Origin of the sequence: Pseudomonas bubulae, assembly GCF_900618535.1 — a bacterium.
GTDB classification, from domain to species: Bacteria; Pseudomonadota; Gammaproteobacteria; order Pseudomonadales; family Pseudomonadaceae; genus Aquipseudomonas; species Aquipseudomonas bubulae.
This window is the reverse complement of sequence record NZ_UYJA01000001.1, coordinates 633,032-1,094,404: the sequence shown is the minus strand read 5'-3', so window position 1 is coordinate 1,094,404 and position 461,373 is coordinate 633,032. Positions and strand designations below refer to the sequence as shown.

The following is a 461,373-nucleotide window of genomic DNA, read 5'->3' as shown; positions in this document are numbered from 1 at the left end:
CGACTCGACTCTGGCGCTGTTTCTGGCCAAGCAACTGATTCGTTACGAAGACAGTCGCCCTGAAGGTATCCGTAATCTGGCCAAGCTATCGACCCGGCCCGACATCGGCGGTGACGCTGATGAAAGCTGGCGTCTGGCGCTGGTCTGGTCCGGTCCGCCGAGTGCTGCCCAGGTGCCGTTGTTCGAAGCCTTTTTAAAGGCTCATCCAGATGATCAGGAAATTCGTGACCTGCTGAACAAAGGTAAATTGAAAGCCAGCACTGCAGACCGTGTACCGGCCTGGCAACCTGATCCGCTGGTCGAGCGTGGGCTCAAGGCGTTGGATAAAGGTGATCAGGCGGGTGCCGAGCAAGCCTTTGCCGCACGCTTGAAAAACAAGGCGAATGATCCTGATGCTTTGGGTGGGCTCGGTGTGGTGCGTCAGCAACAGGACCGTCTGAGCGAAGCTGAGCAACTTTTGAACCGCGCTATCGGCAACGGCGGCTCGCGCTGGAAGCCGGCGCTGGATAACGTGCGCTACTGGGCTTTGCTGCAACAGGCGCGCAACCAGGCCAAGAGCCAGCCCGCCAAGGCCCGGGAAAGCATTGCCCAGGCAATGCGAGTGAACCCCAGGGGCATCGAGGCACGTTTGGCCCTCGCGGATATTCAGGCTCAGAACGGTCAGCTCGATGAGGCTCAAGCCAGTTACCGTCAGGTGCTGAGTGTGCAGAAGGACAATGCTCAGGCCGTACAAGGGCTGGTCAATGTTCTGTCGCAAGCGGGGCAGGCCGATGAGGCCTTGCGCCTGCTAGATACCCTGACCCCGGCCCAGCAGGCCGAAATGGGCGGTGGCGGTCGACTGCGTGCGCTGCGCTACACGCAGGCTGCGGCATTGGCCGAGCAGCGTGGCGATACCCGGGGCGCACAACAAGCTTTGGTGCAAGCGGTCAAAGATGACCCGGACAACGTCTGGACCCGTTTTGATCTCGCCCGCCTTTACCTGAAAACCGGTGAGCCGCAAAAAGCCCGCGTTCTGATCGACAGCTACCTCAAAGCCCATCCGACAGATGTTGACGCCCTCTATACCAGTGCTCTGCTCTCAGTGGAAATGGAGCAGTGGGACGCTGCCCAGGCTGCCATAAGCCGGATTCCAGTGGGTCGTCGCACCGCAGATATGAACGATTTGGCGGATCAGATCACGCTGACGGTGCAGGTCAAGCTCGCTGCCACCATGGCCAAGCGTGGCCAGCGTCAGGAAGCCCTGGCACTGCTCGACCGGTTGCAACCGATGGCGAGCCGCAGTCCGGATCGTATGGCAACGCTGGCCTCGGCTTATGTGGACACAGGAGATTCCACGCGAGCGTTGACCATGATGCGCGATGTGATCAACCAGACACCGACACCTTCCGCCGACTTGATGTTGCAGTACGCCAATCTGCTGCTCAAGACGGGTAATGATGCCCAGGTCAACTCGATCCTGCGCGGCCTGCAAAACCAGCGAATGAGCGTTGCCACACGCAAACGTTTCGACGACCTGCTGTATCAGTACCGCATTCGTCAGGCCGATCTGCTGCGTGAAGGCGGTGACCTGGCGGGCGCTTATGACACTCTGGCACCGGCGCTGGCATCGCGGCCTGGGGACGCCGGTGCGACTTCGGCGCTGGCGCGGATGTACGTCAGCAGCGGCAATAACGCCAAGGCGTTTGAGCTGTACAAGCCTTTGCTGCAACGTCAGCCCAACGATCCGCAAATCCTCCTCAATGCCGCGGACGCTGCGGTTCTGGCCCGAGATAACGGCTACGCCGAGCGTGCGCTGGAGCAGTTTGTGAAACTGCAAAACTACGACCCGCAGTCTTTGACCGAAGCGGCACGAATCTACCGCAGCATGGGCAAGAGCGCTCAGGCTGCGCACCTGTTGCGCAAGGCCGTGGACATCGAGCAAACCGAGAAAAAACGCAACCTTACGGCTCAGGCCGGCGTATCTGGCGTTGCGCCGAACCCGTTCGCCGGCTTGTCGGGCCCAGCCAATCAGATGGGGCGTGGGGCCATCGATGCGATTCCCGCGCCCGCCCAAACCACGCTCGATTCGAGCGCTTATATGGCAGACGACAATGCGCTGTTGGCCAGCGATGTCTATCCGGGGCAACCCCTGCCTTCCAGGACAGGCAATGGCACCTTGCCGGTGGGACGTAATGCTGGTGCCGGGGCTAATCCATTTTTACCCCAAGGCACGGTCAATGTGGCGGTGGACCAAGCCAGTTCGGCCCAGCGTGCGCTGGACAGTATCCTCCAGGAGCGCAGTGCCTACGTGACCCAGGGCGTCACTATTCGCAACAACGACAGTGAGCCTGGCCTTGGCAAAATGACCGATATCGAAACACCGCTGGAAATTAACTTTCCGGCGGGTGACAACCGTATCGCCGTACGTGTGACACCGGTGTCCCTGAATGCGGGTAGGGTGGGTGTTTATGCCGCCGAACGCTTTGGTAGTGGCAAAGAGTCAACCGAGGGGATTGGCGCCCAGCGTGAGAGTGGTGTGGGTGTGAGCGTTGGCTACGCTCGCCCGGATGAAGGGATCAAGGCCGACCTCGGTACCACGCCGATCGGCTTTCAATACAGCACCGTGGCCGGTGGCGTGAGTGTCGATCGCCCGCTCGCCAGCAATTCCAATGTGCGTTATGGCGTCAATGTTTCACGCCGCCCGGTGATCGACAGCGTAACGTCATTCGCCGGTACCACCGATGAGCGCACCGGGCAGACGTGGGGTGGCGTAACGGCTAACGGCGGCCGTGGTCAGCTGAGCTATGACAACCAGGCTGTCGGCGCCTATGGCTACGGCGCCTGGCACAAGCTGCTGGGTCATAACGTCGAATCCAACAGCCGTGCCGAACTGGGCGGTGGAGTGTATTGGTATTTGCAAAACACCGAGGACAGCAAGCTGACACTGGGTCTGAGCGCTACCGGCATGAGTTTTGAGAACAACCAGAACTTCTTTACCTATGGCCACGGCGGCTACTTCAGCCCGCAAAGCTACTTTGCCCTGGGCGTGCCGGTGGCCTGGTCGCAGCGCACCGATCGCTTCAGCTACCAGGTCAAGGGCTCGGTGGGCGTTCAGTACACCCATCAGGCCGGTGCCGACTACTTCCCCGGTGACAAGGACATGCAGGCCACCAACGACCAGCGCTACTCCGGCGAGAGCAAGACTGGCGTCGGTTACAGCCTGGCCGCTGCCGGTGAGTACAAGTTCGGGTCGAGCGTTTTCCTGGGGGCCAATTTGGGTCTGGATAATGCTCAGGACTACCAGCAAATCACCGGGGCGATGTACCTGCGCTATATGTTTGAAAATATGAATGGCCCTATGGAGCTGCCGGTCAGCCCATACAGTTCGCCTTATTCCAATTGATGTCCTGGAGACTTTAAATGCCTTCTTCCGTTCTTGCCGGTATGACCCTTCTTGTTCTAGGGGAAAGCCACATGAGCCTGCCTAACTGTTTGATGGAGCCGCTGCACGCCAACCTGACCCAGCAGGGCGCAAATGTGCACTCGATTGGCGCGTGCGGTGCCAGTGCCGGCGATTGGTTGATTACCAAAAAAGTCGATTGTGGAGCCGAAGAAAAGGGTAACGGTAAAATTGTGATCAGGGGGCGTGACGCGACCACTACGCCGATCAAGGAGTTGCTTGCAGCGGATAAACCGGATCTGGTGGTGCTGGTGATTGCAGACACTATGGCCTCTTACGACAAGCCGGTGTTTCCCAAGGCGTGGGCGTGGCAAAACGTGTCTGCCCTGGCCAAGGAAATTACCGCCAATGGCGCCAAGTGCGCCTGGGTAGGCCCGGCGTGGGGCAAGGAAGGTGGCATGTACAAGAAGAACGATGCCCGCACCAAGCTGATATCTGCGTTCCTGGCGACCAATGTTGCACCTTGTACTTACATCGATTCGCTGGAGTTTTCCAAGCCGGGGCAGTGGGTGACCACTGACGGCCAGCATTTTACTGTAGCGGGTTACAAATCCTGGGCCAACGCCATCGGTGATGCATTGGGCAAGCTGCCCCCTGAAGCGGTCAGTGCCAAGGGTGCAAACAAGTGATCCGAGCTGTATTGAGCACGGCAGTGTTGTTTTGCAGCGCGCATGCGCTGGCTGCCGACGTTGCGCTGTACCCCACTGGCCCCGATCAGGACGCCGCCTTTATCCGCTTCGTCAACGCCACCGCTGCCCCTCTGGACGTAATGGGCCAGCCCGGGCAACCACCGTTGCGCCTTGAAACGGCAGCGCCTGCTTCATTGTTGTTCCCGGTGGATTCGGGCAAGGCCGTCAAGGGCTCGCTGGCCAGTGGTGCGCACCGGTTGGCCCTGGACCTCAAGGTCGAGCCCGGTGAGTTCGCGACCATTGTGGTGGTGCCGCAAGGCGACGGGATCGAACAAGTCGCGGTGCGCGAAACACCGGATGACTTCAACGGCCTCAAGGCTTCACTGGCGTTCGTCAATGTCGACGAGTCCTGCAGCGATGCCAGCCTGCGTCCCGCGGGGCGCACGGGCGATCTGTTCAAGGCAGTACCGGTGGCCAGCCTGCAGCGACGTTCGATCAACCCGGTGAACCTGTCGGTACAACTGGTGTGCGCCAATACCAACGTGGGGGCGCCGCTGGATCTGGGCATGCTCAAGGCGGGCGAGCGCTACAGCGTATTGCTGGTGCCTTCTGTCAGCGGGCCGCGCCTGTTGAGCACCACGGATACTCTGTCCCACTGATCGGATTGCACCGCCACCATGGTCTTCGCCTCACTCGAGTTCCTGACGCTGTTTTTACCGGCCTTTATGCTGGTCTACGCCCTGGGCAAGCCGCAGTGGCGCAACGTGATTCTGTTGATCGGCAGCTGGCTGTTCTATGGCTGGTTGAACCCGATGTTCCTCGCGTTGCATGTGGCATTGACGGTCGTGGCATGGCTTGGCGGGTTGCTCATCGATCGCAGTCGTGAGGACTCCCGGGGCAGGGTGCGGCTGTTGATCGCGCTGATCGTGTTCAACACGGCGGTGCTGTGCTGGTACAAGTACGCCAATATCCTGGCCGCAACCTGGATCGACTGGATCACGTATCCGGGGGCGATGCCGCTGGAATGGCAGCGGGTGGCGCTGCCCGCCGGGCTTTCGTTTATCGTGCTGCAGGCGATTTCCTATCTGGTGGATGTACATCGCCACACCGTGCCGGTGGAGCGCAGCTTTATCAATTACGCCACCTATATCTCGATGTTCGGCCACTCGATTGCGGGGCCGATCATTCGTTATGACTGGGTGCGTCGCGAACTCACCCAACGTTATTTCGACTGGCAGAATTTCTCCCTGGGTGCGCGCCGTTTCATGATCGGCATGTGCATGAAAGTGCTGGTTGCCGACACCCTGTCGCCGCTGGTGGATGTTGCGTTTCACCTCGACAACCCCTCTTTTGTCGACGCCTGGATCGGCTGCCTGGCCTACTCGCTGCAACTGTTTTTCGACTTTGCAGGCTATAGCGCCATGGCCATTGGCCTGGGCCTGATGCTGGGTTTTCATTTCCCGGAAAACTTCAACCAGCCGTATCTGGCCTGCAGCATTCAGGACTTCTGGCGGCGCTGGCACATGTCGTTGTCCAGCTGGCTGCGGGACTATCTTTATATCGCCCTGGGCGGCAACCGCAACGGTGCCTGGAAAACCTATCGCAACCTGTTCCTGACCATGGCCATTGCGGGGCTGTGGCATGGCGGTGACAGCTGGAACTACCTGCTATGGGGCGCGGCCCACGGTATTGCGCTGTGTGTGGACCGGTTGTGGTCGCGTTCCAGCCTGCCGAGCATTCCGTCATGGTTGTCACATACATTGACGCTGCTGTTTGTGTTTATGGCCTGGACCTTGTTCCGCGCTCAGGATTTTGCTTCGGCCCTGAATATGTACGCCGCTCAGTTGGGTTTGCACGAGTTTGCCCTGGGCGACGCGCTGGCCGTGACCCTGCGCTCGGCTCACGGCCTGGCGGCATTGCTGGGGGTGGCGTGCATCATCGCGCCGCTGTTCAAGCGCCGGTATGAAGAGCGTTTTGGTGCGCAATTCTGGTTTGCGCCGATGGCGGCGCTGTGGCCAGTCGCGGGTTTTCTGCTGTCGTTCGCCTTGATAGCGAGCCGTGAAGCGGTGCCCTTTCTGTACTTCCAGTTCTAATGGTCGCGCCCATGTCCTCGTCATCGCCCAAACCGGCTGTAGCCACTGAATTCACTGCCAGTGTGAGCAGATTTGGCGGCGCAGTGTTTGTGCTGTTTCTGGCGGCGAGCTTTGCCTCGTCCCTGTGGTTGTTTGCCAGCGGCAAAATACAGATGCTTGCCCCTGACCTGAGCCGTGATGCGGTGCTGCATGGCGAGGTGACCCACAGAATTGCCAAGCAGTTGTCCGAGTCCGGCGTTGCACAAAAGGCGGCCGATCTGGAGCGTGGCGCCAGCTGGTTGCTGTTCCACGACACCGGCGCGCGGGTGCGTCCGGGCTGTACGGGCTGGCTGTTCTTGACCGATGAAATGCGCATCAATCGTCATGCTCAGGTTAATGCTCAAACCAAGGCAGCAGCGGTGCGTCAAATCCAGCAGCAGTTAGCCGGGCGTGGTATCCGCTTGCTGGTGGCCGTGGTGCCGGACAAGAGCCGGATTGCCAGTGCGCAACTCTGTGATTTACGCCGCCCGGTACAGTTGCAACATCGCGCCGAAGCCTGGGTTGAGGGATTGAACAAGGCAGGGGTGAGCGCTGTGGATCTCGCGCCAGTTCTTCAGTCTGTGGGCAGCGATGCCTATCTGCGCACTGATACCCACTGGAGTGAAGCCGGGGCCTCGGCGGCAGCCAGGGCCATTGCCGTGCAGGTACAGGCAATGGGGATCAGCGCCACGCCGCACAAGCTTTATGAAATTGCCCGGCAAGACCCGGCGCGTCGCCCGGGAGATCTGGTGCGGCTGGCCGGTCTTGAATGGTTGCCAGTGGGGTTGCAACCCGCAGTAGAATCGGTGGCGGCCAGCCGGTTCAGTGAGAAAGTCGATTTATCCCAAAGCGATGCAGATAACCTGGATGATCTGTTTGGCGATGACAACCTGCCCAACGTTGCCTTGATCGGCACATCGTTCTCGCGCAACTCCAACTTTGCCGAGTTTCTGCAACAGGCCCTTGGCGCACCGATAGGTGACTTTTCCAAGGACGGTGGCGAGTTCTCCGGTGGTGCCAATGGCTACTTCAGCAATCCTGCCTTCAAACAGACACCGCCAAAACTGGTGATCTGGGAAATCCCCGAGCGTGATTTGCAGACGCCTTACAGCGAGCCAATAAAACTGTAACCCGTAGCAGCTGCCGCAGGAACGAGGCTGCGTCCGGCGACGCAGTCGCCGCAAAATCAGGCACTGCGGTGTGCCAGGTAAACCCGACTCGCAGGATTAACGGTCGCTTCGCAACCGAACGCAGCCTCGTTCCTGCGGCAGTTGCTACGGACGGTCAGCCAAGGTGCTAGTCTGGTGATCAGACACCTGCCCATCACGGTCACGCTACCATGCCCGCAAGCCCGTCAACACACTGCGCTACACCCCGGTTCTGGCGGGACGCGCAGTTGCCCTTTATCGAAGCGCGCTCCATCGCCGATGGCCGTAAGGTCTGCTATGCCCGACACTCCCACGAGATTTTCTCCATCGGCGCCATCACCTCCGGCTGCTGCACTTACCTGCATGAGAAAACCAGTCACGGTATCAGCGCCGGCACGGTGGTGTTGATGAACCCGGGAGATGTCCACGCCTGTAATCCGCTGGACGACCAGCCATGGTCCTATGTGATGCTGTATGTCGATGCGCAGTGGCTGGCAGGCATTCAACAGGCGTTTGACGATCAGGCCAGCGGGGTGTTCCAGCCCCTGGCGGCCACCCACACCCGCTCGCCGGGGTTGTTCAATGGCCTGACCGCCCTGTATGCGCAGCTGGTCGACCCGCACCTCGAGGGGCTGGCCAAGCACGAGTCGGCGGTCAAGTTCTTTTCAGCGATGCAGCAGGAACTGGGCGGCCCGCTGGTGCTTCGCAAGAGCGCCAATGCACGGGTGGAGCGCGCCGCCAAATTTATCGACGAGCGTTTCCTGCACACCATTCGCCTGCAGGATATCTGTGCCGCCGCCAGCCTGTCGGAGGCTTACCTGATCCGTGCCTTCGAGCAGCGTTACCATATGACGCCCCACGCCTATCTGATCAATCGGCGCATTCAACATGCCCAGGCGCAACTGCGCGAAGGGGCGTTGATCGCCGATATCGCCCAGCAAACCGGTTTTGCCGATCAGGCGCATTTCCAGCGGGTGTTCAAAAAACACCTCGCGGCCACGCCCGGGCAGTACAAGGGCTAAAACCACAGCAAGGACACCGCGCAGCCCGCCAGCATGGCCGCCATGCCGCGATTGAACAGGCGGATGCGCCGGGTGCTGTGCAGGTAACGGCTCAGAAAGGCGCCGGTGTAGGCCCAGCAGGCCACTGACAGGTAGCAGACTACAAAGTAGATCAGTGCAAATGCCCAGATCAGCGTGGCTTCGCCCCCCGAAACAAACGCGCCCATACCTGCAACCGCCGCCAGCCAGGCTTTGGGGTTGAGCCATTGCATGGCGGCGCCGGTAAAAAACGATGGCTGCCGGGCGTCCCTGCCAAACTCGATGCGGCCGTTATCCATCGCCAGTTTCCAGGCCAGGTACAACAAAAATGCCATGCCGGCCCAGCGGATCAGGTCGGTGAGGATCGGCCACTGCTTGAGCACTTCATGCAGGCCAAAACCGGTAAACAGCAGCAACACCACAAAACCGACGGTGGCCCCCAGCACATGGCGCAGACTGGGCCCCAGGCCGAACTGCATACCCGAACTCAGGGCCACCACATTCACCGGCCCCGGTGAGATGGAGGCTGCCAGGGCGAACGCCGCCATTGAAATCAGCACGCTCATCGTTATTGTTCTCCGCTCCAAGGTTGAGCCCTGAGGTTATGGGGCGCGGACCCAAGCGTATTGAACAAAACTCCCCTGTACGGAGGCACCTTGCGTTTATGAAATTTAATCTGTATTTTTTCATGAAAATAAATGATTTAAATTTCATGGCGGCCCGGGATGAACAAGCAAGAAGAGATGGCCGCCCTGGCCATCCTTATCCACGACCTGCGCAAGCACAAGAAGTACACGCTCAAGGAACTGGCCGATAAAATTGGCCGCTCCGTGGGTTTTTTGTCCCAGGTCGAGCGCGGCCTGTCCCAGCCCACGGTGGCCGACCTGACGGCCATCAGTGAAACCCTGGGTGTGCCCACCACCTATTTCTACAGTTTGCCCAAGCCCAAGCAGTTGCCCTGGGTGACCCGCCCGGACGAGCGACGCACGCTGTACCTGGGCAACGGCATCACCGATATCCTGGTCTCGCCACAAATCCGTGCGTCGTTCTCCATGCTCGAAAGCCTGCTGGAAGCCGGCGCCAGCAGCGGCGAACGGCTTATGACCGACAGCTCGGAGCAGGGCGGCTATGTCATTGAAGGGCAATTGACCCTGTGGCTGGGCGACGACGCTGAACCTGCCACCCTCAATGCCGGTGACAGTTTCCAGTTCGACAGCCATACGCGCTGTCGCTACGCCAACCTGACACAGCAGCTTGCCCGCGTGCTGTGGGTTTACACCTGATAACAACAAAGGAACCTTGAAGATGGATGCTGCCTGCTCTGATCTGCTGGCCGAAGTGCGTGCGTTTCGTCAGCGCAACCCCGAGGTGCGTTATGTCGACCTGATCTCCCTGGATATCCCCGGGCATTTCTACGGCAAGCGTTACCCCATCGACATGCTGGAAAAAGTCGCGGCCGGCAGCGTCCTGAAACTGCCGCAGAACTGTGTGTTGCTAGGGGTGCAGGGCGGATTGTTCAAGATAGGCGACTATTGTTTCAACGATGGCGACCCGGATGCCGTGCGGCGTCTGGTACCGGGCACGCTCAAGCCGGTGACCTGGGAAGACAAGCCCCTGGGCCAGATGCTGATCACTTCTGACGGCACTGAACAGCCGATCGTCTTTGAGCCCCGCGAAGTCCTGGCCCGGGTGCTGGCCCGGCTGGCGCGCAAAGGCATTCGCCCGGTGGTGGCGTTCGAGCTGGAGTTCTACCTGTTCGACAAGAAGCTGCGCGATGGCTTGCCGCAGTTCCCCCGTGATCACTTGAGCGATGATGCCGACGATCAGCCCACTATGCATATCGAGCGGTTGTCGCGCTTTGCCCCGGTGCTGGATGACATGGTCGATGCGGCCCAGGCCCAAGGGATTGATGCCACCGTGATTACGGCCGAGCTGGGCCCGGGGCAGTTCGAAATCAATTTCGCTCACCTCGATGACGGTTTGCGTGCCGCGGACTGGGCGGCGCTGTTCTGTCGCAGCACCCGCGGGGTGGCGCTCAAGCATGGCTATCGCGCCAGCTTTATGGCCAAACCCTACCTGGAGCACCCGGGCAGCGGCATGCATGTGCATGTCAGTCTGTACGACGCGGGCGGCAACAACTTGCTGGCGGCCAACCAGCAGCAGCCCTTGCGCCACGCTATCGGCGGTTGCCTGGAATTACTGCCGGCGTGCATGCCGATATTTGCACCTAACCACAATGCTTTTCGCCGCCTGGGCGGTACGACCAATATCGCCACCCAGGCCAGTTGGGGGTATGAGGACCGCGATGCGTGCTTGCGTATCCCGGAATCGGACAGTAAAAACCTGCGGGTCGAGTATCGCCTTGCGGGCGCTGATGCCAATCCGTATCTGGTATTGGCGGCGATTCTGGTGGGGCTCGAACACGGGCTGGAAGCGGGCAAGGAGCCGATCCTGCCCCTGAACGAAGACCGCAGCAGCGGCATCGCCTTCCCGCTGGACATGCTTGAGGCCGTGCGCGCCATGCAGCACCAGCCGCAGCTGCGTGAAGGGCTGGGCGGCGAATTTGTCGATGTGTACTGCGAGAACAAGCGCCAGGATCATCTGGCCTTTATGCAGGAAATCAGTGCCCGGGAATATCGCTGGTTTATGTAAAAACCCATACAAGAGTTTTTGATCGCAACAATGCCTACTCCTGACAGCAGGTTTTCAGGTGAGAGCTGCTATACCTAATGATCAAATCAGATGCTGGTCAGTCAGGGCGATGAAAAATACAAGGTTCAATAGAGCTGCAACGGCTTTGCCGCTGTTGCTGTTCGTGCAGGTGGCACATGCTGATCAGCCTGCGGACTCACAATGGTTATTGCTGGCCAGCCCCTTTGTCTGGGCGCCCTCCATGAGCGGGCAGGCGGCGCTTGGCGGGGTCAATACCAAGGTTGATGTTCCGTTTGCGGATGTCTGGGAAAACCTGAGCACGGTATTTATGGGCAATCTGGAATTGACCAATCGCACACTGGGTTTTTATATCGACGGCGTCCACGCTAAAACCGATCAGTCCGAACGGGTGTACGGGCGCAAGGTGGGCCTGGCGATCACCCAGAGCACCCTGGCTGTCGGCACCTATTACCGGGCCTATGAGTATGAGTTGGGTGGTCAAACGATTTTTGGCGAGCCGCGCACCTGGCGTGTCGAACCTACGATCGGTGTGCGCTGGACCAAGCTGTCAACCAAGCTGGACATTGACTCGCTGGGGTTCAGCACCAAGAAAAAAACCGAGTGGACCGACCCGTTCGTGGGGCTGCGCATGCAGGCTGACCTGACCGACCGCTGGACCCTGTCCGGTGAAACCGACACCGGCGGGCTGGATACCTCCTCAAAGAAAACCTGGAACGCCCAGGGCTATCTGGGTTATCGCATGTACCTGGCCGATCACCCCACGATCATCCGCGTCGGCTATCGGGTTCTGGCGCAAAATTACCGCACCACCGACTTTACCGGCAACAAGTTCAAGTACGACGTGACCCAGCGCGGCCCGGTACTGGGCCTGTCCATGCGCTTTTGACAAGCACCGAGGAGACAAGGGAATGCAACTGCTCAAACACACCCGCAACCTGACGCTGGCCCTGGCGGGCTTTATGCTGGCGCTGCCGGTGGCTACTGCCTGTACCCGCCTGGTGTATCTGGGGGACAACGACAGGGTGATTACGGCGCGTTCGATGGACTGGAAAACCGACGTGGCCACCAACCTGTGGATCTTCCCCCAGGGCATGCAGCGCACAGGTGAAGTAGGGCCGGGGTCGCTGAAGTGGACATCAAAGTACGGCAGCGTGATTGCCAGCGGCTATGACATTTCCACCACCGACGGCGTCAACGAAGCGGGGCTGTCGGCTAACCTGCTGTGGCTGGTCGAGTCCGAGTACCCGCCGGTCAATCAGGGTAAACCGGGGCTGAGCATTGCCGCCTGGGCCCAGTATGTACTGGACAATTTCAGCAGCGTTGCCGAAGCGGTGGCGGTGCTCAAGACTGAACCCTTTACCGTGGTTACCGCCAATGTGCCGGGTGAAAGTCGCCTGGCGACCTTGCATCTTTCAATGTCCGATGCATCGGGTGACAGCGCCATCATTGAGTTTATCGATGGAAAGCAGGTGATCCACCATGATCGCAGCTATCAGGTCATGACCAACTCCCCGGCGTTCGATGCCCAACTGGCCATGAACGCCTACTGGCAAGCCATCGGCGGGACGGTAATGCTACCGGGTACCAATCGCTCGGCGGACCGTTTTGCCCGGGCCTCGTTTTACGTCAATGCGGTGCCGAAAAACCAGGACTCGCGCTTGTCGCTGGCCAGTGTATTCAGCGTGATCCGCAACGTTTCAGTGCCGTATGGCATCACCACTCCCGGCGAGCCGAATATTTCCTCGACGCGCTGGCGCTCGGTAATCGACCACAAGCAGGGGCTGTACTTTTTCGAGTCGGCCATTACACCAAACACCTTCTGGGTGGACTTGAACAAGATCGATTTCACCAGGGCTACAGGCGCGGTCAAAAAACTGGATCTGGGCCCGGACCAAAGCACCATTTACTCCGGGGAGGTTTCAAGCCGCTTCAAGGCCACTCAGGCCTTCAAGTTTGAAGGGGCGTAAGGGGTTAACCTTGTTCGGCTGAGTGCTCCGGAACCAGACGAATTTCTACGCGTTGGCCTAATGCCCGTGCGGCGCTGGCCAGGGTGGCCAGGGTCATGCCTGGGTCATTCTGGTCGAGCGCCCGATCCACCGCCGTGCGGCTGGTATGCATGCGGTCGGCCAGGTTTTTTTTGCTGACGTGCTGCTCTTTCATGGCCTGGGTTATCTGCCAGGCAATAACGCGTTTGAGTGCGGCGGCCGAAACCTCTTCTGCAAGGCCTTGTTCCGAAAGAAAGTCGTCAAAGTCGGAGCCGATATGGTTATTCATGTGCGGTACCTCGTAGTTTTGCATGGCGCTGCCTGGCGGTTTGCAGATCCACCGCCGGGGCTTTCTGACTTTTCTTGATAAATCCGTGAAGCAGGATCATCTGTGAGCCGATTACCGTAAAGATTATACGGGCAATGACGCCATCCAGATCAGAGCGAACTTCCCACAGTTTTGGCTCCAGTTTGCGAACAACCGGCATGCCAATCGGCCAGCCAAGTTGCACGGTCTTAATATCGGTGCCAATCAGTCGTCTTTGCTCGCGCCCAAGGCCGATTAACCATTCGCGAACGGGTTCGTTACCGGCTTCGGTGCTAAAAAATGCAACCGTCAGGATGGGAGGGATTCCAGTCATGAACTTGAGTGTACCTAAAATGGTACATCTATCAAGCGCGCCTGATCGCCAGATGACCAGTGGCTCAAGCCCGTGCGATCACCTGTCGTGCTTTTAAAACGTCTGCCCCATGGAGAACTGGAACACCTGTGTTTCTGCATCATCCGGTTTGCGGATGGGCAGCGCGAGGTTGACGCTCAGCGGGCCCATCGGGCTGTACCAGGTCACGCCCACCCCTACGGAACTGGCCATCTGGCTGAGGTCCACGCCGTCACAGCCGGTGGTGGTGCTCAGGTAGCATTTGTCCGAGTACACGCTGCCCACATCCCAGAACAGCGAGGTGCGCAGGGATTTGTTGTCCTTGATAAAGGGCATCGGGAACAGGTACTCGACCCCGCCGGTGATCATGATATTGCCGCCTAGCGCCTCGGTGTCGCGGTCGGAGTAGTACGCCTGCCCGGCGCTGCTATAGGTGCCGGTGGCCGGGGTGTTGCGCGGGCCCAGGGTGCCGCTTTCAAAACCGCGCACCGTGCCTTCACCGCCCGCAGTGTAGTTTTCATAGAATGGCAGGCCATCGGTGGAGCCATAGCCGTTGCCGTATCCCAGCTTGGTGTGAAAGCGCAGTGAGGTGGATGCACTGACGGGCAGGAAGGTCTGGCCGGTGTAGTCGATCTTGTAGAAGCTCAGGTCGCTGCCGGGCACCGTGACCATCAGGTTAAGGTTTTGCGCATATCCGCGGGTAGCCAGGATGCCCTTGTTCAGGGTCGATTCCGACCAGCCCAGGTTGGCCTTGAAATTGGTAAATTCCTTGCCTTCGCGGTCGATAAAATCATAGATCTCGTCGGCACTGTAGGTGCCGGGCTCGATGCTGTCATGCTGCGCGGTGAGGCCGAAACTGATCCGTGAGGTTTCATTGATCGGGTAGCCCAGGGTGGCACCGGCGCCATAACTGTTGATCGAGTAGTACGACACGCCATCGTCGTAGTAATCGTTGTAGTCGGTCTTGTTGTAGAACGCGTTGTAGCCAAGGCTGACGCCATCCTTGGTGAAGTACGGATCGGTAAAACCGATGTTGTACTTGCTCTGGTACTCGGAGCGGGTCAGGCCCAGGCTGGCGGAGTTGCCCGTGCCCAGAAAGTTGTTCTGGGTGATAGAACCACCAAGAATCAGGCCGGCACTCTGGGCAAAGCCGACGCTGGCAGTGATCGAGCCGGAAGACTGCTCTTCAACGCTGTAATTGACGTCAACCTGATCGTCGACTCCCGCCACCGCCGGGGTCTCGACGTTGACTTCCTTAAAGTAACCCAGGCGCTCAAGCCGCGTTTTGGACTGGTCGATCAGGTAGGTCGAAGCCCAGCCGCCTTCCATCTGGCGCATCTCTCGGCGCAAGACCTGGTCTTCGGTCTTGGTATTGCCGCGAAAGTTGATGCGGTTGGCATACGCGCGCTTGCCCGGGTCGACCACGAATTCGATATCTACCGTGTTGCCGTCCTTGCTTGGGACCGGCACCGCGTTGACGTTGGCAAAGGTATAGCCTTCGTTGCCCAGGCGGCGAGTGATCAGGTCCGAGGTGGAGGTCATCAGCTTGCGGGAAAATACCTGGCCCTTTTGTACCAGCAGCAAGGCGTGGATCTGATCTTCGGGTACTTTAAGGTCACCGCGCAGCGTAATGTCGCGCACGGTGTATTTGGCGCCTTCGCTGATATTGACGGTAATGAAGACCTGCTTTTTGTCCGGGCTGATCGACACCTGGGTCGACAAGATTTCCATATTGATATAGCCGCGGTCCATGTAGTACGAGCGCAAACGCTCCAGATCGCCGGACAGTTTTTCCCGGGCATACTTGTCATCGTTCTTGAAGAACGACAGCCAGTTGCTGGTCTTGAGGGTGAACTGATCGTCCAGCTCGGCCTGGTCGAAGACGGTATTGCCCACCACATTGATGTGCTTGATCGCGGCCACTTCGCCTTCGTCGATCCTGATCTTGAGGCCGACGCGGTTGCGCGGCTGGGCCACCACCTCGGCGTCCACCGCGGCCGAGTAACGCCCCTGGGCTACGTACTGACGCAGCAGCTCATTGCGTACACCTTCGAGCGTGGCGCGCTGGAACACTTCGCCTTCGGCCAGCCCCGATTGCTTGAGGCCTTTCATCAGGTCATCGGTGGAGATCGCCTTGTTGCCCTCGATGTCGATACTGGCAATGGACGGCCGCTCGACTACGGTGATCACCAGGACGTCGCCGTCGCGGCCCAGCTGGATATCTTGAAAGAATCCGGTCTTGAACAGTGCGCGTGTGGATTCCACCAGTTGCTGGTCATCGACCTGTTCGCCAACGTTCAAGGGCAGGGCACCGAACACGCTGCCGGCGGACACCCGCTGCAGGCCGTTGATGCGGATATCGGCAATCTTGAAGCCCTGGGCGTGGGCCAGTGAGGCATTGAGCAGCAGTGCAACCGAGCAGAGCAGGCGCGCAAAATTCATGTAGATCATTTATCCAGGACACATCGACAAACAGCACAAGCAGGCTGGTGGAGGTCCAGCATAAAAGCTCGGGGCGTATGGTGCGGTTAACCGAGTGTCAAGTTAGGTAAAGGTTGGCTGCAGGCAATGACGCTGCGGGCCGCAAGGACGATAATGGGCAGATCCCCCCTTCAAGAGTTCGCCATGATCCGTGTATTGCTCGTCGACGATGACCAGGAACTGACCGGTTTGCTCAGTGAGTATCTGGAGCGCGAAGGCTTTGAAGCGACTGCGGTGCATACCGGGGAAGAGGGCGAGGTGCAGGCTTTGTCCGGGCAATTCAGCATTGTGGTGCTGGATGTGATGCTGCCGCGACTGTCGGGGATCGAAGTGCTGCGGCGCATTCGCGCGCGCAGTCAGGTGCCGGTGGTGTTGCTCACTGCCCGTGGCGACAACATCGACCGCATCACCGGCCTGGAGCTGGGTGCCGATGACTATGTGCCCAAACCCAGCTCGCCGGGGGAGCTGGTGGCGCGTTTGCGCGCCATCATGCGCCGGGTGCAGCCGGCGGAGCAGGCCACCACCGAGGTGATCAAGACCGGCCCGCTGGTGTTGTGGCCCGGCAAGCGCCAGGCGCTGTGGCAGGGACGGGAGCTGGGAGTGACCAGCACCGAGTTCAGCCTGCTCGAAGAGCTGGCCCGCAGTGCCGGGCAAGTGGTGAGCAAGCAGGACTTGTCGCTCAATGCCCTGGGCTGCCCGTTGACCCGCTATGACCGGCGTATCGACGTCCATATCAGCAGCATCCGCCAGAAGCTCGGCCCGCGACCAGATGCCAAGGCGTGGATCCAGAGCGTGCGCGGGCTCGGCTATCTGTTGATCGCGGAATGATGAAACCCAGCCGGCTGTTCTGGAAACTGTTCCTGGCCTTCTGGCTGGCCACCAGCCTGACGTTTTTTGTCGGTATAGGCATTATCACCTTGAGCCGCCAGGGCCCTGGCAATCCGCATCTGGATACCATTCTTGAAAGCGAGGAGCAGTTGCTGCGCCAGTTCGGTGTCGAGGCTGGCAAGCAGTTGCTGCAGGCATGGCACCACCCCGATGACGAGGCCATTGCGGTGTATGGCAGTGGCGGGCAACTGCTGGCCGGGTTGCCGATTGTGCGCCCGGCGTTCGAGCGCACGGTGATCAGCAAGGAAGGCCTCACGCTGTCGCTCAGGTCGACGCGGGTGCCCGGCAATGGCGGTGGTGGGGAGGGCGGACCGGGGCTGATGCCATTGCTTATCGGCACCGTGATGAGCGCGCTGTTCAGCAGCTTTATGGCGTTTTACCTGGCCTGGCCGTTGGCTTATTTGCGTCGGGCGATGAGCGATGTGGCCCAAGGGCGATTCGAAACCCGGGTAAAGCCGTTTATGGGCGCGCGACGTGATGAAATTGTCGACCTGGCCGAAGACTGCGACCGTATGGCCAACCAACTCAAGCTGCTGGTTGATGCCCAGCAACACTTGTTGCATGACATCTCCCATGAATTGCGTTCGCCCCTGACACGCATGCAGGCCGCCATCGGGTTGTTGCATCAAAACCCGTCCCGCGCCGATATGGTCGAACGCATCGAGCGCGAATCGCAGCGCATGGACACCCTGATCGAAGCCCTGCTGACCCTGGCCCGGGTGCAAGGGCGGCCCGAGAGCATCGCACGCGAGCCGGTGGACATCATCGAGTTGCTGCACTTGATAGTCGAAGACGCGCAGTTCGAAGCGGGCATCAAGGGTTGTCGGGTGATCCTGGAAGGGTGCCCGTCCTTTGTCAGCCGGGTCAGTGGCGAACTGTTGTATCGCTGCTTTGAGAACGTGATCCGCAATGCAGTGCGCCATACCCGTGCCGACAGCACGGTGCTGGTAATGGCTGAAGCCAGCCCGGCGGGCCACTGCCTGACAGTACGGATCAACGATCAGGGTCCGGGTGTTGAAGAATCGCGGTTGCAGCGGATTTTCGACCCGTTTGAGCGGGGTGTCAGTGAGACGGGTAGCGGTTTTGGCCTGGGTCTGGCGATTGCTTCAAGGGCGGTGGAAATGCACGGCGGCAGCATCAAGGCGAGCAACCTGCCGGGAGGCGGCTTGAGCGTGGCAATCACCTTGCCGCTGTAGATACTCTGTTGCAGGTCAAGCCCTATTGTGGGAGCGAGCCTGCTCGCGAACGACCTTCGCGAGCAGGCTCGCTCCCACAGTTGCAGTGTTCCTGTAGATACTACGGGATCGCCGGGGATCTTTACACGAAATTACATTGCCTTGACGGCCCTGTACGCCATGCCCCCGTAGACTTTACCGCTCAATATCGAGCGGAGTTGGGCATGTTTCTGGTGCATAAAAAAGGGTTCGTTGCCGGCAAGAAAATGGTTGATGGCCTGGTGCCTTATGACTTTTTTTGCGAGGACAATCCGGCCATCAATCTGTTTGTGTTTACCGGTGCCGGCGCGTTGGGCAAACCGGTAGAAGAGCAGACGCTATGGGGCTTTACCCGCCTTGAACGCTTTGAAGCGCTGAGCAGTACCCTGGTCGCCAACAAAAAGAACCAGGGCTGGTTTCAAAGCGTCAATGTGCTCACCGGGCCCGCACAGAACGGCACCCAGACAGTGAAGTTCCAGCGGGTGCTGAAGATCATCAAGCATGTCAGCGTCAACAATCGCGTAGCCAGCAAGGCGGGCTACGAGATCCTGACCGAAGAGGGCGACACCTACTTCACCCTCAGGCATGCAGCCGGGCATAGCGCCCAGACCGTGATTTACGCCGCCGATCAGTAACCCAGCGGATTGCGGCTGTGGCTGCCGTTGACCAGACGCTCGATACCCAGCGGGTTGGCGTTTTTCAGCGCATCCGGCAGCAGGCTGTCAGGGTAGTTCTGGTAGCACACCGGGCGCAGGAAACGGTCGATGGCCAGGGTGCCGACCGAGGTGCCACGGGCATCTGACGTTGCCGGATATGGCCCGCCATGCACCATCGCGTCACACACCTCGACACCGGTAGGGTAGCCATTGAGCAGCAGGCGCCCGGCCTTGTGCTCCAGCACGGGCACCACCTCGGCGAAGGCTTCAAGGTCGCCAGGTTCAGCAATCAGCGTAGCTGTCAGCTGCCCATGCAGGCTGTGCAGCGCTTGCAGCAACTGCGCCTTGTCCGCGACCTCGACGACCAGGGTGGTTGGCCCGAAGACTTCCTCCTGCAACACCTCGGCACCACCGATCAACAGGCTGGCACTGGCCTGGAACAACTGCGGGCTGGCCTGGTTGCCCTGTTGCGGCGCACCGGCAAGGTGGCGGATGCCATCGACCTGGGCCAGACGCTGGATGCCTTTGCTGTAACTGGCCAGGCCCCCGGCGTTGAGCAGTGTTTGCGCCGGTTGAGCACTGAAGAACTGGCCAAGCGCGGCGACAAAGGCGCTGAATTCAGGGGAGCGGATACCCAGTACCAGACCGGGACTGGTACAGAACTGCCCGGCGCCAAGCATCACCGAACTGCCCAGCTCCTGTGCGATCTGCTCGCCACGCTTGAGCAGTGCCTGGGGTAATACCAGCACCGGGTTGATGCTCGACATCTCAGCAAACACCGGGATTGGCTGGGGTCTGGCGGCGGCCATATCGCACAGGGCGCGACCACCGGACAACGAACCGGTAAAGCCGACGGCCTGAATCGCCGGGTGCTTGACCAGCGCTGCGCCCACACCCGCGCCGAAGATCATATTGAATACACCGGCGGGCATGTCGGTGCGCTCGGCAGCGCGCACTATGGCCAGGGCAACTTGTTCAGCAGTTGCCATATGCCCGCTGTGTGCCTTGAACACCACCGGGCAACCTGCGGCCAGTGCCGAAGCGGTATCACCGCCAGCGGTGGAGAACGCCAGCGGGAAGTTGCTGGCGCCAAACACGGCCACCGGGCCCACGCCGATGCGGCATTGACGCAGATCTGCGCGCGGCAGGGGCTGACGGTCCGGTAGCGCCTGATCGATGCGTGCGCCATAAAAATCGCCGCGCCGCAGTACGTTGGCGAACAGACGCATCTGCCCGCTGGTGCGTCCCCGCTCGCCCTGGATCCGGGCGGCAGGCAGGGCGGTTTCGCGACAGACGATGGCAACAAAGTCGTCACCCAGCGCGTCTATTTCTTCGGCGATAGCTTCCAGAAACTCGGCCCGGCGTGTGGCCGGCAAACTGCGAAAGGCCGGGAAGGCGGTATTGGCCGCGCTGACAGCGGCATCCACTTCGGTTTCGGTGGCCTGCACAAACGCGTATGGCAATGCCTCGCCAGTACTGGCATCCACGCTGTACAGGTGAACGGTGCCGGCGCCGCTGCGCTGACCGCCAATAAAGTTCTGGCCGGTGATGGGGAACATAGGGATTTCCTTTAGGTGGGAAGGCAGAGACGCGCTGTTGCGAGACGAATCATGTCGCCGCTGACGAGCGCAGCGAGGCTGCGGCAAGGCCCGAAGGGCCTTGAACAGGCAGGGGCCGCTAGCAGCCTCGCTGCGCTCGTCAGCGGCTACAGGGGATTGCCACCCAAGTACAGGCAGTGGCAGCGTTTTCGCCGCCTATTGTCGTTATAAGTTGCACCGCAGTTATCCCGATAGCGAGCCATAAGGGCTCTTTCAGGCGACCACTGTAGGTTTTGTCGGGGGCACTGCCCAATGACGAATATTGATTGGCCGATAACCAGCGCTCATCCCTCAGGCGCGCGCGGCATCCCAAGTGCTCATCACCTGGGTGATCGCAGCGTCCAGTACGGCATGGGCTACACCATCCCGGGCCAGGGTGGTCAGGCCCAGCAGAAAACTCTCGAACACCGTGGCCAGCGCTCGCGGATCAGTCTGGGCGGCAAGCTCACCCTCGCGGATGGCGCGCTCGACACAAGCCATAAACCCGGCCCGGTTACGCGCCCTCGCTTCGGCCAGAGGGGCGCTTATCGCCACCGCTTGAGCTGAACTGGCACTCATCAGCCCCAGAGCGACCAGACAACCCCGTGGGTGACCCGGCTCACATTGCATTTTGGCGGAGCTGCGCAACGTTCGCTCGATCGCTTCGCGTGGGGGCAGGTGAGTGTCGAACAGGCTTTCGGTGACCCTGCCATGGCTGTTCAGGTAGCGCGTCATGACCTCTTTGAACAGCGCCTCCTTGGAGCCGAAAGCTGCGTAAAAGCTGGGCGCGGAAATGCCTGAGCCCATATTGGCCTTGAGCTGGCTCAGCGATGTCGAGTCATAACCGTGCTCCCAGAACAGGTGCATGGCCTGGGTGATTGCCGCGTCCCGATCAAATGTGCGCGGGCGTCCCATCTGTGCCATTTGAGTCTCCTTCGTAGCGAGATATAAATACTAGTCGATACAAAAGTCATTGACCAATATTTCCCGTCGCCCTACATTTGTACCTATCGATACATAACTAGCAGGAGCAGGGCATCCATGGGCAAAGAGCAAAACACCACTGAGCGATTACCCATGGGCGCGCTGCTGGCGCTGGCCATGACCGGTTTTATTTGCATTGTTACCGAGACCTTACCCGCAGGCCTGTTGCCGCAAATCAGCAGCGGCCTGCAAGTGTCATCGGCGCTGGCGGGGCAGATGGTTACGGTCTACGCGCTGGGCTCCCTGCTGGCGGCGATCCCGTTGACCATCGCGACCCAGGGCTGGCGGCGTCGCAACGTAATGCTGCTGACGATTGTCGGGTTTCTGCTGTTCAATTCGATTACCGCGTGGTCGTCTCAGTACGGCGTGACCCTGATTGCACGTTTTTTTGCCGGCGCATCAGCCGGGTTGGCCTGGAGCCTGCTGGCAGGTTATGCGCGGCGCATGGTTGCCCCGCAGTTGCAGGGCCGGGCCATGGCGGTGGCGATGGTGGGCACGCCGATTGCCCTGTCACTGGGTGTGCCATTGGGCACCTGGCTGGGTGCGCTGGTAGGGTGGCGTACGGCATTTGGCCTGATGTCGGCCTTGACCCTGGTGCTGATGGCCTGGGTAGTGCTCAAGGTGCCTGATTACCCAGGGCAGTCTGCTTCGCAACGTATCGGCTTGCGACAGGTGCTGCTGACACCGGGAGTGCGCTCCGTGCTTGCCGTGGTACTGACCTGGATGCTGGCGCACAACATGCTCTACACCTATATCGCGCCTTTCGTGGCATCGGCGGGCCTTGCCGATAAGGTCGATATTGTGTTGCTGGTCTTCGGATTGGCGGCGCTGCTGGGAATCTGGCTGACCGGGCGACTGGTAGACCGGCATCTGCGCAAGGCAGTCATGGCTTGCCTGGCGACATTTGCTGCGATTTCGCTGCTGTTCGGTTTCTTCTCGCAGTCGGTGGCTGTCGTATATGCAGGGATTTTTGTTTGGGGGTTGTCCTTCGGCGGTGCCGCCACCCTGCTGCAAACCGCTCTGGCCGATGCGGCAGGCGAGGGCGCCGATGTTGCGTTGTCGATGAACGTGGTGGTGTGGAACAGCGCCATTGCCGCGGGGGCATTGACCGGTGGCATATTGCTCGATCAATTCGGGGTGAACGTCTTCCCCTGGGTGTTGCTGGTGTTGTTGCTGGTCGGGCTGGGGATCGTGTTCAGTGCCCGTGCCCATGGTTTCCCGCAAGGGCACCGGCAGGCGGGGGCGGCGGTTGTCGGTCATTAGGCCGATAGCCGTGTTGGTCAGGCAGCGACTACCAATCGTGCCCGGTTTCCAACGCGTTATCAGCTGACCTGGCCACCACCTTCAAGTACATCATCTTCGGTATTCAGGGCCGTGATTACGGCGATGCGCAACCCTTCCACCTGGGTGGCCAGTGCCATGGACGGGCCACCAGCCACCACCGCCTGTTGCGGCAGAGGCGGGACGTGGATAAAACCACCGCGTACGCCGGTCCCGGCCAATGCATGCTGTAGGCAATAGAACACCTGATTGCAGACAAAGGTGCCCGCCGTATGGGAAACCGACGCGGGAATCCCGCCGGCCCTGATCGCCCGCACCATTGCCTTGAGCGGCAAGGTACTGAAATACGCCGCTGGCCCTTGCGCCACCACGGGTGTATCGATCGGCTGATAGCCAAGGTTGTCAGGGATGCGGGCGTCGTTGATATTGATCGCTACCCGCTCGATGCAGATGTCCGTGCGACCGGGGCCAAGCCCGACGGCGATCACCAGCGTCGGGGTGAACTCCTGCAGAAGTTGGCTCAGTCGCTCGGGCGCTCCGGCGAACGTACAGGGCAACTGACGGGCGATGATCTGCATATCGCCCTGCAAGGTGCCGTCCAGAAGGCGTACGGCCTCCCAGGACGGGTTGACGGTGTCTTGGTCGAACGGTTCGAAACCGGTCAGCAGTACAGTGCGCATGCTGTTCTCACATCAGTACGTAAAGAAGCACGATATTGACCACCAGCATCATCAGAGCGGTGGGCATTTGAGCCTTGATCACGGCGTATTTGTCCGGCAGCTCCAGCAGGGCCACGGGCACGATATTGAAGTTGGCTGCCATTGGCGTCATCAGCGTGCCGCAGTAGCCGGAAAACATGCCGATTGCCGCCATGACAGCCGGGTTGGCATCGTAGATGCCGACCAGTACCGGCACGCCGACCCCGCCGGTCATGACCGGGAATGCAGCAAAACCGTTGCCCATGATGACCGTGAACAGCGCCATGCCCAGCACGTAGACCATCACCGCTACCAGGCGATAGTCCATGTTGATATAAGCGGTGGTGACATGAGCAACGGCGGTACCGACCCCGGCGTCATTGAACAGCAGGCCAAGCATGGCCAGCATTTGCGGCAGCACCATGGTCCAGCCCAGGGCTTCGGTCAGGCGGCGCGATTCACGCAGGCCTTGCAGCGGCGTATCACGGGTCAGGATGCAGGCCAGAACCAGGGCCACCATGCAGCCGATGCCCAGGGACACGAACGTGGTGTTTTTCGGGTCAAGCAGCGGTACGCCACCGATCTGGGTGTTTTTCAGCAGGATCGAACCGATCACGGTCACCAGCGGAATCGACAGGGCCGGGATAAACAGCTTGTGCCCCAGACGGCCAGCACTGGCCCGTGCAGCCTTGACATGCAACTCGGCGTGGGTGCCTCGGCCAACACCGCCAATGCCGGCAATGCCGGCCATGACCAGCACGCCAATACCTACCACGAACGGCGAAAGGCGATCGCCAATCAGGAACACCATGGCGAACAACGCCCAGAACAGGCCACTGGTCCAGCGTTTGGGGTGGGTGCGGTCTGTCAGGATCATGCCCGCGGTGATCAGCAGCAGCACTCCCGCCAGCCAGTAGAAGTACTCAATAGAAATAATCATCGTGCCAGCTCCTGAGCTGCGTCAACTTCTTCCCGGGCAACTTCGGCCATGCTGCGCTCCAGCATCAGGTCAAAGCGATACAGGCGCAGGGCATGCACGATAAAGGCGCAAATCGCCGTCGGAATTCCCCAGAAAGCGATGTGCAGCGGCTCGACATCAAGCCCCGAACCCAGCAGGAAGGTGTGCATCAGTGCGATTGCGCCGAAGGCCACAAACACGTCTTCACCAAAAAACAAGCCGATGTTGTCGGTGGCGGCACACATGGCCAGGACTTTCTGCCGCACAGGAGCAGGCAGCTTGCCGTACTTGTTCTCGGCTGCGCCCTCGGCCATCGGGGCCAGCAGCGGGCGGACCATTTGCGGATGCCCGCCCAGACTGGTCAGGCCTACAGCAGCGGTGGTCTCACGCACGAACAGGTACATAATCAGCAACCGGCCGACCGTTGCGCGCTGGAAGCTGGCGATCCAGTTTTGCGCGTGCAGACGCAGGCCGTGACGCTCCAGCAAGCCGATCACGGCCAGGGGCAGCAGCAGAATCAATTGCAGGGCGCGGGTTTGCAGGAAGCCTTCACCCATTTCACTGATGATTTTTTCCAGCGGGAAGTTGGCAGCAAGGCCGGTGACGATAGCCGCCGCGCTGACCACCAACAGTGGGTTAAAGCGCAGCACAAAGCCGATGATGATGACGAACACGCCAATCAAGGGCCAAAGGTTTACGACGGTTTGCATGAGGGGGCAATCCCTTTAGCTGATTGCCGCAGCACCAGGGCAGGCTGGTGAGGGCAAGTCGAAAGCGGTCAGGCACACTTTCGAAAAATCGGTACGCTGCCGGACTCAGCGTGTTTTTTTATTGTTGAGACCCTATGGGCCTCATTGCCCGATATGGTTGGTGGCTTTGGGTTGTGCGTCCAGTCAATAAAAGTTGTCACCCCCGAACAGAAAAGTTTTATCAATCACCGACTTAAGCCGACTGGCCTGTCCCTGCGGCAAGGGTTTACAGTGCTGCCCTGGTTTTGATTGGGTGGGGCGTCCTGTATGAATATGCGATTTCTTCTGACATTCGTCTGGGTAGCGCGCCTTGGCAGTTTTCGGCTGACCGCCGAAAAGTTATCCAGTACCCAGGCAGCCATTTCGAGCCGTATTTCAGTCCTCGAAACCGAGCTTGGCGTGCAGTTGTTCCAGCGCGATTCCCGTGGTGTCAACCTCACCCGTGAAGGCCATCAGGTGCTGGGTTACGCCGAAGAAATGCTGGCCACCCAGCAACGCCTTCTGCAATCGCTGGGGCAGGCGGACAGGTTTGCCGGGCGCCTGCGCATCGGCGTGATGGACACGGTTATCCATAGCTGGCTGAGCGATCTGATCAGTGCGCTGAGCCGCGACTACCCCCAGGTAGAGGTTGAACTGACCGCCGATACGGCGCTGAACCTTAATGAACAATTGCTTAAAGGTCAGCTGGACCTGATTTTTCAGACGGATTTATTGCGTGCCGACGGCGTGCGCAATGTACAACTGGCCAGTTACCCGTTGAGTTGGATTGTGGCCAGGGACGCAGCTCTGAACCGCAGCTACCGTGACCTGGCGGATCTTTGCGAGGAGCGCTTGCTGACCTTTTCACGCTTGTCGCGGCCGCATCAGGACATGCTCAATTTTCTGCATCAGCACGATATTGCCGCGCCACGCATCAGCTGCATCAACTCGGTGGCGGCGATTATCAAACTGGTGGCGGACGGCTTTGGCATCGGTGCCCTGCCGCCGGTACTGGTCAGTCGCGAATTGCAGAGCGGGGCCATGATTGCGTTGCCGATCGAGACTGCACCGGGCTTTGCGGTATACGCCAGTTGGCGCACGGGGGCGGGGCTGGAGCTGAATGAGGCGGTGGTCAACCTCAGTCAGGCGGTTGTTGCCGAGTACCAACACAGCGTTGAGCCTGGGCATTTTGTGCTGCCGGGCATCTGATCCGTATTTTTTCGCGTTATCTGCACCTGTTATGTGTGCAGTTTGCGGCGCAAAATTTCCTCCAACCTTCCGAGACAGACGAGGACGCGACTACACAGCAGCACCTGTGTGTGGTCGGCAGCTGTTCTGCGCCTGTTTTATGACGAACGACTGACGGGGAAACATCATGAACAAGATGGCTTGGTTTTTGGGCGGTTTTTTGGTGCTGACCATCGGCATCGGTATTTTGGCGACAATTCCGCCGGGTTGATATTTCATCCTGTCCTCCACACGGCTTGTAGCAGCTGACGAACGCAGCCTCGTTCCTCGGCAGCTGCTAGGTCTGAAGGGAATTTTAACTGTGGGAGCGAGCCTGCTCGCGAAAGTCGTTCGCGAGCAGGCTCGCTCCCACAGGGAGGGTTGACCGGCAACAGAGTATCTACAGGGGAGGCTGGCGCTGCCCCCCTATAATGCCTGCTCTATATCCGCCAGCAAATCGGCGACATCCTCCAGCCCCACCGCCAGACGCACCAATCCTTCACTTATTCCGTGTCGTGCCCGTTCCTCCAGGGTGTAGGTAGAGTGGGTCATGCTCGCGGGATGCTGCGCCAGTGACTCGGCCCCCCCCAGGCTGACCGCACGGCTGAACAATTGCAGGGCATTCATAAAGCGCTGTCCTGCAGCCATGCCGCCCTTGAGCTCAAAGGCAATCATGCCCCCCGGCAGTTTCATCTGCCGGGATGCCAGCTCGTATTGCGGGAAAGAGGGCAGGCCGGGGTAGGCCACCCATTCCACGGCAGGGTGATCCTGCAACATATGCGCAATGGCCTGGGCGCTGCTGCAATGGCGGTCCATGCGCAGGGCCAGGGTCTTGATGCCGCGCATCAGCAAATGCGCATCATGGGGCGACAAGACTGCCCCGGTCAGGTCCTTCAAGCCTTGCAGACGGATCCGGTCAGCCAGGAGCTGGCTGGTGACCACCATGCCAGCGGTGATATCACTGTGCCCGCTCAGGTACTTGGTGGCCGAATGCACCACCACGTCGGCGCCCAGTTCCAGTGGACGCTGCAGATAGGGCGTGCAGTAGGTGTTGTCGATCACCACGAGCAGGTTGTCATGTGTGTGGGCAATCCGCGCTACGGCAGGGATGTCCACCAGTTGCATATTCGGATTGGCCGGCGTCTCGAAGTAGATCATGCGGGTTGCAGGGCTGATCGCGGCTTGCAGTTCGGCCGGGTTGGCCATGTCCACATGTTTGACTACCACCCCGAATTCACCGATGCCGTGGTGCAGCAGGGCAAAGGTGCAGCCATACAAGGTGCGGTTGACGATGATTTCATCGCCGGGCCGCAGCAGGGTCCAGAATGTTGCGGCGATCGCGCCCATGCCGGAACTGAACGCCACACCCGCTTCGCCGTTTTCCAGCGCCGCCATGCGTGCTTCCAGCAGGGCCAGGGTGGGGTTGGAAATGCGGGTGTAAAAATGCCCGTGCTCTTCACCGGAAAAACAGCCTGCGCCGTATTCGGCCGTGGCAAAGGCAAAGGTTGAGGTCATATAAACAGGGGGGATTACCGCGCCGTTGTGTTCCAGCGGGTTATAACCGTAGTGGATGGCGCGAGTAGAAAAGCCGAAGTTGTTGTTCTTATCGTTCATGGTGAACTCTCCGATATTTCCTACAATGCTATGCTTTAAATGAACGTGGAAAATTCCAAATTTACCTGTAAATACACCACTTACCAGAACAAAAAACCGCCACGCTGACCGCTAGGGGCAAAACATGCCAAACGCTCTGGACAGAACCGATAAAGCCTTGCTTTGCGCACTGCAGGGCAATGCCCGACTTACCGTTGCAGAGTTGGCCGAGAGTGTCTCACTGACCACCTCGCCGTGTTGGCGACGGGTCAAAATGCTGGAAGAGAGCGGGATCATTACGGGCTATCAGGCGGTTCTTTCGCCAAAGGAACTGGGATACGGGGTCACGGCGTTTGTCAGCATCATGATGGCCTCTCACTCGCAAGAACTGGCCAGAAGCTTTGAACAACGGTTATTGGAAATTCCCGAAATCGTCGCGTGTCACAACGTGTCGGGTCGTTACGACTTTTTATTGGAAGTCGTGGCCAGGGATCTCGAATCCTTTGGCGAATTTGCCCGTGAAGTCCTGCAGACATTGCCCGCGGTCAAAGAGATTTACTCGAGTTTTTCGTATAAGTCGGTCAAGCCAAGGCGAGAGGTGCCTGTTGAAGGTTGAGTGCATCAAGGGTGCATTCAAGTCGTATCTGTAAAATAACTTTTCGATGAGTTGTAAGTGTTTTCTTTGAGTAGAGTAGTTCTGGCCTGATTACTCTTTTGGTGACGGCAGGTGCGTGGCTTTAGTGCTTGGCTTTTACTTTTAATTACATTGATTAAGAGTAAATCCCCATGTTGAGCCGCGAAGTAATGCTCCAGCTGTTCCCCAAAAGTACGGCCTGCGTCGATCTGTATTTGCCCCTTGTGCAGGCCGTTAGCCGTCAAGTGTTGATCAATACCCCCCGACGCCTTGCTGCATTTCTAGCTCAGGTAGGCCATGAAAGTGCAGGGTTCACGGTACTTGTCGAAAACCTTAATTACAGTGCCGGTGGCCTCGCGGCCACCTGGGGCTCCCGCTTTGCGCAGAAGGATGGCGAAGGTCAATACATTACCGTAACGGACGGCAATCGCTCCCGGCGCGTACCCAATGCTGACGCGCTTATGCTTCAGCGCCGGCCGCAGGCAATTGCAAACCGGGTCTACAGCAACCGCCTGGGCAATGGCTCAGAGGCGTCGGGGGAAGGCTGGTTATATCGGGGCAGGGGATTGATTCAAGTCACCGGTAAAACCAACTACTGCCAGTGCAGCCAGGGGTTGTTCGGGGATGAGCGCTTGCTCACCAGCCCGCAACTGCTGCAAGAGTGGCAATGGGCAGTGGCGTCGGCGGGCTGGTACTGGAACTCGCGCAGTATAAATACCCTGGCAGACGGGGAGGATTTCGAACGCGTGACAAGGGCTATCAATGGTGGTCTCAATGGTCACGCCCAGCGTGCGGCGCTATACCGCAAGGCACTGGTTTTATTGCACGCCTGAGCGGTTCAATCAGGCCATAATGCCCGCGCAGTTTGTTCGCAGCCATCAGGAGCCATAGATCAGTGATGTTCGAGATAAAGCCGATTAACCCCGAGACATATCGTCAGCAAACTCGCCGCAGTACGCTGTATATCGCGTTGACGTTTGTCTTGCTGGCGCTGCTGTTGTCAGGTGTGCTGGTCATGGTTTTGGGTGTCGCCGGTGGCGACAATTTTCGCCTGAATCTGGCCGGGGTCATTGTTGCCCTGATCACGACCTTCCTGCTGGTGCGCTACCTGTTCTGGTCTCAACCCTGGATGGCGCCCGCAGTCTACGGCTGGCAACTCAAGCGTAGCCTGATGAAGGTCACCAATGTCATGCATCACGTAACGGCGGGAGTCATGGAGGGGGATGTGGCGGCGATGAAGCTGCTGCGCTTCTATCATCTGGGCGTGACCCAGATGTACCAGCTGGACGCCAATTCCAGCGCGTTAAGCCAAATGGTTCGCGAGATCGATTTGCACAAGGCACGTCTTGAAGCACTGGGCATCGACACCGGGCAGACCCGGCTCGATCCGCAGTGGATTGATGCGGTGAAAAAGTTTGCGCCGCTGAAGTAATGCTGCTCACCGGACCTGCTGTGTTTGTGTGGGAGCGAGCCTGCTCGCGAAGTTCGTAAGTGATAGCCTGTTTTTACGGGATAAATGCGACGATCTGGAGCTCTTCGCGAGCAGGCTCGCTCCCACCGTCGGGGCATGCGAGCCTTATGGGTGGGGTTCAGCTTACGACGCGATAGCACGGCTCATAGGCCGCACCGCCTGGCAGTTTCATACGATGCTGCTCAACAAATGCCTGCAGCAGTTTGTCCAGAGGTTTCATCACGGCAGCGTCACCGTGGATCTCGTAAGGCCCGTATTGCTCGATCAGATGGATGCCTTTCTCTTTTACGTTACCCGACACAATCCCGGAGAAGGCCTGACGCAGGTTGATGGCCAATTCATGTGCTGGCATGTCGCTGCGCAGTTTCAGGCTGGCCATGTTGGCGTGGGTCGGGTCGAACGGGCGCTGAAAGCCTTCGTCGATTTTCAGTAACCAGTTGAAGTGGAAAGCGTCGTTGCGCTCGCGGCGGAATTGTTTAACCGCCTTGAGCCCGGCGGTCATATGACGGGCCACTTCGGCCGGGTTGTCGATGATGATCTGATACTGCTGTTGCGCTTCTTCACCCAGGGTAGCGCCGACAAACTCATGCAGTTGCTGCAGATAGGGTTCGGCTTCCTTGGGGCCGGTCAGGACAACCGGGAACGGCACATCTTTGTTCTCCGGGTGCATCAGAATGCCCAGCAGGTACAGGAATTCTTCTGCCGTGCCAGCACCGCCCGGGAAGATAATCACCCCGTGACCGACCCGCACAAAGGCCTCAAGACGCTTTTCGATATCCGGCAGAATGACCAGTTCATTGACGATGGGATTCGGCGCTTCGGCAGCAATGATGCCCGGCTCGGTCAGGCCCAGATAGCGGCCCCCGGTCAGACGCTGTTTGGCGTGGGAAATGGTCGCGCCCTTCATTGGCCCTTTCATCACACCGGGACCGCAGCCGGTACAGATATCCAGGCTGCGCAGGCCCAGTTCGTGGCCGACCTTTTTGGTGTATTTGTACTCTTCGGTATTGATGGAGTGGCCACCCCAGCACACCACGATTTTCGGTTCGACGCCCGGGCGCAACGTGCGGGCATTGCGCAGCAGATGGAACACGTAGTCGGTGATGCCCGCCGAGCTGCTCAGGTCAATGCGTGGGCTGTCCAGGCCGCTCTGGGTATAGACGATGTCGCGCAGGGCGCTGAAGAGCATTTCACGGGTACTGGCGATCATTTCGCCATCCACAAATGCATCGGCAGGGGCGTTGAGCAGTTCAAGCCGCACGCCGCGGTCTTGCTGGTGAATCCGCACCTCGAAGTCCTGATAGGCCTCAAGGATGGTCTTGGCGTTATCGACGTGAGCGCCGGTGTTGAGGATAGCCAGTACGCACTGGCGGAAAAGCGTGTAGCTGGTGCCTGAGCCAACTTCGCTCAGCTGTTGTACTTCACGTTGGGAAAGTGTTTCCAGGCTGCCTTTCGGGCTGACCGAGGCGTTGATGACTTGTCTTTGGACCATTGCGAGCTTCCTTGAGCGGGGTCGAAAAATTGCTTGGCGCAGCTTTTGAATTCATGTCATCAGTGCGAGCGAGGCGTCCCGACTCTTGCGTCTTTGGATTGCATTTCTGTAAGCATAGTAGCCTTGGTCCTGTAATTAAAAGAGCCGCAGTTAACTCCAGTTACAGTACCAGCAGTGAGCACGGCAGCGATAAGGTAACCTCGCAAGTCACTGAAACAGAAAATGGACGGGCAGATGATCATCACCACCACACACAGCATTGACGGCAGAAAAGCCATTGAATACCTGGGGATTGTCAGTGCCGAATCGGTTCACGGCATCAATGTGGTACGAGATTTTTTTACCGGAGTACGCGACTTTTTTGGTGGACGCTCTCAGACGCTGGAGCGAGCACTGAAAGAAGCGCGAGCAGAGGTCACGGACGAGATTCGAGACAGGGCCAAAGCCATGGGAGCGGATGCGATTATGGGGCTGGGGTTTGAAATCAGCATGCCGTCAGGGCGTGGCGGCATGCTGGTGGTGTTTGCCACGGGCACGGCTGTGCGCTTGAACTGAGGCACCAGGATTCGACCGCACAGGGCGGTCGAATGGGCTTTACGAATTAAACCGTTTTCGCCAAAGGTACGCCTGCAGTGGTTTTGGACAGCGCGTCCTGCAGTTTTTGCTCTTGTTCCGGGGACAGGGAGGTACGCAGGACCTTGCCCTTGAAGTCCGAGTCTTCCAGTTCCTTCAGCACTTTTTCCGGCTGGAATTTGCGCAGCAGAACGAACAGGGCCGAGGAATCATTCGGAATGGTCTCGCTCAATGACTTGATGAAATCATCATCGATCCCGTAATCGCTCAATGAGCCCGACAAAGCGCCGGTACCGGCACCCAGTGCGCCGCCGATGGCAAAGCCTGCCAGCGGGTTGAGAAACAGCAGCCCGACCAGTGCGCCCCACAGGCCGCCGGTGACCAGGCCTGAAGTAGCCCCGATCGCTGTCAGGTTAACGCTTTGCTTGATATGGATCTTGCCTTCGGCATTACGCACCACAATCACCGCATCTTCCAGCTCGACCAGATGCTCCTTGCTCAGCGAAACCATCTTGGTGAGGGCACGATCTGCTTTTTCGGTGTCTGAAAATCCCACTACGATTAAATCGGACATGTCTTTCATTCCTTGACGGTACAGGTCCAGCCCGGCGAAGGGCTGAAGGGTGGAGGGGTTTCTCAAGGCGGCACAATGCAAACACCCTGGCGCGCAGTGGTTCAGCTTTCTGGAGCCTGCTGCGAGGAATGAGCGTGGTCGCTAACCTTGAAACGGTCAAGTCGACGAGACATATCTCTTGATAAAGAGAGGGGTGCGGCAAGGGGATAATGCCGTGGCAGGTGCAGTGTGCAAATGATTTGAGGAGGGCTGGCTGAGCAGCCCTGACCTCAAGCCTTGGGCTGATACCTCACAGGCTTATGGCTGTTCGTTCTTTTCAGGTGCATTCAGGCCGGCCTGGATACGTTGGTAAATTTCTTCACGGTGAACGGCTACATCCTTCGGCGCATTGATGCCGATTCTGACCTGTTGTCCGCTGACACCTAAAATAGTGATCGTAATATCGTCACCGATGTTTATGCTTTCACCAACTTTGCGGGTGAGTATCAGCATTTTTTTCTCCTTGATGGCTTTGTAAGGCACGTCTCTGAGACGGTGCGGCTTCGGTCATGACTACAGAATACTGCTAAGTACGTATTATTGCGCCGCTCATTACAGACGACATGGCCAGAGGTTTAATTCCCTTTACGGGGAAAATTCTCGCGCATAAGCCTTAAATTGGGGCACTTTGGATTTGTTCAAGGAGAGCAAGGCCGCTGCCCCAGTGATAAAATCTACCCATTCAAACAGACAGGGGAAACGCAGTGCGTATAGTCATCGTGATGACAGCAATATTGGCCTTGACGGCTTGCGGTCAGGAGTCTAACGATAAAATCCAGCGGGCTAAAGCAGCTTCTGAAGCAACGATGGCCCAGGCCCCTGTTGCTCACTGGGCTTTGGAGATCACTGAAGGCCAGAGAGCGACCATTCCGGACACGACCGGCAGGCTTCTTGACAACGGTTTTACTCCTTACATTTACGAGAGTGGCGGGGTTCAGCACTTCCTGATCGGACCATTCACCACCCAGGCTCAAGCGCTTGAGGCCCAGCAAAAGATGAAACTCAAGCCCAAGCTGGACGGTATTGAAACCAACGTGATCGAACTGCCCGCCGCGAAATAGTCTGATACAGCGTCGGGTACCCGCCTGAGCTTAGCTGCCGCTGGCGTTATTCGACGCTTTGTGCAGGAAATATTTGTTCACTCGGCGCACATCAGAGCAACACGACGGCAAGGGCCATCGCCATGAGCAATCACAAGATCGAAATTCGACGCAGCAATGTCGAAAAAATCCTTCTGGGGGCTGAAAAGGTTTTTGCCGAAAAAGGCTTTGCCGGTACGGCGATGGCGGACATTGCGGCGCAAGTCCAGTTGCCACGTTCCAACCTGCATTACTACTTCAGCACCAAGACGGATCTTTACAGCGCGGTATTGCTGGGGTTGCTGGAAGTGTGGAAACAGGATGCGCTGTGTTTCGAGACCTACGACGATCCTCGTCTGGTATTGAGCAGTTACATTCGTGCCAAAATGCACCACTCACGTACCCGGCCCCATGGCTCCAAAGTCTGGGCCAATGAAATGATCCATGGCGCCCCGACCCTGGGTCTTGCGCTTGATGCCAGTTTGTATGACTGGGCCAAGATCAAGGAGGCGAAAATTCGCCAATGGGTGCAAGACAAGCGAATCCTGCCTGTTGAGCCGTCCAGCCTGCTGTATATGATCTGGGCATCAACTCAGCATTACGCTGACTTTGACCATCAAGTGATGATCATCAACGATCACCAGCCGTTGTCCGATATCCAGTTTGAACGTGCGGTGCAGACCGTCACCAGCGTGATCCTGCGCGGGATCGGGCTGGAGCCGTAAGCAACCCTGCTTATCGATCGTGTGGGAGCGGGCTTGCTCGCGATGGCATCACCCCGGTGTACCTGACACACCGCATTGCCTGCATCGCGAGCAAGCCCGCTCCCACAGGGGTGATTTACGAAGCCACGCAGTACGGGTTACGTGGGTCGTGGTTCCAGTCCAGAAATGGCAGGCCATTGTTGTGTGGCACCATCTCGATACAGTCCTGCACCGGGCAGGTTATCTGGCACAGGTTGCAACCCACACATTCATCGTCGATCACTTCATACCGATGTGTGCCGTCGGCCTGCTTCAAGCTGGCGATGGCCTGGTGCGAAGTATCTTCGCAGGCAATATGGCAGCGCCCGCAACCAATACAGGCGTCCTGATCGATCCTGGCGATAACCTGATAATTGATATCCAGATATTTCCAGTCAGTAGTATTGGCCACTGCACGGCCGGAAAAGTCCTCCAGGCTGGTATAGCCTTGACTGTCCATCCAACGCGACAAACCGTCTTTCATTTCTTCAACAATTCGAAATCCGTGAAGCATCGCTGCGGTGCATACCTGTACCGAGCCACAGCCCAGGGCAATAAACTCTGCAGCATCACGCCAACTGCCAATGCCGCCTATCCCGCTGATAGGCAAGCCTTTGGTCAGCGGGTCGCGGGCAATTTCCGCCACCATATTCAGGGCTATCGGCTTGACTGCCGAACCGCAATAGCCACCGTGGGTGCTCTGGCTGCCCACTACGGGTAGCGCCACCATGCGTTCAAGGTCGACACTGGTGATCGAGTTGATGGTGTTGATCAATGACACCGCATCGGCGCCGCCACGATGGGCCGCCCGGGCGCTAAGGCGCACATCGGTGATATTGGGCGTCAGTTTGACGATCACCGGCAATGAACAGTAGGTCTTGCACCAGCGTGTGACCATTTCCACGTACTCGGGCACCTGGCCCACGGCCGCGCCCATGCCGCGCTCCGGCATGCCGTGGGGGCATCCGAAATTCAGCTCGATGCCATCGGCACCGGTGGCCTCCACCAGTGGCAGGATGTATTTCCAGGACTCTTCTTCGCAGGGCACCATCAGCGACACGATAAGGGCCCGATCCGGCCAGTCCTTCTTGACCTGGGTGATCTCGCGCAAGTTGATTTCAAGGGAGCGATCGGTGATCAGCTCGATATTGTTGATGCCCATGACTTCGCGGTTGGGGCCGTAGTGTGCCGAGTAACGCGAGGACACGTTAACCGCGGCCGGGTCCTCACCCAGGGTTTTCCAGACCACGCCACCCCAGCCTGCCTCGTAGGCTCGTACCACGTTGTAGGCTTTGTCGGTAGGTGGCGCAGACGCCAGCCAGAACGGGTTGGGGGCCTTGATACCGGCGAAAACAATCGAGAGATCGGCCATTTATGCAGCCTCCTGATCAAGCATGAGTTGGGCATGCATGGCTTCTGCGGCCAGCTTGCCGTGTTGCACGGCCTGTACGGTCAGGTCTTGCCCCAGAGAGGTGCAATCGCCTCCGGCATACACACCGGGAATATTGGTGCGCAGGTGTTCGTCTACTTCGATGCGATCGCCCGCGCGCTTGAGTGTTTGCGCCAGCGGATCGCTCAGGGCTGCATCATCAAAGGCCTGGCCTATGGCCTTGAACACCGCGTCTGCGGCCAGCTCGAAGGTTTCACCGGTGGTCACCAGGCGCCCGTCTTCCAGGCGTGTGCGGGCAAAGCGCATGCCGCGCACCTTGCCGGTGTTGTCCAGCAACACGTCCTGTGGCTGTGCCCAGGTCATTAGTCGCACCTGATTGGCCTTGGCAATGTCCTGCTCGTGCCCGGTGGCGCCCATGTCCTGCAGCCCGCGGCGATACACCAGATTCACTTCGCGAGCGCCAAGACGGGCCATTTGCACGGCCATATCGATCGCGGTGTTGCCAGCGCCCAGCACAATGCAGCGCTCGGCCAGGGGTAACCGGGTCAGGTCGTCGCTCTGGCGCAACTCGCGGATGTAGTCGGTGGCAGCCAGCAGCCCCGGAGCATTTTCATGGGGCAAACCCAGCTGGCGACTGGCAGCCAGACCCAGCCCGAGAAATACCGCATCGAATTGCTGGTGCAGTTCGCTCAGGCTCAGGTTGTCGCCCAAGCGCTGGCCGTGGCGCACTTCAATGCCGCCAACCTGCAGGACGAAATCCACTTCGCGCTGGGCAAAATCGTCCACCAACTTGTATTTGGCAATCCCGTACTCGTTAAGCCCGCCGGATTTCTCCCGCGCTTCGAAAATCACCACCTCATGCCCGTGCAGTGCCAGGCGATGGGCGCAAGCCAGCCCCGCAGGTCCGGCGCCGACCACCGCGATGCGTTTGCCGGTGGGCGCAGCACGCTTGAACGGATGCTCGCTGAACTGTGCATGATCGACCGCATAGCGCTGTAACAAACCGATCAGTACAGGCGCGCATTCCTGGCTGTTGTTGCGCACGCAGGCTTGCTCGCACAGTACCTCGGTAGGGCACACCCGGGCACAACTGCCGCCGAGGATATTGGCCGAAAGAATTTTCTGTGCTGCGCCCTGGATGTTTTCCTGTTGGATATTGCGAATAAACGACGGGATATCTATATCGCTGGGGCAGGCATTGACGCAGGGGGCGTCGTAGCAATACAGGCAACGTGAGCTTTCCAGCACGGCCTGGCGAGCATTGAGGGGCGGCGCCAGATCGGTAAAGTGGCTGGCCAGCACCTGCGCAGATTCATGGGGGTGGGGTAAATGGTTCAAGGACTTGATCACGGTGCTTACCTCAGGGGTGAGGAGATCTTTGTGCCTCTGTCGGGCAGTGTTTTTATGCTCAGCGTTTAACAGCCACCGGTTGCTGATGCTCGGCGCGCTTTTTCAGCAAGTCGAACACCGCAGGGTAGGCCGGGCGTTCGATATAGCGACCGGCTCCGCGTTCGGCCCGCAGGTCACCGTCAACCCACACCAGGCGTCCCTGACTGATGGTATGACTGGGCACACCGCGTACGGTCTTGCCTTCAAAGATGTTGAAGTCGACATTTTGATGGTGGGTTTTGGCGGAAATGGTGCGGGTGCCCTGAGGGTCCCACAGCACCAGGTCGGCATCGGCACCGACCCGGATCGTGCCTTTGCGCGGGTAGATATTGAAGATCTTCGCGGTGTTGGTGGAGGTCAGCGCTACAAACTCCTGCATCGACAGGCGCCCGGTATTCACGCCTTCATCCCACAGCAGCGCCATGCGGTCTTCGATACCCGCCGTGCCGTTGGGGATCTTGCTGAAATCGTCACGCCCGGCGGCCTTTTGTTCGGCGCAAAAGCAGCAGTGGTCGGTGGCGGTAGTGTGCAGGTTGCCCGATTGCAGGCCGTGCCACAGTGCCTCCTGATGCCCGCGAGGGCGGAAGGGCGGGCTCATCACGTAGCCTGCTGCCGTTTGCCAGTCGGGATGCTGGTACACGCTGTCATCCAGCAGCAAATGCCCGGCCAGTACTTCGCCATATACCGGTTGGCCCTGGCTACGGGCGTAGGTGATTTCGTCGAGTGCTTCACGGGTCGAAACATGCACCAGGTACAACGGCGTACCGAGGGTCTGAGCGATGCGGATCGCCCGGCTGGCAGCTTCGCCTTCCACCTGGGAGGGACGTGACAGCGGATGGGCTTCCGGCCCCGTCATGCCCTGAGCCATAAGTTTGCGTTGCAGGTGGTACACCAGTTCGCCATTTTCGGCATGCACGGTGGGCACTGCGCCCAGCTCCAGGCAACGCTCGAAGCTGGCCACCAGAGTGTCGTCTGCGGCCATGATCGCGTTCTTGTAGGCCATGAAATGCTTGAAGCTGTTGATGCCGTGATGGCTGACCAATTCGGCCATTTCTTCACGTACCTGCTCGCTCCACCAAGTGATTGCGACATGAAAGCCATAGTCTGCTGCCGACTTTTCGGCCCAGCCCCGCCACTGATGAAAAGCCTCAAGCAGGGACTGCTGCGGGTTGGGAATGACAAAGTCGATAATCGATGTTGTACCGCCTGCCAGACCGGCCGCGGTGCCACTGAAAAAGTCTTCGCTGGCGACGGTGCCCATAAACGGCAATTGCATATGCGTGTGGGGGTCGATACCACCGGGCATCAGATATTGGCCGCGACCATCGACAACTTCGCAGCCTGGGGGAACATCAAGATCAGTGCCAATCGCGCGGACCAGACCGTCAGCGCAATATACATCCGCACAATAACTTTCATCATGGGTCACAAGCGTAGCGCCACGGATTAACAGCGACATACGGAGTTCCTCGCAGGCTGACCGGCTAGAGCCGGTTCTAACTGTTGTTATTGAAATTTAGTGGGAAGTTTGCATTCCTGCCACTGGTGACAGGAATAAAATCTAGAGGGTTGTTGAAGAATGATCAAACTTTATTTTTAACGAGGTTAGATATGTATAACTATATGATTTTTAAAGTTAATTATTTTAAATCACCAAAATGATGCACGGCCTCACCATTTTGACGCACTTGACAGGATTCAAATATAAGCGAACTTTCTTATGCGAAATCAGGTGCTTGAGCTTGCGGATGAAGGGAGGTGAGTCGATTAAGTTAATAAGCACGCACCGAAGTGTTTCGTTTGGCGATATAAAAAACTGATAAAGGCCTTTAACGGGAATGAGAGTCATTTGGCTGGTGTTTAAAACGGTTTTAAAAGCAGCGTGTTGCCAGTCATGCAGGACGGTTTGAGCAGGCGAGGGAAGTAACACGGCACAGTTCTTGATTGTTGCTGCCATGACCGGGCGGGATAGGCAAGTAAGTGTCCAGGCAAGGGAGCGCTTTGTGTCCATACGCAGCGCCAGGCAGTTCAACCAGGAGCAGCACAACAAGAGAGTGATCGACTATGCAACCGAGCAGATCAAAAGTCACCGAACGTAACGGTTTGTACGAACTGGATGCCGGGCCTGAAGTCCTCGATAGCCCCCGGTACAACCACGATATCGCCCCCACCAAAGTTCATGAGCGCACCTGGAACAAGTGGCATATCACTGCCTTGTGGGTCGGCATGTCCATTTGCGTACCCACCTATACCCTGGGCGGGGTTCTGACAGCCTATTTCGGGCTTTCAGTGGGTGAGGCACTGCTGGCGATTCTGCTGGCAAATATCGTGGTATTGATCCCTCTGACTCTCAATGCCTTTGCGGGCACCAAATACGGCATTCCCTTTCCGGTGTTGCTGCGTTCTTCCTTCGGCATTATCGGCTCCAACGTACCGTGTCTGATCCGTGCTCTGGTGGCCTGCGGCTGGTTCGGGATCCAGACACTGTTCGGCGGTCTGGCCATTCACCTGTTTCTGGGCTCGGTGTTCGAGGGCTGGAAAAGCCTGGACGGTACGGGTGAAGTGATCGGCTTCATGATTTTCTGGGCGCTCAACCTGTGGGTGGTATTGCGCGGTGCCGAGTCGATCAAGTGGCTGGAAACCCTGTCTGCACCCTTGCTGGTACTGGTCGGTCTGGGCCTGCTGGTGTGGGCTCTGCCCAATGTGTCGATGAGTGAACTGCTGGCCCAGCCGCCCAAGCGCCCGGAAGGTGCCAGTGTGTACGGCTACTTCTTTGCCGGCCTGACTGCAATGGTGGGTTTCTGGGCCACCTTGTCCCTGAATATTCCGGATTTCAGCCGATACGCAAAAAGCCAGAAAGACCAGATCCTGGGGCAGATTTTTGGCCTGCCGCTGACCATGTTCCTGTTCGCCGCTCTGGGCGTGGTGATGACGGCAGCGTCCGAAAAACTGGTAGGCGTTACCGTATCCGACCCGGTCAGCCTGATCGGCCATATCCAGAGCCCGGGCTGGGTGGCACTAGCCATGGCGCTGATCATCATCGCCACGCTGTCGACCAATACGGCGGCCAATATTGTGTCGCCCACCAATGACTTCCAGAACATCGCTCCCAAGTTGATCAACCGCACCACGGCAGTGATCTTGACCGGCCTGGTGGGCTTGGCGCTGATGGCTCATGAATTGCTGAAGAAACTCGGCCTGCTGGTCTCGGATGTGAGCCTGGAAACCGTGTACTCCAACTGGTTGCTGGGTTACTCCAGCCTGCTTGGGCCGATTGCCGGGATCATGGTGGTCGACTATTTCGTTATCCGTCAGCAAAAACTCGACCTTGCCGGGCTGTACCGTGACGGGGTGTACCCGGCCTGGAACTGGAAGGGTTTTATCGCTTTTGGTGTACCTGTGGCGCTGACGTTGCTGTCGTTGGGCAGCAGTGCCTTCAGCTGGTTCTATGACTTCGGCTGGTTTACCGGGTCGTTGCTCGGGGCCGTGATTTATTACGGGTTGTATCGCCTGAACAGTCAGCAAGCAGAAGCCGTCAAAGGCACGGTTTGAAGCGCCTTCCTATAAAAACTGCCTGAGGAAACTATCATGAACGCCGCACACGACCTTCAGCAGCACCGCGCGCCATTGACCAACGGCGAGCGCCTGTGGGCCTCGTTAATGGAACTGGCCCAGCTGGGTGCCACGGTAAAGGGCGGTGTATGCCGCCTGGCCCTGACCGACCTGGACCGCCAGGCCCGGGATATTTTTGTACGCTGGTGTGAGGACGCCGGTTGCACCGTCAGCGTGGACGCCGTGGGCAATATCTTTGCCCGCCGCCCGGGGCGCAATCCGGATTTGCCGCCGGTGATGACCGGCAGCCATATCGACACCCAGCCCACCGGCGGCAAGTTCGACGGCTGCTTTGGCGTACTGGCCGGGGTTGAAGTACTGCGCACCCTCAACGACCTCAATATCGAGACCGACGCGCCGCTGGAAGTGGTGGTGTGGACCAATGAAGAAGGCTCACGCTTTGCGCCTTGCATGATGGGTTCCGGGGTTTTTGCAGACAAGTTTACCCTTGAAGAAACCCTGGCCAAAACCGATGCCCAGGGCGTGACCGTGGGTGAGGCCCTGAATGCAATTGGCTATGCTGGCAGCCGCCAGGTCAACGGCCACCCGGTGGGGGCCTACTTTGAAGCTCACATCGAACAGGGGCCGATTCTTGAGGACGAGCGCAAAACCATCGGCGTCGTACTTGGCGCCCTGGGGCAGAAATGGTTCGACCTCAACCTGCGCGGTGTAGAAGCCCATGCCGGGCCAACGCCCATGCACCTGCGCAAGGATGCATTGGTCGGGGCGGCGGCCGTGGTTGCCGCCGTCAACAAGGCAGCTCTTGGCCATCAACCCCACGCCTGCGGGACCGTGGGTTGCCTGCAAGCCTATCCGGGCTCGCGCAATGTTATCCCCGGTGAAGTACGCATGACCCTGGACTTCCGGCATTTGCTGCCCGAGCGGCTGGACTCGATGATCGAGCAAGTGCGTGGGGTGATTGAAGCCACCTGCGAGGAGCATGGCCTGAGTTTCGAACTGACTCCCACAGCAGACTTTCCGCCGCTGTACTTCAACCCTGATTGCGTCAACGCCGTGCGGGATGCGGCCAATGAGTTGGGCTTGTCGAACATGGATATCGTCAGCGGGGCAGGGCACGATGCTATCTTCCTGGCCGAGTTGGGTCCGGCAGGGATGATATTTGTGCCCTGTGAAGGCGGCATCAGCCACAACGAAATCGAAAACGCCGATCCCAAGGATCTGGCAGCGGGATGCGCGGTATTGCTTAAGGCAATGTTGGCGGCGTCGAAAAATGTAGCGCATTGATGCTTATTTAAAGATCCAGCACTTTCTCCTGTCTATGGGAGCGGTAAAAGCCGCTCCTGTTCCCATATTTTCTTGTTCTTTAGATGCCCGCGAGATCGAATATTTGTTTCGTGATGTTTCGTTTCGCCTGCTGTGTCGGCATATTTGTATTTTAAGTTTGCGCAATAACAATGGCTTAGTGTTGTCCTAAAGATGATTCTGTAAGATGGTGTAGGATCTTTCTATGTGTATTTGTTTGCGGCTATGGTCTCTTGAGGGTAATGTTTATTTGAGAGCTTGTTGAGTTATTAATAACTGGGAAGTTATCAGGCTTAGGTCGTGGGGGTTTTATGAATCTGGACGATATTGGCAATACACCACTCGTTGAGCTAATGCGATTTGCCTGCAATGGAGGTCGCTTGTTTTCGAAGTGTGAATATATGAATCCTTCTGGCAGTCATAAAGATCGAACTTATTTGAATATCATCACTTCGCTAGAGCGTGAGGGTGTCATTCGTAAAGGTATGACGCTGGTTGACTGCTCGACCGGTAACGGTGGGGCGGCGCTAGCATGGATTGGAAAGAAGAAAGGTTATTCCATCACAATATTCATGCCGGAAGGGATGACATGTGAACGTAAAGAGCAAATAAGAACGTATGGAGCACATGTGGTCGAAACCCCCAAAGAAAGCTTTTTGGTAGGGGCCGTTGATGCAGCTAAAGAGTATGTGAAAAGTAAAAATTCTAGTGAGGTCTATTTCTTGGATCAGTCGAGCACGCTACTTAATAAGTTGGCCTGGCATACCTGCGGAGAGGAGATTGTCAAAGCGCTTGGTGAGTACAAAGTTGTACCGGATTATTTCGTGTGTTCTTTAGGTACTGGAGGCACGTTCTCGGGTATTGCTGAAGTCTTGAAGCGGCATTATAGAGATATTAAAACAGTCGGTATTGAGGTGGATGCTTCTGCTCCATTGTATGCCGCAAGGCAAGGGCTTGAGTTTGAACATCGGTCGCATAATCTTATGGGGCTGGGAGCAGGTGTGTTGTCGATTAATACAACCCCTAACTTGATCGACGAAGTGGTTGTCGTGGATGGTGATGAAGCCTGGGAACAGATGAGGTTGTTTGTGTCAAAAAATGAATATGGCATAGGGCCGACGTGTGGTGCCAACTTGTTAGTGTGTGAAAAGATAGCGGCTATGCAAAGAGGTTTAAATATCGTCACGCTTTTTTTTGATAGTGCATGGAAGTACAAGAGCTGTTGGGATGGGGTTTATCCAGCGTATACGGAGGTCAAATGATGCTGCTGAAAGAGGTATATGAGAGAGCTAAAGTAGTTAGTGTGGGGGCAACAAGAATTACAGTAAATGAATTTACGGATCAGCTGCCGGCTTTGAGGCCGGAGGTGCTCCTCGAAGCGGCACGTGGTGTCATTGAGGTCATGGATTGGCATGTTGATAAAATAGTGACGGAGGAAGATAAGGGCGCACCGCTGGCGACAGCAGTCTCCATATTGACGGGTATTCCAATGGCTATTGCACGATGGTACACATATAGCCTTGAAGATGTGAATGATGTGTGTGTGGATCTTGAATCAGAATATTATCAAGGGAAGCTTTACCTTAATGGAGTTGTTGCGGGTGATAGAGTGGTCATTGTCGATGATACTCTGAGTACGGGAGGTGCTGTTATATCGTTGGTGGAGGCTGTTCGGCGTAGTGGGGCTGAAGTGGTCGATGTCGTGTGTGCAGTAGAGAAAGTACAAAATAATGGTAGGGAGCAGGTTTTGAATAGTACGGGTGTTGCAGTTAAAACGCTCGTTAGGATTGTATTGTCTGAAGATAGGGTTCGGGTGTTGGACTGATCCAGAAAAGCTCGCTAGGCGTGAGGGGAAGTAAGTAGGAAGGGTTGTCTATGAAGCCTGAAAACTTGGGTGTTATATTAGGGTTGTTCTTTTGTTTTATCAGCGCCGCCTTTGACGTGTATGTCGCGTTTATAACGCAGGTACTTGATACCCTGGTGGTTGTTTTCTATTGCTTTGTTTCGTCTGCTGCATTGTTTATGATGTACAGCCTCCGTGCAGGCAGGCATAGCTTGATGGACAAGATCCAGCAAGACTGGCCATTGGTGGTATGGATCAATCTGTCGGTATTGTTGAATTGGGGCGGTCTTTTTTATGCCCTGCGATTTCTGGAACCAGCGGTAGTAGGGGTAGCCTCAGTAGCCTGCGGCCCAGCATTGACTTTGCTGGTGTCGAGCTTTGTAAAAGGTGCTGGCAAGGCCACTGCACTCGAAACCCTGATTGCCGGACTGGTATTGCTCTCGGTTGCCATAATGCTGTTTCAGTCTTTGGTCGGGGAAAGTGGTATTTCTTCGACTTCCATAGAACAGAGAATTATCGGTATTGTCAGTGTAATGCTGTGTGCAATGGGCACGGTATTTTATACGATTGTTTCCAAAAAGATGTTTTATTGTCGTTGGAAAACTTATGACATTCTGGCTGTGAGGAGCGTCATGATGGTAGTTGTTTGCAGCCTGTTTATCAGCTTCAGCGACACCTCATTCAGTCTCGCCCCCCAGTGGATCTTGCCGCTGTCAGTTCTGGTTGTCGTCGGCCATCTGTTGCCTGTCTACCTTATTCAAAAAACCATTTTTCATCTCAGTCCAATAGCGGTGTCATTTGTATTGCTGACGTTGCCGGTTTTTACCTTGCTACTTCAATACCTGGATTCGCGGGTGGCGATTTCAATGCCGAGCATCCTGGCCGTCTGTCTTATTGTTGTACTGCTGGCCTGGCTGGATATATCAAACAGGCGAGGTGCGAAATGATAAGAGTTGTAGTGGTTGACGGATTTTCGTCGGGTAAATTCCTGGCAAAGAAATTGTACGAAAATGAATGTGCTTTATTTCATGTTGTGTCCAGTTCTGATCTCGATGGCTATTATTATGCCGGATTTGATTCGTCTATTTACGAGCGATCCATCGTTCATACGGATACGACGTTCACGTTGGCGGAGCTCAGGCATTTTAATCCCGATGTTATTATTGCTGGGGCAGAAAGCGGGGTGTTATTGGCCGATCTGTTGAATGAACAGTTGGGGCTGGATTACGTCAATGAGTTTTCCAGGAGCAGGGCTCGCAGAAACAAATACGAGATGATTCAGTGCGTTACCGAAGCCGGTTTATCCGCCCCTGCCCAGTGCGCAGTGGATACGTGGAGCGACGGTAAAGACTGGGTCGCTGCCCATGGCAGGTTTCCGCTAGTCGTAAAACCCCTGGAAAGCGCAGGGGCGGACGGGGTTTATATTTGCCGCGATCTGGCAGCGTGCAAGGGGGCATTCAAGGCGCTGTTGGGTACGCGCAACAAGTTGAGTCTCGAAAACAGCCAGGTGCTACTTCAGGAGTATTTGGTGGGCACTGAGTATGTCGTCAATATGGTGTCCTTGAATGGGTATCAGTTGGTCACAGAGGTGGTGAAATACACCAAGCGTGTGCTGGAAACAGGCAGCATCGTATATGACATCGATCAACTGCTTGCTTGCACCGACGCTCCGTATGCCGAGTTGGTGGCCTATACCCGTAAGGTGGTGAAGTGCCTGGGTATCCGTAATGGCCCCAGCCATGCCGAGGTTATGTACACCGAGGACGGGCCAAAACTGGTGGAGATTGCAGCACGTACAGACGGGATTCTAAGGCCCGGTGTCTCGGCACTGACCACCGGTCTTGGACAGATTGATGCATGTGCACTGTCCATTACTCGGCCCCTTGAGTTTGAGCAGCTACTGGCCGGCAATCAGGACTATGTACTGTCCAGGCACACTTACAATGTGTGCCTGATCAATCATTCGGAAGGTGTTTTCTGTACCGGGGCATTTGTGCAGCAATTGCGCAGCCTGGCGTCTTTTTTCGAGGTGGTGTTCTACGTCGAAAATGGTCAGCGAATTGCGCCTACCCGGGATGTATTCAGTCAGCCGGGCACTGTTTATCTGGTTCATACCGATCTGGCGCAGATCGAAGCCGATTACGCTCGAATCCGTGAAATGGAAGCAGCCGGGATCTATCTACAAGAGAAGAAATAAGACAGACGCCCCAACCTGTGGGAGCGGGCTTGCCCGCGATGCAAGCACTGCGTTCTGTCAGGCAAATCGCGGTGTTGCCATCGCGGGCAAGCCTGCTCCCACTGATGCGCAGGGCGTCAGCCCTGCCAACCACCCCCCAACGCCGTCAATAACCCTACGCTGGCCTGTAACTGTCGGGTGTGCAATGCCTGCACCTGGCGCTGGGCCTGCAGGGCGGCAGTCTGTGCGGTGACTACGTCCAGGTAACTCACCGCGCCGGCTTCATAGCTGTGGGTGGCGATTGCCCGGGTGTGTTCGGCGGCATTGGCTGCGGCCTGTTCATCGAGGCTTTCCTGTTGCAGGTCACGCAGCTGGGCGAGGTTGTCTTCAACTTCACGCACCGCGTGCAGCACCTGGCTACGGTAATGGGCTGATGCTTCTGCAAATTCGGCCCTGGCCTGGCGTTCCTGGCCATCGAGCCTGCCGCCGTCAAAAATCGGCAGGTTGATCAACGGCCCCAACGCCCAGAACCTGTTACCGGCAGACAGCAAATTGCCGCTACCCTGGGTTTGCCCGCCAAGCAGGCCGGTCAGGCTGAAGTCCGGGTACCAGGCGGCCTTGGCTACGCCGATCCCGGCATTGGCGGCGAAAACCCGGCGCTCGGCCGCGGCGATGTCGGGGCGCCGTTGCAGCAGGGTACTGGGCAGGGTGCGCGGTTGATCAGGCAGGTTTAGCGTTTGCGAGTTGGCCACCAGCTGAAAGTTGCTGGCAGGTTCGCCCACCAGTTCACCGATGGCGTGTTCGGTCAGGTTGCGTTGGGCGCGGACGTCATCCAGCTGCGCCTCGGCTTCGGCCAGTTGGCTTTGGGCACGGGTCAGGTCGAGTTCCGAGGCGATCTGCCCCTGATAGCGCGAGCGGGTCAGTTGCAGGGCCTGAGCGTAATCATCCAGCGAGCGGGTGAGGATTTGCTGCTGCGCATCCAGCCCGTCAAGTTGCACATACAGGCTGGCCAATTGGCGTTGCAGGCTCAAACGCGCGACGGCCAGGTCATCCGCCGAGGCCTGGGCTTGAGCATCGCCCGCCGCCACCTGATTGCGGATTTTGCCCCACAGGTCGAGGTCGAAATTCAACGCAAATCCCGCCGTATTGCTGTTGTAGACCGATGGCTGAGTACTGCCGCGCAATGGACGGTTGTCCGATTGACGCTGGCGCAACGGCTGGCCACTGGCGGTAATTTGTGGGAACAGCCCAGCGTGCAACTGGCTGGCATACGCCTGCGCCGCATCGAAGTGGGCCAGTGCCGCGGCCAGATCCGGATTGGCCTTGAGCAACTGCTGTTGCAGGCTGTTCAGGCGTTCATCCTGGTATACCCGCCACCACTGTGGTGAGAGCTGGTCGGCAGGTTGCGCGCTGTGCCACGGGCCGTCGCTGGTTTGCTCACGGTAGTGCTCGGGCAACTTGAGGTCGGGTGCCTTGTAGCCTGGTGCCAGTGAGCAACCCTGCAACGCCAGGGTCAGTAACAGGGCGCTGCGTTTAAGCCTTGGCTGCATGGGGGGCTCCTGCGTCGGCCAGCTTGACCGAGTCGCCTTCGCGCAAGGCGTCGGGCGGATTGTCGATGACGGTGTCGGTGGCCGTAAGGCCTTGATCGATCACCAGTCGTTCGCCCAGATCAAGGCCGATATGGATCGTTTGCAAATGCACATGCCGGGCCTTGTCGAGCACTGCCACCTGTGTGCCCTGGGCACGGAAAATCAGGGCGCTGGCCGGGATACTGACGCCATGGGTATCGGCCGGGATCGACAGTAGCGCCTCGGCATAGTCGCCGGGCATCAGCGCGTCACCAGGGTTGAGGGCGACGAACTGGGCCATCAGGGTGCCGGAGCGCTGGTCAATTGCTGTCGAGTTGCCGATCAGTTTTGCGTTGAACATTTGCCCCGGATGTTCCGGCACACTGAGTTGTACCTGCATGCCGGGGCGGATCACGCTGGCGTAGTTCTGTGGCACTGGCACATACAGGCGCAGCTGGTGCGTGTCAGCAAGATCGAACAGCTCGGTATCGCTGTCGGTGTCGGCCTTGATCAACTGGCCGATATCGGTATTGCGCGCGGTGATGGTGCCTGCAAAAGGTGCGCGAATGGTCTTGTAGGCTTCCAGCGTCGACAGTCGTGCGTAATCCGCCTCAGCGGCTTGGGCATTGGCCTTGGCGGCGGTAGCATTGGATAGCTTTTCGTCAGCCTCCTGGCGCGACACCGAATGGCTTGCCAGCAGATTTTGCCAGCGTGTGGCCGTAGTGGCCGCGAGCCGGGCGTTGGCTTGCTCCTGGAGCATATGGGCGCGGGTCTGCGCCAGTTGCTGATCCAGATCCGGACTGTCGATAACCGCCAGGACCTGCCCGGCCTTGACCTTGCTGCCAATGTCGGTTTGCCAGCTTTGCAGGTAGCCGTTGACCCGGGCATGGATCGGCGCCTTGCTCCAGGCCTCCAGATGCGCGGGCAGGCGCAGGGTATCGCCATGGGCGTTCTGCAGGGGCTGGAATACGTTGACAATCGGCAGTGCGGCCGCTTCGGTCCATTGGCTCACCGCGTGCTCATGGCGACTGCGGGCGGCCAGCCCATTGGCGACCAGCAAGGCGGCCAGGGTCAGGCCACCGATGCCCAGGTATATCAAGCGCTTGCGCGAGGGTTTTTGATCAGACGACATGGGAAGTTTCTCCAGCAGCAGCTCGATTTTTTTCACGGCCGTGCACCAGGCTAAAGACCACGGGCACGAACAGCAGGGTGGCAACGGTGGCTAGCATCAGACCGCCAATAACGGCGCGTCCCAGGGGGGCGTTCTGTTCTTCTGACAAGGCCAGCGGGAGCATGCCGATCATCATCGCCAGTGCGGTCATGCACACGGGTCTGAAACGTGTATAGCCCGCTTCCATTGCTGCCTTGAGAGCGTCGCCATGTTCGGCCAGGCGTTCGCGGCAGAAGCTCACCACCAGGATCGAGTTGGCGGTAGCCACCCCCATGCACAAAATAGCTCCGGTCAAGGCGGGCACCGACAGCGAGGTACCACTGAGAAAAAGCATCCACACAATCCCGGCCAGGGCCGCGGGCAGGGCAGTGATGATCACAAAAGGATCGAGCCACGACTGGAAGTTGACCACGATCAGCAAGTAGATCAGCACCACCGCGCCGAGCAGGCCGAAGCTCAGGCCGCTGAAGGCTTCATGCAGGGCATCGATCTGGCCGTGAAGGCTGATGATTGCGCCTTTGGGCCGCAGGTTGGCTGCGCCATCAATTACTTTTTGCACATCGGCCGCCACCGAGCCCAGATCGCGACCCTGAATATTGGCGTAGAGGTCCAGCGTCGGCTGAATGTTGTAGTGAGTGACCACGGCCGGGCTTTGCACACGGCTGATAGTCGCCAGCCCGCCCAGGATTTGTGACTGGCCGTTACTGCCGGTCACGGGCAGGGCTTCGAGGGCCGGCAGGCTGTCCAGACGATACTGCGGCGTTGCGGCTACCACACCATAAGACACACCGTTCTGCGGGTTGAGCCAGAAGGTCGGTGCTACCTGGGAGCTGCCCGCCAGGGACGCCACCATGCTGTTGGTCACATCGCGCTCGGTAATCCCCAGGCCATTGGCGCGCAGGCGGTCCACCTTGACCTGCAGCGACGGGTAACCCACCGACTGCTGAATACGCAGGTCGGCAATTCCCGGTACATGTTGCAGGCGACGTTGCAGCTCCAGGGCATAGGCGCGGTTGGCCTCGTCGTCACGCCCGGAAATTTTCACGTCCAGCGGAGCCGGTGCTCCGAAATTGAGGATCTGGGTGCTGATATCTGCAGGCATAAAGGCAAACTGGCTGCCGGGGAAACTCTCCGGCAGGGCTTCTCGCAAGCGTTTTACATAGTCGGCCGTCGGGCTGTGGCCTTCTTTAAGGGTGACCTGAATATCACCGTCCTGCGGGCCGATAGTGCCACTGCTGCTGTAGGCCATATCGATGCCGCTAAGCGGAATGCCGATATTGTCGATCACTGTGTCCAGTTGCTCGGCGGGGATGATTTCTCGAATCCGTGACTCGATGCGATCGAAGTCCGCAGCGCTTTCTTCAATGCGCGTGCCCAGCGGCAAGCGCACATGCAGGGCCAGGGCACCGGCATCGGTGGCCGGGAAAAAGTCCTGGCCCAGGCTTGGCAGCAAGGCAAAGGAGGCCAGTACACAGGCCATAAAACCCAGCAGAAAGCGTTTGCGATTGGCCAGGGCCAGTTCCAGTACGGCGTAGTAAGCGTCCCGTACTGCCGAAAAACGGCGCTCGAATCCCGCCTGAAAGCTCAGCAGTGCACGCACTGGTGCCGAGTGCTGGCGGGTGTGCTGATCGCCCTCGTGATGGTTGATGTAGCCGTCTTCCGGGTGATGCCCTGAACCTTGTTCCGGCACATGTGGCTTAAGCAGAAACATCGCTAGGGTCGGCACCAGAGTGCGCGACAGAATAAAGGAACTGCCCATGGCGAAAATCACCGACAGCGCCATCGGCCGGAACAGATAGCCAGCAATGCCCTGCAACATGAACATCGGCACAAACACGATGCAAATACACAGCAGCGACACGAACGCCGGGCCGACAATCTGCTTGGCGCCGTCCAGGATCGCATCGCGCACCGACTTGCCTTGCTCGAGGTGCCAGTTAATGTTCTCGATGGTTACTGTGGCATCGTCCACCAGAATCCCCACCGCCAGCGCCAGCCCGCCAAGGGTCATGACATTGAGGGTTTGCCCGCTCAGGGCCAGCAGGGCGATGGCCGACAGCACGGCCAGGGGGATCGACACGGCAATGATCAGGGTGGAACGCCAGCTGCCGAGGAACAGCAGAATCATTGCGCTGGTCAGCAGGGCGGCAATGATGCCTTCCTGGGCCACGCTGCCCACCGATTGCTTGACGAATACCGAAGCGTCGCCCAGCAACGAGGTTTTCAGCGACGGTGGCAGGGTTTCGTTGATACGCGGCAGCATTGCGCGAATGCCGTCGACGATCGACAGGGTGGAGATATTGCCGTTTTTCAGCGCCGGCATCAGCACCGCACGATGGCCGTCGACGCGCACGATATTGGTTTGCGGCGGCGAGCCGTCACGTACGTGGGCCACCTGGCCAATGGTGATCAGGGCGCCATTGACGGTCTTGATCGGCAGGTCATTGAGTTCGTCGATGGCCTTGGGGCTGTTGTTGAGCAACACCGTGTATTCATAGGTGCCAAGCTTGGCGGTGCCCACCGGGATGATCTGGTTTTGCGCTGCCAGGGCATTGCCCACATCCTGTGCGGACAGGCCTTTGGCAGCCAGTGCCTGGGGGTCAAGGTCGAGGGTGATCTGACGCTGCTTGCCACCCATCGGCGTCGGCATGGCCAGGCCCGGCAGGGCGCTCAGGGGCAGGCGGATATTGTTCTGCACCAGGTCGCGGATTTTGGCTTCCGAAAGTGTCGGGCTGGAGAACGCCAGTTGCAGGATCGGCACCGTGGACGCGCTGTAATTAAGGATTAGTGGTGGGGTAATCCCCGGCGGCATCTGCTTGAGCACGGTCTGTGACACGGCGGTCACTTGCGCGTTGGCGGTGCGAATATCGACGCCGGGCTGGAAGAAAATTTTCACGATGCCCATGCCGGGCAATGACTGCGACTCGATATGTTCGATGTCGTTGACCGTGGTACTCAGCGAGCGTTCGTAGGTGTAGATCACCCGGCCGGCCATGTCGGCAGGTGCCAGGCTGGTGTATTGCCAGACCACGGCGACTACCGGAATGCCAATATCAGGAAATACATCAGTAGGGGTCCGCACAGCGGCAAGTGGCCCGATGATGCAGATGAAAATCGCCAGCACGATAAACGTGTACGGCTTGTGCAGTGCGGTCTTTACCAGCCCGAGCATGCCAGAACCTCCGAGGAGTGGAATTGCAAACCTCGGCAGTCTCACCGCTCAAACCTAACGTTCAGCTTTCAGCAACGTGAAGGATCCTTTAGGAAAGGGCTGAAATTCCCTTCATTTTCATTCATTTGGCGCAAGGCGCGAGGCGCCGCAAGCTTGCGGCCTACTCTATTGTTTCGAGGCTCGACTGCGATGAACCTTAAACCGCTTCTGCTGATTCCGTCCCTGAGCCTGGTGCTGTTGCTGTCGGCTTGTGCAGGGCCCATGCCCAAGCAGGACCCGGGCGAAGCCTGGATCGGACTGAAAGAAGAGGGCAACAGTGACCTGATGGCCGAGCGCGTAGACGGCAAAAGCATCAACGATGGCCGCTATTTTGAAGTCACGCCTGGTGCCCACCGGCTGGACGTGAACCTGTATGAAGGTGCCACGGGTGATGAAAACCAGGTCGATTGCCAGGGTAAGGTCAACTACAGCGGGTTTAAAGCGGGTGAGCATTACGAATTGATCGAATCGAGCCTGGGGCCTGAAGTGAGTGCACGCCTGGTGGATGGCCACGGCAAGGAAGTGGCCCACACGGCGGACTTCACCTGTATGCCGGGGTGAGATTGCGATCCCTGTAGATACGCTGTTGCCGGTCAACCCTCCCTGCTCGCTCCCACAGTTGAAATGTCCTTCAGACTTTGTAGCCACTACCGAAGGAACGAGGGCATCAAGTGAACGATTTGACGATTTTGCCCAGGGTCTCCATGGCCTTTTCGCAGGCAGCGTCCCATGGGCTGCCGTAGTTCAGGCGGATGCAGTTTCTAAAACGTTGGGTAGCCGAGAAGATCGGCCCCGGCGCAATGCTGATACCTTGGGCCAACGCCATCTGAAACAGCTTGAGCGAGTCCATTTGCTCGGGCAGCTCCAGCCACAGAAAGTACCCTCCCGATGGCTGGCTGACCCGGGTTTGTGCCGGGAAATAACGCCCTATCGCTGCCAGCATCGCGCTTTGCTGCTCTTCCAGGGCATAGCGTAATTTACGCAGGTGGCGGTCATAGCCGCCATGTTGCAAATAGTCGGCAATCGCCGCCTGGGCTGGCATGGAGGCGCACAGCGAGGTCATCAGTTTAAGCCGCTCGATTTTCTGCGCGTAACGCCCCGCAGCCACCCAGCCAATGCGATAGCCCGGCGCCAGGCTTTTGGCAAACGAGCCGCAATGCATCACCAGTCCTTCGGTATCAAACGCCTTGGCCGGCTTGGGCGGGTGCTGACCGTAATACAGCTCGGCGTACACATCGTCTTCGATCAACGGCACCTGATGGTCACTCAGCAACTTCACCAGTGCCTGTTTCTTGGCCTCTGGCATGGTCGCGCCAATCGGGTTCTGAAAGCTGGTCATGCACCACACGGCCTTGATCGGGTGGCGCTCAAGGGTTTGTGCCAGCACGCCGAGGTCGATGCCATCTCGCGGGTGCACCGGGATTTCCACGGCCTTGAGCTTGAGCCGTTCCAGCACTTGCAGGCAGGCGTAGAACGCCGGGGCTTCGATGGCCACCAGATCACCGGGTTCGGTGACGGCCTGCAGGCACAGGTTGAGGGCCTCCAGCGCGCCATTGGTGATCAGCAGTTCCTCCATCGGCAGCATCAGCCCGCCGACCATATAGCGCAGGGCGATTTGCCGGCGTAATTGCGGGTTGCCGGGGGACATGTCGGTCACCACCATGCGCGGGTCCATTTCGCGGCTGGCGGTGGCCATCGAGCGGGCCAGGCGTTGCAAAGGGAACAGCATCGGGCTGGGGAAGGCCGAGCCAAAGGGTACGGTGTGCGGATCCTTGATCGAGTCCAGCACCGAAAACACCAGGGCGCTGACATCCACCTGGGTGGACTCGGTGACGTGGCTGCTGAACACTGGCTCGCAAAACGGACTGGGTGCATGGGTGTTGACGAAATAGCCTGAGCGCGGCTTGGCCCGGATCAAACCGCGACGCTCCAGCAAATAATAGGCTTGAAAAACCGTCGAGGGGCTGACGCCGTAGGTCTGGCTGGCATAGCGCACCGAAGGCACGCGCTGGCCGGGGCCGAGCACCCCGGAGCGAATCAGTTCGGCAATATCGTCGGCAAATTTTTCGTAGCGTTTCATGGAATAAGGCTCGGTCCGGCGTTGGGTTACTGGCGGGGCAATGGTGTGGGAGCGGGCTTGCTCGCGATGGCCTGACTGCGATTTGCCTGACACACCGCAGCAATCCTGTCGCGAGCAAGCCCGCTCCCACACAAAGTATTTGCAGCTTAACGGTTCAGCGGGGCAACAAAACGGCTTTTGGCCACACTGCGCACGCTCGGTTCATCAGTGTCAGTGACCACAAACTCGATGGTCTGCGAGCTGCTTTTCGGGCGCTCGGCCAGCAGGGCCACAGACACCGGTACGTCGACAATCTCGCCGGGGGCCAGGGTCAGTTCGGTTTTACCCTGCAACTGGAACGCCTCGCCGTCCTGCAACGAAACCCGGTAGTGCTGAGGCTCCTGGGTCTTGTTGATGATTTTCAGGCTGTAGATATTCTCGATCTGGCCCTGGCTGTTCTCACGGAACAGACCGCGATCCTTGATCACATCCAGGGACACCATGGTGCGCATATTCAGCGCCATCACCAGCGCGCCGATCATCACCACCAGCACCACGGCATAGCCGATCAGCCGCGGACGCAGCAAATGGGTCTTGCCGCCTTGCAATTCGTGCTCGGAGGTATAACGCACCAGACCCGGAGCGTAACCCATTTTCTCCATCACCGAGTCGCAGGCATCGATACAGGCCGCGCAGCCGATGCACTCCATCTGCAAGCCATCGCGAATATCTATCCCGGTGGGGCATACCTGCACACACATATAGCAATCGATGCAATCACCCAACCCGGCCTGCTTGGGTTCGACCCCGCGTTTGCGCGGGCCGCGGTTTTCGCCACGGGCCACATCATAGGAAATGGCCAGCGTATCCTTGTCGAACATCACGCTCTGGAACCGTGCATACGGGCACATGTGCATGCACACTGCCTCGCGCAGCCAGCCGGCGCTGATATAGGTGGCGCCGGTGAAAAACAGCATCCAGAACAGGCTGATACCGGCGATCTCCAGGGTCAGCAGCTCTGTGGCCAGTGGCCGTACCGGGGTGAAATAACCGACAAAGGTCAGTGCCGTCATCACGCTGATGGCCAGCCACAACGAGTGCTTGGCCGTTCGGCGCAGGATCTTGTTCAGGCGCCAGGGCGCTGCTTGCAGCTTTATGCGCTGGTTTCTGTCACCTTCGGTGATCTTTTCGCACCACATAAACAGCCAGGTCCAGGTGCTCTGCGGGCAGGTGTAGCCACACCATACGCGCCCGGCAAATACCGTGATTGCAAACAGGCCAAAGGCGGCAATGATCAGCAGTGCCGAAAGCAGGATGAAATCCTGCGGCCAGAAGGTCGCGCCGAATATATGAAACTTGCTTTCAGACAAGTCCCACAGCACTGCCTGACGGCCGTCCCAGTTGAGCCATACGGTGCCAAAGAACAGTAAAAACAACAGGCCTGCTCCCACGATTCGCAGGGTGCGAAACAGGCCGGTGAAACTGCGGGTATGAATCAGGTTGTCGCTGGACTTGTTATTGGTTTTTGCGGCTCTTGGTCGGGGAGCCTCAAATGATTCAAGTATCTGGACGGGAATTTGTTCGCTCATGGTCTTTCGCTCATCAGCCTCCATCAGGCCCGAGCACTATGCCCAGCGAACTGTTTGCATAACAGACTCAGTTATTTGAATTAAAAGCGGATCAGATGGCGCTTTCAGGCGGCCTGCGACAATCGGCTGCACCCGAGGTTCTGCCCCGGTTTTGCTGGCTTTGCACGCCTGTAACGCAGTTGGGTGGTACAGGGGGTGATCGGGGTCAAGAAAATCTGCGAATCACGGTCTGATGGGTTGTGATGACTTGTGCATGTCAGCCCCACATGCGGCCTTGATAAAGGCTTGATCGAGGGTGCTGGCCTGATAGTGATATTTGAACGCTTCACCGTCTTCAAAGTGTAGGAATTTCTGTTGGCTGATCATGTAAAAGCCTTGGCAGTTTTCGCTGATTTCATCGACATTGTGCGAGGACACAAGGATTGCCGCCCCGTCCTGTGCCGCACCGCGCAGGCATTGCCAGATATGAAAGCGAAATTCCGGATCTACCCCTGCAGTGGGTTCATCCAAAATGTAGAAATCAGCTGCGATCGACAGCAGTGAAACGGTGAAGAACCAGCGTTTTTCACCGTAACTGCACAGAGAGGATTTTTTGCTCCAGATCTCGTTGTAGCGGTCAAGGATTCGAGGGCTCCAGCGGGCCAGATTCTCTTGTATATGGCATTTGTTAATGGGGGCGGGCGAGCAGAGTAAGGCCGTCATTTTGAAAATGTCATACATGCGCAACGCGGGAGGTGTCATTAGCGTCTGAGATAAATAAAGTTGTTGAGTAAAAGGGTTTGTGATCTGGCCATTATCTGGTTTTTTTAAACCGCATAAAATATCAAAGAACGTGGTCTTGCCTGCACCATTAGGTCCTAGTAAACCAGTCATTGAGCCTGAGCAAACCTGCAGGCTAGCTTGGCTGAAAAGCGGTTTTTCTGGGTAGCGGAAATCAATGCAGTCTGCCTGTAAAATACTCATTAGTAGCGGCTCCATACTGGATTGATACGCAAGTACTTGCAGGCCAATAACAAGGCGATGATGAAGGTCACAAAAATGCTGATAATGATTTTCCATAGCGGTTGTATACCCTGTTGCATAATGCTTTTGCCAAGGCTTAGAGGGTTGAATAATTCAATTGGGAAATAGGTGGGTTCAGGAAGGGCAGCTTGTGCTACCCCGAGGGCAAGCATGATAAAAGATAAGATTGAAAAAACAGTGTTGGCCGTTTGGAAATTGAGTGGTAGTGCGGTAATGAGCAGGCCGGGTGAGCAGAATAAAATAAAGCAACTATAAAATCGGATCATGAGTGTTGAGGCTTCATAAGTGGAGTAACCCCCAAAAGGGAGCCGTGTCATCATGTAAAAAAACAAGCAGTACAAGCAGGCGATTGTGGAATAAGCGATGAGTTGCGCTATCAGGAACACTGCTCTGGCATGTGGCGTATAAATGAATGAACGGATGAAACCACTTTCTCGACGGCCAATGATATAAAAAGAAAATCCAAAGAATGCTACGCTTGAAGATATATAGGCATAAAACCATGCGGTGACAGCGCTGTAATCTTGATTGAAATTATCGTCTCCTTTCGAGTAGATCAGCAGATAGAAAACAGCACCGGGCGACAGTAATATCCAGAACAGTGCAGTCGGTTCCTTGAGCTGTTCCTTGATAAAAATCATGGCCAGTTGAAAGGCTCGAGATCCTGTATTCTTGTGCATGTGGTACCTGCTAAGGGAAGGGCACCATGTTTGTTTGGCGCGAAGGGAGAATATCGCCCTGGAAAATGGCAGAGTAGTCATTGTCCAGGTTGATATGCCTTGAGTTGTTCATGTGCATAAAGAGTTGAGGTGATATGAATTTGCAGAAGACGCATCTCTTATCTTCAATATGTGAAGGTTTTAAGTATAGGTACCCTTGTATTTTCTGAAGGGCCAATGAGTTGAGTAACTCGTTTGTAGTGAATCGTCGTGCGAGTTGGCTAGTAGAACGACAGCCTGCTTCGCATGAGGTGATTTCCTTGAAGGATTCGTAGGTGTTGCAATTGAAAAAATGCTTTAGGTAAGGATCTTTAAGCGTGTTCTTGTCGCCTTTGCAATGTGTAAATAAATCCATGAATCGGTAGGTTTGCCACAATTCTTCGAATGCTTTCTCCAAGGCATGTGTTTGCGTATCTGAATAGGCCATGCCGGTACAATAGTTGACATGATGGCTACGATTTTTTTGGCCATAACACGCGATTATGCACCGGCCTGGAAATGAGGGGTCGGAAATGTCAAAAGCAATAATGTCTCCCGCTTTGTTTAAACTGCTCGCCAGCGCTAAAATATTACTTTTCGTTAGTTGGTCTATTATTGATTGAGCGCTTATGCGTTTCTGGTAGTGGGCTGTGAGCCAAAAACGGTTTAAGAATTGGCGTTCCAGACATTCCTTGAGTGCGCAGAAAATCGCTTTTTTTGCATCCCAGTGGAAGCTGCACCCGCATGTGTCCCTCAATGGGTAAATGGTATTGTCTTCCCCCAAGCCGTAGTGTGTTAAGGAGAGGCATGCCGTGGGGATATAGCATTCAGTGAGATCAGATATTCGTATGACTTTTGTTAAGTGGTACGTATGTTCCAGCAAGTTATCCAGCTGACGTGTCGGATAAGACGTTTGCGAAAAGGCGTGTACAAATTGATAGGCTTCGTCCGGTCTCAGAGAATAGGTGAGCTTATTTTGTGTGTCTGAAAGAATTTCTGTATAAAAATGCTTTCTTTCGTAGTATTCACCCAAGGCCGTTTTCAGTGAGTTAGATCCACTGCCGATCCCGGATCCTGCCACAGACCAAGCATCACTGACTTCAGTGCAGGAAGGAAAGTCCAACATACAAGCAGGTTGGCAGTAAAGTCTTCTTGGTACATGCCGAGTGGGATGCATGCAGGTAATGTTCATTTGCCTTGACCTATAAAATGGACGCAGAGAGGGGAGAAAAGCGCTGGATTCAAACCCAGTGACTTACAGAGCATCGAATCAGTGAAACCAGACCATAGACGACATCTCAGATCGAGGGCCTTTGCTTGTAACTCAATAAGCATATACATCGAGCCTGCTTCCATAAGCGCTAGTCGGTAACCGCGATATCTATATTTGAAAAGGGTTTTAGGCCAGTATGCAACATAAACAAGTGCCAGGGCTGGGGTGCCTATGGTTGAAGGAGGGCAAAGTATTGAGTCTTTAAGGTGTTTGCTGCTTAAAGTATTCTGTACAGTTTCGAGTGCGCGCGAATAAGGTAGGAGATGGAGGACCTTTTCAACAAAAGGCCAGTGTTCAGGGCTTTCATTTAAAGAACAAATAAATACTTCTACAGGGTACAGTGCCCCGCCGCTCGGGTAGCCGCGCTTGTGGCTGGTTGGATGGGTGTTGAGTAACGGAGAAATGAGCTGTTCAATTGTCGAGAATGCAATGTTGCTCTTCTTGAATGTGACGCAGGATTCATTTCTCATTAAAGCGTGATGCGTTATTGATGCCCTATGTAAGGGTGTGGACAGGTTCATGTCCGGGTACAGATGAAGCTCTTTACCTGTCAAACTATCCAGGTCGAAGGGGGTGAGTGAGTGCAGGTAACTCATATGCTTGAATGCGCTATGAAGGGTGTAGTTTCCCTTGTTGTGAAAGGCTTGAATGTCAGACAATACTTCGCTGTCTGTGAACTTCAAGTAGTAGTCATGTGGCATTGTGGTCATTTTATAGGCCTCAGGCAGTCACACATTTGCCAATGGGTAACGTGTTCTTCGGTAATTTGGCCATTAAATAAGTTGATGTGTGACGACAACATGATTCTGTCTTGGGTTCTATGTCCGGAGCCTGGACAAGTCCAGAGCTTTATTCGTTCTACTAACAAACCCGCTATCAGTGCGAATTGCAGTTTTGTCATTGGCTGTTCAGGCAGGGCAATATGGCTATCGGTACAAAAATTGAACAGTGATGACCAGTTATTAAAGGTAGGGCGGACACGTTCCGTACGAGCTATGTTGTCAAAATTGCAAAAGTGGCACGGCCCCCCAATTTCGGATAAGTAGGGTTGGCTGATATAGAAAGAATCACCTGTTCGTAAGGCTACGCAGAGACAACAGGTCGGGTGCTTTTTTGCGATTTCGAAATAGATATGTTTGATCTTATGGTGGTCATATTTTGTTGGCATGATTATGACGAGGCTTTCGCTTAGCTGTGTCTGTTTGGTCAGATGTGTGTTGATGGGGAGTGCAAAGAAGGCCTCTTTGAATTCTGAATTGAGGATGTTGTCGAGTTCGCAGCCCCATTCGTGTGCGATAATAATTTTCTTGAAATGTTTTTCAGTAACCGCTTTGATGTGAATTGCTTGCTCCAGGAAACTGAAAGCTTCATCCGGAGCAAGGTTGAATTCTTCGAGCGTGTGCAGTATGTGTTTCTTGGTTTGCTGCGTTGATGTGAGAGTGCTCAGTTTATGCAGCGCTTTTATTAGTGGGCGAGATTTGATAGTGGTCACCCCCTTCTCGGAAATGACTATTGTGTGCTCCTTTAATTTGATGACTTGAAACTCTGAGATGATCAAATTCATGGTTGTTGCGCCGTGATGGTTAATAAATGAGGTTTCTGGTAGGGCGCCAGAAACCTCACGGGCTAATCCTCTTGCAGAGGGTTTATTGCGTTGCCACCACCGCAACCGCCGCTTCCCCCGCTTCCGCCATTGCATCCGCCGCCGCCCCCACATCCGCCGCTTCCGCCGCAGCCCCCTGCGCTACCTGAACCTCCATTATTTACTTGAGAGTTAACATCGAAGTCGGATTCTTTGTTAAACAGGAAAATAATTTCGCCAAACTTATTGTTCATATTGATAGCTCTGTAGTGTATTTTTTGTGTTTTGTGTTTTGTGTTTTGTGTTTTGTGGTCTGGGGCCAAAATAAGTCTCAGACAAGCGTAGGTTTAATACTTGATTTCAGTATTGTCAAAGATCCTCATCTGTAGTTTGAGATTCTTCCTACAGCAAAAGAGGATTGTTACTTGCTAATTAATAGCACTCGCTGTAGCGCTTGCGGCGATCTAAATTTTTTGTTTGAAAGATATTTATATATGTTGTCTGGAAATATTAAAAATTTCAAACGCTTGTAAGTGTTTTCTTTTTTCGGGCTGGTATGTTTAAAGGGATATTTGTAAGGCTGTTCTGTAGTATGGCAATTGCTTTTTTTTCAAAAAAAGGGACGAGCGGCATGCTGTTTGAATGTGCGCTGCCATACCGCTCCTTGTTATTTGCCGTAATTAGAACTTTTCAGTCTTTACCTTTCGCGGCACTTGCTCACAGGGCGGGTCACCCATGGGTTGCGGGTCACGCTCGGGCGGCTCCTGTTGCGGTTGTGGCCCGGGAACGGGCGGCAAAGCTGGCTGGTCGATATTGGGGTCAGGGGTTTCAGGTGCAATGGGGATACTCATCACGATGACCTCTCGGTGGCGGGATGTAGAGGGCTGTCGGACGGTTGACCGTGTGATGGCAGGTTTGATTCCGCTCACGTGACCGACGGCGCACTGCGCTGCGCGTACCGCAATATTTGCATGGGTTTTGCATAAACCAAGGGTAATTAGCCCTCACGGGGTGCCCCACAAGAGCTAGTCTTGGTGGGACTGTGGATTCAGGACATAGGCCAAGTCGAAGACCGAAACGTATGCACAGGCATGCACAACCTTTACCAGACGGAGAGCAGCATGAGTTCGAGCATGGATACTGGTAAAGGTAAAGACTCGCTGTTACCCGCCCCTACGGACATCGACGCACTGACCAAAGCCGAACACCCCGATCCGTTTGCGGTGCTGGGGCCTCACGCCGATGCTGCAGGCGGGCAGTTTGTCCGGGCTTTTTTGCCCGGCGCGGTCAGTGTCAATGTACTCGCCAGGGATACCGGTGAAGTACTCGGGCGCCTTGATGACGCACAAGTCACCGGCCTTTTTGTCGGGCATTTCACACAGGCGCGGCCGTACTTGCTCCAGGTTGATTGGGGCAATGCCGTGCAAACCAGCGAAGATCCTTACAGTTTTGGTCCGTTGTTGGGTGAGATGGACTTGTACCTGTTTGCCGAAGGCAACCACCGTGATTTAAGCAGCTGCTTCGGGGCGCAATTGCTGGAGGTTGATGGCGTGCCGGGGGTGCGCTTTGCCGTGTGGGCGCCAAATGCGCGGCGGGTGTCTGTGGTAGGCGATTTCAACGGCTGGGATGGCCGTCGCCACCCCATGCGCCTGCGCCACGCCAACGGCGTGTGGGAGCTGTTTGTGCCGCGCCTGCAGGCGGGCGAGGCGTACAAATACGAAATCCTTGGCGCCCACGGCATCTTGCCGCTCAAGGCCGACCCCGTGGCGCTGGCCACTCAGTTGCCGCCTGATACGGCGTCGAAGGTGGCGTCACCCCTGGCCATCGACTGGCAGGATGGTGACTGGATGCAAGCCCGTGAGCAGCGTCAGCGCCGTGACGCACCGCTGTCAATTTACGAGTTACATGCAGGGTCATGGCAGTGCGAGACCGATGATGTTGGCGACATCGAACGCCAGTACAGCTGGCCCGAGCTGGCCGAGCGCCTGATCCCTTACGTGCAGCAACTGGGTTTCACCCATATCGAGCTGATGCCGATCATGGAGCACCCGTTTGGTGGCTCCTGGGGCTATCAGCCTCTGTCACAATTTGCGCCGACGGCCCGCTATGGTTCGCCTGATGATTTTGCCGCGTTCGTCAATGCCTGTCATATGGCCGGTATCGGTGTGATTCTGGACTGGGTACCAGCGCATTTTCCCAACGATACCCATGGGCTGGCGCAGTTTGATGGCACGGCGCTGTACGAATACGCCAACCCTCTTGAAGGTTTTCATCAGGACTGGAACACCCTGATTTACAACCTGGGCCGTACCGAAGTGCATGGTTTTATGCTTGCCTCGGCCTTGCATTGGCTCAAGCACTTTCATGTCGACGGGTTGCGCGTGGATGCGGTGGCGTCCATGTTGTACCGCGACTATTCGCGCAAGGCTGGTGAGTGGGTGCCCAACCGGCATGGCGGGCGGGAAAACCTCGAAGCCATAGAATTTTTGCGCCATCTCAATGATGTGGTTGCCTACGAGGTACCAGGCGCGCTGGTGATTGCCGAAGAGTCCACGGCCTGGCCCGGCGTCAGCGAGAGCACCGATCAGGGCGGGCTGGGGTTTTCCTACAAATGGAACATGGGCTGGATGCACGATTCGCTGCATTACATCCAGCAAGACCCGGTGTACCGCGCCCATCATCACAACGAACTGAGCTTTGGCCTGGTGTACGCCTGGACCGAGCGCTTTATCCTGCCGATCTCCCACGATGAAGTGGTGCACGGCAAACACTCGCTGATCGACAAGATGCCCGGTGATCGCTGGCAGAAATTCGCCAATCTGCGTGCTTACTTGAGTTTTATGTGGGCACATCCGGGTAAGAAACTGCTGTTTATGGGCTGCGAATTCGGCCAGTGGCGTGAATGGAATCACGATCAGCAACTGGACTGGTATTTACTGCAATACCCCGAGCACCGAGGGGTGCAAAAACTGGTTGGCGACTTGAATCGTTTGTACCGGGAGCAGCCAGCGCTGTATGAGCAGGATGATGTATCGCAGGGTTTCCAGTGGTTGATTGGCGATGACGCAGCCAACAGCGTTTTTGCGTGGCTACGCTGGAGCAAGGACGGTTCGCCCTTGCTGGTGGTGACCAACTTTACCCCGGTGCCGCGCGAAGGTTATCGGATCGGTGTGCCATTTGCCGGTACCTGGCAGGAGGTTATCAACAGTGATTCGGCGATCTATGCCGGTTCCGATTATGGCAATGGCGGCGGGGTGGTGACCCAGGAGGTAGCCAGCCATGGTCAGGGCGTATCGCTGGCCTTGAATCTGCCGCCGCTGGGGGTGCTGATATTGCGGCCGGTGACGGGGTAGAGCAACAGCGCCCTCACCCCAGGCCTCACCCTCGGGAGAGGGTTGGGGTGAGGGCAGGCGGGCACCTCGGTATTACAGATGCACCTCAACCGCCAACGGTAAATGATCGGATAGATGGCTCCACGGCTTATTGCCAAGGATCTCTGGATTATGGCTGCGTGCATTGCGCAAGTAGATACGATCCAGACGCAGGAGTGGCCAGCGCGCGGGATAGCTCTTGGCCACTTGGCCGTGATGGCGCTCAAACACCTCATGCAGGTCGTCACGCTGGCGCAGGGCAGCGTTGCCTTGCTGCTTCCAGTCGTTGAAGTCACCGGCAATGATCACCGGCTCATGGGGCGGCAAGGATTTGAGCAGTTGGTTGAGCAACACGATCTGCAGTTGGCGATGGCTTTCCAGCAGGCTCAAATGCACGCAAATGGCATGCACATTGTCATGCCCTGGCACATCCAGCACACAGTGCAGCAAGCCGCGCCGCTCAGGCCCGGTGATCGACACATCGAGATTGCGCGAAGCCTTGATCGGGTACTTGGACAACAGGGCATTACCGTGATGACCGTCGGGGTAAACGGCATTTTGCCCGTAGGCAAAGTCGCTCCACATGCTGTCGGCGAGGAATTCGTACTGTGAGGTGGCAGGCCAGTCTTCATAACGTGAGGCGTGCTTGCCGTGCTCGCCGAGCACTTCCTGCAAAAACACCAGATCGGCACCGGTGCTGCGCACGGCTTCGCGCAGTTCGGGCAGGATGAAGCGGCGGTTGAAGGCGGTAAAGCCCTTGTGTGTATTGACCGTCAGCACCTTGATTCGATGCACGGCAGGTGCTGTTGCCGGGGTGGCAGATAAAAGTGTATTGCCGACAGCTTGTTCGGTAGGCATGGTCACTCCTCTGTCAGGGGCAGTTTCAAAGCGGCAAGTTACAGTCACAGCTTGCCGCTTTTTATGGGGGTGCACTTGATGTTTATCAATACATTCACGACACCTCGGTGTGTTGCAATTCAAACAGCACCAGCGAACGCCCGGTGACATTGTAGGGTTTGTTGAAGGGCAGATGCTGCGGGCCCTTGATGCTCGGGTCAGTGGTGTCGAGCCGGCATGACCAGCTGATGCCGTGGGGCACTTTGGGCAGGTTGAAGTTGACCGGGTCGTGGTTGGCATTGACCACGATCAGCAAGGTGGCATCAGCGCCGGCGCGCTGCACCCCGGATACCTGCGCCCGGCCATCGAGCAGCATGCCCATGCACCGGGCCTCGGCGTCCTGCCACTGTTCGGTGGTCATCTCGTTGCCATCGGCGGCCAGCCAGGTCACGTCCTTGTACTCGGGCGTGTCAACGGAGTGCCCCACCAGGAACAGGCCGCGCCGCAGGATGGGGTACTGCATGCGTAACTTGATCAGGCGTTTGACAAAGGCCAGCAGGGATTTGCCGGTCTTGTCCAGTTCCCAGTTGATCCAGCCGATTTCGCTGTCCTGGCAGTAGGCGTTGTTGTTGCCGTGCTGGGTGCGGGCGAATTCGTCGCCGGCCACGAGCATCGGCGTGCCCTGGGCCAGGAACAGGGTGGCCATGAAATTGCGCATTTGGCGCTGGCGCAAGGCGTTGATTTCGGGGTCGTCGGTGGGCCCTTCGACGCCGTGGTTCCAGGAAATATTGTTGTTGCTACCGTCCTGGTTGTTTTCGTCGTTGGCCTCGTTATGTTTATCGTTGTAGGACACCAGGTCGTGCAGCGTGAAGCCGTCATGGGCGGTAATGAAGTTGACCGAGCTATAGGGCCTTCGGCCCCGGTGGTTGAACAGATCGGCCGAACCGGTCATGCGCCCGGCAAATTCAGCCAGTTTGCCTTCGTCGCCTTTCCAGAACGCGCGCACGGTGTCGCGGAAGCGGTCGTTCCATTCCGCCCAGCCGGGCGGGAAGCCGCCGACCTGGTAGCCACCGGGGCCACAGTCCCAAGGTTCGGCAATCATTTTTACCCGGCGCAGCAGCGGGTCCTGGCGACAGGCCACCAGAAAGCTGTGACGTTCGTTGAAGCCGTCGTGATAGCGCCCCAGAATCGTCGCCAGGTCGAAGCGGAAACCGTCGACGTGCATCTCCCGGGCCCAATAGCGCAGCGAGTCAGTGACCATCTGCAAGACGCATGGATGGCTAAGGTCCAGAGTGTTGCCGGTGCCGGAATCGTTGATGTAGTAGCGCTTGTCCTCGGGCATCAGGCGATAGTACGAGGCGTTGTCGATGCCGCGCATGGACAGGGTCGGACCTTGTTCGTTGCCTTCGGCGGTGTGGTTGTAGACCACATCCAGAATCACCTCGAGGCCGGCCTTGTGCAGGCGCGCCACCATCTCCTTGAACTCGGCAATCTTGCCGCTGGCCAGATAGCGCGGGTCGGGGGCAAAAAAAGCGATGCTGTTGTAGCCCCAATAATTGGTCATGCCTTTTTGCAGCAGATGCTGGTCATTGACGAAGGCATGCACCGGCAATAGCTCGATGCTGGTTACGCCCAGGTCGGTGATGTGCTCGACCACTTCATCGATCATCAAGCCGGCAAAGGTGCCACGCACCGCATCCGGCACGGCGGGGTGGCGCATGCTGATGCCGCGCACGTGGGCCTCGTAGAAGATGGTGCGTTCCCAAGGCACGCTCAAGCGGTGGTCATGACCCCAGGTGTGCGCCGGGTCGATGACCTTGCACTTGGGCACGAAGGGCGCGCTGTCCCGTTCATCAAAGCTCAAGTCGGCATCCGGGTGACCGATGGTGTAGCCAAACAGGGCCTCGGACCACTTCAGTTCACCCACCAGCTGTTTGGCGTAGGGGTCGATCAGCAGTTTGTGGTGGTTGAAGCGATGGCCGTTTTCCGGGTCGTAAGGGCCATGCACGCGATAACCGTAGACCTGCCCGGGATGGGCGTCCGGCAGATAGCCGTGGAAGGTCTCGTCGGTGTACTCGGGCAGCTCGATACGCTCCAGCTCGACCTCGCCTGCGGCATCGAACAGGCACAGCTCGACCTTGGTGGCATTGGCCGAGAACAGGGCAAAGTTGACGCCCAGGCCATCCCAGGTGGCCCCAAGGGGGAAGGGCAGCCCTTCGCGGATGCGCAAGGGGTCGCCAGTGGGCGGTGCTGACGTGTGTTTACTCATGACCTGCTCCTGCACAACCGGATTTTTGGGTGTAGGTGGCCTGTGGGGGCGGGCTTGCGATTGCACTTCTGCGGTTCAATCCGTTGGCCGGGTTGAGGCAATCGCGAGCTGGCGCTCCCACAAGGGGGAAGGTGGACTCAAGACGAGGCAGGCTTGCGCGGTGCCCGGGGCTTTTTCTCCCCAGCAGGTTTTGCTGCGGCCTTGGCCTTGGTGGCCTTGGGGGCTGCCTTGGAGGGGGCCAGGGCTTGTGCCTGGGCCAGTTTGTGGGCCATTTCCCAGTGACGCGCCTCCTGGCCCTCCGGGCGACCTTCAGACTCCCAGATCTGATAGGCAAATTCACGAATGTGCTTGTCGTCATTACTCATGGTGAAGCTCCTTGCTCATGGGTGATTTAGCGGTCTCGCTCGTGGGCTTGCTGGCGGGCGCAGGCCAGCAGTTCAAAACGTTGAGTGGCATCGATGGCGTCCAGCAAGGTATTGCCGTCGCCCGGCAGACGTCGGCACCAATTGGGGTGGCCGCTGACGGTGCCGGGCAAGTTGGCTTGCTCCTCGAGCCCCAGTGCATCTTCGATTGGCAGCAGTACCAGCGGCGCACGGGTGTGCCCCAGATAACGGATGCTGGCGTCCAGTGTCGGAGCGTTGCCCTGGGCTTCTTCCTGAAAGTTTTGCGGATCCAGGCGCAAGGCCAGATCCAGGCCTTCGCACTCGCGCTGACGGCTTTCGCGCCAGTGGTGTGCAGTGACCGGGTCAATCAGGCCCAGGCGTTCATTCCAGTCGATATCGCGTCCGTGCAGCCAGCCGGTGAGTGTCGGCAGGTCGTGGGTGCTGGTGGTGGCCAGGGCATCGTCCGGCCAGTCCAGAATCGGTTTGAAGCGCGCGCCGTAGTCCTGCTCGAACAGCAGCACGCGAATGCCCAGGATTGCCCGCTCGCTGAGCTTTTCCCGCAGGCCGTCAGGTACGGTGCCAAGGTCCTCGCCCAGCACGATGGCCTGGTGGCGCACCGATTCAAGGCACACCAGGCGCAGCAGGTCGTCGATCGGGTAATACAGATAGGCGCCTTCATCGGGCGAAGCCCCCAGGGGTATTACCCACAGGCGCTGCAAACCCAGCACATGGTCGATGCGCAGCCCGCCAGCATGGGCAAAATTGGCCCGCAGCATCTCGATAAAGGCACGAAAACCATTGCGCTTCAGGCCTTCGGGGGAAAACGCCGAGATGCCCCAGCCCTGGCCCGCGCGGTTGAGTGCATCGGGTGGCGCGCCCACGGTCAGTTGCGCCAGCAGTTCATCCTGGCGGCACCAGGCCTGGCTGCCGGCACCATCGGCACCCACGGCCAGGTCGGCGATCAGGCCGATGGCCATGCCGCTGCTACGCGCCGTGGTCTGGGCCCGGTCCAGGCAGCGGGCGATCAGCCATTGGCAAAAGGCGTAATAACCGATGAGCGCCTGGTGCCCCTCGGCAAACCGCAGTAGCGCCGGGCTGTCCGGGTTGCGCCATTGTTCGGGCCACTCGCGCCAGTCGAAGCTGTGATGCCCGGCCACACAGGTTTCCTGCAGGGCCTCAAAGCGGCAGTGGTTTTCCAGTGCTTCGCCACCCAGCTCGCGAAAGTGATTGAAGTCGGCCAGCAGCGGGTGTTCGTCCCGGGCAAAGTCGTTGTAGAGCTGACGCAGCAATGTCTGTTTGGCCAGGGTTGCGGCTGGCCAGTCGATCAGCGGCAACTGTTCAAGGCGTTGCAGTTCGTCTCTCAGGCCTGTGGCTTCAATGGCCCTGTGCAGTGCCTCCTCACCAAGGATACTGGCGGGTGCTGCATACAGGCTGTTGAGAAACAGGCGACTGGAAGGTGAGTACGGGCTGTAATGTTTGGGCGCGCTGCTGAACATGGCGTGCAGGGGGCTGATCGCCAGCGCATCGGCGCCGCGCTCACCCACAGCCTGCAGCAGGGTTTCGAGTGCCCGGGTATCACCAAAGCCGCCGTCGCCGTGGCGCCGCAGCGAGTACAGTTGCACGCTGACACCCCATGCCCGTGGCGCTGTCTGATGCAGGGCATCGCCGATACTGAAGCACCTGGCCGGGGCCACAGCCAGGGTGAACTGTTGATCTTCCAGCTGCACCCGGTGGTAGCCGACGGGGATCATGCCTGGCAACATGGCGTCGGCATCCAGCTGGATTGGCAACGCATCGCCGTTCTCCAGATGCACGATGCACTGACTATGGGCGTGAAAGTAGCGTGACAAGTCCAGGGCCTTGCCGACGTCTGCCGTGAGCAAGGGCGGCAGGCGTTTGTTCTGCTGCTCCAGTTGCAGGTTTAGCAGACTGGTTTCGATGGCTTCGGCGCTGTCGGCGGGCAATCCCAGCCCCGCCAGAATGGCCTCCAGCACCTGTGGCCTGACCCTCTGTGGCTGGCCGTTGGCATCAATCCAGTCAACGGCCAGTCCGGCCCGGCCGGCGAGTACTTCAAGTTGCGCTTCGCTCATTGGCGGTTCCCTTGATGGCGATAAATGAACGAACGTCAGGCAGATCCGCAGGGCTCATGGCTTCACGGTGCGAAGCAATGACTTGGCAACCAGTTGCTCATACAGCTCGGCATAGGGTTCCACGGCCTTGCTCCAGTTGAATGGAGCGGCCATTGCGCGGCAGCGCATGGCATTCAACAGTTTGGGGTAGCTGAACACCTTGAAGGCGCGCTTGAGTGCTTCCTCGTAGCTGGCCACGGTGGACTCGTCGAACAGAAAACCGGTCACGCCGTTTTCGATGGTGTCCGCCAGGCCGCCGGTGTTGCGCGCTACTGGCAGCGAGCCGAAGCGTTGTGCATACATCTGGCTCAAACCGCAGGGTTCATAGCGCGAGGGCATCAGCAAAAAGTCGCTGCCCGCGAACATGCGCCGTGCATCGGTTTCATTGAAACCGATGCGTACTCCGATCTGACCCGGGAAGCGCAAGGCAAGTTCACGCATGGCCTGTTCTTCTTCGGGTTCACCGCGGCCGATGATGCAAATCTGCCCGCCCGAAGCGACGATAAAGGCGGCCACGGCTTCGGTGAGGTCCAGGCCCTTCTGGTAAACCAGGCGCGACACGACGGCAAACAATGGCCCTTTGGAAGGGGTGAGGCCGAACAGGGTACGCACATGGGTGGTATTGACGGCGCGGGCATCCCAGTCACCGATACCGAAGGGCGCCACCAGATGGGGGTCGGTGGTGGCTTCCCAGCTTTCATCGATGCCATTGGGAATACCGCTCAACAGGCCTTGCTGAGTCTTGCTGGCCAAAAAGCCATCGAGCCCGCAGCCAAAGGCCGGGGTGGTGATTTCGGCGGCGTAGGTCGCGCTGACCGTAGTGATGTGGCTGGCGTAGGCCATGCCGGCCTTGAGAAACGACAGTTTGCCGTAGAACTCCATACCGTCCTGTTGCAGGGCATGGTGCGGGATGCCCAGCTCCGGGCAGCAGGCGCGGCTGAATACGCCCTGGTAGGCGAGGTTGTGAATAGTGAACAGGGTGGGGGTGCGTTGCCCGCGCCAGTGCATATAGGCCGGGGCCAGCCCTGCAGGCCAGTCGTGGGCATGCACGAGGTCGGGTTGCCAGTGTATCTGTGCCAGATTGGCAGCGATATCGGCTGCAGCCAGCCCCAGGCGGGCGAAACGGATGTGGTTGTCGGGCCAGTCGCGGCCATTGTTGGCGCCGTAGGGCGTGCCTTCGCGCTCATAAAGCTCAGGGCAGATCAGTACATAGATGACCAGGCCGTCGGTCATGTCCATGCGTCCGATCTTGCAGGCGGGCAGGGCGGCATGGCCACCGAGTTCACCGATGATGTGGATCGGGTTGTCGCTGTTGAGCACTTGTGGGTAGCCGGGGATCAGCACCCGTACATCATGCAAGTGACGCATGGCCCGCGGCAGTGCTGCCGACACATCACCCAGGCCACCGGTCTTCACCAGGTCGGCCAGTTCGGAGGTGACAAACAGCACCTTCTTTTTATTGGGATTGGCGTTTATCACCGCCAGCGCGGGCCTCCCTGCAGGGGCCAGATCTGGCAGTGAAATCAGCTCATTCACAACTTGCGGGGTCAGACGTTCTTCTTGATGTGGCGCAGCAGCACTGATCATGAATCTCTCCCGTTGTATTTATTGATCTGCTAACGGCCACCCGGCCGGCACTTCCCCACTGACTGATCGGCCATGTCATCCACGGCAAAAATGCGTAAAAGATGATTTGGGCACTGCAAGGAATGCACCAACAGCTGCAACCCAGCCCCAAGTTGGCCTATCACGGGCGAAGAAGATCCGATTATTCAAATACGAAAAATACACGCCGTAGATGCGACAGCGTTGAGTGTAGAAGAGATGGGTCAAGCTGCTAGCTAAAGGCAGTGTTTTTTGTAAGACAATGAGAGTTGTCTTGTAGGAAAAGTATCTATCACAAAGTCTGTTTCAGTTTTTGTAGCAGCTGACGAGCGGAGCGAGGCTGCGTTCGGCTGCGCAGCAGCCGTAAAATCAGACACTGCGATATGCTAGCCCAATCGGGTTCGCAGGGTTCACGGCTGCTACGCGCCCGAACGCAGCCTCGCTCCGCTCGTCAGCTGCTATGGGGATGGGGGGCGGTTCTGCAAAATAACAGGGCGCGCGCACCGATGTGGTGCGCGCGCCTCGCGTATTTCAGTTGCCAGGGTACTCGGCGATCACCTGGTCTTTACCGTCGTTGTCCAGGCCGATCACCTGGTAGGCGTCCTTGCGGTCACCCATTTCCATACCCGGCGAGCCCATTGGCATGCCCGGTACAGCAATACCCTTGAGGTCGTTGCGCTGGGTCAGTGCCACCACTTGTTCGGCAGGCACGTGACCTTCAACGAACTTGCCGTTGATCACTCCGGTATGGCACGACGCCAGCCGGGGCTGCACGCCGAGGCGCTGTTTGACGCTGGCCATATCCGTTTCTACATGGTCATTGACCTTGAAGCCGTTGCTCTCAAGGTGAGAAATCCAGGCTTTGCAGCAGCCGCAGTTGGCATCGCGGTGCACATCAATGGTCAGTTGTTCGGCCGCTTGCGCCAAAGAGGTCAACAACAGGGCCGAGAGAGCGAAAAGGCGCAATGGAGTCTTCATCGAGATCCTCTATACGAAAAAACGTCAGCCTGAGCGACAGGGACTGTCAGGCAGCTGATGGACAGATGACAAATCTGTCAGGTTGGGGCGCTTTGGGTGGAATCAAGGCACTATAACCTCGTTCCCTTAATCGCTCACTTTTCTGATGTGTACCGTATATGGCGCTTGCCGTTCCACCCGATTTGTCTGACACCGATGTGCGGGTACAACCCTTGGCGCGTACTTATCCCCGTGGCCTGTATATCGAGCCGCATCAGCACGAGTGGGGGCAGTTGCTCTACGCAAGCAGCGGCGTGATGTGGGTCGATACCCCGGATGAAGCCCTGGCCGTGCCACCGCAGCGGGCGGTGTGGTTGCCGCCGCAGGTGCCCCACGGGATTCGCGTGGTGTCGGATTTGCAGATGCGAAATATCTATTTGCCACCCAAGCTGGCCAGCACCCTGGACAGTCGTGTGCAGGTGATTGAAGTCGGCCGCTTGCTCAGAGAGCTGATTATCAAGTTGGTGGAGCGGGCGGACGGGCAAACGTCCTACACCGAGGCTCTGCTCAATCTGACGTTGCTGGAATTGCAGCGGGCCCGCCGAACCCAGCTTAAGGTGCCCATGCCCGATACCCCGGACCGGCGCCTGCTCAACCTGTGCCAGTCGGTCATGGCCAGCCCTTCGCTGGATATCGCCTTTGAGCAACATGCCGAGAACGCCGGGGCCAGTGTACGAACCCTGGCCCGTCTTTTTCAGGGCGAACTGGGCATGGGCTTCGCCCAGTGGCGGCGGCAGGTGCAATTGGCAACCGCCGCGGCCGAGCTGATCCAGGGCGCTTCTGTTAGCCAGATCTCACGCTCGCTTGGTTATTCGCCCAGCAGTTTCAGCGATATGTTCCGACGCGAGCTGGGTGTGAGTCCTTCTTTGTATGCCTCAGGTCAGGTAGCAGAGATCTGAACTTGTCCGGCAGACAGAAGGCATTGGCAGAAGCACCACGCTTGTCGGCCATAAACTGGGGCATCTCTACAGCATCCAGAGGGCTGAATATGAAAGCACTGCAATTTTCCAAAACCGGTGATCTGGCGGCGCTGAACCTCGTTGAGTTGCCGCTGCCGGTACCTGGTGCCGATGAAGTGCTGGTGCAGGTCAGGGCTGCAGGCCTGAACCCCAGCGATGTGAAAAATGTACTCGGCCGTTTTCCCTACACCACCTTGCCCCGCGTGCCCGGTCGGGATTTTGCCGGGGTGATCGTGGATGGACCGCAGGCGTTGGTGGGGCAGGAAGTCTGGGGTACGGGTAAGGAACTGGGGTTCTACCGGGACGGTTCTCATGCGAGCTATTTGGTCTTGCCGATTGAAGGCGTTGCGCTGAAACCCAAGTCGCTGAGTTTTGAGCAGGCCGCCAGCCTGGGCGTGCCTTACACCACGGCGTGGGATGCTCTGCAACGAACGGCTGTAGGCGCGGATACCCGTTTGCTGGTGATCGGTGCCAATGGCGCGGTAGGCACCGCGGCTATCGCGCTGGCGAAAGTGCTTGGCGCGCGGGTGCTGGCGGCGGTGCGTCGTATCGAGCAGGCGCAGGTGCTGCTGGAGCAGGGCCTTGAAGTGCTGGTTCTGGATACACCGGAGTCGCTGGGGGCTCAAGTGAATGAGGTATTTGCAGGTGGCGCTGAAGTGATTTTCGACACCACTGGCCATTGGTTGCCAGCGGCAGTGTCGGCGTTGCGCACTTTCGGGCGAATCGCCTTTATTGCCGCACCGCTGGACGGTCATGTGCATTTGCCTGCGCTGGCCCTGTATCGCAAGGGCGGGTCGCTGGTCGGGGTCAACACGCTGCTGTATAGCTGCGGCGATTGCGCGCAGAGGCTCAATCAGTTTGGTCAGTACTTCGATCAAGGGCTGTTGCCGGCACCGGGTGGTTTTCAGGAAGCGGCCCTGGCGGACGGACTGGCCTGTTATGCGCAGGTCAATGAAGGTGCGTGCGCCAAAGTGGTGCTGATCCCGTAGGCACTGCCTGAACTGTGGGAGCGAACAGGCTCGTTCCCACAGAGGCAAGTGCTACCCGGTTATTGCCCCAGCCGCAAGCTGGCGCGAATGCCATTGACCTCAGGTTCGATGGCTTTGTAGCCGTCAGCCGGGCCTGCGTAGGAAAGGGCGTAGGCGCTGTTGCCCTGGGTGGCGGCCACCAGGGTCTGGGTGATCACGTGGTTGCCGTTCTGGGTGATCTTGCAGGTGGTTTGCAATGCGTCCAGCCCGCCCAGGGTGCTGCTGTGGATCTTGTTGCAAGCGCTCTGGTAACCGCCTTTGGCGAAATTCTGCTGCAAGGTTTTGCGCATTTGCAGCAACACCGCCTCCATATTGACCTTGTGCTCGGGCACCAGGGTCGACTGAGTCAGCTCCATAACCATCTGCGGGTCACCATTGGCATCGTTCTTCACCGCCCGCTGGCGCACACTGCTGTCGTCCGGGGCAGGGGGGACGGCCTGCACTTCCCAGCCGCCGGGCCAGGTAATCATCAGACCGTCGGCGCTGGCCATGGGCGCTGCAGCCAGCAGGCACAAGCCGATAAAAACGGGATAACGTCGGGCAAAATGCATGGTTCTCGGGCCTTTTGAGCGATGGGGGGACTTCAATAGTGTATCAATTGGTGTCCAGGTATTGCTTTGCAACGTGACATCATTTCGACCATTGCTCAGCTAAACCTTTGCTTCTTATGTCTAATCCCGGACAATCGCGCCCCTCTTATGGCCGGGGCGATGTCAGCAAGATGTTTCTTGTCCGCCCCGGCTGCGTGGTAACGACCGGCTAGCGGAGATTCGACCGGATGAATGACCAGGCTAACAGCGTCGACGAACGCTTCGACGAGACACCAGCGACCCTCACTCGCTGGAATCGTCATGACACCACCTGGATGCTGGGCCTGTTTGGCACGGCGATTGGCGCAGGTACCTTGTTTTTGCCGATCAACGCTGGGCTTGGCGGCTTTTGGCCGTTACTGATCCTGGCGCTGCTGGCGTTCCCGATGACCTTTTACGCTCACCGCGGCCTGACCCGCTTCGTTCTCTCCGGGCGTGAAGGCTCAGATATCACTGACGTGGTTGAAGAACATTTCGGCCTGCGTGCAGGTGCTGTGATTACGTTGCTGTACTTCCTGGCCATCTTCCCGATCCTGCTGATCTATAGCGTAGCGCTGACCAACACGGTTGGCAGCTTTATGCTCAACCAGATGCATATCACTCCACCTCCACGGGCAATCCTGTCGCTGGTGCTGATTCTGGGCTTGCTGATTGTGGTGCGCTGCGGCGAGCAGGTGATCGTCAAGGCCATGAGCATGCTGGTCTACCCGTTTATCGTGGCGTTGCTGTTTTTGGCGGTGTTTTTGATCCCGCACTGGAACGGCGGCATTCTCAGTACCGCGACTACGCTGCCTGCGCCTTCGGTATTGCTGCATACCTTGTGGCTGGCGATTCCGGTGATGGTTTTTTCCTTTAACCATTCACCGATCATTTCGGCGTTCGCCGTAGACCAGAAGCGCCGGTATGGCGCCAATGCCGATGAGCGCAGCTCGCAGATCCTGTCCCGTGCTCACCTGCTGATGGTAGTGATGGTGCTGTTCTTCGTGTTCAGTTGCGTGCTGACCCTGTCGCCGGAACAACTGGCCGAAGCCAAGGCGCAGAACCTGTCGATCCTGTCCTACCTGGCCAACCATTTCAGCAACCCGACCATCGCTTTTGCCGCGCCACTGATTGCTTTTGTGGCCATTGCCAAGTCCTTTCTGGGCCACTACATCGGCGCCAGCGAAGGCCTTAAAGGCCTGGTGCTGAAAACCGGCAAGCGCCCGGGCGCGAAAAACCTGGACCGCATGACGGCCGCTTTCATGCTGGTGGTGTGCTGGGCTGTGGCCACGCTCAACCCGAGCATCCTGGTGATGATTGAAACCTTGGGCGGGCCGGTGATTGCAGCCATTCTGTTCCTGATGCCGATGTACGCGATTCGCCGGGTGCCGTCTATGCGCCAGTACTCGGGGCAGATCTCCAACGTGTTCGTGACGGTTATCGGCCTGATTGCGATCTCCTCGCTGGTGTACTCGCTGATCCCTTGATACATACCCCTGGCGCCGCCGTCCTGGCGGCGACAGGGCGCTGATTGACCCGCGCAAGCCGTCCAGGGCTTGAGTCTGGCCGGTACTGCGAATATGATTGCGACCCATTCCTATTCGCAGTGTGCCCACGGCACGTCCCGAGGGTTTCCGTGTCGCCATCCCCGCCGAACCCGCCGTTGCTGCACGCAGATGTGCAAAGCCTCTACAGCGATCACCATGGCTGGCTGCTGAACTGGCTGCGCAGGCGCCTGCGAGATACCGACAATGCTGCCGACATGGCGCAGGACACCTTTCTCTATGTGCTGGGCAAGCCGGAACAGGTTGCGCATTTGCGCGAGCCACGGGCCTGGCTGAGCACCATTGCCAAGGGCCTGTTGATTGACCGCTTCCGCCGCCAGAAAGTCGAGCAGGCCTATTTGCAAGCGCTGGCTCACTTGCCCGAGCAGCACATGCCTGCCCCCGAAGAACGTTTGATCCTGCTGGAAACCCTGACCCGCATCGATGCGTTGCTCGAGGGCCTAAAAGCCAATGTACGCACTGCCTTTTTGCTGTCACGCCTTGAAGGGCTTGGCTATCAGGCTATTGCCGAGCGCCTGGGGGTGAGCGGGAGTTCAGTGGAAAAATACATGGCCACGGCCATTCGCCATTGTTTTCTGATGCGTAACGCCCTGTGAGCGCTGGTTCGTCGCCGCCAGGATTCGCCCCCCATGTCCTTGACCAGGCGATTGAGTGGCTGGTCAAAACCCAATCCGGTGCGGCGCCGCCTCAGGTATTTGCAGCGTGCGAGCAATGGCGTGCAGCCGATGCCAGCCATGAAGCCGCGTGGCAAGCCCTGCAAATGACCGAAGCGACCTTGCGCCAGGCCACGGTGCTGCCGGGCCGTGTGGCTTTGGACACCCTGGCCGGCAGTGGCCGCCTGCGCTCACGGCGTCAGGCCCTCAAAGTGCTCGGCCTGGGCATCCTCGGCGCAGGCGCGGGCGGTTTGGTCCTGCAACAGCAGCCCTGGCGGAGCGTGGGTGCCGACTATGCGACCGGCGTGGGAGAGCGGCATTCGTTCAATCTGCTCGATGGCACGCGTTTGCAGCTCAATACCGACAGTGCTGCTGATGTGCTGTTCACTGCGCAACAGCGCCTGATTGTGTTGCGCGAAGGCGAGATATTTATCCGTACCGGTCAGGATCCGGGATCTGCGAGCGGGCGCAGGCCATTCTGGGTGCATACCCGTGAAGCGCGCCTGCAGGCTATTGGCACCGCATTCGATGTACGTCAGGAGTCAGGGCGTACTCGCTTGATGGTCGAGGAGGGCGTAGTGGCGATTCACTTGCCCGATACCCGGCCAGTGCTGGTACAGGCGGGCAGCGAGTACCTGATCGATCCACGTTCTGCGCAGTTGCAGCCTGCGCCCGTGTTTAGTGCCAATGGCTGGGTCAGCGGTGTGCTGGTGGCCAGGCAGATGCGCTTGCAGGATCTCGTGCAAGAACTGGCGCGCTATCGCCACGGCTGGTTGCAGTGTGATCCGGCGGTGGCTGAATTGCGGGTTTCCGGGGTGTTTCAACTCCAGCGCATTGACCATGCGCTGGAGGGTTTGAGCCAGTCGCTGGCGGTGCGTATTGAGCGCCGGACACGGTTCTGGACACGCATTGTGGCGGCTTAGTAGTGTGGAAGCGAGCCTGCTCGCGAAAGCCATTCGCGAGCAGGCTCGCTCCCACAGCGCAAATTTCTTTGCGGGTTTTCGGCTGGCCTTCGACAGATAGGCATAAGACTTATCCATTGCAGGAGCCCCGCGCCAATGTCCCGTGTTTTTCGCAACCCTTCATTGCCTCCCCGCAACCGCCTGGCCATGGCCTTGCATATCGTTTTACTGGGCACCGTGGCGCAGCCGCTATCGCTGGTCAGTGCTGCGCCCTTGAGTGTTCAGCGCAGTTTCGACGTGCCCGCTAGCACGCTTGAAGATTCACTGAACCGCTTCGCCCAGCAGGCCAATATCTCCCTGCCTTATGACCCGGCGCTGGTGCAAGACAAGCAGGCGTCAGCCCTCAAGGGCCGCTTTGATGTGCCCCAGGGCTTGCAGCAACTGCTCAAGGGCAGCGGTTTGACGGCCACGGAAGGCGCCAGCGGAGTCTGGACCCTATACCCACTGACTTCCGCCAATGTGGACGGCCAGTTGCAATTGCAAGCCACCAGCGTCACGGGTTTGGCGTTGGGCAGCACCACTGAGGGCAGTCACTCCTACACCACGGGTGAAACCAGTACGGCGACCAAGTTGCCGCTTTCGCTGCGTGAAACGCCGCAATCGGTGACGGTCATTACCCGTCAGCAAATGACTGACCAAGGTTTGGGCAGTATCGCTCAGGTATTGGCGCAAACCCCCGGCATCACCGTGGTGCATGACGACAGCGAGCGCTACAACTTTTACTCTCGCGGTTTCACCCTCGATAACTTTCAGTACGACGGTGTGCCGACCTCGGATTTCACCACCAATACCAATGGCCTGGGCATGCGTGACATGGCCATTTACGATCGCGTAGAGGTGGTGCGCGGTGCCACCGGCTTGATGAGCGGTGTGGGTAGCCCGTCGGGGGCCGTGAACCTGGTGCGCAAGCGTCCCACCAAGGAGTTTCAGGGCTATGTATCAGGCAGCGGCGGCTCATGGGACCACTATCGCAGCGAGCTGGATTTGTCCGGGCCGCTGACGGAAAACGGCGCACTGCGCGGACGTGTCGTCGCCGCCCACGAAGATGGCCGTTCCTTTATCGATCGCTATTCCTCGACCAAGGACGTGTTCTATGGCATCGGCGAAGCGGATTTGACCGACGACACCACTCTGTACGCCGGTATCGACTATCAGCGGATCAATTCCAACGGCTCGAGCTTTGGCCAATTGCCGCTGTATTACAGCGATGGCAGCCGCACCCATTTCAAGCGCTCGATGAATCCCGCCGCCAAGTGGGCGTATGCCGACAGTGAAAGCACCAAGTATTTCGCCGGTGTTGAACAGCGTTTTGCCAACGACTGGCTGCTCAAGGTCGAGGCCAGCCACTGGAAGGGCAACACCGAGCAGTTGCAGGGCAACCTGGTGGGCTGGGGGCCTTTTCCGGACAAGGCCACCGGCCAGGCGCAGTTCATGAGCGGGAGCAAAACCTTCGAAATCAATACCGATACACTGGACGCCTATGCGACCGGGCCGTTTGAGCTGTTGGGGCGTACCCATGATCTGGTGGTGGGGATGAACGTCAGTGACCGGCGCACGGACTACCTGGCAATGAATGCCGATGACCTGACCGTCAACTACGAAAACTGGAACAATGACGCGCCGCGTCCTACTGATCTGAGCCAGGGGTTGAAGCAAAAGTACAAAACCAAAGAGTCGGCAGCCTACGCAGCATTGCGCCTCAAACCTGTGGACGACCTGTCGATCATCCTGGGAACCAGGGTAGTGGACTACGATCGCAAAGGCACAATGACCTATAACGCGGCGCAAACTGTGCCAACCACGGATAACAGCAAAAAAACCGGGAAGATGATTCCTTATGCCGGGATCGTCTACGACCTGAACGAAAACCACTCGGTCTATGCCAGCTACACGGATATCTTCACGCCGCAAAGCTACTTCGACCGTGACGACAAGGTTCTGCCGCCGATGACTGGCCAAAGCTATGAAGCGGGTCTGAAGTCCGAGTATTTCGGCGGGGCGCTGAACACCAGTTTTGCCCTGTTCATGATCAAACAGGACAACTACGCCGAATACGATGGTGTGCGGGATGATGGCCAGGATGCCTACAAGGCAATCAGCGGTACCAAGACCAAGGGCTTCGAGGCTGAAATATCCGGCGAAATCATGACCGGCTGGCAATTGCTGGCGGGCTACACCTACGCCCAGCCACGGGACAAGGACGGCAAGCGGATCAACAGCAACCACCCTGAGCAATTGTTCAAACTGGCCACCAGCTATCAACTGACCGGCGACCTCAAAGACCTTAACGTGGGCGGCAACCTGACCTGGCAGGGCTCGACCTACAGCGAGCTGGATTCAACAATCAAGACCGAAGCCAAGGAAGGCAGCTTTGCCGTGGTCGGCTTGATGGCCCGCTATGACATCACCAAGAACCTCAGTGCGTCGGCCAATTTAAACAACGTTTTCGATCGTGAATACCTCAGCGGTTATGGTTTGTACTCGACTTATTACTACGGTGATCCGCGCAACCTGATGCTGGGTATGAAGTATCGTTTCTGACGAGGTTTTCATCTCGCGTGTGCCCTGGGTCGACTATGGTTAAAAACCACGAAATCGGAGGCTGGCAATGAGCGATACCACCATCCATAAGGCAGCAGCAGATGGTTACAAGCAGGGCGCCGACACCTATGTGCGCGGGCGCCCGGATTACCCGGCGGGTGTGACCGCATGGTTGTCCGAAACCCTTGGCCTGGGGCCCGGGCAAACCGTGCTTGAAGTTGGAGCCGGTACCGGCAAGTTCACCACGCGCCTGTTACAGACGGGCGCGCGGGTGATTGTGGTCGAGCCGGTGCAGGCCATGCTCGACAAGCTCTCCAGCAGCTATCCGCAAGTCGAAACCCATCAAGGCACTGCCCAGGCCATTCCTCTGGCCGATGCCAGTGTCGATGTGGTGGTGTGCGCGCAGGCTTTTCACTGGTTCGCCACCTCTGCAGCGCTGACCGAGATTCATCGCGTGCTCAAGCCTGGCGGGCAACTGGGGCTGATCTGGAACCTGCGCGATGCCAGTGTGCCGTGGGTGGCGCAACTGGATGCGCTTGTCAATCAGTGGGAAGGTGATGCCCCGCGCTTCTATACCGGCGCGTGGCGTCAGGCATTTCCTCATCCGGGTTTTGGCCCTTTGCGCGAGCAGAAACTGAGCCATTCCCACGACGGACCGGTAGAAGACGTAATCTTCAATCGGGTGCGTTCCACCAGCTTTATCTCGGCTCTGATACCGGCCGAGCGTGATCGGCTGGAACAGCAACTGGCGGCTTTTGTCGCCTCGCATAACGCGTTGAATCACGGTGGCACCGTCAGCGTGCCGTATGTCACGTCGGCATTTGTCACCCGCAAGGACGCTTGACCTGCATCAATGCTGACGCGTCGCACAGGCATAGCCTGAGCTCAACTCATGTTCCAGGAGGTAGCCATAGATGAGCATCATCGTGACCGGAGCTGCCGGGTTTATCGGCAGCAATCTGGTGAAGGCCCTGAACCGACGCGGCGAGCGCGACATCATCGCCGTCGACGATCTGACTGACGGCGACAAGTGCCGCAATCTAGCAGACTGCGATATCGCTGATTACTTCGACAAGCGTGAATTCGTACAGCGCTTTACGACCCATCAACTGGGCGAAGTGCGTGCCGTGCTGCATCAGGGCGCCTGTTCCAGTACGGTAGAAAGTGATGGCCGGTTGATGATGGACAACAACTACCGTTACAGCTGCGACCTGCTGCAAGCCTGTCAGGAACAGTCGGTACCTTTGCTGTATGCCTCTTCGGCGGCGGTCTACGGCGCGAAACGGGAGTTTCGTGAAGCCCGCGAGTACGAGCAGCCTCTGAATGTCTATGCCTACTCAAAATTCCTCTTCGACCAGCGGGTACGCCAGTTGCTGCCCAGAACGCGCAGCCAGATTGTGGGCTTGCGCTACTTCAATGTGTATGGCCCCCGCGAACAGCATAAAGGGCGCATGGCTTCGATGGTCTGGCACTGTTTTAACCAGTATCGCGATCATGGCCATGTCGAGTTGTTTGGCGAGTACGGCGGCTACCCGGCGGGCGGGCATGAGCGCGATTTTGTCTCTGTGGAGGATGTGGTCAAGGTCAATCTGCATTGGCTGGACCATCCGCAAACCAGTGGTGTTTTCAACCTGGGCACTGGGTGCGCGCGGTCATTCAATGACCTGGCACTGGCGACCATCAACAGTGTACGCGCTGCCGAGGACAGGCCGCCCCTGACCTTTGAGACGGCCTTGCTGGACGGAGTGTTGCGGTATTGCGAGTTCCCTGACGGGCTCAAGCACAAGTATCAGGTGTACACCTGCGCAGATCTCGGGCAGTTGCGCGAAGCGGGGTATCGCGAGCCAATGCTTGGGCTGGAGGAGGGCGTGCAGAGCTATTGTGCAGGGCTTCTTGCATCTTAGGTTGTGGGAGCGAGCCTGCTGGCGAAGGGCATTTCGCTAGCAGGCTTGCTCCCACAAGATGAAGTTATTTACCTGACAGCAGTGCTTCCAGCTTTTCCTGGTCACGGGCGAATTGGCGGATGCCTTCGGCCAGTTTTTCGGTGGCCATGGCATCTTCGTTGGAGGCCCAGCGGAATTGTGCTTCGTTCAGGCTCAGGCGGGGTTCGCCTTTATTGCCCGGAGCCAGTTTGCGTTCCAGTTTGCCGTCGTCCAATGCCAGTTTTTCCAGCAGGTCGGGGCTGATGGTCAGGCGGTCGCAGCCGGCCAGCTGTTCGATCTGGTTAAGGTTGCGAAAGCTCGCGCCCATCACCACGGTGTTGTAGCCGTTGGCCTTGTAGTAGTTGTAGATGCGGGTCACGGACTGCACGCCCGGATCATCGGAGCCGGTGTAGTCAATGCCGGTGGACTTCTTGTACCAGTCGTAAATCCGACCCACGAACGGCGAGATCAGGAACACCCCGGCATCGGCACAGGCAGCGGCCTGGGCAAACGAGAACAGCAGGGTCAGGTTGGTTTGAATGCCGTCCTTTTCCAGTTTCTCGGCAGCGCGGATGCCTTCCCAGGTCGAGGCCAGCTTGATCAGCACGCGGTCGCGACCTACACCGGCCTTGTCGTAAAGCTCGATCAACTGGTGGGCTTTTTGCAGCAGGGCAGGCTCGTCGAACGACAGGCGGGCGTCGACTTCAGTGGAAATGCGCCCCGGAATCACATTCAAGATACCGCTACCCACAGACACCGCGAAGTGGTCGCAGGCCTGACCTACATCACCTTTGGCGTGGCTGATGGCGTTTTGCAGCAGTTCTGCGTAGCCGGGCATCGCGGCGGCCTTGAGCAGCAGCGATGGGTTGGTGGTTGCATCCACGGGTTTGAGGCGGGTAATCGCGTCGAGGTCGCCGGTGTCTGCGACCACGGTGGTGAACTGCTTGAGTTGTTCCAGCTTGGAAGTCATGAGCGTCTCTGTCGGAAAGGTATTAATGGCAGTACAGATTGAGTGCGTCTTCGATCATTAGTTCGTTGAACGGTAAGTGGCAGAATGCCGTTGAATACGCCCGCAGTGCAACTAATGGTGCAGATTTAATCTGTCGCAGTGCCATTACCCTGCTTTCACAGGTCGAGCGTGCCCCATCCCGGCTTGCGCAGCTCTGGTTCGGCGGTCTGCACGGCGTTGACGGTTTTGCCGGTGGCCAGCTCGACCCGGCGTGCTACTTCCGGGTCATCGGCAAAGGGAATCAGGCTGGCGTCGTCGAGGTCGTTTTCGGTCTTGTGTTTCAGGCACCAGCCTACGGCAAAGTAAAGGCTGATAACCGCGGCGCTGTTGAGGGCGATGTCGAGCATGGGCAAGGTTCCTTGCTGTAGGGTACCGCAGGCCCTGGGGCCTGCGGTGCAGCGTGGTCAGGCGATGTGTGCGGTCAGTTCGGCCTGCTTGAGGTTGCCTGCACGCACCGTGCGCCAGACGTTCCAGGCCATGAGCAACATGCCGCAGAGGAAAAACAATCCGCCCACCAGGCGAACCACGAAGCCCGGGTGGCTGGCCTGCAACGATTCCACAAACGAATAAGTCAGCGTGCCGTCATCGTTGATAGCTCGCCACATCAGACCCTGGGTGATGCCATTGACCCACATCGAGGCGATGTAGAGCACCGTGCCGATGGTGGCCAGCCAGAAGTGCAGGTTGATCAGGCTGGTGCTGTACATCTGCTCGCGGCCGAAGATTTTCGGGATCATGTGGTACAGCGCGCCGAAGGTGATCATCGCCACCCAGCCCAGGGCACCGGCGTGGACATGACCGATGGTCCAGTCGGTGTAGTGGGAGAGGGCGTTGACGGTCTTGATCGCCATCATCGGGCCTTCAAAGGTCGACATGCCGTAGAACGCCAGGGACAGCACCAGAAAGCGCAGGATCGGGTCGGTGCGCAATTTATGCCAGGCGCCCGAGAGGGTCATCATGCCGTTGATCATGCCGCCCCAACTGGGTGCCAGCAGGATGATCGACATGGCCATGCCCAGAGACTGCGCCCAGTCGGGCAAGGCGGTGTAGTGCAAGTGGTGCGGACCGGCCCAGATATAGAGAGTGATCAGTGCCCAGAAATGCACAATCGACAGGCGATAGGAGTAGATCGGTTTGCCAACTTGTTTGGGCACGAAGTAGTACATCATCCCCAGAAAACCGGTGGTCAGGAAGAAACCTACGGCGTTATGCCCGTACCACCACTGCACCATGGCATCGGTAGCGCCGGAGTACACCGGATATGATTTAAACCAGTCCACCGGAATGGCCAGGTGGTTGACCACATGGAGCATGGCGATCACCAGGATAAAGGCGCCAAAGAACCAGTTGCCGACATAGATGTGCTTGCTTTTGCGGCGTACCACCGTGGTGAAAAATACGATGGCGTAGGCCACCCATACCACCGTCAGCCAGACTGCGCCGGTGAATTCGATTTCGGCGTATTCCTTGGTTGTGGTGTAGCCCAGGGGCAGGGTGACCAGCATGATCACGATCACCGACTGCCAGCCCCAAAAAGTGAAGGCTGCGAGTTTGTCCGAATACAACCGCACCCCGCAGGTACGCTGTACGGCGTAGTAGCTGGCGGCAAATTGCGCGCTGCCGGCAAAGCCGAAAATCACCAGGCTGGTATGCAGCGGGCGCAAGCGGCCGAAGGTGGTCCAGGGCAGGTCTAGGTTCATCTGCGGCCAGGCCAGTTGTGAGGCGATCCACACGCCCATGGCCATGCCGACAACGCCCCATACCACGGTCATGATGGCGAATTGGCGGACGACCTTGTAGTTATAGGCCTGCCCGTTCAGTGCTGTGCTCATGCTCAAGTCTTCCACGGTTCAAAGTCCTGCCAGGCCTCGTGGTCTGGCGCAGGGGGAACTTTAGGAATCAGGGCAAAAACAAAACAGATTCAGAAAACGAGAATTAATGCAGATCACAATTTTGCGCTGGATCAGGCGAATATTTACCCATCTGATCTGGTTTTAGAGTGTTTCTTGAAAGCCAAATAGAACTGAGCTGTAAAAAGTATGCCGATGTGTATTGAGCATTCGATCACAATCGCCGTCGGATCAATTCGGGTTCTGCGGCGATTGTTCAATGCTTGGCTATACCTATAGGGCGCGTTCCTACGGCTGCGCCCCCTACAGGAGCTACAGAATGAAGCTTGGTCTAATGATCGGTACGTTGTGCATTGCATCAATCGGGATGGTTGGTTGTGCGAGCAAGGTTCAGCAACCTGACGAATATTCCGGATTCTTGAAGGATTACAGCCGCCTCAAAGAGGCCAAGTCGCCCTCTGGTGCTGAGGTGATGCGCTGGATTGACCCCAAACTGAAGCCAGGACAGTACACCAGCGTGTATATCGAGCCGACCCAGTTATATCCGGCGCCAAAACCGACAGAAAAGATCCCGCAAAGTACCCTCAATGGTATTACCCAGTATTACGACCAGGCGCTCAAGCGCGAGCTGAGCAAATCATTGCCACTGGCAAGCGCCCCTGGGCCGGGAGTGATTGTGGTGCGTGCAGCCATCACTGCGGTGAGCAGCGAGACCGAAAGCCTGGCACCGTATGAGTACATTCCGGTAGCGCTGGTGGCGGCTGCTGTGAGCACAGCGTCGGGGATCCGCGACCAGGAAACCCAGTTGGCTACCGAGGCGGTGTTTATCGATGGGCAAAGCCAGGATGTGGTGGCCCAGGTGGTGCGCAAAGGCACCGGCAAGCCCCTGGCCAATGCCAGCCAGGCGATGAAGGCCGATGACGTGAAAAACGTGATCGATACCTGGGCTTCGGACTTGCATCAGTCGTATTTGAAACTCAACAAGTAAACGTACCCGGTGTAGCCGCCAGCCCCGGATATTGCGTAGCAGCTGACGAGCGGAGCGAGGCTGCGTTCGGCGGCGTAGCCGTCGTAGAACCTGAATCCAAGGTTCTACGACCATACCGTGCACCCTGGCATTACGAAGGCCGCACTACGCGGACGCAGCCTTCGGCAGCTGCTACGGAGCTGTTTGGCTAACTACCGGCGTTAGCAAGGGCATTTTCCATGCACCGCTGGCGACCTCGGGCTTGGGCATGTAAATGCGCAATACACCATAAAACGGACCGTCAGGTGCTGGCAGCCAGTTGTTTAGCCACTCCCTGGCGGGCGGCTGGTTCTGCACATACAGAGTCAAGCTGCCATCAGCGTTGCGTTTGAGATCTGACAGCATGCGCGAGTTGATCAGGTAGCGATTGATCGGGTTTTCGACCAGCAGTTTGGTTTTGCCGTCATACATCGTCAGCGACCAGAACGCATTGGCGGGCGGCAGTGCATCCTTGTTGAAATGCAGGGTGTAGCGATCCCTGGAGGCGTCGACAGGGTGCTGCTGATTGTCGACGAAGTAACCGATGTAATTGGCCTCCGCGGCCGAGTTGCCGAAAATCCCCATATTGGCGCCCGCATAGCGGTACAGGTAATTGTTGTTCAGGTGTTCGCGGGAGCCGAACAGGTCACCGCTGGTGATTTTATGGGTGTCTACCTTGTCATGCTTGAATTGTGCGAACTCGGCTTTGCCTGCCGCAATTCCATCCTCCAGTGAAGTGCGCTGCTCAAGGGTCAGTTCATTGAGGTTGAAGGGCTGGCCCGGTTCAATCCCGATTTTCCTGAAACGCTCGCGCAATGCCGCTTCGCTGGGCTGGGGCTGGGCAAACGCGAGCATGAAACTCAGGTACCTGAACAGCTCGGGGCTGTCGCTCATATCGGCAACAGGTGCGGGCCAGTCCACGGCGGGCGCCGCAGCTGGCGTGGGTTTGCCCAGGAACTGGCTCAGGGGCCGGACCTTGTAACCGCTCCGGATGTGCTTGACCTTGGCCAGGTCTTTGTCATCGAACAACTGGGTGCGGTACAGGCCGTAGGCAATGGCACTCTCGCTGGGAATCACGGCGTCGATACCGGCCGGTTTTTCCCCTGTCCAGCCAGGCCCGGCGATCATGTAATTGCCGCCTTTATTGCCTGTGGTGCGGGTGCCCAGGTACGCGAAGTTTTGTGTGTACAGGTCGATCAGTTGCGTCGAGTAGTAGCGGCCATCCTCGATGGCAGGCAGGGTCAGTACCAGCGGCTCTGCACGCAGGTCCATCCACAGGAATGAGTAGGGCGTGTCCGAGTTGGGCGTCACGAATGCGGTATCCCTGGGGGTAAATACCATGGCGGTATTGCCGATTTCATTGAACGGCGCCTTGAAGTTTTTGCCCTGCGTGTCTACGGCCTGGGTGTAGAGGGTCTTGTACATTTCCACCACGGGGAAGCCGTACAGGTAGGCCTCCCTGGCGATGCTGGCAGCCTCGGTGGGTGAGGCACTGAAATTGATGGCGTCAGCATTGCCCGCCCCCAAGGAGAGGCAGGCAGCGAGCAGACAGGCGGGTGGCTTTATGTGCATGGCAGGTTCCTATTTTCCGAAGGTGACGTTGATCCCGGCAAACAGGGTGAACTGGGGCAGGTCGTCGCCCTTGCGTTCCACGGTCCATTGCGGCTCAACGAAGGCATTGAGGATGTTGCTTCCGGCTTTCCAGGCCTTGCCCACGCCCAGCCCGACGGGGATGTAGTGGGTGTTGTTTTTCAGGTCCCAGGTCCAGGTGCCGGTGGAGCGCAAATACCACCCCTTGGGCAGGTTGTGGATGATAAAGGGCTGGAACGTGGCGCTCTCGACATGCTGGCGGTCGCTGTCCCCGGCAAACGAGCTTTGATACTGCACCAGTGCGCCCAGCAGGCCCCGTGGCGAAGCATCGATGGCAATGGCCGCCAGGCCGGCTTGCCACTTGCCGGTGCCCAGTTCGTCATGCTCGGCAGTGGGTGCGGTTATCTGCGGGCCAATGCCCAATTGCACGCCTTCGGTTTTGAGCAGGAAAATATCGAACAGGTTGAGGTCGCCGATCCCGCTGCTGTAGCCACCGTGCGGGTCTGGACGGGTGCTGACCGGAAGCGTCACGCGCAACAGTTGCGGTACACCGATAACGTCGTTGGGTGCCACGGGCAGGGCGCCGCGCAGCAGGGCGTCATTGGTGTGGATATTGCTGTCGTACACCTGCGGCGTGTAGTAGTCCTGCAGATTGACCCCCGGGGCCAGATTCAGCGGGTTGTTGCTCTTGTTGGCGGTCTCGGCGTTATCTGCCAATGCATCGGCAGCCGGGTACAGGGCCAGGGTGAGCAACAGACTTGAGGCAAGGCGAGTGATGGGCATGCGATCCTGTTCCTTGGGCGCTAGCCATGTACGCTAGCAGTTGGCAGGGAACTGGCGCTTATGTCGGGGCTATTTCCGTCTTTTTTGCGCACCCGGGCACAAAAATACAGCTAATAACTGCGGTGCATGGCGCCTTGTAGGAATCGTCTTTTAGTGCCGCAGAGCATAAGATTTTTTGTTCGATCCATAGGTCAGCCCGGCTGATTCATGTTTAACTTCGGCCTCTTCAACAACCTGTCAAAAAGGACATCGTTCATGGCTCAAGTGACGCTTAAAGGCAACCCTGTTCAAGTCAACGGCGAATTGCCTGCAGTAGGTTCCAAGGCACCAGCGTTTTCGCTGGTTGCGGGTGATTTGTCCGATGCAACACTGGCGAGCTTTGCCGGCAAGCGCAAAGTGCTGAACATCTTCCCAAGCGTTGATACGCCAACCTGCGCTACTTCGGTACGCAAATTCAACGCCGAAGCCAACGCTTTGCCGAACACCGTTGTGCTGAACATCTCGGCTGACCTGCCATTCGCCCAGGCCCGCTTTTGCGGCGCTGAAGGCCTGGAAAACGTGCAAAACCTGTCGACCCTGCGCGGCCGCGAGTTTATCGAGAACTACGGCGTGGCAATCGCTGATGGCCCGTTGGCCGGCCTGACTGCCCGTGCGGTGGTGGTGCTGGACGAAAACGACAACGTGCTGCACAGCGAGCTGGTTAAAGAAATCGCTGAAGAGCCAAACTACGAAGCAACCCTGGCTGTTTTGAAGTAAGTCGTACTGCAAGACCTGAAGCGGCCTGGCACTTAAGTGCCAGGCCGTTTTTTTTTGTACGGCCTGTTGATCGGTGGGAGCGAGCCTGCTCGCGAAATCTTCAAGCACCATCGTCGGCTGCCTTCGCGAGCAGGCTCGCTCCCACACAGAGTCCACAGATTTCGTCGATCTTCATCTCAATGCCATCTCTATAACGTAAATAGCGGGTAAAGAGCCTTTTCATAACGGCCCGCACTGCTTATCGTTCCACCTCCTGAAAATTATCGCTCGCGCTAATGGTTGATCACTCCATGCAATCCTCTGTTTCCCACAAATCCCGTTTCTGGCTGTTTGGCCTGCTGGTCTTGCTGATAGTCCTTGGCCTGTGCTGGTGGCTATGGCCGTCTGCCGCAAAAAAGGCTGCGACCGATCAGCCCGCCGGGCACACCGGTCGCTCGGGCATGATGCGCCCGGGCTTTGGTGGCTCGACCCAGCCCGTGCCGGTGCGGGTGTCGGAAGTAACGCAGGGCGATTTCCCGATTTACTACAAGGCGCTGGGCACGGTGACCGCATTGAACACCATCAATGTGCGCAGCCGTGTAGCAGGGGAACTGGTCAAGGTCTATTTCAAGGAAGGGCAGATGGTCAAGGCAGGCGAACTGCTGGCTGAGATCGACCCGCGCAGTTATCAAAATGCCCTGCTGCAAGCCGAAGGCACGTTGCTGCAGAACCAGGCCCAGCTGAAAAATGCCCAGGTTGATGTGCAGCGCTACCGCGGGCTGTACGCCGAGGACAGTATCGCCAAACAGACCCTGGACACCGCCGAAGCGCTGGTCAGCCAATATCAGGGCACGGTGAAGACCAATCAGGCGGCGGTCAACGATGCCAGGCTGAACCTGGATTTCACCAAGATCCGCGCACCGATCAGCGGCCGTGTGGGCCTGCGTCAGCTGGACGTCGGTAATCTGGTAGCGGCCAACGACGCCACGGCCTTGGTGGTGATCACCCAGACCGAGCCGATTGTGGTCAGTTTTACCTTGCCCGAGACCAACCTGGCGCTGGTACTTGAGCGTTATCGCAGCGGCGCGAAAATGCCGGTGCAGGCCTGGAACCGTGGCGATACCAAAGAGCTGGCAGTCGGTGTGTTGAGCAGCATCGACAATCAGATTGATATCACCACCGGCACCCTGAAGTTCAAGGCACTGTTCGAGAACCGCGATCAGGCGCTGTTCCCTAACCAGTTTGTCAATGTACGCCTGTTGGCCGACACCCTTGAAAACGTGGTGCTGGCTCCCACTGCAGCGATTCAGTACGGCACCAACGGCTCGTTCGTGTATGCCATGGACGGTGACAACAAGGTCAAGATTCGCAGCATTAAAGTGGGTGCCACCGATGGCGATGTGACCGTGATCGAAGAAGGCCTCAAGCCCGGTGATCGTGTAGTACTCGAAGGTACCGACCGTCTGCGTGATGGTGGCGCGGTGGAAGTGGTCAACGACAGTGCCGACGTACCGGAAACGGCTGCCGGGCAACTGCTCGATGGCGGTGCCGATACCGATGCCACCCCGGCCGCGCACAACACCAAGTCCAAGGCCCGCGAATGAACCTGTCGCGCCTGTTTATCCTGCGCCCGGTTGCAACCACGCTGTGCATGCTGGCCATCGTGTTGTCCGGGATCATCGCCTATCGCTTGCTGCCGGTATCGGCCTTGCCCCAGGTGGATTACCCGACCATCCGCGTGATGACCCTGTACCCCGGGGCCAGCCCGGATGTGATGACCAGTGCAGTGACGGCACCACTTGAGCGTCAGTTCGGGCAAATGCCGGGGCTTACGCAGATGGCCTCCACCAGTTCCGGTGGTGCTTCGGTACTGACCCTGCGTTTCAATCTCGACATCAATATGGATGTTGCCGAGCAACAGGTGCAGGCTGCGATCAACGCCGCCAGCAACCTGCTGCCCAAGGATTTGCCGGCACCACCGGTGTACAACAAGGTCAACCCGGCGGATACCCCGGTACTGACCCTGGCCATCAGCTCCAAAACCATGCTGTTGCCCAAGCTCAATGACCTGGTCGATACGCGCATGGCGCAAAAAATTGCCCAGATCAGCGGCGTGGGCATGGTCAGCATCGCTGGCGGGCAACGCCAGGCGGTGCGGATCAAGGTCAACCCTGAAGCGCTGGCTGCCAATGGTCTGAACCTGGCCGATGTGCGCACCCTGATCGGTGCGTCCAACGTCAACCAGCCCAAGGGTAACTTCGACGGCCCTACCCGGGTGTCGATGCTGGACGCCAATGACCAGCTGAAAACCCCGCAAGAATACGCCGAACTGATTCTTGCCTATAACAACGGCGCACCGCTGCGACTCAAGGACGTGGCCGAAATTGTCGACGGCGCCGAGAACGAGCGCCTCGCAGCCTGGGCCAACGAAAACCAGGCGGTGCTGCTCAATATCCAGCGCCAGCCCGGTGCAAACGTGATTGAGGTGGTGGACCGGATCAAGGCACTGCTGCCAAGCATTACCGACAACCTGCCCGCCGGCATCGATGTCACGGTGCTGACCGACCGTACACAAACCATTCGCGCCTCAGTGCGCGATGTGCAGCATGAATTGCTGATCGCCATCGCCCTGGTGGTGATGGTGACCTTCCTGTTTCTGCGCAGGGCCAGCGCCACCCTCATTCCGTCGATTGCCGTACCGCTGTCGCTGGTCGGCACCTTTGGCGTGATGTACCTGGCCGGGTTTTCCATCAACAACCTGACGCTGATGGCCCTGACCATCGCCACCGGCTTTGTGGTCGATGATGCCATCGTCATGCTGGAGAACATCTCGCGCTATATCGAGGAAGGTGACAGCCCGATGCAGGCGGCGCTCAAGGGCGCCAAACAGATCGGCTTCACCCTGATCTCGCTGACCCTGTCGCTGATCGCGGTATTGATCCCGCTGCTGTTTATGGCCGATGTAGTGGGGCGCCTGTTCCGCGAATTTGCCATCACCCTGGCGGTGGCGATCCTGATCTCGCTGGTGGTCTCGCTGACCCTGACCCCGATGATGTGCGCGCGCCTGCTCAAGGCCGAGCCCAAGCCTGAAGAGCAGGGGCGTTTCTACCGTGCCAGCGGCGCGTTTATCGACTGGATGATCGCCGAGTACGGGCGCATGTTGCAGTGGGTGCTCAAGCACCAGCCGCTGACCCTGCTGGTGGCCATCGGTACACTGGCCTTGACCGTGTTCCTGTATATGGTGGTGCCCAAGGGCTTTTTCCCGGTGCAGGACACCGGGGTGATCCAGGGCATTTCCGAGGCGCCGCAATCGATTTCGTTCAGTGCCATGAGTCAGCGTCAGCAGGAGCTGGGCAAGATCATTCTGCAAGACCCGGATGTCGAGAGCCTGTCCTCCTATATTGGCGTGGACGGGGATAACCCGACCCTCAACAGCGGTCGCATGCTGATCAACCTCAAGCCCCACAGCGAGCGCAGCGACAGTGCCATCGAGGTGATTGCGCGGCTGCAGCCGCAACTGGACAAGCTGTCGGGCATCCGCCTGTTTATGCAGCCGGTGCAGGACCTGACCATCGAAGACCGCGTCAGCCGTACCCAGTACCAGTTCAGCCTGTCATCCCCGGATGCTGACATGCTCAGCACCTGGACGCAGAAACTGGTCACCGCGTTGTCCAATCAGCCTGAACTGGTCGATGTGGCCAGTGACCTGCAGGACAAGGGGCTGCAGGTATACCTGGTGATCGACCGCGATGCGGCATCACGCCTGGGCGTGTCGGTGGCCAATATTACCGATGCCCTGTATGACGCTTTCGGTCAGCGGCAGATTTCGACCATTTACACCCAGGCCAGCCAGTACCGCGTGGTCTTGCAGGCCAAGGACGGCGAGAAAATAGGCCCGCAGGCGCTGGATCAGATCCACGTCAAGACTACCGATGGTGGCCAGGTGCGGCTGTCGAGCCTGGCCCGGGTCGAGGAGCGTCAGGCACAACTGGCCATTTCCCATATCGGCCAGTTCCCTTCGGTAATGGTCTCGTTCAACCTTGCGCCTGGCGTGGCATTGGGCCAGGCCGTGGAACTGATCGATCAGGTGCAGAAGGACATCGGTATGCCGGTGGGGGTCAAGACCGAATTCCAGGGTGCCGCGCAGGCGTTCCAGGCTTCGTTGTCGAGCACTTTGCTGCTGATTCTGGCGGCGGTGGTGACCATGTATATCGTGCTGGGCGTGCTCTATGAGAGCTACATCCACCCGATCACCATTCTCTCCACCCTGCCATCGGCAGCAGTGGGTGCCTTGCTGGCGCTGATCCTCAGCGGCAATGACCTGGGCATGATTGCGATTATCGGCATTATCCTGCTGATCGGCATCGTCAAGAAAAACGCAATCATGATGATCGACTTCGCCCTCGACGCCGAGCGCAATCAGGGCATGGCGCCGGAGCAGGCGATCTATCAGGCGGCACTGTTGCGCTTCCGGCCGATCCTGATGACCACCCTGGCAGCATTGTTTGGTGCCGTACCGCTGATGCTGGCCACCGGTTCCGGGGCAGAATTGCGCCAGCCCCTGGGTCTGGTGATGGTCGGTGGTTTGCTGGTGAGCCAGGTCTTGACCCTGTTTACTACCCCCGTGATCTATCTGTACTTCGATCGCTTAGGGCGTCGCTGGCGTGGTGATGCGGCCCAGGCTGAGCAGGCGTCGGTATGAACCTGTCCGGCCCGTTTATCAAACGCCCGGTAGCCACCATGCTGCTGAGCCTGGCAATCATGTTGCTGGGCGGGGTGAGCTTTGGTTTGCTGCCGGTGTCGCCGTTGCCGCAAATGGATTTCCCGGTGATCGTGGTGTCGGCCAGTTTGCCCGGGGCCAGCCCCGAGGTGATGGCATCTACCGTGGCCACGCCGCTTGAGCGGGCCTTCGGTGCGATTGCCGGGGTCAATACCATGAGCAGCAATTCAAGCCAGGGCTCGACCCGGGTGATTTTGCAGTTCGATCAGGACCGCGACATCAACGGCGCGGCGCGGGAGGTGCAGGCGGCGATCAACGCCTCGCGCAACCTGCTGCCCAGCGGCATGAAAAGCATGCCCACCTACAAGAAGATCAACCCCTCGCAAGCACCGATCATGGTGTTATCGCTGACCTCCGAGGTGTTGTCCAAGGGCCAGCTCTATGACCTGGCCTCGACCATTCTTTCGCAAAGCCTGTCCCAGGTGCCGGGTGTAGGTGAAGTGCAGATTGGCGGCAGCTCGCTGCCCGCCGTGCGCATCGAGCTGGAACCGCAACTGCTCAACCAGTACGGCGTCTCGCTGGATGACGTGCGCAACACCATTGCCAATGCCAACGTGCGCCGGCCCAAGGGCGCAGTGTCCGATGGCGAGCGCAACTGGCAGATCCAGGCCAACGACCAGCTGGAAAAGGCCAAGGACTACGAACCGCTGATCATCCGTTACCAGGATGGCGCGGCGCTGCGCCTGAGCCATGTGGCCAAGGTCAAGGACAGTGTTGAAGACCGTTACAACAGCGGTTTTTTCAATAACGATGCGGCGGTGCTGCTGGTGGTCAACCGCCAGGCCGGGGCCAATATCATCGAGACCGTGAACGCGATCAAGGCCCAGTTGCCGGCCTTGCAGGCGGTGCTGCCGGCAAGCGTGCAGCTGAACCTGGCCATGGACCGTTCACCGGTGATCAAGGCTACGCTGCACGAGGCCGAAATGACCCTGCTGATCGCCGTGGCGCTGGTGATTCTGGTGGTGTTCCTGTTCCTCGGCAATTTCCGCGCTTCGCTGATTCCGACGCTGGCGGTGCCGGTGTCGTTGGTGGGCACTTTTGCCATCATGTACCTCTACGGCTTCTCGCTGAACAACCTGTCGCTGATGGCGCTGATTTTGGCCACCGGGCTGGTGGTGGACGACGCTATCGTGGTGCTGGAGAACATCTCGCGGCATATCGACGCCGGTGTGGCGCCCATGAAAGCGGCCATGCTGGGGGCCAAGGAAGTCGGTTTTACCCTGCTCTCGATGAACGTGTCACTGGTGGCAGTGTTCCTCTCGATCCTGTTTATGGGCGGGATTGTCGAGAGCTTGTTCCGCGAGTTTTCCATCACCCTGGCCGCTTCGATCGTGGTGTCGCTGGTGGTGTCCCTGACCCTCACGCCCATGCTTTGCGCACGCTGGCTAAAACCCCATGTGCCGGGCACGGAAAACGCCATGCAGCGCTGGAGCATCCGCCTTAACCAGCGCATGGTCAGCGGCTATGCACGCAGCCTGGACTGGGTGCTGCGGCACAAGCGCCTGGCATTGCTCAGCCTGCTGGTGACCATTGGGGTCAACGTGGCGCTGTATGTGGTGGTGCCGAAAACCTTTATGCCGCAACAGGACACCGGGCAACTGATCGGTTTTGTGCGTGGCGACGACGGCCTGTCGTTCAGCGTGATGCAGCCGAAAATGGAAATCTTCCGCAAGGCTGTGCTGGCAGACCCGGCAGTAGAAAGCGTTGCCGGTTTTATTGGCGGCAATGGCGGCACCAACAACGCCTTTATGATCGTGCGTCTCAAGCCGATCTCGGAGCGCAAGGTGTCGGCGCAAAAGGTCATCGAACGGCTGCGCGAGAGCATGCCCAAAGTGCCCGGCGGCCGCCTGATGCTGATGGCTGACCAGGACCTGCAGTTTGGCGGTGGGCGTGACCAGACCAGTTCGCAGTACTCCTACATCCTGCAAAGCGGCGATCTGGGCGAGTTGCGCACCTGGTATCCAAAAGTGGTGGCCGCGTTCAAGGCATTGCCTGAGCTGACCGCTATCGATGCCCGTGAAGGCCGCGGTGCCCAGCAGGTGACCCTGGTGGTTGATCGCGACCAGGCCAAGCGCCTGGGGGTGGATATGGACATGGTCACTGCCGTGCTCAATAACGCCTACAGCCAGCGGCAGATTTCCACTATCTACGACAGCCTGAACCAGTATCAGGTGGTGATGGAGGTCAACCCCAAGTACGCCCAGGACCCCGAAACCCTGAATCAGGTGCAGGTGATAACCGCCGATGGCCAGCGTATTCCGCTGTCGACCATTGCCCACTATGAGAACAGCCTGCAGAACGACCGGGTATCCCACGAGGGCCAGTTCGCCTCGGAGAGCATTGCGTTCGACCTGGCCCCCGGTGTCACCCTGGAGCAGGGTACGGCAGCCATTGAACGGGCGGTGGCCAAGCTCGGTCTGCCGGAAGAAGTGATCGTGAAAATGGCCGGTACGGGCGATGCTTTTGCCGCCACGCAAAAAAGCCAGCCGTTCATGATTCTTGGCGCCTTGGTAGCGGTGTACCTGGTACTGGGGATTCTCTATGAGAGTTACATCCACCCGTTGACCATTCTGTCGACCTTGCCGTCTGCCGGTGTTGGTGCGTTGTTGAGCATTTACCTCACGGGCGGGGAGTTCAGCCTGATTTCACTGCTGGGGCTGTTCCTGTTGATTGGTGTGGTAAAGAAAAACGCGATTTTGATGATCGATCTTGCCCTGCAACTGGAACGTCATTCGGGCCTCGACCCGCAAGCGTCGATCCGCAGTGCCTGCCTGCAACGTTTAAGGCCGATCCTGATGACCACCCTGGCGGCCATTCTCGGTGCCTTGCCACTGATGCTGAGCAGCGCCGAAGGCGCGGAAATGCGCCAGCCCCTGGGCCTGACCATTATCGGCGGGCTGATCTTCAGCCAGATTCTGACCCTTTACACCACGCCTGTGGTTTACCTCTATCTCGACCGTCTGCGCCATCGCTTCAACAAATGGCGCGGCGTGCGCACTGATGCTGCTCTGGAAACTCCGCTATGACCTCTCGTTCGTTTTTCCTTGCCCCGGCGTTGTCCGTTGCGCTGCTTAGCGGCTGTGCCATCGGCCCGGACTACCAGCGCCCGCAAACGGCGGCGCCCCTTGAGTACAAGCAGGCAGCCGGCTGGACCCAGGCCAATCCGAGCGACTCACTGGCCCGAGGTGCCTGGTGGGAGCTGTATGGCGACCCGCAGCTCAATGCGCTGGTCGACAAACTCAACAGTGCCAACCAGAGCGTTGCGCAGTCTGAAGCCCAGTTCCGTCAGGCCCAGGCCTTGGTGCGCAGTGCGCGCGGGGCGTTCCTGCCCAGCGCCGACCTTAGCGTGGGCAAGACCCGTTCCAGCCAGGGCACCGGCAGCTCAAACTCCAGCCTGACCAGCTCCAGCAGCGGCATACGGGACACCTTGAATGCCCAGGTCGGGGTGAGCTGGGAGGCCGACGTTTGGGGCAAGTTGCGCCGTGGTCTGGAAGCCAACGAGGCGAGTGCCGAGGCCAGCCTGGCCGACCTCGCGGCGATGCGCCTGAGCCAGCAGTCGGAGCTGGTGCAGAACTACCTGCAATTGCGGGTGATCGATGAGCAGAAGCGTTTGCTCGAAGCCACGGTCGAGGCCTATCAACGTTCACTGAAAATGAGCGAAAACCAGTACCGTGCGGGAATTTCCGGCAAGGATGCGGTGGCTCAGGCGCAAACCCAGTTGCGCAATACCCAGGCCAGCCTGATCGACCTGATCTGGCAGCGGGCGCAATTTGAAAACGCAATAGCGGTGCTCACCGGTCAAGCACCAGCAGGGTTCAACCTGGCGGAAATTAAAAACGTACCCAAGTTGCCGCAGATCCCGGTCAGCCTGCCTTCGCAACTGCTGGAGCGGCGTCCTGACATCGCTTCGGCGGAGCGCTCGGTGATTGCTGCCAACGCCAACATTGGCGTAGCCAAGGCGGCTTACTACCCCGATTTCAGTTTGAGCCTGTCGGGTGGCTACAGCAGCAGTCAGTATCAGGACTGGATCAGCGTGCCCAACCGCTTCTGGTCGGTGGGGCCGAAAATCTCCCTGCCGTTGTTCGATGGTGGCCAGCGCTCGGCAGAAGTCGATCGCAATGAAGCCGTGTATGACCAGACGGTGGCCAAGTATCGCCAGACCGTGCTCGACGGTCTGCGGGAAGTGGAAAACTACATGGTGCAGTTGAAGGTCCTGGGCGATGAGTCGGTGGTACAGGAGCAGGCACTGGAGTCGGCCCGCGAGTCGTTGCGCCTGACCAGTAACCAGTACAAGGCGGGCTTGATTGCTTACCTGGACGTGGTTTCGGTGCAAACAACAGCCCTGAGCACCGAGCGCAGCGTACTTAACTTGCTGCAGAGCCGTCTGATTGCCAGTGTGCAACTGATTGCGGCGCTGGGTGGCGGCTGGGATGGCAATACCGAGTTGAGCGACTGACGCAGACCCCTCACCCCAGCTTGATCCGCTTTTGCTCTTGGTTCCCTCTCCCTCTGGGAGAGGGCCAGGGTGAGGGGCTTTTGATCCGGCTCAATACGGCCAGCTCGCCGAATTACGCTATATCCCCCGATCTGCCAGCCGCTCACGAATAAAACGTAAACCTGTCCTTGCCGTCATGCTTGGAGCCGTACAGCGCCTGGTTGAGGGTGTCTTCCTCTTCGACCCGGGCCAGGCCGATACTGATGGTCACGGGGTGTGCGTCGGGATCTTCACGCACCCGGCGACACAGACTCTGCGCCAGTACTTCGACGTCTTCGCGGCGCACGCCGGGCAGGTACACGGCAAACTCCTCACCACCCAGCCGTGCGTACGCAAAATCAGCCATCACTGCCTTGATGCTGGCGGCCGTACGCTTGAGCACCTCATCGCCAATATCATGGCCGTACTGGTCGTTGACCTTCTTGAAATTGTCGATATCGATCATCGCCAGATAGTGGTCGTGCTCCCTGGGGCGGGTCAGCAGTACATGCCCGGCCTGAAGCATGAAAGAGCGCCGGTTGGGGATCTCGGTCAGGGCATCGATGTAGGCCTGGGCCACCAGTAACTTGGACATGGTGTAATTGTGCAGCTTGATCCGGCGCAGCTTGAAAAAACTGTAGGTGGTCAGGCTGCACAAAAAGGTGAAGTAGCAGAGGATCAGCAAGCCGCGCAGATCCATGACCGAGACATCGGCCATCAGGAAAGGGTTGAGGGTGACACAGCTGATGGCGGCAACGGCGAGAAACGCCCAGCGGCTGAGCGGCAGCACCGACGCGCTATAAAGAATGCTTGAGGTGGCGAGTGCCAGCCAGATCGGCTGGGTCTCGGCTGGCAGGCCGAAAATGATCAGGCGCAAACCGAGTGTGATGATGGCTACGAAAACCGTATTGAGTACATCGAAGTGCCGGTAATTGCCGACAAAGCCCAGAATAATGGTCAACCCCACCATGACGCTGATAAACAGCAGGGACAGGCCGGTAAACCCCTGGCCGCCCTTGGTGCTGACAATCAGGTTGAACAGTAACCAGATAGCAATGCTGGTGATATAGGTCAGGCTGCAAAAATTGCGCAGCTTTTCGAAATCATGTTGGGCAAATTCAGCTTGCAAGGCGGGCGGGGCGGCCTGTTTCGAGATCTCATTTTCAATGGTTTTGAGCATTGCGAGCCTTGATCACTGTCGGATGGCGGAATCCGGGTGATCAGGCACTCAAGCATGTCTGCCGCCCAGGTTACCTCGTTAACCCTAGCAGGAGTTGGGCGCTTATCGATACAGGGCAAGCAGGGCAGGCAGCGCCCCAGGCTCAACGGTTCTGGCTGAACACTTCACCGATACTGCGCCGGCGCGCATGCAGCTCGCTGGCTCGAATCAACTCTTCGAGATCTTCGGGGGTAACGTCGATAAATGCGTCCATTTGCTGCAACGCATGGTGCAAATCTTCAGCACTGATGCCCGGATTGATCGGTGCCTGATCGGTGCTGGCCGCAGGGCTCGGCTCGGACGGTTTTTTCGGGTAACGCACGCGGGTCAGGTTGTTATAGGCCAGCGCCGCGAGCAGCATGCACACTGCGCCGAGCATCACCGGTGCAAGCATGCCCCAGCCAAGACTGGCACTGTCCGGGTCGGCCAGTACCACCAGCAGCGCCAGTGCACCTGCAGGCGGGTGCAGGCAGCGCAGCAGGCACATGCTGATCATTGCCAGACCTACGGCCAGGCACGCGCTGTCGAGGCTGCGGCCAAGAAAATGCACGACCCCCAGCGACACGACCGTGGCGCACAGATAGCCGCCGACAATCGACCAGGGTTGCGCCAGTGCACCCGAGGACACGGCAAACAGCAAAATGGCCGAAGCGCCCAACGGGCCGATCAGGTGCATGGCCACGGGCAGGCCATAGAACAGGCTGCAGAACCACACACTGAATAGTGTGCCAAGGGACACGCCAATGGCGGCACGGCTCCATTCGGTGGGGCGGGTGTTCGTAGCCGCAGGCAATAGGCGGCTGATCCAGCGGGTTTGCATGGTCAGGTAAATCCGGTTTTGTGAAGCAGGAAGGTAAAAAAAGGGCCTGGCGGGTTAACCGGCAAGCCCTTGAAAATGTTCCTTCATCTGGGGGAGGAACGCGAGCAGTCTGCCCAGCCGTTAACCAATACGCAAATGCATAATAATGATGGTTAAGTGCATTTAAATTGATGTTTGGTGGGGTGGAGCATTACCTGGGCATGGCTGCCCGGTTTCCCGGGCGAGCCAGCCATGAAAAGTTGGCCCAATACGCGCTCATGCACCCCATTGCTTACTAAACGTCGCTCGATCTGGTTGCACACGGCAGGGCTGTATTGGCCAGTGGTTCTTTTATTACGAGCAGGGCATTTCGCGGTTTTATCGGCGTGCCCGGTTCGGGTGCGCGGGTCTCGCCCTTAACAATATAGAGATGACCCACCAGCTGTGGGTCATCGCACCTGGCAGGGGATTTTCAGCCTGCGCATTGAATTTCTTGCTATAAACGCACTCCATTAGCCCCGCTGAGCACGTTTTTCGTCACTTTCCAGGTTTTGCTGGACAAATAGGTGTGTTTTCAGTTGCTGAGTCGATAACTCGGCCTTAGACTGCCGCCCCTCGTAAATTGAGTGCCGGGTGGCGCTTGAAATAGATGGCACCTAACTGGTTGGGATGAAGATCGGTCAGAACGCTCCCTAATTCGCCTTAATGCACGTATTTTTTATAGAGAAATCAATGACAAAGGATAAGTTGCTGGCCATGCCGGCGGATGACTACATGAATGCCGAGCAACATGCTTTTTTCAGCGAGTTGCTGCAAAACATGAAGGTCGAAACCCACGAGCGTATCGAGCAGAACCGCATCGCGATCGAGAGCCTGGACACTCCGGCTGACCCGGCCGACGCTGCTTCGGTTGAAGAAGAGCGCACCTGGCTGGTGAACGCCATCGACCGTGATCAGCGCATGCTGCCCCAGCTCGAACAGGCGCTGGAACGTATCAAGGATGACAGCTTCGGCTGGTGTGATGACAGTGGCGATGCAATTGGCCTCAAGCGCCTGCTGATCAGCCCTACCACCAAGTACTGCATCGAAGCTCAAGAGCGTCACGAGCAAATCGACAAGCATCAGCGTCAAGCCTGAAGGCTTGACCTTGCCGGAGCCGTGTCCTGCGGTTCCGGTAGCTTGGGCTGCGCAGCCGTCCGCGCTGTCGCCCTGGCCTCTGTTGTAATTCCCCGTAAAAATTTAAACCTGACGTTGAGCTGAGTGTTTTGGTCATGCCCCTTTATATTTGGCACGGCGTTTCCACGCGAAGCTGAAAAGAACGAGGGCCAGTGTCATGAGTCACTCAAGCAATACGGGGTATGTATTGCGTGTCGGTATTTTTTTTGATGGCACGGCCAATAACCAGTTCAATATCCTCTCGGGCCGCGAGCGCCAGGCCCGGGGCCTCAAGGTCGAACCCGGCAGCAGTTATGCCGGTGAACCCACCAATATCGCCCGCCTGCACCGGCACTACCCTGTGCAAACGACGTTCAAGGATGCACAGGCGCTGACTTCGCTCTACGTCGGCGGTATTGGCACAACCACAGGGGCAGTTGATACCTCCTTCCCGGGCCTGACCTATGGCCGTGGGCGCACCGGGGTGCTGGGCAAGGCCGATGAGGCCCTGGAGCAACTGAGCCAATGTCTGGCGCAATTTCTACGGCTGGCTCCCGCCAATGCCCTGAGCCGTCTGCAACTTGACCTTTTTGGCTTCAGCCGCGGCGCTGCCGCAGCCCGCCACTTTGCCAACCAGGTGCATGCCACGGCCTTCACGCAGCAGTTTGCGCTGGCTTCTGACTTCAAGTGCAGCATCGAGTTTATCGGGCTCTTCGATACTGTTGCAGCCATGGGCGGGCTGGAGGACCTGGGTGATGTGGGGGATGACATCAATCCGGGGCTCAATCTGTATCTGGGGCCAGACTGCGCGCAACAGGTGGTGCAACTGTGTGCGCGGGATGAATGCCGACGCAATTTTTCCCTGACCCGCATTGCCCCGCAATGGCCGCTGGATATATCCCTGCCCGGAGTCCATGCCGATCTTGGCGGCGGTTATCCGCTCGAGATGCAAGAGCAGGTGCAGTTGACCCGCTGGCAGAGCAATCTGGTCAGCCCGTCCACACCCATCAGGCTGACCAGTGCCTGGAAGCTGGCCCAGGCGCAGTTGCTGGACTGGCAAGCCAGGGACTTGATTGATCCGCTCGCTGAGCAGGACTTCGTGCAAGTGCGCACCGAAGAGCAGAAGGCCGGCAGCCGCCAGGACCCGATGAAGCGCGTCCAGGCCGCCGTCTTTATGCAGCGCCGGGTGCTGGGTCATCTTTCCCGTGTGTATCTGCGCATCATGCATTCGCTGGCATGCAAACAGGGTGTGCCCTTTGCCGCCTTGAACAGTGCCCAGGATGCCTTGCCTGATGAACTGTTGCCCATCGCTGCAAGGCTCGAAGCGCAGGTACTGAAAAGTACAATCAAGCTCACCCCTGCCCAGGAGCGCTTGTTGCGTCAGCGCTACGTTCATCAATCGGCCAATTTCAATGCCAATGTGGGCCAGGGGCTAGGGGTGCTCGACAAGGCGTTTTTCAATATTGCCCAAGAGGGCGGGCGCAATGTTTTCGAGCAAAAACCGCCGGTTTGAGCCCGCATACAGGGGATATTGTTACCGCTGATGCAATGCAGCTATGCAGGGCATAGCTTTTTCCAGCGTCCTTAACTCTTTAAGATGGCCGACATCGTTAGGTGACTAACTAAATAGTTGGAGTATCCACCATGTCCAATCGGGTAGACGTTGCCGTGATGATCGGCTCGGGTGTCCCCAAGGGGTTGCGGGCCACGGGGCAGAAGGCCTGCTGGGTTGTGCTGGTCAACGGCGAGCAACGCGGGACGGCGTTCTCCAGCCGCATGGAAGCTGAAGAGTGTCGCGCTGCCTGGCTGGCGCAGCTGAGCGCTGGCGCGTGCGCAATGCAGGCTCGGGCTCAGCGTGCTTGACGGGTTACGTCAAGATGCGTTCAGGGCGCCTGCGTCCACTGCGAGCTTCAATTCCTGCGCCGAACCCCTGGCGGCAATTTCAGCCTGCTCGGCGGTCTTGAACCAGCGGTCTTTCTCGACCTGATGGTAAGTCACGGTTTTCAACGGTGGCTTGGCGCGCATCACGATCACGGCCTGAAACTCACCATCGACTTCTTTGGACTCGCCGCGGATAAAAAATTCGCCAATATCAAATTCCGTCACGTGTCGCTTTCCCTTCGAGGTAATGAAGCCGGACAACCCGGCGGCATGGGCCAGGCTGATTTTTCGGCCAGTATGGCAGTTGTTGACAGCCAGCGGCGCAGTTAACGACGAAAGCCCTGTAGAACCGGGCCTCAATCAAGAAAAATTTACGGATTCCCTGACTGAGAAGTGGATGTGTATACCCAACTTCGGGCATGAGCCGGTAGAATGGTGGTCCTGTCGTATTTTTAGTCTTGATGTCACATGCCACTCCTTGCCCCATCAGCCAGGAGATTTTGCTGTACCCGGTTTTTTAATAAGTGGGCTGAGGCCTTTTTTCTGCTGCCTGTTATTTGTTCTGGTAGCGCCACTTCACGTTTTCGAGGGTTTTTCGTTGGCAGTCAGCAATCTGGAAATGCATGCGTTGTTTGTTCTGGGTGATTTGCGGGCACGTTTGGTCAAACTGTTCCAGTCCCGCTTTGTGTACGTTACCGAGCAGAACGCTGAAGGTATTTACATCGCTGAAATCGATACTGAATCAGCGCTGGTGGTAGATGACAAACCAGGTCTGGGGCTCAAGGTCGGTGATCATTTTCGCGCAGCAGTCTTGCCCAGCCGCGAAGGTGGCAAGTTCGAAATCAAATTTCGCGATATCAAAATGACGATCTACGGCATCGGTGACTACGCCTATGTCAGCTCGCCTCTGGGCGAAGGTATCGTGTTCAAGGAAGGTCAGACCGTGATGCTGATCTTCGCAGCCCAGGAGCAGCTCAAGGAAGGCCTGAGCAAGACCCTCAAGGCAGTGACCGCCAAAGCGGCCAAATGGCCCAAGGGCGAGCTGGCGTTCAAGGCCAGCAAAGAGTGACCGAAACCTGAGCAAAACACCTGTTGCAGTTGACGAGTAGAACGAGGCTACGTCCGGCGGCGAAGCCGTCGTAAACCCGGTGAGCCGGGTTTGACTGGCAGACCGCAGTGCCTGTTTTGGGGCTGCTGCGCAGCCCAACGCAGCCTCGTTCCTACGCCAGCAGCTACAGAATCACTGCAACTGTGGGAGCGAGCTGCAACAGAGTCTCTCCAGAGACTGCCAGCTCACGTTTTTCGGGATTTTTCGTACAGATTTGTCAATTGCTGCGTGACGGTTGAGGCCTGCTTGATCTTGTTTGTTTAACTGATACGTTGAGTACATATCCGGCATTTGTGTCTAACGGAGACTATGGTTTCGACCTTACGTCGAGTCCGTACAGAAGGACCCAAAAGGAACCAAAAGGTCCTCGCCCCATCGTACGGCCTTCGCTGCGCTCAGGTTCCCTCGCTCCGGACCTGCTCCGTGGGCACGCCGCCACGGGCCATCCATGGCCCCGTCGCGGCTCTCCCGGCATCCATGCCGGTCGACCCACTCCTCAGCACCTCCTCTCGGCCTCCCGGGAGGGCTGGCAGATCAAAAACACTGCGCCCCGAGGCGGCCGACCGGCCGGCCTGTTCGGTTCGCGTGTACTGCGCAATCTCTGTAGATACTCTGTTGCAGGTCAAGCCCTATTGTGGGAGCGAGCCTGCTCGCGAACGACCTTCGCGAGCAGGCTCGCTCCCACAGTTGCAGTGTTCCTGCAGCAGCCTTCGTTCCTCGGCAGCTACAGGGGCAGTTGCCCCATCCCTCAAACAGCCTAACCCTTACGGACGATGTTCAAGGCCCGGCCCCGTCTGATTATCGCGATCACTTTCAACCAGTGTGCGAGGGACCGCGAGCATGGGCGCTTTTGTCTTGTCATCGGCTGTGCAGCGCTGCGCCGAGCAATTAATGGCCCGGCGCAAAGTGTTGCTCGGCTTTTTTATGCTGGTGACCCTGGCCCTTGGTTACAGCGCCACCCATGTTCGGCTGGACCCCGGGTTCAACAAGCAGATCCCGGTGCGTCATGCCTACATGCTCAACTTTCTGGATTTCAGCCGCATTTTTACCGGTGCCAACCGCTTGCTGGTCAGCGTGCACTGGAAAGGCGAGGGGGATATCTATAACCCCGAATTCCTCGAAACCCTGCAACACGTCACCGATGATGTGTTCTATATCTCCGGGGTCAGTCGCCCCAGCGTAACGTCGCTGTTTACGCCCAACGTGCGCTACATCGAAATTACCGAAGACGGCTATGTCGGTGATCTGGTGGTGCCGCCGCAATACGCCGCCACGCCCGCCGACCTGCAACAGGTGCGCAGCAATGCCGCTCGCTCCGGGCAGATCGGTCGGTTGCTGGCCAATGACCTCAAGTCTGCCCTGGTGCGCGCCGACCTGCAGGATATCGACCCCAAGACCGGGCAGCCGGTGAACTATGTGCAAATCGCCCAGCGCCTGGAGGATATCCGCGCCAAATACAGCAGTGCCGACATCGAAATCAATATCGTCGGGTTTGCCAAGCTGGTCGGTGACGTGGTCGAAGGGCTGAACACGGTGATGGGTTTTTTCGCCATCGCGTTCCTGATCACCGCCGCGTTGTTGTGGCTGTATTCACGCTCGTTGCGCCTGACCCTGGTGGCGCTGTTTGTCGCCTTGCTGCCAGTCGTGTGGTTACTCGGCCTGCTGCCATTGCTGGGCCTGGGTATCGACCCGATGTCGATACTGGTGCCGTTTCTGATCTTCTCCATCGGTGTGTCCCATGCCGTGCAAATGACCAACGCCTGGAAGCAGGAAGTACTGGCCGGAAGTGATTCAGTGAGTGCGGCCAAGGTGGCGTTCAGCAAGATTTTTATCCCCGGCGCGCTGGCGCTGCTGATGAACGCCCTGGGCTTCGGGGTGATCATGCTGATCGATATCCCCATCGTCCACGAGCTGGGCGTCACGGCCTGCATCGGTGTGATGCTGATGATCATCACCAACAAAATCATGCTGCCGCTGATCATCGCCCACCTGACGCTGGAGCCGCGCTTGCTGACGGTTCAGGCGCGCATTGCCAGTTCACGCCACCCGCTGTGGTGGCGGCTGTCGGCGCTGGCCACGCCCGGCCCAGCACTTTGGGTATTTGCCTTGAGTGTGTTGTTGCTGGTGGCCGGCGCGTACAAGGCCCGTGAACTGGCCACCGGTGATATCGGCTCAGGTGCGCCGGAATTGCGTGCCGACTCGCGCTACAACCAGGACAACCAGAAAATCATCAGCAATTACGCCATCGGCCTGGATGTGCTCTCGGTGTTCCTGACCATTCGCGATCGCAGTGAGGCCTGCCTGGACCCGGCCGTGATGCGGGCTGTGGAAACCTTCGATTTCAAGATGCGCGAAGTGCCCGGTGTGCAATCGGTGCAAAGCGTGGCAGGGATGAGCAAGCAGGTGATTGCCGGCAACAACGAAGGCAACCCGCGCTGGGCGGCCATCCCCGGTTCCGCCCAGGGCTTGCAGCAGGGCGCCTACGCCTATTCACCGGACTCGGGGCTGGTCACTGACGGCTGCCAGCAGATGCAGATTCTGGTGTTCCTGAGCGATCACGAAGGCGCCACCGTGGCCCATGTGCTGGCGGAGGCCAAACGTATTATCGCCAGCATCCATGTGCCCGGCGTGGCGTTCAAGCTGGCGGGGGGCAATATCGGCGTCATGGCGGCCTCCAACGAAGCGGTCAAGCATGCCGAAGTAGTGATGCTGGCGGCGCTGTTCTTCTCGGTGGCGCTGTTCTGCCTGCTGACCTTTCGTTCGGTGCGCGCGGTGCTGTGCATTCTGGTGCCCTTGGCGATTGTCGCGGTGCTGTGCAATGCACTGATGGCCCTGCTGGGTATTGGCCTCAAGGTCGCGACCTTGCCGGTAATGGCGCTGGGTGTGGGGGTAGGGGTGGACTACGGCATCTATCTGTACGAGCGCATCGAGCATGAGATGGCCGCGGGGCATGACCTGCGCGAAGCCTTCTACCGCGCCATGTGCCAGCGCGGCACGGCGGCGGTGTTTACCGCGCTGACCATGTCGCTGGGGGTGTGCACCTGGGTATTTGCGCCCCTCAAGTTCCAGGCCGATATGGGTGTGCTGTTGGCCTTCATGTTTATGGTCAACGTGCTGGGGGCGATCTTCCTGCTGCCGGCACTGGCTGCGTGGTTCAACCTGGGCAAGCCGCTGGTGGAACCCGCGATGCTCACGATTGCGCAATCAGCCAGAGCGTGAGTGGGCGCCAGGTTTCAGGTGGGAGCGGGCTTGCTCGCGATTCAGGCTCCGCGATGTATCAGCCAGACCACGTCGATCCAATCGCGGGCACGCCCGCTCCCACCAGTAAATGTGCATGACCAATAAAAAGGAGAACTCCATGGGACGCATCACCCATATGGGCGGCTGGCTGTCAGTTGCCCTGGCATTGCAGGGTTACAGCGCTCTGGCGCTGGCCCAGGCCCCTGCCGACCAGATCACCCGGCTGGGCAAGGACCTGACCTGTGTCGGCGCCGAAAAGGCGGGCAACGCCGCAGGCACCATCCCTGCTTTTGGCGGCCAATGGCTGGGCGCGGCACCGGGGATGAAGTTCGAGGGCACGGGCAAGCATCCCGTAGACCCTTACCCCAACGAAAAGCCGCTGTTTGTGATCACCGCGCAAAACCTCAGTCAGTACGACGGGCACTTGTCCGAGGGGCAAAAGGCCCTGTTCAAACTCTATCCGCAAACATTCCGCATGCCGGTTTACCCTTCGCACCGTGACTTTCGTTTTTCTGACACGGTGTGCAAGGCCACCCTGGAAAATGCCTCGGTCGCCAAACTGGTCGACGACGGCGAAGGCGTGGTTGCCCGCACTGGCGGGGTAGCATTCCCGATACCGCAAAACGGTATTGAACTGCTGAAAAATGCCTCGCTGTTTACCGTGCGTGCCTGGACCGAGGAATACACTTCGGACAACGCCTATGTGCTCAAGGATGGCAATATCAACTGGGGCCGCGTGCACTCGCGCAATATGGCGCCGGGGCTGGAGCCGGGCAAGATTGGCGACACGGTGGGCAATTCGTCTTTCTACCTTAACGAAACCCTGCTGCCACAGCGCGACAAGGGTGAAATCAACACCGGTACCGAGTACTGGAACGACAAGACCGAGCCGCGCCAGAGCTGGCGCTACGATCCGGGTACGCGGCGTGTGCGGCAGTCGCCGGGTTACGGTTTTGACATGGCCTTTCCGGGCTCCGGCGGTTCGATCACCGTCGACGAAGTACGCATCTTCAACGGCTCGGCCCAGCGCTATAACTGGAACATCGTCGGTAAAAAAGAGCTGTATATCCCTTACAACACTGCGCGCCTGCACGCCGGTGACCTGAAGTACGCGAGCATGCTCACTCCCGGTCATATCAACCCCGACAACATGCGTTACGAACTGCATCGCGTGTGGGTGCTCGAGGGTGTGCTCAAGCCGGGTAACCGCCATCTGTACGGCAAGCGCATGCTGTATATCGACGAAGACAGCTGGTTCCCGATCATGGGTGACAACTACGACAACCGCGGCGAGTTGTGGCGCACCTCGATGGTCAATTACTTCTATGCCCCGGAAACGCAAACCTGGCAGGCCGGTGTTGGCCTGTATCACGACCTGAACGCTGGCAGTTATCTGGCCTTCAACCTGATCAACGAACAACGCAACGGCTATGTGCTGAACAAAGGCGGTTTTGCTGCTGGCGATTTTGGCCCCGAAGCGGCACGTCGGGCCGGCAAGTAACGCCCTGACGCCATCCTGCTGTCTGCCACGGGCCCTGCCTGTGCGCAGGTGGCCGGGCGGAGCAAAACAACAATAACAAGGAGCAAGGCATGTTCAAGCAATACACGCGTGTTGTCGGGACCGGTTTATTGTCGGGGCTGAGCGGTCTGGCCCTGGCGGCACCTACCCTCGAGCTGGGCGAAAACACCACCCTCGACTCTTCTCTGACCGTCAACTACACGGCCTCGATGCGTACCGCAAAACCGGATCACGAATACCTGAACAACATCAACTACGATGATGCCACGCGCAACTTCAAGCGCGGCTCGCTGATCAACAACCGGGTCAGCGTATTTGGCGAGTTGATGCTCAAGCACGACAACCTCGGCGCCGTGGTGCGCGGCAGTCATTTCTATGACGAGGTCTACCACCAGCGCAACGACAACGACTCACCGGACACGGTGAACAAGACCGGACGCTACAACGACTTCAGCCAGGACACGCGCAAACTCAGCGGCAGCAAGGCGCGGCTGCTGGATGCTTATGTGTATGGCGACTTTACCGTCAATGATGACCAGTACCTGTCACTAAAGGCCGGGCGGCATCTGGTGGCCTGGGGCGAGAGCCTGTTCTGGCCCAACATCAGCCAGGGCCAGGCACCGGTGGATTCGACCAAGTTCAACGTGCCCGGCACCGAAGCCAAGGATGCCTACTTGCCGGTGGGGCAGATATCGGGCGCGTGGTCGGTGAACGAAGACCTGACCCTGCTCGGGTTCTACCAGTACAAGTGGGAAGAAACCCAGCTCAACCCCGTGGGCGACTACTTTGGCAGCGATACCTTTGGCCCGGGGGCCGAGTTCTTCCGGCTCGCCCCGGGCATCGTCGACCACCTGCCCAACGGGGCCGCAGTCGGCTACGCCGGCTCGGTAAAACCGGGCGACAGCGGCGAGTGGGGCCTGGGCACGAGATACCGGGTGACGCAAAACACCGAGGTCGGCCTGTTTCATTACCGTTATCACGACCGCGTCCCGGCACTGTTCTTCGACTTTACCGGGCAGACTCATTACTCGTCCCTGAACAAAGTGGGTGGCAACGGCAATGGCCCGAGTTACCAGCTGGGTTACTTTGACAACATCAAGCTCACCGGCATCAGTTTCACCACCAAAGCCGGTGATTCGGTGCAATTCGCCGGTGACCTGAGCTATCGCGACGGCGCGGCGGTGTACCTGAGCAACGGTGCGCCGGCGCGGGGGCAGGTGTGGCAGGGAAACCTGAATGCCGTGTACATGATCGGGCCGACGTTTATGGCGCAGCAGACCACCCTGATGACCGAGGTGGTGCACCAGCGCATCCAGGGCGTGGATGACCTGACCATTAGCGGTGGCGGGGCGGGCACGGACGGGACTTTCAATAAATATGTGTATGACGGTCAAACACGGGGTTCAAGCCTGTTGGGGATCGGCGCCTATTTCGATCACCCCAGCGTATTCAACGGCTGGGACTTGACCACCAAGGCCACCTGGACCCAGAACATTGACGGCAGTGCCTATTCGGGGTTGGGCCGTGCTGAAAAGCGTCTGACAGTGGGTGGCGATTTCAAGTACCTGGGCAACTTTCAGCTGGGGCTGACTTATGTGGCGTATTTGAGTTCGGCCGATATTGCCCAGGGACGGACAATGGCGGATCGGGATTACCTGTCGTTCAATGGCAAGTACACCTTTTGACCCGGGCCCTCACGGCAACCCTCTCCCGGAGGGAGAGGGGCGGGATGAGAGGGCTTGTGATTCTCAGCCCGTCTACCGGGCCTCCCGCGGCATCCCCAGCGCTCGTTCGGCAATGATATTGCGCTGAATCTCATTACTGCCGCCATAAAGGGTATCCGCACGGGTAAACAGAAACAGCGCCTGCAACCGTGTCAGCTCATAAGGCGCCCCGGCCAGCAACTCGGCCTCTGGCCCCAGTACATCCATCGCCAGCTTGCCCAGGGCCACATGCCAGGTCGACCAGGCCAGTTTGTAGATCGTCGCTTCAGGCCGCAGGCTGCCATCCTGTACCCCGGACAACATGCGCAACGAGTTGTAGCGCAACACCCGCAAGCCGCTCCAGGCCTGTGCGATGCGCTGGCGCAGCACCGGGTCTTGCGCCGCACCATTGGCCTTGGCAATACGCACCACTTCGTCCAACTCATTCTGAAACTGCATTTGCTGGCCCAGGGTCGATACCCCGCGTTCAAACCCCAGCAGCGCCATGGCGATTTTCCAGCCATCACCCGGTTGGCCGATCAGGTTGTCTGCCGAAGCCCGCGCCTGATCAAAAAAAACCTCGTTGAATTCACTGGTACCGGTCAATTGCCGGATCGGCTGTACCCGTATACCCGGCTGGTCCATCTCCACCAGCAAGAACGACAGGCCGCGATGGCCAACACTTCCCGGCTCGGTACGTGCCAGCACAAAGCACCAGTCCGATTCATGAGCCAGTGAGGTCCAGACCTTTTGCCCGCTGATCAACCATTGCCCGCGGTCTTCATCGAAACTGGCGCGGGTCTTTATATTGGCCAGGTCCGACCCGGCACCCGGTTCGGAGTAGCCCTGACACCAAAAGTGCTGGCCCGCCAGTATCGGCGGCAAAAAACGTTGCTGCTGTTCCTGGCTGCCAAAGGCCGCAATCGTCGGCCCTACCAGCCCTTCGCCGATATGGCCCATACGTCCCGGGCCACCCGCCCTTGCGTACTCTTCGAAAAAGATCACTTGCTGGCTGATGCTCAAGCCACGGCCGCCATGCTCGGTGGCCCAGCCAGCACCCACCCAGTGGCCTTGGGCCAAGACCTGTTCCCAGCGCTTGCGCAACCCGGGAGCAAAGTCCTCATCCCCCGGGCCACCGCGAAAGCGCAAAGCTGCAAAGTCACCGCTCAGGTGCTGCTGCATCCACTGCGCAACCTGTTGGCGAAACTGCTCATCTGCTGCGCTAAAACCGATATTCATGTGCACTCTCCGAAAATCTGCCGGGCCAATTGCTCGCGATGAAACGCCGGGGTGCCGAGCATCTGCTCACTGGCCCGGGCTCGCTTGAAATACAGATGCGGGTCGTATTCCCAGGTAAAACCCACGCCACCGTGCAACTGGATGGACTCGGCGGCACACTGGAAAAAGCCTTCGCTGGCAAAAATTTTCGCAGTGGCCGCGGCTTCCCCAAGTTGCTCACGGATACCCGGATCACCATCGATATTCAGGCACTCGGCGGCAATGCAGGCAGCGTAGTAACTGGCCGAGCGCGCGCATTCGATGGCCAGCATCAAATCGGCACAGCGGTGCTTGATGGCCTGGAAACTGGCGATAGTGCGACCAAATTGTTCGCGGCCGCTGATATAGGCCAGAGTGATGTCCAGCGACTGCTGTGCGCCACCGGTCTGCTCGGCCGCCAGGCCAACACAGGCTATCTGCAGCACATCGCGCAGCATCGGCCAGCCTTGCCCGGGTTCGCTGAGCAACTGATCGTCGTGGACGACTACATCGTTCAGGGTGATGGTAGCCAGGCGGCGGGTCTGATCCAGTGTCGGTTGCCACTGGCAAACAATCCCGGGAGTATCGGCAGGCAGTGCAAACAGGCGGATACCGGCTTCGCCGACGCTGCCCGGCGTGCGTGCGGCAATGATCAACAGCTGGCAATCGCTGCCATCGATCACATAGTGATACTCGCCATTGAGGCGATAACCCCCCGCATGGCTCTGCGCATACACCTGCACGGCGCTGTCGTCCCAGCGAGGCGCGCTGGTGTAGGCGAGGCTGGCGCGAATCTCACCGGCGGCAATCAACGGCAGCCAGCGTTCCTTGAGTGCTTCATTGCGACTGAGCAGCAGGGCAGGGGTGGCCAGGCAGCAGGTTGCAAAGAATGGTGTGGGCAGCAGGCAGCGCCCGAGCTGTTCCTGGAGCAGACTGACTTCGACAAAGCCCAGGCCAAGACCTCCATAGGCCTCGGGGATCGCCAGTGCGGGCCAATACAGCTCCCTGGCCATTCGCGCCCAGGTAGCGGTGTCGTACCCCTGATCGCTGGTCATGGCCGTGCGCACCGCAGCGGAGCTGGCCACTTGGTTCAAAAAACGTTCGGCGGATGCCTGAATCATTCGCTGTTCGTCTGTCAGGGCAAGCTCCATATGGGCCTCGTCGTAAAAATACGGATCAAGGCGCCAGCATGAAAGCGCGCAGCACGGGTGCAATCCCTGAGCCGGACTAGTCCGTTTGATTAGCCCGAGTCAGATTTCGGAGTCCCAGACTACCGTGATATTCCCGGAATACTTGCCTTGCTCGGACAACATCTGCAGGACATGCTGCCTTTGTATTTCAAAATGCAGCGTGGATGGCTTGTTATCGACATAGTGCGTGGACTTGAACAGCAGTCCAGTTGAAGCCCTTAGGGGTTCTCGAGAGACCGAGGAGTCATCATCATTGCCGATGCCATTGGGCATGCTGACCAGAACATCGACTGGAACTGAGTGGCCGCTGCTGGTATTGCTGATTGCGCAGGTATCGCCTACCAACCGGTCACAGGCCAGTTGCATCTTGAAACGTGAGCTGGCAGAAATCATGAAAGGCTGATCCCGAAAAAGTTTCTCGGGCGTGCGGCCATTTTGCATCCATTCTTGCCAACTACCCTTGGGTGTCAGTTCTACTTTATTGCCGCCGGGTGGAATATCCACTTTAAGGGTGTGCTGGACATTAAGCAGGAATTTGATCGTGAGTATATTGTCGCTGGGGAGCATATTGTCTCCCATGTCAATGTCTTGGTAAGGCCCCACGGTATAGTTGATTTCACCATTATAATCACCCGATGACATTCCGAGTGGGTTGGGCGTCTTCATTTCATAAGAGAAGTCCAGGGTTCGATAAGTGAAGTTGGGGATGTCGTACAGTGCTGCTCTACTACAGGTTGCTCCGGAAACAGGTGTTGTCCAGTAGATCGGGATTCCGAACCAGTTAGCGACGAATGTCGTCGCACCAATGCAGGTGCCAGCCCCCCGCCATAAATAACCTCCCACCCATAATTTATTGAGACCATCCGACCAGCTGCTTGCATTGGGTACCAAGGTATGGATGTTCTGTGGTTCGATAGATGTATATGTTCCAATGCCGGTGATACGAACCTGTAACTCTTCAGTTTCCAGCGTTTGAGCATGGGTGACGATCAGAGTACGCCAATCACTGTTTGCCCGAATCATCATGCCTTGCCTGGGGTCTGGGTTGTTGGCAATTATCCGGCTGGAGTTGCGAAAGGAAATAGGGGCGGAAATGCTGATAATGCCTTTATTGATACAGGTTTGAGGCACGTAGCTGCAGTAGTGGCTATTGCTGGGTGTTTTGTTTGTGAATGTATTTTGGTGTGGAAGTGCCGGGTCGGGCTTGAACTCGGCCCGCACATTGACGTTCGCAGCATACACAGGCTGAAGAAAACCAAGTGTCAATACAAAAATGGCCAATACACAAGTTTGCCGATATATTGAGAATGGTACGTTATTCAAAGGAGTGGGGTTGTAATCAATGACAGAGGCCCTGGAGGGTTTATTCTTCATGCTATTACCTGAGTGCTGTTTATTGAGCTGCAGAAGGCGTCGGCCCATCAAACATGATTTGGACACTGCCAAAGTATGCCCCTGGCTTAAAACCTGTTTCAGGCTTGATCGCCTCGATTCGTAAGGGAACCCTGTAACCCGTTTTGGCTTCGTTGTCGGGCACGACCACTGTGTCGGTCAGCGCAAGTTCGTGGCCATTGAACTTGACCCGCAGGCTGATCAGATCCCTTCCGTTGGACAGCATTGATTCATGGCCCAGGCGTGCGGTAATGGCGCCACTGCGACTGCGTACATCGAATGACGCCTGCAGGGGCTCCAGATACCCGCGGGCAAGGTTCCATTTCATTATTTGTGTGCGCTCTAGAAACTGCGACTCCACGGGCAATATATAGAAGTCCGGGGTCGGAATAGTGACACTCACTTCAAAGATGTGTTCTTCGCGCGCTGCAAACCCCGCTTGCATCCAGAGTGCCAGGCTTGCCGCGACAGTCAGGCATGAGATTTTGCACGCAGATAGATGCATCAGCCTTTAACCTCCATGGGTTTATTGTTACTGCCCTCAATCAGGATAAAGCGATAATGACGGCCAGCTTTTTTGGTAAAGCTGAACAGGCGACCCGGCAAGATATGGTTTTTGGTAACGGGCTCGCACTCCAGCGGGTTCTGGACGGAGCAGTCTTTGAATTCATCAAGCAGCATGATGGTATTGCCGTTGTTTTTGACTGAGTACTGTTGCGCGGTGTCGTTTATCTGGGTATCAAAACCGGCGTTTTCAGGGCGTACAACAAAGAAGGTGCCATAGCCTGCGAGCACGTTGATCCCGGCCGACAGGGTCTTTTTATAGACGTCGGTTTCTTCGGTGGAAAGGGCAAATTCATCTTCTTTTTCCGGCACGACCGGCACAAAACGCACGCGAAAATACCGCTCTTGGTCTCGTATCCCCTTGAACAGCAGGCGGGTGCCCTGGGTGCCGCTGGCAGGGATTATCAGCCGTGCCGGGCTGGCGATCAGGCCATCACGCATGGCTGCATTGCCTTGGGTTTTCAGCGGTACTTCTTCTGAAGTGCCGTCGGCTTTGTAGACTATCTCCAGTATGGAAACGCGAACAAAGGCGGTGCTGCCGCCGCCGTTATACACCCGCTTCAAATAGGTGCTTTTATCGCCATCCATATAGTCAAAGACGGTTCCGACGTTGAAACTGGGGCCCGCGATGGCACCCAATGAGATACCCCATAGACTGAGTATGGCACTTGCAAGTTTCATGGTAAGTTCCTGTTTTCTCTATTTACTACCCGGGAGCCTTAAACTTCCGAATCCCAGATGACGGTCACATTTCCTTTATAGGTGCCTTCCTGGTCGAGCATTTCATTCACGTATTTCTTTTCGATTTCGAAGTGCAGTACCCCGGTTTTTCCATCCACATATCGGCTGGGCTGGAACAGTTCAGTACCCTGGCCGCTTGTAAGCAAGGGCTTACGGGTGATCGAAGCGCCGTTTGAATCGGTAATGCCGCCGGGCAGACTGACAAATATATTGATCGGCACGTTGTGGCTCACGTTGTTGCTGAGTGCGCAGGTGTCGCCCATGACTCTTTCGCAGCTCAACAGCATCTTGAAACGTGAACTGGCGGAAACACTAAAGGATTGGTCGCTGGCAAGTGTTTCCGGTACTCGAGCTATGAGCAACCATTGATACCAGCCGCCTTTGGGAACCAGCTCGACCCTATTACCGCCCGGGGGGATATCAACTTTTAAGGTGTGCTGAACGTTCAGGTTAAAATTGAGATTCAGCACGGAGCTGTTAGGGATCAACAAATCACCCATGTCGAAATCCTGGTAAGGCCCTATTGTGTAAGCCAAGTTTCCGGAATAGTCACCTGCTGACATGCCTAATGGATCAGGTGTCTTTAATTCGTAGGCGAAGTCCAAAGAGTGGTATGCCAACTTTGGGATGTTGTAAAGTGCCTTTTTGGCACAGGTTACATCGGCCTCCGGTGCTCCCCAAAAGAACCAAAAATTTCCACCGGTGTAGAGGGGCGTCGATTTTCTGGTGCAGGGTGACGGCGGTATCGACCAGTTACTTCCGGACCACAGTTTGTTATGCCCGTCCCCCCAGCTTGTCGCACCAGGAACCAGGGTGTGTACGGTGTCGGGGTCAATGCTCAGTACTGTACCAAAACCGGTTATACGGATCTTCACTTCCTCTGTTTCCAGAGTCTGGTTGTGCCTGACGGTTAATGTCCGCCATGCTCCCGGGATTGTCACCATCGCACCTTGACGCGGATCTGTGTGATTGGCTACTACAGGCACCGCAGACCTGAAAACTACGGGGGCGGCGATGCCGAACACGCCTTTGGAAGCGCAGTCAGCAGGGTTGTAATAGCAATATTGACCGGTATTCGGTGTTTTATTCGTAAATACATTGCGATTGGGAAAGGCGGGGTCAGGTTTGAACTCTGCATTTATTGTTATCTCTACCCCGTGAGTATTGGGCGGGGCAACAAGGCCACAAACAAAAATCAATACAATACCGGCAGCGGTTTTTGCCATCCGATTTAGCCTGCGGCTTTGTACCAGACTCAATAAACACTTTACGTTGAAGTCCGCTAGATTGTTCCGCTTCATCCTGCTGCCTCAACATTATTAGCCGATTCTGCCAACGTGTCGGGATGGCAACGCAGGTCGCCGATTTCCAGCACATTGTTCTGCCTGAGGGTTTTGGTGATGTCGATACGGAATTGGCAGAGTAATGCTTCGTCCTTGCGCACTTCCAGAGTGGGAGTGCCGGCGTTCATCTCCATTGAGAAGAAACCGTCCACTTCACTGATGCCGCGGCTGGTGGTGTTGATGATGTGATAACCCTTGAGCGGGTTACCGTCCGCGTCAATCAAGCGGCCAAGAACGGTGACGGTATTCACCACGTTGATCTTGCGGTAGCCCACGCCGCCCTTGTTCAGGTGATAACGGGCGCGAGGTGGCTGGATCGCAGCGGCGGGCACGTGGTTGCCCTGAAAGTCGAAACTGACTGAGCTGCTCTCGTACGCGGTGAGGGGAATATAGTTGCGGCCGGGGCGCAGCATGGTGCTGCCACCGCTGAGGTCATCGGCACGCAAGGCAATGTTGGCGATATCGGACTCGACGTCGACGATCATTCCGGCCCCGCGCCCGGAGGGCTCACTGCTCATGGCCATGGTCAAGCCGCTCAGGGCGATGGTGCTGTCCAGGTTAAGGCCACCGCTTAGGTAGCCGTTATAAGACGAGCGTTGCACAAAGGTATCGGCGCTGAGGCTGTCGGTCAGGAAGGTGGCCCGGCCATTGACGCCCACTCCGTAGGTATCGGTACTTGCGGTGGCAGCCACGCTTTGCAGGACGTGGCCTTCGATATTTTTGCTGTAACTGAGGGAGGCATTGTTGTCACGCTCACCGTCCCGGCCGGTGCGTGACCCCAGGCTGGCTGACCAGCGTTCACCCGGGCCGCCGAGGGCCAGGCTGATGCTCAGGTCGACCCCGCGATTGCGCTTGTTGCCGGAACTGAGGCTGCCGGGTCGATCAAAGACCGACAAACGCCAGTTACCGTCGCTGCCAAACAGGTGCGTGGGTTGCGCCCAGCCCACGTCCAGGCCGTAGCCGCGGCTATAGCCATTGCTGTGGGAGAGGCGGGCACTCAAGGTGCTTTGCAGGCCGAAGCGATGGTTCAGGGACAGGGCGGTAGTGCTGGTCTGGCCCACATAGCTGGACTTTGTGCGCAGGCGCGTGCCGTCCGGCAGGGTTTCGTAGGTGTTACGGGTGTCGAGCCAGCTGCGGTTGTGGTTGAACACGACATTGCCGAGGCCGTAGTGGTACTGGCCGTTAAAGTCGACACCGGTGCCGTAGCTTTGAGTCTTGTAAAGATTGGCATAAAAGGTGAGATTGCTGGCCAGCGTCCAGTCAATGGCGGTGCCCCATTGCATCCTGTTTTTTACCTGGCGCGCAGACAGACCCAGGATGGCGCGCGGGTGCAGCAGGTAATTGAGCGAGGCGCCGGCGGTCATGTCGCCGGTGGCCTGGTCGTCCCAGTTGCTCAGCAGTTTGCTTTCGCGTCCGGCGAACAGGTTATAGCGCCATGGGTCGTCGTAGTTGCGCCAGTTGGACGGTTTATAGATCAGCTCCGAAGACGTGCTGCTAACTCGGCCGTCTTCGACCAGGCGAACCTCGACTTCGTAAATACCGCTGGGCAAGGGGCGGGTATCGAGGCTCTGCAAACCGGCGGCAACCAGCTGGGAATTGATCAACAGGCCGTTGCGGTAGATTTGTGCCGTTGCCGGACGACTGGCGGTGACATACACCGGGTATACGCCGGGTTTGGCTTGATCGATGACCAGGCTGTCGGAACTGCCATACATGATGCCCACTGTGGTATCGGGGCTGGCGCCAAAAGTGCGAATTTGCCGGGTCAAACCTTCGGAGCCTGGAGTGAAATAGCCCAGGCGCAGAAATGTACCTTCCAGTTCACGCTGGGTGTGGGCTTCATAGACAGCATGTTTGAGCTGACTTTGGTCCGGACCATCCATGCGTGTGAGTTGCAGGTTGAGCGTTTGGCTCCAGTGGCCGATGCTGCCGCTGGCCTCCAGGCCATAACGACCGTCAACTTGCTCTCGCTGGCCGGCGGTGAGGTTTAGCTGATTGCGCACAATCAAACCGCCGCTGCCGCCGCTGGGCAGTTCGTGATAGCGGCTCTTCTGATAATCCTGTTCCGCCCTGGCGGTCAGCAACGAGACCATGGAGTTTTCCAGGTTGTAATGAACCGCCATTAACTGTTCGGGGCATTTGCCAGTGCAGGCTCCCAGTTGCACTCCTTGCTGGAGAAACTCCGACCAGGTGTCGCGCTCACTGGCCGGAATCTGGCTGGCGTTGAAGTCGGTGAACTCAAGGAGGGTCAGACGATCATCGCGGGTCAGTACGACCATGGCTTCACCCACCAGTTGCGAGTTGCGCTCGACCTGAACGGCCAGCGGTACATCGAAAAGGTGCTCTTCGAAGTCAGCCGGCAAGCCTTTGGCCTGGGCAAGCAAACTTCGGGGTGTACTGACTTCTGCGGCTGCCATTGATGCTGCAGGGAACAACAAGGCCAGCGTCACCGCGATGCGAGTCATCGGGAACATAAACGCAATACTCTAATAACGGACAGTCAATCCAGAAGAGGCGCCCGGTCGAAAACCGGCCGGGCGCGGGTATCGCCAGATGAATCAACGGTGTTGGCAGATCAGGGGGTGGGTGGCGTGCTGTCGAACATCACGGTAAATGCGGTACTGAAATTGCCAGAGGCACCTGTTGGTATGGCGCCAGCAGATACCTCCAGCTCTGCAGTACCGCCTGCGGCGGAGGCGGGGGCGGTTGCCACCTCCAGGGCTGCAGCCGTAAGGGTCACACCGTTGAATTTGGTGGTCAGAGGGATGTTGTGTGCGGTGTTACCGTTGAACAGCGCCCGTGGCCCGCCATCGATATACGCGCGCAATGCACCGCCTGTGCTCTTGTAGGTGAAGTTTTCACGAAGGCTGTTGATTTTGTTTTGGCCGATGTCATAGCCCATTACTTCAGCCTGACCGAAGGTCGGGCTAGAGGCTTGTGCATAGAAAGCAGTGCTTGGAACAGTGGCGCTGATATTAATCTGGGTACTTGTACTGTCGGCAGCCCATGCACTGGAAACACCGAACACCATTACTGCCGCAGCAACCAGAGCGGTTTTGTTTATTAACATTTTGTTTACCTGTTGTATAATAGGTGTAAAGGAACATGCATTTGTGGAAACAGAGTGTTTTCCAATCGGCCGAGGATGATTAAGTTTGAATTCCGTCCAGATATCTGGCGTTTGTCATCAGGCTGGAATGGGCTTTCGACCCCCGGCTGGTCAAGCTGGATCAGAATATTAGAATTTCAGGATGGTTAAAGTAGCCAAGTGCGAACGTTTAAGTGGCTTTGGTCTTGCGATCTTGCGGCTTTCTTCCTTTGATAGTTGAGTGAATAATCCTGCTTGCATAAGTTCCTCCTGTAAGTGCAGGCTATGGCAACAAGTTGTATTGTTTGAGCTTTGTTATTTTCTGCTGGGGCGGCTGATCTGTTTTTATAAGAGAGTGCTGTGTTGTTTGAGTGAAATATCCAAGTAAAACGTAAGTTCATTAGTTCTTATGGCGTAGGGTGTGATTAATTAATGATGATTGATCGCTGCCGCGGGCATTTACTTGTGGCTATACGGGCGTGCGCCTGTGGCTCTGTGTCTTATGTTTAGTCTCAACGGACGATGATCCGCCTCGCGCGCCTTCCCATACTGCTCCCATGGTTTTTTTGCCAATCCAGGAGCACATGTGAACAGCGCAGCCCATACCGCATTTCAGACCAGTATCGACGCGGGCGTCGCTGAACTGGTGATCGACCGGCCACCGGTCAATGCCCTCGACAGCCAGGAATGGCTCGATCTGGCACGTACTCTCGAAGCATTGGGGCAAGACCCGCAAGTGCGAGTCATCGTGATCCGCTCCGAGGGCCGTGGCTTCTGCGCCGGGGTCGATATCAAGGAACTGGACGCCCACCCCGAACGTATCGTGACCGTCAATGCCGGCAACTACGCCACCTTCAAGGCCATTCACCGCAATCCGGTGCCGGTGATTGTTGCCGTGCATGGCTATGTGCTGGGTGGCGGGATCGGTATTACCGGCGCTGCCGATATTGTCGTTGCCTCCGATTGCGCCAGTTTTGCCTTACCCGAAGTGGATCGCGGCGCCATGGGCGGCGGGGCGCATTTGCAGCGTCTGTTCCCGGTGCAGAAAGTCCGTTATCTGTTTTTGACCGGCGACAAGATCAGTGCCGTTGACGCCCAGCAATACGGCTTTATCGAGCGCGTGGTGCCCCGTGAGCAATTGCGTGAAACCGCGCTGCAAATTGCCCGCAAGATCGCCAGCAAAAGCCCGGACATGATCCGCATCGCCAAGGAGGCCCTGAACGGTATCGAAGACGGCAACCTGGAAGACAAATACCGCTGGGAACAGGGGTTCACGCTGCAGGCCTACAACAGCACGGACTCCGCCGAAACCCGCCGCGCATTCGTAGAAAAACGCGACGCCAACTTCTGAGGAGCTGACGATGGATCTGACCTACTCCCCCAAACAAAAGGCCTTTCGCCAGGAGGTGCGCCAATGGCTGGCGGACAACCTGCCGACCACGCCGCTGGCCAGCTACGATACCCGCGAGGGCTTCGAGCAACACCGCCAGTGGGAAGCCAAATTATTCGAAAACCGTCTGTCGATGGTCATGTGGCCCACCGAGCTGGGCGGGCGCGGCTGCGACCTGATCGAGTGGCTGATTTTCGAAGAGGAATATTACGGCGCCGGCGGGCCGATGCGGGTCAATCAGAACGGCCAGCTGTTGCTCGGCCCGACGCTGATGGAGTTCGGCACCGAGGCGCAAAAACTGCGTTTCCTGCCGCGCATGGCCGCCAGTACCGACATGTGGGCCCAGGGCTGGTCCGAACCGAACGCAGGTTCCGACATGGCCGCTATCACCAGCAAGGCCACCCGCGATGGCGACAGCTACGTGCTCAACGGCCAGAAAACCTGGTCCACACGAGCGATTTTTGCCGACTGGCTGTTCGGCCTGTTCCGTAGCGATCCGTCGTCCAGCCGCCATCACGGGCTGTCCTTCGTGATGGTGCCGCTCAATGCACCGGGGGTCACCGTACGCCCGATCAAGGCCCTGAACGGCAAGGATGCGTTTGCCGAAGTGTTCTTTGATGACGTGCGCATCCCGCTGGAAAACCGTATTGGCGATGAAGGCCAGGGCTGGCATGTGGCAATGGCCACTGCCGGCTTCGAGCGAGGTCTGCTGCTGCGTTCCCCGGCCCGTTTTCAATACACGGCGCGCAAATTGGTGGAGCTGTACCAGGCCAACCGCACCAGCGCCGATCGTGATCCGAGCCTTGGCGAGGCGGTGTGCAAGGCCTGGTCGGACGCCCAGGCTTACGCCCTGTCTGCGTACCACACCGTGGGCCGCCTGAGCCGCGGGGCACAGATTGGCGCCGAGTCGAGCACCAACAAAATATTCTGGTCGGAGCTGGATCTGCGCATGCACGAAACCGCCATGCGCATTCTCGGCGCCAGTGGCGAGCTGACCGGTCAATCGGAGGGCGGCTACAGCTGGCTGGACGGCTTTTTGTTCGCCCAGGCCGGGCCTATTTACGCCGGCACCAACGAGATCCAGCGCAACATTATCGCCGAGCGCATGCTCGGCCTGCCGAAGTGAGGCCGGGCATGGACTTTACCTTTACCGAAGACCAGATCTCTTTTCGCGAGGCCATCAGCCGTTTTCTGATGACCGAAGCGGCCCCCGAAATGCTCCGTGAAATCTGGGAAACCGATGTCGGTCGCTCCCCGGATTTGCGTAACAAGATCGCCGAGCAGGGCCTGACCGCATTGTCGATCCCCGAAGCTTTCGGTGGCCTGGGCATGGACGATGTGGCCTGGGCCCTGATGACCCAGGAACTGGGTTACTACGCCATTCCTGATTCCCTGGGTGATACCGCTTATGTGGCCAGTGCGCTGATCGCCGGGCTGGATGACGGCGTAGCCCGTCGCGGCGAATGGCTGGAACGCATTGCCGACGGCAGTTTGCGGGTGGCCATCGGGCACCCGGTCAATCCGCTGGTGGCCGATGCCGCCCACGCTGACTTGCTGCTGCTGGCCCATGGCGATGAAGTCCACGCCGTGCCGCGTAGCCAGGTGGATGTGCAAAATCACGCCAGTATCGATGCCTCTCGGCGCCTGGCGCAGGTCAGTTGGCAACCCGGCGCAGCCACCCTGGTGGCGCAGGGCGAACAGGGCCGCCAGCTGTGGGCGCAAACCCTTGATCGTGGCGCGCTGTCGGTGGCCGGGCAGTTGCTCGGGCTGGCTCAGCGCATGCTGGATTTATCGGTGGACTACGCCGCGCAGCGCAAACAATTCGGTAAGCCCATCGGCAGTTTTCAGGCAGTCAAGCATCATCTGGCCGACGTGGCTACTGCGCTGGAGTTCGCCAAACCGGTGCTGTACCGCGCCGCTTACGCCCTGGCACACAACGAACCGAATGCCGCCGTGTGGGTGTCCCAGGCGCGCCTGGCCAGTTGCGAAGCCAGCTGGCTGGCGGCCCGCCACGGCATCCAGGTGCATGGGGCGATGGGTTACACCTGGGAAGTCGATCTGCAAATGTTCATGAAGCGCGCCTGGGCACTGGACAGTGCCTGGGGCGACCGTGCACTGCACAAGGCCCGTGTGGCCGAATATGTATTGAGTGGCGCGGCGCCTCTGGGCTGCGGTCACACCTTCGAGGATTGACCGATGCCTGAAGCCTATATTGTTGATGCATTGCGCAGCCCCACCGGCAAGCGCAAGGGCGGCCTGGCCCACGTGCATGCCATCGACCTCGGCGCCCATGTGCTCAAGGTACTGGTGGAGCGCAACGCAATTCCGGCCGACGAATATGACGACGTGATTTTTGGGTGTGTCGACACCATCGGCTCCCAGGCCGGTGATATCGCCCGCACCAGCTGGCTGGCCGCCGGTTTGCCGCTGAACGTGCCGGGCACCACCATCGATCGCCAGTGCGGTTCGTCACAACAGGCGCTGCACTTCGCCGCGCAGGCGGTGATGAGTGGCACCCAGGATGTGATTGCCGTGGGTGGTGTGCAAACCATGACCCAGATTCCGATTTCCTCGGCGATGCTGGCCGGGCAGACACTGGGCTTTGCCGACCCGTTCTCTGGCAGCAAGGGCTGGCAAGCGCGCTTTGGCAAACAGCCGGTCAACCAGTTCTACGCTGCCCAGCGCATCGCCGATCACTGGGGGATCAGCCGCCAGGACATGGAAGCCTATGCCCTGGAGAGCCATCGCCGGGCGCTGGCCGCCATGGCCGACGGCCGTTTCGTCAACGAAATCGTGCCCTGTGAAGGGGTAAGGGACGACGAAACACCGCGCCAAACCAGCCTGGCCAAAATGGCCGAACTGGAGCCGGTGTTTGCCGAGTTTGCGTCGATCACCGCTGCGGTATCCAGCCAGACCTGCGATGCCTCGGCCGCCTTGCTGGTGGTCTCCGAGGCGGCGCTCAAACGCTACAACCTCACGCCACGGGCGCGGATCCATCACCTGTCGGTGTTGGGCGACGACCCGATCTGGCACCTCAGGGCCCCGATTGCCGCCACCCGTGCCGCACTGAAAAAGGCTGGCATGGGCATGCAGGACATTGACCTTGTTGAAATCAACGAAGCCTTCGCCTCGGTGGTGATGGCCTGGGCCAAGGAGCTGGATTTCGACCCGGCCAGGACCAACGCCAACGGCGGTGCAATTGCTCTCGGCCATCCGTTGGGGGCAAGCGGTGCACGGTTGATGACCGGCCTGCTCAACCAGCTTGAGCACAGCGGTGGCCGCTACGGTTTGCAGACCATGTGCGAAGGCGGCGGTCAAGCCAACGTGACGATTATTGAACGCCTCTAGGAGCAACGACATGGCAATTTGTGCAGAACGTACCGTCATCATTACCGGCGCGGGCGGCGGTTTGGGCCGCGCTTACGCGCTGGCGTTCGCCGGGCAGGGCGCCAATGTGGTGGTCAACGATATTCGTCGCGAAGCCGCCGAAGAGGTCGTGGCAGAAATCCTCCAGGCCGGTGGGCAGGCCATTGCCAATGCCGATGACATCACTACCCTGGCCACGGCACAGCACATCGTCGACGCCGCCCTGGCCGCGTTTGGCGAAGTGCATGTGCTGGTCAACAACGCCGGAATCCTGCGTGACCGCATGTTTATCAGCCTCGCTGAAGAGGACTGGGATGCGGTCATGCGTGTGCATCTCAAGGGGCATTTTTGCCTGGCCAATATCCTCGGCAAGCGCTGGCGCGACCTGGCCAAGGCCGGCCGGCCGGTGGCGGCACGGATCATCAATACCAGTTCCGGCGCGGGCCTGCAGGGGTCGGTGGGGCAGTCCAACTACAGCGCAGCCAAAGGCGGGATTGCCGCGCTGACCCTGGTGCAGGCAGCCGAGCTGGGGCGCTACGGCGTGACGGCCAATGCCCTGGCGCCGGCGGCGCGGACCTCGATGACCGAAAGCGCGATGCCGGACATGGTGAAAAAACCTGAAGACGGTGGCTTTGATTCATGGGCACCGGAAAACGTCGCGCCGCTGGTGGTATGGCTGGGCAGCGAACTGTCGGGGGATGTTACCGGGCAGATCATCGAAAGCCAGGGTGGGCGATTGTCCCTGGGCGATGGCTGGCGCACCGGGGTGACCCGCGACAAGGGCGCGCAATGGCAACCCGAAGAAGTGGGGGTTGCCCTGGGCCAGATTCTGGCCGAAGCGCCTGCACCGCAGCGGGTGTGGGGTAGCTGATACCGCTGGCCCTCACCCCAACCCCTCCCTTTGGAAGAGGGCCAGGGTGAGGGGCTTTTGATTTGCCGCTTAACAAGAGAATTCAACCATGAGACAAGCACCTCCCTATGTCCCCGGCCACCAGTTACTGGCTGGCAAGTCGATTTTGATCACTGCCGCAGCCGGCGCCGGTATCGGTTATGCCGCGGCCAAACGCTGCGCGGAAGAGGGCTGTCGCGCCCTGATGATTTCCGATATCCACCCGCGTCGTCTCGAAGAGGCAGTCGAGCGGCTAAAGGCCGAAACCGGCTTGCAGGCGGTCTACGGGCAGCTGTGCAACGTCACCGTCGAAGCCGACGTGCAAGCCCTGGTCGCCGCCGCTGAGGAGGCGCTGGGCGGTGTCGATGTGCTGATCAACAACGCCGGGCTTGGCGGTCAGGTACGCCTGACCGAAATGACCGATGAGCAGTGGTCGTCGGTACTGGATATCACCCTGACCGGCACCATGCGCATGACTCGCGCCATGCTCCCGCATATGGAGCGCCGTGGCGCCGGAGCCATCGTCAACAACGCCTCGGTACTGGGCTGGCGCGCGCAAAAGGAGCAGGCCCATTACGCTGCGGCCAAGGCCGGAGTCATGGCCCTGACCCGCTGCAGCGCCCTGGAAGCCGCCGAAAACGGCGTGCGGATCAACGCTGTGGCGCCGTCGATCGCCCTGCACGACTTTCTGAAAAAAGCCGCCAGCATCGAATTGCTCGACCAGCTCACCAGCCGCGAAGCCTTTGGCCGCGCCGCCGAAGTGTGGGAAGTGGCCAATGTCATGGTGTTTCTGGCCAGTGACTATGCCTCGTACATGGTCGGCGAAGTGCTGCCCGTCAGCTCGCAACACGCGTGAGGAACAGAGCATGAGCACAGTTTTCAGCAGCACCGGGCAGTTGCTGGCGGCCGAGGGCATGGATCTGGGGCGCACAGACTGGCTGCTGCTGACCCAGGAACGGATCAACCTGTTTGCCGAAGCCACGGGCGATCACCAGTGGATCCATGTCGACCCTCAGCGCGCCGCCACCGGGCCATTTGGCGCCTGCATCGCCCATGGTTACCTGACCCTGGCCCTGGCCAATCTGTTTATGCCGCAACTGATGCAGTTCGAGAACCTGGCCATGGGCGTCAACTACGGCAGTGACCGGCTGCGCTTCCCTGCGCCGGTCAAGGTCGGTTCGCGGATTCGCGGCCATGGCCAGTTGGTACGGGTCGAGATGCAGGGCCAGGCCGTGCAGGCTGTAGTGCGCATGAGCGTCGAAATCGAGGGCAGCGAACGCCCCGGCTGCGTGGTGGACACCATCAGCCGCTACACCTTCAACCCCCTTGAACAGTGAGCCTTGAACATGAATTTGAATGACGTTGTGATCGTATCCACCGCCCGCACTGCCTTGACCAAATCCTTTCGTGGCTCGTTCAACGATACCGAGGCGCCTGTGCTGGGCGGTCACGTGGTGCGTGCCGTGGTCGAGCGCGCGGGTATCGAGCCGGGTTCAGTGGAAGACGTGATCATGGGTGCCGCCGCCCAGCAGGGCACTCAGAGTTACAACATCGGCCGCCTGTGTGCGTACACCGGCGGTTTGCCCGATACTGTGCCGGGCATGGCGCTCGATCGCATGTGCGCCTCGGGCCTGATGAGTATCGGCGTGGCGGCCAATGGCATCATGACCGGCGAAATGAAGATTGCCGTGGCCGGTGGCGTGGAGTCATTGTCGCTGACCCAGAACAAGTACAAAAACACCTACCGCGCCCAGTCCGAGGCCGTGCTTGAGTGCATGCCGACGGCTTATATTCCGATGCTCGAAACAGCCGAAATCGTGTCGCGGCGCTACAACATCAGCCGCGAGGTACAGGATCAGTATGCGTTGCAGAGCCAGCAACGTACTGCCGCCGCCCAGGCTGAGGGCCTGTTTACCGATGAGATCGTGCCCTTGGCGGCGCGCAAGCTGTGCTTTGACAAGGAAGGCAAACCCGCCGGTCATCAGGACGTGATCGCGGACCGTGACGAGTGCAACCGTCCCTCTACCACCCTTGAAGACCTGTCGACCCTCAAACCGGTGTGGAAAGACGGCAAGTGGATTGAACAGGGTGAGTTCATCACGGCAGGCAACGCCTCGCAGTTTTCCGATGGGGCCGCTGCGGTATTGCTGATGAGTCGTGCCGAAGCCAGGCAGCGCGGTATCGAAGCGCTGGGCGTGTATCGCGGGATTGCCGTGAGTGGTTGTGCACCGGAGGAAATGGGCATTGGTCCGGTGTATGCGATTCCCAAGTTGCTCAAACGTTTTGGCCTGACCGTTGCGGATATTGACCTCTGGGAGATCAACGAAGCGTTCGCCTGTCAGGTGGTGCATTGCCGTGACTTTCTGCAGATCCCCAATGACCGCCTGAACGTCAATGGCGGGGCGATAGCCATTGGTCATCCGTTCGGCATGTCGGGTGCACGGATGGTGGGTCACAGCCTGCTCGAAGGTCGCCGCCGTGGTGCGCGGTTTGTCGTGGTTGCCATGTGCATTGGCGGCGGGATGGGGGCGGCGGGGTTGTTTGAGCTGAGCTGAAGGCAGGGGGACAGTTTCTTTGTGGGAGCGGGCATGGAGCTTAAGGATTTAGTCGCGCGGATAGGTGCGTAAATGCAGGGAAGCAGTACAATTGCGCTTCTTTACCGGGCATGGACGCTGTTCGGCATCTGTTCACGAGTAGGCCCATGGTTTCCGCTAGTTACTCCCCCGCGCTGGTCCTGATTTCCCTGTGTGTGGCCATTCTGGCCTCTTATACCGCTCTTGACCTGAGTGGTCGCATCGCCACGGCGCGCGGCCGTACCCAGTACCTGTGGATTGCCGGCGGTGCACTGGCAATGGGCTTTGGCGTGTGGTCGATGCACTTTATCGGCATGCTCGCGTTGCAGTTGCCACTGGCGCTGGGCTACGACCTGGGGCTGACCCTGTGGTCATTGCTGGTTGCCATCCTGTCTTCGGGCTTTGCCTTGTGGCTGGTCAGCCAGCCGCGTTTGCCGGCGCTGCAGTTGTTGTTTGGCGCCCTGATCATGGGCGCGGGCATCAGCGCCATGCACTACAGCGGCATGGCCGCGTTGCGCATGCAGCCGGGCATCGATTACGACCCGGCACTGTTTGGCCTGTCGCTGGTGATTGCGGTGGGGGCCTCGGCGGCCGCGTTGTCGATCGCGTTTCGTCTGCGCCGGCAAACCCCTTACGTGCGGCTGATGCGCGGTGGTGCTGCGGTAATCATGGGGCTGGCGATTGTCGGCATGCATTACACCGGCATGGCTGCAGCCAATTTCCCCATCGGCAGTTTTTGCGGTGCCGCCATCGACGGTCTGAGCGGTAACGGCCTGGACAATCTGGTACTGGTGTCCAGCCTGGCGGTATTGGTCATCGCCTTGCTGACCTCTATTTTTGATGCCCGCCTCGATGCCCGTACAGCTGCGCTGGCGGACTCCCTGACCCTGGCCAACGAAGAGCTGACCCAACTGGCGCTGCACGACACCCTGACCGGGTTGCCCAACCGCATCCTGCTGGCTGACCGTATCGGTCAGGCGATGAGCAAGGTGGCGGAGCAGGGCGGCTGCTTCTCGCTGATGTTTATCGACCTCGATGGCTTCAAGCCGGTCAACGATGCCTTTGGTCATCATCTGGGCGACCGTTTGCTGCGCGAGGTGGCCTTGCGCCTGCGCGAGCAGTTGCGCAGCCAGGACACCCTGGCGCGTATTGGCGGCGACGAATTTGTGCTGCTGGTGCGTCTGCTGGAGCCTGATGACGCACCGCAAGTGGCAGCGCGGCAGGTGGGTCTGTTGTCCAGGGCGTTCCGGGTCGATGAGCATGAGCTGCTGATCTCCGCCAGTGTCGGTATCGCCCTGTACCCCGGCAATGGCCTGACCGCTGAAGAGCTGCTGATGAACGCCGATGCGGCGATGTATCACGCCAAGGGCGCGGGCAAAAATGGCTACAGCTTTTTCGACGCATCGATGAACACCAATGCCCGCAAGCAATTGCAGCTGCTGCAGGACTTGCGTCAGGCCCTGGAGCTGCAGCAGTTTCGCCTGCACTACCAGCCCAAGTTCGACGCCAGCAACAGCCGGCCGGTGGGGGCCGAAGCGCTGTTGCGCTGGGAGCATCCGCAGCAAGGGTTGCTGCTGCCGGAAAATTTTATCGACCTGGCGGAAAAAACCGGCCTGATCATCCCCATTGGTGACTGGGTGCTCAATGAAGCCTGCCGCCAGATGCGCATCTGGTTCGATCAGGGCTATAGCCACTGGCGTATTGCGGTCAACCTGTCGGCATTGCAGTTCTGCTATTCAGGGCTGGTTGACAGCGTGGTCGCGGCGCTCGAGCGTCATCGGTTACCGGCCAACAGCCTGACCCTGGAAATCACCGAAACCACCGCCATGAGCGATGCCGATGCGAGCATGGTGGTGTTGCAGCGGTTGTCGCAAATGGGCGTGGACCTGTCCATCGATGACTTTGGCACTGGCTATTCCAGCCTGATGTACCTCAAACGCCTGCCCGCCAATGAACTGAAAATCGACCGCGGTTTTGTGCGCGACCTGGAGCACGACAGCGACGATGCGGCGATTGTCTCGGCCATTGTCGCGCTGGGCCAGGCCCTGGGTTTGCGTATCGTCGCCGAAGGGGTGGAGACCGATACCCAGCAAAGTTTTTTAACCACGCTTGGCTGTGATGCCCTGCAAGGTTTTCTGCTGGGCGAGCCGCTGCCGGCGGAGCAATTCATGGCCGATATCCAAGGTGCCGAACCCGCCGGGCCGGGCAACAAAACAGCGACCTGACAAAACCGGGCCTTCGCGGTTATTCTGACAGCCAGATTTGGATCGGTGTAAGGGGAACACGTATTTATGGATAAAGTCATCGTGATCACCGGCGGCAGCCGCGGCATAGGCGCTGCCACGGCCTTGCTGGCTGCAAAGCAGGGTTATCGGATCTGCATCAACTACCTGACCGATGATGCTGCGGCCCATGAGGTGCTGGCGCAGGTTCGCGCCATGGGCGCCAAGGCCATTGCCGTGCGTGCCGATGTCAGCGACGAAGAGGAAATCATTCGCCTGTTTCTCGAAGTTGACGAACAGTTGGGGCCTGTTACCGCGCTGGTCAACAACGCCGGCACCGTGGGGCTCAAATCGCGGGTCGACGAGCTGACCGACCTGCGCATCATGCACACCCTGAAAACCAATGTGCTGGGGCCCATTCTGTGTGCCAAGCATGCCGTGCTGCGCATGTCGCCACGTTACGGCGGGCAGGGCGGTAATATCGTCAACGTGTCGTCGGTGGCGGCCCGCCTGGGTTCGCCCGGTGAATACGTCGATTACGCCGCCTCCAAGGGCGCGCTGGACACTTTCACCCTGGGGCTGTCCAAGGAACTGGCGGGCGAGGGGATCCGGGTCAACGCGGTGCGGCCGGGCTATATCTTCACCGATTTTCACGCCTTGAGCGGCGATCCGGGCCGGGTCAGCAAACTTGAACCTATCATCCCCATGGGGCGTGGCGGGCGGCCGGAAGAAGTGGCCGAAGCCATTGTATGGCTGCTGTCGGACAAGGCGTCGTATACCACCGGCACTTTTCTCGACCTGGGCGGCGGGCGCTGAAGATCGTGCTTTTGTGGGAGCGGGCTTGCTCGCGATGGCATCAGCGCGGTCAGGCTGAGTAACCGCGCCGCCTGCATCGCGGGCAAGCCCGCTCCCACATGGCTTGCATTTATGCTTGATCCGACGATAATGCGACTTATTGCTGTTTAAGTATGGTTATCTATCGTGTCGAGTCCTGTGGATCCCCAAAGGCTGCTGGCCAGTCTATATCACGACAATCACGCGTGGCTGCGCGGCTGGTTGTCGCGACAGGTACGATGCCCGCAGGATGCGGCCGATCTGGCCCAGGACACATTTTTGCGCGCTTGGGATGCCCGCCAACTGGAACGTATCCAGGAGCCTCGGGCTTACCTGAGTACCGTTGCCCGGCGCTTGCTCTGCTCACTGTGGCGGCGGCGCAAGCTTGAGCAAGCCTATCTCGACCAACTGGCCGAGCTGCCACTGGCCTACGCACCTTCTGCAGAAGACATTGCCCTGGTCCGTGAGGCGATCGAAGCCATTGATTGCCTGCTCGAAGGTTTGCCATCGCGGGTCAAGCGCGCCTTTTTGCTCAATCGTCTTGAAGGTATGCCCCAGCAGGCCATTGCCGAGCAACTGGGCGTATCCCTGGCCACCGTTGAGCGCGACTTGCGCCGCGCTTTTGTTCATTGCCTGTCGCAAACGGCGGAGAGCCCATGAGTACAGCCAAGGTTGACCCGACCACCCGTGCCGCCATTGACTGGATGCTGCGCCTCGAGTCCGGCCAGGCCTGCCCGTCGGAGCGTCAGGTGTTCAAGGCGTGGCTGGCCGAAAACCCGGCACATCTGGCTGCGTGGCAGCGGGTCGCCGGGGTGCTCAAGGCTCCCGTAGCCGATCTGCAATCGGTTGAGCGGCGCAGCCCGGGGCAATTGCAGGCGGTACGTCGGGCGCTGCTGGCCGGTACATCACCATCGGGCAAAAAGACCCTGCAAGGCAGCCTGCTGCTGTTGGTGCTCGGCCTGGGTGCCGCGGGTCTGGTGGATCGCGTGACGCCCCTGACGGGGTTGACGGCCGATTACCAGACGGCCACCGGCGAGCGCAAAACCGTCGAACTGGCCGATGGCAGCCTGCTCACCCTCAACGCCCGCAGTGCGGTGGATATCGACTTCAATAGCGATAAGCGCCGGGTGCACCTGCGTGAAGGCGAGTTGCAGGTGGATGTGGCAGCCGACGCCCAGCGTCCTTTTGTGGTGAGCACTGCCCAGGGCCAGGTGCAAGCCCTTGGCACGCGCTTTATGGTGCGCCAGGGCAGCACTGAAAGCCTGGCCAGCGTGCAACAGCACAGCGTGCAGTTGCACACCCTGAGCGGTCAGCAACTCCACCTCGAAACCGGTCGGGCGGCGTCATTTACCGCCACCCGGATAGACGCGCAAACCCCGACATCCCGTAGCCAGCCCGACTGGCTCGCGGGCCGGGTCGAGCTGCACGACGAACCCCTGTCAGCCCTGGTCGAGGCGCTGCGGCCCTACCAGACCGGCATGCTGCGTATCAGCCCGGAAGCCGCGCGGGTGCGGGTATTCGGTGTATTCCCGCTGGACAACACCGCACACACCCTGAATACGCTGGCGCAAACCTTGCCGATCAAGATCACGCGCTATGGGCCGTGGCTGACCCTGATCGATGTGCGCCAGTAAAAACCAATGAATGCGAATTAATTGCAGATAAGGTGAGGGGAAAGGCTTTCTCGTTGGTCAAGGTTACAACTGCCTACCTTGCAACGAGAAAGGATGCCCCATGCCGTACGCCTATCCCAAAACCTGCCTGCTGGCGCTGGCCATCACCCTGAGCATTGGCGGTTACCCGCTGAGCGCGGTGGCCGAAACCCTGTCTGGCGAGCAAAATGCCACGCGTTTTTTTGACTTGCCTGCCGCGCCCCTGGGCGTGACCCTGAGCCGCATTGCCCGCGACAGCAACCTGACCCTGTCGGTGGCCCCGGCCTTGTTGCAGGGTAAAACCTCCGCGCCGGTCAATGGCATGTACACCCCGCAACAGGCCGCCGAACGCGCGCTGGTGGGCAGCGGGCTGGGCCTGGGCGTGACCGGTAGCGGTGCCTTGAGTGTCTACCCCAACGCCGGTGACGGGGTACTGAATCTGGGCGCAACCAACGTGTCTGCGCGTCTGGGTGAGGATGGTCGTGGCCATGTTGACGGCTTTGTCGCCACCCGTTCGGCCACCGCCACCAAGACCGACACACCGATCCTCGAGATTCCGCAAACCATCAACGTGGTCACTGCTGATCAGGTTGAAGTGCAGGGCGCCCACGATCTGACCCAGGCCCTGCGCTACACCCCGGGGCTGAGCACCAACGGCTATACCGACCGCAACACCATTGCCGATGAAATCACCAGCCGCGGTTTTGCCCCGACCCTGCTCTACCTTGATGGCGCCTATCTGCCTTCGGCGGGCAGCCTGGGCGGCACCCCGCAGATCGACCCCTACACCCTGGAGCGTATCGAAGTGCTCAAGGGGCCGTCCTCCGTTCTGTACGGGCAAAACCAGCCGGGGGGCATGATCAATATGGTGGCCAAGCGCCCGAGCACCGAGGCCAGGCATCAAATCAAGGTCGGCACCGGCAGCTTTGACCGTTACAACCTGGCCTTCGATACCACCGGCCCGCTGGATGAAGGCAAAACCCTGAGCTACCGGCTGATCGGCGTCGGCAACACCGGCAGCGAGCAAATCGACTACACGGAAGATTCCCGCATGCTGCTGGCGCCCAGTCTCACCTGGGCGCCGGATGACCGCAATGAACTGACGGTCTACGCGCAAGTGCAACGGGACGATGCCCTGGCCGACTACCAGTCCTTGCCGGCCGTGGGCAGTCTGTACCGCAACTCCCAAGGCAACAAGATAGATCGAGACTTCTTCTCGGGCGACTCGAAATGGAACGACTACAAGCGCGATCAATATGTGCTCGGCTACCAGTTTTCCCATGCCTTCAACGAGGTCATGACCTATCGCCAGAGCCTGAGCTACATCGACGTCAATGACCGTTACAAGGGCTTTTACCTGAACCGTTTCGTCACCGCCCCGGACGGCGCCACCGATACCCATGCCAGCCGCACCAAGCTCGACTGGCGCCAGCAAAACAGCTCTTATACTTTCGACAACCACCTGCAAAGTGACTTCACCACCGGGCCTGTGCAGCACACCCTGCTGGTGGGGCTCGACTACCGTGACTTCACCCGCAAGTTCCAGGGCTACAACCTGTCCGGCAGCGAGGTGATTGACCTCTACAACCCCACCAACTACCGCACCACGGGTGTGCCGACCCTGACTACCAAATGGGATAACAGGGTCAAGCAGACCGGTTTTTATGTGCAGGACCAGATCAAACTGAACAACTTTATCCTGACCATTGGCGGTCGCCAGGATTGGGCCAAGGTCGACAACAATGACTTGCTGGCCAACTCCCACGAGATCCAGAGCGATAGCAAGTTCACCGGGCGTGTGGGCCTGACCTATGTCACTTCGTTTGGTCTGGCGCCGTATATCAGTTACACCGAATCCTTTCTGCCTTCCGTGGGCACTGCGGCACCGGTCCGAGGTGGCAAGGCGTTCGTGCCCATGACGGGCAAGCAATATGAAGTGGGGGTCAAATACCAGCCCGATGAGAGCACTTTGCTCAGCGCCTCGGTATTTGAAATCACCCAGCAAAACGTCCTGACCGGTGACTTGCAGTACCAGGAGTATCAAATCCAGGAAGGCGAGGTCCGGTCGCGGGGGATCGAACTTGAAGGCAAAAGCAGTTTCAGCAACATCGACCTGATCGCCTCGCTGTCGTATCTGGACGTGTTCTACACCAAGTCCAACTATGGCAATGAAGGCAACCGCAGCGAGGCACAGGCACCCTGGGCAGCCAGCGTGTGGGCCGACTACCACTTCACCGGACAGGCCCTGGCGGGCGTGACCCTGGGCGGCGGTGCACGTTATACCGGGAAAAACTTCGGCGACTCGGACAACACTTTCAAGACGCCGTCGTTTGTGGTGTATGACGCAACGCTCAGCTATGACCTGGCGGCCCTGGATGCGAGCTTCAAGGGTGTCAGTACCCGGCTGAACGTGCAGAACCTGTTTGATCGAGAGTACGTGTCGTCGTGCAACTACAGCTTTGGCTGCTACTACGGCCAGCAGCGCACGGCGTCGCTGGAGGTCAAATACGATTGGTGAGGGAGCGCTCTGCTACGGGGGCGGGATTGCTCAGCGCCGCAGCTTGAGCGCGCTGGCCAGGCTGATAGCCAACGGCAAACGGGGCAGCAGCGTGGCCTGGTAAGCATGGTAAAGGTCCGGCTTGCCCGGCCAGATATTTTGCGAAGGCAGGTTGTCGATCCCCAGTTCGTGATGCCAGCTACCGTTCTGGCGGTCGATCATGTACAGGTCGATATAGTCCCAGAACTGTTGATACCAGACTTCGTATTCATGCTCGCCGCTGCGTTGCAACAACGCCGCCGCAGCTGCCGAGGCTTCGGCCAGGGTCCAGTGCAGACGCTCACGCACCAGCGGCTGGTGGTTCCAGTCCACGGTGTAGACGATTCCGCAGCCACCATCGACGTTCCAGCCGAACTGGCATGCACTGGCGAATAACCGCCGCGCGTCTTCCAGCAGCCATTCGGGCGCCGCCAGGCCGCGTTGCTTGCGGGCCGCCTCGAGGTGCAACAGCAGGCGCGCCCATTCGAAGGCGTGGCCGGGCGTTTTGCCGAACGGGCGAAAACCGTCTGCCGGGTTGTCCCGGTTGTAATCGGGCAATGGCTGCCACTGGCTGTCGAAATGCTCCACGGGCACGTAGCCGGATTGCGCTGCATGCTGGTGAACAAGCTTTTCGGCAATCGACAGGGCGCGATCGAGCCACAGGTCTTCATCGAGGACATCGGCCAGGGCCAGAAAAGCTTCGACACCGTGCATATTGCTGTTGGCCCCGCGATACGCCTCGCAGTCACTCCAGTCGCCAGCAAAGCTTTCCAGCAGGGCGCCTTCCGACCCGGACCAGAAATGACCTTCAAGTATTGCTACCGTATCGCCCAGCAACTCGGCAGAACCGCCGCGCCCGGCAACTGCAGCCGAGCTGGCGGCCAGGGCCACAAAGGCGTGCAGGTAGGCGTCTTTACGGGTATTGCCGTCTTCGGCGGCGGGGCGGGCAAACCAGCCGCCATGCACGGCATCACGCAGCGGCCCGGCCAGTGCGGCCAGACCGTGGTCGATCAGCGGCGCGCAACCGGGCAGGCCTTGAATATGGGCCAGGGAAAAACTGTGCACCATGCGTGCGGTGGTGATGGTGTCTGCCGGGGCGTTGTTCGGGCGGCGACCGAACGGGTCGAGCGCGGCGAAGCCGCAGGGCACGCGGGCGGCCTTGGCGAAATCCACCAGCGCCTGGCCCTGATCGCGCAGCCACTGTTGATGGATCGGCGATGTCAGCCAGCTTTCGTTGGCCCGGGTTAGGTCGGTCATGTGCCACCTGTATTGTTTTTATGGGTGATTCAACGCTCGCAGACTAAGGGATCTGGCACAAAGCTGAAAGCTTTCATCCGGCGCCTGGCGACTTAAATTTCCGGCTCCCGGGGCTGTGACCAGTCGCTGTCCTGTCTGACGATTTCGCGCAGCAGCGCGATGCCCTGTTGCAAGGCTGCGCAGTCACGCTCGCGGGAGTACACCAGGTAGGTGGGGTAGCTGAATTCCGGGGCCTTGGGCACCCGTTCCAGGGCACCGCTGTCCAGATAGCGCTCGACCACACGGGTGCGGAAGTAGCCGCTGCCGCCGTTGTCGAGGATGTAATGCAAGGCCACCGGGCCCAGGTTGAAGCTGATGGCCGCTCGCGCCCTGTCGGGCAGGGCGGCGTCATGCTGGCGGCGAAAACCCTCACCCCATTCGACGTATACATAAGGTTCAGGTTGTTCGGGGCGGCGGATCTGGATCAGTTTTTCCTCCAGCAACTGCTCCACTTGCACACCGGGCCAGTAGGCGGGCTGATAGACCAGTGCAGCATCCAGCAGGCCCATCTCGATCTGACGCAGTAATTGTTCGGCATCGCTGATTTGTATGCGCAAGGCATGAGTGGTGAGGTGCTGACGCAGGGCTTTGGCCCAGTTGAGGATCAGCGGGTTGCACAGGCTGACTTCCCCGCCGATATGCAGCAACTGATGCAAGCCTTCGGGGCGCGGCAGATCGCGCCGTGCGGCTTCCCAGGTGTGCAGCAACTGGTTGGCGTACACCACAAAGGCCTCGCCTTCGGGGGTGAGTTTTGCGCCGGCGCGGTTGCGGGTAAACAGGGTGACGCCGAGCAGGCTTTCGAGCTTGTGTACCCGTGCGGTCACGGCCGTCTGGGTAACGTGCAGCTTTTCGGCCGCGCCCACCAGGCTGCCGTAGCGGACAATTTCAAGGAAAGTACGGGCCAGGTCGAGGTCCATAAGCGCGCCAGTGTGCAAGGGGTTTGCAGTGTAAGGGTAATGGCTGGAAAACACATGAAACGCGACGTTTATTGGCACGCATCAATGTTTGTTTTCAGGAGCAGGCTAAGGTCGTCGGCCCTGGTACCCGGTGCCAGTGATTGACCGGGCAACACCACATAAAAAGGATGACAGACATGGATGACTTGAAGCGACAGTACGATATTCAACCCTTGAGGCAGGCCGACATGTCCATTCTGGTCAATGGTCAGCCAGTCAATGCCGCTCAAGGTGAAACCGTGCTCAGCGTGTTGAACTCAGTGGGTGTGCGGCAACTGTCGCGCAACGACCACGGGCGGATGACGGGCGCTTATTGCGGCATGGGCGTGTGCTACTGCTGCCTGGTGAATATCGATGGCAGGCACAAGCGTCGCGCCTGCCAGACCGTGGTAAAGCCCGGTATGCAGGTCGAGACCGGGATCAACCGCGTCGCCAGCCAGGAGCTGGTGCTATGAGCGCCCGTACGGTGATTGTCGGTGGCGGACCGGCAGGGATGTCGGCGGCAATAGAGCTGGCGCAGCATGGCGTGCAAAGCACGTTGTTCGAAGAAGCCTCGCGGCTGGGTGGTGTAGTTTATCGCGGGCCTTTGCGCGACGGTGTCGAACTCGACTATCTGGGAGAACGCTACAAGGCTGCGCTGCACAAGTTGCACGGCGAATTTTCGGTCATTGCCCACTCAGTGGATGTACGCCTCAACCATCGCGTTGTCGGCGGGCAAGGTCAGCAAAGCCTGCAAGTGCTGGATGAGCATGAGCAATTGCAGCAAATCGGCTTCGATCAACTGCTGCTGTCCGCTGGCTGCCATGAGCGCAGCGTGCCGTTCCCGGGTTGGACCACCCCGGGTGTGATCATGCTGGGTGGCCTGCAGCTGCAGATCAAAAGTGGTGTTGTCAAACCCCGTGGGCCGACGCTGATTGCGGGCACCGGGCCCTTGCTGATGCTGGTGGCGTGCCAGTTGCACGCAGCGGGTGTGGAAGTGGCCGGGGTATATGAAGCGTGCGAGTTTGGCCGCATTGCCAAGGAAAGCCTGGCGCTGCTCAACCAGCCCCAGTTGTTCCTCGACGGCCTGAGCATGCTGGTTTACCTCAAGCGCCATGGCGTGGCCGTGCATTACGGCTGGGGTGTGGTGCAGGCGTTTGGCGAAGGGGAACTGAGCGAAGTGATCGTGGCTCCCTATTCCAACACCTGGCAGGCCGACATGAGCCAGGCGCAGGCGGTGAAAGCCTGCACCCTGGCGGTGGGTTATGGCTTTATTCCACGCACTCAGCTCAGCCAGCAGATGGGTCTGGATCATGCTTACAACGTCGACGGTTATCTGGCGGCCAAAGCCGATAACTGGCAGCAGAGCAGTCAGGCATCAATCCACCTGGCCGGTGATGTCACGGGCATGCGCGGGGGCGAGGCAGCGATGCTCACGGGGCGGATTGGCGCGTTGTCGATCTTGCAGCAGCGTGGGGTCCTGAGTGCAAAGCAGGCGCTTGAACAGCGCCGCGAGTACCTGTCCAGGCTCAACACCCTCATGCGCTTTCGCGGCGGGATTGATCGTTATACCCGGCGCGGTACGCGCCAGATCGATCTGCCCCAGGCCGACACGGTGGTATGCCGTTGCGAGCATGTCACCCGCGCCGATATCGACCTTGCGCTCAGCCAGGGCGTGCAGGACATGGCCAGCCTTAAAATGCGTACACGCATCAGCATGGGCGACTGCCAGGGCCGCATGTGTGTCGGTTATTGCAGTGACCGCCTGCGTGAAGCCACCGGGCGCAAGGATGTGGGCTGGTTGCGCCCGCGATTCCCGCTGGAACCCGTGCCGTTTTCGGCTTTTATCAACGCGAGCAAGGATGCCTGACATGATCAAGACCTATGACGTGGTCATCGCCGGTGGCGGTGTTATTGGCGCCTCCTGTGCGTATCACCTGTCCCGGCGCAAGGATCTTAAAATAGCCCTGATCGACTGCAAGCGCCCCGGCAATGCCAGCCGCGCGTCGGCAGGCGGGCTGTGGGCCATCGGCGAGTCCGTGGGGCTGGGCTGCGGGGTGATTTTTTTTCGCATGATGTCTGCCGAACGCAAGCGTGAAGCCCGGGGTTCGGCCGTGATTGTCGACGCCAGTACCCCGCATATCCTGCCAGCGTGTTTTTTCGACTTTGCCCTGCAATCCAATGCCTTGTACCCCGGCTTGCACAAGGAACTGCTGGAAAACCACGGGATGGATTTCAAGTTCGAGCGCACCGGGCTCAAGTACGTGATTTATGACGATGAAGACCGGCTCTATGCCGAGCATATTGTCGCCAATATCCCGCATCTGGCCGATGAGGTGCGCTGGCTCGACCAGGCGGCCCTGCGCGAGGCGGAGCCGAGCGTCAGTCACGATGCGCAAGGTGCGCTGGAGTTTTTGTGCGATCACCAGGTGAGCCCGTTCCGGTTGACCGATGCCTACACCGAAGGGGCCCGGCAAAATGGAGTCGATCTGTACTTCAACACCAACGTCATCGAGGTCATGCGTCAGGGCAGCAAGGTGACCGGCGTGCGCACCGACAGCCAGGGCGCGTTCCACTGCAAAACCCTGATTAATGCCGCTGGCGCCTGGGCGGCAGAACTCAGCGTGATGGCCACTGACTTGAGTATCCCTGTGGCCCCGGTCAAGGGGCAGATTGTATTGACCGAGCGCATGCCCAAGTTGCTGAACGGCTGCCTGACCACCAGTGATTGCTACCTGGCGCAAAAGGACAACGGCGAAATCCTGATTGGCAGCACTACCGAAGACAAAGGCTTCGACGTGACCACCACCTTCCCTGAAATCACCGGGCTGGTACAGGGGGCGATGCGCTGTATTCCCGAACTCAAGGACGCCAACCTGAAGCGTACCTGGGCCGGGTTGCGGCCAGGCTCCCCCGATGAGCTGCCGATCCTGGGGCCCATGAAGGGGATTGAGGGGTATTTGAATGCCTGCGGGCATTTCCGTACCGGCATCCTGACTTCGGCGATCACCGGTGTCATGCTCGACGCACTGGTGCGGCAAGAGCCGCTGCCGCTGGAGGTCACGCCGTTTCTGGCGGAGCGTTTTGACTTGCAACCGGTGGCGCTGAAAAAAGCCGTGAGTGCCTGACACGGTCTGCTCGCGATGCGCTTGGCCTTCGCGAGCAGGCTCGTTGCCGCTGCTGACTTAGAAGGTGTACTTGGACGTCAGCATCAGGCTGCGTGGTTCGCCATAGTAGGTGGTGTTGAAGTTACCCAGCCCCGACAGGTACTTTTTATCGAACACGTTGTTGGCGTTGAGGTTAAACGTCAGGTGTTCGTTGTACTCGTAGCGGGTCATCAGGTTGACCAGCGCGTAGCTGTGCTGCTCGATGATGTCGTAGTCGCCCTTGGCATCGTTGTAGATCTTGCCGTAGAACGGGCTTTGCCAGTTCACGCCACCGCCCACGGTGACTTTGTTCAGCACCCCCGGCAGGCGGTAAGTGGTGAACAACCGCGCCACGTTTTCCGGCTTGGTGGTTTCCAGCGGGTAGCCGTAGACACGTTCGCCATCATCAGAGCGGGTGCGGGCGTAGGTGTAGCCGGCGATCAGGTTCCAGTCCGGCATCAGTTCACCGGCCAGTTCCAGCTCGATGCCGTTGGTGGTCGCACCATCAAGGGATTCATAAATGCCCAGGTTGGTGTTGGCGTTAGTGCCGACCTGAATCGGTACATTTTTCTGTTCGGTCCGGAACACGGCCGCACTGGCATTCAAACGGCCATCAAAGTACTCGCCCTTCAAACCGAGTTCGTAGCTGTTGCCTTCTGTGGGGGCCAGGGTGGCACCGGAACTGCTCTGCTCGGTAAGAGGTTTGTAGATCGAGGTGTAGCTGCCGTACACCGAATAGTTGTCGTTGATGTCGTAGACAACCCCGGCGTAGGGCGTCACCTCGCCGTGCTGTTTTGCCGTGGTCTTGTTGTCCTGGAACGTGCTGGTCTGCTCGTAGTACTTGTAGGTGCTGTTGTACTGGAAATCACTTACGCGGCTGCCAAGGATAATCGACCAGTCGTCTGCCGGCTTGAAGCGTGCGGCGATATAGGCGCTGTTTTGATTTTGGTTGGTTTCGTATTTGCCGTTTTTCGGGAAGTCCGGTCTCGGGTATTTGCCGTTCCAGTCAAAAATGCTGCTCGACAGCTCACGGAATTCGCTGCCGTCGAAGGTCGCGCCGGTCTGGCGGGAGGTCTGGGAGGTTGCGCCCACTACCAGTTCATGTTCGCGGCCAAACAGGGTAAACGGGCCGGTCGCATTGATATCGAAGGTGTTCTGGACGCGATGGCCTTCCCACTGGCCCCAGTAGAAGAACATGCCGTCACCCGTGACCGGATCTGGCATCCCGCCGCTGGCCGAACCCAGCAGGGTGTCGTGGTCGTTGGTTTGCTGGGTGAGGGTGCCTTTGACTTTCCAGTCATTGGCGAAACGGTGCTCCAGGGAGGCGAAGGTGGACTGGATCTGGACGTCGCGGCGGCTCCAGTCGGTGGCCGGGTTGAACGAGCGGCTGAAGTCGGTTTTGGTGTAGTTGGAGAAGTAATACGGGTTGCCGGTCCAGGACGAGCCGCGAGGTTTGATATTCTGGTAGTCCATGCCGAAGGTGAACAGGGTGTCGGGGGTGAGGTCGGCCTGGATGATGCCGTAGAACACGTCATTTTTACGTGAGTAGTGGTCGCGGTACGAGTCGGCATCCTGGTAAACCGCCACCATTCGCCCGCGCACGCTGCCATCGTCATTCAACGGCCCGGAGATATCACCTTCGGTGCGATAGTTGTCCCACGAGCCCGCACTGGCAGTGACCGATGCCTTGAAGTCGCGGGTCGGTTTTTTGCGAATCAGGTTGACCGTGGCCGACGGCTCGCCCGAGCCGGACAACAGGCCAGTAGCGCCCTTGACGATATCGACGCGGTCATACAGGGCCATATCGACCTTGGTCGCACCTTCATCGAACACGCCGTCATACAGGGTGTTGACCCCGTCGTACTGAAAGTTGGTGATGGCATAGCCGCGGGCCGAGTACTCCATGCGGTCGCTGTCGTAGGCCTGGGTGGAAATGCCCGGCGCGTTGCGCAGTACATCGCCGATGCTCTGTGCGGCTTGATCGTCCATCAGTTGGCGGGTGACTACTGTGACGGTCTGCGGGGTTTCGCGAATCGACAGCGGCAGTTTGGTCGAGCTGTTGCTGGCGCCGGTAGTATAGGAATGGGTGTCTTCGGTGGTCAGCGAGTCGCCCAGGCCCTGGCCTGTGACAGTGGTTGCACCCAGTTCCAGACCTTTGCCTTGGGGGGCGCTCAAAATCACCGTGTCGCCGTTGAGCTGATACGAGATGCCGCTGCCCTGCAGCAGTGACTCCAGTGCCTTGACCGGCTCCAGCGAACCGCTCACTGGACGCGACTTGATGCCTTGCACCTGATCCGGGCTGTAGAGGATCTGCAGGTTGGCCTGCTTGCCCAGTTCATTCAGCGCGCTGGCCAGGGCTTGCGACGGAATGTTCAGGGCCACCGGCGCCGCGCTGGCAAGGGATGCCCCCAGCATGACCGAGGCCATCAGGGCACTGGACAGCAAGGTGTGACGTACCGTCCGGCGTTGGGTGGCGATCGAAAGAGGGGTCCGGCTCAAGTTGGGTCGTTGCATCGCGTGCCTAGGCTCCGAAGTAAGAAATTTCATTCTTGTTAATAGGAATAGTTATTAGACGCAGCACGATTGATAAACCAGAAACAAGTTTCTGATTTAGTTGGTTTTGCTCCGGCCATTACAGGCTTGACCCGCTGATGCAGGGCGGAATAATTGTTCCATTCATAGAACGATCAGTACCAAAAAACCTGTCTAGTCTTATGGGTGCGACGAATCTATAGTTGTTGCCATGATTTACAGGAGGTGCAACATGAAAAAAATTCTTGGTGTTTATCAGGCCCCCCGCCCTCATTGGGTCGGCGATGGTTTTCCGGTTCGCACGATGTTTTCCTACGACAGCATGGGCAAACACATCAGCCCGTTTCTGTTGCTGGATTACGCCGGGCCAGCCGAGTTCACGCCCACTACAGAGCGTCGTGGTGTAGGCCAGCACCCGCACCGTGGTTTTGAAACGGTGACCATCGTCTACAAGGGCGAAGTGGAACACCGTGACTCCACCGGCAACGGCGGGGTGATCGGCCCGGGTGATGTGCAGTGGATGACCGCAGCGTCCGGCATCCTGCACGAGGAGTTCCATTCCGAGGCGTTTGCCCGCAGTGGCGGCCCGCTGGAGATGGTGCAGCTATGGGTCAACCTGCCGGCAAAGGACAAAATGGCCGCGCCGGGGTATCAGGGCATCGTCGACCGTGACATCCCCGACCTGGCGCTCAAGGACGATGCCGGCCGTTTGCGCCTGATTGCCGGTGAGTTCGATGGCAAACGCGGCCCGGCCCATACCTTTACGCCGATCGACGTGTGGGATATCCGCTTGAATGCGGGCAAGTCGACTACGCTGGATCTTCACCCGGGCCGCAACACTGCGCTGGTGGTGCTGCATGGTGCGGTCGAGGTCAACGGTCAGGACGTGGTGCGTGAAGGGCAGCTTGCGCTGTTTGAGCGTGATGGCTCGAGCATCCGCCTTGAAGCCAATAACGACGCCGTGCTGCTGGTCCTCAGCGGCGAGCCGATCGACGAACCGATCGTGGGCCATGGGCCGTTTGTGATGAACACCGACGCCGAAATCCATCAGGCGTTTGTGGACTTCCAGTCGGGCAAGTTTGGCCGCATGCCCGCGTAGCAATGCTGCACCGAAGCGCAATGCCAGGCCATGAGGGTCATGGCCTGGCCTTTTCTGTCTTATCCCAGAGAGGTAAACCCTGTGACAACTTCTTACAAGCGTTTGGACAAGGACAATGCCGCCGTTTTGTTGGTGGACCATCAGGCGGGTTTGCTGTCGCTGGTGCGGGATATCGAACCGGACAAATTCAAGAACAACGTGCTGGCGCTGGCTGATCTGGCCAAGTACTTCAAGTTGCCGACCATTTTGACCACCAGCTTCGAAACCGGACCCAACGGCCCGCTGGTGCCCGAGTTGAAGGCGCTGTTCCCGCAAGCGCCCTATATCGCCCGCCCGGGGCAGATCAATGCCTGGGACAACGAGGATTTTGTCAAGGCGGTCAAGGCAACAGGTAAAAAGCAACTGATCATCGCAGGGGTGGTCACTGAGGTCTGCGTGGCATTCCCGGCACTGTCGGCACTGGCTGAAGGCTATGAGGTGTTTGTGGTGACGGATGCGTCGGGTACGTTCAACGAAATCACCCGCCATTCGGCCTGGGATCGCATGTCATCCTCGGGTGCGCAACTGATGACCTGGTTTGGTCTGGCCTGTGAGCTGCATCGCGACTGGCGCAATGACATTGAAGGCCTGGGCGCGCTGTTCTCCAACCATATCCCGGACTATCGCAATCTGATCACCAGCTACTCCACGTTGACAGCCGGTAAATAACCGTTGGGCTCGTAGCGGCTGCCGAAGGAACGATGCTGCGTTCGGCGGCAGTTGCTACGAGTTTTGGTCGTGTTTCACACCCGTTCGAAAATCACCGCTATGCCCTGGCCGCCGCCAATGCACATGGTCGCCAGGGCATAACGACCCTGTGTCCGATGCAGTTCATGGATGGCCTTGGTCGCGATGATCGCGCCCGTGGCCCCCACCGGGTGGCCCAGGGCGATGCCCGAACCGTTGGGGTTGACCCTGGCCGGGTCCATATCCAGTTCCTGCATCACGGCACACGCCTGGGCGGCGAAGGCAATGTTGGCTTCGATCACGTCCATGTCACCGATCTTCAAGCCAGCCCGCTTCAATGCCAGCCGCGTTGCCGGTATCGGTCCCAACCCCATCAGCTCGGGTTCAACCCCTGCATGGGCGTAGGCCACCAGCCGCGCCATCGGCGCAAGATTGCCCGCCAGTACTGCCGCGCCAGTGGCCAGCACCAGCGCCGCCGCCCCATCATTGAGCCCCGATGCATTGCCTGCAGTCACGCTGCCGTCTTTCTTGAAGGCCGGTTTCATCAGCGCCAACTGCTCCAGGGTAGTGGCCCGCGGGTGCTCGTCCTGGCTGAACATCACACTGCCTTTGCGGCTGCGTACCTCGACGGTGGCGATCTGGCTGTCGAAGTAACCTTGCTCGATAGCCCGGGCGGCGCGTTGCTGGTCTTCAAGCGCCAGAGCGTCCTGGGCCTGGCGGCTGATGCTGTTGCGTTGGGCGATATTCTCGGCCGTTACACCCATATGAATGCCGTGGAACGGGTCGTGCAAAATACCCAGCATGTAGTCGAGCATTGGCGTATCGCCCATGCGCGCACCCCAGCGGGCGGCGGGCATCAGGTAGGGGCCGCGGCTCATGGCTTCGGCCCCGGCGCCAATGGCGAAGTCGGCGTCGCCGAGCATCAGGGTATGGGCGGCAGAAATGATCGCCTGCAAGCCCGAACCGCACAGGCGGTTGACGTTGTAGGCCGGGGTTTCCTTGGGGATCCCGGCATTGATCGCCGCAACCCGCGCCAGATAGGCATCCTGGGGCTCGGTGGGAATCACGTTGCCCATCACCACATGACCGATGCGCCCGGGGTCGACCTGGCTGCTGTGCAACGCGGCCTTGACCGCAGTGCTGGCCAGCTCGGCCAGGGGCACGTCCTTGAGCGAGCCGCCAAAGGTGCCGATGGCCGTGCGCCGGGCGCTGAGGATGAAAATTTCAGGAGTTTGCATGGCGGGTCCTTATTGTTTTATCGGGCCAAATGCGCGGGATTATTTCACCGGTGTACGGTTTGGGCGTCGTCCGTTTGTGCGGGCAGGGCATCTACCTGGGCATCGAGCAGGGTCATAAAGGCATGGGCCGCATTGGACAAGGTGCGTTCGGTATGCAGGATATACCCCAGCTGGCGGGTCAGCTGGATGCCGGGCAGGGCAATCGATGCCACCTGCTCATCCAGCATGGTGCGCGGCAACACGCTCCAGGCCAGGCCGATGGACACCATCATCTTGATGGTCTCCAGGTAATTGGTGCTCATGGCGATGTTGGGCGTCAGGCCCTGGGCTTCAAACAGGCGATGGACAATATGATGGGTAAAGGTATTGCCGCCGGGAAACACCGCTGGATGGCGTGCAATATCGGCCATGCTTACGGCTTTTTGCCGGGTCAGGCGGTGCTCCGGGGCCACCACGAAATCCAGCGGGTCATCCCAGACCGGTACCGCGCGAATCAGTGAATGGGGCTCCGGCGCCAGGGTAATCACTGCCAGTTCGGCACGCCCATGCAGAATTTCATCGTAGGCCACTTCTGAATCGAGAAACTGAATATCCAGCGCGACCTTGGGGTAAGTGCGGGTGAACTCGCGCAGTAAAGGTGGCAGTCGGTGCAGACCGATATGATGGCTGGTAGCCAGGGTCAGGCGCCCGCTGACTTCGCCATTGAGGTTGTTGAGTGCCCGGCGCGTGTCATCCAGTACGTTGAGGATCTGGTAAGCGCGCGGCAGCAAGGCCCGGCCGGCTTCGGTGAGGCTGACCTCACGGCCCAGCCGGTCGAACAGCCTGAGCTTGAGTTGCTGCTCGATGCTGGCAATGCGTTTGCTGATGGCTGGCTGGGTCAGGAACAGCCGTTCGGCGGCCCCGGAAAAACTGCCGGTTTCAGCAATTGCAATAAACGCATTGAGATTCGCGAGATCCATCTATTCGAATTCCTGTTGGTTATCCAAAGCATAAAAATTATGAATTTGAGTTATTCACTGTAACCCCATAGGATCGACCTCACAAGCCAAGTGGTTATTGGCACAGAAAAGTAGCTGATGAGGAAACCGTCTGATGGCCGGCAAAACGCTCTACGACAAGCTCTGGGATTCGCATTTGGTCAAGCAGCGTGACGATGGCTCGGCGCTGATCTACATCGACCGTCACATCATTCACGAAGTGACCTCGCCGCAAGCCTTTGAAGGCCTGCGGCTGGCCGGGCGCAAGCCTTGGCGTATCGATGCCAACATCGCCACCCCGGACCACAACGTACCGACCACGCCGGAGCGTAAAGGCGGGATCGAAGCGATTGCCGATCAGGTTTCCCGTCTGCAGGTGCAAACCCTGGATGACAACTGTGACGAATACGGCATTACCGAATTCAAGATGAACGACGTGCGTCAGGGTATCGTCCATGTGATCGGCCCGGAGCAGGGCGCGACCTTGCCGGGCATGACCGTGGTCTGCGGTGACTCGCACACCTCGACTCACGGCGCCTTCGGTGCATTGGCCCACGGTATCGGCACTTCCGAGGTCGAGCATGTGCTCGCCACCCAGTGCCTTGTCGCCAAAAAAATGAAGAACATGCTGGTGTCGGTCGAAGGGCAATTGCCGTTCGGCGTAACCGCCAAGGACATCGTACTGGCCGTGATCGGCAAGATCGGCACCGCGGGCGGCAATGGTCATGCCATCGAATTCGCCGGCAGCGCGATTCGTGACTTGTCCGTCGAAGGCCGCATGACCATCTGCAATATGTCCATCGAAGCCGGTGCCCGTGTAGGCCTGGTGGCCGCCGATCAGAAAACTGTCGATTATGTAAAGGGCCGTCCGTTTTCGCCTAAAGGCGCTGAATGGGACCTGGCGGTCGAAGCCTGGAAAGACCTGGTGTCCGACAGCGATGCGCAGTTCGACACCGTGGTTGAACTGGACGCTACGCAGATCAAGCCGCAAGTCAGCTGGGGCACTTCGCCCGAGATGGTTCTGGCGGTTGATCAGAACGTGCCGGATCCGGCACAGGAAACCGACCTGGTCAAGCGTGGCTCGATCGAACGTGCATTGAAGTACATGGGCCTGACCGCCAACCAGGCGATCACCGATATCCAGCTCGATCGCGTATTTATCGGCTCGTGCACCAACTCGCGGATCGAAGACTTGCGTGCTGCGGCAGTAATTGCCAAGGGGCGCAAGGTGGCGTCCACCATCAAACAGGCGATTGTGGTGCCGGGCTCGGGTCTGGTTAAAGCCCAAGCCGAGGCTGAAGGTCTGGACAAGATCTTTATCGAGGCCGGTTTTGAATGGCGTGAGCCGGGTTGTTCGATGTGCCTGGCGATGAACCCGGACCGCCTTGAGTCGGGCGAGCATTGTGCCTCGACCTCCAACCGCAACTTTGAAGGCCGTCAGGGCGCCGGTGGCCGTACTCACCTGGTCAGCCCGGCCATGGCCGCTGCCGCCGCCGTGAATGGTCGTTTTATTGATGTCCGTGAATTGATCCAGGGGAGCGCAGCATGAAGGCTTTTACTCAGCACACCGGTTTGGTCGCGCCTTTGGATCGTGCCAACGTCGATACCGACCAGATCATTCCCAAGCAATTCCTGAAGTCGATCAAGCGTACCGGCTTTGGCCCTAACCTGTTTGACGAGTGGCGTTATCTGGATGTGGGTCAGCCCTACCAGGACAACTCCAAGCGCCCGCTGAACAAGGATTTTGTGCTTAACGCCGAGCGTTACCAGGGCGCCAGTGTGTTGCTGGCCCGGGAAAACTTCGGTTGCGGCTCCAGCCGTGAGCACGCGCCGTGGGCGCTGGAAGAGTACGGTTTTCGCAGCATCATCGCGCCGAGCTACGCCGATATCTTCTTCAATAACAGCTTCAAGAACGGTTTGTTGCCGATCATCCTGAGCGACGCCGAAGTCGATGAGCTGTTTGCCCAGGTTGAAGCCGAGCCGGGTTACCAGCTCAAGATCGACCTCGAGGCACAAACCGTGACCCGCCCGGATGGCAAGGTGCTGGGCTTTGAAATCGATGCGTTTCGCAAGCATTGCCTGCTCAACGGCCTGGACGATATCGGCCTGACCTTGCAGGACGGCGATGCAATTGCCGCGTTTGAAAGCAAGCACCGTGCGAGCCAGCCGTGGTTGTTTCGCGACGCTTGAATGGCCTCATCGCGGGCAAGCCCGGCTCCCACAGGGGAATGCATTTCAAATGTGGGAGCGGGCTTGCCCGCGATGACGGCAGTGTGGACAACCCAAGTCTTGACGCTAAAAGGAAGTTTTAATGACCAGTACCGCCCAGCACACCCAGGTCGTACAAAAGCAGTTCGGCGAACAGGCGTCGGCCTATCTGAGCAGCGCCGTGCATGCGCAAGGCACCGAGTTCGGTCTGCTCAAGGCCGAGCTGGCGGGTAAAGTTGAAGCGCGGGTGCTGGACCTGGGGTGTGGCGCGGGCCATGTAAGCTTTCATGTGGCTGCACTGGTCAAGGATGTGGTGGCATACGACCTGTCGCAACAAATGCTCGATGTGGTCGGTGCTGCCGCCAGCGATCGCGGGCTGGGCAATATCAGCACCGTTTGCGGCGCGGCAGAGCGTTTGCCGTTTGCCGATGGCGAGTTCGACTATGTGCTCAGCCGTTACTCGGCCCATCACTGGAGCGATCTGGGCGTTGCCCTGCGCGAAGTGCGCCGGGTGCTCAAGCCGGGTGGCGTAGCGGCATTTATCGATGTGATCTCACCCGGCAGCCCGTTGTTCGACACCTACCTGCAAAGTGTCGAAGTGCTGCGCGACACCAGCCATGTACGCGATTATTCGAGCGCCGAATGGCTGCGTCAGGTCAGTGAAGCCGGTTTGCACGTGCGCAGCACACAGCGTCAGCGTTTGCGTTTAGAGTTCAGCTCCTGGATCGAGCGCATGCGTACGCCACAGGTCATGAGCGCGGCCATCCGCCAGTTGCAGCAGTCGATGGGCGCCGAAGTACGCGATTATTTTGAAATTGAAGCCGATGGTTCGTTCAGCACCGATGTGCTGGTGCTGTGGGCCGAGAAGTAACCTGAATATTTCCGGGTGCGCCTGCGGGGGCATCAACAGACAAGAAAGAGGAACCCATGAGCAAGCAGATTCTGATTCTCCCTGGCGACGGTATTGGTCCGGAAATCATGGCCGAAGCGGTCAAGGTGCTGGAGCTGGCCAGTGACAAGTTCAACCTGGGCCTGGAGCTGACCCACGACCTGATCGGCGGCGCAGCCATCGACAAGCATGGCGTACCGTTGGCCGACGAGACCCTTGAGCGCGCCCGTGCGGCCGACGCTGTCTTGCTGGGCGCCGTGGGTGGCCCGAAATGGGACAAGATCGAGCGCGACATTCGCCCCGAGCGCGGCCTGCTGAAAATCCGTGCGCAACTGGGCCTGTTCGGCAACCTGCGCCCGGCAATCCTGTACCCGCAACTGGCTGATGCATCGAGCCTCAAGCCGGAAATCGTTTCCGGACTGGATATCCTCATCGTTCGCGAATTGACCGGTGGTATCTACTTCGGCGCCCCCCGTGGCACCCGCGAGCTGGAAAACGGTGAGCGTCAGGCTTATGACACCCTGCCGTACAGCGAAAGCGAAATCCGCCGCATTGCCCGCGTCGGTTTCGACATGGCCCGCGTGCGTGGCAAAAAGCTCTGCTCGGTGGACAAGGCCAACGTGCTGGCGTCCAGCCAGCTGTGGCGTGAAGTGGTCGAGCAAGTGGCCAAGGACTACCCGGACGTCGAGCTGAGCCATATGTACGTCGACAACGCGGCCATGCAACTGGTGCGCGCACCCAAGCAATTTGACGTGATCGTCACCGAAAACATGTTCGGTGACATCCTCTCCGACCAGGCTTCGATGCTCACCGGCTCTATCGGCATGCTGCCATCGGCATCCCTGGACACCCACAACAAGGGCATGTACGAGCCTTGCCACGGTTCGGCGCCGGACATCGCGGGGCAGGGCATTGCCAACCCGCTGGCGACCATTTTGTCGGTGTCGATGATGCTGCGTTACAGCTTCAACCAGACCGCTGCTGCCGATGCCATCGAGCAGGCCGTAAGCCTGGTTCTGGACCAGGGTTTGCGTACCGGTGATATCTGGTCGACGGGTTGCACCCGGGTCGGAACACAGGAAATGGGCAATGCAGTAGTCGCGGCGCTGCAGAATCTGTAATCTCTCGGGCCCGTTACTTCCTGTTGGTGGAAGTAACGACCCCACTTTTTGTTAAAGGTGTAGTTGCGATGAAACGTGTAGGTCTGGTCGGTTGGCGCGGTATGGTTGGTTCCGTGCTCATGCAGCGGATGCTGGAAGAGCAGGATTTCGATCTGATCGAACCGGTGTTTTTCACCACTTCCAATGTCGGTGGACAAGGTCCGTCCGTGGGCAAGGATATTGCCCCGCTCAAGGATGCTTACAACATTGAAGAGCTGAAAACCCTCGATGTAATCCTGACCTGCCAGGGCGGCGACTACACCAGCGAGGTGTTCCCCAAGCTGCGTGAGGCGGGCTGGCAAGGTTACTGGATCGATGCAGCGTCGACCCTGCGCATGCAGGATGATGCGGTCATTATTCTGGACCCGGTCAACCGCAAGGTCATCGACCAGCAGCTGGATGCCGGCACCAAAAACTATATCGGCGGCAACTGCACTGTCAGCCTGATGCTGATGGGTCTGGGCGGTCTGTTCGAAGCCGGTCTGGTAGAGTGGATGAGCGCCATGACCTACCAGGCGGCCTCGGGCGCCGGTGCGCAGAACATGCGCGAGCTGATCAAGCAGATGGGCACTACTCATGCGGCGGTCGCCGATCAACTGGCCGACCCGGCCAGCGCGATTCTGGATATCGACCGTCGTGTGGCCGAGGCCATGCGCAGCGATGCCTACCCGACCGAAAACTTCGGTGTGCCATTGGCCGGCAGCCTGATCCCGTGGATCGACAAAGAGCTGCCGAACGGTCAAAGCCGTGAAGAGTGGAAAGCGCAGGCAGAAACCAACAAGATCCTGGGTCGCTTCAAGAACCCGGTTCCGGTGGACGGTATTTGCGTACGTATCGGTGCGATGCGTTGCCACAGCCAGGCCTTGACCATCAAGCTGAACAAAGATGTGCCTATCGCCGATATCGAAGGTTTGATCAGCCAGCACAACCCCTGGGTCAAGCTGGTGCCAAACCAGCGTGAAGCCAGCATCCAGGAACTGAGCCCGACCAAGGTTACCGGCACCCTGAATGTACCGGTTGGCCGTCTGCGCAAGCTGAACATGGGTTCGCAGTTCCTCGGTGCCTTTACCGTGGGCGACCAGTTGCTGTGGGGCGCGGCAGAACCGCTGCGCCGCATGCTGCGGATTTTGCTGGAGCGTTAATTCGCCTCTGGCAGGTTCAAGCCCGCGTCTCGCAAGAGGCGCGGGCTTTTTATTGGATGATCAGCTGCTACGAGTTGTCATCATCCATCAAATAGGCCGGGCGCGTTGCCTGTCGGGGTTGTGCCCGGTACAGTGCCGCTCCCCACGTTTCGCCTGAGGTAGATACATGAACCAGTCCTTTGATATCGCCGTCGTTGGCGCCACCGGCACTGTCGGCGAAACCATCGTACAAATGCTCGAAGAGCGTGATTTTCCGGTTGGCAAGTTGCACTTGCTGGCCAGCAGTGAATCTGACGGGCATTCGGTGCCTTTTCGCGGTAAAAACGTCAGGGTGCGCGATGTCGACACGTTCGATTTCAGCAGCGTACAGCTGGCATTCTTTGCCGCAGGCCCTGCCGTGACCTTGAGTTTTGCTGCCAAGGCCAGTGCAGCCGGCAGCATGGTGGTCGACCTGTCCGGCGCGCTGCCTTCTGCACAGGCGCCGCAGGTGGTACCTGAAGCCAACGCGCAGGTGCTGGCAACCTTGAAAAAACCACTGCAAGTCAGCAGCCCGAGTCCTTCGGCCACCGCACTGGCCGTGGTGCTGGCGCCTTTGCTAAGAGTGCTGGAAATTCAGCGGGTCAATGTGACGGCCTGCATGGCAGTTTCCGCTCAAGGCCGTGAAGCGGTCTCGGAGCTGGCACGCCAAACCACCGCGCTGCTGAACCTGCATCCGCTGGAAACCAGCTTCTTTGATCGTCAGATGGCCTTCAACGTCCTGGCCCAGGTCGGCCCGCCGGACGCACAGGGCCATGTGCCGCTGGAAAAACGTTTGGTCAATGAGCTGCGCGAAGTTCTGGCTATGCCTACGCTGAAGGTATCGGCCAGCAGTGTGCAAGTGCCGGTATTTTTTGGTGACAGCTTCAGCGTGTCCCTGCAACTGGCCGGGCCGGTGGATCTGGTTGAAGTCAATGCCGCCCTCGAGGCAGGTGAGGGTATCGAGCTGGTGGAAGCCGGTGACTACCCGACTGCTGTTGGCGATGCCGTAGGTCAGGATGTGGTGTATGTCGGTCGAGTGCGTCACGGTGTGGACGACACATCTGAACTTAATCTGTGGCTGACGTCAGATAACGTACGCAAGGGTGGCGCATTGAACGCCGTGCAGTTGGCTGAGTTGTTGATAAAAGACCAACTGTAAAAGATACTTGGCTGCTATACAGGTCTCGTGGGACGAGGCCTGTACCAATAAGGAAGAGGCTATGGTTCAGGTTCGCAAATTGGTGTTGGCAATCGCTGCCGCTTCGGCGCTGTCATCCGGTATGGCGCAGGCGCTTGAGCTTGGGGAGCTGACGCTCAAGTCGGCGCAGAACCAGCCGCTGCTGGCAGAAATCGAGCTGCTCGATGTCAAGGACCTGACTGCTGCGCAAGTGGTGCCAAGCCTTGCCCCCGAACAGGAGTTCAGCAAGGCCGGAGTTCCGCGCCCGGCGTTTCTGGATGATTTGCGCTTTACCCCGATCATCAACGCCGATGGCAAGAGCGTATTGCGCGTCACCTCCAGCCAGCCGCTGTCCGAACCTTTTGTGAACTTCCTGGTGCAGGTGATGTGGCCCAACGGCCGCTTGATGCGCGACTACAGCGTGTTGCTCGATCCCGCCCGGTTCTCGCCGCAGGCCGCGTCGGCGGCATCAACGTCTGCGCCTGCCGCGCCCGTGCAGTACACCACCACGTCCCGTGACACACTGTGGGAGATCGCCGCCAAGGCGCGCAACGGCGGCTCGGTGCAGCAGACCATGCTGGCAATTCAGGCCCTGCACCCTGATGCGTTTATCAACGGCAATATCAACCGGCTTAAAACCGGCCAGGTACTGCGCCTGCCAGATGCCTCGCAAAGTGTGCAATTGCCCCAGGCCAGGGCCATCAACGAAGTGGCGTCGCAAAATGCCGACTGGCGCAGTGGCCGTCGCACCGTACCGTTGGCCCAGCAACTCGATGCAACCGGTCGCAAGCCTGTGCCGGCGCCTGCCGCCAAGGCTGTGCATCAGGATGCCTTGAGTCTGGTTTCCGCTCAGGCAGGCAAGGGTGCTGCCGGGGATGCGAAAAAACTGGCTGACCAGCTGGCGATGACTCAGGAAGGTCTGGACAGCAGCCGTCGTGAAAATGCCGAGCTGCAAGACCGGATGAAAGACCTGCAAAGCCAGTTGGACAAGCTGCAGCGTTTGATTGAATTGAAGAACGATCAACTGGCCAGGCTGGAGGCCGGCAAAGGTGCGCCTGTCGACCCGGCAGTTGCGTTGGCCGGCGTGCAGGCCGCGGATGCGCCTGAAGCCGATATTGCGCCGGCAATCGAAGGTGCGCCGGCCACTGCAGTGGCACCAAGTCCTGAAGACACCGGGGCGACGCAAGGCCATGAGCGAAACATTCAGGACCTGCTGAACAGCCCGCTATTACTGGGGCTTGTCGGCGGCGGGGCGGTCTTGTTGCTGCTCTTGCTGTTGTTGCTCGTGCGTCGGCGCAAGGCGCTGCAAGAAGCGCAAAAACATGCGCGAATGGCTCGGGATCTTGAAAGTGAGTCCGGGTTTGCAGCCGATCTGGATCTGCCGCAAAGCAGTTTTGAGGGGCTTGAAGCGCCGTCGCGCAGTATCGATCCTGCACCTGCACCTGCACCTGCACCTGCACCTGCACCGGTCGTGGAGGCAGTAGCTCCGGTGGTCGCGCCGGTTACCCTGGCCAAGCCTGCGGCTGATGTGCTGGATCAGGCCGAGCGGTTGATTGAGCAGCGTCAGTTGAGCGAGGCCGTTGTATTGCTCAAGGCTGCGATCGATCGGGAGCCCCAGCGCAGTGATTTGCGTCTTGAGTTGATGCGGGTTTACGCCGAACTGGGTGATCGTGACGCTTTTATCGCTCAAGAGCGCCAACTGGTAGCCAATGGCAAGAATCACGCCCAGGTCGAGCAGCTCATAAATCGTTATCCGGGCATGGCGGTGGCGGCAGCGGCCGGCATTGCTACCGCAGCGGTGGCCACCCAGCTGCAAGCGCAATTTGTCCAGGACATGATGCGCGACGATCGCGAGGTCGAACCGCAGCCGGAGCCTGCTGCACCTGCACCTGCAGCGTTCGATCACGATTTTGATCTGAGCCTTGATGAACTGGAAGCGGCTTCCCCTGCGGTGGTGACGCCAGAACCTGCAGGGCTCGACAAGCCGGCGGCAGACAGTTTCGAAGCGGTGCTTGAACAGCAGGCTCAGGTTCAGGCGGCTCACGAAGGGGCGTCGGACTTTGATCTGGACCTGCCGGCGGACTTTGACCTGTCCCTGGCTGAAGAAAGCGCTCCACCCGCTGTGGCGGCGGACAGCTTTGCCCTTGAGCTGGACAAGGTCAATGCCGAGTTGCATCGCCTGTCGCAAAGCCTTGAGCAATCATCGCTGGAACAGCCCTTTGCCGATGATGAGCCGGAATTCGACTTCCTCTCGGGCGCCGATGAAACGGCCACCAAACTCGATCTGGCCCAGGCCTATATCGATATGGGTGACGACGAAGGTGCGCGGGATATTCTGACCGAGGTCATGGAGGAGGGTAATCCACAGCAGCAGGCCGAAGCCCTGGAAATGATGGCACGCCTGAACTGAGTGAAACGCCTTTAGATACTCTGTTGCCGGTCAACCCTCCCTGTGGGAGCTAGCCTGCTCGCGAACGACCTTCGCGAGCAGGCTCGCTCCCACAGTTGAAATGTCCTTCGGCAGCTGCTACGAAGCCTGGTTTGTCTGACGTTCCGGTTAAATGTTTCATGGCGTCTTGCCGGGTGCGCCCTATAATGGCCGCCTTTGCGTTTATGAGCAGGCTGCAAGTCCTTGGCAAATATAGATAACCCGGCCGCTGAAATGGCCGCGGAAGGTTTTTACCGAATCGCCCTTGGGGTGGAATACAAAGGTTCGCGCTACAGCGGCTGGCAGCGCCAGGCCAATGGTGTGCTGACCGTTCAGGAAACCCTGGAAAACGCCCTGTCCAAAGTGGCCGCCTCACCGGTCTCCCTGATGTGCGCCGGGCGTACGGATGCCGGTGTGCATGCCTGCGGGCAGGTGGTGCATTTTGACACCCGGGCCGAGCGCTCCCTGAAAGCCTGGGTCATGGGCGCCAATATCAATTTGCCCCATGACATCAGCGTCACCTGGGCCCAGGTCATGCCCGCGCACTTCCATGCCCGCTTCAAGGCCATCGCCCGGCGCTACCGCTATGTGATCTACAACGATCAGATCCGGCCGGCCCATCTGAATCAGGAAATCACCTGGAACCACCGCCCGCTGGATGTCGAGCGTATGGCCGAGGCAGCTCGACATCTGTTGGGCGTGCATGATTTCAGTGCCTTTCGCGCCGGACAGTGCCAGGCCAAATCCCCGATCAAGGAAATGCACCACCTGCGCGTGACCCGTCACGGCAACATGATTGTGCTGGATATTCGTGCCAGTGCCTTTCTGCACCATATGGTGCGCAATATCGCCGGGGTGCTGATGACTATCGGCACGGGCGAGCGGCCGGTGGAGTGGATCAAGGAAGTGCTGGAGAGCCGCGAGCGGCGCTCGGGCGGTGTGACGGCCCATCCCTACGGCCTGTATCTGGTGCAAGTTGAATACCGCGACGAGTTCCAGTTGCCGGAACGTTACATTGGTCCACATTTCTTGACCGGTTTTAGCGGCCTGGACGGCTGACGCCCGGATAAGCATTTGTTACCATCCGGGGCTTTCGCGTTCGGGGTGTTATCGAGATGTCCGTTGTTCGCAGCAAGATCTGCGGTATTACCCGCATAGAAGATGCACTGGCTGCGGTCGAGGCCGGGGCTGACGCCATAGGCTTCGTGTTCTACGCCAAGAGCCCGCGGTCAGTCACGGCCGCGCAGGCGCGGGCCATTATTGCCGCCTTGCCGCCTTTCGTGACTTCGGTGGGGTTGTTCGTCAATGCCAGCGCCTGTGAGCTGAACGAAACCCTGGATGCCGTGCCGCTGGATCTGCTGCAGTTTCATGGCGATGAAACCCCGGAGCAGTGCGAAGGCTATCACCGTCCTTATATCAAGGCGTTGCGGGTCAAGGCCGGTGATGACATCGCCGGTGCCTGCAAGGCCTATGCAGGGGCCAGCGGTATTTTGCTCGATGCCTATGTTGAAGGTGTACCGGGTGGAACTGGTCAGGCATTTGACTGGTCTTTGATACCTCAGGGTTTGCACAAGCCGATTATCCTGGCCGGCGGCCTGACGCCCGACAACGTTGCAGACGCCATCGCCCGGGTGCAGCCCTACGCCGTGGATGTCAGTGGCGGCGTTGAAAAGAGCAAGGGCATCAAGGATCACGACAGGATTCGTGCCTTTATGCGGGCAGTGCGCACGGCAAACTGATGCGGATGTGACGGCTGGCACTCTGCCGCCGTCCATCAATACCGCTCTGCGAAGCAGGCGGGCCCGGTGAGAAGACGGGCAGAAATTTAAGTGGCGGCCGCTCTGGTGCGTGCTGTCGGTAAGGCTGAGGGTTGCAGGGTTTTGCTGGTTTGCCGAGTGCGGACCGCGGTTCCGGCAATTATCGCCACACACCTGATTAATTTAGCTCAAGGGCATACACGGGGCCTGAACTGAACTGTTCTGGCCACCGGTACTGGAGAAAGAAAGCATGAGCAACTGGTTGGTAGACAAGCTGATTCCTTCGATCATGCGTTCCGAGGTCAAAAAGAGCTCGGTACCTGAAGGCCTGTGGCACAAATGCCCGTCCTGCGACGCTGTGCTTTATCGTCCGGAGCTGGAAAAGACCCTGGACGTTTGCCCGAAATGCAATCACCACATGCGTATCGGCGCCCGCGCCCGCATTGATATCTTCCTGGACGCCGACGGCCGTGCCGAACTGGGTGCAGACCTGGAGCCGGTTGACCGTCTCAAGTTCCGTGACAGCAAGAAGTACAAGGACCGTCTGGTCGGCGCGCAAAAGCAGACCGGCGAAAAAGACGCCCTGATCTCCATGAGCGGTACCTTGCTGGGCATGCCGGTGGTGGTATCGGCCTTCGAGTTCTCCTTCATGGGTGGCTCTATGGGTGCCATTGTTGGCGAGCGCTTCGTGCGTGCGGCCAATTACGCCCTTGAACACCGCTGCCCGATGATCTGCTTCGCAGCCTCGGGCGGTGCGCGGATGCAGGAAGCCCTGATCTCCCTGATGCAAATGGCCAAGACCTCGGCGGTACTGGCGCGTCTGCGTGAAGAAGGCATCCCGTTTATCTCGGTACTGACCGACCCGGTATACGGCGGTGTTTCGGCCAGCCTGGCGATGCTGGGTGACGTGATCGTGGCTGAGCCAAAGGCGCTGATCGGTTTTGCCGGCCCGCGTGTTATCGAACAGACCGTTCGCGAAAAACTGCCGGAAGGTTTCCAGCGCAGCGAGTTCCTGCTGGAGCACGGCGCCATCGACCTGATCGTTGCACGTCAGGAGCTGCGTCCGCGCCTGGGCAACCTGCTGGCGCAAATGATGGGCTTGCCGACACCGGTGTTCGTGGCCGCGCCTGTTGAAACCATCGTTGTTCCGCCGGCACCTGCGAACCTATGACCCAGCGCACCCTTGGCGAGTGGCTCGCCTATCTTGAGCAGTTGCATCCATCGGCCATCGATATGGGGCTGGATCGCGCACGCGAGGTAACGAACCGCTTGGGGCTGCAAAAGCCTGCGCCTCGGGTGGTGACGGTGACGGGTACCAATGGCAAGGGCTCGACCTGTGCGTTTGTGGCTTCGTTGCTGCAGGCGCAAGGGCTCAAGGTGGGGGTTTACAGTTCGCCCCACCTGCTGCGCTATAACGAGCGCGTACAAATTGAGGGTGTTGAAGTCTCGGACGAGCTGCTTTGCGAGGCCTTTGCGGCCCTGGATGCAGGGCGCGGCGAGACATCCCTTACATATTTTGAAATGGGTACGCTGGCAGCCTTCTGGTTGTTCGAGCGTGCCCAGCTGGATGCCGTGGTGCTGGAAGTCGGCCTGGGCGGGCGCCTGGATGCGGTCAATCTGGTGGATGCCGACCTGGCGCTGGTGACCAGTATCGGTGTCGATCATATTGAGTATCTGGGCAACACCCGCGAATCCGTGGGCTTTGAAAAGGCCGGGATTTTCCGTGCCGGCAAGCCGGCCCTGTGTGGCGATCTGAACCCGCCGCATACATTGCTCGACAAGGCTGCAGAGCTGGGTTGCCCGCTGTTTCTGCGCGGTCGTGACTTTGATCTGGCCAGTACCGATCAGGTCTGGCATTGGCGTGGTCAGGATGCCCGGGGGCAATTGATCGAGCTGCGCGATATTCCGCTGCTGGATCTGCCGATGGAAAACGCGGCGCTGGCCGTGCAGGCCTATGCGTTGACCGATCTGCCCTGGCAGCCGGAGCGCATTGTCGCGGCGCTGGCAGGTACTCGCATCACGGGGCGCCTGGATCGTCGCCAGTTCAGTTGGAAGGGCAAGCCCTTGCATATACTGCTGGATGTAGGGCACAACCCCCATGCCGCCGAGTATTTGGCGCGGCGCCTGGCGCAGCGGCCGGTGGCAGGCAAGCGCCTGGCGGTGTTCGGTTTGCTGGCCGACAAGGACCTGGATGGCGTAGTGTCACAACTGACGGGCTCGGTCGCGCATTGGGCTGTTGCGCCGCTGGATACCCCGCGCACGCGCCCGGGCGCTGAAGTCGAGGCCGCGCTGCAGGGTTTTGGGGCGGCTGTTTCGGCTTATGCCAGCGTGGAGCAAGCGCTTGAGGCGCAGTGCGAACGGGCCACGACTGACGACGAAATCCTGTTGTTCGGATCATTTTATTGTGTTGCCGAAGCGCTCGAGTGGTTGGAGCGGCGTGCCACGCAGGAGGCTGCAAATGGCTTTGCTGGATAAGGCGTACAAACAAAGGATGGTGGGTGCCCTGGTGCTGGTGGCGCTGGCGGTTATTTTTCTGCCGATGCTGTTCTCCCGGCAGGACGAGCTGCGTCAGATTGAGGTGGATGCACCGAGCGCCCCTGAAATGCCGGTAATGCCGCAGGTCAAGGTCGAGCCGGTTGCCGTGCCTGAGCCTCAGGTGATCCCTGAGGAACCGGCTCCGGTTGAGCAGCCGGTTGTCGAGCAGCAGGCACCAGCCCCGGTCGCACCGGTCGTGGCAAAGCCTGCAGTGGCTGCGCCCAAGCCTCCGGCTGTCACGCCGGCGCAAACCGTTGCCCAGGCACCGGCCAAGCTGGACACCACGCAAAAGCGTGTTGATCCCAATGGCTTGCCAATCAGCTGGTCGGTGCAACTGGTGAGCCTGTCCAATCGGGCCAGTGCTGATAACCTGCAAAAAACCCTTCGCAATCAAGGCTATAACGCTTATGTGCGATCTTCCGGCGGGATGAACCGGGTTTTTGTCGGCCCATTGCTGGAGCGTGCAGAGGCCGATCGCCTGCGCGATTTGCTTGGCAAGCAGCAAAACCTCAAGGGTTTTGTGGTGCGCTTCCAGCCTGAACGTGGCTGACAGCGTAAAAAGGTTCAATCTGATTGCACAAGCACGGATAAATCGCCTTACCTGAGCGGCGGCGCTCTGCTAAAATGCGCCGCCTCATCTATCCGTAGGCTGAACTGTGCCATTTACCTGGGTTGACTGGGCGATCGTTGCAATCATCGCCATCTCCGCTTTGATCAGCTTGAAGCGCGGCTTCGTAAAAGAAGCATTGTCGCTGTGCACCTGGATCATTGCCGGGGTCGTTGCCTGGATGTTCGGCGGTTCGCTGTCGCAATACCTCTCCGGATACATCGAAACACCTTCCGCCCGCGTTATCGCAGGGTGCACCATCATGTTTGTGGCCACCTTGCTGGTAGGCGCAATGATCAATTTTCTTATCGGCGAACTGATTCGCGTCACCGGCCTGTCCGGGACCGATCGTTTTCTCGGCATGGCTTTCGGCGCTGCGCGTGGCGCATTGCTGGTGGTCACTGCGGTCGGGCTGTTGAGCCTGGGGCCGGTACAGCAGGACTCATGGTGGCAGGAGTCACGGCTCGTGCCACAATTTCTATTGGTTGCCGACTGGTCCAAAAACCTCATTCTGGGGTGGAGCAGTCAGTGGCTGGCCAGCGGAATCAGCGTACCCGCTGACATTCCGTTCAAGGAGCATCTCTTGCCGGCTACCCAGCCCAAGTGAGTGGTGTTCAGTTCAGATCCATTAAGTAGGGGTTGCGTCGCATGTGTGGCATCGTCGGTATCGTCGGTAAGTCGAACGTCAATCAGGCGCTGTATGACGCGCTAACCGTCCTCCAGCACCGCGGCCAGGATGCTGCCGGTATTGTGACCAGCCATAATGGCCGGTTATTTCTGCGCAAGGACAACGGGCTGGTTCGTGACGTCTTTCATCAGCGTCATATGCAGCGCCTGGTCGGCAACGTGGGCATTGGCCACGTGCGCTATCCAACCGCTGGCAGCTCGACTTCAGCTGAAGCCCAGCCGTTTTATGTCAACTCGCCGTATGGCATCACCCTGGCGCATAACGGCAACCTGACCAACGTTGAACAGCTGGCCAAGGAGATTTACGAATCTGATTTGCGTCACGTCAACACCAACTCCGATTCGGAAGTGTTGCTTAACGTTTTCGCTCACGAACTGGCGCAGCGCGGCAAATTACAGCCGACTGAAGAAGACGTGTTTGCTGCCGTGACTGACGTGCACAACCGTTGCCGTGGCGGTTACGCCGTGGTTGCGATGATCACCGGTTATGGCATCGTCGGTTTCCGCGACCCGAACGGCATTCGTCCGATTGTCTTCGGTCAGCGTCATACCGACGAAGGCGTCGAGTACATGATCGCCTCCGAGAGCGTTTCCCTGGATGTACTGGGCTTTACCCTGATCCGCGATCTGGCGCCGGGTGAAGCGGTTTACATCACTGAAGACGGCAAGCTGCACACCCGTCAGTGCGCGGTAAACCCGAAACTGACCCCGTGCATCTTCGAACACGTGTATCTGGCGCGCCCGGACTCGATCATCGACGGCGTGTCGGTGTACAAGGCCCGTCTGCGCATGGGCGAGAAACTCGCCGAGAAGATCCTGCGTGAGCGTCCTGAGCACGATATCGACGTGGTGATCCCGATTCCGGACACCAGCCGCTGCGCTGCACTGGAACTGGCCAACCATCTGGGCGTCAAGTTCCGCGAAGGCTTCGTGAAAAACCGTTACATCGGTCGTACCTTCATCATGCCGGGCCAGGCTGCACGTAAAAAATCCGTGCGCCAGAAGCTCAACGCCATCGAACTCGAGTTCCGCGGCAAGAACGTGATGCTGGTGGATGACTCGATCGTGCGCGGTACCACCTGCAAGCAGATCATTCAGATGGCCCGCGAAGCCGGCGCCAAGAACGTTTACTTCTGCTCGGCGGCCCCGGCGGTTCGTTACCCGAACGTGTATGGCATCGACATGCCAAGCGCTCACGAACTGATCGCCCATAACCGCAGCACCCAGGAAGTGGCTGAGCTGATCGGCGCCGACTGGCTGATCTATCAGGATCTGCCTGACCTGATCGACGCTGTCGGTGGTGGCAAGATCAAGATCGATGCGTTCGATTGTGCAGTGTTTGACGGCAAGTACGTCACCGGCGATATTGACGACAACTACCTGGAGCGAATCGAGCGTGCGCGCAACGATGCTTCCAAGGTGATTGCCCAGGGCGTCGGTGCGACGATAGGCTTGTACAACAACTAAGTGTTCACCAAACCGGCCCTGATGGGCCGGTTTGCGTTTATCCAATACAAAGTAGAGCAAGGAGTGGGCAGCATGAGTCAGGATTGGGATGCGGGTCGGCTGGACAGCGACCTTGAGGGCGTAGCGTTCGACACCCTGGCGGTGCGTGCTGGCCAGCACCGTACGCCGGAAGGTGAGCACGGTGATGCAATGTTCCTGACCTCCAGCTACGTGTTCCGCACGGCGGCAGACGCGGCAGCGCGGTTCTCGGGCGAGGTGGCAGGCAATGTTTATTCGCGTTACACTAACCCCACCGTTCGTGCTTTCGAAGAGCGCATCGCCGCCCTTGAAGGTGCCGAGCAGGCTGTAGCCACGGCCACGGGCATGGCAGCCATTCTGTCGGTGGTGATGAGCCTGTGCAGCGCCGGCGACCATATCCTGGTCTCGCGCAGTGTGTTCGGTTCGACCATCAGCCTGTTTGAGAAGTACTTCAAGCGCTTTGGCGTGCAGGTCGATTACGTGCCGTTGGCCGAACTGGCTGGCTGGGACGCGGCGATCAAGCCCAACACCAAGCTGCTGTTTGTCGAGTCGCCGTCCAACCCGCTGGCCGAGCTGGTCGATATCGCCGCGCTGGCTGAAATCGCCCACGCCAAGGGTGCCTTGCTGGTGGTCGACAACTGCTTTTGCACGCCAGCCTTGCAACAGCCGCTGAAGCTGGGTGCAGACATCGTGGTGCATTCGGCAACCAAGTTCATCGATGGCCAGGGTCGTTGCATGGGTGGGGTAGTGGCCGGTCGTGGCGAGCTGATGAAAGAAATCGTCGGTTTCCTGCGTACCGCCGGGCCGACTCTGAGCCCGTTCAACGCGTGGATCTTCCTCAAGGGTCTGGAGACCCTCAACCTGCGCATGCGCGCTCACTGCGCCAGTGCCCAGGCCCTGGCCGAGTGGCTGGAGCAGCAGGATGGCGTAGAGAAGGTTCACTACGCCGGTCTCAAGAGCCATCCACAGTACGAATTGGCCCAGCGCCAGCAGCGCGGCTTTGGTGCCGTGGTCAGTTTTGAGGTCAAGGGCGGCAAAGAAGGCGCGTGGCGCTTTATCGACGCGACACGTCTGATCTCGATCACTGCCAACCTGGGTGACAGCAAAACCACGATTACTCATCCGGCGACCACTTCCCATGGTCGCCTGGCACCGCAAGAGCGTGAAGCGGCCGGTATTCGTGACAGCCTGATCCGCATCGCCGTAGGCCTGGAAGATGTCAGTGACCTGCAAGCCGACCTCGCACGAGGCCTGGCCGCGCTGTGACCGACTGGATGCTCGAGGCGCCGGTAAGCGGCAATGGCCGTGTAGCACTGGTCACCGGTGCTGCGCGGGGCATTGGCCTGGGCATTGCAGCCTGGCTGGTCAGTGAAGGCTGGCAAGTGGTGCTCAGCGACATTGACCGCGCCCGGGGCACAAAAGTGGCCAAGGCGCTGGGCGACAGTGCCTGGTTTGTGCGCATGGATGTGTCGGTTGAAGACGATGTCATCCAGTGTGTCGCGCAAGTGCTGGGGCAGTTCGGACGGCTGGACGGGCTGGTGTGCAACGCCGCGATTGCGGACCCGCACAACACGCCCCTGGAAAGCCTCGATCTGGAGCAGTGGAATCGCGTGCTGGCGGTCAATCTCACCGGGCCGATGTTGCTGGCCAAGCATTGTGCGCCGTATCTGCGTGCCCATTGCGGGGCGATCGTCAACCTGGCTTCCACCCGTGCGCGCCAGTCGGAGCCTGATACCGAGGCTTACGTGGCAAGCAAGGGCGGGTTGCTGGCATTGACCCATGCGCTGGCCATCAGCCTTGGCCCGCAAATCAGGGTCAATGCTGTAAGCCCGGGCTGGATCGACGCCCGTGATCCATCTGTAAGGCGTGCAGCGCCGTTGACGGACGCCGATCACGCTCAGCACCCTGCTGGCAGGGCAGGGGTTGTGGAGGACGTTGCCGCGATGGTTGCCTGGTTGTTGTCGCGCAACTCCGGTTTTGTCACGGGTCAGGAGTTTGTGGTGGATGGCGGCATGAGCAAGAAGATGATCTATGGCGATTAAGGCCAGGCCACTATTTTTGCTTGTTTTGAAAAAAACCAATCTTGTCCTTGACTTAGCTTCGATAGGTGCGTAAATTTCGCGGCCTCAACGAAGCAAAGGGTGATTAGCTCAGCTGGGAGAGCATCTGCCTTACAAGCAGAGGGTCGGCGGTTCGATCCCGTCATCACCCACCACTTCTTGAGATTCTCGCAAGAGAAAGGTCGTTCCGAAAGGAGCTGCCACCGACGCGCAGCGGTAGTTCAGTCGGTTAGAATACCGGCCTGTCACGCCGGGGGTCGCGGGTTCGAGTCCCGTCCGCTGCGCCATATTTGTACAAATCAGGTTCGCCTGGTTTGCGATTGAAAAGCACCGAAGCTCTTCAGTCACAGGTTTTAAAAGTTTCAAACGGACGCAAGTCCGAGCGATACGCAGCGGTAGTTCAGTCGGTTAGAATACCGGCCTGTCACGCCGGGGGTCGCGGGTTCGAGTCCCGTCCGCTGCGCCATATTTGCTTCAGGGCCCTTGAACTCCCTGAATCTACATAAAAAGCGACCCCAGGGTCGCTTTTTTTGTGCCCGGGATTTTGTACGGACCCAGCCACTGTGGGAGCGAGCCTGCTCGCGAAGATGCCGGACTTGCCGGATAACCGCGAAGCTCTTGGCGCCTTCGCGAGCAGGCTCGCTCCCACAGTGGGGTCGAATGCGGTTTCAGGCCGCGATCCACGATCAGATGCGACAAACTGCCCGCGATTATCACCACTTGATGCACAATACGCCCCGTACCGTTCTCTTCAGGATTTTCAATGCTTATGTCATTCCCCGTGCGTGCCGTGGTAGTCGCTCTCGTGCTGACTGGCCTGGCAGGTTGCTCGTCGAAGAAAACTGCCATCTATGAACATGAAAACTTCGATGACTCCGGTACGTTCTCGCGCAATTACCCGGTGACCGACAAGACAGCCTGCGAATCAGCGCGGCGCGCCTTGCTTAGCCAGGGCTATATCATCACCAGCAATGACCCGAAAATGATCAGCGGCCACAAGAGCTTCCAGCAAACCGGCGAAAGCCATCTGGAGATCAGCTTCAACATTGTGTGTGCCGACGATGGCGGTTCTGAGCATCACGCCACCATGTTTGCCAATGCGCTGCAGGACCGTTACGCCCTGAAGAAAGTCAACAACTCTGCCAGTCTGGGTGTCGGTGTGCTGGGTTCGGTGTCGATGCCGATTGGTTCAACCGATGATTCGATGGTCAAAGTCGCCAGCGAGACGGTGTCTTCGGCGCAGTTCTATGACCGCTTTTTTGGCCTGGTCGAAGTGTTCCTGCCCAAGCCCAAGGAAGTCGTGAAAGCGGTAAAGGCGCCGCAAAAAGCCAAGCCTGATCTGGGCGTGCCTGAGCCTGCGCCAGTGCCGACTGAAGTGATTGTGCCTGCACCCCAGCCGGTTATTGTGCCCGAGCCAGTTGTGGCGCCTGCCAGCGAGCCTGTGCTGCTGCCCCCGGCCGCAGCCGAACCTGTTCTACCTGTGCTGGAGGCCCCGGTAACGGTACCTGCAGTGGTGGCGCCAGTCACGCCTGTGGTCGAGCCTGTGACCGAGCCTGCCATCACCTCCGTACCTGCCGCCGTAGAGCCTTCCCCCGTTCAATAACTGTGCAGTAAATCTCAAAAGCTCTGCTACGTTTAACGATGAGTATTGACAGTGCCCGCGAAGGTGTCATTTTTCCTTCATGCGGGCACTTTATGCTCAGGCATGACTTAAACAAACAGACTGAAAAGGGATGCTGTATGGACGACTATCAGGAAGAGCTGCTTGAATACCAGGCCTTTGAACTGGACCCGCTGGAACCTGCCGACGATGCGACCGAGCTTTGAGCCCGGTGCAGCATCAGGCAGTCTGGCGCTGACGCCGTCGGTATTCTCCCGGCGTCTGCGCATTCCAGCGCTTGAAGGCCCGCTGAAACGCCTCGGCTGAGGCAAACCCCAACAAATAAGCGATTTCGCCGAAGGCCAGCTCCGTATCACGGATATAGGTCATGGCGAGGTCGCGGCGTGTGTCGTTGAGAATGGCGCGAAATTGCGTGCCTTCTTCGGCCAGCTTGCGGCGCAAGGTCCAGGTCGGCAGCTTGAGGCGTGCCGCCACTTCCTCCAGGTCGGGTTCGCGACCGCCATTGAGCAAAGGCCCCAGCAGTTGCGTAATGCGCTCGCGCAGGCTGCGGGTGCGGGTCATTTGCTCCAGTTCGCGCTCACACAGTTGCAGCAGGTAGGCCCAGGTGCTGGGGCAGTGCTGCGGGTTGCGCAGGTCGAGGGTGGCGTGATTGAGGCGCAGCTGGTTGGTTTCTGCACGAAACTGCAGGGTCGAGCTGCCCAGCCCGTTGTAGCATTGGGCGTAATCCGGTTCGCTGAATTCGATATCGATCTGCTCGCAGCTCAAGGGCCGGGCTGCAACCGCGGACAGGTGCTGCAACCAGCCGGCAATGATCGAGTCCACCACAAAGCGGTTATAGGCGTTGTACGGGCTGATGGAGTAAAACCGCAGCCAGGCACCCTGGGCGTCTTCGTGCAGGCTTGACTGCCCGCGGTAGTTGGAGCCGTACAAGGGTTCGAAACGTATCAGGGTGCGGGCCGCTTCGCGCACTGTGGGTGCCTGGGCTGCAGTGACGCCGGCCAGGCCCACCTGGCCCAGACGGCTGAGTTGGCCCATACGCAGGCCCAGTGCCGGCTCGCCGGTCAGCATAATTGCGGCGTGGCCCAGGCGCATATAGCGCGGGATCGACAGGCGTGCCAGAGGCTGGGCCAGACGGGCTGGGTCAAGGCCGAACTGGTCGAGCAGGGGGGCCGGGTCGTGGCCGCAACTGCGCACGGCGTCGGCCAGGGACTCAACGAACCCGACCGATAGATCGCCCAGGCGCATCGGCAGTGGTTTCATCATTCTATAACCAGAGGTTCAGCAGTCGTGCACCGCTGCCAGGCTGGTCCGGGCTGGTCTGGCCGTTGCGGCTGATAAAGCCCTGGCCGGTGCTGTGCTTGTCCCAGAACTTGCCGCGCAAGAACACGGTGACGCCAGCGTTGGCGGTGCTGATGGGCAGGCTGCTGGTGAAGGTCAGCCGATGCCAGGCATCGCCCTCAGTGACTTCGCCGGGCTTGAGGCTGATTTCACTGGGCGTCGACACGCTTTTGTAACCGCCCCAGGGCTTGTCCCAAGTGGTTTTACCGACGATAAACGCGGGCACTGCGATCAGTTGCGCGCCTTTTTCGTTCAGCGTGCGGTAGTTCTCGGGGTACCAGCTGTCGCTGCCGATCAGGATGCCCAGGCGCCCGGCCGGGGTGTCGACCACATTCAGCTCATGATCGGGGCTGGGCTGGATATAGCTCTGTTCTTCATAGGTGGGCAGCAATTGGCGCTGCGGAGTGCCGATGGCGGCACCCTCGCGGTCAAACACCACGCTGCTGTTGTACAACGCGCCGGTGCCGACCAGCAGTTTGCCGTGTTCAATGCGCGGGTCGGGCAAGGCGATACTGCCGGCCACCAGGGTGACCCCGAACTCTTTGGCCAGGCCGCCAAACAGGGTCTGGTAATCGTCGGCCATGCTGTTGGCTTTCATGCGCAGATGAGCATCGTTGACCCGGCTTTCGCCGTCAGCGCGCAACCATGCATTGGCAAAGGCCAGCGGGTTGCTGATGGCCAGCCAGTGCATCGCTTGATTGAGGTTGGCGGCTTGATACAGCTGGCTTTTTTCACCGCGAAACATCAACCAGGAACCGATATGTTCCGGCAGTACCACTACGGTTTTGCCGTTGACCAGCCCGGCATCGCGGGCGCTGTTCAAGTAGGCCGCCAGTTTCAGATGGACCAGCGCCAGGCTTTGGTAGTCGCGGGGTGACAGGTCGGGCTCGATGCCCAGCAGGTTGCCGCGATCATTATTCACACCCTCGTTAATCGCGAGCTCGATGCGCAAGTCAGAAAGGTAGTGGCCAACATCCCGTTGCGTGGTCCACCAGGCATAACCGCCTGCAGCAGCGAAGAGGGCAATCAGTAAGGTGCAGCCAATTATTTTGCGCATATAAATAAAACAGACAGCTTTCAGCGGAATTCAATCTACAGGGTAGGCGGCGGTTGTTGGCTTGCCAAGGGGTGCTGCGCATTTGGGTTAATAATTTGTAACTTTGGGTCATTGAGTGGGGTCGGTTGAGTCTTTACTGTGCCTCAGATCAACGACGGGAGCCGCAGAGCATCCCGCGTTCCGTGATTTCGCCCGTTGTGGAGCCTACTGATGACCGCCACTCGCTACCCGCACTTGCTCGCCCCGCTGGATCTGGGTTTTACCACTTTGCGCAACCGCAGCCTGATGGGCTCGATGCACACCGGCCTGGAAGAAAAGCCCGGTGGCTTTGAACGCATGGCCGCCTACTTTGCCGAGCGTGCCCGGGGTGGCGTGGGCCTGATCGTCACGGGCGGCATTGCGCCCAACGACGAGGGTGGGGTGTACAGCGGTGCAGCCAAGCTGAGTACGGTGGAAGAGGCCGAAAAGCATGTGGTTGTGACCCGCGCAGTACACGATGCCGGCGGCAAGATCTGCCTGCAGATCCTCCACGCCGGGCGTTATGCCTACAGCCCGCGCCAGGTTGCGCCGAGTGCGATCCAGGCGCCGATCAACCCGTTCAAACCCAGGGAGCTGGATGAAGAGGGCATCGAAAAGCAGATCAGCGACTTCGTGACCTGCGCCAGGCTGGCCCAGAGTGCCGGCTATGACGGTGTCGAAATCATGGGGTCCGAGGGTTACCTGATTAACCAGTTCCTGGCGGCGCACACCAACCAGCGTACTGACCGTTGGGGTGGCAGCTACGAAAACCGCATGCGCCTGCCCGTGGAAATCGTGCGTCGCGTGCGCGAAGCCGTTGGCCCGAATTTCATCATTATCTATCGTCTGTCGATGCTCGATCTGGTGGCAGGCGGCAGCGTCTGGGAAGAGATCGTGCAACTGGCCAAGGCGGTCGAATCGGCCGGTGCGACCCTGATCAACACCGGTATTGGCTGGCATGAAGCACGCATCCCGACCATCGCCACCAAGGTACCCCGTGCGGCTTTCAGCAAAGTCACCGCCAAGCTGCGCGGTTCGGTGAGTGTGCCGCTGATCACCACCAACCGCATCAACACCCCGGAAATCGCCGAGCAGATCCTGGCCGAAGGCGATGCCGATATGGTGTCGATGGCGCGGCCGTTCCTGGCTGATCCGGAGTTCGTCAACAAGGCGGCTGCCGGGCGCAGTGATGAGATCAACACCTGCATCGGCTGCAACCAGGCCTGCCTGGACCACACCTTCGGCGGCAAGCTGACCAGTTGCCTGGTCAATCCCCGAGCCTGCCACGAAACCGAACTCAATTATTTGCCGACCATCGCGGTGAAAAAAATCGCCGTGGTCGGTGCCGGCCCGGCCGGGCTGTCTGCGGCTAGCGTGGCGGCTGAGCGCGGGCATGAAGTGGTGCTGTTTGACGCAGCCAGCGAGATTGGCGGGCAGTTCAATGTGGCCAAGCGCATACCGGGCAAGGAAGAGTTCTTTGAAACCCTGCGTTACTTCAAGCGCAAACTGCAAACCACCGGTGTCGAGGTGTGCCTGAACACCCGGGTGGATGTGCAGCAACTGGTCGAAGGCAAGTTTGACGAAATCATCCTGGCCACCGGCATCGCACCGCGCACGCCGGCGATCCCGGGTATCGACCACCCCAAGGTTCTGAGCTATCTGGACGTGATCCTGGAGCGCAAGCCGGTGGGCGGTAAGGTTGCAGTGATTGGCGCGGGCGGGATTGGTTTTGACGTGTCGGAGTTTCTGGTGCACCAGGGGGTGTCTACCAGCCAGGACCGTGAAGCGTTCTGGAAAGAGTGGGGCATCGACACCGAGCTTGAGGCTCGCGGCGGTGTGGCCGGGATCAAGCCTCAGGTGCATGCCCCGGCGCGTCAGGTGTACTTGCTGCAACGCAAGGCGAGCAAGGTGGGTGACGGGCTGGGCAAGACCACTGGCTGGATCCATCGCGCCGGGCTGAAAAACAAGCAGGTACAGATGCTCAACAGCGTGGAATACCTGAGCATCGACGATGCCGGTTTGCATGTGCGTATTGGCGAGGGCGAGCCGCAGGTATTGCCTGTAGACAATATTGTGATTTGCGCGGGGCAGGATCCGTTGCGTGAGTTGCAGGATGGCCTGGTTGCAGCGGGGCAGAGCGTGCATTTGATCGGCGGTGCCGATGTGGCGGCGGAACTGGATGCCAAGCGTGCGATTGATCAGGGGTCGAGATTGGCGGCGCAGCTGTAAAGCGCCCTCACCCTAACCCTCTCCCGGAGGGAGAGGGGACTGATTTGTGGCGTTGCGATAATCTGCTTTGGCCTTTAGCCCCCTCTCCCTTTGGGAGAGGGTTGGGGTGAGGGGCTTTGCTCTTAATGCACGATCTGGGCTAAAAACGCCTTGGCCCGCGGGCTTTTCGGGGCGTTGAAAAACTCCTCGGGCGGCGAGTCTTCAATCACCATGCCGCCATCCAGGAACAACACCCGCTCCGCCACCTGCCGGGCAAAACCCATTTCATGGGTCACGCACAACATGGTCATGCCACTGCCCGCCAGGTTGACCATCACATCCAGCACTTCGCTGACCATTTCCGGGTCCAGCGCCGAAGTCGGCTCATCGAACAACATGATTTTCGGTTCCATGCACAACGCCCGGGCAATGGCCACACGTTGCTGCTGGCCGCCGGACAACTGGCTCGGGTATTTCTCAGCCTGGCTGGCAATGCCCACCTTGGTCAAAAAATGCTGGGCCAGTTCAATGGCCTTTTTACGCGACAGGCCGCGAACCGACATCGGCGCCAGGATGCAGTTGTCCAGCACGCTCATGTGCGGGAACAGGTTGAAATGCTGGAACACCATACCGATCTCACTGCGCACTTTTGCCGCTTCACGGGTTGGCAGTGCCAGGTCGGTGTCGTTGATCAGGATGCGACCCTGCTCGGCGATTTCCAGGCGGTTGATGCAGCGGATCAGCGTCGACTTGCCAGAGCCGGACGGGCCGCACAGCACAATGCGTTCACCTTCGCGCACCTTCAGGTCGATGCCCTTGAGCACGTGAAAAGCGCTGTAATATTTGTTCAGCCCGGCGATATCCACGACGACCTTGCGGGTGTCAGTGACTGGCGACACAGGATGAACGTAAGCAGGTTGTGCAAGCATGGTGTGTCTCCAGTAATCAGTGAAAACGCTCGGCGCTGTAGGGCGCAGGGTCGGTGAAAGGTTTTTCCCCGGTCATCATTTCGGCCAGCAGACGCCCGCTGACCGGGCCCAGGGTCAGGCCGTGGTGGGCGTGGCCAAAGTTGAACCACAGGCCCTTGTGGCGGCTGCCAGGGCCAATCACCGGGCACATATCCGGCAGGCACGGGCGCCGGCCCAGCCAGGGTTCGGCATCCACACGCTCACCCAGCGGGTACAGGCGTTGGGCGCGCTCCTCGCAGCGGCGCAACTGGATTTCGTTGATCGGGTCATCGCTGTCGGCAAATTCGATCCCGGTGGTCAGGCGAATACCGCCCACCATCGGTGCCAGCACATAACCGCCCACCGAATCCAGAATCGGGTGCTGCATGGTGTGGCCGTCTTTGGCCGCGTAATGCATGTGATAGCCGCGCTTGATTGCCAGGGGAATGCGATAGCCCAGCGGTTCGAAAATCGCCCGTGCTTGCGGGCCGAGGGCAATCACCACTTCGTTGCCGACGATCAGGCCCTTCTGGCTCTCGACCTGCCATTGCCCGGCCGTTGCCCGCAGGTTGGTGGCGTCACCGATGACAAAGGTGCCTCCACGCTTTACAAACAATTCGGCATAACCACGGGTCAGGCCGCCCGGGTCACTGACGGTCTTGGGATCGAGCCAGTGAATGCCTCCGATCACATCGTTATGCAGGCCCGGCTCCAGGGCGTGCACCTGCTGTTCGCCCAGTACCCGGTAGTTGAGCCTGTAGTCGCTCAAGGCCGCCGCATCGCGTTGGGCCTTGTCGAAGTCGGCCTGGGTGCGATAGACCTCGATCCAGCCGCTGTCATCGATCAGCGCAGTCACCCCGGCGGGCTCGGCCAGCAAGTCGTGTTCGCTGACGCATTGTTCAATCAGCGGCAGCATGGCCCGGGTGGCCCTGGCCAGCGCCTTGGGAGCGGATTGCTGCCAGTACTTCAACAGCCACGGCCCGGCCTTGGGCAGGTGCTTGAGGCTGTAGCGCACGTCCGATTGCTGGTTGAGGCCATAGCGCAACAGGCGCGAAAGTTCCCGCGGGAACGAATAGGGGATCACGCTGGCGCGCTCGATCAGCCCGGCATTGCCGTGGCTGGTGCCGCTGCCTGGCTGGGCGCGGTCAAGCAGCACGACGCTGCGCCCACGAGCCTGGAGTTGCAACGCGGTACTGACGCCGACAATGCCGGCGCCCAGAACGATAGTGTCGCAGTGCATAAACAAATCCTTAAAACAGGGGGCCGTGTGCGCAGCCCGGGCAATGGGCTTACTGCAAATGGCGGCCGAGGCGGCCTTCGATCAGTTTCAGGCTGCGCCGCACCACTTCCACGATCAGCAGATACAGCACGGCGGCCCACAGGTAGACCTGAAAGTCGAAACTGCGCGAAAACGCCATCTTGGTCACGCCCATCAGGTCGTAAATGGTTACCAGCGAGGCAATCGCACTGGCCTTGATCATCAGGATCAGTTCATTGCCCAGCGGGCCGATGGCCACCAGCAACGATTGCGGCAGAATGATCTTGCGGAAGGCGGTCCAGCGCGACAGGTTCAGCGCTTTGCAGGCCTCACGCTGGCCCTGGGCCACGGAGAGGATACTGCCGCGCAGGATCTCGGCCTGGTACGCCGCCGTGTTGAGGGTGAAAGCCAGCAGGGTGCAGAACCACGCATCGCGGAAAAACCACCACAGGCCCACGTCCTGCCAGAAGCCCTTGAACGAGCCGAGGCCGTAGTACAGCAAAAACAGTTGCGCCAGCAGCGGTGAGCCGCGGAAAAAGTACACGTAGGCACCGGTAAAACTGCGCAAGAAGCGGTTACTCGACAAACGCCCCAGGGCGATCAGCAAACCGAGCAAAGCCCCCAGGGTAAAGGAAATCGCTACCAGTTTGCCGGTGACCAGCAGCCCGTCGATAAACCGCGGGCCGTAGCGTTCCAGCAGGTCGGGGTTGAGAAACATGTTTTGCAGATCCGCCAGACTCATGGCTGCGCGCTCCGTTGATGGCGGCTGAAGTAGCGTTCAAGGAAGGCGAACAGACGCCCGGAAATCGCCGAGAAAAACAGATAGCCCAGGCAGGCGACGGTGTAGAACAGCATCGGCTCTTTGGTCACGCTGACCGCCAGGTTGGTCTGGCGCATCAGGTCCACCAGGGAAATGGTCGACACCAGCGAGGTGTCCTTGAGCAGCGACAGCCAGTTGTTCGAGAGCCCCGGCAGGGCGATGCGTGCCAGTTGTGGCAGTACCACCTTACGAAAGGTGGTGAATTTGCTCAGGCCCAGTGCCGAGGCCGCTTCGAACTGGCCCTTGGGAATGGTTTTAAACGCACCCAGCCAGATCTCGCTCGAGAAGGCGGCAAATACCAGGCTGAAAGCCACCATCGCAGCGACGAAGGTATTGATCGTCACCTGCGCGTCGTAGCCCATCATGGCGAGCAGCTTTTGTGCGGCGATCTGGCAGCCGTAATAAATGATCAGCAGGGTCAGCAGTTCCGGCAAACCGCGAAATACCGTGGAAAAGGTCGTCGCCCACGCCCGCAGCCAACGGTTTTTCGAGCGTGCCGCCACCGCCACGACCAGGCCCAGGGGCAAGCCGATAGGCAGGCAGCTCAAGGCCAGGGCAATGGTCACCAGCGCGCCGGCGAGCAACGCCGAGCCCCAGCCGCCACTGGCAAAAGAAAGAAGTGAGAGTTGATCGAGCATGCTCGAATCCCCGGGCAAAAGTGGGCCGAAATTCAGCCACTGCGCACGTTATGTGCGCAGGGCAGGGTCATTGGCAGGGAGGCCCTCAAGCGAGGGCAGGCGACTCAGTAAATGTCGAAGTCGAAGTACTTGCTGCTGATCTTTTTATAGGTGCCGTCAGCCACGATTTCGTCCAGCGCCTTGTTGAAACGCTCGCGCAGCACGGTATCGCTCTGGCGTACGGCAATGGCGGCGTCGGCATTGGTGCCGTTGACGTCACCGATGATTTTGCAGCAGTCGTCGCTGGCCTTGTTGATCCATTCCAGCAGCGGGAATTTGTCGGCAATCACCGCATCGACACGACCGTTTTTCAACTCGGCGTTGGCCTCGTCCAGGGTCGGGTACAGGTTGAGCTTGGCGCCGGCTTTTTCGTAGTGGTCTTCGGCGTAGATGCCCTGGGTTGCAGCGCCCTGGGCACCGATGGTGCGGCCCTTGAAGTCGATCTGGGCATCGGTGATATCAGAGTCTTTAGGCACGGCGATCGACAGAGGGGTGCGGTAGTAGTGATTGGTAAACGCGATCTTCTTTTTGCGTTCATCGGTCACGATCATCGACGCGACGATGGCGTCGTATTTTTTCGCCATCAGCCCCGGGATAATACCGTCCCAGTCCTGGGCAACGATCTTGCATTGCGCGTTCATGCGCTCGCACAGGGCATTGGTGATGTCGACGTCAAAGCCGGACACCGTGCCGTCCGAGTTGGTGGTGTTGAAGGGAGGGTAGGCGCCTTCGGTGGCGATAGTCAGCGTGTCGGCCTGAGCGTTGGCTGCAACGGCGGCCACCAGTGCGCATGCACTTGCAAAGCGAATGACGTATTTCATCTAGCACCTCGTTTTATTGTTTTGATCCGGGTGAGGATGTGTAGCCCACGAACTCATTGTGTAAGGCCGCGGTTGCCTCAAGACGCTTTTCAACGTCAGGCCCCAGTTGTTTGCACACTTCATTGATCAGCAAATGCACCAGCGACAGCATGGCCGCGGTGGACTCCCAGAACAGGTTGAACTCGGTGGGCACGCGAAACACTTCATTGGCGCTCTGGTCGGCCCAGTCGCAGAAGGTATCGGTGACCAGCGTGACCTCGATGCCGGCCTCGCGTGCCTTGCGGCACAACAACTGGGCGTGGCGCGAGTAGCGACGGGCTTCAAACACCACCAGGGCGCAGTCTGCGGGCGGGCACAGCAGTACATCGGCGTAATGCCCGGCGGCGCCGTCGACCAGCTGCACGCCATCGCGCAGGTATTGCAGTAAATGCACCATCGAGGCGGCGATTCCGCGCTCGGTCTGGAAGCCTGCGACAAACACCTTGCGCCGCGTGGCCAGGCGCTGGCTGACGGCACGCCACTGCGGGGTGAGGCTGTATTCGTAGACCTTGACCAGCGCCCCGACTTCCAGCTCGAAGCTGCGCGGCAAGGCCTGCGGGCTCTGGCTCGACTGCTGGCGGAATTCTTGCAAGCGATCACCGACCAGCCACGGGCCATCGCCCAGGTCGTCCTTGAGATCGTTTTTCAAATCCTTGAAATGGCTATAGCCCAGGGCACGGCAAAAGCGCCCCACACTGGACTCGCTGACCCCCAATTTGCTGGCGATATCGGCGGCGGTCTGAAAGGGCAGCTCGTAGAGATTGGCCAGCATGTAGCTGGCAATCGCCCGGCCCGAGGGGGCGGCGGTTGACAGACTGCTTTCAAGGCGTTGTTTAATCGGCTGGCTCACGACTGCTTCCTGTTTTTATTTCAGCGCGTTGCAGAAAGTGAATGTTTTCTGTCATTAAGTCAACAATTGACAGAGAACTGTCATAGAAGGATAGTTTGCCTCAGACAAAAATAATCAGACTGGAGCCCCAGAATGTCATCCACGCAGTCGCTTTCCCTCGCCGAATTGACCGCCTTGCTGCAACGGATTTTTGAGCGTCATGGCACCTCGCCGGAGGTTGCCGGGGTACTGGCGGACAACTGCGCCCGGGCGCAGCGCGATGGTTCCTATAGCCATGGGGTGTTCCGCATTCCGGGTTATCTGTCATCACTGGCCAGCAACTGGGTCAATGGCCAGGCGGTGCCGGTTGTAGAAGACGTTGCCAGCGGGTTTATCCGCGTGGATGCGGCGGGGGGCTTTGCCCAGCCTGCATTGGCGGCCGCCCGCGAGTTGCTGGTGGCAAAAGCCCGCAGTGCCGGGATTGCGGTGCTGGCGATTCGTAACTCCCATCACTTCGCCGCACTTTGGCCGGATGTCGAGCCGTTTGCCGAAGAAGGCCTGGTGGCCTTGAGCGTGGTCAACAGCATGACCTGCGTAGTGCCTCACGGTGCACAAAAACCGTTGTTTGGCACCAACCCGATTGCCTTTGCCGCACCCTGTGCGGATGGCAATCCGATCGTATTCGACCTGGCCACCAGTGCGATTGCCCACGGCGACGTGCAAATTGCCGCTCGTAAAGGCCACTCGTTGCCTGCTGGCATGGGCGTAGACAAGCAGGGTGAGCCCACTGAAGACCCGAAAGCCATCCTCGACGGCGGCGCCTTGCTGCCCTTTGGCGGGCACAAGGGCTCGGCGCTGTCGATGATGGTCGAGTTGCTGGCGGCGGCGCTGACGGGGGGCAATTTCTCGTTTGAGTTTGACTGGTCGAAACACCCGGGTGCACAAACCCCGTGGACCGGCCAATTGCTGATCGTGATCGACCCGAGCAAATCTGGCGGCAACAGCTTTGCCCAGCGCAGCGCAGAACTGGTTCGGCAGATGCATGCAGTAGGGCTTGAGCGCATGCCGGGTGACCGGCGCTTTATCGAGCGGGCCAAATCGTTGAGCGAAGGCATCCCGCTGGGGGCTGAAGAGCTGGCGAAGTTGCGTGAATTGGCGGGGTAACTGCGCCAAGGATCCGTTTGGTAAACGCCGCTAAACCTGTGGGAGCGGGCTTGCTCGCGATAGCATCACCGCGGTTTGCCAGATAACCGGCGTGGCCTGCATCGCGAGCAAGCCCGCTCCCACAATCCACCTGCGCGCATCAGGTTTGGGGAGTGGTTTACAACGCCAGAAACTGCCGTATCAGATTGGGCGTACACCCCGTCCAGCGTTTCAGGGCGCGGCGAAAGTTCGCCGGGTCGTTGAAGTTCAGGTACTCGGCCACCGCTTCATTGCTCAGCCCCTTGATCTGGTAAAGATACAGCGCCATATGCTTGCGCGCCTGATCCTGCTGGGCCTGAAAGTGGGTGCCGTGCTTGTTCAGCTTGCGCTTGAGGGTGGCCTGGCTCACCGAAAAATGCTGCGCGGCCTGCTCAAGGCCCGGAGCCTCCCGGGCATTGTTGCGCAAGTACACATACAGCCGGTCAAGCAGGCTGGCGCGAAAGCCCAGGCTGTGCAACTGCTCCTGTGCCTGTTGATAGGCCACTTGGCGGGCAATGGCCGAGGCATTCGGCCAGGGCCGGGTCAGGTATTCACGGGGCAGGCGCATCATGTCCAGCTGGCAGCCAAACTGGGTGTTCTCCCCCAGATGTACCCAGTACTGCTCCACATAATGCGGCTCGGCATGGCTGAAACTGCATTCCCACGGCAGGCGCTCGCCACTGAGCCACTGACTCATGGCCATCAGCGCCGTCATACTGGCCTCCAGTACAAAACGCAATTGCTCCTGGGCCCCACAACTGTCGAGCCAGTACACATAGGCGTATTTGTCGTCCAGCAACAGCCGCGGGGTGAGCAAGGGGCTGAGCAGGGCGCGGTGATGGATCAGGGTTTCCAGGGCCTGCTGCAGGTTCTGTGCCTGATGCAAGGCGTGGCTAGCCGGGCCGTAATGTCCCGGCCACAGGCGCTGGCCAAACAGAAAACTGCTGTCATCGGCTTCGAGTAAGCGTTGTGCATTGGCGATCAGGGTAAAACACTGCTGGGGGCTGAGACGCGTGTGCCCGGCGACGATGTCTTCGTAAAACAGCCCGGTACCGCGCAGCAGGCGATGGCTGTCGATATCCCGCGACAACGCCAGATCAATCAGGGTCGCAGGTTGATAGTGCCCGGCAATAAAGCGGCTGTCGGCTTCGTACCAGCGGCTGTCCAGGGTCATGCGCGTTTGCTCCGTGGCGGCTTGGCCCGCACCAGTGTCAGGTTCAGGCGCTTGAGCAGCTCATCGGGCGCTTCGTTGACGGCCATCACCACCGCGGTAGTGGCCGACAGATACACCCGTTCACCCTGTTGGCGGGTTTTGTGGGCCAGGCTCTGCACCGCCTGCTGCAGTTCCAGCGCCAGCAGGCGGGCCTGACTCTCGCCGGTATTGGGCAACAGCACCACAAAACGGTCACCTGCCAGCCTGCAGAGCAGATCGTGGCGACGCAGGTTGAGCAGCAGCAACTGGCTGAGGGCCTGCAACACGGCATCACCTTCGGCGTGGCCGTAATGCTGGTTGATGGACGTGAAATCGTCGATATCCAGCGCCAGCAGTGACAGCGGCTGTTGCTGCTCGACGCTTTGCGCCAGGCAGTCGCTGACCTGGTGCTTGAGGTAACCGGCGCCGCCCAGGGGGGTGAGTTTGTCGAACAGCCGGTGCTCGCGAAATACCCGCTCGCGCTTCTCCATCTGTTGATTGATAGCCTGCTGCTCGCGGTGCCAATGAAACAGGCCGATGGTCAGCAGAATCATGCCGACGGGCATGGGTGCCGACTCCATCCAGTGATCCCAGCCAATATGTTTGGGCAGGCGGATAAACTCGTCGAGCACATCCACCCACCAGGAAAAAAACATAAAGCACAGGCCGTACGCCAGGTAGTTGGTGACCCGCCCGGTGGGCCGGCTTTTAATCACCAGCCCCAGCCAGAACAGCATAAACAGGGCGGTGCCGCCCTCGCCGAAGATATCCAGCCAGTGCCATTCGCTGAAGGCCTTGGGCGTGCCGAATGCCAGGTTGAGCAGTACCGCGGCATTGGCGGCCAGCAGCAGTAAACCAAGCTTGTAGCGATGGTGTTTAAGGACGTTTAACCAAGTCATCACAGTTCTACCCAAACCTATTGCCGGTCAGCAGAGCAGAGCGGTGTGACAACTGTATGACGGGGCTTGCGGGTCGAATCAGCTCAGGTGTGTGGTGAAAAAAAAGTTAAACGCAAGCTCGTGGTTGCCCCCGATTTCGTAGCAGCAGCCTCGTTCCTTCGGCAGCTGCTACGGGGGGCGATCCTTTCGTAATCAGGTCAAATCAGCTCATTTACCCCTTTCTCACTGCTTGAAACCTTTTGTTTCGGGCGTTTCGCCGAACACTGTCACAGCGCTGTCATCCGCCGACCCTAGCTTTCGCTCCCAAGTTGTCGGGCCATTTGCCCGGCCTGACGTGCGATTTTGGGGGAGCACCAACATGTACAAGTGTCGCAGCAAGGCGCAGTGGGTCGGCTTTACGGTCAGTGCATTGGCCCTGGCAATCGCCAGCGAACGTTTGAGCGCCGCCGAGACATCGGCCATCGGTGCCACTGAACACGTCGAAGTAGTCGGTCAGGCCGTCAGCCTGGACAAGGCACTCAAGCAACAACGCAACTCGGACACCATCGAAAGCGTGGTGCATGCCGATGGCGTGGCGCAGTTGCCCGACGCCAACGTGGCCGAGGCGGTACAGCGCCTGCCCGGTATCAGCATTGAGCGCGATCAGGGCGAAGGCCGCTTTGTCAGCGTGCGCGGCCTGGGCCCGGACCTCAATAGCGTGACCATCAACGGCACCCTGGTGCCTTCCCCGGAAAGCGCCCGCCGCGCCGTGGCCCTGGACGTCTTGCCCTCGGAGCTGGTGCAGTCGCTGTCGGTGATCAAGACCCTGACCCCGGACATGGACGCCAACTCCCTGGGTGGCACGGTAGACGTACAAAGCCTCTCGGCCTTCGACCATGACGGCCTGTTTTTCACCGGCAGCACCGAGGCCGGATACAACAAGAACAGCCACAAGACCAGCCCCAAGGTGTCGGGCGCCATCAGCGACCGTTTCAGCCTGGGTGACGGTGTCGACAACTTCGGTGTGGCCGCAGCCCTGAGCTGGAACAAGCGCGACTTTCGCTCCGACAACGTCGAAACCGGCGGCGACTGGGATTTCACCGATGGCGCCCGTCTGAACAGCTTTGAACAGCGTGTTTACGAGATCAGCCGCGAGCGTGCCGGTGGCGGCCTCAACTTTGATTACAAGCCCGACGACGACACCAGTCTGTACCTGCGCACCCTGTACAGCCGCTTTGAGGACAACGAAACCCGCAACTCCACCGCCTTTGAATTCTCCGACCCCCAGGCCGAAGACGAGGTGGGTAAAACCAAGACCAAGCGCAAGCTCAAGCAGCGCGAGGAAACCCAGGAAATCCAGTCCTACGTATTCGGCGGCGAACGCACCATGGGCCTGTGGACCCTCAGCGGACAGGCCGGTTACAGCGAGTCCAGCGAAGACAACCCGGGAGGCATCGCCGGCGCAACGTTCAAGGGCAGCTCGAGCATTGGCAACGGCGGTTTCTACGACACCGAAAAACCGCGGCCGATCATCGGCGCTGGCTTTTATGACCCGACCAACTTCAGCCTCGACAAGGTGGACTGGCAAGAACAGCACACCAAGGACACCGAGAAAAATATCCGCCTGGACCTGGCCCGCGATTACGACGTGCAGGGCTACGCCTCCCAGGTCAAGTTCGGCGGCAAGGTCAGCCGGCGCAACAAGGACAACGACCTCAATGCCTGGACCTACAAGGACTTCTCCGACCTGGGCTTCAGCGACGAGCAACTGAGCCTCAATGCGTTCAACAAGGGCAACCTGCACTACAACCTTGGCCAGTACGGCCCGGGCATCAGCGGCGGGGCGATCAAGGACCTGATCGGCGGCCTCAACCGCGACGACTTCTACAACGAGCAGGACTCGCGGGCCAATGACTTCAAGATGCGCGAAGACATCAATGCTGCGTATCTGATGAATACCCTGGATATCGATGATTGGCGCTTTATCGCCGGCATGCGCTACGAGGGCACCGAGTTCGAGGCCAAGGGTACGGGCGTGCGCGATGGCGTCTTTGCAGACCAAAACACCCAGCGCGATTACCACCACTGGCTGCCGGGCCTGCATGCGCGCTATCAGTTGGCGAAAAACACCCAGGTGCGGGCGGCCTGGACCAACACCGTCGTGCGCCCGACCTTTGGCCAGCTAGCCCCGGGCTTTGTTATCGAAGATGACAAAGCCGAGTTCGGCAACCCCAACCTCAAGCCGCTGGAATCGAGCAACTTCGACCTTGGCATCGAGCACTTTATGGGGCAGGCGGGCACGGTGTCGGCGTTCCTCTTCTACAAAGACATTAAAAACTTCGTCTACAACAACGACCTGGCGGGCAGCGGCGAGTGGGTCGACTTCACCGAAGCCCACAGCTATGCCAACGGCGACAGCGCCAAGCTCTATGGCCTGGAACTGGCCTACTCGCAGAAGTTCGACTGGCTGCCGTCACCCTGGAACGGTTTGATCCTGGGCGCCAACAGCACGTTCAGCCGCTCCAATGCCAGTATCAAGGGCGTTGACGCAGCGACCGGAGCCAGCCTCAAGCGCGATATCGATTTGCCCAACCAGTCCAAGACCGTCGGCAACCTGATGCTCGGCTGGGAAGACGACAAGCTGAGCCTGCGCCTGTCGGCCAACTACAAGTCGGACTACCTCTACGAACTGGCCGGGGTCAACGACAAGGCCCATGACACCTATGTCAATGCCCAGACCTTTGTCGACTTCAGTGCCCGCTACTCGCTGACCAAGAACCTGCAAGTCAAGTTCGACGCCCAGAACCTTACGGACCAGCCGTACTTCACGTACAGCGGCAACAGCCGCTTCAACAACCAGTACGAAGAATACGGCCCGACCTACTCACTGGGCCTGACCTACACCCATTTTTAAGGCTTCGATGTCCCCCCTTGTGGGAGCGAGCCTGCTCGCGAAGGCCGTAAGTGATGTTGAGACCTTCGCGAGCAGGCTCGCTCCCACTGAAGCGCCTTTGTTTTTTTGAACAGAATTCAGGATTGATCACTCATGTTCACACGCAAACCCCGCATCCTGCCCTTGCTGGCCTGCCTGACCGCAGGCAGCGTCCAGGCAGCTACCGAAATTGCTGCCCCGACATTGCAGCAATGGTCCACCAGCAAGGCCCAGGCCCTGAGTTTTTTACCCGGTAGCACAGGTGACGAGCGCCTGGCGGCAAGCAAGCGCGAAGGCCTGTTGTTGCTTGATAAACAGGGCAACACCCTGAGCCGGGTCCAGGGCGCCTTTGCCGGGCTGGACAGCCGCGCCCTGGGCGACCAGGTGCTGGTGGCCAGTAACGACAAGGACAAGCAGCAGGTTGCGCTGTTCAATCTCGACCCCAAGAGCCATCAATGGCAGGCGCCGTCCTATCTGCCCACCCGCGACTACGCGGTGAATGGCGTGTGCCTGTACCAGGACGATGCGAGCAATATCTACCTGTTTACCGTGGGTGAAGAGGGCAGGGGCGAGCAATGGCTGGTTGCCGCTGAGAGCCGCCGTTTGCCGACGCCGCTGCTGGTGCGCAGCCTGCCCCTGCCGCCGCAGGCCAAGTTCTGCAAGGTCGATGACGCCGCGCAGAACCTGTTCGTCAACGAAGAGAATGTCGGTTGGTGGGCCTACCCGGCCCATGCCGAGGCCGACGTCGAGCGTGTGCCGGTGGCGATGGTCGAGCCATTTGGCAACGTAAAAAAATCCACCGGGGACATGGCCCTGGTGCCGGGCGGTATGCTCGGCCTCGATCCCGAGGCGGCACAACTGAATCTGTATCAGCAGCAGGGCAAGGGCTGGGCAGCCGTTGCCAGCTTGCCCCTGGCCGGGGTCCGCGAGCCGGAGCATCTGGCCCTGCGTCAGACGCCGCATGGCCTGCAACTGCTGGTGCAGGACGGTGCCAGCAGCAAAATGTACGAAGGCGCATTGGACTGGAAGGCCACCCCGGCCAGCCACCCCCCTGTGCTGGTCAGCGTAAAACCTGCGGTGCAAACCGACGTGGTGATGAGCCAGGGTGATGCCGCGGATGACCCGGCCATCTGGGTACACCCGAAAACCCCCGCGCTGAGCCGGGTACTGGGCACCAACAAGCAGCAGGGCCTTGAGGTGTACGACCTGCAGGGCAAACGCGTGCAGCATCTGCCTGTGGGTCGCCTGAACAACGTCGATGTGCGCCCGGGTTTCGAGCTGGGCGGACGCACTGTGGATCTGGCCGTGGCAACCAATCGCGATCACAACAGCCTCAGCGTGTTCAGCATCGACCGCGCCACCGGCACCTTGCAGGAAGCGGGCGAGATTGCCACGCCGGTCACCGATATTTACGGCCTGTGCCTGTTCAAGGCCCCTACCGGCGAGATCTACAGTTTCACCAACGACAAGGACGGCACTTTTGTGCAGCACCGCTTGTACGCCAAGGGCGACAAGGTGCAGGGCGAGCTGGTGCGCCAGTTCAAGGTGGCCAGCCAACCCGAAGGCTGTGTAGCGGACGATCGCAACCAGCGGCTGTTCCTCGGTGAGGAGGATGTGGCGGTGTGGGCGGTGGATGCCCGGCCTGACCAACCGGCCACGCTCACCAGCGTGATCAGGGTGGGTGAACAGGTGCATGACGATATCGAAGGCATGGGCCTGTACCAGACCGACAAAGACAACTACCTGGTGATCTCCAGCCAGGGCAACGACAGCTATGTGGTGGTCGATGCCGAGCCGCCGTATGCCCTGCGCGGTGCGTTCCGGGTGGGGGTCAATGCGGCGGCGGGCATCGACGGCGCGTCGGAAACCGATGGCCTGGAAGTGACCTCGGCCAACCTCGGCGGCCCATGGCACAAAGGCATGCTGGTGGTTCAGGACGGTCGCAAACGCATGCCCGAGCAGGCGCAAAACTTCAAGTACATCCCCTGGGCTGAAGTGGCCAAGGCCCTGCACTTGCCATAACCCGGTCATTTAAGACGCTTATAAATACCCCTTTATTGGAGCAACAACATGCACGCAACCATGGAACATATGACGATCTGGGGCCTGATCAGCGACGCGAGTCTGCTGGTCAAGGGGGTGATGCTGATCCTGCTGCTGGCCTCGCTGTTGAGCTGGTTTCTGATTGTGCGCCGTAGCGCCATCCTGCGCCGTAGCGAGCGCGACATGGACAACTTTGCAGGGCGCCTGCGTGGCCAGGGCGAGCTCAACACCCTGTACCGCGAAAGCCGCGATACCAGCCATGAAGATGCCGGTGCCGAGCAAGTATTCGCCGCTGCCTACAGTGAATACGCCCAACTCAAGCAGCAGCCGGGTGTGGATGCCGAAGGCGTGATGCAAGGGGTGGAGCGGGCGCTGTATGTGGCCATCAGCGAGCAGGAGATCCGCCTGGAGAAAGGCCTGCAGTTTCTCGCGACCGTGGGCTCGGTGAGCCCCTATATCGGACTCTTCGGTACCGTGTGGGGGATCATGAACTCCTTTATCGGCCTGTCCCAGGTGCAACAGGCGACCCTGTCCACCGTCGCCCCGGGCATCGCCGAAGCCCTGATCGCCACCGCCATCGGCCTGTTTGCGGCGATCCCGGCCGTGATCGCCTACAACCGTTTTTCGGCCCGTGGCCAGACCTTGCTGACCCGCTACTACAGCCTCGGCAATGAAGTGCAGATGCGCTTGTACCGCAGCCTGCATGCCGGTTCGCGGAACATGTCCGCCGTCGCTTGAAAGGGAGTTTCATCATGCTTGCTCGACCACAGCGCAAACACGGGCCCAAAGCCGAAATGAACGTAGTGCCTTACATCGACGTGATGCTGGTGCTGCTGGTGATCTTTATGGTGACCGCGCCGATGTTGACCCAGGGGGTGAAAATCGAGCTGCCGAAAGTGGCCAGTGAAGCGCTGGTCAATGACAGCCAGCAAAAAATCCTCACTCTGTCAGTCAAGGCCGAAGGTGGCTACTACTGGAACCTGGGCAGTGAACTGGACACCAAGAACCAGACCGACAGCGCCGTCAGCCTTGAGGAGTTGCAGGCCAAGGTCGGCCAGGTGGTGGCGCAGGACAGCAACACCCAGGTGTATATCCGCGCCGACAACGAGGCGGGTTATGGCAGCGTGGTCAAGGCGATGGCGGCCCTGCAGCAAGGTGGCGTGAGCAACCTGGGGCTGGTGACCGAGGCGCCACAATGAGTGCCGCGTTGATGCACGGCGAGCTGGCGCCTGCACAGCCGTTGCCCTGGTCGCGGATGTGGCATAACAGCCAGGCGCTGGTGGTCAGCGTGGCTCTGCACAGCGCTGTGGTGGCGTTCCTGGTGCTGGGCTGGAGCATGGAGCAATCGCTGCCGGAGCCTGTGCCATCGACCCTGAAAACCCGGCTGGTGATGCTGCCCGCCGAACCGGTAATGGCGCCTCCTGCGCCGGAGCCGCTGCCGGTGGTGACTCCGGCACCGGTGGTTGAGGCCAGGCCCGAGGTGGTCAAGCCTAAAGTGGACCCGCAGATCCAGGCGCGCAAACTGGAACAGGCGGCACTGGCGCGCAAGCGGGTCGAGGAGCAGAAACAGGCGCAAGTGGAGCAACAAAAAACCGCGCAGCAGCGCGCCGAACAGGTTGAGGCCCAGCGTCAGCAGGCCGTGGCTGAACAGGCCCGGGTTGCAGCGGCGGATAATGCCCGGCGAGCGAAGCAGGCCGCTGCGGCGGCGGATGTGCGTCAGTACCTGCCCATCAGCAAACAAGCCCCGGACTACCCGCAACGAGCACTGGACAAGGGCATTCAGGGCGATTGCACGGTGGAGTACTCGGTAACGCTCCAGGGCAAGGTCGACAACCCCAAAGTGGTGGGCAACTGTCACCCGGCGTTTATTCGTCCTTCACTGGTGGCGGCGGCGACGTTCCGCTACCAGCCGCGCATGGTCGATGGCCAGGCAGTGACGGTGCCGGGGGTGCGTAATACCTTTCACTACAAGATCCAGTAGCCCAAAGCCCCCTCACCCTAACCCTCTCCCAGAGGGAGAGGGGACTGATTGGCGTTGAGTTTGAATCCGCGTGCGGTCAGCTCCCTCTCCCTCTGGGAGAGGGTTGGGGTGAGGGTGCCTCTGAGCTGATCAATATCAAAACCCATCCGCCGCTCTTGACCTATGCTCCACGGGTTTTCAAGCTCAAGGAGATGGCCATGAATGCGCCTGCAACCAGCCCCACGCCTGCGACGGCAAAAGCAAAACTTCCCATTGGTCTGGTGATAGCAGTCCTGGTCATGATCGGCATTCTGCTGCTGCCACTGCCCGCCGACTTGCCGGTAGCCGGTCATCGCATGCTGGCGATCCTGGCATTTGCCGTGGTGGTATGGATCACTGAAGCGGTGTCGTACGAAGCCAGTGCCATCATGATCACCTCGCTGATGGCGTTTTTAATCGGCATGGCGCCCACCCTGGCGGACCCGTCCAAGCTCTACGGCACCTCTGCTGGCATCACCATGGCCCTGACCGGGTTTTCCAATGCTGCCCTGGCCCTGGTGGCGGGTGCCCTGTTTATCGCGGCTGCCATGACCCACACCGGCCTTGACCGGCGCATTGCCCTGGTCACCTTGTCGCGTATCGGCACCAGCACCCGACGCATTTTGCTGGGGGCTATTGCGGTCACCATTTTGCTCAGCCTGGTGGTGCCCAGTGCCACGGCGCGCAGTGCCTGCGTGGTACCGATCATGATGGGGGTGATCCTGGCCTTCGGCGTGGACAAACGCTCCAACATTGCTGCCGGGATCATGATTGTCGTGGCCCAGGGCACCAGTATCTGGAACGTCGGCATTCAAACCGCGGCGGCACAGAACCTGCTGACCGTAGGCTTTATGGACAAGATGCTCGGTGCGCGGGTGAACTGGCTCGACTGGCTGATCGCCGGTGCACCCTGGGCCATTATCATGTCGGCGGTGCTGCTGTTTGTGGTGCTGAAAATGCTCCCGCCAGAGAGCGACAGCATCCCCGGCGGCAAGGAGGCCGTAGAAAAATCACTGGCCGAACTGGGCCCCATGACCGGCCCGCAGAAGCGCCTGATGGGCGTATCGATCGCCTTGCTGCTGGCCTGGGCCACCGAGGGCAAACTGCACAGTTTTGACACCACTTCGACCACCTATGCCGGCCTTGTATTCTTGCTGCTGCCGCGCTTTGGCGTGATGACCTGGAAAGACGTGCAGTCGCGTATCCCCTGGGGCACGGTGATTGTGTTCGGGGTGGGTATCAGTTTGGGTACGGCCTTGCTCACCACCCAGGCCGGGCAATGGTTGGGCGGGCAGGTGGTGGCCAATACCGGGCTGGATCAGGTAGGGCCGCTGGGGATCTTTGCGATTCTGGGCGCGTTTTTGATATTGATTCACCTGGGCTTTGCCAGTGCCACGGCATTGACCTCGGCCTTGCTGCCGATTCTGATCGCGGTGCTGCAAACCTTGCCGGGCGAATTCAACCGCCTGGGCATGACCATGTTGCTGGGCTTTGTGGTCAGCTACGGTTTTATCCTGCCGATCAACGCCCCGCAAAATATGGTGTGCCTGGGCACCCAGACCTTTACCGCGAAACAGTTCGCCAAGGTCGGGTTGATCGTTACGGCGGTGGGTTATCTGCTGATGCTGCTGTTCGGTGCCACGTACTGGAGCTGGCTGGGCTGGATGTAGCCCAGTGGGTGGGAGCGGGCTTGCCCGCGATGGGCGCACTGCGGTCTGACAGACACACCGCGTCGTTCCTATCGCGAGCAAGCCCGCTCCCACAGGTTCAGTTAGCGTTTTCGCTACGCCCGCCGCTGCTGACTTCCGCCGGTACATCCTCGCCTGCCATGCGCTTGCGAAACAACGAAGTCCGCGCCAGCAGCAAGGTGGTCACCGGTACGGTAATCGACAACAGGATCGGCATCAGCCAGGCATGCAGTACCGGGGTCGATTTAAGGGCGGAAAAGTACAGAATCGAGGCCAGGGCCACGCCCCAAGCGCCAAGGGTTGAAGCCAGTGCCGGCGGGTGCATGCGCTGAAAAAAATCCTTGAGGCGCAACAACCCGATAGCGCCGCACAAGGCAAACAGGCTGCTGAGCACCAGCAGCACAGCCACCGATATTTCGATCCAGAGACTCATTCGATCACCTCGCCACGCAGCAGGAATTTGGCCAGCGCAAACGAGCCGACAAAGCCAAACAGGGCAATCAGCAGTGCGCCTTCAAAGTAGGTGTCACTGGCGTATCTGATACCCAGCACCAGCATCATCAACATGGCCAGGATATACAGGTAGTCCAGCGCCAGAACCCGGTCCTGGGCCGAGGGGCCCTTGAACAGGCGGATCACGGTCAAGACCATTGCCAGGCTGAAAATAAACAGGCTGAGCAGGATGGCATTGGTGAGCAGGGCACTCATTCAAAAATCTCCATCAGTGGGCGCTCGTAGGCGGTTTTGAAGTGCTCGATAAACGACGCCTCGTCATCCAGGTCGAACACGTGCAGCAACAGCACGCTGCGGTCCAGCGCCAGTTCCGACCAGATGGTGCCGGGCACCACGGTGGTGATCATCGACAGGGCGGCAAGACCGTTGGCATCGCGCAGGTCCAGAGGTATTTTGATAAACCGCGAACGGGGCGGATTTTTGCCGGCGCGCAGTACACCCCAGGCCACGGCAATATTGGAGGCCACCACATCGCGGCCTACCAAAAAGAACAGCTTGATAATCACCCCGGGACGGCGAATGCGCACCGGCAGCGGGCGCAGCGGCGCAAACATTACCGGCGCCAGAATGGCCAGCGCCGCGCCCAGCAGCAGATTGCCGGCACTCAGGGACAGGTTGAGCAACAGCCACAATGCCCACAGTGCCAGGGACAGCCAGGGAGCAGGGAACAGGCGCCTCATGGTTGCACCTCCTGTAGTGCCGCCTTGGCCTGCGGGCTTGGTACAGGGCGGGTGGCGATCACGGCCATGACATAACGCTCGGGGTTGTTCAGGGTGTCGGCAGCGGCCTGGGTATAACGCAGGACCGGCTCAGCCTTGAACGTCAGCACCACACACAGCCCCAGCAGCAGCACGATGGGCAGGCATTCAATGCGACGCAGGATCGGCGACGGGCGCTCAAGGGGGGTCCAGAAACGCTGGATGCCCATACGTGAAAAGCCGATCAACGAGGCCAGCCCGGAAAGAATCAACAAGGCCAGCAGGCTCCAGGCCGCGGTTGAGATTGGCGCATCGGTGGCATTGCCCAGCCCCAGCGGATTGAGCAGGGCATTGAGCAGGCCAAGTTTGCCGATAAAGCCCGACAGCGGCGGCATGCCGATGATCAACAGCGCGCAGGCGATAAAGCTCAGGCCCAGAAAGGCCATCGTCCACGGGATGACCAGCCCGACCACCACTTTCTGTTCGTCGTCCAGGTTGCTGCCCCGGGGCGGGGCCGTGGGCTCGCTGAGGCTGGGCGTGACCTCGACATCATCCTCAAGCACCAGGTCGGCAGAAGAACGCGAGCGTTCAATCAGCTCGGCCAGCAGGAACAGCGCACTCAGGGCCAGGGTGGAACTGACCAGATAGAACAGCGCGGCGCTGGTCAGGTTGGGCTGGGCGAAACCCACGGCTGACAACAGGATCCCGGCAGACACCAGAATGCTCAGGCTGGCCATGCGCTCCAGGCGCTGGGCGGCGAGGATGGCGATGGCGGCGCAAACAATGGTGGCCATGCCGCCGTAGATCAGCCAGTCACCGGCAAAGTACGCCGAAGCCCCGGCTTGCCCGGAAAACAGCAGGGTCCACAGACGCAGCACGGTGTAGATACCGACCTTGGTCATGATCGCAAACAGCGCCGCCACCGGCGCACTGGCCGACGAGTACGCCGGTACCAGCCAGAAGTTAAGCGGCCACATGCCGGCCTTGGCCAGAAAGGCCACCGCCAGAATGGCCGTGCCTGCATGCAGCAAGCCGCGATCGGCCTCGGGCACCAAAGGGATCTTCAGCGCCAGATCGGCCATGTTTAAGGTGCCGGTCACCCCGTAGATCAACGCCGCACCGATCAGGAACAGCGATGAAGCCAGCAGGTTGATCGAGATGTAATGCAACCCGGCAGAGACACGCGCCTTGCCCGAACCGTGCAGCATCAGGCCGTAGGAAGCGGCCAGCAGCACTTCGAAAAACACGAACAGGTTGAACAGGTCGGCGGTCAGGAAGGCGCCGTACAGCCCCATCAGCTGGATCTGGAACAACGCGTGGAAACTGGCCCCGGCGCGATCCCAGCGGGCCATGGCGAACAGCAGGGCGCAACTGGCGATGATACCGGTCAGCACCAGCATCAAGGCGCTCAGGTGATCGACCACCAGGGCAATCCCGAACGGCACTTGCCAGTTGCTCGGCAGGTACACGCCAATCGAAGCCGGAATCGCCTGCTCGCGAGTCCACAGCAACAGCATCACCGAAATACCCAGGCCGAGCAGGGTCGAGACCAGGTTGATCCGCGCCTTGAGCGGGCGGTGTTTTTCCCCCAGCAACAGCATGCAGGCAGCGGTCAGCAGTGGCAGCAGAATGGGCGCGACAATCAGGTGCGGCATTACATTCATTCTTTTGGCTCCCGGCCATCAACGTGGTCGGTACCGGTCAGGCCCCGAGAGGCCAGCAAGACCACCAGAAACAGCGCGGTCATGGCAAAACTGATGACGATGGCAGTGAGTACCAGTGCCTGGGGCAGCGGGTCGGTGTAATTGAGCAAGTCCTGGGGCACGCCGTCCTTGATCACCGGCTCCTTGCCGATAAACAGGCTGCCCATGCTGAAGATAAACAGGTTAACCCCGTAAGACAGCAGGCACAGGCCCATGACCACCTGAAAGGTTCGCGGACGCAGAACCAGCCAGGTGCCCGATGCGGCCAATACTCCGATAGCGATGGCGATGACTTCTTCCATCAGGCGGCTCCTTCTTTGGATGCAAGAGGCGGTTGCAGGGCAGGCAGCGGGGCAAGCTGATTGCTCGGGCGATGGGCGCGCACCGACTGGTGAGCCAGTGCCGTCAGGATCAGCAGGGTTGCACCGACCACCACCGCATACACGCCAATATCGAAGAACAGGGCGCTGGCCACATGAATATCGCCCAACAGCGGCAGTCTGAAGTGAGCGGTGTGGGTGGTCAGGAACGGATAGCCCAGGGGGATCGAGCCCAGCCCGGTCAGGGTTGCGCACAGCAGCCCGGTACCCATCCAGCGCAGCGGTCGCAGGCTCATTTGCGCCTCCACCCACTGCGTGCCGGCAACCATGTACTGCAGGATAAACGCCACACTCATCACCAGGCCGGCGACAAAGCCACCGCCGGGCTGGTTGTGACCGCGCATGAACAGGTACATCGACACCACAAAGGCGATCGGCAGCAACAGGCGCACCAGCACCGCCGGCACCATCATAAAGCCCAGGGCGGTGTCACTGGCGCTGCGCGGGTTGACCAGGTCGGTCATCACGTCCTTGGCCAGCAAGCGCTGCTGGGCAGGCAATTGCATGCTCTCTTTCGAAGGGCGGAAGCGGCGCAGCAGGGCAAACACGGTCAGCGCCACGGCGGCCAGTACGGTGATCTCGCCCAGGGTATCGAAGCCGCGGAAGTCCACCAGCATCACATTCACCACATTGCTGCCGCCGCCTTCAGGCAGGGCGCGGCTGAGGTAGAACGAGGAGATATCGTTGGGTGTCTGACGGGTCAGCATCGCGTAGGACAGCAACGCCATGCCGCCACCGACCGCGGTGGACAGGAGCAAGTCGCGCAAGCGACGGACCTGGGCCTTGCGCAACGTGCCCGGCAGCGGTGAAACCTCTTCGATCCGTCGCGGCAGCCAGCGCAGGCCCAGCAGGATCAACACCGTGGTCACCACTTCAACCACCAGTTGGGTCAACGCCAGATCAGGCGCCGAAAACCATACGAACGTCACGCAGGTCATCAGGCCGCATACGCTGACCATGGTCAGGGCTGCGAGACGGTGGTACTTGGCTTGCCAGGCGGCGCCCAGGGCACAGGCAATCGCAATCAGCCACAGGGTGATAAACACGATCGAGCCCGGTATTTTCGGGCGGTCGCCCCAGCCCAGCCCGCTGTACAACATCGGGATCAGTCCGGCGATCACGGCGACCAGAATCAACAAAAACAGCTGGGTTTGCAGGCGCTGGGTGCTGATGCGGCGTTCCAGGCGCCGCGCGCCGCGCATGATCACCACCAGGCTGCGCTCGAAGAAGCGTTTGCCATTGAAATACTGGATCAGCGGCGGCAGCGGGAAGCGGTCGAGCTTGAGCTGCTTGCGCAACAGCACATACAGCACGATACCGCCGGACATGGCGATCAGGCTCATGATCATGGGGGCATTCAGGCCGTGCCAGATGGCCAGGCTGTACTCGGGCAACTCACCCCCCACCACGGGTTGAGCCGCTGCAGCAAGCAGCGGGCCGACGGTTTGCGCCGGGAAAATGCCCACGGTCAAACAGGTAAGCACCAGCAGTTCAACCGGGGCACGCATCCAGCGCGGTGGCTCGTGGGGTGTATGGGGCAAGTTGGTCGCGGGTGGGCCGAAGAACACATCCACCGTAAAGCGCAGGGCATAAGCCACGCTGAAGGTACCGGCGATCGTCGCAATGACCGGCAGGGCGATTTCTACCCAGGCCGTGGAATTGATAAACACGGTTTCGGCAAAGAACATCTCTTTGGACAGGAACCCGTTCAGCAACGGCACCCCGGCCATCGAGGCACTGGCCACCATGGCCAGGGTCGCGGTGTAAGGCATGAGCTTGAACAGGCCGCTGAGCTTGCGGATATCCCGTGTACCAGTCTCATGGTCGATAATCCCCGCCGCCATAAACAGCGACGCCTTGAACGTGGCGTGGTTGAGGATATGGAACACCGCAGCCACCGCTGCCAGCGGGCTGTTCAGGCCCAACAGCAGGGTAATCAGGCCCAGATGGCTGATGGTGGAGTAGGCCAGCAGGCCTTTAAGGTCATTTTGAAACATCGCGCAATAGGCGCCCAGCACCAGGGTGCAGGCACCGGCGCCACTGACAATCCAGAACCACTCTTCGCTGCCCGACAGCGAAGGCCACAGGCGCGCAAGCAGAAAGACCCCGGCCTTGACCATGGTTGCCGAGTGCAGATAGGCCGATACGGGGGTTGGCGCCGCCATGGCGTGGGGCAACCAGAAATGGAACGGGAACTGCGCGCTCTTGCTCAGGGCGCCGATCAGGATCAGCGGCAGCAGGATCGGATACAGGCTGTGGGCGCGGATCTTGTCGCCCGCAGCCAGCACGGCATCCAGATCATAGCTGCCGACGACATGGCCGAGCAGCATGACCCCCGCCAGCAGACACAACCCACCCGCGCCCGTGACCATCAGCGCCATATAGGCGCCGCGGCGGGCATCCGAGCGGTGGTGCCAATAACCAATCAGCAAAAATGAAAAGAGGCTGGTGAGCTCCCAGAAAAACACGATCTGGATCAGGTTACCCGACAACACCAGGCCCAGCATGGCTCCCATAAACGCCAGGAAAAACGCAAAAAAGCGCGGGACCGGGTCCTCGGGTGACATGTAATAACGGGCGTACAGCGACACCAGCGTGCCGATGCCAAGCACCAGAATCGAGAACAGCCAGGCGAACCCGTCCAGGCGCAGAACGAAATTCAGGCCGAGGCTGGGCAGCCACATGAACTCTTCACGGATAACCCCACCGTGGGCAATCTGTGGATAGAGCAGGGCTACTTGTACAGTACCGATCAAAGCAATCAGACCGGCCAACAGTGATTCACTGTTACGTGCGTTATGCGGCAAAACAGCCGCCAGACAGCTGCCGATAAAGGGCAGAAGCAGTAGAACTATCAGGGACATAGGCTTCTAATCTGCAGGAGTTTGTAAGCGATCATACGGGGCGGGCTGCAGATCACCAACAGCAAACCTGTGGCTGAATCCTACAAAGACTGTCGATAACCTGTCTGGTTTCCTACAGCTCTACCCCTATATAAGCGCTTGTAAGTAAAAAAAATCGTACCGTCTTTCAGGCTTGCAGCTTCAATCGCAGGCTTGATCGCCTTGCTTGTCCTCAAGCGCTTCGGGCTTTTTACCCTTGGTTTTTAACTCACTGACGATCACCGCTGCAACAATCAATACGGCACCCAGCAAGGCAATGCCTGGCAAACGCTCGCCCGCCAGGCGCCCGGCGATGCCTGCCCAGACCGGCTCGCCGGCATAAATCAGGGTGGCGCGGGTGGGTGAAACGCTTTTCTGTGCCCAGTTCATGGCCACCTGAATCACCGCACTGGCGCCACCCAGGCCGACAGCACTGGCTAACAATAGCCATGAAAAGTCAGGAGTGGCCTCTTGTGTTGGAATAATCATCAAAAAGGCCAGAATGGACGCAGTACTGAGCTGCACCACCGTGACGCGGCGCACATCCACCTTGCCCGCATAAGCACTGATCAGAATAATCTCCGCCGCTATGGCAATGGCACTGATCAACGTGGCGATCTCTCCCGGGCTGAAATCCAGCGATGCGCCGCCGGGGCCGGACAGCAGCATCAGCCCGGTAAAGGCCAGCATGATCCCCAGGCTCGGCATCAACCCGGGCCTGCGCCCCAGCACCAGCCATTGCAGCAGGGGCACGAAAGGCACATACAGCGCGGTAATAAAGGCCGACTGGCTACTGGGAATGGTTTGCAGGCCGATGGTCTGCAAACCGTAGCCGAGCATGATCGACACCCCGATAAACATCCCGGCCTTGAGCTCGAACAGCGTGATGCCACGCAAACTGCGCAGAGAAAACAGCGCGACCATGGCCGCCGCGGCCGCAAAACGCAGGCCGACAAAAAACATCGGCCCACTTGCCGTCAAGGCATGTTGTACCAATAGAAAGGTGATGCCCCAGACCATGGTGATCAGGATCAGCACACACTCCGCTTTACTGAAGCGGGACGTCAATGACAGCAACCCGGGTAGTTTCAATGACATTGCAACCTTGCGTGTGACGGGAATGGAGACGCACAATGCGCCAAAGCTGGGCAGTATACTGCGCAGCCCCACAAGGTGAGCAATATAGTGCCCAAAGAAAATTCACAACGCGCATCCGTTCTCCAGCACGTCAGCCAGAACGTACGACGTCTCAGGCTGCTTGCGCACCTGAGCCAGAGCGCATTGTCAGAACAGTCCGGGGTAAGCCGGCGAATGCTGGTGGCGATCGAGGCAGGCGAAAAGAACGTCAGCCTTAGCACCCTTGACCGTGTGGCGGAGGCGTTGAACGTAGCCTTTAGCGACCTGATCCAGGCCCCGGGTTCCGCGGACCCGAGCCGCATCAACGAAGTGGCCTGGACGGGCACGCGGGTGGGCAGCAAGGCAGTTCTACTGTCCAAGGCCAGCGCCACACGGGAAGTAGAACTGTGGGAGTGGACACTGGAGCCGGGTGAGGAATACCACTCCCAGGCGGATGCCGAGGGCTGGAGCGAACAGCTCTACGTATTTGAGGGTTGCCTGACCCTGGTGATGGACGACCGGACGCTGCATATAGCGGCGGGCGAGTTCCATATGTACGCCAGTAACCGCCCCCATGCCTACCGCAACGAAGGCGACGGACTACTGCGCTTTGTACGCAACGTCGTGATTTGAAAACGGGGGGCTGAAAAATAACTAAAAATTATTAGAATTCAGGGGGTTGCCAGCTTCCAGCTTCTAGTACATAATGCGCGCCATCAGCCCGGGGGCAACAACCTGAAGTGCTGAAGAATCAAATGCTTGTAGCGATATAGTCGCAGTAACAAACTCTTGTTTTTGATGTTTCCAAGGAATCATCAAGCACAATTGGCCGAATAGCAAAATGGTTATGCAGCGGATTGCAAATCCGCCCACGCCGGTTCGATTCCGGCTTCGGCCTCCACATTCGAAAACCCCGTAGATTAACGTCTACGGGGTTTTTTTATGCCTGCGATTTGGCCGATCACTTCCGCAATTTTTGGGATCGCTTGCGCAACCTGGGGAATGGCCTAAATCCTGCGGCTTGTGGTCAGCTCGATGAAATCAGCGTGGTAATTGTTGGGGATGCAAGTTGTTGAAGGCTAGGCTTGGAGTCATTGCATAAGGGGGGGCGGTTGATCATGCTGGTGGTATCCCCTGAATATGGGCGTGAACTTCAGAATCTATGCGGGCGTCAGCTCGCCCGGTCGAAATGGATGCCAAATAGGCCAATATAACGACCTGTTTTGGAGTCTTAATTATGCATGATGTACAGGCAAGCCGAACTGTTGGTGTATCCCATCTCAAGTCCTCCCTCGGCAGTCATGAGCGGCACTATTATCATGGTGTGTTCGCAGTATTTAGTTATCAAATGACTGGTCGGGGTAGTCATTGTGAGAGGGGTTGTTATCAAAGTGCGAAATAATCGCGTGTTCCATACACTAACTTTCAGGGCTGGCTGATAGCTCGGCCCTGATAGTAGATAAGAACAAACTGGCTAAAACTGCGCACGCAAGTGGTACGCCGTTAGAGTATTTATTTGGTGGGTATGTTCAACGGGCTCAAGCCTGAAGTGGAGCAGAAATCAGTTTTCAGGGCCGGGCCTGCCGGGCCATGCTGGTTATTAAGCTGAGCCTGGAACATTCGCCACTCGCGGGCAATAATCGAGAAAGGAACAAAGATACTCACCCGCTTGGCGCCCCTTAAGCCGGACTGGGCAGCAATATCATTCGGTGTGACTGAATAGTAACCGGCATTAATCCCCACAACACTGCCGTCACTGCCCATGACCGGCCCACCCGACATTCCTTTGATCAGTGGCCCATCGTGGATGCCATAAAGGTCACCGCTATCTTCCTTTAAATTCAGAAAGGGAGTTTGATACACCTTGCCCTTACCCGTTGTGGTCATCATGTAGGGGCTCATCCCGACAGCCGTTACGTCCTCACCCAGGCAGGGTGCTCGCCAGGTAGGAAGGCGGCCATCTGCTTTGTGTTTGATAAAGGCAAGGTCGCAGCCTGTACTGCAGGTGTAGGCGACATCGGGCAGGAATGGGGTATGTCGGGTCGTTACGGCGTAATCCTCGTTCCACTGCACGGCCGAGGCCGTATACAGAAAGGGGGCTGGAAAGCCTGAGTAGACCACAAAGTAGGCGTCATTAACGGGGCTCGATAAATCGGGTTTTACAAAGCCATTGCATCCTGCAATGGAAAATACAACTAACAAAATACTTATTATCTTGATCATTATTAAATGTCGGCTCATGGAGAAATGCAGTCGAGAGAGATTGTCAGTATTTTGACAGCGGAGGGGGATAGCGTCTGAATCATCTGCTTGAGTAGCCGCTGCATTACTTATAGTCGAATTTTTAATAATGCGAATTACTAAATCCTGCTACGGGCTATTTGAATGGCCGCCGTGATTTAATGCCGAGTTGCCTTGCGTGGTTTCGAGTCAGATTCTTGCAGCGTGCAAGTCGACTGGGAAATGCCCAGGTGTTCGCGCCATGCGCTAACCAGGGGTGGCGCCGTACACGAAAGGGCTGACGCTCGCCCCGCACGACTTCATCCATTTGTTATACGCTTTCCTTCAGCTCATCAGGTGTAACCATTTGCGATCGGTAAGGGGCCTGGAGAGTTTACGATCAGCCTTGGGTTTTGGGCGTGCGAAAAATACCGTTCATTACTGGCAATCGTAGTAAGCCCGGTCATTCAGCGGGTGATGGGGCACTCATACCTCACCTCTTCCAGTGTCACCCCGCCTCTCACAAGATTACGTTTTGTCCCGATATCTTCGACCCATCCGGCCTTGCGATAGAAGCCAATCGCCCGGTTATTAAGGACTAACACCCACAGGGTCAAACGACTGTGGCCCTGTTCGATCAGCCGCTGAACGCCTGCCTGCCATAAAGCACGCCCGATGCCGGTTTGCCAATGCGCTTCCAGAACGTAGAGCGCCATGACTTCACCTGTGTTGCAGGCAACCGCATCCGGGTCACGACTGGCCCCGACCGAAATCCAGCCGATGATCTGCTTGTCCAGCTCGGCAACCAACAGGGTCGAATCGCCAGCCTGTATGGCGTTAGCCCAATATAACGCGCGCTGGTGCAGGGTTCGGTCCAGTGAGTCCAGGTATTCCTTGGGCATCAGATCACGGTACGCGTGCTGCCAACTGCGAATATGCACTTGAGCAATGGCCATGGCATCAGAGGGAGTGGCGCTACGAATCATTGAGGGCATCCTTGTGCGAACACTGGTGGCGGATTATGGATAATCGCCGATGCCGAGGGCCGCTGCAGCCAGTTTGGCCACCCCGAGGTTAGTGCCTGGTTCAAGATCGGCTTCGAGCATCCAGGTTATCGACAATCCTGTCCACGCGAGCACCCATTGCAGTATTCGCTGGCGATCGATGCCGGAAGCCTTTGCGACAATTTCGATTCGACGCGTGAAAGATCCCGGTGCCAGAGCGCTTTCACTGTCGGGATTACAGAAAATGTTCGCATAGTCAAAGCCTCGCTCGCCGTAGAGCCCCTTGGGATCGATGGCAAGCCAGCCTGACGGGCCGAAATCCAGAACATTGCCATGATGAATGTCGCCATGCAGCACCGTTATTTCGCGTGGAGCAGCCAGGAGTTCCCGTGCGGTTCTTGCGCAGTGTTCGAGGATACCGCCGTGTATCGCTGCCGTGTCCCATAACGCCACAAACCATTGCTCCAGTGGAACCAGAGGGGGAGTCGGCTTGGCAACGGGTGCATGCAGTTGGGCGGCTACCATGCAGAGGATGCGAGTTGCTTCGTCGTCCCAGCCACTACTGGCCATCCGCGCAAGTGACGCAGGGCCCTGCGCGCGTAGCATCAGTAAGGCTTGGTCATCATGGGCGAGTACGGGCGCAGCCCCCTTGCCGTCCCACCAAGCCATCAGCAGGCCACCAGCTTGCTCCTCTGCTACTTGCGAGATTTTGAGCATGGCGGGTATGCCGTGCTGGCGGACGGGCAGTAGATTACCGTTCAGGGAGGTGAAAGCCTCGCCGTCGATAGTCAGATCCCATCGTTTCAAATATTCATCAAACATATGTGCACTGAATTTAGGGGGGGGGCATCGCGAGCGGAAGATCTTTTGATAGGGTGGCGATGAGTGCAGCGTTTGTGCAACTTGTTTTTTGGAGGTTTCATCAAGGATTAGAGCAGCGATAAATACGTCCAGCGAGTGCTCCGGCAGCAAAGTCTTCGCAAAACGGTTATGCATGAGCACCTGAAACACGAAGGGTGGGTGGCTTTACGACTACTTCGCAGAGCTCGTCAGCTGCTACGAAGATATGTGTGGCCTATGGAGCGGCTTCTGGCGCAGGAACAGTTGCCTGGGTATAAGGCGTTAAATCCCCCGATGGCCAGCGCTGGAGCCGGTGCATCTTTAGCCGAACCCATAGCCAATAGCTGAAGCTCAGGAACGCAACCCCGGCCCCGATCTGCAGGCTGAGTGTTTCCAGCAAGGGCACACCCTTTTGCGCATTGGCGCCATACCAGGACATTACAGGCACCGCCAGCAAAGCCCAGGTGGCGAACCAGGCCAGCACGCCGGCAAGCAAGGTTCTGAACATCATTTTGTAAGGGCTGCTGAATGCGCGATTGCGCAGCACGTTGTGCGGATGGTCGGCAGGTTGAACCGCGGCGATAACCAGCGCTTTATTGAAGCCTGGAGCGTAAAACCAGACCCTGCGTTTGGCACTGCGATCAGCGGCCATAAGCAGGTGATAAAGCTCATGGGGCATGGTCAGGCGCTTGGCCGTGCGACCATTAATACGGGCAGAAAACTCGTCGCGGTGAAAGTCTATTTGTTTAAGATCGGTTATTACGCAGTCCGTGTAAAAGAACTTCGGCACACAAAACATCCTGTTTGGGTGGGGCTTGCTTGTCGGGGTGATATCATATAGCCATGTATGTTTTCTGTCGAGACGATGAGGCTGTTTTGTTGTGTGTTTAGAGTGGGTTAGTTAGAGGGTATATTGACGCCAATTTAATGGCTGGCAACTAAAGATGGATAAGAGTATTGAAGTTTCTATTGCGGAGGGGGGTGTTGAGTGCGAATTTGAAGGAAGAGTTACGGAGGGGGTAAGGGGCGGGAGGTACGGGGGGAGTGAAGCTATTAAGTGGGTGGGAGCGAGCCTGCTCGCGAAGTTTTAAAGAACATCGCGAGCAGGCTCGCTCCCACAGAGGTAGGGCGCTCTACTGTCAGTAAATATCTTTCGAGATCAAGGTAAGCGGGGTTTTGATCATGATTTTGATATCGAGCCACAATGACCAGTTGTTGATGTAGTCGAGGTCAATTTCTACCCGCTTCTGCATCTTTTCAATGGTATCGGTTTCACCACGGCAACCACTGATTTGCGCCAGGCCGGTAATGCCGGGCTTGATACGGTGACGTGCCATATAAGCGTGGATCTTGCCGGTGTAATAGTCGTTATGGGCAACGGCGTGAGGGCGAGGCCCCACTAATGCCATATCGCCATGTAACACATTGAACAGTTGAGGCAGTTCGTCCAGCGAGGTACGGCGGATAAAGCGGCCAACGGCTGTTACACGTGAATCGTTGCGGCTGGCTTGCTTGACGTGTTTGTCATCATGAACTTGCATGGAGCGAAATTTCCACACCTTGATCACCTTGCCATTCCAGCCATGGCGATGCTGTTTAAACAGGATCGGGCCAGGGGACGACAACTTCACGGCAATGGCTATCACTGCAAGTATGGTGAGCAACATTTGATACTATGGTATGAGGCTTATAATCTTCAATGTCCTCGTCGAAAGCCGTGGCCTAAAGTGTCTATTGGAAGGGGCCGGGCCTATCTATGGGCTTGCCCTAAGTGATTATTGGTCTTTGAGCAGACCACGTATGAGGGGGTTGATTGAGGTTTGTCACGGTGGATGTTGCTTTCTGAGACGGAATTTCAGTATCGCTAAATTTTTGGCTTAGAATTAGATTGCAGAACAGTACATCATGAAAGTTATGGAATATTTGACGCTTACATCTGTCACGCAGCCCTTGAGCAGACGCAAAGATGCGCTGCCATGTATCCGGCCAATTCGAAGGCTGCGAAAAAGTGCTGAACCGTCCCGTATTTTTGGAAGATTTCTCACACATTGGCTGATTTAGGTTTTACGGAGCAATTACTGTGGGGCGAAAAAACCAGATTTAATAAGGACTGTAGCCGCCCCGCCAATGCGGCTCTGATAGTCGCCCCATTTCTGCTCAAGAGCTTCATGCGCCTCTTGATTATCTGGATGGCGCATGGCAAAAAAAATTAACCAGCAACCAGGGTGCGTTAGTTCTTGAGTCGCCCCACCTGAACGATCCTGAAACCATTTCGGATTTTTAATGCCGTAGAGAATGCGAGCTTGGGTTAGATCAAGTCGTCCTGAGTGAATGGTATACCAGTTTTCGTTAATTTTTTTTGATAATTCAGCCATTATTACAAGGGGGATGGCTGCGCCATCTGTGTAAATAAGTGCTCGATGTCGGCGTGAAATTTCTGTGTCGATTGTGCCGTCATCATTAATAAGGCCAGTTGCCAGAGTGAATTTTTCTCGTGCTTCATCAATTAGGGAGTTGTTGTTAGTTGCTATGCCTGTGGCAAGTATGCCTAGCGCATACCAGCTGCGCAAATTGCCATTGCTATTGAGGTAAATGGATGATTTCTTGTTTCGTTTTGCTAGCTTTAAAAGCCATATTTCGATAGTCTTCTGGTTTTTATAAGAAAGCGCAGGCTTTACCTTAAGGTAATTCATTGCGGTAGCTGAAAGAAACATATAGCGGTTAACATCAGATTCGCTTATGTGCTTTTCCGTACCGGTCAAGGCATCGGCTTGTGCCCAGCTTGTGAGGAAGTGTCCAGCAAGTTCGGCTGCAGCTAAGTCTTTTGTACTTAGATAACTATCGCCCAGTTTTGATAATTTGTTTTGGTAATCGTGTATAGGTTGCATTGCAATATCATTAGATTTCATTGCGCTGGCATTTATAATGGATCCGCCAGTGTTTGATAAATAAATGGGCTGGAGTTCGGGGATATTAAGAGTTGGGTTTGGAGGTGTCATAGAGTTAATGACTTGTGAAGTCAGGGGGGATGCCGATAGAGCAATGGGTGTCGTAAATAAAAAAACGGAAAATATAATATTTCGCAGCATTATGGCTTCCGAAAGCTAGACCGTATATGATTGGTTTTTAGTGTGCGCCGGGTAATATCGTGGCATTACTTGCTTAGCTGAACAAGTATTAAATTTAATTCTTTGTATATATTTGGAGGGCGAAAGTTTTTGAGCTTGGTTTTGTTGGTTTTTTAGTGAGTTCAGTCATCGGGGTTTGGGTTTTGAACAAGCATCATGATCATGTTGGTTCTAGATTTCGAGCGGATTGACTTTGATGGTATATCTTGGTAGTTAGGCGATATGAATATTATCTGCTGATGCCTGTAGTCAATGCGGAAGGCTCAACTACAGGCAGTAGAAAATATTAATTCTTAATAAATATCTTTCGAGATCAAGGTAAGCGGGGTCTTGATCATGATTTTGATATCGAGCCACAATGACCAGTTGTTGATGTAGTCGAGGTCAATTTCTACTCGCTTCTGCATCTTTTCAATGGTATCGGTTTCACCACGGCAGCCACTGATTTGCGCCAGACCGGTAATGCCGGGCTTGATACGGTGACGGGCCATATAAGCGTGGATCTTGCCGGTGTAATAGTCGTTATGGGCAACGGCATGAGGGCGAGGTCCCACTAATGCCATATCGCCATGTAACACATTGAACAGTTGAGGCAGTTCGTCCAGCGAGGTACGGCGAATAAAGCGGCCAACGGCTGTTACACGTGAATCGTTGCGGCTGGCTTGTTTGACGTGTTTGTCATCATGAACTTGCATGGAGCGAAATTTCCACACCTTGATCACCTTGCCATTCCAGCCATGGCGATGCTGTTTAAACAGGATCGGGCCAGGGGATGACAATTTCACGGCAATGGCAATTCCTGCAAGCACCGGGCTTAGGCAGATAATGGCCGCCAGTGACAGCGAGCGCTCCATCAATGCCTTGCTCAAGGCTGCAGTTGGATAGCTGGTAAGCGGGCTTTCATTCAAATGGATAGCAGGGCGGCCGCCAATTTCACTGACCGAATGGTTAAGCAACATCATGCTGTCCAAGTCAGGTACCCAGACAACGTCGACATTCAAATCAAGCAGGTCGATATACAGTGCTTCAATACGCTGAGCTTCTTGCAGGGACAGCGAAATATAAAGCCGGCGGATGTTATGTTCGGTAATCAGTGAGCGTAACTGGGTCAGTTCACCCACGATAAGTGGGGAGTTAGTCGCGTCTTCAAAGGGGGAAGCGCTGACCACCCCGACCAATGGAAAGTGGTTTTGTTCAATAAAACTGTCAGCCAGTTTCAGGGCCACACCATCAGAACCAATAATAAGGCTGTTGTAATGATGGTTATTGCGCTGGTGATAAAACCTGGAGAGCCGATGCAGGATCAAATACGGCGGCACTTGAATCAGAAAGCCCAGGGCGGCCCAGCTGAGCAGGGTTTCCCGGGAAAATAACTCGCCGGATTTCGTTACGAAACCGATGGTGCACAGACACGCCAGGGTCAGCATCCATCCGAGAAACAGACGGATGCAGCCGTTAAAAAGCGTATGTCTTTTATAGTAAACATGGGTGGCGGAATAGGCGGGCACGGATACAAGCATGGTCAGCACGGCAAGCATGCGGTAATGGAAATCGACGCTGCCTAATTTGGTATAGACCAGTGCCATTAACAGCGCAATGACAAAGGCCATGGCGACAGCCCACTGGCCCCAAAAAGTCAGCCCTCTGGCCACGGTTTTACGATCTAGACGTGTATGAATCAAGGTAGCAGCCTTGTGATAATGACTTGACTATAGGGGAGCAACTGACGTGAATAAATCACAGCACTCTTCCATGTGCAGGCGTTGAGCGGCGCTATATCTGATAAGGTATCGGCCACACGAAACGTTGATAATAAAGGTTCTCAGTAACAAGGGTTCGACGTTTTATAACAAGGCATTGAGCAAATGTTATTTTTAATAGAGCGATAAAATACGGCTTGCAGTGATGTCGATATAATAGCTAATTGCCTGTATCGGTCGGTTGCGTGATTGCTTTATGCCATTTATTCGGTCATTTGCACATCTTGTACCAGGCAATAACCGCGGTTGCGTACCGAGCGAAACAGGCGCTCACCAAAAACACCTTTAAACTTGCTCTGGAGTCGGCTGAGGCACATTTCCAGACCGCTGTAGCTGTATGTATCTTTATTGATGCCGATAATAAGTTCCTGTTTGCTGCAAACACGCTCATCTCTTTGGGTCAGAGTCTTGATCAGCAGCGACTCTATAGCAGTCAGCTGTATGCAGGTGTTGTTATTGCACAGGCGATGTGATGTTGAGCAAAACAACCAGGTATCAGGGCTATTGGAATAGCGTGCGGTAGGCGCAAGGGCTGGAGAGGTCAGGGGAGTTTTCAAAGTAGGAATAACAGTCAGGCCCAGAGAGCAGGGGTGGATGTTCAGCAAGTGAGGCTTTATTGCCGTTATCAAGCTGGCTGCGTTAGATACATGATTGTTAGCAGGCACCATGCCACGCTGTGCATTTACCCAGCTATCCAATTGCAGCGTACGCCACTGCGAACGACTGCGTTCGCCGGTCTGTTGGCTAGCTGGGCTTTGTTTAAGGGCTGCGCTGGGTAAGCTATATGCAATCCAGTTGTTATTGGTCGAGGGTATGTAAGCTGAGTATCTGAGTGTTACCTTCATGCTTCAACGTCTCCATTCGTCGGTGTCAGGCGGGTGCCAGTTGGCGAACTACAGCGCGCTGCAGCGCAGTTCATGAAGTAATTGTTTTATTCCTGAATAGTGCCTCGACGCAGTCGATAACCGAATGCGCGAACACTAAAAATTAATTCCAGGTGATAGTATTTTTTTATCTTGGTTCTCAAGCGGCTAATGGTTTTTTCCAATGCTCGCGGATCATAAAATACAATATTGGGGGCCAGGGTTTTAGCAATGCTGTCCTGACTCAGTACATGCTGCGGCGCTTGTATCAGTGCGTCGATAATGATCATTTCAGTATACGAAATTTCAATTTTTTGACTGGCGCTGCACAATAAAAGCCGAGTGCGGTCAAGGGTCAGGTGGGTAGTTGTGGCCCAGTGTGACTCCGCTAAAGTACGTGACAGTAATGCCTGCTTTTCCAGCGGATCAACCGGTAACTTTATACAGTGATCGGCGCCGGCAAGATAATAATGGGTACTGTTGAACGATTTGTTATGGGTCACCAGTATATAAATACAGGCAGACTCATTGATTGTACGGATATGCTTAAGCAACTCCAGGCTGTCATTAACAGCTTCAGGAGCATTCACCTCAATAAAAGCGGCTTCTGTGGTACTAAAATCGCAAGCCATATTCCCCAGCGTGTCGCAGGCGTCGAGATGCCTCACTTCAGCAGTGACAAGCTGATTTATATCATCGACCAGCGCTTGGCTATAGACAAAATTAAGCGCTTTGGGGGCCTGAATATCGGTAGTGCATCCTGCAGCAAGCATATCACCTAACCCAAGTACTTAGAGGCTGTGGGATTTTGCCATACAAGACAATATCTAATCAGACATTTTATAACATTTGCTGCATTTAGTGTTATTTCTGCTGGCAATTTTCAAGTTTGTGCATATCGAAGGTCGATTTATCGAGATAAATAGCGTTGTTGGCAGTATAAATTATCGGATCTGGCATGAATTCGCACATTGTTCAATGTATGTTTGCGGGGCGCGAGAAGCGCCAAGCTACTAGCAGGCCCAGTGCCACTCCGGCAGTATTGGCAAGTGCGTCGTAAAACGACGCTGTGCGCAATGGAATAAGGGCCTGGGCATATTCAATCAACACCCCGGCCAGTACGTAGCCGATGGCGATCCAGTGCAGCTTGACAGGCAAAAACGCAAGGCGGCAACTGAATGCCAGGGCGAAAAAACCAATAAAGTGATGCAGCTTGTCTTCTTGGGCAAAAAGCTTCGGAATCGGCTGGCTGCGCAAGCCAGTAAACAGCAGGCCTGCGCACACGGCCAAAAACAGCAGTGCACGCAGCCAAAATGGGAGATCAACCAGGCGCTGAATCAGCGGCTTCACTCGGTGATCTTCTCGAAGTTTTCATAGAAGGCATCACGATTGCGGCCATCGGTCATGGTGTGCAGCGAGTACTGGCGATGCAGCATGGCGCCACCGTCTCGAGTTAGCGGGGCCCAGGCGATATTGGCGCGGCTCATGGTCGACACACTCATCATCTCGTCGAATGGAATCGAGATATAGATGCCTTTGTCGAAACTACCTTCGCCGTATTCTTCCTTGGATGCCGTGGTACGGGTTACCCAGCCGCCGAACTTCACGCCATTGGTGAATTCGCGGGAGATATCAATGGTGGTACCCCAGTCACGGGCCAGATAACGGCCGACGCTGACTGCGGCGTCCAGATCGAACGGCAGCTTGGTGTAAGTGGTGATATGGCCAGTTACGGTTCTGTAGTCTCGTAGGCCAAAGCCCTGGTCGAATGCCCGCTGCCGCACATAGTTCAAATCGGCGCCGATCGACCAGCGTTCACCCATGGGGCGATACAAGAGTTCGCCGCCGACACCGGCATACATCGATTCCAGATAACCGCCGTAGACCATGCCATACAGATCCTGGTCCAGTCGCTTTGCCTTGTTAAGTTGTAAGGCTGGCATGGTGATATCGGAGGTGGTGACATATTGGCGCAAATCAGTACGTACACGCGGCATATTGCTGGGTGCGTCATAGGTGAACTTGTCAAAGTTGTTCAGCAGGTTGACGCTGACCCCGCCACTGGCCCATGTATTTGGGGTAAAGCGATATTGCCCTTCAGCATAGGCGCTGATTTGATACAGCAGGAAGCCGTCAGGCCCGCCAAGGTTTTGCTGGTAGCCCAGACCAAAGCCATAGGTAAAGGGATCAGGCTTGTGCTGATACAGGGTTTTATCATAATGAGCCGTGGCACGGTTGACCTCGGTGGTGCGATGCAGATTGACCAGATCCTGTTCGTTATTGACCACGTCGCGAAAGGTCGAGCGCGGGACACTGATTTCTTCCACGGGCATGTCATAACGCTTGTTGACCATGGTGAACCACTGGATCTGATCATTGGCGGTATTGTCCAGAATCCGGCTGGCCCGGCCCGCACCCTTGGCAGTGTAGAAATACTTCGACTGCTCGCCATATACCATCAGTTCGGAATCGCGCTGGGCGACTCGCTCGACTTTATAGCCGGCATTTTTTTCCAGTTGTTGCGATACCGCAGCCCAGTCGATGTCCTCCAGGGGAGCAACCGGTGCTTGTACCGGTAACGGTTGGGCAGGCGGATCATAACTTTTGACCGGTGCTTTGCGGCTGACAAAGTTGGTATGCAGGGTAATACCGAAGAGGGCGGTATTGCCGCGTTCCCAGCCTGCGGTAAGATCGATATTGTCGTTCAGCTTGTACACTGCGCCGATGTTGATCGGAGAGTCCTGGATCTGGTTGTTGCTTTGAGGTTCGTTTTTGTAGTCATTACCGTCGAATTCGAGTTTTAGACTCAAGGGTGCCCAAGGCGTTTGATACAAAACCCCGCCAAAAAGCGCTGGTGAGCCACGGAAATATGTGCTGGTGTTAACATCGCCTACGCTTGTATGAGATGGGCGTGTGTCAAAACGGTCATCAATAAATCCCAGCGGGTTGTCTATATCAGCGCGGTTACCGATGTAGCCCCAGGCAATCCCTAGGCTAAAATCCAAATTTTTGTATCGTTTGTTAGCGACAAAGTATTCGCTCGAGAACAAGCCTGTACCGCCGATATCCCTGAAGCCCAATGCTACTTCGGGCAGCCAGTGACTTTCTTGCCAGAGTCTGACTTTGGCATCGACCGCCTTGTCCTTATAGCTCTGGCTTCCACTCAGCGCCTCTGAGCCGTACATCCTGTTGGTAATGGCGGTGTAGCGAAATGTCCCTTCCAGCCAGTCAAGGGGCTGCAAAGACAGGCTATAACGTGAATAGGGATCTGTACGGTTGGCGTTCAGGCTTAACTCACCTGCAGGCGCCATTCGTGCCGTGGGTGTTTGCAGCAGGCCGACACCACCAAAGTCATTCTGGGTATAGCGCGGCTCCGCATGGGCCAGGCTGTAAGGTAACAAGGCGACAACAACAAAACGTAACTTCAAGGTGCAACCTCAGCCAGCGGTTGGGTGGCGAGGAATTGCGCCAACTGCTCGTTTAAATCAGGTGTGGGCAAATCGGCATTGTCATTGCGTACGGGCACCAGAATCTTGCTGCCCGCCACGGCATATACGCCGTCCTCACGGTTCCAGGCGGCAATGGCAACACGCTTGTAGGTGCCATCAGGGTGTATCAACCACAGGAAATCCGCTTCCGCCTCTTTCAGTCGCGGGCAGCTGTCGAGGTAGTCACGTACTTCCAGCAGGGGCTGATAGGGCAGGGTGCAGTCATGTTCCACTGCGCCTACCACGGACACACTATTGGTGCGCGTCGGGTAAGTTACCTTGTCGCCATCACTGAGCAGATAGTTGTGGGCAAAGCCGACTTCCAGCGCGACCGGGTCAAGGTTAACCGCTTTCCGGCCAGTAACAGGCAATTGACTGATGTCCTGGTGCAGACGTGCCGCCACCGCTGCGAGGCCGTGGTTGTTATTGAGCAAGGCGCCGCGCTGTAGCAGTTTCAGGTCAAACAGCACCCCTACCTTGAGCCGCGTTTGCTTCTCAACTTCAGGCTGATGCAACCATGCGGCTGCCAGCCAGTAGCTTTCCGGATTGGGTTGGGCCTGGCTGATCACATCCAGCAAACGCATACCGGGTTTATAAGCCACGCTGACGGGTTTGAGCACATCACCGCTGACGGACACGGCGGCCTGGCTGATAGCGGCATGACTGAGCAGCACGCACAGGGCCAGTTTTTTTAAAGAGATCACTGGGTAGCCTCCCAGTCAGGGCGCAGATGGACAATGCGCAGCTCAAGCCCTGGCGTAACATATTGCTCGCTTTGCAGGATCACCCCGTCTTCGGGGCGCACCCAAAAATGGTTGGTGCCGCTAAAGCCCAGGGCCGGAATTTCAAATTTTTCATCGATGCGCTGCAGCACATAAGGCTTATCGAGAATGCTCACGGTTTCCAGGCTTTTACGCACAAAGCGGCTGTTAACCGCCAGGCCGACCTGTTGACCCTGATAGATATCGATCCAGCGCGTACTGCGCTCACCGTCTGCCACATGCTGCAAACCGCGCTTGAACGGCGACTGCCCGTCAAAACGGGTACCGTCCAGGCTTGGCTCCAGCCCGGTGGTACGAACCACCAGACCGTTGCGCATCAGCAACACTTGCTTGCCCGAGGCGACCCAGTACTGCAGGTCACCCTGCTGGCGAAGCTTGGCCATCACACCTTGACTGGAGGGTGTGGTTACCAGGATTTGCGCATAAGGCACGGCCGTGACGTCGGCCGCTGTCAATTGCAGCGGCTCCACGCCTTGTACGGCGGCCTTAAAGGTATCGAGCGAGCCCTGCATCAGCGGGCTACAGCCACACAGCAACAGGCACGCCACCAGGCATGAGCGGTTACGAAGAGTTTTCAAAACGGCTCAAACCTTATCGGCTGCTGGCTTCACTGAGGTTGTTACCGGCTGCAGCGCCTGTACCCAGAATGGTTGCCGATGGCAACAACTGGCTGATCAGGCGGTTCCAACGGGTAACCTGGGCAGGGCCCACGTAGACGATGTCCTGCGGCTTCAACTCAAAATGGCTGGCAACCGCAAAGGATACCGGTGACTCACCATCCAGTTGGAAAACCTGAACCGGTTGCGTCTCAAGGTTCTCTGCGCCACGGATTACATACAGCGCATTGCCGTTGGAAGTAGTTTGGTTCAAGCCGCCAACCGAGCCGACAACATCAGCCAGGTTCATGTTTTTGGTTTTGAAGCGGATAGCCTGGGGAGAAAGAACTTCACCCATGACATAAATCTTTTTGCGGTCATTGTAAGGCAGGTACAACTGGTCACCGTCTTTCAAGAACACATTTTGCAACTGCGAGCCGCTGGAGTTCAGGGCATCGATATCCAATACATACTCCTTGCCGTCACGGGTCAGTATCAGCCCAGACAGATCCGCATTGGCTGGTTGAACCCCGGCAGCGCCGAGTGCCTCAATCACGCTTAGCGGTGAAGTAGTGATAGGCATTGGCCCAGCTTTGTTCACGGCACCGGCAAGAATTGCCTTTTGGCTGGCAAAGCGAAGCACGTTCAAATCGACCTGAGGGCTATCTACATACTGCCGAAGACGGTCGGAGATAGTAGTGCGAAGCTCTTCGATGGTTTTGCCCGCTGCATCGACCTGGCCAATGTACGGGTAAAAAATGGTGCCATCAGGGCGTACTAAGCGACCGTTGGAATCAATCTGCTGCTGCGGGCCGGAAGGCGCCGTCAACTCAGGGTGATCCCAAACGGTGATATACAGTACATCGTTGGCGCCGATTCTGTAGGCCGCAGGCTTGAATGCCAACAAGGCTGCTGGCACCGAGCTTGAGACGTGTGTCGCCGCGTTTTGCGCAATCAGCTTGGGAGTGATGGGGATTAGCTCAACCCGACTGCTTTCTGGAGAGCCTTCAGTTCCGATCTCACTGGTATCCAGGTACTGACCGGGCGCAAACATACAACCTTGCAGGGCGAACCCTGCAAGTACCGCGAACGACAAACTACGAATCATCATTGAGGACACTTGTAAAGGAAACACATCAAAATCAAATGCCTGGAATTTTCCAGGTGGTTTAGTCCTTTCGACCTGGCAGGTACTTAGTTGGTACCGGTAGTGCCCGTGGTACCAGTAGTACCAGTAGTACCAGTAGTACCGCCATTGCCGCCACCCCCACCACCACCGCCCGAAGCTGCAGCGGCAATGCCGGCAGCGGCTGCAACACCCAGGCCTACAGCCGTTGTTGTGCTTACGCCACCAAGTACACCGGTGGTGGTGGTCAAGGAGGTGCCTGAAGTAGTGCCAGCCGCACCCGATTCTGCTGCTGAGTCTGGAGCCGGTGCTGCTACAGGCTCAGCTGCGAATGCAGAAGCGCTCAAGGCAAGTGCGAGGGCGGAAACGATAAATTTGTTCATTGGAAATCCTTTTGATGAGTAATCAGTATTTGCAGTGGCATTTGAGCAAGCGTGCCTAAGGTTGCCAACTCAAATTCTCCAGCGCTTGGGCCTGCATTATACGACAAGCAATACACCCAAGTGGTTTCATCCCGCGCATTTTATTTCATATGCCGGTTCAAGAATACCCGCGTAGAGAGGTAGTGATCGCTGACGTTTTATAACGTTCAGAGGGTTTTAATTTATTGCTTATTCGATCTATTAAATTTAAAGCAGTGTTTGTTAATTGTAAAGATCGCTGAGCGAAGCAACCAGTATAAAAAAGAGCTTAGGCAGGTATCTAATATGTTAAGCAGCGCCATCTTGCTGAAGATGGGGCCTGAAAGTAAGGTGCTTAGCCAGATCGCAGCTCTTGTTTTGGGGGATTTCTGAAAGTTATCTTGTATGCTCGAAGCTAGTGTTGGTTTTGTTTGATATGTATGAATTTAACAACCCTTTGATAGTCCCTGCTCCATGGCTTAAATGTCCAATAAGGAACGTTAGCATAAGCAATGGATGTTCGCGTAGAGATATTTCTTTTTTTAAGACGCTTCTCATCGAAACAGTTGCAGATATCAAGAGGTAGGAGCCAGTAAGAAAGAGAGATGTGGTGCTGATAAGTGAAAGTGGAATATTGATTAAAAAAGCCGCTGGTATGATTGCCCTTGCAGGGGGAAATGTGCCGTGCTTTTTTAGTATAATAGGCTTGCAGTAAGCATATTGAAAAATCATCCTAGAGAATTTTGATAAGCTGTCTCGGGTGTTGTATTTGAATGGAGGTGATGGGATTTGAACTACAGTGCCGCCAGCTTTTTTAATTCTGATGTTGTGTTCGTAGTCTTGGCCGCGAATAAAATTTTCGTCAAACCCCCCTACTTCAGCAAAAGTGGTTTTGCGCCAAGCGCCAAAAAGCACAGTATCAACCTCTGTGGGTTTGGATATTTCTTTGCTTCTATGCGATATTCCGACTCCGAAAGGATTGGACATTGCAGTTTTAATGCTTTTCGCAAAGGCTCCGGAGTTTTTATTTGTTGTTAAGTAGGTGCTTCCTACATTTACAAGGCTGCTTTCCGAGGTGCTTAGATAATTTACTAGTGTTTCTGCATAATTATATGGGTATTCCGAGTGAGCATCGCATCGTATAATATACTCTCCGCGACACGCTTGAATACCAATATTTAGAGCAAATACTTGCTTGGTTTTTGGGTTTTGAATGAGTTGGATGTTTGGATTTTTTTCGATGTGTGTATTTACAATTTGTCTAGTCGAGTCAGTGCTTCCACCATCGATAACGATGATTTCGTATTCGTTGGAGGGGGTCTCGCAGTCCAGTAACGACTTTAAGCAACTCTCAATATAGTTTTCTTCATTATAGCTTGGGATTATTATGCTGTAGCGCATGACTATACTGCCTTTTAGTGTTCGGGGGGGATGCTAGGATCCCAATTAGTGTCCAAAACAGGAGGCTCAACTCCATGTTGTTTTGTAGTAGGTATATTTCAAAGTTATTTTGAAATATGACCATTACAACTAGTGCCAGGCCAGTAGAATATTTTTTCTTGAGATGAATGTCTGTTGCAGACTGAATTTTCTTTGAGAAAAAAAGTGCTAAAGATATCAGGGCTAGCATTAAAAAAAGAGTGCTAAATACACCAGATTGTAACGTTGTCTGTATAAATTGATTGTGCGCAGAGTAGGTTACGTCTGCATATTGACTTGCATGGCTGTTAAGGCCATGACCAAGGAAGGGACTTTGGTTTATGGCATGGAATAATTGTTCCCATAATTTTTCTCTGCCAGAGAATAAATTCTTCCCGGTGTTGCTGAACATCATTTCATTCAGGAGGAGACCAAGTGGTGATTGATAGAAATTTACTGTCAGGTAAATAAATAAAGATATTGTAAGTAATAGTGCAGTTAGCAGCGTGAATGAGTATTTTCGTGTATTGCGATGCTTTGCTATATATATAGCAAAGAGAATCCCAAGTAGTGCTCCGAGTAGTGCTGATCTACCTTTTGAGAATACGATTACTAACAGCGCAAGAATTATAATTAATTTTTTTTGTGTGCTTCGAGGGACCAAGAAATAGAACGGGACTAGTAACATTGATGAGACTGTAGAGAAAGCATTTGGGTTGTCATAGATGAATGAGTAGTTGCCGTCTTGGTCATAATGGCCGGTTTTAGTTGCTAATACAATAAGGCATGCAATTACAAAAAAACTGTACAGTGGTTTTATTCCGGAGCATTCAATACTGGTAGATGAAGTGAGGAAAAAGAAACACAGTATGAATACATATTGGGCTAGAACATATAGAGAGCCTGTGTCTCGGTCCTGCGTTAGAGATAGTATGCAAGTGAGAACGAAAAGCAGATAGAATATATAAAAATATGCAAGATCTTTTTTGATTGTTAGTGGTGATCTTTTTTGCGCGCTAATATTTTTCTTAAGTGTGATTATAAGTGTCATGGCAAGAGCCGCGAATCCAATAATCTTTAAACTGTCTGTTGCGATCAATGTAGTCAAAAGCATGCAGAGCAACAATGATATTGATTTTGGTAGTCGTAGGTTTTTCATGATTTATCAATTATAGTGTTAAGTTCTTTTTCAATTGTATGGGACGGGCTGAATTTTGTTTTGTTTGGAGGAGATATATTGCGCGTTAGAGATTTAATTAAATCTTCTAGATCCAGGGATGTATAATCTTCTATGAGTGCCACATTGGGCATATCTGCAAATATTTCTTGGCAAACAGCGATGTTAGACGTTATTAGTGGGATGCCAAACGTAGCCATTTCGCATGACATGACACCTTGAGTGTCATGTTTAGTTGGCATTAGTGCTACTCTATGTGCCGACAGTATTTCTGGCAGCTGTTCGTGCTTAAAAAAACCTTTGATTAGCGTGATATTGCTTGGAGGGTAATTGTAATCAAAGAAGACACCTTTGCCGTAAACTGTAAATGTCACATTTGGATTTTCCAATGCCAACTTATGAACTATATCCATGCAATAGGTTGAGTTGTCAAGCTGGCGTATTGTTACAACGTCAGCTATTTTGGGTGATGAAGCCAGATATGATTTGGTAATAAACTCTTCGTTGACACAGTTATTTATGATGTGCGTTCTATTAGAAGGAAAATCTGTTTTTAGATCTTTCTGGGCCAAGTTCTTAAGGTGGTTGCTGACTAATATAAAATTAGAGTTCTTGGTTTTGGATATCAAATAGCGGATTATTTTTGTTTTTGATGAGTCATATAATTTGTGTATTGTATTATGCACTAGGCGATGTGCTGAGTTTTTGAATTTAAAACTGTATGCTTTAGGGTAATGATGGCTTTTGATTAAAACTTCGTGACCATGTAGGAAGAGTGTTTTGCTTTTTCCGGTGCAATACTTGAGCAGAAATGGCAAGTGTTGTCGAAGGTTGGGGGCGTGCGAAATTATGTGTGTGTAACTATTTATATTAGATGCTGCTTCTTTTTGTGTAATAACATCGATGCCTTGATAGGTGTAGCTCTTTGAGTTGTCAAACGATAGAACATCAAAAGCTACTCCGCGCTTCTTGTATTCAATACACCTCGAATGCACATAAGTCATAGCATACGGCTCATGTTCAGTCGGATATTTCTTTACTAGTATAAGAAGCTTAGTCAAAGTTGGTTCTCGCTTTAATCATTTTAGCAGGGTTGCCGGCCCAAATTTCACCATCAGGAACATTTTTCAAAACAACAGAGCCTGCACCTATCACTGCACCTTTCCCAATATGCAAACCCTGACGGATTATGCAATTAGCACCTATCCAGCATCCGTCACCTATAGAAGTTCTTTTTCTGGGGAGGTTGGCAAGTTCAGGGTCTCCATACTTTATTTTTGCCAGAACAGGGGAGGTAGTCTTGAAAGTGTGGTCGTGCTCTCTCAGGCCAATCATAACACCATAAGCAATGGAGCAATATTCGCCAATTGACGTGTTTTGAATTATTCCGGAGTTAATGTAGCTACCTTTACCTACGGTGGAACCGAACGATATTTTAACATCCCCTATATATTCGGCACCTTTTGATATTATTACATCTTTACCTATTTCGGCATCTAGTGATATTCTGTTGCAAATAAAGTAATGCTTGATGATGTTTATCTTATAGTACGCTTTGGTGAGTATCGACTTTATCATGATTTCTCCCGAGTTTTATTTGTAGGATTGCTAATAGTAAGTAAAAGGTTACCGAGGTTGCTGCATATAATTTCAACGAGTTTGATAGTGTGTCTGGGAGAGTTATTGCTAGAAAAATTGCGCCTAAGTGAAATGCCTGCAAGATAGAATATAGGTTCAGCTTGTTTGTTTTATTGAATATGAAGTTAGTGCCGCCAACTATTGTCTGCAAAATAAATAAAGGAAATAAAATCGTGCAGATCTGCGCTGCTTCTATCCATTCACTTCCCCATGCGGATGAAATTAGCGGTTTTGCGATCACTGGAGTAAGTAAAAGCGGTGACGTTAATATAAAACTTCCAAGCCAATATTTTTTGATGGTTGGTATTGTTTGAGATGAGTGCATTAACTTGTTAATTGCAAAAGGGATCACAGATGAAATTATTATTGCTGTCGGTGCTCTGAATAATTTTTCAGAAAATGCAAATAAACCAGCGCTATGTGGATTGAATTTGGCGGTTATTATTATTATTGGTGTGAATGATATCGCTGTTTCAATAAACCACGCGGTCAGATTTTTTAGAACTTCTATGCGCTTGCGGAGTACTTTACGTACCTCATTTGAAAAAGTCACTTTTGCAGGATTTTTGTTTTTTGATGCAATAGAGAAAATCACAGATACTACTACGTTGGCTAAAGTAGCACCCACTAGTAGCTTGTTTGAAGAAATATCCAGATAGTTAATTAATATTTGACCAGCCAAGATTGTTGTTGCGAGTGCAAGTTTGAAAAGTCCTATCAGAGTTTGCTTGTTTTTCGGTATAAGGTTGTATGCGTTTGAAGTAAATACAGCCATTGAAGATGCTAGAATTAAAGTAAGAATTGCATTGCTGTCTCCGAAGAGTGCGACAGCTGGAAGTGTGGCGAGTGTAGCTGCAAATATAATTTTTTTATCGGTATCATTTAGCTCTGAGTGAACTAAGGAGGTTGTATCAATTCGGAGTGATAAAAAGCCTGATAAAATTGTTGCAATGGCAAAATAGTATGCGAACTCTCCAAACTCTGTTGTTTGATATATTTTAGCAATTATCAGAGAAGTTATGAAGCTTATCCCGCTAGCGGAAACGGTAAGGGCGAGTAACAAAAGTTGTTTGAGGTTTTGCATTCTTGTCCTGCTTTCAATGGCTAGCTGTTATGGCGTTTTTATTGAGTTATTTCCTTCGCAGAACGTGTATGGCAACGCAAGGGGTTACGGGTATTATGTGGTGCTGTACGTTATATGATATTTAGTTTTTGTCTGATTTACATGCGCGGGCTTGATATGAATTGTTGCGGAGAGCTAGGATGTAAGGTTGTCTTTTATAAGGTTGCATACAAGGCGCCTGGCTATAATGTTTCGCCAGGCGCACTTTCAAAGTGTGCTGATGTTATCGGCCTATCGAAAAATAAGTAATATCTTTGTTTTTCATTCTTTTGGGCTCAAATAAATTTCGGCCGTCAAAGATAATTGCTTTTTTAAGTTGCTGCTTAATAACATCGAAGTCTGGGGCTTTGAACGCTTGCCATTCGGTTACGATTACAAGAGCATCAGCACCTTTGAGTGCAGATTCTTTTGTGCCGCACAGGCTTAGATCATCGCGATCACCATAAATGCGTTGTGTCTCTTCCATTGCTTCTGGATCATAAGCTTGTACTTTAGCACCAGCTTTCCACAGCGCCTCTATCAAAACACGACTTGGAGCTTCACGCATATCATCAGTATTAGGTTTGAAACTGAGACCCCAGAGGGCGAACGTTTTTCCTAATAGATTGCCGTCAAAGTGTTTGTTGATTTTTTTGAACAAGTTAGTCTTTTGTTCGTCGTTGCGACTTTCAACTGCCTTCAGGACTTTAGAGTCAAAATCTATACTGTCAGCTGTTCGGATAAGCGCTTGTACATCTTTTGGGAAGCAAGAACCACCGTAACCCACGCCGGCGTACAAAAACTGGTAGCCGATACGAGGGTCGGAGCCGATACCTTGACGAACCATTTCTATGTCGGCACCAAGCATTTCTGCCAGGTTAGCCATTTCGTTCATGAAGCTAATTTTTGTTGCTAACATACAGTTCGCCGCGTACTTGGTCAGCTCGGCACTGCGAACATCCATGACGATGATCTTTTCGTGGTTACGATTAAAAGGGGCATATAGTTCCCTCATAACGTCTTCGGTCGTCGCGCTGCTGGTACCAATAACAATGCGATCAGGGCGCATACAGTCAGCAACTGCAGAGCCTTCTTTAAGAAACTCTGGGTTAGACACTACATCGAAACTCAAGTCCTTGCGTTCACGAAGTGCTAAAACATGTGCGATTCGTGCGCTGACTTTATCCGCTGTGCCGACAGGAACAGTAGACTTATCAATAATTATCTGATGACTTTCCATATGTTGAGCAATGCTTTCGGCAACTGCGAGTACATATTTCAGGTCTGCGGATCCATCTTCATCAGGAGGAGTGCCCACGGCAATAAACTGCACCTCTCCGTGTTTGACGCCAGCCGCAGCATCAGTGGTGAAATTTAAACGTCCGGATGCATGGTTTTCTTTAACTAGTGCTTCTAAGCCTGGTTCATAGATTGGGATATGCCCTTGCTTAAGAAGTTCGACCTTATTGGCATCGATGTCAACACAGACCACGTCATGGCCGACTTCCGCGAGAACAGCCCCTTGTACTAAACCGACGTAACCGATGCCAAAAACTGTTACTTTCATGTCATTCCCTTTGATCGTATGAAGAGAAATAAATAGTTGTAAAATTATTTAAAAATGTGGCTGGAATGGTGTGCGTTTTAATATTTGTCACTTAGTAAGTTTTTGCTGTTCTGAAATTTCGACTTCGATTTTCCTATCTGTTCAAGCATAGTAAGCATTAAAAAACTTAATTAGCTATCTATTGTTTCTAGATTTTTTGCTTGGCCATAAAATATACCTGGCTATATTTTTTATTGCGCGAATGAAAGTTTATTTTTGCCTGATTTGTGTTCTAAAAGTACTCGAAGTGCTCATGGTCAGTAGCTTTCAATAGTCATTTAGGCACGCTACCGCCCCAGGATTACCCGCAAGTCCCTGAAAGCAGTCCATACTTTTTAAGTAATGTTTTTTGCGTAGATTAAGCAGTAAAAGAGCGCTCTTAAAATATCAGAGGGCTCTAAACTGCTTATGTTAATGCGAGGTTAAACGCTGTCCGACTTGTATTCGTAGTTATAGTAACCGTATGCACCATAGCCATACTTTGCTGATGCGCGCTTTTCAACGCCATTAAAAATTGCGCCTTTAAGCTCTATTCCATTTTGGGCAAAGCGGCGCATCGTCAATTCCACTTCTCGAGCCGGGTTCAGTTCGAAACGAGTCACAATCAAGTTGGTGCCAGACTGACGGCCGACAATGGCCGCATCTGTTACTGCCAAGAATGGAGGTGTATCGAGAATTACTTGGTCGTACCTGTCACTGATTTCTTCAAGGAACTCGGTGAAGTTTTTATGCATCAACAGTTCGGATGGGTTTGGCGGGATTTGCCCGCGACCAATAACATCGAGATTCTCAATTTCAGTTTTATGAATGGCAGTATCAAGCTCGCAGCGTTTGGCCAGTAAATCGGATAGACCGTTCTCTACAGGGATACCAAACATTTTATGGATATAGCCTTTACGCATATCCACGTCTACCAGCAGTACTCGCTGCCCCGATTGTGCAATAACTGCTGCAAGGTTGGCGGAGACAAAGGACTTGCCAACCTTGGGGCTTGGGCCGGAGATCATCAGGCGGTTATTGTTGGCTTCCAGCATTGCAAAATGCAGGCTGGTGCGCAGGCTGCGCAACCCTTCAATTGCTAAATCTGTTGGATGACTACTTGCCAGCAATGGCGTGGTTCGTTTACCTCGGCCATTAGGGCTTTTTTCGTCCTCTACTTTTTGTAATGAGCTAAACGGTATAGATGCATATACAGGCAAACCTAGCTTTTCGATGTCATCCGGATTTTCCACTCCGCGGTTTAGCGCCTTACGAAATAGCACCCAACCAATTGCTAAAAGCGCGCCGAGCAGTGTAGCGACTAATACAATTAATGCTTTTTTCGGTTTAACAGGATTTTTCAGGTCCACATCTGCAACGTCAATCAACCGAACATTGCCCACAGCGCCTGCTCGCATTACATCTAGCTCTTGGGATTTGTTCAGCAGCTGGGTATATATTTCGGTGCTGACTTTCAGGTCGCGGGTCAGGCTTAATAGTTCTTGCTGAGTTGTTGGCAAGTTTTCAACTTGCTTGGCCAGGCGCTGTTGCTTGCTGGTCAGTTCGGCCAGTTGGCCCATCAGTGCACGATAAGCCGGATGTTGTGGAGTGAACTTGCGATCCATCTCGGCTTGTTGCAGCTTCAGGGTTGAAATGCTTGTGTCGAGTGCCACGATCTGGTCAAGAATGGCCTTGGCTTCAAGGCTGATATCAATCGACTTGCTGCGGATTTGGAAAGCATTCAGAGCGCTTTCAGCTTTTTCCAGATCTTTGCGCACTTGCGGCAGTTGATTTTTCAGGAAGCCCAAGCTTTGCGCGGCTTCGGCGGAAGTGCGGTCAATATTTTGTTGAACGTACAAGCGGGCGATTTCATTCAGAGTACGGATAGCAGTTTCCGGTTCTGGGCTTTCCAGTGCCAGTGCCACCATGCCGGACTCTTTACCGCGCTCTGCGACATCCAGATCTTTTTGGTATTTCAGGATGGTGGTCAGACGAGGGTAGCGAACCACATCAAATCCAGTGCCGGGGTTGGCTCGGAGGCTTTCGACAAGTATCTTTACACCATTTTGCTCGCTAGGTTGGCCGACCTTACCTTTGACGAGTACATTGTTGTCTTCATCAAGCAAAGTGAAGCTGCCTTCCTCACCACTAATCAATGTTAGATCTGTTGCTAGCAATTCTTGGGGCAGTTGCAGCTCGGAAAGTTTCAGCTGTTCCCCCCCCCATGCAAAGCTGTTCATGCCAAGTATCGGGCTGGCTACACCGTTTTCTATTTCAGGTTTGAAGCGACGAGCGAAGAACTCACCGATCACTGGGAAGCGGTTTGGTGTGATTTCAATGTCGAGATTGAGATTATCTACAGCTGCGCCTATGTTTCTGCGGGACTTGATCAGCTCAATTTCTGTAGCAGAAGGCGATTCCTTGCCCAGCATGCTGCCGATATCGGAGAAGCCCAGCATATCGTTTTTCTTGGCTTCCACCTGAATCAGCGCATTCGCCTGGTACACGGGTGTAGCCAACAGGGCGTAAGCAACCCCCGCAGCCATAAACACGCCCGTGACGCCGGCAATCAGCCATTTATGGTCGATCAGCGTACCCAACAACCCCATCAGGTCGATTTCGTCGTTGTCGTCATCTTGTTCATGGGGCTTTGTCACGGGTGTTTGCTGCATAAGTCGGTTTCTTATCTTCACAGGTAATTCGAGGAATGACTCAGCGTTTGATCCGCTGGGCCCATGCATTTACGGCGGTGTCAATCAGTGCGTACGCATGCACAAAAGCAGGCTTGCCCTGGCGGTACGGGTCGTTGATTTCGCGGTTGTCTTGCCATTTGCCCAGCAGAAAAACTTTGCCCCGAGCCTCTGGAGCGAGGCTTAGGACACCATTAATATGATGTTGTTCCATGACCAAAATAAGATCGGCTTCATTTATTTTGGCGGCGGTCAGCTGGGTGGAGATATGTTCAGGCACAGCGTGGCCATGTTCTTCTAGAACGGCCGCCGCTGTGGCTTCGATGGGTTTGCTTTTTACGGCGCTCAGGCCTGCGGAGCTCACGACGATGTCGGTAGGCGCAAGGGCGACCCGCAAGAGATGCTCGGCGGTAGGGCTGCGGCAAATATTGCCAATGCAGACAATCAAGATTCGTTTAAACAAGGCAGCTTCCTTTGTGCCATACATGCTCAGCCGGCGAGAGCACTTAACGAATCGTCACGACCAATACTCCCTGTCCAGGGAGTGGCTGTGCCTATCAATAAAGGCTGCCGGCATCAGTATGATGTGGCGATGGCCTGGGCAGGAGCACAGTTGCTCCGGCTTTATTACAGATAAAGGGTCGGTACGAAATTGAACGGGCAAAATATTAACTGCGAACCGATTGCAATATCAACCTTTAAATCTGCAGGCGATTTTGTTTGAGCTATATAGCTGTATTTCAATATCTATTGTTCGACAATAAATAACATTTCGGCCATTTTCGACCAAAAATAACTCCGCTCAATGGCAGGTCTCTTGAGCCGGGCCCTTTGTTGGCGGGCGCTGCCCCGGACTTGGGTGCGGCCCTTGCCGGGGCCGTGTACAGACGGGTGGTGTGCGCAGGCCGGTGTTTAGGGGCCCGAAATCGGGTGTTTTTACCGCAGGTTTGTGGCACGCCCTAGCCCTGCCAGGGCTCGGTCGGGCGGGATAGTGGCACTATGATATGGCTGTGTAAATAGTGTTTTAGAACTTGTTTCGGGGCAGGGCAGGCATGGCTTATAACCCTGGAATAATAGTTCTGACTATAAAGCTATATAATTTAAATGATGGCTTAGTTGCTGCGTTAAGTTAGTGCATGTTTCAAAGTTGTGCCCGGGATTGTGTCAGTACAGTGACTTGAATATGGCTTATGGTCGCGATAGGGGCGGCGCAGGGGTGAATATTCACAGTTTGCTGCTTGGGAGGTGGGTTGTCGTTGTTGGGTGGTAAGGGGCCAGGTGGGGTTTTTTGACCTTTGTTTTCAGGCGTTTCGTACGACGTTTCGCTTTCATTGCCGTGAAACATCCTAGAAAATCCCCCTGGCTTGCGCCTGTCCAGTTCGGGGCATAGTCTCGGCCCATCGCTGCCTTTCAGCGGTCGGGTTTAGTAGCCCGGCTGGTAAACTTGACGCAAAATGCCATTGTTATGGTGGCCGTGCGTAGGGCACCTTCGTGTGCGCCGGTTTCCAAGTTTTCCGGTCTACTAACCTGCGTACGGCTGCCTTCCCATTCGTTTAGTAGCGATCAAGGGCAGCTCCATAAATTTGGAGAACCCCATGAAAAAGATCACCCCCGATCCACCCGTGTTATCCCTCGCTGCTGCTGAGGCTAACGACCCGTTGCTGGACCGTGCCGCCGCTGAGCGCGCGCTCAATTACTACCTGCAAAACCATAAGCCTCTTCGCCCCTTGGGCACGGCCTTGTTTGCCATCCCGCACAGTGTCAATTCAGAAGCGGCCCTGGCCCAGGCGTCAGACTTGTTGCGCTGTGCGGGTGCCTGCGCGAATGAGGCGGGGAATGGCTTGAGCGGGCCCGCGCGCGATCTGGTGTTGTCGGTCATGCACTTGGTGGAGCTGGCCAAGGGGTATGTCGACAAGTCGCTGGATACGCTGGCAACGCACTGAAGCAGCACGCGCCTGATTGGCGACAGGCGCGTTATTTAGCTTTAAATAACAGATCCACCGGGTACATATCCGGCATTTGTGTCTAACTGGAATATTGGTTTCGCTCTTACAGCGAGTCCCTTTTGGAAGGACCCAAAATGAACCAAAAGGTCCTCGCCCCATCGTACGGCCTTCGCTGCGCTCAGGTTCCCTCGCTCCGGTCCTGCTCCGTGGGCACGCCGTCACGGGCCATCCATGGCCCATCACGGCTCTCCCGGCATCCATGCCGGTCGACCCACTCCACAGAACCTCCTCTCGGCCTCCCGGGAGGGCAACCAGATCAAAAGCACTGCGCCCCGAGGCGGCCGACCGGCCGGCCTGTTCAGTTCGCGTGTACTGCTCTATTGCTGTAGTCGCTGACGAGGAACGAAGGCTGCGTTCGGCGTGATGCGGCACTCCGACGAAGTCGTCGCAAAATCAGGCAATGTGTTGTGTCTGTTAAATCAGGTTCGCAGGGTTTACGGCTGCTGCGCAGTCGATCGCAGCCTCGTTCCTTCGGCAGTTGCTCCAGGAGCGGGGCGCTTGGCTGCGGGTTATGCGCAAAAGCACAACACTTCACGCGTAAAAGCCGGATAATGGCCGCCATTATTTGTTAGCAACTCTGGTAATCCCGCATGGAAATCAAGGTCAACTTTCTCGACAACCTCCGACTTGAAGCCAAGTTCGATGACTTCACCGTGGTTGCCGATCAGCCCATCCGCTACAAGGGCGATGGTTCGGCTCCTGGTCCGTTCGATTACTTTCTGGCTTCGTCGGCGCTGTGCGCGGCTTACTTTGTGAAGTTGTACTGCTCGACACGCAATATTCCCACCGAGAATATTCGCCTGTCGCAGAACAATATTGTCGACCCCGAAAACCGCTATAACCAGATTTTCAAGATTCAGGTCGAGTTGCCGGCGGATATTTCCGAGAAGGACCGTCAGGGCATTCTGCGCTCCATCGACCGCTGCACGGTAAAGAAAGTGGTGCAGGCCGGCCCCGAGTTTGTCATTGAAGAGGTGGAGAACCTCGACGCCGATGCTCAGGCCCTGTTGATGCCGGCGTCCGGTTCTGAAGGCGGTACCTTTATCGCCGGCAAGGACCTGCCCCTGGAGCAGACCATCGCCAATATGTCCGCCATTCTGGCTGGCCTGGGGATGAAGATCGAAATCGCTTCGTGGCGCAATATCGTGCCCAATGTGTGGTCGCTGCATATTCGCGATGCGCAGTCGCCGATGTGTTTTACCAACGGCAAGGGCGCTACCAAGGAGGGCGCGCTGGCGTCGGCCCTGGGCGAGTTTATCGAGCGCCTGAACTGTAACTTCTTCTATAACGATCAGTTCTGGGGCGAGGAGATCGCCAATGCCGAGTTTGTGCATTACCCCGACGAGCGCTGGTTCAAGCCGGGGCCCGAGGATGAGTTGCCGGGCGAGATTCTCGACCCGTACTGCCTCAAGGTTTATAACCGCGAAGGTGAGCTGCGCGGCTCCCATCTGATCGATACCAACTCGGGTAATGAAGCACGCGGGATCTGTTCGCTGCCTTTCGTGCGCCAGTCAGATGGCGAAGTGGTGTACTTCCCCTCCAACCTGATCGAAAACCTCTTCCTGAGCAATGGCATGAGTGCCGGTAACACTCTGGCCGAAGCCCAGGTGCAGTGCCTGTCGGAGATTTTCGAACGGGCGGTCAAGCGCGAAATCATCGAGGGTGAGTTCGCCCTGCCGGATGTACCCCAGGCGGTGCTGGCCAGGTACCCGTCGATTCTGGCCGGGATCCAGGCGCTGGAAGAGCAGGGCTTCCCGGTGCTGGTCAAGGATGCGTCGCTGGGCGGTGAGTTCCCGGTGATGTGCGTGACCCTGATGAACCCGCGTACCGGTGGGGTGTTCGCTTCGTTCGGGGCGCACCCGAGCCTGGAAGTGGCGCTGGAGCGCAGCCTGACCGAGTTGCTGCAGGGCCGCAGCTTTGAGGGGCTTAACGATTTGCCACAGCCGACCTTCGAAGGTCAGGCGGTAACCGAGCCGAACAACTTCGTCGAGCACTTTATCGATTCCAGCGGTGTGGTGTCGTGGCGCTTCTTCAGTGCCAAATCCGATTACGAGTTTGTCGACTGGGATTTCACCAGTCAGGGCGAAAACGCCAATGCCGAAGAAGCCGCGACCCTTTTCGCGATTCTCGAGGGCATGGGCAAGCAGGTGTATATGGCGGTGTACGAGCATATCGGCGCCAAGGCCTGCCGCATTCTGGTTCCGGATTATTCGGAAATCTACCCGGCTGACGATCTGATCTGGGACAACACCAACAAGGCGCTGTTTTTCCGTGCCGATATCCTTGACCTGCATCGCCTTGATGAAGAAGCGCTGCAGGGGCTGGTCGAGCGTCTGGTGGAAAGCGAGCTGGATGATTACACCGATATCACCACGTTGATCGGTATCGAGTTTGACGACAATACCGCCTGGGGCCAGTTGACCATCCTGGAGTTGAAGCTGCTGATCTGGCTCGCCCTTGAGCAGTATGAAGAGGCGAAAGAGGCGGTGGAGATGTTCCTGCAGTACAACGACAACACCGTGGAGCGCGGTTTGTTCTACCAGGCGGTGAATGCGGTGCTGGAGATGAAACTGGACGAAGATCTGGAGCTGGAAGATTACGAGGCCAATTTCCGCCGTATGTTTGGTAACGAGCGTATGGACGCCGCCATCGGTTCGGTGAACAGTACGGTGCGTTTCCATGGTTTGACCCCCACCAGCATCAAGCTGGAAGGGCTGGACAAGCATCTGCGCCTGATTGACAGCTACAAGAAGCTGCATGCTGCGCGGGCCAGGGCAGCGGGCCTGGCCGGCTAAGCCGCAGCGCAGGCAAAAAAGCACCTTAGGGTGCTTTTTTTGTTTTTGGCGTTCATGGTGAAGCGCGGGTATCGGTGCTTTACTGGATCTTTAAACGGGCACGGGTCGCTAGCCAGGGAGGCCGGCGGATCAGGCACCTAACAGCCTCTTATTTGAGCGCGTTCCATGTCCAATACAGCTGCCACACTCTTGATCGTGGATGACGATGTTCATGTTCGCGAGCTGCTTGAAGCCTTGCTGCAAGAGCAGGGTTACCACACGCTGACGGCCAGTTCGGGTGAGCAGGCCTTGAGTACGGTTGCGCAACAGCAGCCGGATCTGATTTTGCTCGATGCGATGATGCCGGGCACTGACGGTTATCAGGTTGCCCGCCAGCTCAAGGCCAATTCATCCACGGCCAATATCCCGATCATCATGCTGTCGGGGCAGGGCGAGCAGAGTGCGCGCCTGCTGGGGCTGGAAGCGGGCGCTGAAGACTTCCTGTGCAAGCCTGTGAGCAGTGACGAGTTGTGGTTGCGGGTGCGCAACCTGTTACGGCTCAAGGCGTTTGGTGATTATCAGGCGGTGCATACCCTGATGCTTGAGCAGCAGCTTGAAAAACGCACCAGCGATCTGGAGCGTTTTCGAACGGCAATGGGGACTGATGAGCGGCTGCTGAAGATGGCCAATTACGACCCGCTGACGGGCTTGCCCAACCGCGACCTGTTTTACACCACCTTGCAGATGGGCCTTACCCAGGCGGTGCTGCGCGGCTGGCAGCTGGCGGTGGTGACGGTTGGCCTCAATGACTTCAAGAATATCAACCTGACCTGGGGCCATTTGATGGGGGACAAGGTGTTGGCCGAGTTCAGCCAGCGCCTGTCCAATTGCCTAAATGTCAGCGATACCCTGGGACGGATGGACGGTGACGAGCTGGCCTTGATCCTGATGATCCGCAAGGGGCAGCCCGGCCCGCGGCAGATGGTTGATCGTATCCGCGAGGTGCTGCGCGAGCCGTTCAGGCTGCAGGGGCATGACACGCCGATGACGGCCAGTTACGGGATTGCCCTGTATCCGGATGACGGTGCCGAGGCGCACCGCCTGATCAAGCACGCCAATACCGCCATGGGCCTGGCCAAGCAGGCGGGCAAGGACACTTACCGGTTTTACACGGCCCAGATGAATGTCGAGGTTCTGGCCCGGCAAGAGCTGGAAACCGCGCTGCGCGATGCGGTGCGCAAGCAGGCCTTCGAGGTCTATTACCAGCCCAAGATCAGCCTCAAGGACGGCAGGATTTGTGGCGTCGAGGCGCTGTTGCGCTGGCACCGGCCAGGGGTTGCGACGATTTCGCCTGCGGTTTTTGTGCCGCTGCTGGAAAGCCTCGGGCTGATTTCCCGGGTGGGGCAGTGGGTGATTGACCGGGTCTGCAGCCAGATTGCCCAATGGCAAGGTGCGGGGCTTGGCGGGGTGGAAGTGGCGGTCAATGTGTCGGCACAACAGATTTGTGAAGGCGACCTGGTCAGTGACATCGAGCGTTCGCTCAAGGCCCATCAACTGGATCCGCACTTGCTCGAGGTGGAGCTGACGGAGGGTTCGCTGATGGAAAACACGCCCCATACCGTGGCCAGCCTGCTGACGCTGCGCGATATGGGGGTGAAAATTTCCATTGATGACTTTGGCACGGGGTATTCGAGCCTTGCTTACCTGAGCCGTTTCCCCATCGACAAGTTGAAGATTGATATTGCGTTTATCCGTGAAGTCACCTTGAGCCCTCAGGATGCGGCTATAGCCCGGACGATTATCGAGTTGGCGCATAGCCTGAGCTTGCAGGTGATTGCCGAAGGTGTAGAGACCCGTGAGCAGCTGGCGTTCCTGACCGACAACGGTTGCGACCAGGTGCAGGGTTATCTGTTTTGCCGACCTTTGCCGGCCGAGGAGCTGGAGGTCTTGCTGCGCGAACCGCGCAGTTTTATCTAAGCCCTGGGTCTGTAGCAGCTGCCTCGTTCCTTCGGCAGCTGCTACGGATATGGATATGGATATGATTTCAGTGACCATGCACTAGCCCGTTACCCCAGGTTACGGCCGAAATTTCCTTTAACTGTTGCCTTGACCCAACAGTGAAGGATACCCCTGTGAATACAGCCGATTTACCCGACACCCGGCTGCTCCAGCAAGCCGTGGCCAGTGAGTTTGCCTTGCGCCCCAATCTGCGCAGCGTGGTTCACCAGTTGCTCCTCCAACAATTGACCGAGGCCTTTGCGCCGCAGGTCTTCGATATTTTTCATACCTGGCTGGTGCATACGGTGGCCCCGGACGGTACTGCGCTTGAGCAGCCCGGCTATCGGTTGCTGAGCAATGTGCTGCTGGAGCATATCGCCAGCCTGCAACCGCTCAACGACGACTACTACTCCGGCGAAGAGTGTTTTATCGGGGTAAGAACCGCCCATTCGCAGATGAGCCCTGTCGCGCCCATCAGCCGGGTCGTAGCACTGATGCGCAACGTGGTGCAGGGCTGGCGTGTGGCGCTGCAAAAAGCCCTGGTCGAGTACTGGAATCAACCCGCCGATGCCGGGCCGAGCCGTTTGATCTGGTTGTCGCGCCTCATTCAGGATCAACTGCTGGCCAGTGCCGAGACCACGGTTAACCTGAGTGCCCGGCAGCGCGCGGTGCTGCGCTCGGTGTTCAGTTACCCCGACCGGCTCGATCGCTACGGTTTGCCCGGCCTCGACAGCAGCACCCGGGTCTACACGGTGGCCGCGAAGATGATGGCCGCGGGCAAGACCTGGGAGGTGCTGACCCCCGATGTGCTGATTGTGCATGGGCTCAGTGGCGAAAATGGCGTTTTCCACTGCAAGGTCGACGGTACTATTCAGGCTTTCGCGTCCATCAGCGGCTTTACCCAACACTGGGGCGGCGACATGGCGGCGCGCTATGCACTGGACTCCATAACCCGCGTGCTTTATGAGCCTGAAGGCAACTTCGTGCAGGCCCAGGCCATGTGCATACTTGAACGTCATCTGGATGCCATTATGGCGCCCGTGCCGCCGGCAAGTACTGATGCCCTGGAAGTTCAGGTGCTGGACATTACCGACACCTCAGCCGTGTTCAGCGCCACGCAAGCACGTGCGCCGCGGGACCTGTCAAGTCTCTACGCCAGCCTGCCCGAGTGGTTGCGCCAGGCATCTGCAGCCGACCGGTTTGCTTATCGCAGCCATCTGACGGCGTTGGCCAGCACCAATCAGCAGGCCAATGGCCGTCGTTTCAACGACGATATCCCCAGCTTGCACGACTTCACCGTCGATGCCCTGCGCCGGCGGATGGGCCGGGATCAGCCACTGGCACCGGGCTATAACCCTGATGAGGTCGTGCTGACCTTTAACCAGCCGCTGGGCCCGGGCGGTGAGGGCACGGTCGGCACGCTCAACCCTTACACCCTGACCCTGACCGAGCTGGCCGTGCAAAACCTCAGGGGCGCACTGAGCCGCCCGGTGCGCATCAGCCATGCCAAAGGCCAGTTGATCCAGGACTGGTGGATGACCCCGGACTATGTCCGGCGCCTGGTTCAGGCGGTCGATATTGGCCAGAACTACCCGCAATGGATCAGGCGCTGTCTGCTGGGCAACCCCGAGCATGCCCAGGCAAGGGAGCGGTTGTTTGTCGATGAGCTGCGGGTGCACTTACCTTTGCAGGCGCTGGAATGCAAATTGCGCCAGCGCTGCAACTTTACCGAACGCGGTTATCAGTGCGTAAAGGGCCTGATGATGCTCGACCCTGCGTTGCGCACGATGCCCGGGCAGGCGGTGGTGATCCGGCCGCTGGCTTTTTTGGCAGCGCCCACGGCGCGGGCGGATGTGGTGCGCAACATGTTCGTGATCGGCCCGCAACAGGTCTCGGCGGGGCCCCATGTGCTTTATCGGCCCTTGTATAAGGATGCGCTGGTGGAGTTTCCGTCCTGGGCGGCACTCAGGGCGTCCATTGTGGCGCCGGGGCCGCTGCAGCAGAGCGTCCTTGACTGGCTGCCTGCCGGTGTTCGGGAGGGCTATGCGGTCGCTGGCTTCAACCGCGCTTTCCCGGCATCGTCATGGGTGTTTGACGAGTTTCCCGTGCCGCCTGTTTCCCGCCCGGCCCAGCTGGGCGAGGACGCCCTCGAGGGTGACTTCGGGCATACGTTATATACCGAAATGGCCCTGGCACTGAGCGATCTGGCAGACCGGCAAACCCTGTCCAACAGTGAGCGCCGCTGGGCCTCACTGCTGGCAGGGGGCTGGCTGCTGTTCAATACGGTGGTGCCCATGCTCAAGTTGCCAGGGGCGCTGCATGTGCTTAATGCGGTGGTGATGACGGTGCTGGCGTTGCAAACGGATGTGCAAAGCCTGCGCAGCCCTGACTCAACCTCCAGGGCGCCGGCGCTGATCGATCTGCTGTTCAATGTCGGGCTGACTCTGTTGCATCTGCGACCCACCCAGTTACCGTTACCGGCAAGGGTGCTACGCCCCGATACCGCGCTGCTGCCGCCTGAATTTCAGCAGCGACGCATTGCCCCGGAGGCCGAACCCCCGGTGCCTGCAGCTATCCGCGAAGGTGTGACTTTCTTGCCCGCAGTGCCGTTGGGCAACCATAAAAGCCAGCTGGACCATGCCTGGTTCAACAACAATTGGGTGCATATCAAGCCTTCCCATCTCGAATGGCTTGATCGCAACCGGGGGGAATGGTCCGCCACGCAAAATATGTATGTGCGGGAGGGGGTCTATAAGGGGTTGTACATACTGAACGGCAAATGGCATGCCCTTGTTGAGGATTTCCCCTATCAAATCGGAATGGATTCGTCAGGGGTCTTTCTGGTCAGTCCACGTAACCCTTCCGAGCGGGGGCCGCGTATTCAGGGTGATCACGAGGGGGTGTGGCGGTTTTCCCGCGAGGCAGGGCTGCGGGGAGGCAGCGATGTGCCCCAGGTTCTGCCCAGAGGCGTCGCCCGTATCAAGCGCATCAATGAATTGCGCAAAAAAATGGCGCTCTACAACGAGCGGGTGCCGGTTCTGCAGGCTGAAATTAATCAAGCCACCCTGGCTTATGAACAACTCGGCGCCCAGGGTGCGCCACCGACTGCCTGTATCCAGGCGCTGGAGCGCTGTATTGCGGTGTTTGAAAAGCAGCTGCCGGAATACCTTGAGGCGCTGGATCATCTGCTGCAAAAGCACGGGCTGCTGGTGGAAGACCATGACCATGTGATCGTGTCGCAGCAGTACAAGAACCTGATCCTGCTGACGGCGCATCTGTTCGACTCGAGAGTGAGTATCTGCCGTTCTCTGCAGGAAATGCACCCCGAGGTGTTCAGGGGCGAGAAGCAGGTAGTGGATGCCGCGATGTTCAAAACGGGGGCTTATCGAGCCGATTGCCTGAGGATTTTCGAACAGCTGGAGGGCGCCGTTAATGACTTCAAGGCCATGCAGGGGTATCTGGAGAAGCTGCGCGGGGTGCCAAAGTCGGGTTTCAGGGAGGCGCAGGATGCGCGCAGGCGCTATTTCGGCTATGAGGTCGAGATTGAGGGTGAGACGGTCACCCGTTACCGCTCCGATGTGCTGTGCCGATCCCATCAACTGGTGGTGCTGCGTGATCTTGTACCGCTGGAGCCGCTGGGCGATGACCGTCGCGCCGTGGATGAGATTGTCGGGCCGCTGTATTTCAAGGCTAAAAACCAGTCCGAACTTGAAGACGAAACCTTGTTCAGCCGCAGTGAACGCCTTGAAGTCCTCAGTGATGTGCGCGAGCACTACGCTGCGGCTGATGATGCGTTGAGCATTTTTCTTATGCGCCCGGGGACACGGCTCGATCAACGTCAGGTTGGGCAGGTCAGGGCGGTGATCAAGGCTCTGGATACCCGGGCCGAGGCGATGCAACTGGAGCAGGCCCGGGCCCGGGATGAATGGCTGCCGGCGCAGCCGGGGCCTTCCCGTGTGCCTGACGCCAGGCGCAAAATCGTGCGCACGCGCAACAAGGGACTGCTGATCGGAACCGTCAGGGCCAGCCCGGTACAGGGCGAGGCGTCAATTGTCGATATCGGCGACCTGCCGGTGGCCCGTGCGGCGGGTGGTCTGTCGACGAATGTCTCGACGGCCTATCAACAGACGGCGGCGGATCAATGGGTCGAGCTGCACACACCTGAGGTGGCGCCGGTACGCCCCTATGGCACGGTCAGGACCCAGGCTGCCACCCTGTTAAAGCAGGTCAATGGCGAAATTCATCGCGTAAAAAGTCACGTCAAACGCACGAAGTTCCCGCCGGAGCTGTATGGCTCTCTGGATCGCTTTGCCCATAACCTTGACCGGCTCGTGGCTGAAATCAAGGCGTTGCATCCCGATCGGGGGCCCGCGGCGGTGCCCGTGCCCGATACGCCCCAGGCATTGATCGGCCGTCTTGAGGCCGCATCAACCCGGTTGCGCGCCGAGGGGCTGGGCATCCTTCTGGGCATGCCGCCGACCTCGGTGACGGTGGATTTTTTGCTGAAGCAGGGCCAGGTGCAATTGGCCAAAATCAATCAGCGCATCGCCATGACCGGTGAGCGGCAGGATTTCGTGCAGGAATATGCCGTGCAGGATCGCGCCGGTCAGGTGCTCTGGTACGCGCATTTGCACTATGCCCAGGCGCGTGGCGGGGACGAGCACCCGACGGCGGCCCACTTCAAGCTGCCCGGCCAGCGCATGGACAGTAAAAAGAGCCTGGAGGCCAAGGCCGGGCCCGGGCAGAAAGTGCCCGAGGTGTATTACGCAACGATCAGCGAACAGTTGCTCAAGACGCATTTTTTTGGCAAAGAAGCCTGATCGCGCATCGGGTACGTGGGTTCCCGGCGCCAATTGACCTATCATTACGCCTTTCCAACAGGTGATTGATCAATGAGCGATTCAAACCAGACCTTGCGCACAGCCCTTGAAACCAGCGATATGCTGGTGATTGACGGGCTGCATGCCTGGGATCTCTCTCTGGACGATGTGCAATTGCTCATCAAGTGCATGGACGGACGTGCTGAAAAGCGCTGGCATTTCACTGCGCCACAGATTGACGCGGCGCAGTTTGACCAGGGTTTGCAAAGCTGGACCCTGGTGGGCGACTCGGGCGAGCATCGCCTGGTTTGCCTGAGCGCCTTGAGCGCAAACAACGACGACGATGAAGCCGAGGCCGAAGATGAAGTTTAAATCGCTGCCAATGCTGATGGCGCTGAGCGTGGGCGCGATGTCGGCCCAGGCCGAGTCCCGCGATGAAGTCGAACTGCTGGTGGGTTCCTATACCCAGGGCAAAAGCCAGGGTATCTACCGCCTGCAGTTTGACAGTGCCAAGGGGCATATCACCCCTGAGCCGCTGCAAGTGTTCAAGGCTGCCAACCCTTCGTGGCTGACCCTGTCCAAAGACCAGACCCGCCTGTTTGTGGTCAATGAAAACGGTCAGGGCCAGGCCGATGTGGTCGGGCGCGCCAGTAGCGTTGCCATCGATCCGAAAACCAACGCGCTGACGCTGATCAACCAGGTCAAGACCTTGGGCGAAGAGCCGACCCACTCCAGCCTGAGCGCCGACGAGCGTTATCTGTTTGTGGCCAACTACGGGGTTCACGCCGACCCTGGCGGCAGCCTGGCGGTATTGCCGATCGACGCCGAAGGTCAGTTGCAACCTGTGACCCAGATGAGCAGCCACCCGGCCAGTCGGGTCAACCCCGAGCGGCAGATGTCGGCGCATGTGCATTCGGTGGTGTCCTCGCCCGATGGCAAGTTTGTGTACGCCAGTGACCTGGGTGCAGACAAGGTGTTTGTCTATCGTTACGACCCGGTAGCCAGCCCGGAGCATCCACTGGTAGCCGCGGCACCGGCCTTCATTGAGTTGCCGGCAGGTAGTGGGCCGCGTCATCTGCTGTTTTCCAAAGATGGCAAGCATGCGTACCTGACCACTGAAATGAGTGCCCAGGTGTTTGTGTTCGACTATGCCGATGGCCAGCTCAAGCAGCGTCAGGTGGTGGATCTGGCTCAGGGTATGCCTGCGCAAAACCGTGCCGCCGGTGCTGTGCATGCTTCACCTGACGGCCGTTTCCTGTATGTCAGCAACCGTGGCAAGGCCAATGAAATCCTGGTGTTTGCGATCGATCCGGGCAATGGCGAGTTGACTGAAGTCCAGCGCCGCTCGGTGGAGGGTGATCACCCGCGCGAGTTTGCCCTGAGCCCCAATGGCAAGTTTTTGCTGATTGCCAACCAGATGAGCAATGCCATTGTGGTGCTTGAGCGTGATCCTGCCAGCGGCAAGCTGGGCAAGGCCGTGCAGTCCCTGGCAATGGACGCGCCGTCTGATGTGAAATTTATCAACCGCCCGTAATCAAGGGCGTGCTGGCCTCTATCAATTGCGCTGATAGAGGCTAGTGCTGCAATGAATTTCTGCACGATCGCCCTTGGCGTTAAGTTGGTTGCACGGCCTGAAAAGGCAAGCAAACCAACTGAATCGTCGAGGGTTAGTGCCATGAACTTCAATCTGTTCTCTGTAATTGCTGCTTCAGCCATCTCCGCTACTGTGGCTTTGCCTGCCAGCGCGACCCCGGTGCTTGGCGACAAAAAGTCCGCGGCCTATACCCAGAAATACCTGCAACAAAGCGCCCATTTTTATGCGGCGCTGAATCATAAAACCCGCTCTTGAGAGCACGCTATCCGTAGCAGCTGCCGAAGGAACGAGACTGCGTTCCTTCGGCAGCTGCTACGAAATACTTGTGCGCCGTTTAAAGCTTCACCGTCTCCAGCAACCCGGCCGGGCCAACCATGGCGTAGTTGTAGCCAGGGCCGGACCAGTACTGGGCCTGCAGTTCGCCATCCTGGCGGTTACCCCGTGGCAACAGGCTGTTGTGTGGCCCAGGCGGACGGATATAGAAGCTGATCTGGCGCCCTTGCCGATCCTGGTATAACACCATCGCTGCGCCGCCCTGGTCGGTGGTCAGCAGGCGACTGCTCACCGGTCTGAAGCCTGCGCCCGTCAGATCCGGCAAGCGTTCGGCGTGGCTGAAGTAACGGTCAACCCAACCTTGCATCTCGCTGCTTTGCACGACGTTATAGTCCGCGGGCAAAAAACCCTGCTCGGCAAACATGCGATGGGCTGCCAGGGCGTCGCTCATGGGCAGGCTGCCAGGCTGGATGATTTGTCGGGCTTGCCAGCCCCCCAGCCCACCCACACTCACGGCAATCAGCAGCACCGCCGCACTGGCCCAGTGGCGCCGTGATTGTCGGCGCTGGCGCTGGCGCAGGGCCGTCGGGTCAAGTGCCGGGTTGGCCGGTTGCAGCAAGTCTTGGTTCAACGCAGAGCGCAGGTTCTGTGCATCGCGCTGCCAGGCTTCGACCTGGGCGGCGATAGGCGGGTTGGCTTGCAGATAAAGCTCAACTTGATGGCGTTGAGCATCGCTGAGCGCGTGATCGACGTAAGCATGAAGGTCGCGCTCGCTGGGCGGGATGCTGATCATTTGAGTCTCCGCAGGGCAGGGCGGGTGATTTCGCCCTCGCTGAGTTGGCGCAAGGCGTTGCGCGCTCTGGACAGGCGCGACATGACGGTGCCGATCGGCACGTCGAGTATTTCGGCCACTTGTTTGTAGCTCAAACCCTCCACCGACACCCACAACAGCAGGGCGCGCTGTTCGGTGGCCAATTGGTCGAAGGCTTCGAGTGTCGATTGGGCAAGTACCGTGCGTTCAGTCGAAGGCTGGGTGTCATCGCGGCCGGTAAAAAATTCCAGCATGCGCGCATAGCGCCGTGACCGCCGGTGGTTGTCGACAAACTGGCGATACAGGATGGTGAACAGCCAGGCGCGCAAGTCACCGTCAGGGCGTTTATCGGCCACGCTGCCAAGGGCTCGCTCCAGGCAGTTTTGCACCAGGTCGTCGGCATTGCTGGCATGACGGGTCAGCGACAGGGCGAAGCGCCGCAGGCGCGGGATCAGTTCACGCAGTTGCTCATCAAGTGAGGTCATCGTCTGGCCAAATGACTGGGTGGGTGCAGGCAAGACGTTCAGGATGAGGCCTTATTCCCGGTGTTGTCGAAAAAAATTAATCGTTCATGGCTGGAATAAGGTTTTGCGGCCTGCGTCCTATAGGTCATTCACCTCACGGTCCTGTGGCCCCGGAGTTTTATATGGTCGATCAATTGCCGCCTGTGCGGCCCGCCACACCCCCGTTGAGTCCTGCCAGTGTGCTGTTGCGCCTGGCGGGCATCGGAGGGGTGGTGGCGGTTATCCTCGGCGGGTTCTATTACGTCAACGGCACGCTGGACCCGCAGCGTTTGAGCCCCGGCAAGCTGGTCAATGCGCTGGAACACAATAACGGCGTGCATCCAGGTTACCGGCGTAACCATGCCAAGGGCCTGTGCGTGGCGGGTTATTTTGAGGGCAATGGTGCTGCGCAGGGGTTGTCTACCGCGCAGGTATTCGGTACCGGGCGTACGCCGGTGGTCGGGCGCTTTGCCTTGCCCAGTGGCAACCCCTATGCCCCCGACAGCAGTGTGCCGATCCGCAGTTTTGCCCTGCGCTTTACCCAGGCCAATGGTCAGCAATGGCGTACAGGGATGAACAGCATGCCGGTGTTCCCGGTGGGCACGCCTGAGGCGTTCTACCAGATGCTGCAAGCCGGTGCCCCAGAAGCGGCCACGGGCAAGCCTGCGCCCGGTGCCATGCCGGCGTTTTTTGCCGCGCACCCGGAAACGGCGGCCTTTTTGCAATGGGTCAAAACCGCGAAACCCTCGGCCAGCTATGCCACCGAGAGCTATAACGGGATCAATGCGTTTTATCTGGTCAACGCAGCCGGGCAGCGGCAGGCGGTGCGCTGGGGTGTGGTGCCGTTGGGGCAGGACGCGCCGGGTGCTGCGGCGCCCGACGATGCCGATTATCTGGAGCAGGATCTGGATAAACGCCTGGCGGCGGGGCCTTTGAAATGGCAGTTCAACCTGACATTGGCCGAGGCGGGTGACCCGACCACTGATGCCAGCAAGGCCTGGCCAGCGGGGCGCAAGGTGGTGGATGCAGGCACCCTGGTACTGGTTAAGGCCCAGGCGCAGAACGACGGCGAATGCCGCGATATCAATTACGATCCGCTGATTTTGCCCAGTGGCATAGAGGGCTCGGCTGACCCCTTGCTGGCGGCGCGCTCGGCGGCCTATGCCAGTTCCTATGTACGACGCACCAGCGAAGTTGACCAGCTACCCAAGGAGACACGGCCATGAGCGCACCCACTAAGCATTTCGCCCCGGTGGCGCGCCTGCTGCACTGGCTGATGGCGCTGATGATTATTGCCATGCTGTTTATCGGCGCAGGTATGGCGGCTTCGGTGTCGCAGCGGCATGAATGGCTGCTCAATCTGCACAAGCCCTTGGGTATCGCCATCCTGTTGCTGGTGGTGGTGCGCCTGTTTGTGCGTTTTGCTACCCGCCAGCCGCCGTTGCCTGCAGATCTGCCTGGGGTACAGGTGCTGGCGGCCAAGCTGTCCCATCTGTTGCTGTATGCCTTGATGCTGGTGTTGCCGCTGGTGGGCTGGGCGATGATTTCGGCAGCGGGGGACCCGGTCATGCTCGGCGGTTCATTGCAGTTGCCGGGTATTCTGCCGGCTGATCCCAGGGTGTTTGCATCGTTGCGCAAAGCGCATACGTTTCTGGCTTATTTGCTGTTTTTTACCGTCCTGGCCCATTTGGCAGCGGCGCTGTTTCATGGCTGGGTGAGGCGCGACGGGGTGTTGCAGAGCATGGTGCGGGGCAAGCAGGGTTGAGCCTGAATCAAAAGCCCCTCACCCCAACCCTCTCCCGGAGGGAGAGGGAGCTGATTATCAGTGGTCATGAAGTCGCGTGTGCTCAGTCCCCTCTCCCTCCGGGAGAGGGCTGGGTGAGGGGCTTTTGGCCATCGCCGAAGCAAACAGGTCAGAAGCCAGAAACCGCTCCAGCCAGGCATTCAAGTGCGGCAAGGGCGCCTGCGCAAACCACTCGCGATCGACATGGGCAAACTGCCGAACAAAAGGCGCCAGAGCCACATCGGCAAGACCCAGCGCAGACCCTGCAAGGTACGGCGTGTGCGCCAGCACATCTTCCAGCCGCTGCAAATACTCGACACCCTGAGCCCGGTAATGCTCCATCGGATGCTCCGGATAGCGAATGGCGTATTTGTAGCGATCGAGGAGTACCTTGAACACGCTGTCATTCGCCTCGATCAGCCCCCTGTGATCCGCTTGCAGCCAGTTGTCCGGGTCATGTTGGCCCAGCGCCCAGAGCATGATTTCCAGGCTTTGTTCGATCACCCGGCCATCAGCACAGACCAGCACCGGCACCGTGCCCTTGGGCGAGGCCGCGAGCATTTCGGTCGGCTTGGCCTTGAGGCTGACTTCGACAATCGATAACGGCACGCCGCTGTAACGCAAGGCCATGCGGGCCCGCATGGCATAGGGGCAGCGGCGGAAGGAATAAAGCAGGTGCCGGTTCATTTCACCTCCACGGTGCTCAAGCCGTTGCCCTGGCGCTGCACCTGGATTTGCACCGGGATGCGTTCATGCATTTCCTGCACATGGGAAATCACCCCCACCTTGCGCCCCTGGGCCTGCAGGCCGTCCAGGGCGTCCATGGCCAGTTGCAGTGACTCGGGGTCGAGGCTGCCAAAGCCTTCGTCGATAAACAGCGATTCGATTTTCAGGGTGCTGGAGGCCATCGACGCCAGCCCCAGGGCCAGGGCCAGCGACACCAGGAACGTTTCACCCCCCGACAGCGAATGCACCGAGCGCAGCTCGTCACCCATTTCGGTGTCCATCACCAGCAGGCCAAGCATGCTGCCGCCACGCTTGAGGCGGTAGCGGCGTACCAACTGGCGCAATTGCGCGTTGGCGTGATGCACCAGCAGGTCGAGGTTGTAGGCCTGGGCGATCTTGCGGAATTTGTCGCCGCTGCCCGAGCCGATCAGCTCGCTGAGGCGCGCCCAGCGTTGCCATTCGCTGTCGGCTTGGGCGATACGTTGCCCAAGCGCCTGATTGACGTCCTGGCGCCTCTGGTCTTCTGCCTGTTGTGCGCGCAGTTCGGCGATCTGCTGTTCGCTGGCGCTGATCTGCGCAGTGAGTTCGGCCAGTGCCTGGTTGAGGACGTCGGCGTCCAGGTTGCCATTGGCTTGCGCCTGGTGTTGGGCCAGGCGCTGTTCGCGCTCCTGCAGCAGTACGCGGGCTTGCTCGACGGCTTTTTCGCCGTTTTGCAGTTGCTGACGCAGTTCGCGCACCTGTGTGTCGTCGTAACTGAGCAACTGTTGCAGTTGGTTGTCATCAAGTTCGCTGTGCAGCGCGCGCCATTCGCTGAGCCGGGCGCTCAGGTTGGCGTGTTCCTGCTGCAAGGCCTGCAGGCGCTCCTGGCCGGATTTGAGCTCGGCGGCCAGTTGCAGCAACTGGTTGGCGGTGACCTGCAAGGTTTGCCCTGCCTGGGTCTGGACCGTGCGGGCCTGTTCGACAGCCTGCTCCAGGGCCTGCTGCCACTGTTCGGCGCTGCTGTAGTCACCCAGCAACGCCTTGAGGCTGTGCTGGCTGGCCTGTTGCTGGGCCTTCAGTTCGCTGACGCTGCGCTGCAGGGCGTCCAGTTCCTTGTTGCGATTGGCTTGCTGATACTGCTCGCGCTCGATGCTGCTGGCCCGCTGCGCCTGCTCGTTCTGCTCGTCGCGCTGCTGATCGAGTTGGGCCACTCGCTCAGCCACTTGCTGGTCGAGGCTTATAAAGCAGGCGGATGCGTTGTCGCGCAGGGCATTGAGGGTGGCCGGTGGCAGCAGGCTGGCAAATTCGCGCAGCTCGTCCTCAAGGCGCTGGCTGTCGGCATTGAGGTGTAATTGCTGCTCTGCCAGTTGCTGGCCAGCGAGCTGGCTGGTCTCGCTGCAGCGCTGCACTTGTTGCTGCAGGTGGGCCGCTTCCTTTTGCAGGCCAAGCAGGACGTTCTGGCGCTGCTCGTCCTGGCTGATGCTGTGCTGCAACTGGTTCAGGCGCAGGGTCAGCCATTGGGCGCGCTTGTCCGGGGCCTGGGCCTGCCACTGTTGATGCAGTGGATGCGCTTCAAGGCTCGGCGCGAGGGCCTGTTGTTCTTCAATGAGGTGTTGATGTTGCACACGCAGTTCCTGGATCTGCGCTTTCATTGCGCTGAATTTATCGCGCAACTGATCCAGTGTTTCTTTAAGCCCGTCTACGGTTTGACGGGCGTTGGTTTCTTCCCGTTCATCGTGGCGGGACAAGCTGTGCAACAAGGCTTCGGGCTGGTGGTAGGGGTGTTCGTGGCTGCCGCATACCGGGCAGGGCTGATCGTCCTGCAGTTGTTCGCGCAGCTCTTCAACGCTGGCGCTACGGGCCAGGCGCTGGCGCTCCAGTAGCTGGCGGGTGATTTGCAGGGCTTGCTCGGCAGCCTCGTACTGACTTTTGGTCTGGTTGCCTTGCTCGACCAATGTTTCGCGCTCGGCGTGCAGTGCCTGCAGTTTGGTGTGTAACGCCAGCAGGCGATTGTCGAGGGTCTGCCGGGTGCTGCACAGGCGTTGCAGCTCTTCAAAGGCGCGCTGCTGCTGGCGGTTGTCCTGGAGCAGGCTGCCCAGGGTCTGGATTTGCTCGTTGACCGCATGGGGCTCGGCGCCTGCTTCCTGGAACAGGATTTCCAGGCTGTTGCGCAGCTCGGTCAGTTGTTGCGTGGCCTGCTGGGCGCGTTGTTCAAGGCCGGGCAGTTCCTTGCGCCCGGTAGTGAGGTTATTGCTCAGCCGCACCAAGTGTTGCAGCCGGGGGCGATAGGCGTCCCAGGCGCTGGTCAGTGGCGCCAGTTCGCGGCTGTGTTCGAGTTGTGTGGCTATGTGCGCCAGGCGTTCGGTGCCTTGCTGCTGGCGCTCAAGCAGGGCATTGAGTGCCTGCTGGCCTGTGCTGCAGGCCTGTTCAGCCTGCTGCTCGAGGGCTTGTTGGGTGCTCAGGGCCTGGGTCATGCGATCGAAGTTGGCTTGTTCCAGCAGGGCTTGCTGGACCTGCGGTGCGGCTTCCCGTTGCTGCGTCTGTGCCTGGGTTGCCGCCAGCGTGGCGCTTTGCACCTGGGCTTGCAGCTGGACCTGGCGCTGGCTCAGTTCGGTCTGTTGCTGCAGCTGGGCGCCGATGTGCTCGGCCAGCGGGTTCAGTTGCCCATTTAGCTCGGCAAGGCGGGCAAATTGATGCCGTTGCGGCGCCAGTTGCTCAAGCAGATGCAGGGTCTGGCGCTGTCCGGCCTGGCTGTCGAACAGGGTTTGTGCCTGTTGCAGTTGCTCGGCCGCGCTCTGGCGCTGTGCTTGCAGTTCGCCCAGGGTGTTGAGCCAGGTCTGTTGCAGCTCTAGCTGTTTGAGCTGGCCCTGCCGGTTTTTCAGCTGTTGCTGCGCTTCGTTGAACTGTCGGTCCAGTTCGGCACGGGCTTCGGGTTCCAGGGGGGTAATGCCCACAGCCTGGTCTTTGAGTTGCTTGAGCGCTTCCCGGGCTTCTTTGGCCTTGTCGAAGGCACGCTTGCCCAGGCGCGTATAAAGGGCCGTGTCGGTGAGCTTTTCCAGCAGTTCACTGCGCTCGTTGTCATCGGCCTTGAGAAAGGCGCTGAATTCGCTTTGCGCCAGCATCACCGCACGGGTGAACTGTTCGAAGTTCAAGCCCAGGCGCGCTTCGAGCTGGACTTTGTAATCGCCTTTCTGGCTGGCCAGCAGTTGATCGCTGTCCAGGTCGCGCAGGCTCTGGCGGCTGGCCTGCAGCTTGCCGGTGGCCTTCTCGCGGGCGCGGTTGGCTTCCCAGCGGGCGCGGTAGCGGCGCCCGTCGATACCGACAAAATCCACTTCGGCATAGCCTTCACCGGTGCCGCGGCGCAGCAGGGTGCGCGGGTCGCCGGTGGTGATTTCACCGTCGGCATCCGGCACTTTGGCATCGCGACCGGTGTTGTTCAGCCGTGGCACGGCGCCAAACAGGGCCAGGCACAGGGCGTCGAGCAGGGTGCTTTTACCGGCGCCGGTGGGGCCGGTAATGGCGAACAGGCCGGCACTGGCCAAAGGTTCGGCGGTAAAGTCCAGTTCAAAGGGGCCCGCCAGGGAGGCAAGGTTTTTCAGGCGAATGGCGAGGATTTTCATGGCTGTTCACCTTCTAGCTGTACTTCCTGCAGCAACACGGCAAAGTCCTTGAGGGTCTGTTCGTCGACTTCGCTGCCGTAGCTTTCCTGCCAGGCGCGGCTGAACAGTTCCTGGGGGGTGAGCTGGTCGAGTTCGATCAGGCGGGTGGCATCGTCATCGCCGTGGCGGCTGCCGCTGCCGGCATAGTCGGCGGCGATGCGCACCAGGCGTACGGACTTGCCCTGCAGCGCGGTTTCGATCTGCTGGCGTAAATCGGGCTGCGGTTCGTCGAGGGTGACCCGCACTTCGAGCCAGGGCTGGCGCTGGGTATCGGCGAGCAGGTCGATATCAGGCAGTGCGGCCAGGTGGGTGAGGATTTCAGCCAGTGGCAGCGGGCCAATGCGTTGCAGGTTGACGGCGCGGGGAATCAACAGCGGCTCAACGCTGACCAGGGTTTCGCCTTTGAGGGTGACATCGAGGATCTGGTGCTGATAGCCAATTTCCGAGAAGGACAACGGGATCGGCGAGCCGCAATAGCGGATGCGTTCTTCGCTGTTGACCCGCTGCGGCTTGTGTAAATGGCCCAGGGCCACATAGCTGATATCGGGCCCGAACAGGCTCGCGGGCAGGGCTTCGGCATTGCCGATGATCAGGCTGCGCTCGGAGTCTTCGCTGACCGAGCCGCCCGCCATATGGGCATGGCTGATGGCGATCAGGGCCTGGCCCGGCTTGCGTTTGGCGTTGGCGGCTGCGATCAGCCATTCATGCACCTGGCCGATACCGCGCAGGTAGTCATCGCCCAGGTGGGCGCCGGTGACTTCGGCGGGGCGCAAAAACGGCAGGGCCAGGCACCAGGCGGCAATTTTGCCCTTGGCATCGGGCAAGGGGATCAGCAGGCGTTCGGCATCGAGCTGGCCGTCGTCGAGCCACAGCACCCGGCCCAGGGCATGGGTGCGCAGACGACGCATCAAGGGGGCGGGCAGTTCGATCCGCGAGCCGGAGTCGTGGTTGCCGGCAATCATCACGATGGTCAGTTTGGGCTGTTGCTCATGGGCGCTGACGATAAAGTCGTAGAGCCGCTCCTGGGCTTTGACCGGCGGGTTGACGGTGTCGAAGATATCACCGGCGATCAGCAACACATCGGGCTTGTGTTCTGCCAGCCGGGCCAGTAGCCAGGTGAGAAAACAGGCGTGTTCGAAGTCGCGGTCCTGGCCGTGGAGGTTTTGCCCCAGGTGCCAGTCGGAAGTGTGAAACAGGCGCATGACAGAATCCGTTTTCAAAGGTGCAGGCAGCCCGTTCGCTCAGGCGGTTCAGGGGCTGCCTTGAATTTATTTGGGGTAAAGCGGCGGCAGGCTGCTCGGCTCGGCGCTGTCTTGCTGCTCGCGCTCGGCGGCAGGAATACTGCGGATGGCCTTCCACAGTTCTTCGCCTTGCCAGTGCTGGCCGGTTTCGCTGTAGAGCGCCCCATTGAGGCCGTCGAGGGCATCGGACAGTAATACAAAACGAGCGGCCATGTCGGCCAGGGTTTCCGGCTGTTGCCGCGCCCAGGCATCCAGGGCCTGGCGGGTGGCTTGCGGGTCGTTGGCCAGGCTCGCGCGCTTGAGGTCGTCCAGCAGGGTGCGCGGGCTCGGGCCGGTTTGCGCGGCGCGCAGGATTGCCGGTTGCCAGCGGGCACGCCACCACAGGCCCAGGCTCGCCAGGGTGGTGAATGCCAGGAACAGGGTGCTCAGTTGCCAGATCCACAGCGAAGACGTTTCGTTCAGGGCTGCGGGTGTGCCGCTGGCAGGCGTGTCCACGGCCAGATTGGGGTTGGCCGCCGCCATCAGGGTGCGGGCGGGCAGGTAAGTGCGCTCCAGATGATCTTCGTGGGTGTTCCACCACACCACTTCGACTGCGGGCAGTTCAATCTGGCCAACCCGGGTCGGGACCAGTGCTTCGCGTTCTTCGCGGCTGCCGATCAGGCCGTTTTCGGTGATCTGGTTGCTCAGTTGCGGCAGGTCAGGGTAGCGCCGCAGGCCGTTGACATCGGTGGCAGGCAGGGGCGGCAGCTGGGCGCTGGACAGGCCTTCGGCCTTGAGCGTGAGGGTGCGGGTCAGGGAGTCACCGACGAGTGTATGGTCAGGTTCCAGGTTCCAGGTTTCGCTTATGCTCAGGCTGCGCGCAGGCAACCAGGGAGCCGTGGCTGGCCAGGCGTCGGGCTTGGGCAACACGCTCAGGGGGATTTCAGCCGAGGTTACGTGGACCATCTTGCCGGGTGTTGGCCCCAGCGGGGCAGGGGCCGTGGCTTGCTGGCTGTCGACCTGGGTGGCGCTGAAGGTTTGTGCCGGGATGATCAGTTCGCCGCTGCGCTGCGGGTAGATGCCGTAGCGGCGTTCGATCACACCATGGCGCACGCCGTTGATAAGCTTTTCATAGGTGCGCGACTCGCCCAGTTGCTCGACGATGGCGTCGTCCAGGTGCAGGGTGGTCAGGCTGCTGTCGTCGTACAGCGCTACGGAGTGGTAAATGCGCAGGGTCAGCAGCGCCTGTGCCTGCACATAGACCTTGGGCTGGTCGAGGCTGGCCTCGATAAACACCGGTTCCAGTTCGCTTTCGCTGGCCACGCTCTGGGTCACGGTGAGGGTGATCGGCTGGCTGTGGTAGTCGCCGATTTGCAGTGACGGGATGATCACCGTGCCGGTCTGTCTGGGTTGCAGGGTGATGATCCAGCGGGTGGTGCCCTTGTTGTCGTCGCTGAGGCTGTTGAGCTGGTTGACCTGGCGAGTGCCGCGCACTTCGAACAGCCCGTCCAGCGGGGTGAGGTCGGGCTTGCCGAACTGGGTGACGTCGTCGGATTCCAGGGTCAGTTCGACGGTTTCACCGGAGTTGAGCTGGTCGCGGTCAACACTGGCGATCAGGCCCAGGGCGTTTGCCGGCAAGGTCCAGCAACACAGCAAAAGAAGCAAAACACAGAGGCGGTTCATTTGGGCGTGTCCTGATGGAGCTGCTGTTCGTACCAGAATTTGCGGCGTAACAATTCGGCAGGGTTGTCGGGGATCTGTCTGAGCCATTGTTCCAGGGCCTGGCGCTGTTCTTCTGCGGTCTGGTTGGCGGCCGGGGCGGGCGGGCGCGTGGTGGGCCCGTCGTCCGGTTCGCCGTCGGCGTGCGGAGCAGTGTCGGGGTCGAGCTGCTCGTGCGGCGCAGGCTCGGTGGTGGGGCTGGTGGCCGAGCTGTTGTCTTCATTGCGGGTGCTGCTGCTGGTGGCACCCTGTGCGCTGCTGCTCAGCGGGGTTTCAGTCTCGGCTGGCGCGGGCGGCTCGGGGGGGTGTTCGGCTTCGGCTTCAGCTTCGGCCTGGGCGCGTTGCTGCTCGAGCAACTGTTCGACCAGGGCTTTGTTCTGTGCCGCAGCCTCCAGCTCGGGTTGCAGTTCCAGCGCCTGTTCCCAGGCATCGATGGCCGCTTCCAGCTCGCCGTTCATGGCCAGTGCATTGCCGCGATTATAGTGCGCGCTGGCGCTGTTGACTTCGGCAAAGCGTCGGGCTGCACCCGCATAGTCACCCGCCCGGTACAGGGCCACGCCCTGCCAGAGCGGGTCGCTGAAATGCTCCACGGCCAGCAGCGGCTTGTTTTGCTGCAACAGGCGCAGGCCCTGTTGGTCGGGACGCAGCCACAGGTCGGTAAAGCTCATGGCCTGCGCGGGCTGCGGTTGCAGCATAAACAGCAGGGGCAGGCAGAACAGCCAGCCACGGCGGCCCGCGCAAGCCACCAGCAGCAGAAGCGGCAGCAACAGCCAGTAACCCTGGTCGGCCCAGGTATCCAGTTGCAGGGTCTGGCCGTCATTGCGCAGGTTGCGCGGGCCGTCGAGCAGGCCCAGGCCGCGCAGGTCGTTGTCATCCAGACGCGCCTGGCGGTAGCGGCCACCTATATCGAGGGCAAAGGCGCGCAGGCTCGGGCTGTCGAGACGCGGCAGGAGAATGGCACCCTGGTCGTCCTGGAGAAACTGCCCGTTTTCATCCACCACGGGGGCGCCTTCGCGACTGCCAATACCCAGTATCAGCAGTTGCGGTGCATGGCCGCTCAAGGCCTGGCGGATGCCGTTGCGCTCCTGCTCACTGAGCGATGAGGTGATCAGCAGCAAGCGGCCCTGGCCCAGTGCGCTCTGATCCAGCAGTTCAAGGGCTTTGCCAATCGCCAGGTCGGCGCGATGGCCCGGCTGCGGCATGATCGACGGTTTGAGGGCTTCAAGCAGGTTGCGGCTGGTGGCCATGTCATCGGACAGCGGCACCAGGGTATGGGCGCTGCCCGCGTAGACAATCACGCCGGTTTGCGCGTCGCTGCGGTTTTGCAGCAGGTCGTAGATTTTGCGCCGTGCCTGCTCAAGACGGTTGGGCGAACTGTCGGTGGCGAGCATTTCGGGGGTCAGTTCGAGCATCACCACCAGCGGGTCTTCGGGTTTCTGCGAGGACTGCTCGACGCGCTGCCAACTGGGCCCGAGCAGGGCCAGCAGGGCCAGCAGCCAGCCGAGCCCGAGGGCGATCCATGGCAATTTGCTGCTACGCCCGCTGCCGCCGCTGAGCAGCACCCGATGAAAAGCCGGCGGCAGGATTTTCTGCCAGCGGCCCGCGCGTTTTTCCCGGTGCCAGCGCTGCCACAGCAACCAGCCGAGCAGCGGCAGGATGAGCAGCCATTCGGGGCGGAACCAGTGCGGCCAGAGCGTGCTCATCGACGCCTCCGCAGGCGCAGGCGTGTGAGGCGCGCACGCCAGTCAGGATGTTGCTGCAGAAAATGCTCCTTGCTCAGCCAGCGCTGCACAGGGTTGTTGGGCCACAGTTCGCGGATCACCAGCAGCATACTGAGCAACAGGGCCGCGGCCAGCGGCCAGCTGTAGAGTGCCTGCGCCGGACGCGCCTGGGTCGGTTGTTGGGCCACAGGCTCCAGTTGGTCGAGGGTGTCCTTGATGGCCGCCAGTTCACCGCCGTTGCGGGCGCGGAAGTAGCGGCCACCGGTGACTTTGGCGATTTCTTCGAGTGCCGGCTCATCGAGGTCGACCCCGGGGTTGATGCTGAGCAGGCCCTTGCTGCTCTCGTCCGGGTCTGCGCCGATGCCGATGGGGTAGATTTTGACTCCCTCTTCGGCAGCCAGGCGAGCGGCGGTCAGCGGGTCGATATGCCCGCCGTTGTTGGCGCCATCGGTAATCAGGATCAGCACCCGGCTTTGTGCCGGGCGTTGGCGCAGGCGCTTGAGGGCCAGGCCAATGGCGTCGCCGATGGCGGTGTTCTTACCGGCGATGCCAATGCGTGCTTCGTCGAGCCAGGTATGCACGGTGTGGCGGTCGAAGGTCAGCGGCGCTTGCAGGTAAGCCTGGCTGCCGAAGAGGATCAGGCCGACGCGATCGCCCTCACGGTTTTCGAGGAACTCGCCGAGCAGGTTTTTGACCAGGTCCAGGCGGGTTACGTCTTCGCCCTGCCATTGCATGTCGGGGTAGTCCATCGAACCCGAGACATCCACCGCCACCAGCAAATCACGGCCGCTGGCGGCAATTGGCAAAGGTTCGCCCAGCCACTGCGGGCGGGCAGCGGCCGTCAGCAACAGCAGCCAGAGCAGGACATGGGGAATTTGCTGGCGCCAGGAAGGCAGGGTGGCGCGGGCCTTGCGCCGGGTCAGTTGTTCAAGGTCACTCAAGAAACTGACCTGCAGCGCCGCCTCCCCGCTGTCGGCAGGCGGCAGCACCAGGCGCATCAACCAGGGCAGGGGCAGCAGGATGAAGATCCACGGCCAGGCAAATTCAAACATGTTTGCGAATCCAGGTTTCGACCGCCTGATTGAGCCCGGCAATGGCCTTGTCGTCGAGCTTGCACTCGGGCTTGTAGGCACCTTCGACCAGCACCATCCAGCGGGTCAAGCCGGCAGCCGGGCAGCGGTTGTCCAGGAACGCCAGCCACTTGCGGCCATTGAGGGTGTGGCTCTGGCTGTAGGGGTAGTGGTTGCGGCACAGGCGCTTGAGCAGGCCGTTGAGCTGTTGCAACCAGGCGCCGGCCGGTGCGCCATCGTAGGGTTTGGGGAACCGGGCCAGTTCTTCCAGGGCAGCCAGGCGTACCGGGTCAAGCGGTTGTTCGGTGCGTGCCGGCAGGCGTTTGGCGGGCAGGTAGCGACGCAGCCACCACAGGCCCCATCCCAGGGCGGGCACCACGAGCAATAATAGCCACCAGCCCGGCGCTGGCGGCCAGATGCCGAGTGCAGGCGGCAGGATCAAGGGTTGCAGTTGTTCAAGTTCTTTCATGAGGCTTTGCCGGGGCGTTTGGCGTTCAGGTATTCGCGCAGCTGTTCGACCATCTCGCTTTGAGTGCTCAGCGGCATCAGCAACACCCGCAGTTTTTGCGCCAGCAGTTCCCAGCGGGCGATGCGGGCCTCGGCCTGGGCGCGGTAGGCCTGGCGCAGATCATAGTTGAGGGTGTCCAGTTCCAGTTGCGCGCCGCGCTCGGCAAAGCGCAACAACCCGGCAGCGGGCAAGGCGTGGTCGAGAGGATCGGACAACGGCAGTAGCATCAGGTCGCAATGGCGTGACAGCAGGCTCAGTTGCTGCTCGGCGGCGTCGGTGAGGCCGCGTTCATCACAGATCACGATCACCAGGCTGCCGGGGCGCAGTACTTCACGGGCGCGGATCAGGGCCATGCCCAGCGCGTCGCGGTCCGATTGCACTTCGGTGTGCAGCGACTGGTTGACCCGCACCAGGCGGTTCAGCAGCTGCAGTAGGCTCTGCTTGCTGCGCCGTGGTTTGATTTCGTAGTGTTCATGGTCGCCAAATACCAGCCCGCCAACACGATCGTTGTGACCCAGGGCGGCCCAGCCGATCAGGCTGGCGGCCTGGGCGGCAAGCACCGACTTGAACATCAGCCCCGAGCCGAAAAACAGCCGCCGGCTTTGTTCGGCAAGGATGAAAATTGGCCGCTCGCGTTCCTCATGGAACATCTTGGTATGCGGTTCCTGGGTACGCGCCGTGACGCGCCAGTCAATGGTGCGCACATCGTCACCGGCCTGATAGACCCGCACCTGATCGAAGTCGACCCCGCGTCCGCGCAGTTTCGAGTGATGCAGGCCCACCAGCGGGCTGCGCTGGCTGGGCGAGGCGAACAGCTGCACTTCACGCACCCGATGGCGCATCTCGATCAGTTCCGCAAGGGTGACGCGGATGCCGGGCTCGGCGGGCAGGGGGGTGTTCATGGGTCAGGCAACGGCCACGACGTCGAGGATGCGTTGCACCACGCGGTCCTGGTCGATACCGGCGGCTTCGGCTTCAAACGACAGGATGATGCGGTGGCGCAGCACGTCAAACAACACAGCCTGGATATCTTCGGGGCTGACGAAGTCGCGCCCGGCCAGCCAGGCGTGGGCCCGTGCGCAGCGGTCCAGGGCAATCGAACCGCGGGGGCTGGCGCCGTAGGCGATCCACTCGGCCATTTCGGGGTCGAACTTGCCCGGGGTGCGGGTGGCCATGACCAGTTGCACCAGGTACTCCTCCACGGCATCGGCCATGTACAGGCCGAGGATTTCCTTGCGCGCGGCGAAGATGGCCTGCTGGCTGACCCGGCGCTCGGGCTTGGTTTCCCCGTTAAGGGCTTCGCCACGTGCCTGCTGCAGAATGCGGCGTTCGACGGCGGCATCCGGAAAACCGATTTTGACGTGCATCAGAAAGCGGTCGAGCTGGGCTTCGGGCAGCGGGTAGGTGCCTTCCTGCTCAATGGGGTTTTGCGTGGCCATGACCAGAAACAGCGGCGACAGCTCATAGGTACTGCGCCCGACACTGACCTGGCGCTCGGCCATGGCTTCGAGCAGCGCCGATTGCACCTTGGCCGGGGCGCGGTTGATTTCGTCTGCCAGTACCAGGTTATGGAAGATCGGCCCTTGCTGGAACACGAAACTGCCGGTTTCCGGGCGATAGATCTCGGTGCCGGTGATATCGGCAGGCAGCAGGTCGGGAGTGAACTGGATTCGATGGAACTGCGCTTCAATACCTTCTGCCAGCTCCTTGATGGCCTTGGTCTTGGCCAGGCCGGGGGCGCCCTCGACCAGCATATGGCCATCAGCGAGCAAGGCGATCAGCAGACGGTCGATCAGTTTTTCCTGACCGAGGATCTGGGTTGAAAGAAAGGTTCGCAGCGCCAGTAGCGCTTCACGATGTTCCATCGATGACTGTTCCTGAAAAGGACACCGGCGGCGCAGAAATTACACCGGGGCTGGGGGCGTTACTTTAATCCATTGGAGGCTCTGCGGACTAATGGCGGTGGGGATTTTTACAGGAAAAACCTGAAATGCCCGGGCTTGTTGAGATTGGTGCTCATCTGCATGGGGTCTTGTAGCCGCTGATGAGCGTAGCGAGGCTGCGAACGGCTGCGCAGCAGTCCTAAATCCCGGCCATCCGATAGTTCGGCTGCACCGCGTCTATCGGATTTGCGAACGCTTTGCCTTCGATCGCAGCCTCGCTACGCTCGTCAGCGGCTACAGGATTAAAAGCCATAAAAGCTGCGTGCGTTATGGCACAGGGCTTTGTGTGCGCCATCTTCGCCAAGGGCCTCTACCAGCAAGGCAATATCGTTGTCCTCAAAGGCCCGTGGCGCCCGGGTTGATGGCAGGTCCGTAGCAAACATCAGGGCGTCGGGGTTGATGCTATGGATCTGTTGCAGTACTTGCGGTACGGCAAAATCAACCCGGCCAAAACCGCAGGCCTTGATCCGCACGCCGTGCTCCGCCAGGCGCAGCAGGCTGGGCAGGCCCTCATGGCTTAAACCCAGATGGTCGATGCTCAGCGCCGGCAGGCGTCGCAACCGGTCTTCCAGTCCTGACAGTTCCCGTGAGTCAACGTACAGCTCGGAATGCCAGCCCACTTGTTCATGCACGCGCATGGCCAATGATTCGAGCTGGTCAAGTTGTTCGGAGCCTCCGCGCTTGAGGTTGAAGCGCAGGGCGCGGATGCCCTGCCGGTGCAGGGTCTGCAGCTCGGCATCGGTGACGCTGTCGGGCAACTGGGTCACGCCCACAAACCCCGGGCCTAAACGCTTGAGTGCAGCGATCAGGTAGCTCTGGTCGTAGCCCTGAAAGGAACCCGATACCACGGCACCGCCCACGATACCCAGGGGGGTGGCCCGGGCCAGGTAGTCATCGACACTGAAGAACTCGGGCACATAGCCATTGTTGGGAATCAGCGGGTAGGCGCTGTCAATGATATGGCAGTGGGCATCGAAGATCGGGCGCATGGTGGTGAGCTCCAGTGGAAGTGTATGACTGTGGGAGCGAGCCTGCTCGCTCCCACAATGTGCCCTGCAAGACTCCCTTCCTCATGGAGGATTAATTCAGCTCGCTGATATAGGTGCCGGTGCCCTTGAGGATGTTCTGCAGGGTCTCTTCGACTTCGCCAAGGTCTGCCGCAGGGGTGTTGTGGAGGATTTCCAGGTGGTCATCGCCCTTGAGAACATCCGCATCACCCGCGCCGATTTCGATCAGCAGGCGGGTAGGGCTCAAGGTGACCTTGACGCCGTCCAGGGTCGAAGGCTCGTCTTCCAGGGTGATTTCCAGCTCGTCTTCGTCCGGGTAACGGGTCATCAGAAACATTTCGCCGCTGTCGGTGTGGCAGCACAGCATGGCCATATTGTCTTCTTCGTCGTCGCACGGGTTGGCGAGCAGGTGGTCGGTGTTCATTTGCATGGGTAATTCCTGGCGCTCTGGGCGCGGGTAGGTCGATCAGAGGCCAATTTTGCCAGCCTGAACCGATTTGTGCAGGTTTGAATGGAACAACTGGGCAAATGGTCAGTCATTTCTGTTGCTCGCTACGGAAACTACGGTGCTTTTATGAAGGTTTTTCGCTTGCCGATGCTAGGGTTGTTCTATGACCGCCCTGGCGGTTGCGTCCCGATGACCGAATATGTCGCCGCACCGTAAGCAGGCCGTACAGCGCAATCGTTAAGCTGCGCGGTGATTGTTATCTCTAAAGACACAGCCTGTTCAACCGGCAGTCGTTTTTGTAGATCACCATCCTTGCAGGTGAATGTGACCCGTGGGTCACGGCCAGCTTCACCTCCTCACGCGGGAACAACACGCGACGCTTCTCTCAATAACAAGCCCAAGCGGAGTACCACAGATGGCGTTCTTCACCGCAGCCAGCAAAGCCGACTTCCAGCATCAACTGCAAGCGGCACTGGCGCAGCACATCAGTGAACAGGCACTGCCACAAGTGGCGCTGTTCGCTGAGCAATTCTTCGGCATCATTTCTCTGGATGAACTTACCCAGCGGCGCATGTCCGACCTCGCCGGCTGCACGCTGTCGGCGTGGCGCCTGCTGGAGCGTTTCGACCCGGCCCAGCCGCAAGTGCGGGTATTCAACCCCGACTACGAGCGCCACGGCTGGCAGTCCACCCACACGGCAGTTGAAGTCCTGCACCACGACCTGCCGTTTCTGGTGGACTCGGTGCGTACCGAGCTGAACCGTCGCGGTTACAGCATTCATACCCTGCAAACCACGGTGTTGAGCGTGCGTCGCGGCGGCAAAGGCGAGTTGCTGGAAATCCTGCCCAAGGGCACCACGGGGGAAGGCGTCTCGCAAGAGTCGCTGATGTACCTGGAAATCGATCGCTGCGCACACGCCGCCGAATTGAATGTGCTGAGCAAGGAACTGGAGCAGGTTCTGGGTGAAGTACGGGTTGCCGTGGCTGACTTCGAGCCGATGAAGGCCAAGGTGCAGGAACTGCTGGCCAGTGTCGACAACTGCCAGTACGCCGTCGATGCCGATGAGAAAGCCGAAGTCAAAAGCTTCCTGGAATGGCTGGTGGGCAACCACTTCACCTTCCTGGGCTATGAAGAATTTGTGGTGCGTGACGATGCCGATGGCGGTCATATCGAATATGACCCCGACTCGTTCCTGGGCCTGACCAAGCTGTTGCGCGCCGGGCTCACCGCCGAAGACCTGCGTATCGAAGACTACGCCGTCAGCTACCTGCGCGAGCCGACCCTGCTGTCGTTCGCCAAGGCCGCGCACCCGAGCCGCGTGCATCGCCCGGCGTACCCGGACTATGTGTCGATTCGCCAGATCGATGCCAGCGGCAAGGTCATCAAGGAGTGCCGCTTTATGGGCCTGTACACCTCTTCGGTGTACGGCGAGAGCGTGCGGGTGATCCCTTATATTCGTCGCAAGGTGGCAGAAATCGAGCGCCGCTCGGGCTTCCAGGCCAAGGCTCACCTGGGCAAGGAACTGGCTCAGGTGGTGGAAGTCCTGCCCCGTGACGACCTGTTCCAGACTCCGGTGGACGAACTGTTCAACACCGTGATGTCGATCGTGCAAATCCAGGAGCGCAACAAGATTCGCGTGTTCCTGCGCAAGGACCCGTACGGCCGCTTCTGCTATTGCCTGGCCTACGTACCGCGGGATATCTACTCCACCGAAGTGCGGCAGAAAATCCAGCAGGTGCTGATGGAGCGTCTGCAGGCGTCGGATTGCGAGTTCTGGACCTTCTTCTCGGAGTCGGTGCTGGCCCGCGTGCAGCTGATTCTGCGGGTTGACCCGAAAAACCGCATCGATATCGACCCGCTGTTGCTGGAAAAAGAAGTGGTCCAGGCCTGCCGCAGCTGGCAGGACGACTACGCCAGCCTGGTGGTCGAAAGCTTTGGCGAGGCCAATGGCACCAAGGTGCTGGCCGATTTCCCCAAAGGTTTCCCGGCAGGCTATCGCGAGCGCTTTGCTGCACATTCGGCCGTGGTCGACATGCAGCATCTGATGAACCTCAGCGAAAAGAACCCGCTGGTGATGAGTTTCTATCAGCCGCTGGGGCAAAGTGCCGGTCAGGAGCTGCATTGCAAGCTGTATCACGCCGATACGCCGCTGGCCCTGTCCGATGTCCTGCCGATTCTGGAGAACCTCGGCCTGCGCGTGCTGGGCGAGTTCCCGTACCGTTTGCGGCATGCCAATGGCCGTGAGTTCTGGATCCATGACTTCGCCTTTACCGCTGGCGAAGGCTTGAACCTGGATATCCAGCAACTCAACGACACGCTGCAGGATGCGTTCGTGCATATCGTACGCGGCGATGCCGAGAACGATGCGTTCAACCGCCTGGTACTGACTGCCGGCCTGCCATGGCGCGACGTGGCGCTGCTGCGTGCGTACGCGCGTTACCTGAAGCAGATTCGCCTGGGTTTTGACCTGGGTTATATCGCCAGCACCCTGAACAACCACACCGACATCGCCCGCGAGTTGACCCGGCTGTTCAAGACCCGCTTCTACCTGGCGCGCAAGCTGACGGCCGAAGACCTCGAAGACAAGCAGCTGCGTCTGGAACAGGCGATCCTGACAGCGCTGGACGATGTGCAGGTGCTCAACGAAGACCGCATCCTGCGTCGTTACCTGGACTTGATCAAAGCCACGTTGCGCACCAACTTCTACCAGCCGGATGGCAACGGTCACAACCGTTCCTACTTCAGCTTCAAGTTCAACCCGCACCTGATCCCCGAGCTGCCAAGGCCGGTGCCGAAGTTTGAAATCTTCGTCTACTCGCCGCGGGTTGAAGGCGTGCACTTGCGCTTCGGCAACGTGGCCCGTGGCGGCTTGCGCTGGTCGGACCGTGAAGAAGACTTCCGCACCGAAGTGCTGGGCCTGGTAAAAGCCCAGCAAGTGAAAAACTCGGTCATTGTGCCGGTGGGTGCCAAAGGCGGCTTCGTGCCGCGCCGCCTGCCGCTGGGCGGCGGCCGTGATGAAATCCAGGCCGAGGCGATTGCCTGCTACCGGATCTTTATTTCCGGCCTGCTGGACATCACCGACAACTTGAAAGACGGCGCATTGGTACCGCCGTTGAACGTGGTCCGTCACGATGATGATGACCCGTACCTGGTGGTGGCTGCCGACAAGGGCACCGCGACCTTCTCCGATATCGCCAACGGCATTGCCATCGATTACGGCTTCTGGCTGGGCGATGCGTTCGCTTCGGGCGGTTCGGCCGGTTATGACCATAAAAAGATGGGCATTACCGCCAAAGGTGCCTGGGTTGGCGTGCAGCGTCACTTTAAAGAGCGCGGGATCAACGTTCAGAAAGACAGCATCAGCGTGGTCGGTATCGGAGATATGGCCGGTGACGTGTTCGGCAACGGCCTGCTGATGTCCGATCAGTTGCAACTGGTCGCGGCGTTCAACCACCTGCATATCTTTATCGACCCGAACCCGGAGCCTGCCAGCAGCTTCGCCGAGCGTCAGCGCCTGTTCGATCTGCCGCGTTCGGCGTGGTCGGACTACGACACCGGCATCATGTCGGCGGGCGGCGGGATCTTCTCGCGCAGCGCGAAAAGCATCGCCATCTCCGCGCAGATGAAAGAGCGCTTCGCGATTACCGCTGACAGGCTGACCCCCACCGAACTGCTCAATGCCTTGCTCAAGGCCCCGGTGGACCTGCTGTGGAACGGCGGTATCGGCACCTACGTCAAGGCCAGTAGCGAAAGCCATGCCGATGTCGGCGACAAGGCCAATGATGCATTACGGGTCAACGGCAATGAGCTGCGCTGCAAGGTGGTAGGCGAGGGCGGCAACCTGGGCATGACCCAGCTGGGCCGTGTCGAGTTCAACCTCAATGGCGGCGGCTCCAACACCGACTTTATCGATAATGCCGGCGGTGTGGACTGCTCTGACCACGAAGTGAATATCAAGATCCTGCTCAATGAAGTGGTGCAGGCCGGCGATATGACCGAGAAGCAGCGTAACCAGCTGCTGGGCAGCATGACCGATGAGGTGGGCGGCCTGGTCCTGGGCAACAACTACAAGCAGACCCAGGCCATTTCGCTGGCCGCGCGCAAGGCCTATGAGCGGATTGCCGAATACAAGCGCCTGATGAACGATCTGGAAGCCCGTGGCAAGCTGGACCGTGCCATCGAGTTCCTGCCGTCAGAAGAGCAGCTCAACGAGCGCGTAGCGGCGGGCCACGGCCTGACCCGTGCCGAGCTGTCGGTGCTGATCTCGTACAGCAAGATCGACCTTAAAGAGGCGCTGCTCAACTCCCGGGTGCCGGATGACGACTACCTGACCCGGGACATGGAAACCGCGTTCCCGCCGATGCTGGTGAGCAAATTTGCCGAAGCCATGCGTCGCCATCGCCTGAAGCGTGAAATCGTCAGCACCCAGATTGCCAACGATCTGGTCAACCATATGGGCATCACCTTTGTCGAGCGCCTGAAAGAGTCGACGGGGATGAGTGCTGCCAACGTGGCCGGCGCCTACGTCATCGTGCGTGATATTTTCCACCTGCCGCACTGGTTCCGGCAGATCGAGGCGCTGGACTATCAGGTACCGGCTGAAATCCAGCTGGCACTGATGGATGAGTTGATGCGTCTGGGGCGCCGCGCTACACGCTGGTTCCTGCGCAGCCGTCGTAACGAGCTGGATGCTGCACGGGATGTGGCGCATTTCGGCCCGCATCTGGCGGCATTGGGCCTCAAGCTCGACGAACTGCTGGAAGGGCCGACCCGCGAAGGCTGGCAGACCCGCTATCAGGCCTACGTCGAGGCGGGCGTGCCGGAGTTGCTGGCGCGCATGGTAGCGGGTACCACGCACCTGTATACCCTGTTGCCGATTATCGAGGCTTCGGATGTCACCGGGCAAAATGCTGCGGATGTGGCCAAGACGTACTTCGCCGTGGGCAGTGCGCTGGACCTGACCTGGTACTTGCAGCAGATCAGCAACCTGCCGGTGGAGAACAACTGGCAGGCCCTGGCCCGCGAGGCGTTCCGCGACGATATCGACTGGCAGCAGCGGGCAATTACCATTTCGGTGTTGCAGATGACCGAGGCCGGGGAAAGTATCGAGGCACGGCTGGCGCTGTGGCTTGAACAGAACCACTCGATGGTTGAGCGCTGGCGCTCGATGCTGGTGGATCTGCGTGCCGCCACCGGCAGCGACTATGCCATGTACGCGGTGGCCAACCGCGAGCTGCTGGACCTGGCGTTGAGCGGTCAATCAGGGCTTTGACAGCCTGAGTTGCAAAACAAAGCCCCGGCTCATGTGCAATGAGTCGGGGCTTTTTTGTTTCTGGGGGTTACCGGAAATCAGATGCCGATATTGCCCAAGGTTTGCACGATGCTGCGCAGGGTAACGGCGAGAGTGGGATGATCGACCTCAAAGCGCTCTACAGCGAGGTTGACGCTGTCGGCAAGGCTGGAATCGTTGGTCGCTTTTTCGATGTCGATCTGAGCCTGGATTTGTGTGGCGAGCTGGTTCAAGTGTTCACGCTCTTCCTGGGTGAGCGGCGGGTTCTGTTCCAGTTGCTCGCGCAAGGTATTGAGTTGTTCTTGCAGATCGCGGGCAGGCATAGCATTCATCCTTTATTGATAGGCTCTGGTGTAGACCTTCGAAGTGAGCAAAAGGTCTGTCTCTAGATTAATCCACTCGCGGGCGAAGTGCATGATCTCTATCAAAATCCCCGGTGCGTGTTTTTGTCGTTCAGGCGGGTGGATTTAAAAGAATCGGCAGCGGGGGGAACGTCTATCTTTTATACAAGTCTGTTTAGGCGATTGCTTGGGGGCTGCCTAAAAGCCATTTGCCGTTATACTGATGTTCAGACTCAGGGCATAGCGCCCAAGTGTTGAGTAACTTCAGGGAGTTTTGCTATGCGCTGGACTGTTCGTCTCGCCCCATTGTTTGTCTGTGCCGGTGTGGCCATGATGCCGTTTGCTGCCAATGCCGCCACCGAGGATGACCCGTGGGAAGGGTTTAACCGCGTTGTGTTCAAGTTTAACGACACCCTCGACACCTATGCCCTGAAGCCGATTGCCCAGGGCTACCAGTTCATCACTCCGCAGTTTCTGGAGGATGGCATCCACAATATGTACCGCAACGTCGGTGACGTGCGCAACCTGGCCAACAACGTGCTGCAGGTAAAACCCCACGCTGCGGGCGTGGATACCGCCCGTTTGCTGATGAACACCATTATCGGTGTCGGCGGCTTCTTTGATGTGGGCACCAAGATGGGCCTGCAGCGCAACGACGAAGACTTTGGCCAGACCCTTGGCTACTGGGGGCTGAGCAGTGGCCCTTACCTTGTATTGCCGCTGCTGGGCCCAAGTACGGTGCGAGATGCCCTGGGCATCTACCCGGACTCCTATGCCGAACCTTACCGCTACATGCATGACGTTTCAGCACGTAACACCGTTGCCGGGATGAAAATCATCGATGCCCGCGCCAATCTGCTGTCGGCCGAAAAATTGATCACAGGGGATAAATACATCTTTATCCGCAATGCGTATCTGCAAAGCCGTGAATTCAAGGTCAAGGACGGGCAGGTTGTCGACGACTTCTGAGTCTTTTGACCGATGCGCAAAAAACGGCCCTTGTGGCCGTTTTTTGTATGGGTGCAGATGAGAATCAATCGGCTTTGCGGCCTTTGTTACCAAGGTTTTAGTTGCCGTAAACGTGGTTCTTATAACCCGCAGTAATTTAACGTGACGAACACCTCAAGCCGCTATCGGCCTGAGCTTGAAACACCCCGCGGATGGGAGTACCGTCTGCGCCTTACACGGGCACCTTTGTAGGATCGAGCAATACAGTCGATTTGAATCAGGGATGTTCACAAGCCATTTCAGTTGTTGAGCCCGACGTTTACGAGCTTCAACGACAACCTAATTCTGGCGCCATTTGCCCACATGCAAAAAACCAGTGCCACGCTGCTGATCATTGATGACGACCAGGTAGTACGCGCAAGTCTGGCGGCCTACTTGGAAGACAGCGGCTTCAGCGTCCTTCAGGCCAATAATGGCTTGCAAGGCCTTCAGATGTTCGAGCAAGAGCAGCCAGATCTGATCATCTGTGACCTGCGCATGCCGCAAATGAGTGGCCTGGAGGTGATTCGCCAGGTTGCCCAGCGGTCGGCGCAAACGCCGGTGATCGTCATCTCGGGCGCAGGCGTGATGAGCGATGTGGTCGAGGCTTTGCGCCTTGGCGCTGCCGACTACCTGATCAAGCCGCTGGAAGACCTTGCCGTGCTGGAGCATTCGGTTCACCGAGCTCTGGATCGTGCGCGGTTGCAGCTTGAGAACCAGCGCTACCGTGAGAAGCTGGAGTCGGCCAACCGGGAACTGGAAGCCAGCCTGCATTTGCTGCAGGAAGACCAGAACGCCGGCCGGCAGGTGCAGATGAACATGCTGCCGGTCAGCCCCTGGACCACTGATGAGTTCAGTTTTGCCCACAAGATCATCCCGTCACTGTATCTGTCCGGGGATTTTGTCGACTACTTCCGGGTTGACGAGCATCGGGTCGCTTTTTATCTGGCGGATGTTTCCGGGCACGGCGCCTCTTCGGCCTTTGTCACGGTGCTGCTCAAGTTCATGACCACGCGCCTGCTGTTCGAGTCCAAGCGCAATGGCACCTTGCCGGAGTTCAAGCCCTCCGAAGTGCTTGGGCATATCAACCGTGGTCTGATCAACTGCAAGCTGGGCAAGCACGTGACCATGGTGGGCGGTGTGATCAATGAAGAAAGCGGCGAGCTGACCTATAGCATTGGCGGGCACTTGCCGCTGCCGGTGCTCTACACTCCAGACAGTGTCCGTTATCTGGAAGGGCGGGGTTTGCCCGTTGGCCTGTTCAACGAAGCCACCTATGAAGACCAGGTTATGAAATTGCCTGAAGCTTTCAGCCTGACTCTGATGTCTGACGGTATCCTGGATCTTTTGACCGAGCCGACGCTCAAAGAGAAAGAAGCTGCTTTGCCGCAACGGGTGAAAGCAGCAGGCGGCAGCCTGGATGGTCTGCGCAAAGTGTTTGGATTAGCTACGCTAGGGGAGATGCCGGATGATATCGCCTTGTTGGTGTTGAGCAGGAATCTTAAATGAGTACCGGTAGAATTCAGTTCGCCGAACAGGACGGCACTTTTGTCCTGAAGTTTGTGGGTGAAGTGCGTCTGACGTTGTGTTCGGCACTGGATGCGACGATCGAGAGGATTTTCACGGCGTTGAATTTCAATGCCATCGTGATTGACCTCACCGAAACCCGCAGTATCGACAGCACCACCTTGGGTTTGCTGGCGAAACTGTCGATATTGTCGCGCCAAAAAACAGGCCTGTTACCGACTGTTGTCACCACCCACGAAGACATCACCCGGCTGCTGGAGTCGATGGGCTTCGATCAGGTGTTCAACATCATCGGCAAGCCGATCCCTTGCCCGGATTGCCTGACCGACCTGCCTTCGCAGGATCAGACAGAAGAAGTTGTGCGGGTAAAAGTGCTGGAAGCGCACAAGATTCTGATGGGGCTCAACGACTCCAACCGTGAAGCTTTCCATGATCTGGTGAATGCACTCGAGCGGAATTGATTTCCGGTCGCCTCATCCCGCAGGTTGTCAAAGATCAAAAGCCCCTCACCACGCCTCTCCCTCCGGGAGAGGCGTGGTGAGGGGCTTTTAGCTTTTTATGTTACAACCAACCATGGTATTTCCCGGCGCTGATAACGGTGCGCGCGGAAGATCGCGTTGTTTTCACCCGGCAGATAGGCTCTGGAGGCTGCATCCGGGTACGGGGCAAAGAAGGGATTGATATATTCCCAGACCACTTCTCCCGTCGGCGTGATTTCAAACAGTCGACCAAAATTGGCCTCGGTCACCAGCGTATTGCCGTTGTGCAGGCGTTGCGCGCCGCCCATGAACGGGGTGAAAAAGGCATAGCCCGGGGTATCGGCGTACTGCCACACGATCTGTTGGCTCAGTGGCTCTATTTCCAGTATTCGTGAGTGCGGCATGCTGGTATGTGGCCGAAAGATGCCGTTGTCGAATACCAGCACGTTGCCGTTTTCCAGCTCGCTCGGGCAGTGCTGTTGCGCAACCAGATCATGGCCCAGGCGCCACAGCACCTTACTGCTGCTGCGCGAAATGGCAATCACCGCAGAGACGCTGCGCAGGCTGAGAATGATCTTGCCATCGCGGCCCGGCGAGACGGCGTTGGTCATCGGCCAGTGGTAGCGCTCAAACGCATCATGCAGCGGATAGTCTTCAGGGCGCAGGTGCTCCCAGCTGCGCCACTCCCACACCACATGGCCCTGGCGGTCGACTTCTTTGACCACATCGGCATAGATCACCCCGCCGGGTGCTTCGCTGCCAGGAATGCCACCCACCACGCGCGCGGCCAGCTGCGGGCTCAGCGGTTCAACGGTGGTGTAGAGCAGATGACCGTTGTCCAGCCATTGGGCATCGTGATGGTGCATCAGGTCAGTGTGTTCCCAGACCACTTCTCCCTCGGCAGTGACTTCGCTGAAGGCGCCGCCGTGCCAGACTGACCAGCCCGTAAACAACTCTGGCGAGTCGGGGTGGTTGCCGTTGTATCCCAGGTTGCCGTTGCGCAGTATTACGGCGTCGCGGCCGGGGCGCCAGGGCAGCTTCCAGCGGTGTACGATTTCGCCTTCCAGATCGATCAGGAATACATTGCCATCTGCCGTTTGCGGGGCGAACAGTGTGTAGCCACCGGCGCTACGGGCGTGGTCGACGCCGACCAGACCGGTCTTGTGGCGCTTCAGGGTGGTGTTGTGCAGTTTTGACATGGTGCCACTCCCACTAGGTTCCACTGGTATTGTGCGCGGCAGGGGAGCATTGTCGGTCTCCCCTGTGTGCGTGGAATCGAGTATGTCGAGGCAAACCGTGGCGCTCCATGCCAAACACCCCTCTTTTGCTGCCATGCCGGGCGCCACGCCGCGTACGGTGGTGGTGCTGGCATTCGATGAGCTGTTGTTGCTCAACGCCGCGGGGCCACTTGAGGTCTTCGCCGCGATACCGCGGCTGTTGGGCGGCACTTTTGCCAGCGATCCACCTTATCGGCTGTTGCTCGTATCGCCCATGGGAGGCCAGATAACCTCGGTTTCCGGGATCAGCGTCAATACACTGTCCCTGGAACAGATCGACCAGCAAGCGGACGTTATCGACACCCTGATCGTGGCAGGGGGGCCGGGTGTGGCAGCACTTGAAGCCAGCGTACCTGTGTGCAGCTGGTTGCGCCGCCGCGCCACGGCCGTACGCAGGCTGTGTTCCATAGGTACTGGTACATTCGCCTTGGCCGCTGCCGGTCTGCTTGAGGGGCGCAAGGTGGTGACCCACTGGAAGTTTGCCGAAGAACTGCAAGCCCGCTACCCGGCGCTCCAGTGCCAGACTGAAGGGTTGTACCTGCATGACGCGAATCTGTGGACGTGCGCGGGAGCTGCTGCCGGTATCGACCTGGCGCTGGGGCTGGTGGAGCAGGATCTCGGCCCCCATGCGGCATTGGAGCTGGCGCGCTATTTCACCGTTTTCGTATGGCGCTCGGCGGCTCAACCCCAGCTCAGCGCTTCGCTCAATGCCCAGTCCCTGGCCTTGCGTACCGCCCCTGACGTGCGCCTGGTGCGTCTGCATGCCTGGATTGCAGCCAACCTGCAAAGCGACCTGCGTGTGGAAATACTGGCGGAGCAATTTGGCATGAGTGCGCGCCACTTTGCCCGTGCCTACGTGGCCACTACTGGCCATACACCTGCACATGCGGTAGAGCTCTTACGTATTGAAGCTGCCTGCCAGATGCTGAAAACCACCAGCGAGCCGATCAAGCGGATAGCCGAAACCGCAGGTTTTGGTCGGGAAGAGCGTATGCGGCGAGGGTTTCACAAGCACTTGGGCATCGGCCCGCAGCATTACCGCAACCAGAGTCGATGCGCTGCACCGCAAGGCTGATCTGACGGCTTATCGCATGCCGGGTCTGATCGCTGGCCAAGGATATCGGTGCAGGACTAATTGCCTGGCTCAACGCTCTTGTGATGCTCCAGCACCCTGTTGATCAAGGCCCGGGTCACCTTGGGCAGTGCCTGCAGGTCGCGCACCAGAATGCTGCGTTCGCGCACCCGCCAGGGCTCGTCCAGTTCGATCACCGACAGGCCCATGGTCTGCTGGTGACGACGGGCCGAAGACTCCGGCAGGATGGCGATACCCACCCCGGCTTCGACCATCCGGCACATCGCTTCGAAGCTGTAGACCTTGATGCGCATGTTCAGGGTATTGCCGTGCAGGGCGACCTGCTCATTTAAAAATCGCAGCAGGGTAGTGCCTTCGTGCAGGCCGATATGCGGATAGGCCAGGGTTTCGGCCAGCTTGATCGACCTGGAGCGGGCCAGGGGGTGATCCAGTGAGGTGACCAGGATCAATTGGTCGGTGCTGAAGTGGATGACCTGCAGGCTGTCAGCCTCGACCGGACCGGCGATGATGCCCATATCGGTTGAGCCATCCATGACCCCGCGGACGATATCGCGGCTCAGGCGCTCTTGCAGGTCCACTGTCACACCTGGGCGTTCGGCAAGAAAACCGGCCAGGATACCGGGCAAGAATTCCGTGGCTGCCGTGGTGTTGGCAAAGATCCTGATATGCCCCGACGCGTCGGTGTCGTACTCGGTGAACTCGCTTTTCATATAGTCCACCTGGCGCATGATCATCCGCGCATGGTGCAAGAACAGTTCACCGGCGGGGGTCAGTTCAACCCCGCGGCTGTCGCGGTACAACAGGCGGCTGGCCAGGTTCTCTTCCAGGCTCTTGATCCGTGCACTGGCGGCTGGCGGCGAGATAAACGCCTTGCGCGCACCCTGGGTGAGGCTGGGGGATTCGGCGATATGAATAAACAGGCGCAGGTCGACAAGATCAAAATGCATGGCTGATTTCCGTTGGGCTTGAGCGTTAAGTAAAACCGAACGCCCCCTTACCGAAACGCAGATTCACAGATCGCCCGGCTTTTGGCAATCATGGCCAAAATAACAAGCCACGGGGCAATCACCGATGAGCGATAACGCACTGGCCGACTGGATCGGTCGTACTGAAGAAATCCATGACGTTCTTAGCCTGAACCTGGTCACCCGTATCGCCGCGACCTTCGGTGAGAAGGTGCCGCAGGCCGGGGAGCCTCTGCCGGCGTTGTGGCAGTGGTGTTTCTTTCAGCCCACGGTAGAGGAACAGGGGCTGGGTGATGATGGTCACCCGGCCCGGGGCGGCTTTTTGCCTCCGGCCCACAACCGCAACCGCATGTGGGCGGGCGGGCGTGTCGAGTTCTTTACTCCGCTCAGGGTGGATGCCAGGGCGACGCGTTTTTCCACTATTCTCGATGTTCGGGAAAAACTCGGTAAAACCGGCTCGCTGCTGTTTGTCACTGTCCAGCATGATTATCTGCAGGACGGCCAACTGGCCATTCGCGAAGAACAGGACATTGTCTACCGCGAACCAACCCCGCCCAAGCTGGCAGAGGGCGAGCCCTTGCCTGCGGGCATCTGGCAGGAGTCGATCACGCCGAGCCCCACCTTGCTGTTCCGCTACTCGGCGGTCACCTTCAATGGCCATCGCATCCATTACGACTGGCCTTATGCGACCGCAACGGAAGGCTACCCGGGGCTGGTGGTACACGGGCCGCTGATGGCCACCCTCAGCCTGCGCGCTTTTTGCCGCGCCAATCCCCAGGCCCAAGTGCGGCGCTTTGCCTATCGCGGCGTGCGGCCGTTGATTGCACCTCAGCCCTTTGTGCTGCGGGGGCGTGTCGTGGCGGCGGGCAAAGCCGAGTTGTGGGTGGGCAACGCAGAGGGTATCGCCCAGCAGGGCGAAGTGAGCTTCGACTAATAACGACAACAAGGAGCGCTAATGAATCCGTATCTGAACGAAGACTATAACGCCATTCGCGAGGGTGTCCGCGCCCTGTGTGCGGAGTTTCCAGCCGAGTACTGGCGCAAGATTGACGAAGACAAGGGCTTTCCTGAAGCCTTTGTCGCCGCCATGACCGAAGCCGGCTGGTTGTCGGCGATGATCCCCGAGCACTACGGCGGTTCGGGCCTGGGGCTGGCTGAGGCCTCGGTGATTCTTGAGGAAGTGAACCACTGTGGCGGCAACTCCGGCACCGTGCATGGCCAGATGTACAATATGTTTACCTTGCTGCGTCACGGCAGCGAGGCGCAAAAAAGTTATTACCTGCCCCGGCTGGCCAGTGGCGAGCTGCGTTTGCAGTCGATGGCAGTGACCGAGCCAACCACGGGCACCGACACCACGAAGATCAAGACCACTGCCGTGCGCCAGGGCGACACGTATGTGATCAATGGCCAGAAGGTGTGGATTTCACGGGTTCAGCATTCCGACCTGATGATCCTGCTGGCCCGCACCACGCCGTTGGCCGACGTGCAGAAAAAAGCCGACGGCATGTCGATCTTTCTCGTCGATCTGCGCGAAGCCATCGGCAACGGCCTGACCGTGCAGCCGATTGCCAATATGGTCAATCACGAGACCAACGAGCTGTTTTTCGACAACCTGGTAATCCCCGCCAGCAGCCTGATCGGCGAAGAGGGCAAGGGCTTTCGTTATATCCTCGACGGGCTCAATGCCGAGCGCACGCTGATCGCCGCTGAATGCATCGGTGATGGCCGCTGGTTCAATGAAAAGTCTGCACAGTACGCCCGCGATCGTGTGGTATTCGGTCGTCCGATCGGGCAGAACCAGGGCGTACAGTTCCCGATTGCCGAAGCCCATATCGAGCTGGAAGCCGCCGACCTGATGCGCTGGCGCGCCTGCGAAGAATACGACAGTGGGGGTAAAGCCGGGGCGGCGGCCAATATGGCCAAGTACCTGGCAGCCAAGGCCAGCTGGGAAGCGGCCAATGCCTGCCTGCAAACCCACGGCGGTTTCGGTTTTGCCAATGAGTATGACGTCGAGCGCAAGTTTCGCGAGACCCGTCTGTACCAGGTGGCGCCCATCTCCACCAACCTGATCCTGTCCTATGTGGCCGAGCATCTGCTCGAGTTGCCGCGTTCCTTTTAATTAACGGAGACAGAACATGCAGATCAGTCATCTGGACCATCTGGTCCTGACAGTACGGGATATCCCCACAAGTCTGGATTTTTACAGCCGGGTGCTGGGCATGCAGCCCGTGGTGTTCGGTCAGGGCCGCCATGCCCTTGGGTTCGGCCAGCAAAAGATCAACCTGCACCAGGCCGGGGCCGAGTTCGAGCCCAAGGCCAGCCAGCCACTGCCGGGTTCGGCAGACCTGTGTTTTATCGTCGCGACCCCATTGGATGCTGTGATCGAGCAGCTGCACGGCCTGGGTGTTGCCATCCTCGAGGGGCCGGTCATGCGCACCGGTGCCCAGGGGCCGATTCGCTCGATTTACCTGCGTGACCCGGATCTGAACCTGATCGAGTTGTCCAATCGAGTGGAGAGCGCGGCATGAGTCAGCACACGCAAGCGCTCACCCGTTTTTTGGCCAGCCTGGATTACCAGCAATTACCCGAAGCCGTTATCAGCCGTACTGAAGAGCTGTTTCTCGACTGGCTGGGATCGGCCCTGGCCAGTCAGGGCGCGCACCCGATCCCGTTGTTTGAACGCTACGTGGCGAAGATGGGCCCGGGCACCGGGCCTGCCGGTATTCTGGTCAATGGCCAGACCACCTCGGCGTATTTTGCCGCGCTGGTCAATGGCGCCAGCTCCCATTTGGTGGAGCAGGACGACCTGCATAACAGCTCCGTGCTGCACCCGGCGACCGTGGTGTTTCCTGCGGTGCTGGCGGCGGCACAGGACCTGGGAAAATCGGGTCGCGATCTGATTGTCGCCGCCGTCGCCGGTTATGAAGCGGGCATTCGCATCGGTGAGTTTCTTGGCCGTTCGCATTACCGCATCTTTCACACCACGGCTACGGTCGGCACCCTGGCGGCAGCGGTGGGGGTCGGCAAGCTGATGGGGTTCAACCCGCAGCAGTTCACCCACCTGCTGGGCACTGCCGGGACCCAGGCCGCGGGCCTGTGGGAGTTTCTGCGCGATGCCGCGGACTCCAAGCAGCTGCATACCGCCAAGGCCGCCGCTGATGGTTTGCTGGCTGCTTACCTGACGGGCGAGGGTCTGAGCGGTGCGCAAAATATTCTTGAGGGTGAGCAGGGCATGGCTGCCGGCATGTCCAGCGACGCCAACCCGGCGTGCCTGTCCGATCGCCTGGGCAGCCGCTGGGCGCTGACGGAGACTTCGTTCAAGTTTCACGCCTCGTGCCGCCACACCCACCCGGCGGCCGATGCGCTGCTGGCGTTGATGCAACGGGAGGGGCTTGGAGCAGAGGACATTGCCAGTGTCACCACCCGCGTCCATCAAGCCGCCATCGATGTATTGGGCCGCGTAGAGGTGCCGCAGAGCGTGCACCAGGCCAAGTTTTCCATGGGCACGGTGCTGGGCCTGATTGCCGTCTATGGCAAGGCCGGCTTGCCCGAGTTTCATCAACATGCGCTGAGCGATGCGCGCGTTGGCGCGTTTCGCGACAAGGTGCGCATGGTCCTCGATAACGACGTTGACGATGCGTATCCACAACGCTGGCTGGGCCGGGTGCTGGTGACCACGGTGCAGGGGCGCAGCCTGCAGGGCAGCATCGATGAGCCCAGGGGCGACCCGGGCAATACGTTGAGCCGCGCCGAACTGGAAGACAAGTTTCGCCGCCTGCTGGCCTTCTCGGGAGCGCGTAGCGACGAACAGGCCAGCGGGCTGCTCGAGCAGGTCTGGCACCTGCGCCATCTTGACGACTTGAGTGTACTGACCTGCATCGGGAGACCATCATGACCGCCACCGCGCACAAACCCCGGCCGCTGGACGGTATTACCGTGATCAGCCTGGAGCACGCTATCGCCGCGCCGTTTTGCACCCGCCAGCTGGCTGACCTCGGTGCACGGGTGATCAAGATCGAGCGCCCCGGCTCCGGCGACTTTGCCCGCGACTATGACGGGCGGGTCAATGGTCTGGCCTCGCACTTTGTCTGGACCAACCGCTCCAAGGAAAGCCTGACCCTCAACGTCAAGCAGCAGCAAGCTGCGGACGTGCTCGACAAGCTGCTGGCCACGGCCGATGTGCTGGTACAGAACCTGGCGCCGGGAGCAGCAGAACGCATGGGGTTGTCGTTTGCAACCCTGCATGAGCGTTTCCCGCGGTTGATCGTCTGCGATATTTCCGGTTATGGCGAAGGCGGACCCTACGAGCAGAAAAAGGCTTACGACCTGCTGATCCAGAGTGAAGGCGGGTTTTTGTCGGTGACCGGCGGGCCGGATGAACATGACATGGCCAAGGCCGGTTGCTCGATTGCCGATATCGCTGCAGGCATGTATGCCTACACCGGAGTGCTTTCGGCGCTGCTGCTGCGGGACAAGACCGGGGAGGGCAGCCGCATCGATGTGTCGATGCTCGAAAGCCTGGTGGAGTGGATGAACTACCCGCTGTATTACGCCTACGACGGTGCCGCGCCCCCGCCGCGGGCGGGGGCCGCGCATGCCACCATCTACCCCTATGGCCCGTTCCCCACCGGCGATGGCGGCACGGTGATGCTTGGCCTGCAGAATGAACGCGAATGGCAGCAATTTTGCGACAGGGTGTTGCTACAGCCAGACCTGGCGAGCAACCCGCGCTTTAATGCCAATGCACGGCGTTCAGAAAACCGTAGCGAGTTGCGCGCCATCATTGTTGAAACCTTTGCCAGCATGGGTGCCGATGAAGTGATTGCCCGGCTCGACGGGGCATCGATTGCCAATGCCCATGTCAACGATATGGCCGGTGTGTGGGCTCATCCGCAACTGGCCGCCCGTAAACGCTGGCGCGAAGTGGACAGCCCGGCGGGCAAGTTGCCTGCGCTGCTGCCACCGGGGTGCAACACCGCTTTCGAGCCGCGTATGGAGGCGGTTCCCGGTCTGGGCCAGCACACCGACAGCCTGCTGGGTGAACTGGGTTATGGCGCGGACGAGATCCAGCGCCTGCATCAACTAGGAGCGGTATAAGGCATGGAGCATCGTGATGGATAACACCAGCATTCGTTCAGCGCTGTTCGTCCCGGCTACTCGCCCCGAGCGGATACCCAAGGCGCTGCAAAGCGGCGCCGATCAGGTGATCGTCGATCTGGAAGACGCTGTGGCCGAGGACCTCAAGGCCCAGGCCCGCGCCAGTCTGGATGCTTTCCTTAATGACAATCCGCAGGCCAGGGTGCTGGTGCGGATCAATGCGCCGCAGCATCAGCAGCAGGCAGCCGATATCGAGTTGTGCCGTCGCCAGCCCGGCGTGGTGGCGGTATTGCTGCCCAAGGCCGAAAGCGCTGCACAGGTCGAACAGGCTGCGGCGTGTGGCAAGTCGGTGTGGCCGATTATCGAAAGCGCCAGGGGCTTGCTTGAATTGCCGGCCATTGCCCGGGCTCGCGGGGTGGAACGCCTGAGTTTCGGTGCGCTGGACCTGGGCCTGGACCTGGGCCTGGCCAGCGATACGGCTGGCGCGCAGCGCATTCTCGATCAGGCCCGCTACGCCATTTTGCTGCACAGCGTCCTGGCGCAACTGGCGCCGCCGCTGGACAGTGTATTTGCGGACATCAACAACAGCGCCGGCATGGCCCGCATGGCCGCCGATGCCAGGGATATGGGCTTTGGCGGCTTGCTGTGCATTCATCCTGGTCAGGTGGCAGTGATTCACGCCGCTTTTATGCCGCGTCAGGACGAGCTGGACTGGGCGCGGCGGGTTCTGGATGCGGTTGCATCCACAGGCGGGGTGTTTGTGCTTGACGGGCAAATGGTCGATGCCCCGGTCATCGGCCTTGCCCGGCGGGTATTGCGCCGGGCCGGTCTGCCTTGTAACTGAGGCCAGGCGAAGCGGTTAAACGCAGCACAGGCAACACCAGGCACTACCAAATCTATAACAACAAGAGGTATGTCCCATGTTCAAGCACACTCTCAAGGCTCTGGCCTGCGCATTGCCATTATTCGCAGGTTTTGCGGGCGCTGCCGACCCCATCAGCATCAAATTCGCCCACGTTGTCGCCGAGCACACACCCAAGGGGCAGGGCGCGCTGTTGTTCAAGAAACTGGCCGAGGAACGCCTGCCCGGGCAGGTCAAGGTCGAGGTCTATCCGAACTCCTCGCTGTTTGGCGACGGCAAGGAAATGGAAGCGCTGCTGCTGGGTGACGTGCAACTGCTGGCGCCGTCGCTGGCCAAGTTCGAGCATTACTCCAAGCCGATCCAGATTTTCGATTTGCCCTTTCTGTTCACTGATATCCAGGCCCTCGACCGTTTCCAGCAAAGCCCGCAAGGTCAGGCTCTGCTCAAGTCGATGGAGGGCAAGGGCATTACCGGGCTTGGTTACTGGCATAACGGGATGAAGCAACTGTCCGCCAACAAAGCGCTCTACGAGCCCAAGGACGCCCGCGGCCTGAAGTTCCGCGTACAGGCTTCCGCCGTGCTGGATGAGCAGTTCAAGGCCCTGCGCGCGGCGCCACGCAAGATGAGTTTTGCCGAGGTTTATCAGGGCTTGCAGACCGTGTGGTGAATGGCACCGAGAATACCTGGTCCAACTACGAAAGCCAGAACGTCTATGAGGTGCAGAAGTTCTTCACCGAGTCCAACCATGGCGCCATCGATTACATGGTGATCACCAATACCAAGTTCTGGAATGGCCTGCCTGAAGAGGTGCGCAACACCCTGGATGCGGTCATGGCCGAGGTCACCGTGGAGGTGAACAAGCAGGCCGAGGCGCTTAACCAGGCTTCCCGCCAGCGCATTGCCGATTCCGGCAACAGCGAAATCATCATCCTTACCCCGGAACAGCGCGAGTTGTGGCGTGAAGCCATGCGCCCGGTATGGAAGAAGTTCGAGAGCGACATCGGCCCTGATGTGATCGCGGCCGCCGAGCAGGCCAACCAAAGCAGTTAATAGTCGCCAGCGCTGATTGCCGTCGGTGGTCCCGCAGGGGATCGCCACGGCAACCTTTGCTTTGTCGTTTCTCGACCGTTCTTTCAAGGGAGATTACCCATGCACGCAGCCGTTCGCGTCTGGAATCACGCGGAAGAAATGCTGGTGGCATTCCTGCTTGCAGGCATGACCCTGGTCACCTTCGCGTATGTCGTATTCAACAACCTCTATGGTGTTTTCTATTCCCTGGGGGACTCGCTGCCGTTCGCCAACGAGACCCTGCTCGGCATCGGCGACAGTATTCTCTACGTCGCCCAGGAGATGACCTGGAGTGTGGCCCTGACCAAGGCCATGTTCGGCTGGCAGATTTTTGTCGGCCTGGCCTGGGGCGTGCGCATTGGCGCGCATATTGGCGTCGACTTGCTGGTGCGCCAGTTCAAGCCTGCCAATCAGCGGCGGGTGGCCTTGCTGGCAGTGGCCATTTGCCTGGGCTATTGCGTGCTGATGGCGTACTCCAGCGAGCAGTGGGTGGCCACGTTGTATGCCGTTGGCACCAGTGCCGAAGACCTGGACCGCTTCGGTATCAGGCAATGGCAAATCGTGATGATCGTGCCGATCGGTTTTGCCTTGATGTTTGTGCGTTTTCTGCAGGTTTTTATCCGCATTATTCAGGGCAAGCAGCAAGGCCTGGGCTTGCACAGTGAAGTGGACGACGCCGTCAAGCTGGCGGAAAACGACCAGCAGGGGACTCCAAAATGACTATTGCCTTCCTTTTTGTCGCCCTGTTCGTGCTGATGTTTGTCGGTATTCCGGTGGCGATTTCCCTGGGCTTATCCGGGGCCATGACCATTCTGTTCTTCAGTAACGACTCGGTGCGTTCGCTGGCGATCAAGCTGTTTGAAACCAGCGAGCACTACACATTGCTGGCGATCCCGTTTTTCCTGCTATCGGGTGCATTCATGACCAGCGGCGGCGTGGCCCGGCGCCTGATCGATTTCGCCAACGCCTGCGTCGGGCATATCAAGGGTGGCCTGGCCATTGCCGCAATCCTGGCCTGCATGCTGTTTGCGGCGCTGAGTGGCTCTTCTCCGGCCACGGTGGCGGCGGTGGGCTCGATCGTTATCGCCGGCATGGTCCGTTCTGGCTATAAGCAGGATTTTGCTGCCGGTATCGTCTGTAACGCCGGGACCCTGGGCATCCTGATTCCGCCGTCGATCGTCATGGTGGTTTACGCTACCGCCACCGAAACCTCGGTGGGCAAGCTGTTTATGGCCGGTGTTGTGCCGGGTCTGTTGCTGGGGCTGGTATTGATGGTGACCATCTACATCCTGGCGCGGGTCAAGGACATGCCATCGCTGCCCCGGGCCTCGTTCAAGGAAATCGTCACCGCCGGGCGCCGTGCCGGCTGGGGCCTGATGTTGATCGTGATCATTCTCGGCGGTATTTACTCGGGCATGTTCACCCCTACCGAAGCGGCTGCTGTGGCAGCGGTGTATGCAGCGTTCGTGGCGATCTTTATCTACAAGGACATGACCGTCCGCGAATGCCCGAAGGTGATTGTCGAGGCGGGCAAGCTGAGCGTGGTGCTGATGTTTATCATTGCCAACGCCATGCTTTTTGCCCATGTGCTGACCACCGAGCAGATCCCGCAGTCGATTACCGCCTGGGTGGTGGAGCAGGGCTTTACCCCGATTGAGTTCCTGTTGGTGGTCAATATTGTGCTGTTGGTTGCAGGGACTTTTATGGAGCCTTCGGCAATCATCCTGATTCTGGCGCCGATCCTGTTCCCGATTGCCATGCAACTGGGCATTGATCCGATCCATCTGGGCATCATCATGGTGGTGAATATGGAAATCGGCCTGATCACCCCACCCACCGGGCTAAACCTGTTTGTCACCTCGGCGGTCACGGGTATGCCGCTCACTCGAGTGGTACGTGCGGTATCGCCGTGGTTACTGGTGATGCTGGCGTTCCTGGTGCTGGTGACCTATGTGCCGTTTGTGTCGCTGGCGTTGCCGAATTGGCTGGGGATGTAGCGGGCGGGCGCAGGGAATAGTGTGGGAGCGGGCTTGCATCGCGATGCAGGCGACGCGGTCTGGCAGGCTCACCGTATGGATGCCATCGCGGGCAAGCCGCGCTCCCACAGGTTTTGTGGCGTACTTAAGAGCTGCGGTCTGCAGGATCCATGTGGGAGCGGGCTTGCTCGCGATGCAGGCGGCGCGGTCTGGCAGGCTCATCGTATGGATGCCATCGCGGGCAAGCCACGCTCCCACAGGTTTTGTGTCGTAGGTAAGAGCTGCGGTTTGCAGGATTCATTGTGATGCAGGCGGCGCGGTCTGGCAGGCTCACCGTATGGATGCCATCGCGGGCAAGCCGCGCTCCCACAGGTTTTGTGGCGCACACATGAGCTGATGCCTGCATGCACGCTGCTTGGGTCAAACGCGGCCGACTGCCGCAATCAATTCCTCAGGCTCCACCCGTTGCGCGTAGTCCAGGTTGAAGAACGCTTCGCGTATTACCGCATCCTGGTCGATTACAAATGCACTGGCCAGTGGCAGTGTCAGCGAGTCAGACCCGTTGACGCTCTTGAGGTCCGCACCCAGGGAACGGTAGATTTGGTCCAGTTCGTCCTCAAGCTCGAAAACAATGCCGTACTGACGGGCAAGGTGGTTGCCGATATCACTGAGCAGCAGGTAAGTGATCCCCAGCGCTTCACGGGTTTTACCCGTGAACTGCGGCGTCTGCGCCGAGACGGCAACCAGCGTCGCCCCCGCGGCCGTTAGATCACTGACCATCTGCTGGTATGCACTCACGGCCCCATGTCGAGAAAATCGCGCAGATCGACGTTCTGCCCGTTCTCGTCCTTGAGTATCGCCAGCGGCGCCTTGTCGTTGGCTGCAACGCCTTGCTGCTCAAATGGCTATCGACCAGCTTTTGTAGCGAGGTCGAGCGCTTGGCTGGCCGAGAGGCAATAGATCGACTCGGCCAGGGCCTGGCGTTGCCCGGGAGGCAAGTCCTGGATCATTCCGCTGATCCAGGCGGTGTGCTCGACAAAAACGTCATCGACCACGCGCTTGCCTTGCGCTGTCAGCGTAATAATCAATTTGCGCCGGTCCGTCGGGTCGGTTTTGCGCTTGATCAACGCGGCGCGCTGCAAACCATCGAGCAGCCCGGTGACCGTTCCCGTGGTAATCGACAATCGGGTCGCCAGTTCCAGAGGGGAGAGCTTGCCTCCCGCGTTTTTGAGGGTCAGCATGATGACAAAACGGCCCTCCGACAGGTTGTAGCGGGCCAGCCGGGTTGCGCAGGCGCGATTGATCGCCGCCGCCGCAGAGAGCAACTCGAAACACAGCTTTACGCTGTCCCTGACCTCGGGCGCTGCGCTCTCTAGTTCACGCAGCATGATGTGGTGCTTGTTCTCTAAAATATTCATAAGGCGCAGTTTATCTTGGCGCCTTACTAAGTCAAACGGTTAGGCCGCAGCCCCGCCTGGGGTATACTTTGCCGCCACGCAATTCAGCCAAATCATACGTATCGGGATTTCCATGAGTCGTTCTCTTTCCATAACCCCTGGGCGCAAACCGCTTGCGCCGCTGTTGGCCTTTATCTTGTTGCTGCAGGGCGCTGTTTTCCTGCAAAACAATGTCGGTACGCGCCAGGTGTTGTTACTGATCGTCGGCGCGGCGCTGGGCTTGACCCTTTATCACGCTGCATTCGGTTTTACCTCGGCCTGGCGAGTCTTTATCAATGATCGCCGTGGTGCAGGCCTGCGCGCGCAAATGGTGATGCTGGCCGTGGCTGTGGTGCTGTTTTTCCCCGCGCTGGGGGCGGGCACCCTGTTTGGCCAGCCGGTCGTCGGGCTGGTGGCGCCGATCGGTGTGTCGGTGGTGTTCGGTGCGTTTATTTTCGGCATCGGCATGCAGTTGGGCGGCGGGTGTGCGTCCGGCACCCTGTTCACTGTCGGCGGCGGCAATGCGCGCATGCTGGTGACCCTGTTGTTCTTTATCTGCGGATCATTAATCGCCACTCAGCATGTTGACTGGTGGTTTGCCCTGCCTGCGTTTCCGGCGACCTCTATCGTTAAAAGCTTCGGGGTGGTTCCCGCCTTGCTGCTGAGCCTGGCCGTGTTCGCGATCATCGCCGCAGTGACCGTACGCCTGGAGAAATCCCGTCACGCCAGCCTTGAAGCAGGGGTGACCAGTGAACATCAGGGCCTGCGCCGCTTTTTGCGTGGGCCGTGGCCTCTGGTCTGGGGCGCGATAGGTCTGGCGCTGCTAAACTATGCCACGCTGACACTGGCCGGGCGGCCGTGGGGTATTACTTCTGCGTTCGCGCTGTGGGGCGCCAAGGCGGCAAGCGGACTGGGGGTTGATGTTGGCAGTTGGGGGTTCTGGCAGATGCCGGGCAATGCCAAGGCACTGGCCGCACCGGTGTGGGAAGACATCACCAGCGTAATGGATATTGGCATCGTTCTCGGTGCGTTGTTGGCCGCCGGCCTGGCCGGTCGTTTTGCTCCCAGCCTGAAAATCCCGCCGCGCTCGCTGCTGGCGGCAGTGATTGGTGGCCTGCTGCTCGGGTATGGCTCGCGTCTGGCCTACGGCTGCAATATTGGCGCGTACTTCAGCGGCATCGCCTCGGGCAGCCTGCATGGCTGGGTATGGCTGGTGGCAGCGTTTATCGGCAACACGGTGGGCGTGCGCCTGCGACCACTGTTCTTTACCGGCGAGCGGCCACAGGCGGCGTTGAGCGGCTGCTAAAAAAGGTACAGGGGCTGCTTTCTCGGCAGCCGTTTTTTTCAGCGACGATAGTCGCGGTGATGGTTGTCGTAACGCTGGTGCATGGCCCGGTCATGACGGCGGCGCTCGGCTTCGCGGCGGGCTTGCTCCCGACGCCATTGATCGCGACGCCAGTTTTCTCTGCGGCGATCGTCTCTGCGAGCTTGCCAGCGGTTGTCATACCGGTGGTGGTCGTCACGGGCAAGCAGGGGTGCTGTCTGTTCACCGGCCAGCCTTGGCCAGGGATTGGCAGCCGTCGTCTGAACGGCTCCAGGTTCAGTAGCATAAACCGCGGGCGGGGTCTTTGTCGGTGTAGCTGATGCCGAGCCCATTGCCGCAAACGCGAACAGGCTCAAAAGCACCATCCGTGGGGCGTGGAATTTCATGAGCGAAGATAACCTCTGAATATCATTCGAATGTGTCGCCATCTGCTGACTGACGCCTGGAGCTCGCGCTTGTCGCGCAGATACGCGTACTCACATAGACAGATAAACAGGGAAAAGTTCGCATGCCGGCTGTTTGTGTAAATCGGCGCAGTATGCAAAACGGCGCCTGAGCGCCGTTGTGCCGGGTTTAAGGCAGGTTAGTGTTCTTGCTCGAAGCTCTTTTTACGCAAGGGCGGGGACTGTTCGTAGTGCTCGTCCGACTCCACCACGGGTACTTCCTTGCCATTGCAGTCGAACAGCTTGCCATCGCGAAATACATCGCCATCGTTGAGGCAGCTGATATCCCGGGAGCGCAGGATACGGTCGCTGGCGGCGACGAATACCGACTGCTGGTCGGAGTTGCCGGCCCGCAGATGGTTGAACAGCAGGTTGAGCAGGATGGCCATGATTGCGGCCGAGCTGATGCCGGAGTGGAAGATGGTCTCGAACCAGGTCGGGAAGTGCTGGTAGAAGTTGGGCGCTGCAATGGGGATCATGCCGAAACCGATCGATGTGGCGACGATGATCAGGTTCATGTTGTTGCGATAGTCCACCTGCGCCAGGGTGCGGATGCCGCTGGCGGCGACGGTACCAAACAGGACCAGGCCAGCACCGCCAAGCACGGCAGTGGGCACGGCTGCGACCAGGCGACCCATCACCGGCAGCAGCCCCAGTGTCACCAGGATCAGGCCGCCGGTGGCCACCACATAACGGCTCTTGATACCGGTCACGGCGACCAGGCCAACGTTCTGTGCAAAGGCGCTCTGGGTAAAGGAGCCGAACAGCGGCGCCAGGGCACTGGAAATCATGTCGGCGCGCAGGCCGTTGCCAAGGCGTTTGGCGTCGACCTTGGTGTCGATGATTTCGCCCACTGCCAGGATATCGGCGGAGGTCTCGACCATGGTCACGATAATCACGATCAGCATCGACAGGATGGCTGCGAGGCGGAACTCGGGCATGCCGAAGTGCAGCACCTCGGGCAGTGCGACCAGCGGGCCTTCCAGCACCCGGGAGAAGTCGGTCATGCCCACGGCCGTGGCAACCAGTGTGCCGATAACGATAGCCAGCAGAATCGACAGGCGTGAAATACTGGCGCTGCCCAGCTTGCTGAGCAGCAGCACGAGCACCAGGGTGATTGCCGCCAGGCCGATGTTGGCCATGCTGCCGAAGTCAGGTGACTGACTGTTGCCGCCCATGGCCCAGCGCGCCGTGACCGGCATCAGGGTCAGACCGATGGTGGTGATGACGATGCCCGTCACCAGGGGCGGAAAGTACTTGGTGATGCTGGAAAACAGCGGTGTGATCAGCAAGCCGATCACGGAAGCCACGATCACCGCCCCAAACACCACCGGCAGGCCTCCTGCGCCGTCACCGCCAATGATGGCGACCATGGTGGAGACACCGGCGAAGGACACCCCCTGCACCAGCGGCAGGCGACAGCCAAAGAAAGGGATACCCAGTGTCTGCAACAGTGTGGCCAGGCCACCGGCGAACAGCGAAGCGGCGATCAGCAGGCCAACGTCGGCCGATGAAAGGCCGGCTGCCTGGCCAATGATCAGGGGCACCGCAATGATGCCCCCATACATTGTCAGGACGTGCTGCAGGCCGTAGGCCAGGTTGGCGCCAGTACCGAGGTTTTCGTCTTCTGGACGAGGGGAAGCGGTAGAAGTCATGGTGAGTAGCTCGCTTTTGTTATTTTAGATGCGTCTAACAGCACGTTCTCAGTTGCATCCGTTGAGCCCTCTCAGGAACTCAACGGCCTGAAGGGGTTATTCACCGCTGACCAGCTGGTGGGCCAACTGGTTGTGGCGTTCCAGCACCCGCGGCAGGTCGACGGTGGTGAGGTGGCCATCCCTGACCACCACGCGACCATTGATCACGCTGGTATGGACCTGGGTCGGGGTACAGAACACCAACGCTGCCAGCGGGTCGTGATGGGCTCCGGCGTAGGCCAGATGGCCAAGGTCGAAAGCGACAAAATCCGCGACCATGCCCGGTGCCAGTGCACCAATATCATTGCGGTTAAGCACCTTGGCGCCCCCCAATGTGGCAATTTCCAGCGCCTCGCGGGCGGACATCGCATCGGGGCCAAAACCCACCCGCTGCAACAGCAGGGCCTGACGTACTTCACCAATCATGCTGGCGCCATCGTTGGACGCAGAACCGTCAACCCCCAACCCCACCGGCACGCCGTGGTCGCGCATCCTGCGAATCGGCGCGATCCCCGAAGCCAGGCGCATGTTCGAGCACGGGCAGTGGGCGACCCCAGTACCGGTGCGGGCGAACAGCTCGATGCCGTGCTGGTCGAGTTGCACGCAATGGGCGTGCCAGACGTCGTGGCCGACCCAGCCCAGGTCTTCGGCGTACTCGGCAGGGGTCATGCCGAACTTCTCGCGGCTGTAGGCGATGTCACTGACGTTCTCGGCAAGGTGGGTGTGCAGCGAGACCCCGTACTGGCGGGCGAGTACTGCGGCCTCGCGCATCAGGTCGCGGCTGACCGAGAAGGGCGAGCAGGGCGCCACGACCATGCGCAGCATCGAGCCATGGCGGGGGTCGTGGTAGTCCTCGATCAGACGCTGGGACTCTTTGAGAATATGGCTTTCTTTCTCAACCACCGAGTCGGGCGGCAAGCCGCCCTGGCTACGGCCCACGCTCATGCTCCCGCGTGCGGCGTGAAAGCGCATGCCGATCTCTGCAGCGGCATGGATGCTGTCGTCCAGCTTGCAGCCGTTGGGGTAGATATACAGATGGTCACTGGAAGTGGTGCAGCCAGAGAGAATCAGCTCGGCCATCGCCGTCTGGGTCGAAACCGCGATCATTTCCGGCGTGAGTCGCGCCCAGATTGGATACAAGTTGTTGAGCCAATTGAACAACTCGCCGTCCTGGGCTGCCGGTACAACGCGGGTCAGGCTCTGGTACATATGGTGGTGGGTGTTGACCAGGCCCGGGATAACCACCTTGCCGGTCATGTCCAGAATCACGTCGGCCTGTTGCGGCAGGGATTCGCTGGGGCCGACCTGCTTGATCAGGTTGTCTTCGATAAACAGGCCGCCGCGCCGGATTTCCCTGCGTTCACCATCCATTGTGACCAGCAGTTCTGCGTTCTTGACCAGTAAAGTCTTTGCCATGGGTATTCCTCTTCCGTTTGGAGTTTGCTTTCAACGTGATGCGGTTGCAGGCATCGGTTTTCGGCTTGAGCCAAGCCCTGGCAGCCGGATGCAGCATGGCTGGGCAGGGGCGGTCGGTTCACTGGCACACCCATGGGCGCAGTGAATACGCGATGACATGCGCCGGTAAGGCGCGTTGAATTGAAGCGGCTGTGCAAGCTGCATGGTGTTTGACCATCGCAATACGCAGCGGCGATTGCCGGAGTCGTAGGCGTGCAATGATGTAACCAGAATTGGTTATTATTGTATACAACTAAAAATGCAGTGATGTTGTCGATTGTGACCGGGGACTGGCAGGGGAGAAAATTTGCTGGAGTCTGGAGAGTCGATCAGGAGCGGGTGCGGGGGCGGGTAATGTGGGAGCGAGCCTGCTCGCGATGCAGGCGACGCGGTCTTTCGGGTAAACCGCAGGGATGTCTTCGCGAGCAGGCTCGCTCCCACAGGAATTGCGGGGTGTTTTTATCACCCGGTGCGAGGGCGGGACCTATGAGCGGCGCTGCTCACAGATCCCGCCCATGCCATCACGTCAACGGCGGTGTACGCGGCGGGATCATGCGTTTGCTGCCGGTTGCCTCAAATGCCGAAGCAAAGCGCAGCAATGTCGAATCGTCATAGGCGCGACCGGCAAACGTCAGCCCCACCGGCATGCCGATGTCGGCCATCACGCCCATGGGCACGGTCACGGTCGGTACGCCCAGATGGCGGATGGCCAGGTTGCCGTTGGCCACCCAGACGCCGTTGCTCCAGGCGATATCCGCCGACGCCGGGTTCACATCCGCATCTGCCGGAGCCACATCGGCCACGGTCGGGAACAGCACGGCATCCAGTCCCAGGCGGTCCATCCAGTCTTCCAGGTCGATGCGCCGGGTTTTTTCAAGGCCGCGCAGACCGTCTGGCACGCTACTGATCTGATCCCACGGGGTAATCCCGCGCTGGGCCATGCGCACGTATTCGTCCATGCCTGCCGCCAGTTCGTCTTCACGGTTGGGCAGGGTGCCCGGGTCGTGAGGGAAAATCAGCGGCCCATCGACGTCGGCCAACCGGTTGAGTTTAGGGTCACCGTTGGCGCGCAGGAAATCATCGAACGCCCACGCGGACAACTCCCAAAGCTCGTCATGCATAAACTCTTTGGACACCAGCCCGCGGGTGAACACGGTTGGCGCGCCGGGGCGATCGCCTTCGCAGTTGGAGACCAGCGGGAAGTCCACTTCAATCACTTCTCCGCCCTGGGCCTCGATGGCCTTGCGCGCGGCTTGCCACAGGTCGATCACCGAGGCACGGGTGATGATGCGTTGCCCGGTGGGGCCGCCGATGCCCGGTGCTTCGGATGTGCCGGCCTCGGGGTCGGCATTGATATACATGCGCGGTACGCCAAAGCGTTTGCCGGCCAGCGCTTCGCTGCCGGCATTGAGTTGTGCATAGGAGGCCGGCCGCACCGAAGCCACACTCGGAATCGGTACCCAGGGCTGCAGGCGCCACAGGTCTCCACGGGTATCAGTATCTTCAGCGACGACCACATCGAGCACTTCGAGCAAGTCGGCCATGGTGCGGGCAAAGGGCACCACCACGTCCATGGTCGGCGTCAGCGGCCAGTTGCCACGTACCGAAATCACGCCCCGTGAAGGGGTGTAGGCGCACAGGCCGTTGTTGGACGCCGGGCCGCGCCCGCTCGACCAGGTTTCTTCCGCCAGGCCGAAGGCCGAGAAGCTGGCCGCCGTGGCCGTGCCCGCACCGTTGGACGAGCCGGAGGCAAAAGGTGCCGTCAGGTAGTGGGCGTTGTACGGGCTTTCAGCGCGGCCATAGACCCCGCGCTGCATACCGCCGTTGGCCATGGGCGGCATATTGGTCTTGCCCAGGCAGATGGCACCGGCACCGCGCAGGCGCTCGATGGTGAATGCATCGCGGTACGCCACCAGGTCCTTGAAGGCGGGGCTGCCCGACGCGGCGGTCAAGCCCTTGACCAGGTAGCTGTCCTTGGCGGTATAGGGGATGCCGTCCAGCGGGCCGAGGGTCTGGCCCTTGGCCCGGCGGTCGTCGGAGGCCTGCGCCTCGGTCATTGCCAGGGGGTTGCGCACCACCACGGCATTGAGGGCGGTGGGGGTGTCAGCTGTGTCGTAGGCGTCGATCCGCGCCAGATAAGCCTGTACCAGTTCTACCGCCGTGGTCTGGCCGGATTCGAGCGCGGCGCGCAGTTGGGCTATGGACACCTCGGTGACTTCAATCATGGGCTTACCGCTTGAGGACAATGGGAAACCGCAGAGCTTAGCGAAACTCCTGCCTGCACAGCCAGCCCATGTCGCATGTGTGGTCGCAAATAGTCACCACCATTTCCAGGTGTAATCGATATTGAGCCGCAGCTCGTTGTCATCGCGGTGGCTGGCCTGGGCGGTGAAGTCGTTGCGGTACCAGGCGTTGCGCAGGCGCAGCGACAGATCCTTGAGCGGGCCGCTTTGCAGGACATACCAGACTTCGATGTCTTTTTCGCTCTCGCTCAGGTTCGAGCCGCCAAACCTGGCCAGCTCGATATTGTCGCCACTCACGTAGCGCAGCATGCCGTTGAGGCCCGGCGCGCCCATCCCGGCAAAGTTGTAGTCATAACGCACCTGCCAGCTGCGTTCCTTGGGGTTGAGGAACTCGGAACTGAGGGTGCCCTCAGTGATCACCAGCGGTTCGGTGCCAAACAGATACGGCATGCCAGTCTTGCCAGTCAGTTTCATATAACCGGCGCCGAATTTATGGGCCCCCAGGCTGTAGGTCAGCATCAGTGCGGCATTGCGGTTGTCCACCGTCCCGGCTTTGGCTGCGCCGTCTTCGCCAGTGATAAACAGGCGAAAATCGCTTTTCAGGCTGCCGGGGCCCAGCTTGCGATTATCGACTAAGCCGTAAAAGTCCTTGCGGTACAGTTGCGCGAGTTCGGCGTGGTAGTACTTGAGAGTCAGTTGCGCTGACCAGGCATAGTCGCCGCCGATAAACATAAAGCGGTTGGACTCGGCCGCACCATTGAAGCGGCCATTGGGCGAGCCGACAGACATTTTCTGGTAGTCGGTTGAGTCGCGCAGGTTGATGCGGTCCAGCCAGCCGACGTGCAGCGTCAGTTGATCGATGTCCTGAGACTTCAGGTAGGCGCCGCGAAACGTCTGTGGCAGGAGGCGGGTAGGGCTGGCGAATGCGATCGGCAAAAAGGTGCTGATGGTGCCCACTTGCAGCTCGGTTTGCGAGGCGCGAACCTTGGCGGTCAGCCCCAGTTCCGAGTACTCATCGGCAGGCTCGCGGGTGTTGGCGTCATACGGCAGCAGGCCGGTGCCGGTGCGGGCGCGTGAGGAATCCAGGCGCACACCGAGCAAGCCTTGCGCGTCCAGGCCAAAGCCCACCGGCCCTTCGGTGTAGCCCGAACGCAGGTTGAGGATAAAACCCTGCGCCCACTCTCGGGCCGCAGCCTGCGGGGTTGCATTGACGTAGTTACGATCGAAGTAATAGTTGCGCATCACCAGGTCAGCGTGGCTGTCATCGACAAAACCACTGGCCACAGCCGTGGTCATGGATAAAACCCAGGTGCAGGCGCTGAGCGCCCGAAGAACAGTCTTGAGCATGGCAGGTTCACTTTTATTGTTATGGGGGGTGGAGCACTGCGCGCCTTTCGGCGCGCAGGTAGTCAGTCGGGTGATGCTGCGTTGCGCCGCACCGACAGGTAAAACATGGCCACGGCTGCAATCACGATGCCTGGCGCCGACGCCAGCATCACCCCGGCGGTGCCGGTGCCCAGCGCGAGCATCTTGCCGGCCACCAAGGGGCCGCTCATGGCACCGAGGCGACCGATGGCCACTGCGCTGCCCACGCCCGTGGCGCGTATCGAGGGGCGATAGAAATGCGGTGCCAGGGCGTAGAGCACGCATTGACCTCCGGTGGCAAAAAAACCGGCAATAAAGCCCGCCGCCAGCATGCCCGGCAGATGGCTCGCCAACCCAAGGGCGGTCAGTGACACCAGGATGCCCACATAGATCAGTGCCGACAGCGCCCAGGCGGGCAGGCGGTCCATGACCCAGCCCAGAAACAGGGTGCCGGCTGCTGCGCCAATTTGCAGGGCAAGCATCACCCAGCTGGCCTGGCGCCCGGTGAACCCCTGGCCGATCACCAGGCTGGGCAGCCAGTTGATCAGGATGTAGACCACCATCAGGGTAAAGAAATAGCTAACCCAGATAAGCGTAGTCGGCAGTGCCGCGCCCTCGCGAAATAAACCCCGAACCACACCGATGGGCGCCTCGCCCTGAACGTTGCGAAACTGCTGCGACTCGGGAAGGTAGAGCCCCAGCAGCGGCACGATCAACAGCGGCACCACGCCACCGACGTAGAACACCACTTGCCAGCCACCGGCCAGGTCGGCGATGCCGATCAGGGCGGCCAGCGCGGCGCCCAAAGGCACGCCGCAATACATGAGGCTTACCGCCGTACCGCGCAGGCGCGGGCCAGCCACTTCGCTGGTGAGGGCGATCAGGTTGGGCAGGGCGGCACCGAGGCCAACGCCGGTGAGGCAGCGTGCGACCAGCAGGCTGTTAATGTCCCAGGCCAATGCGGTGGCAAGGGAGAACACCCCGAACAGCCCCACCGAGGCCATCAGCACCCGTTTGCGGCCAATGCGGTCAGCCAGCCACCCACCGGCGAACGCACCGGGCAACAGGCCGAAAATTCCGGCGCTGAACACCCAGCTCATATGTAATTTATCCAGTTCGAACGCGGCAGCCATGCCTTGAGCAGCGATCCCTGCGGCCTGTAGATCGAGGCCTTCCATGAGGGCAACGAGAAAACACAGGCCGATGGTGCGGGCCATTTGCAGATTGAGTGAAGTCATGGGCTGTACCCGTTTTATTGTTGTTATGGATGAAGCAGCGTTAACCCCTGTTTCTGTGGGAGCAGGCTTGCTCGCGATTGGATCAATGCGGTTCGTCAGGTAAACCGCGTTGCCTGCATCGCGAGCAAGCCCGCTCCTACAAGGGGGGGGTAAGGAAGGCCTTAGCGTTTGAGCAGGTCCAGCGCCACGTCGACGATCATGTCTTCCTGGCCGCCCACCATCCGCCGCTTGCCCAGTTCGACCAGGATGTCCAGGGTCTTGAGGCCGTACTTGGCCGCAGCGATTTCGGCGTGGCGCAAGAAGCTCGAATACACCCCGGCATAACCCAGCGCCAAGGTCTCGCGGTCGACCCGCACCGGGCGATCCTGCAACGGTCGGACAATGTCATCCGCGGCATCCATCAGCGTGTAAAGGTCTGTGCCGTGGTTCCAGCCCAGACGCTCGGCGGCGGCGATAAACACTTCCAGCGGGGCATTGCCGGCCCCGGCCCCCATGCCCGCGAGGCTGGCATCGATCCGGTCGCAGCCTTCTTCAACCGCCGTAATCGAGTTGGCTACGCCCAGCGACAGGTTGTGGTGGGCATGCATGCCGGTTTCGGTTTCAGGCTTTAGCACGGCCTTGAACGCACGGAAGCGATCGCGAATGTCCTGCATGTTCATCGCTCCGCCCGAGTCGGCCATGTACACGCAGGTCGCGCCGTAGCTCTCCATCAGTTTGGCCTGGGCCGCCAACTGATCGGCAGGGATCATGTGGCTCATCATCAAAAAGCCGACAGTGTCCATGCCCAGTTCCCGGGCGTACTCGATGTGCTGTTTCGAGACATCGGCTTCGGTGCAGTGCGTGGCGATGCGCACGACCCGGGCCCCGGCGTTGTACGCAGCCTTGAGGTCATGCACCGTGCCGATGCCGGGCAACAGCAGGGTGGTGATTTTTGCGTGGCTGATCACGTCCGCCGCCGCTTCGATCCATTCCAGATCGGTATGGGAGGCGAAACCGTAGTTAAAACTCGAACCTTGCAGACCATCGCCGTGGGCCACCTCGATGGCGTCGACGCGGGCCTTGTCCAGGGCGCGGGCGATGTCCTGCACGTTCTGCAACGAGTACTGGTGGCGCACGGCATGGCTGCCGTCACGCAGGGTGACGTCGCTGATATAGATCTTTTTATCGTTCATGGTTTTCCCCTCAGACGTTGAGCATCGACAGCGCCATGCGCTCAGCGGTGGCCAAGGCTGCAGAGGTCATGATGTCGAGATTTCCGGCGTAGGCCGGCAGGTAGTGGGCGGCGCCTTCGACTTCCAGAAACACTGAAGTCTTGAGCCCGGAATATCTGCCCAGTCCGGGAATGGTCAGCGGCCTGTCTTCAGGGATTACGTCAAACTGCACGCGTTGCTTGAGGCGATAGCCCGGCACATAGGCTTGCACGGCTGCCGCCATTTCGACGACAGACGCCTCGACCAGTGCCTGGTCTGCGGCTTCGCTGAGTACAAAAACGGTATCGCGCATGATCAGCGGCGGCTCGGCAGGGTTCATCACGATGATCGCCTTGCCCTTGGTTGCACCGCCAATCACTTCGATGGCCCTGGAGGTGGTTTCGGTGAACTCGTCGATATTGGCGCGGGTGCCGGGGCCGGCAGATTTACTGGCAATCGAAGCGACGATTTCGGCGTAATGAACCTTGGCCACACGGGACACGGCGGCGACCATCGGAATGGTTGCCTGGCCGCCGCAGGTCACCATGTTGACGTTCAACTGGTCCAGGTTCTGCTCCAGATTGACCACCGGTACACAGTACGGGCCGATGGCCGCCGGGGTGAGGTCAATCAGGCGGATGCCGGGTTTGATCGCGCGCAGAAAAGCGTCGTTCTTGACATGGGCACCGGCCGATGTGGCATCGAACACGAAGTCGATGTCCTTGAACACGTCCATGCGCGTAAGGCCTTCAACGCCTTCGTGGGTGATTGCAACACCCATGCGCGCAGCACGGGCCAGACCGTCGGAGGCCGGGTCGATGCCAACCATTGCGCCCATTTCCAGGTGCCGGGCATTGCGCAGGATTTTAATCATCAGGTCGGTGCCGATATTGCCGGAGCCGATGATGGCGACCTTGAGTTTCTTGTTCATTATTGTTGCCTCAGTTGCACGCAAGTCGCCGATTACTCGGCGCTGCCGTGTTGCGAGAAGTCCACACCGACACTGCCGATGCCTTCGATATGCGCGTCGAAACGATCACCGGCGGCCACGGCCACCATCGGCCCCAGTGCGCCGGTCAGGATGATGTCGCCCGCTTGCAGCGGATTGCCCAGGCGCGCCATGGTGCAAGCCAGCCATACGGCCGCATTGAGCGGATGGCCCAGGCATTGCGCGCCGCTGCCACTGGAAACTTCTTCACCATTGCGGGTCATGCACATGCCCGCATTGCGCAAGTCCAGCCCATCAAGGCTGCGGGCCGGGCCGCCGAGTACGTAGCAGCCGCTGGAGGCGTTATCGGCCACCGTGTCGACAAAGCGGATGTTCCACTGCTGCACGCGGCTGCCGACGATTTCCAGAGCCGGCATCACCCAGCCGGTGGCGGCCATGACCTCGTCGAAGGTGGTGTCGGAGTGGGGCAGGTCATGTTTGAGGATCAAGGCGATTTCAGCCTCGATCTTGGGCTGCAACACGCGATCGATGGGTACGGTCTGGTTGTCGCCGTAGCACATGTCGGCGAACAGAGTGCCGAAGTCCGGTTGGTCCACGCCCAGCTGCGCTTGCACCTTTGGGTTGGTCAGGCCGATTTTTCGGCCCACCACCCGGCGTCCATTGGCGACGCCGTGGGCGACATTGATCTGCTGGATGGTGTAGGCGGCTGTCGCGTTGTCCTCACCGATCAGCTCGCGCAGGGGGGCGATGGCACTGCTGTGGGTTTCGGCGTGGCGCAGGTCGGCGGCCAGTTGGGCCAGTGTTTCGGGAGTCGGGTTCATGGCGGTCTCGGTTATCAGTGGGTCAGGAAGTCCAGCACCATGCGGTTGAAGGTGTCGGCGTGTTCCCATTGCGCCCAGTGGCCGCAGCGGTTGAACACGTGCAGCTGCGCGTTGGGCAGCCCTGCCAGCAGGCGCAAGCCGGTATCCATCGGCACAAAGCGGTCTTCGCGCCCCCAGACCAGCAGGGTTTCGGCGCTGATTTCGTGCAGGCGATGGCTGAAGTCGGGAAACTGTTTGGGATTGATGGTGCTGCTTTTTACGAAGTTTTCCAGGTGATCGCGGCGCGCCAGAAGGTTATCCAGACGGGTCTGGAACAGTTCTTCGGTCAGGCTGCTGGTGTCGAAAACGAAGACGCTCATCATCTTTTTCAGGTTCTCGATGGTCGGCTCGCGGTACAGCGCACCGATCAGCTTGATGCCTTCGGTGGGCTGGGGCACAAATGCGCTCGGGCCGCCGGTGCCGCCGCCCATGAGGATCAGTTTGCCGATGCGCCCGGGGTTTTCCAGAGCGAAGGCCACGGTGCTGTGGGCGCCCATCGAGTTGCCGATGATGTGCACGCGGTCAAGGTCCAGCACATCGAGCAGGCCCTTGAGCGCCGACGCATTGAGGTTGGAGCGTGAGCCTTCGCTCACCACCGGGTCGCTTTTGCTCCAGCCCGGGCAATCGAGCAGGATCACCCGGTAACCGGCAGTCACCAGCGGTTCGATGTTGCGGTTGAAGTTGGCCCAGCCGCTGGCGCCGGGCCCGGAGCCGTGGAGCATGACCACGGTCTCGGCACCCTGGCCGACGTCGTTGTAGTGCAATTGCAGGTCCAGGTCGCCTTCCTTGATACGGGCAAAGCGGCTGGTCGAGGCTTCAGTGAATACGCTGGCAGTGGCAGTCATGGCAGTGATCCTTGAATTCAAAGGGGGTGGGTCAGCGGCTGCGCGCCAAGGGCGCCGAAGCCTGCAATCCATTCGGGAATCGGGCGGTAGTAGCGGCCTTCGGTTTGGTAGGGGCCAAAGGCGGATAATGCGGCGAATGCGGCGACCCAGGTTTTCACCTCGTGGGTCGATTTACCGGCGAGCGCCGACAGCGCGTCATTGCCCAGTGCATCGAGGTCGCTCAAGCGGCCCTGCTCCAGCGTGTCGAGAAACTGCTGGTCCCAGACCGGGTTGAGCGGGTGCAGGCTGTTCTGGTCCTCGACGAAGTGCCGGGCGGCCTGGATGACCCGCTGCTGGCGTGCGGCGCGTTCATCGGCGGGCAACTGGCGGCCGCTGCCCATCAAGCGGTCGGCCATGCGGGCATCGACCTTGGCCAGTTCTGGCACCGGAGGCTGATGGGACAGGCCTCCGGACGCCAGGAACAGCACGCGCAGGTCCAGTGATCTGGCCCACTGGCCGATGGCCTCGCCCAGCAGTCGTGCCCGCTTGAAACCGGGCAGGGGCACGGCTACCGAATTGATGAAGACCGGAATCACCGGGCAGGTGCGCAACCCGCCCAGCAACAGTTCCAGGGGTTGGGCAAAGGCATGATCGACTTGCATTCGGTAGGACACGGCGGTGTCGATACCAGCCTCCATGACGGCTTGGGCGCAGGCTTCGGCCAGGGCTTTGGGTACGTCGAGGGGGCCGGCTGCGGTGTCGAAATCGCCGATGGCATCGGCGGCCATGCCAATGCAAAAAGGCGGCATGACGTCGTAGAAAAAGCCGTTGTAGTGATCGGGCCCCAGGAGCACGATCAGTTGCGGATTGAAGCGGGCGATGCGTTCGCGGGCATTGCGGATCATGCAGTCCACTTCGGCCAGCACTTCGGGGGCCGGGTCGACGTAGCCCACCAGCGGCGTGTGTGACAAACAGTGCAAATAGGCGCTCATCTCAAGCCACCTTGCTGACGGCTGGCGTCATCTGGATGTGTGGCTGCACGTTGAGCGCCAGGGCCAGCTCATTGCAGGCCTTGCCGAGCGTTTGCGGTGTGGCCAGCCCGGCGAGGAAGCGATCAGGGCGCAGCAGGGCAATGGACGATGAGCCGCGGGCGAACCACTCGCGCAGGCGGCCAGTGCTGTCGCCGACCCGAATCACGTCGTTGCCGGCGTCGCTCGGGGCCCTGAGCTGGACATCCGGCAGCACTTGAATAAACCGCGTGCCCAGGGTTTTCCATTGAGCAATCTGCGCCGTCGTAAGGCCCCAGGTCGGGTCGCAGCCCCAGGCGATAAAGGCGAAATTCTCGCCGATCACTTCATCGAGGAGCACGGTCGCACCGGCGTCGGTCAGTACCTTGGGCTGAATGAACATCTTGCCCACCGGCGAGCCTTTTTCGCTCGGCACGATCAGAGCGCCACGGCTGTATTGCGGCATGGGCTTGAAGCGCATCTCGACGAAATAGCGTTTGACCGGCGGCACATAGTTGAGCAGCCACGACACGCCATCGCGCAGGGTGCCCTGCCAGCGCTTGGGGGGGGCCAGTACGTGGCCGGCCAGTACCGAGAGGTCGATCATGGCCTTGGCGTGATCCCGGCGCTCCAGCTCATAGCTGTCGAGCAGGCGGTCATTGGCCAGGCCCTTGATCACCAGTGACAGTTTCCAGGCCAGGTTGGAGGCATCGCGCATGCCGCTGTTGTAACCCTGGCCCTGCCAGACTGGCATGATATGCGCGGCATCCCCGGCCAGCAGTACCCGGCCCTGACGGAAGCGGCCTGCGAGGCGGGCGTTGTGGGTATAGACGCGGCTGCGAATCAGCTCGATGCGATCCGGGTCCGGCAGCACTTTGGCCAGCAGCTTGCGCATGTTTTCGGGCTTGCTCAGCTCGGCCTCTGTCTCACCGGGCATTACCATAAACTCAAAGCGACGCACCCCGTGGGGCAGGGCGGCGGACACGTAGGGGCGCACCGGGTCGCAGCACAGGTACACATGGGGTGTGCTCAGGGGGTCGTTGGCGATATCCACGACGATCCACTGATTGGGCGCAGTCTTGCCCTCAAAACTGATGCCAAGGCTGCGCCGCACCAGGCTGTTGCCGCCATCGCAGCCAATCAGGTACTTGGCCTGCAGGCGTTCGCTGCGACCCTCGGCGTTTTTCAGTGTGAGTTGCACACCGCTGTCGCTTTGCTCGAAGCCATCGAGTTCGCGACCGAACAGTACCTTGACGTTGTCAAAGCGTTGCAGGCCTTCGAACAGCACGCGATCAGCCAGCGGCTGAATAAAGGCGTTACGGCGGGACCAGCCAAACTCATCGGTCTTGGGCTGGATGTCTGCAAAGCAGCGACCTTTGGGCGTCATGAAGCGCATCGCATGCCAGGGCGTGGTGTGCGGCAGCACGTTATCGGCAAGGCCGACGGCCTGGAATGTGCGCAGGCTTTCGTCGTCCAGGCCAATGGCGCGCGGGTAGTCGATCAGGCTGTCGAGCTTTTCCACCAAGGTGACGTTTACACCACATTGGCCCAGGTAATTGGCGATCATCAGCCCGACAGGACCCGCTCCGACAATGGCGATATCGGTGCTCAGGTCCAAGGTGGAAGCAGTGGGTGCAGAACTCATGGGTATCTCCGTACAGCGCTTTTTTTTGGATTTCTTGTTGGGCGCAGTATGGAAATCGCGAAGCTGGTGAACAACGAGAACCCTTGCTAGGGTGCACTCAGTGCACATCGTTGATTTACCAATAAAAATAATGGGAAACACATGAGCGAAACCGAATACAAGGCCGTGCGGGGCCTAATGCGCGGGTTGTTACTGATCAACGGTCTCAACCGTTTTGACGGGGGCGCCAGTACGGCTCAGTTGGCCGAGCAGAGCGGTTTGCACCGTACTACCGTGCGTCGTTTACTGGAGACGTTGCAGGCCGAAGGCTACGTGCGCCGCAGTGAATCGGATGACAGCTACCGGTTGACCCTGAAGGTGCGTGAGCTGAGCGAAGGCTTTCGCGATGAACAGTGGATTTCTTCGATTGCTGCGCCCTTGCTGGGTCAATTGCTCCAGCAAGTGGCCTGGCCCACCGACCTGTGCACCCTGGATGGCGACGCGATGGTGATTCGCGAAACCACTCACCGTTTCAGTCGCCTGTCGTTTCACCGTTCGATGGTGGGGCGCCGCTTGCCCTTGCTGATGACCGCGACCGGGCGGGCATACTTTGCGTTTTGCCCGCCGGCCGAGCGGGAAGAATTGATCGAGTTGATGATCAGTCGGGACGACTCGCAGTCGGCGCTGGCGGCGGATCGCCGATTCGTCGAGCGACTGGTGGAGCACACACGCAGCAAGGGCTATGGCGAAAACAACGCGCACTGGGGAGAAGAGCGCAAGATCGCGGCGATTGCGATCCCGGTGATGCATGAGGAGCGGGTGATGGGTTGCCTGAACCTGGTGTATATCGCCAAGGCCATGCCGGTCGAGGAAGCTGCACGGCGGTTTTTACCGGCGATGCAGGAGGTGGTGGAAAAGATTCAGGTCGGGTTGGTTCAATAGCCTTCTCAGGCTCATATGATTTTCACGGGGTTAAGGCACAGGACATGTGAACAGTGCCAAACCTGTGAGAGCAGGTTTGCCTTCGATGCAGACGCACGGTGCGGCAGGCAAACTGCGGTGCTGCCATCGCGAGCAAGCCCGCTCCCACAAAGGGGGTGCGTGTGGCTAAAGGCGCTGCCAGAGCGCTTCTGCCTGGGGGTTGCGGTTGTCACGCCAGCGCACCAGGATCACTTCCAGATGGTCGGACTCCATGTCCGGGTACACGCGCACCAGTTCACCGCGCTCAATCAGCGGCGCCACCATGCTGTGGGGCATGCACGCCACCCCCTGGCCACTGGCGACCATCGGTTTGAGTGCCTCGGACACCGTGGCCTCGAATACCTGCAGCAAACGCTGAGGCTGGGGGTGACGGTTGATCTGGGTACGCGACAGTTCATGCAATTGCGCACTGCGCGAATAGCTGAGCAGCGGGATCGGTTCGTCGGTCTGGGTGCAATGCGCCGCCAGTTGCGGAGTGGCCACCCAGTACAGCTCGTCATGACCCAGGGACTTGACCTCGAACTCGCTCTGGCGCGAGTAGGGTGCGGTCTTGGTGTCGCGATAGAACAGGATGAAGTCGCAGCGCCCGGACATCAGCGCCATGTAGTAGTCGTCGGTGCTGCGATAGCCCGTGTCGATACGGGTGAACAGCGGCGCCTGCGGGCTGTTCAACTGGCTGATCCAGCCCGGGAAAAAGTTGCACGCCAGGGTATGCAGCGAGGCAAAGGTCAGCGGCCGGTTGAGCACCTTGACGCTTTGCTCGCAGTCGCGGGCCATGCGTACCAGCTCAACGGCATTGGGCAGCAGCGCTTCGCCAGCAGCGGTCAGGCGCACCGGGTTGCGCTCGCGGTCGATCAGGGTCGCGCCCAGGTGGGCTTCCAGCAATTGAATGCGTCGGCTCAGCGCCGATTGCGATGAGTTGCGCATGCTGGCCGCGGCCGTGAACTTGCCGGTATCGGCCAGGGCGAGAAAATCTTCGTACCAGTCAATGTTCATAGACTTATTCCAATATTCGATAGCCCGTCCAGCATAGTGGATCAATTGCCGCTATCCGCGCCATGCCGCCGTCTTTATTGTGCACCTAAACCGCCACCTGCCGTTGGATTGTGGTTGACAGGCATAACAAGAAGAATTTTAAAAGGGCAATGATATGCACAAATTGAATAGGGCCAAGCTTTTGCTGGGGGCTCCGCTGTTGGCCCTGCTGTTGACCGGTGCCCAGGCTGCCCAGGCAGGTGTGCTGGACAAGGTCAAGGCCCATGGCAGCGTGCGCTGCGGGGTCGCAGGTGACAAGCCGGGGTTTTCGCTGATCGATGACAAGGGCCGCTGGACCGGTATGGACGTAGACCTGTGCCGCGCTGTGGCCGCTGCGGTGCTGGGGGATGCAGACAAGGTCGAGTACCTGACCACCACCGCAAAAAACCGCTTTACCGCCCTGGCTTCCGGGGAGATCGACATTCTGTCCCGTGCCGCTTCCTGGACCGCTGAACGCATAGCCAACCTGGGCGTGGACTTCACCACGGTCTGGTTCTACGACGGCCAGGGCTTTATGACCCACGCTGCCGACGGCATCGAGAAACTCACCGACCTGGACGGTGCCACTTTCTGCCTGTCACCGGGCACCACCTCCGAGCAAAACCTGGAAGACTATTTTGGCCGCCGTGGCCTGACTTACAAAACCGTGGTCATCGAAAAAAGCCCCGAACTCTACGCTGCCTTCCAGCGCGGGCGCTGTAACGCCATTTCCAATGACTCTTCGGGGCTGGCGGCGCGTTTGGCGCTGATGAACAACCCCAAGGACTATGCGCTGCTGCCCGAGGTGATTTCCAAGGAGCCGTTGGGGGCCTTTGTCGCACAGGGTGATACGGTCTGGCGCAATATTGTGACCTGGACCGCCTATGCCCTGATGACCGGCGAAGAACTGGGCGTGACCTCGGATAACGTCGACGAGTTGCGTGGCAACAAGAGCGCATCCACCGATATCGCCCGTTTGCTGGGCACCGAAGGCACCATCGGCAAGTCCTTTGGCCTGGACAGTGACTGGGCCTATCGCGCCCTCAAGCAAGTCGGCAACTACGCGCAAATCTACGACCGTAACCTCGGCCAGCAGACGGCATTGAACATCCCGCGCGGCCTCAACCGCAGCTGGAAAGACCATGGCCTGATGTACGCGCCGCCGATTCGCTGAGGGGATTTCTGTGATGTCGACCCATCGTTCGCCCAATCTGCGCCTGTCGAGCGTGCTGCAGCAGGGGCTGGTACTGGCTCTGGTTGCCGCGGTGTTTTATCTGCTCTCCAGCAACGCCGCGCTGAACTTGAAGAACCTCAATATCGCCTCGGGATTCGGTTTTCTGTCCCAGCGCGCAGGCTATGACATCAGCTTCTCGCTGATTGATTACACCCCGGATGCGACCTATGCCCGCGCCTATCTGGTGGGCTTGCTCAACACCTTGCTGGTGTCGGTTCTGAGCATTGTGCTGGCGACCCTGCTGGGAGGTGCGCTGGGCATGGCGCGCGTCTCGGACAACTGGCTGATCAAGCGCCTGAGCGGCACCTGCATCGAATTTTTGCGCAATGTGCCGCTGGTGGTGCATCTGGTCTGGTGGTACGGCCTGGTGCTGGCGCTGCCCGGGGTCAAGCACTCGGCCTCGCTGTTTGGCGTGGTGTTTCTGAACAACAACGGCCTCACACTGCCCTGGCTCGAACAGGGCAGTGTGGTCGGCTGGGGGCTTTCCCTCATGCTGCTGGGCACGTTGCTGGCTTATGTGTTTTGCCGCTTGAAGGAAGCCCGCGGGCCGTGGCGCGGTTTTGCTTCCAGGCGCTGGCCCGCGCTGCTGGCCGGGGCTGTGCTGCTGCCCGTGCTGGTGTACGCCTTGAGTGATGCCCATGTGCAATGGGAAGTACCGGTGCAGCGCGGTTTCGGTTTCAAGGGCGGAATCACCCTGGTGCCGGAGATGCTTGCGTTATGCCTGGCCTTGTCGTTCTACAGCGCCAGTTATATCGCCGAGATTGTGCGTGGCGCGATTGAGTCGGTACACCGCGGCCAGTACGAAGCGGCCAGGGCGCTCGGCTTCAAATCCGGTTCCACAATGCGCCAGTTGATCGTCCCCCAGGCCATCTACCCGATGATCCCGCAGATCACCAACACGTACCTGAATATCGTCAAGAACTCTTCACTGGGGGTGGTCATCGGTTTTATGGAACTGGTGTCGTCCACCGGCGGAACAACCCTGAACCAGACCGGCCAGGCCATTGAATGCATCGCGCTGGTGATGGGCACTTACTGCCTGATCAGCCTGGTGATCTCCCTGGGGATGAACATCTACAACCACCGTATCGGCCAGAGGGGGCACTGAACATGACCGCAATGAATCAGGCACTGGCAGTCCCGCTGGCACCGCCGCGCTTGCCCTGGGTACAGCGCGCCGCAGCCTGGAGCCGCAGCCAGTTGTTCCCCAGCGTGGGCCACAGCCTGCTGACCCTGGGCGTGCTGGCGCTGCTGTGCTGGTGCATTCCTGCTGCGCTGAACTGGCTGGTATTCGATGCCACCTTCATCGGCAGCAGTGCCAAAGACTGCAACCCCGGCGGCGCCTGCTGGTTGCCGATTACCCAACGCTGGAACCTGTTTGTGTACGGCTTCTATCCGCAAGCCGAACAGTGGCGGGTAAGCCTGGCACTGGTGCTGGCAGGGGCGGCGTTTGTCTTGCTGTTTTTCAAGCGCCTGGACCGTCGCCTGCTGCTGGCGTATCTGGCGTTGCTGCCGATCGTGATGTGGTGGCTGCTCAAGGGCGGTGCCGGTTTGCCCGAGGTGTCTTCGACCAAGTTCGCCGGGATGCTGGTGACAGTATTCCTGGGCACCGCCGGGATGATTTTCGCGCTGCCGCTGGGGATTTTGCTGGCGCTGGGCCGACGTTCGAAACTGCCGGTGGTGCGCATGCTTTGCGTGCTCTATATCGAGCTGGTGCGCTCGGTGCCGGTGATTTCGCTGCTGTTTATGGCTTCGCTGATGATTCAGCTGTTCCTGCCGCCGGATTCGGCCTTCGACATCCTCTTGCGGGTGCAACTGGTGCTGATCCTGTTTACCGCCGCCTATATGGCTGAAACCCTGCGCGGCGGTTTGCAGAACCTGCCCAAGGGCCAATACGAGGCGGCCATGGCGCTGGGTTTTGGTTACTGGAAAACCATGGGCCAGATCATTTTGCCGCAAGTGCTCAAGCAATCCATTGCGCCCTTGCTCACGCAGTTTATCGGCCTGTTCAAAGAGACCACGCTGGTGATGATCGTCGGCGTACTGGACATCGTCGGTATCGCCATGAGCACCGCCGTCGCCCCGGAATGGGTTGAGTACGGCCACGAAATCTACGTCTTCCTGGCGATCTACTTCTTCGTCATCTGTTTTGCACTGTCGCGCTATGCCCGACACCTTGAACAACGTATGGAGCAAAGCCGCTCATGATCAGCAAACCCAAGGCTGATGCCGCCGCAATGGTACGCATCGAACAATTGAACAAGTGGTTCGGCAATGCCCATGTGCTGAAAAACATCTCGCTGAATGTCCATGCCGGGGAAAAAGTAGTGATCTGCGGGCCTTCGGGCTCCGGCAAGTCAACTCTGATCCGCTGCATCAACCAGCTGGAACAACACCAGCAGGGCCTGGTTGTCGTGCTGGGCGAGGAACTTGACGGCAACCTCAAGGGGCTTGAGCGCATCCGCCGCCAGGTGGGCATGTGCTTCCAGCACTTCAACCTGTTCCCGCACCTCACGGTGCTGAAAAACTGCACGTTACCGCAGACGTCCAACCTGGGCGTGCCCGAGGCTGAGGCCATTGAACGAGCGCTGGGCTTGCTGGACAAGGTCAAGATGCGCGACCACGCCAACAAGTTTCCGTCGCAGTTATCCGGTGGCCAGCAGCAACGAATCGCCATAGCCCGGGCGCTGTGCATGCAACCCAAGGTCATGCTGTTTGACGAGCCGACCTCGGCCCTGGACCCGGAAATGATCGCTGAAGTGCTGGACGTCATGACCGGCCTGGCCCAGGAAGGCATGACCATGATCTGCGTGACCCACGAAATGGGTTTTGCACGCAAGGTAGCCGACCGCATTGTCTTTATGGATCAGGGTGAAATCATTGAAGAGGCCCCCCCGGAGCGGTTTTTCTCAGCCCCTGAATCACCTCGAACCCAACGTTTTTTGAGCCAGATCATCAATCACGGAGTGCATGCCCAATGACCCAATCCATTGCGATGGCCTTGCATGGCGGTGCCGGTGTGCTGATGCCCGGTGTTTTGACCCGCGAAGACGAACAGGCGATCCACGCAGCACTGCTGCAGGCGCTCAAGGCGGGTGTCGATGTCCTGGAAAAGGGCGGCAGCAGTCTGGATGCGGTACAAGCCAGTGTGGTTGAGCTTGAAGAGTGCCCCTGGTTCAACGCCGGTAAAGGCGCGGTGTTTACCCACAGCGGTGACCACGAACTGGACGCCGCGATCATGAACGGGGCCAACCTGGAAGCCGGAGCCGTAGCCGGCGTGCATCATGTGCGCAACCCGATATGCGGTGCGCGGGCGGTGCTGGAGCACAGCGAGCATGTGCTGCTGGCCGGTGCCGGGGCAGACTTGTTCCTGTCCGAACAGGCGGGTCTCGAACATGTTAGCAATGACTGGTACGACACGCCTTTGCGTCGTCGCCAGTGGGCTGCGCAACAGCAGCAACCGGAGACGGTGTTGCTGGAGCCGGGAGGTGTGGAGAAAAAATTCGGCACTGTGGGGGCTGTCGCCCTGGACCGTCACGGCCATGTAGCAGCAGCCACCTCCACCGGGGGCATCACCAACAAACGCTACGGCCGGGTGGGTGACTCGCCACTGATTGGCTCCGGCACCTGGGCGGATGACCGCAGCGCGGCGATTTCGGCGACTGGCCACGGCGAGTTCTTTATGCGCACCGTGGTGGCCCACAATATTGCATCGCGCATTCGCCTGGTGGGTTCGAGCCTGGCAGACGCCTGCGAGCAAGTTGTGCAGGGCGAGCTCAAGGAGCTGGGTGGTAACGGCGGCGTGGTCGCCGTGACACCGGGCGGCGAGACCGTGCTGAGCTTTAATACGCCGGGCATGTACCGCGCCTGGCTGGATACTGACGGCGGCCTGCACACCGCCATTTATGCCGAGGACGACTGCCTGCATCGACTTTGAGTGAATTGACCCGCGGGGCGGCTGGAGATTAGTCTCGATCTCCTTTCGCCCCGTGGAATGCATCGATGATCACCTGCTACCTGCGTTACGTGATTGACCCTTACCAACTGGCCGAATTCGAGGCCTATGCCAAAGTCTGGATCCCGCTGGTAGCCAAATTTGGCGGCCAGCATCACGGTTACTTCCTGCCCTCGGAAGGTGCCAATAACATTGCTCTGGCCATGTTTACCTTCCCCAGCCTCGCAGCCTATGAAGACTACCGCGAACGCTCAAAAACAGATGCCGAATGCATTGCCGCGTTCAAACTGGCTGAAGATAATCGCTGTATCCTGAGTTACGAGCGCAGCTTTTTCAGGCCGGTTTTCGACTAACCCCCACTTCTTCAAAGAGGCATGCCCCTATGGCAACTGCATCCGCATTTATTGATATTCCCGCTTCACCCGATCAGGTCTGGCAATTGATCGGTGGTTTCAACTCGCTGCCGGACTGGTTGCCCCTGGTTGCCGTCAGCGAAGCTGGCGAAGGCGGGCGCTTGCGCCATCTGCAGACCGTGGATGGCACGGTGATCGTTGAGCGCCTGCAAACATTCGACAATGCCGGCAAGACCTACAGCTACTCCATTGTCGAGGCGCCGTTTCCGGTGACCGACTACCTGGCGACCTTGCGCGTTGAAGCGCTGGGCGACGGCGCCCGTGTGACCTGGTCGGGGCAGTTCACCCCGGCAGGTGTAAGCACTGAAGCTGCCGAAGAGCTGTTTACCGGGGTCTATCAGGGTGGGCTGGCGGCGCTGAGCGGCAATTTCGCAGGCTGATTTGTTGTGGGAGCGGGCTTGCCCGCGATGGTATCGACGCGGTTCGACGGGCACACCGCAGCGCCTGAATCGCAGGCAAGCCAGCTCCCACAGGGCATGTTGTGCTCACATAAATGAGGTTTGCCTGATCATTATTGTGGGAGCGAGCCTGCTCGCGAAGGTATCGATGCGGTCTACCAACTGAACCGCGTCGCCTGAATCGCTCGAGCCCAGTTCCCACATTAAATGCAAGCGCAAAAGTGGGTTGAAAATACCCGTTATCCGTGCCGTGATGGCCATTTCAAATCAACTAAATCTTAAAAAGTGTGGCTATTTAATGACTTAGGTCAGTATTGCCTTGAAATAAAATGTGCAGAATCACTTGTTACTGATTGTTACGATAGGGTAAGATCGCCCTGCGTTCACCTACCACGGTTTATGCATTTTTAAGCCCCAAGTTTCCATCAGCTACTTGGGCTTTTTTTTGCCTGAAATTTGATATTGGATCCAATTTTCGGCCAATAAAAAGGCGCCAATCGCTGGCGCCTTGTGGCAGTTGCCACGCTCTAATAAGCGACTCAGCGCACCAGGCAGGGTTTTTTGTTGTCGTATTTCCAGCCGGGAATCATGTACTGCATGGCCACGCTGTCATCCCGGGCACCCAGGCCCATGCCTTTGTACAGTTCGTGAGCCTTGGCCACGGCGTCCATGTCGATGTCCACGCCCAAGCCAGGCTTTGTCGGAACCTTGATATGGCCGTCGACAATTTTCAGCGGTTCACGGGTCAGGCGCTGGCCGTCCTGCCAGATCCAGTGGGTATCAATGGCGGTGATGTCCCCCGGCGCTGCAGCCGCAACCTGGGTGAACATGGCCAGGGAAATGTCGAAGTGGTTGTTGGAATGCGAGCCCCAGGTCAGGCCCCATTCGTGGCACATCTGCGCAACGCGTACCGAGCCCTGCAGGGTCCAGAAGTGCGGGTCGGCCAATGGGATGTCCACGGCCTGCGATTGAATCGCATGGCCCATTTCGCGCCAGTCGGTGGCAATCATGTTGGTGGCGGTGCGCAGGCCGGTGGCGCGGCGGAACTCGGCCATGACTTCGCGCCCCGAATAGCCGTTTTCGGCGCCGCAAGGGTCTTCGGCATAGGCCAGTACCCGATGCTGGTCGCGACACAGGGCGATGGCTTCCTTGAGAGACCAGGCTCCATTAGGGTCCAGAGTGATGCGGGCATCGGGGAAACGCTCGGCCAGTGCAGTGACCGCTTCGATTTCTTCGCCGCCGCGCAGCACGCCGCCCTTGAGCTTGAAGTCGTTGAAGCCGTAACGGGCCTGTGCCGCTTCCGCCAAGCGCACGATGGCCTGTGGGGTAAGGGCTTGTTCATGGCGCAGGCGTGTCCAGTCATCGCCATCCGCTTCGCTGCGGTAGGCCAGATCGGTGTGTTGACGGTCGCCAATATAGAACAGATAGCCGAGCATCTTCACGGCATCCCGTTGCTGGCTTTCACCGAGCAAGGCGGCTACCGGCACGTGCAGAAATTGACCGAGCAAGTCGAGCAGGGCGGCTTCCATTGCCGTCACGGCGTGGATGGTGATGCGCAGGTCGAAGGTTTGCAGGCCGCGCCCCGCCGAATCCCGTGCGGCGAAGGTGCTGCGCATGGCGTTGAGGACAGCCTGGTAATTGCCGATGGGCTGGCCAATCACCAGGCTGCGGGCGTCTTCCAGAGTTTCGCGGATGCGCTCGCCACCGGGCACTTCACCCACGCCGGTATTGCCGCTGCTGTCCTTGAGGATAACGATATTGCGGGTAAAGAAGGGGCCGTGGGCGCCGCTCAGGTTGAGCAGCATGCTGTCATGGCCCGCCACCGGGATCACCTGCAGGCTGGTCACGATCGGAGCTTGGCTGGCGTGGTGTTGATGGTCGGCATTCATGGTCTGGTCCTTGTCAGGCAGTTTGCAGGGCGGTGGGGGTCACGGCCGTGGGTGTGGGTTTGGTTTTGGCAAAGAACACAATGAGTGCCGCAATGATCGACGTGCCGGCCAGGCCATAGAGCCCGCCCTGGATCGAGCCTGTGGTTTGTTCCAGTAACCCGAAGGTGGTGGGGGCGACGAAGCCGCCGAGGTTGCCGATGGAATTGATCAAGGCAATGACTGCCGCCGCGATACGTGCATCCAGGTAGCCTTGGGGAATGGGCCAGAACAGCGCCGAGGCCGACTTGAAGCCGATGGCGGCAAAGCAGATGGCGATAAACGCAAAGATCGGCCCGCCGGTGGTGGACATAAACATGCCGGTGGCGGCAATCACCAGGGCGGCCGCCACCCAGGCCTGCTGGAACCTGAATTTGCTGGCCAGCGAGGCAAAGGCATACATGGCAATGATTGAAATCAGCCACGGGATCGAGTTGTAGAAGCCCACCTGGATATCGCTCAGGTCACCCATTTTTTTGATGATGCTCGGTAGCCAGAACGTGGCCGCGTAAATGGTCAGCTGGATACAGAAGTAAATCGCGCAGAACAGCATGATCTGGCGGTCCTTGAGCAGCATGCCCAGGGTCGGCTTGACGGTGTTGGCGGCATCGCGTTCACGCTGTTCGCGGTCAATTTCGTTAACCAGCGCATCTTGCTCTGCAAGGCTGAGCCATTTGGCGTCATGGGGTTTTGAGTCCAGCCAGAACCACACAAACACGCATAGCACCACCGAGGCCATACCTTCGATGATGTACATCCACTGCCAGCCGTGCAGTCCCATGCCGGTGATTTGCAGCAGCAGGCCGCTCAGTGGTCCCGAGATCAGCGAGGCCAGTGCCGAGCCGCTGAGGAAGATGGCAATCGCCTTGCCGCGTTCGGCGCCCGGCAGCCAGCGGGTGAAGTAATAGATCACGCCCGGGAAGAAGCCCGCTTCGGCGACGCCAAGCAGAAAACGCAGGATATAGAAGTGGGTTTCGTTCTGGATAAAGGCCATCAGGGTGGCGGTGATACCCCAGGTGAACATGATTCGGGTGAGCCAGATGCGGGCGCCGACTTTTTGCAGCAGCATATTGGACGGCACTTCAAACAGTGCGTAGCCAATGAAAAACAGCCCCGCACCGAAACCATAGGCGGCGGCACCAATACCCAGATCGTGCTCCATGTGGCTGCGTACGAAGCCGATGTTTACCCGGTCGATGTAGTTGACGATAAACATGATGACGAAAAGTGGCAGTACATGCCTCTTCACTTTTTGGATCGCACGCGCCAGGACGGGGTCATTGGCGTACGCAGCAGACGGATTGCTGGAAGTGTTCACAATTCAAAGCCCCACTGATTATTTTTATGCGGGTTGTGTGTGCTGCAGATGGCTCTGCAGTTGCCAGACATCATACGAGTTGGTTTTTTCCCTAGCAATGCCATGAAACAAACGAAAAAGTTATAAAAGATGCAGCTTTAGATACCTTTTGTGAGGTTTTATCGCTGTTTAGAGCATTTTGAAGCCAGAGGTCAGGTTCGGAAACGTATCTGCCTGGGGGGCTGAGTTCGTTCAAACCCAAGGTTTTCTGAGATTTATATAACTTGTCATACATGTTGGGGTGCTAGTATCAAGCGGTCTTGTACGAATGGATTTGCCCCATGCATGACCCCCAGAGTGCGCCGCTGCGCAAGCGTTCACCGGGCCTTGCCCACGACATCGTGGCCGAGCTGACCCAGCGAATTTTGCTGGGCCAACTGGCGCCCGGCGAGAAGCTGCCTTCCGAGTCGGCCATCGTGCGCGAACACGGTGTTAGCCGCACGGTGGTGCGTGAAGCGATTTCAAAATTGCAGGCATCCGGGCTGGTCGAAACCCGTCACGGCATTGGTACCTTCGTGCTTGAGCGCGATCCGCGCCAGGGTATCCACCTGAGCCGTGATACCGCAGCCAGCGTGCGCGGTATCGTCGAATTGCGCCTGGGCCTGGAGACCCAGGCTGCGGCGCTGGCCGCGAGGCGGCGCACGGAGGAGCAACTGCTGCAGATGCGCCAGGCGCTGGATGACCATCAAAGCTCACTGGCCAACAACGACAGCAGCGTCGAGCCGGACCTGCGTTTCCACCAGTTGATCGCTCAGGCCACGGGCAACGCTTATTTCACCGATATCATTGCCCAGTTGGGGCGTTCGGTGATTCCGCGTACCCGGATCAATAGTGAAGAGCGCGGTGATGCCGATCTCAAGCAGTTGGGGCAAATGGCTGTGCTGGAACATGAGGCGATCTTGCGCGCGATCCGCCGTCAGGACCCCGACGCCGCCCGCGCTGCCATGCTGCTGCATTTGAGCAACAGCCTGGAGCGCATGGCGGGGGGGTGAGGGCTGTCACTTCAACGCCATATCCTCAGGATTGATCTGTTTCCAGGCTTGCAGCACCACCTGCGCTTTGGGCTCCTGGCCGCTGTCGAGGTAGAACTGGATCAACGCCAATCGCGCATCGCGAAACGCCGGCTGACGCTTGAGCAGTTCTTCCATTTGCGCGCAGGCCTGTTCGAGCTGGCCGCTCTGGTGCAGGGCCACCGCCAGCACATAGCGGTACTGGCTGTTGTCCGGTTCCAGTTTTACAGCCTGCTGCAAAGCTTTCATCGCTTGTTCGGGCTGGCCACCGCGAATCAATGCCAGCCCCAGGCTGTGTTGCAACAACGCTGCCTGCGGTTGTGCCTTGATCGCGTCGTTGAGCAGGGTCGAGGCCTCGGCACTGCGCCCACTGGCTTCCAGCCATTGGGCCAGAGTGACCAGCGCCGGGTAGAAGTCCGGGTCGCGCAGCAGGGCGGCGCGCAGTCTGGCCTCGACCTCGGCATTGCGCCCGCTGGCCTGATACAGCATGGCCAGGTTGAGGTTGGACTCGGCCCGTTCGGCCAGGCTCAGCTGCACGCTTTCGTATTCACCGATGGCCTTGTCCCACGCCACTTGATTCGTGCCCAGGCCATTGCGCGCAGCGCCCTGCAAGTTGCGCGCGGCGATGATGCGCACTGCACGCACGCTGTCACTCAACAATGGGCTGAGCAACGCGACCCGCTCTGCCGGAGGCAAGAAAGCGCTCACTGCCCGCACCGCGCTTTCACGCACTTGCGGGGCAGGGTGGTTGAGGTCCTTGCTGGCCAGCTGCAGTGCGGATTCGCTGGGGTAGTTGGCCAGTTCAGCCAACAACGTGGCGCGTTGAATCGCTGGCAGGTTGCTGCGCCGCAATTGCTCGTAGAGCGCCTGCGCAGCACCCGGCCGGCCGCCGCGGATCAGCCACAGGCTTTCATCGTACCGGGCTGCTTGCGGTGCATCGTGGGCGGTCCAGAGCTTGAACTGCTCCGTCACCCTGTCACCGGCCTTGCCCTGATGGCAGCCCAGGCAGGCATCCGTTGTGCCCAGGGCTTTGGCCCGCACCGGGTTGGGGATGCTGAAGCTGTGGTCATGGCGATAGTCGTTGCCCATGTAGAACTTGCCGGGCATATGGCAATCCACACATTGCGAGCCCGGTTGGCCTTCGGCATGGCGATGGTGGTCGATGGCGTCATAGTTCTTCGCGTGCAGGCCCTTGCCATCAATCCCGGCAATGGCTGCTTTGCCGGCCGTGTTGTGGCATTGCAGGCACAGTGCATTGCCCGCTGCCTTGAGTTCGGTGCTGTGGGGGTTGTGGCAGTTGCTGCAACGCACGCCCTTGTCGAACATCTTGCTTTGCAGGAACGAGCCGTGTTCGAACACCTCGTCCTTGATCTTGCCGTCCAGTGCGTACAGCTCGCGGGTCAGTACGCTGGGCAGGTAGTCGTCCATCAGCCGCTTGCCCACGGTAAAGCCATCGCCCAGCGGGGCGCGGCGGGCATGGCAGCGGGCGCAGGTTTCGAGTTCTACCGTGGCGTCCTTGCTTTTAAGGTCGACGTCAAAGCCGCTGTGGGGCAACGGGTTGTTTTCCGTGACAGCACGCAGATGGCTGGACGCCGGGCCGTGACAGGCCTGGCAACCGACGCCGAGACTGTTCCATTGGCTGTTGAAGCTGTTGCTGGCGGCATCAAAGTTACGTTTGTAGCCGGTGGTGTGACATTCGACGCACATAAAGTTGGCGTTCTGGTTCGGTTTGCTCCAATGCAGCGGGTTCTTGAAGCTCACCCCCTGGCCTGGGTACAGATGGAACCAGCGGTGTTTTTCGGTATCCCAGGCCACCCCCAGGGCTTGCAGTCTGCCGTCGCCAACTTCGATCAAATACTGCTGCAACGGCGCAATGCCGAAGGTGTAAGCGACCTTGAAGTCGGCGGGTTTGCCATCCAGCCCCGGCGTATTGACCCAGAACTCGTCGCCCTGGCGAAAAAACCGGCTGTTTTCGCCTTCGCCCTTGAACGTGGCATTGCTGAAGTCGGCCAGTACGGTCTGCGGCGCGGCCACCTGCATGGCCAGTTGATGATGAGAGCCTTGCCAGTCCTTGACCTGGGCGTCGTGACAACCCTGGCACTGTTGCTCGTCGACCATCTGCGCCGGGGCGACGGGCTCGGCCACCGCAGCCGTGGCCAGCACCTTGGGCTCATACACCGGCGCCGGGCGGCTGAGATAAAACCATAACCCGCCCAGCACCACCAGCAACACGGCAGCGCTTACGGGTAACAGGTAACGGCTCATCAGGGTGGGGCGCGAATCAGGTGGGTTTGCAGCTTTTATAGTTTTAGTTTTGGGCATTGCGACTTCCGTATCCAAAAGGCTCTAGCGTTCACCGACAAACCAGCGGTAATAGGGGTTGGCGCCATCGCCACGCATTACTTCACGGATATCCCGGCTCCATGCCTCGCGGTCGCCATCATAGGCATGCAGGCTGGAACGGTAAAACTGCATCAGGCGTTGCTGTTGGCTGTGCATGCGCTCGACAAACTCCGGGGCGGCGTTGAGCAACGGTATCGGTTGGCGCAGATCGAGCAGCGCCGGCAGCACCCGGCTGATTTCTTTGCTGCGCACCCACGGAGCGTACTCGATACGCGGTTGGTCGTCCGTGACGGCCGGCGCATCTGCAGCAAAGCGCACCAGCCCTTCACGGTCGGTCACCCAGGTTGCCAGCAGTGCCGCTGGCGAAGCGACGCCCACATCCTGCAGGGCGTTGCGTACACCCGGTTGCCCGAAACGGGCGCTGATGCGCGCGGCATCCAGTTCAATGGGCTGCAATGAACCCACCAGCAGCATTTCGTGAAACTCGCTGGTCCATAGCGTGGCGTAAGGGAATACGTCGAGAAAACTGCGCACCAGCGAACGCGAGTCGTCGATATTCTGCGTCGGCAACGGCAGCCATTGCGCAACTATCCCTTGCGGGTGCAGGCGCTGTGCAGCCAGTTGATAGAAGTCCCGCGAGTACAGATTGACTACGCCGGCGGCGGAGGGCGGTGGTGGTTCGAGGGTGATCAGGTCATAGCGCTGTTCGCTGCGCAGAAGTTCCTGGCGACCGTCGCGCAAACGCACCTGCAAGCCGGGGTTGGAAGCCGCAGCGAAGTTGCCTTTGAACAGGATTGAAGCCTTGACCACCGAGGGCAATAACTCGGCCACCACCCGTTGTTGCAGTCCCGGGTAACTCAACAGGGCCCCGGCAGTGATCCCGGTGCCAAAGCCGATTACCAGCGCCGAGCGTGGTTCGCCGTTGTGGATCAACAGCGGCAACAGGGCCTGGATACGCATGTAGCGCAGTGAAGGCATGGCATCACCGGTGTTGGACACGCCCTGGATATACAGGCGATGGAAGCGGCGTTCACCCTTGCCCTGGGCCACGACGGCGACGGTGCCGCCGCGACCTTCCTGGTAAAACACCAGCTCACCGTTACGGGCTCCGGGCAGCAGTTCGGCGAGGCGCTCAACCGGCGTTAAGACGGCTACCAGCAGCGCTGCCAGGCTGAACGCAACGACTGCCTGGCGATGGCCTTTCTTGACCCGGTGCCCCTGCTGTACCGCGATCAAACCTACTGCAGCGGCGATGACTGCCAGCATGCCGAGCGTATGTACCAGCCCCAGCCAGGGGATCAGGACAAAACCGCAGAGGGCAACGCCGACGATCCCGCCCAGCGTGTTGAACGCCACGACTGCACCGACATCCCGCCCGATCCGGCCGGGGCCGACGCACAGGCGCAGGGCTATCGGGAACGCTGCGCCCAACAGCAACGTAGGGATAAACACAATGCTCAGTGCAGCCACTGCGAAGCGGGCGCTCATGCCCAGCAACACACTGCCACCCAAGGCCAGTGCCGCAGTCTCTGCCTGGGTTTGCAGCAGGATCAGCCAGCGTCCGAGCAGGGCAACTTCCAGCAGGGCAACCAGTCCGGCCCCGGCAATCAGCAAGGCAAACACACCCCAGGGATCGCGTAGCCGATCAACCCGGCGCGCCATCAGGCTGCTGCCGATAAACAGTCCGGTCAGGTAAGTGGCCAGCACCACGGCAAAGGCGTAGGTACGGGTGCTCATGAACTGAACGATCGATTGCGACCAGACCACTTCGTAGCCCAGTGCCACACCGCCCGCGATGGCATACAGGGCCATGGCCAGCCGGGCCGGATTGTGTGCCGCGCTGGTCGCCACCGGATCGGCGACAATGGTGTGCTGCCCGCGTTGCAACCACAGGGCACCCGCGGCGGCAATCAGGTTGAGTACGGCGGCTACAACGGCACTGGCGAAAACACCGAGGCTGGCAATCAGGATAAAGGCGGTCAGCAGAGTGCCGACAATCGCCCCGCCGGTATTGGCGGCATACAGGCGGCCACCGGCCTGGCCCAGATGTTGCGGCTCGGATGCCAGTGCGCGTATCAGCACTGGCAGCGTGCCGCCCATCAAGAGGGCGGGCAGCCCCACCAGCAGCAATGGCAGCAACCAGGCGGGCAGGCCGATCCGTTGTTCGAGCCAGGCAAATGGCGCCGCGGCCATACCCAGCCCCAGCGTGGCGCCGATGCCGAGCACGGCCACACCCACTTCAAGGCCCGCATATAACAGCAAGGGTTTGCCCAGGCGGTCGGCGCAGCGGCCAAACAGCAGCCCGCCAAGGGCCAGCCCGGCAAAGAAGGCGCTGATGCCGGTGGTGATGGCGTACACCTCGACACCGATCACCAGCGACAGTTGTTTGATCCACAGCACCTGATAGATCAGGGCGGCAGTACCGGAAATAAATAGCAGCAAGGCAGTGGCAGACAATGCAGTACGGCTGGGCGGTAAGGGTGACGGCATTGCGCGGGAGCCTTGTGCAGAAGGAATTCGGGAAGGAGTCGTTACCCCGTGTGGGAGCGGGCTTGCTCGCGATGGAGGCGGCGCGATCTGACAGATGCAGTGCGTCGAGACAATCGCGGGCAAGCCCGCTCCCACAGGGCAGGTTTACTGCGCTGGCTGATTTTTCATTTTTTCCGCAATCTTGGCGTCTACCGCTGCCCGTACCTGATCGATACTGAAGCTTGGCGGCTTCTGGCTTGGCGGGTAATCGACGAAGGTTTCCAGGAAGTTGGCCGCCTTCATGATTGCCAGTTCGTTCAAGTAGACGTTTTTCGTGCTCCAGTCGTAATACTGATCGGAGACCACGTCAGCCCGTTCGAACGGGTCCATGCGCAGGTTGAAGATTTTCGGCACCCGCAGGCATACGAAAGGTTCGCTCCAGACCTTGAAACCGCCCGGTTCGCGTTGCTCGCAGAACACCACTTTCCAGTTGTCGAAACGCATCGATACCAGCATGCCGTCATCGTTGAAGTAGTAGAACTCGTTGCGATTGCCCTTGGGTTGTTCGCCGGTCAGGTACGGCAGCTGGTTGAAACCGTCCAGGTGCACCTTGAAGTTGTTGCCACCTGCCACCGGGGCCCAGCCCTTGAGCAACTTGTCTTTGACATCGGCATCGCCAGCCACCGCGAGCAGGGTCGGGAACCAGTCCAGCCCCGAGAACATCTCGTTACTCACTTCGCCAGCCTTGATTTTCCCCGGCCAGCGCACGATTGCCGGGACACGGAAGGCACCTTCCCAGTTGGAGTTCTTCTCGTTCCGGAACGGCGTGGTGGCCGCGTCCGGCCAGGAGAACTGGTTCGGCCCGTTGTCGGTGGTGTAGACCACGATGGTGTTGTCGGCGATTTTCAGGTCATCGAGGGTTTTCAGCAGTTTGCCGACGTCGCCGTCATGCTCAAGCATGCCATCGGCGTACTCGTTGCCGGGCATACCACTCTGGCCCTTCATCGAGTCGCGCACGTGGGTAAAGACGTGCATGCGCGTGGTGTTCATCCACACAAAAAAAGGCTTGTCGGCCTTGGCCTGCTTTTCGATGAACTCCTGCGCGGCCGCGGTGGTTTCGTCGTCGATGGTTTCCATGCGCTTGGCGGTCAGGGCCCCGGTGTCTTCAATCTTGCCGTCGGCAAAACTGTGGATCACGCCACGGGGCGAGGTGGCCTTGACGAAAGCCGGGTCATCCTTGGGCCAGTACGGGCGTTCGGGTTCTTCCTCGGCATTGAGGTGGTAGAGGTTGCCGAAAAACTCGTCAAAACCATGATTGGTCGGCAAGTACTCGTCGCGGTCGCCCAGGTGGTTTTTACCGAATTGTGCAGTGGCGTAGCCCTGGGATTTGAGCGCCTGGGCGATGGTGATATCGCGCTTTTGCAGGCCTACCGGTGCTCCCGGTATGCCGACTTTGGACAGGCCTGTGCGCAGCGGCGTCTGCCCGGTGATAAACGACGAGCGCCCGGCGGTGCAGCTGTTCTCTGCGTAGTAGTCAGTGAACTCACTGAGGTGGCTTGGAGACCAGATGGGGTGGGCACCGTAGCATGTGGCATCACCATTTGATACTGCCTTGTCACACTCTATGAGCCGCTCTTGGGGTCCTTATCGTGCGCCCGTGCCTGAGCCTTTCCGTGCGCTCGCGAGGGTCCCTACCGCGCCTGTGTGCGCCTGAGGGCCTACGGGGTAAACGTGCCCGCAAAGCATTAAAGGTGGTCACTCACATTTTTCTCCCAGATTCCCAAAGGGGTGCCTTTTGTCCGCTTTGAGGTTCCTGTAAGGCGCTGCTGTGTTGATTCTGAGAACTGAGCAGGGTGATTGCCCGCGAGAATTCACACAGGAGCGCCCTAAGGGAAGGCCATTGAGACCAGTACTGCGTCATTGTCCATTGCCGTTATGCTTGTCAGCACCTCCGAGAGGACCTCAGCGATAAGCTCAGCGAACCCTTCAGGGACAGCGATACTGGACATCATTGCGACCAAGGCTACGGTCTTCCAGAAGCTCTTTGAGGCAAGGACTGTTTTCATTAATTTGATGGTCATGGTCGTCACGGTTTACCTCCTTCTGATGTGATGAAATAACGTAACATTAAGAAGACCCCAGAGGACCCTGTTAGAGGCCTTTGAGGTATTCATTGCAATGGCTTGTTAGGCCAAGGTCACACGAGTGACCATAGGGAAATCGACCAGCTCTACTTGGAGCTTCTCTTTAGGGTCAGCAGGGTTTGCCAGCTTGAGCTGTACCTTGGCCTGTGTCACCACATCAGCCACACCAATGACCTCTACGTCCCACGCCATAGCGTTAGGGTTACGGGTCGCATGGATCTGCCACACAGCACCGTTGGAGTCCTTACGGAAGCTCAGTGAGGCCATACCCTTAGGCAACATGAAGATGCCCAAGTCCTCGCCAGAGTAGAACTGAGAGCCACAGCCCAAGAGGTCCTCTACGTCTGACAGTCCAGCACGCTGAGCAGCACGCTCAAGACCAGCAACTTCTTTAGCCGGGATCAGCAACACGAAGTCAGACAGCGAGGTTCCAACTGCTTGGTTGATGTTCATGGTCAGACCATCAATGATGTCCTCAGCGCGTTCGCGTGGGTTCTTAGAGAGACCTGTAAGGGCCTTGACCTCAGTGGACGAAGAGGTGGTCAGAATCTTGGCAATGGTCGCACCACAGGACATCTCGAAGTCCTTCAAGAGCTTCTCAGCGGTCTGCGTCAAACCATTGAGGGTGAAGCCCGACATGATGTGATGGTCCAAGAAGGTCTGACGAAAAGAAAACAGAGCGGCCTGAGGGGTGGCCTCACAGAACAGGAAGTCACCAGCGACGGCCTCGCCTTTAGTGAAGGTCGAATCGTCATAGATGGACTTGCGCGGGTCGAACTCAACACTTCGATCTTGCATCAGAACGATCTGTTGGGTGGTCGGCTCGGTGCCCTTAGGGCGGAACTCACAGGGAATCGCTTCTTCAGCGCCTTCTTCCCAGTCTCCACCGTTGAAGTATTCATCGAGACCATCTGTGAGGGCCTTAACGTAGGCCGCTGCGTCAGTGCCTGCGCCACCTTTGATGGTGGTCTCTGTGTTGAACTGAATGGTCCCACCTTGTTCGGTGATAGCGGTGGACCACGTTGTAGGCTTAACGTATTCGTATGGTTTCATGTTTGATAATCTCCTGAATTGAATTCTGTTTAGGGAAGCCCTGAGAGGTCTCAAAGGCTCCTTGTGGCCGACTGTTAGTTACGGCGAGCTGCACGAATGGTGTTGCCGTGTTCACGGATAGCGGCTGCTTGCTTCTCTTTGGCCTCACGAGCACGAGCTACCTCAAGACGTGTCGGTGCCTTGTAGGATGCAAAGCGTTCCGCATGGAACTGGGCATCACGTTGTCGAGCAGCTTCACGCAGACCAGCCGCATGGATCTCTTGGCGGGCAACTGAGGTTTGATCAGGGAATGCTGCGGTGCTCAGACCAGCCTCCATGAACTGCTTGATGATCGAAGTGATTGCGCCGTGGTTCTTGCCCACAGCAGCCAGCAAGCCTGCCAACATCACGCCTTCGGCATATGCCTTAGTCACAGTTTGGCCTTGAATAGTCAGGGTCTTATCGGTATGTACGATGTCGAGTTTCATATTGGGTTCTCCTTTGAGAGACCCTTAAGTCAAACCTTGCCGCCATGATCGCGTGACCAATGGGGGAAAGGAGACCCGCACGGGATCAACAAGGTTTGCTTAAAGGTATTGGATTGAAGGTGGTTTCACAGTCCTGTGGGCGTTAACTTGGCGGGGACTGTAGGAATGCCTCTGGGCTGAATGGCGGACAGCAAAGAGGTTCCGGTGTGGTGCATAGATTGCCCACTACTGACGCTTAGGGCGCCTCGTGGGACTTTGAGGAGACCATGGGTGACTGATTCCCGTGGCCTTAGTGAGGGTTTTTACGACACCAATGTTTACTGGCCCAAAGGGACCTCATCAAGCATCCTTGTAGGCCACGACGATTGGCTGATTAGACATCGGGATCTGTAGGTCACAGCGGATCAGAGTCTTGAGTGGCAGACCAGCCTCAAGGGCTTCTTTGAGAGCGCCCGTGAAGGACGTACCCATAGTGCGATCGGTGTATGCATAGACCACATCCATGTCATAGATGGTGCCCAACTCAGGACAACGAGAGCGGCCCGGGGCGGTAGCCTTTGTGAGTGCTGTGCGTAGCTCAATGAGGCGGGAGCGGCGTGGCTTAATGAAGAACTGATTGATGATGCTCAAATCAGCTTCAGTTGGAATGGTCTTGCCGTAGTTCAATTGGGCAGTCATAGGGATCTCCTTGAATTAATGAATGGCCTTTGTGGTCAAGCCTTCGGTGTTGTCACCTGTGATAGCGATCGTATAGCCATGCTCATCGACTACAGCCTTAGGGCGGCTCGCAGTGTTGACCGCTGTGTTGATCTCACCTGCATTCGCTGAGAGCCATTCTGTGAGGCCCTTGGAGGTGACCTTGAAGAGGTGCCCACCGTTGGCCTTGACGACCAGATTGGAAGGCTTGAGCACAGTCACGTAGCCTTTCTTAACGTAGCTTGGGTTGATCTCAGTGTGCCCGTGGAGGGTCTTACGGGCTTTCTTCAAGCGGACCATAAGGGCCAAGAACTTGTCGGGGTGCTCAATGCCAGCGAGACGACATGCTTCACGCCAGCTATAGCCAACTGAGCGACCCTTACGGACGTGCTCATCGTAGGCCGGGGCCATTGCATCGACTCGTGTTTGTAGGTCAATGAGGGTCTCAGTGATGGCCTGAGAGGCGAACGCTGGGTTAGCTGCTTGCTCCAATTCGATCCATCGACCAATGACTGTGTAACGCAATGCAGTGTCGTAGCCGGTGATGAGCGTGAAGACCAGATGCTTATTGAGGACCAGCATTCGATATTGCTTACCTCGGTTCTCAAAGGTTCCTTCAGTTGCGTCTACGTCCTTACTTTCAATTTGGCTCCCCAGATTTGGGGCGCGAGATTTCATGACCAGTTCAATAGCCCGGTCTGCATCCCGAAGTACGTGGTCGTGTCGCTTGCCTGTCATTGCGGCAATCTCAACGGTGGTCATGGTGATCGTGTTCAAGGTGGTCATGGTGTTCTCCTTATGTGCTCAAGGTTCTCTCTTAGAGGTCCTCTTTGAAGAGGGTGATATTCATCACAATCCCTCTCTCAATGAGACTGGTCGATAAGTGGTCGATGCTCCTCCTCAGAGGTCTTAAAGTTTTCTTTTATATATTCCGTCGTTAAGCCTGAGAGCCCCGGAATAGAGCCTCTGCGCTCACTTCAGCCTCAACTTCAGCCTTCAACTTCGGGTGTCGATCCACGTAGGAAGCGATGCCATGGGCAGCATGTCGGGCGGCCTTCGCCACACGCTGGGCAGTCCTCAAGCTGATCTCCTGAGTCTTGCAGACCTCCGCTGTGATGTCCTCAGCGAACAAGGCCCCGATCACTGCCCCAGTCTTCACGTTGATCTTGCCGTTGCTAATGCCAGCACTGGTGATGATCGACCCTTTGATGATGTCGTCCACCCAGGGCAGTAAGTAAGGAACTGCGAGGAGGTGCATATAGGCAGCTACTGGATTCTTGAAGGCGGCCTTAGGGCGACCACGACCACGCACAGGCTCCTCAGAGATGACTGCTTGAGCATCAGGCGTAACGACTGGGCTTGTCTTCAAGTGGTCCTCAGCGAGGCTCTCACAGGCTTGACGTTCGGTGGCCCACGCCTTGAACTGGTGATCTTTGGACTTGGGGAGAACCATCGTGTGGCTCTTTAGGATCTGCCCGGTGATTGGGTCAACGTGAAGGATGATGCCGGTGTCGTGGTCAACGTGGCGATGATGTGGTCCGGGTTGGGTGAGCAAGGTCATGGTGTCCTCCTAAGGTCAGTTGGTGTGCTGTAGCCTTAGTGAGGGTATTTAGCGCCACCCCGTATTCATTGCCCCAAAGGGACCCATTGCGATTGGGTTGGTGGACTCTTCAGCGTTGTAAGAGCCGGTCTTGCGGATGGTCGGCAGGACCTCCTCAGTGACCCACTTTCGGAACGGCTCAGACTGAGGCGCGGAGCCTCTCAGAAGCATCTGATACGACTCAGATTCTGTGAAGATCACCGTTGTGGTGCGCAGGCGCTGGTGACGCTCATCCGCTGGGATGTCTTCGAGCCTGATACAACCATCTTGTATGAGGGCCATCAGGGCCTGCCCAGCCTTGTGTACCCGTCGAAATGCAGAGGCAGAGTTCGCCGGTTGCTTCAGCCCAGCAGCACGGGCCACCTGAGTCGCCACAAACAGAAGGTCGTGCTCAGGGTGACCAACCAGAACGTCCAGTTCGATGCCCATGAAGTTGCGCTTTTCGAAGCAGGCCTATCGGCAAGCGATAGACCCTTCACCAATCAGAGTAAGGCAGTCTTCAAAGCCTCAGTCATACGGCCTACCTCTACTGCACTCCCAGCACCATAAAGGTCATAACTGATCGACCCCGACGAGTGCCCCAAGATCGACTCAGCGGTCCCCACAGGCACCTCAGCGGCCTTCAAGGCTCCAGCCAATGAGTGTCGCAAGGAATGAAACGATAGGCTCGCCTTGCCTTTGTCTAACCCAAGGGTCTTCTTGATGAACCTGTTGAGCCTCTCTTGGGTCGCTGAGCGTGAGCCGCTACAGAACAGAGCGTTGCCTTCAGGTGACCCAGCAACAAACTCAAGGAGGTCTTTGAGGTCAAACCCGTAGGCCTCATCGGTCAACGGCACAACCCTAAGGGAACTCTTTGTCTTCACTGACTTACCATCATCAGCATTGATGCTCACGACCCACTGACCATTGACCTCAACGATGTCCTTACGGGTCAACTGAAGGACCTCAGCGATACGGGCACCTGTGAGAACCCCTACAGACACTGCCCAGCGGGTCTCATCGGTCACAGGCAATGAGTTGGCAGCAACCATGAGCCGAGCCACTTGGTCCTTAGAGAACGCTCTACGGGAGCTGTCAGCATCCTTGGTCAACTTAAGTCCTTTGTCGAAGCTCTTATCAAGGTAGCCATTGTTCACAGCCCACGACATGACAGTTGATAGGCGAGTCAATAGCTTGTTCACAGTGGAGCCTTGACGATCAACCATGAGGGCACCTTTGAGAGCAACCATATCCGCCCGAGTGTGCCCCTTAAGATCCAACCCAGCGAAGGCCCCCGAGAGCGTCTTACAGACAGAATGGATATCCCGCAAGGTGGCAGGCTCAACGTTGGCCTTATGTTCCTCTATGTAGAGTGTGGAGAGCTCATTGAAGGTGATACCAGAAGAGGTTCCTTGAGAGGTTCCTTGAGATGCGCTTACAGATAGGGACACACAAGGAGAAGCATGTGAGTGGGGTGCCCCAAGCTCAGTGACCAGATCAGCCAGAGCCCCAGAGTCACCATGAAGACGACCATGAGCAGCCTTGAGTACCTCTTGAGCCTTAGAGAGCCCTTGTTGCTGAGTACTGGTCATTGCCATTTGGCTTGATGCTTTCCTAAGGTTATCGCTTAGATCCCCGTAGATCGACTCATAGGCGACCAGAGAGCTATCACCATGTGCCATGGTCAGGGCTTCCTCTGCGATAACGTAGAGGTGATCGCGTAGCTCATCCCAAGTTGCCCCGGTGTTGTCCAGATGGAATACAGCGAGAGCCGAAAGGATGTCCTGAGAGATGGTCATGGCTGTGGCCTTATCGTTGGTCAGCAAGGAGACCGAATGGTAACCCGTAGAGGACCCTTGGGGACGCAGCCTGAGGTAGTAACGACCAGACCTACGATAGTGGTAAGGCTTAGCTAAGGCAGTCTGTAACAGCTTTGGTGCAGTTTGAGGGATCATCGAGGTTGTCATATGGATCAGGCCCTGTGTCTACTGGGTGATCTCTTCGGTCCTCAGAGTTGTCAGTGAACATCATGCCTTCTTTGGCAATCCGGTCGATGTTGGGGGTTTTGTAGCCCACCACACCCATGGAGTAGGCGCTGATATTGGACTGGCCAATGTCATCACCAAAGATCACCAGGATATTGGGTTTTTCGGCGGCCACGGCGGTGGCGGACAACGCCATCACCGAAGCCGCCACGAGGGCTAGCCGGGGGAACCACTTGGCTGTTCGAGTCATGCAACTTGCTCCTTGTTGACCTGGTTGGTGCACTGCTGACGGCTGTTTTTCTTATTGCTGTTGCTCGTTGGCACTGGTCTCGAACGGGTAGATCCGTCGCCATTGCGACGCCATATCGACGATAGTCCAGTCCTGCTGTTTTGCCTGATCGAGCGCCTTGTCCAGGCGGCCGATTTTCGAGTCCTTGTCATAGGCCCATTCGCGTTTGGCGTCGGTGTGATGCACCAGCCCCATCAGGCGCGGGCCGTCGCCGGCGGCGGTCCACTGGAGCATCTGCAGGTCGCCGTCGGAGTTGCCGAAGGCGAGGATCGGTCGGCGGCCAATCACGCTGTCGATACTTACCGGCTTGCCGGGGCCGTCATCGTTGTGGGCAATTTTGGCGGTGCGCAGGATTGACGGTTTGCCGTCCTTGACCTGGTATTCGGTGACAAACGTGGAGCCGATCACGTGCTCTGGCGGTATGCCATAGACCTCCTCGGCAAATACGCGCATAAAGCCGGTATCGCCGCCGGACACGATGTAGGGCTTGAATCCCTGGCTGCGCAGGTAGGTCAGCACTTCCAGCATCGGCTGGTAGACCATCTCGGTGTAGGGCTTGCCGCTGGTGGGGTGGCGTGCACTGCTTAGCCAGCGCTGGACGTTGTCGCGGAACTCATCAGTGGTGAGCCCGGCGTGGGTCGTCATGAAAATGTTCAGCAGGCCCTCCATGCCGCTTTCGGCCAGGGCCTTGTGGTCGTTTTCCAGCACCGCCTTGAACGGTTGCTGGTCTTTCCATTCCGGGTGTTGGGGGGCCATGCGTTTGATTTCGTCGAAGGCAAACAGCTCCTCGAAATAACCCGGTTGCTCGCTCCACAGGGTGCCATCGTTGTCGAACACGGCGATACGCGCTTCGGGTTGTACAAAGCCCTTACTGTCTGGCGTGGTAACCGTCTCGACAAATTCGATGATGCTTTTTTTCGCCGGCCCTTGGTTCCAGGAGGGCAACGGGTCGGCAGCCAGGGCGAACAGGGGCAGGGCGAATAGCAGAGTCGCTGCCGTTCTTGCCGAGATCCTTTTGCTCCAGTGGGAGCGAGTCTGCTCGCGAAGGCCATTCGCGAGCAGGCTCGCTGCCACGGCTACAGTTTTTTGTTTATTCATTTTTGGAAGTCCTTTTCATGTCTTGGGTTGAGCGGGCGCAAACCATAGTTTTTGCGCGGCGGGCGGTTGTGTTTCCACTGACGCATGGCATTGAAAGCGTGGAGCAAGCGCCGCCGGTTCACAGACAGGGCAACGGTCAGCAGCAATAACCCGATGCCAACCAGCAACGTGGCGGGCAGCCGCAGCCGGGTGGGTTGGCCCATTTGCCTGAGGTCGTCAACGATCGAGAACACCGGGGTGTAGCTGCTGCTGGCTGTGGCCTTGAAGGTGACGGCCGGGAGTTCGCCGAAACGGATTTGGCGGTTCACGCTGTCCCACCATTTGACGCGGATTGCCGGCAGCTCGAAATCGCCTTCGCGCTCGATGCGATAACTGACCCGGTCAATGCGCTGACCGCCATTGAAACCGCCCCGGCCGTCGTCCAGATTGCTCACCTGCGGGGTCTGCGGGTAGGCACCGAGTCCGGCCACCGAGCCCCGGGGCGGAGCGGGCAGGGCCAGCCCCGGGGTACCGTCGGCCTGTAACGTCACGCTGCGGGTCAGGCTGTCACCCACCTTGAACGGGCCGCCTGGCGGGGTCAGGGTCTGGCTCAGGCGCAACGCGCTGGCCACCAGTACCGGTTCGCCGGGGCTGAACCCTTCGGGCAGACTGGCACGAAAGGTCAGCACCGGGGTTTGCCCCGACAGCTCATGGCTGGCCTGCGCCGGGGTCGCGCGCACTGTCAGTGGCGCGATCGAGAACGCTTGCGCCTGCGTCGGGGTGATTCGGTAGGTGTAGCGCAGACCGCTGAAGGTCTGGCCCTGAATCGTCTGCGACAGGTGCCCGGCCTCACCATTGGGCGGTGTCACATCGGTACCGTCCAGGTTCAGTTCGGGTAATGACGCACCACGGGTGAACCAGCTGTCGGTGAGCACATCGACCTGCAACTGCAAGGTCTCGCCCACCACCACGGCATCACCCGGTACCAGCCGGGCCTGCACCAACAGTTGCGGTTCGTTGGCCTGTGCCAGGCCGACGCACATCAGCAGTACCAGGGCGCAGGGCTTCATGGCGCCACCTTTTGGTCTTGCAGGCTGAATTTTTGCCGCAGGAAATTGGCCGGAGAGGTGGTCAGGTTTTGCAGCCATTGTTCGTCGCTGGCCGCCTGCGGGGTTTGCAGCGGTTTGCTCTGGCCTTTGCCTGGGGGCTTGTCGAATTTGACTGCGTCGGGTTTGACCTCGGGGGTGTTCTGCTCGGCGCTGTCGGTATCTTTTTCCAGGGCAATGGCCAATGCCAGGTTGGCACTGGCTTCGGGGAACTGCGGTTGCAGGGCCAAGGCCTGGCGATAGGCGGCAATCGCCTGATCGAACTTGTAGCGGCGTACGTAAATATTGCCCAGGTAAAAGTACGCCGGGGCGGTGTTCAACCGGGCAAAGCTGGCCAGTGCCAGATCGAAATCGGCGGCGTTATAAGCTGCGATGCCTTTCCAGTAAGGATCGACAAATAACTCGGCTGCTGCGGGGTAGTGCTGGTGCTCAAAGGCCCAACGCCCTTGCTGATCCCGGGTGAAGAAGGCATCGGTCAGTGCGTTGGCCTGCGCCGGTGACGGTTGCAGGGCCAGCCCTGCGGCCAGCAGCAGGACGGCGTTCCAGTTGAGGCTCCAGCCACGGCGCACCGAGAACCAGGCAAGCAATAGCAGGGGCCCGCATAACCAGTAACCGGCGTCTTTCCATTGCAGCTCGCGCTGCTCGTCGCTGGCGGCCTGGAAGTGCTGTTGGGCGTGGCCTTCGACCCAGTCCAGATCATCGTTGTTTATGGTCAGGCTGCCCAGCGGTGCATCGGTGGCCGCGGCCAGTTGCTTGAGCGCGGCGCTGTCGAAGCTGCCCAGTTGCGGGCGACCGGAACTGTCGGTGCGCGGTTGGCCGCTGGCATCGCGAATGATCCCGCCATTGCTGCTGCCCACTGCCAGTACCAGTACTTGCAGGGCATTGTCGTGCATCAGGGCTTTGAGGCTGTCCAGTTGCGAGGTGTCGGCGCCATCGGTGATCAGCAGCAGGGTGCCCGGAGCTTTCTCGGCCTGTAGCAGGCGCCTGGCCTGTTCGATCACCGCCGCCACGTTTTTGCCGGGCCGGGCAATCAGGTCGGTGCCCAGGGCCTGGATAAAACTGTCGAGCAGCGCCGGGTCGTCGGTGGCGGGCAACACCAGATGGGCGCTGCCCGCGTAGGCAATCAGGGCCGTGCGGGCACCGCTGCGCCGGGCAGTCAGGTCATGCAATTTGTGCTTGGCGGCTTCCAGCCGCGTGGGCTGCACATCGCTGGCATCCATTGACGGGGACAGGTCGAGGGCAATGATCAACGGCGCGCGGTTTTGCAGGAATGCCGGGCGGTCCTGTTCCCAGGTGGGGCCTGCGGCCGCAATGGCGCCGATGATCAGCAGGGCAGCGGTCAAATGCACCGGGCGCAGGCGGTGGCTGTCGGGCGGGGTGACCAGCAAGTGTGGCAACAGGTGGGGAGCGATGATCGCCCGCAAACGCCGTTGCTGGTCATGGCTGCGGCGCCACATTAGCGGTAGCAGGGCACCCACAATCGCCAACAGAAGCCAGGCCGGGCGCAGAAAGTGGAAGTCACTCAGGTTGATCTCCATTTCAGGCCTCCCGCGGTGGTGAGCGCGGGTGGCGCCGTGAGGCCAGCAGTGCGAGCAGATGATACAGCGCTATCAGGCTGATGGCGGCCGCTACGGGCAACCAGAACAGGTCACGTTTGGGCTGGTGGCTGAAGGTTTGCACCCTGTGCGGGGTGAGTTGGTCGAGGGTGGCGTAGACCTGGTTCAGGCTGTCACGGTCTTCTGCGCGAAAGTACTGGCCGCCGGTGCTTTTGGCGATGCTCTGCAGGGCGGCCAGGTTGACCTTGGCTTCGCCGTCGGCATCCGGGTCGCCTATGCCGATGGTGTGGATCACTACCCCTTTGGCCGCCGCCATGGCCGCGGCACGGGGCACGGGGATGGCGCTGCTGGTGTCGTTGCCGTCGGTGAGCAGGATCAGTACTTTCTCCTGCTCGTGGGCCTGGTCGAGCAGTTTCAGGCTCAGGCCGATGGCGTCGCCGATAGCGGTGTCGGGCCCGGCCATGCCGATGCCGGTGTCGTCCAGCAGCAGCGACAGGCTGGCGTGGTCGAGGGTCAGGGGCGCTTGCGGGTAGGCAGCGCTACCAAACAGGATCAGGCCGATGCGGTCGTCCTTGCGCCGGGCAATAAAGTCCTGCACCACGTGTTTGACCGCGCTCAGGCGGTCGATCCTCTGCCCGCTGGCGTCGGTGAAATCCGTGGTTTGCATCGATTGAGAGATATCGATGGCAAGCATCAGGTCGCGCACCGGTTGCTGGCGCTCGATGGGTTTTTCGACCCATACCGGTCTGGCCACGGCCACCACCAGCAATGTCCACACCAGCAGGTTGAGCAGCAATTGCCAGATGTTGTGCTGCGCACCTGCGATCTGTGGTGCTTGATCGACAGCGCGGCTCATGGCGTTGAAAAATGGCACGCGTACCGCACTGCGGGCTTCGCGGTATGCGGGCAGCCAGCGGTAGCCGAACCACGGCAAGGGCAGCAACAGCAGCAACCAGGGATAATCAAACTGCCACATGGTGCAGCTCCACCCAGCGTGTACAGGTGTCGACCAACTGCTGGCGTTGTGCGGCGGGCAGGGCGAGCAATTGCTCATCCTGGGCGTAGGCCAGAAACGCCAGTTGCTGGCTGAAATCCTCGGGCACAGGCGGTGGGCCGTGGTGTTGTAAAAAGTCCTGCCAGGCCTCGCCCTGCAGAGGCGCCGCTGCCTGCGGGACGGGCATGGACAGTGCCACCCGTTTAAGCAGCGTGGGCAGTTCGCGCAAGGTGCCCAGCGGATCGTTGGCCGCGCGCAGTTGTGCCAGCCGTTGCAAGGCCTCGCGCCGGTAGCGGTCACGCCGCCACTGCCAGCAGGCGCGTGCCGCCCAGACCGCCAGGCCGGTCAGCACAACCCCAAGCAAGGCCCACCAGCCCCAGGTCTGCGGCAGGTAGCTGACAGGTGCAGGCAGGGCCAGGGTTTGCAGTTGGTCAATGCTGGGGATAGGACTGGTCATGGCCGCGCCCCGCCCAGTTTGCCCAGTTCGATTCGCAGCTGGCTGTGAGTATCCTGCGCGGTACTGAACATCATCAGCGGCACCTGGCTGCGGCGCAGCAGGCTGGCGATGTCCTTGAAGCGCCCGCTGAGGAAGTCGCCCAGCGGCTGGCGTACGTGTGCGTGCTCTACCGCCAGCTCCACTTGCAACTGGCCCTGGGTAACCAGCAAGCGCCCGGTATCGGGCAGGTCCAGCGCCAATGGGTCGTAAACCTGCATGGCGATGACATCGTTGTGCACTGCCAGTTGGCGCAGCAACTGCAGGGTGTGCGGCCCGGCCCCGGCGAAATCGCTGATCAGGCAAATCAGGTGGTCGTGACCGGCGATGGCCAGGCAATGTTGCAGGACCTTGTCCAGTTGATCGGCGTCTTCGCAGTCCGGTTGAGTGGCATTGAGTTCCTGGTTTTGCCGGGCAATTTTGCTGCACAACGCCTCCACCCGTTTGCGGCTGCGCAGCGGGGCAATACTGTCGATGCGTTGATCGTTGAATACCAGGGCGCCCACCCGGTCACCGGTGTTGAACACCATCCATGCGGCCAGTGCACCCAGTTCGGCAGCGGTGGCGGATTTGAAGCTGCGGCTGGAGCCAAAAAACATCGACATGCGCTGGTCGACCACGATCAAGGCCGGGCGGTCGCATTCTTCGGTAAAGGTACGCACCACTGGCTTGCCAGTGCGCAATGAGGCGCGCCAGTCGAGGTGGCGCAGGTCGTCACCGGGTTGATAGCGGCGTAGTTCGTCAAAATTCAGGCCGCGGCCACGCAAGCGCGAAGCATGGTTGCCCGAGAGGATACTGCCGTGGGGTTGGCGGGCGACAAAACTCAACGCCCGCGCTTTGAACTCCAGCGCCATTAGTTGCGCAAGCGAGACGTATACCAGGCCGTCGGCCTCCTGCCGTTGGGCGTGCATCAGGCAGGTATCGCGACTTTGTCGAGTATGCGTTGCAGTACCTGATCAGCGCTGACGCCATCGGCCACGGCGTCGTAGCTCAGTTGCAGGCGGTGGCGCAGTACCGGATACGCCACGGCGCGCACGTTGTCCGGGGTGACAAAGGCCTGGCCGCGCAGCCAGGCGTCGGCACGGGCGCAGCGGTCAAGGCCGAGACCGCCGCGGGGGCTGGCGCCGATACTGATCCAGCGGGCCAGATCGGCGTCATAGTCGGCAGGACGGCGGGTGGCGTTGATCAGGTCGATCAGGTAAGCATCGATGGCGGGGGACACGGCCACTGTGGCGACTTCGCGGCGAGCCGCGAAAATCACCTCCTGACCCAGGGTAAACGGCGGGGCTGTATCGGCCGTGGCGTGCTGCACCTGTTCCTCAGCGCGCAGCATGCGCAGCACCCGGGATTCATCTGCCGGGCTTGGGTAGTCGAGCAGCACTTTCATCACAAAGCGGTCCATCTGCGCCTCGGGCAGCGGGTAGGTACCTTCCTGTTCGATGGGGTTTTGCGTAGCCAGCACCATAAACAGTGTGGGCAGCGGGTGGCTGTTGCCGGCGACGGTGATCTGCCGTTCTTCCATGGCTTCAAGCAGGGCCGCCTGCACCTTGGCCGGGGCGCGGTTGATTTCGTCGGCCAGGATCAGGTTGCCGAACAAAGGCCCGGGTTGAAAACGGATCAGGTTCTGGCCGTCCACCTGGTGCAGCACCTCGGCGCCGGTGATGTCCGATGGCAGCAGGTCAGGGGTGAACTGGATACGGCTCATCTGCGCCTCCAGGTGCCTGGCCAACGCCTTGACGGTGCGGGTCTTGGCCAAACCCGGCAGGCTTTCGAGGAGCAGATGACCGTTGGCCAGCAAGCCGACGATGATCTGGCGGATAACCTCGTCCTGGCCCAATACCGCTTCGGCGATGCTGGCTTGCAGGGCATTCAGATCGTTGAGCGCTGTCATAAAGCATTCCTTGCTTGAGCACGATTACCAGGGGGCGGGGACCACCACAAACTGCACGTTGCCACCCACATAGCGGGGCTGATACCAGGTTGGTCCGCAGTGTTGATACGCCACATTGTTGGCCACGACCGATACGCAGTCCGCAGGCACGCTGGTGACTTGCGAGCCGATGGCTATTGCCGTGGCCGTGGTTGCACCGACCACGGCGGCGGCTGCCCACGGGTGATACCAGTTGTCCGGTGGTGGTGGCGCAGGCAAGGGCCGTGGCGGAGGTGGCATGGGCCGTGGTGCCGGGTAGGGATGCGGTTGGGGGGCCGGCTGCGGGTAGGGGGGCGGCCCCGGCTGTGGATGCGGCTGTGGATGCGGCTGTGGCATGGGGTGCGGCGCTGGGTGTCCGCCAGTGTGCGGCAGCACAAAAGTCCGTGCGCCGCCACCACCGCGCAGTTGCCAGGCCAGGGCGACAGAGGTGTGCAGCAGGCAGGCGCTGAGCACGCCACAGAACAGCCAGTGCAGACGCTTCATGGTTGCGCCTCCAGGCTGTATTTGCTCGGGGCCCACTGCAACGGCACTTCCTGGGCACCTGCGGGCGGATCAAAATCAAAGCTGTGGGCGCTGATTGCCGGTGTGAGCTGCCAGGTAAAGTCGACGCTGTGACGCGGCTGCTCGGGTATGTCGCGGCGGGTGATGGTCAGGCGGCACGGCAGGCGCTGTTCGCCCTCACGCAGCCACAGCTGCCAGTCGATAGCATCCTGACGCAAGGCGTAATGATCACAGCGCTGGCCGTCCAGCGTCTCACTGCCAATCAGCACGGCCGAACGCAAACCGGCCTGTCTGACGATGTTGGCGTTCCAGCGAAACAGGTCGGCCAGCGGCAACTCGATGCCATAGCGACTATTGAGCAGGTCGATCAGTGCGTTGATGTTCGCCGGGGCGGGGGCGCTTGCGTAGTAGGGGCTGGGGCTCTGGTAGAGGGTGAAGCGCTTGCCGTTGTAATAGAGGGTGCGGTGTATGCCCTGATTGTCCACCGAGACCAGCAGATTGTCCGGCTGTTGGGCCAGCAGTCGGGTGGTGTGCCGAAATTCGACGGTCTGGCCGTTATCCAGTACCTGGTCTGTCTGGCTGCGGGCCTCGACGCCAAACTGCTTGAGGCTGCGCAGGTAACTGCCCATCTGCTCCAGGGCCTGCACAGCCGCGGGCTCGATGGCGGACGGGTCGCCGGCATGGGCGTGCAAGGCAAGGGCCAGTAACAGGCCTGGCACTACGCGACGTACCCGAGGCATGGTCACGACGCTTACCAGACGTACTGCATGCGCAGCGTCCAGGTGGCGATATCCGGTGAGCCTTTACGCTCGCTCACGGTGTCGGTATAGGCCAGCAGGCCGCCGAATTGGGGGGTGAGCATAAAGCCCATGCTGGCGCCTGCCAGGGTACTTTCCTGTTTGTTGTCCTGCCAGTCGCCGTCAATTTTTGTCTCGCCGCCCCGGCTATAGGTGGCGTCCAGCGAAGCCCACAGGGCGCGGTTGAAGTCGTAGCTGTAATGGCCTTCGATGGCATACAGGGGTTTTTGTTCGAGCTTGCTGTTGCCCTGGTATTCATCGTTGGACCCGAACAACGACACCATGGTGTTGATCTCCAGCCAGGTGGGGCCTATTGGGGTGCCGAAACCCAGCTCGGGTTTGTACACCCAGCGATTGGCACCGATATTGATCACCCGGTTCTTGTCATAGTCGCCGGTGGGGGTGGTGACTGTCAGGGCTGCCGTGAGAAAGGTCTCGGGAGTCCATTTGGCGAACTCCTCCTTGCTCAGGGCGGGGCCGCCAAAGATGTTGTGTGCGAACACCAATTGGGTGTCACCCATGCCACCGTTGTGTTTGGTACCGGTGAAATAGCGGGCGTTGTCGAATGATGCGGATAGATCGGCGTAAGGCTGCAGGATCTCGAAGGCACTGTTGCGCCCGTCGATACCGAAGCTACGGGCATAACGCAGGATATACAGGTCGGCATTGAGGGACAGACCGTCGATGGGTAGCGAGGTGTCGATGGGGGTATTGGAGTCGACGCGGTTGTAATAGCCGAACAGCATGTTCAGGTCGGTGGGGGTGTTTTGCCAGTCACGGGCGTTGTCGGCCCAGCCCGCCAGCGGCGTCAGGATCAGGGTGAGGGCGGTAAAGCTGGCCTTGCGAGCGGTACTTGCTCCCATCGTAGTGCTCCTTCAATCGCTCTTTGGCGGTTTATCGTCCGATGCCCGGCGTGTTTATTTGTTTACTGAAGCTAGCAGCAACCGCGAAATTCGCTGGCTGGTGACGCAAATGCTGCTGATTCTGTGGGCTGGGTCTCTTTTAAATGACGAGCGGTTATAGGTGTTGCGCTCGGGGAGCAGGGTTGGTGTTGTTCAAATTTTTGCTTTTGCTGTAGCCACCCCCAGGAATGGATTTGTCCCCGGTGGTTTTAACTGCAATACCGGCGACATATTTTCTCTATGGGACCAAGCCCATTCAGCGGACTACTGGTTATTTAGCCACCTATGAGCACTGGCTGCGTGATATCGTATTGACCTTTATCCAGAGGCTATCCAATGCGAATGCTGATTAGCGTCATGAGTCTGGCCATGCTGGCCGGTTGTGTGTCTCCTGCGATGGACACTGCCCGTAGCCAGGCCCCGACCCGGGTGCTGGCTTCGGAAAAAGCCACGGCGCTGGTCGCCGAATGCATCAAGTTTTCCTGGCAGGATGAAAGCGTGTTCGGGGTCGATGCCAGTGCCTATATCAATAACGACAAGGCTGGCAAACAGACCGTCTACACCCGTGGCGCCGAGTCCTTTGCCGATCTGACGCCCCAGGGCACCGGCACGGCAGTGAGCTACTACGCCCAACAGCCGGGTGATGCTGCTGCCATGCGCCGCCTGGCGATGCTGGCGACATGCCTGTAACCGCGTAATGGACTTGAGGCAGGGCTTTGTCCTGACCCGGCACTGGCGTGATACGCCGTCGGGTATCGAGGTCGACTTCTGGTTGGCCACCGATGACGGGCCGCAGCAGGTGCGCCTGCCTTACCAAACCTGCACCGCGTTTATCCCCAAGATTCAGCTTGGCCAGGCCCAGGCTCTGCTGCAGAACGAGCGCGATATCGAATGGCGTGAGTTGGCGCTGTGTGATTTTCAGTCGCGCCCGGTGATCGGCCTCTACTGCCGCCAGCATGCCCAGTTGATGGACATCGCCCAGCGCCTGCGCCGCGCCGGGGTCGATGTGTACGAGGCCGATATACGCCCGCCGGAGCGGTTCCTGATGGAGCGTTTTATCACTGCGCCGGTGAGCTTTGGCGGCCGTGTACAGGGCGATGGCCCGCTGCTGGACGCCCGGATCAAGCCGCATCCCGACTACCGGCCACGGTTGAAACTGGTGTCCCTGGATATTGAAACCAGCGAGCAGGGCGATCTGTATTCCATTGCCCTCGAGGGCTGTGGCCAGCGCCAGGTGTATATGCTGGGCAAGGCCACCGCGGCCGATACCCCGGTGGATTTCGACCTGGAGTTCTGCGCCAGCCGCGGCGACCTGTTGCTGCGTCTTAACCAGTGGATGGCCCGGCATGACCCCGACGCGATCATCGGCTGGAATGTGGTGCAGTTCGACATGCGGGTGTTGCACGAGCATGCCCGGCGCCTTGGTATCCCGTTGCTGCTGGGGCGTGGCAGCAGTGAAATGCAGTGGCGCGAACATGGCAGTCGCAAAAACCATTTTTTCGCCAGTGCTGCGGGCCGCTTGATCATTGACGGCATCGAGTCGTTGCGCTCAGCGACTTGGTCGTTCCCGTCTTTCAGCCTGGAAAACGTCGCCCAGACCCTGCTTGGCGAAGGCAAGGACATCAGCACGCCGTATCAGCGCATGGACGAAATCAACCGCATGTTCGCCCACGACAAGCCTGCGTTGGCGCGCTACAACCTCAAGGACTGCGAACTGGTCACGCGGATTTTCGCGAAAACCGAGCTGCTGACCTTTTTGCTGGAGCGCGCCTCGGTCACGGGGCTGGAGGCCGATCGCAGCGGTGGCTCGGTGGCGGCCTTTTATCACCTGTATATGCCGTTGATGCACCGTCAGGGCTTTGTCGCCCCCAATCTGGGGGACAAACCGCCCCAGGCCAGCCCCGGCGGCTTTGTCATGGAGTCCGAGCCGGGGTTGTATGAGTCGGTGCTGGTGCTCGATTACAAAAGCCTGTACCCGTCGATTATCCGCACTTTTTTGATTGACCCGCTGGGGCTGGTTGAAGGCTTGCGCGAGCCTGGCGATGAAACCTCGGTACCGGGCTTTCGCGGTGCGCGTTTCTCTCGCACCCGGCATTGCTTGCCGGCCATTATCGAGCGCGTGGCCAAGGGGCGCGAAGTGGCCAAGCGGGACAAAAACGCGCCCCTGTCACAGGCCCTGAAAATCATCATGAATGCGTTTTACGGGGTGCTGGGCTCCAGCGGTTGCCGGTTTTTTGATACGCGGCTGGCATCCTCGATCACCCTGCGCGGGCATGAAATCATGCTCAAGACGCGGGCACTGATCGAGGCCCGGGGCTATAGCGTGATCTATGGCGACACGGACTCCACCTTTGTCTGGCTGCGCAGTCAGCACAGTGAGGAGGACGCGGCGAGTATCGGCCGTGAGCTGGTGCAGTACGTCAACGACTGGTGGCAGGCCCATGTGCGTGACGAGTATGGGCTGACCAGCGCACTGGAGCTGCAATTCGAGACCCACTACAGCCGCTTTTTCATGCCCACCATTCGTGGCGCCGAAGAGGGCAGCAAAAAGCGCTATGCGGGGTTGGTGGTGCACGCCGACGGCCGTCGGGAGATGGTCTACAAGGGGCTTGAGACCGTGCGCAGCGACTGGTCACCGCTGGCCCGGCAGTTCCAGCAGGCGTTGTACCTGCGCATCTTCAATCGTCAGCCCTGGCAGGCCTACGTGCGTGACTTTGTGCGTGCCACCCTGGCGGGTGAGCATGATGAACTGCTGATCTACCGCAAGCGCCTGCGCCGCCCGCTCAGTGATTACGAGCGCAATGTGCCGCCCCATGTGCGGGCGGCGCGGCTGGCCGATGAGTATAACGACCGGCAGGGGCGGCCCCGGCAGTACCAGAATGGCGGGACGATCAGCTACGTGATCACCGTGGCCGGCCCCCAGCCGTTGGAGAACCGCACCGCAGAAGTGGATTACGAGCACTATCTGTCGCGTCAGCTGCAACCGGTGGCCGACGCGATTCTGGTGTTTGTCGATGACAATTTCAGCGCCCTGGTGGGCGGGCAACTGGGGTTGTTCTAAGCGTCGCTGGCAGGGCTGGCGGCGGCCTTGGAGCGGGCACGATCCTTGGCGGCCTTGGCTTCGGCGGCCAGGCATTCCAGGCAGAACTGCTCGGCATAGCTCATCAGGATTTCGGTGGTGTCGCCCTTGATCGTGCGGGACCCAGCGAGGATATAGCGCATGCGTTTTTCCGTGACCCCGAGGCGCAGGGCAATCCAGGCCGGGGTCTGGCCGATGCGGTCGACCAGTTTGTTGGCGTATTCGGTGGAGTGGTTGTAGCGTTCAGCGTTGGGAAACATAGGGGTTCCATGGGGCGGTAGGATGAAGCCGGAGGGCATGGTACTCCTTTTCACCCGCGCCCATGATTTTGCCTGCCCCGACGGTCACGACTTGACCGGCTTGATCAGACTCTCTGTCGGGATGCCAAACATCTCATGCAGCTTCCAGATCATGGGCAGGGTCAGGGAGCGCTTGCCGTTGAGCACTTCATACACCCGGTTCTGCCGGCCGATCGCAGGCACCAGGTCAGCCGCTGACAACCCGGACTGCTCCATCCTGAAGCGGATGGCATCCACCGGGTTGGGCAGGTCGACGGGAAAGTGCTTGGCTTCGTAGGCTTCGATCAGGGTGATCATGACCTCCAGGTAATCGCCCTCAGGTGTCCCGGGCTGCGGTTCATTGTCGAACAGCGGCGAAACCGACTTCAGTGCGTCTTTGTAGTCCTGCTCGGTGCGAATTGGACGAATATTCATGGCTTACTCCATTTCCACGGTGTTGGCATCGATGGCGTCGTACTGCTGGTGAGTGCCTGCGAATTTGATATAGATGGCGCTGAAGCGGTAGGCCACAGCTACCACGAGCCGATAGTCGTTACCTTTGATGTTGAACACGACCCGGTTGCTCTTGAGAATGCTGGCATGGCGAAACGGCGCCTTGATGTCGGCCGGCGTTTGCCAGTTTGCCTTTTTCGCTTCATCTATCCAGCAGAGGAAGGATTGCTCTGAGCCTGGGTGCTGTTGCCAAAAAATCTTGAGCTGACTGACTGCGATGATTCTCATAAAACGATCCTGGTCCCATGATGGGACTTTTGCAAGTTGGCTTTACGTCCTGTGCTGCTCAAATACCCTGCAACTCTCAGGAGCGCCAGTTTGAAAGCTTGAGCAAATATGAGCTGCGCCATTCAGGCCTCACTGCCCCCGGCATGGACTCTTCTGTAACAGCGAAAGACCCGGCCCAAGTCATGCCCGCCCGCTGTTTTATGAACTAGAGTTTCCCCCACTCACCAACAGACACGAGAGGGACTTTCATGACTGCGCTGGATGTTTTCTGGGTCGGGCTGGGGGGCGGGCTGGGCTCGCTGTTGCGCTGGTGGATCGGTTTGCGGGTAGGGCAGTTCTATAAGGGGCCGTTTCCGCTGGGTACATTTTTGATCAACGTCAGCGGCGCCTTTGTAATCGGTTACCTGAGCATCCTGTTTACCGTGGACTGGCGCGACCGCTACGGCGACTTCCTCAGCGCCGCGGTGCTCACCGGTATCCTGGGCGGTTACACCACATTCAGCAGCATGCAGCTGGATGCCTCGAAACTGGCCAAGGCCAGGGATCGTGCATGGGCCGCAGGTTATCTGATCATCTCGGTACTGGTCGGCTTGGCCGCCGCCGCTTTCGGCGCCTGGCTGGCGCGCTGACTCAGGAGTCACACCATGCTCAACATGATTATTCTGATTTTCGTCGGTGGTGCGTTCGGCGCCATGTGCCGCGAGTTCGTCATGCTCTCGGTGCCGCGCCTGGCCGATGGTTTTCCCATGGATATCTTTGTCGCCAATATCGTCGCCGCGTTCCTGCTGGGCGTGGCCACGTCGCTGTTCAAGAGCAACCGCATCAACCAGTACGTGCACGTGATGGTCGGCACCGGGATCATGGGCGGGTTATCCACGTTCTCCAGTTTCGTGTTTGGCGCAGTCGAGATGATGCAAGACCCGGGCAGTGTTTTTGTCTCCATCTGCTATCTGGTGATCAGCCTGGTAATCGGTTTTGCTGCCGTCGAACTGGGTCTGATTGCCGGGGCCAAGGTTACGCCGCTGCCTGCATCCGATACCCCGCAATAGGCCCTTGCAGCACCCATGAAAAAGCCCTCGTCAGAGGGCTTTTTTTATCCTGCCATGTCTCAGGCCAAAGACGTACGCTTGCCGAAGAACATCTCGGTGATCAGATCATTGTTGATTTGATCGCCCTGCAGGGTACGCACCAGCAACTCACTGCCCAGCAATGGCAACGACAGCACCATGGTCGGGTTGACGCGTTTGACCTTGGGCATGTTCCGCGTTTCGTTGACCAGTGCGATGATCTGGGTTTCGTCGCCTGCCACTTCCTTGGCCGCGAGGATGGTGAACACGTTTTCGGCGTCGCTGTCGCACAGGGTGACGATGTACTTGGCGTCCGCTGCACCGGCCAGTTTCAGGGTCGACGCGGCCGACGGGTCACCTTCAATGATATCGGCCTTTTCCGGCAGGTCATGCTGGCTGCCGGCCACGCATACCACCGTGACGTGTTCGCCGCGATCGGTCAGACCTTTGTAGACGTTTTGTGCCAGGGAACCAACGCCAACGAGAATGTAGTGATTTTTACGCGCCATATGGGTAATCCTGCCTTTAACAATACGTTGGATGTTGTTGCTGATCAGCGGGCCGGCAATGGACGCCACCGAAATCGCGAAGATGGTGATGCCCAGGATGATCACTGTCAGGGTGAAAAAACGCGCATCGGTGGTATGCGGGACGATGTCACCAAAGCCTACGGTGGACATCACCACGATGGCGAAGTAGAACGCCGATGGCAGGTCCGTCACCGGCGGTGCAAAGCCATCACCGATGTAGAGCGTGCCCAGCGTGCTGTAGACGATCAGTGAGGCGATGCTGACCACCGCAAAGAAGCTGCCCGAGGCCAGGCTGTAGTGGTCAAAACGGCGCCAATAGAAGGCCAGCACGGCAATGGTGACCAGCGAGAAGAAGGTCACGCCGTCAGGTTTTTTCAGAATGAAAAAATCCACGCAGACCGTGGCCACCAGCAGCAGCAGGGAAAAAAACCAGCTGATGCGTGACTTGATCAACAGCCCCAGTGACATCAGCAGGAGTACAAGCCCCACCACAAACCCGGGGATTTCCAGCAAGGCTAAAAAGCTTAATGCCTCCTTCCAGGTATCAAAGGAGCCGGATTTGGCATTGGCATGGGCAACGCCACGTTCCAGCACCGGCAGAAACAAAAGAAAGCCGTTGATCGCAACCAGCAAGGCGACTCCATAGGCAAAGGAGATCCGATTTTTTACGTCCTGTAATAAAGTCATGGCACCTACGACGCGTCAGTTAAGGGGTGAGGGGAGTGTAGGTCAGGTTTATCGGGCTGCCACCAGCAGCCCGTGTGCTTGAGCCTCTGATCAGGCGTTGGCAGGCAGTTGGTCATAGCCGCGGATGTAGTAATTGAGGGCCGAAATCAGCCAGCACAGGACAAACATCCCGATGATCCAGTAGCCAATCTCGCCGAAGTTTTCACTGATGGCATTGATCGGCGTCCATATCCCGCCGGTGAGTTGCAGTTTTTCGGCAATCAGCCCCAGCGCTTCGACACCGCCGATAAACAGGGCCACCACCACCGAGGCGGCAGTGATGGTGATGTTGTAGTAAAGCTTGCGCACCGGTTTGGAGAACGCCCAGCCGTAGGCGCCGATCATCACGAAGTTGTCCAGTGAATCGATCAGGGCCATGCCCACCGCAAACAGCACCGGGAACACCATGATTGACCACAGGCTGATGCCGTGGGAGGCGCTGGTGGCGCTGATGCCCAGCAAGCCGATTTCGGTGGCAGTGTCAAAGCCCAGGCCAAACAGAAAGCCCACCGGGTACATGTGCCAGCTTTTGTTAACCAGGTTGAACACCCGACCAAAAATTCGCGCCATCAGGCCACCCTGGTGGGTGGTGATCAGGTCCAGTTCTTCGGGGGGCAGGGTGTGGCCGGCCTTGACCTGTTTGAACTTCTTGTACACCGAGATCAGGATGACCAGGTTGAGCACGCCGAACAGCAGCAGGAATACCGAGGACACCAGGGTGCCGATCAGGCCGCCGGTTTCATGGAACCACTCCATATCGTCCTTGAACGCCATTGCCGTGGCCGCAATCGCGAAAGACGCCAGCACCACAATGGTCGAATGCCCCAGGGAGAACCAGGTGCCTACGGCTATCGGGCGTTTGCCCTGTTGCATCAGCTTGCGGGTGACATTGTCGATGGCGGCAATATGGTCGGCGTCCACGGCGTGGCGCAGGCCGAAGCCGTACGCGAGCAATGCGGTGCCCATCAAGACCGGGTTGTTGCCGAACTCGATAAAGGCCCAGGCCCAAGCCAGCAGGTTGGCCACGATCAGGCCGGTAAGCAGATAAATGGCGCGCCGTGTGGTGTTCGACGGCTCGGCATTTGTCAGGGGGTAGGCAATCGCGGTCATGGAAAGACTCCGGCAAAGGGATCGAAATTATTGACGGTGGGCCGGCATGACGTCTTTGTTGGGCACCAGAAACAGCCAGGAAGCCAGTACAAAGGGCATGGTCAATGTCGGGATGCCAACCGGGGCCAGTACTGTATTCAAGGCGCCTTGCACAAATACAGTGAAAACCACGCCAATCAGGGTGTAGATCAACACGCGCCAGCTGGGCTTGTTGAAGGTCGAACCCAGGGCGATGGCAGTCAGCACGGCGCTGAAGGCATACAGGCCGTTATTGATGCTGGCGTGTTCGGCTTGCAGCACCACGGCCACCAGCACCGCCAGCAGCGAGCCCAGCAGGCCGAACACCGCGGCCCACAACGATGACACCGCCAACCCGGCGAGAAACAGCACGCTGCCGATCACCGTGCTGATCAAGAACACTTCGGAGATCCCGTAGAACGTGCTCTTGAACAGGTCTATACCATCGAACAGGCTGGTGTTGTACGCGACCAGATCATGGGGCAGGTTGGGCACGGGCAGGGCGCTGGTGTTCAGGCCGCCAAAGGCATAGCTGGCCAGCAGCATGGTCCAGGTCACCAGCACGAAGGGCGCCGTGAGGGCGGCGACTTTCCAGGTCTTCAGAATATCGGCGATGCAGATGGTGACGATTACCGAGACCACGCTGCCGAGGATAATACACAGCCACAGGATGGGTGTGACGGCGAGGAAGGTAGGCAGGGCAGCGCCGACCAGGCAGCCGTTATAGCCGTAGAGGCCGGCCTTCCAGGAAGTGCGGTCCTTGAGGTGCATACCGGTAAGGGTTGCCACGACCGTGCCCAGGACACTGCCGAAGGCCATGGCCGGGTTGCCTTCGCCAAACGCGCCGACAAAAATGGCGGCAAAAAACAGTAGCCCGGTCAGCGGGTTATTCTGGAACATGACCTGAGCACAACCACGCAGGGTGACGTCGATAAACTCAAGGACGACGTTGCCATCCACGATTTTCGACCACTTGGATGCAGCTTCCATATTGACTCTCCCAATTGAGCATTTGGCCAGGATCAGCTTGCGTAGCAGCTGCCGTAGGAACGAGGCTGCGTTCGGCGGCGCAGCCGTCGCAAAATCAGGCACTGCGGTGTGCCAGTCAAACCCTGTCCTCAGGAATTACGACGGCTGCGCCGCCGGACGCAGCCTCGTTCCTTCGGCAGCTGCTACACAGCTACTTCCACAAAAACGCCGGTTGCAGGGTCACACCCAGGATTTCTTCGCGGGCCACCTTCCAGAACTCGCGGATTTGCGCCTTGACCTCGCCACTGTCGTTGCCCAGCACCTTGAATATCAGCCCGCAGTCGTTGGGCAGGCGGGTCACCCCGCTGGCCAGCCCGGCCTGCATGTCAAACAGCGCCGGGATGCGCTCGACAATCCGGTCGTGATGCTCCCTGGGCGTGAGCAATACCACGTTGCCGAACACATCGAAGGTCTGCATCACGCCAATGGCGTCCAGGCTCTCTTTTTTTGGCTCAAGAATGTACTTCTCGACAAACAGCTCGCGACCCTCGAGGTTCTCGGCGCGCACCCGGGAGGAGTACACGTCAAAGCCGAAACGCTCATCCACATGATGATACTTGCGCCCCGACATCAGGATTTCGCAGTAGATGGCCGTCGCCGTGGGGTGGATCCTGATTTGCGTGTCGGTGATAAACCGTGCATTGCGATGGGGGATCAGCGGGTCGGGCATAAACTCCAGGTAGCCGCCTTCTTCGATCGTGAAGTGCTGGATTTGCGAGGCGTAGTTGGCATTCATCGAATGCACTTTGGTCGCCGACTGGGTGGTGACGTGCCCGCAGGCACCCACCCCCACGTTGACATCTGTGGCCAGGCGGTCGCCCTGCAGCACGCAGCCCGAAGTTGAAATCATGGTCACACAGGGCAGCTCGGGCATTTCCTCGTCCCAATACAAGGCCCGTTGCACCAGCGATGGTACGCGGCGCTCCATGTCCGCCAGCACGCTGCGGTTACCGCGCTTTTCAAAACCCAGGCGCAGGTAGCCGCTTTTACCCACGGCACCGCTGTGCATTTGCGCCGGTTCGTCCTGGTACTGCGACAGCTCCGGCGCATCAATGCCGAGTGAGTGAGCGCGTAGCCGTGACGGGTTGTTCACGATCTGGCTCTGCGCTGTCATGCACTGACCCCGCTTTTGACCGCCGGTTTTTGTGCGAACAGGAACATGTGCTCGATCATGTCCACCAGTTCTTCAATGCCCTGACCGGTCTTGCAGTTGGTGAGGATATACGGGCGGTTGCCGCGTACCACTTTGGTGTCGCTTTCCATCACATCAAGGCTGGCGCCAACGTAGGGGGCGAGGTCGATCTTGTTGATGATCAGGATATCGGCCTGCACCAGCCCCGGGCCATTTTTGCGCGGGATTTTCTCGCCTTCGGCGACGTCGATCACGTAGATATAAAAGTCGGCCAGGGCCGGACTGAAGGTCAGGGTCAGGTTGTCGCCGCCGCTCTCGATCATGATCAGGTCGCTGTCGGGGAACTTCTCTTCCATTTCCTCGACCGCGGCAATGTTCATACTCGGGTCTTCACGCACGGCGGTGTGCGGGCAGGCACCCGTTTCCACACCGAGGATCTTGTCTTCATCGAGGATACCCTTGAGGGTACGTTTGACCTGTTTGGCATCTTCGGTGGTGACGATATCGTTGGTGATGATCAAGGGCTTGTAGCCACGGTTGATCAGGATCGGAGTGATCACTTCGATGATCGCGGTTTTACCTGAACCGACCGGGCCGCCAATACCAATACGAGTAATCTTTTTCACGGTTATTTCCTTACCAGATAGGGGAGCGGAAGCTGCGTCGACACATGCCGACGCAGCCCGGGGTGTCAGTTCATGAATAGCCGTACATGTGCCTTGACGTGCACGGCGGCGAGCACATCGACTATCGGGACATAGGAGGACATCTGCTCGATATCGCCGACTTCGGCGATATCGCAGAACGCTTCAATGTCGTGGTTGAGTTCGAACAGGATGTGCTGGGTGTCCAGGTGCGTGACCCGCATCAGGCGCATGGCCGCGCTGAGGATGGTCATGGCCACGCCGTACTGGTGCATCACCACGACCTCACGGGCACCGATGCCCTGGGTCGACATCACCACGGCCTGGGTGACGGGGTAGGTGCCTGCCGCGTTGCCGGCCTTGATCTGTTCAAGCCACCAGCGCACCAGCGGTTTTTCGACGACATGGATCGACATTTCCGCCAGTTTTTTGCCCATGCGCGTGGCCATCAACCGGCTTTCTTCATTGAGCTTGCGGTTATTCACCGCCCAGTCGGCGCGTAAAATGCCGTCGCGGTCTTCTGCCACGGCAGCCCGGTGCGCAGCGACCACACCCATGCCGTCACAGCTGGCCGCCTGCTTGAGGGCGGTGAGCACAAAACCCTTCAGGGTCGGGACATCGTGGACGATGCCTTTTTGAATGGCCGATTCCACGCCGTTGGAGAACGAAAAGGCACCGACCGGCAATACGGAATCGCCAAACTGCATGATGCGAATTAGATCTGATGCGTTCATCTATGCGCCTTCTTGCCGGGTTCAGTGCTTATGGCTGTGAAACGTATGGCCGTTGTCGTGACTGTGACTGTGTGCGTCATGGCTGTGCACGCCCTGGATCTTCAGGGCGGCAGCGTCCAGCTTGTCTTGCGGGCTGGCCACGTGAACATGGGTGTCGGTTTCTTCGGCACCGCCAAACAGCAGGCGCGCCTCGGATGTGGTCAGCAGCGGCAGGATTTCGGCGCCGCCAACAAAAGCGTACGGCAGGTGTTGAAAGCCGTGGGTGCGCATCACCGAGTCCATCATTTTGGTTTCGACGGTGAGCGGGATATAGACCTCGTTGTTTTTGGTCACGGCTTTCCAGTGCTGGTTGCCCAGGGCATGGCCGAGCTCGAAGCTGGTTTTGATCAGCACGTCCAGGGGCTGTTTTTTCAGCTCCTTGAGATCGATGACCATCACGTCGCGCAGGTTCAGTTGCACCACCACGGCGGTGTTGGAGCCTTCATCCCAGAGCAGCACATCGCCGTCTGAAAGCACCACGTTACGTTCCAGCGAAATGCCCAGGTCAAGACCGCCGAGGCTGGTGCGCCGGCAGCGACTTTTTTGCGCTTCACGCTGGTCGAGCACCAGCAGGTCAACCTTGGCGCCTTCGAGTTTGTGCTGCCAGTGCGGGTCTTTCTTGGCGTTGCCGAGTATGTGTTCAATCAAAATCACGTCGCAAACTCCTTCCCTGAATCATGTGCCGGGCGTGTGCCACCGGGTGCAGGTGCCCCCGGTAGCGGCCCGTTCAGGCATTAGCCAAAGAAATAACGCTGGTTCATGGTGGCCACATCGATGGGCTTGCACGTGGCGTGTACGCCGTCGACTTTTACCGCGAAAGTTTCCGGATCAACATCGATATGCGGGGTCTGGTCATTGCGCACCAGGTCCTTTTTGGACACGGTGCGACAACCGCGCACCGCCATGACCTGACGCTCCAGCCCGGCCTTTTCTTTCACGCCGTCTTCCAGCGCCGCCTGCGACACGAAGGTCACGCAGGTGTCTTGCAGGGACTTGCCGAAGGCACCGAACATCGGACGGTAGAACACCGGCTGCGGGGTTGGCAGAGAGGCGTTCGGGTCACCCATGGCGGCCCAGTTGATCATGCCGCCCTTGATCACCATTTTCGGTTTGGCCCCGAAGAAGCGCGGATCCCACAGCACCAGGTCGGCCATCTTGCCGACTTCCACCGAGCCCAGCACATGGCTGATACCCTGGGCCAGTGCCGGGTTGATGGTGATCTTGGCCACGTAACGCAGCACCCGGAAGTTGTCGTTATCGGCGCTGTCTTCCGGCAGTTTGCCACGCGACACTTTCATCGCATGGGCGGTTTGCATCACCCGCAGCCAGTTTTCACCGACCCGGCCCATGGCCTGGGAGTCACTGGAAAACATGGAGATCACGCCCATGTCCTGCAGCACGTTTTCGGCGGCAATGGTTTCCGGGCGTACGCGGCTTTCAGCAAACGACACGTCAGCCGGCACGTTCGGGTTGAGGTTGTGGCAGACCATGATCATGTCGAACAGCTCGGCCTGGCTGTTGACGCCGTAGGGCAGGGTCGGGTTGGTCGAGCTTGGCAGCACGTTGCTCTGGCTGGCCACCTTGATGATGTCGGGGGCGTGACCACCACCGGCGCCTTCCGTGTGGAAGGTGTGAATGGTGCGACCTTCGAAAGCATCAATGGTGTCTTCGACGTAGCCACATTCGTTCAAGCTGTCAGTGTGCACCGACACCTGCACGTCCATCTCGTCGGCGGTACGCAGCGCATGGCGCAGTGCGTTTGAGGTTGCGCCCCAGTCTTCGTGAACCTTGAGCCCGGCGACACCGGCGATGATCTGCTCGGCCAGCGGCTCGCGGCCAAAGGAGTTGCCCTTGCCCAGCATGCCGACGTTGATCGGCAGCCCTTCGAGCGAACGCAGCATCTGGCGGATGTTCCAGGGGCCGGCAGTCACGGTGGTACCGTTGGTGCCATCGGTAGGGCCGATACCGCCGCCGAAGAAGGTGGTGATGCCGTTGGACAGCCCGTGGTAAGCCTGCTGCGGCGAGATCAAGTGAATGTGGGTGTCGATCCCGGCTGCAGTCAGGATCAGGTGCTCGCCGGAGATGGCGTCGGTGCTCACACCCACGACCAGGCCGGGAGTCACGCCGCTCATGATGCCCGGGTTGCCGCTTTTGCCGATCCCGACGATCTTGCCGTCACGGATACCCACGTCGGCTTTGATTACGCCCTGGATCGCGTCGATGATGGTGACGTTGGTGATAACCAGGTCCAGTACGCCGTTGTCACGGGTCAGGGTATTGTCGGCGCCCATGCCGTCGCGCAGGGATTTGCCGCCGCCGTAAACGGATTCTTCACCGTAACCGCGCAGGTCCTTTTCAATCTCGACAAACAGGTTGGTGTCACCCAGGCGGATTTTGTCGCCCGTGGTTGGGCCGAACAGGCCTGCGTATTCTTTGCGTGAAATGGTTGGCATCGGTGGCTCCTTTTCTAATGCCGCGCGAGCGTCAATGGTTCAACGGCGCGAGTGCAAAGTATGAGAATGCGTGGTTACTTGTCGTTGACGGGCTTGGACGGCTTGGCCGGCTCGGAGAACTTGAAGCCGCGATCGACTGCGCGCTGGATGGCCTGCAGTTTTTCCGGGCGCTCATGGTTGCTGGTGAGCTTGTCCGGTACCCAGCCATCGACCAGGTTGTTGAAGCCGTAAAGCGTTTGCTTGCCACCGTAGGGGATCAACGGCACTTCGATTTCGTCGCCCGGCTCGAAGCGGATGGCTGTGGTGGCCGTGATGTTCAGGCGTTTGCCAAAGGCGGCGGCGCGGTCGAATTCCAGGGCACGGTTGACTTCAAAGAAGTGAAAGTGCGAGCCGATCTGGATCGGACGGTCACCGGTGTTGCGCACCTTTACCTTGGTGACGGGGCGGTCTTCGTTAAAGGTGATGGGCGTGCTGGCGTAAATCGTGCCGCCCAGAGGCACATCGGCTTCATTGCCCTTGCTGACGCCACCGGGGTTCTTGGCGTGGGGGATGCTGTGGTTCGGGTGAGTATCCTGGTGCGGGCCTGCTGTCTCTTTGGTGCTCATGACTGATTCCTCAAAACGTGAAAGTTTTGCGTTTACCGGGTTTAAAGCAGACGGTTACTTGATCGGGTCGTGGACCGTGACCAGACGACTGCCGTCGGTGAAAATCGCTTCAACCTGAACGTTGGGAATAAGGTCGCTGACGCCTTCCATCACGTCATCCTTGGTGAGTACTTTGCTGGCCTCGGTCATCACATCCTCAACCGACTTGCCATCGCGTGCGCCTTCCAGGGCGGTCACGGTGATAATTGAAACAGCCTCTGGATAGTTCAATTTCAAGCCGCGAGCCTTGCGCCGGAATGCGACGTCCGACAGGGTGTAAACCATCAGCTTTTCGACTTCTCTGGGGGTGAGCTGCATAAGCCCTCCTATCTACAGTGCGGTAAGAATTAACGTTCTGGAGTGCCGCTCAGGCGTGCGCGCATGCAAAACACTCCACACGATGGGTACGTGTGAAGGCGGGTTGACGAGTGAGTGGGTTTTTTTAATGCCTGTTGTCGTTTCATAAGCTCAACCGTTCAAATCCATTAATACGGGTGCGAGCAGAGCCTAGACCATAATTTCAGGCAGGCCAGGTGTTGCAGGCGTGCGGGTCAGAGGTTGTTGACACAATATGAAATACAAGGTTTTGTTAAAAACTTCTTATAAAACAATTTGTTATATGTTTTGAGTTTGTGGTTTAAGCGTCGTTAATCGCTGAAAACTCCATGTTTATGTACGAAGATTCTTCATCTTTAGTGCGATAAGTCATCTAAATGAGTCGGATGTAACTTTTTTGCTGTGGGTGTTACGTTATTTTTCGTCGGGAAACTTGTCGTTTTTAAACAAATGCCGATGGCCGCAGTGGTACAGCGCGGCATGCAACTGGTCATTGAGTTCGGTCAATTGCCTGAGCATCTCCAGGCTTAGCCAGACATAGGCATAAAAGGGTGTCTCGGTGATCTTGCCGTCCAGGCTCTTGAGCACAAGCTCCTTGAGATCGTGGGCTTTCTGGCGCAGTTCGCCGCTGATCTGGTTGTTGGAAATGCCCATACACAGCTTGTTCTGCAGCGATTCGAGCGCTTGCGGGATCAACTGGTGCAGACCGTTCAAGGCGGGCTCGCTTTCGATCAGCAGGTGGCTTTCCCGTGATGACCAATAAGCGTCAATCATCAGGCTCATGGTGGCCAGCAGGTTGCGGTGCAGGGTTTGCAGGGACTCGAACACTTGTGGCTTGAGGTTGCTTTCGTTGCTGGCAGGGGTGATGTAGTTGCGCAACTTGATGACCGCGTCCAGTTCGTTCTTCAGTTGATCATCCAGATTGGGGCGTTCGGGGATTCGCGGGGAGAAGTATTGCGAGTACAGGGTATTGATCTTGCCCAGGCTCTCGCTGAACTTGATCCGCAGGTCGGTATAGGCCCGCTGTGGGTAAATGCTGGTGTAGAGCATGGCCAACAAAGAACCTGCCAGCACATAGCCGCTGCGGGTGAGTGCCGACTCCATGTCATTGGGCGGGGCGCAGCTGACCACCGCCAGGGTTGCTCCGATCAGCAGGGCCATATAGGGGTGTTTGCCCAGGGTCAGGTAGCCGGCAATAAACATCATCACCGCGCACCAGAGCAGCATCAGGCTAAAAGAGTGCATCTCCAGATACAGCGCCACCAGCCCGGACAGCGCGCCCAGTACTGTGCCGCCGGTACGCTGCAGGGCCCGGGAGAATACGTTGCCCCAGTAGGGCTGTGGTCCCATAACAATGAGCATGGTGATCAGGGCATAGGAGGCGCCGTCGAGCTTGAAGAAGCGGATGACAACAAAGGTAATCAGGAACGCCAGGCTGATGCGGGTGGCGTGGATCCAGCGGTAATTTTTGCAGACCAACTGTTCCAGATTCGAAATCTTTTTACCCAGCCGCATAAAGTCCCCAATTGCTGTAGTGGATTGGGCTGGCAGCGTAGTTCAGGTCTGGCGGGTCCACCACTGGGGATGGCTCTATTGTGGGGCAGGAAAAGCGGCAGGCGTAAAAAAGGCCATTACCATCATGGGGATCCGGTAATGGCCAAAAATCTCAACCAAAGAGAGCGTCAGGCGCAAACCTGACGAGCGGCAATGTATCAATGCTACTCTTAGTTAGCTAGCTAAGAGTGAGCGAAACTGTTTTACCTGCTGCGCAACAATGGTGCATTTCTGGTTGGCTAGGCAGGGGGAGCGTTAGCCGATACCCTTTGCTCCATGCAAATACCTGACTTGAATCTACTGGTTACCTTGAATGTCTTGCTCGAAGAGGGCTCTGTGGTGGGTGCTGCCCGACGCATGAACCTGAGTGCCCCGGCCATGAGCCGCACCCTGACCCGGATTCGCGAGGTCTTGAACGACCCCATTCTGGTGCGTTCAGGGCGTGGCCTGGTGCCCACGCCCCGTGCACTGGAGTTGCGTGAACAGGTGCGCGGTGTGGTGGAGCTGGCGCACGGGGTGTTCACCCAGAGCCAGAACAGTGATTTGCGTGAGCTGGAGCGTACGTTCAGCATTCGCGCCAATGACGTGTTTTTTGGTGTGTATGGCGCAGCACTGCGCCAGCAAATGGCCCTGGAGATGCCCAAGGCTACGTTGCGGGTGGTACCTGAGGGTTTTACTGATGACGAGGCACTGAATGAAGGTCGCATTGACCTGACTATCTGCGCCACTAACCGCTTCAGCCCGGATATCAAGGTCCAGAGGCTGTTTACCTGTCCGTTTGTGGGGTTGGCACGGGAAGGGCATCCGATTTTCGATGAGCCTGTTACGGCCCGGCGCTTTGCCAGTTTTGACCACATCAGTGTGTCCCGCAGGGGCCATGCCCGCGGGCCGATTGATGCGCTGCTGGCCGAACTGGGGCTGGAGCGTCGGGTGTCGTTTACCACGCCGACGTTCTACTCGGCGATTTTTGCCCTGGCAGGGGAGGATCTGATCCTGCCGCTGATGCCCCAGGTGCTGCTCAAAAACCTGGAGCCACTGGGCCTCAAACTGCGCCCGTTCGAGCTGCCGATCACCCTGCAGCCGGTGGATATTGTCCAGGCCTGGCATCCGCGGCTGGACAACGACCATGCCCACCGCTGGCTGCGTCGTACCCTCAAGACCTTTTGTGACAACGCGGTGATTTGACCGCAACCTCTGTAGCCGCTGCCGAAGGAACGAGGCTGCTGCTACGGGGAGGGAGTCAACATTACAATGGTTGCGTCTGACGCACTCCACAGTTAGTTATTTATCAATTTTTATAGCTATGCCGGCTGATTAAACTTTCTGTCATCTATCAAGACGACGGAGTCAGCCATGTATTGGCGGTTTGACCATGGGCGCAGTCTGGCGCCTGGAGCTGCGCTGTGACGGCGCTGGTTGCGGGTGCCGTGGCTCCCGCCCCGGCCCCGGCCAGCAGTGCGGCGTTTGGCCTGCGGATTTTTACCGGTCTGCTGGGCGTTTTGCTCGCCGTGCTGGTGTCGGGGTTCAACGAGAATGTCACCAAGGTGGCCATGCCCGATATCCGCGGGGCGATGGGTATCGGTTATGACGAAAGCACCTGGCTGCTGGCGGTGTATTCGGCCACGTCCATCAGTGCCATGGCCTTTGCGCCGTGGTGTGCAGCCACCTTTTCCCTGCGCCGTTTTACCCTGTGTGCCATCGGCGCCTTTTTACTGTTGGGCATTCTTTGCCCTCTGGCCCCGAATGTTGATGCGCTGATGCTGCTGCGCACCTTGCAAGGCTTTGCCGGTGGGGCCTTGCCGCCGATGTTGATGTCAGTGGCGTTGCGCTTCCTGCCGCCGGGCATTCGCCTGTATGGCCTGGGCAGTTATGCGCTGACGGCCACTTTCGGGCCCAGCTTCGGCACGCCGTTATCGGCCTGGTGGGTGGAGTACGCCGGGTGGCAATGGGCGTTCTGGCAAATCATCCCCCTGGGCCTGTTGTCGATGGCCTGCGTGGCCTGGGGCTTGCCGCAAGACCCGTTGCGTCTGGAGCGTTTCAAGCAGTTTGACTGGCGCGGCCTGCTCCTGGGTTTGCCGGGGTTGATCATGCTGGTACTGGCGCTGGAGCTGGGTCAGCGCCTGAACTGGTTCGAGTCGCCGATGATCCGTTTTTTTATCGTCGCCGGCACGGCCCTGATGGTGCTGTTCTTTATCAATGAGTGGTCCCATCCGCTGCCGTTTTTCAAGCTGCAACTGCTGAAAATCCGCAATCTTGCCCATGCATTGTTGACGCTGGGCGGGGTGTTGTTTGTGTTGCTGGCAGTGATCAAGATTCCGTCCAGTTACCTCGCTCAGGTGCAGGGCTATCGCCCCCTCGAAACCGCGCCGGTGATGTTGCTGGTGGCCTTGCCGCAATTGATTGCGCTGCCACTGGTCGTTGCGTTGTGCAATCTGCGCTGGGTCGATTGTCGCTGGGTGCTGGCCATTGGTCTGGGGTTGCTGGCGCTGGCCTGCGGCATCGGTTCGCAAGTTACCTCGGTGTGGAACCGGGAAAATTTTTACAGCTTGCAGGCGATACAGATCATCGCCCAGCCCATGGCAGTGATTCCTCTGCTGATGCTCGCCACCGGCGGCCTGAACCCGGCGGATGGCCCGTTTGCATCGGCCTGGTTCAACACCGTCAAAGGGTTTTCGGCGGTGGCAGCAAGCAGTGTGCTGGGGGTGCTGACGCTCAATCGCGAGCACTACCACTCAACCATGTTGCTCGATCGGCTGGGCAACTCGCCGCTGGTCAATTCCGGCACAGACCTGGCGCGCCGGGTTCATCAGCAGGCCGTGGTGCTGACCAGTTCCGATCTTTATCTGTACATGGCCGTCCTGGCGCTTTTTCTGATTGTGTTAATTCCTTTTGGCCCCACGCGGATCTACGCGCCGGGCACAGCTGCTGGAGTTGTGAAATGAGTACAACAAACGGGCGCAAGCCCTGGGTTCTGGTCGGCGCAGTCGCGTTGGCAGTGATCGTGCTGTACGGGTTGTGGCGGTTGGTCTTTGCCACGGGCACCGTGCAGAACACCAATGATGCCTTTGTCAGCGCCGATTACACCTTGATTGCGCCAAAAGTGGCGGGGTTTATCGACGAGGTGCTGGTGCAGGATAACCAGCCGGTCAAGGCCGGTCAGTTGCTGGCGCGGATCGATCCGCAGGACTACCGCGCTGCCGTGCAGGCTGCGCAAGCCAGCGTGGCGACGGCACAGGCACAACGGGTCAATGCCCTGGCGATGCTGGAACGCCAGCGTTCGTTGATCGAGCAGGCCAAGGCCACGGTCGATGCGGATCTGGCGCAGGTCGAATTTGCCGAGCATGAGTTGCAGCGTTATCAGCATCTGGCCGGGCAGGGCGCAGGCACGCTGCAGAACTCCCAGCAGGCGAAAAACCGTTCGCTCACCGCGCGTGCCGAGTTGGCACAGCACAAGGCTGCACTGGAAGCTGCTCGCCAGCAAACCCGGGTGCTGGCCGCCCGGGCTACGGCCGCGCAAGCCTCGGTGCAGTATGCCGAGGCCTTACTGGCACGGGCCGATCTGGACTTGTCGCATACACAACTGCTGGCACCGTTTGACGGTGTGGTGGGGCGTCGCAGTGTGCGCCTTGGCGCTTACGTCAAACCCGGCGACACCGTGCTGGCGGTGGTGCCGCTGGCCGACGCCTATGTGGTGGCCAACTTTCTCGAGCACCAGCTCACCAACATGCAGGCAGGGCAGCGTGTGACGATCAAGGTCGACAGTTTTCCGGGGCAGACCCTGCAAGGCACCGTGGACAGCATCGCCCCGGCCACGGGGGTGACGTTCTCGGCGATTGCTCCGGATAACGCCACGGGCAACTTCACCAAAGTGGCGCAACGTATTGCGGTGAAAGTCACTCTGGATCACGGGCAGTTACTGGCCAGCCAATTGCGCCTGGGGATGTCGGTGGATGCCTCCATCGACACGGCAATGGCTCACGATCAGCAGGTCAGCACTCGATGAACAAAACTGCAGTGGCCCTGGCTGTGGCCTGTTACAGCGTACTGAGCCTGAGTGGTTGCGTGGTAGGCCCGGACTTCAAGGCTCCCGTGCCCAAGTTGCCTGCGAACTGGGCGTCGGTACCCACTGAGGCGGGGCACAACCATGCGCTGCAAACAGCGGTGGACCTGCACTGGTGGGACCGTTTCGGCGACAGGCAATTGTCGGCGCTGGTGCGCGAGGCGCAGCAGCGCAACTTTGATGTGCAACTGGCTGCAAGCCGCTTGCAACAAAGCCTGGCTATCCGCCGTCAGATCAACGCCGACACCTTGCCCGAGGTCGGTGCAACGGCGGCTTACAGTCGGAGCCGTAACAGCCAGAAAGGTTTGAGTGACCCTTCCGGGCACAGTGGCAAGCAGGCTTTCAACCTGTGGAATGGTGGCCTTGGGTTCAGTTGGGAGGCTGACCTCTGGGGCCGGGTCAAGCGTTCGGTGGAAGCGGCTGATGCCTCGGTACAAGTGGCGGTGCAGGACCGTAACGCGGTGCAACTGTTGGTGATCGTGCAGACCGCGCAGCACTATATTCAGTTGCGCGGCACTCAGCAGGCATTGGCCGTGGTGGAGCAAAACCTGCAAATCGCCCGCCGCAGCCTGGAACTGACCCGGTTGCAGCTGCGGGAGGGCGTGGCTACGGATTTGCAGGTGTCTGAAGCTGGCGCCCAAGTGGCCGAGATCGAAGCACGTCAGGCCCCCTTGCAGCAACGCAGTGCACAGTTGATCAATGCTCTCGGCTTGCTGCTGGCCCGCGAGCCGAGAGCCTTGCAGGCACAATTGAGCGCAGCGGCAGGGGTGCCGGCCTATGGCGCCGATGTGCCGATCGGTCTGCCCAGCGAATTGGCGCAACGGCGGCCCGATATTCGTCGTGCCGAGGCCCGATTGCATGCAGCCACTGCAGCGATCGGCATGGCCGAGGCGGACTTCTATCCGCGGATTACCCTGTCCGGCAGTATCGGTTTTCAAGCCACGCAGCTGTCGGATCTGGGCAGTTGGGGGTCGCGCAGTTTTGCATTCGGCCCGGGCTTGAGCGTACCGTTGTTCGAGGGCGGGCGTTTGCAAGGGGCCTTGCAGTTGCAGGAAGGGCGCCAGCAGGAGGCGGGCATTGCCTACCAGCAAACCGTATTGCGCGCCTGGCATGAGGTGGACGATACGCTGGTGGCGTATCAGGCCAGCCAGCGCCGGCGCGACAGCCTGCAGCAGGCGGTGATGCATAGCCAGCGGGCGCTGGACAGCGTGCACCAGCAATATGCCCAGGGTACGGTGGACTTTCTCAACGTATTCACGGTGCAAAACGCGTTGCTGGCCAACGAAGCGGCGCTGGTGGACAGCACTGCGCAGGTCTCGTTGTCCCTGGTGGATGTGTTTGCGGCGCTGGGTGGGGGGTGGCAGGGGTAGTTGCCCACAGGTTTTGCTATGCTCGCGCCCTCGACCGCAAACGCCAATATAGGCGTGTCCCGTTCATATTGAGCCTATTTATGTCTGCCGATACTCAAACCACAACGGTGCGCTTTACCCGTTCCGACTATAAAACCCTGGGCCTTGCGGCCCTGGGCGGGGCGCTGGAGATCTACGATTTTATCATTTTCGTGTTCTTTGCCCTGACCCTCAGCCAGCTGTTTTTTCCCCCGGACATGCCCGAATGGCTGCGTCTGCTGCAAAGCTTCGGGATTTTTGTGACCGGCTATCTGGCGCGTCCGCTGGGCGGGATTCTGATGGCGCATTTTGCCGATCACCTGGGGCGCAAACGGGTATTCAGCCTGAGCATCCTGATGATGGCGCTGCCCTGCCTGCTGATCGGCATTATGCCCACTTACGCCGAAATCGGTTACTTCGCCCCGCTGATCCTGCTGGCCCTGCGCATCCTGCAGGGCGCAGCGGTCGGTGGCGAAGTGCCCAGTGCCTGGGTGTTTGTGGCCGAACATGCGCCGGCCGGTCGCCGCGGCTTTGCCCTTGGTTTTTTGCAGGCCGGGCTGACTTTTGGTTACTTGATCGGGGCCTTGACCGCCACACTGCTGGCACAGCTGTTTACCCCGGCAGAAATCCTCGATTACGCCTGGCGCTTTCCGTTCCTGCTCGGTGGCGTGTTCGGCGTGATTGGCGTGTGGTTGCGCCGTTGGCTCAGTGAAACGCCGGTGTTTCTGGCCCTGCGTGAACGTAAAGAGGGCCGGGCCGAGTTCCCCTTGCGCACAGTATTGCGCGAGCACCGGGCTTCATTGCTGCCGGCAGCGCTGCTGACCTGCGTGCTCACCAGTGCCGTTGTGGTGTTTGTGGTTATCACGCCGACCGTGATGCAGCAGCGCTTCGGCATGACTGCCAGCCATACCTTTGCGTTGAGCAGCCTGGGTATCGTATTTTTGAATATAGGCTGTGTGCTGGCCGGGTTAATCGTTGACCGTATCGGCGTATGGCGCAGCATCGCACTGTACAGTCTGCTGCTGCCGCTGGGCATTGGCGTGTTGTATGCCAGCCTGGTCGGGGAGTGGGTTTTGCCCGGCCTGGCCTATGCGTTCGCCGGCTTGACCTGCGGGATTGTCGGGGTGGTGCCGTCGGTGATGGTCGGACTGTTCCCGGCCCCGATCCGGGTTTCGGGGATTTCCTTTACCTATAATATCGCCTATGCGCTTTGGGCCAGTACCACGCCGTTGCTGCTGATCGCGCTGATGCCGTGGAGTCCCTGGGTGTGCCTGGGGTTTTGTGCGCTGATGGGGCTGGTGGGCCTGTCAACTGCATGGCGTTACGGTTTCAGCGGTGTTACAGCGGTTGAGAGGCGTTTGCTGGCCAAGGCCGAAATGTAGTGCGAAGACCTTCTGTCATCCGGGTGATTGCTGGCTCTAATAGGAAGCATTACTATTCGCGCCCCACCTGTGCAGTCCTGTGCGATGACTCAGAAAGTGCCCCGTAGAACGGGCTTCTTTGAACACTACGAAGAGTTGATCGGCACCTGGACCCGGCGCCTGCGCAATCGGCAGCAGGCGCAAGACCTGGCCCATGACACCTTTGTCCGCGTGCTTGAATCCAACCCGGATGCGGTTGAGCAGCCACGCGCCTATTTGCATCAGACTGCACGCAATATTGCGGTAGACGGTTTTCGCCGCCAGGAGTTACGCGACGCCAAGGAGCTGGCTGCCGTTCCCCCAAGTTCGTCGCAAACCGGCGATCCGGAGCAGTATATGCGCGCTATCCAGTTGGCTGAGTCGGTCGAAAGGGCTTTGCAGGAACTGCCGCTCAATTGTCGCAAGGTTTTCGTCTGGCAGAAAATCGAAGGCCTGACCCAGGCCGAGATTGCCGAACGCCTGGGGCTGTCCAGGAACATGGTGGAAAAGTATATGATCCGCACCCTGCGCCATCTGCGTGAACGGGTGGAGGCGCCGTGATGACATCGGTAAAGGATTGCAGGATGGATACACGAGACTGTACCTGTGGCAGCGCCAACGTGCGTGATGCGGCGGCCACCTGGTTTACCCGGGTGCAAGCACAAACCCTGGGTGCGTGCGAGCAGGCCGAGTTTGAAGCCTGGCGTACGCAGCATGCCAGCCATGAGGCGGAGTATCAGTGGCTGGCCAGCCTGTGGTCAGCCGCCGATCTCTTGCCCCGGGCCCGCATGCGGGCGCTGTGTGAAGTGCCGGTGGCGAAGCCGACACGCCTTTCGTTACTGGCTTGCGGGCTGGCCGCAGGTATTGTGGCCGTGGCGGCGGGGGCGGGTGTATGGATGCAACTGCAGTCGTCGGCGGGTTATCACGCCGAATTTGCCACGGTGTTGGGAGAGCAGCGCACCCTTGATTTGCCTGATGGCTCGAGCATTGAACTCAATGGTCGCAGCCGTGTGCGCGTCAGCTTTGCGCGTGAGCAGCGCAATGTTGAACTGGAGCAGGGCGAAGCCATGTTCAGTGTGGCCCATGATCCGGAGCGGCCATTTGTGGTGCAGGCCGGGGCCGGCAGGGTAACGGTGACCGGTACCCGTTTTGATGTGCTGCGCGAAGCCGAGCAGACGCGGGTTGCGGTGGAATCAGGGCATGTGCGGGTCCAGGGAGGCAATCCGGATGCACAGGTCAACCTGACTGCCGGGTTGGGTACCGTGGTCGATGCCCGGGGCCATGTAGCGGCCGCGCAGGCAGTTAATACCGGGGCGCTGACGGCCTGGCGCAAGGGGCAACTGGTATTTGAAGATGTCAGTCTGGGCGAGGTGGCCGCCGAGGTCTCGCGCTATCGCGACAAGCCGCTGCACGTCAGCACCCCAGCGCTGGCGCAAATGCGGCTTTCCAGCGTATTCAAAACCGATGACACCGATGCCCTGCTCAAGGCGTTGCCGCAGATCCTCCCGGTGGCTATCAAAACCCGCGCAGATGGCAGCCAGGAGATCATTGCCAGAAAATAATTGCGCTGGGGATTCAGGTTTTTTTCGAGTTCTTCGTCTTCTTGATCAACTGCAACTGGTTTGTATTAACAGTTGCACTCAAGTGCGATCCATAGGGCAAGACTCGACGTGAAAAACAACAATCTTCGTGGGCGACTATCCTCGCTTGAAACACCCCTGAGCATTCCATCTTCTGTCGCCCGGACGCGCCTGCTACCGCTGGCGTTGGCCCTGGCGGTGAGCGCGGCAATGCCCTGTGCTTTTGCTGGCGAATCTGCGCCGGCTGTGATCCATATTCAATCTCAGCCCCTGGGCTCGGCCCTGAGCCAACTGGCGCAGCAAACGGCATTGCAAGTGTTTTTCAGCCCGCAGCTGGTGGCTGGCAAGCAGGCTCCGGCGGTGAATGGCAACCTGTCGCCAGAACAGGCGCTGGCCCGACTGCTGCAGGACAGTGGCTTGAGCTACGAGCTTGACGGTGATGCTGTAACCCTGCGTGCGGCGCCCACGGTCAGTGCTGCTGCGCCAGCGTCCGGGCCGCTGGAACTGGGGCCGGTGGATGTAAAGGTGGTTGGCAACTGGCTGAGCGATGCCAATGACGCGGTGGTGCAGAACCACCCGGGGGCGCGGACAGTGGTGCGTCGCGAAGCGATGGTCGAGCAGGGCACGATGAACGTCAGTGATGCCCTCAAGCGTATCCCGGGTGTTCAGGTGCAGGAGTCCAACGGCACGGGCGGCAGTGATATCTCGCTGAACGTGGGGGTGCGGGGTTTGACGTCGCGTCTGTCACCGCGCTCCACCGTCCTGATTGACGGTATTCCGGCAGCGTTTGCACCCTACGGCCAGCCACAATTGTCGATGGCACCGATTTCATCGGGCAACCTGGACAGCATCGACGTGGTACGCGGTGCCGGCTCGGTGCGCTACGGGCCGCAAAACGTGGGCGGGGTGATCAACTTTGTGACCCGGGCCATCCCCGAGACCTTCCAGGGCGAGGTCGGCACAACCCTGGAAACCTCCGAGCGTGGTGGCTGGAAACATATTGAATCGGCATTTCTCGGCGGCACGGCGGATAACGGTATCGGTGCTGCATTGCTGTATTCCGGAGTCAAGGGTGATGGCTATCGCGCGCGCAACAACGACAACGATATCGATGACGTCTTGCTCAAGACCCACTGGGCACCCACCGACCAGGATGATTTCACCCTCAATTTCCACTACTACGACGCCACCGCGGACATGCCCGGTGGCCTGACCCAAAAGCAGTTTGACGCTGACCCGTACCAGTCGCTGCGTGACTACGACAACTTTACCGGGCGACGCAAGGATGTGTCCTTCAAGTACCTGCGTCAGATCGACGACCAGACCCAGTTTGAAGTCCTGACCTATTACACCGACAGCTTCCGTGGCAGCAACATTGCAGCCCGCAATCTGCAAACCCTGGCTTCGTATCCGCGCAGTTACCACACCTTCGGTATCGAGCCGCGGGTGTCCCATGTGTTCACCCTGGGGCCGGTCACGCAGGAAGTGGGGCTGGGCTATCGCTACCTCAAAGAGGCGATGCATGAAGAGGCCAGCCAGGTGTACCTGGTCAATAACGTGCCTGTGCCGGGGCCCGGGGCAGACGGTCATGTGTATCAGGATCGCACAGGTGGCACCGAGGCCAACGCGTTCTATATCGATGACAAGATCGATGTGGGCAACTGGACGGTCACCCCGGGTATCCGCTTTGAGCGGATCAGCACCAACTGGCACGACCGCCCGGTACTGGGCAATAACGGCAAACCAGTGCAGGAAAAAAACCGCAGCATCGACAGCAGCGAAGCACTGCCGGCCCTGAGCGTGATGTATCACCTGTCGGACGCGTGGAAACTGTTTGCCAACTACGAGACCTCGTTCGGCAGCCTGCAGTACTTCCAGCTGGGCCAGGGCGGTGTCGGCGATGCGACCGCAGCAGGTTTGCGTCCTGAAAAGGCCAAGACCTATGAACTGGGTACGCGTTACGACAATGGTGTATGGGGCGGTGAGGTGACGCTGTTCTACATCGACTTTGCCGACGAGTTGCAATATGTGAGCAACGATGTGGGCTGGACCAACCTGGGCGCGACCAGGCACCAGGGTATCGAGACCTCGGTTCACTACGATATGTCGGCACTGGACGCACGCCTTGACGGCCTGTCGGTCAATGCGGGCTTTACCTACACCAAGGCGACGTCCGAGGGTGACATCCCCAACTTCAAAGGGCGTGATCTGCCGCTGTATTCGCGCCAGGTGGTCAACCTCGGGGCGCGTTACGTGGTCAACCGCTGGACCTACAACCTGGACATGTTTGCCCAGTCCCAGCAGCACGCGCCGGGCACTGGCGGGGTGTACATCACTGATCCGACCCCGGATGGCCAGTACGGCGATATTCCTGGGTATGCGACCTGGAGCACCCGAGTCGGTTACGACTTCGGCCCTGAAGCGTCAAACCTGAAAGTGGGAGCGGGGATCAAGAACCTGTTCAACCAGGAGTACTACACCCGCTCCAGCGACAACAACGCGGGGATTTACCTGGGCGAGCCGCGTACGTTCTTTGTGCAGGCGAGTGTGGGTTTTTAACCCAAAAGCCCCCTCTCCCGGAGGGAGAGGGGACTAAAAGCAGAAGCAAATTTGTGCAACACCACCCATCGGCCCCCTCTACCGCCGGGAGAGGGCTGGGGTGAGGGGCTCGCTCTAAACCCGCAAAATCCGCCCGCTGATGGCTACGGCTATCAGCATGGCGGTGATCAGCAAAAAGGCCGCGCCCAGGCTGCTGGCATGGGCGATAAAGCCGATGGCCGCAGGCCCTGCCAGAATCCCCGCATACCCCAGGGTGGTAATGGCTGGCACGGCGATATGCTCCGGCATTACGGTCTGTTTGCCCACGGCGGTGTACAGCACCGGCACGATATTCGAACACCCTGCGCCCACCAGCGCATAACCGAGCAATGCTGACTCCCAGTTCGGTGCCAGGGTTGCCAGGGCCATGCCCGCGGCGGCAAACAACCCACCCAGGACAATCACCAGCCGCGCACCCAGACGCTTGACGATGGTATCGCCCATCAGTCGGCCCGCGGTCATGGTCAAGGCAAACGCGGCATAACCCAGCCCGGCATAGGCATCGCCAATGCCTTTCTCGGAGGTCAGGGATACGGCGCTCCAGTCGAGCATTGCGCCTTCGGCCAGGAACACGGTAAAGCACAGCAAGCCGATAAAGAGCACCACGCCGTGGGGCACGGCAAACGCCGGACCGTTGCTTTCGCTGCCATAAGGCAGCAGGTGCGGAGCAGCCTTGAGCAGGGCTGCGAGGATCAATGCAATCACCACCACAATCGCCCACAGCGGCGTCAGGCCCAGCGCCAGCAGGGCGCTGACCCCGGCCGCGCCGGCAATCCCGCCGACGCTGAACAGCCCGTGAAAACCCGACATCATGGTGCGCCCGCTGGCACGCTCGACGATCACGGCCTGCAAGTTGACGGTGGAGTCGACGGCGCCGAGCCCAGCGCCAAACAAGAAGAGTGTGGCGATCAGTAGCGGTATGGCACTGACCGTCGCCAGCAGTGGCAGCGCGAGGCAGATCAACAGCGTGCCGCCCACCAGCACCCGGCGGCAGCCATAACGGCTGGCGAGGATGCCGGCAATGGGCATCGCCAGGATTGAGCCCGCGCCCAGGCACAGCAATAACAAGCCCAAAGTGGCCTCGTCCAGTCCCGCACGGGCTTTGGCGTAGGGCACCAGTGGCGCCCAGGCGGCGAGGCCAAAACCGGCGATGAAAAAGGCAATGCGGGTCGACATTTGTTCGAGGCGCCCCGGCACAAGGGGCATTTGGGTGGTGATGGCAGTCATGGTCATCCTTGGAAAACGGCTTTGGTGCGCTGCGGCGTAACATCCTTGCATATTTGCGGCCTGTGTCGCGAGGGCGCTGGCGTACGGCTTGGCGAGAGTGGTTGAATAGCGCGCTTGCTTATCCCACTGCCACTGGTGCGTATTTTATGGACAAGAATTCTGACTCCGCAGTGCTGTTGCTCAACCCCGTCGGGCTGTATGACCCTGCGCCCAACGGTTACTCCCATGTTGCCCGTGTGGCCGCGAATGTGCGGCTGGTGTACACCGCCGGCCAGGGCGGCGAGAACGCCGACAGTGAGCTGTCGACGGACTTCGCCGAGCAGGTGCGCCAGGCCTTTGCCAACCTGCAGATCGCCCTGGCAGCGGCCGATGCACAGATCAAGGACGTGGCCAAGATCACCGTATTGATCGTGGATCACAGCCTGGAGCGCTTACAGATTTTGGGCGCCGAAGTGAAGCGGGTATGGGGGGAGCTGCCGGCCCCGGCCTGCACCTTGATCCCGGTGCCGCGCCTGGCGCTGGATGAGATGTTGTTTGAGGTCGAGGCGGTAGCGGCGGTAGCCGTCTGAGAGATTGCCCTGTGGGAGCGGGCTTGCTCGCGATAGAAACGGCGCGGTTTACCTGATACACCGCATCGATCCAATCGCGAGCAAGCCCGCTCCCACAGGGACAATGTGGGGCGTTAAACCTGCAATAACCGCTCGCGCAGTTTGCCGATTTCGTCGCGCATTTGCGCCGCCGCCTCGAACTCGAGATCGCGGGCCAGGGCGTACATTTTTTCTTCCAGTTGGCGAATGCGCTTGCTGATCTCGCTGGGCGAGCGCAGCTCGTTCTCGTACTTGGCGTTTTCTTCCGCGGCCTTGGCCATGCCTTTGCGCTTTTTGCTGCGCGAACCCGGCACCACCGCACCCTCCATGATATCCGCGACATCCTTGAACACGCCTTTGGGCGTAATGCCGTTGGCGAGGTTGAAAGCGATCTGTTTCTCGCGCCGGCGTTCGGTCTCGCCAATGGCGCGTTCCATCGAGCCGGTGATGCGATCAGCGTACAGAATCGCCCGGCCATTGAGGTTACGCGCCGCCCGGCCAATGGTCTGGATCAACGAGCGTTCGGAGCGCAGGAAGCCCTCCTTGTCGGCGTCCAGGATCGCCACCAGCGACACCTCGGGCATGTCCAGCCCTTCACGCAGCAGGTTGATCCCCACCAGCACGTCAAATACGCCCAGGCGCAGATCGCGGATGATTTCGACGCGCTCCACGGTGTCGATATCCGAGTGCAGATAGCGTACCCGCACGCCATGGTCGGCCAGGTAATCGGTGAGGTCTTCGGACATGCGTTTGGTCAGGGTGGTGACCAGCACACGCTCTTCCAGCGCCACGCGCTTGGCAATCTCGGAGAGCAAATCGTCGACCTGGGTGAGGGCCGGACGCACTTCGATCTGCGGATCGACCAGGCCGGTGGGGCGCACCACCTGCTCGACCACGCGGCCCGAATGTTCGGCTTCGTAGTTGCCAGGGGTGGCGGAAACAAAAATGGTCTGCGGGCTGATGCGTTCCCATTCGTCAAAACGCATCGGCCGGTTGTCCAGTGCCGAGGGCAGGCGGAAGCCATATTCCACCAGGGTCTCTTTACGCGAACGGTCGCCTTTGTACATGGCGCCCACTTGCGGCACGCTGACGTGAGACTCGTCGATCACCAGCAGCGCGTCGGCCGGCAGGTAGTCGAACAGGGTCGGTGGCGGGGCCCCGGACTCGCGGCCCGAAAGGTAGCGCGAGTAGTTTTCGATGCCGTTGCAGTAACCCAGCTCCATGATCATTTCCAGATCGAAGCGGGTGCGCTGTTCCAGGCGCTGGGCCTCGACCAGCTTGTTGTTGGCCCGCAGGTATTCGAGCCGCTCCTTGAGTTCTTCCTTGATCCCTTCCACGGCGTCGAGCAGGGTTTCGCGCGGTGTCACATAGTGGCTCTTGGGGTAGAAGGTAAAGCGCGGCATCTTGCGGATGACTTCGCCGGTCAGCGGGTCAAAGGCACTGATGCTTTCGACTTCATCATCGAACAGTTCGATGCGCACCGCCTCCAGATCCGATTCGGCAGGATAGATGTCGATCACATCGCCGCGCACGCGGAAGGTGGCGCGGGCAAAGTCCATATCGTTGCGGGTGTATTGCAGATCGGCCAGGCGGCGCAGCAACTCGCGCTGGTCGAGCTTGTCGCCACGGTCGACGTGCAACACCATCTTCAGATAGGTCTCGGGGCTGCCCAGGCCATAAATGCACGACACCGTGGTAACGATGATCGCGTCCTTGCGCTCCAGCAGGGCCTTGGTTGCGGACAGGCGCATCTGCTCGATATGGTCGTTGATCGAGGCATCCTTCTCGATAAAGGTATCGGAGGAGGGCACGTACGCTTCGGGCTGGTAGTAGTCATAGTACGAGACGAAGTACTCCACCGCGTTGTTCGGGAAGAATGACTTGAACTCGCCGTACAGCTGGGCAGCCAGGGTTTTATTGGGCGCCAGCACCAGGGTGGGGCGGTTCACATGGGCGATCACGTTGGCAATGCTGAACGTCTTGCCCGAACCGGTTACCCCGAGCAGGGTCTGGTGCGACAGGCCGGCTTCGATGCCTTCAATCATCTGGCGAATGGCTTCGGGTTGATCGCCTGCGGGCTTGAAGCGGGTAACAAGCTGAAAATCGGGCATGAAGGACCTCAGGGTTTGCTTCTATAAAAGCAGTAGCCTTTATAAGTGCATGCGACTCAGGCCGCAGGAAAAAACAGGATACGGCTAAATATGGAGGTCATGTCCGACTGTTTCAAGGTACAGCTCTGATACGGGCATATCGGCAAAGATTGCAATTAGACCAGTGGCCTGAAAATAAACTCAAATACTTGGGTAAAACCGGCAATAGGCTGTTGCCCGAATCCTGATCGGGCTTATACTTGCTCCCCGTTTGTGCACCGCTCTAGTGCAATCGGCTGGAGCGTTGTCACCCCCTCCATTCCCCATTCAGAGCCGCCGTAATAATGAGCCTGTTCTCCGCTGTCGAAATGGCACCACGCGATCCTATCCTGGGCCTCAACGAAGCATTCAACGCCGATACCCGTACCAGCAAAGTGAACCTGGGGGTTGGTGTTTACTGCAACGAAGAGGGACGAATTCCGCTCTTGCGTGCCGTTGTCGAAGCCGAAACGATCCGGGTTGCCCAGCACGCGTCGCGCGGTTATTTGCCGATCGATGGTATTGCCGCCTACGACCAGGCCGTGCAAAAGCTGTTGTTCGGTGCCGAGTCGCCGTTGCTGGCAGCTGGCCGGGTGATCACCACTCAAGCCGTTGGCGGTACGGGCGCGCTGAAAATCGGTGCTGACTTCCTTAAGCAACTGCAGCCAGGCGCAGTAGTCGCGATCAGCGATCCAAGCTGGGAAAACCACCGTGCACTGTTTGAAGCTGCCGGTTTTCCGGTGCAGAACTACCGTTACTACGACGCCGCCAGCCATGACGTCAACCGTTCCGGCATGCTCGAAGATCTGAATGCCTTGCCCGCCGGCTCCATTGTTGTGCTGCACGCTTGCTGCCACAACCCGACCGGTGTCGACCTGACCCCGGCCGACTGGCAGAACGTGCTGGACGTGGTCAAGGCCAAAGGCCTGATCCCGTTCCTGGACATGGCCTACCAGGGCTTTGGCGACGGCATCGACGAAGACGCAGCTGCAGTGCGCCTGTTCGCCGGCTCGGGCCTGAGCTTCTTTGTTTCCAGCTCGTTCTCCAAGTCGTTTTCTCTGTACGGCGAGCGTGTCGGTGCACTGTCGATCATCACCGAATCGAAGGAAGAGAGCGCCCGTGTGCTGTCCCAGGTCAAGCGCGTGATCCGTACCAACTACTCCAACCCGCCGACTCACGGTGCAACCATTGCTGCAGCCGTGCTTAACAACCCTGAGCTGCGTGCGATGTGGGAAGACGAGCTGGCAGAAATGCGCCTGCGCATTCGTGGCATGCGTCTGCAAATGGTTGAGCTGCTGTCGAAAAAGGCTCCTGGGCATGACTTAAGCTTTGTTGCACGTCAGCGTGGCATGTTCTCGTACTCCGGTCTGACCGTTGAACAAGTAACGCGTCTGCGTACCGAATTCGGTATTTATGCCCTTGATACCGGCCGAATCTGCGTGGCTTCTTTGAACCAGCGCAACATTGAGGCGGTAACCGACGCCATTGTTCAGGTCATCTGAATAATGCAGGGAGAAGTCAGCAAAAGTGTTGACTTCTCTTTTTATATCAGTAAGATAGACGCCATTCCGCGATAGCTCAGTTGGTAGAGCAAATGACTGTTAATCATTGGGTCCCTGGTTCGAGTCCAGGTCGTGGAGCCAGATAGTAAAAAAGCCGCTAGCGATAGCGGCTTTTTTTTGCCTGAAATTTGGCAAGGTCCAGATTCTCCCTCCTGGACCTGGACCTGGACCTCAGCAAAACAATGGCTTATGGCCATTTTCCTACAACCTGAAACGTTTTTTTTAAGATGTTCGTCACGAATATCGCTATTCGGTAATAAAAATCGTTTACCTATATCTGAGAATGATTATTATTGGCGCCAGTGCTGCCTCGCTAAAAGGACCTGTGTCAGTGATAAAAACTTCTCCGGTTTTTTCCCGGCTACAAGACGGGAAAGTTGTTTACGGCATGCTCAATTCCCTGCCTTCACCCATGCTTTGCGAGATGCTCGCGTTTGCCGGCTACGACTTTGTAATTCTTGATCTGGAGCACTTGCTGCGCTCCGAAGAAGACATCATGCATTGCGTTCGGGCATGTGAGGCCGCAGGTATTTCGCCCTGGCTGCGCATGGCGCAAGTGGACGAGAAATTGATCGGCAGGGCGCTGGACGCCGGTATCGAAGCCATCGTGCTGTCACGCACCGAAAGCGCCGTACAGGTTCAGCGCGCCATTGAGGCGGCCTTTTTTCCGCCCCTGGGCAAGCGCGGCATGACCGGTGGGCGCATCACCGGCTTCGGTCGCCTGCCACTGCCCGAATACATCGATCTGGCCAACCGCCAGACCCCCATTATTCCCATGATCGAAAGCCGCGCCGGTGTTGACGCGCTGGGCGACATCCTGCAACTGGACGGGGTCGGCATGATCATGGAAGGCGCCCTGGACCTGGCCCTCGATCTCGGCCTGGGGCCTGATCCTCTCAATCCTCGGGTCTGGCAAACCCTGCAAGGCATGGCCGACGCCTGTCTTGGCGCCGGCGTCGCTTTTTGCGCCAACCCTCGCACCGTCGAACAGAACGCGCTATGGCGCGCCCGCGGCGTGCGCAGTTTTCTGGCCGGTGAAGACCGTGGCTTGCTGCATAACGCCCTCAAAGCCCGCCTGCATTCTCTCCAACAGCAATAATGAGTCGACGTAGTCCAATGAAAACAATATCCCTACACTTTTCACTGAGCCTCATGACACTGGGTATTTGCCAGGCTGCCATGGCCGCCGATCAACAACCCCCCGGCCATAGCGTTGAGCTGGCGCCCATGACGATTGAGGGCGATGTACTGGGTGCCGCCAGCGATCAGGAAGTGCGTACCTATGCCGGGAGTCGCAGCGTCATCGATTCCAGCGACCTGAAAAAAGCCAGCACCCGTGGCCTGGATGATGCGCTGCAACGGGTTCCGGGCATCAAGATTTTCGACGAGACCGGCACCGGTGCGCTGCCCCAGATTTCGGTACGTGGGCTGTACGAGAGCCGCAGCGGACGCATCCAGGCCTTGTCGGACGGCATCCCGCTCGCGTTGGCACCCTACGGCCAGACCGGCCTGTCGCTGTTCCCAATGACCATGGCCACGGTCGACCGGGTTGATATCGTGCGCGGGGGCGCAGCGGTGCAATACGGTCCAAACAACGTCGGCGGGGTGATCAACTTCATCAGCAAGCCGATTCCCCGCGAATGGGAAACCACCCTGCAGGAGAAAACCACGTTCAATGCTGGCGGGCGCCAGTTGTGGGATACCTATCTGGGCACCGGCGGCTACCTGACCGACAACTTCGGGCTGCAACTGGACATCAATACCCTGAGCGGCGAATACGGGCGCGAACACTCTGATACCGATGTGCAGAACTACCGCCTGCGCGGCCAATGGAACATCGATGATGACCGGGATCTGAGTTTCGGCGTTCAGCATTACAAGGCCGACATGGACCTGGCCGGAGCCCTCAGCGTCAAGGACTACAAGGACGACCCGCGTCAGTCAACGCGCCCGCTGGACCGCTTCGAGGGTGACACGGATCGTGTGTGGGGCACTTACACCCAGCGTCTTGGCGCCATGGGGCCGTTCGATTCGGTGGAGTTCAGCTGGACCAACTTTGCCCACAACAGCTACCGCAATTTCGTCGTAGGCCTGCCGTTCACTCCGGACGGTACGGCCGTGACCAAGCAGGACGGCCCGCGTGACTTCAAGGTTTGGGGTTCGGAGCCGCGCATCAGCGCCACCATCGATGGCGACACCGTCGGCCAGACCTGGCTACTCGGTGCCCGCTATGTCAGCGAAGACATCAGTTACAAGGTCAACCGGCAGAGTCTGGCTACGGGTGTGACTGCACCGTTTCGCGACTGGAAATTCGATGACAGCGCCCGTGCCTTCTACATCAGCAACGCCATCAGCCTGCTTGATCATCGCCTGACCATCACCCCCGGCGCGCGCTATGAAAACGCGCGCATGAACTACAGCGATGGCATCACCGGGTTCGAGCGCGAGAACAAGTCTGAAGAATGGCTGCCGGGCCTGACCGTGGGTTACCAGGCCAACGACGCCTGGTATGTCTATGCCAACGCGCAGAAGTCCCTGCGTCCACCTCAGGTTACGCAGATCGTCAAGGAAGGCGCGGTCGGTGCCGAGCTGGCCTGGAACTACGAGACCGGTGTGCGTTACACCCCGTGGGAGGGCATGCGTGTCGACTTCAACCTGTACCGCATCGACTTTGATGACCAGATTGTCTACAACGCTACCACCGACCGTTTCGACAACCTTGGCAGCACACGTCATCAGGGTTTCGAGACCGATATTTTCTGGACCCCGCAGGCCATGCGTGATCTGGACCTGCATGCCGGTTATGCCTACCTCGATGCCAAACAACGCAACGGCACTTACAAAGACAACGAAGTGCCGTACTCCTCGCGAAACCAGTTTATGGTGGATGCCCGCTACCGTTTTGCCGAGCACTGGACCTACAACCTCGACGGTCTTTACATCAGCAAGGCCTACACCGACGCTGCCAATACCCGCGAAGAAAACGCCTCTGCCAGCGTGGGTGAACTGCCTTCTTACTGGGTGTGGAACACGGCTATCGAACGTGAGTTCCCGCTGGCCGACAAGAGCATCCTGACCGCCTCGGCGGGCATCAGTAACCTGTTCAACCGCGAATACTATTTCCGAGGTATCGACACCAGCCCTTGGGGTCGTCAACCCGCGCCAGAGCGTTCGCTCACCTTAGGCGTCAATTACCGCTTCTAAACCGCGCACACGCGCTTTTGTAAATCAGTTGCCCATCCTGCGGGACGGGCAACTGTTGCCCCCAGGAAAGTGCCATGCAACGTCCATTCGTCATCCTTGCTCACGTCACACACCCAGCCATTCTCGAGGGCTTTATGCCAGCCGCGCAGCAGCGCGGGCTGCCAATTGTGCTGATCACCGATCATGCTCAGGAACATCGTCGCCTGCTTGCCGGCTCGTCTCTTTCGCCGGACCGGCTGCAGGTGATCGAATGTGATGTATTCAACCCGCTGGCGGTCATCGAAACCCTCAATGGCCAGGGTTTGCGCCCGGTTGCCGTATTTTCCAACAGCGATCACCTGCAAACCGCGACAGCAGTCGTGGCGGAGGCGTTCGAGTGCCCCGGCAAGAACTGGCGGTTGTGCCATGCCGCCAAGAACAAGGCCGCCATGCGTGAGCGCATGCAGCGTCTGGGTCTGCCCGGGCCGTGGTTCCAGGTGCTTGCCTCGGGCTGCGCGTTGCCTGCTGATGCGCCATGGCCAGTGGTGGCCAAGCCCCGTGAAGGGGTGGCCAGCCTGGACGTGCGCTTGTGTCACAACGCCGCTGAACTGAGTGCTTACTGTGAACGGTTCTGGGAGCAGCAACCGGACCGTGCACTGCTGCTGGAGGCTTACCTGGAAGGGCCACTGTTCACCCTTGAGACCCTCGGTGACGGTCGTGGCCTGCAAGCCATTGGCGGCTTTGACGTAAGCCTTTCTGCGCCGCCCCATTTTGTCGAACTCGCTGCCCGCTGGAATGGCCCGCTAAGCAGCGCACAGCGTACCGCGGCGCTGGCGCAAGTGGCGGCATTCGGGGTCAATTTTGGCGTTTGTCACAGCGAATTCATCCTCACCGCACAAGGCCCGGTGCTGGTCGAGATCAACTATCGCAGTATCGGTGACGGCCGCGAGTTTTTGCTGGACCGGCTGCTGCCACAGGGCTGGTTTGACCGAATCGTTGCCCTGCATCTGGGGCAGGCGCTGGTCGACGCACAACCGGCTCGGGCCCAGGCAACCGTGCACTATCTGGTGGCCGAGCGTTCGGGGCGGCTGGATCAGGCCAGCGCCAGTTTCAATGTCGAATCCGCAGGCCACTGGTGCGATTACCGGGCGCTGCAACATCCCGGCGACACGGTGACCATCAGCCACTCCAACAAGGACTACGTCGGCGTATTGCGCCTGATTGCCCCGGATGACGTGAGCCTGGATGCGCAATTGCATTCGACCCTCAACGACCTGAAATGGGTGGTGGCATGAACCTGCAACCAGAAGCTGCCGATCAGGCCTACATCACCCGCCGCATCATCGATTGCTGCCTGCGTGAAGATATCCGCGGAGTTGTCAGTCAGGGCCGGATCTGTCCGCTGCCCGAGGCGTTGCATCAGCTGCTTGCGCATCAATCCAGCGGCATCTGGCTGCGGATCACCGATCTGGCGGCTGACGAGTTGTGGCTGCCAGTGGTCAAGGCGTATCCGTTGCAGGATTGGAGTGTTACCGGCGATGCCTGGATCCGGGTATCGCGACAGCACCCGCCTGAGGTCCAGCGTGGCTACTCGCTCTGGCTTGGCCACCTGAGCCAGGGTCTGGACGCTGAAAGCCTGGGGTTGTTCGAGGCGTATCTGAAAGAGGCCGATTGCGCCACGCAACACCGGACCCTGTGCAAGCAGGCCGGTCAACGCAATGCCGCCGCGCTCGGCGATGTGATCGGGCTCCAGCACTGGTCGCAGCGCCTGTTGAAGATTGACCAGCTGGCCAGCTATCTGGACCACCCGTACTACCCGACTGCACGGGCCAAAAGCGGCTTCGATGGCGCAGCCCTTGAACGCTATGCGCCGGAGTTTGCACCGCGTTTCGAACTCAACTGGCTGGCGATCCCCAAGCAGGCCATGACCCTCACCAGTGTGCAGCCGCCGCACTGGCCGGGTTTCGAGGAAGTAGGCTTGCCAGGCACTTTGCACAACAGCCACTCACTGCTGCCGGTGCATCCGTTGACCTGGGCTGTGCTTGAACAGTATGGCTTGCCTGAGGGCGCACTCAAGGCGCCACACACGGCCATGCAGGTTGAGCCGACGCTGTCCGTGCGTACGGTGGTGTGCATTGATCAGCCCCATTGGCATATCAAATTACCGTTGCTGGTCACTACCCTGGGCGCGCGCAATCTGCGTCTGATCAAACCGACCACCCTGTACGACGGCCACTGGTTTGAAACCACCTTGCAGGCGCTCGCCAGGCGAGATCCGGAGTTGGGATCACGCTATTTGCACGTAGATGAACAACACGGCGGTCATGTCGCCCAAAGCCGTCATCTGGCCTATATCGTGCGCCGCTATCCGGCGGGGCTGGAGCACACCACACTGGTGCCGGTGGCTGCACTGGCCAGCCCTCTTGCGGGTGGGCGCCTGTTCCTCGAACAGCTGGTCGAGGGTTTTTATGCCGGCTCCCTGCAACACTGGCTCGACGACTACCTTGACCTGTTACTGCAGGTTCATCTACGGCTGTGGCTGCGATACGGCATCGCGCTTGAGGCCAACCAGCAGAACGCCGTGCTGATATTCGAACACGGCCGGCCAATGCGCCTGTTGATGAAGGACAACGACGCCGCGCGCCTTTGGCCGCAACGTTTCGCTGCAGCTTGTGCGGATCTGGCCGGGCTGCCAGCCGCCTTGCAGGATGAGCGCATTCGTGTCAACAGCAGTCAGCCTTTGGCCGAGATGTTCTGCACCATCACCCTGCAACTGAATATCGTCGCTATTTTGCAGGCCATTGCGGCAGCGGGGCTGGCGCCTCAAGCCAGCCTGTACGACACACTGCGCCGGCGCTTGAGCGGTTGTCTGCAGCAACTCGAAGCCGAAGGCATCAACTGTGACGACGCACGCCGCTGGTTGCTCGACAGCCCAAGGTTGCCGGTCAAGTACCTGCTCAGCGCCGGCAGCCTGTTCAGCAAGGCGCATTCCGGTGCCAGTGATATCAACAAGTTCTATGGCTACAGCGCGGCGAATTTCCTGCTGGAGGAGGTGCCATGCAGCGCCGTTTAATCGCCAGCGTCTTGTTGGGGCATTACCTGTCGGCCTTTACGGCGCTGGGGATTCCGCTCTATCTACCGCGCATCCTGGGCGACCTCGCGCCCGGCACGCCGGGATGGGCCATCGGCGTGCTGTTTGTCCTGCCAACCCTGTGCACCGCCCTGGCCGCGCCAGTATGGGGGCGCTGGGCCGATCGCAACGGTTGTCGTCTGTCGTTGCTGCGCGCCCATGCCGGGTTGTTCGCGGGTTTTCTGCTGGCAGGCTTGAGCCCCAATCTGACCGTGTTCGTGCTGGCATTGGTTATCCAGGGCACCTTCGGCGGAGCAATGGCGGCCTCCAACGCCTACCTGTCGACCCAGCTCAAGGGCTCCGGGCTGTCCCGCGCCCTGAACTGGACTCAGTATTCGGCACGGCTGGCAATGATCAGCGGCCCGATCCTGCTGGGGCTGCTGACCTCCCGGGGCTTGGGCATCAACCTTTACAGCTGGCTGGCGTGGTTGCCGCTGCTGGCTTTTGTTCTGGTGTTGGCACTGCCCAACGACAAGCCCGGGCATGCCCTGGACCGCAAACAAAAACCGCCGCCAGGCCAACTGCCAGCCGACATGGCGCGCCTGCTGGCGGTGCAGTTTCTGTTCAGCTTCGCCATGGTGGTCACCTTTCCCTACTTCATGCCATACGGTGAACAATTGGGGATAGGTAACGACACCTTGATCGGTGTGCTCTACAGCCTGCCGCATTTGGTTTATCTGCTGGCCTTGCCCTGGGTCCACAAGTATCAGGGCAACGTCCTGTTGCCGGGGCTGGCGCTGCTGGCGATCAGCAATGCGCTGCAATTCTGGAGCGTGCAGGCAGAGCCGTTGTTCGCCCTGCGTCTGCTCAGTGGCGCGGGCATGCTGCTCAGCTTTGTCGGGCTGCACCGCTGCCTTAGTCAGCGCAGCCGGCAAGGCAGTGCAGGGCGCCTGTTCGGCTGGTTTGACTCCAGCGGCAAATGGGCCGGTACCGCTGCCGGTGTTACGGCTGCTCTGGTCACTCAGACCTGCGGCATTGCATCCCCCTTTCTGGTTGCCTGCCTGGCTGCCATGGCCGCCATGGTCATGGCGCGCCCTCTAATGATCACTTCCCGGGAGATTCCGGCATGACGTTCGTTCCCAATACCTTGTCCCTGAATGACCATGCCCTTGATGGTGAAGCCCAGCGCCATGCCATCGAGTGCCTGCTCAATTGCTATTTGCGCGAATATGCATTGCCGCGCAACGAAGCCGATCTGAACTACCAGGCACAGGATGTGCCGATGAGCCTGCGTCAGGCCGGCGCTCGTTGCATCAGCATCAACCTGCCGGGCGGCCGTTTGGTGGTGCGCATCGACAGCGCCAGCCTGTTGGGCCGCTGTCATTACATCGGCGCGCCTTATTTCAAGGGCAACCAGCAGGGCTGGCGGCCACTGGAGGCCCGGGAACTGGCCAGCCTTCTGTGTACGCCACTGAGCGGTGCCGGGCGTGTCGGCGAGATGCTGCAACAGTTCGCCAACAGCCTGCAGATCACCCGGGCCTTTTTGCGTCATTCCCGTCCGGCCAACGAAGCTGCCGACAGCCTGCTCGCATCCGAGCAGCATCAGCTCTGGGGGCATGCCCTGCACCCGACACCGAAAAGCCGCGAAGGTATTTCCCATAACGATTTGCTGGCCTGCTCGCCTGAGGTTGGGGCGTGTTTTCAGTTGCACTGGTTCAAGATCGACCCGGCGCTGTTTCGCCATCAGGGTGAGGACCCGCGCAGTACCCTGCAGCAACTGTCGGGGCGCGACGACGCCTATCCGTGTCACCCCTGGGAAGTCGCCCGCATACTGGCCGATCCGCTGGTGCAGCGGGCGCAACAGCAGGGTCTGATCGAATACCTCGGCCCTCTGGGTCAGGCCATGTTCCCGACCTCGTCGGTGCGTACGCTCTACCACCCGCAACTGGCTTATTTCATGAAGTTCTCGATGCATGTGCGGCTGACCAATTGCGTACGCAAGAATGCCTGGTATGAGCTGGACAGTGCCGTTGCCCTGACTCATCTGCTCCGGCCGGTCATGAGCGAGCTGGCAATCCGGCAACCGGGCTTTTTGCTGATGCCCGAGCCCGCAGCCTCCAGCCTTGATCTCGGTGCTTTGGGTACGCTGGAGCAGGCCCGCGAAGTCACCGAATGCTTCGGTATCGTTTACCGGGAAAACCTGTCCATGGCCGATCGCGGGGCGTATCAGCCGCAGGTGGCAATGGCGCTGTTTACCTGGGACTTGCAAGGTCGCAGTGTCTGTCGTCACCAGGTTCGACGTTATGCCGACATCACCGGCCTGGGCATTGAGCAGGCCACGCTCAACTGGCTGGATGCCTATGCCGCGAAAATGCTCGGCGGCGTGCTGCACTGCCTGTTCCGTCAGGGGGTGGCGCTGGAGCCGCATTTACAAAACACGGTTGTCGGCTTTGCTCAGGACGGCTTGCCGAACCGGGTGTGGATCCGCGATCTGGAGGGCACCAAGCTGGTTCCTGAAATCTGGCCGGCAGAACGCTTGAGCGCGCTCGACGAGCGTACCCGCAACTCGGTGTACTACAGCGCGCAAAAGGCCTGGCAGCGGGTGGCTTACTGTGCGCTGGTGAATAATCTGGGTGAGGCGATTTTTCATCTGGCCAATGGTAGCGATGCTCTGGAACAACAGTTGTGGACGCGCACCGGCGAGCTGTTGCACGAACAGTGCGCGTTTCTCGGTCATCCGCAGCAGCTGCGCGAGTTGTGCGCCGGTGCGCCATTCCCCGGCAAGGAAAACTTTATGACCCGTCTGATGATGCGCGCCGATCGCGAGGCAGGTTACACCCAGCTGCCCAGCCCATTGGCGTTTATTGCAAAGAGTAAGTGCGCATGACTCTTCCTGTCGCTGTCACCCGCTGTATCGATCAGCTCAAGGCTGAACACGAGGGGCCATTGTGTGCCTATGTCTACGACTTGCTTGCCCTTGAACAGCATATAAAGGCAATGCGCGAGGTGCTGCCCGATAACTGCGAATTGTTCTATGCCGCCAAGGCCAACCCGGAGGCGCGGGTGTTGAAAACCCTTGCACCGTGGGTAGACGGTTTCGAAGCGGCCTCGGGCGGGGAGCTGGCCTGGCTGCATGAGCAGTGCCCCGACGAGCCACTGATCTTTGGCGGCCCGGGCAAGCTTGATCGTGAACTGGATATCGCCATGCAGTACAGCGTCTCGGCGTTTCATGTAGAGAGCGTGACCGAGCTTCGCAGTCTGGCGCGCATCGCTCGCCAGCGTGGCGTGAGGGCTGCGCTGATGTTGCGCTTGAACCTCAAGCTGACGCAGGCACCGCAGAGCAGGCTGGTCATGGGCGGCAAGCCCACGCCGTTCGGGCTGGACGAGCAGGGGCTGGCAAGTGCACTGCAATTGTTGCGCGAAGAGCCGTCTCTGGAGCTCAAGGGGCTGCACTTTCATATGCTGTCACACCAGCTGGATGTCGATGCGCACCTTGCGTTGATACGCAGCTACTTCCTGACTTTCCGCCAGTTGTGTGTCGACCACGACCTGCAACTGCCCGTGCTGAATGTCGGAGGCGGCATGGGCATCAACTACCAGAACCCGGCGCAGTCGTTCGACTGGCCAAGGTTTTGTCAGGGGCTCAAGGGGCTGGTTGATGAGTTCGGCATGGGCGCGACCCGAATCCGCTTCGAAATTGGTCGCTTTATCAGCGCAGCCTGCGGCTATTACGTCATGCAGGTGCTGGATATCAAAAGCAGCCACGGCGAATTTTTTGCCATTGGTCGAGGCGGCACTCATCATTTTCGCACGCCTGCAGCGCAAGACCATAACCATCCGTTCACGGTTATGCGGGGCACAAATCCCCCGCAGATAAGCGGTCAGGACGTCACCCTGGTAGGCCAGTTGTGCACGCCCAAGGATGTGCTGGCCAGGCAGCAACCTGTTGCGCAACTGGCGATTGGTGACCTGCTGGTGTTTAGCCTGGCGGGTGCCTATGCCTGGAATATCTCGCACCAGAACTTCCTGATGCACGAACCGCCTCTGAAGGTGTTTATCGACGGGTGATGCCATGGAGTTGCCAGCCAGGGTGCCGGCAACTCCATCCTTGGCAATCAGCCATCCACGCTGATTCCTGGTATGCATCGAACTCTATAAAGAGCTCGGTTATCAGGAAACCCACAGGGCCACGCAATACGGCTTTGCCCGGGTTTTCATGCGCAAGCTGCTTCAAGCCCAAGCCGGATACTGAACAGCCCATAATGATGCAGGCTGTTCAGTTGAAGTCATCACCCAGGTCGGCCAGGGCTTTACTCCCCCAGTAAAGCCCTGTTGAGAAAGTCATATCCCAATTTGATCGATGGCACGCTGATGCAAATGAAGATGATGCCGAACTGCCAGTGAACAATCTTGCCCTGGGCCTCCAGCGCAGTAATTGACGAGCGCAGTTCGAGGCCTTGTTCCTTGACGGATGACCTGAGCTCTACACCTTGCTCCCTTATCAGAACGCGCAGTTCAGCGCCCAATTCTGAAATGGAGGCTTTCAGGTGCCGTTCGGTTTGCCCCAGGTCTGATTTGGAGGCGAGATCTTTCACTTCATTCTCCCAGGCTTCGACAACGGCTTTAGTTTTACCTGAAGGCATACTGATGGATGTCAGCGCGTCGTAAAGGGTAATGGATGATTTCATATTGTCTCCTGCGATTGGCAAGTGACGTCGGGCCGCCATCTGACGCCTGACTCCTGTCACTGTGAGGGCGATTCACTCCTTGCCTGAGATTCTACTTTTATCCCGAATCAATACAGTCAGACCTTTCTTAGCGTTGCGTCAGTCGCGGTGGTATTTCTGGTGACCGATTATGATTACGAGTAGAGCAGCATCGTGCTGGCGCAAAAAAGCCTGCAGTCAGCAGGCTCTTTGCATGAGTCAGGTTGCAGCACGCAGCATCAGCGTGGCGTCGGTTGCACCACCGGCTGTGGCGTCATCTGCGGAGCGTTGTGAGCAGGCAGCATTTCCCAGGCATCACGGGGCTCGTCCAGATCTCGGTTGAGGGTTTCCGGGGTCTTGAAGGTGGTGTACAGGGTGATCAGCGTCAGCAGCGACAGGTAGCAGGCAATCGGCAACCAGGCGCCGATACCGGCGCTGGCATCGCCATCGTGACTGGCCACGACCAGAGCGATCAGCCCGGCGCCAATCAAGGGCGCAATACCGCCAGCAATCACCGCCGAGGCTTCCCGGGCAATGGATACGCCCATATAGCGGTGGCGCGAGCCGAACAGTTCAGGCATCAGCGCCGCCTGGGTGCCGAACATGCCCCAGGTGCCGATGCCCAGCGCGATAGAGATAGCAATAATGCTCGCGATCACATTGCCCTGGCTCAGTATCCACCATACCGGGAACGCCAGTGCCAGTTGCAGCAGCGCAAAGGCCCGGTACACCACTACACGGCCAAAACGGTCGCTGAGTTTACCGGCAATCGGCACGGTCAGAGCACCCAGGCTGGCGGCGCAGATCAAGGTGAGCACGCCCACCGGCCCTTGCAGGCCGACCACACCAACGATGTAACTCACCGCCAGGGCCTGATAAATCGAAGACCCGCCGTTTTCTCCCAGGCGTAGGCCAATGCCCAGCAGCAGCGTCGGTTTTGAGTGTTTCATCGCACTTTTTAGCGGATTGTCGCAGACGCGCTTGAGGGCCTTGAGGCGGATAAAGGTCGGCGACTCCTTGAGCGACAGGCGCATGTAAAGGCCCAGGGCGACGATCACCACGCTGCTGAAGAACGGTATGCGCCACAACCCGCTTTCGAGCACGTTGTCACTGCTGCTGATAACCATGAAGTACACCAGCGCGGCAAGGATGGTGCCCAGTTGAATGCCAAGGAAGGGCAGGGCAGCGTAAAAACCGCGTCGGCCCGGGGGTGCATACTCGGTCATCATCACTGCCGCGCCGGCCTGTTCGGCACCTGCACCGAGGCCCTGGAGCAAACGCAGCACCACCAGCAGCACCGGGGCCAGGTAGCCGACTTGATCAAACGTGGGCAGGGCACCGATCAGGGTGCTGGAAATACCCATCAGCAACACCGTGGACGTGAGCACGAACTTGCGTCCCACGCGGTCACCGATCATGCCGAACAGCACACCACCCAATGGCCTTATCGCGAAGCCCAGGAAGTAGGTGCCGAAGCTGGCAATCAGGCTCATGGTGCGGGTTTGTTCAGGAAAGAACAGCGGCCCGAAAATCAGCGCCGCTGCCAGGGTGTAGAGGGCAAAGTCGTAGTATTCCAGCGCACTGCCCAGGGAGCAGGCCCAGGCAGCGCGGTGCAGGTCTTTTTTGTGTTCCGGGCTTTCGGGGACCAATTCAATATCAGATGAAGCATGATCGTGAGTCATGTTGGTACCTTCTGGTAGGCGCCTTTACGGCATCTTGTTATCGATAGGCAGCAGGGGGGCTTACAATTTGAGTCGATGTATCTCCTCGAGCATGGCCTGCTCCATGATGTCGATGGGGGCCTCCATGCCGGTGTACAACTCGATTTGCCGGCAGGCCTGCTGCACCAGCATGCGTGTGCCGGACACGGTGCGGCAGCCCAGCGCGGCGGCTTGCAGAAGCAAGGCGGTACGCACGGGCATAAAGGCTACATCCATGACGATCAGATGGCTGGCCAGCAGCCCGTCCAGCGGATTGTTGTCGGGCTGCCTGAAGCCCACGCTGGTGGCATTGATCACGATGTCGAAATCCCGGGCAGCAAAGGCCCCGACACTGCCACCCCAGCGTGCACCCAGATCTGCGGCCAGCGCCTGGCCACGCTCACTGCTGCGGTTGAACACCGTGACCCGGGCTGCCGCTTGCAGGCAGCCAAAGACCACGGCCCGCGCTGCGCCACCGGCGCCGATTACGGCAACACGCTGGTTATTGAGCTCGCAGACTTCCTGCAGGGCGCGTACTGCACCCAGGTAGTCGGTGTTGTAGCCGGTGAGAACGCCGTCGATGTTATTGATGGTGTTGACCGCGCCAATGACCAGCGCTGATTCATCGATCGCGTCCAAATGCTCCATCACGACGGTTTTGTAGGGCATGGACACGTTCATGCCGCGCACACCCAATGTGCGGATGGCCGCGACGCCCGCCACCGGGTCCTCGATGCCGAAGCAGACGAAGGTGTAGTCCAGGCCCAGGGCCGCGTAGGCCGCATTGTGGATTTTCGCAGAGAGAGAAAAGGGCGAGCCCATGATCGAACCGCACAGGGTTGGCAGGGACTGGGGCATGCGTGCCTCCTAGTATTGGATTTATGAGTGGGGCAATAAGCCCACTTTCAACCCCTGCAGCGCAGTGTGCCAATCGTATATGGTGATGCCGTGATCACGGATGCTGATCACCAGCTGAGACTTGATGATTGGCGATGACTGCAGCACATTGTGCTTCTCCCGGTGTTATGGTGCTGAATCCTTCCTGCCAACGGATTTGTTGTGATGACTACACCGCGTGCTGCTGTCGGCCCGATCAAGGCCGTGATTTTCGATATGGACGGGTTATTGCTGGATACTGAGGGTATTTACACCGAAGTCACGCAGATCATCGCCGAACGCTACGGTCGCACCTATGACTGGAGCATCAAGCAGCACATCATCGGCCGTGGCGCCCTGGACCTGGCAGAATTTCTGGTCAAGGCGCTGGAATTGCCGATCACCGCGCAGGAATTTCTGGTTGTCCGCGAGCCGTTGCTAAAAGAACGCTTCCCCAAAGCCACGGGCATGCCGGGTGCCGAGGCGCTGGTGCGCCATCTCAAGGCCCACAAGGTGCCAATTGCCGTGGGCACCAGTTCATCGCAACATTCCTTTGCCCACAAAACCACCTTGCATGGTGAGTGGTTTGAGCTGTTCGACACCATTGTCACCGCTGACGACCCTGAAGTGGGGGCAGCCAAGCCTGCACCGGATATCTTCCTGACGGCGGCACGGCGCCTGGGTGTTGCGCCCGAGCACTGCCTGGTATTCGAAGATTCGCCTTTCGGGGTAACGGCTGCCAAAGCCGCCAACATGACTGCGATTGCCGTACCTGATGTAGCCATGGCCGACAGCAAGTACACGCATGCCGACCTGATCATCCGCCAGCTGGCCGACTTTGATCTGGCGGCTTATGGTTTGCCGCCGATGCGATAAGTGCTAGCCAGATCCCTTACACGCGATTATTGCACCGGCAGTTTTTCCAGTGCCGCACGCAATTCGTCGGCGCTGGAAAACTCTTGCTGCGACATTAGTTTGCCACTCTCCAGTTGCAGCCACAGTACCTTGTCTTCGGCACCGGGGTACTGGGCGGCAACAGCCCCGTCGCGGTCAAGCACAACACGGTAGCTGTAGTCACGCATGGCCGGGATGGCGATAAATTTGCCGATCAGCGAGGGCATGCGCTGCACATCGGCGAGAAACACCACATTGCGTGCTTCCAGGTAGCCCTTGGCCTGGTTTTCCAGCGCAGCCTTGACCAGCTTGGAGCCGTCCATGTTGCGCGCTACCAGCAGCACCTGGGTTTTTTCGTCCAGGGTGTAGGGTTGGTCATGCTGGTCGTTCAGGGTCCATGGCGTCAGGCGCTCACCGATATTCGCGGCCTGGGCCAGCATGGAAAACGCGCTCAACAACAGCACAAGTGCAATTCTCACCGTTTGATACCCCTTCAGTTAATGGTTCTGGCCTGACAGGTTTCAGGCATGGCCGGTATGGTATCCCACAGCACAAGGTAAAAGGTCTGAGACGCATTTAGCTACAAATTGCTCTATGGTTAAGCGCTACCGGCCCAAGGAAACGCCAAGATGACGCGTCTGACAGCGAAAGACTTTGCCCCTGAATTGCTTGAGCTTTATGACTACTACGCCCACGGCAAGATCAACCGTCGCGAGTTTCTTGACCGTGCTGCTGTATTCGCCCTGGGCACCACTGCGTTATCGGTGCTGACGGCGTTGAGCCCAGACTACGCACTCGCCGAGCAGGTCTCCTTTACCGACCCGGATATCATTGCCGAGTACATCATGTATCCATCGCCCAGGGGCAACGGCCAGGTGCGCGGTTATCTGGTGCGGCCAGCCAAGGCAGCGGGCAAGCTGCCGGCCGTGGTGGTGGTGCATGAGAACCGCGGGCTGAATCCTTACATAGAAGATGTTGCCCGGCGCCTGGGCAAGGCGGGATATATCGCTCTGGCACCCGATGGCCTGACGTCAGTGGGCGGATATCCCGGCAATGATGAGCAAGGCCTGGCGTTGCAGCAAAAAGTCGACCCTGCCAGGCTGATGAATGACTTCTTCGCGGCGGTGGAGTGGTTGATGCAGCATGATGCCAGTACCGGCAAAGTTGGGATTACCGGGTTCTGCTATGGCGGCGGGGTGGCCAATGCGGCGGCAGTGGCCTACCCGGAGCTGGGAGCTGCAGTGTCGTTTTACGGGCGCCAGCCCGGTGCAGACGAGGTCGCCCGTATCCAGGCACCGTTGATGCTGCACTACGCCGGGCTGGATACACGGATCAATGACGGCTGGCCAGCTTTTGAGCAGGCGTTGAACCGCAACGGTAAAGTCCATGAAGCGCATATCTACCCGGGAGTGAATCACGGCTTTCATAACGACTCGACGCCTCGCTACGATGAAGCCGCGGCTACTCTGGCCTGGAACAGGACCCTGGGCTGGTTCGGCAAGTATCTGGCGTAGCGGGCTTAGCCGTTCTTCTTGCGCAGGCTCTTGAGCCGAGCGCTGGCGCGCTGCACGGCGGCCATTTTTTCCGGGCGCTTCATGCCCCGCCACTTGCGGATATCTTCCCGGGTTCGACCGCAGCTCACGCAGAGCTCACCACTTAACTGGCAAACTGCAATGCACGGGTTTTCAATGTCTTTTGCCACAGTTCAACTGCGTCCGGTCTGTTTTTGCGCCAGGCGCTTGGGCCAGTTGCCGCCACAACTGCGCTGGCACTCTTCTTCTGAATCGAAGAATACATGGGCCGAGCCGTTACGCACCTTTACACCGGCATCCGCCAGCGCCTGGGCCGTCAGCTCACCCATATAGCGCGCCTCGCCATCGGCCAGGGCGAAGTCTTTGCTGGCTTGCGTATCGAACACCCAGACCACCTTCAGGCTGGCCGGGAAGGCCTCGTAGTCAACAACATGGGTCAACCAGGCAAACCCCGGGATCTGTGATTTGGCCGTTTCGCAGGCCTCGGTCAGGGAGGTGATCAGGCGACGTTCGATCTGTGCCTGGGTGCGTTTGCTTAAAGACATGGGTGAATCCTGTTGATAGGCGGGGCAAAGGCACGATTATACCTGAGCGCGGGGCTTGGCTACTGCTGCTTCGCCCAGAGTGCCACCTGAGGTAGAATGTCGCGGTAAGTCGGCTGGCCGCCCTGGAGCGTCATGCCCACGCAGGTTCCCCGGAAGGAGCCGCGAGCAGGCCGGACATCAAGGGAGTCACATCCGCTGTACCCAAAATGTTACCCAAGTAGCTGAAGCCAAGACCAACAAGAGATCAGCGCCCAAGGTACATGAAGTGAGGTCTGTAACGTGCACAGGCCTTATATGTCTGCCCGTTCGGGGCTTGAAGCTGGCTCGATTGCAGGTGACCGTCTGTAGTGGGTCAGGCAAATTCAGGCACCGAGTGCCGGGCAGATGGCGTTTTATCTTAGGTACTACAACATGTTAAAAAAAATGAACAAGGGGCTACTGGGCCTGGCGCTGACCATGGGGATTACCTCCGTGCATGCGGCAGAACCTAAACACGTGGATGTACTGCTGATCGGCGGCGGCATCATGAGCGCTACTCTGGGTGTATGGCTCAACGAGCTGGAACCCGGCATGTCCATGGAGATGATTGAACGTCTCGATGGCGTTGCCCTGGAAAGCTCCAACGGCTGGAACAACGCAGGTACCGGTCACTCCGCCCTGGCTGAGCTGAACTACACGCCGGAAGACAAGAACGGCAACGTTGAAATCCCGAAGGCCATTGAAATCAATGAAGCTTTCCAGGTATCGCGTCAGTTCTGGTCGTGGCAGGTCAAGAACGGCGTACTGAAAGATCCGCGCTCGTTTATCAACTCCACGCCGCACATGAGTTTTGTGTGGGGCGATGACAACATCAAGTTCTTGAAAAAGCGCTATGAAGCCCTGCAGGCCAGCCCTCTGTTCGCGGGCATGCAGTACTCCGAAGATCCAGTGCAGATCAAGAAGTGGGTTCCGTTGATGATGGAAGGGCGCGATCCCAACCAGAAAATCGCGGCCACCTGGTCTCCGATCGGTACTGACGTGAATTTCGGCGAAATCACACGCCAGTTCGCGGCTTACCTGCAAACCAAGCCTAACTTCTCGCTGAAACTGTCGAGCGAAGTTGAAGACATCAAGCGCAATGAAGATGGTTCGTGGCGCGTGGTGTACAAAAACCTGAAAGATGGCAGCAAAACCGAAACTGACGCCAAGTTCGTCTTTATCGGCGCTGGCGGCGGTGCCCTGCACCTGCTGCAGAAGTCCGGCATTCCTGAAGCCAAGGAATACGCAGGCTTCCCGGTTGGCGGCTCGTTCCTGGTAACCGATAACCCGACTGTTGCCGAGCAGCATCTGGCCAAGGCCTACGGCAAGGCTTCGGTTGGTGCGCCACCGATGTCGGTTCCGCACCTGGACACCCGCGTGCTGGATGGCAAGCGCGTTATCCTGTTTGGCCCGTTCGCGACTTTCTCGACCAAGTTCCTGAAAGAAGGTTCGTACTTCGACCTGCTGACCAGCACCACCCCGCACAACATCTGGCCAATGACCAAAGTGGGTATCGAACAGTACCCACTGGTTGAATACCTGGCCGGCCAGCTGATGCTGTCGGACGAAGACCGCTTCAATGCGTTGAAAGAGTACTTCCCGAACGCCAAGTCCGAAGACTGGCGCCTGTGGCAGGCCGGTCAGCGCGTGCAGATCATCAAGCGTGACGAAGAGAAGGGCGGCGTGCTGAAACTCGGTACCGAGATTGTCAGCGCCAAAGATGGCAGCATCGCCGGTCTGCTGGGCGCATCCCCGGGTGCCTCCACGGCTGCACCGATCATGCTGACCGTGCTTGAAACCGTGTTCAAGGACAAGGTTGCAACACCGGAGTGGCAAGCGAAGCTGCACCAGATCGTGCCGAGCTATGGCACCAAGCTGAACGGCGATCCTGATCGCGTTGCCCAAGAGTGGGCCTACACGGCTGAAGTCCTGCAATTGACTCCACCACCGGCAATCCCGGCGGCAACTCACACTGCAACGCCTGCTACGGAGCCGGCAAAGCCTGCTCCAAGCAACCCAGCGGCTGACATGGCGCTGTAAAAAAACGGCCCCACTCGACGCTGCTCGGGTGGGGCTGCTTTATCTCGCGTTACCGCCTCGCTCAACCCCTTCGCTATACCTCACTGCGTCCCGAACAGGGCCGTCCAGTAAATCCCTGCATCACTTTTTGGGTCTACCGCGTAGGCTGCGCCCAGCTCGCGAAACCCGGGATTCATCACGTTGGCGCAATGACCAGGGCTGGCCAGCCAGCCGTCGACCAGCTTGCGAGTGGTGTCCTGCCCGGCGGCGATATTTTCACCGATCTGCTGCGCGATATAGCCCGCCAGTTCAGCGCGATCCCCCGGGGTGCTGCCATCGCGGCCCTTGTGATCGAAGTAGTTATTGTTGGCCATGTCCCGTGAATGACTCTCGGCAGCGCTAGCCAGGGTGGTGTTCCAGGTCAGGGGCGCGGCAGGGCCGAAGGCCTGGGTGCCGCATTGGCGGGGTTGGTTACGGGCGCTGTTGAGCATCTCGAGGACTTTCTGGCCTTCGGCCTGCCAGTCTCCCAGGCGTGCCGCCAGCAGCGGACGGGCCAGAACGATGCGCCAGTCACGCTGGTCGTGGCTGACGCCGATATCGACAAATTGCGGGTCCAGCACCACGCGGCAAAAGCTTTCCTGGACGGCTTTCATGGCGGCCTGGGCGTCACGGGGGCCGGACAGGTTGATCGCCTGTACGTTGACCATCGGGTATGCCGCCTGTGCCAGGGCTTGCTGCAAATCGCCAAAACTGCTGGCCGGCAGCACCAGGCGGGTGTCGGCCGACAGTGGCGGCAACTCTTGCGAGGCCTGCCCTGCGCACAATTGAATCTGGCTGCGGTAAGCATTGATCGAGTCGATCAGTTGCGATTCTTCGCTGGCCACGGCGCCAGCGCTGAACACCAGACTCAGTGTCAAGGCGCCGAGACGGGGCAGGGTGAAGTGAGCGCGCATACGGGTTCCCTCTTAACGGAGTGCAACCATGATGCGTTATTTCGCCCCTTTAGTCTTTTGCCAGGGCCACAAAGGCTTTGGCCCGGGCAGTCAGTTGATCGATCTGGCGATCACGTTTCTTCTCGGCGTCGAGCATGGCCTTTTTGCCGTTGCGTTGCAGCAGGTAGGTATGGATCTGGCGCACTTCGGTGGACTGGTAGATCGCGGCGACGTCGAGCACGGCCATCAGGCCGTCGCTGCTATGGTCACGGGTGTTCATCAGCAATTGCGGGCCGCGGGTACCGATGACTTGCAGCCCCATTGCCTCGAATTCCGCAACCTTGGTCACACTGCAAGTCAGCTCGGTGTGAGGGTAGCGGCGCACGACTTCCTCGAGCATCGAACGGGTCACCCCCAGATGGCGGTGGCTGGCCAGCTCGGCCATATAGGCAATGCCGCAGGCCTGGGGGTCGTCCTTGAAAGGCAGGTACAAGGCGAAGCCCGTTACTTTTTCCGGGTCCTGGGCATCGGTGGCGACAATCAGCTCGATCGCAATGCCTTTGGTGCCGTCGAGTGCCTGCAGGTACAGATGCACTTCAAAGCCGATGGCGTACTGATAAATGCTGTACAGCAGATTGCTCGGGGCGATTTCCATCGCACTGATATCGCTCAGGTGATCGACCACGAGCTGCAGGATCTGGCTGTTGATCGGTTCGCTGACCGGGGAATCGTAATGGCTGAGGGTGGTCATGGGGATGGTTTCTATAGTGTGCCGCAGCACAATTCGTAGCAGCTGCCGAAGGCTGCGTCCGATTGCGAAGCGATCGTAAATGCGCAGTGCAAGGTTTATCTGGATAATCGCGGTGGCTGATTTTACGGCGGCTTCGCCGCCGGACGCAGCCTTCGGCAGCTGCTACAAAATCAAAATCAGCTTCGCCGAGCTCAGCGCTGGCTCAACCAGAAGTCATGCAGCGCCCGGGCCGCAGGGGCAATGGCGGCAACGCTTTGCTGGTGGGCGGCAACGTCGAGGTCGTCGGGCAGTTCGAAGTTGTCCTGCTCGGCGCAGTCGGCGATGGCCTGGAGCAAGCGTGCTTGCGGCGCCGGAAGTGCTGGCCAGTTGCTGATGGCCACCGCACGGGTGTAACCAAAACACCATTCTTCCGCCAGGGTTACATCCTGGCCCAGATGTTCGGTCTGCTCGAAACGCGGAATAAATGCGCTGCTGTCCTCAGCCAGTTGCCGGGCCAGGGTATTGATATGGCGAACGCTCAGTTCGATGAACTGTTTGGCTTCCTCAGGGTTTTCCCAGGCCGGGTTCTGACCGCCCCAGATTGCCGGGAACCAGTCGGCGATATCGACCTGAGTCGGGCTTGAAACCAGTGCGGTGAAATAACCGTCGAGCTCCGAAGGGTTGAGCACGGAGTGATCGTCGCCGTATTTGAGCAGCGTGTTTTCGATCACGTCAAAGTCGCTGGCGTTCAGGGGTTGCGATTGCATGTTCGGGCTCCTTGGTGTGGCGGCAAAACGGGTGGTCTGCGGCAGACTCAGTCCACCGAAACAATAGACTCGAGTTCAAAGTATTTAAAGCCAGCCTTGGCCAGGGCTTTTTTCGCCTCTTGCTCGGCGTTGAATCGGCTCAAATCCTTGGAGTCATGGACAAACAGGCTTTCATCGCCGTCAAACACCTTGGTCACCCGCATGGTGACGCACAGGACAGGCCCGCTGCGCTTTTTCGGCACAGGTGATGGCGCTTTGGCAGGTGCCGCAGCTTTTTTCGGAGCAGGGATGGTTTTGGCAGGAGCCGGTTCAACTTCAGGTTGAACCGGGGCAGCAGGCAGATCAAGGCCGAGCGCTCTGCGCATGTCGTCCTCGGTGAATCCGGCACTCATTGGTATGACTCAGTTAATTTAAAAGACGCGCTTATAGGGCAGAGATTCGGGTTATGGCAAGCGAATTTGTTCATATGCCGCAAAATATGACCTTTTCCGGGGTTAAAGCCCTTGTTCAGAGCCGATTCAGGGGTCGCTAAACAAGCCGTGACCATCCAGCAGTTTCCAGGCAATTTCAGGTCGTTTCTCCAGCGCCCGGCGGATGGCGGCCGGGATTGCCTGTCGGGTTTTTCGGCACAGGCCCGGTTGCTCGGCGAGGTGTATCGCAATGCCTCGCATGGTACGCACTTCTGTGACGCCGGGGTCGATCAGTACTTCAATGCCCAGTTGCTCGTGCATGCGGCGCTGCATATGTTCAAGATCGTCGAAGCTTTTCAGGTTTTCCAGCCGCTCGATCAGCACTTTCTCGGCCTGACGCGTGAGGTTGAGGATGCGCAGGTCGGTGCCAGGTGTCGCCAACAGTTGCTCCCGCTCGCAGATGCAGGCGCCGGGTGGGCAGGGTGAGCGCAGCGACGCAGAAGAAGTCATCAGGCTCAGCATAGCTGCCCCGGGATTTAGTCGTCCAGACGCAGGGCCATGATCACGGTGCGCTCGTCCCCATGGAACTCGTCGCGTACTTTCGCAAAGCCCAGTTGCGCGTAGAAGGACTCGGCCGTAAGCGAGGAGGGTACCCGCAGCTCTTGAATCTGCGCAACAATGGCCGCCTCCTTGATGCGTGCCATCAATTGCTGGCCTATGCCTCGGCCCTGATGGCCCGGATTGACGAACACACTGCGCACCACCGCGTGATCCAGGCTGGCAGTTCCCACTACATGGTGTTCGTGTACGGCCACGTACATCTGGCGCTGCTGCATCAACTTCAGAATCTCGGCCGGGCAGAAGTTCTGCCCGATCCGGGCGATCACCTCGGGGGAATAGTCCCGGGCATTGGATTCGCGCAAGGCGGCAATCACCACCTTGCTGATGGCCTGGGCATCGCCCGGTGTGGCGCGGCGAATCAGGTACTGCATACACACTCCTTTAGGTTATGCGTCAGCGCTGTTGGCCAGAATGGCGGCATACAGCAGGCGGTCAATGTTGGCGCCGCTCAGGATCAGTGCAACCCGGCGCCCTTTTTGCCTTGAGCGCTCGCTGATCAGGCCGGCCAGCGCGGCGGCGCCTGCGCCTTCAGCGGTGTTATGGGTGGTTTCATGGTAGACCCGAATCGCATGGGCGATCTGCTGGTCGGACACCCGAATCACCCGCGCCGCGCCCTTGGCAATAATTTCCAGCGCCTCGGGCAGCGGTTGGCGACAAGCCAGCCCGTCAGCAAACGTGTGGGCCGACTCGGTGCAGACCACACGGCCCTGCTCGACACTTTGCGCATAAGCATCGGCGTGCGCAGACACCACACCGACAATCTCGGTCTTCAGGCCCAGCAAGTCGCGCGCCTGGATCAGCCCGCAAATGCCCGAGCCCATGCCGATGGGGACATACACTGTGTCCAGTTCTTCCACTGCTTCTAGCAACTCCAGCGCATAAGTGGCCACGCCGCGAATCAGGTCGGGATGGAAGGCGGGGACCAGGTGCAATTTATAAGTGTGCGCCAGCACCGCCGCATGGGTGCGGGCCTCGTCAAAATCCTTGCCGCATTCAATCACGGTAGCGCCGAGGGCACGCATGGCGGCATTCTTTTCCACCGAGTTGCCTTCCGGCACCACGATCCGGATTGGAAGGCCTACGCTGCGCGCTGCCAGTGCGAGGCTCTGGCCGTGATTGCCGCGTGTGGCTGTGACCAGGCCTTTGGTGCCCGGTTCGCGGGCCAGCAACCCCTGCACATATAACAGGCCGCCGCGCACTTTGAAGGCACCGGTGGGCGTGTGGTTTTCATGCTTGACCCATACCGTGCAACCCATGCGTTCGGTCAGCAAAGGCCAGGCCAGTTGCGGTGTGGGCGCCAGGGTCTGGTGCACGGTATGGGCTGCAAGGCGAAGGGCATTCAAATCAAACATGGCACACCGTCATCGAGGGATTTGACTCGATTCTAGGCACGACGCATTGTATGGGCCGACCCTTATATTGCATGGCCAACAATAAATGTGGATGCCAACCCTCAATGACACAGACCAGCCGCGCTATCTTGCACTGGTCGATGCAATCACCCGGGCCATCGCCTGCGGCGAACTGCAACCCGGTGCACGTTTGCCACCCCAGCGGCGTCTGGCCTGGGCGCTGGGCTGGAACCCCAGTACCACGATGCAGGCTTATCGCGAGGCGGCCAGGCGGCATCTGGTTTCGGGTGAGGTAGGGCGTGGTACCTATGTGCTGGCCAGCAGCCAGGAGGCGACGCTGTTCAGGCTGCAACACGCCGATGAGCAGACACCCCGTATCGACCTGCGAACCAACCTGCCCGCCATTGACCATCTTGGCGAAGAGGATGGGTTGGCCTTGTCCTGGTTGCTCGACAGTAACCAGGCGATCCGCTTGCAGGGTTATTTGAGCGCTGCGGATCTGTTGCAGGCACGGGCACAGGGCGCGGCCTGGCTCAAGGGCCGCGGGCTGGACTTGAGCGTGGACAACATCATGCTCTGCACCGGCGCCCAGCAAGGGCTGTTTACGGTGCTGCTGTCGTTATGCCAGGCAGGCGATGCGGTACTGGTTGAAGCCTTTACTGCGCCGGGAATCAAGGCTGCCTGCGCACAGTTGCGTTTGCCCATGCATGGCGTCGCGATGGATCGGGAAGGGATCCTGGCGCAGGACTTTGACCGGATGATCCGCGCCACGGGTGCGCGGGTTGCCATACTGACCCCGACCCTGCAAAACCCGACTTCGGCGGTGATGAGCGTTGAGCGCAGGCTGGCGATTGCCGATATTGCCCGACGCCATGGTGTGCAGGTGATTGAAGACGATGTCTATGGTGCGCTGACCGATAGCCCGCCGTTGTACCGCTTTTTGCCCGAGCTCGCAGTGCTGGTCACCAGTTTGTCCAAGACCGTTGCGGCGGGAGTGCGCCTGGGCTGGATTGTGGCTAACCCACAGCTGCTGGCGCGTATTGATCCCTATGCGCAGTCGGCGCACTGGGGGGTATCGCCGCTGTGCCAGGCCATCGCCTGCCAATGGATCAGTGATGGCACAGCACAAGCGCGGCTGGAGTGGCAAACCCTGGAAGTGAGCCGGCGCTGGCGCCTGGCAAAAAAGTTTTTGGGGGCTGCGATGTATCAGACAGACACGCCATCACCGCATATCTGGGTGACTGTGGAAGACGGCGCCGAGGCGTGTCGCGCCGTTGGCGTTGAGGTGGTGCCGGCGGATGTATTTGCGGTGAAGTCCAGCGCTGGCCATGCGGTGCGCATCAGCCTGACGGCGGCTGCCAGTGTCCAGGCTTTGAAAGTGGCGCTGGAAAGGATTGCGGGTTTGCAGCCCTCTGCAGGAGGGAGAGGGCACAGGCCGCAACCAGCAAACAAACTTTAGCGTCCCCCAATCAAGTCCCTTTTCCCTGCCGCAGCGCGTTAGGGTGAGGGGCTTTTCATCTGGCTAACCAAGGAACCCCTATGCGTAGAGAAATCGGCTACTGGCACCGCGAAGGTCGCGAATTGTTCTACTACCTGGAATTCAAACCTGAAACCGCCGAGTTCTACCTGACCTGCGAACACACGCCCGCCGAAGGCGAGGGCAGTGTGCGCTCGGTATTGCTCAGTGAGGCTCGCGGCGAGCGCTACTACGAAGATGCGCTGTTGATCATCAAAGAGGAACTGTTCAAGCAATACACCCTCTGAAGGTTGCTGGCAAAACCTGCCACGCGCTGGTCACGCCGAGCATGGGCTTGTGCAAAGCAAGGTTTTCCCTGCGGTTCACAGCCTGAAGTCCAGGGACTTCAAAGGCTGGGCTGAAGAAATCGATCAGGTGACCCGTTCGCCGGAATCCCTGGCCTTATCTTGGCACTTCGCTGAGCTGCAGGACCCAGGTAATCGCCTGCGCCTTGTCATCCCATACATATCTCAAATGCTGGCCCTGAACCGGTAGTGAAAGTGCTGGAGGGCGAAACGCAGCCACGCATTCGTGGCCGGTCAGGCGCACGCTGTTGTACAGCAGGCCCCAGGCGCCATCTGCCCGCAATGGCCGGGCGAAGGCCTGGGGCAGGCCATATCGGGCAGGTGAAGGATCGTGCAGTCGGGCAACGCCACGTATATCGATCATCGGCTTTACCACGCGATTGATATAGGTGCGCAGGGTGATTTCAATACTGGCTTCCCGGGTGGCCCGCCAGAATTGTTCCTGATGAAAGCAGGTCTCAGCAATGGCGGCCTCGAGGCTGTTGGCACAGTAGTACACACCATAAGTGCCATCGGTAAAACGACTGGCCCGGCCAATATGGGTAAAGGCGGCCATTATCGGCGTCGAGCCTTCGCCGCACAGACGGTCTGCTGGCGTTACCCGTTGCAGCACGCCTGCCTGGTCACGCAGGCGGTCATTGGTCAGGCATTCGAGGGCGAAGGCGATTTCAAGATCTGCTGGATCCAGGGTGTCTTCAAATACCGAGATGGGCGGGAAGGCGCTATTGATGATGCGGTAAGCCTTGGTCCATTCAGGCAGCACTGCATCTGGCATCAGCCGCGTACTCCATCCAGATAACGACGCACGTCTGCCAGATCGACCACCTGACCGGCGAGCATGTAGCCCAGGGCGCTCTGGCCATTAAAGGGCGCTGCGGTGTTGGGTTTGTGTACCCATTCGTAGGCCCGCTCAGGCTTGTTGCTGAACAGGATGCGCAGAGCTTTGTGTACGCCCATCAAGTACGAAATGCGTTCCAGAGTGTCGTGGGGCAAGCGCACGTTTGGCAGTTTTTTGTATTTGAAGTAGGTGGTATTACCAATGGCGCCGAGCAGGGTGCACTGTTGATCCTTGGTGCAACCCCAGTGCTCCATCAGGCTGAAGAAAAAGGTCAGGGCAACTCGACCTGCATCGCCGCTGGTGATGTCGGGCTCAGGATTTTGGGCGACTAGATGCATGACTTCCTCCGATACAGGTATAAATCCAGCCTACTCCGGATATGAATAAATTCAAGACGACCGTTCGTAACTGAATGTTTGCCCCAGTGGCCCGGCAGTGAGTTTTTGTCCCGTGGGGGATTGCCTGTGTGTTGGTCTGTCAGACTTTGTCTGTCAGTGAAGTTTTCGTGCCGCGCCACGCTAAGCACACCGCCCGGGCATGATCTACGCTTTACTAATGAAGGCTTTCAAAGCTGGAATTTTCAATGCGTAGCCCATCTGAAAACAGCCTGCACACTGCGTTGAAAGCCTGCCGGGAAAGCTTTCTCTCCGTTGGTTTTTTCAGCTTCTTTATCAATGCGTTAATGCTGGTTCCCACGTTCTATATGTTGCAGGTCTATGGGCGCGTGATCACCAGCGGCAGCCTGACCACCCTCAGCATGTTGACGCTGATCATGACCGGTCTGGTGATCACCCTCGGCTGCCTTGAGTGGACCCGATCACGGATCATGGTCCGGGTCAGCAACCGCCTGGACATGCTGCTCAGCCGCCAGGTCTACAAGGCCAGTTTCAAGCGGGCCCTGGAAAGCGGCGGGATGGACGCCTCGGCCCAACCGCTGAATGACTTGACCGGCTTGCGTCAGTTTCTCTCCGGTAACGGCTTGTTTGCCTTTTTTGATGCCCCCTGGCTACCCATCTATATCGCCGTGATGTTTATGTTTCACCCCTGGTTTGGCTGGGTGGCGACGGGCAGTGCGCTGTTGTTGCTGTTGCTTGCGTTTGTTAATGAAAGATTGACCGGGCCGACGCTGGCCCAGGCCAACAAGGAGCATATTGGCGCTTCGCTCTACACCACGAAAAACCTGCGCAATGCCGAAGTCATCGAATCCATGGGCATGCTTGAAACCTTGATGGACCGTTGGTGGACCCGGCAAAAAAATGTGCTGTTGCTGCAATCCCGGGCCAGCGATAAAGGGGCCATGATCAGCACCCTGTCCAGGTCGTTCCGGATTCTGGTGCAATCGCTGATTCTCGGACTGGGGGCCTATCTGGCCGTTGATCATCAGGTGGGGGCAGGGCTGGTGTTTGCCGGGTCGGTGCTGCTAGGCCGGGCACTGGCACCCATTGATCTGATTATCGGCAGCTGGAAAGGCTTTATTGCGGCGCGCTCGCAGTACGCCCGGCTTAACGCGATCCTGGCCAGCCAACAGGCTCAGCCCGAGCGCATGTCATTACCGGCGCCCAAGGGCGACGTGCAGGTTGAGAACCTGACCGTTGCGGCTCCCGGCTCGAATATTGCCATCATCAAGAACATCAGTTTCAGTGTGCCGGCCGGTTGCGTGGTCGGCATTATCGGCCCCAGTGCGGCGGGCAAGTCTACCCTCGCCAGGGCGCTGCTGGGCATCTGGGCACCGCTGCAAGGTGTGGTGCGCCTGGATGGCGCGGATATCAGCGCCTGGGATAAACATGAACTGGGGCCCCATATCGGCTACTTGCCCCAGGACATCGAGCTGTTCGAAGGCAGCGTCAGCGACAACATTGCCCGTTTTACCCGGGTCGATTCCGAGAAAGTCATTCTTGCGGCCACCACGGCCGGTGTTCACGACATGATCCTGTTGTTGCCCGATGGTTACGACACCGTGATTGGTGGTGACGGCGTGGTACTTTCCGGCGGGCAGCGCCAGCGCATAGGGCTGGCTCGCGCCCTGTACGGCAGCCCGCGGCTGATCATCCTCGATGAGCCCAATTCCAATCTCGACGAAGTCGGTGACCGAGCCCTGATAGCTGCCCTTCACAGGATCAGGCTGTCAGGTGCCACCCTGTTTGTGATTACCCATCGCACCAATATTGTGTCCCAGCTTGACCGGCTCATGGTGATGAGCAACGGCGGCCTCAGTCTGTTCGGGCCGCGTGAGCTCGTGCTGACGGAGCTCAACGCACAGCAGGCGCCAAAACAGACCATGCAGGCTGAAACCGCCATGGCTGCGGTGGCTAACGGCAAGGACGGTTCCGATGAACCCCATGATCCCAATTCCATCAACTGACAACTTTGCCGAACTGACCACTAGCGATCGAAAAATCCGACGCCTGGGTTTTGTCATTGTGGTGCTGACTTTCGGCGTGTTCGGCACCTGGGCTGCGTTCGCGCCGCTTGATGGCGCGGCCTATGCACCGGGTGTGGTGACCGTGCAGGCGTATCGCAAAACGGTACAGCACCTTGAAGGCGGCATCGTCAAAGAGGTGCTGGTACATGACGGTGATACCGTCAAACAGGATGACCCGCTGATCATTCTCGACGATACGCCGCTGCGCTTCGAATACCAGATGACCCGTGGGCAACTGATTGCCGCCAAAGCCATGGAAGCCCGGCTTGTGGCAGAGCGCGACAATCTGCCCGAGATTGCTTTTGCTCCGCTGGCCACAGCCGACATCCAGCGGGGCGGCGAAGCGCGCCAGGGCGAAATCCGGGTATTCAACGCCCAGCGAGGCTCGCGCCTGGGGCAGATTGCCGTGCTGCAAGAGCGCATTGACCAGTTGAATGAACAGATCAATGGCACCCAGGCGATTATCGGCGCCAAGGGGCATCTGGACAGGTCCTACAGTGGTGAAATTGTCGAATTGACTGACCTGCTGGCCCAGGGCTTTGTCGACAAACAGCGTCTGCTCGAGCAGGAACGCAAGCGCCAACTGCTCAGGTCGGAAGTGGTCGAGCACCGTTCCGCAATCACCACCAGCCGCTTGCAGATCAATGAAACCCGGCTGCAGATCCTGCAGATCGACAAGGACTTCAATGCCGAAGTGGTCAAGCAACTGGCAGAGGTCCAGAGCAAAATTTACGACCTGCAGGAGCGCGCCAGCGCCCTGGAAGACCGCCTGGGCCATAGCGTGATTCGTGCCCCTGAAGCGGGCATGGTGATCGGCATGACCGTGCATACGATTGGCGGCGTGGTGCGCCCGGCGACCCCGTTGCTGGACATCGTGCCGTCAGTGTCGGGGCTGGTTATTGAGGCCCAGGTGGCGCCGGTGGACATTGATCGTGTTGCCATCGGCAGGCGTGCCGATATTCGTTTTGGCGCGTTCAACAGCGCCACCACACCGGTGATCGAAGGCGAGGTCAGCAGTGTTTCGGCAGACCGGCTGATCAATGAAAAAACCGGGGCCGGTTATTACCTCGCCCGGGTCAAGGTGACCAAAGCCGGTGAGCACACCCTGGGGGAACGCAAGTTGCTGCCGGGCATGCCGGCGGACGTGTTGATCATCACCGGGCAGCGCACTCTGCTGCACTACCTGATGCAACCGGCGCGCAATGCCCTCTCACAATCGATGATTGAGGAGTGATCATGCAAGTGACTGCACGCGTGCTGGGTGGTTTGTTCGGGCTTGCCGCGGGGGTTGCCCTTGCGCAAGGCGCAGTGCCGGCGGCGCAAGGGGTCAGCGCATCGACATTCACCACTGACCTGATGCAGTTGTATCGCGAGGCCCGTTTGCAGGACCCGCGAATATTGGCCTCCCGTGCGCGGGCGCAAGCAGGGCAGGAGTACCAGCGTGAAGCCATGGGCACCCTGTTGCCGCAGGTATCGCTCAACGCCGGGGTCAACCGGATTCACCAGGAAAACGAGCTGGTGCAGCAGAGTTTCGACAGTGAAGTCTACAGTCTGGTATTGCGTCAGTATCTGTACAACAAGTCCACCTGGGAGAATTACCAGAAGTTCAAAAGCATGGCCAAACAGTCCGATTCCGAAGCCCTGGAGGCTCAGTCCGAGGCCACGGTGGAGCTGGCCCGGCGGTACTTCACGGTATTGGCCGCCGAAGATGAATTCGAACTGATTCAGGCCGAGCTGCGTACCACGCAAAAAAGCCTGGACCGGGTCAACGCGCTGTACGCCAAACAGCTGGCCTTGATTACCGATCAGCTGGACCTCAAGGCCCGTGTCGACGGCCTGGCGGCGCAGGTCCTGGATGCCCGTAACCTGGTCAGCGTCAGTCGCGCGGCGCTGGCCGAGATCGTCGGACGGCCGGTCAAGGAGAAGCTCAGTCGCGTGCGCGACGATGTGCAGTTACGGGTTTCGACGCAGAGCCTGGAAAGCTGGGTGCGCGAAGGGGTTGCGCAAAACCCGGCACTCAAGGCCAATGAAAGCGGGGTAGAGGTGGCTGGCGCGGCCTTGCGTAGCGGCAAGGGCGGGCACTATCCGACTCTGAGCCTGACCCTCAGCGCGCAGCAGTCCAACGAAGGCTATAACAATGCCCTGGTGCCGCGCACCGACAGTTATGTGGCCGGGATCGGCCTGCAGGTACCGATATACAGCGGCGGCTCGACCTCGGCACGGGTGCGCGGGCTGTATCAGGATCAGATCGCGGCCGAGCAACAGCTGGAGTTGGTACAGCGGCGGGTGGTCAAGGAAATCACCAGCGCCTACCTGACGGCCGATACCAGCGCAGAGAAGATCAGCGCCAGTCGCCATGCCCTGGCTTCGGCACAGCTGTCCAGAGCCGCCGCAGAAAAAGCGTTCGGTTACGGGATGGTGAATGCCGTCGATGTGCTGACCAGTGTGCGTAACGAATACCGGGCTCATCGGGATTTGCTCAAGACCCAGTACGACTTCGTCACCAATGTCATTACGCTCAATCGCTGGGCGGGCAAGCCACCTGGTGAAAGTGTCGCAAGCGTGAATCTGTGGCTGAATCCGGGCAGTCCGGCGGCGGACATTGCGGATCCGCGATAACGCCACTTAATTGACTTTGTGCTTATCTGTTAACCTGGCGTTACACCATCTGTCTGTTTTTTTGACACGCATGATGCCTGTCATACATGTCGCGTCCCCCCTGCAGCACGCCTAAGGCCTTGATTTGCGTGGTCTGCTGGCCGCATGCAGGAATAAACACGAGGTGCCTGATTAAAAAACGGATTGCCCGATTGCCGTTCTGGCAGGCGGGGCAGCACGCAGGTCTGTCCTAGACTTACCAGACAGCCCGAGGAAGAACATCAACAGGCGCAAGCTATTGATAAGTACTCCTGATTGTTTTTGCTTCTACTCGAACGGGCAGCGGGTAGAGGTGATTGATGGTTCAAGGGAGTCAGGAAGGTAATGCCCCCCCTCAGAAAACCCATACGTGTGATGCTGATCGACTGTCGCCCGCTTGTTCTCAGAGGTCTTCACGACTTGATCAATGCCAGGAAGCCTCAAATGGAAGTGAGTGGCCAGGCCACCACCTATACCCATGCGCTTGACCTTGCCGATCAGTTACGACCCCATGTCATATTTTTTAGCTTCTTTCCGGACGCGCTGAACCCGCTGGCGGTCATCACCCAACTCACCCGCAGTACCGGGATTAAAGTGCTGGTGCTCAAAGGGCTGTACGAGGTCATACCCGCAACCCAGGCAATGGAAGCGGGTGCTCGTGGCATCGTACTGGCGGAAGACCCGACCGAGTCGATCATCCTTGCCATCATCAAGGTCCACCATCGAGACACCGGGCTCAACAGGGCCTGGACCGGCGGCCTGTGCGACTATGCTGCGAGCGGGCATACGGCCTTGAAACACAATCTGGAACTGGAGAAACAATCGCGTCTGACCTTGCGCGAGAGAGAGCTGATTCGCGCCATCGTGGGTGAGCCCTCGGCCAAGTACATGAGCATCGCCGGAAGCCTGGGCATCAGCGAGCACACCGTGCATAACCATCTGAGCAACATTTACCAGAAGCTTGACCTGATCAACCGTACGGACTTGCTGATGTACGCAATCAAGCACGGGTTGTTTGACAGCAAATAAAGGCCCGACAAAAAAGGCCTGGCTCCTTGTGGGAGCCAGGCCTTTTTACCTGCTGCGACATTTACACAATGTCAGTCGGGGCGATATCCGTCACACCCACCAACTTGATAATGCCGGTGATCCCCGTGCCATCACCGTCGTATGCCAGATAGCCGTCGCCTCCAACGACGCCAAAGTAGTAGTTGGTGGTGCCATTGAGCGCCGTATCGGCGGCGGTAATAAAGGCTGCCACGTTGGCCGCGGGGGCCGCCACTTCCATATAGTTCGCCCCTGTGCCTGCGGTCGGGAAGTTCAGCGTGTCCACCCCGGAAGTGAAGCCGGAGGAGCTCACTGTCGTTGCCGCAGTCAGTGAGCTATCGGTATCCAGGCCGCTGAAGTTGAAGGTGTCGGCCCCCACACCACCGGTGAAGGTTTTGTCCCCTTCGATGGTCACATTCAGGGTCTGGGCTGCGGTTGAATCGGCATCCGCATCCGTCACCACGACGTTGAAGGCCAGATGGGCATCCGGGGTGGTCGAGGTGACAAAACCCAGGTCAGTGATCTTGATCACATCGCCATCCCAGGTTCCCGCTTCACCGGCTTCTACAGGGTTGCTTTTACTGCCCTCGCCGGACTCGTTGCTGAAGGTCAATGTGCTGCCGGTACTGACCCCGCTGACGCCCACATTGCCATTGAGGTTGTAGCCGCTACCGCTGACACCCTCGGTGGAATCCAGCACCTGCAGGCCCTGGATCAGGTAGTTCTCGCTGCCGAAGTTGTAGTCGTTGCTCTCGATAATCACCGCACCGTCGTTCTGATCCAGGGTGATCCCGTAGGCTGCGGGGTTGGCAATCGGATGGAAGTTATTGGGGGCAGTCGAGGCGTTTTTTATGATGATGTCTTCGCTGTCGACAATGATCGCCCGGGTGATCTGGCTGTTGTCGTCAGGATCGATAAGCTTGAGCACCAGTACCAGGTCCTCGCTGCCGATGCCGTCGAACTTGACGTAGATCCCTTTGCTGGTGGCTGTGGGCGCTGCGGCTGTATCACCGAACGGGCTGGCGGTGAAGAAGTCCAGGTCCATTACCTCGCCTTGCTGGATGGTGTCACCGGCCACGCCGGCGGCGGTCCCGGAAACACTGACCCAGGAGGTTGCGGCAGAGAACAGCTCACCGGGGACGAAGGCGCTGTTGCCACCGGCCATGATGTTATTGGCACCGGTGCCTGAACCCTGTTCGGCGAAACCGCTGAACTGCACAAAGAAGTCGTCGGCCAGCTTGGCCACCGACACCGGCGGTTGCTGGTTGATCGGCGTTGTGCCGCCAATGTTGTAGCCGGTGAAGCCTTGTGCTGCGGAGGTTTTCAGGATGCTGAAGCTGTCGATATCGTCCGTCAGGCTCAGGGTGTAGGTGTCTGCCACCTTGTCAAAGGTCATGGTGCCGGTTGCGTTGGTCAGCGCGCCCAGCGTCGGGTTGTTGGAAACATAGGTGAAGGAGAGGTTGAACACCGCACTGGTGTCTGACTCCGAGGCCCATGTCACCACTTTGTTGCTGATGGCGGTGGTGCCCACCGTGCTGTCTCCCATGCTCACGGACAGGTCGCTGTTTGCAGAGCTGTAGACCGTTCCCAGGCGCTCATCCGCGCCGATGTCATAGGCAAATACGCCAGTGCCGCCTGGAGTCGGGTTGCTGGCGTTGGCATAGACCACATTGGACTTGGCGGTGACCACGGGCGAGTCGTCATCCACGGTAATCAGCAGGCCGTTGGCGGCGGCCGTGATGCTGTCGCCGTCATAGTCCGTGGCGTTGATTGCAGTGCCCAGAGCGATGTTCAGATCGTTCTCGTTCAGGCCGGCGGCATGGTCGAGTTGATCGAGCAGCATAAAGGCATAGGCCCCTGTCGCCGCTTGCACGCTGAAGGTGAACACCGAATTGCCGGCCCCGGCAGAAGCGGTCAGCAACCAGGTGTTACTGCCCGCGTCATAGGCAGTGGCATAGGTCACCGTGACCCCGCCGCTTTTCAGGCCCAGGGCTGACAGGCCATTGGTGGTCAGGGAGTAACTCAGCGGCTCGTCTGCGCCGGACTGGAACAGGGCGCTGACATTGCCGCTGGCCAATACGATTTCCCCGGCCACGTCCCCGGTACCGCCCGGGATACCATCACCGGGGCCAGAGTCGGCCGCGCCTTCAAGTACACCGTCTTCGTCCACCGTGCCGGTGAGCAGATTGATCGATGCGAGTGGCGTGTCGTCATCCACCGTGATCACCAGGCCATCGGCCGCTGCCGTCACACTGTCGCCGTCAAAGTCGGTGGCGTTGAGGGTCGTGCCGAGGGCGATGGTCAGATCATTCTCGTTCAGGCCGGCGGCATGATCGAGTTGATCTACCAGGGTAAAGGCAAAGGCGCCGGTTGCAGCGTGCAGGCTGAAGGTGAACACCGTATTGCCAGCTCCGGCCGAGGCCGTCAGCAGCCAGGTGTTGCTGCCTGGGTCAAAGGCGACCGCGTAAGTGACGGCCACGCCGCCGCTCATCAGGCCCAGTGCTGCCATGCCGGTGGTGGTCAGCGAATAGCTCAGGGCTTCGTCTGCACCCGACTGGAACAGGGTACTGACATTGCCGCTGGCCAATACGATTTCCCCGGCCACATCCCCGCTACCACCGGCGATGCCATCGCCGGGGCCGGCGTTAGCCGTGCCTTCCACCACACCGTCTTCGTCCACCGTACCGGTGAGCTGATTGATGGAAGCGATCGGTGAATCGTCGTTCACCGTAATCACCAGGCCATTGGCCGCTGCGGTCACGCTGTCGCCGTCAAAATCAGTGGCATTGACGGCAGTGCCGAGGGCAATGCTCAGATCGTTTTCGTTCAGGCCGGCGGCATGATCGAGTTGATCCACCAGGGTAAAGGCATAGGCGCCGGTTGCGGCGTGCAGGCTGAACGTGAACACCGTATTGCCTGCTCCGGCCGAGGCCGTGAGCTGCCAAGTGTTGCTGCCTGCGTCAAAGGCGACCGCATAGCTGACAGCCACGCCGCCGCTTTGCAGGCCCAGGGCCACCATGCCATTGGTGGTCAGCGAGTAGCTCAGCGCTTCGTCCGCGCCGGACTGGAACAGGGTGCTGACGTTGCCGCTGGCCAATACGGTTTCCCCGGCCACATCCCCGGTACCACCGGCGATACCGTCGCCGGGGCCGGCGTTAGCCGTGCCTTCCACCACACCGTCCTCGTCCACGCTGCCCGTGAGCTGATTGACCGTGGCGACAGGGGTATCATCGTTCACCGTGATCACCAGGCCGTTGGCGGCTGCCGTTACCGTGTCGCCATCAAAGTCGGTAGCGTTGATGGCGGTGCCAAGGGCGATGGTCAGATCGTTCTCGTTCAGGCCGGCGGCATGATCGAGTTGATCCACCAGGGTAAAGGCATAGGCGCCAGTGCTTGTGTGCAGACTGAAAGTGAACACCGTATTGCCTGCTCCGGCTGATGCAGTGAGCAGCCAGGTGCTGCTGATGGCATCAAAGGCGACCGCATAGGTGACGGTCACTCCGGCGCTTTTCAGCCCCAGGGCTGACAGGCCATTGGTGGTCAGCGAATAGCTCAGTGGCTCGTCCGCACCGGAGGCAAACAGGGTACTGACATTGCCGCTGGCAAGCACGATCTCCCCGGCCACATCACCTGTGCCGCCTGCGATACCATCACCGGGACCAGCGTTAGCCGCACCTTCGAGCACACCGTCTTCGTCCACCGTCCCCGTGAGCGGGTTCAGTGTGGCGATCGGGGTGTCGTCATCCACGGTGATTACCAGTTTCTGCGCCGTAGCGGTGACCGAGTCACCATCCTTGTCGGTGACCTTGAACACCGAACCCAACTGCAGCAGCAGTTCGTTTTCGCTGTTGTCGCCACCCACCGTATCCGGGTGATCGAGTTGATCGAGAAGGGTGAAGGTATAGCTGCCGTCAGAGGTATTGGTCAGCTCCAGCTTGAACACCGCGCGGTCAGTGGCGGCGACGTATTCAGCAGCGGCACCGACATAGCCCCACAGGGTGTTGCCGATCACGTCATATTTAACCGCCTCGCCCTTGGAGGCCAGCGCCACCGCAGTCGCGGCGCTGTCAACTACTTGCACGGCGGAAGTGTCGTTGGACAAGGAGTAGCTTGCCGGCGCATCAGTACCGGATGTGAATACAGTGGCCACAGTGCCTGAGGCCGATGCCGGAACCAGCAGGCCCGCGTCGCCGACACCGCCATCGATGCCGCCAATCAGACTGTCTTCATCCACCAGTGCCGTTACCGGCAGCCCCGCGGCGGCAGGGCCGTCGTCTTCAAAGTTAAACAGGCTGCCGACTTCCTGAGGCACGGCCACCACATTGGGCAGATGGAAACCGCCGATATCGAACGTGGAGTTGCCGGTGCCGCTGTTTTCAATTACCACGCGATTGTGGGTGCCATCAACGGTGTATTGCAGGGAGAAGTTGGCTTCGAAGCCGACAATCGTTGCGGTGCGGTCAAGGCCGCCATTGCTGGTGTTGAAGGTCACACTGATGCTGCCTAGCGTGGTGTTGGTCGTGACCCCGGTCAGACCGGCGATGGCAACACCATTGGCACCGATCACCGTGATACTGGCGATATAGCCAAGATTGTCTGCCCCGTTTACCGCATGGCCATTACCGTCAAGCAGGCCGTCATAGTAAGCCGATCCGACCTCCAGGCCGGTGGTAAAGGCGCTGATAGTGGCCGCACAGGTTTTCGGGGGGGTGGCCTGGGCGATGACAATGGTTGCGCCGCTTGCCGCGAAGAGCCCGCCAAACAGGATGTTGCTTTCGTTGGTCGCCTCACCATGGGTCAGGTCTGGCACGGTGTAACGCGCGTCCGGGTTGCTCACAAAACTGAAGATCATGCCTTCGCCAGCCTTGATCCCCTGGCTGTTGGTGCCGATGGTGGTAGGGCCGGCACCCTGACTGGTATTGACTGTGTCAGCCTGATTGGCGGGTACCTGATCCGGATCCATGCCGGTAACGATCAGGCCGGTGGTGCTGCCACCTGCCTTGAACATCAGAAAGCCGTTTTGCCCGGAGGGCAAACCGGCGAAATCAAAAGCCAGATCCTGGCTGGCGGTTACCCAGAGGTGGTTGGTCATGTCGACCACATCATCGGGGTTGGCTGTGTCCGGGTGCAGCAGCGGTTCTTGCTGCACCATCCAGACCTTGGCCCCGGTTGCTGTCTGTTCAAGATAGGCGGCGAAAATAAGAGTACCGCCCGGATCTGCCAGGTCGTCCTCGGGTGCGGGTGTCGCCCCTTCAGTGCCAGCACGGCCCAGCACGATATTGTTGGTCGTGTCCGTATAAAGAAAGATTCTGGTGCCATCGAGGGTATACAGGCCGCTCCAGTCCGAGCCGCTGTTGGCGTTGGTCGGGTCGCCCAGCGCCTTGCCCTGGGCATCGGTAAAGGCCAGGTCCGCGTAGGTACCGGTGATGGTGATCAGGTCGGCACCGCTGTTGCCGGCGGCGCCGGTATAGCCACTCAGCGCCGCATTCTTGACCGGTGTGGCGCCCAGCAGAGTGAACAGACGGGACTCGAATGCGAAGGGCAGGTCGCCGGTATCATCGGTACCATTGATGGCCGCGACGGTGATGTCGTTATCGTTGATATCTTCGATATCGGTGGAGGTGGCGGCGTTCTGCAAACCGCTCGTTTCATCGACCGTGATACTGCTGTTCAAGATGATAGCCATGACGCTCTCCTGGCTGATTCCGGTCACAGAGCTGACCGCTGGGGATTTATTGCGACAGATCTCAACTATGGGTTTGTGCGTCAGGTTGCGCATCGGCCGATACTCCCAGGCGGTCTGGGAGTATCGGCCTATCAGGGAGGGGAAGCAGGAGAGCTGAGGCAGGAGCTTTTTCACCTGCCTACGGTTAGCATTGCGCCTTATAAATACACAAGAAACGGATCGAATCTTGACCGAACGACGTCAATTCAGCACCGGCATGAAGGGCAAGAACCTTCGCTACCTCAAAGACAGTGCCATAGAGCCAGGGCCCATGGTGCGTACCGGTTTTGTGTTGCTGGAGCATTTTTCGCTGCCGGCCTTCACCCAGGCGCTGGACACCATCATTACTGCCAACCTGCTGCGTGCCGGTTTGTTTTCTTCGCGCACCTATGGCTTGAGCGACGGTGAGGTGGTCAGCGATCTGGGCCTGGTGATCCGCCCCGATGCGTGTATTGATCCGGCGATGATCCATGAACTGGACCTGCTGGTGATCTGCGGGGGTTACCGGACCGAGTTGAAGCTCAACGATGAGTTGAGCAGCCTGCTCAGGACGGCTGCGCGTGCGGGTATCACGCTGGGCGGGTTATGGAACGGCGCCTGGTTTCTCGCCAGTGCCGGGGTGCTGGACGGTTATCGTTGCGCAATCCACCCAGAGCATCGCCCGGCACTGACCGAAGTGGCCAAGGCAGCGCAGGTCACCAGCGAACCCTATGTTATCGATCGTGACCGGATGACCGCCTCCAGTCCTGCCGGAGCCTTCCAGATGGCTCTGGGCTGGATCAAGAGCCTGCATGACAAGGCACTGGTGGAAGGCATCGAGGATATTCTGGCATTTGAGGAATCACGCTACCGACGGATCAAGCCGGCGGAAAATATCTGCGTCAGTGCGCCCTTGCGCGAAGTGGTCAAGCTGATGGACGCCAACCTCGAGGACCCTCTGGAGCTTGAACAGCTTGCGGTTTATGTCGGCCGGTCCCGACGTCAGCTCGAGCGTCTGTTCAAGGAGCAACTGGGTACCACGCCGCAGCGCTATTACCTGGAACTGCGCATCACTGAAGCGCGGCGGTTGCTGCAGCACACCGAGCTGTCTCAAGTCGATGTCCTGGTGGCCTGCGGGTTTGTCTCGCCCAGTCATTTCAGCAAGTGCTACAGCGCCTATTTCGGCTATCGACCATCCAAGGAAGTGCGCCTGGTCAAATAACTCAGCCCGGCACAGTGCCGATCCTTGACTATGCTGTGGGCACTTACTGCGCAGACAGATGCTCTGGTTAGAGGGGTTGGGATGATTTCAGAATGGGAAATGATTGGCCGTTTGCTGCTGGCAGCGGTGCTCGGCAGCTTGATTGGCTTGCAGCGCGAGCATCAATTCTGGACAGCAGGTTTGCGGACGCACATGTTGGTGGCGACCGGGGCATGCTTGTTTATGACCGTGTCGGCCTTTGGTTTCCAACAGGCGCTAACCCAGCCGGGCACGCAACTGGATCCTTCGCGGATTGCTGCGCAAATTGTCACCGGCATCGGCTTTCTCGGGGCCGGGTCGATCATGATGCGCGGCGAAGTAATCAAGGGGTTGAACACGGCGGCTAGCCTGTGGGCAGTGGCGGCTATCGGTATGTCCATTGGCGGCGGCATGTATGTGCTGGGCGTAGCTGCGACCGTGTTGATTCTGGCCATTTTGATTGCCATCGGGCCTATCGAGCACCGCTATCGCGATTATATAAAGGTCCATGTGATCAAGCTGGTGGCCCCTCTTGGGGTGGTGAATCGCCAGAGCCTTGAGGAGTTTCTCGGTGAGGATGCTGCGCGACTCAAGCAGGTGGTGGTTGAGCAGGGGCCGGACATGGGGACCGAGAGCATCACGGTGGAGTTCAAAAGAACCAGCCGGGTTGAGACGGCAGAGCTGTTGAAGCGGATTTTGACCATTCCGGATGTCAGGGAAGAGCAGGCGCCGCATTAATTCAAGGCCTGTTGCCCTGGGTTGTAGCCTGCAAATCAATACCCAGGGAGTGCATGACTTTAATTACGGTTTCAAAACGAGGCTTGGCACCCGCAGCGAAAGCCTTGTACAAACTGGCACGACCAAGCCCGGTGGCATTGGCTATTTGCCCCATGCCACGAGCTTTTGCAACGTAGCCAACGGCACGGATCAGTTCGTCAGTGTCACCGTCGGCAAGCACTTGAGTCAGGTATTCGCTGATGGCCTCATCGCTGTTCAGCAGCTGTGCCATGTCGAAGGGCAGTAGCGTAGTGGTCATGTTAAATCTCCTTTGCCATTTTATGCGCCTGGCGGATATCGCCAGGCTGTGTGGACTTGTCACCCCCGGCCAGCAAAATCACGATCGAGACCTCGCGCAGGGTGAAATACACCCGATAGCCTGCGCCGATATCAATGCGCAGCTCAGATACGCCATTGCCCACGGATTTGAAATCACCCAAGTTGCCGGTTGATACCCGGTCAATTCTTCGGGCGATGGCGATCCGTGCACGCATGTCTCTTAAATTCAGCAGCCAATCAGCAAAAATTATGGTTTGCCGTATCTCGTGATTCATCAATGATTGTCTCCATTTGGAGACGATTTGCAAGCCTTGTTGTATGCCAGCATGATTTGCTCCGATGAGTGGTTGCGGCTTGGGTGGTGGTCTCGAAAAAGACTAACCACCGGCCTTCATCGCAGCAGGACAAATATGTGAGCGGCCATGACAAACCATGCCCTTGATGCAGGCGACTACGCGGGCTGGGCCATGGCTGGTGTTTGACGCACTGTCACAGCCCTCGCAGTTGCTGGACACCGCCACCGAACAGCCGCTGGCCTTGATGCAACCGGTGGCTGCGGATGGTCGGGTGATTGGGCCCGGGCAAATCCGGGTAAAAAAATCGAGGTGTGAAGTCTTGAGTCCTGCAGCCGCTGCGGCTTCAGAGTTCACACTCGGATCACGCTTGCACCTGTAGATACTCTGTTGCAGGTCAAGCCCTATTGTCGGAGCGAGCCTGCTCGCGAACGACCTTCGCGAGCAGGCTCGCTCCCACAGTTGCAGTGTTTCTGTAGTCGCTGCTGAGGAACGAAGGCCGCGAGTCAGCTGTTACAGAGCCCTTGACCGGTAACAGAGTAGCTACAGGAATTTCGGTTAAAACTGCATCTCGGGCACATGCTCGGGGACGATCAGTTTGCCGGCGGTTTTGCTGACGATTTCTTCAACACTGACACCCGGGGCACGTTCTTTGAGGATGAAGGCGCCGTTGTCGATTTCCAGATAGGCCAGGTCGGTCAGCACGCGCTTGATGCATCCGGCGCCGGTCAGTGGCAGGCTGCAACGCGCCAGCAGTTTGGACTCGCCGTCCTTGGACGCATGGGTCATGGTGACGATGATGTTCTCGGCACCGGCCACCAGGTCCATCGCTCCACCCATGCCCTTGACCAGTTTTCCGGGGATCATCCAGGAGGCGATATTGCCCTGTACATCGACTTCAAATGCGCCGAGCACGGTCAGATCAATATGGCCACCCCGGATCATTGCGAAGGATTCTGCCGAGGAAAAAATCGACGCCCCGGTGCGCGCAGTCACAGTCTGCTTGCCGGCGTTGATCATGTCGGCGTCGGCTTCACCGACGCGGGGGAAGGCACCCATGCCGAGCAGGCCGTTTTCCGATTGCAGCATGACTTCCATGCCTTCGGGGATGTAGTTGGCAACCAGGGTCGGAATACCGATACCCAGGTTGACGTAGAAACCGTCCTGCATTTCACGGGCGACGCGCTGTGCCATTTGTTCTCGGGTAAGAGCCATTTTTGTTCTCCGTGCTCAGGTTCAAAAGCTTGGGGCAGGGGGGCTGAGGATCAGTCGCGCTCGGTGAGCTGCTCGATGCGTTTTTCAAACGTGCCGCAAATGATCCGGTCGACGTAGATGCCGGGAGTGTGGATCTGCGTCGGGTCCAGTTCGCCGGGCTCGACGATTTCTTCGACTTCGACCACGGTGATCCTGCCCGCCGTGGCGGCCAGGGGGTTGAAGTTCTGCGCGGTGTGGCGATAAATCACGTTGCCGAAGTGATCGGCTTTCCAGCCTTTGACAATGGCAAAATCGCCGGTGATGGACTCTTCCATCAAATAGGTACGCCCTTTGAATTCACGGGTTTCCTTGCCGTCGGCGACCGGGGTGCCGACCCCGGTAGCGGTGAAAAACGCCGGGATACCGGCACCGCCGGCGCGCATTTTTTCCGCGAGCGTACCTTGCGGGGTCAGCTCCACTTCAATTTCGCCGCTGAGCAACTGTTTTTCGAACAGGGCGTTTTCACCGACGTACGAGGCAATGACCTTGCGGATCTGACGGTCTTGCAGCAGTACGCCAAGGCCGAAACCGTCGACTCCGCAGTTGTTGGATACCACGGTCAGGTCACTGATGCCCTGGCGCTTTATCTCGTTGATCAGGTTCTCCGGGATGCCGCACAGGCCAAAGCCGCCAGAGATCACGGTCATGCCATCCTTGAGCCCGGCCAGGGCTTCTTCATAGGACGCCACACGCTTGTCGAAACCTGCCATATGCACCTCTTTTATTGTTCGCCGGCTGTGCTCAGCCATTGGTGATGAGTGTTACTGCGTATCATTGATTTGATAAGTTGATTTTTGCGTCGGATTAATAGATAAAACAAATCAATAAGCCTGAGGCCTGGCCATGACCGTAAAACAAATCCGTGCCTTTCTTGCGGTGGCCCAAAGCCTGAGTTTTGCCGTGGCCTGCGAACGTCTGCATTTGTCCCAGTCGGCCCTGAGCCTGACCATCAAGGCGCTGGAACAGGGCCTGGGCGGGCGATTGTTCAGTCGCACCACGCGCAATGTCGCCCTGACCCCGGAGGGCGAGTCGCTGTTGCCGCTGGCCCGGCGTTTGATTGCTGACTGGGACAATGTCGAAGACCAAATGCGCCAGCGCTTCACCCTGCAGCGCGGGCGCGTCACCCTGGCCGCCATCCCGTCGTTTTCGGGCAACTTGCTGCCGGCCATTGTGAAAATTTTTCGCGCGCGGCATCCCAAGGTCAACGTCACGGTCAACGATGTGATCAACGAGCAGGTACTGGAGATGGTGCGTGACCGGGAGGTGGAGCTGGGTGTGGCCTTCGAACCGGCAGGCGCTTCGTCGCTGACGTTCACCCCGCTGTATCTGGACCGTTTTGTCGCCGTGGTGCCCCGTGACTCGGCACAGGCCGGGCTTGACTTGATCGACTGGCAGACCCTGCTGGAACAGCCCTTTATCACTCTGCAACGACCGTCTGCGGTGAGGGTGCTGCTGGAAGAACACTTGCAGGCGCGGCAGATGAAATTGCCGGTTGAATTTGAAAGCCATCAGTTGGCCACGGTGGGCCGCATGGTCGCCAGCGGGCTGGGCGTGAGCGTGGTGCCGGCCCTGTGTGCCGAACAGATGCGTGAGCTGGGAGCCTGCTGCATCACCTTGCATGAGCCGGTGGTGGAGCGGGCCATTGGCGTTTTGACCAAGCCAGGCCATGAGCTTTCGTCGGCGGCCCAGGCGATGTTCGACAGCTTGTTGGAAAGAACCTGGTAATCGCGGTTGTGGGAGCGGGCTTGCTCGCGATGGCATCGACGCGGTTCAACCGCTATACCGCGCCGCCTGCATCGCGAGCAAGCCCGCTCCCACAGATGAACCGCTAGGCCTCGCGTCCGGCTTTGTGCCCGGCGCTGATTGCGCCTTCGATATAGCCGATACTGTGGCAGTCGCCGATGCTGCTGGCGCTCAACCCCGCTCGGGTCAGTTCGTCGAGCAGTCCGGTATCGGGCTGGGCGCCGATGGCAAGTACCACGGAGTCGGCGTCACTCTGCGCCGAAGTGCCATCGGCCAGTTGATAGCGCACGCTGTGGCCGTCGATCGCCGTAACGCTGGCCCCGGTGATCAACTCGCCGCCATGCACACGAATTTCATGCAGCACCCGCCAGCGCCGCACAATGGCCAGCTCCCGGCCCAGGTGAGTACCGCTTTCCAGTACGGTGACCTGACGTCCGCGGGCAATCAAAAATTCCGCCAGCTCCAGGCCTACCAGGCCGCCACCGATAATGGTCACGCGCTTGCCCAGCGGCATCCACACCCGCGACAGTTTTTCCATGGCTTCACGGCTATCAGTCACGCCAGTCAGGCTGCCGGCCTTCATCAGTGCACGCTGGGTGAAGGACAGTTTGCGTTTGGCTATTTCTTCAGCACGGTCACCCGTCATCAAACGGCGCAGTTCGTCGCCACTCCAGACATGGTCCTGATCGGCGCCGGGGATGGCCGGTGCAGCACGTTCTGCACCTACGGCCACCAGCACCTGATCGGCACCCAGGTCGCGCAGCAGGGCAGGGCTGGCCAGGGTGTTGAGGCGGATATCAATCGCCGACTGCTGCACCTGCACCTTGAGATTTTCCAGCAGGCGGGCGTTTTCGGCATAGGCGAGGCCGGCGAAAAACAACGTGCCACCGAGGCGGTCGCTGCGCTCGAGCAGGGTCACGCGATGGCCGCGTAACGCGGCGATGCGTGCGGCTTCCATCCCGGCAGGCCCGGCTCCCACCACCACCAGATGCTTGGGTGTGGCAGTGGGGCCGATGACGTATTCGAACTCATGGCCGGTCATGGGGTTGACCGCGCATTTGACCCGCTCGTTGATAAAAATCTGGCTCACGCACACGTAGCAGTAAATGCACGGGCGGATACTCGCTTCCTGGTCGTTGAGCAATTTGTTGGGCAGGTCCGGGTCGGCGAGGAACTTGCGGGCCATGGCAATGAAGTCGCAGTCGCCGCGCTTGAGGGCGGCTTCACCGACCTCCGGCTCGATCCGCCCCACGGCAATCACCGGGACTTGCACGCTACGCTTGAGCGCAGCGGTCCATTCCAGATACCCCCCGGGCTTGTGCACCAGTGGCGCCTCGGTAAACACCACGCCGCTGGTGATGCGCGCAGTGGCCGAAACGCTGACCGCATCTACACCTGCCGCCTCGGCCATGCGTGCCACGGCGATGGCATCTTCAAGATTGCTGCCGCCGGGGGTGTGCAGTTCTTCGGCATCCAGGCGCAGCCATACGGCAAATTCATGGCCGACTTTGGCCCGTATTGCAGCGATGATTTGCAGCAGCAGCCGGGCACGGTTCTCCAGCGAGCCGCCGTACTCGTCTTCACGCTGGTTGTAATAGCCGGAGAGGAAACCGGCGATGATGTAGCCGTGGGCCGCATGGATTTCCACACCGTCGAAACCCGCTCGCCTGGCGCGGTCGGCGGCACTGGCAAACCACTCGATCATCTGCGCGATATCGGCGCTGTCCATTACACGGATCGGTGAGCCTTCGGCGCGACGCTTCATGGAGCTGACAAAGTTGGCCAGTTCTTCGGGCGTCAGCGCGGCCATCATGTCGCTTTGCAGCACCGGCGGCACCGAGGGCACCCATAGTTGCCGGCCTTCGGCCATGTCGCGCACTGCCGTCTTGCCGGCGTGCTGCAACTGCATGGCAATTTTTGCGCCGTGCTGGTGGACGCGCTCGGCGAGTCGGCTCAAACCGGGGATAAACTCATCGCTGGAAACGCCGACCTGGAATGGCTCGGCGGTCCCGGCCGGAAACGCCACCGAGCACACCCCCATGATCAATAGCCCGGCGCCGCCACGGGCGCGGGCTTCGTAATAGGCCTGAATGCGCTCGCCACACTGGCCATTGGCCTCGGCGAAGTTGGAGCCCATGGGCGCCATGATGATGCGGTTGCGCAGTTCAAGAGAACCTATGCGACCGGGTGCCAGTAACTGAGGGTATTTTGTCATTGTTATTTCAGCCCGAGCGGGTGTCTGGAAGGGCTACGGCCGCCCGCAGGCAGCCGCAGGTCATGCAGGTATACGGTTAGCCGCGCAGGAACTCCAGGCACGCCTTGTTGAACATGTCGCGGTGTTCGACCTGTACCCAGTGGCCGCACTGATTGAGCATGATAAAACGCGCATTGGGAGCGTGGGTCAGCACTTTAAGCGCGCCGGATGCGGGGTTGAAATTGTCGTCGGTGCCCCAGAACCCGAGGATCGGTGCCTGCAGCTCTTCAAGGCGCTCGGTCATGTTGGGCACCATCATGGTGCTGAACAGATTGCGCGGCTGATGCACGGCCACGGCCACGCGCTCGGCCAACAGGTTGTCGTCCAGTAGCGCGGTGTCGAACAGTTGCAGGCTCATGATCCGGCGCATTTGCTCGATGCCCAGCGGGCCTGCGTTATACAGCTCGACCATGCGCTGGATGCCGATCATCTTGAAGTAGGTTTCGCGCTCTTCAACACCGCCTGGCGCCATGAGAATAAGTTTTTCGACGCGCTCCGGCTCAGCCAGCGCCAGGCCCAGAGCAATCGCACCGCCCAGGGAATTGCCGAGCAAGGTGGCGCGCTTGACCCCCACTGCCTTGAGAAAGCCCGACATGGCGTTGACGAAGAACGCCAGGTCGTAGTTCACATCTTCCGGTTTGTCGGAGCGGCCGAAGCCCGGCAAATCCACCACCAGATTGCGAAAGCCGTTAGCCACAAACTGCGGATAGTTGCCCTTGAAGTTGCTGTAGCCACTGGCGCCCGGGCCACTGCCGTGCAACCACAATACGACCGGGCCGCTGCCCTCGTCGAGAAAGTGCAGGCGCAGGCCGCTGTCCAGTGTCACAAAGTGGCCGATGGGCAGGGGAAGGTCTTGTTCGGTCATCACTCAATCTCCAGTTGTCAGGCAGTGGCCGCGTCAGCCAGCGGTGCTGGGGTCGGGGTCTTGTTCATCAGGTGGTTGCGGTAGCGCGGCAAGGCCATGGCCAGAAACACCGAGGCCAGAACCAGCAGCGAGATACAGGAAGCCAGGGCATAGCGCAGGCCTTCGTTGCCCAGGGTATGGGCAAAGCCGTCACTGAGCATGCCGATCAGCAGCGGCCCGACACCGACCCCGAGCAGGGTCATGGCCATTACAAAAATTGCAGTGGCCTGGGCCAGGCGGGTGGCTGGAAACAGATGGGAGATGGCGCCCAGGCAGGGCGTTGCCCACCAGGTGCCAAAAAAGCTGAATACGCAATAAAACAGAAACGCGGTCGGCATGGGTGTGCTGCCCATATAAAATGCAGTGCCCACTGGCCAGAGGAAATACGCCAGACCGAACGGGATGCTGATCAGCGTGCCCAGCAGCGGCACCCCGATTTGCCAGCCCTTGTCGCGACGCACCAGGCGATCACACAAAATGCCGCAGGTCAGGGTGCCGATGGTTGCCCCGGCACCGCCTGCGACCCCGGCCAGCAGGCCCGCGTCCTGCAGGCTCAGGCCGTGGGAGCGGATCAGGAAGCTCGGGCTCCAGGTGCCGATGGCATAACCGGCAATGGCCGCCGAGCCGCCGGTGCACACCAGCCAGAGAAAGGACGGTGTCTGGAACAACTCGCGAACCGTGACCAGCCAGTGGTCTTGCGCGACCAGATTGGGGCTGACCAGCATCGCCGGCTTGGGTGCCCGCACGGTAAACAGCAGGATCAGGCCGAGCAAAATCCCCGGAGCGCCGATCACCACAAAAGCGAAACGCCAGCCGTAATGCTGGGCAATCCAGCCGCCCAGGCCGAGGCCGAAAATCGCCCCCAGACTTGAGCCCAGCATCAATACCGACAGGGCGGTCGAGCGGCGGTCGGGCGGGTAGAGGTCCGAGACCATGGCCATTGACGGCGCGGTGCCCCCGGCTTCGCCGATAGCGACCCCGATCCGGGCGATCACCAGCATGGTGAAGCTGGCGGCAAAGCCGCAGAAAATGGTCATGACGCTCCAGGCAATACAGCTGAAGGCGATGACTTTTTTGCGCCCGATCCGATCGGACAGGCGCCCCAGCGGAAAGCCGAAAAGGGTGTAGAACACGGCAAAGGTCACACCTGAAAGCAGACCTATACCGGTATCGGAAATGCCGAACTCGGCCTTTACCGGTTCGATCAAAATGGCCATCAGCAGCCGGTCTATGTAGTTGAAGATATAGATGGCTGCCAATACGCCCAGTGCGTAATGGGTTCGCCAGGTGGGGCGCAAGGGTATGGACACGACGGGTCTCCCGGTTTTTGTTCTAGTGAGTGAGTTATTCCACGAACCGGCTGGATGAACATCGTCCATTTAGACCAGCCGGTCATGCACAGAATCTCTCTGGGGATGAAAGCTGTAGATACTCTGTTGCAGGTCAAGCCCTATTGTGGGAGCGAGCCTGCTCGCGAACGACCTTCGCGAGCAGGCTCGCTCCCACAGTTGCAGTGTTTCTGCAGCTGCCGTAGGAACTAGGCTGCTCGTCAGCTGCTACGGTCGTCATCCGCTCTTGAGCTGCTTAGTCCCATCGGACGATGTTCAGCTTTTAGCCGCAGTCAATGATTGCTCCCATACACCGTCCGGGCTTACCGGCGGGCCGACTTCGGGCAGGTGGGAGAACAGGATGAAATTGCTTAACAAAGTGGCGTTTGTAACCGGTGCAGGCCAGGGCATGGGACGAGCGATTGTTCGTCACTTTGCCGAGCAGGGTGCCAAGGTGGTCGCCGCCGACATCAACCTCGATGCCGCGCGTCAAAGTATTGAAGGGCTGGGCGAAAAGGCCCTGGCAGTGTCCTGTAACGTCGCTGACAGCGACTCGGTCGCCACCGCGATGGCTGCCGTGCATGCACATTTCGGCAGCCTCGATGTGCTGGTCAATAATGCCGGTATCGGCTCCATCGATGCCTTCGCACAAACCCCGGACGAACACTGGCAACGAGTGATCGGGGTCAACCTGACCGGGCCGTTTTTCTGCAGCCGAGAAGCGGTGAAGCTGATGCTCGCCGCTGCCACGCCCGGCGTGATTATCAATATCTCCAGCACCGCCGCCCTGACCGGCGAAGGTCCGAGCCATTACTGTGCAGCCAAGGCCGGGGTAATGGGCCTGACCCGCAGTATGGCGCGCGAACTGGCCGGCAACGGCATACGGGTCAACACCATCGTTCCCGGCCCGACCAACACGCCGATGATGGCTGACATCCCGGACGACTGGATGCAAAGCATGCTCAAGGCCATCCCCTTGGGTCGCATGGGTGAAACCGATGAAATCGCTCGCGTCGCGGCCTTTCTGGCCAGTGATGACGCAGCGTTCATCACCGGTCAGAACCTCGCGGTCAACGGCGGCATGGCGTTTATCTGAGTGCCGCGCACAGCAATGGGAGAGCAGATCATGGGTACTCGTTTACAAGACAAAATTGCCTTTATCAGCGGCGCCGGTTCAGGCATCGGCGCGGCCACGGCGTTGCGCTTTGCCGAAGAAGGCGCGCTGGTGGTGTTGTGCGGGCGACGCATCGAGCCGCTGCAAGCCGTAGCGGCACAGATCCGTGACAGCGGCGGCCGCGCCGAATGCGCGGTGGCCGATGTCAGCAATGAAGCCGCTTATGTCGGCGCCATCAGCGAGGCGGCACAGCGCCACGGCCGTCTGGATATTCTGGTCAACAACGCCATGGCCTACAGCTGGGGCGCGATTGACAGCACCTCGACCGCTGACTGGCATTCGAACTTCGCCACCACGGTGGACGGCACCTTTTGGGGTACACGCACGGCCATGGGCCTGATGCGCGCCCAGGGCAGCGGTTCGATCATCAACCTGGCCTCGATCTGCGGGCAGTTCGGTACGCCGTGGATGGCCGGTTACTCGGCGGCCAAGGCCGCGGTGATCAACTTCAGCCGCGCTGCGGCCAGTGAAGGTGCCAGCCACAACATCCGTTGCAACGTGGTCAGCCCGGGTGTGGTCGAGACACCGGCCACGGCAGGCATGCTCACCGATGACAAGACGCGCACCAATACCGAAAAACTGATCCCGCTCAAGCGCGTCGGCCAGCCGGTGGAAGTGGCCAACGCCATTCTGTTCCTGGCCAGTGACGAAGCTTCATACATCACCGGTGCTTGCCTGCCGGTGGATGGCGGACGCAGCAGTGAGCTGTACACGGTATTGGAATAAGGACCCTTTTATGGAACAGAGCGCTTTGTTAGCCCGTCTCGATCGGCTGGAATCGATTGATGAGATCCGCCAGCTGGCTGGTAAATATTCGTTGTCGCTGGACATGCGTGACCTCGATGCCCACGTCAATCTGTTTGCCGAAGACATTCGCGTAGGCCGCGGGAAAACCGGGCGTGCGCACCTCAAGGCCTGGGTCGACGACACGTTACGCGACCAGTTTCACGGCACTTCCCATCACCTGGGCCAGCACCTGATCGAGTTCACCGACCCGGACCATGCCGTGGGCGTGGTGTATTCCAAGAACGAGCACGAGACCGGCCCCGAGTGGGTGACCATGCAAATGCTCTATTGGGATGACTATGAGCGCATGCAGGGGCGCTGGTATTTCCGCCGTCGCCTGCCGTGCTACTGGTACGCCAGTGACCTCAACAAACCGCCGATCGGCACGCAAAAAATGCGCTGGCCGGGGCGCGAACCCTACGCCGGTACGTTCCACGATCTGTTCCCGTCGTGGACCGAGTTCTGGGCCAGCCGCCCGGACAAGGAGCAACTGCCGCAAGTGGCGACAGCGGCTCCGCTCGAGCACTTTCTTGCCACCCTGCGCCGTGGGGCTGGCGCACCGAAAATCCGCGTGCGCTGAGGAAATACCATGAGCATTCTGTTTGAACCCGTGCGCCTGGGTGAGCTTGAACTGGCCAACCGTATCGTCATGGCGCCCATGACCCGCAGCCGCGCCGATCAACACGGGGTGCCGACGGCCGAGATGGTCGAGTATTACCGTCAGCGCGCTTCTGCCGGATTGATTGTCGCCGAAGGCACGGCGCCCTCGGCCAGTGGCCTGGGCTACTGTCGCACCCCGGCGATTTACTCCCCGGCACAAATTGCCGCCTGGAAAGCCGTGACCGATGCAGTGCATGCCGAAGGTGGCCTGATTGTGCTGCAACTGATGCATGTGGGGCGTGCAGCCAGCGCCCACAACAAACCGGCAGGCGCCGCCACGGTAGCGCCGTCGGCCTTGCGCGCCCGCACCCAGCTGTTTACCGACACTGCCGGGATGGTCGATACCGACGAGCCGCAGGCCTTGTCGCCGCACGACATCGAACAGGTCATCGAAGATTACCGCCAGGCCGCACTCAATGCACGCCAGGCCGGTTTTGATGGCGTCGAGCTGCACTGCACCAGCGGTTATCTGCCGATGCAATTCATGGCCTCGGGCAGCAACCGGCGTGAAGACCAATACGGTGGCAGTGTTGAAAATCGCGTGCGCTTCCCGCAGCAGGTGCTGGCAGCGATGGCTTCGGCTATTGGCCCCGGGCGTGTCGCCTTGCGCCTGTGCCCGGGCAATCCGTTCAACGATATCGATGACGAAGACCCGCTGGCCACCGCAGTTGCCCTGTGCAAGGCCGCCGAGCCGATGGGCCTGGCTTATGTGCATATCATGCGCTCACCGCTGGCGGAACTGGATGCCTTTGCCCTGGCCCAGCGTCATTGCAGCAACGGCCTGATCCTCAATGACGGTTTTGACGGCGAATCGGCACAAGCCGCGCTGCAGGCCGGGCAGGGCGATGCAGTGTCGTTTGCCCGGCACTTTATTGCCAACCCGGACCTGGTCGAGCGCTTGCGCAAGGGCTTGCCCCTTGCCCGCTTCGACCGCAAGACCCTGTACTCACCTGGCCCGGAAGGCTACAGCGATTACCCGCTGGCCGAGGCGGTGGCGCCATGAACGACATGTCCCGCATCAGCACCCTGACGGCAGTCAGACAACAGCCCGTGCCCCGTGATCAGACCCAGGCACTGCTGGATTTGCGTTCTGCGGCCAGCGGCCAGATCAAACCGGCGGACCTGTATACCCTGGCCGACCGTCTTGAAGGGCAGGCCCGTGCATTCCCCGATCGGCCTTTTTTGATCGACGGCGAGCAGCGTGTCACCTACGCCGCCGTGGAAGCCCAGGCCAATCGCATGGCCCATGTGTTTTACGCCAAGGGCCTGCGCCCCGGGGATGTTTGCGCGATTGCCATGGAGAACCGTCCGCAGTTCTTCTACAGCTGGTTCGGACTGGTCAAGCTCGGTGTGGTGGTGGCGTTTATCAACACCCAGGTCAGTGGCAAGCCACTGGTGCATGCCTTGCAATCCACGGCGGCCAGGGCGGTGGTGGTGGGCGAAGAATGCCTGGCCAATCTGCTGGGCACTCAAGGTTTGCCCGATGTCCCGCTGTGGCTGGTCAACGATGCACTGAACCCCTTTGACGGCGAGCTGCCGGCCATTGTCGATATTGACTTTGAACAGCACGTCGCCGCTGCCCCGGCCACGGTCTTCGCCCGTGACGTGCGTGCGGCGATTACGGCCGAAACCACCACACTGCTGATATTTACCTCGGGCACCACCGGCCTGCCCAAGGCGGCACGCTATAGCCATATGCGCTGGTTGTCCTCGGGTGACGTGATGGAAGTCACCCTGGGGGCCACCTGTGACGACGTATTTTACTGCTGCCTGCCGCTGTACCACGGCGCGGCGGCCACTTCGGTGACGTCCACGGCACTGCGCGCAGGTGCGAGCATTGTGTTGCGGCGCAAGTTCAGCGTGCGTGAGTTCTGGCCGGATGTGCGCCGCAACCGCATTACCGTGTTCCAGTACATCGGCGAGATCTGCCGCTACCTGCTCAACCAGCCAGTAGTGACCGGTGAGCGCGAGCACAGTTTGCGCCATATGCTCGGCGCCGGGCTCACGCCTGAATCCTGGCAGCGCTGGCTGGAGCGTTTTGGCCCGATCCAGGTGTTCGAGGGCTGGGGTGCCACCGAAGCCAACGCCAACCTGATCAATGTCGACAACTATGTGGGCTCCTGTGGTCGCGTGCCGGACTGGAGCCGCACCAATCTGCGCCTGGTGCGTTACGACGTGGAAAGCGACAGCCATCCGCGGGATGCAAACGGTTTTTACCAGTTGTGCCAACCGGGAGAAATCGGCGAGGCAATGGGCTTTATCGTTGATCACCCGCAGATAGGCGGTGGGCGTTTCGAGGGGTACACCAGTACTGCGGCCAGCGAGAGCAAGATCCGCCGCGATGTGTTTCAACGTGGTGATGCCTACTGGAGTTCGGGCGATCTGCTGCGTTATGACGACGACGGCTATTTCTATTTTGTCGACCGCATCGGCGACACCTTCCGCTGGAAAAGCGAGAACGTCTCGACCCTGGAAGTGGCCGACACCCTGAGTGATATGCCGGGGCTTGAACTGATCAACGTGTACGGCGTGCAGGTACCTGAACACGAAGGCCGTGCGGGGATGGCGGCGATCTTGATGCAGCCCGGGCATAGCTTTGACCCGCAGGCTTTTTATGAGCTGACGCAAACCCGTTTGCCGCGTTATGCCGCGCCGGTGTTTGTACGGGTAACACTGGCGGCGGACCTGACCAGCACCTTCAAGCTGCGCAAGGTTGATTTGCAGCGTCAGGGTTACGCGCCGCAGTTGTTTGCCGATCCGCTGTTTGTGCGCGATGAAAGTAGCCGCACCTATCAGCCGTACTCCCTGCAAGTGCTGGCCCGTAACGGTCTGCTGCCGTTTGCAGGTGCCGACCATGAGTGAACTCGACGCTCAAGGCCATCAATGGCGTGACGGTCTGCGCTACCCCTGGCCACAGGCCCCGGCCAGCGGCCAGGTGCAGGAAGTGGCCGAGGGCGTGCTCTGGCTGCGCATGCCGCTGCCGTTTGGCCTTGATCACATCAACCTGTATCTGCTGCGTCACGGTGACGGCTGGGTGGCGGTGGATACCGGGCTGAACAGCGATCAATGTCGCGCCGTGTGGGAGCAGGTGTTTGTCGAAGCCATGGCTGGCTTGCCCCTCAAGGCGGTCATTTGCACCCATTTTCACAGTGACCACACCGGTGTGGTGGGCTGGCTGGCCGAGCGATTTCGTTGCCCGGTGCTGATGACCCATGGCGAGTTCGAGGCGCTGCACCATGGCCCGCCGCGAGCGACGGCACCGGACTGGGCGTTTCTGGATTTTTATCAAAAGGCCGGCTTCAGCGCCGAGCGCGCGACGGCGTTGCTGCCGCTGATCCAGGGCGAGCACTTTCGCCCGCAACTGGTGGCGGGGTTTACCCGGCTGAACCAGGGCAGCCAGTTGACCATCGGCGGGCGGCGCTGGGAGGTGGTGATGGGGAACGGTCATTCACCGGAACACGCCTGTCTGTATGCGCCGGACGATGGTTTGCTGATCTCCGGCGACCAGGTGTTGCCGCGCATCACTTCCACCATTGCCGTGTATGTCAGCGAGCCTCAGGCCAACCCTTTGCGGGACTGGCTGGACTCGATCGAACGGTTGCGCACGATCCCCGACCACGTACTGGTGCTACCGGCCCATGAACGGCCGTTTTACAACCTGCATCTGCGCCTGGACCAGTTGCGCGACCACCATCGCCAGCACTTGCAGCAGTTGCTGGCAGCGTGCGAACAACCGCGCACCGGGCTGGAAATGATGGCGGTGCTGTTCAAGAAACTGTCAGGCCGTTTCGACGAGCTGATGGCGCTAGGCGAGACGTTGGCGCATGCCAATTACCTTATGGCCGAGGGGGCGCTCGTTCGTGAGGAAGAAGGAGGGCTGCATCGTTATCGACAGGCCCCGACAGGAGTCGTGAAGTTCGACCCGCTTGAGTTGCTTTGAACACAACGCAATGACGCTTGAACCCATCGAAGCGGCCACCGAGTCGCTAATCAGGAGAGGCAGAGTGATCAATAAAAATAACAATAATTGTTCAGGGCAGCGCCCGCACAACTTCCAGGCCAGTGGCCTGGCCGTTGCCGTGGCGCTGGTCTGCAGCCCGCTGTGGGCAGGGGACACCATCGAGTTCGATGACGGCACCACGATTGATTGGTCGGTCACCACCAGCTATGGCATCGGTACGCGGCTGGGCAATCCCAGCGGCCGGTTGATGGGGGTCAACGTCGATGATCCGAACCGCAACTTTGATCAGCACAGCCTCACCACCAACCGGGTGGGCGCGCTGGGCGAAATGATCCTGCGCAAAGACAACTACGGTGCGGTGGTGCGCGCCAGTACCTTTTACGACGATGTGTATCACCGCAAGAATGACAACGATTCACCGGCCACCGTCAACAAATACGGCGACAACGACGAGTTCACCAGTGACACCCGCTACTACAGCGGTGGCCGCACGCGCCTGCTCGACGCTTATGTGTTTGGCGGCTGGCGTTTTGAAAACGACACCATGCTCGACGTAAAAGCGGGTCGGCATATCGAGTCATGGGGCGAGAGCCTTTACTACCCTGGCGTCAACGGCGTGCAGAACCCGTCCGATGCGGTCAAGGCCGCGCAGCCGGGGGTTGAGGTCAAAGAGGTGCTGCTGCCGGTGGGGCAGTTCTCGGCGTCTTACCGGATCAACCCGCAAATTACCCTGGGCGGTTATGTGCAGTACGAGTGGAAGGGCACCGAACTGCCGCCGGTGGGCAGCTTTTTGTCGACTTCCGACGTGATCGGCCCGGGCCGCGAATTTTTGTATATGGGCGCCAACAAGGTGCCTTACCTGGGCACCGACGAGCCGCGCGACAGCGGCCAGTGGGGTGCTCAGGTCCGCTACAGGCCGATTACCGACCTCGAAGTATCGCTGTTCCATGTTGTTTACCACGACAAAAACCCGGCCACTGCGCTGGTGGGCTGGGACCCGATACCGGCAGGCCCCGGTGGCCTGGCTTACAAGGCCAACGGCTACCGGGTCAAATATTTTGAAGACATCAAACTCACCGGTATCAGTGCCACCACCAAGCTTGGCGAGTACCAGCTTGGTGCGGAGTGGTCTTATCGCGACGGTGCTCCGGTGATGGTCAATACCGGTCTGGGCCCGGTGCCGGCCAAGGGTAAGGGCCAACAGTTCCAGTTGTCGGCCATGCGCATCCTGGGGGACCGCCCCTGGGCCAGCCAGACCACCCTGACCGGTGAGTTTGTCACGGTGCGTGCCGACCACGCCGACGAAACCTCTGCCGCGCCGAACCTTGATGGTGTGGGCCTGTTGCCGTCGCTGGTGCCGTCCGTGCAACCGTCCGATCAGTACACCTACAAAACGGCCACGGCCTGGCGTACCCGCTCTTCGAGCGCTTACACCGTGGGCGCCTCGTTCAGTTACCCGGGCGTATTCCAGGGCTGGGACCTTGAAGTGCCGTTCACCTTCTCCAACGTATTCAGCGGTGCGGCACCGATGTCGGGAACCATTGCCGGGGTGGCGGGGGACAGGCGCCTGAGTGCGGGTACCACCTTCAAATACCTGGGCAACCTGGAAGTATCCCTCAGGTATATCGGGTACCTGGGCTCCCCCGACCCGATCTACCGCCCGCTGGCAGACCGTGACTACGCCACGTTCTCGATGAAATACACGTTCTGACGACTTGCCTGCCCCTGTGTGGGAGCGGGCTTGCTCGCGATACAGGCACTGAGGTTTTGCAGCAGAACCGCGTCGGTGCCAGCGCGAGCAAGCCCGCTCCCACGGAACGGCCTGATTTGCACTTTTAAAGAGAGAAAACCATGGGTCTTAAAGGTCATGCCGCCATTGTTGGCAGCGCTCAGTACAAACCGGAGAAATACGCCACGGCCCCGCGCATGTTCCATCTGGAACAAGTGGCTGACCTGGCGGCCCGGGCGTTACAGGATGCCGGCTTGCAGGCATCGGATCTCGATGGGCTGGTGATCAATGGCCCGCATTTTCATGAAGCCTCAGTGTTCGTCCCGGCCATGGCCGCCGAGTACCTGGGCTTGCGCCTGAATTTTGCCGAAGTGGTCGACCTTGGCGGCTGTACCTCGGTGGGCATGGTCTGGCGCGCTGCCGCTGCGATTGAGCTGGGTTTGTGCCAGGCGGTGCTGTGTGTGCTGCCCGCACGCATGGCGCCCATGGGCCCGGATGAAGACGCCAGCTGGATGGCCCGGGCCATGCGCTTTGGCGGCCACAGCACAGCGTTCGGTGCACCTGAAGCCGAGTTCGACTTGCCGTATGGGCATATGGGCCAGAACACCGGCTACGCGATGATCGCCCAGCGCTATGCCGCGCAATATGGTTATGACCCGCGGGCACTGGCAAAAATCGCGGTCGATCAGCGCACCAATGCGCAGTACAACCCAGAAGCGATGTTTTACGGCCAGCCGCTGACCATCGAGCAAGTGCTGGCCAGTAAAAAAGTTGCCGACCCGCTGCATGTACTGGAAATCGTCATGCCGGTGGCCGGTGGCGCCGCGATGATTATCGCCTCCAAAGAGGTGGCAGCACGGGCGCGCAAGCGGCCATCGTGGATCACCGGCTTCGGCGAGCACCTGGCGTTCAAGTCGCCGTCCTATGCCCAGGACATGCTGCACACACCTATCGGGCCTGCCTCGCAGCGCGCATTCGCAATGGCCGGGCTCAAACCGGCCGATGTGGATGCGGCACAAATTTACGACTGCTACACCATCACCGCCTTGCTGACCCTGGAAGACGCCGGTTTTTGCGCCAAGGGCGAAGGCATGAACTTTGTCCGTGAACACGACCTGACCTGGCGCGGCGATTTTCCGATGAACACCCATGGCGGCCAGCTCAGCTTTGGCCAGGCCGGCGCGGCGGGGGGGATGAGCCAGGTGATCGAGGCGGTGACGCAAATTGCCGGAGAAGCGGGCGAGCGCCAGCTCAAACGCTGCGACACGGTATATGTCTCAGGCACCGGTGGGGTGATGAGTGAGCAGGGCGCATTGATACTTCAGGGAGCATAAATCCGATGTCGAACAACAAACCAATGCCGGTTCCGACCGAGATTTCTGCACCGTTCTGGGAAGGCCTGAAGGCCGAGCGCCTGCTGATTCAGCAATGTGAACGATGCAGCCACTGGGTGTTTTATCCGCGCAGGCACTGCCCGGCGTGCTTTACCCATGCCCTGACCTGGCGTGAAGTCAGTGGTGGCGCGACGCTGTACAGCTTTACCGTGACACGCATCGCGACCCTGCCGGACTTTGCCGATGAAATGCCGCAGATACTGGCGGTGGTCGAGCTGGATCAGGGTGTGCGCATCAATACCAATCTGGTCGGGCTGGACGAGTCTGAAGTGAAAGTGGGCATGCGCCTGCAACCGGTATTTGCCGAGGTCGATGCCAAGGGCAACCGGCTGCTGCGTTTTACCGGGCTGGACAAGGATGCCGAGGCGTTGAAGACGCTGCGTACGGTTGAGCAACCGGTGCCAGAAACCGCAGTGCCAGTGCGCCAGATTGCCCTGGATGACGAAGAGGGCCTGCAGGCGCTGGTCAGCGACGAGTTCAGCCCGTGGAGCAACCAGGTGGTGGTCGATCAGGGCCTGATTGACAGCTTTGCCCAGTTATCCGGGGATGATTACTGGATCCACACCGATCCGGAACGTGCGCGCAAGCAAAGCCCGTTTGGCGGGACCATCGCCCACGGTGCGCTGGTGCAGATCCTGCAGTCACGGATGAAACTCAACCTGGGTTATGAGATCACCGGGTTCACCAATATGGTCAACTATGGTTCGGATCGCCTGCGCTTCCCGGCACCGGTGCCGGCGGGCTCGACCATCCATGCGCGGGCCCGGGTCAAGCGGGTAGAGCGGGTCAGAAGCGGTACTCAGCTGACCCTGGAACTCAATACCCATGTGCTGGGCAGCGAGCGGCCGTCGGTGATCAATGAACTGGTGATTTTGTATATGTGATGCCCTGTGGGAGCGGGCGTGCCCGCGATGCTATCGACGCGGTTTTAATGACACGCCGCGCCGCCTGCATCGCGGGCAAGCCCGCGCCCACCGGTTTAAGGCGCCCCACCCGAGCGCTTTAGTCTCAACGGACGATGAACCCCACCCCCATCCTTCCCATACTCCTCCAAGCCAATAAATACAGGCATTGAGGAGCAGGCACATGATCGACATTCGTGGTTTGAGCTACTTCGTTGCAGAGTCTGCAGATCCCGTTCAATGGCAGCGTTACGCCGAAGACGTGCTCGGGATGATGGTCAGCGAAGCACCCGCCGGCGGCTTGTACGTGAAGATGGATGAGCGTCCGTATCGCATGCTTATCGTGCCGGGCGGTGAGTCGCGGTATCTGGCTTCCGGTTGGGAGCTGGCCGGCGAAAAGGCTTTCAACGCCGCGATCGAAGTGCTGGATCAGGCCGACGTCAACTGGCGCCTGGGCAGCGCCCAACAGTGCGATCAGCGCGGTGTGCAAGCACTGCTGCACGTCACCGACCCTTCAGGTAACCGCCATGAATTGAGCTGGGGCCATCGCTCCGATTGCCAGCCCTTTGTCTCGCCCCAGGGAGTGCCGGGTTTTGTCACCGGTGATATGGGCCTGGGCCACACCGTACTGCCCGCGCCAAATTTCGATGCCACCCTGGCGTTTGCCAAGGATGTGCTGGGCTTTGAACTGTCGGATATTTTCAACTTCCGTCCCGACCCTTCGGCACCACCGATCCGCATCCATTTTCTGCATTGCAAAAACAGCCGTCACCACAGCCTGGCCCTGGCCGAGTACCCGGTGCCGTCCGGCTGCGTGCATGTGATGGTCGAGGTCGAGTCGATGACTGAAGTGGGCCGCGCCCATGACCGGCGCATCGCGCATGACGTACAGCTGTCGGCCACCCTCGGCCAGCATCTGAATGACCGCATGACCTCTTTCTATATGAAAACCCCTTCAGGTTTTGACCTGGAGTATGGCTATGGCGGCTTGCTGGTGGATTGGCAGGACCACAGCGCTTTTGAATTCACCCGGGTAAGCCTGTGGGGCCATGACTTCTCCGCAGGACAGTCGTAAGGAGCACTACATGAACAAGCAAATGACAGCGGCAGACGTGGTCGGCCAACTGCGCGACGGCATGACCATCGGCTTCGGCGGCTGGGGCCCGCGGCGCAAGCCTATGGCGATCGTGCGCGAGATCCTGCGTTCTGACGTCAAGGATCTCACCGTGGTCGCCTATGGCGGTCCCGAGGTCGGCATGCTCTGCGCTGCCGGCAAGGTCAAAAAACTGATTTTCGGCTTTGCCACCCTCGATGCCATCCCGCTCGAAGCCTACTTTCGCAAGGCTCGCGAGGCCGGAGAACTGGAGCTGATGGAACTGGACGAGGGCATGCTGCAATGGGGCCTGCGGGCCGCCGGCATGCGTCTGCCGTTCTTGCCGACCCGTTGTGGCCTGGCCACCGATGTCAGCCGCCTGAACCCCGGGATCAAGCAGGTGCAGTCGCCCTATGCGGATGGCGAGGTGTTGCTGGCCATGCCGGCGCTGAATCTGGATATCGCCTTTTTGCACGTCAACGTTGCCGACCGCCTGGGCAATACCCTGGTAACGGGCCCCGATCCTTATTTCGATCATTTGTATGCCCGTGCCGCCAAACAGTGTTTTGTCTCCTGTGAGCGGATCGAGGAGCGCTTGAACCTGGATGCTGCCCAGGCCCGCTTCAACACCTTCGAACGTTATCTGGTCAGCGGCGTGGTGCATGCACCCTTTGGTGCGCATCCGACAGCCTGCCCGTCCGACTACGGCTGGGACCTTAGCCACTTGAAACGCTACAGCGCCAGCGCTGCCGAAGAAGGTGGCTGGGAAGGTTATGTAGCCGAGTTTGTGACCCCGGGCGAAAGCGCCTACCAGGCCAGCAATGGCGGGGTCGATCGATTGAGCGCTTTGCCGCTGCCCGTGTTTTGAGGAGTGTGGACATGACTGCTACTAGCGAATTTACCCTGGCTGAACTGTTGATCGTGGCCGCCTGTGAAGCCTGGCGCGGTAACGGCGAAGTGATTGCTTCGGGCCTGGGGGTAATCCCGCGCCTGGGCGCGAGCCTGGCCAAACTGACCCATAGCCCGGAACTGTTGATGACCGACAGCGAGGCATTTCTGGTGGAAGAGCCTATTCCCCTGGGGCCGCGTGGAGATTTTGTACCGCGTTATTCGGGCTATCTGTCGTTCGAGCGGGTGTTCGAGTGCGTGTGGGGCGGGCGTCGCCACGCCATGATCGGTCCGACCCAGATCGACCGCTGGGGCCAGACCAACCTGTCGTGCATTGGCGACTACCAAAAGCCCAAGGTGGCAATGCTCGGGGTGCGCGGTTTGCCGGGCAACAGCATCAACCATATCAACTCGTTCTTCGTGCCGTCGCACAACACCCGGGCGTTTGTCGCCGGGGAAGTGGACATGGTCTCGGGTGTCGGCTACAAGCCCGAGCGCTGGGAAGAGGGCATGCGCAGCGACCTGATGGACATCCGCCTGATCGTCACCGACCTGTGTGTGATGGACTTCGGCGGACCGGACCGGGCCGTGCAGGTGCGTTCCCTGCATCCGGGCGTGAGCTTTGAAGAGGTACAGGAGAAAACCGGTTTCCCGCTGCTCAAGGCCGCCGACCTCAAGCAGACCGTGGCGCCGACGCCGGAGCAACTGGCGCTGATCCGCCGCCTCGATCCCCATGACTATCGCGCCTCTGCGCTCAAGGGCAACCCGCCCGGCATTCGTCAGGCCTGATGGCCAGGAGTTCATATGAGCAGCGACAGCGAATTTGTGCAGCGGGCTGACACCGCTGTGTATGAAACCGAGGACCCGGTGCTTTATGGGGTGGCCGATGGTATCGCCACGCTGACCATGAACCGGCCGACCGTCAATAACGCGCAAAACTCGCAGATGACCTACGCCCTGGACGACGCCTTGCGCCGTGCCGTCAATGACGATGCGGTGAAGGTCATTGTGCTGCGCGGCAATGGTAAGCATTTTTCCGCAGGGCACGATATCGGCACGCCGGGGCGCGATATCAACAAGGAATTTGAGCGCGCCAGCCTGTGGTGGGACCACACCAACAAGCCGGGCGGCGAGTACCTCTATGCCCGCGAGCAAGAGGTGTACCTGGGCATGTGCCGGCGCTGGCGCGAACTGCCCAAGCCGACCATTGCCATGGTGCAGGGGGCGTGCATTGCCGGCGGGCTGATGCTGGCCTGGGTCTGTGATTTGATCGTGGCCAGTGACGATGCTTTTTTTCAGGACCCGGTGGTACGCATGGGCATTCCGGGGGTTGAGTATTTTGCCCACCCCTATGAACTGAACCCGCGCATTGCCAAGGAGTTTCTGTTTACTGGCGATCGCATGAGCGCCGAACGCGCCTACCAGATGGGCATGGTCAATCGCCTGTTTACCCGCGAAGGGCTGGAGGCCGGTACCTATGCGCTGGCAGCGGCCATCGCCAAACAGCCGCGGATGGGCCTGGCCCTGACCAAGCAGGCGATCAATCACGTCGAGGACTTGCAGGGCAAGCGTACGGCGATGGACGCGGTGTTTGCCTGGCATCACTTCGCCCATAGCCATAACGAGCTGCTGTCCGGGGACAAGCTGGGCGGCTATGACGCCAAGGCCATGATTGAAGCGAACAAGAGTGCTGCGGGAGAGCGTGGATGAGTGACTATCTGCAAACGGCGTTGACCGATGCCCTGGGCTGCGGTTACCCCATTGTGCAAACCGCGATGGGCTGGGTAGCGGACGCCAATCTGGTGATCGCCAGTACCCGTGCGGGGGCCTTCGGTTTTCTGGCCGGAGCGACCATTGCGGCGGATCAGCTGGAGGGCCAAATCCTGCGGGTGATCGAGGCCACGGGGGGGAGTAATTTCGGCCTCAATTTCCATATGTTCCAGGAAAACGCCGCGCAGTGCGTGGACCTGGCCATCAAGTACCGCCTGCGAGCCGTCAGCTATGGCCGCGGCCCCGACCGCCAGACCATCGGGCGTTTCAAAAAGGCCGGGGTGTTGTGCATTCCCACCGTGGGTGCGCTTAAACACGCACTCAAGGCCGTGGAACTGGGCGCAGACATGGTCACCGTACAGGGCGGCGAGGGTGGCGGGCATACCGGGGGCGTGCCGAGCACCATTTTACTGCCGCAGGTGCTGGATGCGGTGCGGGTGCCGGTGATTGCCGCGGGGGGCTATTCCACCGGGCGCGGGCTGGCCGGGGCGCTGGCCACAGGTGCGGCCGGGGTGGCCATGGGCACGCGGTTCCTGATGACCCAGGAGTCGCCAACCCCGATCGCGACGCTGGAGCGCTACGTGAAAGTGACCGACCCACAGCAGATTCGCGTGACGACGGCAGTGGATGGCATGCGCCACCGCATGATCGAAAACGCTTTTATCAATCGTCTGGAAAAAGCCGGTGCCTTTGGCCGCCTGCGCATTGCCCTGGGCAGCGCCTGGCACTGGAAGCAACACACCGGCATGAGCCTTGGGCATATGCTCGGTGTATTTGCCAAATCAATAAAAGAAGACCCTGCTGCGCTGTCGCAGACGGTGATGGCGGCCAATCAGCCGGTGCTGTTGCAGCGCTCGATGGTGGATGGCGTACCGGATGAGGGGATTTTGTCCAGCGGGCAGGTGGCCGCTGCCATTGGCGAACTGAAAAGTTGCCAGAGCCTGATCGACGAGATGGTGCAAGAGGCCGAGCGCTGCCTGATAGCGGTGAATGCACGTCATCAGGCAGCGCGCTGTAAGGCGGGGGAAGCGGCAGCCATCTGAAACGGCTGGCTCTGCTGTAATTTAACTTATCTGGATACAAAGCCTGTCCGCTCTGGCCCGTGGGGCAAGCATTCTGATCACTACACTTTTTAATTATTGTGCAGTTCAGGAAGCTGATTTATGCCCCAAGCCTTGCATCGCCATACTCCCTTGCTAACCGCTTATGACCCTCGCGGGCTGGCCATCTGCACGGTGGCCTGTCATCGGCGCACTGCGGCGCAGGAACCTGAAGCGCGGATCAGCCGCCAGGTGTTTGGCCCCAGCGGTTTTTTGACCGAACAGTGGGATCCGCGTCTGGTGGCATTGCGCCGTAAAAATCCGACTACGGTGCCCAATCAGCGCAATCGATCTTCGCTGTCGGGGCGCCTGCTGCGCAGCGACAGTGTTGACCGCGGCGTGCGTATCAGCCTGGCAGGGGCGGGCGGGCAACTGCGCTTTAGTTGGGATGCCCGGGGTACCCGCAGCATCTGGGAATACGATGAACTGCTGCGCCTGAACGCCGTATTCGAACAGGGCGCCGGAACTGAGGTTGCGCATTGTGTCGAGCGTCTGACCTATGCCGACAACAGCGCTGTGCATGCGAGCCAAAATGGCTGCGCCCGGCTGATCCGTCATGACGACCCTGCCGGCACGCTGTGGTTTGAGGGCTATGACCTGCTGGGGCAGGTGACGAGTCAGTCACGGCGATTCGTACGTGACGCATCCCAAGCGCCCAACTGGTCGCCGCAGGCCGGGTTGCGTGAGCAGCACCTTGAATCCCGAAGCTGGCGCACTCAATGGCGCCGTGATGCTGTGGGCCAGTTGGTTGAGCAAATCGATGCCCAGGGCAATCGGCAGCGTATGCGCCATGATGTGGACGGTCTGCTGGCTGCGGTGATGGTCAATCTCGGCAGCGGTCGCCAGCACAGTGTGGTGCAGCAAAGATCCTATAACGCGAGCGGCCAGATAGAAGTTGAACGGTCGGGCAACGGGGTAGTGCGTGCCCTGGCCTACAGCCCGTTGGATGACCGCCTGCAGCAACTGAAAACATGGCGCACCAGTAATCCGGGTGAAGCCTTGCAGGACTTGAACTATGTCTATGACCGGGTTGGCAATGTGCTGAATATCCGTGATGCGGCGCAACCTGTGCTGTGGTCTGATAATACCCGGCTGCAAGCATTGAGCACTTATACCTACGACTCGCTCTACCAGCTGATAGAAGCCACGGGCCGTGAAAACGCCAGCAATCTCAATGGCCCGCAGCTGCCCGTTGCTGCGGGCCTGGGTGCGGCCAACGGTCAGCGTATGCGTAACTACCGTCAGTCGTATACCTACGATGCAGGCGGCAATCTTGCCCGGCTGCAACACATGCCCAGCCACGGTTCCGGCTATACACGGCAGATGAACGTGGCTGACCACAGCAATCACGGCCTTGAACAAAAGTCGGGGCTGCCCGCCCGCCCCGGGCTGGCAAGCGGCTTTGACGCGAATGGCAACCAGCAGGTACTCGAACCGGGGCAGTGGCTGAGCTGGACCCTGCGCAATCAATTGCAGCGAGTTACCCGTGTCACACGCCAGGACGGTGCCAACGATGATGAGGCCTATGTCTACGACAGCAGCGGGGCAAGGGCGCTTAAAATCAGACAGTCCCATGGCCATCGTCAGCCCCGTCGTGAAGAGGTGTATTACTTGCCCGGTCTCGAAGTCCGGCGCAACAGCGCCACGGGCGAATGGGTGAATGTGCTGATGGTGGTCGGTGATCTCAATAGCGCGAGCATATTGCAGTGGGAGAAGGGGCGCCCCGAAAGCATCGATAACGAACACATGCGTTTGAGCCTCTCGGACCATCTGGGCTGCAGCATGCTGGAGCTGGATGGCTCTGGGCGGTTACTCAGTCAGGAAAGCTACTACCCCTATGGAGCCACTGCCTGGTGGGCGACGAAAAATACCCTTGAAGCCCGTTATAAATTTATTCGCTATTCGGGCAAGGAGCGCGATGCCAGCGGGCTTTACTATTACGGCTTGCGGTATTACGCACCGTGGCTGGCGCGCTGGATCAGCGCCGATCCGGGCGATGATATTGATGGCATGAACCTGTACGCGATGGCGCTGGGCAATCCCGTCGGCAGGGTCGACGAGCAGGGCCTGCTGAGTTCGGAGGCGGCTATTGGCCGGTTTGCCGGATTGCACTCGGCCATCTCCGGGCTGTCCAGGCAGATCAGGTCGCGGTGGCAGGCTTCGAGTGCCGCCGCGATTCGTGATGGGCTGGCAACCTGGATCAGTAATGTTGTCGGGGTGGGGGTCGACCTGGCCCTGTTTGAGGGTCGTCAACCGACTCACGGGCTCAATGTTGCCTTGCGAAGTACGGTAAATGCCATTGATGCACTGGCCGTCATGCACATGGGTACCGGGCTTTTTGCAAACTTGACTCACTGGAGCCCCTTTATCGGTTTTATTGCCGCAAACGTTACGCACAGGGGCTTTGAAATGCGAGGTGCCAGCGAGGGGGCGGGTTCTGATGAGGTTTGGGATCCCGTGGCTCGAGTGAGGCTGGCGGGGCATGTGCGCTCACTTACACGTGAAGTCCTGCAGCAGACCTTGAGAGGTTACGGTGACAGCGTGTCCTGGGGGCAGACCCCGGTAAGTTCCAGAATCATGCGAACGATGATGAGTGCAGGTGCCTATGGCCTGGCTACTGTTCCCAACGCGGTCTATGGTCAGTTTGTGCCAGGGCCACTGCAGCCGAATATAGCGCCTGTGATCGAGGCTTATGACGGGGCGGCGGGGACGTACATTCGCGCGGGCCATCAATCTGCTCAGCTGGATCGTCACGTGAATACGCTGCAGATCCCGCCAGGGATGGCCACGTTTCATGGAGGCATGAGCAGGATGTTCAATCAGACGTGGGTTTACTGGGCCGGGGTCGGGATCGAGGCCATCGCCGCGTATGTCACAGGTTCGCCGATAGCGCAGCAAAGTTCACGGGCCAGGGCCTGGGTGGGGGCTGCCAAAGGGGCGGTATCGGCACTGACCGAGGTGCGTGGGCTTTTGCTGCAAACGGCCAGAAGTGGTTACAACAGCCTGTTCAAGCGTTGGAGACCGGTCAAGCACTGATGATGGATAACCTGCGGCGGCGGGCCTGTTCGCGATGATAGTGCTCCGGTTTGGTGTGATACCCCACGCTGCCTGCACCGCAGGCATTGTGCTGCTCACGCTGTCTGAGGCTTGCCAGATCATCGTGGCAGCGCTTGGCATCAGGACAGAAATCCGCCATCTACATTCAGCGAGATACCCGTGGTGTAGCTCGATGCATCGCTTGCCAGATACAGCACAGCCCCGGCCATCTCGCCGGGGGCGGCGACGCGTTTGAGCGGGATGTGTTGCAGGGCGGTCTTGAGAATGGCGTCGTTGCTGACCAGCGCCGAGGCAAACTTGGTGTCGGTCAGCCCCGGTAGTAACGCATTGCAACGAATGCCGAACCCTGCACATTCCTTGGCAAACACCTTGGTCATATTGATCACCGCTGCCTTGGTCATCGAATACACACCCTGGAACACTCCCGGTGATACGCCGTTGATCGAGGCTACGTTAATGATGCTGCCGCCGCCGTGCTCGCGCATCAGCTTCCCTGCCTCCACGGACATAAAGAAATAGCCGCGAATATTTACATCGACGGTTTTCTGGAAAGCGCCAAGGTCGGTGTCCAGTACGTTGCAGAACTGCGGATTGGTCGCGGCGTTGTTGACCAGAATATCGATGCGGCCAAAGTCTGCGCGTATGCGCGCAAAGGTCTGAGTGATCTGTTCCATTTCGCCAATATGGCAGGCGATGGCAGTGGCCTTGCCGCCCTCGGCGATGATTGCATCGGCCACTGGCTGACAGCCTTCGAGTTTGCGGCTGGAGACAATGACGTGGGCACCTTGTTGGGCCAGCAGCCTGGCAATGGCTTCACCGATGCCGCGGCTGGCACCGGAAACAAAAGCGATTTTGCCATCAAGGTCGAACAGTTGAGTCCTGGACATGTTGATTCCCTGTTATCTGGGGCTTAGAGGCTGGAGCGGCGAATGACGTTGAGGCTCATCTGCTCCAGCAGCGCGTTCATTTGTATGAACTGGGCAAAACGTTTGTCTGCGGTCTGGCCGTGGTAGTAGCGGTAGTAGATCTGTTGAACGATACCCGCCAGACGAAACAGGCCGTAGGTGTAGTAGAAATCGTAGTTGTCTATCTGAATCCCGGAACGCTCGGCGTAGTAATCCACAAATTCGCGGCGGGTCAACATACCCGGAGCGTTGCTCGGCTGGCGCCGCATCAGTTGCACCGGTGCTGGGTCATCCGCCTCGATCCAGTAGGCGAGGGTGTTGCCCAGGTCCATCAGCGGATCACCCAGCGTAGTCAGCTCCCAGTCCAGCACGCCGATGATCTGCATCGGGTTGGCGGGATCTAGGATCACATTATCAAAGCGGTAGTCGTTGTGAACGATAGCCGGGGTCGGGTAGTCGGCTGGCATTTTGGCGTGCAGCCAGTCTTTTACTGCGTGCCAATGGGGTGCATCCGGGGTCAGGGCCTTTTCGTAGCGCTCGCTCCAGCCGCTGATCTGGCGCTGCACGTAGCCTTGCGGCTTACCCAGATCGGCCAGGCCGCAAGCGTTGTAGTCAACGCGATGCAACTCGACCAGTTTGTCGATAAAGCTCTTGCACAGGGTTTTGCTGGCGTCGGCGCCCAATGCCAGTTCCTGCGGCAGATCCGAGCGCAGGATGATGCCCCTGACCCGTTCCATGACATAGAACTCGGAGCCGATCAGACTTTCGTCGGAGCAGTGGGCGTAGGCCCTGGGGCAGTAGGGGAAGGCGTCCTTGAGCTGATTGAGGATGCGAAACTCGCGGCCCATGTCGTGCGCCGATTTGGCCTTTTGGCCAAAGGGCGGGCGGCGCAGTACCAGCTCTCGACCCGGGTATTCAATCAGGTAAGTCAGGTTCGAGGCGCCGCCGGGGAACTGGCTGATCGCAGGTTCCCCCACAAGGCCAGGAATATTTGCCTTGAGGTAAGGGTCAATGCGGCTGGCGTCGAGTTCTTCGCCGGTGCGGATGCGGGTGGACGAGTCGGTAAGCGCCATGTTTATCTCTTCTGTTTATAGTTGAGGCCTGACAACATTCGCTAATCTAATGGGCGGCCCGGGTCTCGACAAGTTGGCTGCTGCCTTAATAGGCAGGGCTGTTAGCAGGGGATCAGCGTCTTTGATGGCCACTGCCTCAATAAACCGCAGGGCAAAAAAAACCGAAGCGCGTGGGCTTCGGTTTTCGGTGCTGCGTGTGGCTTAGGCCGGGAACAGCTCGCTCAGTTTCATGGCCAGCATCATGTCGCCTTCAGCGCGCAGTTTGCCGCCCATAAATGCCTGCATGCCATCGGTTTCGCCGCTAACGATGCCTTCCAGGGTCTCGCCGTCCATCACCAGGGTGACCTGGGCGTCAGGGTTTTCACCTTCTTTGAGTTCACAAGTGCTGTCTTTAACGATCAGCGAGAAGTGTTTATCTTCATCGATGCGGAAACCAAAAACCAGGTCCAGGCCTGCAGCAGCGGCTGGGTTGAATTTGGCTTTCATTGCTTGAACGGCATCAGCTACAGAAGTCATGGTTCGATCCTTATATAGGGTGGAGTACGGCGGCCCGAAGGCCGCGGTTGCCGACGCTCAACGATAGGTGATGAGTGACGGCGTCTTCAACAGTTGCAAATGCACATGACTGTTGAAGGAAGCCAGGGTGACCTCGCGGCCATGAAACTTGAGCTGGCTGAGCGAGGTATTGACGATTTGCCAGCCGAGCTTGAAGGCATCGGTGGCCGGAATTCGGGTCAATAGGTGGACCAGGGCCGTAATGGTGCCTGCAGAAGTGAACACGACAATGTTCTGCTGGCCCTTGGCAAGGTCGAGCAGGCGGTTCAGTCCGCCCTGCACCCGTTCGACAAAGCCCAGCCAGGTTTCCAGTCCAGGGGTATCGTAAGTGCCACTGAGCCAGCGCTCGATGATCAGTTCGAAAATGCGCTGGAACTCGGCCGGATTGTGGGCGGCATTGTTCATCGCCGTTAGGGCCTCTGGCTCGTCCGGCAGCAAGCCGGGAAGCAGGGCATCAAGGATGGCGTAAGCATCGAATTCGTTGAAGGCAGCGTCTGTTTCCAGTGTAGGGGCGGGCAGCCCGGCGGCGTGCAGTTGTGCCAGGGCATGGCGTGCGGTGTCTTGCTGACGTGTCAGATCACCGGCCAGGCAACGGTCAAAGCGCAAATCCAGTTCGGCCAGATGCTTACCGGCAATTTGCGCCTGGTGCACGCCCAGTGGTGACAACTTGTCGTAGTCATCTGCACCAAAGGAGGCCTGGCCATGTCTGATCAAATAGATGCTGCCCACGTGCGCGTCATTCCTGAGCACTGAAAGTCAGGCGAGGTTAGGAGGATGGCAAGTGGCTGTCAATGAAAAAACATACGCTTGTTTGAATTGCTGCCAATGCCCCTGATCAAGGTGTTTCACGGCTGGCAGGCCCCGGTTGGCGTCGGTATGCTGGTTGTCATTGCGCGGCCCTGACCCTCGGGCTGCAATCGTTTTCAAGGAGAGGCTGTGGAATTTCTTGCCGAGTACGCCAGTTTTCTGGCTAAAACAGTGACTCTGGTGGTCGCCATTGTGGTGGTGCTGGTGACTGTTGCTGCATTGCGTGGCAAAGGGCGCCGTTCTACCGGGCAATTGCAGGTCACCAAGCTCAATGATTTCTACAAGGGCCTGCGTGAACGCCTGGAGCAATCGCTGCTGTCCAAAGACCAGTTCAAGGCACTGCGCAAGCAGACTGCCAAGGCCGACAAAAAACTGAAAAAACAGCCAGAAACCAAGGCAAATGTCTTCGTGCTGGATTTTCACGGTGATATCAAGGCCTCGGCGACAGAAAGCCTGCGCCATGAAATTACTGCCTTGCTGACCCTGGCCAGGCCGACTGACGAAGTGGTGCTGCGTCTGGAAAGTGGTGGTGGCATGGTGCACAGCTATGGCCTTGCGTCGTCGCAATTGGCACGTATCCGTCAGGCAGGCATTCCGCTGACGATCTGCATCGATAAAGTTGCTGCCAGCGGTGGCTACATGATGGCTTGTATCGGCCAGAAGATTATCAGTGCACCGTTTGCAATTCTGGGTTCCATCGGTGTGGTGGCGCAGTTGCCCAACGTCAATCGCCTGCTCAAAAAGCACGACATTGATTATGAAGTGCTGACGGCGGGCGAGTACAAGCGAACGCTTACGGTATTTGGCGAAAACACTGAAAAAGGTCGTGAAAAGTTCCAGCAGGACCTGGATATCACCCATCAGCTGTTCAAGAACTTCGTGTCCAAGTACCGCCCGCAGCTGGCGATTGATGAAGTGGCGACCGGCGAAGTGTGGCTGGGCGTTGCTGCGGTCGATAAACAGCTGGTCGACGAATTGAAAACCAGCGATGAGTATTTGTCCGAGCGGGCCGCGAATGCACAGCTGTATCACCTGCACTATGCCCAGCGCAAAAGTTTGCAGGAGCGTGTGGGGCTGGCTGCCAGCAGTTCGGCGGAACATGTTGTTGACTCATTGTGGAGTCGTTTGACCCAATCACGTTTCTGGTGATTAGTCAGGCGCTGTTGTAAGTTTTACAACAGCGCCTGCGTCTGTGTCTGGTGCGGTAGTTAATTATCGTTTAAAACATGTTTTTTAATAAATAACCTGATTCTTTATCAAGTATTCAGCCGACTATTTTTTAGTGTTGTCTATAAGCTGAAGGCACGAATCCCTATCGAGCCTTTACCATGACCGATGCTATTAGTTATCCGTTATCAGAGTCTGAACGATCCGTTGTCGACTATGCCCGTCGATTGGCGAATGTGCCGGTTGAAAACCAGCACGAAACCTATATTGCGGGGTTGCTTGCACCTTGGTTTAAATATGCGTCGCCGATGTTGCGCGAAAGATTACTTAACAGTTTCAAATTAGGGCAAATGGCTCAGCGCGAGGTCGCGCGCGTGCTGGCCCAAATCAAGCCGATAGAGTCGTTCGCCGAGCCGTTGCTCAAGGAGGCGCTGAAGGCACGTGGCTGGACAGATGCTGACCCCAAGAGGTATGGCATAAAACAGGTTCGCTTGTTGAGTAATCTGTTGCTGTTTTTTGCTCGGCAACAATTCAGGCTAGTTGATTCTCTGATCCAGCTTGCCTTGCCCGAGAAGTTCACACCTGAGTCATTGGAGCTGAACCTGGTATCGAGCGTCAGTCATCACAGCCTGCTGCAGGCAGCGTTGCAGAACTATGAGGCTTTTGAGGCTGTTGAAGGCGGCTTCGACCAGGGGTCGTGCATTTATGCACTCAGAGGTACGCAGCAGATTGAACAGGCCGAATTAAAGCCCGAAGGTTTTGCGCAGATCTGCCGTGACCTGAACCTGGGCATGCAATATCAATGGCATTTGACGCGTGTGTTTGAACCGGCGGATGATAATTGGCCTGCCGACAATGCCAATTCAAAGGCGTATAAGTTGCAAGCTGTATTTGTGCAGAATCTGCGCCAGGAATTTGCCTGCGCCTTGCATGTGGCCTATATGAAGGCGGAGGTCACGACACAATCATATAACTATATATTGAATTTTTTGATTCCGCCGGGTGCTCTCTTTTCGTATATTCACTCAGGTCATAGCACGCTTCAAATCATGGGCTTTGAGGTTCCCGGAGTTATTGTTTTTTGGCCGCAGAGAAAACCGGCCGAAGAGGCGCAGCCCTGCATACTTTATTTGCCGAACAGTTCCGGCACGGCGTTTCACGAATTCGAGTCGTTTGATTTATTAAAGGCGACGCTGCGCGAGTGGTTAAAAAATAACGTCTTTGCCACGTATTTCTTTCACTTGGTTCCCTTGCGTTACCGCGCCGAGTTTATGCGGCGCACGGACTTGAAAAATATAACCTGGGATTCGTTGTTGTTACGCCGCCCACCGATCATCAATGAACCTGCATTGATGTCCGAAACCCGGCATCTGCCCAAGTTTGACGATCCATTTTTGATTGCCTGGGGGCTGCAGCTGGCCAAGATTAAAGATGATGCCAGGTTGCTGATCGTCCCCACGGAAGATGAAGACTCTAAAAGTCGTTTGGCACGTCAGGCCTCTTTCTTGAATCTGGGGGTGAGCTTGTTGATGGTTGCGTTGGGTTTTGTCCCGGTTCTGGGTGAGATCTTGCTGGTAACCAGTGTCATGCAACTGGGGGTTGAGGTGTATGACGGTATCAAGGCGTGGCAGCGGGGAGACCGGGCCGCCGCGCTGGAGTACTTGTTCGATGTTGCCGAGAATTTTGCGCTGGCTGCCAGCAGCACTGCAGCGGCAAAAGCACTCAGGCCATCGCCGGTCGTGGATGCACTGGTTGCAGTCACGTCAGTTAAAGGTCAAAAACGATTGTGGCGGCCGGATCTCAGGCCCTACCAATACCCAAACCTTGCGCTGGGTGATGCCGAGCCCGATGCGCGAGGGCTCTATAGCATGGGTAACAAGCAGTTTATCAAGCTGGAAGACAAGGTGTATCAGGTCAAAATCGATACTGCGACACAAAGGTGTCATATCCAGCACCCAACCGAGCCGTACACCTACACACCACGCGTCAGGCATAACGGCAGCGGTGCGTGGGTGCATGAACTCGATGATCCGATACAAATGTCGCGTATGCAGTTGTTCCGTCGGTTGGGCCCTGCGGCCCAAGGGTTATCGGACGCTATGGTCGAGCGTGTGCTGGCTGCATCCAATACCAGTGATGATGCGTTGCGCAGGCTGCACATGGATAACCTGCCGCCACCTCCTGCGTTGGCAGACAGCATGAGGCGCGTGCAGTTGAGTCAAATGATCGAACGCTTCATCGTACAAATGCAGCAGGGGGCAAAGTGTCTACCGATACTGCGCAATTGCAACTGGAGCTGTTGACTCGTCTTGAGGGCTGGCCTGCGGACAGAGTTTTACGCGTGGTGAACATGCGCGGGTCCATGGTCATGGAGTACGGGCCTGAAGTGGAGTCTACGCATCCCCGCCTGCAAGTTACCGAAGCCCAGATCAAGAACGCAGAATTGCTCAAGACCACGCTGGAGTCCTTCTCCTCGGCGCAAATCGAGGTTTTGTTGGGGCAATCTGTCGATGGCCTTGAGCAACAGGAACAGGCATTGGCGCGCCAGTTGGGTCGCTTTGCCCAAGCTACAAAGTCTGACCTGTTCTCGCATCTGTATAAACGGGGCGAGGTGGTGACAGCCCGGATGGAGCTGTTGCAAAAACAGTTTCCGAGTTTGCCGGCAAGTGTGATGGGCGAGTTGATGGATCAACTTGCCCCGGCCGAAATGGCAACAGTGCAGAGCACCGGGCGCCTGCCGCTGCATATCCTGGAAGAGGCGCGCAGCTACACGCAGGTATTGCGTTTGAACCGGGCACTGGAGGGACTCTATTTCGAGGCTCTAAGTAACGTTGATAGCAATACATTGGCATGGCAAACCCTTACCCACTTGCCTGATTGGCCACCCAGTCAGCGCTTGCTATTGCGCGACAGAGCCACAGGTCAAGTACTGAGCTCCGTAGGTAATCCGTTGTCCAGATACAGCCAGGAGATTTTTAAAAGCGCGGGCGAGTACCATTTTTTGGGCCTCGCGACAGATGATATATACAGCAGCCCTTATCTTTGCAGATGTGTGGCCAAAGCCTTGCCGTCTTCCGCGCGTATGTCGCTTGGGCTTCCCGACACTGACCCGGGGGTGTTTTTAAGCTGGAAAATTGCATCCCATGCGGCCGGTCATCGCGCGCAAAGTGCCAATGCGCTGGGGATGCAGCAGGTTAAACCCTGGTTCAAATCGCCCATGCGCCTGGCCGATGGGCGGGCAGGCTACAGGCTCAGCGGTCGCTCAGGCCATGCCGCGCAAGCGAGCAGGCCATTGGTGATAAAGGATCTTGTGATGGATCTTTTTCCGTTGATGAGTGAGGAAACGGTCAGCCAGTTTTTATACCATCTTGAACTTTCACCTGCGTTGACCACCCGGGTACTGGCCAGGTTCAAGGCCGAACTTCAAACCTTGCGTAGCGATCTTGAGCGCTGGGTGGACTCGCCGGTCTGGAGTCAGCGGCGCAATGGCCCGCGGGTACTGGTGACGACCCAGGACAAGCGTGCAATCAGCCAGGCTTTGCTCCATGTCTGGCGCCGACAGACTGCAACCGTGAGCGTGGGTGAGCACACCGGATATGTGCTGAACCTCAATAGTTGGCCAGTTGATTGCTTGCCTGAGATATCGGCAGATTTTTCCCATGTCAGTGCACTGCACTTGAGCAACTCACCCAATGGAAAGTTTCCCGGTTCATTTTTGGAAAAGTTTCCCAACTTACGCATCCTGTCCCTGAAAAGTAACCAGCTCAGTGAGTTGCCCGTGGAAATTGCCGGTATGTCCGAATTGGTCAACTTGAACTTGCAGGACAATCATATTGTATTGAGCGGGCGAACCGCTTCGGCTCTGGCGGGACTGACCCGGTTGAAATCTTTGAATTTAACGGGAAATCCCTTGGGCAGGCGTATTTCGGTGACTCGCATGGTTGACCTTGAGCGTTTGTATCTACGCTACAGTGGTCTGCTGACTTGGCCTGAAGGGGTTGAGTCGCTCAGCCACCTGCAGACCCTGGATATGCGTGACAACAATATTAGTCGCATTCCACTGGAGGTTTTGTCACCTGGCAGAACAGCGATCAATAGTGTTACTCACCTGCATGACAATCCTTTGAGTGCCGACTCGTTACGCCGCCTTGAGAATTATCGGCGAGAGTACGGCATCAGTTTTGGTATTGCTCCGCGACGTCGGCATGTTGACCAGGTACGCGGCATCTTTCACTGGGCGTCCCGGCCAACGTTCTCAGAGACGCGTGTATGGAACAGCTTGAGGGATATCGCCGGGTCGAGTGATTTTTTTCGCGTGCTGGAAGACCTCAGTGCGTCCTCCCAGTATTTGCATGGACGTGAAAGTTTAAGCCAACGGGTCTGGCAAGTTCTCAATGCCATGCACGATTTCAGCGAATTACGTAACCAGCTGTTTGAGGTTTCAGCCAATCCCAATACCTGCGCCGATGGGATTCCGATGATTTTTTCGGATCTTGAACTTCGTTACCGGATCTTTATTGCGCAAAGCTCGGTCAATGCCGAAGCAGAGCTGCTGCAACTGGCACAAGGACTTCTGCGGATCGAACTGCTGGATAAACATGTACAGGGGGTTGTTGAGGCGCGAATTGCTGCAGTCCATGCCGAGCAATCAGAGTACGTGCGCCAATTGCAGGGCTTGATCGATGAGGTCAGCCCGGATTTTGCATCTGAGCCCTTGGCGAACATGACGGCGGAGGAACAACAGGGTGTGGCCTATCGTTTGGGTTCGGCACAAGCGCTGCGTCTGGCGCAGAGGCTCAGCCCGGCTGATTTGCAGGCGCGAATTGCAAAGGTTGATCCGCTGGAGATACAGATGTTTTATCAGGTCAAACTGGCTGCTGACCTTGGCTTGCCGGCGCGGCCCAAGAGCATGATTTTTGAAAGAGTCGCCAATGTCACGCTCGAGCAGCTTGAAGCCGCCAAGCTGTATGTTTTGACTGAGGATACAGCGCAAGCGAGGATTGCTTACATTGAAAAGCAGGGGTTCTGGGAGCGCTTTCTGGAGAAGAAATACCCCGAGCATTTTCAGTCGGTTGACTCACCGCTGCATGAACGCATGCAGGGGCTTTACCTGGCTAGGGAGAGGCTGTCCAGTCAGGAGTATGTGTCGAAAACCCAAGCTGTAGGGGAAAGTCGTTTGCTGGCCAGGCAAGAACTGATCAGCCAGTTGACCCGTGAAGAAGTTGAAAAACACCCTTTCGAGCAGGAGCAATCTTGACCCTGCGCAGGGTTATGCAGGCGCTGGCCCTGGGTAACCAGGGCCAGCCACAGCATCAGCGACGACGGAACAGCGGCATCGGCTCGTCGGTTGAAGACTGGTAGGTCACCGAGAAGTCCTTGAGGCCTTCCAGCGCTTCGTAAGGGTCTTTATCGGCACGGATGGCGAATGCGTCAAAGCCACAGCGATGCAGATAGAACAACTGGTCGCGCAGAACATCGCCAATGGCGCGAAGTTCGCCTTTATAACCATAGCGGTCACGCAGCAAACGGGCGTTGGAATAACTGCGGCCATCAGTGAAAGCCGGGAAGTTCAGGGCAATAACCTGAAAGTTCGCCACGTCCTCGCCCAGCTCTTCAGCTTCTTCGTCGCTGTCCAGCCACACGCCCAGGCCGCCGTCGCGGGCCTTGAGTGCGTGGCCGTGTTCGCGCCACATCACCAAAGGCACGATCAGGTCGTCGCAATTGGAGATTTCGTCAAAGCTGGTTTCCTTGGGCAGCAAGTGCCAGGTTTCATCGATGACCTGGTTGTTCTTAATTATTCGCTGCATAGACGCGCTCCTTGAAAGGGTCAATGCCGATACGCTGGTAGGTATCGATAAAACGTTCGTCTTCGGTACGTTTTTCAACATAGACGTCGATCAGCTTTTCAATCACATCCGGCATGGCGTCCTGGGCAAAGGACGGGCCCAGAATCTTGCCGAGACTGGCATCACGGCTGGCACTGCCACCCAGGGATACCTGATAGAACTCGGCGCCTTTTTTATCTACGCCGAGAATACCGATATGCCCGACGTGGTGGTGACCACAGGCGTTCATGCAACCAGAAATGTTCAGGTCCAGTTCGCCAATGTCGAACAGGTAGTCCAGGTTTTCAAAACGGCGCTGGATCGATTCGGCAATCGGGATCGACTTGGCGTTGGCCAGGGAGCAGAAGTCACCACCAGGGCAGCAGATCATGTCGGTCAGCAAACCGATGTTGGGCGTGGCGAACCCATTTTCGCGCAACTCGCCCCACATGGTGAACAGCTGGCTCTCTTCGACATCGGCCAGGATAATGTTCTGCTCGTGGGAAGTACGCAGTTGGCCAAAGCTGTAACGGTCGGCCATGTCGGCGATGGCATCCCACTGCTTGTCGGTCACATCGCCCGGGGCTACACCTGTAGGTTTGAGCGACAAAGTAACGGCGACATAGCCCGGTTTTTTGTGGGCCAACGTGTTGCGTACGCGCCAACGGGCAAAACCCGGGTGCTGCTTGTCGAGTTCGGCCAGTTCGGCGCCGAAGTCAGGCAGGGCTTTGTAGTCAGGATCGACGAAGTGCTTGGCGATACGCTGCACTTCGGCTTCGGTCAGGGTGTTCGAACCGCCGCGCAAGTGAACCATTTCGGCCTCAACACGCTCGGCGAACACTTCAGGCGTCAGCGCCTTGACCAGAATCTTGATCCGCGCCTTGTACTTGTTGTCACGACGGCCATAGCGGTTGTAAACCCGCAGGATGGCTTCGAGATAACTAAGAAGGTCTTGCCATGGCAGGAACTCATTGATGAAGGCACCGATTACCGGGGTACGGCCCAGGCCGCCACCTACCAGTACACGGAAGCCCACTTCGCCGGCGTCGTTGAGCACCGGCTCCAGGCCGATGTCATGCACTTCAATGGCTGCACGGTCAGATGTCGAACCGTTGATTGCAATTTTGAATTTGCGTGGCAGGTAGGCGAATTCCGGGTGGAAAGTCGTCCACTGACGCACGATTTCGCACCAAGGGCGCGAATCGATCAGTTCATCCGCCGCAACACCGGCGAACTGGTCGGTGGTGACGTTGCGCAGGCAGTTGCCGCTGGTCTGAATGGCGTGCATCTGCACGGTGGCCAGTTCTTCCAGGATGTCCGGGATGTCTTCCAGCGCAGGCCAGTTGAATTGCACGTTCTGGCGGGTACTGATGTGGGCATAGCCCTTGTCATAGTCACGAGCGATTTTGGCCATCATTCGCGCCTGACGCGAAGTCAACTGGCCATAAGGCACAGCGACCCGCAGCATTGGGGCAAAGCGTTGAACATAAAGGCCATTTTGCAGGCGCAGGGGGCGGAACTCTTCTTCGCTCAGCTCACCTGCCAGATAGCGTCGGGTCTGATCCCGGAACTGCTTGACGCGGTCCTCGATGATCTGCTGATCGTACTCGTCATATACGTACATATAGGTCCTGTTCTCAGGCTGCTAACAGCTTATCTGCGCGCACGGCCGCGCACTCCCCAAGGAGCGGGGCACGATACCAGTTTGTAGTTATGCGCAAAAGTGATGTTTAAGCATATGCAAAGAACCAAAACGACTATAAGCGTTTGATTCTCAATCCCTTACTTGTGGGAAGGGCATTGCTGGACTTAACTGTTTTAAGGACTTCAAGCAATCACCCATAAAACCGAAAAAAGGCGATGCGATGAGTACTCCAGTCAAAGCGCGTAAAAGCGACAGCAAGGTCGATGCATGGGCCATTTTCTTTCTGATCATTCTGGTGGTTTCTACTGCCGTGTACTGGGTCAGCCACCAGTAGCAAGCGTGCAAGGTCGAGGCTGATGAGGCGGATGTAGCCGCTAAAGAGCTTGTCGACATTACCTGGTGCCGCCTTCGCTGCCGTTGGCATGCTCAACAATGCCAACGTTGTGCATGGCCCCCCCAGGCCTTCGCGTGCCCGGCACTCAGGTACGCGCTGCCAATTTGCCTCCCTAAACCCCCGCCAGATGAACCACCAGCGTGACGATCCCGTACAGGGTCAAGGCAAACACCAAGGTAAATAACAGCCCCATGATAAGGAAGTGGGAGGCTTTACCGTGGGAAAAATCCCGAGTCCTGTTTTTTCCGCTTTGCACGCCAAAGGCAGCGGCCATGACGCTGTGCAGCATTTGCCAGAAGCTCGGCGGCTTGTTGTCGGCAGGATCGTTCATAGATGCCTCGGCTGTCTGAGGTTGGAACGGCTACATCCCATAGCGTAGTCAACTTCAAGGCCCATTAACTATCTACCACCCATGCCCGGGCACTGTCGGTTGTACTGAGGCGCTCACTCACATGCGTTTCAGGAAGAAGCCGGTCATGGAAAGTTCGTACATTGTCTCGGGGCCGGGGCCCCACGCAGCCTTCATAAAATCCAGAATACCCGCCTGGGTCAAACACAGCGCTGTGGCAGATATCAAACGCCTCAAGCCGGGATTGTTTCCGGCGCATGCTTCAGAGGCTGGAGCAGCCGATGGGCTCGGCCGCGCACCACGGTGGCTGCGTCAGGCCCTGCTCGACAGCCAGGCTCGCAGCCGGGCTGCCAATCAGGCCTTGGCCAGGGCACTGAAAGGCCTGCAGGGGATCACCCAGTTTGCCGAGCCCCGCTTGCAGGAGGCATTGCACAGTCACCTTGGCCAAGGCCGGGCAATGGACGTCAACACAGACCGGCTGTTTTATCTGCGCCGCAATCAGCCCGTGCGCCAACACAGCCTGTTACAGGCTGCCTTGCTCAACTTTGACGGCAGTGAAGATTTTTCCCAAAGGGTCGCAGGACAACTTAGCGCGTTGGCGCCGCAGGGCGCTTTGCCTGTCGAACGGTTCCAGCCAGACAAGGGCCCTGATCAACTGGCCATTGTGTCGGACACCCTGGTGCATGGTTCTGGGGTCGTGGCACACAGATTCCGACAGGAGTGGGAAAGTCTTCGGCCGGTTCCCGGTTTTGCTTACCGCGAAACATTACCCATGTCACCCGAAGTGTTCTCACAGCTGTGCAGATCCCTGGATTTGGGGCAGCAGTACCAGGCCCATCTGCAGGCGGTTTTTGCTCCACCAGCGGTGCGCGCCCTAATGATCCGGGCGCAAAAAGCACTGCTGGCCGTACGCTTGCATCGGGCACTGCTGCAACGGCATATCACTGACTCTGGTTTTGCCATGATCAGTGCGTTGCTGGAGGAGCACCCGCGCGTGTCGTTATATGCAAAACCTGTAGTGTTCAGCCAGCTCCAGCTCTATGGCCAGGTCTTGGACGAGGTGTTGATTATCGGCCCGGATCGTTCCAGGTGGCCGGTTCTGGAATGGGAGCGCACCGGATTGAGCGGTGTGCCGCTGATGAAAAAACCTGAGGTTGAGCCCGTGGTGGTCTATATCCCGGGGGCACCGTTCTCGGCACTCAAAGAATACCCCTCGCTGGAAGCATTTCAGTATGAGCTGGGTCTGAATTTGCGTCTGCCCGCGTATCAGCAGCTGTTTGCCAGTCTGGTCCCCCAAGGGAACGGCGCACTTTTTTTGCAGCGATTGAATCATCAGTTGTACAAGACCACGCCTGATCCGAGAGGTATCGAGCCAGCAGATTATGTTGATGAGGTGGACCTGAAGCTGGAGCTGGTAAGCATCGAAACGTCATCAGCAGGGCTGTTCACGGCCCTCAATACCCTTCATCTGGACAGGCTCAAAGCCAATGCCCGGGCACTTGCAGTGCCCACAGCCGATGCCGACAGCAAGCGCTTGCAGCAGCGTCTTGATGACTACCTTGGCCTTGGTCTTGATGTGTTGAATGTGGCAGCGTTTTTAATCCCCGGTGCAGGGGAGGTCATGATGGCAGTGATGGCTCTACAGATGAGTATGGACATCTACCAGGGCATCGAGTCGTGGCAGGCAGGCGATGTCGAGGATGCCTGGTCGCATGTGGAGTCCGTTGCGCTGAATATCGTGCTGAGTGGTGCAACAGGGGTTGCAGGCCACTTAGCCAGTGGCAGGTTGGCGACTGACCCCGCCGGGATCGACAGGTTCAGGCAAATCGTCCTGCCCAACGGTGAAACCCGTCTGTGGCGGCCCGAAATCGAGGCCTATCAATGCCAGTTGCCGCTCAATCAGCGGCTTGAGCCCAATGCTCTGGGCCAGTATCGGGCAGACGGCAAAACCTGGGTCCAGGTGGGCCGGCAGTTCTACGAGCAGGCCTTCGATCAGCAGCTTAATGCCTGGAGGATAAAGCATCCGAGCGACGAAAATGCTTATCAGCCAATCCTCATGCATAACCATGAAGGAGCCTGGCGTCTCGAGCATGAACAGCCCTTGCAATGGGAGCGCCCGACCTTGCTGCGTCGACTGGGGCACGTGACCCGCATGTTCGATGATGAAGAACTGGGGCAGATCGGCGACATCAGTGCTGTCAGTGACGAAACCTTGCGCAGGGTGCATGTGGACTGCCTGCCCGTGCCTGCTTTGTTGAGGGACACATTGCAACAATGGCGGGTTGAGCGGGAGCTGGGCATGCTGGTCGATGGCACAAGAGCGGGCAAGCACGCACTGCTTGCCCGTCTGACCGGCACAGGCCGGACGGCTCAAGCCAATGTCGAATTAGTACGTCGACGATTTCCCATGCTGTCTGAGTCTGCGGCTCAGGAAGTGCTTGAGCTTGCCGGTGAGAATGATGTGGCACGCCTGCGCCGGACAGGTCGGGGGTCGAGGCGGCTGGACCGGCTGGCGCGTGAGTACGCGCAACAGGGCCGTTTGAACCGGGCGCTGGCCGGCTTGTATGTGCCGGGGCTGGCGAATCTCGACAGTGAGCGTCTGGCCATTGAGGCAATGTTGCACCTGAGCGCCAGTCAAAACGTCGTCAGCCCGGCTGCAGTGGCTCGCTACGCCACTTCGCATCGCAGGGAAATGGCCCGCACGCTGAAATTGCATCCTGTGGCAGCAAGACCCGCCTTGCAGAGAATCAATGGTCGGATCGGCTATGCCTTGTCTGGCAAAGGGGCAGCCTTTGACGTGAGTCCGTCGTTGATAAGCCGTGTGCGCGATATTTGCCCGCAAATCAGCGACGAACAGGCCGAGGCCTATGTGCGCAAGCGCATCGACGATGGAGAGTCTGCCCAGCATATCTTCGATTTTCTAGCCAGTCGCCAACGTGAGCTGGACACATTGCGTAGCACACTGGAACTGTGGTCGAGCACAGCCAGCGGGCCCTTTAACCAACGGATGCGGCGCTTGACGGCTGACCGGCTGGTAGGTTGTTGGCGGGAGGGTGTACTGAGTCGTATTGAACCTTTTGCTTATCTGGATCTTGAATTTGACCTTAGCTGGGCGAGTGAATTTCCTGTACTGGACGCTGACTTTTCCCATGTGCGGACATTGCGGCTGAGCGCCGACCTGATGGTGAGCGAGCCCGATGCCGGATTCGTTAAGCGCTTCCCCAGTGTGGAGCGCCTGGAAATAAGCCTTCAGCGATCACAGATGATGCCCGTTGCCGATGCATTGGCGCAGTTGCCCACGGTCAGCGAGCTGTCACTGGAAGCCGACTGGCAGGGCTTGACCCGTGAGTTCATGGACCGGCTGACAACCCTTGGGCAGATCGAATGCCTGTCTGTGCAGGGGGCACTGGAAACGCTGGATGTCAGTGGCTGGCCGCGGCTGCGGCAATTGCAGGTCAAAGGACGACTTGTTCAGTGGCCAGCAGGCCTGTTCGATCTGACTGATCTTGAAACCCTGGACCTGTTTGGAACCTCGATAACAACGTTGCCCGATGAGCTGTTCACCGGACATCAGCAGTTATGGGCGGGCTTGCTTCTGGATTGGTCAGGCATTGAGCCGTCAACGGCCATGAGAGCCTACGAGCGCCTGCGTACCCATCCTGTGCGAACGGTGGATCTGGAGAAATGGACAATCGCTTACTGCACAGGTTGCCTGACCCGTTTCATGCCCCATGACCGACTGTTTGCCAGTACGGTAATTACGCGTTGGTCCCTTGACGAACAAGCCGTGGCTGAGCTGATGCGGCGCGTTAACGGCTTGCATGAAGAGCACTACAGGTTTGCCGAGGCTCTGGAGGCCTGGGTATCTCAGGATCCTGAGACGACGCAAACGCTGTTGCGCAGGCAAGCGGCTGACAAGATTCAGCGCTGCTGGCGTGCTGGAATTTCACCCCGACTGGGGTTGGAGGATGCTGGCGCCGGGCCTTCCTGGCGGGTCAGTACTGTAAATCAGGAGCTGGATCTGGCAGACGAAATAATCAGTTCCCTGCCACCTGTGCCGGGGGGGCAGGCGTTTGCCCATGTCCATCGCCTTAATTTGAGCGAACTGGAGGTGGCTGGCGAGGAAATGGATCGATTTCTGCAGGCGTTCGGCCAGCTCCGGGAGTTGGACCTGAGCCGCAACGGCCTGGATTTGCTGCCAAATGCTCTGGGTGATTTGCGCCAGCTTACAGACCTCAACCTGGCGCACAACGAGTTGGTGATGAGCCCCTCGTTGCAGATGCAGTTGAGTGGCCTGCGTGGGCTCGTGCGCTTGAATCTGCAGGGCAACCGGGTGACAGCGCTGGATATCGGGGCGCTGACCAAGCTGGAGTCGCTTGATCTCAGTCATACAGCCATTCGCAGCTGGCCAGCCGGGGTTTTTGATCTACCCAGGTTGCGGTTTCTGGATATGAGCAACAGCGCAATCAGGACGGTCCCTGCGACGGCTCTCGTGGGTCATGAGGCACTGATGCAGGGGGTGAAGTTGAATGGTTGCCAGCTGGATGCGCAAAGCTGTGCCGATTTGCGGGCTTATGCCCAGCGTTCGGGACGCGACACGGCAGCCAATATAGCGATCGGATTACTGGCAGCACGCAGGACCGGGGGAACGCCCGAGTTTTTCCCTGCCATTGTCGCTGACAGGCCTGACCTGTTGTTGGCGGCCGCTCCAGTATTGAAGACGGATGAAGTCTTGTTGAGCCCCGCACCGATATTTCAGCCCGGTGCCCCGGAATTGAACCGCACCACCCTGCTGCAAAGGGTCCATCCCGATCTGAGCCTGCATGATGCAGTGCAATACCTTGAACAGATGCAGGCCCGTGGCATGGGTGTGCTGGAAATCGACGCCCGGCTTGCCGAGTGGAATCACCAATACGACGCTCTGGTCCAGCGCCTGAATGGCTGGATCAATATTCCGGGCCACAGGGAAAGCGGACGCTGGGTCAGTGCCGTCGATCGCAGGCGTGCGGCTGACAGGATCATGCAGGCCTGGCGCGATGGGCTGGAGACCGTCACAACGGCGCAGCCCGAGTCTGTGCATACCCTGGACTTCTCGGACCTGTGCCTGGGGGATATACCGCCGCTGAATGTGTCCCAGACTCATATCACCACACTGAACCTCAGCGGTGTACGCATTACTGCCGGGGGCTCGCAAGGGTTTATCCGCGAATTTCCCGGCTTGCGTACCTTGCACCTCAATAATAATGAGCTGACCCGTTTGCCGGAGGGAATCGGCTCGCTTGAAAACCTCACCCGGCTGGAGGCTGCCCACAACCGCTTGCAGGACGAGGAGGGCTTGAGTCGCCAGTTGCAATCACTGGCGCACCTGGAATGGCTGGATCTGAGCTACAACAGGCTCGACACATTTGACCTTACTGGCATGAGCGAATTGCAAACCCTGAACCTGAGGGGGAACAGGCTGGTGCGCTGGCCGACCCGGGTACTCACAACCCCGACCCTCAGAACCCTCAACCTGAGCAACAACCAGATCGATACGATCCCTGTTGAGCTGTTTGAGGGCGATAACGACGCATTGATGGCTCATACTGATTTGTCCCATAACCTGCTCTCCACATCAGGCTATGCAACCTTAAGAGACTACAGGAGCTTTTCGGGCAATGACCTCGGATGCTCCCTTGAGGACATTGAAGACGGCCTGGCCTTCTCCGATAACGGTTCGCTCAGCAGTGATGAGCCTGAGTACGGGGCCGCTGGTGTCGACGAAAACCTCGATCATCTGGAGCACCTGACACCCGAGCAACTGGCCGAGCAAAAGGCCCGCTGGTGTGTGGGGGAGCCGCAAGGCTCGCCGAGGCCAGTGATCTGGGACGACCTGCTGGCGCAAAAGGAGAGCAGGGGGCTGTTCTATTTGCTGGATCAGCTGCAATTCACCCAGGACTATATCCAGGACAGACCGGGCCTGACCCGGCGGGTCTGGAATGTGCTGCAGGCAGCTGCATCCGATAGCCAGTTACGCGACGAGCTATTTATCATCGGTCATTCCGATGTGACCTGTGGCGATGGTCGGATCCTGCTGTTCAGCGATCTGGAAGTGAAGGTGTTTGAGTTCAATGCCCTGCGCTCAGTGGTGGCTGGCCAGGAAGGGCCTGCGTTGCTCGAGCTGGGCCGGCGCCTGTTTCGCTTGGGGCAAGTGGAGGAGGTCGCGCAATTTGCCTATCAATCACGCCGTGGAGCGGACGCTGCGGAGGTTCGACTGGCCTATCGCATTAGCCTGAGCGAGCGCCTCGACCTGCCTGCGCAGCCCAGGGGCATGCAATACAGCCATGCGGCGAAAGTCACTGAGCAAGAGATTGAAAGTGCTTATTTGAAAATAAAGGCAGCCGAAAATTCGCCGGCCTTTATGGAGCAGTTGATCCTGCAGGGCTACTGGATCAATTACCTCAAGCGCCAGTATCCAGAGGAATTCCTGGCCCTGGAGGAGCGTTTTGAAGTGGAGCATAAAGCGCTGGAAGACCGACATGCCGATCTCGGGGAGGTGTATCAACAGGAGCTCGGCGCTCTGGATGAGCGCAAGCGCAGCGAAGAGCAACTTTTGCGTGAGCGTCTCTCGGGAGAGGTTCTCGCAACGCTGTCCACGCAGCCTGATTAACCCATAGTGACTGTCGTCGTTGCCGGACATTGCGATCGATTGGTCATCGATCGCATCCGGCAGCGACTGCAGGGTGTCGGAAGCGTTGCTACCTGTTAGTTGTCATACCCCAGGTTTGGCGCCAGCCAGCGCTCGGTCACGCTCAAATCTTGCCCTTTGCGCGCCGTGTAGCTTTCGATCTGGTCCTTGTCGACCTTGCCCACCGCAAAGTACTGCGCTTGCGGATGTGCGAAGTACCAGCCGCTAACCGCTGCCGCCGGGAACATGGCGTAGTGCTCGGTCAGGAACACGCCGCTTTTGCCCGCACGCATCTCTTCGGCCTCCGGATCCAGCAGCTTGAACAGGGTGGCTTTCTCGGTGTGGTCCGGGCAAGCCGGGTAGCCGGGAGCAGGGCGGATACCGCTGTATTGCTCCTTGATCAGCTCTTCATTGGCCAACTGCTCATCCTTGGCGTAGCCCCAGTAGTGGGTCCGCACCTGCTGGTGCAGCCACTCTGCGCAGGCCTCGGCGAGACGATCGGCCAGGGCCTTGACCATGATCGAGTTGTAGTCGTCCCCCGCGTCCTGATACGCCTTGGCCACTTCTTCGGCACCGATGCCTGCGGTAGTGATAAAACCGCCCACGTAGTCGGTCACGCCGCTGTCCTTGGGCGCGACAAAGTCGGCCAGGGAGAAGTTCGGCTTGCCGTCGGTCTTGATGATCTGCTGGCGCAAGTGATGCAGTTTGGCCAATGGCTGGCCATCGTCACCGTACAGTTCCAAATCGTCATCGTTAACCTGATTGGCCGGCCAGAAACCGAACACTGCCCGGGCGCTGATCAGCTTCTCGTCGATCAGTTTTTTGAGCATTTCCTGGGCATCGGCATACAGCGCCGTGGCTGCTTCGCCGACGACTTCGTCGGTGAGGATGCGCGGGAATTTTCCAGCCAGGTCCCAGGAAATAAAGAACGGCGTCCAGTCGATGTACTCGGCCAGTACCTTGAGGTCGATATTGTCCAGTACCTTGGCACCGGTGAAGGTCGGTTTGACCGGCTGGTAGCCGGCCCAGTCGAACTGCGGTTTTTTGGCGATCGATGCCGGGTAGCTCAGGCGCTCGGTGCGGGCACTACGATTGGCGGTGCGTTCGCGGACCTCAACGTACTCTTCGCGGGTTTTCTGAACAAAGGCCGGTTTCAGTTCCTTGGACAGCAATTGCGTGGCCACGCCCACGGCGCGAGAAGCGTCGGTGACATAGATCACGGCATCGTTCTGATACTTGGGTTCGATCTTGACTGCGGTGTGCGCCTTGGATGTAGTCGCACCGCCGATCATCAGTGGCAAGTGGAAGTTCTGACGCTGCATCTCGCGGGCAACATGCACCATTTCATCCAGCGACGGCGTGATCAGGCCGGAAAGGCCGATAATGTCGCACTTCTGCTCTTTGGCTACCTGCAGGATTTTCTCTGCCGGCACCATCACGCCCAGGTCAACGATGTCGTAGCCGTTACAGCCAAGCACCACGCCGACAATATTCTTGCCGATGTCATGCACGTCGCCCTTGACCGTGGCCATCAGGATCTTGCCCTTGGCTTCCGGTTTGTCGCCTTTTTCCAGTTCGATAAACGGGATCAAGTGGGCTACGGCCTGTTTCATCACGCGGGCAGACTTGACCACCTGGGGCAGGAACATTTTGCCCGCACCGAACAGGTCGCCGACGATGTTCATGCCCGACATCAGCGGGCCTTCGATCACTTCGATCGGGCGCTTGAACGACAGGCGCGACTCTTCGGTGTCTTCAACGATATGGGTAGTAATGCCCTTGACCAGTGCATGTTCCAGACGCTTGTTGACGTCCCAGCTGCGCCACTCTTCGGTTTCGGCTTCCTTGACGCTGCCATCGCCCTTGTACTTGTCGGCAATCGCCAGCAGGTTGTCGGTGGCATCCGGGGTACGGTTGAGCACCACGTCTTCCACGGCATCGCGCAACTCGGCCGGGATCTGGTCATAGATTTCCAGCTGGCCGGCGTTGACGATACCCATGGTCAGGCCGTTGCGGATCGCATACAGCAGGAACACCGAGTGGATCGCCTCACGAACCGGGTTGTTGCCACGGAACGAGAACGATACGTTGGATACACCGCCCGAGGTCAGGGCATAGGGCAGTTCGTCGCGGATATAGGCACAGGCATTGATGAAGTCCACAGCGTAGTTGTTGTGTTCTTCAATGCCGGTGGCCACGGCAAAGATGTTCGGGTCGAAAATGATGTCTTCCGGCGGGAAGCCCACTTCGTTGACCAGAATGTCGTAGGAGCGTTTGCAGATTTCTTTTTTGCGCGCCTCGGTGTCGGCCTGGCCGGCTTCGTCGAAAGCCATCACCACCACGGCGGCACCATAGCGCTTGCACAGTTTGGCGTGATGAATGAACTGCTCGACGCCTTCTTTCATGCTGATCGAGTTGACGATGCCCTTGCCCTGGATGCACTTGAGGCCCGCTTCGATCACTTCCCACTTGGAGGAGTCGATCATGATCGGTACGCGGCTGATATCCGGCTCGCCGGCGATCAGGTTGAGGAAGGTCACCATGGCCTTCTTCGAGTCCAGCATGCCCTCGTCCATGTTGATATCGATGATCTGCGCACCGGCTTCAACCTGTTGCAGGGCCACTTCCAGGGCTTCGGTGTAGTTGTCTTCGCGGATCAGCCGGGCGAAGCGGGCAGAGCCGGTGATGTTGGTTCGCTCGCCGACGTTGACGAACAACGAGCTGCGATCGATGGTGAACGGTTCAAGCCCGGAGAGACGGCAGGCCTTTGGAATGTCCGGGATCGGGCGCGGAGCATAACCGGCTACGGCGTTGGCGATGGCCTGGATATGCCCCGGCGTGGTGCCGCAGCAACCGCCGACAATGTTGAGGAAACCGCTCTGGGCGAACTCTTCAATGACCTTGGCGGTTTCCGCCGGCAGTTCGTCGTACTCGCCGAATTCGTTGGGCAGGCCGGCGTTGGGGTGCGCCGAGACGTAGGTGCTGGCCTTGTTCGACAGCTCTTCGAGGTACGGACGCAGTTCGCTGGCACCCAGGGCGCAGTTCAAACCCACGGAAATCGGTTTGGCGTGGGCCACCGAGTTCCAGAACGCTTCGGTGGTCTGGCCCGACAGGGTACGCCCGGAGGCGTCGGTAATGGTGCCGGAAATCATGATCGGCAACTCGACACCCAGCTCTTCGAAAACGCCCTGTACGGCGAAAATCGCGGCCTTGGCATTGAGGGTGTCGAAGATGGTCTCGATCAGGATCAGGTCGGCGCCGCCTTCGATCAGGCCTTTGGTGGCTTCGGTGTAGTTCTCCACCAGCTCATCGAAAGTCACGTTGCGGTAGCCGGGGTTGTTTACGTCCGGGGACAGCGAGCAGGTGCGGCTGGTCGGGCCCAGTACACCGGCAACAAAGCGTGGTTTGTCCGGGGTTTCCAGCGTTTTGGCATCAGCCACCTTGCGCGCCAGGCGGGCGCCTTCTACGTTTAGCTCGTAGGCCAGTGCCTGCATGCCGTAGTCGGCCTGGGAAACCTGGGTAGCATTGAAGGTGTTGGTTTCGAGAATATCGGCACCGGCATCCAGATAGGCCTTTTCAATCGAGCCGATCACGTCGGGGCGGGTGAGCACCAGAAGGTCGTTGTTACCCTTGACGTCGCTCGGCCAGTCGGCGAAGCGTGTGCCACGATAGTCGTGTTCCTCTAGACGGTAGCTTTGGATCATAGTGCCCATGCCGCCATCGAGAATCAGAATGCGCTCTTTGAGGGCTTGCTGAAGTGCTTGGAGACGAGCGCTGCGGTCAGACATAGGACTACCTGTTAGAGCCATGCAAAAGATGCGAAATCATAACAAACCTGCGTGGGATTTGAGCGTCTGCTGTTTTACATGAATTTGATTCATGTTCCGACGTTTGTTCGACAGGTAGAATCGCGACATATTTTTGATATCAGGACAATGGCACATGTTTTTTCGCCTACTCACCAGCGCCGTGACGCTGGTGGTGTGCAGTACAGCGTTGGCACAGGCCCCGTTGGTCAGCCCGGCTATTTCCTATACGCGGGATATCCAGCCGATCCTCACCGAAAAATGCGTTGCCTGTCACGCCTGCAATGATGCGGCCTGCCAGCTCAACCTCGGCAGTGCAGAGGGCGCGACCCGCGGTGCCAGCAAGGTACCGGTCTACAAGGGCGACCGGGTGGATGCCGTGGCACCAACGCGGATTTTCTACGATGCCAGCGGCCCCAATGAATGGCGCAACAAGGGCTTTTACTCGGTACTCGACGCCCAGGGCGCTCAAGCAGCCCTGATGGCCCGCATGCTGGAGCTGGGGCATAGCACGCCGTTGACCCCGAATGCCAAATTGCCCGAAGACATCGTCCTGGGCCTGAACCGCGAAAACGTCTGCCCGGCGCCCGGTGAGTTCAATGCCTATGCCCAGAGCCATCCCAGGGAGGGTATGCCGCTGGCCGTTACCGGCCTGACCGACCAGCAATACAGCACAGTGCAGACCTGGCTGGCGCAGGGCGCTAAAGTTGATCAGCAGGCCATCAAGCCCACAGCGGTCGAGGCTGCGCAAATTGCCGAGTGGGAAGAGCTGTTCAACCGTCCGGGTTCTACCGAAGCACTGGTGGCGCGCTGGTTGTACGAGCATCTGTTTCTTGCCCATACCTTTTTTGACAACGGTGTGCCGGGGCATTATTTCCAATGGGTGCGCTCGCGCACGCCCAGCGGGCAACCTGTCGACCTGATCGCCACCCGTCGCCCCAACGATGACCCGGGCACGGCGTTTTACTATCGCTTGCAGCCGGTGCAGGGCGTGATCGTGCACAAGACCCATATCACCTACCCGATGGGGGCGCATAAGCTGGCGCGGGTCAAGCAGCTGTTCTACAGCGGCGACTGGCATGCCACCAAACTGCCGGGTTACGGGCCACGCGGGCGTGCCAATCCGTTTGAAACCTTTGAGGCTATCCCGGCAGTCGCGCGCTATCAATTTATGCTCGATAACGCTGAATACTTTGTGCGCACCTTTATCCGCGGGCCGGTATGCCGTGGTCAAATTGCCACCGATGTAATCCGCGACAACTTCTGGACCGTGTTTCAGGAGCCTGCCCGGGACCGTTATGTCACCGACGCGGTGTATCGCGGCCTGGCAACGCCCTTGCTGGCAATGCCCGGGCAGATCGACGACGTTGGCAGCGTTATTTCGCTGTGGCACAACTACCGCGACAAGCGTAACGACTATGAAAAGCTGCGGCAAAAGGCCTATGCCGATATGCCGCCTCCAAGCTGGTCGACCCTGTGGGCGGGCAACGATAACGCCTTGCTCACGGTATTCCGCCACTTTGACAGCGCCAGTGTCAGCAAGGGCCTGATCGGCGAGATCCCGCAAACCATGTGGCTGTTCGACTACCCGTTGCTGGAGCGCACCTACTACCAGTTGGCAGTCAACTTCGACGTATTCGGCAATGTCTCGCACCAGGCTCAGACCCGTCTGTACTTTGACTTGATCCGCAACGGTGCCGAAGTCAACTTCCTGCGCCTGATGCCCGCCGATTCCAGAGCGTCGATCCTCAGCGACTGGTATCAGAACAGCGGCAAGCTGAAGATGTGGATGGACTACCAGAAAATTGACACAGACACCCCGACCGGCATGAAGCTCGATCCGGCCGACCCCAAGCGTGACTTCGCCCTCAAGCTGATTGAGCGCACCGGCACCCTGAATGCGCGCCCCGACCCGATCAACCGCTGCTCGGGTGCATACTGCTCACGGCCCAATATTGCGCAGGAATTCAAATACGCCGAGCAAGCGCTCAGCCGTTTGACCTCGCGGCCTGCTGCCGGGCTGGACGTGATCAATCAATTGCCTGAAGCCACCATGCTGCGTATCGAAGGTGCAGACGGCAAGCGCGAGATGTACAGCATGTTGCGCAACCGTGCTCACACCAACGTGGCCTTTATGCTGGGCGAGGAGTACCGCCTTGAGCCGGGGCTGGACACCTTGACCATCTACCCGGGAGTGCTGAGCAGCTACCCCAATTTCATGTTCAACATCCCTGCGGATCAGGTCGAAGCCTTTGTCGAGGCCATGGAGCAATGCAAGGATCAGGCAACGTTCGACACCATCGTCGAGCGTTGGGGCATCCGCCGCAGCCACCCGCAGTTTTGGCAGTACTTCCATGATATAGGCCAGTACATCAATGAAACCGACCCGGTTGAAGCGGGCGTACTGGACATGAACCGCTACGAAAACCTGTAAAGGGGCGGTTGAAATTGAACGAATGGGACGCAGCTTTCCTGACAAAAATACTAGGACTTTGTCAGGCGCGCCGATTGGCGTAAACTGCGTCCCATGTCTGCGAGGAGATTCCATGAGCGCCATAACGATTACCGACGCTGCCCACGATTACCTGGCTGATCTGCTGTCCAAGCAGAACACCCCGGGTATCGGTATCCGCGTTTTTATCACCCAACCCGGTACTCAGTACGCTGAAACCTGCATTGCCTACTGCAAGCCGGCTGAAGTCAAACCTGAAGACACCGCCATTGGCCTGAAAAGCTTCACGGCCTGGATCGATTCTTTCAGTGAACCGTTCCTGGACGATGCCGTGGTGGACTACGCAACGGACCGTATGGGTGGTCAGCTGACCATCAAGGCGCCAAACGCCAAAGTGCCGATGGTCAACGCCGACAGCCCGATCAACGAGCGCATCAACTACTACCTGCAAACCGAGATCAATCCCGGTTTGGCCAGCCACGGTGGTCAGGTCAGCCTGATCGAAGTGGTTGAAGATGGTATCGCGGTGCTCAAGTTCGGTGGCGGTTGCCAGGGCTGCGGCCAGGCGGACGTGACCTTGCGTGAAGGCATCGAGCGCACCTTGCTGGAGCGTGTGCCGGAGCTCAAAGGCGTACGTGACGTGACCGACCACTCGCAGAAAGAAAACGCCTACTACTAACAGGGCGTTCGCTGCGAAGCTGAAGAAAAAACGGTGCCCCGTGAGCACCGTTTTTTTATGGTTGTTTAAAAGCCCTCAGGCCGCACTCAAGGTCGATACAAGTGTGCATGCCCCGCCCGGTACAGCGACGACTCGGCGAAACTGTCATTGGCCAGCACCCGGCCCACCAGAATCAGCGCGGTACGCCGGAAGCCCTTGGCCTGAACCTTGGCCGCAATATCCGCCAGCGTACCTTGCACCCAGTCCTGATCTGGCCAACTGGCACGGTGAATCACGGCAATAGGGCAGTCGCTACCGTAGTGCGGGATCAGCTCGGCAACGATTTTGTCCAGATTCTTGACCCCCAGATGAATCGCCATGGTTGCCTTGTGCTGTGCCAGGCTGGCCAGTTCTTCGCCGGCGGGCATCACGGTTTTCTCCGCATAGCGGGTCAGGATCACGGTCTGGGAAATATCAGGCAGGGTCAGTTCCGCCCCCAAAATGGCTGCGCAGGCCGCCGTGGCTGTCACTCCCGGAATGATTTCAAAAGCGATGCCCAGCTCGCGCAGGCAGCGTATCTGTTCACCAATCGCGCCATACAGGCTCGGGTCGCCGGAGTGTACGCGGGCCACATCCTGGCCTTTGGCGTCGGCCACCTTGATCAGCTCGATGATCTGTTCAAGGTGTAGCTCGGCGCTATTGATCACTTGCTCGGCCTGGTGGCCTGTCAGGACCGCTTGCGGCACCAGTGAACCTGCATAAATGATCAGCGGGCAGCTGCGAATCAGGCGCTGGCCCTTGACAGTAATCAGCTCTGGATCGCCGGGCCCGGCGCCGATGAAATAAACGGTCATGGCAGTCTCTTGAAAAGGTCGAGATAGAGCTGTTCGTGAACAACGCTCATAGTGAGGCGGGGGATTATCGCGGGTTTTACCGGGCGCAGGCTAACGCAAAGGTGGCCATGGAGGTTTTTTTACGTGTGATCAACAAAGTCGCCGGTGCCCCGGCCAGCTGTGTGGCCAGGGCCAGGGCAGCACTTTCGGCAATGCCAAAACAACCGGTTTGAGCGAACGCGGTAGCCGAGTGATGGCTGAGCCGGGGTGAAAACTCGGCCATTTGCGCGGCGCTGAACAGTTCCAGTTCGAGGTTTAGCTCTGTTGCCAGTTGCAGCAGCCCGGGCTCGTGGCGCTTGAGGTCAATACTGGCCAGGGCACGGATCGCACTCAGTGCAATGCCGGCCTGGCTCAGGCTGTCTTCGATCAACGCCAATAGCGCTTGTGCGCTGCAACCCCGGCGACAACCCAGGCCAATCACCAGGCTTGGCGCTGCGCCGGTCGCTGTCATGCCGAGTACTGACCTTCAGGCTTGCGGCGGAACAGCCAGGCGCTGATCACGCCCAGGGCCAGCCAGAAGGCCAGGTTGGTCAGTTGCGCGGCAATTTTGAACTGCGACTCCAGTGCCTCAGGTGCCAGGCTTGAATGCACCAGCGGCTGCGGCGCGCCAAAGAGATGCGGCACCAGCACAATCGCCACACCCAGCACTTTGAGTGCCCAATGCTTGCCAAATACCAGCAAGGCAATGGCCACGGCCGTCGAGGCTGCAGTGCTGACCCACCAGAGCTGGCGTTGCAACAGATCCGCCGCGGCAGTGCCCGGCAGTTCAGGCGGCAAGCCCATGGTCGGTGCCAGGCAGAACACGGCATAGCCGGCCAGGCCCCAGAGCAGGCCCTGGGATGTGCGGGCGGGTGCGCGCAGGGTGTACAGGCCCGCCAGCATCAGGGCAAAACCGACGGCGACCACGAGGTTGCCACCGGATGTCGACAGTACACGTTGCCAGCCATCTTCCGGCTCCCAGGCCTCGGCGTCATGCTCATGTGCAGGCATGGCCATGTCGGCATGTTCGTGCACTTCGCTAGCTGCGGGCTTTTCGTAGGTTTCGGCCTGCAGAATCAGCGGGGCAACCCAAAAGCTTTGCAGCAGGGTCAGCAGCAGGGCGGAAAGCAGGCCGGTAAAGCCTGCCGTTCGAGCGATACGCGTGATCATGGCAGGCAGTCTCAATGGCACGGAAAGGCGGAGCTGTGACGGGTGTCATGAGCTGCGTTGTGCACGGCATCGATATGCGAAAAACCGGCGAAGTAAACGAGGAAAGCGCCCAGTACGGCAGCGCCGACAGCGGCCACGATACGTTGGCTTTGGGTGGTGCTACTCGCAGCGGAGTGGGTACGGCTGGTGCTGATGGACATGGCGCTTGCCTCGGGTCGGACGACGGGCAGCAAAGCGCAAGAAAACCCCGCGAACGAAGCTCGCAGGGTTTAACAGCGCCCGCCCACCGCGGGTTTGTTATTCGAAATAATCAGGCCGGTCTCCGGGCTTGCGAGGGGCTCATGGGCTGAACCTGCAAACATCTCCTTCCCATGCCAGTGGCACAGTGGACGTGATGTTTCTCTCGCTTACCGTTGCGGGGGCAGCGCCGGACTTGTCAGGGCAAAAGCCTGACGCACCGGTTTCCCGTTTCACCCTGTGAAGGGCACCTGATACAAGATGTGTAGGAAACCACAGCCCTGTTGGGCCGTCAATTGCAGAGGTATGCCTGGCTTTTGATTTTCATGTGTGTGGCTTGCCTGCGATGCGGGTAACGCGGTCTTTCAGGGGCACCGCAGTGACGCGATCGCGAGCAAGCCCGCTCCCACAGACTTCTCATGCATTGATCAGCATGCTTTTGACTTTTGCGCGCAGTTGGTCAATGGAGAAAGGCTTGCCGATCACCGCCATGCCTTCTGCAATCTCCAGGGTCTCGGCGTAGCCGCTGGCAAACAGCACTGGCAATGTCTGGCGCAGTTCGCGGGCCTTGGCAGCCAGTGTGCGGCCGTCCATTCCCGGCAGGCCAACGTCGGTCATCAGCAGGTCAATGTTGCGGGCTGTGTCCTCAAGCAGTTCCAGAGCGCGCTCGCTGCCATCGGCTTCAAGCACGCTGAACTCCAGTTCTTGCAGTACATCAACGATCAGCATGCGAACAATGGCGTCGTCTTCGACCACAAGGATGGTGGAGGGTGTTGCGGACATAATCATGATCTCGATAAAAATTTAAGCGCAGTTGCCACAGCGAGTAAGCATAGCCTTCACCTGCCTCCCTATGTGTGTAAAAACGTATTTAAAGGTAAGAAATTAGAACTATTGCTCGATAATCCGGCAAACTCCAGTTTTTTATGACTGTCACGGGCCTGAAAATGAACGCACCTGCATCAATCGACGAGCGAAGCTTTCGCAAGCTCCTGAGTCGCAACGTCGGTTTGCCTTTGGCCGTCGGTGTGCTCAGTGCTGCATTGTTTGTGGTTATGGTCAGCTATTTGCTGTCGGTGATCAGGTGGGTCGAGCACAGTGATCGGGTCATCAGTAATGCCAATGACGCGGTGCGCCTGACGGTCGACCTCGAAACCGGCATGCGCGGTTTTCTCATCACCGGTGATGAGCATTTCCTCGACCCCTATGCCGTCGCCAAGCCGCAAATCAATGTGCAATTAAAAGGTTTGCAGGAGCTGGTCAGCGATAACCCCCAGCAGATTGACCGCCTCAAGCGTCTTGAAGCGTTGCAGGATGAGTGGAATGTCTACGCACAGTCGATGGTCGACCTGCGCCGCCAGGACGGTGACTACCGTTCGGCAGTGCAGGCCGGACGCGGCAAGCGCCTGAGTGATGAAATCCGTAAGGAATATGACGATTTTATTCAAATGGAGCAGCAGCTGCGCATGGCGCGCAGTGAAGACGTCAGCCGTACCACGATTATCTGTATCGCCCTGTACCTGTGTTTTGTACTGGGCTTGAGCGGCTTTCTGGCCTATGTAGGGCGTCGAGATTTAATAGAGCTTTCAAATAGTTACAACAATGTCTTCGAGTCGCAGATCAAGACTGCGCAGCGCCTGGAGCAGCAGGCGTGGTTACGCAACGGTCAGACTGAACTGGCCGAACAGGTGCTGGGGCGTCTGACCCTGAATATGCTGGGGCGCAATATCCTGCAATTCTGCGCCCAGTATCTGGGGTCGGTGGTGGCGGCGGTTTACGTGCGTGAAGATCATGGCGGCCTGAAGCGTGTGGCCAGCTACGGTTTTTCCCGTGAGCAAGAGGTACAGGACCAGCTGATTCACAACGACGAAGGCATCGTCGGGCAGGCCGCGCAGCAGGACAAGCTGATTCGTCTGGACAATGTGCCTGCCGACTACAGCCTCAAAGTAACCTCCGGGCTGGGCCAGGGCAGCCCGCACAGTGTGCTGGTGGTACCGACCAGTGATGATGACCGGGTCAACGGGGTGATTGAGCTGGGGTTTCTGCGCCCGCTGAGCGCGCGCGATATCGAGCTGTTCGAACTGATTGCCGACAATATCGGCACTTCGATCGAAGCTGCCCGCTATCGTCAGCGCCTGCAGGAAGTGCTGGCCGAAACCCAGCAGCTCAACGAGGAGCTGCAAGTCCAGCAGGAAGAATTGAAAACCGCCAACGAAGAACTCGAAGAGCAGTCGCGCATCCTCAAAGAGTCGCAAACCAGCCTCGAAACCCAGCAGGCCGAACTTGAGCAGACCAACGAAGAGCTGGCTGGCCAGCGTGACGCGATGGATCGCAAGAACACCGAGCTGAACCGGGTCCAGATCCAGCTTGAAGACCGCGCGGATGAGTTGCAGCGCTCCAGCAAGTACAAGTCGGAGTTCCTCGCCAACATGTCCCATGAGCTGCGCACGCCGTTGAACAGCTCGCTGATTCTGGCCAAGCTGCTGTCCGAGAACCCGCAGCAAAACCTTAGCGCAGAGCAGGTGAAGTTTGCCGAGTCGATTTACTCGGCGGGCAATGACCTGCTCAACCTGATCAACGACATTCTGGATATTTCCAAGGTCGAAGCCGGCAAGCTTGAAGTGCGCCCCGAGAACACCAGCGTCGGGCGTGTGGTTGAAGACTTGCGCGGGATGTTTCAGCCACTGGCAGGTGAAAAATTCCTGGGCTTTGACGTGCAAGTTCAACCCGGCACGCCGCCGATGATCTACACCGACAGTCAGCGTCTGGAGCAAATCCTGAAAAACCTGCTGTCCAATGCGGTCAAATTCACCGAGAAAGGCCAGGTCAGCCTGGTCGTGTCCCGTGAGCCGGGAGAAGGAGTGGCCTTTGCTGTGACCGATTCGGGCATAGGCATCGCCGCGGATCAGCAGGAAAGCATTTTCGAAGCCTTCCGCCAGGCTGATGGCACCAGCAACCGCCGCTACGGCGGAACTGGCCTGGGCCTGTCGATCTCCCGCGACCTGGCGACCTTGCTCGGTGGTTCGATCACGGTCAGCAGCGAGCCGGGGCAGGGCAGCACCTTTACCCTGGTGCTGCCGGAGCAATATGTGGAGTCGGCCGAGGAGTTGGCGCAACTGTCCGCCACTGCCGCGCCACGGCCAGCACCCGCGGCCCTCAGGTCTCAGCCGTTACCCGTCGTTGTGCCACCGGTAGAGATTGCGCGCTTTATGGATGATCGCGAGCAGGCGCCGTTTGCCACGCGTTGCATCCTGGTGATTGAAGATGAGCCCAACTTTGCGCATATCCTCTTCGATCTTGCACATGAACTCGGCTATCGTTGCCTGGTTGCCCACGGTGCCGACGAAGGTTTCAGCCTGGCCGCACAGTTTATTCCCGATGCCATCCTGCTGGACATGCGCCTGCCGGACCACTCGGGGCTCACCGTGTTGCAGCGCCTCAAGGCCCTTGCGCCGACCCGGCATATACCGGTGCATGTGATTTCCGTCGAGGATCGGGTCGAGGCCGCGATGCATATGGGCGCGGTGGGCTACGCGGTCAAGCCGACCACCCGTGAAGAGCTGAAAAACGTCTTCGCCCGCCTGGAAGCCAAGCTGACCCAGAAGGTCAAGCGCGTGCTGCTGGTAGAGGACGACGATCTGCAGCGTGACAGCATTGCCCGCCTGATCGGCGACGATGACATTGAAATCACCGCCGTAGGTTTTGCCCAGGAGGCACTGGACCTGCTGCGCGACACGATCTACGACTGCATGATCATCGACCTCAAACTGCCGGACATGCTCGGCAACGACTTGCTCAAGCGCATGTCCACCGAGGAAATCTGCTCGTTCCCGCCGGTTATTGTTTATACGGGGCGTAACCTGACCCGCGATGAAGAGGCTGAACTGCGCAAGTATTCGCGCTCGATCATCATCAAGGGCGCCCGCTCACCGGAGCGCTTGCTCGATGAAGTGACATTATTTCTGCACAAAGTTGAATCTCAGTTGTCCCATGAGCGGCAAACAATGCTCAAGACCGCCCGCAGCCGCGACAAGGTGTTCGAAGGGCGCAAGATTCTGTTGGTGGATGACGATGTCCGCAATATCTTTGCCCTGACCAGCGCACTGGAACAAAAAGGCGCCATTGTGGTGATCGGCCGTAATGGCCGCGAAGCCATCGAACGCCTGGATGAAGTTGAAGACATCGACCTGGTGTTGATGGACGTGATGATGCCGGAAATGGATGGCTACGAGGCCACCGTCGAAATTCGCAAGAACCCGCGCTGGCGCAAGCTGCCAATCATTGCGGTGACGGCCAAGGCGATGAAGGACGATCAGGAGCGTTGCCTGCAGGCAGGCGCCAATGATTACCTGGCCAAACCTATCGATCTGGATCGACTGTTTTCGTTGATCCGGGTCTGGCTACCGAAAATGGAACGACTCTAAGTGCAACGAAACACCGATATCGAGTTACGGTTGCTGATTGAAGCGATCTATCTCAAATACAGTTACGACTTTCGCGATTACTCCGGCGCTTCGATCAAGCGCCGGGTCAATCATGCATTGCGTCAGTTCGATTGCCAGACCATTTCGGCCTTGCAGGAGCGCATCCTGCATGACCCTACGGCCTTTATGCAGTTATTGCAGTTCCTGACCATTCCAGTGAGCGAGATGTTTCGCGATCCGGAACACTTCCTGGCCATTCGCCAGGAGGTGGTGCCCATCCTCAAGACCTACCCGTCGCTGAAAATCTGGATTGCGGGGTGCAGCACCGGTGAGGAGGTTTACTCCATGGCGATCCTGTTGCGCGAAGAAGGCTTGCTGGATCGCACTATCATTTACGCCACTGATATCAACCCGCGGTCTCTGGAAAAAGCCAAGCAGGGGATTTTTTCCCTGGAGAACATTCGCGCCTATACCCACAACTACCAGAAGGCCGGTGGTCAGCGTTCGTTTGCCGATTACTACACCGCCGCCTACGACTACGCGATTTTTGACAAGACGTTGCGTGAGAACGTGACCTTTGCCGACCACAGTCTGGCAACGGACAGCGTGTTTTCAGAAACCAATTTAATTTCATGCCGTAACGTATTGATTTACTTCAATAAAGATTTACAAAACAGAGCCTTTGGCCTGTTTCATGAATCGCTCTGCCACCGTGGCTTTCTGATGCTGGGCAGCAAGGAAACCCTGGATTTTTCGAACTACAGCAAACAGTTCACCCCGGTGCTCAAGCAAGAACGGATCTACCGCAAGCTATGACAGCCCGGCACAGCCTGATGGCTGCACACAGACCAGTAGAAGCCGTGGTGATCGGTGCCTCGGCGGGCGGGGTCGAAGCCTTGCTGGCCCTGCTGGGCGATTTGCGACCTGGCTATTGTCTGCCGATCATCGTGGTGTTGCACTTGCCCGACGAGCGCCGCAGCCAGCTGGCAGAAGTGTTTGCCAAGCGCGTGGCCCTGCCGGTGCGGGAGGTTCAGGACAAGCAGCCGATCGAGCCGGGTACCTTGTATTTTGCCGCGCCCGGCTACCATGTCTCGGTGGAGCAGGATCAGAGTTTTTCCCTGAGCCAGGAGGAGAGGGTGCATTTTTCGCGACCTGCGATTGATTACCTTTTTGAGTCTGCGGCCGACGTGTATCAACAACGCCTGGCCGCGATATTGCTCACAGGTGCCAATCGCGATGGTGCGCTGGGGCTGAGCCAGGTCAAGCAGGCGGGCGGCCTGACCATTATCCAGGACCCGGACGAAGCCCATGTATCGACCATGCCCCGCGCAGCCCTGGAGCTTTTTCAACCGGACTGCATCCTTCCCTTGCGCGGCATTGGCCGTCTGCTTGTCGAGCTGGAACATATCCAATGCTGCTAAATGATATTCAAGCCAAACTGCTGATCGTCGATGATCTGCCGGAAAACCTGCTGGCCCTTGAAGCGCTGATCAAGCGTGAGGATCGCCTCGTCTACAAGGCCCTGTCTGCCGACGAGGCGTTGTCGCTGCTGTTGCAGCACGAGTTCGCAATGGCCATTCTGGATGTGCAGATGCCCGGGATGAACGGTTTTGAACTGGCCGAGATGATGCGTGGTACGGCCAAGACCAAAAACATCCCCATCGTGTTTGTCAGTGCCGCCGGCCGTGAGATGAACTATGCCTTCAAGGGCTACGAAAGCGGTGCGGTGGACTTTTTGCACAAGCCGCTGGATATCCATGCGGTCAAAAGCAAGGTCAGCGTGTTCGTTGAGCTGTATCGTCAGAGCAAGGCCATGAAGCAGCAGGTCGAAGCGCTGGAGCAGAGCCGCCGCGAGCAGGAGACCCTGCTAGCGCAGCTCCAGTTGACCCAGGTGGAGCTGGAGCATGCTGTGCGAATGCGTGATGACTTTATGTCGATCGTCTCCCATGAGGTGCGAACGCCGCTCAACGGGCTGATTCTCGAGACCCAGCTGCGCAAGATGCACCTGGCCCGCGACAACGCCGCGGCATTTACCCTGGACAAAATGCAGGCCATGGTCGAGCGTGACGAACGCCAGATCCAGAGCCTGATTCGCTTGATTGAAGACATGCTCGATGTGTCGCGTATTCGCACCGGCAAGCTGTCTATCCGCCCTGCGCCGGTTGATCTGGCCCAGGTCGTTGCACAGTTGCTGGAGAGCTTCTCCGCACAGATCAGCGCAGCGCAATCAAGTGTCAACTTCACGGCGGTGCAGCCGGTGGTGGGGCAGTGGGATGAGTTCCGGATCGAGCAGGTAATCAGCAACCTGCTGACTAATGCCCTACGTTATGGTGCGAAAAAGCCCATTGAGGTATCTGTTTACATTGACGACGATCAAGCCGTGGTCGATGTGCGCGATCAGGGCATCGGCATCAGCGAAGCAAACCAGCAGCGGGTTTTTCAGCAATTCGAACGGGTTTCAGCCAGCCATGTCACTGCAGGTCTAGGCCTGGGGCTGTTTATCTCGGAGCAGATTGTGGCTGCGCACAGCGGCACCATCAGCGTGCAGAGTACATTGGGTGAGGGGGCATTATTCAGGGTTTGCCTGCC

At 58.9% G+C, this 461,373-nt stretch carries 385 protein-coding genes, 5 tRNA genes, 6 pseudogenes and 1 riboswitch (2 of these 397 only partly in view); of the genes and pseudogenes, 193 read left to right on the top strand and 203 right to left on the bottom strand.

Annotation, left to right across the window (positions count from 1 at the left end; translation table 11 throughout):
• The 6 genes from PPTH39_RS04725 to PPTH39_RS04700 form a co-directional block, all read left to right on the top strand.
• Nucleotides 1-3,382 carry the 3' portion of a cellulose biosynthesis protein BcsC gene (locus tag PPTH39_RS04725; protein WP_095024256.1) on the top strand. The gene continues 539 nt to the left of window position 1, outside the view, so the window shows 3,382 of its 3,921 coding nt (coding positions 540-3,921); its start codon lies off the left edge, out of view; it ends in the stop codon at nucleotides 3,380-3,382.
• Nucleotides 3,383-3,399: 17 nt separating this feature from the next.
• A complete protein-coding gene (locus PPTH39_RS04720) occupies nucleotides 3,400-4,068 on the top strand; it encodes an SGNH/GDSL hydrolase family protein (RefSeq protein WP_095018812.1) in 669 nt (222 codons plus the stop codon).
• Nucleotides 4,065-4,727, top strand: a complete 663-nt coding sequence (locus PPTH39_RS04715; RefSeq protein WP_130871697.1) for an alginate O-acetyltransferase AlgF — start codon at nucleotides 4,065-4,067, stop codon at nucleotides 4,725-4,727. Before PPTH39_RS04720 ends, PPTH39_RS04715 begins: the two co-directional genes overlap by 4 nt.
• Nucleotides 4,728-4,745: 18 nt before the next feature.
• On the top strand, nucleotides 4,746-6,161 hold the full coding sequence (locus PPTH39_RS04710) for an MBOAT family O-acyltransferase (RefSeq protein ID WP_130871696.1): 1,416 nt from the start codon (nucleotides 4,746-4,748) through the stop codon (nucleotides 6,159-6,161).
• 11 nt (nucleotides 6,162-6,172) lie between these two features.
• A complete protein-coding gene (locus PPTH39_RS04705) occupies nucleotides 6,173-7,309 on the top strand; it encodes an alginate O-acetyltransferase AlgX-related protein (protein ID WP_130871695.1) in 1,137 nt (378 codons plus the stop codon).
• Between the two features lie 209 nt (nucleotides 7,310-7,518).
• Nucleotides 7,519-8,349: an AraC family transcriptional regulator gene (locus tag PPTH39_RS04700; RefSeq protein WP_095002327.1), complete on the top strand. Its 831-nt coding sequence runs from the start codon at nucleotides 7,519-7,521 to the stop codon at nucleotides 8,347-8,349.
• Here PPTH39_RS04700 and PPTH39_RS04695 read toward each other — a convergent pair.
• Nucleotides 8,346-8,933 (bottom strand): LysE family translocator, encoded by a 588-nt coding sequence (locus PPTH39_RS04695; RefSeq protein WP_130871694.1) that lies wholly within the window; start codon nucleotides 8,931-8,933, stop codon nucleotides 8,346-8,348. The two genes, PPTH39_RS04700 and PPTH39_RS04695, sit on opposite strands and share 4 nt — an antisense overlap.
• A gap of 159 nt (nucleotides 8,934-9,092) precedes the next feature.
• Here PPTH39_RS04695 and PPTH39_RS04690 point away from each other — a divergent pair, with 159 nt between their 5' ends.
• The 4 genes from PPTH39_RS04690 to PPTH39_RS04675 all read left to right on the top strand — a co-directional run bounded on the left by PPTH39_RS04690 (nucleotide 9,093) and on the right by PPTH39_RS04675 (nucleotide 13,007).
• Nucleotides 9,093-9,650 (top strand): helix-turn-helix domain-containing protein, encoded by a 558-nt coding sequence (locus tag PPTH39_RS04690; RefSeq protein ID WP_095002329.1) that lies wholly within the window; start codon nucleotides 9,093-9,095, stop codon nucleotides 9,648-9,650.
• A gap of 22 nt (nucleotides 9,651-9,672) precedes the next feature.
• The gene (locus PPTH39_RS04685; protein ID WP_095002330.1) at nucleotides 9,673-11,019 is read left to right on the top strand and encodes a glutamine synthetase family protein; all 1,347 of its coding nucleotides are present in this window, start codon (nucleotides 9,673-9,675) and stop codon (nucleotides 11,017-11,019) included.
• Between the two features lie 145 nt (nucleotides 11,020-11,164).
• The gene (locus tag PPTH39_RS04680; protein WP_095002331.1) at nucleotides 11,165-11,926 is read left to right on the top strand and encodes a hypothetical protein; all 762 of its coding nucleotides are present in this window, start codon (nucleotides 11,165-11,167) and stop codon (nucleotides 11,924-11,926) included.
• A gap of 22 nt (nucleotides 11,927-11,948) precedes the next feature.
• Complete coding sequence (locus PPTH39_RS04675; protein ID WP_130871693.1) at nucleotides 11,949-13,007, top strand: linear amide C-N hydrolase; 1,059 nt, start codon at nucleotides 11,949-11,951, stop codon at nucleotides 13,005-13,007.
• Nucleotides 13,008-13,011: 4 nt separating this feature from the next.
• Here PPTH39_RS04675 and PPTH39_RS04670 read toward each other — a convergent pair whose 3' ends face one another.
• From PPTH39_RS04670 to bamA, 3 genes are all read right to left on the bottom strand, one after another.
• The gene (locus PPTH39_RS04670) at nucleotides 13,012-13,314 is read right to left on the bottom strand and encodes an XRE family transcriptional regulator (protein ID WP_130871692.1); all 303 of its coding nucleotides are present in this window, start codon (nucleotides 13,312-13,314) and stop codon (nucleotides 13,012-13,014) included.
• Complete coding sequence (locus tag PPTH39_RS04665) at nucleotides 13,307-13,666, bottom strand: type II toxin-antitoxin system RelE/ParE family toxin (protein WP_130871691.1); 360 nt, start codon at nucleotides 13,664-13,666, stop codon at nucleotides 13,307-13,309. The genes PPTH39_RS04670 and PPTH39_RS04665 overlap by 8 nt, the downstream gene beginning before the upstream one ends.
• Before the next feature lie 93 nt (nucleotides 13,667-13,759).
• Nucleotides 13,760-16,126 carry an outer membrane protein assembly factor BamA gene (bamA, locus tag PPTH39_RS04660; RefSeq protein ID WP_095024261.1) on the bottom strand — a complete coding sequence of 789 codons (2,367 nt, stop codon included), beginning with the start codon at nucleotides 16,124-16,126 and terminating at the stop codon, nucleotides 13,760-13,762.
• Between the two features lie 183 nt (nucleotides 16,127-16,309).
• Between bamA and PPTH39_RS04655 the strand changes: the two genes are divergently transcribed.
• From PPTH39_RS04655 to PPTH39_RS04645, 3 genes are all read left to right on the top strand, one after another.
• The gene (locus tag PPTH39_RS04655) at nucleotides 16,310-16,993 is read left to right on the top strand and encodes a response regulator transcription factor (protein WP_095018818.1); all 684 of its coding nucleotides are present in this window, start codon (nucleotides 16,310-16,312) and stop codon (nucleotides 16,991-16,993) included.
• Entirely contained in the window at nucleotides 16,990-18,249 is a 1,260-nt protein-coding gene (locus PPTH39_RS04650; RefSeq protein WP_130871690.1) for an ATP-binding protein, read from the top strand. Before PPTH39_RS04655 ends, PPTH39_RS04650 begins: the two co-directional genes overlap by 4 nt.
• A 203-nt stretch (nucleotides 18,250-18,452) precedes the next feature.
• Entirely contained in the window at nucleotides 18,453-18,902 is a 450-nt protein-coding gene (locus PPTH39_RS04645; protein WP_095002338.1) for a hypothetical protein, read from the top strand.
• Here PPTH39_RS04645 and PPTH39_RS04640 read toward each other — a convergent pair.
• Nucleotides 18,896-20,482, bottom strand: a complete 1,587-nt coding sequence (locus PPTH39_RS04640; protein ID WP_130871689.1) for an aldehyde dehydrogenase (NADP(+)) — start codon at nucleotides 20,480-20,482, stop codon at nucleotides 18,896-18,898. The genes PPTH39_RS04645 and PPTH39_RS04640 overlap by 7 nt on opposite strands.
• 330 nt (nucleotides 20,483-20,812) lie before the next feature.
• Nucleotides 20,813-21,424: a TetR/AcrR family transcriptional regulator gene (locus PPTH39_RS04635; protein WP_095018821.1), complete on the bottom strand. Its 612-nt coding sequence runs from the start codon at nucleotides 21,422-21,424 to the stop codon at nucleotides 20,813-20,815.
• Nucleotides 21,425-21,541: 117 nt separating this feature from the next.
• Between PPTH39_RS04635 and PPTH39_RS04630 the strand changes: the two genes are divergently transcribed.
• Nucleotides 21,542-22,747, top strand: a complete 1,206-nt coding sequence (locus tag PPTH39_RS04630; protein ID WP_130871688.1) for an MFS transporter — start codon at nucleotides 21,542-21,544, stop codon at nucleotides 22,745-22,747.
• Between the two features lie 59 nt (nucleotides 22,748-22,806).
• On the opposite strand, the gene pcp is transcribed toward PPTH39_RS04630, so the two are convergent.
• From pcp to PPTH39_RS04615, 3 genes are read right to left on the bottom strand one after another with little or no spacing between them, the layout of a single operon-like run.
• Nucleotides 22,807-23,445: a pyroglutamyl-peptidase I gene (gene pcp / locus PPTH39_RS04625; protein ID WP_095026975.1), complete on the bottom strand. Its 639-nt coding sequence runs from the start codon at nucleotides 23,443-23,445 to the stop codon at nucleotides 22,807-22,809.
• A 7-nt stretch (nucleotides 23,446-23,452) separates the two neighbouring features.
• Nucleotides 23,453-24,403: a DUF979 domain-containing protein gene (locus PPTH39_RS04620; protein ID WP_095002343.1), complete on the bottom strand. Its 951-nt coding sequence runs from the start codon at nucleotides 24,401-24,403 to the stop codon at nucleotides 23,453-23,455.
• Nucleotides 24,400-25,131, bottom strand: a complete 732-nt coding sequence (locus PPTH39_RS04615) for a DUF969 domain-containing protein (protein ID WP_095002344.1) — start codon at nucleotides 25,129-25,131, stop codon at nucleotides 24,400-24,402. The genes PPTH39_RS04620 and PPTH39_RS04615 overlap by 4 nt, the downstream gene beginning before the upstream one ends.
• 306 nt (nucleotides 25,132-25,437) lie before the next feature.
• Between PPTH39_RS04615 and PPTH39_RS04610 the strand changes: the two genes are divergently transcribed.
• Nucleotides 25,438-26,358, top strand: a complete 921-nt coding sequence (locus PPTH39_RS04610) for a LysR family transcriptional regulator (protein ID WP_095002345.1) — start codon at nucleotides 25,438-25,440, stop codon at nucleotides 26,356-26,358.
• A 90-nt stretch (nucleotides 26,359-26,448) separates the two neighbouring features.
• Here the strand turns inward: PPTH39_RS04610 and PPTH39_RS23505 are convergent, their stop codons facing one another.
• Nucleotides 26,449-26,616, bottom strand: coding sequence for a hypothetical protein (locus PPTH39_RS23505; RefSeq protein ID WP_165446484.1), 168 nt, complete (start codon nucleotides 26,614-26,616; stop codon nucleotides 26,449-26,451).
• A 186-nt stretch (nucleotides 26,617-26,802) separates the two neighbouring features.
• A complete protein-coding gene (locus PPTH39_RS04600) occupies nucleotides 26,803-27,990 on the bottom strand; it encodes a methionine gamma-lyase (protein WP_095026973.1) in 1,188 nt (395 codons plus the stop codon).
• A gap of 124 nt (nucleotides 27,991-28,114) precedes the next feature.
• On the opposite strand from PPTH39_RS04600, the gene PPTH39_RS04595 reads away from it, so the two are divergent.
• The 3 genes from PPTH39_RS04595 (at nucleotide 28,115) to PPTH39_RS04585 (ending at nucleotide 30,035) form a co-directional block, all read left to right on the top strand.
• Nucleotides 28,115-28,585, top strand: coding sequence for an Lrp/AsnC family transcriptional regulator (locus PPTH39_RS04595; protein ID WP_095002348.1), 471 nt, complete (start codon nucleotides 28,115-28,117; stop codon nucleotides 28,583-28,585).
• A 170-nt stretch (nucleotides 28,586-28,755) separates the two neighbouring features.
• Nucleotides 28,756-29,436 carry a glycoside hydrolase family 19 protein gene (locus tag PPTH39_RS04590; protein WP_095002349.1) on the top strand — a complete coding sequence of 227 codons (681 nt, stop codon included), beginning with the start codon at nucleotides 28,756-28,758 and terminating at the stop codon, nucleotides 29,434-29,436.
• A gap of 65 nt (nucleotides 29,437-29,501) precedes the next feature.
• A complete protein-coding gene (locus tag PPTH39_RS04585) occupies nucleotides 29,502-30,035 on the top strand; it encodes a DUF3087 family protein (RefSeq protein ID WP_130871687.1) in 534 nt (177 codons plus the stop codon).
• A gap of 157 nt (nucleotides 30,036-30,192) precedes the next feature.
• On the opposite strand, the gene ppnN is transcribed toward PPTH39_RS04585, so the two are convergent.
• On the bottom strand, nucleotides 30,193-31,566 hold the full coding sequence (ppnN, locus tag PPTH39_RS04580) for a nucleotide 5'-monophosphate nucleosidase PpnN (protein WP_095002351.1): 1,374 nt from the start codon (nucleotides 31,564-31,566) through the stop codon (nucleotides 30,193-30,195).
• 222 nt (nucleotides 31,567-31,788) lie between these two features.
• Between ppnN and PPTH39_RS04575 the strand changes: the two genes are divergently transcribed.
• Nucleotides 31,789-32,121: a YbjQ family protein gene (locus PPTH39_RS04575; protein WP_463366338.1), complete on the top strand. Its 333-nt coding sequence runs from the start codon at nucleotides 31,789-31,791 to the stop codon at nucleotides 32,119-32,121.
• Nucleotides 32,122-32,167: 46 nt separating this feature from the next.
• On the opposite strand, the gene PPTH39_RS04570 is transcribed toward PPTH39_RS04575, so the two are convergent.
• Together PPTH39_RS04570 and csrA are read right to left on the bottom strand one after the other, a co-directional pair.
• Nucleotides 32,168-32,713: a DUF1269 domain-containing protein gene (locus PPTH39_RS04570; RefSeq protein WP_016780418.1), complete on the bottom strand. Its 546-nt coding sequence runs from the start codon at nucleotides 32,711-32,713 to the stop codon at nucleotides 32,168-32,170.
• Between the two features lie 297 nt (nucleotides 32,714-33,010).
• On the bottom strand, nucleotides 33,011-33,205 hold the full coding sequence (csrA, locus tag PPTH39_RS04565) for a carbon storage regulator CsrA (protein WP_016780419.1): 195 nt from the start codon (nucleotides 33,203-33,205) through the stop codon (nucleotides 33,011-33,013).
• A 251-nt stretch (nucleotides 33,206-33,456) separates the two neighbouring features.
• On the opposite strand from csrA, the gene PPTH39_RS04560 reads away from it, so the two are divergent.
• Together PPTH39_RS04560 and PPTH39_RS04555 are read left to right on the top strand one after the other, a co-directional pair.
• The gene (locus PPTH39_RS04560; protein WP_095002352.1) at nucleotides 33,457-33,813 is read left to right on the top strand and encodes a hypothetical protein; all 357 of its coding nucleotides are present in this window, start codon (nucleotides 33,457-33,459) and stop codon (nucleotides 33,811-33,813) included.
• Nucleotides 33,814-33,935: 122 nt separating this feature from the next.
• A complete protein-coding gene (locus PPTH39_RS04555) occupies nucleotides 33,936-34,556 on the top strand; it encodes a TetR/AcrR family transcriptional regulator (protein WP_095002353.1) in 621 nt (206 codons plus the stop codon).
• A 115-nt stretch (nucleotides 34,557-34,671) separates the two neighbouring features.
• Here PPTH39_RS04555 and preA read toward each other — a convergent pair whose 3' ends face one another.
• From preA to hydA, 3 genes are read right to left on the bottom strand one after another with little or no spacing between them, the layout of a single operon-like run.
• Entirely contained in the window at nucleotides 34,672-35,946 is a 1,275-nt protein-coding gene (preA, locus tag PPTH39_RS04550; protein WP_095002354.1) for an NAD-dependent dihydropyrimidine dehydrogenase subunit PreA, read from the bottom strand.
• Entirely contained in the window at nucleotides 35,947-37,314 is a 1,368-nt protein-coding gene (locus tag PPTH39_RS04545) for an NAD(P)-dependent oxidoreductase (protein ID WP_095018828.1), read from the bottom strand. It lies immediately after the preceding gene.
• Between the two features lie 58 nt (nucleotides 37,315-37,372).
• Nucleotides 37,373-38,812 (bottom strand): dihydropyrimidinase, encoded by a 1,440-nt coding sequence (gene hydA, locus PPTH39_RS04540; protein WP_095002356.1) that lies wholly within the window; start codon nucleotides 38,810-38,812, stop codon nucleotides 37,373-37,375.
• Nucleotides 38,813-39,417: 605 nt separating this feature from the next.
• Between hydA and PPTH39_RS04535 the strand changes: the two genes are divergently transcribed.
• The 6 genes from PPTH39_RS04535 to PPTH39_RS04510 all read left to right on the top strand — a co-directional run bounded on the left by PPTH39_RS04535 (nucleotide 39,418) and on the right by PPTH39_RS04510 (nucleotide 46,268).
• Nucleotides 39,418-40,905, top strand: a complete 1,488-nt coding sequence (locus PPTH39_RS04535) for an NCS1 family nucleobase:cation symporter-1 (protein WP_130871685.1) — start codon at nucleotides 39,418-39,420, stop codon at nucleotides 40,903-40,905.
• Between the two features lie 36 nt (nucleotides 40,906-40,941).
• Nucleotides 40,942-42,210, top strand: coding sequence for a Zn-dependent hydrolase (locus PPTH39_RS04530; protein ID WP_130871684.1), 1,269 nt, complete (start codon nucleotides 40,942-40,944; stop codon nucleotides 42,208-42,210).
• 329 nt (nucleotides 42,211-42,539) lie between these two features.
• Complete coding sequence (locus tag PPTH39_RS04525) at nucleotides 42,540-43,490, top strand: cysteine synthase family protein (RefSeq protein ID WP_130871683.1); 951 nt, start codon at nucleotides 42,540-42,542, stop codon at nucleotides 43,488-43,490.
• The gene (locus tag PPTH39_RS04520; protein WP_165446483.1) at nucleotides 43,487-44,053 is read left to right on the top strand and encodes a phosphoribosyltransferase family protein; all 567 of its coding nucleotides are present in this window, start codon (nucleotides 43,487-43,489) and stop codon (nucleotides 44,051-44,053) included. Before PPTH39_RS04525 ends, PPTH39_RS04520 begins: the two co-directional genes overlap by 4 nt.
• Nucleotides 44,054-44,103: 50 nt before the next feature.
• Nucleotides 44,104-45,018 (top strand): DMT family transporter, encoded by a 915-nt coding sequence (locus PPTH39_RS04515; protein ID WP_130871682.1) that lies wholly within the window; start codon nucleotides 44,104-44,106, stop codon nucleotides 45,016-45,018.
• Between the two features lie 11 nt (nucleotides 45,019-45,029).
• The gene (locus PPTH39_RS04510; protein ID WP_232527607.1) at nucleotides 45,030-46,268 is read left to right on the top strand and encodes an ATP-grasp domain-containing protein; all 1,239 of its coding nucleotides are present in this window, start codon (nucleotides 45,030-45,032) and stop codon (nucleotides 46,266-46,268) included.
• A 116-nt stretch (nucleotides 46,269-46,384) separates the two neighbouring features.
• On the opposite strand, the gene PPTH39_RS04500 is transcribed toward PPTH39_RS04510, so the two are convergent.
• From PPTH39_RS04500 to PPTH39_RS04490, 3 genes are read right to left on the bottom strand one after another with little or no spacing between them, the layout of a single operon-like run.
• A complete protein-coding gene (locus PPTH39_RS04500; protein ID WP_130871679.1) occupies nucleotides 46,385-47,797 on the bottom strand; it encodes an efflux transporter outer membrane subunit in 1,413 nt (470 codons plus the stop codon).
• A complete protein-coding gene (locus PPTH39_RS04495; RefSeq protein ID WP_130871678.1) occupies nucleotides 47,781-48,947 on the bottom strand; it encodes an efflux RND transporter periplasmic adaptor subunit in 1,167 nt (388 codons plus the stop codon). The genes PPTH39_RS04500 and PPTH39_RS04495 overlap by 17 nt, the downstream gene beginning before the upstream one ends.
• Nucleotides 48,937-52,158, bottom strand: coding sequence for an efflux RND transporter permease subunit (locus PPTH39_RS04490; RefSeq protein ID WP_130871677.1), 3,222 nt, complete (start codon nucleotides 52,156-52,158; stop codon nucleotides 48,937-48,939). The genes PPTH39_RS04495 and PPTH39_RS04490 overlap by 11 nt, the downstream gene beginning before the upstream one ends.
• A gap of 189 nt (nucleotides 52,159-52,347) precedes the next feature.
• Between PPTH39_RS04490 and PPTH39_RS04485 the strand changes: the two genes are divergently transcribed.
• Nucleotides 52,348-52,758: a PA0061/PA0062 family lipoprotein gene (locus PPTH39_RS04485; protein ID WP_130871676.1), complete on the top strand. Its 411-nt coding sequence runs from the start codon at nucleotides 52,348-52,350 to the stop codon at nucleotides 52,756-52,758.
• Nucleotides 52,759-52,864: 106 nt separating this feature from the next.
• Here PPTH39_RS04485 and mapR read toward each other — a convergent pair whose 3' ends face one another.
• From mapR to PPTH39_RS23500, 8 genes are all read right to left on the bottom strand, one after another.
• On the bottom strand, nucleotides 52,865-54,277 hold the full coding sequence (mapR, locus tag PPTH39_RS04480) for a GntR family transcriptional regulator MpaR (RefSeq protein WP_095002453.1): 1,413 nt from the start codon (nucleotides 54,275-54,277) through the stop codon (nucleotides 52,865-52,867).
• Between the two features lie 146 nt (nucleotides 54,278-54,423).
• Entirely contained in the window at nucleotides 54,424-55,845 is a 1,422-nt protein-coding gene (ccoG, locus tag PPTH39_RS04470; RefSeq protein WP_095021199.1) for a cytochrome c oxidase accessory protein CcoG, read from the bottom strand.
• A 222-nt stretch (nucleotides 55,846-56,067) separates the two neighbouring features.
• On the bottom strand, nucleotides 56,068-56,808 hold the full coding sequence (locus PPTH39_RS04465; RefSeq protein WP_130871675.1) for an ATP-binding cassette domain-containing protein: 741 nt from the start codon (nucleotides 56,806-56,808) through the stop codon (nucleotides 56,068-56,070).
• Entirely contained in the window at nucleotides 56,808-57,548 is a 741-nt protein-coding gene (locus tag PPTH39_RS04460; protein ID WP_130871674.1) for an ABC transporter permease, read from the bottom strand. The genes PPTH39_RS04465 and PPTH39_RS04460 overlap by 1 nt, the downstream gene beginning before the upstream one ends.
• Nucleotides 57,549-57,558: 10 nt before the next feature.
• Entirely contained in the window at nucleotides 57,559-58,758 is a 1,200-nt protein-coding gene (locus PPTH39_RS04455; protein WP_130871673.1) for a YcaO-like family protein, read from the bottom strand.
• Nucleotides 58,755-59,549 carry a SagB/ThcOx family dehydrogenase gene (locus tag PPTH39_RS04450; protein ID WP_130871672.1) on the bottom strand — a complete coding sequence of 265 codons (795 nt, stop codon included), beginning with the start codon at nucleotides 59,547-59,549 and terminating at the stop codon, nucleotides 58,755-58,757. The genes PPTH39_RS04455 and PPTH39_RS04450 overlap by 4 nt, the downstream gene beginning before the upstream one ends.
• Nucleotides 59,546-60,538: an McbB family protein gene (locus PPTH39_RS04445; RefSeq protein ID WP_198417395.1), complete on the bottom strand. Its 993-nt coding sequence runs from the start codon at nucleotides 60,536-60,538 to the stop codon at nucleotides 59,546-59,548. The genes PPTH39_RS04450 and PPTH39_RS04445 overlap by 4 nt, the downstream gene beginning before the upstream one ends.
• 563 nt (nucleotides 60,539-61,101) lie before the next feature.
• Nucleotides 61,102-61,272, bottom strand: a complete 171-nt coding sequence (locus PPTH39_RS23500; RefSeq protein WP_165446481.1) for a hypothetical protein — start codon at nucleotides 61,270-61,272, stop codon at nucleotides 61,102-61,104.
• Between the two features lie 282 nt (nucleotides 61,273-61,554).
• Between PPTH39_RS23500 and glgB the strand changes: the two genes are divergently transcribed.
• A complete protein-coding gene (gene glgB, locus PPTH39_RS04435; RefSeq protein ID WP_411567429.1) occupies nucleotides 61,555-63,774 on the top strand; it encodes a 1,4-alpha-glucan branching protein GlgB in 2,220 nt (739 codons plus the stop codon).
• Nucleotides 63,775-63,846: 72 nt separating this feature from the next.
• Here glgB and PPTH39_RS04430 read toward each other — a convergent pair whose 3' ends face one another.
• From PPTH39_RS04430 to PPTH39_RS04405, 6 genes are all read right to left on the bottom strand, one after another.
• Nucleotides 63,847-64,650 carry an endonuclease/exonuclease/phosphatase family protein gene (locus PPTH39_RS04430; protein WP_095002370.1) on the bottom strand — a complete coding sequence of 268 codons (804 nt, stop codon included), beginning with the start codon at nucleotides 64,648-64,650 and terminating at the stop codon, nucleotides 63,847-63,849.
• A gap of 94 nt (nucleotides 64,651-64,744) precedes the next feature.
• Entirely contained in the window at nucleotides 64,745-66,898 is a 2,154-nt protein-coding gene (gene glgX, locus PPTH39_RS04425; protein WP_095002371.1) for a glycogen debranching protein GlgX, read from the bottom strand.
• A gap of 137 nt (nucleotides 66,899-67,035) precedes the next feature.
• Complete coding sequence (locus tag PPTH39_RS04420) at nucleotides 67,036-67,263, bottom strand: DUF2934 domain-containing protein (protein ID WP_095002372.1); 228 nt, start codon at nucleotides 67,261-67,263, stop codon at nucleotides 67,036-67,038.
• Between the two features lie 26 nt (nucleotides 67,264-67,289).
• Nucleotides 67,290-69,371 carry a 4-alpha-glucanotransferase gene (gene malQ / locus PPTH39_RS04415; RefSeq protein WP_095002373.1) on the bottom strand — a complete coding sequence of 694 codons (2,082 nt, stop codon included), beginning with the start codon at nucleotides 69,369-69,371 and terminating at the stop codon, nucleotides 67,290-67,292.
• A 54-nt stretch (nucleotides 69,372-69,425) separates the two neighbouring features.
• On the bottom strand, nucleotides 69,426-70,997 hold the full coding sequence (gene glgA, locus PPTH39_RS04410) for a glycogen synthase GlgA (protein WP_095021201.1): 1,572 nt from the start codon (nucleotides 70,995-70,997) through the stop codon (nucleotides 69,426-69,428).
• 549 nt (nucleotides 70,998-71,546) lie between these two features.
• Nucleotides 71,547-71,993, bottom strand: coding sequence for a DUF411 domain-containing protein (locus tag PPTH39_RS04405; protein WP_095002375.1), 447 nt, complete (start codon nucleotides 71,991-71,993; stop codon nucleotides 71,547-71,549).
• A gap of 158 nt (nucleotides 71,994-72,151) precedes the next feature.
• Here PPTH39_RS04405 and PPTH39_RS04400 point away from each other — a divergent pair, with 158 nt between their 5' ends.
• Together PPTH39_RS04400 and PPTH39_RS04395 are read left to right on the top strand one after the other, a co-directional pair.
• Nucleotides 72,152-72,931 carry an AraC family transcriptional regulator gene (locus tag PPTH39_RS04400; RefSeq protein WP_095002376.1) on the top strand — a complete coding sequence of 260 codons (780 nt, stop codon included), beginning with the start codon at nucleotides 72,152-72,154 and terminating at the stop codon, nucleotides 72,929-72,931.
• Between the two features lie 89 nt (nucleotides 72,932-73,020).
• Entirely contained in the window at nucleotides 73,021-73,980 is a 960-nt protein-coding gene (locus tag PPTH39_RS04395; protein ID WP_095031873.1) for a quinone oxidoreductase family protein, read from the top strand.
• 59 nt (nucleotides 73,981-74,039) lie between these two features.
• On the opposite strand, the gene PPTH39_RS04390 is transcribed toward PPTH39_RS04395, so the two are convergent.
• Nucleotides 74,040-74,570 carry a DUF4946 domain-containing protein gene (locus tag PPTH39_RS04390; RefSeq protein WP_130871669.1) on the bottom strand — a complete coding sequence of 177 codons (531 nt, stop codon included), beginning with the start codon at nucleotides 74,568-74,570 and terminating at the stop codon, nucleotides 74,040-74,042.
• A 227-nt stretch (nucleotides 74,571-74,797) separates the two neighbouring features.
• Between PPTH39_RS04390 and PPTH39_RS04385 the strand changes: the two genes are divergently transcribed.
• From PPTH39_RS04385 to rfaD, 6 genes are all read left to right on the top strand, one after another.
• Nucleotides 74,798-76,075 carry a serine/threonine transporter gene (locus PPTH39_RS04385; protein WP_095002379.1) on the top strand — a complete coding sequence of 426 codons (1,278 nt, stop codon included), beginning with the start codon at nucleotides 74,798-74,800 and terminating at the stop codon, nucleotides 76,073-76,075.
• 149 nt (nucleotides 76,076-76,224) lie between these two features.
• On the top strand, nucleotides 76,225-76,749 hold the full coding sequence (locus tag PPTH39_RS04380; protein ID WP_130871668.1) for a sigma-70 family RNA polymerase sigma factor: 525 nt from the start codon (nucleotides 76,225-76,227) through the stop codon (nucleotides 76,747-76,749).
• Entirely contained in the window at nucleotides 76,746-77,729 is a 984-nt protein-coding gene (locus PPTH39_RS04375) for a FecR domain-containing protein (RefSeq protein ID WP_130871667.1), read from the top strand. Before PPTH39_RS04380 ends, PPTH39_RS04375 begins: the two co-directional genes overlap by 4 nt.
• Before the next feature lie 135 nt (nucleotides 77,730-77,864).
• Nucleotides 77,865-80,309, top strand: coding sequence for a TonB-dependent siderophore receptor (locus tag PPTH39_RS04370; protein ID WP_130871666.1), 2,445 nt, complete (start codon nucleotides 77,865-77,867; stop codon nucleotides 80,307-80,309).
• Between the two features lie 67 nt (nucleotides 80,310-80,376).
• Nucleotides 80,377-81,153, top strand: a complete 777-nt coding sequence (locus tag PPTH39_RS04365) for a class I SAM-dependent methyltransferase (RefSeq protein ID WP_095002383.1) — start codon at nucleotides 80,377-80,379, stop codon at nucleotides 81,151-81,153.
• A gap of 70 nt (nucleotides 81,154-81,223) precedes the next feature.
• Nucleotides 81,224-82,213: an ADP-glyceromanno-heptose 6-epimerase gene (rfaD, locus tag PPTH39_RS04360; RefSeq protein WP_130871665.1), complete on the top strand. Its 990-nt coding sequence runs from the start codon at nucleotides 81,224-81,226 to the stop codon at nucleotides 82,211-82,213.
• A gap of 64 nt (nucleotides 82,214-82,277) precedes the next feature.
• Here rfaD and tal read toward each other — a convergent pair whose 3' ends face one another.
• From tal to ccoN, 3 genes are all read right to left on the bottom strand, one after another.
• Complete coding sequence (gene tal / locus PPTH39_RS04355) at nucleotides 82,278-83,201, bottom strand: transaldolase (RefSeq protein ID WP_095002385.1); 924 nt, start codon at nucleotides 83,199-83,201, stop codon at nucleotides 82,278-82,280.
• A gap of 155 nt (nucleotides 83,202-83,356) precedes the next feature.
• Complete coding sequence (locus PPTH39_RS04350; RefSeq protein WP_095018850.1) at nucleotides 83,357-83,587, bottom strand: hypothetical protein; 231 nt, start codon at nucleotides 83,585-83,587, stop codon at nucleotides 83,357-83,359.
• Between the two features lie 57 nt (nucleotides 83,588-83,644).
• A complete protein-coding gene (gene ccoN / locus PPTH39_RS04345; RefSeq protein WP_095021219.1) occupies nucleotides 83,645-85,072 on the bottom strand; it encodes a cytochrome-c oxidase, cbb3-type subunit I in 1,428 nt (475 codons plus the stop codon).
• 337 nt (nucleotides 85,073-85,409) lie between these two features.
• On the opposite strand from ccoN, the gene PPTH39_RS04340 reads away from it, so the two are divergent.
• Nucleotides 85,410-86,078, top strand: coding sequence for a DUF3313 domain-containing protein (locus PPTH39_RS04340; protein ID WP_130871664.1), 669 nt, complete (start codon nucleotides 85,410-85,412; stop codon nucleotides 86,076-86,078).
• Nucleotides 86,079-86,249: 171 nt separating this feature from the next.
• Here PPTH39_RS04340 and PPTH39_RS04335 read toward each other — a convergent pair whose 3' ends face one another.
• Both PPTH39_RS04335 and PPTH39_RS04330 read right to left on the bottom strand, forming a co-directional pair.
• Complete coding sequence (locus PPTH39_RS04335) at nucleotides 86,250-87,668, bottom strand: DUF1254 domain-containing protein (RefSeq protein ID WP_130871663.1); 1,419 nt, start codon at nucleotides 87,666-87,668, stop codon at nucleotides 86,250-86,252.
• A gap of 9 nt (nucleotides 87,669-87,677) precedes the next feature.
• A complete protein-coding gene (locus PPTH39_RS04330; protein WP_095026960.1) occupies nucleotides 87,678-88,469 on the bottom strand; it encodes a hypothetical protein in 792 nt (263 codons plus the stop codon).
• Nucleotides 88,470-88,724: 255 nt separating this feature from the next.
• Here PPTH39_RS04330 and tpx point away from each other — a divergent pair, with 255 nt between their 5' ends.
• The 5 genes from tpx (at nucleotide 88,725) to PPTH39_RS04305 (ending at nucleotide 98,440) form a co-directional block, all read left to right on the top strand.
• Nucleotides 88,725-89,225 (top strand): thiol peroxidase, encoded by a 501-nt coding sequence (gene tpx, locus PPTH39_RS04325; protein ID WP_130871662.1) that lies wholly within the window; start codon nucleotides 88,725-88,727, stop codon nucleotides 89,223-89,225.
• Between the two features lie 275 nt (nucleotides 89,226-89,500).
• Complete coding sequence (locus PPTH39_RS04320; protein ID WP_095002392.1) at nucleotides 89,501-90,808, top strand: MdtA/MuxA family multidrug efflux RND transporter periplasmic adaptor subunit; 1,308 nt, start codon at nucleotides 89,501-89,503, stop codon at nucleotides 90,806-90,808.
• Nucleotides 90,805-93,906 carry an MdtB/MuxB family multidrug efflux RND transporter permease subunit gene (locus PPTH39_RS04315; RefSeq protein WP_095018855.1) on the top strand — a complete coding sequence of 1,034 codons (3,102 nt, stop codon included), beginning with the start codon at nucleotides 90,805-90,807 and terminating at the stop codon, nucleotides 93,904-93,906. The genes PPTH39_RS04320 and PPTH39_RS04315 overlap by 4 nt, the downstream gene beginning before the upstream one ends.
• A complete protein-coding gene (locus tag PPTH39_RS04310) occupies nucleotides 93,903-97,010 on the top strand; it encodes an efflux RND transporter permease subunit (RefSeq protein WP_130871661.1) in 3,108 nt (1,035 codons plus the stop codon). The genes PPTH39_RS04315 and PPTH39_RS04310 overlap by 4 nt, the downstream gene beginning before the upstream one ends.
• On the top strand, nucleotides 97,007-98,440 hold the full coding sequence (locus tag PPTH39_RS04305) for an efflux transporter outer membrane subunit (RefSeq protein WP_095021211.1): 1,434 nt from the start codon (nucleotides 97,007-97,009) through the stop codon (nucleotides 98,438-98,440). The genes PPTH39_RS04310 and PPTH39_RS04305 overlap by 4 nt, the downstream gene beginning before the upstream one ends.
• 142 nt (nucleotides 98,441-98,582) lie before the next feature.
• Here PPTH39_RS04305 and PPTH39_RS04300 read toward each other — a convergent pair whose 3' ends face one another.
• Both PPTH39_RS04300 and PPTH39_RS04295 read right to left on the bottom strand, forming a co-directional pair.
• On the bottom strand, nucleotides 98,583-99,638 hold the full coding sequence (locus PPTH39_RS04300; RefSeq protein ID WP_130871660.1) for a GGDEF domain-containing protein: 1,056 nt from the start codon (nucleotides 99,636-99,638) through the stop codon (nucleotides 98,583-98,585).
• Between the two features lie 142 nt (nucleotides 99,639-99,780).
• Nucleotides 99,781-100,497, bottom strand: coding sequence for an HPP family protein (locus PPTH39_RS04295; RefSeq protein WP_095031877.1), 717 nt, complete (start codon nucleotides 100,495-100,497; stop codon nucleotides 99,781-99,783).
• A gap of 711 nt (nucleotides 100,498-101,208) precedes the next feature.
• On the opposite strand from PPTH39_RS04295, the gene PPTH39_RS04290 reads away from it, so the two are divergent.
• The 3 genes from PPTH39_RS04290 (at nucleotide 101,209) to PPTH39_RS04280 (ending at nucleotide 103,494) form a co-directional block, all read left to right on the top strand.
• A complete protein-coding gene (locus tag PPTH39_RS04290) occupies nucleotides 101,209-101,613 on the top strand; it encodes a TraR/DksA family transcriptional regulator (RefSeq protein WP_016780464.1) in 405 nt (134 codons plus the stop codon).
• A gap of 196 nt (nucleotides 101,614-101,809) precedes the next feature.
• The gene (locus tag PPTH39_RS04285; RefSeq protein WP_130871659.1) at nucleotides 101,810-103,144 is read left to right on the top strand and encodes a phospholipase effector Tle1 domain-containing protein; all 1,335 of its coding nucleotides are present in this window, start codon (nucleotides 101,810-101,812) and stop codon (nucleotides 103,142-103,144) included.
• Nucleotides 103,145-103,275: 131 nt separating this feature from the next.
• Nucleotides 103,276-103,494: a hypothetical protein gene (locus tag PPTH39_RS04280; RefSeq protein WP_095018859.1), complete on the top strand. Its 219-nt coding sequence runs from the start codon at nucleotides 103,276-103,278 to the stop codon at nucleotides 103,492-103,494.
• Nucleotides 103,495-103,503: 9 nt separating this feature from the next.
• On the opposite strand, the gene PPTH39_RS04275 is transcribed toward PPTH39_RS04280, so the two are convergent.
• On the bottom strand, nucleotides 103,504-103,737 hold the full coding sequence (locus PPTH39_RS04275) for a hypothetical protein (protein WP_095002400.1): 234 nt from the start codon (nucleotides 103,735-103,737) through the stop codon (nucleotides 103,504-103,506).
• A gap of 373 nt (nucleotides 103,738-104,110) precedes the next feature.
• Here PPTH39_RS04275 and PPTH39_RS04270 point away from each other — a divergent pair, with 373 nt between their 5' ends.
• The 4 genes from PPTH39_RS04270 (at nucleotide 104,111) to PPTH39_RS04255 (ending at nucleotide 111,064) form a co-directional block, all read left to right on the top strand.
• Nucleotides 104,111-104,581, top strand: a complete 471-nt coding sequence (locus PPTH39_RS04270; RefSeq protein WP_095002401.1) for a hypothetical protein — start codon at nucleotides 104,111-104,113, stop codon at nucleotides 104,579-104,581.
• 879 nt (nucleotides 104,582-105,460) lie between these two features.
• Entirely contained in the window at nucleotides 105,461-107,839 is a 2,379-nt protein-coding gene (locus tag PPTH39_RS04265; protein ID WP_130871658.1) for an efflux RND transporter permease subunit, read from the top strand.
• Between the two features lie 139 nt (nucleotides 107,840-107,978).
• Nucleotides 107,979-109,361, top strand: a complete 1,383-nt coding sequence (locus PPTH39_RS04260) for a DUF1329 domain-containing protein (protein WP_130871657.1) — start codon at nucleotides 107,979-107,981, stop codon at nucleotides 109,359-109,361.
• A gap of 89 nt (nucleotides 109,362-109,450) precedes the next feature.
• The gene (locus tag PPTH39_RS04255) at nucleotides 109,451-111,064 is read left to right on the top strand and encodes a DUF1302 domain-containing protein (protein ID WP_095021215.1); all 1,614 of its coding nucleotides are present in this window, start codon (nucleotides 109,451-109,453) and stop codon (nucleotides 111,062-111,064) included.
• Nucleotides 111,065-111,136: 72 nt separating this feature from the next.
• Here PPTH39_RS04255 and PPTH39_RS04250 read toward each other — a convergent pair whose 3' ends face one another.
• The 8 genes from PPTH39_RS04250 to PPTH39_RS04215 form a co-directional block, all read right to left on the bottom strand.
• Nucleotides 111,137-112,321 (bottom strand): acyl-CoA dehydrogenase family protein, encoded by a 1,185-nt coding sequence (locus PPTH39_RS04250; RefSeq protein WP_095018862.1) that lies wholly within the window; start codon nucleotides 112,319-112,321, stop codon nucleotides 111,137-111,139.
• On the bottom strand, nucleotides 112,318-113,490 hold the full coding sequence (locus PPTH39_RS04245) for an acyl-CoA dehydrogenase family protein (RefSeq protein WP_095018863.1): 1,173 nt from the start codon (nucleotides 113,488-113,490) through the stop codon (nucleotides 112,318-112,320). Before PPTH39_RS04245 ends, PPTH39_RS04250 begins: the two co-directional genes overlap by 4 nt.
• A 99-nt stretch (nucleotides 113,491-113,589) precedes the next feature.
• On the bottom strand, nucleotides 113,590-114,903 hold the full coding sequence (locus PPTH39_RS04240) for a hypothetical protein (protein WP_130871656.1): 1,314 nt from the start codon (nucleotides 114,901-114,903) through the stop codon (nucleotides 113,590-113,592).
• 19 nt (nucleotides 114,904-114,922) lie between these two features.
• Nucleotides 114,923-115,426, bottom strand: coding sequence for a CS1 type fimbrial major subunit (locus PPTH39_RS04235; RefSeq protein WP_232527606.1), 504 nt, complete (start codon nucleotides 115,424-115,426; stop codon nucleotides 114,923-114,925).
• Nucleotides 115,426-116,166, bottom strand: a complete 741-nt coding sequence (locus PPTH39_RS04230; RefSeq protein WP_130871655.1) for a molecular chaperone — start codon at nucleotides 116,164-116,166, stop codon at nucleotides 115,426-115,428. The genes PPTH39_RS04235 and PPTH39_RS04230 overlap by 1 nt, the downstream gene beginning before the upstream one ends.
• A gap of 38 nt (nucleotides 116,167-116,204) precedes the next feature.
• Entirely contained in the window at nucleotides 116,205-117,452 is a 1,248-nt protein-coding gene (locus PPTH39_RS04225) for a hypothetical protein (RefSeq protein ID WP_232527605.1), read from the bottom strand.
• 71 nt (nucleotides 117,453-117,523) lie between these two features.
• A complete protein-coding gene (locus PPTH39_RS04220) occupies nucleotides 117,524-120,043 on the bottom strand; it encodes a CS1-pili formation C-terminal domain-containing protein (RefSeq protein ID WP_095021349.1) in 2,520 nt (839 codons plus the stop codon).
• Nucleotides 120,044-120,144: 101 nt separating this feature from the next.
• Nucleotides 120,145-120,639, bottom strand: a complete 495-nt coding sequence (locus PPTH39_RS04215; RefSeq protein ID WP_232527604.1) for a CS1 type fimbrial major subunit — start codon at nucleotides 120,637-120,639, stop codon at nucleotides 120,145-120,147.
• Between the two features lie 604 nt (nucleotides 120,640-121,243).
• Here PPTH39_RS04215 and PPTH39_RS04210 point away from each other — a divergent pair.
• The 13 genes from PPTH39_RS04210 to PPTH39_RS04145 all read left to right on the top strand — a co-directional run bounded on the left by PPTH39_RS04210 (nucleotide 121,244) and on the right by PPTH39_RS04145 (nucleotide 136,101).
• On the top strand, nucleotides 121,244-122,008 hold the full coding sequence (locus tag PPTH39_RS04210) for an enoyl-CoA hydratase family protein (RefSeq protein WP_095002410.1): 765 nt from the start codon (nucleotides 121,244-121,246) through the stop codon (nucleotides 122,006-122,008).
• A 10-nt stretch (nucleotides 122,009-122,018) separates the two neighbouring features.
• A complete protein-coding gene (locus tag PPTH39_RS04205) occupies nucleotides 122,019-123,173 on the top strand; it encodes an acyl-CoA dehydrogenase family protein (RefSeq protein ID WP_095018869.1) in 1,155 nt (384 codons plus the stop codon).
• An 8-nt stretch (nucleotides 123,174-123,181) separates the two neighbouring features.
• Complete coding sequence (locus tag PPTH39_RS04200; RefSeq protein WP_095002412.1) at nucleotides 123,182-124,240, top strand: acyl-CoA dehydrogenase family protein; 1,059 nt, start codon at nucleotides 123,182-123,184, stop codon at nucleotides 124,238-124,240.
• Nucleotides 124,241-124,243: 3 nt separating this feature from the next.
• Nucleotides 124,244-125,395 (top strand): acetyl-CoA C-acetyltransferase, encoded by a 1,152-nt coding sequence (locus PPTH39_RS04195; protein WP_130871653.1) that lies wholly within the window; start codon nucleotides 124,244-124,246, stop codon nucleotides 125,393-125,395.
• A 10-nt stretch (nucleotides 125,396-125,405) separates the two neighbouring features.
• Nucleotides 125,406-126,284 carry an SDR family oxidoreductase gene (locus tag PPTH39_RS04190; protein WP_095018872.1) on the top strand — a complete coding sequence of 293 codons (879 nt, stop codon included), beginning with the start codon at nucleotides 125,406-125,408 and terminating at the stop codon, nucleotides 126,282-126,284.
• 88 nt (nucleotides 126,285-126,372) lie between these two features.
• Nucleotides 126,373-127,158 (top strand): SDR family oxidoreductase, encoded by a 786-nt coding sequence (locus PPTH39_RS04185; protein ID WP_130871652.1) that lies wholly within the window; start codon nucleotides 126,373-126,375, stop codon nucleotides 127,156-127,158.
• Nucleotides 127,159-127,168: 10 nt separating this feature from the next.
• Complete coding sequence (locus PPTH39_RS04180) at nucleotides 127,169-127,639, top strand: MaoC family dehydratase (RefSeq protein WP_095002416.1); 471 nt, start codon at nucleotides 127,169-127,171, stop codon at nucleotides 127,637-127,639.
• Nucleotides 127,640-127,648: 9 nt separating this feature from the next.
• A complete protein-coding gene (locus PPTH39_RS04175) occupies nucleotides 127,649-128,857 on the top strand; it encodes an acetyl-CoA C-acyltransferase (RefSeq protein WP_130871651.1) in 1,209 nt (402 codons plus the stop codon).
• A gap of 146 nt (nucleotides 128,858-129,003) precedes the next feature.
• The gene (locus PPTH39_RS04170; protein WP_095002418.1) at nucleotides 129,004-131,100 is read left to right on the top strand and encodes a putative bifunctional diguanylate cyclase/phosphodiesterase; all 2,097 of its coding nucleotides are present in this window, start codon (nucleotides 129,004-129,006) and stop codon (nucleotides 131,098-131,100) included.
• A gap of 66 nt (nucleotides 131,101-131,166) precedes the next feature.
• Nucleotides 131,167-131,913: an SDR family oxidoreductase gene (locus tag PPTH39_RS04165; protein WP_095002419.1), complete on the top strand. Its 747-nt coding sequence runs from the start codon at nucleotides 131,167-131,169 to the stop codon at nucleotides 131,911-131,913.
• A 177-nt stretch (nucleotides 131,914-132,090) separates the two neighbouring features.
• Entirely contained in the window at nucleotides 132,091-132,591 is a 501-nt protein-coding gene (locus PPTH39_RS04155; RefSeq protein ID WP_095002420.1) for a sigma-70 family RNA polymerase sigma factor, read from the top strand.
• Nucleotides 132,588-133,565, top strand: a complete 978-nt coding sequence (locus PPTH39_RS04150; protein ID WP_130871650.1) for a FecR family protein — start codon at nucleotides 132,588-132,590, stop codon at nucleotides 133,563-133,565. Before PPTH39_RS04155 ends, PPTH39_RS04150 begins: the two co-directional genes overlap by 4 nt.
• Before the next feature lie 100 nt (nucleotides 133,566-133,665).
• Complete coding sequence (locus PPTH39_RS04145) at nucleotides 133,666-136,101, top strand: TonB-dependent siderophore receptor (protein ID WP_130871649.1); 2,436 nt, start codon at nucleotides 133,666-133,668, stop codon at nucleotides 136,099-136,101.
• A gap of 30 nt (nucleotides 136,102-136,131) precedes the next feature.
• Here PPTH39_RS04145 and PPTH39_RS04140 read toward each other — a convergent pair whose 3' ends face one another.
• Together PPTH39_RS04140 and PPTH39_RS04135 are read right to left on the bottom strand one after the other, a co-directional pair.
• Nucleotides 136,132-137,376 (bottom strand): D-mannose isomerase, encoded by a 1,245-nt coding sequence (locus tag PPTH39_RS04140; RefSeq protein WP_130871648.1) that lies wholly within the window; start codon nucleotides 137,374-137,376, stop codon nucleotides 136,132-136,134.
• Between the two features lie 92 nt (nucleotides 137,377-137,468).
• Nucleotides 137,469-138,332 carry a LysR family transcriptional regulator gene (locus PPTH39_RS04135; RefSeq protein ID WP_095002424.1) on the bottom strand — a complete coding sequence of 288 codons (864 nt, stop codon included), beginning with the start codon at nucleotides 138,330-138,332 and terminating at the stop codon, nucleotides 137,469-137,471.
• 176 nt (nucleotides 138,333-138,508) lie between these two features.
• On the opposite strand from PPTH39_RS04135, the gene hcnA reads away from it, so the two are divergent.
• Genes hcnA through hcnC form a run of 3 tightly spaced genes read left to right on the top strand, consistent with a single transcriptional unit; the run spans nucleotide 138,509 to nucleotide 141,478 of the window.
• A complete protein-coding gene (gene hcnA, locus PPTH39_RS04130) occupies nucleotides 138,509-138,826 on the top strand; it encodes a cyanide-forming glycine dehydrogenase subunit HcnA (RefSeq protein ID WP_095002425.1) in 318 nt (105 codons plus the stop codon).
• Nucleotides 138,823-140,220, top strand: a complete 1,398-nt coding sequence (hcnB, locus tag PPTH39_RS04125; protein WP_095027197.1) for a cyanide-forming glycine dehydrogenase subunit HcnB — start codon at nucleotides 138,823-138,825, stop codon at nucleotides 140,218-140,220. The genes hcnA and hcnB overlap by 4 nt, the downstream gene beginning before the upstream one ends.
• 1 nt (nucleotide 140,221) lies before the next feature.
• Complete coding sequence (gene hcnC / locus PPTH39_RS04120) at nucleotides 140,222-141,478, top strand: cyanide-forming glycine dehydrogenase subunit HcnC (RefSeq protein ID WP_130871647.1); 1,257 nt, start codon at nucleotides 140,222-140,224, stop codon at nucleotides 141,476-141,478.
• A 57-nt stretch (nucleotides 141,479-141,535) separates the two neighbouring features.
• Here the strand turns inward: hcnC and PPTH39_RS04115 are convergent, their stop codons facing one another.
• Nucleotides 141,536-144,010 carry a TonB-dependent siderophore receptor gene (locus PPTH39_RS04115; RefSeq protein ID WP_095024497.1) on the bottom strand — a complete coding sequence of 825 codons (2,475 nt, stop codon included), beginning with the start codon at nucleotides 144,008-144,010 and terminating at the stop codon, nucleotides 141,536-141,538.
• A gap of 250 nt (nucleotides 144,011-144,260) precedes the next feature.
• Between PPTH39_RS04115 and PPTH39_RS04110 the strand changes: the two genes are divergently transcribed.
• Nucleotides 144,261-145,127, top strand: a complete 867-nt coding sequence (locus tag PPTH39_RS04110; RefSeq protein WP_095025095.1) for a pirin family protein — start codon at nucleotides 144,261-144,263, stop codon at nucleotides 145,125-145,127.
• 81 nt (nucleotides 145,128-145,208) lie between these two features.
• Nucleotides 145,209-145,835 (top strand): isochorismate family cysteine hydrolase YcaC, encoded by a 627-nt coding sequence (gene ycaC, locus PPTH39_RS04105; protein WP_095002456.1) that lies wholly within the window; start codon nucleotides 145,209-145,211, stop codon nucleotides 145,833-145,835.
• 74 nt (nucleotides 145,836-145,909) lie between these two features.
• Here ycaC and PPTH39_RS04100 read toward each other — a convergent pair whose 3' ends face one another.
• Nucleotides 145,910-147,091: an acetyl-CoA C-acyltransferase family protein gene (locus tag PPTH39_RS04100; RefSeq protein ID WP_095021359.1), complete on the bottom strand. Its 1,182-nt coding sequence runs from the start codon at nucleotides 147,089-147,091 to the stop codon at nucleotides 145,910-145,912.
• Nucleotides 147,092-147,135: 44 nt separating this feature from the next.
• Nucleotides 147,136-148,050: a LysR family transcriptional regulator gene (locus tag PPTH39_RS04095; protein ID WP_095002430.1), complete on the bottom strand. Its 915-nt coding sequence runs from the start codon at nucleotides 148,048-148,050 to the stop codon at nucleotides 147,136-147,138.
• 133 nt (nucleotides 148,051-148,183) lie between these two features.
• Between PPTH39_RS04095 and leuC the strand changes: the two genes are divergently transcribed.
• The 21 genes from leuC to PPTH39_RS03990 all read left to right on the top strand — a co-directional run bounded on the left by leuC (nucleotide 148,184) and on the right by PPTH39_RS03990 (nucleotide 168,048).
• Nucleotides 148,184-149,617 carry a 3-isopropylmalate dehydratase large subunit gene (leuC, locus tag PPTH39_RS04090; protein WP_095021360.1) on the top strand — a complete coding sequence of 478 codons (1,434 nt, stop codon included), beginning with the start codon at nucleotides 148,184-148,186 and terminating at the stop codon, nucleotides 149,615-149,617.
• On the top strand, nucleotides 149,614-150,258 hold the full coding sequence (gene leuD, locus PPTH39_RS04085) for a 3-isopropylmalate dehydratase small subunit (RefSeq protein ID WP_095002432.1): 645 nt from the start codon (nucleotides 149,614-149,616) through the stop codon (nucleotides 150,256-150,258). Before leuC ends, leuD begins: the two co-directional genes overlap by 4 nt.
• 121 nt (nucleotides 150,259-150,379) lie before the next feature.
• Nucleotides 150,380-151,147, top strand: coding sequence for a class I SAM-dependent methyltransferase (locus PPTH39_RS04080; RefSeq protein WP_130871646.1), 768 nt, complete (start codon nucleotides 150,380-150,382; stop codon nucleotides 151,145-151,147).
• A gap of 56 nt (nucleotides 151,148-151,203) precedes the next feature.
• Nucleotides 151,204-152,286: a 3-isopropylmalate dehydrogenase gene (leuB, locus tag PPTH39_RS04075; protein ID WP_095002434.1), complete on the top strand. Its 1,083-nt coding sequence runs from the start codon at nucleotides 151,204-151,206 to the stop codon at nucleotides 152,284-152,286.
• A gap of 68 nt (nucleotides 152,287-152,354) precedes the next feature.
• Nucleotides 152,355-153,467 carry an aspartate-semialdehyde dehydrogenase gene (gene asd, locus PPTH39_RS04070; protein WP_095002435.1) on the top strand — a complete coding sequence of 371 codons (1,113 nt, stop codon included), beginning with the start codon at nucleotides 152,355-152,357 and terminating at the stop codon, nucleotides 153,465-153,467.
• Nucleotides 153,468-153,633: 166 nt separating this feature from the next.
• On the top strand, nucleotides 153,634-154,644 hold the full coding sequence (locus PPTH39_RS04065; protein ID WP_130871645.1) for an aspartate-semialdehyde dehydrogenase: 1,011 nt from the start codon (nucleotides 153,634-153,636) through the stop codon (nucleotides 154,642-154,644).
• A 61-nt stretch (nucleotides 154,645-154,705) separates the two neighbouring features.
• On the top strand, nucleotides 154,706-157,072 hold the full coding sequence (locus PPTH39_RS04060) for a motility hub landmark protein FimV (protein WP_130871644.1): 2,367 nt from the start codon (nucleotides 154,706-154,708) through the stop codon (nucleotides 157,070-157,072).
• 252 nt (nucleotides 157,073-157,324) lie between these two features.
• On the top strand, nucleotides 157,325-158,149 hold the full coding sequence (gene truA, locus PPTH39_RS04055; RefSeq protein WP_095002438.1) for a tRNA pseudouridine(38-40) synthase TruA: 825 nt from the start codon (nucleotides 157,325-157,327) through the stop codon (nucleotides 158,147-158,149).
• 56 nt (nucleotides 158,150-158,205) lie between these two features.
• Complete coding sequence (locus PPTH39_RS04050; protein ID WP_095021363.1) at nucleotides 158,206-158,829, top strand: phosphoribosylanthranilate isomerase; 624 nt, start codon at nucleotides 158,206-158,208, stop codon at nucleotides 158,827-158,829.
• A gap of 268 nt (nucleotides 158,830-159,097) precedes the next feature.
• Entirely contained in the window at nucleotides 159,098-160,018 is a 921-nt protein-coding gene (gene accD, locus PPTH39_RS04045) for an acetyl-CoA carboxylase, carboxyltransferase subunit beta (protein ID WP_095002440.1), read from the top strand.
• On the top strand, nucleotides 160,015-161,322 hold the full coding sequence (gene folC, locus PPTH39_RS04040) for a bifunctional tetrahydrofolate synthase/dihydrofolate synthase (RefSeq protein ID WP_095018884.1): 1,308 nt from the start codon (nucleotides 160,015-160,017) through the stop codon (nucleotides 161,320-161,322). Before accD ends, folC begins: the two co-directional genes overlap by 4 nt.
• Nucleotides 161,306-161,932, top strand: a complete 627-nt coding sequence (locus tag PPTH39_RS04035; protein WP_095002442.1) for an SPOR domain-containing protein — start codon at nucleotides 161,306-161,308, stop codon at nucleotides 161,930-161,932. The genes folC and PPTH39_RS04035 overlap by 17 nt, the downstream gene beginning before the upstream one ends.
• 106 nt (nucleotides 161,933-162,038) lie before the next feature.
• Nucleotides 162,039-162,596: a CvpA family protein gene (locus PPTH39_RS04030; RefSeq protein ID WP_095002443.1), complete on the top strand. Its 558-nt coding sequence runs from the start codon at nucleotides 162,039-162,041 to the stop codon at nucleotides 162,594-162,596.
• A gap of 41 nt (nucleotides 162,597-162,637) precedes the next feature.
• Entirely contained in the window at nucleotides 162,638-164,143 is a 1,506-nt protein-coding gene (purF, locus tag PPTH39_RS04025; protein ID WP_095002444.1) for an amidophosphoribosyltransferase, read from the top strand.
• A 72-nt stretch (nucleotides 164,144-164,215) separates the two neighbouring features.
• Nucleotides 164,216-165,427 (top strand): O-succinylhomoserine sulfhydrylase, encoded by a 1,212-nt coding sequence (locus tag PPTH39_RS04020; RefSeq protein ID WP_095036728.1) that lies wholly within the window; start codon nucleotides 164,216-164,218, stop codon nucleotides 165,425-165,427.
• 8 nt (nucleotides 165,428-165,435) lie between these two features.
• Nucleotides 165,436-166,203: an SDR family oxidoreductase gene (locus PPTH39_RS04015; protein WP_153400341.1), complete on the top strand. Its 768-nt coding sequence runs from the start codon at nucleotides 165,436-165,438 to the stop codon at nucleotides 166,201-166,203.
• 97 nt (nucleotides 166,204-166,300) lie between these two features.
• Nucleotides 166,301-166,376 (top strand) — tRNA-Val (locus PPTH39_RS04010).
• Between the two features lie 55 nt (nucleotides 166,377-166,431).
• Nucleotides 166,432-166,508, top strand: a tRNA-Asp gene (locus tag PPTH39_RS04005).
• 102 nt (nucleotides 166,509-166,610) lie between these two features.
• Nucleotides 166,611-166,687 (top strand) — tRNA-Asp (locus tag PPTH39_RS04000).
• A 297-nt stretch (nucleotides 166,688-166,984) separates the two neighbouring features.
• Nucleotides 166,985-167,824, top strand: coding sequence for a DUF2242 domain-containing protein (locus tag PPTH39_RS03995; protein ID WP_130871642.1), 840 nt, complete (start codon nucleotides 166,985-166,987; stop codon nucleotides 167,822-167,824).
• Nucleotides 167,825-167,862: 38 nt separating this feature from the next.
• Entirely contained in the window at nucleotides 167,863-168,048 is a 186-nt protein-coding gene (locus tag PPTH39_RS03990) for a hypothetical protein (RefSeq protein WP_130871641.1), read from the top strand.
• A gap of 13 nt (nucleotides 168,049-168,061) precedes the next feature.
• On the opposite strand, the gene PPTH39_RS03985 is transcribed toward PPTH39_RS03990, so the two are convergent.
• Nucleotides 168,062-169,102 (bottom strand): AraC family transcriptional regulator, encoded by a 1,041-nt coding sequence (locus PPTH39_RS03985; protein WP_095000653.1) that lies wholly within the window; start codon nucleotides 169,100-169,102, stop codon nucleotides 168,062-168,064.
• 4 nt (nucleotides 169,103-169,106) lie between these two features.
• Entirely contained in the window at nucleotides 169,107-170,237 is a 1,131-nt protein-coding gene (locus tag PPTH39_RS03980; protein WP_095000607.1) for a carbon-nitrogen hydrolase family protein, read from the bottom strand.
• A gap of 210 nt (nucleotides 170,238-170,447) precedes the next feature.
• On the opposite strand from PPTH39_RS03980, the gene PPTH39_RS03975 reads away from it, so the two are divergent.
• Nucleotides 170,448-172,484: an NADPH-dependent 2,4-dienoyl-CoA reductase gene (locus PPTH39_RS03975; RefSeq protein ID WP_095000606.1), complete on the top strand. Its 2,037-nt coding sequence runs from the start codon at nucleotides 170,448-170,450 to the stop codon at nucleotides 172,482-172,484.
• 122 nt (nucleotides 172,485-172,606) lie between these two features.
• Here PPTH39_RS03975 and PPTH39_RS03970 read toward each other — a convergent pair whose 3' ends face one another.
• From PPTH39_RS03970 to PPTH39_RS03945, 6 genes are all read right to left on the bottom strand, one after another.
• Entirely contained in the window at nucleotides 172,607-173,392 is a 786-nt protein-coding gene (locus PPTH39_RS03970; protein ID WP_095032467.1) for an amino acid ABC transporter ATP-binding protein, read from the bottom strand.
• A 16-nt stretch (nucleotides 173,393-173,408) separates the two neighbouring features.
• Nucleotides 173,409-174,650 (bottom strand): FAD-dependent oxidoreductase, encoded by a 1,242-nt coding sequence (locus tag PPTH39_RS03965; RefSeq protein ID WP_130871640.1) that lies wholly within the window; start codon nucleotides 174,648-174,650, stop codon nucleotides 173,409-173,411.
• A 49-nt stretch (nucleotides 174,651-174,699) separates the two neighbouring features.
• Nucleotides 174,700-175,410: an ABC transporter permease gene (locus tag PPTH39_RS03960; RefSeq protein WP_016780525.1), complete on the bottom strand. Its 711-nt coding sequence runs from the start codon at nucleotides 175,408-175,410 to the stop codon at nucleotides 174,700-174,702.
• Nucleotides 175,407-176,126: an ABC transporter permease gene (locus PPTH39_RS03955; protein ID WP_095019762.1), complete on the bottom strand. Its 720-nt coding sequence runs from the start codon at nucleotides 176,124-176,126 to the stop codon at nucleotides 175,407-175,409. Before PPTH39_RS03955 ends, PPTH39_RS03960 begins: the two co-directional genes overlap by 4 nt.
• Before the next feature lie 104 nt (nucleotides 176,127-176,230).
• On the bottom strand, nucleotides 176,231-176,986 hold the full coding sequence (locus tag PPTH39_RS03950; protein ID WP_095000601.1) for a transporter substrate-binding domain-containing protein: 756 nt from the start codon (nucleotides 176,984-176,986) through the stop codon (nucleotides 176,231-176,233).
• Between the two features lie 13 nt (nucleotides 176,987-176,999).
• Nucleotides 177,000-177,875 carry a MurR/RpiR family transcriptional regulator gene (locus PPTH39_RS03945; RefSeq protein WP_095000600.1) on the bottom strand — a complete coding sequence of 292 codons (876 nt, stop codon included), beginning with the start codon at nucleotides 177,873-177,875 and terminating at the stop codon, nucleotides 177,000-177,002.
• 132 nt (nucleotides 177,876-178,007) lie between these two features.
• On the opposite strand from PPTH39_RS03945, the gene PPTH39_RS03940 reads away from it, so the two are divergent.
• Nucleotides 178,008-179,018: an Ldh family oxidoreductase gene (locus PPTH39_RS03940; RefSeq protein ID WP_095000599.1), complete on the top strand. Its 1,011-nt coding sequence runs from the start codon at nucleotides 178,008-178,010 to the stop codon at nucleotides 179,016-179,018.
• A 157-nt stretch (nucleotides 179,019-179,175) separates the two neighbouring features.
• Here the strand turns inward: PPTH39_RS03940 and PPTH39_RS03930 are convergent, their stop codons facing one another.
• A complete protein-coding gene (locus tag PPTH39_RS03930) occupies nucleotides 179,176-180,210 on the bottom strand; it encodes an AraC family transcriptional regulator (RefSeq protein WP_130871638.1) in 1,035 nt (344 codons plus the stop codon).
• Nucleotides 180,207-181,127 (bottom strand): GGDEF domain-containing protein, encoded by a 921-nt coding sequence (locus PPTH39_RS03925; RefSeq protein WP_130871637.1) that lies wholly within the window; start codon nucleotides 181,125-181,127, stop codon nucleotides 180,207-180,209. Before PPTH39_RS03925 ends, PPTH39_RS03930 begins: the two co-directional genes overlap by 4 nt.
• Before the next feature lie 358 nt (nucleotides 181,128-181,485).
• On the opposite strand from PPTH39_RS03925, the gene PPTH39_RS03920 reads away from it, so the two are divergent.
• From PPTH39_RS03920 to PPTH39_RS03895, 6 genes are all read left to right on the top strand, one after another.
• Complete coding sequence (locus PPTH39_RS03920; protein WP_095021029.1) at nucleotides 181,486-184,020, top strand: TonB-dependent receptor; 2,535 nt, start codon at nucleotides 181,486-181,488, stop codon at nucleotides 184,018-184,020.
• A gap of 132 nt (nucleotides 184,021-184,152) precedes the next feature.
• Nucleotides 184,153-186,060 (top strand): phytase, encoded by a 1,908-nt coding sequence (locus tag PPTH39_RS03915; RefSeq protein ID WP_130871636.1) that lies wholly within the window; start codon nucleotides 184,153-184,155, stop codon nucleotides 186,058-186,060.
• A gap of 48 nt (nucleotides 186,061-186,108) precedes the next feature.
• Nucleotides 186,109-186,819 carry a protein TolQ gene (gene tolQ, locus PPTH39_RS03910; protein WP_095039439.1) on the top strand — a complete coding sequence of 237 codons (711 nt, stop codon included), beginning with the start codon at nucleotides 186,109-186,111 and terminating at the stop codon, nucleotides 186,817-186,819.
• A gap of 14 nt (nucleotides 186,820-186,833) precedes the next feature.
• Entirely contained in the window at nucleotides 186,834-187,280 is a 447-nt protein-coding gene (gene tolR, locus PPTH39_RS03905; protein ID WP_016780534.1) for a protein TolR, read from the top strand.
• Nucleotides 187,277-188,062 carry an energy transducer TonB gene (locus PPTH39_RS03900; RefSeq protein ID WP_130871635.1) on the top strand — a complete coding sequence of 262 codons (786 nt, stop codon included), beginning with the start codon at nucleotides 187,277-187,279 and terminating at the stop codon, nucleotides 188,060-188,062. The genes tolR and PPTH39_RS03900 overlap by 4 nt, the downstream gene beginning before the upstream one ends.
• Before the next feature lie 197 nt (nucleotides 188,063-188,259).
• On the top strand, nucleotides 188,260-189,750 hold the full coding sequence (locus PPTH39_RS03895; protein WP_130871634.1) for a DASS family sodium-coupled anion symporter: 1,491 nt from the start codon (nucleotides 188,260-188,262) through the stop codon (nucleotides 189,748-189,750).
• A gap of 97 nt (nucleotides 189,751-189,847) precedes the next feature.
• Here PPTH39_RS03895 and PPTH39_RS03890 read toward each other — a convergent pair whose 3' ends face one another.
• The 7 genes from PPTH39_RS03890 to PPTH39_RS03860 form a co-directional block, all read right to left on the bottom strand.
• The gene (locus tag PPTH39_RS03890; RefSeq protein WP_095000591.1) at nucleotides 189,848-190,201 is read right to left on the bottom strand and encodes a Na+/H+ antiporter subunit G; all 354 of its coding nucleotides are present in this window, start codon (nucleotides 190,199-190,201) and stop codon (nucleotides 189,848-189,850) included.
• Nucleotides 190,198-190,476 (bottom strand): K+/H+ antiporter subunit F, encoded by a 279-nt coding sequence (locus tag PPTH39_RS03885; protein ID WP_048358261.1) that lies wholly within the window; start codon nucleotides 190,474-190,476, stop codon nucleotides 190,198-190,200. The genes PPTH39_RS03890 and PPTH39_RS03885 overlap by 4 nt, the downstream gene beginning before the upstream one ends.
• Nucleotides 190,473-190,961 carry a Na+/H+ antiporter subunit E gene (locus PPTH39_RS03880; protein WP_095000590.1) on the bottom strand — a complete coding sequence of 163 codons (489 nt, stop codon included), beginning with the start codon at nucleotides 190,959-190,961 and terminating at the stop codon, nucleotides 190,473-190,475. The genes PPTH39_RS03885 and PPTH39_RS03880 overlap by 4 nt, the downstream gene beginning before the upstream one ends.
• A complete protein-coding gene (locus PPTH39_RS03875) occupies nucleotides 190,958-192,643 on the bottom strand; it encodes a monovalent cation/H+ antiporter subunit D (protein ID WP_095000589.1) in 1,686 nt (561 codons plus the stop codon). Before PPTH39_RS03875 ends, PPTH39_RS03880 begins: the two co-directional genes overlap by 4 nt.
• Nucleotides 192,640-192,984 carry a Na+/H+ antiporter subunit C gene (locus PPTH39_RS03870; RefSeq protein ID WP_003446102.1) on the bottom strand — a complete coding sequence of 115 codons (345 nt, stop codon included), beginning with the start codon at nucleotides 192,982-192,984 and terminating at the stop codon, nucleotides 192,640-192,642. Before PPTH39_RS03870 ends, PPTH39_RS03875 begins: the two co-directional genes overlap by 4 nt.
• Entirely contained in the window at nucleotides 192,984-195,926 is a 2,943-nt protein-coding gene (locus PPTH39_RS03865; RefSeq protein WP_130871633.1) for a monovalent cation/H+ antiporter subunit A, read from the bottom strand. Before PPTH39_RS03865 ends, PPTH39_RS03870 begins: the two co-directional genes overlap by 1 nt.
• A 180-nt stretch (nucleotides 195,927-196,106) precedes the next feature.
• Nucleotides 196,107-197,042: a DMT family transporter gene (locus tag PPTH39_RS03860; RefSeq protein ID WP_178110313.1), complete on the bottom strand. Its 936-nt coding sequence runs from the start codon at nucleotides 197,040-197,042 to the stop codon at nucleotides 196,107-196,109.
• A gap of 87 nt (nucleotides 197,043-197,129) precedes the next feature.
• On the opposite strand from PPTH39_RS03860, the gene PPTH39_RS03855 reads away from it, so the two are divergent.
• Together PPTH39_RS03855 and PPTH39_RS03850 are read left to right on the top strand one after the other, a co-directional pair.
• Nucleotides 197,130-197,693 (top strand): helix-turn-helix domain-containing protein, encoded by a 564-nt coding sequence (locus PPTH39_RS03855; protein ID WP_095000586.1) that lies wholly within the window; start codon nucleotides 197,130-197,132, stop codon nucleotides 197,691-197,693.
• A gap of 194 nt (nucleotides 197,694-197,887) precedes the next feature.
• A tRNA-Cys gene (locus PPTH39_RS03850) sits at nucleotides 197,888-197,961 on the top strand.
• A 611-nt stretch (nucleotides 197,962-198,572) separates the two neighbouring features.
• Here the strand turns inward: PPTH39_RS03850 and PPTH39_RS23685 are convergent.
• The 23 genes and pseudogenes from PPTH39_RS23685 to PPTH39_RS03735 all read right to left on the bottom strand — a co-directional run bounded on the left by PPTH39_RS23685 (nucleotide 198,573) and on the right by PPTH39_RS03735 (nucleotide 223,342).
• A complete protein-coding gene (locus PPTH39_RS23685) occupies nucleotides 198,573-199,283 on the bottom strand; it encodes a serine protease (RefSeq protein WP_232527603.1) in 711 nt (236 codons plus the stop codon).
• A 464-nt stretch (nucleotides 199,284-199,747) separates the two neighbouring features.
• Nucleotides 199,748-200,266, bottom strand: coding sequence for a GNAT family N-acetyltransferase (locus PPTH39_RS03840; RefSeq protein WP_130871632.1), 519 nt, complete (start codon nucleotides 200,264-200,266; stop codon nucleotides 199,748-199,750).
• 33 nt (nucleotides 200,267-200,299) lie between these two features.
• On the bottom strand, nucleotides 200,300-201,106 hold the full coding sequence (locus tag PPTH39_RS03835) for an aminoglycoside phosphotransferase family protein (protein ID WP_130871801.1): 807 nt from the start codon (nucleotides 201,104-201,106) through the stop codon (nucleotides 200,300-200,302).
• Nucleotides 201,107-201,359: 253 nt separating this feature from the next.
• Entirely contained in the window at nucleotides 201,360-201,914 is a 555-nt protein-coding gene (locus tag PPTH39_RS03830) for a hypothetical protein (RefSeq protein WP_095000581.1), read from the bottom strand.
• A gap of 349 nt (nucleotides 201,915-202,263) precedes the next feature.
• Nucleotides 202,264-202,779, bottom strand: a pseudogene (locus PPTH39_RS03825) (exopolysaccharide biosynthesis polyprenyl glycosylphosphotransferase); the annotation flags it as partial.
• Between the two features lie 420 nt (nucleotides 202,780-203,199).
• Complete coding sequence (locus PPTH39_RS03820; RefSeq protein ID WP_130871631.1) at nucleotides 203,200-204,213, bottom strand: alginate lyase family protein; 1,014 nt, start codon at nucleotides 204,211-204,213, stop codon at nucleotides 203,200-203,202.
• 332 nt (nucleotides 204,214-204,545) lie between these two features.
• Nucleotides 204,546-205,934: an undecaprenyl-phosphate glucose phosphotransferase gene (locus PPTH39_RS03815; protein WP_130871630.1), complete on the bottom strand. Its 1,389-nt coding sequence runs from the start codon at nucleotides 205,932-205,934 to the stop codon at nucleotides 204,546-204,548.
• A gap of 281 nt (nucleotides 205,935-206,215) precedes the next feature.
• Nucleotides 206,216-206,857 (bottom strand): winged helix-turn-helix domain-containing protein, encoded by a 642-nt coding sequence (locus PPTH39_RS23680; protein ID WP_232527601.1) that lies wholly within the window; start codon nucleotides 206,855-206,857, stop codon nucleotides 206,216-206,218.
• 86 nt (nucleotides 206,858-206,943) lie between these two features.
• Complete coding sequence (locus PPTH39_RS03805; protein ID WP_130871629.1) at nucleotides 206,944-207,648, bottom strand: winged helix-turn-helix domain-containing protein; 705 nt, start codon at nucleotides 207,646-207,648, stop codon at nucleotides 206,944-206,946.
• 202 nt (nucleotides 207,649-207,850) lie between these two features.
• The gene (locus PPTH39_RS03800) at nucleotides 207,851-208,225 is read right to left on the bottom strand and encodes a VanZ family protein (protein WP_130871628.1); all 375 of its coding nucleotides are present in this window, start codon (nucleotides 208,223-208,225) and stop codon (nucleotides 207,851-207,853) included.
• The gene (locus tag PPTH39_RS03795; RefSeq protein WP_130871627.1) at nucleotides 208,222-210,303 is read right to left on the bottom strand and encodes a YjbH domain-containing protein; all 2,082 of its coding nucleotides are present in this window, start codon (nucleotides 210,301-210,303) and stop codon (nucleotides 208,222-208,224) included. The genes PPTH39_RS03800 and PPTH39_RS03795 overlap by 4 nt, the downstream gene beginning before the upstream one ends.
• Complete coding sequence (locus PPTH39_RS03790) at nucleotides 210,300-211,067, bottom strand: capsule biosynthesis GfcC family protein (protein WP_130871626.1); 768 nt, start codon at nucleotides 211,065-211,067, stop codon at nucleotides 210,300-210,302. The genes PPTH39_RS03795 and PPTH39_RS03790 overlap by 4 nt, the downstream gene beginning before the upstream one ends.
• Nucleotides 211,064-211,723: a YjbF family lipoprotein gene (locus PPTH39_RS03785; RefSeq protein ID WP_130871625.1), complete on the bottom strand. Its 660-nt coding sequence runs from the start codon at nucleotides 211,721-211,723 to the stop codon at nucleotides 211,064-211,066. The genes PPTH39_RS03790 and PPTH39_RS03785 overlap by 4 nt, the downstream gene beginning before the upstream one ends.
• Nucleotides 211,724-211,736: 13 nt before the next feature.
• A complete protein-coding gene (locus PPTH39_RS03780) occupies nucleotides 211,737-212,849 on the bottom strand; it encodes a polysaccharide biosynthesis/export family protein (RefSeq protein WP_416068812.1) in 1,113 nt (370 codons plus the stop codon).
• 86 nt (nucleotides 212,850-212,935) lie between these two features.
• Nucleotides 212,936-213,250, bottom strand: a complete 315-nt coding sequence (locus PPTH39_RS03775) for a hypothetical protein (RefSeq protein ID WP_130871623.1) — start codon at nucleotides 213,248-213,250, stop codon at nucleotides 212,936-212,938.
• Nucleotides 213,251-213,664: 414 nt separating this feature from the next.
• Nucleotides 213,665-214,669: a glycosyltransferase family 2 protein gene (locus PPTH39_RS03770; RefSeq protein ID WP_130871622.1), complete on the bottom strand. Its 1,005-nt coding sequence runs from the start codon at nucleotides 214,667-214,669 to the stop codon at nucleotides 213,665-213,667.
• Nucleotides 214,638-215,375, bottom strand: coding sequence for an O-antigen ligase family protein (locus PPTH39_RS23835; protein ID WP_416068811.1), 738 nt, complete (start codon nucleotides 215,373-215,375; stop codon nucleotides 214,638-214,640). The genes PPTH39_RS03770 and PPTH39_RS23835 overlap by 32 nt, the downstream gene beginning before the upstream one ends.
• Nucleotides 215,376-215,842: 467 nt before the next feature.
• Nucleotides 215,843-216,868, bottom strand: coding sequence for a glycosyltransferase (locus tag PPTH39_RS03760; protein ID WP_130871620.1), 1,026 nt, complete (start codon nucleotides 216,866-216,868; stop codon nucleotides 215,843-215,845).
• A 49-nt stretch (nucleotides 216,869-216,917) separates the two neighbouring features.
• Nucleotides 216,918-217,442: an acyltransferase gene (locus tag PPTH39_RS03755; RefSeq protein WP_130871619.1), complete on the bottom strand. Its 525-nt coding sequence runs from the start codon at nucleotides 217,440-217,442 to the stop codon at nucleotides 216,918-216,920.
• Complete coding sequence (locus PPTH39_RS03750; RefSeq protein WP_130871618.1) at nucleotides 217,408-218,586, bottom strand: lipopolysaccharide biosynthesis protein; 1,179 nt, start codon at nucleotides 218,584-218,586, stop codon at nucleotides 217,408-217,410. Before PPTH39_RS03750 ends, PPTH39_RS03755 begins: the two co-directional genes overlap by 35 nt.
• Nucleotides 218,587-218,848: 262 nt before the next feature.
• The gene (locus PPTH39_RS03745; RefSeq protein WP_130871617.1) at nucleotides 218,849-220,171 is read right to left on the bottom strand and encodes a UDP-glucose dehydrogenase family protein; all 1,323 of its coding nucleotides are present in this window, start codon (nucleotides 220,169-220,171) and stop codon (nucleotides 218,849-218,851) included.
• Between the two features lie 461 nt (nucleotides 220,172-220,632).
• Complete coding sequence (locus PPTH39_RS03740; RefSeq protein WP_130871616.1) at nucleotides 220,633-222,861, bottom strand: polysaccharide biosynthesis tyrosine autokinase; 2,229 nt, start codon at nucleotides 222,859-222,861, stop codon at nucleotides 220,633-220,635.
• A gap of 40 nt (nucleotides 222,862-222,901) precedes the next feature.
• A complete protein-coding gene (locus PPTH39_RS03735) occupies nucleotides 222,902-223,342 on the bottom strand; it encodes a low molecular weight protein-tyrosine-phosphatase (RefSeq protein ID WP_016780569.1) in 441 nt (146 codons plus the stop codon).
• A gap of 1,132 nt (nucleotides 223,343-224,474) precedes the next feature.
• On the opposite strand from PPTH39_RS03735, the gene PPTH39_RS03730 reads away from it, so the two are divergent.
• From PPTH39_RS03730 to PPTH39_RS03700, 7 genes are all read left to right on the top strand, one after another.
• Nucleotides 224,475-224,822, top strand: a complete 348-nt coding sequence (locus PPTH39_RS03730) for a DUF6124 family protein (RefSeq protein WP_130871615.1) — start codon at nucleotides 224,475-224,477, stop codon at nucleotides 224,820-224,822.
• Between the two features lie 653 nt (nucleotides 224,823-225,475).
• On the top strand, nucleotides 225,476-227,680 hold the full coding sequence (locus PPTH39_RS03725) for an OsmC domain/YcaO domain-containing protein (protein WP_095018129.1): 2,205 nt from the start codon (nucleotides 225,476-225,478) through the stop codon (nucleotides 227,678-227,680).
• A 165-nt stretch (nucleotides 227,681-227,845) separates the two neighbouring features.
• Complete coding sequence (locus tag PPTH39_RS03720) at nucleotides 227,846-229,636, top strand: putative bifunctional diguanylate cyclase/phosphodiesterase (RefSeq protein WP_095000564.1); 1,791 nt, start codon at nucleotides 227,846-227,848, stop codon at nucleotides 229,634-229,636.
• 155 nt (nucleotides 229,637-229,791) lie between these two features.
• Nucleotides 229,792-234,477: a dermonecrotic toxin domain-containing protein gene (locus tag PPTH39_RS03715; protein WP_130871614.1), complete on the top strand. Its 4,686-nt coding sequence runs from the start codon at nucleotides 229,792-229,794 to the stop codon at nucleotides 234,475-234,477.
• Between the two features lie 72 nt (nucleotides 234,478-234,549).
• Nucleotides 234,550-234,849 carry a DUF5629 family protein gene (locus tag PPTH39_RS03710; protein ID WP_130871613.1) on the top strand — a complete coding sequence of 100 codons (300 nt, stop codon included), beginning with the start codon at nucleotides 234,550-234,552 and terminating at the stop codon, nucleotides 234,847-234,849.
• A complete protein-coding gene (locus PPTH39_RS03705) occupies nucleotides 234,839-236,011 on the top strand; it encodes a lactonase family protein (RefSeq protein WP_095018127.1) in 1,173 nt (390 codons plus the stop codon). The genes PPTH39_RS03710 and PPTH39_RS03705 overlap by 11 nt, the downstream gene beginning before the upstream one ends.
• Before the next feature lie 51 nt (nucleotides 236,012-236,062).
• On the top strand, nucleotides 236,063-236,326 hold the full coding sequence (locus PPTH39_RS03700) for a hypothetical protein (protein WP_130871612.1): 264 nt from the start codon (nucleotides 236,063-236,065) through the stop codon (nucleotides 236,324-236,326).
• A 79-nt stretch (nucleotides 236,327-236,405) separates the two neighbouring features.
• On the opposite strand, the gene PPTH39_RS03695 is transcribed toward PPTH39_RS03700, so the two are convergent.
• Nucleotides 236,406-237,137, bottom strand: coding sequence for an anti-sigma factor family protein (locus PPTH39_RS03695; protein ID WP_095026882.1), 732 nt, complete (start codon nucleotides 237,135-237,137; stop codon nucleotides 236,406-236,408).
• The gene (locus tag PPTH39_RS03690; RefSeq protein ID WP_095000559.1) at nucleotides 237,134-237,640 is read right to left on the bottom strand and encodes a sigma-70 family RNA polymerase sigma factor; all 507 of its coding nucleotides are present in this window, start codon (nucleotides 237,638-237,640) and stop codon (nucleotides 237,134-237,136) included. The genes PPTH39_RS03695 and PPTH39_RS03690 overlap by 4 nt, the downstream gene beginning before the upstream one ends.
• A gap of 161 nt (nucleotides 237,641-237,801) precedes the next feature.
• On the opposite strand from PPTH39_RS03690, the gene PPTH39_RS03685 reads away from it, so the two are divergent.
• Entirely contained in the window at nucleotides 237,802-238,884 is a 1,083-nt protein-coding gene (locus PPTH39_RS03685; RefSeq protein ID WP_130871611.1) for a catalase family peroxidase, read from the top strand.
• Nucleotides 238,881-239,423 (top strand): cytochrome b, encoded by a 543-nt coding sequence (locus tag PPTH39_RS03680; protein WP_095018124.1) that lies wholly within the window; start codon nucleotides 238,881-238,883, stop codon nucleotides 239,421-239,423. Before PPTH39_RS03685 ends, PPTH39_RS03680 begins: the two co-directional genes overlap by 4 nt.
• A 57-nt stretch (nucleotides 239,424-239,480) precedes the next feature.
• Here PPTH39_RS03680 and PPTH39_RS03675 read toward each other — a convergent pair whose 3' ends face one another.
• The 11 genes from PPTH39_RS03675 to PPTH39_RS03625 all read right to left on the bottom strand — a co-directional run bounded on the left by PPTH39_RS03675 (nucleotide 239,481) and on the right by PPTH39_RS03625 (nucleotide 253,423).
• On the bottom strand, nucleotides 239,481-240,128 hold the full coding sequence (locus PPTH39_RS03675) for a glutathione S-transferase (protein WP_130871610.1): 648 nt from the start codon (nucleotides 240,126-240,128) through the stop codon (nucleotides 239,481-239,483).
• Nucleotides 240,125-243,766: an AAA family ATPase gene (locus tag PPTH39_RS03670; RefSeq protein WP_130871609.1), complete on the bottom strand. Its 3,642-nt coding sequence runs from the start codon at nucleotides 243,764-243,766 to the stop codon at nucleotides 240,125-240,127. The genes PPTH39_RS03675 and PPTH39_RS03670 overlap by 4 nt, the downstream gene beginning before the upstream one ends.
• Nucleotides 243,763-245,007, bottom strand: coding sequence for an exonuclease SbcCD subunit D C-terminal domain-containing protein (locus tag PPTH39_RS03665; protein WP_095018121.1), 1,245 nt, complete (start codon nucleotides 245,005-245,007; stop codon nucleotides 243,763-243,765). Before PPTH39_RS03665 ends, PPTH39_RS03670 begins: the two co-directional genes overlap by 4 nt.
• A gap of 66 nt (nucleotides 245,008-245,073) precedes the next feature.
• A complete protein-coding gene (locus tag PPTH39_RS03660) occupies nucleotides 245,074-246,708 on the bottom strand; it encodes a BatD family protein (protein WP_130871608.1) in 1,635 nt (544 codons plus the stop codon).
• Nucleotides 246,705-248,447 (bottom strand): VWA domain-containing protein, encoded by a 1,743-nt coding sequence (locus tag PPTH39_RS03655; protein ID WP_130871607.1) that lies wholly within the window; start codon nucleotides 248,445-248,447, stop codon nucleotides 246,705-246,707. The genes PPTH39_RS03660 and PPTH39_RS03655 overlap by 4 nt, the downstream gene beginning before the upstream one ends.
• Entirely contained in the window at nucleotides 248,444-249,517 is a 1,074-nt protein-coding gene (locus tag PPTH39_RS03650; protein ID WP_095025859.1) for a vWA domain-containing protein, read from the bottom strand. Before PPTH39_RS03650 ends, PPTH39_RS03655 begins: the two co-directional genes overlap by 4 nt.
• Complete coding sequence (locus PPTH39_RS03645) at nucleotides 249,510-250,004, bottom strand: DUF4381 domain-containing protein (RefSeq protein ID WP_095000550.1); 495 nt, start codon at nucleotides 250,002-250,004, stop codon at nucleotides 249,510-249,512. Before PPTH39_RS03645 ends, PPTH39_RS03650 begins: the two co-directional genes overlap by 8 nt.
• On the bottom strand, nucleotides 250,001-250,945 hold the full coding sequence (locus tag PPTH39_RS03640) for a DUF58 domain-containing protein (RefSeq protein ID WP_095000549.1): 945 nt from the start codon (nucleotides 250,943-250,945) through the stop codon (nucleotides 250,001-250,003). Before PPTH39_RS03640 ends, PPTH39_RS03645 begins: the two co-directional genes overlap by 4 nt.
• A gap of 3 nt (nucleotides 250,946-250,948) precedes the next feature.
• Complete coding sequence (locus PPTH39_RS03635) at nucleotides 250,949-251,908, bottom strand: AAA family ATPase (RefSeq protein ID WP_016780594.1); 960 nt, start codon at nucleotides 251,906-251,908, stop codon at nucleotides 250,949-250,951.
• 320 nt (nucleotides 251,909-252,228) lie between these two features.
• A complete protein-coding gene (locus PPTH39_RS03630) occupies nucleotides 252,229-252,975 on the bottom strand; it encodes an amidohydrolase family protein (RefSeq protein WP_130871606.1) in 747 nt (248 codons plus the stop codon).
• A gap of 91 nt (nucleotides 252,976-253,066) precedes the next feature.
• Entirely contained in the window at nucleotides 253,067-253,423 is a 357-nt protein-coding gene (locus PPTH39_RS03625; RefSeq protein WP_095018116.1) for a hypothetical protein, read from the bottom strand.
• 433 nt (nucleotides 253,424-253,856) lie between these two features.
• Here PPTH39_RS03625 and PPTH39_RS03620 point away from each other — a divergent pair, with 433 nt between their 5' ends.
• The gene (locus tag PPTH39_RS03620; protein ID WP_095020998.1) at nucleotides 253,857-258,713 is read left to right on the top strand and encodes an NAD-glutamate dehydrogenase; all 4,857 of its coding nucleotides are present in this window, start codon (nucleotides 253,857-253,859) and stop codon (nucleotides 258,711-258,713) included.
• A gap of 77 nt (nucleotides 258,714-258,790) precedes the next feature.
• On the opposite strand, the gene PPTH39_RS03615 is transcribed toward PPTH39_RS03620, so the two are convergent.
• The gene (locus PPTH39_RS03615; RefSeq protein WP_095000540.1) at nucleotides 258,791-259,054 is read right to left on the bottom strand and encodes a DUF4404 family protein; all 264 of its coding nucleotides are present in this window, start codon (nucleotides 259,052-259,054) and stop codon (nucleotides 258,791-258,793) included.
• Nucleotides 259,055-259,351: 297 nt separating this feature from the next.
• Here PPTH39_RS03615 and PPTH39_RS03610 point away from each other — a divergent pair, with 297 nt between their 5' ends.
• The 3 genes from PPTH39_RS03610 to rssC all read left to right on the top strand — a co-directional run bounded on the left by PPTH39_RS03610 (nucleotide 259,352) and on the right by rssC (nucleotide 262,047).
• Nucleotides 259,352-260,041, top strand: coding sequence for an MlaA family lipoprotein (locus PPTH39_RS03610; protein ID WP_095000539.1), 690 nt, complete (start codon nucleotides 259,352-259,354; stop codon nucleotides 260,039-260,041).
• A 342-nt stretch (nucleotides 260,042-260,383) separates the two neighbouring features.
• Entirely contained in the window at nucleotides 260,384-261,568 is a 1,185-nt protein-coding gene (rssB, locus tag PPTH39_RS03605; protein ID WP_130871605.1) for a two-component system response regulator RssB, read from the top strand.
• The gene (gene rssC, locus PPTH39_RS03600) at nucleotides 261,565-262,047 is read left to right on the top strand and encodes an anti-sigma factor antagonist RssC (RefSeq protein ID WP_095000537.1); all 483 of its coding nucleotides are present in this window, start codon (nucleotides 261,565-261,567) and stop codon (nucleotides 262,045-262,047) included. Before rssB ends, rssC begins: the two co-directional genes overlap by 4 nt.
• A 95-nt stretch (nucleotides 262,048-262,142) precedes the next feature.
• Here rssC and PPTH39_RS03595 read toward each other — a convergent pair whose 3' ends face one another.
• On the bottom strand, nucleotides 262,143-263,264 hold the full coding sequence (locus tag PPTH39_RS03595; RefSeq protein WP_095025858.1) for an aryl-sulfate sulfotransferase: 1,122 nt from the start codon (nucleotides 263,262-263,264) through the stop codon (nucleotides 262,143-262,145).
• An 82-nt stretch (nucleotides 263,265-263,346) separates the two neighbouring features.
• On the opposite strand from PPTH39_RS03595, the gene PPTH39_RS03590 reads away from it, so the two are divergent.
• Nucleotides 263,347-264,417 (top strand): GlxA family transcriptional regulator, encoded by a 1,071-nt coding sequence (locus tag PPTH39_RS03590; protein WP_130871604.1) that lies wholly within the window; start codon nucleotides 263,347-263,349, stop codon nucleotides 264,415-264,417.
• A gap of 56 nt (nucleotides 264,418-264,473) precedes the next feature.
• Here PPTH39_RS03590 and PPTH39_RS03585 read toward each other — a convergent pair whose 3' ends face one another.
• Complete coding sequence (locus PPTH39_RS03585; RefSeq protein WP_130871603.1) at nucleotides 264,474-265,382, bottom strand: LysR family transcriptional regulator; 909 nt, start codon at nucleotides 265,380-265,382, stop codon at nucleotides 264,474-264,476.
• A 124-nt stretch (nucleotides 265,383-265,506) separates the two neighbouring features.
• Between PPTH39_RS03585 and PPTH39_RS03580 the strand changes: the two genes are divergently transcribed.
• The 9 genes and pseudogenes from PPTH39_RS03580 to dctM all read left to right on the top strand — a co-directional run bounded on the left by PPTH39_RS03580 (nucleotide 265,507) and on the right by dctM (nucleotide 274,424).
• A complete protein-coding gene (locus PPTH39_RS03580) occupies nucleotides 265,507-266,334 on the top strand; it encodes an HTD2 family dehydratase (protein WP_095026873.1) in 828 nt (275 codons plus the stop codon).
• 21 nt (nucleotides 266,335-266,355) lie between these two features.
• Nucleotides 266,356-267,519, top strand: coding sequence for an acyl-CoA dehydrogenase family protein (locus tag PPTH39_RS03575; RefSeq protein ID WP_095000532.1), 1,164 nt, complete (start codon nucleotides 266,356-266,358; stop codon nucleotides 267,517-267,519).
• Nucleotides 267,520-267,535: 16 nt separating this feature from the next.
• Entirely contained in the window at nucleotides 267,536-267,928 is a 393-nt protein-coding gene (locus tag PPTH39_RS03570) for a VOC family protein (RefSeq protein ID WP_095018112.1), read from the top strand.
• Nucleotides 267,925-269,295 (top strand): MmgE/PrpD family protein, encoded by a 1,371-nt coding sequence (locus PPTH39_RS03565; protein WP_095025855.1) that lies wholly within the window; start codon nucleotides 267,925-267,927, stop codon nucleotides 269,293-269,295. The genes PPTH39_RS03570 and PPTH39_RS03565 overlap by 4 nt, the downstream gene beginning before the upstream one ends.
• Nucleotides 269,292-270,497: a CaiB/BaiF CoA transferase family protein gene (locus PPTH39_RS03560; RefSeq protein WP_130871602.1), complete on the top strand. Its 1,206-nt coding sequence runs from the start codon at nucleotides 269,292-269,294 to the stop codon at nucleotides 270,495-270,497. The genes PPTH39_RS03565 and PPTH39_RS03560 overlap by 4 nt, the downstream gene beginning before the upstream one ends.
• Before the next feature lie 16 nt (nucleotides 270,498-270,513).
• Complete coding sequence (locus PPTH39_RS03555) at nucleotides 270,514-271,341, top strand: HpcH/HpaI aldolase/citrate lyase family protein (RefSeq protein ID WP_095018109.1); 828 nt, start codon at nucleotides 270,514-270,516, stop codon at nucleotides 271,339-271,341.
• Between the two features lie 76 nt (nucleotides 271,342-271,417).
• Nucleotides 271,418-272,409: pseudogene (locus PPTH39_RS03550) on the top strand (TRAP transporter substrate-binding protein).
• 99 nt (nucleotides 272,410-272,508) lie between these two features.
• Nucleotides 272,509-273,147, top strand: coding sequence for a TRAP transporter small permease (locus PPTH39_RS03545; RefSeq protein WP_130871601.1), 639 nt, complete (start codon nucleotides 272,509-272,511; stop codon nucleotides 273,145-273,147).
• Nucleotides 273,144-274,424 carry a C4-dicarboxylate TRAP transporter large permease protein DctM gene (dctM, locus tag PPTH39_RS03540; protein WP_095000525.1) on the top strand — a complete coding sequence of 427 codons (1,281 nt, stop codon included), beginning with the start codon at nucleotides 273,144-273,146 and terminating at the stop codon, nucleotides 274,422-274,424. The genes PPTH39_RS03545 and dctM overlap by 4 nt, the downstream gene beginning before the upstream one ends.
• Nucleotides 274,425-274,823: 399 nt before the next feature.
• On the opposite strand, the gene PPTH39_RS03530 is transcribed toward dctM, so the two are convergent.
• Nucleotides 274,824-275,201: a redoxin domain-containing protein gene (locus tag PPTH39_RS03530; RefSeq protein ID WP_198417394.1), complete on the bottom strand. Its 378-nt coding sequence runs from the start codon at nucleotides 275,199-275,201 to the stop codon at nucleotides 274,824-274,826.
• Nucleotides 275,202-275,308: 107 nt separating this feature from the next.
• A complete protein-coding gene (locus PPTH39_RS03525; protein WP_176464266.1) occupies nucleotides 275,309-275,791 on the bottom strand; it encodes a MarR family winged helix-turn-helix transcriptional regulator in 483 nt (160 codons plus the stop codon).
• A 142-nt stretch (nucleotides 275,792-275,933) separates the two neighbouring features.
• Between PPTH39_RS03525 and PPTH39_RS03520 the strand changes: the two genes are divergently transcribed.
• Entirely contained in the window at nucleotides 275,934-277,145 is a 1,212-nt protein-coding gene (locus tag PPTH39_RS03520) for a YeeE/YedE family protein (protein ID WP_130871599.1), read from the top strand.
• A gap of 38 nt (nucleotides 277,146-277,183) precedes the next feature.
• Here the strand turns inward: PPTH39_RS03520 and PPTH39_RS03515 are convergent, their stop codons facing one another.
• The 12 genes from PPTH39_RS03515 to PPTH39_RS03460 all read right to left on the bottom strand — a co-directional run bounded on the left by PPTH39_RS03515 (nucleotide 277,184) and on the right by PPTH39_RS03460 (nucleotide 292,076).
• On the bottom strand, nucleotides 277,184-277,549 hold the full coding sequence (locus PPTH39_RS03515; RefSeq protein ID WP_165446479.1) for a hypothetical protein: 366 nt from the start codon (nucleotides 277,547-277,549) through the stop codon (nucleotides 277,184-277,186).
• Between the two features lie 197 nt (nucleotides 277,550-277,746).
• Nucleotides 277,747-279,261: a nucleobase:cation symporter-2 family protein gene (locus PPTH39_RS03510; RefSeq protein ID WP_095000520.1), complete on the bottom strand. Its 1,515-nt coding sequence runs from the start codon at nucleotides 279,259-279,261 to the stop codon at nucleotides 277,747-277,749.
• 96 nt (nucleotides 279,262-279,357) lie between these two features.
• The gene (locus tag PPTH39_RS03505; protein ID WP_095000519.1) at nucleotides 279,358-280,716 is read right to left on the bottom strand and encodes an 8-oxoguanine deaminase; all 1,359 of its coding nucleotides are present in this window, start codon (nucleotides 280,714-280,716) and stop codon (nucleotides 279,358-279,360) included.
• A gap of 560 nt (nucleotides 280,717-281,276) precedes the next feature.
• Complete coding sequence (locus PPTH39_RS03500) at nucleotides 281,277-282,980, bottom strand: amidase (protein ID WP_130871598.1); 1,704 nt, start codon at nucleotides 282,978-282,980, stop codon at nucleotides 281,277-281,279.
• 93 nt (nucleotides 282,981-283,073) lie between these two features.
• Nucleotides 283,074-284,345: an OprD family porin gene (locus PPTH39_RS03495; protein ID WP_095020986.1), complete on the bottom strand. Its 1,272-nt coding sequence runs from the start codon at nucleotides 284,343-284,345 to the stop codon at nucleotides 283,074-283,076.
• Nucleotides 284,346-284,407: 62 nt separating this feature from the next.
• Nucleotides 284,408-285,601 (bottom strand): 3-(3-hydroxy-phenyl)propionate transporter MhpT, encoded by a 1,194-nt coding sequence (gene mhpT, locus PPTH39_RS03490; protein WP_095000516.1) that lies wholly within the window; start codon nucleotides 285,599-285,601, stop codon nucleotides 284,408-284,410.
• Between the two features lie 161 nt (nucleotides 285,602-285,762).
• Nucleotides 285,763-286,773: a 4-hydroxy-2-oxovalerate aldolase gene (gene dmpG / locus PPTH39_RS03485; protein ID WP_095000515.1), complete on the bottom strand. Its 1,011-nt coding sequence runs from the start codon at nucleotides 286,771-286,773 to the stop codon at nucleotides 285,763-285,765.
• Between the two features lie 10 nt (nucleotides 286,774-286,783).
• Complete coding sequence (locus tag PPTH39_RS03480; protein WP_095018102.1) at nucleotides 286,784-287,722, bottom strand: acetaldehyde dehydrogenase (acetylating); 939 nt, start codon at nucleotides 287,720-287,722, stop codon at nucleotides 286,784-286,786.
• Nucleotides 287,723-287,754: 32 nt separating this feature from the next.
• Entirely contained in the window at nucleotides 287,755-288,561 is an 807-nt protein-coding gene (gene mhpD, locus PPTH39_RS03475) for a 2-keto-4-pentenoate hydratase (protein WP_095039198.1), read from the bottom strand.
• A gap of 14 nt (nucleotides 288,562-288,575) precedes the next feature.
• Nucleotides 288,576-289,445: an alpha/beta fold hydrolase gene (locus PPTH39_RS03470; protein ID WP_095018100.1), complete on the bottom strand. Its 870-nt coding sequence runs from the start codon at nucleotides 289,443-289,445 to the stop codon at nucleotides 288,576-288,578.
• Between the two features lie 17 nt (nucleotides 289,446-289,462).
• Nucleotides 289,463-290,416: a 3-carboxyethylcatechol 2,3-dioxygenase gene (gene mhpB / locus PPTH39_RS03465; protein ID WP_095000511.1), complete on the bottom strand. Its 954-nt coding sequence runs from the start codon at nucleotides 290,414-290,416 to the stop codon at nucleotides 289,463-289,465.
• A 1-nt stretch (nucleotide 290,417) separates the two neighbouring features.
• Nucleotides 290,418-292,076, bottom strand: coding sequence for a bifunctional 3-(3-hydroxy-phenyl)propionate/3-hydroxycinnamic acid hydroxylase (locus tag PPTH39_RS03460; RefSeq protein ID WP_095039196.1), 1,659 nt, complete (start codon nucleotides 292,074-292,076; stop codon nucleotides 290,418-290,420).
• A gap of 141 nt (nucleotides 292,077-292,217) precedes the next feature.
• On the opposite strand from PPTH39_RS03460, the gene PPTH39_RS03455 reads away from it, so the two are divergent.
• On the top strand, nucleotides 292,218-292,997 hold the full coding sequence (locus PPTH39_RS03455) for a DNA-binding transcriptional regulator (protein WP_095000509.1): 780 nt from the start codon (nucleotides 292,218-292,220) through the stop codon (nucleotides 292,995-292,997).
• A 165-nt stretch (nucleotides 292,998-293,162) separates the two neighbouring features.
• Here PPTH39_RS03455 and PPTH39_RS03450 read toward each other — a convergent pair whose 3' ends face one another.
• Complete coding sequence (locus tag PPTH39_RS03450) at nucleotides 293,163-294,032, bottom strand: LysR family transcriptional regulator (protein WP_095000508.1); 870 nt, start codon at nucleotides 294,030-294,032, stop codon at nucleotides 293,163-293,165.
• 154 nt (nucleotides 294,033-294,186) lie between these two features.
• On the opposite strand from PPTH39_RS03450, the gene PPTH39_RS03445 reads away from it, so the two are divergent.
• The 7 genes from PPTH39_RS03445 to PPTH39_RS03415 all read left to right on the top strand — a co-directional run bounded on the left by PPTH39_RS03445 (nucleotide 294,187) and on the right by PPTH39_RS03415 (nucleotide 300,032).
• Nucleotides 294,187-295,224, top strand: coding sequence for an amino acid ABC transporter substrate-binding protein (locus tag PPTH39_RS03445; RefSeq protein ID WP_095000507.1), 1,038 nt, complete (start codon nucleotides 294,187-294,189; stop codon nucleotides 295,222-295,224).
• A gap of 13 nt (nucleotides 295,225-295,237) precedes the next feature.
• Nucleotides 295,238-296,392 carry an amino acid ABC transporter permease gene (locus PPTH39_RS03440; protein ID WP_095025851.1) on the top strand — a complete coding sequence of 385 codons (1,155 nt, stop codon included), beginning with the start codon at nucleotides 295,238-295,240 and terminating at the stop codon, nucleotides 296,390-296,392.
• Nucleotides 296,393-296,394: 2 nt separating this feature from the next.
• Entirely contained in the window at nucleotides 296,395-297,492 is a 1,098-nt protein-coding gene (locus tag PPTH39_RS03435) for an amino acid ABC transporter permease (RefSeq protein WP_095000505.1), read from the top strand.
• The gene (locus tag PPTH39_RS03430; RefSeq protein ID WP_095000504.1) at nucleotides 297,489-298,265 is read left to right on the top strand and encodes an amino acid ABC transporter ATP-binding protein; all 777 of its coding nucleotides are present in this window, start codon (nucleotides 297,489-297,491) and stop codon (nucleotides 298,263-298,265) included. The genes PPTH39_RS03435 and PPTH39_RS03430 overlap by 4 nt, the downstream gene beginning before the upstream one ends.
• The gene (locus PPTH39_RS03425) at nucleotides 298,262-299,221 is read left to right on the top strand and encodes an isoaspartyl peptidase/L-asparaginase family protein (protein ID WP_095000503.1); all 960 of its coding nucleotides are present in this window, start codon (nucleotides 298,262-298,264) and stop codon (nucleotides 299,219-299,221) included. Before PPTH39_RS03430 ends, PPTH39_RS03425 begins: the two co-directional genes overlap by 4 nt.
• Before the next feature lie 65 nt (nucleotides 299,222-299,286).
• Complete coding sequence (locus PPTH39_RS03420; RefSeq protein ID WP_095000502.1) at nucleotides 299,287-299,592, top strand: NIPSNAP family protein; 306 nt, start codon at nucleotides 299,287-299,289, stop codon at nucleotides 299,590-299,592.
• Between the two features lie 29 nt (nucleotides 299,593-299,621).
• On the top strand, nucleotides 299,622-300,032 hold the full coding sequence (locus PPTH39_RS03415; protein ID WP_095000501.1) for an SRPBCC family protein: 411 nt from the start codon (nucleotides 299,622-299,624) through the stop codon (nucleotides 300,030-300,032).
• A 557-nt stretch (nucleotides 300,033-300,589) separates the two neighbouring features.
• Here PPTH39_RS03415 and gudD read toward each other — a convergent pair.
• Both gudD and PPTH39_RS03405 read right to left on the bottom strand, forming a co-directional pair.
• Nucleotides 300,590-301,939 carry a glucarate dehydratase gene (gudD, locus tag PPTH39_RS03410; protein ID WP_130871597.1) on the bottom strand — a complete coding sequence of 450 codons (1,350 nt, stop codon included), beginning with the start codon at nucleotides 301,937-301,939 and terminating at the stop codon, nucleotides 300,590-300,592.
• A gap of 13 nt (nucleotides 301,940-301,952) precedes the next feature.
• A complete protein-coding gene (locus PPTH39_RS03405) occupies nucleotides 301,953-303,293 on the bottom strand; it encodes an MFS transporter (protein WP_130871596.1) in 1,341 nt (446 codons plus the stop codon).
• A 320-nt stretch (nucleotides 303,294-303,613) separates the two neighbouring features.
• Between PPTH39_RS03405 and PPTH39_RS03400 the strand changes: the two genes are divergently transcribed.
• Complete coding sequence (locus tag PPTH39_RS03400) at nucleotides 303,614-304,324, top strand: FadR/GntR family transcriptional regulator (protein ID WP_095018091.1); 711 nt, start codon at nucleotides 303,614-303,616, stop codon at nucleotides 304,322-304,324.
• A gap of 6 nt (nucleotides 304,325-304,330) precedes the next feature.
• Here PPTH39_RS03400 and PPTH39_RS03395 read toward each other — a convergent pair whose 3' ends face one another.
• The 22 genes and pseudogenes from PPTH39_RS03395 to PPTH39_RS03290 all read right to left on the bottom strand — a co-directional run bounded on the left by PPTH39_RS03395 (nucleotide 304,331) and on the right by PPTH39_RS03290 (nucleotide 326,684).
• The gene (locus tag PPTH39_RS03395; protein WP_130871595.1) at nucleotides 304,331-306,664 is read right to left on the bottom strand and encodes a tetratricopeptide repeat protein; all 2,334 of its coding nucleotides are present in this window, start codon (nucleotides 306,662-306,664) and stop codon (nucleotides 304,331-304,333) included.
• Nucleotides 306,665-306,688: 24 nt separating this feature from the next.
• Nucleotides 306,689-309,175, bottom strand: a complete 2,487-nt coding sequence (locus tag PPTH39_RS03390; RefSeq protein WP_130871594.1) for a fused MFS/spermidine synthase — start codon at nucleotides 309,173-309,175, stop codon at nucleotides 306,689-306,691.
• Between the two features lie 144 nt (nucleotides 309,176-309,319).
• Nucleotides 309,320-310,696 (bottom strand): annotated as a pseudogene (locus PPTH39_RS03385) (arylsulfatase); the annotation flags it as partial.
• A 344-nt stretch (nucleotides 310,697-311,040) separates the two neighbouring features.
• Nucleotides 311,041-311,244: a hypothetical protein gene (locus PPTH39_RS03380; protein ID WP_130871593.1), complete on the bottom strand. Its 204-nt coding sequence runs from the start codon at nucleotides 311,242-311,244 to the stop codon at nucleotides 311,041-311,043.
• Between the two features lie 96 nt (nucleotides 311,245-311,340).
• A complete protein-coding gene (locus tag PPTH39_RS03375; protein WP_130871592.1) occupies nucleotides 311,341-312,351 on the bottom strand; it encodes a hypothetical protein in 1,011 nt (336 codons plus the stop codon).
• A 74-nt stretch (nucleotides 312,352-312,425) separates the two neighbouring features.
• The gene (locus tag PPTH39_RS03370; protein WP_130871591.1) at nucleotides 312,426-312,818 is read right to left on the bottom strand and encodes a hypothetical protein; all 393 of its coding nucleotides are present in this window, start codon (nucleotides 312,816-312,818) and stop codon (nucleotides 312,426-312,428) included.
• A gap of 339 nt (nucleotides 312,819-313,157) precedes the next feature.
• On the bottom strand, nucleotides 313,158-313,496 hold the full coding sequence (locus PPTH39_RS03365) for a hypothetical protein (RefSeq protein WP_095025541.1): 339 nt from the start codon (nucleotides 313,494-313,496) through the stop codon (nucleotides 313,158-313,160).
• A 15-nt stretch (nucleotides 313,497-313,511) separates the two neighbouring features.
• Entirely contained in the window at nucleotides 313,512-314,300 is a 789-nt protein-coding gene (locus PPTH39_RS03360) for a Rha family transcriptional regulator (RefSeq protein ID WP_095025540.1), read from the bottom strand.
• A gap of 151 nt (nucleotides 314,301-314,451) precedes the next feature.
• The gene (locus PPTH39_RS03355) at nucleotides 314,452-315,075 is read right to left on the bottom strand and encodes a hypothetical protein (protein WP_130871590.1); all 624 of its coding nucleotides are present in this window, start codon (nucleotides 315,073-315,075) and stop codon (nucleotides 314,452-314,454) included.
• 48 nt (nucleotides 315,076-315,123) lie between these two features.
• Complete coding sequence (locus PPTH39_RS03350; RefSeq protein WP_130871589.1) at nucleotides 315,124-315,543, bottom strand: BRO-N domain-containing protein; 420 nt, start codon at nucleotides 315,541-315,543, stop codon at nucleotides 315,124-315,126.
• A gap of 53 nt (nucleotides 315,544-315,596) precedes the next feature.
• The gene (locus PPTH39_RS03345) at nucleotides 315,597-316,892 is read right to left on the bottom strand and encodes a tyrosine-type recombinase/integrase (protein WP_232527600.1); all 1,296 of its coding nucleotides are present in this window, start codon (nucleotides 316,890-316,892) and stop codon (nucleotides 315,597-315,599) included.
• Between the two features lie 217 nt (nucleotides 316,893-317,109).
• Nucleotides 317,110-317,328: pseudogene (locus tag PPTH39_RS03340) on the bottom strand (arylsulfatase); the annotation flags it as partial.
• A gap of 51 nt (nucleotides 317,329-317,379) precedes the next feature.
• Complete coding sequence (locus PPTH39_RS03335; RefSeq protein ID WP_232527599.1) at nucleotides 317,380-318,465, bottom strand: HAD family hydrolase; 1,086 nt, start codon at nucleotides 318,463-318,465, stop codon at nucleotides 317,380-317,382.
• Complete coding sequence (locus tag PPTH39_RS03330; protein ID WP_130871587.1) at nucleotides 318,462-319,514, bottom strand: BatD family protein; 1,053 nt, start codon at nucleotides 319,512-319,514, stop codon at nucleotides 318,462-318,464. The genes PPTH39_RS03335 and PPTH39_RS03330 overlap by 4 nt, the downstream gene beginning before the upstream one ends.
• A complete protein-coding gene (locus PPTH39_RS03325; protein WP_130871586.1) occupies nucleotides 319,511-321,088 on the bottom strand; it encodes a VWA domain-containing protein in 1,578 nt (525 codons plus the stop codon). The genes PPTH39_RS03330 and PPTH39_RS03325 overlap by 4 nt, the downstream gene beginning before the upstream one ends.
• A 1-nt stretch (nucleotide 321,089) precedes the next feature.
• Nucleotides 321,090-322,082 carry a vWA domain-containing protein gene (locus PPTH39_RS03320; RefSeq protein ID WP_095026862.1) on the bottom strand — a complete coding sequence of 331 codons (993 nt, stop codon included), beginning with the start codon at nucleotides 322,080-322,082 and terminating at the stop codon, nucleotides 321,090-321,092.
• The gene (locus tag PPTH39_RS03315) at nucleotides 322,069-322,557 is read right to left on the bottom strand and encodes a DUF4381 domain-containing protein (protein WP_130871585.1); all 489 of its coding nucleotides are present in this window, start codon (nucleotides 322,555-322,557) and stop codon (nucleotides 322,069-322,071) included. The genes PPTH39_RS03320 and PPTH39_RS03315 overlap by 14 nt, the downstream gene beginning before the upstream one ends.
• Nucleotides 322,554-323,504 carry a DUF58 domain-containing protein gene (locus PPTH39_RS03310; protein WP_130871584.1) on the bottom strand — a complete coding sequence of 317 codons (951 nt, stop codon included), beginning with the start codon at nucleotides 323,502-323,504 and terminating at the stop codon, nucleotides 322,554-322,556. Before PPTH39_RS03310 ends, PPTH39_RS03315 begins: the two co-directional genes overlap by 4 nt.
• Complete coding sequence (locus PPTH39_RS03305; protein ID WP_130871583.1) at nucleotides 323,504-324,484, bottom strand: AAA family ATPase; 981 nt, start codon at nucleotides 324,482-324,484, stop codon at nucleotides 323,504-323,506. The genes PPTH39_RS03310 and PPTH39_RS03305 overlap by 1 nt, the downstream gene beginning before the upstream one ends.
• A 24-nt stretch (nucleotides 324,485-324,508) precedes the next feature.
• Nucleotides 324,509-325,006, bottom strand: a complete 498-nt coding sequence (locus PPTH39_RS23675; protein WP_232527598.1) for a hypothetical protein — start codon at nucleotides 325,004-325,006, stop codon at nucleotides 324,509-324,511.
• A complete protein-coding gene (locus tag PPTH39_RS03295) occupies nucleotides 325,003-325,764 on the bottom strand; it encodes a DUF2092 domain-containing protein (RefSeq protein ID WP_130871798.1) in 762 nt (253 codons plus the stop codon). The genes PPTH39_RS23675 and PPTH39_RS03295 overlap by 4 nt, the downstream gene beginning before the upstream one ends.
• Nucleotides 325,765-325,775: 11 nt before the next feature.
• Nucleotides 325,776-326,684: a transporter gene (locus PPTH39_RS03290; protein WP_095000488.1), complete on the bottom strand. Its 909-nt coding sequence runs from the start codon at nucleotides 326,682-326,684 to the stop codon at nucleotides 325,776-325,778.
• A gap of 375 nt (nucleotides 326,685-327,059) precedes the next feature.
• On the opposite strand from PPTH39_RS03290, the gene PPTH39_RS03285 reads away from it, so the two are divergent.
• Nucleotides 327,060-327,413 carry a hypothetical protein gene (locus tag PPTH39_RS03285; RefSeq protein ID WP_165446478.1) on the top strand — a complete coding sequence of 118 codons (354 nt, stop codon included), beginning with the start codon at nucleotides 327,060-327,062 and terminating at the stop codon, nucleotides 327,411-327,413.
• A 7-nt stretch (nucleotides 327,414-327,420) separates the two neighbouring features.
• The gene (locus tag PPTH39_RS03280; RefSeq protein WP_095018084.1) at nucleotides 327,421-329,784 is read left to right on the top strand and encodes a DNA polymerase II; all 2,364 of its coding nucleotides are present in this window, start codon (nucleotides 327,421-327,423) and stop codon (nucleotides 329,782-329,784) included.
• Here PPTH39_RS03280 and PPTH39_RS03275 read toward each other — a convergent pair.
• The 3 genes from PPTH39_RS03275 to PPTH39_RS03265 all read right to left on the bottom strand — a co-directional run bounded on the left by PPTH39_RS03275 (nucleotide 329,781) and on the right by PPTH39_RS03265 (nucleotide 330,821).
• Complete coding sequence (locus tag PPTH39_RS03275) at nucleotides 329,781-330,062, bottom strand: hypothetical protein (protein ID WP_016781210.1); 282 nt, start codon at nucleotides 330,060-330,062, stop codon at nucleotides 329,781-329,783. The genes PPTH39_RS03280 and PPTH39_RS03275 overlap by 4 nt on opposite strands.
• An 84-nt stretch (nucleotides 330,063-330,146) precedes the next feature.
• Nucleotides 330,147-330,515 carry a helix-turn-helix domain-containing protein gene (locus PPTH39_RS03270; protein WP_130871582.1) on the bottom strand — a complete coding sequence of 123 codons (369 nt, stop codon included), beginning with the start codon at nucleotides 330,513-330,515 and terminating at the stop codon, nucleotides 330,147-330,149.
• A 3-nt stretch (nucleotides 330,516-330,518) separates the two neighbouring features.
• Complete coding sequence (locus PPTH39_RS03265) at nucleotides 330,519-330,821, bottom strand: type II toxin-antitoxin system HigB family toxin (RefSeq protein WP_095018082.1); 303 nt, start codon at nucleotides 330,819-330,821, stop codon at nucleotides 330,519-330,521.
• A 248-nt stretch (nucleotides 330,822-331,069) separates the two neighbouring features.
• Between PPTH39_RS03265 and crcB (PPTH39_RS03260) the strand changes: the two genes are divergently transcribed.
• Together crcB (PPTH39_RS03260) and crcB (PPTH39_RS03255) are read left to right on the top strand one after the other, a co-directional pair.
• The gene (gene crcB / locus PPTH39_RS03260; protein ID WP_095018081.1) at nucleotides 331,070-331,450 is read left to right on the top strand and encodes a fluoride efflux transporter CrcB; all 381 of its coding nucleotides are present in this window, start codon (nucleotides 331,070-331,072) and stop codon (nucleotides 331,448-331,450) included.
• 15 nt (nucleotides 331,451-331,465) lie between these two features.
• Nucleotides 331,466-331,870 carry a fluoride efflux transporter CrcB gene (gene crcB / locus PPTH39_RS03255; RefSeq protein ID WP_095018080.1) on the top strand — a complete coding sequence of 135 codons (405 nt, stop codon included), beginning with the start codon at nucleotides 331,466-331,468 and terminating at the stop codon, nucleotides 331,868-331,870.
• A gap of 59 nt (nucleotides 331,871-331,929) precedes the next feature.
• Here crcB (PPTH39_RS03255) and kch read toward each other — a convergent pair whose 3' ends face one another.
• The 11 genes and pseudogenes from kch to PPTH39_RS03200 form a co-directional block, all read right to left on the bottom strand.
• Entirely contained in the window at nucleotides 331,930-333,105 is a 1,176-nt protein-coding gene (gene kch / locus PPTH39_RS03250; RefSeq protein WP_095026517.1) for a voltage-gated potassium channel protein, read from the bottom strand.
• A 90-nt stretch (nucleotides 333,106-333,195) separates the two neighbouring features.
• The gene (locus PPTH39_RS03245) at nucleotides 333,196-334,254 is read right to left on the bottom strand and encodes a HoxN/HupN/NixA family nickel/cobalt transporter (protein WP_095000482.1); all 1,059 of its coding nucleotides are present in this window, start codon (nucleotides 334,252-334,254) and stop codon (nucleotides 333,196-333,198) included.
• Between the two features lie 27 nt (nucleotides 334,255-334,281).
• Nucleotides 334,282-335,262, bottom strand: coding sequence for an urea transporter (gene yut, locus PPTH39_RS03240; protein ID WP_095018079.1), 981 nt, complete (start codon nucleotides 335,260-335,262; stop codon nucleotides 334,282-334,284).
• A 190-nt stretch (nucleotides 335,263-335,452) separates the two neighbouring features.
• Complete coding sequence (locus tag PPTH39_RS03235) at nucleotides 335,453-336,415, bottom strand: urease accessory protein UreD (protein WP_095000480.1); 963 nt, start codon at nucleotides 336,413-336,415, stop codon at nucleotides 335,453-335,455.
• Nucleotides 336,412-337,059 (bottom strand): urease accessory protein UreG, encoded by a 648-nt coding sequence (gene ureG / locus PPTH39_RS03230; protein WP_016781201.1) that lies wholly within the window; start codon nucleotides 337,057-337,059, stop codon nucleotides 336,412-336,414. The genes PPTH39_RS03235 and ureG overlap by 4 nt, the downstream gene beginning before the upstream one ends.
• A gap of 65 nt (nucleotides 337,060-337,124) precedes the next feature.
• Nucleotides 337,125-337,811, bottom strand: coding sequence for an urease accessory protein UreF (locus PPTH39_RS03225; RefSeq protein ID WP_095000479.1), 687 nt, complete (start codon nucleotides 337,809-337,811; stop codon nucleotides 337,125-337,127).
• A 21-nt stretch (nucleotides 337,812-337,832) separates the two neighbouring features.
• Nucleotides 337,833-338,504 carry an urease accessory protein UreE gene (locus PPTH39_RS03220; protein ID WP_095018078.1) on the bottom strand — a complete coding sequence of 224 codons (672 nt, stop codon included), beginning with the start codon at nucleotides 338,502-338,504 and terminating at the stop codon, nucleotides 337,833-337,835.
• A gap of 80 nt (nucleotides 338,505-338,584) precedes the next feature.
• Nucleotides 338,585-340,303, bottom strand: a complete 1,719-nt coding sequence (locus PPTH39_RS03215) for an urease subunit alpha (protein ID WP_095000477.1) — start codon at nucleotides 340,301-340,303, stop codon at nucleotides 338,585-338,587.
• Between the two features lie 203 nt (nucleotides 340,304-340,506).
• Nucleotides 340,507-340,908, bottom strand: a pseudogene (locus PPTH39_RS03210) (urease subunit beta); the annotation flags it as partial.
• A gap of 54 nt (nucleotides 340,909-340,962) precedes the next feature.
• The gene (locus tag PPTH39_RS03205) at nucleotides 340,963-341,265 is read right to left on the bottom strand and encodes an urease subunit gamma (RefSeq protein WP_016781195.1); all 303 of its coding nucleotides are present in this window, start codon (nucleotides 341,263-341,265) and stop codon (nucleotides 340,963-340,965) included.
• A gap of 432 nt (nucleotides 341,266-341,697) precedes the next feature.
• Nucleotides 341,698-342,798 carry an FUSC family protein gene (locus PPTH39_RS03200; RefSeq protein ID WP_130871581.1) on the bottom strand — a complete coding sequence of 367 codons (1,101 nt, stop codon included), beginning with the start codon at nucleotides 342,796-342,798 and terminating at the stop codon, nucleotides 341,698-341,700.
• 315 nt (nucleotides 342,799-343,113) lie between these two features.
• On the opposite strand from PPTH39_RS03200, the gene PPTH39_RS03195 reads away from it, so the two are divergent.
• The 8 genes from PPTH39_RS03195 (at nucleotide 343,114) to PPTH39_RS03160 (ending at nucleotide 353,824) form a co-directional block, all read left to right on the top strand.
• Nucleotides 343,114-344,022 (top strand): LysR family transcriptional regulator, encoded by a 909-nt coding sequence (locus tag PPTH39_RS03195; protein ID WP_095018077.1) that lies wholly within the window; start codon nucleotides 343,114-343,116, stop codon nucleotides 344,020-344,022.
• A gap of 218 nt (nucleotides 344,023-344,240) precedes the next feature.
• Complete coding sequence (locus tag PPTH39_RS03190) at nucleotides 344,241-345,779, top strand: MFS transporter (protein WP_130871580.1); 1,539 nt, start codon at nucleotides 344,241-344,243, stop codon at nucleotides 345,777-345,779.
• Nucleotides 345,776-346,840 (top strand): HlyD family secretion protein, encoded by a 1,065-nt coding sequence (locus PPTH39_RS03185; RefSeq protein ID WP_095000473.1) that lies wholly within the window; start codon nucleotides 345,776-345,778, stop codon nucleotides 346,838-346,840. The genes PPTH39_RS03190 and PPTH39_RS03185 overlap by 4 nt, the downstream gene beginning before the upstream one ends.
• Nucleotides 346,837-348,267, top strand: a complete 1,431-nt coding sequence (locus PPTH39_RS03180; RefSeq protein ID WP_130871579.1) for an efflux transporter outer membrane subunit — start codon at nucleotides 346,837-346,839, stop codon at nucleotides 348,265-348,267. The genes PPTH39_RS03185 and PPTH39_RS03180 overlap by 4 nt, the downstream gene beginning before the upstream one ends.
• Nucleotides 348,268-348,347: 80 nt before the next feature.
• On the top strand, nucleotides 348,348-349,667 hold the full coding sequence (locus PPTH39_RS03175; protein WP_130871578.1) for an MFS transporter: 1,320 nt from the start codon (nucleotides 348,348-348,350) through the stop codon (nucleotides 349,665-349,667).
• 84 nt (nucleotides 349,668-349,751) lie between these two features.
• Complete coding sequence (locus PPTH39_RS03170; protein WP_095000470.1) at nucleotides 349,752-350,246, top strand: sigma-70 family RNA polymerase sigma factor; 495 nt, start codon at nucleotides 349,752-349,754, stop codon at nucleotides 350,244-350,246.
• Nucleotides 350,247-350,269: 23 nt separating this feature from the next.
• Nucleotides 350,270-351,247 (top strand): FecR family protein, encoded by a 978-nt coding sequence (locus PPTH39_RS03165; protein WP_130871577.1) that lies wholly within the window; start codon nucleotides 350,270-350,272, stop codon nucleotides 351,245-351,247.
• 156 nt (nucleotides 351,248-351,403) lie between these two features.
• Nucleotides 351,404-353,824, top strand: coding sequence for a TonB-dependent siderophore receptor (locus PPTH39_RS03160; protein ID WP_095018161.1), 2,421 nt, complete (start codon nucleotides 351,404-351,406; stop codon nucleotides 353,822-353,824).
• Nucleotides 353,825-353,938: 114 nt separating this feature from the next.
• Here PPTH39_RS03160 and PPTH39_RS03155 read toward each other — a convergent pair whose 3' ends face one another.
• Nucleotides 353,939-355,090 carry an MFS transporter gene (locus PPTH39_RS03155; RefSeq protein ID WP_130871576.1) on the bottom strand — a complete coding sequence of 384 codons (1,152 nt, stop codon included), beginning with the start codon at nucleotides 355,088-355,090 and terminating at the stop codon, nucleotides 353,939-353,941.
• A gap of 146 nt (nucleotides 355,091-355,236) precedes the next feature.
• On the opposite strand from PPTH39_RS03155, the gene PPTH39_RS03150 reads away from it, so the two are divergent.
• Entirely contained in the window at nucleotides 355,237-355,659 is a 423-nt protein-coding gene (locus tag PPTH39_RS03150; RefSeq protein ID WP_095024768.1) for a RidA family protein, read from the top strand.
• Nucleotides 355,660-355,772: 113 nt separating this feature from the next.
• Here PPTH39_RS03150 and uvrB read toward each other — a convergent pair whose 3' ends face one another.
• Entirely contained in the window at nucleotides 355,773-357,788 is a 2,016-nt protein-coding gene (uvrB, locus tag PPTH39_RS03145) for an excinuclease ABC subunit UvrB (RefSeq protein WP_095000466.1), read from the bottom strand.
• A gap of 323 nt (nucleotides 357,789-358,111) precedes the next feature.
• Between uvrB and PPTH39_RS03140 the strand changes: the two genes are divergently transcribed.
• The 10 genes and pseudogenes from PPTH39_RS03140 to PPTH39_RS23670 all read left to right on the top strand — a co-directional run.
• Entirely contained in the window at nucleotides 358,112-359,308 is a 1,197-nt protein-coding gene (locus tag PPTH39_RS03140) for an amino acid aminotransferase (RefSeq protein WP_130871575.1), read from the top strand.
• Nucleotides 359,309-359,373: 65 nt separating this feature from the next.
• Nucleotides 359,374-359,449 (top strand) — tRNA-Asn (locus tag PPTH39_RS03135).
• A 307-nt stretch (nucleotides 359,450-359,756) separates the two neighbouring features.
• Nucleotides 359,757-360,467 carry an HpcH/HpaI aldolase family protein gene (locus PPTH39_RS03130; RefSeq protein ID WP_095018072.1) on the top strand — a complete coding sequence of 237 codons (711 nt, stop codon included), beginning with the start codon at nucleotides 359,757-359,759 and terminating at the stop codon, nucleotides 360,465-360,467.
• Between the two features lie 17 nt (nucleotides 360,468-360,484).
• Complete coding sequence (locus PPTH39_RS03125) at nucleotides 360,485-362,572, top strand: TonB-dependent receptor family protein (protein ID WP_095024765.1); 2,088 nt, start codon at nucleotides 360,485-360,487, stop codon at nucleotides 362,570-362,572.
• 74 nt (nucleotides 362,573-362,646) lie between these two features.
• Nucleotides 362,647-363,846: an ATP-grasp domain-containing protein gene (locus PPTH39_RS03120; RefSeq protein ID WP_130871574.1), complete on the top strand. Its 1,200-nt coding sequence runs from the start codon at nucleotides 362,647-362,649 to the stop codon at nucleotides 363,844-363,846.
• Nucleotides 363,843-365,624: an IucA/IucC family protein gene (locus tag PPTH39_RS03115; RefSeq protein WP_130871573.1), complete on the top strand. Its 1,782-nt coding sequence runs from the start codon at nucleotides 363,843-363,845 to the stop codon at nucleotides 365,622-365,624. The genes PPTH39_RS03120 and PPTH39_RS03115 overlap by 4 nt, the downstream gene beginning before the upstream one ends.
• Nucleotides 365,609-366,751: an MFS transporter gene (locus tag PPTH39_RS03110; RefSeq protein WP_095031646.1), complete on the top strand. Its 1,143-nt coding sequence runs from the start codon at nucleotides 365,609-365,611 to the stop codon at nucleotides 366,749-366,751. The genes PPTH39_RS03115 and PPTH39_RS03110 overlap by 16 nt, the downstream gene beginning before the upstream one ends.
• Nucleotides 366,748-368,508 (top strand): IucA/IucC family protein, encoded by a 1,761-nt coding sequence (locus tag PPTH39_RS03105; RefSeq protein WP_130871572.1) that lies wholly within the window; start codon nucleotides 366,748-366,750, stop codon nucleotides 368,506-368,508. Before PPTH39_RS03110 ends, PPTH39_RS03105 begins: the two co-directional genes overlap by 4 nt.
• A complete protein-coding gene (locus tag PPTH39_RS03100; RefSeq protein WP_130871571.1) occupies nucleotides 368,505-369,689 on the top strand; it encodes a type III PLP-dependent enzyme in 1,185 nt (394 codons plus the stop codon). Before PPTH39_RS03105 ends, PPTH39_RS03100 begins: the two co-directional genes overlap by 4 nt.
• A 76-nt stretch (nucleotides 369,690-369,765) precedes the next feature.
• A pseudogene (locus tag PPTH39_RS23670) lies at nucleotides 369,766-369,873 on the top strand (GNAT family N-acetyltransferase); the annotation flags it as partial.
• A gap of 58 nt (nucleotides 369,874-369,931) precedes the next feature.
• Here PPTH39_RS23670 and PPTH39_RS03090 read toward each other — a convergent pair.
• From PPTH39_RS03090 to aroE, 3 genes are all read right to left on the bottom strand, one after another.
• Entirely contained in the window at nucleotides 369,932-370,309 is a 378-nt protein-coding gene (locus PPTH39_RS03090) for a DUF1640 domain-containing protein (protein ID WP_095000458.1), read from the bottom strand.
• Nucleotides 370,310-370,566: 257 nt separating this feature from the next.
• On the bottom strand, nucleotides 370,567-372,009 hold the full coding sequence (locus tag PPTH39_RS03085; protein WP_095000457.1) for an MFS transporter: 1,443 nt from the start codon (nucleotides 372,007-372,009) through the stop codon (nucleotides 370,567-370,569).
• A gap of 60 nt (nucleotides 372,010-372,069) precedes the next feature.
• Nucleotides 372,070-372,885: a shikimate dehydrogenase gene (gene aroE / locus PPTH39_RS03080; RefSeq protein ID WP_095018067.1), complete on the bottom strand. Its 816-nt coding sequence runs from the start codon at nucleotides 372,883-372,885 to the stop codon at nucleotides 372,070-372,072.
• Nucleotides 372,886-373,089: 204 nt separating this feature from the next.
• On the opposite strand from aroE, the gene PPTH39_RS03075 reads away from it, so the two are divergent.
• Nucleotides 373,090-373,779 carry an HAD-IA family hydrolase gene (locus PPTH39_RS03075; RefSeq protein WP_095000455.1) on the top strand — a complete coding sequence of 230 codons (690 nt, stop codon included), beginning with the start codon at nucleotides 373,090-373,092 and terminating at the stop codon, nucleotides 373,777-373,779.
• 26 nt (nucleotides 373,780-373,805) lie between these two features.
• Here the strand turns inward: PPTH39_RS03075 and PPTH39_RS03070 are convergent, their stop codons facing one another.
• Nucleotides 373,806-374,276 (bottom strand): FAD/FMN-containing dehydrogenase, encoded by a 471-nt coding sequence (locus PPTH39_RS03070; RefSeq protein ID WP_095039076.1) that lies wholly within the window; start codon nucleotides 374,274-374,276, stop codon nucleotides 373,806-373,808.
• 150 nt (nucleotides 374,277-374,426) lie between these two features.
• On the opposite strand from PPTH39_RS03070, the gene yghX reads away from it, so the two are divergent.
• The gene (yghX, locus tag PPTH39_RS03065) at nucleotides 374,427-375,311 is read left to right on the top strand and encodes a YghX family hydrolase (protein WP_130871570.1); all 885 of its coding nucleotides are present in this window, start codon (nucleotides 374,427-374,429) and stop codon (nucleotides 375,309-375,311) included.
• A gap of 5 nt (nucleotides 375,312-375,316) precedes the next feature.
• Here yghX and PPTH39_RS03060 read toward each other — a convergent pair whose 3' ends face one another.
• Together PPTH39_RS03060 and PPTH39_RS03055 are read right to left on the bottom strand one after the other, a co-directional pair.
• Nucleotides 375,317-375,499: a DUF1289 domain-containing protein gene (locus PPTH39_RS03060; RefSeq protein WP_095018063.1), complete on the bottom strand. Its 183-nt coding sequence runs from the start codon at nucleotides 375,497-375,499 to the stop codon at nucleotides 375,317-375,319.
• 3 nt (nucleotides 375,500-375,502) lie between these two features.
• A complete protein-coding gene (locus PPTH39_RS03055; RefSeq protein WP_095000451.1) occupies nucleotides 375,503-375,874 on the bottom strand; it encodes a hypothetical protein in 372 nt (123 codons plus the stop codon).
• A 411-nt stretch (nucleotides 375,875-376,285) separates the two neighbouring features.
• Between PPTH39_RS03055 and mqo the strand changes: the two genes are divergently transcribed.
• Nucleotides 376,286-377,932, top strand: coding sequence for a malate dehydrogenase (quinone) (mqo, locus tag PPTH39_RS03050; RefSeq protein ID WP_095018062.1), 1,647 nt, complete (start codon nucleotides 376,286-376,288; stop codon nucleotides 377,930-377,932).
• Nucleotides 377,933-378,012: 80 nt separating this feature from the next.
• On the opposite strand, the gene PPTH39_RS03045 is transcribed toward mqo, so the two are convergent.
• From PPTH39_RS03045 to PPTH39_RS03015, 7 genes are all read right to left on the bottom strand, one after another.
• Entirely contained in the window at nucleotides 378,013-378,864 is an 852-nt protein-coding gene (locus tag PPTH39_RS03045; RefSeq protein WP_095000449.1) for a CAP domain-containing protein, read from the bottom strand.
• 49 nt (nucleotides 378,865-378,913) lie between these two features.
• Entirely contained in the window at nucleotides 378,914-379,594 is a 681-nt protein-coding gene (locus PPTH39_RS03040) for a GNAT family N-acetyltransferase (RefSeq protein WP_130871569.1), read from the bottom strand.
• A 191-nt stretch (nucleotides 379,595-379,785) separates the two neighbouring features.
• On the bottom strand, nucleotides 379,786-380,340 hold the full coding sequence (locus PPTH39_RS03035; RefSeq protein ID WP_095023558.1) for a UPF0149 family protein: 555 nt from the start codon (nucleotides 380,338-380,340) through the stop codon (nucleotides 379,786-379,788).
• 47 nt (nucleotides 380,341-380,387) lie between these two features.
• Complete coding sequence (locus tag PPTH39_RS03030; RefSeq protein WP_130871568.1) at nucleotides 380,388-380,732, bottom strand: hypothetical protein; 345 nt, start codon at nucleotides 380,730-380,732, stop codon at nucleotides 380,388-380,390.
• A gap of 126 nt (nucleotides 380,733-380,858) precedes the next feature.
• Nucleotides 380,859-381,260, bottom strand: a complete 402-nt coding sequence (locus tag PPTH39_RS03025; protein WP_095000642.1) for a hypothetical protein — start codon at nucleotides 381,258-381,260, stop codon at nucleotides 380,859-380,861.
• 26 nt (nucleotides 381,261-381,286) lie between these two features.
• Nucleotides 381,287-381,742: a GNAT family N-acetyltransferase gene (locus PPTH39_RS03020; protein ID WP_095023559.1), complete on the bottom strand. Its 456-nt coding sequence runs from the start codon at nucleotides 381,740-381,742 to the stop codon at nucleotides 381,287-381,289.
• Nucleotides 381,743-381,757: 15 nt separating this feature from the next.
• On the bottom strand, nucleotides 381,758-382,723 hold the full coding sequence (locus tag PPTH39_RS03015) for a threonine dehydratase (RefSeq protein ID WP_095000444.1): 966 nt from the start codon (nucleotides 382,721-382,723) through the stop codon (nucleotides 381,758-381,760).
• An 85-nt stretch (nucleotides 382,724-382,808) separates the two neighbouring features.
• On the opposite strand from PPTH39_RS03015, the gene PPTH39_RS03010 reads away from it, so the two are divergent.
• Complete coding sequence (locus PPTH39_RS03010) at nucleotides 382,809-384,182, top strand: aminotransferase-like domain-containing protein (protein ID WP_130871567.1); 1,374 nt, start codon at nucleotides 382,809-382,811, stop codon at nucleotides 384,180-384,182.
• An 80-nt stretch (nucleotides 384,183-384,262) separates the two neighbouring features.
• Entirely contained in the window at nucleotides 384,263-384,487 is a 225-nt protein-coding gene (locus PPTH39_RS03005; protein ID WP_095000442.1) for a hypothetical protein, read from the top strand.
• Between the two features lie 154 nt (nucleotides 384,488-384,641).
• On the opposite strand, the gene PPTH39_RS03000 is transcribed toward PPTH39_RS03005, so the two are convergent.
• Together PPTH39_RS03000 and PPTH39_RS02995 are read right to left on the bottom strand one after the other, a co-directional pair.
• On the bottom strand, nucleotides 384,642-385,319 hold the full coding sequence (locus PPTH39_RS03000; protein ID WP_095020049.1) for an RES family NAD+ phosphorylase: 678 nt from the start codon (nucleotides 385,317-385,319) through the stop codon (nucleotides 384,642-384,644).
• Nucleotides 385,319-385,720 (bottom strand): MbcA/ParS/Xre antitoxin family protein, encoded by a 402-nt coding sequence (locus PPTH39_RS02995; RefSeq protein ID WP_095000440.1) that lies wholly within the window; start codon nucleotides 385,718-385,720, stop codon nucleotides 385,319-385,321. Before PPTH39_RS02995 ends, PPTH39_RS03000 begins: the two co-directional genes overlap by 1 nt.
• 245 nt (nucleotides 385,721-385,965) lie before the next feature.
• Between PPTH39_RS02995 and PPTH39_RS02990 the strand changes: the two genes are divergently transcribed.
• From PPTH39_RS02990 to PPTH39_RS02975, 4 genes are all read left to right on the top strand, one after another.
• A complete protein-coding gene (locus tag PPTH39_RS02990; protein ID WP_095024756.1) occupies nucleotides 385,966-387,744 on the top strand; it encodes a type I secretion system permease/ATPase in 1,779 nt (592 codons plus the stop codon).
• A complete protein-coding gene (locus tag PPTH39_RS02985) occupies nucleotides 387,713-389,038 on the top strand; it encodes an HlyD family type I secretion periplasmic adaptor subunit (RefSeq protein ID WP_130871566.1) in 1,326 nt (441 codons plus the stop codon). The genes PPTH39_RS02990 and PPTH39_RS02985 overlap by 32 nt, the downstream gene beginning before the upstream one ends.
• A gap of 2 nt (nucleotides 389,039-389,040) precedes the next feature.
• On the top strand, nucleotides 389,041-390,423 hold the full coding sequence (locus PPTH39_RS02980) for a TolC family outer membrane protein (protein ID WP_130871565.1): 1,383 nt from the start codon (nucleotides 389,041-389,043) through the stop codon (nucleotides 390,421-390,423).
• A 363-nt stretch (nucleotides 390,424-390,786) separates the two neighbouring features.
• Nucleotides 390,787-391,470: a response regulator transcription factor gene (locus PPTH39_RS02975; protein ID WP_095000436.1), complete on the top strand. Its 684-nt coding sequence runs from the start codon at nucleotides 390,787-390,789 to the stop codon at nucleotides 391,468-391,470.
• 61 nt (nucleotides 391,471-391,531) lie between these two features.
• Here the strand turns inward: PPTH39_RS02975 and PPTH39_RS02970 are convergent, their stop codons facing one another.
• On the bottom strand, nucleotides 391,532-397,174 hold the full coding sequence (locus PPTH39_RS02970; protein ID WP_165446475.1) for a beta strand repeat-containing protein: 5,643 nt from the start codon (nucleotides 397,172-397,174) through the stop codon (nucleotides 391,532-391,534).
• A 226-nt stretch (nucleotides 397,175-397,400) separates the two neighbouring features.
• Between PPTH39_RS02970 and PPTH39_RS02965 the strand changes: the two genes are divergently transcribed.
• Together PPTH39_RS02965 and PPTH39_RS02960 are read left to right on the top strand one after the other, a co-directional pair.
• Nucleotides 397,401-398,414: a GlxA family transcriptional regulator gene (locus PPTH39_RS02965; protein ID WP_169917002.1), complete on the top strand. Its 1,014-nt coding sequence runs from the start codon at nucleotides 397,401-397,403 to the stop codon at nucleotides 398,412-398,414.
• A gap of 81 nt (nucleotides 398,415-398,495) precedes the next feature.
• On the top strand, nucleotides 398,496-399,170 hold the full coding sequence (locus PPTH39_RS02960) for an MgtC/SapB family protein (RefSeq protein ID WP_095000434.1): 675 nt from the start codon (nucleotides 398,496-398,498) through the stop codon (nucleotides 399,168-399,170).
• A 1-nt stretch (nucleotide 399,171) separates the two neighbouring features.
• On the opposite strand, the gene PPTH39_RS02955 is transcribed toward PPTH39_RS02960, so the two are convergent.
• Nucleotides 399,172-399,468, bottom strand: coding sequence for an addiction module antidote protein (locus PPTH39_RS02955; protein ID WP_095000433.1), 297 nt, complete (start codon nucleotides 399,466-399,468; stop codon nucleotides 399,172-399,174).
• Nucleotide 399,469: 1 nt separating this feature from the next.
• Nucleotides 399,470-399,763, bottom strand: coding sequence for a type II toxin-antitoxin system RelE/ParE family toxin (locus PPTH39_RS02950; protein WP_095000432.1), 294 nt, complete (start codon nucleotides 399,761-399,763; stop codon nucleotides 399,470-399,472).
• A 157-nt stretch (nucleotides 399,764-399,920) separates the two neighbouring features.
• On the opposite strand from PPTH39_RS02950, the gene PPTH39_RS23665 reads away from it, so the two are divergent.
• Nucleotides 399,921-400,163: a hypothetical protein gene (locus PPTH39_RS23665; RefSeq protein ID WP_232527597.1), complete on the top strand. Its 243-nt coding sequence runs from the start codon at nucleotides 399,921-399,923 to the stop codon at nucleotides 400,161-400,163.
• A gap of 176 nt (nucleotides 400,164-400,339) precedes the next feature.
• Here the strand turns inward: PPTH39_RS23665 and PPTH39_RS02940 are convergent, their stop codons facing one another.
• Nucleotides 400,340-400,996 carry a CoA transferase subunit B gene (locus PPTH39_RS02940; RefSeq protein WP_095000431.1) on the bottom strand — a complete coding sequence of 219 codons (657 nt, stop codon included), beginning with the start codon at nucleotides 400,994-400,996 and terminating at the stop codon, nucleotides 400,340-400,342.
• A 50-nt stretch (nucleotides 400,997-401,046) separates the two neighbouring features.
• Nucleotides 401,047-401,745, bottom strand: a complete 699-nt coding sequence (locus PPTH39_RS02935; RefSeq protein WP_095000430.1) for a CoA transferase subunit A — start codon at nucleotides 401,743-401,745, stop codon at nucleotides 401,047-401,049.
• A gap of 133 nt (nucleotides 401,746-401,878) precedes the next feature.
• Between PPTH39_RS02935 and PPTH39_RS02930 the strand changes: the two genes are divergently transcribed.
• Nucleotides 401,879-402,760: a LysR family transcriptional regulator gene (locus PPTH39_RS02930; protein WP_130871563.1), complete on the top strand. Its 882-nt coding sequence runs from the start codon at nucleotides 401,879-401,881 to the stop codon at nucleotides 402,758-402,760.
• A gap of 103 nt (nucleotides 402,761-402,863) precedes the next feature.
• On the opposite strand, the gene PPTH39_RS02925 is transcribed toward PPTH39_RS02930, so the two are convergent.
• The 3 genes from PPTH39_RS02925 to PPTH39_RS02915 form a co-directional block, all read right to left on the bottom strand.
• Complete coding sequence (locus PPTH39_RS02925; protein WP_130871562.1) at nucleotides 402,864-404,993, bottom strand: oxidoreductase; 2,130 nt, start codon at nucleotides 404,991-404,993, stop codon at nucleotides 402,864-402,866.
• Nucleotides 404,994-405,069: 76 nt separating this feature from the next.
• Nucleotides 405,070-405,897 (bottom strand): alpha/beta fold hydrolase, encoded by an 828-nt coding sequence (locus tag PPTH39_RS02920; protein ID WP_095000427.1) that lies wholly within the window; start codon nucleotides 405,895-405,897, stop codon nucleotides 405,070-405,072.
• A gap of 17 nt (nucleotides 405,898-405,914) precedes the next feature.
• Nucleotides 405,915-407,246: a spinster family MFS transporter gene (locus PPTH39_RS02915; RefSeq protein ID WP_095020041.1), complete on the bottom strand. Its 1,332-nt coding sequence runs from the start codon at nucleotides 407,244-407,246 to the stop codon at nucleotides 405,915-405,917.
• Nucleotides 407,247-407,625: 379 nt separating this feature from the next.
• Here PPTH39_RS02915 and PPTH39_RS02910 point away from each other — a divergent pair, with 379 nt between their 5' ends.
• The 15 genes from PPTH39_RS02910 (at nucleotide 407,626) to PPTH39_RS02840 (ending at nucleotide 425,757) form a co-directional block, all read left to right on the top strand.
• Nucleotides 407,626-408,360: an SDR family NAD(P)-dependent oxidoreductase gene (locus PPTH39_RS02910; RefSeq protein ID WP_095000425.1), complete on the top strand. Its 735-nt coding sequence runs from the start codon at nucleotides 407,626-407,628 to the stop codon at nucleotides 408,358-408,360.
• Nucleotides 408,361-408,390: 30 nt separating this feature from the next.
• Nucleotides 408,391-409,164, top strand: coding sequence for an SDR family NAD(P)-dependent oxidoreductase (locus PPTH39_RS02905; protein WP_095020040.1), 774 nt, complete (start codon nucleotides 408,391-408,393; stop codon nucleotides 409,162-409,164).
• 10 nt (nucleotides 409,165-409,174) lie between these two features.
• Nucleotides 409,175-409,804 carry a nuclear transport factor 2 family protein gene (locus PPTH39_RS02900; protein ID WP_130871561.1) on the top strand — a complete coding sequence of 210 codons (630 nt, stop codon included), beginning with the start codon at nucleotides 409,175-409,177 and terminating at the stop codon, nucleotides 409,802-409,804.
• A 9-nt stretch (nucleotides 409,805-409,813) separates the two neighbouring features.
• A complete protein-coding gene (locus PPTH39_RS02895; RefSeq protein ID WP_095000422.1) occupies nucleotides 409,814-410,887 on the top strand; it encodes an alkene reductase in 1,074 nt (357 codons plus the stop codon).
• Nucleotides 410,884-412,746: a long-chain-acyl-CoA synthetase gene (locus PPTH39_RS02890; protein WP_130871560.1), complete on the top strand. Its 1,863-nt coding sequence runs from the start codon at nucleotides 410,884-410,886 to the stop codon at nucleotides 412,744-412,746. The genes PPTH39_RS02895 and PPTH39_RS02890 overlap by 4 nt, the downstream gene beginning before the upstream one ends.
• The gene (locus PPTH39_RS02885) at nucleotides 412,739-413,824 is read left to right on the top strand and encodes an MBL fold metallo-hydrolase (RefSeq protein ID WP_095000420.1); all 1,086 of its coding nucleotides are present in this window, start codon (nucleotides 412,739-412,741) and stop codon (nucleotides 413,822-413,824) included. The genes PPTH39_RS02890 and PPTH39_RS02885 overlap by 8 nt, the downstream gene beginning before the upstream one ends.
• A 64-nt stretch (nucleotides 413,825-413,888) precedes the next feature.
• Nucleotides 413,889-415,556 carry a DUF1302 domain-containing protein gene (locus tag PPTH39_RS02880; RefSeq protein WP_130871559.1) on the top strand — a complete coding sequence of 556 codons (1,668 nt, stop codon included), beginning with the start codon at nucleotides 413,889-413,891 and terminating at the stop codon, nucleotides 415,554-415,556.
• A 140-nt stretch (nucleotides 415,557-415,696) separates the two neighbouring features.
• On the top strand, nucleotides 415,697-416,908 hold the full coding sequence (locus tag PPTH39_RS02875; protein WP_095000418.1) for a thiolase family protein: 1,212 nt from the start codon (nucleotides 415,697-415,699) through the stop codon (nucleotides 416,906-416,908).
• Nucleotides 416,909-416,913: 5 nt separating this feature from the next.
• Nucleotides 416,914-417,852, top strand: coding sequence for a bifunctional OB-fold nucleic acid binding domain-containing protein/MaoC family dehydratase (locus PPTH39_RS02870; protein ID WP_095020036.1), 939 nt, complete (start codon nucleotides 416,914-416,916; stop codon nucleotides 417,850-417,852).
• A 202-nt stretch (nucleotides 417,853-418,054) separates the two neighbouring features.
• Complete coding sequence (locus PPTH39_RS02865) at nucleotides 418,055-418,945, top strand: VOC family protein (protein ID WP_130871558.1); 891 nt, start codon at nucleotides 418,055-418,057, stop codon at nucleotides 418,943-418,945.
• A 10-nt stretch (nucleotides 418,946-418,955) separates the two neighbouring features.
• Nucleotides 418,956-419,831: a CoA transferase subunit A gene (locus tag PPTH39_RS02860; protein ID WP_095000415.1), complete on the top strand. Its 876-nt coding sequence runs from the start codon at nucleotides 418,956-418,958 to the stop codon at nucleotides 419,829-419,831.
• An 11-nt stretch (nucleotides 419,832-419,842) separates the two neighbouring features.
• Nucleotides 419,843-420,640: a CoA-transferase subunit beta gene (locus PPTH39_RS02855; protein WP_130871557.1), complete on the top strand. Its 798-nt coding sequence runs from the start codon at nucleotides 419,843-419,845 to the stop codon at nucleotides 420,638-420,640.
• 15 nt (nucleotides 420,641-420,655) lie between these two features.
• Complete coding sequence (locus tag PPTH39_RS02850; protein ID WP_095000413.1) at nucleotides 420,656-421,561, top strand: enoyl-CoA hydratase; 906 nt, start codon at nucleotides 420,656-420,658, stop codon at nucleotides 421,559-421,561.
• Nucleotides 421,558-422,664 carry an NAD(P)H-dependent flavin oxidoreductase gene (locus PPTH39_RS02845; protein WP_130871556.1) on the top strand — a complete coding sequence of 369 codons (1,107 nt, stop codon included), beginning with the start codon at nucleotides 421,558-421,560 and terminating at the stop codon, nucleotides 422,662-422,664. The genes PPTH39_RS02850 and PPTH39_RS02845 overlap by 4 nt, the downstream gene beginning before the upstream one ends.
• A gap of 120 nt (nucleotides 422,665-422,784) precedes the next feature.
• Nucleotides 422,785-425,757, top strand: a complete 2,973-nt coding sequence (locus PPTH39_RS02840; protein ID WP_130871555.1) for an RHS repeat domain-containing protein — start codon at nucleotides 422,785-422,787, stop codon at nucleotides 425,755-425,757.
• A 140-nt stretch (nucleotides 425,758-425,897) separates the two neighbouring features.
• On the opposite strand, the gene PPTH39_RS02835 is transcribed toward PPTH39_RS02840, so the two are convergent.
• From PPTH39_RS02835 to PPTH39_RS02820, 4 genes are all read right to left on the bottom strand, one after another.
• Nucleotides 425,898-426,665: an SDR family oxidoreductase gene (locus PPTH39_RS02835; protein ID WP_095018034.1), complete on the bottom strand. Its 768-nt coding sequence runs from the start codon at nucleotides 426,663-426,665 to the stop codon at nucleotides 425,898-425,900.
• A 23-nt stretch (nucleotides 426,666-426,688) separates the two neighbouring features.
• Nucleotides 426,689-427,756 (bottom strand): phosphotransferase family protein, encoded by a 1,068-nt coding sequence (locus PPTH39_RS02830; protein WP_130871554.1) that lies wholly within the window; start codon nucleotides 427,754-427,756, stop codon nucleotides 426,689-426,691.
• A 201-nt stretch (nucleotides 427,757-427,957) separates the two neighbouring features.
• Nucleotides 427,958-428,272 (bottom strand): SCP2 sterol-binding domain-containing protein, encoded by a 315-nt coding sequence (locus PPTH39_RS02825; protein ID WP_095000408.1) that lies wholly within the window; start codon nucleotides 428,270-428,272, stop codon nucleotides 427,958-427,960.
• Between the two features lie 57 nt (nucleotides 428,273-428,329).
• Nucleotides 428,330-429,040, bottom strand: a complete 711-nt coding sequence (locus PPTH39_RS02820) for a histidine phosphatase family protein (protein WP_130871553.1) — start codon at nucleotides 429,038-429,040, stop codon at nucleotides 428,330-428,332.
• Nucleotides 429,041-429,247: 207 nt separating this feature from the next.
• Between PPTH39_RS02820 and sohB the strand changes: the two genes are divergently transcribed.
• From sohB to PPTH39_RS23655, 3 genes are all read left to right on the top strand, one after another.
• Complete coding sequence (gene sohB / locus PPTH39_RS02815; protein WP_095000406.1) at nucleotides 429,248-430,267, top strand: protease SohB; 1,020 nt, start codon at nucleotides 429,248-429,250, stop codon at nucleotides 430,265-430,267.
• A gap of 179 nt (nucleotides 430,268-430,446) precedes the next feature.
• Nucleotides 430,447-432,588: a dermonecrotic toxin domain-containing protein gene (locus PPTH39_RS23660; RefSeq protein ID WP_232527596.1), complete on the top strand. Its 2,142-nt coding sequence runs from the start codon at nucleotides 430,447-430,449 to the stop codon at nucleotides 432,586-432,588.
• On the top strand, nucleotides 432,549-435,542 hold the full coding sequence (locus PPTH39_RS23655; RefSeq protein ID WP_232527595.1) for an NEL-type E3 ubiquitin ligase domain-containing protein: 2,994 nt from the start codon (nucleotides 432,549-432,551) through the stop codon (nucleotides 435,540-435,542). Before PPTH39_RS23660 ends, PPTH39_RS23655 begins: the two co-directional genes overlap by 40 nt.
• A gap of 55 nt (nucleotides 435,543-435,597) precedes the next feature.
• Here PPTH39_RS23655 and PPTH39_RS02805 read toward each other — a convergent pair whose 3' ends face one another.
• The 3 genes from PPTH39_RS02805 to PPTH39_RS02795 form a co-directional block, all read right to left on the bottom strand.
• Entirely contained in the window at nucleotides 435,598-436,092 is a 495-nt protein-coding gene (locus tag PPTH39_RS02805; protein WP_095000404.1) for a DUF934 domain-containing protein, read from the bottom strand.
• A complete protein-coding gene (locus PPTH39_RS02800; RefSeq protein ID WP_016781107.1) occupies nucleotides 436,076-437,734 on the bottom strand; it encodes a nitrite/sulfite reductase in 1,659 nt (552 codons plus the stop codon). The genes PPTH39_RS02805 and PPTH39_RS02800 overlap by 17 nt, the downstream gene beginning before the upstream one ends.
• Before the next feature lie 527 nt (nucleotides 437,735-438,261).
• Nucleotides 438,262-438,480, bottom strand: a complete 219-nt coding sequence (locus tag PPTH39_RS02795; RefSeq protein WP_095000403.1) for a DUF2970 domain-containing protein — start codon at nucleotides 438,478-438,480, stop codon at nucleotides 438,262-438,264.
• Between the two features lie 145 nt (nucleotides 438,481-438,625).
• Here PPTH39_RS02795 and PPTH39_RS02790 point away from each other — a divergent pair, with 145 nt between their 5' ends.
• Nucleotides 438,626-445,147, top strand: coding sequence for an NEL-type E3 ubiquitin ligase domain-containing protein (locus tag PPTH39_RS02790; RefSeq protein WP_130871552.1), 6,522 nt, complete (start codon nucleotides 438,626-438,628; stop codon nucleotides 445,145-445,147).
• Between the two features lie 95 nt (nucleotides 445,148-445,242).
• On the opposite strand, the gene metH is transcribed toward PPTH39_RS02790, so the two are convergent.
• On the bottom strand, nucleotides 445,243-448,953 hold the full coding sequence (metH, locus tag PPTH39_RS02785) for a methionine synthase (RefSeq protein ID WP_095020030.1): 3,711 nt from the start codon (nucleotides 448,951-448,953) through the stop codon (nucleotides 445,243-445,245).
• Nucleotides 448,954-449,107: 154 nt separating this feature from the next.
• Here metH and PPTH39_RS02780 point away from each other — a divergent pair, with 154 nt between their 5' ends.
• Both PPTH39_RS02780 and nfuA read left to right on the top strand, forming a co-directional pair.
• Entirely contained in the window at nucleotides 449,108-451,405 is a 2,298-nt protein-coding gene (locus tag PPTH39_RS02780; RefSeq protein ID WP_095020029.1) for a fatty acid cis/trans isomerase, read from the top strand.
• A gap of 112 nt (nucleotides 451,406-451,517) precedes the next feature.
• Nucleotides 451,518-452,102, top strand: a complete 585-nt coding sequence (nfuA, locus tag PPTH39_RS02775; protein ID WP_016781101.1) for a Fe-S biogenesis protein NfuA — start codon at nucleotides 451,518-451,520, stop codon at nucleotides 452,100-452,102.
• Between the two features lie 86 nt (nucleotides 452,103-452,188).
• On the opposite strand, the gene cobM is transcribed toward nfuA, so the two are convergent.
• The 5 genes from cobM to PPTH39_RS02750 all read right to left on the bottom strand — a co-directional run bounded on the left by cobM (nucleotide 452,189) and on the right by PPTH39_RS02750 (nucleotide 455,143).
• Nucleotides 452,189-452,935 carry a precorrin-4 C(11)-methyltransferase gene (gene cobM / locus PPTH39_RS02770; protein ID WP_095000399.1) on the bottom strand — a complete coding sequence of 249 codons (747 nt, stop codon included), beginning with the start codon at nucleotides 452,933-452,935 and terminating at the stop codon, nucleotides 452,189-452,191.
• Between the two features lie 76 nt (nucleotides 452,936-453,011).
• Nucleotides 453,012-453,425 carry a cobalamin biosynthesis protein gene (locus PPTH39_RS02765; RefSeq protein ID WP_095000398.1) on the bottom strand — a complete coding sequence of 138 codons (414 nt, stop codon included), beginning with the start codon at nucleotides 453,423-453,425 and terminating at the stop codon, nucleotides 453,012-453,014.
• On the bottom strand, nucleotides 453,422-454,123 hold the full coding sequence (locus PPTH39_RS02760) for a CbtA family protein (RefSeq protein ID WP_130871551.1): 702 nt from the start codon (nucleotides 454,121-454,123) through the stop codon (nucleotides 453,422-453,424). Before PPTH39_RS02760 ends, PPTH39_RS02765 begins: the two co-directional genes overlap by 4 nt.
• A gap of 11 nt (nucleotides 454,124-454,134) precedes the next feature.
• Nucleotides 454,135-454,323, bottom strand: coding sequence for a CbtB domain-containing protein (locus PPTH39_RS02755; protein WP_095000396.1), 189 nt, complete (start codon nucleotides 454,321-454,323; stop codon nucleotides 454,135-454,137).
• A gap of 96 nt (nucleotides 454,324-454,419) precedes the next feature.
• Nucleotides 454,420-454,630: riboswitch (cobalamin riboswitch) on the bottom strand.
• Between the two features lie 147 nt (nucleotides 454,631-454,777).
• Nucleotides 454,778-455,143, bottom strand: a complete 366-nt coding sequence (locus PPTH39_RS02750) for a response regulator (RefSeq protein ID WP_095024740.1) — start codon at nucleotides 455,141-455,143, stop codon at nucleotides 454,778-454,780.
• A 164-nt stretch (nucleotides 455,144-455,307) separates the two neighbouring features.
• Here PPTH39_RS02750 and PPTH39_RS02745 point away from each other — a divergent pair, with 164 nt between their 5' ends.
• The 4 genes in view from PPTH39_RS02745 to PPTH39_RS02730 are tightly spaced (at most 17 nt apart) and all read left to right on the top strand, a layout consistent with a single transcriptional unit that may run on beyond the window.
• Nucleotides 455,308-458,784: a response regulator gene (locus PPTH39_RS02745; protein WP_130871550.1), complete on the top strand. Its 3,477-nt coding sequence runs from the start codon at nucleotides 455,308-455,310 to the stop codon at nucleotides 458,782-458,784.
• Complete coding sequence (locus PPTH39_RS02740; RefSeq protein WP_095000394.1) at nucleotides 458,785-459,600, top strand: CheR family methyltransferase; 816 nt, start codon at nucleotides 458,785-458,787, stop codon at nucleotides 459,598-459,600.
• Between the two features lie 17 nt (nucleotides 459,601-459,617).
• Nucleotides 459,618-460,205: a chemotaxis protein CheB gene (locus PPTH39_RS02735; protein WP_095000639.1), complete on the top strand. Its 588-nt coding sequence runs from the start codon at nucleotides 459,618-459,620 to the stop codon at nucleotides 460,203-460,205.
• Nucleotides 460,199-461,373, top strand: partial view of a hybrid sensor histidine kinase/response regulator gene (locus PPTH39_RS02730; protein WP_095000638.1) — the 5' portion only. The gene runs 19 nt beyond the window's last position; 1,175 of the gene's 1,194 nt are visible here — the first part of the coding sequence; it begins with the start codon at nucleotides 460,199-460,201; its stop codon lies beyond the right edge, outside the window. Before PPTH39_RS02735 ends, PPTH39_RS02730 begins: the two co-directional genes overlap by 7 nt.

Bases quoted from the DNA above. Each gene is read 5' to 3' on its own strand.
- PPTH39_RS03015 (WP_095000444.1), bottom strand. From the start codon at position 382,723: ATGTTTGATTTGAATGCCCTTCGCCTTGCAGCCCATACCGTGCACCAG.
- PPTH39_RS04320 (WP_095002392.1), top strand. From the start codon at position 89,501: ATGGTTGATCACTCCATGCAATCCTCTGTTTCCCACAAATCCCGTTTC.
- PPTH39_RS03585 (WP_130871603.1), bottom strand. From the start codon at position 265,382: ATGCATTTTGATCTTGTCGACCTGCGCCTGTTTATTCATATCGCCGAA.
- PPTH39_RS02850 (WP_095000413.1), top strand. From the start codon at position 420,656: ATGAGCAGCGACAGCGAATTTGTGCAGCGGGCTGACACCGCTGTGTAT.
- PPTH39_RS04150 (WP_130871650.1), top strand. From the start codon at position 132,588: ATGAGTACAGCCAAGGTTGACCCGACCACCCGTGCCGCCATTGACTGG.
- aroE (WP_095018067.1), bottom strand. From the start codon at position 372,885: ATGCCCCAGTCCCTGCCAACCCTGTGCGGTTCGATCATGGGCTCGCCC.
- PPTH39_RS03430 (WP_095000504.1), top strand. From the start codon at position 297,489: ATGATCAGCAAACCCAAGGCTGATGCCGCCGCAATGGTACGCATCGAA.
- folC (WP_095018884.1), top strand. From the start codon at position 160,015: ATGACCCAGCGCACCCTTGGCGAGTGGCTCGCCTATCTTGAGCAGTTG.
- PPTH39_RS02735 (WP_095000639.1), top strand. From the start codon at position 459,618: ATGGCTGCACACAGACCAGTAGAAGCCGTGGTGATCGGTGCCTCGGCG.
- PPTH39_RS04665 (WP_130871691.1), bottom strand. From the start codon at position 13,666: ATGACTGGAATCCCTCCCATCCTGACGGTTGCATTTTTTAGCACCGAA.
- PPTH39_RS03090 (WP_095000458.1), bottom strand. From the start codon at position 370,309: ATGAAATCATCCATTACCCTTTACGACGCGCTGACATCCATCAGTATG.
- truA (WP_095002438.1), top strand. From the start codon at position 157,325: ATGGCCGCGGAAGGTTTTTACCGAATCGCCCTTGGGGTGGAATACAAA.
- PPTH39_RS04460 (WP_130871674.1), bottom strand. From the start codon at position 57,548: ATGCACAAGAATACAGGATCTCGAGCCTTTCAACTGGCCATGATTTTT.
- crcB (WP_095018080.1), top strand. From the start codon at position 331,466: ATGCTCAACATGATTATTCTGATTTTCGTCGGTGGTGCGTTCGGCGCC.
- PPTH39_RS02840 (WP_130871555.1), top strand. From the start codon at position 422,785: ATGCCCCAAGCCTTGCATCGCCATACTCCCTTGCTAACCGCTTATGAC.
- PPTH39_RS04100 (WP_095021359.1), bottom strand. From the start codon at position 147,091: ATGCAAACTCCTGAAATTTTCATCCTCAGCGCCCGGCGCACGGCCATC.
- PPTH39_RS03505 (WP_095000519.1), bottom strand. From the start codon at position 280,716: ATGGCAAAGACTTTACTGGTCAAGAACGCAGAACTGCTGGTCACAATG.
- PPTH39_RS04140 (WP_130871648.1), bottom strand. From the start codon at position 137,376: ATGACCGACCTAACCCGGGCCAACGAAAGCTGGCTGACATCGCCGATC.
- PPTH39_RS03690 (WP_095000559.1), bottom strand. From the start codon at position 237,640: ATGACCTCACTTGATGAGCAACTGCGTGAACTGATCCCGCGCCTGCGG.
- tpx (WP_130871662.1), top strand. From the start codon at position 88,725: ATGGCTCAAGTGACGCTTAAAGGCAACCCTGTTCAAGTCAACGGCGAA.
- PPTH39_RS04190 (WP_095018872.1), top strand. From the start codon at position 125,406: ATGGCAATTTGTGCAGAACGTACCGTCATCATTACCGGCGCGGGCGGC.
- PPTH39_RS02970 (WP_165446475.1), bottom strand. From the start codon at position 397,174: ATGGCTATCATCTTGAACAGCAGTATCACGGTCGATGAAACGAGCGGT.
- PPTH39_RS03115 (WP_130871573.1), top strand. From the start codon at position 363,843: ATGAACCTGCAACCAGAAGCTGCCGATCAGGCCTACATCACCCGCCGC.
- PPTH39_RS23675 (WP_232527598.1), bottom strand. From the start codon at position 325,006: ATGAAGCGTCTGCACTGGCTGTTCTGTGGCGTGCTCAGCGCCTGCCTG.
- PPTH39_RS04095 (WP_095002430.1), bottom strand. From the start codon at position 148,050: ATGGATCTCGCGAATCTCAATGCGTTTATTGCAATTGCTGAAACCGGC.
- PPTH39_RS04670 (WP_130871692.1), bottom strand. From the start codon at position 13,314: ATGAATAACCATATCGGCTCCGACTTTGACGACTTTCTTTCGGAACAA.
- PPTH39_RS23680 (WP_232527601.1), bottom strand. From the start codon at position 206,857: ATGAAGGTAACACTCAGATACTCAGCTTACATACCCTCGACCAATAAC.
- PPTH39_RS03290 (WP_095000488.1), bottom strand. From the start codon at position 326,684: ATGGGAGCAAGTACCGCTCGCAAGGCCAGCTTTACCGCCCTCACCCTG.
- PPTH39_RS02895 (WP_095000422.1), top strand. From the start codon at position 409,814: ATGAGCATTCTGTTTGAACCCGTGCGCCTGGGTGAGCTTGAACTGGCC.
- PPTH39_RS03455 (WP_095000509.1), top strand. From the start codon at position 292,218: ATGAGCGAAACCGAATACAAGGCCGTGCGGGGCCTAATGCGCGGGTTG.
- PPTH39_RS03165 (WP_130871577.1), top strand. From the start codon at position 350,270: ATGGATACACGAGACTGTACCTGTGGCAGCGCCAACGTGCGTGATGCG.
- PPTH39_RS03510 (WP_095000520.1), bottom strand. From the start codon at position 279,261: ATGACTTCTACCGCTTCCCCTCGTCCAGAAGACGAAAACCTCGGTACT.
- PPTH39_RS04225 (WP_232527605.1), bottom strand. From the start codon at position 117,452: ATGGCAAAAACCGCTGCCGGTATTGTATTGATTTTTGTTTGTGGCCTT.
- PPTH39_RS03725 (WP_095018129.1), top strand. From the start codon at position 225,476: ATGGAAATCAAGGTCAACTTTCTCGACAACCTCCGACTTGAAGCCAAG.
- PPTH39_RS03170 (WP_095000470.1), top strand. From the start codon at position 349,752: ATGACTCAGAAAGTGCCCCGTAGAACGGGCTTCTTTGAACACTACGAA.
- tolQ (WP_095039439.1), top strand. From the start codon at position 186,109: ATGCACGCAACCATGGAACATATGACGATCTGGGGCCTGATCAGCGAC.
- PPTH39_RS03245 (WP_095000482.1), bottom strand. From the start codon at position 334,254: ATGACCGCGATTGCCTACCCCCTGACAAATGCCGAGCCGTCGAACACC.
- PPTH39_RS02765 (WP_095000398.1), bottom strand. From the start codon at position 453,425: ATGACAGCGACCGGCGCAGCGCCAAGCCTGGTGATTGGCCTGGGTTGT.
- PPTH39_RS03425 (WP_095000503.1), top strand. From the start codon at position 298,262: ATGACCCAATCCATTGCGATGGCCTTGCATGGCGGTGCCGGTGTGCTG.
- PPTH39_RS02755 (WP_095000396.1), bottom strand. From the start codon at position 454,323: ATGTCCATCAGCACCAGCCGTACCCACTCCGCTGCGAGTAGCACCACC.
- PPTH39_RS04570 (WP_016780418.1), bottom strand. From the start codon at position 32,713: ATGTCCGATTTAATCGTAGTGGGATTTTCAGACACCGAAAAAGCAGAT.
- PPTH39_RS03595 (WP_095025858.1), bottom strand. From the start codon at position 263,264: ATGTCAAAACTGCACAACACCACCCTGAAGCGCCACAAGACCGGTCTG.
- PPTH39_RS03720 (WP_095000564.1), top strand. From the start codon at position 227,846: ATGTCCAATACAGCTGCCACACTCTTGATCGTGGATGACGATGTTCAT.
- PPTH39_RS03515 (WP_165446479.1), bottom strand. From the start codon at position 277,549: ATGAAATTCCACGCCCCACGGATGGTGCTTTTGAGCCTGTTCGCGTTT.
- PPTH39_RS03320 (WP_095026862.1), bottom strand. From the start codon at position 322,082: ATGTGGCAGTTTGATTATCCCTGGTTGCTGCTGTTGCTGCCCTTGCCG.
- PPTH39_RS03705 (WP_095018127.1), top strand. From the start codon at position 234,839: ATGAAGTTTAAATCGCTGCCAATGCTGATGGCGCTGAGCGTGGGCGCG.
- PPTH39_RS04720 (WP_095018812.1), top strand. From the start codon at position 3,400: ATGCCTTCTTCCGTTCTTGCCGGTATGACCCTTCTTGTTCTAGGGGAA.
- PPTH39_RS04645 (WP_095002338.1), top strand. From the start codon at position 18,453: ATGTTTCTGGTGCATAAAAAAGGGTTCGTTGCCGGCAAGAAAATGGTT.
- PPTH39_RS03270 (WP_130871582.1), bottom strand. From the start codon at position 330,515: ATGAATATTCGTCCAATTCGCACCGAGCAGGACTACAAAGACGCACTG.
- PPTH39_RS04080 (WP_130871646.1), top strand. From the start codon at position 150,380: ATGACCAGTACCGCCCAGCACACCCAGGTCGTACAAAAGCAGTTCGGC.
- PPTH39_RS03445 (WP_095000507.1), top strand. From the start codon at position 294,187: ATGCACAAATTGAATAGGGCCAAGCTTTTGCTGGGGGCTCCGCTGTTG.
- PPTH39_RS03345 (WP_232527600.1), bottom strand. From the start codon at position 316,892: ATGACCATCTCTCAGGACATCCTTTCGGCTCTCGCTGTATTCCATCTG.
- PPTH39_RS04200 (WP_095002412.1), top strand. From the start codon at position 123,182: ATGGACTTTACCTTTACCGAAGACCAGATCTCTTTTCGCGAGGCCATC.
- PPTH39_RS04430 (WP_095002370.1), bottom strand. From the start codon at position 64,650: ATGCCTACCGAACAAGCTGTCGGCAATACACTTTTATCTGCCACCCCG.
- PPTH39_RS03085 (WP_095000457.1), bottom strand. From the start codon at position 372,009: ATGACTCACGATCATGCTTCATCTGATATTGAATTGGTCCCCGAAAGC.
- leuB (WP_095002434.1), top strand. From the start codon at position 151,204: ATGAGCAAGCAGATTCTGATTCTCCCTGGCGACGGTATTGGTCCGGAA.
- PPTH39_RS02845 (WP_130871556.1), top strand. From the start codon at position 421,558: ATGAGTGACTATCTGCAAACGGCGTTGACCGATGCCCTGGGCTGCGGT.
- mqo (WP_095018062.1), top strand. From the start codon at position 376,286: ATGTTAAAAAAAATGAACAAGGGGCTACTGGGCCTGGCGCTGACCATG.
- ppnN (WP_095002351.1), bottom strand. From the start codon at position 31,566: ATGGTCCAAAGACAAGTCATCAACGCCTCGGTCAGCCCGAAAGGCAGC.
- PPTH39_RS04115 (WP_095024497.1), bottom strand. From the start codon at position 144,010: ATGCAACGACCCAACTTGAGCCGGACCCCTCTTTCGATCGCCACCCAA.
- PPTH39_RS03055 (WP_095000451.1), bottom strand. From the start codon at position 375,874: ATGTCTTTAAGCAAACGCACCCAGGCACAGATCGAACGTCGCCTGATC.
- PPTH39_RS04230 (WP_130871655.1), bottom strand. From the start codon at position 116,166: ATGAAACTTGCAAGTGCCATACTCAGTCTATGGGGTATCTCATTGGGT.
- PPTH39_RS02870 (WP_095020036.1), top strand. From the start codon at position 416,914: ATGTCGAACAACAAACCAATGCCGGTTCCGACCGAGATTTCTGCACCG.
- PPTH39_RS03975 (WP_095000606.1), top strand. From the start codon at position 170,448: ATGACCGCCACTCGCTACCCGCACTTGCTCGCCCCGCTGGATCTGGGT.
- PPTH39_RS02855 (WP_130871557.1), top strand. From the start codon at position 419,843: ATGACTGCTACTAGCGAATTTACCCTGGCTGAACTGTTGATCGTGGCC.
- PPTH39_RS04285 (WP_130871659.1), top strand. From the start codon at position 101,810: ATGAGTCACTCAAGCAATACGGGGTATGTATTGCGTGTCGGTATTTTT.
- PPTH39_RS03150 (WP_095024768.1), top strand. From the start codon at position 355,237: ATGGACAAGAATTCTGACTCCGCAGTGCTGTTGCTCAACCCCGTCGGG.
- pcp (WP_095026975.1), bottom strand. From the start codon at position 23,445: ATGCGCACTGTACTGCTGACCGGTTTCGAACCGTTCGACCAAGACACC.
- PPTH39_RS02925 (WP_130871562.1), bottom strand. From the start codon at position 404,993: ATGACAAAATACCCTCAGTTACTGGCACCCGGTCGCATAGGTTCTCTT.
- PPTH39_RS04240 (WP_130871656.1), bottom strand. From the start codon at position 114,903: ATGAAGAATAAACCCTCCAGGGCCTCTGTCATTGATTACAACCCCACT.
- PPTH39_RS03075 (WP_095000455.1), top strand. From the start codon at position 373,090: ATGACTACACCGCGTGCTGCTGTCGGCCCGATCAAGGCCGTGATTTTC.
- PPTH39_RS03615 (WP_095000540.1), bottom strand. From the start codon at position 259,054: ATGCCTGCCCGCGATCTGCAAGAACAACTCAATACCTTGCGCGAGCAA.
- PPTH39_RS02835 (WP_095018034.1), bottom strand. From the start codon at position 426,665: ATGTCCAGGACTCAACTGTTCGACCTTGATGGCAAAATCGCTTTTGTT.
- kch (WP_095026517.1), bottom strand. From the start codon at position 333,105: ATGACTTTATTACAGGACGTAAAAAATCGGATCTCCTTTGCCTATGGA.
- PPTH39_RS04265 (WP_130871658.1), top strand. From the start codon at position 105,461: ATGGGCGCTTTTGTCTTGTCATCGGCTGTGCAGCGCTGCGCCGAGCAA.
- asd (WP_095002435.1), top strand. From the start codon at position 152,355: ATGAAACGTGTAGGTCTGGTCGGTTGGCGCGGTATGGTTGGTTCCGTG.
- PPTH39_RS03635 (WP_016780594.1), bottom strand. From the start codon at position 251,908: ATGGAACATCGTGAAGCGCTACTGGCGCTGCGAACCTTTCTTTCAACC.
- PPTH39_RS04485 (WP_130871676.1), top strand. From the start codon at position 52,348: ATGAACCTTAAACCGCTTCTGCTGATTCCGTCCCTGAGCCTGGTGCTG.
- PPTH39_RS03680 (WP_095018124.1), top strand. From the start codon at position 238,881: ATGAGCGCACCCACTAAGCATTTCGCCCCGGTGGCGCGCCTGCTGCAC.
- mhpB (WP_095000511.1), bottom strand. From the start codon at position 290,416: ATGAGCGCCTATTTGCACTGTTTGTCACACACGCCGCTGGTGGGCTAC.
- PPTH39_RS04490 (WP_130871677.1), bottom strand. From the start codon at position 52,158: ATGCTCGGGCTGGTAAAGACCGCACTGCACAAGCCGTACACGTTTATC.
- PPTH39_RS03130 (WP_095018072.1), top strand. From the start codon at position 359,757: ATGCTCAATTCCCTGCCTTCACCCATGCTTTGCGAGATGCTCGCGTTT.
- PPTH39_RS04385 (WP_095002379.1), top strand. From the start codon at position 74,798: ATGAATGACCAGGCTAACAGCGTCGACGAACGCTTCGACGAGACACCA.
- PPTH39_RS03890 (WP_095000591.1), bottom strand. From the start codon at position 190,201: ATGAGTCTCTGGATCGAAATATCGGTGGCTGTGCTGCTGGTGCTCAGC.
- PPTH39_RS03950 (WP_095000601.1), bottom strand. From the start codon at position 176,986: ATGAAATACGTCATTCGCTTTGCAAGTGCATGCGCACTGGTGGCCGCC.
- PPTH39_RS04145 (WP_130871649.1), top strand. From the start codon at position 133,666: ATGCCGTACGCCTATCCCAAAACCTGCCTGCTGGCGCTGGCCATCACC.
- PPTH39_RS04555 (WP_095002353.1), top strand. From the start codon at position 33,936: ATGAGCAATCACAAGATCGAAATTCGACGCAGCAATGTCGAAAAAATC.
- tolR (WP_016780534.1), top strand. From the start codon at position 186,834: ATGCTTGCTCGACCACAGCGCAAACACGGGCCCAAAGCCGAAATGAAC.
- PPTH39_RS03470 (WP_095018100.1), bottom strand. From the start codon at position 289,445: ATGACTGCCACTGCCAGCGTATTCACTGAAGCCTCGACCAGCCGCTTT.
- PPTH39_RS03205 (WP_016781195.1), bottom strand. From the start codon at position 341,265: ATGCAGCTCACCCCCAGAGAAGTCGAAAAGCTGATGGTTTACACCCTG.
- PPTH39_RS03365 (WP_095025541.1), bottom strand. From the start codon at position 313,496: ATGACTGCCCAATTGAACTACGGCAAGACCATTCCAACTGAAGCTGAT.
- PPTH39_RS03880 (WP_095000590.1), bottom strand. From the start codon at position 190,961: ATGAGGCGCCTGTTCCCTGCTCCCTGGCTGTCCCTGGCACTGTGGGCA.
- PPTH39_RS04535 (WP_130871685.1), top strand. From the start codon at position 39,418: ATGCAACCGAGCAGATCAAAAGTCACCGAACGTAACGGTTTGTACGAA.
- PPTH39_RS03620 (WP_095020998.1), top strand. From the start codon at position 253,857: ATGGCGTTCTTCACCGCAGCCAGCAAAGCCGACTTCCAGCATCAACTG.
- rfaD (WP_130871665.1), top strand. From the start codon at position 81,224: ATGAGCATCATCGTGACCGGAGCTGCCGGGTTTATCGGCAGCAATCTG.
- PPTH39_RS02910 (WP_095000425.1), top strand. From the start codon at position 407,626: ATGAAATTGCTTAACAAAGTGGCGTTTGTAACCGGTGCAGGCCAGGGC.
- PPTH39_RS03030 (WP_130871568.1), bottom strand. From the start codon at position 380,732: ATGAGTGCCGGATTCACCGAGGACGACATGCGCAGAGCGCTCGGCCTT.
- PPTH39_RS02980 (WP_130871565.1), top strand. From the start codon at position 389,041: ATGCAAGTGACTGCACGCGTGCTGGGTGGTTTGTTCGGGCTTGCCGCG.
- PPTH39_RS03330 (WP_130871587.1), bottom strand. From the start codon at position 319,514: ATGAAGCCCTGCGCCCTGGTACTGCTGATGTGCGTCGGCCTGGCACAG.
- PPTH39_RS03440 (WP_095025851.1), top strand. From the start codon at position 295,238: ATGTCGACCCATCGTTCGCCCAATCTGCGCCTGTCGAGCGTGCTGCAG.
- PPTH39_RS03025 (WP_095000642.1), bottom strand. From the start codon at position 381,260: ATGACTTCTTCTGCGTCGCTGCGCTCACCCTGCCCACCCGGCGCCTGC.
- PPTH39_RS03035 (WP_095023558.1), bottom strand. From the start codon at position 380,340: ATGCAATCGCAACCCCTGAACGCCAGCGACTTTGACGTGATCGAAAAC.
- PPTH39_RS03900 (WP_130871635.1), top strand. From the start codon at position 187,277: ATGAGTGCCGCGTTGATGCACGGCGAGCTGGCGCCTGCACAGCCGTTG.
- PPTH39_RS03875 (WP_095000589.1), bottom strand. From the start codon at position 192,643: ATGAATGTAATGCCGCACCTGATTGTCGCGCCCATTCTGCTGCCACTG.
- bamA (WP_095024261.1), bottom strand. From the start codon at position 16,126: ATGAATTTTGCGCGCCTGCTCTGCTCGGTTGCACTGCTGCTCAATGCC.
- metH (WP_095020030.1), bottom strand. From the start codon at position 448,953: ATGTCTGACCGCAGCGCTCGTCTCCAAGCACTTCAGCAAGCCCTCAAA.
- PPTH39_RS23665 (WP_232527597.1), top strand. From the start codon at position 399,921: ATGCCCTTGATGCAGGCGACTACGCGGGCTGGGCCATGGCTGGTGTTT.
- PPTH39_RS04335 (WP_130871663.1), bottom strand. From the start codon at position 87,668: ATGCACATAAAGCCACCCGCCTGTCTGCTCGCTGCCTGCCTCTCCTTG.
- PPTH39_RS02985 (WP_130871566.1), top strand. From the start codon at position 387,713: ATGAACCCCATGATCCCAATTCCATCAACTGACAACTTTGCCGAACTG.
- PPTH39_RS04635 (WP_095018821.1), bottom strand. From the start codon at position 21,424: ATGGCACAGATGGGACGCCCGCGCACATTTGATCGGGACGCGGCAATC.
- PPTH39_RS04330 (WP_095026960.1), bottom strand. From the start codon at position 88,469: ATGCCCATCACTCGCCTTGCCTCAAGTCTGTTGCTCACCCTGGCCCTG.
- PPTH39_RS03480 (WP_095018102.1), bottom strand. From the start codon at position 287,722: ATGAACAAGAAACTCAAGGTCGCCATCATCGGCTCCGGCAATATCGGC.
- PPTH39_RS04675 (WP_130871693.1), top strand. From the start codon at position 11,949: ATGCAACTGCTCAAACACACCCGCAACCTGACGCTGGCCCTGGCGGGC.
- PPTH39_RS03640 (WP_095000549.1), bottom strand. From the start codon at position 250,945: ATGAACACCCCCCTGCCCGCCGAGCCCGGCATCCGCGTCACCCTTGCG.
- PPTH39_RS03325 (WP_130871586.1), bottom strand. From the start codon at position 321,088: ATGGAGATCAACCTGAGTGACTTCCACTTTCTGCGCCCGGCCTGGCTT.
- PPTH39_RS03360 (WP_095025540.1), bottom strand. From the start codon at position 314,300: ATGACCACCTTGAACACGATCACCATGACCACCGTTGAGATTGCCGCA.
- PPTH39_RS03780 (WP_416068812.1), bottom strand. From the start codon at position 212,849: ATGATTCGTAGTTTGTCGTTCGCGGTACTTGCAGGGTTCGCCCTGCAA.
- mhpT (WP_095000516.1), bottom strand. From the start codon at position 285,601: ATGACTTCACTCAATCTGCAAATGGCCCGCACCATCGGCCTGTGTTTT.
- PPTH39_RS02780 (WP_095020029.1), top strand. From the start codon at position 449,108: ATGTTTTTTCGCCTACTCACCAGCGCCGTGACGCTGGTGGTGTGCAGT.
- PPTH39_RS03960 (WP_016780525.1), bottom strand. From the start codon at position 175,410: ATGAGTCTGGCGGATCTGCAAAACATGTTTCTCAACCCCGACCTGCTG.
- PPTH39_RS03835 (WP_130871801.1), bottom strand. From the start codon at position 201,106: ATGTTTGATGAATATTTGAAACGATGGGATCTGACTATCGACGGCGAG.
- PPTH39_RS03920 (WP_095021029.1), top strand. From the start codon at position 181,486: ATGTACAAGTGTCGCAGCAAGGCGCAGTGGGTCGGCTTTACGGTCAGT.
- PPTH39_RS04495 (WP_130871678.1), bottom strand. From the start codon at position 48,947: ATGTCGTCTGATCAAAAACCCTCGCGCAAGCGCTTGATATACCTGGGC.
- PPTH39_RS04655 (WP_095018818.1), top strand. From the start codon at position 16,310: ATGATCCGTGTATTGCTCGTCGACGATGACCAGGAACTGACCGGTTTG.
- PPTH39_RS04695 (WP_130871694.1), bottom strand. From the start codon at position 8,933: ATGAGCGTGCTGATTTCAATGGCGGCGTTCGCCCTGGCAGCCTCCATC.
- PPTH39_RS04520 (WP_165446483.1), top strand. From the start codon at position 43,487: ATGATGCTGCTGAAAGAGGTATATGAGAGAGCTAAAGTAGTTAGTGTG.
- PPTH39_RS03200 (WP_130871581.1), bottom strand. From the start codon at position 342,798: ATGCGGCTGGGTAAAAAGATTTCGAATCTGGAACAGTTGGTCTGCAAA.
- PPTH39_RS04445 (WP_198417395.1), bottom strand. From the start codon at position 60,538: ATGCAATGGCGGAAGCGGGGGAAGCGGCGGTTGCGGTGGTGGCAACGC.
- PPTH39_RS04640 (WP_130871689.1), bottom strand. From the start codon at position 20,482: ATGTTCCCCATCACCGGCCAGAACTTTATTGGCGGTCAGCGCAGCGGC.
- csrA (WP_016780419.1), bottom strand. From the start codon at position 33,205: ATGCTGATACTCACCCGCAAAGTTGGTGAAAGCATAAACATCGGTGAC.
- PPTH39_RS04220 (WP_095021349.1), bottom strand. From the start codon at position 120,043: ATGTTCCCGATGACTCGCATCGCGGTGACGCTGGCCTTGTTGTTCCCT.
- PPTH39_RS03105 (WP_130871572.1), top strand. From the start codon at position 366,748: ATGACGTTCGTTCCCAATACCTTGTCCCTGAATGACCATGCCCTTGAT.
- PPTH39_RS02930 (WP_130871563.1), top strand. From the start codon at position 401,879: ATGACCGTAAAACAAATCCGTGCCTTTCTTGCGGTGGCCCAAAGCCTG.
- PPTH39_RS03580 (WP_095026873.1), top strand. From the start codon at position 265,507: ATGAGCGATAACGCACTGGCCGACTGGATCGGTCGTACTGAAGAAATC.
- PPTH39_RS02750 (WP_095024740.1), bottom strand. From the start codon at position 455,143: ATGTCCGCAACACCCTCCACCATCCTTGTGGTCGAAGACGACGCCATT.
- rssB (WP_130871605.1), top strand. From the start codon at position 260,384: ATGCAAAAAACCAGTGCCACGCTGCTGATCATTGATGACGACCAGGTA.
- malQ (WP_095002373.1), bottom strand. From the start codon at position 69,371: ATGAGCGAAGCGCAACTTGAAGTACTCGCCGGCCGGGCCGGACTGGCC.
- PPTH39_RS23660 (WP_232527596.1), top strand. From the start codon at position 430,447: ATGACCGATGCTATTAGTTATCCGTTATCAGAGTCTGAACGATCCGTT.
- PPTH39_RS04595 (WP_095002348.1), top strand. From the start codon at position 28,115: ATGCCAAACGCTCTGGACAGAACCGATAAAGCCTTGCTTTGCGCACTG.
- PPTH39_RS03125 (WP_095024765.1), top strand. From the start codon at position 360,485: ATGAAAACAATATCCCTACACTTTTCACTGAGCCTCATGACACTGGGT.
- PPTH39_RS03955 (WP_095019762.1), bottom strand. From the start codon at position 176,126: ATGCTCGATCAACTCTCACTTCTTTCTTTTGCCAGTGGCGGCTGGGGC.
- PPTH39_RS03915 (WP_130871636.1), top strand. From the start codon at position 184,153: ATGTTCACACGCAAACCCCGCATCCTGCCCTTGCTGGCCTGCCTGACC.
- PPTH39_RS02955 (WP_095000433.1), bottom strand. From the start codon at position 399,468: ATGACCACTACGCTACTGCCCTTCGACATGGCACAGCTGCTGAACAGC.
- PPTH39_RS03520 (WP_130871599.1), top strand. From the start codon at position 275,934: ATGAGTCGTTCTCTTTCCATAACCCCTGGGCGCAAACCGCTTGCGCCG.
- PPTH39_RS04340 (WP_130871664.1), top strand. From the start codon at position 85,410: ATGAAGCTTGGTCTAATGATCGGTACGTTGTGCATTGCATCAATCGGG.
- PPTH39_RS03310 (WP_130871584.1), bottom strand. From the start codon at position 323,504: ATGCACGCCCAACGGCAGGAGGCCGACGGCCTGGTATACGTCTCGCTT.
- PPTH39_RS03610 (WP_095000539.1), top strand. From the start codon at position 259,352: ATGCGCTGGACTGTTCGTCTCGCCCCATTGTTTGTCTGTGCCGGTGTG.
- accD (WP_095002440.1), top strand. From the start codon at position 159,098: ATGAGCAACTGGTTGGTAGACAAGCTGATTCCTTCGATCATGCGTTCC.
- PPTH39_RS04135 (WP_095002424.1), bottom strand. From the start codon at position 138,332: ATGGACCTCGACCTGGCCCGTACTTTCCTTGAAATTGTCCGCTACGGC.
- PPTH39_RS03965 (WP_130871640.1), bottom strand. From the start codon at position 174,650: ATGCACTGCGACACTATCGTTCTGGGCGCCGGCATTGTCGGCGTCAGT.
- PPTH39_RS03375 (WP_130871592.1), bottom strand. From the start codon at position 312,351: ATGAAACCATACGAATACGTTAAGCCTACAACGTGGTCCACCGCTATC.
- PPTH39_RS03415 (WP_095000501.1), top strand. From the start codon at position 299,622: ATGGCAACTGCATCCGCATTTATTGATATTCCCGCTTCACCCGATCAG.
- PPTH39_RS04400 (WP_095002376.1), top strand. From the start codon at position 72,152: ATGGCGCTTGCCGTTCCACCCGATTTGTCTGACACCGATGTGCGGGTA.
- PPTH39_RS04365 (WP_095002383.1), top strand. From the start codon at position 80,377: ATGAGCGATACCACCATCCATAAGGCAGCAGCAGATGGTTACAAGCAG.
- PPTH39_RS02905 (WP_095020040.1), top strand. From the start codon at position 408,391: ATGGGTACTCGTTTACAAGACAAAATTGCCTTTATCAGCGGCGCCGGT.
- PPTH39_RS03400 (WP_095018091.1), top strand. From the start codon at position 303,614: ATGCATGACCCCCAGAGTGCGCCGCTGCGCAAGCGTTCACCGGGCCTT.
- PPTH39_RS03660 (WP_130871608.1), bottom strand. From the start codon at position 246,708: ATGAACCGCCTCTGTGTTTTGCTTCTTTTGCTGTGTTGCTGGACCTTG.
- PPTH39_RS03010 (WP_130871567.1), top strand. From the start codon at position 382,809: ATGTGGATGCCAACCCTCAATGACACAGACCAGCCGCGCTATCTTGCA.
- PPTH39_RS03985 (WP_095000653.1), bottom strand. From the start codon at position 169,102: ATGAAACCACTGCCGATGCGCCTGGGCGATCTATCGGTCGGGTTCGTT.
- PPTH39_RS03355 (WP_130871590.1), bottom strand. From the start codon at position 315,075: ATGACCTTGCTCACCCAACCCGGACCACATCATCGCCACGTTGACCAC.
- PPTH39_RS04245 (WP_095018863.1), bottom strand. From the start codon at position 113,490: ATGGAGCTTGCCCTGACAGACGAACAGCGAATGATTCAGGCATCCGCC.
- PPTH39_RS04585 (WP_130871687.1), top strand. From the start codon at position 29,502: ATGTTCGAGATAAAGCCGATTAACCCCGAGACATATCGTCAGCAAACT.
- PPTH39_RS04215 (WP_232527604.1), bottom strand. From the start codon at position 120,639: ATGTTAATAAACAAAACCGCTCTGGTTGCTGCGGCAGTAATGGTGTTC.
- PPTH39_RS03305 (WP_130871583.1), bottom strand. From the start codon at position 324,484: ATGACAGCGCTCAACGATCTGAATGCCCTGCAAGCCAGCATCGCCGAA.
- ccoN (WP_095021219.1), bottom strand. From the start codon at position 85,072: ATGAGCACAGCACTGAACGGGCAGGCCTATAACTACAAGGTCGTCCGC.
- PPTH39_RS03100 (WP_130871571.1), top strand. From the start codon at position 368,505: ATGACTCTTCCTGTCGCTGTCACCCGCTGTATCGATCAGCTCAAGGCT.
- PPTH39_RS02900 (WP_130871561.1), top strand. From the start codon at position 409,175: ATGGAACAGAGCGCTTTGTTAGCCCGTCTCGATCGGCTGGAATCGATT.
- PPTH39_RS03860 (WP_178110313.1), bottom strand. From the start codon at position 197,042: ATGTCATTGAAACTACCCGGGTTGCTGTCATTGACGTCCCGCTTCAGT.
- PPTH39_RS04180 (WP_095002416.1), top strand. From the start codon at position 127,169: ATGAGCACAGTTTTCAGCAGCACCGGGCAGTTGCTGGCGGCCGAGGGC.
- PPTH39_RS04500 (WP_130871679.1), bottom strand. From the start codon at position 47,797: ATGCAGCCAAGGCTTAAACGCAGCGCCCTGTTACTGACCCTGGCGTTG.
- PPTH39_RS03045 (WP_095000449.1), bottom strand. From the start codon at position 378,864: ATGCGCGCTCACTTCACCCTGCCCCGTCTCGGCGCCTTGACACTGAGT.
- PPTH39_RS03930 (WP_130871638.1), bottom strand. From the start codon at position 180,210: ATGACCCTGGACAGCCGCTGGTACGAAGCCGACAGCCGCTTTATTGCC.
- PPTH39_RS04170 (WP_095002418.1), top strand. From the start codon at position 129,004: ATGGTTTCCGCTAGTTACTCCCCCGCGCTGGTCCTGATTTCCCTGTGT.
- PPTH39_RS03645 (WP_095000550.1), bottom strand. From the start codon at position 250,004: ATGAAAGAACTTGAACAACTGCAACCCTTGATCCTGCCGCCTGCACTC.
- PPTH39_RS03650 (WP_095025859.1), bottom strand. From the start codon at position 249,517: ATGTTTGAATTTGCCTGGCCGTGGATCTTCATCCTGCTGCCCCTGCCC.
- PPTH39_RS03140 (WP_130871575.1), top strand. From the start codon at position 358,112: ATGAGCCTGTTCTCCGCTGTCGAAATGGCACCACGCGATCCTATCCTG.
- PPTH39_RS03040 (WP_130871569.1), bottom strand. From the start codon at position 379,594: ATGACCACCCTCAGCCATTACGATTCCCCGGTCAGCGAACCGATCAAC.
- PPTH39_RS04465 (WP_130871675.1), bottom strand. From the start codon at position 56,808: ATGAGTATTTTACAGGCAGACTGCATTGATTTCCGCTACCCAGAAAAA.
- PPTH39_RS02940 (WP_095000431.1), bottom strand. From the start codon at position 400,996: ATGGCTCTTACCCGAGAACAAATGGCACAGCGCGTCGCCCGTGAAATG.
- PPTH39_RS04060 (WP_130871644.1), top strand. From the start codon at position 154,706: ATGGTTCAGGTTCGCAAATTGGTGTTGGCAATCGCTGCCGCTTCGGCG.
- PPTH39_RS03450 (WP_095000508.1), bottom strand. From the start codon at position 294,032: ATGAACATTGACTGGTACGAAGATTTTCTCGCCCTGGCCGATACCGGC.
- PPTH39_RS04405 (WP_095002375.1), bottom strand. From the start codon at position 71,993: ATGAAGACTCCATTGCGCCTTTTCGCTCTCTCGGCCCTGTTGTTGACC.
- leuD (WP_095002432.1), top strand. From the start codon at position 149,614: ATGAAGGCTTTTACTCAGCACACCGGTTTGGTCGCGCCTTTGGATCGT.
- PPTH39_RS04290 (WP_016780464.1), top strand. From the start codon at position 101,209: ATGACAAAGGATAAGTTGCTGGCCATGCCGGCGGATGACTACATGAAT.
- PPTH39_RS04315 (WP_095018855.1), top strand. From the start codon at position 90,805: ATGAACCTGTCGCGCCTGTTTATCCTGCGCCCGGTTGCAACCACGCTG.
- PPTH39_RS03395 (WP_130871595.1), bottom strand. From the start codon at position 306,664: ATGCCCAAAACTAAAACTATAAAAGCTGCAAACCCACCTGATTCGCGC.
- PPTH39_RS03565 (WP_095025855.1), top strand. From the start codon at position 267,925: ATGAGTCAGCACACGCAAGCGCTCACCCGTTTTTTGGCCAGCCTGGAT.
- PPTH39_RS04600 (WP_095026973.1), bottom strand. From the start codon at position 27,990: ATGAACGATAAGAACAACAACTTCGGCTTTTCTACTCGCGCCATCCAC.
- hcnC (WP_130871647.1), top strand. From the start codon at position 140,222: ATGATCAAGACCTATGACGTGGTCATCGCCGGTGGCGGTGTTATTGGC.
- dctM (WP_095000525.1), top strand. From the start codon at position 273,144: ATGACTATTGCCTTCCTTTTTGTCGCCCTGTTCGTGCTGATGTTTGTC.
- gudD (WP_130871597.1), bottom strand. From the start codon at position 301,939: ATGAATGCCGACCATCAACACCACGCCAGCCAAGCTCCGATCGTGACC.
- PPTH39_RS03865 (WP_130871633.1), bottom strand. From the start codon at position 195,926: ATGTCCCTGATAGTTCTACTGCTTCTGCCCTTTATCGGCAGCTGTCTG.
- PPTH39_RS03970 (WP_095032467.1), bottom strand. From the start codon at position 173,392: ATGCTTGCACAACCTGCTTACGTTCATCCTGTGTCGCCAGTCACTGAC.
- PPTH39_RS04015 (WP_153400341.1), top strand. From the start codon at position 165,436: ATGCTCGAGGCGCCGGTAAGCGGCAATGGCCGTGTAGCACTGGTCACC.
- PPTH39_RS04260 (WP_130871657.1), top strand. From the start codon at position 107,979: ATGGGACGCATCACCCATATGGGCGGCTGGCTGTCAGTTGCCCTGGCA.
- PPTH39_RS04685 (WP_095002330.1), top strand. From the start codon at position 9,673: ATGGATGCTGCCTGCTCTGATCTGCTGGCCGAAGTGCGTGCGTTTCGT.
- PPTH39_RS04050 (WP_095021363.1), top strand. From the start codon at position 158,206: ATGTCCGTTGTTCGCAGCAAGATCTGCGGTATTACCCGCATAGAAGAT.
- PPTH39_RS03655 (WP_130871607.1), bottom strand. From the start codon at position 248,447: ATGAGCACGCTCTGGCCGCACTGGTTCCGCCCCGAATGGCTGCTCATC.
- PPTH39_RS03350 (WP_130871589.1), bottom strand. From the start codon at position 315,543: ATGGGCATCGAACTGGACGTTCTGGTTGGTCACCCTGAGCACGACCTT.
- PPTH39_RS03775 (WP_130871623.1), bottom strand. From the start codon at position 213,250: ATGAACAAATTTATCGTTTCCGCCCTCGCACTTGCCTTGAGCGCTTCT.
- PPTH39_RS04195 (WP_130871653.1), top strand. From the start codon at position 124,244: ATGCCTGAAGCCTATATTGTTGATGCATTGCGCAGCCCCACCGGCAAG.
- PPTH39_RS02805 (WP_095000404.1), bottom strand. From the start codon at position 436,092: ATGCAGCGAATAATTAAGAACAACCAGGTCATCGATGAAACCTGGCAC.
- PPTH39_RS02745 (WP_130871550.1), top strand. From the start codon at position 455,308: ATGAACGCACCTGCATCAATCGACGAGCGAAGCTTTCGCAAGCTCCTG.
- PPTH39_RS03630 (WP_130871606.1), bottom strand. From the start codon at position 252,975: ATGCGCCCGATCTTCGATGCCCACTGCCATATCATTGACAGCGCCTAC.
- PPTH39_RS02960 (WP_095000434.1), top strand. From the start codon at position 398,496: ATGATTTCAGAATGGGAAATGATTGGCCGTTTGCTGCTGGCAGCGGTG.
- PPTH39_RS04575 (WP_463366338.1), top strand. From the start codon at position 31,789: ATGGACGGGCAGATGATCATCACCACCACACACAGCATTGACGGCAGA.
- PPTH39_RS04450 (WP_130871672.1), bottom strand. From the start codon at position 59,549: ATGACCACAATGCCACATGACTACTACTTGAAGTTCACAGACAGCGAA.
- PPTH39_RS03980 (WP_095000607.1), bottom strand. From the start codon at position 170,237: ATGCGCAAAATAATTGGCTGCACCTTACTGATTGCCCTCTTCGCTGCT.
- PPTH39_RS03590 (WP_130871604.1), top strand. From the start codon at position 263,347: ATGTCGAGGCAAACCGTGGCGCTCCATGCCAAACACCCCTCTTTTGCT.
- preA (WP_095002354.1), bottom strand. From the start codon at position 35,946: ATGGCCGATCTCTCGATTGTTTTCGCCGGTATCAAGGCCCCCAACCCG.
- purF (WP_095002444.1), top strand. From the start codon at position 162,638: ATGTGTGGCATCGTCGGTATCGTCGGTAAGTCGAACGTCAATCAGGCG.
- PPTH39_RS03390 (WP_130871594.1), bottom strand. From the start codon at position 309,175: ATGCCGTCACCCTTACCGCCCAGCCGTACTGCATTGTCTGCCACTGCC.
- PPTH39_RS02995 (WP_095000440.1), bottom strand. From the start codon at position 385,720: ATGCATCTAGTCGCCCAAAATCCTGAGCCCGACATCACCAGCGGCGAT.
- PPTH39_RS02825 (WP_095000408.1), bottom strand. From the start codon at position 428,272: ATGACTTCTGTAGCTGATGCCGTTCAAGCAATGAAAGCCAAATTCAAC.
- PPTH39_RS03280 (WP_095018084.1), top strand. From the start codon at position 327,421: ATGGACTTGAGGCAGGGCTTTGTCCTGACCCGGCACTGGCGTGATACG.
- PPTH39_RS04530 (WP_130871684.1), top strand. From the start codon at position 40,942: ATGAACGCCGCACACGACCTTCAGCAGCACCGCGCGCCATTGACCAAC.
- PPTH39_RS03335 (WP_232527599.1), bottom strand. From the start codon at position 318,465: ATGAATAAACAAAAAACTGTAGCCGTGGCAGCGAGCCTGCTCGCGAAT.
- PPTH39_RS04590 (WP_095002349.1), top strand. From the start codon at position 28,756: ATGTTGAGCCGCGAAGTAATGCTCCAGCTGTTCCCCAAAAGTACGGCC.
- PPTH39_RS03460 (WP_095039196.1), bottom strand. From the start codon at position 292,076: ATGAGTTCTGCACCCACTGCTTCCACCTTGGACCTGAGCACCGATATC.
- uvrB (WP_095000466.1), bottom strand. From the start codon at position 357,788: ATGCCCGATTTTCAGCTTGTTACCCGCTTCAAGCCCGCAGGCGATCAA.
- PPTH39_RS03685 (WP_130871611.1), top strand. From the start codon at position 237,802: ATGGTCGATCAATTGCCGCCTGTGCGGCCCGCCACACCCCCGTTGAGT.
- PPTH39_RS02790 (WP_130871552.1), top strand. From the start codon at position 438,626: ATGGAAAGTTCGTACATTGTCTCGGGGCCGGGGCCCCACGCAGCCTTC.
- PPTH39_RS02795 (WP_095000403.1), bottom strand. From the start codon at position 438,480: ATGAACGATCCTGCCGACAACAAGCCGCCGAGCTTCTGGCAAATGCTG.
- PPTH39_RS04610 (WP_095002345.1), top strand. From the start codon at position 25,438: ATGAATATGCGATTTCTTCTGACATTCGTCTGGGTAGCGCGCCTTGGC.
- PPTH39_RS02975 (WP_095000436.1), top strand. From the start codon at position 390,787: ATGCCCCCCCTCAGAAAACCCATACGTGTGATGCTGATCGACTGTCGC.
- crcB (WP_095018081.1), top strand. From the start codon at position 331,070: ATGACTGCGCTGGATGTTTTCTGGGTCGGGCTGGGGGGCGGGCTGGGC.
- PPTH39_RS03370 (WP_130871591.1), bottom strand. From the start codon at position 312,818: ATGAAACTCGACATCGTACATACCGATAAGACCCTGACTATTCAAGGC.
- PPTH39_RS04615 (WP_095002344.1), bottom strand. From the start codon at position 25,131: ATGCAAACCGTCGTAAACCTTTGGCCCTTGATTGGCGTGTTCGTCATC.
- PPTH39_RS03110 (WP_095031646.1), top strand. From the start codon at position 365,609: ATGCAGCGCCGTTTAATCGCCAGCGTCTTGTTGGGGCATTACCTGTCG.
- PPTH39_RS04295 (WP_095031877.1), bottom strand. From the start codon at position 100,497: ATGCAAACCCGCTGGATCAGCCGCCTATTGCCTGCGGCTACGAACACC.
- PPTH39_RS03940 (WP_095000599.1), top strand. From the start codon at position 178,008: ATGTCATCCACGCAGTCGCTTTCCCTCGCCGAATTGACCGCCTTGCTG.
- PPTH39_RS04650 (WP_130871690.1), top strand. From the start codon at position 16,990: ATGATGAAACCCAGCCGGCTGTTCTGGAAACTGTTCCTGGCCTTCTGG.
- PPTH39_RS03995 (WP_130871642.1), top strand. From the start codon at position 166,985: ATGCTTATGTCATTCCCCGTGCGTGCCGTGGTAGTCGCTCTCGTGCTG.
- PPTH39_RS03990 (WP_130871641.1), top strand. From the start codon at position 167,863: ATGAGTATTGACAGTGCCCGCGAAGGTGTCATTTTTCCTTCATGCGGG.
- PPTH39_RS03925 (WP_130871637.1), bottom strand. From the start codon at position 181,127: ATGACTTGGTTAAACGTCCTTAAACACCATCGCTACAAGCTTGGTTTA.
- PPTH39_RS04255 (WP_095021215.1), top strand. From the start codon at position 109,451: ATGTTCAAGCAATACACGCGTGTTGTCGGGACCGGTTTATTGTCGGGG.
- PPTH39_RS04515 (WP_130871682.1), top strand. From the start codon at position 44,104: ATGAAGCCTGAAAACTTGGGTGTTATATTAGGGTTGTTCTTTTGTTTT.
- PPTH39_RS04420 (WP_095002372.1), bottom strand. From the start codon at position 67,263: ATGAGTAATGACGACAAGCACATTCGTGAATTTGCCTATCAGATCTGG.
- PPTH39_RS03670 (WP_130871609.1), bottom strand. From the start codon at position 243,766: ATGAAAATCCTCGCCATTCGCCTGAAAAACCTTGCCTCCCTGGCGGGC.
- PPTH39_RS03275 (WP_016781210.1), bottom strand. From the start codon at position 330,062: ATGTTTCCCAACGCTGAACGCTACAACCACTCCACCGAATACGCCAAC.
- nfuA (WP_016781101.1), top strand. From the start codon at position 451,518: ATGAGCGCCATAACGATTACCGACGCTGCCCACGATTACCTGGCTGAT.
- PPTH39_RS02860 (WP_095000415.1), top strand. From the start codon at position 418,956: ATGAACAAGCAAATGACAGCGGCAGACGTGGTCGGCCAACTGCGCGAC.
- PPTH39_RS02920 (WP_095000427.1), bottom strand. From the start codon at position 405,897: ATGACCGAACAAGACCTTCCCCTGCCCATCGGCCACTTTGTGACACTG.
- PPTH39_RS04280 (WP_095018859.1), top strand. From the start codon at position 103,276: ATGTCCAATCGGGTAGACGTTGCCGTGATGATCGGCTCGGGTGTCCCC.
- PPTH39_RS04310 (WP_130871661.1), top strand. From the start codon at position 93,903: ATGAACCTGTCCGGCCCGTTTATCAAACGCCCGGTAGCCACCATGCTG.
- PPTH39_RS03295 (WP_130871798.1), bottom strand. From the start codon at position 325,764: ATGCCTCGGGTACGTCGCGTAGTGCCAGGCCTGTTACTGGCCCTTGCC.
- PPTH39_RS03225 (WP_095000479.1), bottom strand. From the start codon at position 337,811: ATGAACGCATCAGATCTAATTCGCATCATGCAGTTTGGCGATTCCGTA.
- PPTH39_RS03750 (WP_130871618.1), bottom strand. From the start codon at position 218,586: ATGCAAAACCTCAAACAACTTTTGTTACTCGCCCTTACCGTTTCCGCT.
- PPTH39_RS03185 (WP_095000473.1), top strand. From the start codon at position 345,776: ATGAGTACAACAAACGGGCGCAAGCCCTGGGTTCTGGTCGGCGCAGTC.
- PPTH39_RS03665 (WP_095018121.1), bottom strand. From the start codon at position 245,007: ATGCGCCTGTTTCACACTTCCGACTGGCACCTGGGGCAAAACCTCCAC.
- PPTH39_RS03895 (WP_130871634.1), top strand. From the start codon at position 188,260: ATGAATGCGCCTGCAACCAGCCCCACGCCTGCGACGGCAAAAGCAAAA.
- PPTH39_RS03235 (WP_095000480.1), bottom strand. From the start codon at position 336,415: ATGACAGCGCAGAGCCAGATCGTGAACAACCCGTCACGGCTACGCGCT.
- PPTH39_RS23685 (WP_232527603.1), bottom strand. From the start codon at position 199,283: ATGATCAAGATAATAAGTATTTTGTTAGTTGTATTTTCCATTGCAGGA.
- PPTH39_RS03555 (WP_095018109.1), top strand. From the start codon at position 270,514: ATGGATAACACCAGCATTCGTTCAGCGCTGTTCGTCCCGGCTACTCGC.
- PPTH39_RS03315 (WP_130871585.1), bottom strand. From the start codon at position 322,557: ATGACCAGTCCTATCCCCAGCATTGACCAACTGCAAACCCTGGCCCTG.
- PPTH39_RS04700 (WP_095002327.1), top strand. From the start codon at position 7,519: ATGCCCGCAAGCCCGTCAACACACTGCGCTACACCCCGGTTCTGGCGG.
- PPTH39_RS03000 (WP_095020049.1), bottom strand. From the start codon at position 385,319: ATGCCAGATGCAGTGCTGCCTGAATGGACCAAGGCTTACCGCATCATC.
- hcnB (WP_095027197.1), top strand. From the start codon at position 138,823: ATGAGCGCCCGTACGGTGATTGTCGGTGGCGGACCGGCAGGGATGTCG.
- glgX (WP_095002371.1), bottom strand. From the start codon at position 66,898: ATGAGTAAACACACGTCAGCACCGCCCACTGGCGACCCCTTGCGCATC.
- PPTH39_RS04350 (WP_095018850.1), bottom strand. From the start codon at position 83,587: ATGCTCGACATCGCCCTCAACAGCGCCGCGGTTATCAGCCTTTACTTT.
- PPTH39_RS02760 (WP_130871551.1), bottom strand. From the start codon at position 454,123: ATGATCACGCGTATCGCTCGAACGGCAGGCTTTACCGGCCTGCTTTCC.
- PPTH39_RS03745 (WP_130871617.1), bottom strand. From the start codon at position 220,171: ATGAAAGTAACAGTTTTTGGCATCGGTTACGTCGGTTTAGTACAAGGG.
- PPTH39_RS03870 (WP_003446102.1), bottom strand. From the start codon at position 192,984: ATGGAAGAAGTCATCGCCATCGCTATCGGAGTATTGGCCGCATCGGGC.
- PPTH39_RS03755 (WP_130871619.1), bottom strand. From the start codon at position 217,442: ATGATAAAGTCGATACTCACCAAAGCGTACTATAAGATAAACATCATC.
- mhpD (WP_095039198.1), bottom strand. From the start codon at position 288,561: ATGAACCCGACTCCCGAAACACTGGCCCAACTGGCCGCCGACCTGCGC.
- PPTH39_RS03195 (WP_095018077.1), top strand. From the start codon at position 343,114: ATGCAAATACCTGACTTGAATCTACTGGTTACCTTGAATGTCTTGCTC.
- PPTH39_RS03805 (WP_130871629.1), bottom strand. From the start codon at position 207,648: ATGCTTGCTGCAGGATGCACTACCGATATTCAGGCCCCCAAAGCGCTT.
- hydA (WP_095002356.1), bottom strand. From the start codon at position 38,812: ATGTCGCTGTTAATCCGTGGCGCTACGCTTGTGACCCATGATGAAAGT.
- PPTH39_RS04305 (WP_095021211.1), top strand. From the start codon at position 97,007: ATGACCTCTCGTTCGTTTTTCCTTGCCCCGGCGTTGTCCGTTGCGCTG.
- PPTH39_RS03500 (WP_130871598.1), bottom strand. From the start codon at position 282,980: ATGATTGAAGTCACCGAGGTGTCCATAGCCCAACTGCGCGCCGCGCTC.
- PPTH39_RS03005 (WP_095000442.1), top strand. From the start codon at position 384,263: ATGCGTAGAGAAATCGGCTACTGGCACCGCGAAGGTCGCGAATTGTTC.
- PPTH39_RS02950 (WP_095000432.1), bottom strand. From the start codon at position 399,763: ATGAATCACGAGATACGGCAAACCATAATTTTTGCTGATTGGCTGCTG.
- PPTH39_RS03700 (WP_130871612.1), top strand. From the start codon at position 236,063: ATGAATTTCTGCACGATCGCCCTTGGCGTTAAGTTGGTTGCACGGCCT.
- PPTH39_RS04235 (WP_232527606.1), bottom strand. From the start codon at position 115,426: ATGCATCTATCTGCGTGCAAAATCTCATGCCTGACTGTCGCGGCAAGC.
- PPTH39_RS04110 (WP_095025095.1), top strand. From the start codon at position 144,261: ATGAAAAAAATTCTTGGTGTTTATCAGGCCCCCCGCCCTCATTGGGTC.
- PPTH39_RS03740 (WP_130871616.1), bottom strand. From the start codon at position 222,861: ATGCAGCAAACACCCGTGACAAAGCCCCATGAACAAGATGACGACAAC.
- PPTH39_RS04710 (WP_130871696.1), top strand. From the start codon at position 4,746: ATGGTCTTCGCCTCACTCGAGTTCCTGACGCTGTTTTTACCGGCCTTT.
- PPTH39_RS03840 (WP_130871632.1), bottom strand. From the start codon at position 200,266: ATGATTCGTAGCGCCACTCCCTCTGATGCCATGGCCATTGCTCAAGTG.
- PPTH39_RS03625 (WP_095018116.1), bottom strand. From the start codon at position 253,423: ATGCAAATGAACACCGACCACCTGCTCGCCAACCCGTGCGACGACGAA.
- PPTH39_RS04185 (WP_130871652.1), top strand. From the start codon at position 126,373: ATGAGACAAGCACCTCCCTATGTCCCCGGCCACCAGTTACTGGCTGGC.
- PPTH39_RS04300 (WP_130871660.1), bottom strand. From the start codon at position 99,638: ATGCTCAAAACCATTGAAAATGAGATCTCGAAACAGGCCGCCCCGCCC.
- PPTH39_RS03560 (WP_130871602.1), top strand. From the start codon at position 269,292: ATGACCGCCACCGCGCACAAACCCCGGCCGCTGGACGGTATTACCGTG.
- PPTH39_RS04455 (WP_130871673.1), bottom strand. From the start codon at position 58,758: ATGAACATTACCTGCATGCATCCCACTCGGCATGTACCAAGAAGACTT.
- PPTH39_RS03215 (WP_095000477.1), bottom strand. From the start codon at position 340,303: ATGCCAACCATTTCACGCAAAGAATACGCAGGCCTGTTCGGCCCAACC.
- glgB (WP_411567429.1), top strand. From the start codon at position 61,555: ATGGATACTGGTAAAGGTAAAGACTCGCTGTTACCCGCCCCTACGGAC.
- PPTH39_RS04390 (WP_130871669.1), bottom strand. From the start codon at position 74,570: ATGCATTTTGCCCGACGTTATCCCGTTTTTATCGGCTTGTGCCTGCTG.
- PPTH39_RS03525 (WP_176464266.1), bottom strand. From the start codon at position 275,791: ATGCTGCGTGAACTAGAGAGCGCAGCGCCCGAGGTCAGGGACAGCGTA.
- PPTH39_RS04035 (WP_095002442.1), top strand. From the start codon at position 161,306: ATGGCTTTGCTGGATAAGGCGTACAAACAAAGGATGGTGGGTGCCCTG.
- PPTH39_RS02890 (WP_130871560.1), top strand. From the start codon at position 410,884: ATGAACGACATGTCCCGCATCAGCACCCTGACGGCAGTCAGACAACAG.
- PPTH39_RS03710 (WP_130871613.1), top strand. From the start codon at position 234,550: ATGAGCGATTCAAACCAGACCTTGCGCACAGCCCTTGAAACCAGCGAT.
- PPTH39_RS04525 (WP_130871683.1), top strand. From the start codon at position 42,540: ATGAATCTGGACGATATTGGCAATACACCACTCGTTGAGCTAATGCGA.
- PPTH39_RS04205 (WP_095018869.1), top strand. From the start codon at position 122,019: ATGGATCTGACCTACTCCCCCAAACAAAAGGCCTTTCGCCAGGAGGTG.
- PPTH39_RS04690 (WP_095002329.1), top strand. From the start codon at position 9,093: ATGAACAAGCAAGAAGAGATGGCCGCCCTGGCCATCCTTATCCACGAC.
- ccoG (WP_095021199.1), bottom strand. From the start codon at position 55,845: ATGAGCGAACAAATTCCCGTCCAGATACTTGAATCATTTGAGGCTCCC.
- PPTH39_RS03495 (WP_095020986.1), bottom strand. From the start codon at position 284,345: ATGCTCAAGACTGTTCTTCGGGCGCTCAGCGCCTGCACCTGGGTTTTA.
- PPTH39_RS03675 (WP_130871610.1), bottom strand. From the start codon at position 240,128: ATGAACCGGCACCTGCTTTATTCCTTCCGCCGCTGCCCCTATGCCATG.
- PPTH39_RS03820 (WP_130871631.1), bottom strand. From the start codon at position 204,213: ATGCTGCGAAATATTATATTTTCCGTTTTTTTATTTACGACACCCATT.
- PPTH39_RS03265 (WP_095018082.1), bottom strand. From the start codon at position 330,821: ATGAGAATCATCGCAGTCAGTCAGCTCAAGATTTTTTGGCAACAGCAC.
- PPTH39_RS03285 (WP_165446478.1), top strand. From the start codon at position 327,060: ATGCGAATGCTGATTAGCGTCATGAGTCTGGCCATGCTGGCCGGTTGT.
- PPTH39_RS03730 (WP_130871615.1), top strand. From the start codon at position 224,475: ATGAAAAAGATCACCCCCGATCCACCCGTGTTATCCCTCGCTGCTGCT.
- glgA (WP_095021201.1), bottom strand. From the start codon at position 70,997: ATGATCAGTGCTGCTGCGCCACATCAAGAAGAACGTCTGACCCCGCAA.
- mapR (WP_095002453.1), bottom strand. From the start codon at position 54,277: ATGAAACGCTACGAAAAATTTGCCGACGATATTGCCGAACTGATTCGC.
- PPTH39_RS03695 (WP_095026882.1), bottom strand. From the start codon at position 237,137: ATGATCAGCATCCCGCCCAGCGAGCGCGACCTTCATGCTTACGTCGAT.
- tal (WP_095002385.1), bottom strand. From the start codon at position 83,201: ATGACTTCCAAGCTGGAACAACTCAAGCAGTTCACCACCGTGGTCGCA.
- rssC (WP_095000537.1), top strand. From the start codon at position 261,565: ATGAGTACCGGTAGAATTCAGTTCGCCGAACAGGACGGCACTTTTGTC.
- PPTH39_RS02875 (WP_095000418.1), top strand. From the start codon at position 415,697: ATGGGTCTTAAAGGTCATGCCGCCATTGTTGGCAGCGCTCAGTACAAA.
- PPTH39_RS02865 (WP_130871558.1), top strand. From the start codon at position 418,055: ATGATCGACATTCGTGGTTTGAGCTACTTCGTTGCAGAGTCTGCAGAT.
- PPTH39_RS03180 (WP_130871579.1), top strand. From the start codon at position 346,837: ATGAACAAAACTGCAGTGGCCCTGGCTGTGGCCTGTTACAGCGTACTG.
- PPTH39_RS04065 (WP_130871645.1), top strand. From the start codon at position 153,634: ATGAACCAGTCCTTTGATATCGCCGTCGTTGGCGCCACCGGCACTGTC.
- PPTH39_RS03155 (WP_130871576.1), bottom strand. From the start codon at position 355,090: ATGACTGCCATCACCACCCAAATGCCCCTTGTGCCGGGGCGCCTCGAA.
- PPTH39_RS02990 (WP_095024756.1), top strand. From the start codon at position 385,966: ATGCGTAGCCCATCTGAAAACAGCCTGCACACTGCGTTGAAAGCCTGC.
- PPTH39_RS03020 (WP_095023559.1), bottom strand. From the start codon at position 381,742: ATGCAGTACCTGATTCGCCGCGCCACACCGGGCGATGCCCAGGCCATC.
- PPTH39_RS03760 (WP_130871620.1), bottom strand. From the start codon at position 216,868: ATGACTTATGTGCATTCGAGGTGTATTGAATACAAGAAGCGCGGAGTA.
- PPTH39_RS03770 (WP_130871622.1), bottom strand. From the start codon at position 214,669: ATGCGCTACAGCATAATAATCCCAAGCTATAATGAAGAAAACTATATT.
- hcnA (WP_095002425.1), top strand. From the start codon at position 138,509: ATGGATGACTTGAAGCGACAGTACGATATTCAACCCTTGAGGCAGGCC.
- yghX (WP_130871570.1), top strand. From the start codon at position 374,427: ATGACGCGTCTGACAGCGAAAGACTTTGCCCCTGAATTGCTTGAGCTT.
- PPTH39_RS04395 (WP_095031873.1), top strand. From the start codon at position 73,021: ATGAAAGCACTGCAATTTTCCAAAACCGGTGATCTGGCGGCGCTGAAC.
- PPTH39_RS04165 (WP_095002419.1), top strand. From the start codon at position 131,167: ATGGATAAAGTCATCGTGATCACCGGCGGCAGCCGCGGCATAGGCGCT.
- PPTH39_RS03420 (WP_095000502.1), top strand. From the start codon at position 299,287: ATGATCACCTGCTACCTGCGTTACGTGATTGACCCTTACCAACTGGCC.
- PPTH39_RS03175 (WP_130871578.1), top strand. From the start codon at position 348,348: ATGTCTGCCGATACTCAAACCACAACGGTGCGCTTTACCCGTTCCGAC.
- cobM (WP_095000399.1), bottom strand. From the start codon at position 452,935: ATGACCGTTTATTTCATCGGCGCCGGGCCCGGCGATCCAGAGCTGATT.
- PPTH39_RS03570 (WP_095018112.1), top strand. From the start codon at position 267,536: ATGCAGATCAGTCATCTGGACCATCTGGTCCTGACAGTACGGGATATC.
- PPTH39_RS02830 (WP_130871554.1), bottom strand. From the start codon at position 427,756: ATGGCGCTTACCGACTCGTCCACCCGCATCCGCACCGGCGAAGAACTC.
- yut (WP_095018079.1), bottom strand. From the start codon at position 335,262: ATGGAAGCTGCATCCAAGTGGTCGAAAATCGTGGATGGCAACGTCGTC.
- PPTH39_RS04175 (WP_130871651.1), top strand. From the start codon at position 127,649: ATGAATTTGAATGACGTTGTGATCGTATCCACCGCCCGCACTGCCTTG.
- PPTH39_RS23835 (WP_416068811.1), bottom strand. From the start codon at position 215,375: ATGTTACTAGTCCCGTTCTATTTCTTGGTCCCTCGAAGCACACAAAAA.
- dmpG (WP_095000515.1), bottom strand. From the start codon at position 286,773: ATGAACGATAAAAAGATCTATATCAGCGACGTCACCCTGCGTGACGGC.
- PPTH39_RS03885 (WP_048358261.1), bottom strand. From the start codon at position 190,476: ATGAGTGCCCTGCTCACCAATGCCATCCTGCTCAGCCTGTTTATTTTC.
- PPTH39_RS03545 (WP_130871601.1), top strand. From the start codon at position 272,509: ATGCACGCAGCCGTTCGCGTCTGGAATCACGCGGAAGAAATGCTGGTG.
- PPTH39_RS02885 (WP_095000420.1), top strand. From the start codon at position 412,739: ATGAGTGAACTCGACGCTCAAGGCCATCAATGGCGTGACGGTCTGCGC.
- PPTH39_RS04250 (WP_095018862.1), bottom strand. From the start codon at position 112,321: ATGAATATCGGTTTTAGCGCAGCAGATGAGCAGTTTCGCCAACAGGTT.
- PPTH39_RS02800 (WP_016781107.1), bottom strand. From the start codon at position 437,734: ATGTACGTATATGACGAGTACGATCAGCAGATCATCGAGGACCGCGTC.
- leuC (WP_095021360.1), top strand. From the start codon at position 148,184: ATGGCCGGCAAAACGCTCTACGACAAGCTCTGGGATTCGCATTTGGTC.
- PPTH39_RS04370 (WP_130871666.1), top strand. From the start codon at position 77,865: ATGTCCCGTGTTTTTCGCAACCCTTCATTGCCTCCCCGCAACCGCCTG.
- PPTH39_RS23505 (WP_165446484.1), bottom strand. From the start codon at position 26,616: ATGAAATATCAACCCGGCGGAATTGTCGCCAAAATACCGATGCCGATG.
- PPTH39_RS03120 (WP_130871574.1), top strand. From the start codon at position 362,647: ATGCAACGTCCATTCGTCATCCTTGCTCACGTCACACACCCAGCCATT.
- PPTH39_RS04620 (WP_095002343.1), bottom strand. From the start codon at position 24,403: ATGATTATTTCTATTGAGTACTTCTACTGGCTGGCGGGAGTGCTGCTG.
- PPTH39_RS03435 (WP_095000505.1), top strand. From the start codon at position 296,395: ATGACCGCAATGAATCAGGCACTGGCAGTCCCGCTGGCACCGCCGCGC.
- PPTH39_RS04630 (WP_130871688.1), top strand. From the start codon at position 21,542: ATGGGCAAAGAGCAAAACACCACTGAGCGATTACCCATGGGCGCGCTG.
- PPTH39_RS04020 (WP_095036728.1), top strand. From the start codon at position 164,216: ATGAGTCAGGATTGGGATGCGGGTCGGCTGGACAGCGACCTTGAGGGC.
- PPTH39_RS02935 (WP_095000430.1), bottom strand. From the start codon at position 401,745: ATGGCAGGTTTCGACAAGCGTGTGGCGTCCTATGAAGAAGCCCTGGCC.
- PPTH39_RS03575 (WP_095000532.1), top strand. From the start codon at position 266,356: ATGAATCCGTATCTGAACGAAGACTATAACGCCATTCGCGAGGGTGTC.
- PPTH39_RS23500 (WP_165446481.1), bottom strand. From the start codon at position 61,272: ATGAGTATCCCCATTGCACCTGAAACCCCTGACCCCAATATCGACCAG.
- PPTH39_RS04705 (WP_130871695.1), top strand. From the start codon at position 6,173: ATGTCCTCGTCATCGCCCAAACCGGCTGTAGCCACTGAATTCACTGCC.